Here is a 446980-nt window from a genome sequence, read left to right on the forward strand (position 1 = left end):
GTACCCAACGTGGCGGCCCGGGCACAGTACGCCGTCGATCCGTGTCGGGCGCGTCGCGCCGGGCGCAGGCGTGGGATCCGCGGCGTCCGGGTACCAGCCGGGCCATGGACACGCGCACGGCCGAACGCCCGGACACCACCCCCGCCCCCGCCGCGCCCCCGGCCGGTGTGATCGCTGTCGTCGCCCACCGGAAGAAGACGTTCGGGGGTGGGCTCGACGAGCTGCGCTCCCGGCTCGTCGCCGCCGGGGTCGGGCGGCTGCTCTGGTACGAGGTGCCCAAGAGCCGCAAGGCGCCCAAGCGGGTGCGCGCGGCGCTGGACGAGGGTGCCGAGCTGGTGCTGGTGTGGGGCGGCGACGGCATGGTGCAGCGGTGCGCCGACGCGCTCGCGGGCAGCGGCGTGCCGATGGGCATCCTGCCCGCCGGCACGGCCAACCTGTTCGCGGTGAACCTGGGCATCCCGGTCGACCTGCCGGAGGCGGTGCGCATCGCGCTGCACGGCCGCCGGCGCGAGCTGGACCTGGGCCGGATCAACGGCGAGCACTTCGCGGTGATGGCCGGCGCCGGGTTCGACGGCGACCTGATCCGTGACGCCGACCGGCAGCTCAAGGGCCGGTTCGGCCGGATCGCGTACGTCTGGACCGGGCTGCGGCACGTGCGCGGCGAGTGCGTACGGACCCGGATCCGGGTCGACGGCGCCGACTGGTTCGACGACGAGGCGAGCTGCGTGCTGTTCGGCAACGTCGGCACCATCACCGGCGGCATCCCGGCCTTCGACGACGCCCGCCCGGACGACGGAGCGCTGGAGGTCGGCGTGTCCACCGCCAGCGGCGCGGTGGACTGGGCGCGCACGCTGGGCCGGATGGCCGCCGGGCGCTCCGAGGAGTCGCCGTTCGTGCGGATCACCCGGGGTCGCAAGATCAAGGTCCGGTTCGACGCGCCGAAGACGTACGAGCTGGACGGCGGCGCCCGGGGCAAGGCGAAACGGCTCAAGGTGAAGGTGGTGCCGGGCGCGCTGACCGTGTGCTGTCCCGACCCGGCGGACTGACCGCGCCCGGGCCGGGGCAGGATGCCGGAATGCGCGACGACATCCGCGACTACCTGGCCGAAGTGGTCCGCCGCTCCCGGGACGTGCTCGGTGAGGACCTGGTCGGCGCGTACGCCGCCGGGTCGGTCGGGCTGGGCGCGTACCAGCCGGGCCGCAGCGACGTGGACGTGGCGCTGGTGGCCGCCGGGCCGATGCCGGAGCCGGACAAGCGCCTGCTCGTGGACCGGCTGCGGCACGAGTCGCTGCCCTGCCCGGCGCGCGGCCTGGAACTGGTCGTCTACCGCCGCGACGTGGCCGCCTCCGGCACCCCGGAGCCGGGCTTCGAGGTCGAGCTGAACACCGGTGCCACCATGCCGTTCCGCGCCACCTACGACCCGGCCGACCGGCCCGCCGCCGACGGGCGGTTCTGGTACGCGCTGGACCGCAGCATCCTGCGCCAGTCCGGCCGGACGCTACTGGGCCCGCCCGCCGCCGACATGTTCGCCGACCCGTCCCCGGAGGCACTGCGGGCGCTGCTCGCGGACGCGCTGCGCTGGTGGCTGGCGCTGCCCACGCCACCCGGCGACGAACCGGCCCCCGGCGCGGAGGACGCGGTGCTCGGCGCCTGCCGGGCGCTGGTGCGCATCCGCGACGGCGTCTGGCTGGGCAAGGTCGACGCCGGGCTGCGGATGGCCGCCGACGACCCGGACGCCGCGCTGATCCGCGCCTCGATCGCGGCCCGCCGGGGCGGCACGCCGCCGTCCGGCCCGGCTGCCCGCGCCTTCCAGCGGCGGGTGCTGGACCGGATCACCGCGCGGTGAGCCCCGCCGTGCCTGACTACTGTGAGCCGGGGGAGGTGCGGTGATCATGACGAAGCTGAGCGCGTCCACGCGGGCCGGGCTGGAGTCGGTGGTGCCCGGCGGCGTGACGACCCGGGCCGCGGACCGGCTGCGGATGGCCCACGACGCCTCGCACTACCTGCTGCACCCCGGCGCGGTGATCACGCCGGCCGACGCCGGTCAGGTGGCGGCGCTGCTCGCGTACGGGCGCCGCACCGGAACCGCGCTGACGTTCCGCTCCGGCGGCACCAGCCTCAGCGGCCAGGCGGTCACCGACGGGCTGCTCGTCGACGTGCGGCGGCACTTCCGCGACCTGACGGTGCTCGACGACGGGCGGCGGGTACGGGTGCAGCCCGGGGTGGTGCTGCGGCAGGTGAACGCGCGCCTCGCGCCGTACGGCCGCAAACTCGGCCCCGACCCGGCCAGCGAGTCCGCCTGCACGGTCGGCGGCGTGGTCGCCAACAACTCCAGCGGCATGACCTGCGGAACCGAGTTCAACACGTACCGGACGTTGGAGTCGCTGGTCCTCGCCCTGCCCGGCGGCACCGTGCTGGACACCGGCGCCCCGGACGCCGACGCCCGGCTGCGCGCCGCCGAACCGGACCTGCACGCCGGGCTGCTGCGGCTGCGCGACCGGGTACGCGGCAATCCCGACTCGGTGCGCCGCATCCGCGCCCAGTACGCCATGAAGAACACCATGGGGTACGGCGTGAACGCGTTCCTCGACCACGACGACCCGGCCGACCTGCTCACCCGGCTCGTGGTGGGCAGCGAGGGCACGCTCGCGTTCGTCGCCTCGGCGACGTTCCGCACCGTACCCGTGCACCGGCACGCCGCGACCGGCCTGCTGGTCTTCGACACCCTGGGCGCGGCGATGGCCGCCATGCCGGCGCTGGTGGCCGCCGGGCCGGCGGCGATCGAGTTGCTCGACGCCGCCGCCCTGCGGGTCGCCCAGCGCGACCCGAAGGCGGACGCCACGCTGCGCGGCCTGGCCGTGCGCGGGCACGCCGCGCTGCTCGCCGAGTGGCAGGAGTCCGACCCGGCGGCGCTCGCCGACCGGGTCGCAGACGCCGGACCGGTGCTGTCCGGCCTGCCGCTGAGCGCCCCGGCCCGGCTCAGCGGAGAGCCGGCCGCCCGCGCCGCGCTGTGGCACATCCGCAAGGGCCTGTACGCGGCCGTGGCGGGCGCCCGCCCGTCCGGCACCACGGCGCTGCTGGAGGACATCGCCGTCCCGGTCGAGGCGCTCGCCGGCACCTGCGCGTCGCTCGCCGACCTGTTCGAGCGGCACCGGTACGCCGACAGTGTGATCTTCGGCCACGCCAAGGACGGCAACCTGCACTTCATGCTCAACGAGCGGTTCGACGGCGGCGAGGCCCCGGCACGCTACGCCGACTTCACCGAGGAGATGGTCGACCTGGTGCTCGGCCACGGCGGCACGCTCAAGGCAGAGCACGGCACCGGCCGGGTGATGGCTCCCTACGTGCGCCGCCAGTTCGGCGACGAGCTGTACGAGGTGATGCGCGAGCTGAAGACGCTCTGCGACCCGGACGGCGTGCTGAACCCGGGCGTGCTGCTCAGCGACGATCCGGACATCCACATGCGGCACCTCAAGACCGTGCCGGCGGTGGAGGAGGAGGTGGACCGCTGCGTCGAGTGCGGCTACTGCGAGCCGGTCTGCCCCAGCCGTGACCTCACCACCACGCCCCGGCAGCGCATCGTGCTGCGCCGGGAGATCGCCGCCGCGCAGGCCGCCGGAGACACCGCGCTGGCCCGGGAGCTGACCGACGACTACGACTACGACGCGGTGCAGACCTGCGCGGTCGACGGCATGTGCGCCACCGCCTGCCCGGTGCTGATCAACACCGGTGACCTGGTCAAGCGGCTGCGCGCGCAGGAGCACGGCCGGACGGCGGGGACCGTCTGGCGCGGCGCGGCCCGCCGCTGGGGCGCCACCACCCGGGGCATGGCCCGGGGACTCGACCTGGCCGGGGCGCTGCCGCCCGCGCTGCCCGAGGCCGCCACCCGGGCCGCCCGCGCGGTGCTCGGCGCGGACCGGGTGCCGCGGTGGCAGCGGGACCTGCCGCGCGGCGGCACCCCGCGCCGCCCCCACCCGGCCGACGACCCGGACGCGGTGTTCGTCCCGTCCTGCCTGGGCACGCTGTTCGCCCCGGCGCAGGGTGGCACCGGCGTGGCCGCAGCGCTGCTCACGCTCGCCGACCGGGCCGGCGTACGCCTGCTCGTGCCGGACGGCATCGGTGACCTGTGCTGCGGCACCCCCTGGTCGTCCAAGGGTCTTGCCGACGGCTACCGGGCGGTCCGCGACCGCGTGCCCCCGGTGCTGCGCGCCGCGAGCCGCGACGGCGCGCTGCCGGTGGTCAGCGACGCTGCGTCCTGCACCGAGGGCTTCGAACGGCTGCTCGACGGCGCCGGGGACGTGCGGGTCGTCGACGCGGTCGCGTACACCGCCGGCACGCTGCTGCCCCGGCTGACGGTGCGCCGCCGGATCGGTTCGCTCGCGCTGCACCCGACCTGCTCGTCGGTCCGGCTCGGCCTGGACGACGCGCTGCTCACCGTGGCCCGCGCGGTCGCCGACGAGGTGGTGGTCCCGGACGGCTGGCAGTGCTGCGGCTTCGCCGGCGACCGGGGTCTGCTGCATCCGGAGCTGACCGCGTCGGCCACCCGGGCCGAGGCCGCCGCCGTCGCGGCACGGCCCTTCGACGGGTACGCCTCGGTGAACCGCACCTGCGAGATCGGGCTGGCGCGGGCCACCGGGCAGCCGTACCGGCACCTGCTGGAGCTGCTGGCCGAGGTGACCGCGCCGTAGCGGTCCGGTCCTCCGAGATCGACACCAGTTCGGGGAAGTGGTGGGGTCCGGGTGGGTTGGATGTGGCCACTTCCCCGTACTGGTGTTGACCTTGGATCGGCGGGTGCACGTGGGGTGCGTGCTTGACGCCAACTCCGGGAGGTGGCTGGTTCTGTCCAGGGGTGAGCTGGGCGGGCGTACGGGGATCTCGATTGCAGGCGGGGCGATGGCGGCAGGGCTTACGGTGCGAGAGGGGGAGTCCACGGGAGGGGTGACGCGGTGGCGGGGGTGTTGTCGGGGCGGGTCGCTGTGGTCACCGGCGCCGCGCGGGGGATCGGCCGGGCCGCGGCGGTGGCGCTGGCCGAGGCGGGCGCGGACGTGGCCGGGATGGACGTCGCCGGGCCGGTCAGCCCGATCCTGGACCTGCCGCCCGCTACCCCGGAGGACCTGGCCGAGACCGGCCGGCGGGTGACGGCGGCGGGCGCCCGCTGGTCGGCGCACGTGGCCGACCAGCGCGACATCGGCGCGGTACGCGCTGTCGCCGAGGCGGTGGAACGCGAACACGGCGGCGTGGACGTGCTGTTCGCCAACGCCGGGATCCAGGCGTTCGCGCCGCTGCTGGAGATGACCGACCGGCACTGGCACGACCAGATCGACGTGAACCTCACCGGCGCCGCGAACGTGCTGCGGGTCTTCGCGCCGTTGCTGGTACGTCGCGGCGGCGGCCGGATCGTGGTCACCTCGTCCACCCAGGGGCAGCACGGCACCACGAACGGGTCCGCGTACTCGGCGTCCAAGTGGGGACTGATCGGGCTGGTCAAGTCCGCCGCGCTGGAACTCGGGCCGCACGGCGTGACGGTGAACGCGGTGATCCCGGGCCTGGTCGACACCGCCCTGACCCGGCACCGGGACCGGTACGTCCAGGCGCTCGTCGAGGCGGGCAAGCCGGCCTCCGGTGACCTCGCCGAGGTGGAGGACGCCGCGATTGCGGCGCTGCGGTCGAAGACGCCGCTGGGCGTGCCGTGGGTGGAACCGGAGGACGTCGCGCCGCTCGTGGTGTTCCTCGCCTCGGACGCGGCCCGGATGGTCAGCGGCACGTCGTTCGCCGCGACGGCCGGCGACAGCGCGCACGTGACCGCCTGACCGCGCGGGGCTGCCGGTGAGGGCGGTCGTGGTTAGGCTCGGGCGATGCATCGATCGAGGTTGTACGCCCTGATCATCGACGCGCCGCGGGACGAGGCGGGGGAGGCGGCCGCGTTCTGGTCCGCCGCACTCGGCGCGGAGCTGCGCACCGAACCGGCCGAACCGGAGTTCACCGGCCTGGCCGACGTGGTGCCCGGGCTGGTCACCGCCGTGCAGTCGGTCGGCGACGCGCCCCGCTACCACCTCGACATCGAGACCGACGACGTGGCCGCCGAGGTCGAGCGGCTGTGCGGACTCGGCGCCGCACCGGTCTCCCGCTGGCTCGACTGCCACGTGCTGCGCGCGCCGGGCGGGCACCTGCTCTGCGTCATCCCGGTGGCGAGCGACAGCGCGCTGTTCGAGTCCACCGCCACCCGCTGGCCGTGACCCGGTCGCGAACCGGCGCCCCGGCCACTGGGGCCGGGGCGCCGGAACCGCGGGTCAGGAACCGTACGGCAGGGTGACAGTCGAGCCGTTGCCGACGCCGAGGATCGTGGGGGCGCCGCCGATGGCGTTCCACACCTCGACGCGTACCGTGCCGCCGGACAGGTTGCCCAGCGTGCCAGTGGCCGAGAGCAGGCCCTGGGTCTGCCGGTAGCGCTCCGCACCCGGGATCGGATCGGTGGCGAAGTACCGGTAGGTCTCCACCCGCTCGACGCTGCCGTTGCCGGTCAGGTCGTAGGAGACCCGGATCTGGACGCCGTTGCCGATCGCGGTCCCCGCGTCGACGGCCAGGTCGAAGGCGGTCGCCCCGCCGGTGTACGTGCCGGTCAGCCCGGTGGCGGTGAACACCTGCGGGTTGGCCGGTGTGCCGTCGGAGTTGCCGTTCGCCGCCGCCACGTTCACCGTGCCGGCGGTGCCGGTGGTGCCGTCCAGCCCGCCGCCCGTACGCAGGTAGCGGACCGGTGTCAGCGGGGTGCCGGTACTCGGAGTGGGGCTGGCGGTGGTCGGCGTCGGCGTCGGGCTGGCCGTGGTCGGTGTCGGACTGGCGGTCGTCGGGGTCGGCGTCGGCGTCGAGGTCGGCGGCGGACCGGTCGGTACGGTCACGCCGCCGGTGGCGTCGCCGCCGCTCCACGCGTACGCCCCGGAGGTGGCCGTCCTCCCGGCCGGCACGGTGAGCGTGGTGCCGTTGGAGAACGTGACTGTGAGCGGCCGGGCGGTGATGTTCGACGCCACGTAGGTGCGGGCGCCGTTCTTGACGAACACCTTCGCCAGCGGGTGGTTCGCGGTGACCGTGGTGTCCACCGTGCCGAGCGCGGCCAGGTTGCGGATCCAGTGGAACGTGTGCGCCTTGCTCTCACCCTCCTCGCTGGTGAATCCGCTGTTGGCGCGGAAGTTGCGCAGCGCCTGCTCGCCGTCGCCGAGGGCCAGGAACTCCCAGATGATGTCCTGCCACACCGTGGGCGGGCCGCCCTTGTTGGTGACCAGCTCGGCGTAGTTGGCCTTGACGTACTCGGGGAAGTCGCCCAGGTAGAGGTGACCGCCGGTGATCGGCAGCATGTTGATGCCCTGGATCATCTCCGGCGCCGCGGAGAACCAGGTCGAGTACGACCCGCCGTCGCCCCACACCATGCCGACCGTCTTGTGCCCGAACGCGGCCGGGAAGTTCTGGTCGTACACGTCGAACCAGTACTCGGAGATGGCCGCGGACTGGGTGGTCCACAGGTAGACCCCGGCGTCGCGGACGGCGGTGTCGCCGGTGGCCTGGCCCCACTGGATCAGCGCGTTGGCGAAGTTCATCCCCTCCGAGGAGGACTCCTGGTTGTTGCCGGCGAAGAACGGCGCCAGGCCGGAGGCCCAGTCGTGGCCGGCGTAGATGTCGAAGTCCCGCAGGTAGGGGAAGCGGCTGTCGGCGCGGTCGTAGTTGTTGGCGTCGCGGATGAGCAGGTCGACCATGCCGCCGTAGCGGCTGTCGTCGGCCCAGCCCGGGTCGAACTTGGCCAGCGTGGCGGCGGCGGCGATGAAGTAGCCGTAGTGGAAGTGGTGGTCGTTGAGGTCCTCGTCGGAGCCGTACGACGCGGGGTAGCCGATCAGCGTGCCCCAGTTGCGGTCGTAGTAGAACAGCTGGCCGCTCTCGCCGGAGCCGGCGGTGAGCCAGTTGGTCAGCCGGTTCCGCATGGCGGTCAGCGCCGCGTCGCGGACCGGGGTCTGCCCGAGCTGGTCGGCGATCTCGGCGATGCGGGCGGCCCGGCCGAGTCCCTTGCCGGCCCAGTAGGTGTCCGGGCCGCTGACGCCCTCGGGGTTGCCCTGCTCGGCGTTCAGGTAGCCGGTGACGGTGGACAGGTCCGCGCCGCTGGAGTCGCCGACGGCGGGCACCTCGGGCAGGACGCCGGTGAAGCGCATCGTGGTGGTGAACGACGGCACGCCGGTGAGCACCCGCATGGCGCCGCGCGCCGAGACGTACGTCTGCCCGATCGGGGTGGCGCCGGTGAGGCTGCGCCACTGGTGCGGGTAGAGCGCCACCACGGTCTTCGTCTCGCTGCCCTCGCGCGGCGTGGTGGTGAACGCGTACGTGGTGCGTACCGTGCCGGCGGACTGGTCGTACGAGTAGCTCATCCGGGTGCCGGTGACGTGGGCGTGGGCGTACCGGCCGTAGGTGTCGGCCAGGGCGGCCCGGTCGCCGCCGCCGGGCAGCACCGCGACCGAGAAGTACCCCTTGCCGGCCAGCGTCGAGCTGATGCCGGCGCCGTTGACGGTCCAGGTCGCGCCGGTCGGTGCGTACGCGACGTAGTCGTGGCCGTTGACGGTGAAGCCGATGGTGGCTCCGGAGTTGCGCCACACGGTGGGCGTCGCGGTGGCGGTGAGCTGCGCGGTGCCGCCGCTGACCGTGTAGTAGCTGAACGGCAGCCCGTGGCCGATGGTGGCGCGCATGGTGCGGCTGCCGTCGCTCCAGTCGGCGGTGACCGTCCAGTCGCTCCAGCCGGCGGCCTTGACGACCGGCGCGGACAGTCCGGGCATCCCGACGCGGACGTCCTCGCCGTACGGGTAGTGGAACTCGCCGACGCCGGTCGCGGTGCCGCTGATGGCCGGGGTGGTGGTGTACGACAGGCCGAGCCCGTTGTTCTCGGCCTTGAACGCCAGCGGGTGGGCGTGCAGGTTCTCGCTGCCGGCGCAGTTGTTGCGCTTCCAGATCAGCGACGACCACCAGTCGTTGGTGGGGATGGCGCCGGCGGGCGCGTCGGGGGTGGTGAAGATGCGCGGGTTGGTGCTGATCGCGCCGCAGCCCTTGGGCAGCTGGGCGCCGGGCGGCAGCGTCTCGGTGTAGCTGCCCGCGCCGACGGCGCCGGCGGTGGCCGTGCCGCCGCCGCCGGCCACGGCGCCCAGCAGGCCGGCGGCGAGCACGGACGCGGCGACGAGGGCGGTCGCCCGCAGACCGCGACGGCGGGCCGGGGACGGGACGGGCGCGGTCGGGGGTACGGGGTCGGGGGAGAAGTCCCGCAGGAGGTTCATGGAGGTCCCCTTCACGAGGAGAAGGCGGGGTACGAAATGGTGTTCCGGCAGTCGTGAGAGCGCTCTCTTGAGAAGGGACAGTAAGGTTCGGGTTACGGCTCCGTCAATGTCTTGTTACCAAAGAGAGCGCTCTCCCGTGCTCACGGAAGGCCCTCCGGTCACCTCGCGAAGCGCCCTGACCAGCGTCGACGGCCCGCACGAAGCGCCGCCCCCGACCGAGGCGGCCGGGGGCGGCGCGAGGACGCGTACGCCTACGCTGAGTCAGGCGGCGGTGGCGGCGAGACTCTGCACGTCGGTGCGTGCCGCAGCCGTGCCCGGCTCACCGGCGGCACCGGCTCGACCGGCGCCCGGCTGCCCGGCGACCGGCTGTCCGGCGACCGGCCGCGACGCGGACTGCGACGAGCCGGCGGACTGCCGGGGCGCGGCGGACTGCCGCGGCGTCCGGGCGGCGCTCAGCCCCGCCTGCGCGTTGTTCCAGGCCGCGCACGGCCACGCCGCCCCGACGCAGCTCGGGCTGGTGCAGACGCGCTCGGCGTCCGGCTGGTGCGCGTCGGCCACCGCAGCGGCCAGGTCCCACAGCAGCGGATCGGTCACCTCCGCGGGGCGGTCGGCGACGCGGTCTGTGCTGGCTTCGGACATGATTCGGTCCCCCTGTCGTGAACGGCCCCCACCTGTTTCCGGAAACCGCCCCGGCCAAACCTGCGCCCGCCGGGGCGTGGACATAGGCTGGCCGGCGTGGCGAGGTACTACGACCTGCATCCGGACAACCCCCAGCCCCGCGTGATCCGGCAGGTGGTGGACCTGCTGCGCGCCGACGGGGTGATCGCCTACCCGACCGACTCCTGCTACGCGCTCGGCTGCCGGATCGGCAACCGCGACGGCGTGGAGCGGATCCGGGAGATCCGGCGGCTCGACGACCGGCACCCGTTCACCCTGATGTGCGCCGACTTCGCCCAGCTCGGCCAGTTCGTCAAGCTCAGCAACGCGGTCTTCCGGCAGGTCAAGTCCGTCATCCCGGGCAGCTACACCTTCCTGCTGCCGGCCACCGCCGAGGTGCCCCGCCGGTTGCAGGACCCGCGGCGCCGGGTGGTCGGGGCGCGCGTACCCCGGCACACCGTGACCCAGGCGCTGCTCGCCGAACTCGGTGAGCCGCTGCTGACCAGCACGCTGCTGCTGCCCGGCGAGGACGAGCCGATGACCCAGGGCTGGGAGATCAAGGAACGGCTCGACCACCTCGTCGACGCCGTGGTCGACGCCGGGGACTGCGGGCTGGAGCCGACCACAGTGGTCGACCTGTCCGGCCCCGAGCCGGAGATTCTGCGCCGCGGCGCCGGCGACCCGGCCCGCTTCGAGTAACGATCACCCGTTCCGCCCCGCCGGGCCGCCGCCGTAGGGCACCGTGATCCCGGCGGACGGTGACGGGGGTACGGCGTGGAAGCACTCGTGCTGATCACGGTGCTGGGTGCCACCGTGCTCGTCGGCACCACGATCGGCGGTCGCTACAGCGTCGCGCCGCCGGTCCTGCTGATCGCGATGGGCGCGCTGATCGGCCTGCTGCCGCCGTTCGAGAACCTGATCCTCGAACCCGAGGTCGTGCTGGTGCTGTTCCTTCCGGCGATCCTCTACCGGGAGAGTCTGGTCATCAGCCTCCGCGAGATCCGGGCCAACCTCACGGTGATCGTCGGGCTCGCCGTCGTGCTGGTGATCGTCACGATGGTCGCCGTCGCGTACACCGCGCAGGCCCTCGGCGTGCAGCCGGCCGCCGCGTGGGTGCTCGGGGCCGTCCTGGCGCCGACCGACGCCGCCGCCGTGGCCGGCCTGGCCAAACGGATGCCGCGCGGCATCCTCACCACGCTGCGCGCGGAGAGCCTGGTCAACGACGGTACGGCGCTCGTGCTGTTCGCGGTGGCGGCGGGCGTGGTCGCGGGCGGTACGGTGCCCGGTGCGCTGACGCTCAGCGGCGAGTTCGTCGGCAAGTCGGCCGGCGGGGTGGCCGCGGGCCTGCTCGTCGGGGCGGTCGTGGTGCTGATCCGCAAGCACGTGGACGACCCGATGCGCGAGGGCGGGCTGAGCATCCTCACCCCGTTCGTCGCGTTCCTGCTCGCCGACGCGGTGCACGCCAGCGGGGTGCTCGCGGTGGTCGTGTCCGGGCTGCTGCTGTCGTACGCCGCGCCCCGGGTCATCCGGGCCCGTTCCCGGGTCACCGCGTTCGCGTTCTGGGACCTCTCCACCTTCATGATCAACGGTGGGCTGTTCGTGCTGCTCGGCACGCAGGTGCCGCGCTCGCTGCGCAGCATCACCAGCCACTCGCCGACCGCGTCGCTCGGCATCGCGGTGCTCGTCGCAGCGGTCGTGGTGGCGATCCGCCTGCTCTGGGTGCACCTGTCGGTGTCGGCGCTGCAACGGGTGGACCGGCGGGAGTCGAGCCGGGCACGGCACTTCGACGGCCGGATGCGTACCGCCGTGGGCTGGGCCGGCTTCCGGGGCGCCGTCTCGCTCGCCGCGGCGCTCGCCGTGCCGGTCACCATGCACGACGGGAGCCCGGTACGCGAACGTGACCTGATCATCTTCGTCACCGTCGTGGTGATCGTGCTGATCATGCTGGTGCAGGGCACCACGCTTCCCGCGGTCGTGAGCTGGGCCGGCCTGACCGGCGACCGGGAACGCGACAAGGAGGTGCGCTGGGCCCGGATCCGGGCCACCGAGGCGGCACTGGAGGCGCTGCCCCGGGCCGCCAGCGACGTGGGCGCCACCCAGGACACCGTGGACCGGCTGCGCGCCGACTACGAGGACCACCTGGCCGACGCCCGCGACCCGGGTGGCGAGGACGCGGAGGCGGAGCGGGAGATGGCCCGCCGGCTGCGGCTTCGGGTGCTCGACCACAAGCGGCAGGAGATCACCCGGCTGCGCAACACCAGGCAGATCGACGACGCGGTGCTGCGGCAGCTCCAAGCGGCCATCGACATCGAGGAGATCCGGCTGCTCGGCCCGGAGATGGAGGAGTGAGCGACGCCGCCCGCGCCGGACGTCCGGCGCAGGCGGCGGCCCGCTCAGCGTGCGTCGACGGCGACAGCCGTGTACGGGGTGGCCGGCGTCGGCGGGGTGGAGAACCGGGCGTTGGGCAGGTAGAGCCGTCCGAGGGCGCTGGCGACGGTGGTCGGCACGTCGAAGTCCGGATCGGTGAGCACCCGGCGTAGCACACCGGTGGTGCCGGCGCGGTTCAGCTCGACCGCGGCGACCTGGTTGAGCCGGTTCTGCACCACGTACAGCGTGCGGCCGAGCAGCAGCAGGCCGTCGCCGTTGACGAACGTGCTCCCCGGCACGTCGACGGTGGTGGTGACGCCGGTGGCCGGGTCCACCCGGAACAGCGTGCCGGTGTTCGACTGCACGACGATCAGCGCCCGCCCGTCCGGCGTGGGCGCGATGCCGTTGAGGTTGATGCCGGTGCCGGTCTGCTGGAAGTCGCCGGTCAGCGGCAGCGTGGTGAAGGCGCCGGCGGGCGGCAGCGTGCCACCGCGCCCCAGCGGCAGGCGGTACAGCACCGGCCGGTTCGAGTCGGTGAACCAGGCGGCGTCGCGGGTGAGCGCCACGTCGTTGACGAACGTCGGCGCGTCGGCGAACCGGTAGCTCGCGAGCACGGCGCCAGTGCGCGTGTCGATCACCCGGGCGTCACCGGCGGTGCCGCCGGCGACGAAGAGCCGGCCCCGCGGGTCGACCTTCAGGCCGAGCGAGGGGGTGCCGGTGGCGGGGCTGACCTGCCGGCCCGCTCCGGTGATGAGGTCGGCGCGGTAGATCTCGCCGGTGGCCCGCGACCCGAACCAGGCGTACCGGCCGGCGGCGGCGACGCCCTCCGGCTGGAAGCCGTCGGGCAGCGCGATGACGCTCGGGCGGCGGTCGTGGGCGGTGGCGGGGGCCGGGACGGCGGTGGTGACGAGGGCGGCGGTCAGGGCGACGCCGAGGGCGGTCCTGATGCGTCGGTTCACTGTGGTCCTTCCGGCGAAACGGTGGAACAGGACCTACCCCACTGTACGGTCGCGGGCCGCTGCCCGCCCGGGACGCGACCCGGCACGGTGGCCCCGTGCCGGGTCACGTCGACTGTCAGCCGGCCGCGCAGGCCGGCGTGCCGGAGGGCGCGGTACCCGTGCCCTGGAAGCCGAACTCGGTGGTGCCACCGGCACCGACCTGGCGGTTGTAGTCCACGTTGCGGAAGGTCACCGCACCGCTGGTGCCGCTGGCCTGGGCGCTCCAGGTGTTCGTGATCGCCGAGCCCGAGGGCACTGTCAGCGACACGGCCCAGCCGTTGAGTCCGGAGGAGCCCGCGGTGATGCGGACGTTGGTGACGAAGCCGCCCGGCCACTGGTTGACGGTGAGCGTGGCGGTGCAGGCGCCGGTCGGCGGGGGAGTCGTGGGCGGCGCGCTGGTCGGCGGCGTGCTGGTGGGCGGCGCCGAGGTGGGCGGCGTGCTGGTCGGCGGCGCGGTGGTGGGCGGCGGGGTGCCGCCCTCGTTGAGCGCGTTCAGCACGGCGGTGTACGCCTGCTTCTTGTTGCCGCTGCCGTCGAACAGCAGCGGGGTGCCGCTGGCCCGCCAGGAGTCGGTGTCCCGGATGCCCCAGACCGTGATGCCGTTGCAGCGCGGCACGGCCAGGCAGTCCCGGGTCACGTTGCCGTACGTGGTGGCCTGGCTGCTGCCCGAACCCTCGATGTCCAGCTCGGTGATCTGCACGTCGACGCCGAGCGCGGCGAAGTTCTGCAGCGTGGTGCGGTAGTTGCTCGGGTACGGCGACCCGCTGTTGAAGTGCGACTGGAGACCGACGCAGTCGATCGGCACGCCCCGGGACTTGAAGTCCCGCACCATGTTGTAGACCGCCTGGGTCTTGGCCCACGACCAGTTGTCGGTGTTGTAGTCGTTGTAGCAGAGCTTGGCGCCCGGATCGGCGGCGCGGGCGGCACGGAACGCGGCCTCGATCCAGTCGCTTCCGGTGCGCTCCAGGTTGGAGTTGCGGCGGGCGCCGCTGTTGCCGTCGTCGAACGCCTCGTTCACCACGTCCCAGGAGTGGATCTTGCCCCGGTAGTGGGTGGCGACCTGGGTGACGTGGTTGAGCATCGCCTGGCGCAGCGCGCTGCCGGACATGTTCTGCGCCCAGCCGGGCTGCTGCGAGTGCCAGGCCAGCGCGTGTCCGCGTACCCGCATGCCGTTGGCCTGGGCGTGCGCGACGAGCCGGTCGCCGCTGCTGAAGTTGAACTGGTTCTGGGACGGCTCGGTGGCGTCCCACTTCATCTCGTTCTCGGCGGTGACCATGTTGAACTCGCGGTTCAGGATGCCGACATACGTGCTGTCGGACAACTTGTTCACCGCCACCGCCGTGCCGAAGTACCGGCCCTGCTCCGCCGCCGACGCGCCGAGCGTCGTACCGGCGCTGGCGCTGGTCGCCGCCGCTATCGTGGCGGCGACCACCGCGGCCCCCGCCACCATCGCGACCACAGCGGTCCGCGGGCGTGACCGGGCTGCCGCGCTCCCGCTGCCGCGGGCGAGCACCTTGTCCATCTGAACGCCTCTCTAGCCTGTCAATGGGATCGGCTCGCCTCGGCCACCGCCCGCCACGATGTCGGCTCCGCGCGGCCGCCCGGTGGCCGCGCCAGGTGGGGGAGTGGATCCCCGGCACATCGTGAGTGGATCGAAGCGAATCTCTGCCCGGAGCCTACCGGAAGCGTTCCGAAAACTTAATCACCTCGATACGTCGACATCGGGGCACGCGGCACCGGGCGAACGGGCGGAATCCCGGGCGGGGGCGGTAGGCGGGCACGCGCGTGCCGCCCGGCGCGGCTCCGGAAGTTTCGGGGAGCGCCGGTTCTGCCGGTTGAGTCGATCGCGTCGCCGGGCCGATGCTTGACGAATCGACCGTAGACGATGGAGGAGGTCCTGGAGGATGCGCCGACCCGCGCTCGCCGTACTCGTCCTCGCCGCCCTGCTCGCCGGCACCCCGGCGGTCGCCCGGGCCGGCGCCGCCGCACCGCCGCCCGAGCCCGCCGCGCTCGCCGCGATCCGCACGCCCGGCACCGCCTGGGGGCACGACCCGGCCACCGGCCGGCTGACAGTCACCGCCGACGACACGGTACGCGGGCGCGAGCTGGCCGCGTTGCGCCGGACCGCCGACCGGGCCGGCGCGGTGCTGCGCCACGAACCCGGGCGGCTGCGCACGCTCATCGCCGGCGGTCAGGCGATCCACGGCGGCGGCGGGCGCTGCTCACTGGGCGCGAACGTGCGCAGCGGCGCCACCTGGTACTTCGTGACCGCCGGGCACTGCACCCGCCTCGCCGCCACCTGGTACGCCGACAGCGCCCGCACCACGGTGCTGGGCAGCCGGACCGGCAGCAGCTTCCCCGGCAACGACTACGGCGTCGTCCGCTACACCGGCACCGTCGCCCACCCGAGCGCGATCCACACCTACCCGGGGCAGGTCACCGTCACCGCCGCGGGCAGCGCGTACGTCGGGCAGGCGGTCTGCCGCAGCGGCGCCACCACGGGCGTGCGGTGCGGCACCGTCACCGGGCTGAACGCGACCGTCAACTACGCCGAGGGCAGCGTCACCGGGCTCATCCGCACGAACATCTGCGCCGAACCGGGCGACAGCGGCGGCCCGCTCTACGTGGCGGCGACCGGTACCGTCATCGGCGTCCTGTCCGGCGGCAGCGGCAACTGCGCGAGCGGCGGCACCAGCTACTACCAGCCGATCCTGGAGATCCTCGCCGCGTACGGCCTGACCATCCCCTGACCGGCCGCGCGGGCGGCACGACCGCCGCCCGCGCCGGACCGGTCACCCGGTCAGGCGTCGCCCGGCACCGCCATCTCGCCCAGGCGCGACCAGTCCTGCTGCGGCACCGTCACGTTGACGATCCGGGGCGTCTCGGCCAGGTGCGGCGGCAACGTGCGCTGGGCGGTCCGGAAGTGCTCCGACTGCACGTGCGCGGCGCCCGCCTCGTCGTCTCGGAACGCCTCGACCAGCACGTACTCGGTCGGGTCGTCCAGGCTGCGGGACCAGTCGAACCACAGGCAGCCGGGCTCGGCCCGGGTCGCGGCGGTGAAGTCGGCGGCGATCTGCGGCCAGCGGTCGGCGTCCTCCGGGCGGACCCGGAACTTGGCGGTAATGAAGATCATGGGATCAGGCTACCCAGGGCCGGCGGCCACCCGCGCGGCATCAGCTCTTGGCCGCCGGGCCGAGCAGCTCGGCCGCCCGCCGGTCGGCGAACGCGGTGACCGCCTGCTGCCCGGCACCGAACACGATCGCCAGGCCCAGCAGCGCGGCGGTGCTGCTCACGCTGGTCTCCACCAGGCCGCCGATGACCAGCATGATGCCGACCACCGCGACCAGCGGGCCGACGGCGAGCTTGAGCAGCCCCTGCTGGAACGGCAGCTTGTAGGGCAGCCCGCCGGACCGGGAGGTGATCATCGACGGCAGCGCGCTGAGGAACGCCCCGAGGGCCCCGGCGATCAGCACGAAGAACAACAGCCGCCAGGCCGGTACGCCACCGGCGTCGGTCGGCGCCTCCAGCAGCCGGATGTCGTGGCTGAGCCACTGCACCAGCACCACCAGGACCTCCGCCAGCAGCGCGAACACCGACAGGCCCAGCATCCGGTTGCGCAGCCGGCGCGCCGACTCGTGGAACTCGTCGGACGCCGAGTGGTAGCGCAGCAGCAGCGCCTGCACCCGGGCGCGCAGCAGCGCCTCGGACGGGGCGCCGGCCGACGGGTCGAGGTCGGTGAGCACCTTGTCGTCGGCGGGCAGCACCTGCGCCGCCGCGCTGCGGTACGCGGGCAGCAGCCCGGTCAGCTCGTCCGTGCTGCGCAGCGCCACCATGGCCCGCTCCACCGAGTGGATCGTCTGCCACGCGTACTCCAGGTTGCCGCCGCGCAACCACTCGACCACGCCGCTGCGTCCGAGCACCACCTCCACCCGGGACAGCTGCGCGCGCAGCGCCTCGGCCCGCTCGGGGTCGCGCGGGGACAGCACCGCGAGCTGCTGGTACAGGTCGTCGAGCTTGGTCCGTACGCGGACCTGCCACACCGCACCGGGAACCGACGCGGCGGGCCGGGACGGCCCGCCCTCCGGCGCGTTCCGGGGCTCGGGTATGGCCTCCGGCTGGGTCTCCTGCTCGATCATCGTGCCCCACCTCTTTCCCCCCACGCCGCGCGGACCTGCTATCAGTATTCGCAGGTCAGGGCCATAATGGCTAGAGCACACCGGACAGTCGACCCGGCTCGCGAGGTGCGGGATCCGGCCCGACGGACGAGGCCGCAGCCGTCGGGCGGTCGGTAGCCTGAGCCGGTGACCGTCTACGCCCTCGCACAGCTCACCATCCACGACCGGGCGCGCTACGACAGGTACGCCGCGGCCTTCCCGCCGGTGCTGGCCCGATACGGCGGGAAGCTGCTCGCCGCCGACACCGCCCCCCGCGTGGTGGAGGGGGAATGGCCGCACCAGAAGGCGGTGCTCCTGTCCTTCGACAGCCGCGAGGACTTCGAGCGCTGGTCCACCTCGCCGGAGTACCGGGAGATCTCCCGGGACCGGGAGGCGGCCACCGAGGGCGTCGTGCTGCTGCTCGACGGGATCGGGCACGCCTGGCCGGCCTGACCCGCGGGCCCGCTCAGAGCCGGTGCCGCACCCACACGTTCGGCTCGACGTACGCGGCGTGGTCGTGGTCGGCGTCGACGAGCACCGGCGTCAGCGCTCCGGGCACGCGTACCGGGCCGGAGGTGTCGAACGGCAGCCCGGTCCAGCGCCGCCAGTCGGCGAGCGTGCCGGTCACCGTCATCGAGCGGGGCGCGATCCGCTCGATCACCCCGCCCGCGCGGACGTGCACCCGCAGCCACGGGTCGGCCGGCAGCCCGTCCGGGCGGTGCCGGGCCACGTACTCGGTCATCGGCACGTCCGGGACGGCGGCCTTGCCGCTCGGGCGCACCGGCGCCACCAGCGTGTCGAAGCCGGCGCGGGCCACCGCCGCGCGCATGGCCGCGAGCATCAGCCCGGACAGCCCGCCGCCGCGCCGGTCCGGGCGCACGCAGATCTCCAGCGCCGACACCAGGTTCGGAGTGGACCCGGTGAGCCGGCCCAGCGTGGCCCGCTGGATCACCCGGTCCCAGCCGCCGTCGGGCAGCTCGTCCTCGGTCCAGCGCAGCGGCACCGCGTACCCCCGGGCCACGGCCCGGCCCGGCTCGGCCGGGTCGACGGCGGCGAAGACGAACTCGGGGTGCAGCTCGTGCGCGACGCCGTAGTAGAGCGCCCCCATCGGATCCCAGAGCATGAACGGCGGCCAGGCGCCGTCGAAGTCGTTGTCCAGCAGCGGCGCCAGGTCGGGCCGCTGCGCCAGTGTCGCGATCTCCAGGGTCACGCCGGGCAGGCTAGGGCCGCGCGGCCCGGACCGCACGCGGATTACCGCTGCGCCCCTGGTTAGGCTGCCGGCATGGCAGATCCGTTCCGGGTACGCGTCACCGTGCGCGGCTACGAACTCGACACGCAGGGGCACCTCAACCAGGCGGTCTACCTCCAGTACGCCGAGCACGCCCGCTGGGAGTGCCTGCGCGCGTCCGGCATCGGCCAGGACCGGCTGCTCGCCGGCGGCGTCGGGCCGGTCGCGCTGGAGGTGACGGTGCGCTACCTGCGGGAGCTGCGCGGCGGCGACGAGGTCGACGTGACCTGCGAGTTCCACTGGGGCGAGGGCAAGACGTTCCGGATCGGCCAGGAGTTCACCCGGGCCGACGGCACCCCCGTCGCATCGGTCAGCGGCGTCGGCGGGCTGCTCGACCTCACCGCACGGCGGCTCGTGTCCGACCCGCGCGAGCGGTTCCGGGCGCTGGCCACCGACCCCGGACCGATGAGCCTGTAACGCCCGGTCAGCGCGTCGCGCGCAGCCAGGCGAGCACTGCCAGCACCCGCCGGTTGGTGTCCTCGTCCGGCGGCAGGCCGAGCTTGGCCAGGATGTTGCCCACGTGCTTGCCCACCGCCGCCTCGGTGACGTGCAGGCGGGCCGCGATCGCGGCGTTGGAGTGGCCCTCGGCGACCAGCCCCAGCACCTCCCGCTCCCGGGGGGACAGCGGGCCGAGCGGGTCGCGGGGGCGGCGCAGCAGGTGCCGCACCACGTCCGGGTCGACGGCGGTGCCGCCGGCCGCCACCCGGCGCAGCGTCGCGGCGAACTCGGCGACGTCTGCCACCCGGTCCTTGAGCAGGTAACCGACCCGGTTGCCGTCGCCGCTGTCGAGCAGCGCGGCGGCGTACCCGCTCTGCACGTGCTGGCTGAGCACCACCACGGCCAGGTCCGGGCGCTCGGCGCGTAGCGTGACCGCCGCGCGCAGGCCGTCGTCGCGGTGCTGCGGCGGCATCCGGATGTCGGTCACCAGCAGATCGGGCCGGTGCGTGCGGACCGCGTCGAGCAGCTCCGGGGCGGAGCCCACGGCGGCGTCCACCGCGAAGCCGAACCGGGTCAGCAGGCCCACCAGGCCCTCCCGCAGCAGGACCTCGTCCTCGGCCAGGACGACCCGGATCACGGACGGCACGGCAGCTCCACCCGCACGAGGGTAGGCCCACCGGGCGGGCTGGACAGCAGCAGCCGCCCGTCCACCGCGGCCACCCGGTCCGCGAGCCCGGTCAGGCCGGTGCCGCGCGCCGGGTCGGCGCCGCCCCGGCCGTCGTCGCACACCTCCACCACCAGCAGCCGTTCGTCGCGGATCAGCCGCACCTGCGCCCGGGTGGCCCCGGCGTGCCGGGCCACGTTGCCGAGCGTCTCCGAGACCACGTACCAGGCGGTGGTCTCCACCAGCTCCGGCACCGGGCGGGTCAGGTCGGCGTGCACGGCGACCGGGACGACCGACCGGGCGGCCAGGTCACCGACGGCGGCGGCCAGGCCGAGTTCGGTGAGCTGCGCCGGACGGATGCCGTGGACGATCCCGCGCAACGTCACCATCAGCTCCTTGGCCTGCTCGTGCGCCGCCGCGAGCGGCCCCGCCGCCGGGGAGTCGTCCGGCACGTCGAGGCGGGCCAGCCCGAGCTGGAGGGTGAGGCTGGTCAGGCGCGGCTGCACGCCGTCGTGCACGTCCCGCTCGATGCGGCGGCGCTCCGCCTCGTACGCGCTCACCAGGCGGGCCCGGGACCGGGTCACCTCGCGCAGCGCCGTACCGGCGGGCGCGTCGTCGAGCAGCAGGCGGGCCACCGTCGCCTGGACCGCTACGAGCAGGCCGGCCAGGTAGACCAGCGCCGGGACCGCCAGCAGACCGGCGAGCGCGTACGGCACCGCCTCGGCCGGGGAGTCGACTGTGGCCCAGACCAGCACGATCCGGTCCTCGCCGCCGGCCAGCCACGGACCGGCGATCAGCACCGCGTCCAGCAGCGCGAGCAGACCGACCGTTCCGTACGCCAGCGGCACCGCCACACCCAGCACGGCCAGGTACGCGGCCTCCCGCCACCCGGCGGCGGTGGTGAGGCGGGCGGCGAGCCCACGCCACCGCGGTGCTGTCACCGGGCGGTCGTCGACCAGGCCGAGGCGCCACCGCTCGACGGCAGCCACCGGCGCGCCGGCCAGCGGGGCGAGCGCCACCACCGCGAGCGCCAGCACGGCCAGCACCGCCAGCGCCGGGGCGTCGACCGGGCGGCCCCGCCGCAGCGCGCCGGCCACCAGCAGCAGTGGCGCGGCGACCACCGCCGCGCCGAGCGCCGCCGCGCCGGCCAGGGGCAGCGTCGTGACGGCGTACGCCAGTGCCCGCCACGGCCACGCGGACAGCAGGTAGCGGCGGCGGCGCAACGCGCCGGCCAGCCCGTGATCAACGGTCATGCGGTGACGCTAGCCAGGCCACGCCGTGCTTCCCAGCCGGCTGGACCCCGCTCTCCGGGTAGGCCTGGCCCTACCTCGAACCGGCCCGCCACGCCCCGTGCGCCGGGATGCCCCGGGACGGTGCACTCGGCGGATGAGAAACCGCCTCGCGGGCGCCTGCTGGCTGCTCGCCGCCGTGTCGTTCCTCGTCGCCAACGTGGTCGTCGGCCTGGCCTGGGAGCAGCCCCGGTTCAGCTGGGCCGAGCACAACATCAGCGACCTCGGCAACGTGACCTGCGGCGTGTGGGACAGCAGCCGCCCGCGTCCGGTCTGCTCGCCGTGGCACCCGCTCATGAACGCCGTGTTCGTCGGCGCCGGGCTGCTGCTCGCGCTCGGCGCGCTGCTCGCACACCGGGCGCTGCGCCCGGGCCGCGCCGCGACCGTCACCGTCGCGTCGGCAGCGGCCGCCGGATCCGGGTACGTGCTGGCCGGCCTCCACCCGGCCGACGTGGACGAGAACCTGCACGTGCTCGGCGCGCTGCTGGTCTTCGCGCTCGGCAACGCGGCGCTGCTCGCCGCCGCGCTCGGCCGGTCGCCGCTGCTGCGCGAGCTGCGGACCGTCAGCGCGCTCCTGGGCCTGCTCGGCCTGGCCGGCACCGTGCTGTTCCTGTCCCGGGTGGACGCCGGCATCGGCGTGGGCGGCATGAAACGCGTCGCCGTGTTCCCGCTGTTCGCCTGGGTGACGGTGACCGGGCTGCGGCTGCTGCGGTCGCGTCGGTCCCGGCCCCTATCCTGACCGGATGGAGCTGGCGTTCAGCGGCGAGGTGTGGTTCTGGCGCGGCCCGGCGCCGTACCACTTCGTCACAGTGCCCGACGAGCAGAGCGCGGCCATCGAGGCCGCCTCGGCGTCGGTCACCTACGGCTGGGGCATGATCCCGGTGACGGTCCGCATCGGTGACACCGGCTGGCGGACGTCGCTGTGGCCCAAGGACGGCCGGTACGTGGTGCCGCTGCGGGTCGCGGCGCGCCGGGCCGAGGGCATCGAGCTGGGCGACCGGGTCGACGTGCGGCTGACGGTGGACGTGTGACCGGGCCGGAGCTGGCCGAGGCGGGCCGGCTGCTCGCCGCCGCCCGGCGGCCGGTGGTGTTCACCGGGGCCGGCATGTCGGCCGAGAGCGGCGTGCCGACGTTCCGGGACGCCCAGACCGGGCTCTGGCAGCGGTACGACCCGCTGGAGCTGGCGACCCCTGCCGCGTTCCGGGCCGACCCGGCGCTGGTCTGGGGCTGGTACGAGGCACGCCGGCACGGGGTGCGCCGGGCCCGGCCGAACCCGGGGCACCGGGCGGTGGCCGCGATCCGGGCCCGGTGCCCGGAGACCGTGGTGATCACGCAGAACGTCGACGACCTGCACGAGCGCGGCGGTGTGCCGGCCCCGGTACGCCTGCACGGCAGCCTGTTCGCGCCCCGCTGTTCGGCCTGCGCCCGGCCCGCGCCGCTGCCGTCCGACCTGCCGCCGCCCTCCGACGCGCCGGTGTCGTTCGGCAGTCCGGAGGCGCACGACGAGGCGGAACCGCCCGGCGGGCCGGAGCCGCATGCGCCGGAACCGCACGACGGGCCGCTGACCCCGCCCGCGTGCGCCGGATGCGGCGCGCCCGTGCGGCCCGGGGTGGTGTGGTTCGGCGAGGCGCTGCCGTCGGCCGCGCTCGACGCAGCGGTCGAGGCGGCGTCCGGCTGCGACCTGCTGCTGACGGTGGGCACCTCGGCGCTCGTGCACCCGGCCGCCGAGATCCCGCTCGTGGCGGCCCGTCTCGGCGCGCCCGTGGTGCAGGTGAACCCGGTGCCGGCGCCGCTGGACGCGATCTGCGCGGTGAACCTGCGCGGCCCGGCCGGCGAGGTGCTGCCCGCGCTTGTCCGCGCCGCCTGGCCGGACGCCGACGCCGGCTGAGCCGCCCGCCGCCGCCCTGCCTGACAGCCCGGCCGCGCCGCCTCGTCGTGCCGCTCAGCGGGCACCGGTCCGGCAGACCGCGCCGGGCGTGATCGCGGGAAACACCCGACCGCCCGTCCGGGGCCGCCTACCGTCGGCGCAGGAGGTGGACCGGCGGAGGGCGGCGGACGTGGCACGCAAACGGGTGCGAGGGCGGCTGCGCCCGCCCCGGCCGGGGCCGGACCAGCGCCGGGTCACCCCCTTCGAGATCTTCTTCGACCTGGTCTTCGTCTTCGCGCTCACCCGGATCATGGCGCTGATCGAGCCGCACCCGACCCTGACCACGATGGCCCAGGGCATGCTCCTGCTCGTGCTGCTCTGGGTGGCGTGGCTGTCGTACGCCTGGTTGGGCAACCACACGCCCGCCGACGTCGGGGTGGTGCGCGGCGGGTTCCTGATCGCGATGGCCGCGTTGTTCCTGGCCGCGCTCGCCATGCCGGAAGCGTGGACGCCGGGTCCGGGGCTGGACGGGCCGCTGATCGTCGTGCTGGCGTACGTGGTGCTGCGCGTGGTGCACCTGACGCTGTTCCACTGGGCCGCCGCGGACGACCCGGAGCTGCGCGCCCGGATCCGGTTCTTCGCGCTCGTCAGCGCCGTGGGCTGGGTGCCGTTGCTGCTCGGCGCGCTGCTGGACGGGGCCGCACACGCGGTGCTGTGGGTGCTGGGCTTCGCCGTCGAGGTGGCCGGTCAACGGCTGTCGTACGCCCGCCGGGGAGCCTGGCCGCTGCGCAGCCCGACGCACTTCGCCGAGCGGTACGGCCTGGTACTGATCATCTCGCTGGGGGAGTCGGTGGTGGCCGCGGGGGTGGGCGCGGCCTCGGCGGTGACCGAGCCGCCGGTCCTCGCCGTGGCGCTCGTCGGTTTCGTGGTGACCGCCTGCCTCTGGTGGCTGTACTTCCACCGCACGTCCCCGGCGGCGGCCCGGGCGCTCGCCGCCGCGTCGCCGGCGCAGCGGGACCGGATCGCCGCGGACGCCTACAGCCAGACCCATCTGCTGCTGGTCGCCGGCGTCATCTACCTGGCGCTGGGTATCGAACAGGTGCTGGAGCACGTCGCGGACCCGGAGGCCGGGCCCCGGCTGGACCGCTCCGCCGCGGTGGCGCTGTTCGGCGGCGCGGCCGTCTACCTGGCCGGGCGGCTGCTGTTCCGCCGGCTGACCGGGCAGCCGGTCGGACCGGCCCGGCTCGCCGTCGCCGGGGCGGCACTGCCGCTGGCCGCGCTCGGGACGGTGCTGCCGCCACCGCTGGCGCTGGCGGCGCTGGCCGGGCTCTTGCTGGCCGCGATCGCCGTCGATCGGCTCGGTGAGCCGGCCGCCGCCGGACGGCCGGGGGTCACCGACGCGCATCGACCGCTCTGAGGCCGGATCGCCGGCGCGGTCGGTGATCCTTACGCGTCGCGCGGCGCCCGCTTCGGGAAGACGGTGTACGCGACCGGCCAGAACACCAGCCAGCCCGCCATCACCACGCTGAGCCGGCCGGTCCACGCCCACAGCTCGGCGGTGCGCTCGCTGTCGCCCACCACGGCGATGCCGGCCAGCAGCACGGCGCAGGCGACCACCCAGCCGATCATGCCCTTGCCCCACTCCCGCCACTCGTGCCGGGCCCGCGCCATCCCGTACCGGGGTGGCCGGCTCGGGGGAGGGCCGCCGGCGAACCGGTGTGCGAACCGCTGGTCGGCCCAGCGCACCATGCTGTGCCCGAACGCCACCGAGAACCCGAGGTACGCGGCGGCGAGGCCGTGGGCGAACGTGGCGGTCGCGCCCCGGCGCAGGTCGATCATCGTGGCTGCCAGCAGCACGAGGTCGACCACCGGCACGGCGATCAGCAGGGCGGCGCCGAGGCGGGGCCGTCGCAGCGGGTACCGGGCGATCAGGCCGGCGAGCAGCACCACCCAGAACGCCACCTCGCATCCGACGATCACTGCCACGAGCATGTGCCCTCCTTTTTTAGTACGCTGTGCGATAACCGTAACAGCGCTCGTCGACCAGGTTCCGGAGGGGCCCGTGCCCAAGATCGTCGACCACGACGCGCGCCGTGCCGAACTGGCACGGGCGATGTGGCGGGTCGTCTACCGCGACGGCGTCGGCGCCGCCACCGTCCGCAGCATCGCGGCCGAGGCGGGCTGGTCACCGAGCGCGCTGCGGCACTACTTCGCCACCCAGACCGAGCTGCTGGTGTTCGCCATGGAGCACGTGCAGGCCGAGGCGGCCGAGCGGATCACCACCGGGGACCGCACCGGCAGCCCGCGCGAGGTCGCCCAGCGGATCCTGGAACAACTGCTGCCGCTGGACCGTCAGCGCGTCCGCGAGGCCGAGGTGTGGCTGCTGCTCGCCGCGCGTACCCGGACCGACCCGGCCGCGCGCGCCCGGACGACCGAGGCCGACGAGGGCATCCGCCGCGCCGTCGAGTTCGCGGTCGTCCTGCTCACCGGGGAGCCGGCCGCCGACCCCGAGGCGGTCGCCGGGCTGCACGCCCTGCTCGACGGGCTCGCGCTGCACGCGCTGCTGCACCCCGAGCGGATGCCGCCCCGGCGCGCCCGGGAACTGCTCGGCGCGCACCTGGACGCGCTCGCCGCGCCCTGACGGTCAGTCGCCCGGCGGACGTCCCATCGCCGCGCCCAGCTCGGCGCGGCTGGCGATGCCCAGCTTGCGGTAGACCCGGGCCAGGTTGGCCTCCACAGTCTTCGGGCTGATGTAGAGCGCGTCGGCGATGAGCCGGTTGGTCTGGCCTCGGGCGGCGAGCCGGGCGACCCGCTCCTCGGTCGCGGTGAGCGTCGTCGGGGCCGGGGTGCGGGCGCCGATGCGGCCCAGCTCCGCCCGCGCCCGGTCGGCGAACCCGGACGCGCCGAGCGCGTCGAACTCGGCCACCGCCGCGTCGAGCGCCGCCCGCGCCTCCCGCCGCCGCCGCACCCGCCGGTACGTGCGGCCGGCGGCGAGCAGGCAGCGGGCCCGGTCCAGCGGCAGCACCGCCTCCGGCACCGCCGCCCTGGCCTGCGTCAGCGCGTCCAGCGCCGCGCCCGGATCCGCCCCGGTCGCCCCGGCCAGCAGCACCCGGCTGCGGGCCAGCCCGAGCGTCGTCCACGGGCGCGGCAGCCGGCTGTGGCGCCGCGCCAGCCGGTCCAGCGCGGCGTGCGCGGTGTCCAGGTCACCGGCGCCCACGCACGCCTCGATCCAGTCCGGCTCGAAGCGCTGACCCAGCGGTTCGGCGATGCCCGACCCGTCCAGGTCGGCGGCGAGCGCGCCGTACGCCGTCGCCGCGGTGGCCCACTCCCCGGAGGCCAGCGCCACCAGCCCGGTGAGCTGGTGGTGCAGCCGCCGGCTCCAGGCGTCGCCGAGGTCGTCGTCGCGGCGCAGCCCGGCGGCGGCGGTGCCCGCCTGCGCCAGCCGTCCCCGGTGCGCGTCGAGCACACCGGCCAGCCAGCTCTCGCCCACCAGCCCGGTGCCCAGCTGCTCACCCAGGTCGCGGGCGGCGGCGATGTGCGTACCGGCCTCGGCGAAGCGCCCCGCCAGCAGTTCCGTCTCGCCGAGGTGGGTCAGCACCTCGTGCCGCAGCGGGTCGTCGCCGCGCGCCACCGCCAGGTCCAGCATCACGTGCAGCCGGGCCCGCGCCCGGTCGTGGTCGTCGACCGACTTCCACCAGATCGCCGGCACCGAACCGGCCAGGAAGGACGGCTCACCGCCCTCCAGCGACAGTGCCCGGTCCAGCAGCTCGGTGGGCGCCGGGCCGCCGGCGCGTACCTCGTGGAAGAACAGCAGCAGCAGCGCGGCGGTGAGCAGCGGGCGGTGCTCGTCGCGGTCGGACAGCCGGGCGATCGCGGCCCGCGCATGCCGGCGGGCCGGCTCCGGCTGGTCGTGGAACATGGTCAGGTGGGTGTGGATCCGCCCGGCCAGGTCGCCGTCCGGCCCGGCGGCGGCGAGCGCCTGCTCGGCGACCCGGACGGCGGTGACCAGGTCGTCGGCGCACCACGCGACGAGCGCGCGCAACAGCAGCGCCTCGCCCCGCTCGGCGCCGGTCAGCTCGCCGGCCGCCGCCTCGGCGGCTCGCCCGGCCGCCGCGTAGTCGCCGCTGTCGATGCGGCACTGCACCGCGTCGAGGCGACGCCGGTTCCGGTCGGCGGTCGCGGACGGCGGGGTCAGCTCGGCCGCCCGGGCGTACCAGTCGGCGGCGAGCGCTGACGCGCCGCGCATCCGCTGCCGGGCCGCCGCGGCGGCCAGGTCGGCGGCGACGGCGGCGTCCGGCGCCACAGTGCAGCGGGACAGGTGCCGGGCCCGCTCGTCCGGGTCGGCGACAGCGGCGGCGAGCAGCGCGTGCAGCCGCCGCCGGGCGCCCGGCGGGATGCTCTCGCGCACCGCCGCCGCGTACCGGGGGTGCGCGAAGTCGATCCGGCTCGCCGTGACCACGACCAGCCCGGCGTCCTCGGCCGCGTCCAGCGCCCCGGCCGGCACTCCCGCCGCCGCCAGGTCCCGCAGCGTCGGCACGGTCAGCAGCGCGGCCAGCCGCACCGCGTCGCGGCTCGGGCCGGGCAGCGCCCGCAGCGTCCCGGCGAGCAGCAGGCGCAGCGACGACGGTACGGGTAGGTCCTCGTCGTGCGCGGGCGGGCGGGGCAGCCGCAGCACCGCCCGCGCGAGTTCGATCGCGAGCAACGGGTTGCCGTCGGCGTCGCGGGCCAGCCGGTCGGTGAGCGGACGGCTGAGGGTGCCGCCGAGCCGGGCGGCGAGGACGCGGTGCAGGTCGGGCGGGGAGAGCGGGGGTACGTCGGCACGCAGCAGCGGATGCCGTCCGGTCGGGTCGTCGTCCAGCCCGAGCGGCACCGGCACCGGCGGGCTGTCCCCGGCGCGGTGGGTGGCCAGGACGGCGGGCCACCGGGTCAGCCGGCGCAGCGCGAACCGCAGCGCCCGGGCGCTCGGCGGGTCCAGCCACTGCGGATCGTCGACGGCGAGCAGCACCCGGGGCGCGTCGGTGACCGCCGCGTCGAGCAGCGTACGGGTGGCCGCGCCCACCGCCCGCTCGTCCACCGCGCCGTCGTACTCGCCGGTCAGCAGCACCATGTCGGCGGCGACCCGTTGCGGCGCGGGCAGCCCCGGCAGCGCGTCCGCGAGCGGGCGGAGCACGTCGGCGAGTGCCGCGTACGGCAGCGCGGTCTCGGCCTCGGTGGGCGCGGCGGACAGCACCCGCCAGCCGGTCCGCCCGGCGTGGGCGACCACTGCCCGCCACAGCGCGGTCTTGCCGATGCCGCTCGGGCCGTCGAGCAGCACCGGCGTACCGGAGGTCAGGGCACGCCACACCCGCTCGACGACCGCGTCGCGGCCGACCAGTGCGGCGTCCATGGCGGGATGGTGGCACAGCGGCGCCCGCGAACCCAGCGTCGGCGCGGCCTAGCCCGGAAGCTGTCCGCATATCGAGACGGGCGGGATCACCTCCTGGTTGCGGTAGACGTCGGCGCTCCAGCTCGGCCCGCCCGACGCCACGATCGGCGGAATCCGGGGCGCCCGGGACGGGCTGAGCAGGCTGAGGAACTTGTTGATCACCTGGACGACGGGTTCCAGGATCCGGTAGCCGATCCCGAACCGCGCCCGCACGCCGAGCCCGACGCCCCGGCACAGCGCGTACGGCGCGCCGAGCGCGGAACCGATGGTGGCGCCGTACGAGGTGATCAGCTCGAACCAGATCCCGGCGGTGAACAGGAACGCGCTGATCCCCATGGTGAACCGCACGCCGTGCCGGACGACCAGGCCCATCACGCCGACCGGCACGCCGGTGAGCGAGTCGAGCAGGCTGGCCCGGCGCGCGAAGCCCTCGGTCACGCGCGAGCCCACCCGGCCGTCGGCGTAGCCGAACCCGAGCTTGCCGGCCAGCGCGTACTCGCCGGCGCCGCGGAACGTGCCCCGGCGCGCGCCGAACGCGGTGGCCACCTCCAGCGTCTGGCTCACCGTGAACGACAGCGGCAGGCCGGCGACCAGCCCGATCGGGAACGCGATGTCGACCGGGACCGGGAACGTGCGGCGGTGGTTCTGCCCGCCGTCGATGCCGGCGGTGAAGTCCACCTTGATGCCGAAGCCGCCGCCGATCTCCAGCTCGGCCCGGTTCACCCGGCCGGCGCCGACGGCCAGGTGGAACGACGCGGCCGGGCGGCCGACGGTGAGCGTCACGGTGCCGGCCAGCCGGAGCCCGCCGTCGTCGTACGTGAAGTGTGTGCCGACGCCACCGGCGCAGCAGAACGTCTGCACCCGGTAGCCGTGGGCGGTGGCGCCCGCCTGGCCGCCCGGCGCGGGTGGCGGCTGCGCGGGCGCGACGGCGAGCGGACGCGACCGGCCCAGCGTGCCGCCGGCCGCCGCGGCCTCCCGGGTCCACGACGGTTCACCCGCCACGTAGACGGTAGGGCGGTCGAGGATGACGTCGTCCCCGCCGAACGTGCCGTCCCGGATCACCTCGGTGAGCGTGACCGGGCCGATCGTGACGACCAGGTCGCCGCCGTCCTCGGCCAGGTCGAGCACCCGACCCACGCCGCGTCCGGTGAGGAACATGACCCGGCCGGGCGCGAGCCGGTCGGCGTCGCGGGCGCCCGGGTCGAGCCGCCAGGTCAGGCCGTCCGGGCTCACCGACCGCACGGTGCGGCTGCCGCCGCCGACCAGCACCACGTCCGGTTGCAGCGTGACGTCCTTCCCCGGCGCCGGGGCCTGCCCGTACCGGGGCTGCTCGCCGTCGCCCGCGCCGGCCGGGCCCGGCTCCGGCCCGAACGCGCCGCAGCCGGTCAGCGCGAGCAGCACCACCAGGCCGGCCGCGAGCAGCCGCCGGCCGCGCACGGGCCGCCTCACATCCGGCCGGCGACGGTACGGGCGAGCCGTTCCAGCGGCGCCCGGTTCTCCTGCGGGTCGTTGAGCCGCACCAGCCGCACCGCGACCCACAGCTCGCCCCTGCGCAGGAAGAACGCCTCGGCGGTGAGCAGCGCCTCGTCGGCCGTCCCGGCCAGCTCACGGATCTCGTGCCCGAGCTGCCGCTCGATGTCGAGGTACTTCTTGGCGCCCTCGCCCACGAACACCTCGACCTGGGCGGTCGGCCCGCTCACCGGTCCGGTGTAGGTGCACGACTGCCCGGCCACCACCGGTTCGTCCAGTGGCGTGCCGGCGAGGCGTTCCGCGTCGGCCTTCGACACCAGCGCGCACGGCTCCGGGGCGGCGCCGTCCACCGGTTCGGCGCTCGGCTCGGTCGGCGCCTCCCCGGTCGGATCCGCTACCGGCGTGCCCGCACCGGGTGCGGCGCCACCGACGGCCGGCGGTTCGTCGCCGCCGCAGCCGGCGGACGCGGTGAGCAGGGTGGCGGCCAGCGCGAGCGCGATCAGTCGGCGGGTTCGCATGCCTGCCCCGCTCAGGCCGGGATCGCGTCGAGCGTACGGCGCAGGATCTGTTCGTTGCCCGCGGTGCCGCCGCCGAAGCTGCTGATGGTCACCGTGTAGGTGCCCTTGCCGTCGATCAGCACCGCCTCGCCGCGGACGTCCTTGACCGCGAGGTAGCCCCGCTCGCCCCGGTCCAGGTCGACGACCTTCTCGTACTGCTGGCCAGCCTGGTCGTGCTGGTAGTCGTAGGTGGCCTTGCCGGCGGTGGCGGAGGCGGTGGTGACCGCCAGCTGGGCGATGCCGTCGCCGAACGAGCAGTTGCCCTCGTCGCGCAGCTTCCGGTCGACCAGCTCGGAGACCTGGGCGGCGGTGAACGGGCACGGGGGCCGGACGCCGTCGACCGCGCCCGCGTCCACGCCGCCGCCGTCCTCGCCCGCCGCCGTGTCGGCCGACCCGCCGTCGACGATCCCGTCGCCGGAGTCGCACCCGGCCGGCGCGAGCAGGGCGAGCACCAGCAGGGGCAGCGCCAGGCGGGCGCGGTGGGTACGGGCGGTCCGGGCCGGTGTGAGCGCGTCAGATGCCATGGCTCCGACGCTAGGCGCGTCGTCACCGGCCGTAATCGGGGGTTTCCCTACGCGGTGACCTTGCGGACGGACGGATCCGCCCCGGCGGGCGTCGGCTGCACGTCGGTCGGCCGCCCGACGCGGATCGCGAGCCGCTCCAGGTAGCCGACCATGAGCGCGGCGAACAGCAGCACGAACAGCACCAGCAGGGGAAGCGGCATGACCAGGCCCAGCGGAGGCCCGCCGTCGGCGCCGAAGCGGCGGTCGGCGAGCATCTGCACCAGCACCGGCGCGGTCATGCTGTCCGGACCCCGGCTCACGAGCATCGCCCACAGTGGCGCCTGGGCGTGCGCCAGCCAGGTCGGCAGCGCGGTCACGGCCAGCATCGGCAGCGCCGGCAGGAGCAGCGTACGGCCGGTGCCGCCGCCGGAGCGCCACCGGGCGTGCTGGCCCCGGAAGAGCAGCGTGAACGCGAACAGCGCGGGCACCGACAGCCAGACCGGCGGGACCAGGCCGAGGAACGAGCCCAGCTGCCCGGACTCCTGGGTGCGCTCGTAGCCGGCGATCGCCAGCGGGCCGACGCCGACGAACAGCCACGGCGCGAACGGCACCAGCAGCAGCTCGCTGAAGCGCCCCAGCGGGCGCAGCGCGCCGATGCCGAACCCGGCGAGCGCCGCGACGCCCACCGCGACGAGCGTGGACAGCAGCGGCGGCAGCCAGGTGTTGACGAGCACCGTCGAGGTCTCGACCGCGGCCGGTAGACGCCCGGTGCCGGAGGAGGAGTTCCGCAGCCACGGCAGCGACGCCCAGACGGTCACGCCGACGACGACCAGGAGCGCGACCGCGACCAGCGCGGCGAACAGCGGCCGGCGGCCGGGGGAGGACGCCGCCACCCCGACGGCCGGCCGGTCCCGCCAGCCGTCGAACTCGATCCGCAGCCGGGTGGCCAGGACGAGCCCTGCCGCGGCCAGCCCGAGCAGCCCGAGCAGCACCAGCAGCAGCGTCGACGTGGCGGATCCGAGACCGAAGCGCATCGTCCGGAAGGCGCCCTGCACGGTGGCGAACACCGGGGTGGCCGAGTCCCCGCGCGGCCCGCCGGCGGTCAGCAGCGCCGGGGCGGCGTACGTCTGCAGGGCGGTGGCGAGAACGCCCAGGGTGAGCAGCCCGCCGACGGCGAGCACGGCGGGCGCGGGCCGGTCGCCGGGCTCGCGGCGGCGCAGCGCGCTCAGGTACAGCGTCGCGGCCACCGCGACGACCAGCCCGAACGTCACCTGCGCCAGCGCCGAGGTGAGGAACAGCCGGGGGGACTGCAGGTCCCGGGCGAGGGTGCCGTCCTCGATGCCCTCGGCGCGCAGGCCGAGGAGCACGGCGACCGGCGCGTACGCGGCGAGCGGCAGTGCGAGCACGCCCCGTGTCACCAGGCGGGCGGCCCGGCCGGCCCGGTCGGCGAGGACGGCGAGCAGCGGCGCGGCGAGCAGCGCCACCGCCAGCGGGACCAGGCCGAGCAGCACCGCGAACCCGATCTGCCCGACCACCCCGTCGGTGAAGGCGGCCTCGTAGTTCGCCGTGCCGACCGACTCGCCCGAGCGGCGCGGCCCGTCCGCCTGGAAGCTGCGGGCCGCAGTGGACAGCGTGGGCAGGACGTACGACCAGACCCAGGCGATCACCGCCGGACCGGTCAGCGCCAGCCCGATCAGGACTCGCGACGGCCGGTACGGCGGCGTGGGCGGGGGCACTGGTGCTGTCGCCTGCGGCGCTGCCGGCTGACTCATCTGGACATCCACCCTCGAAGATCGACGATCATGGCCGTCGCGACGATAACCGATGTCGTCCACCCGTGCGCCGATCCGTCGCCGCCGCGGCGGATAGGGTCGCAACCGTGCGGACCAAGCAGGAGCTGTCGACGGCGATCCGGGAACGACGGCGGGCGGCGCTCGTGGTCAACGCCCACTCCCGCCGCGGCCGCCGGCTGTACGACACCGTCCACGCACGCCTGCGGGCGGCCGGTTTCACGCTGCTCGGCGCGTACCCGGTGGACCGGCCCGGCGAGCTGGACCGGGTACTCGCCGAGGCCGCCGACCTCGGGCCGGACCTGCTGGTCACCGGCGGCGGCGACGGCACCGTCGGCGCGGCGGCCCGGCTGCTCGCCCACCGGGACGTCGCGATGGGCCTGCTGCCGCTGGGCACCACTAACAACTTCGCCCGCACCGTCGGCGTCCCGCTCGACCTGGACGCGGCGATCGCGGTGCTCACCGACGGCAAGGTGATCGACGTCGACCTGGGCCTGATCGGTGACACCCGGTTCACCAACCACGTCGGGATCGGGCTGTCCGCCGACATCATGCAGGCCGCGCCGCCGGGGCTGAAGCGGGTCGTCGGGCGGCTCGCGTACCCGCTGACCGGGCTGGGGCTGCTCGCCCGGCACCGGCCGCTGGCCGTGACGGTCCGCGCCGAGGGCCGCGAGCACACGTTCACCACCCACCAGGTGTACGTGGCCAACGGCGGCTTCCACGCCGGCCGGCCCATCACCGCCGACGCCACCGCCGACGACCGGCTGCTGGTCGCGTACCCGGTGGGTGGGCCGACCCGGCGCGGGCTGCTGCGCGAGACGGCGCGCAACGCGGCGGCCGGCCACCGCCGCACCCTTGGCGACGAGCCGTTCCTGGCGGTACGCCAGCTGTGGCTGGACACCGACCGGCCGGCCCGCATCGAGGTCGACGGCGAGCCGTACGGGCAGACGCCGGTCCGCATCGGCCTGGACCCGAACGCATTGCGGCTGATGGCCCAGGCGGACAGCCCGGATCACTGACCGTCAGGCCCAGTGGTCCTCGTCGGGCAGCGGGATCTCCGTGTTCTGCTCCACCGCGTCGGCGGCGGTGAGGTCGTCGCGCACCGACTCGCCCAGGCCGGCCCGGTCGCTCGGCGGGCGCAGCACGCCCTGCTCGGCCAGGTCCGCCTCGCTCGCCTCGGGCACCGCCGCGTCGACCGTGTCGGGCGGCCCGACGAGCGTCTCGTCCTGCCGCTGCTCCTGCGCGTCGGCCTCGGGCGGGCGGCGCAGCGCGTCCTCGCTCATCGCGTGCCCGTCACGCCGAGCGCCGGACGTACGGGGCGCTCTGGTCGGCCACGTCGCCGTACTCGGCCGGGAGTTGCCCGACGACCTGGGCGTAGACGGCCGGGTCGACGGCGTCGCGCAGTACGTCGAAGACCGCCGTGACCCCGTCCCGGGCGGCGTCCACGTCCACGTCGGCGCGTCCGCTCACCCGCTCCACGAACACGTCGAGCTCGAACGGCTCGGCGTCCTCGGCCGGGCCGAACGCGTACGCCCGCAGTGCCTCCGGCAGCCGGTCGGCGAGGTCGCGGGCCTCCCCGCCGTCGATGCGCTCGGCCAGCGTGGTCAACGTCGCCCGGGTGATCGCGGTGGCCTGCTCCGCGGACGCGCCGCACCGCTGGGCCACCGCGCCGATGAACTGGTCCTGGTCCATCTCGCCGCCTTCCTCCGCCGGGATCGCCGGATTCCCACGCTGGACCTCCGCAAACGGCCGCCGGGCCGGGGGGTAGCCTGCAGCGCGGAACCCGCAGCGAGGAGGCCCGGCAGTGCAGCCGACGACCGTGGACGTGCCCACCCCCGACGGAACTGCCGACGCCTACCTGGCCACGCCGGGGACCGGCGGGCCCTTTCCGGCCGTGCTGCTGTTCATGGACGCGTTCGGGCTGCGGCCCCGGGTCGCGGAGATGGCCGCCACGATCGCCGAGCGCGGGTACGTGGTGCTCGCCCCCAACCTGTTCCACCGCGCCGGGCGCGCCCCGCTGATCGATCTCGGCGCGCTCGCCGACGACAGCCGCCGGGGCGCCCTGTTCGAGAGCATCGGGCCGATGATGGCCGCGTTGACGCCGGACGCGGTGGCCCGCGACACGGCCGCCTACCTGGACTTCCTCGCCGCCCGTCCGGACGTCGCGCCGGGTCCGGCGGCGATCACCGGCTACTGCATGGGCGGCACGAACGCGCTGCGTGCGATCGAGGCGCTGCCGGACCGGATCGCCGCGGTGGCCGCGTTCCACGCCGGCCGGGTGGTCACCGACGCCCCGGACAGCCCGCACCTGGCCGTCGGCGCGGTGACCGGCGAACTCTACTTCGGGCACGCCGACGCCGACCCGTCGATGACCGCCGAGCAGATCGCCACGCTGGAGAAGACGCTGGACGCGTCCGGGGTGACCTACCGCTCCGAGGTATACGCCGGCGCCCGCCACGGTTACACCCAGTCGGACACCCCGATGTACGACGAGCAGGCCACGCAGCGGCACTGGACGGCGCTGTTCGACCTGCTCGACCGCACGTACCGCCGCTGACCCGCCCACGGCGCGCGGGGCACGGCCGGGAGACGATTCACCGGCCCGGAGCCGGGTAACCGCCGTCATGACCGACCGCCGCGCCGACACCGTCCGCTCGCCCCTGGACCGGGCGGTCGAGCGGGGCGGTCTCGCGCTCTCCCGGGCCCGCGCCCAGGGCGGCGCGGCCGGCCGGAACCGGCTGCGCCAGCTGGAGATCACCGTGGTGATCTCCGCGCAGGCCGGGCTGGCCGCGGCGCTCGCCGCGCTGCTCGCCCAGGAGCTGCTCGGCTCCGGCGCGCACGTCTTCGCTCCCGCCGCCGCGGTCGGCACCATCGCCACCGCCATCGGCCAGCGTGCCCGGCGCACGTTCGAGCTGCTCGTCGGCGTCGGCCTCGGCATCGTGGTCGGTGACCTGCTGCGCGCGCTGCTCGGCAGCGGTTCCTGGCAGACCGGCCTGGTGGTCACGCTCGCCATCGCCACCGCCCTGCTGGTGGCCGGGCGCGGCGGCGCGCTCGTCGGCCAGGCCGGCGGCACGGCGGTGCTGATCGCCACGCTCGCGCCGGTGCAGCCCGGCCTGGAGCTGCCCCGCATCTTCGATGCGCTGGTCGGCGGCCTGGTCGGTCTGTTCGTGGTGGCGCTGCTGCTGCCGGTCAACCCGATCCGCGTGCTGGACCGGGCGGTGGAACCGGTGGTCGCCCGGCTCACCGAGCAGCTCGACGCCGTCGCCCACGCGCTGACCCGGCGGGACGCCGACGCGGCCCAGCGCGCCCTGGAGGACCTGCGCGGGCTCGAACCGGACATCGGGCGGCTCAACGACGCGCTCAGCGGGGCCGAGGAGGTGGTCACCATCGCGCCGGCCCGCTGGCACCGCCGCGCCCAGTTCCACAGGTACGCCGACGCGACCCAGCACCTCGAACGGCTGCTCCTGTACGCCCGCTCGATCGCCCGCCGCTCCGCCACCGCGTTGCAGTACGACGAGCCGATCCCGCCCGCGCTGCCCGACGCGGTGGCCCGCCTCGGCGAGGCGGTGCGGGAGCTGGAGCGGGCCTGCAAGTCCGGAGAGGATCTGGAACGCACCCGGGAGCTGGTCCGGCAGGGCGCCGAGCTGGCCGGGCGCGCCTGGTCGCAGGGCGTGCGCACCTACGGCGAGGCGATGATCAGCGACCTGCGGACCGGGCAGAGCGAGCTGCTGCGGGCCACCGGCTGCCGGCCCGAGGACGCCAACGGAACAGTGCGCCGGGCCGCCGGGGCGGGGGAGGCGGAGGCGCGCCCGCCGGTCCGGGCCCGGATGAGCCGGCCGGTCCCGCGCCGGCCCGCCGGACGGCACCAGCCGAAGGCCACCGGGCGTGAACTGGCACCTGCCCGAGCCGGTCCGGCTGGTTAGCGTCGGCGCATGGACATCCGTCAGGACGCACCGGCCGCCCGCTTCGCCGCGCTCACCACCGCGCACGTCGCCGACGCCTGCCTGCGCGCCGGTGTCCCCGTCCGCTGCGCTCCGTCCGCCGTCGTCCCGGTGCTGCCCGGGCGGCGTCTGGCCGGCCGGGTCCGCCCGGCCCGGCACGCCGGCAGCGTGGACGTCTTCCTGGAGGCGATCGAGCAGGCCGCCGAGGGGGACGTGCTCGTCGTCGACGACGGCGGGCGCACCGACCGGGCCTGCGTCGGCGACCTGGTGGTGCTGGAGGCGCGGGCGGCCGGCCTGGCCGGGCTGGTGGTGTGGGGCGCGCACCGGGACACCGCGGACCTCGTCGCGGTCGGGCTGCCGGTGTTCAGCCTCGGCGTCACCCCGAGCGGGCCCCTGGAGCTGGACCCGCGTCCGGACGGTGCGCTGGCGCACGCCATGGTCGGGCCGTTCACCGTCGGCCCGCAGGATCTGGCGCTGGCCGACGACGACGGTGTGCTGTTCGTACCCGCCGATCGGGCCGGGGAACTGTTCGACCTGGCCGAGTCCATCCGGGACACCGAACTGCGGCAGGCCGACCGGATCCGGGCCGGGGAGTCGCTGCGCGCGCAGGTCGGGTTCGGCGCGTACCTGGCGGCCCGGGAGGCGGACCCGGCGCTGACGTTCCGGGCGCACCTGCGGGCGGTGGGCGGCGCGATCGAGGAGTGACCGGGTCAGCCGCCGCGCGCCCACAGCGCCAGGCGTACCCGGTTGGCGCTGCCGGTCTTGGTCATCAGGCTGGTGATGTGCGTCTTCACCGTGGTCACCCCGATGTGCAGCCGGTCGGCGATCTCGGTGTTCGACAGGCCGTCGGCGACCAGGTCCAGCACGTCCTGTTCGCGCGCGGTCAGGTCGGCCGTCCGCCGGGGCGCGCCGGCGCGGGCGTGCACCGCGCGTTCGACCAGCCGGCGCAGGACGTCCGGGCTGAACGGGCTGTCCCCGGCGGCGGCGCGGCGGACGCCGTCGAGCAGGTCGGCCGGGGGCGCGTCCTTGAGCAGGAACCCGCAGGCACCGGCGGTGAGCGCGGGGTAGAGGTGGTCGTCGTCGCCGAACGTGGTGAGCACCATGATCCGGGTGGCGGGCCGGTCGGCGAGGATCCGGCTGGTCGCGGTGATCCCGTCGACGCCGGGCATCCGCAGGTCCATCACCACCACGTCGGGTCGCAGCCGCGCGGCGAGGGCGACCGCGTCCCGGCCGTTGTCGGCCTCGCCGACGACCTCGAGGTCGGGCTGGGCGTCGCAGAGCATCCGCAGGCCGGCCCGGATGAGGTGCTGGTCGTCGACCAGCAGCACCCGGATCACGCCGGCTCCGGCGTGCCCGCCCGGGGCCGGGGCGCCCGGTGGGCGGACTCGGCCGGGGGCAGCACGGTCCGGACCCGCCAGCCGGACCCGGTGGGCCCGGCCTCCAGCCGCCCGCCGAGCACCTCGACCCGCTCCCGCATCCCGACGATGCCGTGGCCGCCGCCGGTGGGCACCCCGGCCGGCGCGGCGCCCCGCCCGTCGTCGGTCACCGTCCAGTGCACCGCGCCGTCCTCGACCGACACGGTCAGGTGTGCGCGGGCCGCCGCGCCGGCGTGTTTCGCCACGTTCGTCAACGCCTCCTGGGTCAGTCGCAGCACCGCCTGGCCGCGTACCGCGTCGAGCGTGCCGACCGCGGGGTCGATGTCGGCCTCCACCACGACGCCTGCCTGCCGGGCCCGGTCGACCGCCGCGCCGAGCGCGGCCGGCAGCGCCGCCGGCTCGATCGCGGTCAGGGCGGCGTCGCCGCGAAGGCCGTCCGGGTCGCGCAGCACCGCCACCAGCCGCCGCAGGTCGGTCAGGGCGGCCGTGCCGGTGGCGTGCACGTCGTCGAACACCTCGCCGACCCGGGGGTCCAGGTCCGGCAGCACGTGCCGGGCCACGCCGACCCGTAGCACCATCGACGCGACGTGGTGCGCGAGCACGTCGTGCAGTTCCCGGGCGATGGCGCCGCGCTCGTCGGCACGGGCCGCCCGGCTCTCCGACTCGCGCCGTCGCCGTTCCGCCTCGGCCCGCTCCTCGGCCTGCCGCCCGAGTTCCCGGGTGGTCCGCACGACCAGCCCGAGCAGCAGCGGCAGGCCGACGGTGACGGCCAGCCCGAACAGGCCGGTGAGCGCCGCGCGGACCGGTTCGCCGATCAGGCTGGTCAGGTCGACGACGGCGAGCAGCCCGGCGCCCAGCCAGACGGTGCGGGGCCGGGTGGCCCGCATCGTCAGCTCCAGCAGCGCCCAGCTCGCACCGACCTGGTTGATCATCACGTCGTCGACCAGGACGAGCGCGGCGACCAGCAGGACCGCCTGGATCAGCAGGTTCAGCAGCGGACGGCGGTGGCACAGCAGCGCCAGCACGAACGCCGGGACCGCCAGCGCCCACTGCGTACCGGTGGCGGCCGGGCCGCCGTGCGCGCCGAAGACCAGGTAGCCGATGCCGCTGAGGTCCAGCAGCAGGATCCGCGCGAGCGTGTCGCGCGCGTCGAACAGCCGACCGACCCAGGCCACGGCGTCAGCCTAGGCAACCGGTGCGGCCGGAGGCCACCGCGTTCACCGGCCGCCGCCGCCCGCCCGGCGGTCCGAGGTGGACCGCCGGGCCGAGCGGGCCGGAGACCGTGGTGCTCATCCGACCAGCACCACACCGGTACGCGGGCTGCGGCGGGCCAGCACCAGCGTGGTGGCCGTCGCCGTGGCCGCCACCAGCACCCCCGCCGCGGCGAGCGTGAGCGCGTCCGGGGCCACCAGCGGCTGCCCGCGCAACGCCTGCCCGGTCACCAGCAGGGTGAGCCCGGCGTACGCGGCGCCGCCGACGAGCACCAGCCGGGCCCGGGTCAGCTCGTCCAGCCGCGCGCCGAGGAACCGGTCGAGCAGGATCGCCAGCAGCGGCAGCGCCTGCAACGCGTGCATCCCGACGAAGTGCCCGACGCGCAGGTCACCGCCGGTGGTGCTCCAGCCGAGCAGCGGCAGCCCCGGGCCGCCGTCGGGCACACCGACGCTGTGCGCGCCGCTGATCCCGGCGGCCGCGCCGGCCGGGCGCTGCACCACCATCGGGAACGCGACGAGCATGCCGAGCAGGGACACGGCGAGACCGAGCCGGACCGCGTACCCGCCGGCCCGGTCCGGAAGGGACCGGCGGGCCAGCACGACCGCCAGCACGAACTGGGCCGCGAACAACACGGTGATCGCCACGCCCATGACGTCGAACAGCACCGCGTTCAGCGTCGTGGTGCCGTTGAAGTGACTGGTGGTGCCCCGGAGCACCTGACCCACGATGACGACCATCTCCAGCACGGACATGGCCACGATCACGGTGGCGGCCCGCTCGGCCGCCCGGCTGCGGCGGGGCAGCAGGGACAGCATCCAGGCGAGCGTGACGCCGTAGAGCACGAACGAGATCGCGAACTTCAGCGGCTTGAGCCAGATGGGCGCGCCGGTGAGCACGCGCGGGTCGGCCACGACGCCGACCGCGGCGACGACGGTGAGCACCGCCATCGCGGACACGAGGAGCATCAGGGGGCGGTGCCATCCGGCCGCCCGGTTCCGCAGGGTAGTCATGCCTGTAGATGCTCGTGACGGGCCGGGCCGGTCGCGCCCGCCCGGAGGCCGCACCCGCGGTCACGGGTCGGAGCCCGTCTCCTACTCCGGGAGGAGGCCGGGCGGTCAGTCCGGCAGCCGGGGCATCTCGACGCCCGGGTCGCGGCCGAGCAGCACGCCGCGGGTCAGCGCCCGCGAGCCGAAGCGGTCCCGCACCGCGTCGACGGCGGCGTCCAGCGCCGGGCCGGGTTCGGCGGTGAACGGCAGGGTGAGCTGGGTGTGCCCGCTGCCCAGGTTGCCCACCGACACGCCGAGAAGCGTGACGCCCCGTTCCGCGATCTGCGGCAGCGCGGCGCGCAGCAGGTCACGGGCGGCGGCCCGCAGCGGCCCGGTCTGCGCGGTCGGCTCGTCGATGGTGTGCGACCGGGTGGCCCGTGTGTAGTCGGCGAAGCGCAGCCGCAGCGTCACCGTGCGGCCGGTGCGCCGGGCCGCGCGCATCCGGCCGGTGACCCGGTCGACCAGCCCGGCCAGCACCGCGTCCAGGTCGGCGGGGGAGTGCGGGCCGCGTCCCAGCGCATGCTGCGCGCCCATCGAGGAGCAACGGCGGCCCACCTGCACCGCCCGGGGGTCGCGGTTGTGCGCCAGGGCGTGCAGGTGCCGCCCGGCGCCCGCGCCGAGCAGCGACACCAGCGCCGGCTCGTCCAGCCGGGCCACCTGCCCGACGGTACGGATGCCGCGGTCGCGCAGCCGCGCGGCGGTGACCGGGCCGACGCCCCACAGCCGTTCGACAGGCAGCGGGTGCAGGAACGCCAGTTCCCGGTCCGGCTCGACCACCAGCAGCCCGTCCGGCTTCGCCACGCCGCTGGCCACCTTCGCCAGGAACTTCGTCCGGGCCACGCCGACGGTGATCGGCAGGCCGACCTCGCGGCGTACCCGCTCCCGCAGCGTGGCCGCGACGGCGGCCGGCGCTCCGGAGAGCCGCCGCAGCCCACCCACGTCGAGGAACGCCTCGTCGATGCTGAGCCCTTCGACGAGCGGGGTGGTGTGCCGGAAGATCTCGAACACCGCCCGGCTGGCGGCCGTGTACGCGGCCATCCGGGGCGGCACCACGATCGCGTCCGGGCAGAGCCGCCGCGCCTGCCGGCCGCCCATCGCGCTGCGCACGCCCCGGGCCTTGGCCTCGTAGCTGCACGCGAGCACCACGCCGCCGCCGACGATCACCGGCCGGCCGCGCAGCCGGGGGTCGTCGCGCTGCTCGACCGAGGCGTAGAACGCGTCCAGGTCGGCGTGCAGGATGGTGGCCTCGCTCGACACCCCGCCATCTTCGCACACGTGTTCGAATCGACGGTGTTGACCTGCCCGGACACGACGACCGGCCGGCGGGAGCACCCGCCGGCCGGTCGCGTGCGGTCACCGTCCGTAGACCTCGAACTCGTAGAGCGAGAAGCCGTACGAGGTGGCCCGCGTGACGCCGTACATCCGCACGTAGCGTGCGCTGACCGGGGCGAACGTCACGTTGTCGACGCCGCCGTTGCCGGCGGTGGTGCTGAACACCGGCTGCCAGGAGTTGCCGTCACCGGAGACCTCGATCCGGTAGCCGGTGGCGTACGCGGCCTCCCACCGCAGCACCGCCCGGCTGATCGTCCGGGCCGATCCGAGATCCACCCGCAGCCACTGGTTGTCGTTGTAGCTGCTGGCCCACCGGGTGCCGAGACTGCCGTCCACCGCCTTCGCCGGGGTGTTGCTGGTCAGGAACTGCGTGCTGGACGCGGTGGCGGTACGGCCCTGCGCCAGGTTGGTCACCGCGTCGCCCCGGCGCGCCGGGAACGAGACGACCTGCTGGTACGTGGGCCGGTTCTGCCAGGCGATCAGCGGGTGGGTGATGCCGCCGAGCCCGGACTGGGCGATCGAGTCCGCGCACCACTGGTCGCCCGCCCCGCAGGACGAGTCGCCCGGGTAGACGGTGGTCGCCGGCGCCGCCGCGGCCTGACCGAGCGTGTCCAGCAGCGACTGCCGGCACGCGCCCAGGTTGCCGTTGCCGCAGTACGTGCGCCCGAGGCCGCCGGCCACCGGGTCGCCGAGCACGGCCCGCAGGTCCTTGTCGACGTAACCCCACCAGCCGTACTGGAACGCCGAGCCCTTGTGGGCCTGGCCCTGCGCCGCCCAGTTCACGGTGCCGTCGCGGGCGCCGTTCTGGCCGCCCGAGGGGGCCTCGTTGACCTGGAGGGCGCCGACGAGCGCGCCGTACAGGTCGGCGCCGAGCCCGGGACGGAACTGCGCCGAGGCGAGCAGCGGCCACCAGGCGTCGAAGATCCGGATGGCCTCGGCGTGCTGGTAGACCTTCGAGCCGGGTGACGTCTCCACCCGCCGCGAACCGGCCTGCTGCCAGGCCCGCAGCTTGGTCACCGCGGCGGCCAGCGCCGGGTCGGTGACCGGCGTGCTGTCGAGCACCCGCAGCAGTTCGCCGAGGACCTGCTGACCGCGCAGGTCGGTCACCGCCGCCTCGGCGGTGATCCGCACGATGTCGGCACGGCCGACCTTGCGCTGGGCGATGGCCGCCTTCACCGGACCGTCGAGCAGCTGACCCCGGTGCACCGCGCCGTAGCTGAAGTTGCCGTCGGCCGCGCCGAAGTCACGCGCCTGCTTGTTGTTCCAGCTGACGTAGTAGTCCTGGTTGACCGACTGCGGGTGGGCCGACGCCGGGGCGTACGTGGCGTCGTTGGTGTCCGGGTTCCAGCCGGCCCACTCGTACGCCGGCTCCGCCTTCGCGGGCAGGTTCGGGTCGAGCCCGGACGGGCGGACCGGGTTGGAGCCGGAGTTGTAGTACGCCGCCTCGGTCGAGTTGACGTAGAACCAGTTGAACGCGTACCCGACGCTGGCCGCGGACGCCTGGAACGCCGCCGCGCTGCCCATCGCCGCCGGGTCGTTGTACGCCTGGAAGCCGATCGCCGAGTCGGCCTCGTGCCGGTAGGTGGAGCGCAGCTTGGTGAACGCGGTGGGCTGCCCGTTCACCAGCCCGCGGTAGGCCACCAGCCCGTACTTGGTGCGCAGCGAGCGCAGCGTGTACGCGCCGGCCGGGGTGGAGTCGGCGAGCGTCGGCGACCAGGAGTTGCGCTTCTCCAGCACCTCCATGGCGAGGCACTGGCCGCGGTAGAGGTAGCGGTTGGAGCGCAGTGTCGGCGCGCTGCCGTCGGTGGTGCACAGCGGCACGGCGTACGTGTCGGTCAGGTCCTGGGAGGCGGAGGTGGCGCTCCACGCGTAGTCCTGGCCGCGGCCGAGCAGCACGTAGAGGTTCAGCCCGGCGAACGCCGCGCCGCGTGCGCTGATGCCCGGCCCCTGGAGTTCCTGGAGCATGAGCAGTTGCGGCGCGAAGTAGCCGGTCTGCGGGCCGAACACGGCCACCGGGTTGCCGGTGGTGGTGTGCCGGCCGGAGATCACTACCGCGTTGGACATGCCGTGCGCCCGCAGGTTGGACAGGCCACCGACCAGGTCCTTGGTGGCGGCGCTGCTGCCGGTGCGGGCGGCGGCTCCGCCGGTGGCGTCGTACGCGAGCGGCTCGGCGACCACAGTCCCGGCGTCCGGCAGCACCGCGCTGGTCGCGCCGGGCGGCGTCGCGCCGTACGGGAAGCTCTGCCCGTCGTGCAGCGTCAGCACGGTCTCCGGGTCGTTCTGCGAGCGGAACGCCGTCCAGACCCGGTCGCCCTCGGTCGGGCCGTACTTGGCCCGGGCGGCCACCCGGACCAGCGCGGACTGCATCTCGCTGCCGCCGCCCCCGCCGAACAGCCCGCCGATGACACCGGCGGTGGCGATCAGGTCGGTCATGGTGAAGTGCTTCGGCTTCCCGGCGCCGGTGAGCACGTACTCGCCGGGGTAGTTGTCGTCGGCGATCGACTTGTCGATGTAGGCGTTGATGCCGGCGATGTAGTCGACGACGTCGGTGTAGAGCTGCTGGCCCCGGGTGCCCTTGAGGCGCAGCGCGTCGACCTGGGCCTGGAGGTCCGCCTCGGTGTAGGGCGAGTTGGCCCAGACGCTCTGCTCCAGCTCCCGGTTGCCCGGCGCGCCGCCGGCGAACGAGCTGACGTTGCCGCGGCCGACGTGCCGCAGCAGGTCCATCACCCAGAGCCGGTCCTGGGCGCCGGCGTACCCGGCGCCGAACATGGTGCCGGCGCGGGTGGTGCCGGTGACGTGCGGGACGCCGGTGGCCTTGTCCCGCACGATGGTGACGTCCGAGCGTGGCGAGATCCTGCTCTCGACCTGGGCGTCGGGGACGCCGAACGAGGCGTCGTTGTAGAAGTGGGCGATCTGCTCGTCGGTCAGCCCGGCGTAGTTGTAGACCAGGTTGGCGTACTCGTCGAGCTGGTCGCTGGAGTGCGCGGGACGGGTGCCGAGCGCCTGGTGGGCCAGGATGCCGGCGAGTGTGGCGTTGCCGTTCTGGCCGGGGGGCAGGATGTCGGCGCACTGGCCGAGGCAGTAGTCGTCGGGGGTGAACGTGGTGGCGGCGAGCGCCGGTGACGGCGCGATGACCGTCAGGACGCTCGCGGTGAGGGCGGCGGCGGTGAGCGCCGCGAGGCGGGCACGGATGGCGGGTAATGGCATGGCGATCCTCCGGGGGACGCGGAGTAGGGCCGTTCGGTACGCCCGGCTGACGGCGTCTCGGCCTCCGCGCCCGGGCGTTCTGCCCGGAGGTGAGAATGACTCATATCTATCTGCGGGCAATGATCGGCGCACCACCGCCGTCCGGGATAGCCGTCGTTCACCAGTCGTCAATGCCGACGTTTCGTCGCGTTCCATCCCGCAACGACGCGGTGGGGGTGGCGCCGTTGCCACCCCCACCGCTCTCCCCGCCGGTGCGCCGTCAGTGCTTGTGGAACGACTGGCGCACCACACCCCCCACGAGCGCGCACCAGGTAGTGGTGCTGATCTTGCCGTTGGGCGGTAGTCCGTGCAGGCGCTGGAGGTCCTTCACCGCAGTGCGGGTGGCGTGGTCGTACTCGCCGGTCGGGGTGACCTCGGCGTAGCCCTTGGAGGCGAGCATGAACTGCGCGGCCACCACCGGGACGCCCGACGACTTCTGGTCCAGCTCCGGGGCCAGGGTCTCCCACGTCGGCGCCGTGAGCGTGGCGTCGACGTCGACCGGGATGCCGTTGCGCGCCTGCCAGTCCTGCACGGCCGCGACCGTGGCCGCGTCGAACACGCCCGTCACCGGCACGGTGTAGCCGCGGAACGTGAGCAGGTACTGCGCGACCCGGACCACCGGGCCGCCGACGAAGCGCCAGATGTCCGGCCAGCGGCGGGCCGGCACGTCGCCCAGCTTCGTGCCGAGCTTCTCGAACACCGCGCGGCGCAGCGCCGGGAACTCCCGGTAGAACATCGCGCCCGGGCAGAGCGTGGCGCGGAAGTCCCAGTGACCGAAGATGTCGTGGGCGTGCAGCCCGTACTGCCGGCAGATCGCTGTGCACAGCCGGGCGAGGGAGTCGAGCAGCTCCTCCGGCGGCGTCTCGGTGACGTAGGTGCCCTCGTTCTCGATGCCGATGGCCCGCCCGTTCTCGCCCGGGCAGTGCGCGGCGATCATCTGCCGGTCGCCGGCGCGCAGCCGGTCCAGGCTGCCGTGGCGTCCCTCCAGGACGTGACCGCCGCGGCTCACAGTGAAGTGCTGCCCGGTGTCGGACCAGCGGTTGCCGTCCATGTGCAGGTCCTGGCAGTCACGGGCGAGCTGCTTGGCGTGCTCCTCGGAGTAGTCCGTGACGTTCGGGAACGCCATGTGGTGCACGATGATCTTGTTGGTCGGGATCGCGCTCACCGACAGCGGGTCGGCCGGCGGACGGGCGGCCCACTCGTCGCAGCTGATGATCCAGTCGAGGTCCGCGCCCGGCGCGGCCTGCGCGGTGCCCGGCAGGGCGAGCTCACTGCCGACGACCGCGACCGCGGCGGCGCCGAGACCGGCCCGCAGCAGCGTACGGCGGTCCAGCTCGGGGTGGTCGAAGTGCATCTCGCCTCCTCGATGGCCCGGCCGGCGCCGGGCGATGTAAAGGAACTGCAACGACTGCGCGCGTGGTGGAGAATATTGCCAAGCTCGCGCGGTGCGCCAGAGGACAAAAGCGACGTTCACCGGCCGGTGAGCCGGCTGCTCCTACCGCCGGAGTAGGCGATCTCACGTCCGCTGACCGGGACGGACCATGGCCTTCCGCGACCCGCCGTGGCAGCCTGGGCCCATGCAGTCGCCCAGCCCGACCCGGATCGTCGTGCTCGTCGCGGTGCTCGCGGCCGCCACCGCGTTCGGCTGGTGGCGCCGCCGCCACGACGGGCGGCTGCGCGCCGTCCGGAAGCGCCCATCGGCCACCGACGCGCCGCACCGGGCCACCCTCACCGCCCTCGGGGTACGCCCCGGCGAGGTCACGCTGGTGCAGTTCTCCGCCCCGGTCTGCGCGCCCTGCCGGGCCGCCCGCCGGGTGCTCGCCGACGTCGCCACCCGCCTCGACGGGATCGCGGTGCTGGAGGTGGGCGTGGACGAACACCTCGACGCGGCCCGGGAACTGGACGTGTGGCGTACCCCGACGGTGCTGGTGGTGGACACCGCAGGCCGCGTCGTGCGCCGCGCCGCCGGCGTGCCCGACCGCGACGACCTGATCGCCGCGCTCACGGCCGGGGCGGCGCGATGACCGGTGTACGGCTGACCCGCCGCCGGGTGGTGGACCACGGCCGGCTCGCCACGAGCCTCTGTGCGGCGGCGCGTCCCGCCTGACCGACCGCCCCCGCACGAACGGAACCACCCCATGCTGCTCGACCCCCGGGGACCGCGCTTCGCCGCCGTCCTCACCACAGTCGTCCTCGCGATCGTCCTCGTCACCGGCTCCGGGCTGCTCCTGCTCGCCCAGGCCGTCGTGTTCGCGCTCACCGCCCTGAACCCGCGCGTCGGCCCGTACGGCCTGCTGTTCCGCGCCCTGGTGGCGCCCCGGCTGGACCCGCCGGCGGAGCTGGAGCCGGTCGCTCCGGTGCGCTTCGCCCAGGTCGTCGGCCTGGTCTTCAGCGTCGTCGGCGCGGCCGGCTGGTTCGCCGGGCTGCCCGCGCTCGGCCTGGCCGCCACCGGCGCGGCGCTGGCCGCCGCCTTCCTCAACGCCGCGTTCGGGCTCTGCCTCGGCTGCGAGGCGTACCTGACGATCCGGCGGCTGGCCGGACGCCCCCTCGCCGCCCGGGTGGCGGTGCCCCCGCGCTGAGGTTCCGCCCGTACGCTGGCCCCGGCGGACGGGGGGAGTGGCATGGCGGGTCGCGGGCGGCTGGACCGGCGCAGCGTGCTCGTCGCCGCGGGCGGGCTGGCGGTCGCCGGGATCGGCGTGCCGATCGGGCTGGCCGCCACGAACGACGGGCCGCCGCCCCCGCCGCGCGGCCGGCGGCCGGTCAGCATGGCGATGCACCTGCACGCCTCGTTCAGCGAGGGCGTGGCCAGCTACGCCGCCCACCTCGACCAGGCCCGCCGCAACGGCGTCGACGTGCTGTGGTGGACCGACCACGACTTCCGGGTGGCCGCCCACGACCACCGCCGGGTCGTCCACTTCGACGGCCCGGAGGAACGCGAGGGCGGCCTCGCCTGGACCTGGCAGCCCGCCACCGAGGGACGGCTGACCGCCTCGGCCGCCGACTTCGTGGACGCGCCGGACGCCCCCGACGGCCCGGGCCGCGCGCTGCGCCTCACCGCCGCCGGTTCCGGCACCCTCTGGTACGCGGGCAAGGCGTGGAACTGGACGCACACCGCCAACATCTCCGACACCACACTGCATCTCGACGTACGCCCCGAAGCGGCGGGCCGGCACGCCACGCTCACCGTGGAGCTCGCGCTGTCGCACCACCCGGCCGGACCCGGCCGGCCCGCCGGGCAGCTCGTGCTGCGCTACCGCCTCGGTGGCGCCGACACGGTCCGGCACACTGTCGACGGCCGGCACGGCACCGTCGAGCTGCCCGCCCCGCCCGGCGCCTGGCGGCGGCACACGTTCGACCTGCTCGCCGACGTGCGGCGGCTCTGGCCCGACCTGGTCGCCGGGGACAACTCGCTGCGCGGGCTGCGCCTCGGCGTGACAGCGGCCGGTGGCGGGCGCGGCGCGTACCTGGTGGACCGGCTCGTCTTCGACCGCGCCCGCCGCGCCGGCCAGGCGGGCGAGGAACTGCGCGCCGAGGTGCTGCGCGGCTACGACGGCGCGTACCCCGGCGTCACCCACCACCGGGCGTACGAGGTGTCGATGGTGCGGCACCTCAACTGGTTCGGCGGCGACGGCACGCTGCCGCGCTTCCCGTCCCCGCCGTACCGGGACAACGACGTCGACGCCACCGAACGGATGGTGGAGTTCCTGCACGCGCACGGCGGGGTGGTGTGCTGGAACCACCCGCTGGACACCGAACGCCGCGAATCACTGGCCCGCCTGCTGGTCAGCCGGAACGCGCTCGGCGTCGACCTGATCGAGATCGGACGCCGGCCGGTCGAGGACCACCTCTGGGCGTACGACGTGGCGGCCCGCAACGCGATCCCGCTCACCGCCGTCGGGGTCACCGACGACCACGACGGCACCGACTGGCGGGCCGGCCGGGACCGCAACGTCACCTCCGTGTGGGCTGCCTCGACCGGCCGGGACGACCTGGTCGCGGCGCTGCGCGCCGGGCAGGCGTGGTTCGCCGACCTGACCGGCTACCGGGGCGCGCTGGACCTGGAACTGGGTGGCCGCAGCGCGATGGGCGCGCTCGCCGTGCTCGCCGAGGACACCGTCACGGTGCGGCTGCGCGCCACCGACCTGCCGGCCGGGGCCACGCTGGAGACGGTCACCGGCGACGTCGACCGGGCCGGTGTCGCGGACCCGACACCGGCGGTCCGGGTCGGGCAGGTCCCGTGGCGGCAGCTGCGGCAGGGCTGGTACGACCTGCCGGTGCGCGTCGGCGCCGGCACGTACGTCCGCACCCAGGTCCGCGACCGCGACGGCGAGATAGTGGGCGCGAGCAACCCCCTCTGGCTGCTCCGCACCCCTCCACCCGCAGGCATCCCCGCGCCCCGCCGCTTCTGACCCGCGCCCCCTCTCCCGCCCGCTCCCGCCGTGCCCCCTCTCCGTCGATCATGAAGTTGGCGGCGGGATCCGTCCTCTTTGTCCCTGTCAACTTCATGATCGACGAGGTGACGGCTGTTGCCGGGGTCTGGTAATCGTGACGGTGTGTCCGATACCGACCACCTGCCGCGCGGTGAGGCGCCGCGCGGGGAACCGGGCGCCGACCGGCGTCCGGAAACAGCCGTTGCGGCGATGGCCGTCGGCTGCGCCACGGTGAGAATGACGAGCGAGGCGGCGTCCGACATCCGCCCGTGGGACGCCGTGGAGTCTGTCGCATGAGCGGCTGGGAACTGTCCGGATACACCCCGGTCCGCCGGCTCGGCGCCGGCGCGTCGGGCAGCGTCGTGCTCGCCACCCACGACGCGACCGGCACCCCCGTCGCGATCAAGTACCTGATCCGCGACCTGGGCGAGGACTCGGCGTTCCGGACCGCGTTCCGCACCGAGGCCCGGCTCCTCGGCGAGATCGACGACCCGCACGTCAGCCGCCTCTACGAGTACGTGGAGAGCCCGCACGGCGCCGCCATCGTGATGGAACTGGTCGACGGCGTCTCACTGCGCCAGATGCTGCGCGAACACGGCCCGACCACACCCGAGGCCGCGCTCTGCGTCCTCAAGGGCTCACTCGCCGGTCTGGCCGCCGCACACACCCACGGCGTCGTGCACCGCGACTACAAACCGGAGAACGTGCTGGTCACCGGCGCCGGGCTGAGCAAACTCGCCGACTTCGGCATCGCCATGCCGATCGGCCAGGGCTCCGACACCACAGTGTCCGGCACGCCCCGCTACATGGCCCCCGAGCAGTGGACCGGCGCCCCGGCCGGCCCCGCGTGCGACGTCTACGCCGCCACCGCCACGTTCTTCGAGTGCCTCACCGGCCGCCCCCCGTACCAGGGACCGGACCTGCTCTCCCTGCGCGACCAGCACGCCAGCGCGCCGATCCCCGCCGAGGCGGCACCCCCGCCGGTGCACGAACTGCTGCGCCACGGCATGGCCAAACGCCCCGACGAGCGCCCGCCGTCCGCCGAGGCGTTCCTGGAGCTGCTGGAACGGGTCGCCGGCACCGGCTACGGCCCGGAATGGGAGGAACGCGGGCTGCGCGAGCTGGCTCGGCGGGCATTGCTGCTGGCCGCGCTGTGGCCGTTCCCGGACCGGGCCGAGGGCGCCACCGCCGTCGCGCACACCGAACTCGGCACGACCACCACCGGCCGGAGCGGACGGTTCCGTAAGGGCCGCACCCGTACCGTCCTCGCCGCCGGTGCCCTGGCCGCCGCCGTCCTGGCCGGCGGCGCAGGCTACAGCTACGCCGCCCACGACGACACGTCCGCCGCGGGCCCGACCGGCCCGGCGAGCGCCGCCCCCGCCACCACCGGCGCACCCGTACCGGACCCGACCGGCGCCGAGACACCCAGCCCGTCACCGACGCCCAGCCCGTCCACCGTGTCCGCCACGCCGCCGCCTCCCGCGCCGTCGGCCACCCCCGATCCGACGGGGACGCCGACCCGAACAGGCACACCCACCCCCAGCGCGTCGCGCACCACCAGCCCGCCGCCACCGGACGTGACAGCGCCGGTCGTGGACGGCGTGAGCGCCGACCCGGGCGAGCTGGACCCGAAGGGCTGCCCCTACGGCGCCAAGAGCAGCACCGTCACCGCCACCGTCACCGACGACCGCAGCGGCCCGGCCGCGCTCACGGTCACCTTCGGCTACACCGTCGACGGCGCCACCGGCACGATCCGGATGGCCGCCGCCGGGCGCGGCGTGTTCACCGGCACGCTCGGCCCGCTGTCCACGCCCAAGCGCAGCGCCCGCATCCCCATCCGGGTCACCGCCGCCGACGCCGCCGGCAACACGACCACCTCGACGTCACCTGTGTACGTGACGCTCTACCACGACTGCACCCCCGGCTAGGAGTACGACAGTGCCCGCTGCCCCGCACCGCAGCCCGTCCCGGGGACGGTCGGCGTGACCCGCCCCGACGAGCCCACCGAGGCGCTGCCCACCCGCGCCCTGCCGCTCACCGGCGACGCGGACGCCGCCGAGCCCACCGTTCATCTCACCCGGCCCCGAGCCGACGCCGACTCGACGGTGCCGCTCGCCGTCATGCAGGCGGAGCCGGCTGCCGAGGGTGGGGAGCCGACGACGGCACTGGTCATCGAGAGCGCGGAGCCGACCGTCCGGCTCGCCGTCGACACCCCTGCGGCGACCGGCAGGTCGGAGCCCACCGTCCACCTACCCGGGGCGGGGGCCGCCCAGCCACCCACCGCCGAACCCACAGTCCACCTGACGGCGATCCCCGGCGGAGACGACCGCACCGCAGACCTCGCCGCCTCGGCCACGGCGACACCGCCCGATGCCGAGCCGACCGTGCACATGCGCCCAGGCCGGGCAGACGACACAGGTGAGGCGACCGTTCACTTCGTGGCGGCTCCGGACAGCAGGGCGGGGGAGCGGACAGTGAGTCTGAGTCCGGCCCTCGACGGCTCGGCGGGCGAGGCGACGGTCCAGATGCGCCCGTCAGCCGGAAACGCGACCGGACAGGCCACCGTCCACCCGCGTCCGAGCGCGGAACCGCCCCAGCGCCCCGGCGCGGAACCGACCGCATCGTGGCAGCCCACCGCCTCCTGGCAGCCCACCGGCGTACCGCATCAGGGTCACACCACCGGGACGGCGGCGACCGGCGCCGGGGCGTACCCGGATCGGACCGGCCACGCGCGGGCGGTGAGTGGCGTGCCGGCCCCGGGCGGTGAGCTGCGCTTCGGGCCGGGCGTGCCGGCGACGCCGCCGCCCGCGCCGCCCTGGCCCACCGCGCCGCCGATCCGGCCGCGTCCGGCCTGGCGTCGCGTCGTCTCGGTGCTGTCCACGCTGCTCACCGTGGTGCTGCTGCTGGCTGTCGGCCTCTACCTGTGGCAGCGGCTGCGCCCGCTGGAGGTCGAGGGGGTCACCGTCGCGGTGCCCCGGCCGGCCGGTGTCGCCTGCGACGTGACTGTCGACGTGGTGGCCACCGTGCGCACCAACGGGCGCGGCGGAACGATCCGGTACCAGTGGTTCCGCTCCGACGCGCCGCCCGGCGCCGTGCTCACCGAACGGGTCGGCAGCGGGCAGCAGACCGCCGCGCTCACCCTCAAGTGGACGTTCACCGGGGTCGGTACGACCACCGGCATCGCCACCGTCAACATCGTCGAACCGACGACGGCGCAGGCCAGCACCCGCGTCGTCTACCGCTGCCCCGGAGGCTGACCGCGTTTCCGCGCGCGCCCGTCCGGGTAGCCCCACCCGAACAAACCTGGACCACGCACGTGGAGGCCCTTCGATGAGAGACAACTTCGGGGACGCGGTGGGCGACGCGTTCCGTTCGGTGATGCTGTTCCTGCCCAAGGCGGTCGCGTTCGCCGCGATCCTGGTCGTCGGCTGGCTGATCGCCAAGGCCGTGCTGAAGCTCGTGGACAAGGTGCTGGAGCGGGTCCACTTCGACCGGGCCGTCGAGCGCGGCGGGATCAAGACCGCGCTGGCCCGCTCGAAGTACGACGCCAGCGACATCGTCGCGAAGCTTGCCTACTACGGGGTGCTGCTGGTCACGCTCCAGCTCGCGTTCGGCATCTGGGGCCCGAACCCCATCTCCGACCTGATCGCCGGCGTGATCGCCTGGCTGCCCCGGGCGTTCGTCGCCATCGTCATCGTGGTGGTCGCCGCGGCCATCGCCCGCGCGGTGAAGGACATCATCTCCAGCGCGCTCGGTGGCCTCTCGTACGGCCGGGTGCTGGCGAACCTCGCCTCGGTGTTCATCCTGGGCCTCGGCGTCATCGCCGCGCTCAACCAGATCGGCGTCGCCACCACCGTCACCACCCCGGTGCTGATCGCGGTGCTCGCCACCGTGGGCGGCATCCTGGTCGTCGGCGTCGGCGGCGGGCTGGTCCGGCCGATGCAGAGCCGCTGGGAGAACTGGCTGACCCGGGCCGAGGAGGAGTCGCGCACCATCGCCACGCACGCCCGCGCCTACCAGGCCGGCCGGCGCGACGTCGAGGCCCGGCTCGCCGCGACCGGCCCGTACGCGGAGTCCGAGCTGACCCAGCCGGTGAGCCGCGACGCCGAGGCGGACCGCACGCAGCCGGTGCCGGCGTACCCGGCCACCCCGTCGACCACGGCCGCCGCAAGTGAGGACCCCACCGAGCCGGTGCCGTCGCAGGCGGGCGCGGAGGCCACGCAGCACATTCCGGCGTACGCGGACTCCGAGCGCACCCAGCCGACCACGCCGCGCCAGCCGACCGCCGAGCAGGCCGCGGACAACGAGGCCACCATGGTCATTCCGCAGGCCGACGTGGAGAAGTTCCGCCGCTGACCCGAACAGCGGAGACGAACCGGGGCGGGACCACACGGTCCCGCCCCGAATTCGTGCCCGCCGGGGGACCACCCGGGCGCCTCGCGGCGGATAGGATCCCGGCATGACCTGGCGATGTTGATGCCTTCCTGAGCGACGAGGCCGCGGGCCGCCGCGGACGCCGTGCATTCCGACCGGTGTCCGTCACGTCCCGTGGGAAGGTTCCATGCTCGTCGCTCCTGCCCGCGTACCAGCGACCCGCCGCCTGGCGGCGACGCTCTACGGGTACGCGTTCCTCACCGACCTCGTCCTGCTCTACCCGCTCTACGTGCTGCTGTTCGCCGACACCGGGTTGTCGGTCGGGCAGATCTCCTCGCTGTTCGTGCTCTGGGCGGCCGCCGGCATCGTGCTGGAGGTGCCCTCCGGCGTGTGGGCCGACGCGGTGTCGCGCCGCCTGCTGCTCTGCCTCGCGCCGCTGCTGGCCGCCGCCGGGTTCGCGCTCTGGGTGCTGCTGCCGTCGTATCCGGCCTTCGCCGTGGGCTTCCTGCTCTGGGGTGCCGGCGGCGCACTGCGCTCCGGCGCGCTGGAGGCGCTCGTCTTCACCGAGTTGGAACGCCTCGGCGCGGCCGACCGGTACGCCCGGCTGATCGGCCGGACCCGCACCGCCGAGGTGCTCGGCGCGGTCGGATCAGGGGTGCTCGCCGGGCCGGTGTTCGCGCTCGGCGGCTACCTCGCTGTCGGCGCGGCGAGCGTGGTCACGTGCCTGCTGGCGGCTGCCGTCGCGGCCCGCTTCCCGGAGCACCGCCAGCCGCCGGCCGCGCCTGTCCCGAGCGGGGGTGACGACGAGCCCGGCTGGCTGGACAGCCTGCGCCTGGGCCTGCGCGAGGTGCGGGCCGACCGCCGCGTCCGCGCCGCCGTGCTGCTGGTCGCGGCGGTCACAGCGATCTGGGGTGGACTGGACGAGTACACCGGGCTGCTGGCCGCCGACACCGGCATGGCCGAGGTCGGCGTACCGCTGCTGCTCCTGCTGGTGTGGGCCGGGATGACAGTGGGCGGGCTGCTCGCGCCGCTGGGTGAGCGGCTGTCCCACAGCGGGTACGCCGGTCTGCTCGTGTTCGCGGCCGCGGCGACGGCGGCCGGGGCGCTGCTGCGGCACCCGGCGGGGTTCGTGCTGCTGGCTGCGGCGTTCGCCGCGTTCCAGCTGGCCACCGTGCTCGCCGACGTGCGGCTCCAGGCCCGGATCACCGGATCGGCGCGGGCCACCGTCACCTCGCTCGCCGGAATGGCCACCGACCTGACCATCGTCGCCTTCTACGCCGGGTACGGGCTGCTCGCCGGTGCGATGGGCAACCCGGCTGCCTTCGCGGTCGCGGTGCTGCCGTACCTGCTGGTGGCGCTCTGGCTGCTCACCGGTCGAGCATGAATCGCCAGAAAAGGGACCAATGGTCGCGTTCGCGGCCTAGCGTTGGTCCGGAAATTCGGCGACCCCGGGGGACGATCGCGGTGACGTTGGAAGCAGAGCGCACACTGCGCGACGAGGACCTGACCGGGCTGGCGGACCTGGCCGCCCAACTGCGGGTGGACGCGATCAGGTGCAGCACGATGGCCGGCTCCGGGCACCCCACGTCCAGCCTCTCCGCCGCCGACCTGCTCGCCGTGCTCGTCGCCCGGCACCTGCGCTACGACTGGTCCTACCCGGGCAACCCCGGCAACGACCACCTGATCTTCTCCAAGGGGCACGCCTCCCCGCTGCTGTACGCGGTGTTCCGGGCCACCGGCGCGATCAGCGAGCAGGAGCTGCTGGAGACGTACCGGCGATCCGGGTCGCGCCTGCAGGGCCACCCCACGCCGGTGCTGCCCTGGGTGGACGTCGCCACCGGCTCGCTCGGGCAGGGCCTGCCGGTCGGCGTCGGGGTGGCACTCGCCGCCCAGTACCTGGACCGGTCGCCCGCCCACGTCTGGGTGCTCTGCGGCGACAGCGAGACCGCCGAGGGGTCGGTGTGGGAGGCGCTGGACAAGGCCGGCCACTACGGGCTGCGCAACCTCACCACGATCGTGGACGTCAACCGGTTCGGCCAGCGCGGCCCCACCGAACTGGAGTGGGACCTGGACACCTACCGGCGGCGCGTCGAGGCGTTCGGCTGCCGGGCGATCGTGGTCGACGGCCACGACCCGGGCGCGATCGACGAGGCGTACGGGCAGGCACGCGACGCTGCCGGGCCGACAGTGGTGCTGGCCCGCACGGTCAAGGGCAAGGGCGTGCCCGAGGTGGAGAACAACCCGTCCTGGCACGGCAAGCCGTTCGACCCGGAGCTGGCCGAGCGCGCCGTGCGGGCGCTCGGCGGCCCCCGGCGCATCCGGGTCGCCGGACCGAAGCCACCGCCCGCGCCCCGGGCCGCCGCGCCGGAGATCCGGCAACCGGAACTGCCGACGTACGAGCGCGGCGCGAAGGTCGCCACCCGGGACGCGTACGGCGACGCGCTGCGCGCCCTCGGCGCGGCCCGGCCCGACGTGGTCGCGCTCGACGGCGAGGTCAGCGACTCCACCCGGGCGGAGCGCTTCGCCACCGCGTACCCGGACCGGTTCTTCCAGATGTTCATCGCCGAGCAGCAGCTCGCCGCCGCGGCGGTGGGCCTGGCGGTGCGCGGCTACCGGCCGTTCGCGGCTACGTTCGCCGCGTTCTGGTCCCGGGCGTACGACTTCATCCGGATGGCGGGCGTCTCCCGGGCCGACATCGCGCTCGTCGGCTCGCACGCCGGGGTGGAGATCGGCCCGGACGGCCCGTCCCAGATGGGGCTGGAGGACATCGCCGCGCTGCGGGCGGTGCCCGGCTCCACGGTGCTCTGCCCGGCCGACGCGGTCTCCTGCGCGGCCCTCGTCGCCCAGATGCCCGACCAGCCGGGCGTCAGCTACCTGCGGACGACGCGCGGCGCGTACCCGGTGCTCTACGACGACGCCGCGCCGTTCCCGATCGGCGGCAGCCGGATGCTGCGCGACGGCGGGGACGTGGCGCTGCTCGGCACCGGCGTCACGGTGCACCTCTGCCTCGCCGCCGCCGACGAACTGACCCGCGAGGGCATCGACGCCCGGGTGATCGACCTGTACTCGATCAAACCGGTGGACCGGCAGCGCCTGGCCGAGACCGTCGTGGAGACCGGCGGACGGCTGGTGGTGGTCGAGGACCACTACCCGGAGGGCGGGCTGGGCTCCGCGGTGCTGGAGGCGCTCGCCGACCTGGGCGAACCGGCCCGGGTCAACCACCTGGCGGTACGCGGGCTGCCCGGCTCCGGCACCCCCGCCCAGCAGCTCGACCGGGCCGGCATCGGCGTCGGCGCGATCGTCTCGGCGGCGCGGGCCCTGGCCTGAGCCGTACCGCCGCGGCCCGCGGCGCGGCGGTGTTTGCCCGGACCGGCGGCGGGTAGCCACGGTGCCGTTGCGACGGGAGGACAGACGATGGCCGAACCGGAGTTCTACGCGCGGGTCTCCGCCCGTGCCGGCGTGCCGGTGGAGACGGCCCGCGCGCTGACCGAGGCGACGCTGCGCACGCTCGCCGAACGGATCAGCGGCGGCGAGGCCGACGACCTGTCCGCGCACGTCGCGCACGAGCTGCGTCCGCTGCTGGCACGCGCCCGCGTCGAGGACCCCGAGGTCTTCGGGTACGACGAGTTCCTGCGCCGGGTCGCCGAGCGCTCCGGCGCCACACCGTCCGACGCCGAGCGCGGCGCCCGGGCGGTGTTGCAGGCGCTGCACCGGGTGATCGGGCCGGCCCAGTTCAACCGGGCGCTGTCCCAGCTGCCGCGCGAGATCGCCGAGCTGGCCCAGCCCGCCCCACGCCCCGCCTAGGCGAAAGGAAGGGCCCCTTATTAACGCCTCCGGTAGAGGAAGGGTCCCTTGTTAACACCCGCCGCCACCCGCCGCCAGCGTCGGCGCCGGGGGAGGCGTCACTCGGGCAGCGCGTCCAGGTAGACCCAGCGGCCGTCCTCGCGGGCGAAGCGGCTGTGCTCGGCCAGGACGCCCGCCCGGCCGCCCTCGCGGTAGTGCGCCCGGAACCGCACCGTACCGGCGCTGTCGAACAGGCCGCCCTGACCGGTCTCCACGATCTCCAGCCGGGTCCAGCGGGTGCCCGGGTCCAGCTCCAGCCGCTCAGGGCGGGTGGTGGAGTGCCAGCTGTGCCGCAGGTAGGCTGCGTCGCCGAGCGCGAACGCGCTGAACCGGGACCGCATCAGCGCCTCCGCTGTCGCCGCCGTCGCCTCGCCCCGGTGCACCGGGGAGCAGCAGTCCGCGTACGGCCGGCCGGTGCCGCACGGGCAGGCCGCCGGACGTTCACCCGCGCCCTCGCGCGCCTTCCGTCTCGCCACCCGGCGATTCTCTCCCACACCACGACCGCCCTCGCCGCCGGTAGGCCGGGGAATCCCGGACGGGACAGGATGAGAGGGCGCACTGGTCGATGGCGAGGACGGTGGAGAGGGGCACTCGCCGGGGAGGCGGCTGAGGCCACCAGCGTCGGCTGACCGACCTCGTATAGTCGCCTCCATGATCACTCGTGGAGCCACGGCCGACGCCACCACCGGCGGTTCCGGCGTTCGGAACCTCCGCGACGCAGGCGGCGTCGGATCGTTGCGCCGTGGGGTCCTGTATCGCTCTGGCGCCCTGCATCTCCTGACGCCCGAGGGTGCCCGGGAGCTGGAGGACCTCGGGCTACGCACGGTCATCGACCTCCGCAGCATCCGAGAGGTGGCCGACCGGCCGGACCGGTGTGCGGGTCTCGGCGTCGAGCACTGCCACTTTCCGGTGTTCACCGACCAGAGCTGGCCGGACGACCAGGTGGCGCTGTACCCGTACATGGCTGAGCAGGCGGGTCGTGCCACCGTCGCGATCATTCGGCAGCTCATCACCCCTGGTGCACTACCTGCCCTGGTCCACTGCGCCTCCGGCAAGGACCGCACCGGAGTTGTCGTCGCCGTCATCCAGACTCTCCTGAATGCTTCCGATGCGGAGGTCACCCAGGACTTCCTGCGCTCGAACGCCGCTCTGGACCTCACCGGATCGCCGGCCGGCGCGGCGATCGGACACGGCACCCTCCCGGTGACCGCAGCGCACCTGCTTCATGCCATGGTGTGGATCCGCAGCCACCACGGCTCGGTCTCCGCCTATCTCCAGGCTGCCGGCGCCACCGAGGCCGAACTGGAGGCCCTGCGGGAGGTTCTTGCCTGAAGCGGTCGCGCCGCCGGCCGGTACCGCACGTCTTTCGCAATCGCTGCGCCCACGATGCAGCCGCAGGCGCTACGCTCCCCGGACCATGAGCGTGAGCCCGACTCAGCGTGCCCTCGACCCGGATCAGGTCCGCCGCCACCTCGCCGCCTCGCTCGGACCCGGCGCCGAGGTGGCCGACTGCGGGCCGCTGACCGGTGGCGGCTTCGCCGCCGTCTGGTGGGTACGCCTCACCGACGGCCGGGACGTGGTGCTCAAGGTGGGTCCGGCGCCGCACGTGCCGTTGCTGCGCTACGAGCGCGACATGATCGGCGCGGAGGCGCACTACCTGCGCCTGGTGGCCGACCGCGCACCAGCAGTGCCCACCCCGGCGTTGCTGCACCACGGCACCGACCCCGACCTCGGTGACTGGCTGCTCATGGCGCGGCTACCAGGTCGTACCCTCTGGGACCTGAGCCGGGCCGGCGCGGACGTCGGGCCGCTGCGCGCGGAGTTCGGCCGCGCGCTCGCCGCGCTGCACGGCGTCACCGGCGAGCGGTACGGCTACGACGGCGACCGGGCCTCCGGGGCGACGTGGCGGGACGCCTACACGGCCATGGTGGACGACATGCTCGCCGACGCCGCGGACTGGGCGGTGCCGCTGCCGGCGCCCGCGACCCGGATCCGGGAGCTGGTGGCGCGGCACGCGGAAGTGCTCGACGCGGTACGCCGCCCGGCGCTGCTGCACTTCGACGGCTGGGCCGGGAACGTGCTGGCAGTGGACGGGCCGGACGGCACGCCCCGGCTCACCGGCCTGGTCGACGGCGAGCGGTACCTGTGGGGCGACCCGCTGATGGACCTCGTGTCGCCGCTGCTGTTCCGCCGCGCCGAGGACGAGCCGGACGACCCGCTGGTACGCGCCTACCGGGCGGCGGCGCCGTTCCCGTTCGACGCCGGGGCGCGGCGGCGGCTGGGGCTCTACCGGCTGTACCTCTACCTGCTGATGACTGTCGAGATGCCCAGCCGGAACATCACCGCCGACAACGACCCGGGCCGGGTGGAGCTGCTGGCGGAACTCCTCGGCGCGGAACTGGCCGACCTGGCGGACTGAGCGTCACCGGGTCGCGGTGGCGAAGACGACGATGTTGTCCGGGTAGCTGCCGGTCCGCGGGTCGAACCGCCCGCCGCACGTGATCAACCGCAGCCGCGCCGCCGCGTCGCCGCCGTAGACGCGCGCGGTGGGGAAGCGCTCCTTCGGGTACGCCCCGACGCCGTCCACAGTGAACGTCGCGGTCCGGCCGTCGGCGCGCAGCACGCGAATGGTGTCGCCGCTGCGCAGCCGCCCGAGGTCGAAGAAGACCGCCGGGCCGTGCTGCGAGTCGACGTGCCCGACGAGCACCGCGTTGCCGGCCTGGCCGGGTGCGGGACCTGGGTGGTACCAGCCGGTGACCTCCGGGCGTTCCAGCGGCGGTACCTCCAGCGCGCCGTCCGCGTCGGTGGCGACCGGGACGATCTCGGCGTCGACGCCGATGCGGGGGATGGTGACCCGGACCGGCGTGGACCGGGGGAGTGCCGGGCCGGCCGTACCCGGTCGTTCGGTGGCGGGCGCGGCGGAGACGCCGGGCTGCGGTGGTGACGCCGACGTGGTGCCGAGCCCGGCCGAGACCAGGCCGGCGCCCGCGGCGGCGGCGAGAGTGACGGCGGTGACCACGGCGGCGGTGCGCAGTCGCGACCGGCCGCCGTGCGGCGACGAGGCCAGCATCCCACCTCCGTCCGACGGGGACGCGGCGCCCGCGCCGGAGCATCCGGCGCGGGCGGACCGCTCGGCGAGCCGGTCAGGCGGCGGCGTCCGCGCGGCGCCGGCGGATGACCGCGTACGCGCCTCCGGCGAGCGCCCCGGCGGCCAGCACGCCACCGGCGATCAGCACTCCGGTGTCGCCGTCGCGTCCGCCGCCACCGGCCTGCGCGCCGCCGATCGGGGTGACGGTGAACGTGGCGCTGCCGCCGTCGCTGCCGTCGCCGCACGTGGTGGCGACCGTGTACGTGCCGAGCGTGAACCCGGCGGTGAACAGTTCGGCGCTCAGGCCACCGCCCGCGGCGGCCGTGGTGGATCGGACGTTCTGGTCCCGGTCCGGGCCGGTGACCCGGAAGATCGCGTCACCGGCGTTCGGGTTGCACGTCGTGGTCAGCACGACGGTGCCGCCGACCGGGGTGGTGGCGGGTGAGACTCTGGTGTCCGCCAGCGCGGCGGCCGGGAGCAGCAGTGCGCCGAGGCCCACGCCGAACGCCGCCGATCCGAGAAATGACTGTGCCTTCATCCGCGTCTTCCCTCACTTTTCGTCCGCTGTAGGCGTGGGACGTCGTTCGGGTGGCCAACTCCGTGACGAGCACCGGTGTGGCCAACACTAGGAGGGTTGCGGCGGTCACTGGGGGTAATTGAGAAATCTTCGTTGCCGTCCGGTGTGCTCCCTGCCGCCACGACACGGCGGACATGCCGGGCCAGCCCGGACGGCGAACCGTCCCGGTTCGGCACTTCTGGGTCCGCTGTCCGGTTCGGCGCCTACCGGACCGGCGGCTCCGGCCGGACCAGCCCGGTGTCGTACGCGAGCACCACCGCCTGGATCCGGTCTCGCAGGCTCAGCTTGGTGAGGATCGCCGAGACGTGGGTCTTCACGGTGGCGGTGCTCAGGTGCAGCCGGGCGGCGATCTCCGCATTGGACAGTGCCCGCGCGGTGAGCGTCAGCACCTCCCGCTCGCGGGCGGTCAGCACGGCGAGCACGTCGCCGGCGGGCGCGGGCGCGGGCAGCCGGTCGGCGTACCGGTCCAGCAGCCGCCGGGTCACTGTGGGCGCGAGCAGGGCCTCGCCCCGGGCCACCACGCGTACCGCCTCGGCGAGGTCGGCCGGGCGGGTGTCCTTGAGCAGGAACGCACTCGCCCCGGCGCGCAGCGCGGCGTAGACGTGTTCGTCCAGGTCGAACGTGGTCAGCATGACCACCCGGGCCGGGTTGCCGGCGGCCACCAGGTCCCGGGTGGCGGCGATGCCGTCGCGCCGGGGCATCCGCACGTCCATGAGCACCACGTCCGGCCGGGTCCGCGTCGCCACCGCGACCGCCTCGACACCGTCGGCCGCCTCCCCGACGACGCTCAGGTCGGGCCTAGCGTCGAGGACGGTACGCAGCCCGGCGCGGATCAGCTCCTGGTCGTCGGCGACCACCACCCGCACGGTCACCGGCCCGCCCCGACCGGCAGTCGTGCGTGGACCCGGAACCCGCCGGCCGGCAGCGGGCCGGCGTCGAGCGTGCCGCCGAGCAGCCGGGCCCGCTCCCGCATGCCGACGATGCCGCGCCCGGTGGGCGTACCGGGCCGGCGGGCGGGCGCCGGGCCGTCGTTGACGACCTCCAGCCGCAGTACGCCGTCGCGATAGTGGACGTCCACGTCGGCGTGGGTGGCGTGCCCGTGGCGCAGCGCGTTCGTCAGTGACTCCTGCACGATCCGGTACGCCGACAGCTGCACCCCGCCGGGTAGCGCCTCGCCGTCGCCCTCCCGGTGCAGCGTCACCGGAAGGCCGACCGCCCGGACCGCGTCGGCGAGCGCGTCGAGCTGCGCCAGCCCCGGCTGTGGCCCGCCCTGCTCGGACCCGTCGTCGGCGGCGAGCGCGTGCAGCATGGCCCGCAGTTCGGTCAGCGCCGACCTGGCCGCCGTGTCGATCGCGCCGAGCGCGACCCGCGCCTGCTCCGGATGCTCGTCGAACACGTCCTCCGCGGCGGCTGCCTGGACGGCGATGACCGCGACGTGGTGCGCCACCACGTCGTGCAGTTCCCGGGAGATGCGTTCCCGCTCGGCCGCCAGCACCTGCCGTTCCCACGCGCAGCGCCGTTGCGCCTGGCCCCGTTGCAGCTCGCCGAGCGTCCAGCTCAGGGCCAGCGCGGTCACCGCCAGCAGCAGGTCCCGCCAGCCGCCGGTGACCAGCTTCCACGGCGTGGGTGCCAGCAGCAGCCCGAGCGCGACGAGCGAGTACCGGGGCGGGCGCAGCCGGGCCACGTACGCCATCGGCACCGCGACCAGGCCGAGCCAGCCGAGCTGCGGGCAGAGCGCCTCCAGGCCGACGCCTGCCAGCGCGGCGACGGTGAGGGCGTACCCCGGGTGGCGCCGGATCCACAGCAGACAGCTCGCCTGCGCCACGGCGAGGCCGACCGCGACGGCGGTCGCGCCGGGCGTGTCCGGGCCGGCGTCGGAGGCCAGCAGCGCGAGCAGGCACACGGCGATGCTCGCGGTGGCGATGCCGCCGTCGAGCAGCAGCAGGAACCGGGACCGGGACGCGCACCTCATGTCCGGATGCTAGGCCGCCGGTCCACCGCTTCTCATCGGTCGCCAGACGGAGATCCGGGCCGGTGGTCGTTCGGGCGACGGAGCCGGGAACCGCTCCGCAGCCCGATCCGCGCGGCGGCCGCCGGACCTAGCGTTTCCGGCAGTCGTCCCGATGTGGAGGAGTCACCGATGGAGACCACGATCCCGACAGTCACCGCCCGCCCGAACCGCCGCCGGGACCGCCTGCTCACGGTGTTCGCGGCGACCGCCGCCGCGCTGCTGGGCTGGGTGGTCGCGGTACCGGTCGCGGGGGTGGAGCTGATCGCGCGCAGCGGCTCTACGGACCAGCGGGTGACGCCGGTGGCCGTGGTGGTGAGCACGCTGCTCGCCGGGCTGGCCGGCTGGGCGCTGCTGGCCCTGCTGGAACGGCTCACCGCCCGTGCCCGCACCGTCTGGACGGTGGTCGCGGGCCTCGTGCTGCTGGTGTCCCTGCTCGGGCCGCTGGGCGGGGGAGTGGGGAGTGCGGCGACGCTGACGCTGGTGGCGTTGCACCTGGTCGCAGGCGCGGTGCTGATCACCGGCCTGCGCCGGACCGCCGCCCGCTGACGGCCGGGCGATCCGCTGACGGGTCCGGACCGCCGCGACGGGGGCAGGCGGCCCGGACCATCAGAACTAGCCTCCTAGGATGCCCTACGCGATGTGGACGCCGAAATTCCTCCGCCACCGATGTCGAGAACGCAACGCCGGCTTCGTCCCCGGAGTGAACGCGGCCAGAATGGGTCGCACCCTCCACGAGGAGACACTCATGAAGTACCTGCTCCTGAAGCACTACCGCGGCGGCCCGACCCCGGTGTCCGACATGCCGATGATCGACAAGTGGACGCCGGAGGAGATCTCCGCGCACGTGCACTACATGCAGGAGTTCGCGGCGAAGCTGCAGGAGAGCGGCGAGTACGTCGACGGCCAGGCGCTCGCCCCGGAGGGCACGTTCGTCCGCTACGACGGCGAGGGACGCCCGCCTGTCACCGACGGCCCGTTCGCCGAGACGAAGGACCTCATCGCCGGCTGGATGGTGATCGACGTGGACAGCTACGAGCGCGCGCTCGAACTGGCCGCCGAGCTGTCGGCCGCGCCGGGGCAGGGCGGCAAGCCGATCCACGAGTGGCTGGAGCTGCGCCCGTTCCTGACCGCGCCGCCGACCATCACGGAGTGATCCGTCCGATGGACGAGGTCGCGCTCCGCAGCCTCATCCCGGGCGTGCTCGGTGTCCTCGTCCGCCGCGGAGCCGACTTCGCGGCGGCCGAGGACGCCGTGCAGGACGCGCTCATCGAGGCGCTGCGCGTCTGGCCGGCCGACCCGCCCCGCGATCCGCGGGGCTGGCTGGTGACCGTGGCCTGGCGGCGGTTCCTGGACGTGGTGCGCGCCGACGCCGCCCGGCGCCGGCGCGAGGACCTCGTGGACGAGGAACCGCCGCCCGGCCCGGTGCCGGCGGTCGACGACACGCTGCGGCTCTACTTCCTCTGCGCGCATCCGTCGCTGAGCCCGTCGTCGGCCGTCGCGTTGACGCTGCGCGCCGTCGGCGGGCTCACCACCCGGCAGATCGCGCAGGCGTACCTGGTGCCGGAGGCCACCATGGCGCAGCGGATCAGCCGGGCCAAGCGCACCGTGTCCGGGGTGCGGTTCGATCAGCACGGTGACGTCGCCACCGTGCTGCGCGTGCTGTACCTGGTGTTCAACGAGGGCTACTCCGGCGACGTGGACCTGGCCGCCGAGGCGATCCGGCTCACCCGGCAGCTCGCCGCCGTGATCGACCACCCCGAGGTGGCCGGGCTGCTCGCGCTCATGCTGCTGCACCACGCCCGCCGGGCCGGGCGGACCGCGCCGGACGGCAGCCTGGTGCCGCTGGCTGAGCAGGACCGCGGCCGGTGGGACACCACGCTGATAGCCGAGGGCGTGAACATCCTCCAGACCGCCCTGTCCCGCGACCGGCTGGGCGAGTTCCAGGCCCAGGCCGCCGTCGCGGCGCTGCACGCCGACGCGCGTACGGCGGCCGAGACCGACTGGGTGCAGATCGTCGAGTGGTACGACGAACTCGTCCGCCTGACCGGCAGCCCGATCGCCCGGCTCAACCGGGCGGTGGCGGTCGGCGAGGCGGACGGCCCGCGCGCCGGGCTGGCGGCGCTCGCGGCGCTCGACGACTCGCTGCCCCGGTACACGGCGGTGGCCGCGTACCTGCACGAACGCGACGGCGACCAGGACCGGGCGGCCCGGCTGTACGCGGAGGCGGCCCGCCGCGCGTCCAGCCTGGCCGAACGCGACCACCTGAACCGGCAGGCGGCCCGCCTCAACACCCGCCGCCCCGGATAAACCGGTCGGCGGCGCGCGTCGCCGCTGGTAGGTTGCCTCGCCGTGACGGGGGAACGGCTCGGCGGGCGCTTCGCCCGACTGTGGACGGCGAGCACGCTGTCCGCGCTGGGTAGCGGGACGGCGACGGTGGCCGCGCCGCTGTACGTGGCGTCGATCACCGACGATCCGCTGGTGGTGTCGGCCGGGGCGGCGGTGTCGTGGCTGCCGTGGCTGCTGTTCGCGCTGCCCGGCGGCGTCCTGGCGGACCGGGTGGACCGGCGGCGGCTGATGGTGCTCATCGACTGGGTACGCGTCGGCGCGCTGGCCGTGCTGGCGGCGGCGATGCTGGCCGACCGGGCCGGGATCGCGCTGCTCTACGCGGTGCTGTTCGTGGTGAACACCGGCGAGGTGGTGTTCCGGACCGCCGCGCAGGCGGTGCTGCCGGCGGTGGTGCCGCGCTCCCTGCTGGAACGCGCCAACGGCTGGCTGGGCGGCGGCACCCAGGTGATGCAGAACATGATCGCCGGCCCGCTCGGCGGGTTCCTGTTCGTGCTGGCGGCGTCGCTGCCGTTCGCCCTCAACGCCGGCACGTACGCGCTGAGCGCCGTGCTGGTCGGACTGCTCGCCGGGACGTACCGGGGCGGGCCGGCGCCGGAGGAGCGGCGCTCGGTGCGGGCGGAGGTCGCGGAGGGGTTCCGCTGGCTGTGGGGGCAGCGGCTGCTGCGCACCATGACCGTGCTGATCGGCCTGCTGAACGTCACGCTCACCGCGGCCGTGGCGGTGCTGGTTCTGCTCGCCACCGAGCGGCTCGGTCTCGGCTCGGTCGGCTACGGCGCGTTGTTCACCTGCATGGCGGTCGGCGGGGTGCTCGGCTCGCTGGTGGGGGACCGGCTGATCGCCGCCATCACACCCACCTGGACGGTGCGGACCGGGCTGCTGGTCGAGGCGGGACTGCACCTGGCGCTCGCCGCGTCCCGCAGCGCGGCCGTGGTCGGGTTCGCGCTGTTCGCGTTCGGGGCGCACAGCGCGCTGTGGAACATCGTGGCGAACTCGCTGCGGCAGCGCCTCACCCCGCCCGCGTTGATGGGCCGGGTCGGCAGCACCACGTTGTTCGTCGCGGCGGGCGGCAACTGCGTCGGCGCGCTGCTCGGCGGCGTGGTGGCGGCCCGGTTCGGCATCACCGCGCCGTACTGGGTGGGTTTCGTGGTGGCGGTCGCGGTGATCGCCGCGACGTGGCGGGTCTTCGACCGGGCGACGGTGGCCGCCGCCTACGCCGAGCCGGCCCCGCAGAAGCCCGCGCCGGTGGCCTGAGCGCGGGTCGGCCGGTGGCCGCCTCCGCCGATGTGGCAGCGTGGCCGGATGCACGCATCCTTCCCGGTCGACGTCGACCTCGCGCTGGTCGGCGGCGGCGGCGCCGCGTCCCTGGTCCTGGCCGCGCTGGACCGCCACGACGTGACCGGGCTGCGGGTCGCGGTGGTCGACCCGGTGCACAAGCGCGGCCAGGACCGCACCTGGGCGTTCTGGGGCCTGCCCGGCGACGACCTCGACCCGATGCTGAGCGCGAGCTGGTCGCAGGTCGACGTGGTCACGCCGACCGGCCGCCGTGTCCTGTCGCTCGACCCCCTGCGGTACGCCATGCTCCGCTCCGCCCCGGTCTACGACCGGGCTGCCGAGGCCGAGCGGCGGCTGGACGTGGTCCGGATCAGCGTCCCGGCGGGGGAGCTGCACGACGACGGTGAGCGGGTCACGGTCCGCGACCCGGACGGGCGGGACCTGGTGCGGGCCGGGTGGGTGCTGGACTCCCGGCCCCGGCGGCCGAAGCGGCCGGGACGGACCAGCTGGTTGCAGCACTTCCGCGGCTGGTGGCTGGCCGCCGACCGGCCCACGTTCGACCCGGAGCGGGCGGTGCTGATGGACTTCCGCACGCCCCAGCCGCAGCGCGGCGTCTCCTTCGGGTACGTGCTGCCCATCGACGACCGGTTCGCGCTCGTCGAGTACACCGAGTTCGGGCCGGCCCTGCTCGACGACGCGGGCTACGACGCGGCGCTGCGCGGGTACGCCGACCTGCTCGGCCTGGACCTGACCGCGCTGCGGGTGCGGGAGGTCGAGGACGGCGTGATCCCGATGACCGACGGGCCGTTCGAGTCCCGCCCGAGCCCGCGCGTGGTGCGGCTGGGCACCGCCGGTGGGGCGACGCGCCCGTCGACCGGGTTCACGTTCTCGGCGATGCTGCGCCAGGCCGACCAGGTGGCCGGGGCGCTCGCCGCCGGCCGCCCGCCGGTGCCGGCGCCCGCGTACCCGGGCCGGCACCTGTGGATGGACGCGGTGGCGCTGCGCGCGCTGGACCGGGGACACGTCGGCGGCGTGGAGTTCTTCGAGCGGCTGTTCGACCGCAACCCGCCGGAACGGGTGCTGCGGTTCCTCGACGGCGTGACCAGCCCGGCCGAGGATCTGGCGGTGATGCGGTCCAGCCCGCTGCTGCCGATGACCGGCGCGGTGCTCGGCGACGCGGCCGGCCGGCTGCGGGCCCGCCTGCGGCGCTAGCCTCGGTGGCCGGTCGCTGCGGCGACGCGGTCGCGCACCAGCGTCCGCAGTTGCTCCATCGGGTCGCCGTCGCCCGCGCCGAGCCGGTTGCGCACCGCCGCCACCGTCAACCCCAGTTCCGGGTACGCGAACGCGAGGCTGCCGCCGCTACCGGCGGTGCCGAACGATCCGTCGTCGTCGACCGCGTACCCGAGCCCGAACGTGCTCTCCTGCCCGAACACCCACTCCTGGGCGCGTACCGCCGGGGCGGACACCTCCCGCATCCGCTCGGCGGAGATCAGCCGTACCCCGTCGACCGGACCGAGCAGCGCCGCGTACATCCGGGCCACCGCGCGGGCGCTCATCGTGCCGACCGACGGCACGTCGGCGCGCAGCACGTCGGGGCGGGAGCCGATGACGGTGTCCGGCCGTACGCCGGGCGGGGCGACCGCGTCGAAGTGCGGCAGGTTGACCCCGGCCCAGGTCATCAGCGCGGACAGGCCGGCGTCCTCCAGCCGGGCCAGGCGGGGCAGGTCCGCCTCCGGTACGCCGAGGAACAGTTCCCGGTCCACGCCGAGCGGCCCGGCCACCTCCTCGGCGAGCACCTGCGACACCGGGGCGCCGGTGACCCGCCTGATCACCTCGCCGAGCAGCCAGCCCCACGTCCAGGCGTGGTACGCGAGCCGCTCGCCCGGTGCCCACAGCGGCCGCGCGTCGGCGAGCAGCTCGCACATGCGCGTCCAGTCGGTGAAGTCCTCCGGCGTGACGTCGGCCGGCAGCGCGGGCAGACCGGCGGTGTGGGTGAGCACGTGCCGCAGCGTGATGCCGTCCTTGCCGTGCCGGGCGAACTCCGGCCACACCCGCGCCAGCGGCAGGTCGTAGTCGAGCCGTCCCCGCTCGGCCAGCACGTGCACCACTGTGGCGGTGAGGCCCTTGCCGGTGGAGACCGCGTGCACGGGCGTGTCGGCCGTCATCGGCCGGCCGGTGGTGGTGTCGGCGAGCCCGGCCTGTTCGGTGACGATCGCGACCCCGTCCAGGTAGGCGGCTACCTGCACACCCGCCTCCCGCCCGGAGGAGACCAGCTCGTCGATCGTCGCCCGTACCTCGGCCCGCAGGCCGTCCCACCGCGTGTCCACGATCACGCAGCGTGCCAGACCGTGGCATCGGCGTCGTCTGCTTTTCGTGGGGGACGGCGACGGCGGCCGGCGGTGCTCTACCGGGCGGCCGGCGTCGGCGTACTGCCGGTGGTGCCCTGGGTGGGCAGCGGGATGGAGTCGCCGGTCAGCAGCCGGGCGCGTAGCGCGTCGATCGTCTCCTGGCCGACGCCGAGCCGGCCGGTCACGTACCCGTGCACCGAACCGTGGGCGGCCCGCAGGTCGGCCAGCACCAGCCGGATGATCTCGGCCGGCGCCCGCCCGTACGCGGGCCAGCCCGGCGTGGCGCCGCCGTTGCGGTCCCGCCACTCGGCGACCAGGCGGTCGGTGGCCTGCTCGGTGAGCGCGAAGTCCGCTGCGATCTGGTCCTCGTCGACGCCGAGCAGGGACAGCACCAGCGCGGCGAGCAGCCCGGTGCGGTCCTTCCCGGACGCGCAGTGGAACACCAGCGGGTGCTCGCCGTCCGCGATCACCTCGATCGCCTGGCGCAGCTCGGCCACGCCGTCCTCGGCCACCTCGGCGTACCGGTCGGCCAGGTAGCGCCACGGGTCCACGTCGGGGTCGATGTCGGCCTGCACGTACGGCCGGTGCTCGATGCTCAGGTTGAGCCAGGTCACGCCGAGGCTCTCCGGGGCCCGGCCGCGGTCGGCGATCTCCCACGGGTACCGCAGGTCGATCACGGTGCGGACGCCGAGCGCCGCGAACCGTTCCAGATCCTCACCGGCGAGCTTGGCCAGCGAGTCGGAGCGGTAGAGGCGGCCCCGGGCGACGGTGCGGCCGTCGCCGGTCCGCCAGCCACCGAGGTCACGGAAGTTGCAGAGCGTGGCGAAGTCCGGGGGAGTGGTCACACCGGCACGCTAGCCGGGCGCGGCGGGTCGGGTGGTCCCGCGTGCTCGCGTACCCGGTAGGTTGCCGGGCATGGTGGAGGCGGAGACCGGCCGGGTCGTGGAGATCTGGACCGACGGCGCGTGCAGCGGCAATCCCGGGCCCGGCGGGTGGGGCGCGGTGCTGCGCTGGGGCGGGCACGAGCGGGAGCTGTGCGGCGGCGAGGCCACCCCGACCACCAACAACCGGATGGAGCTGACCGCCGCGATTCGGGCGCTGGAGAGCCTCACCCGACCGGTGACGGTACGGCTGCACACCGACAGCACGTACGTGCGCAACGGCATCACCGGCTGGCTGAACGCGTGGAAGCGCAACGGCTGGCTGACCGCGGCGAAGCAGCCGGTGAAGAACGCCGACCTGTGGCAGGCGCTGGAGGCGGCGTGCGCCAGGCACGACGTGACGTGGCTGTGGGTGAAGGGCCACAACGGGCACCCGGAGAACGAGCGCGCCGACGCGCTGGCGAACCGGGGCATGACCGAGGCGCGGAGCGGCGCGGCGGCCGCCCCGCGTACGGCTCAGCGCAGCGGCCGGCCCTCCTCGATCTCCTCCGGCTCCTCGGACGGGTCGCCGGTGCCGGAGACCGCATCGACGTCGTAACCGGCGCGGCTGACCTCTCGTGCCGAGCGCCGGTCCTCGGCGGGCAGGTCGGCGAAGTCGTCACCGGTGTCGTCGGTGGTGTGCAGGGATTCGCCCGGCGGGCGCAGGGACGCCTCGTACGCGGTCGCGCCGTCGGGTTCGTCGCCGGCCGCGCGGCCGAAGGACTCTTCACTGGTCATGTCGCACTCCTGCCCGCAGCGGGTGACGGCAAACGTTCAGCGGGCGGCGTCCCGTCCGCGGGCCGCGTCCGGGTGGGTCGGCATCGAGGAGCCGCCCGAGCTGCTGCCGGAGGCGCCGCCCGCCATGCCGGATCCGTCGTCCTCGGTCACCTCGTCCGGTTTCGGCGCACCGGGAGCGGGGGCCGGCACGTCGGTGTCCGCGGCCGTCTGCACCAGCGGCACCTGCCCGGCCTCGTCCTCGGCGTGCGCCGGGTCGACCGGCTCCTCACCGTCGCGTGCCCGATACCCCACCGGTGGCCCCCCCCTGTCGGTCAACAGCCGTCCGCGCCGCCTACCCGACCCCACCCCCACCAAACGCGGCCCCGGCCCGTCTCGCGGTGATCAAGGAGTTCGTGTCCCGATCCGGCCCCGAACCGGACACAAACTCCTTGATCACCGCTGTGGCGGGTGCGGGTGCGGGCGGGGTGGCGTCAGCGGGGTCGGGGGCGGCGCTGGCGCGGCTGGGGGGCGAGTCGGGGTCAGCGTCAGGGACCAGTGGGATGGGCGGCGTAGTCCGGGCGGCAGCACCGTGCGGTGGTCGCCGCGCGCGGCGTCGAGCTGCGACTGGTGCGTGAACAGGCACCCGCCCAGGTCCGCGCCGCGCAGGTCGGCCCCGCGCAGGTCCGCGCCGGTCAGGTCGGCGGCGCCGAGGCGTACGCCCCGCAGGTCGGCCCCGATCAGGCAGGCGCCGCGCAGGTTCGCCCCGGTCAGCGGGGTACGGCGCAGGTCCGTCCCGATCAGCATCGCGCCCCGGCGGTCCGGGCCGGCCCGCCCGGCGCGGGCCTGTTCGGCGGCGCGGGACAGCAGCCGGTTGGCCCGGTCCCGGTGCGCGTCGACGTCGAGGGCGAGCAGGTCGTCGGGGGTGCCGTCGGTGAGCCGGCCGGTCTCGTCGAGCGCGGCGGTCAGCTCGTCGCGCAGCGGGCCGGGCGGGGTCAGGCGTACCGCCTCGGTCAGGTACCACAGCAGCTCGTGCAGCGGCCGCAGCACCGCGAAGCTGTCGAACATCCGCGCGGCGGTGGCCGGGTCGGCACGCCAGTCGCGGCCGGCATACGTGTGCTGGGTGAGGTGCTGACCGGCGCCGAAGCAGTCGAACACGGTGCAGCCGGGGAAGCCGCGTTGCCGCAGCTCGGTGTGGATGCCGCAGCGGAAGTCGGCGCCCAGGTTCGGGCAGGGCCGCCCGGCGGGCTTGTCGATGGCGAAGTCGGCCGACGCGGTGAACGCGGGAGCGACGCAGCACACCCCGGCGCAGCGCGAGCAGTCCGCCCGCAACTCCCGCCGGCCGCCCCCGCCCGCCACCGGTCCGTCCACCCGCACAGTCTCCCCTCCGAACACCCCGCCCCCATTCTCCGCACCCACCCCACCCACCTCCCGACCCACCCCGTCGATCATGAAGTTGACGGCGACAAAACGGACCGGAACCGCCGCCAACCTCATGATCAACGCGACAAGGTGAGGCGGGGTCAGAAGGTGAAGAGGGAGGCGGTGGTGCGCTGCATCAGGCAGGCGTTGCCGAACGTCCGGGTGTAGGAGACCGGGCGGTCCTGCCAGATGCCCACGGCACGCGCGACGACCGGGTCGTACTGCGAGGTGCACGGCGCGCCGTCCACGTCGAGCGCGTCCAGGTCGCCGTCGACGCGGGCGACGAGCCGGCAGGCGGTGATCGGGTCGGGGTGCAGGCCGCCGGTGGGCCCGCAGGTCAGCACCGTGGCGCGCAGGCCGGCGCCGTCGTCGACGGTGAGCAGCAGCACCGAGGGGGTCTCCGGGCCGGGGCGCGGCGCGGCCTGCGCGGGAGAGGCCGGCGCGGCGAGGCCGCCGAGCACGGCGGCCAGGGCCAGAGTGGCGGTACGTCGGGCGAAGGGCATGGGTGGTCCTTCCGTCGGGGCCCCGGGTGAGGGCCGGTGGACGGCCCGGCACGTCGTGCGAACCGGACCGCCGAGAACCCTAGGTGGACGGTGTGAACGCGAAGAGTCACGAAGTGTTACGCCAGTCGACCCCGCTGCCGGTCCGGTGTTACATCGGCGCACGGGAATGCCCGAACGGCTGACAACCGCCCGAGTGCCTCGCAGGAGCGCATTCCGAATTGGCGGTACGGCCACCTGAAAGGCTGACAACCGAATCGGGCCGTTATTGCGCCGATGCATTCCGTACGCCGGATCGTTGTCAATGCACGACAACCGGAACGGCCGTTACCGGAACGATTCTTTTGAGCACCTCATAGCGCATTACCGTCGGGTGGCAGGGCGTTTTCGTCCCCGTCGGGAGGACTGCTCATGAGCGAACTGTCGCACCCACCGGCCGCTCCCGGCCCCGATGTCGAGGCCGTTCCCGGCCCCGCCGGCCGGCCCGGCGAATTCGTCGGCCGGTCGCCCGGCCGGCTCGCCTGGCTGCGGCTCAAACGCGACCGTACGGCCAAGGCCAGCGCCGTCACGCTCGCCGTCGCCGCCCTGGTGGCGCTCGGCGCGCCACTGCTGGGACGGCTCACCGGAATCGACCCGACCGACAAGTTCGTGGACCGCCTCAACGATTTCGGAATGCCGATCGGGTACGCCGGCGGAATCAGCTCCGACCATTGGCTGGGGCTCGAACCCGGCAGCGGCCGGGACATCCTGATGCAACTGGTCTACGGCCTGCGGACGTCCCTGTTCATCGCGTTCACCTCGGCGCTGCTGGCATCCGGCATCGGTGTCGCTGTCGGGGTGCTGGCCGGGTGGGCCAGAGGCTGGCTGGACAGCGTCGTCAACTGGCTGATCGACCTCACGCTGGCGTTCCCGTTCCTCATCTTCGCGCTCGCGGTCATCCCGATCCTCCAGGACCGCTTCTACTCCGACCGGGAGGCGCCGTCGCCGGCCTTCCGGGTGGCCCTGATCGTCGCGACCTTCGGCCTGTTCAGCTGGACGTACACCGCGCGGCTGGTCCGCGGGCAGGTGATCTCGCTGCGCGAGCGGGAGTTCGTCGAGGCGGCCCGTGCGGCCGGCGCCGGCACCACGCACATCCTGCTGCGGCAGCTGCTGCCGAACATCTGGGCGCCGATCCTGGTCACCGTCTCGCTGATGGTGCCGCAGTTCATCGCCATCGAGGCGGCGCTGGCGTTCGTCAACATCGGCGTCACCGAACCCACGCCCGACCTGGGCCGCATGATCTTCAACAGCATCGGCTACGTCGCGAGCGACCCCTGGTACACCCTGTTCCCCGGGTTGACGGTCTTCCTGCTGGTCCTGGCGTTCAACCTGCTCGGCGACGCGCTGCGCGACTCGCTGGACCCCCGCTCCACCCGGTAGTCCCACGGCCATCAGTGCCCGGCCGGCGGGGGCCGCCGGGCAGGAAGGAGCACACCGTGCGCGCACGAACCCGGACACTGACAGGTGTCCTCGCCGCGGCGGCGCTGGCCGCCGCCGGCTGCAGCCCCACCACCGACGACGGCGGCGGCGACGACCAGAAGACCAAGACCCAGAGCGGATCGATCTCGTACGAGGCCGCCGACAACCAGGGCCCGGCGAAGGACGTCGACGGGGCGACCCGCGGCGGCACCCTCACCGTGATGCAGCCGGCCGACTTCGAGCACCTCGACCCGGCCCGCAACTACGTCAACGTGCAGCAGGTCGCCGGTGGGCTGCTGTACCGCGCGCTCAACGGCTACAAGGAGGACGGCAGCGGCAAGCTGCTGCTCGTCGGCGACCTGGCCACCAACCCCGGCAAGGACGTGAACGGCGACTGCAAGGTCTGGGAGTTCACCCTGCGCGACGGCGTGAAGTACGAGGACGGCACGTCCGTGTCCAGCAAGGACGTCGCCCACGGCATCGCCCGGTCGTTCGCGGCGAACCTCAACGAGGGCCCGCACTACATCCAGCAGTGGCTCTACCCGGGCGGGGCGTACAACGCCACCTACAAGGGACCGTACGACGGGGGCAAGCCGGTGCCCGACGGCGTCGCCACACCCGACGACCGGACCATCCGGTTCACCTTCCCGCAGCCGCACTGCGACCTGCCGTACGCGGCGGCGCTGCCGACCAGCGCGCCCGTGCCCGCCGCGAAGGACACCCGCGCGAACTACGACCTGCGGCCGTTCTCGTCCGGGCCGTACCGGGTGAAGACCTACCAGCGCGACGTGTCGCTGGAGCTGGAACGCAACCCGAACTGGGATCCGGCGACCGACCCGATCCGCAACGCGTACCCGGACGCGATCCGGATGACGTTCGGCCTGGAGCAGGCCCAGATCGCCGAGCGCCTGGTCGCCGACGGGCCGGCCGACCAGGCGGCGCTGAGCTGGTCGGACGTGCCGCCGTCGGTGCTGCCCCGCACCACCGGATCCGGCGTCTCCGACCGCGTGGTACGCGGCCCGACGCAGTACAACTGGGTGCTGAGCATCAACACCCAGCGGGTCACCGACCTGAGTGTACGGCGGGCGCTGAACTACGCCGTCGACAAGGACGCCCTGCTCAAGGTGCTCGGCGGGCAGGCCGCCGGCTCACCCGCCACCACGCTCATGTCGCCCACCACCGCCGGATTCGTCCCGTACGACCTGTACAACGCCCCGGTCACCGGCGACAAGGCCAAGACCGCCGAGCTGCTCGCCGGCAAGCGGCCGAAGCTGGTGCTCGCCCACTCCAACCTGGAACTGCGCACCCAGCAGGCCGAGGCGCTGCGCAAGAACCTCACCGACATGGGCTTCGACATCGTGATGAAGCCGATCGACAACAGCAGCTACTACGACGAGGTCGGCCGCAAGGACAACCCGTACGACCTCTACCTCACCGGCTGGGGCTCGGACTGGCCCACCGGCTCGACTGTGATCCCCCCGGTCTACGACGGACGGGAGATCGTGGCCGAGGGCAACCAGAACCTGTCGTACCTCAATGAACCGTCCGTCAGCGCGGAGATCGACCGGGTCCGCGACCTGCCGGCCGCCGAGCAGGACGCCGGCTGGATGGCGCTCGACCGCATGATCATGGACAAGTACGCCCCGGTGGTGCCCTGCTACTACGACGCCACCTACGAGCTGCACGGCTCGAAGGTCGGCAACGCCTTCCTCAGCGACGCGTTCGGGATCATCTCGCTCAACGGCATCTACGTGAAGAAGTGACAGCCGCGCGGGGGCGGCTGCCACGGCGTCCGCCCCCGCGCCCACCCCGGGGGAGGTGCTCCCGTGCTCCGTTTCGTCGTACGGCGGCTGCTCGTCGCCGCCCTGACCCTGGTCGTCATCAGCCTGGTCACGTTCGGTCTCTTCTTCGCGGTGCCGAGCAGCCCGGCGAAGGTGATGTGCGGCAAGAACTGCACGGCCGAGGACATCGCCCAGGTCGAGCGTCGCCTCGGCATCGACCAGCCGCTGCCCCGGCAGTACGCCGACTTCGTCAGCGGCGTCTTCGCCGGCCGTACCTACGGCGAGGGCGACTTCCGGCAGGACTGCCCGGCACCCTGCCTCGGCTACTCGTTCCGCAACAACCAGCCCGTCACCGAGATCGTCGCCCAGCGCGCCCCGGTGACGTTCAGCATCGTCCTCGGCGGTGCCGTGCTCTGGCTCGGCCTCGGCATCTCGCTGGGCATGGTGTCGGCACTACGCCGGGGTACGGCGTTCGACCGCGCCGCGATCGGCGTCACGCTGGCCGGGGCGTCGATGCAGGTCTACTTCTTCGGGCTGATCCTGCTCTACCTGCTCGTCTACTCCACCGGGCTGCTGCCGTTCCCCAGCTACACCCCGCTGACCGAGAACCCGTTCCGCTGGGCGGCCGGGCTGATTCTGCCCTGGATGACGCTCGGCTTCCTCAACTCGGCGTTGTACGCCCGGCTGTCCCGGGCGCAGATGGTGGAGACGCTGTCGGAGGACTTCGTGCGTACCGCCCGGGCGAAGGGGCTGCCCGCCCGGAAGGTGCACACCCGGCACGCGCTGCGGGCGGCGATCACACCGATCGTCACGATCGCCGGGCTGGACATCGGCACCAGCCTCGGCGGCACCTTCATCACCGAGACGATCTTCGGCCTCCAGGGTCTCGGCAAGGCGACTGTGGAGGCGGTGCAGTTCCTCAACCTGCCGGTGGTGATGGCGACGGTGCTGCTGGCGGCGGTGTTCATCGTGGTCGCCAACATCGTCGTCGACGTGCTGTACGCGGTGATCGACCCACGGGTCCGGCTGAGCTGACGGGAGGAGACGGACATGGTGGAGCTTCCGGCGCCGCGTCGCGGCGAGGGCCCGTACCTGTGGGTCAGGGATCTGCGGGTGCGGTTCGACACCGAGGACGGTGTGGTGCGGGCCGTGGACGGTGTGTCGTTCGCTGTGGAGCGGGGTCGCACGCTGGGGATCGTGGGGGAGTCGGGTTCCGGTAAGAGCGTCACGTCGCTGGCGATTCTGGGTTTGCACAACGCGAGGCGGACGGTCATCTCGGGGGAGATCTGGGTGGGTGGGCGTCAGCTGGTGGGGTTGGGTGAGGAGGAGGTGCGGCGGCTGCGGGGCCGGGACATGGCGATGGTTTTCCAGGATCCGTTGTCGGCGTTGCATCCGTACTACTCGGTGGGTAGGCAGATCGCTGAGGCGTACCGGGTGCATCATCCGAGGGCCGGTCGGCGGGAGGCGCGGACGCGGGCGGTGGACATGTTGGGCCGGGTGGGTATTCCGCAGCCGGCGCGGCGGTTCGATCAGTATCCGCATGAGTTCTCGGGTGGGATGCGGCAGCGGGCGATGATCGCGATGGCGTTGGTTAATGATCCGGATCTGCTGATCGCGGATGAGCCGACGACGGCGTTGGATGTGACGGTGCAGGCGCAGATCCTGGATCTGCTTGCCGATTTGCAGGAGGAGTTCCGGTCGGCGATCGTGTTGATCACGCATGACCTGGGTGTGGTCAGTCAGGTGGCTGATGACGTGTTGGTGATGTATGCGGGCCGGGCGGTGGAGCACGGGAGTGTGGAGCGGGTGTTGCGGGTGCCGCAGCATCCGTACACGTGGGGGTTGTTGTCGAGTGTGCCGTCGTTGCACGGTGACGCGGACGCGGACCTGTTGCCGATTCCGGGTAACCCGCCCAGTCTGATCAACCTGCCGTCGGGGTGTGCGTTTCATCCGCGGTGCCGGTGGGCGGACGTGAACGGCGACCGGTCGCGCGCCGAGGTTCCGGAGCTGGTTCCGGCGGGGGCGGCAGGGCATCTGGTGGCGTGTCATCTGCCGGTCGCCGCGCGGGAGCGGATCTATCGCGACGAGGTCGCGCAGGTGGGGGTGGCCCGATGAGTGCTGACCGGGACACGACGGGCGCGGTCGACGGCCGGCGGGGTGAGGCCGTCCGTGCGGTGCCGGTCGGCGAGCCGCTGCTGTCGGTGCGGGGGCTGACCAAGCACTTCCCCGTCCGGCAGGGCCTGCGCAGCACGGGTGCGGTGCGGGCGGTGGACGGGTTGGACTTCGACGTGCGGCCGGGCGAGACCCTCGGGCTGGTGGGGGAGTCGGGGTGTGGGAAGACCACGACCGGGCGGATGCTGGTGCGGCTGTTGGAGCCCACCGCCGGGTCGATCACCTTCGCGGGGCGGGACATCACCCACGCGGGGCGTGGTGAGCTGCGCGGGTTGCGGCAGGACCTGCAGATCATCTTCCAGGACCCGTACGCGTCGTTGAACCCCCGCCACACCGTCGGGCGGATCGTGGCGATGCCGTTGCAGGTCAACCGCATCACCCCACCCGGCGGCGTCAAGAAACGGGTCCAGGAGCTGCTCGAACTCGTGGGGTTGAATCCGGAGCACTACAACAGGTATCCGCACGAGTTCTCCGGCGGGCAACGCCAGCGCATCGGCATCGCCCGCGCCCTGGCTTTGAAGCCGAAGCTGATCGTGGCCGACGAACCCGTCTCCGCCCTCGACGTGTCCATCCAGGCGCAGGTCATCAACCTGCTACGCAGCCTGCAACGCGACCTGGACCTGGCGTTCGTGTTCATCGCCCACGACCTCGCCGTCGTGCGGCACTTCTGCCACCGCGTCGCCGTCATGTACCTCGGCAAGATCGTCGAGATCGGCGACCGCGACACCATCTACACGCGGCCACAGCACCCCTACACCCGGGCGCTGCTGTCCGCGATCCCCGACGTCACCACCCTCGGCCCCGCCGGACGGATCCGTCTCACCGGCGACGTGCCCACGCCACTCAACCCGCCGTCGGGCTGCCGCTTCCGCACCCGCTGCTGGAAAGCCACCGACCACTGCGCCACCGAAGAACCGGCGCTGACCACCCGCGACGACGGCAGACAGCAAACCGCCTGCCACTACCCCGAGAACGAGCCCGCAAGCTCCCGAGAGGATGCGGCGGTGGGAGCCACCCCCGATCCCGGCACCGACGAACGCACCTGACCCACGACGGGGCCGGGGGCGACCGTGCCCGGCGCAGGGATCAAGCCTGACCGCCCGGAGCCGGGCACGGTCGCCCCCGGCCCTGAACGGTGACCGGAGCCCGAACAGCGACCAAGGACTAAGCAGCGCGCCACGAATGGGAGGAAAGAACAGAAGCCTCCGGACCCATCAACAGCATCCCCCCGTCCACCGCCCACGACGCCCCCGTCACGTACGCCGCAGCCGGTGAGGCGAGCATCGCCACCACCGCTGCCACCTCGCGGGCGTCACCGGGGCGCCCCACCGGCACGCCGGGACGCTCCTGCGTGAACGGGTCGACGTCCTCCTGCCCGGTCATCGGCGTGGCGATCTCGCCCGGTGCCACCGCGTTGACTGTGATCCCGTCGGCCGCCAGTTCCTGCGCCATCACCTTCGTGAGCAGGCCGAGCCCGCCCTTCGCCGCGCAGTACGCCGACGAGCCGACCCGGGGCGCGTGCTCGTGGACGCTGGTGATGCTGATGATCCGGCCACCTCGCCCGGCCGCGCGCATCCGCCGGGCGGCCCGCTGCGAGCACAGGAACGGCCCGTCCAGGTCCACCGCCAGCACGTCCCGCCACTTCTCCCAGCTCACGTCCACGAAGGGCTCGGACAGGCCGGTGCCGGCGTTGTTGACGAGTACGCCCAGGCCACCGAGCCGGTCGGCGAGCTCGTCGACCACCGCCGCCGCTTCGGGCAGCCGGGTCAGGTCCAGCTCGGCGGTCTCGCAGCGGCGGCCGGTGGCGCGTACCTCGGTGGCGGTACGGTCGGCCCCCGCCGCGTCGCCGTACCAGGTGATGCCGATGTCGTAACCGGCCTCGGCGAGCGCCACCGCGCACGCCTTGCCGATGCCGGAGTCCGCGCCGGTGACGATCGCGACGCGGTCGTAGTCCTCGTATCGTTCGGGCATGTCCGCGCACTACCCGCGGGTGGCGACCTCAACCGGCCGGACGACCCCGGCTCGCCCGGCGGTTTCGTCGTAGCCGCTCGCTAGGGTACGGGCGTGATCGCCGATGACTCCGACGCTGTGACAATCCGCTTCCTGCGCATGATGCGTGCCGAGATAGGCACCGAACGGGTGGGCGAGGATTCGCTCGGCCGCACCGTCGACCTCGCCCGGCGCTTGTGGGGTACCGGTGACGCCGCCGACGCGCGACTCGCCGACGCCCTGCGCGAGCTGCACGGCGAGCCGGTCGACCTGGCCGATCCGTACGACGTGGCGGGTGCCGCGAGCGCCCTGACGGCCGACGCCGGGCTGCTCACCGAGCCGGACCCGCGCGGCGCGGCGACGGCCCGGTTCGCCGCCAACGCCCGGCGGCTGCGCACCGGCGAGATCACCCCGGCCGAGTTCGACGAGCTGATGGCGCGCGACCGCACCGACCCCGACGCCTGACGACGAGCTGATGGTGCGCGACCGCACCGACGACCCCGATGCCTGACGACGAGCCGGGCGGCTGCCGGCGTCGTCGCCGGACGCCCGGAGCCTGCGTCACGCCGCGCGACCGGCCGTCACCACGCCGGCGGGTCAGCCCGTCCGGACCGGCACGGCCAACTCGGGCGCGTCAGCGGTGAGCAGCGCCGTCCGCGACGGCACGCGCCACAGCTCGTCCAGCGCCGCCGCCAGCTCGTCCAGCATCCGGCGTACGGTCGGCGCCGCCCCCTCGTGCATCGCCTCGACCACCACCAGCACCTCGGTGGTGCCGGCCCGTACCGCTGACGTGCCGCTCTGCCGGTGGCACCAGCGCCGGGCGTGCGCGTTCCCGCCCTGGTCGGCGAAGATCACCTCGCCGGGCGCGGGCTGCTCGCTGTCACCGCCGAGCCCTAGGTAGGACTCCGTGCCGTCGGCCGGGCGCACTGTCAGGTCGCCGCCGATCCGGGCCAGGTCGAGCACTGCGACCGGGACCGCGCACCGGACCGAGAGCGCGTTGCCGAGGTCCACGAGCGGATGCAGCCGGGGCAGGTCCCCGTCCCGCCGCAGCCGGCGCAGCAGCGACTCGGCCGCGCAGCGGTAGCGGGTCGGCGGGCAGCCCATCCGGGCGAACGCGCGACGCCACGCCTGGATCTCCGGGAAGCCGCCCTCCGGCCCGGCGGCGAGCCGGTCCCGGGCGGCGCCGAGATACCCGGCCAGCCGTGGCGTGACGTCGATGTCGGGCGTGACGCCGGTGGCGTGCAGGACGCCGCAGGTCAGTTCGGGAAAGGCCGACCAGATCTCGGGGGAGTGCCGGAAACGCACGGGAAGACTCCTTCCAGGTGCTGAGGGCTAGGCGGTGAACGCGAGGCCGAGGCCCAGGACGAGGAAGCTGCCGGCGAAGGCGTGCCGCAGCAGCCCGGTCAGCCGGGGCCGGGACAGCACCCGTCGGCGCAACGCCCCGGCCAGCAGCGCGTACCCGGTGAACACCAGCAGCGTGACGGCCATGAACACCAGGCCGCAGGCGAGCATGCGCGCTGCGGCGGCGGGCGCGTCCGGCGGTACGAACTGCGGCAGGAACGCCACGAAGAACACAGTCACCTTCGGGTTCAGCAGGTTCAGCAGCACCCCGTCCCGGAACACGGCCGCCGCCGGACGCGGGGGCCGGTCGCCGTCGAGGGCGAACGTGCCCCGGTCGCGCAGCGCCGACCAGGCCATCCAGAGCAGGTACGCCACGCCCAGCCAGGTCACCACGCGGAACGCCGGGGTGCCGGCGCGCAGCAGGGCGGCCAGTCCGGTCACCGCGGCGATCACGTGCGGGACGAGGCTGAGCGTGCCCCCGGCGGCAGCGGCCAGGCCGGCCCGGCGTCCGGCGGTCACAGTGGTGGCGAGCGTGTGCATCACCCCGGTGCCCGGAGTGATCGCGACGACGAGCGACGTCAGCAGGAAGGCGACTGTCATGCGGTCCAGCCTGTGCCCATAATGGCCCGATGGACAGGGCCAAAGCTGCCGTTCCCGAGGAGTCCAAAGCGGCCGGCGCGGACTTCCTCCAGCTCGACGTCGGCGAGGCGCCGCCCGGCGGCCGCGCGGACTGGCTCGCCGCCCGGCTGCGATCCGCCATCGCCGACGGACGGGCGCCGGTGGGCACCCGTCTGCCCGCCAGCCGGGTGCTCGCCGCCGAGCTGGGCGTCTCCCGCGGTGTGGTGACCGAGGCGTACCAGCGGCTGGCCGAGGACGGGCAGGTGGCGGGACGCGGCCGGGCCGGAACGGTGGTGGTCGCCACGCCGGCCGCCGTGGTCACCCGGCCGCCCGAGCCGAGGAGAGCACCGCAGGTGTTCGCCACCCGGCCCGGCGTCGACGCGTTCGACGAGCTGCGCGCCGTACCGGCGCAGGTGGACCTGACTCCCGGCGTACCCGATCTGGCGGCCTTTCCCCGCGCGGCCTGGCTGCGGGCCGAGCGGGCCGTGCTGCACCGGATGACGCCCGCCGCGCTCGGCTACGGCGACCCGGCCGGCACGCCCGCGCTGCGGCTCGCGGTCGCGAACTGGCTGGCCCGCAACCGGGGCGTCCGTGCGGACCCGGCCGAGGTGGTGATCGTGGCCGGGGTGTCCCAGGCGCTCGGCCTGCTCGCGAGGGTGCTGCACGACCGGGGTACGCACACCGTCGCGGTGGAGGATCCCGGCTCGCTGGGCGTACGGCAGCACCTGGTCTACTCCGGGCTGGCGACACCGCCGATCCCGGTGGACGACAGGGGCCTGTGTGTCGACGAGCTGGAGCGTTCCGGCGCTCCGGTCGTGCTGCTCACCCCGGCGCACCAGTTCCCGACCGGGGTGGTGCTCGACGGCGACCGGCGCCGGCGGCTGCTGCGGTGGGCACGCGACGGCGGCCTGGTGGTGGAGGACGACTACGACGCCGAGCACCGCTACGACCGTCCGCCGGTGCCGGCGCTGCGTGCCATGGCGCCGGATCGGGTCTGCTACGTCGGCAGCATCTCCAAGCTGCTCGCGCCGGCCCTGCGGATCGGGTGGATGCTGGTGCCGCCCGCGCTGCACGCCGACGTGGTGGCCGCGAAGCGGGCAGCCGACCTCGGCAACGCGGCGTTGCCGCAGCTCGTGCTGGCCGAGCTGATGGAGTCCGGCGCGCTGGAACGGCACCTGCGGCTGCTGCGCCACCGGCACGTACGCCGGCGGGACGCGATGATCCGGGCGGTCCGCGCGTACCTGCCGGGGGCGGTGGTGCACGGCGCGGCGGCCGGGCTGCACCTGATGGTCACGCTGCCCGGCGACGTCGACGACCGGGCGCTGGCGGCGGCGGCGCTGCGCCGCGGCGTCAAGGTCCACCCGCTGTCCTGGCACAGCCGGCGCCCGCAGCCACCCGGCCTGGTCCTCGGCTACGCGGCGACCCCGCCCTCCGAGATCGACCGAGCCCTCTCCACGGTGGCCGACGCCGTCACCCCGCCCCCGTGATCAAGGAGTTCGTGTCCGAGTCGATCTCCTGGAAGGACACGAACTCCTTGATCAACCGGGGAGAGGCGGGGCGGAGGGCGGGTGGTAGAGGGCAGCCAGGGCGGCGGCGGTTTCGGACAGGCGGGTGCGCAGCGCCTCCGGGGCGAGGACCTCCACGTCGGCGCCGAGCCGGAGCAGGTCGCCGTGGGCGTGGGTGAGCGACTCGATCGGGATGACCGCGTGCACCCAGCCGGTGGCGTCGGGCGGGCCGGCGCTCGCCTCGGCGGCGGCCACCACCACGTCGCTGCCGACCTCGCGCAGCCGGGCGAACCCGCGTGGCGACAGCCGGATGCGCGCCTCGTCGCGGTGCAGGCCGGCCCGGAACTCCACCACGTGCGCGCGCCACCACGCCGGCAGGTCGAACTCCGGCCGCTCGAACGGCTCGTCCAGCGGGGTCAGGTCCAGGATCTGGTTGACCCGGTAGGTGGCCGGGTCGGCGCGGTCCGCCCGGGCGGCGACGAGATACCAGCGCCCGCCCTTGAGCACCAGCCCGTACGGTTCGAGGACCCGGGTCGTCTCGCCCCGCCAGCCCCGGTACCGCACCCGGACCCGGTGCTGCCGCCACACCGCCTCGGCGGCCTCGGCCAGGTACGGCGACGGGTCGCCGTCGGAGTACCAGCCCGGTGTGTCCAGGTGGAACCGCTGTTCCAGCCGGGCCGCCCGGTCGGCCAGCGGCGCGGGCAGCGCGGCCCGCAGCTTGAGCTGGACGGCGGCGACGACCGACTGGTAGCCCAGCTCGGCCGCAGGCCCGGGGAGTCCGGCGAAGAGCAGCCGGTCCGCCTCCTCGGCGGTCAGCCCGGTCAGCCGGGTGCGCCAGCCCTCCACGAGCCGGTAGCCGCCGTCGTGTCCGGCCTCGCCGTACAGCGGGATGCCCGCGGCGTGCAGCGCCTCCACGTCCCGGTAGATCGTGCGCGCCGACACCTGGAGGCGGGCGGCCAGGTCGGCGGCGGTGAGCCGGCCGTGCGCCTGGAGGAGCAGCAGGATGGACAGGAGTCGACTGGCCCGCATTCCACTGACACTAGCTGTCAGGGGAACGGTTTTAGCGTGCCCGCATGGCTTTTCACGACAAGGAGCTGACCGTGCCGGGGACCGTCGAGGTGGCCGGCCGGCACGTCAAGCGCTACCACATGGACCAGCCGGACCGCCGTCTCGAACCGCGGGTGGTCGACGCCGCGTACGCGTACCTGCCGTCGCTGCTGCCCGGCCCGGACGGCTCCACCCCGCCGGCGAGCTGGGTGGTGCTGCACCGGGGCGCGGACACCGGGGCGTACCTGCTGGCGTACAGCTGGTTCTTCGACAACGTGGTCGAGTGCCGCATCGCGATCGCCGGGCAGCCCGCGCTGGACTGCCCGGACGACGACCCGGCGCACTTCGTCGACCTCACCCGCCCCGGCGTCGGCTGCGTCTGGGAACTGGGCGTACTGGAACACGAGCGCACCGCCTGGATCCGGCACGTGCTCGCACCGGACCGGCCGGACCTGGCGGGTTACCTGGCCGACGCCCGGGCCGAGGGGCCGGTGGGCCGCTGATGGGCGACTTCGGCTTCCTCGTCGGCACCTGGGACGTGACCAACCGGCGCCTGCGGCAGCGCCACGTCGGCGGCGACGACTGGGACGAGTTCGCCGGTGTCAGCGAGGCGCGCTCGTTCTTCGACGGCGCGGGCAGCTTCGACGAGATGCGCTGCCCGAGCCGGGGCTTCTCCGGCTCCACGGTGCGCATCCTGAACCCGTCGACCGGGCTGTGGTCGATCTACTGGATGCACAGCAGCCGTGGCGTGCTGGAACTGCCCCCGGTGGTCGGCCGGTTCACCGGCGGCGTCGGCACGTTCTACGCCGACGACACCGACGAGGGGCGGCCGGTACGCTGCCGGTTCCTCTGGTCGGCAGTCACCGCCGACTCATGCCGCTGGGAGCAGGCGTTCTCCACCGACGGTGAGCGCACGTGGGAGACCAACTGGGTCATGGAGTTCCGCCGGACGCGGTGACCGGCGGTGTGGCGGTCCGGTAGATCGCGGTCAGCCACACGTCGAGCAGCACGTCCACCACGTCCCGCTCGGCCACCGCCGGGCCGTCCCCGGCGAACGTGGCGTACCAGACGCGCTCGTTCATCGAGTTCAGCGCGATGGCGAGGTCCCGGGCGGGCAGCCCGTCCGGGGCCGCGCCGCGGGCGCGTTCGGACTCGATCGCGGCCTGCACCGCGCGGACCCAGCGCTCCAGCACCTCGGCCCAGAGCCGCCGCACCTCGGCGTTGGTGCCGCGCACCTGGGCGCAGGCCAGCACCACGTCCCGGTGCCCGCCGAACGTGGCGTGGAACCGGGCGATCAGCTCCCGCCAGTGGGCGCGCGGATCCTCGGCGAGCCGCTCGAACACGCCCCCGGCGGCGGCGTCGGCCTCCTCGGTGACCCGGTCGAGCAGCGTGAGCAGCACCGCGTCCTTGGACGGGAAGTAGAAGTAGAACGTGGGCCGGGAGATCCCCGCGCCGCGCGCCAGGTCGTCGATGGAGATGTCGGCGAAGGGACGCTCGGCGAGCAACCGCTCGGCCGTGGCCAGGATCGCGGTCTCCCGGTCGTCGCCGGTGGACCGGCCGGCCCGCCGCCCGCGCGTCGGCGCGGCGCCGGTCGGCGTACGGGCGGTCGTCATGTCGGCAGATGCTACACCCGCTCGACACCCTGTCGATTCGACTCGACACGGTGTTGACTGCGGTCGACGGCGATGGATAGTGTCCGGTCCACCGCCGGTGCGAACGGGAGAAACCGATGGCCGCAGACCACGTCGACGTCCTCATCGTCGGGGCCGGCCTGTCCGGCATCGGCGCCGCCGTCCACCTCGGACGTGAGTGCCCCGGCAAGACCTACGCGGTGCTGGAGGCCCGGGGCGCCATCGGCGGCACCTGGGACCTGTTCCGCTACCCGGGCATCCGCTCCGACTCCGACATGTACACCCTCGGCTACTCGTTCAAGCCGTGGACCGACCCGAAGGCCATCGCCGACGGCGACTCCATCCGGGCGTACGTCCGGCAGACCGCCCGCGAGTACGACGTGGAGCGGCACATCCGCTTCCACCACCGGGCCGTCCGCGCCGAGTGGGACAGCGCCACCGCGCGCTGGACCGTGCACGCCCACCGCGACGACACCGGCGAGGACGTCACCCTCACCTGCGCCTTCCTGTTCACCAACTCCGGCTACTACCGCTACGACGAGGGGTACACGCCGCGGTTCCCCGGCGTCGAGCGGTACGCCGGCACGCTCGTGCACCCGCAGCACTGGCCCGACGACCTGGACTACGCCGGCAAGCGGGTCGTGGTGATCGGCAGCGGCGCCACGGCTGTCACCCTGGTCCCGGCCATGGCCGAGCGGGCCGCCCACGTCACCATGCTCCAGCGCTCACCCACGTACGTGATCGCGCTGCCCTCGCGCGACCCGTTCGCCGACGCCGCGCGGCGCTGGCTGCCCCCCAAGGCCGCGTACGCGGTGGCCCGGTGGAAGAACGTCACGCTCGGCGTGGCCAACTTCCAGCTCAGCCGCCGCGCCCCCGGCGTGGTGAAGCGGTTCCTGCGCCGGGCCGCGAAGGGCCGCCTCCCGTCCGGGTACGACGTCGACAGGCACTTCTCGCCCCGCTACAACCCGTGGGACCAGCGGCTGTGCGTGGTGCCGGACGGTGACCTGTTCGCCGCGCTGAGCGCCGGCCGCGCGTCGGTGGTGACCGACACCATCGACACGTTCACCGAGCACGGCATCCGGCTCGCCTCCGGTGAGGAGCTGCCCGCCGACGTGGTGGTCACCGCCACCGGTCTCAACCTGCTCGCGCTCGGCGGCATGACGCTGGCTGTCGACGGCGCCGAGGTCGACCTCGCCTCGACTGTCGCCTACAAGGGCATGATGCTGTCCGGCGTGCCGAACTTCGCCATGACCATCGGCTACACCAACGCCTCCTGGACGCTCAAGGCCGACCTCGTCGCCACGTACGTGTGCCGGCTGCTGCGCCACCTCGACGACACCGGCCGGCAGATCGTCACGCCGCTCGCCCCGGACACCGACGACCTGGTGCCGATCATCGACCTTCAGTCCGGCTACGTGCTGCGCGCCGTCGACCAGCTGCCCAAGCAGGGGCCGCAGGCGCCGTGGCGGCTGCACCAGAACTATCCCCGAGACGTACGCCTGATGCGGCACGGCCCGCTCACCGACGGCGTACGGTTCGACCGCGCCGACGTACCCGCCACGGCGGCCACCACCTCGGGAGGAACCGATGCGTGACCTCGTCTTCCCCGGCGGCACGGCGGTGCTCACCGGCGCGGCGAGCGGCATCGGCGCGGCACTGGCCCACGGCCTGGCCCGGCGCGGCGCCGATCTGGTGCTGCTCGACCGGGACGCCGACGGCCTGGCCGCCACCGTGGCCGCGATCCGGGCCGCGTACCCGGACCGGCGGGTGGAGACCCATCTGGTTGACCTGGCCGACGCCGACGCCACCGACCGGGTCGCCGCCGAGATCCACAGTGCGCACCCCCGGATCCGCCTGCTGATCAACAACGCCGGTGTGGCGCTGGGCGGGCGCTTCGACCAGGTCACCCTGGAGGAGTTCCTCTGGGTCATCGAGATCAACTTCCGGGCGGTGGTGCGCCTGACCCACGCGCTGCTGCCCGCGCTCAAGGCCGAACCCGGCGCCCACCTGGTGAACGTGTCCAGCCTGTTCGGGCTGATCGCGCCCGCCGGGCAGGCCGCGTACGCGGCGAGCAAGTTCGCCGTACGCGGCTTCACCGAGGCGCTGCGGCACGAGCTCGTCGACGACGGCGTCGGCGTCACATCGGTGCACCCGGGCGGCATCCGCACCCGGATCGCCGCCAGCGCCCGGGTCGGCAGCGGCGTGGCCCTCGACGAGTACGAGGCCGGGCGCAAGCAGTTCGAGAAGCTGCTCACCATCGACCCGGCGACCGCCGCCGAGGTGATCCTGCGCGGCGCGCAGCGCCGTCGCGGCCGGGTGCTGATCGGCTGGTCGGCGAAACTGCCCGACCTGCTCGCCCGCGTCGCCCCCGCCGGGTACGGCCGGGCGCTGGCCCTGGGCATGCGCCTCCGTCCGGCCCGGCGGGCCGACGCCGGCGTGCCGGTGCCGTCTCCCCGGACCGGCGAGGAGGCCGGGGCGGAACCCGGACGCCGGGCGTGACGCTCGCCCTGCCCCCGGCCGGCGAGCGCACCGTCGACGGGCGGCGTACCCGCTGCCGGATCAGCGGCGACGGGCCGCCCGTGGTGCTTCTGCACGGCATCGGCCGTACCCTCGACGACTTCACCGCCCTGCACACGGAGCTGGCCCACGACCACCTGGTGCTCGCGATGGACCTGCCCGGGCACGGCGGCTCCGCGCCGCTGGACGGACCGCACACGCTCCCGGCGCTGGCCGCCGCGGTGGCCCGCTTCCTGGACGTGGCCGGGGTGACCGGCCCCGCCCACCTGGTCGGCAACTCCCTCGGCGGGGCGGTCGCGATGCGCCTTGCCGCCGACGAACCGCGGCGCGTCGCCAGCCTGGCGTTGCTCAACAGCGCCGGCTTCGGCCGCGAGGTGACGGTGGCGCTGCGGCTGCTCGCGGTACGCCCGCTGGCCCGGCTGCTGCTGCGCCCGCACCCGGGGATCGTCCGCCGGACCGAACGGGCGATCTTCCACGACCCGGCGTACGTCACGGCCGAGCGGCTCACCACCGCGCTCGCGGTGGCCCGGCAGCCGCACGCCGCCCGGGTGATGCTGGAGCTGGTCCGCGACCTGGGCACCTGGCGCGGCGTACGCCCGCAGTGGCGCGCCGACCTGCTCGACGCGGTGGCCGCGCTCGGCCTGCCCACGCTGCTCGTCTGGGGCGAGCGCGACCTGGTCCTGCCCGCCGCGCACCTGGCGTACGCCCGCACCCGGCTGCCCGAGGCGCGCAGCCACCTGTTCCGCGACACCGGGCACATGCCGCAGATCGAGCGGACCGCCGAGGTGGAGGCGCTGCTGCGGGAGCTGTGGGCCTGACCGTGGCCTGCGCCACTGTCCCGGCCCGCGCCGGACCGTCCGGCCGGCCCCGGGAGCAGTCTTAGATACATGACGCATCTCAGCCGGGTCGCGCCGTCCGCCACCGAGCGGGCGTACCGGCACCTCAAGCAGGCCATCCTGGAGCAGGTCTACCCGGGCGGCCAGCTCGTCAGCGAGGGCGAGATCGCCGAGGCGACGGGGGTGTCCCGCACCCCGGTCCGGGAGGCGCTGCTGCGGCTGGAGACCGAAGGGCTGGTCAAGCTCTACCCGAAGCGCGGCGCGCTGATCCGGCCGGTGTCGGCCCGGGAGATCGCCGACGTGATCGAGGCCCGCCGCCTGGTCGAACTGCACGCCGCCTACCGGGTCTGGCCGCGCCGCGCCGAGCTGCGCGCCGACCTGGCCCGCCGGCTGGACGAGATGCGCCGCGCGCACGCCGCCGGTGACATCACCACCCTGATGGCCGCCGACCGCTCGTTCCACGCCGCAGTGGTCGAGGCGGCCGGCAACGAGATCCTCGCCGAGCTGTACCACCGGCTGCGCGACAGGCAGCTCCGCATGGGCGAGGCGAGCTTCCGGCTCTCACCCGGCTGGGCCGAGGTCGCCCTCACCGAGCACGCCGGCCAGCTCGCCGCGCTCGACGGCGACGACCCGCAGGCGTGGCACGACGCGGTCGCCGCGCACATCGACACCGCCGCGCGGATGCTCGGGACGCTGCGGTGAACGCGGGTCGCCGCCCCGCCGCCCTGGTGTACGCGGTGGCCGTCACCGCCTATCTGACGGCCGTGTTCCACCGCAGCTCCCTCGGCGTGACGGGGGTCGACGCGGCGGAGCGCTTCCACATCAACGCCGCCGCGCTCGCCACGTTCTCCGTCGCCCAGCTCGCCGTCTACGCCGCCATGCAGGTGCCGGTCGGGGTGCTGCTGGACCGCTACGGCTCGCGCCGGCTGCTGCTGGCCGGCGGCGCGCTCATGGTGGCCGGGCAGCTCCTGTTCGCGGTGGCCGGCGACGTACCGGCCGCCGTCGCCGCCCGGGTGCTCGTCGGTCTCGGCGACGCCATGACCTTCATCAGCGTGCTGCGCATCGTCGCGTTCTGGTTCCCCGGCCGGCGCAACCCGCTGCTGGTGCAGCTCACCGGCACCGTCGGCCAGTTCGGTGCGGTGCTCGGCGCCGTACCCCTGGTGCTGCTGCTGCACCGCGCGGGCTGGACCCCGGCGTTCCTGACCGCCGCGGCGCTCGGCGCCACGGTGGTGCTGCTGGTCCTCGTCGCGGTACGCGACACCCCGCACGCCGAACACGCCACCGCGCTCGCCCCCGACCTGGCCACCGTACGGCGGCAGCTCGCCGACGCCTGGGCGCAGCCCGGCACGCGGCTGGGCCTGTGGACGCACTTCGTCACCCAGTTCTCCGGCGCGGTGTTCGCGCTGCTGTGGGGGTACCCGTTCCTCGTGCAGGGGCAGGGGTTCTCGCCGACCGCGGCGGCCGGGATGCTCACCCTGATGACAGTGGTGACGCTCGTGTGCGGGCCGGTGATCGCGCACCTGTGCTCGCGCCACCCGTTCCACCGCTCGGTGGTGGTCTTCGCGATCACCGCCACCACCGCCGGGGTGTGGGCGGTGGTGCTGGCCTGGCCCGGCCGCGCGCCGCACTGGCTGCTGGTGGCGCTCGTGGTGGTGCTCGCGGTGAACGGACCCGGCTCGATGATCGGGTTCGACTACGCCCGCACGTTCAACCCGGTGCACCGCATCGGCAGTGCCACCGGCATCGTCAACGTGGGCGGCTTCGTCGCCTCGATCGCGCTGATCCTGGCCGTCGGCGTGGTGCTCGACCTGGCCACCCCGGCCGGGCGGGACGCGCCTCCGCTGTCCGCGTTCCGCTGGGCGTTCGCCGTGCAGTTCCTGCTCTGGGCGCTCGGCGCGGCGCAGGTGCTGCGCTACCGCAACGCCGCCCGTCGCCGCCTCGCCGACGAGCGGGCCGCCGCTGCGGTGCCGGCGGCGGCCTGAGTACGCGGGCGGCCGGGCGCGGTTTCGGCGCGGCCGGCTCAGGGCCGGTGCCGCACCAGCGAGTCGAGCACCAGGGTCAGCCCCGCGCCGACCAGCCACACGTCCTTGGCCAGGCCGATGCCCTCCTGGCTCGGCCGCAGGCTGCTGCCCTCGCGCATGCCCGGCGTCTTCAGGTAGAGCTGCACCAGACCCGCGCCGAACGCGGTGAGCGCGGCTCCGGCCAGCAGCGACGGGACGAACGGGGCGAGCAGCGCCGCGCCGAGCGCGACCTCGCCCCGAGACAGCAGCACGGCGAACCGGTCCGGCGGGATCTGCCGCAGCTGCGGCATCGCGCCGGCCGCCATGCCGTGCATGCCAGCGGCGGCCTCACCCTCCAGGCCCCGCTTGCCCAGCCCGGAGTTCAGGATGTACGCGCCGATCGCGACCCGCAGCGGCGCATGCGACAGCCTCATGATCACTCCCGTCCCACCTGGTAGAACCGGCACACCGGGTACCCGGTCATGACCAGGACAATCCGGCGGCCTTCATTGGTTCGCGGGTCATGATCAGCGGTAGGTTCTGGGTGCAGACGCACGCAACGAAGGAGGCACCGTGAGCCAGGAAGTCCGGGGAGTCGTGTCGCGGCGCAAGGGCGCGCCCGTGGAGGTCACCACCATCGTGGTGCCGGACCCGGGGCCGGGCGAGGCGGTGGTCCGCATCCAGTCGTGCGGCGTCTGCCACACCGACCTGCACTACCGCGAGGGCGGCATCAACGACGACTACCCGTTCCTGCTCGGCCACGAGGCCGCCGGCATCGTGGAGCAGGTCGGCGACGGCGTCACCGACGTGGCACCCGGCGACTTCGTGGTGCTCAACTGGCGCGCGGTCTGCGGGCAGTGCCGGGCCTGCCGGCGCGGCCGCCCGTGGTACTGCTTCGCCACCCACAACGCGACGCAGAAGATGACGCTCACCGACGGCACCGAGCTGACGCCCGCGCTCGGCATCGGCGCGTTCGCCGAGAAGACGCTCGTCCACGCCGGGCAGTGCACGAAGGTCGACCCGTCGGCCCGGCCGGCGGCGGTCGGCCTGCTCGGCTGCGGCGTGATGGCTGGTCTCGGCGCGGCCATGAACACCGGCAACGTGTCCCGGGGCGACTCGGTCGCGGTGATCGGCTGCGGCGGTGTCGGCGACGCGGCGGTGGCCGGGGCGGCCCTGGCCGGCGCGACCACGATCATCGCGGTGGACACCGACTCCCGCAAGCTCGACTGGGCGCGCAAGTTCGGCGCCACCCACACCGTCAACGCCTCCGAGGACGACGCGGTGGAGGCCATCCGCGCGGCCACCGGCGGCTTCGGCGCCGACGTGGTGATCGACGCGGTCGGCCGCCCGGAGACGTGGAAGCAGGCGTTCTACGCCCGCGACCTGGCCGGCACCGTCGTGCTGGTCGGCGTGCCGACCCCGGAGATGACAGTCGACCTGCCGCTGCTGGACGTCTTCGGCCGCGGCGGCGCGCTCAAGTCCAGCTGGTACGGCGACTGCCTGCCCAGCCGCGACTTCCCGATGCTCACCGAGCTGTACCGGCAGGGCCGGCTGGACCTGGACGCCTTCGTCACCGAGGAGATCGCCCTCGACCAGGTCGAGGAGGCGTTCGCCCGGATGCACCACGGCGACGTGCTGCGCTCGGTGGTGGTCTTCCCGTGACCGCCCGCGTCGACCACGCCGTCACCTCCGGCACGTTCTCGCTCGACGGCCAGACGTTCGACGTGGACAACAACGTTTGGGTGATCGGTGACGACTCGGAGTGCGTCGTCCTCGACGCGCCGCACGACGTGGCCGCCATCCGTGAGGTGATCGGTGACCGGCGGGTGCTGGCGATCATCGCCACCCACGCCCACGACGACCACGTCCGGGTCGCGCCCGAGCTGGCCCGGGCCACCGGCGCGCCGGTGCTGCTGCACCCCGCCGACCGGGTGCTGTGGGACATGGTGCACCCGGACACGGCCCCGGACGGCGAGCTGACCGACGGGCAGACCATCGCCGTCGGCGGCACCACGCTGCGGGTGCTGCACACGCCCGGCCACAGTCCCGGCGCGTGCAGCCTGTACGCCCCCGACCTGGGCGCGGTCTTCACCGGCGACACCCTGTTCGCCGGTGGACCGGGCGCGACCGGGCGGTCGTACAGCGACTTCGGCACCATCGTCGAGTCGATCCGTACCCGGCTGCTCACGCTGCCGCCGGAGACGGTGGTGCACACGGGGCACGGCGACGACACCACGATCGGGGCCGAGGCGCCGCACCTGGACGAGTGGATCGCCCGGGGCCACTGAGGACCGAACACCCGCGCGGGCCCGGCCGGAGCAGTCCGGTCCGGGCCCACGGCGTCTCCCGGCCCGTCCGCGCGCCGGCGGGCGTCCGTCCGCTTCGGACGGCACCAAAATCGTGTGGCCGGGCGAGGTCCCGTCCGGTGATACTCGGGCCCGTGTCCGTCGCCACACTCACCGCCGCCCAGTCCGCCGCGCTGCGCCACGTCCGCGACGTCGCGCTGCGCGACCGCCCGGCGGCGCTCGCCGTCATCGCCCGCCACCTCGCCGCCTCCGGCGCCACATACCGGTACGAGGAGGTCGTCGCCGCGGTGACCGGGTACGGGCGCCTGACTGTCAACTTCCACCCCGACCGGGTGCTGCGGGACGGCCGCGCCGTGATCGAGGCGCTGGACGAGGAGGGCGTCTACCGCAGCCAGTTCGAGACCGGCATCTCCAACGGCGGGCTGACCGCGTACCCGGGCGGCGACCGGGACGTCTGGGAGCAGGCGATGTTCGGCGGCGCGTACCAGCGTCCCGGCGTGCTCCCCACGGAGCGCCCGAAGTACGGCGGCCTGAACCTGCTCGACCACGCCGACGGCGCGTGCCCCCGGTTCGGTTCGTGTCACCTGCGGCTGCGCCCGGAGGTGCTGGCCCGGGCGACGTTCAGCTTCAGTGACAGCCACATCGAGCCCACCGAGTTCGGCACTGTCGACGTCTTCGAGCCGGTGTTCGCGGCGGTGCTGACCGCCACCGCCGGTACCGGCGTCGCCCTGGGCGTGGCCGGCATGGACACCGGCACGCTGCTGCGGACGCTGCTGCGCCGCCGGGAACGGGAGTCCGGGCGGGTCGGCCGGGCGTTGGACGACTACATCGAGGCGCAGGTGCACGGCGAGATCAGCCTGGCCCGCGACGTCGAGGCGCTCGTGGTCGACCCGTCGTTCCGCGGCACCGACGTGGGGCGCCGCCTGGAGGGCATCGCCGCGCGGCACGGCGTGGCGCTGCGCTTCCACCCCGGCTTCGTGCTGCCCGTCGACGCCGTGGACGCCGAGTTCCGCGGCCCGGACATCCCGCCGCTGGCCGTACGGGTCGCCGCCGAGTTCGCCCGCCCGGGGGAGCCGCTGCACGCGGCGCTCGTCGGCCGCGCCGCCGCCTCGGTGGTACGCGAGCCGCAGCGCTGGGCAGACCGGGGGCCGGCCGCGGTGACGCTTCAGCACCTCAAGCAGCTCTGGCATGTGCTGGTCCGGTTCGGCGTTCCGGCCTGATCATCCCTTTTCGTCCCGTCCGCCGCGCTCCGGCAGCCGCTGCCCGGAATCGCGGGTGACCTGGACCGCAGCCTCGGCCCTGCCCGGCATTTCCGGAATGACCGACACTGCGGGCTCGTTGTGTCCCCCGTACCGCCGGAAGCCAAACACCTACCCGGCGGTAGTCCCTCGAGGGGCGCTCACCCCGGAGCGCGTCGTAACGATCGAAAGGGCAACCATCGTGAAGCAGCACTTCACTCGATGGCTCCCCGCCATCGCGAAGACCGCCGTCGCGAAGACCGCCGCCGTCACCCGTAACCGCCGCGCCGCGCTGAGCGTGGCGGGTGTGGCAGTCCTGGGCGGCCTGGCCGTCGGCCCCGTCGCCGTGGCCGCGCCCGTGACCAGCGGGCCGCACGCCGGCGCCAAGGCCGCGATCGACCTGGCCACCGGCAAGAAGACCTCCACCGAGGCGGTCAAGCCCGGCCAGACCACCGGCCTGGACAAGGTGCCGACCCGGGCCGACCGGCCGGCCAAGGAGAAGCTCGTGCCGCACGGCGTCGAGGGCGCGCAGTCGCGCATCCCGCTCGACGACGCGCAGCTCGACAACGCCAAGGCCATCGTCGAGGCGGCCAAGGAGACCGGCGTGGGGGAGCGGGGCGCCGTGATCGGCGTTGCGACCTCGCTGCAGGAGTCGAAGCTGTACAACCTGGGTCACCTCGGCGCGTACAACGACCACGACTCGGAGGGCCTGTTCCAGCAGCGCCCGTCGTCCGGTTGGGGCACGTCCGAGCAGATCACCGACCCGGAGTACTCCAGCAAGGCGTTCTTCAACGCGCTGAAGAACGTCGGCGGCTGGCACGAGCTGCCGCTGACCACCGCCGCGCAGACGGTCCAGGTGTCCGCCTACCCGTACGCGTACGCGCAGTGGGAGGAGCAGGCGGCGGACATCGTCCAGCAGGTCTGGTGACCCGACACCCGTAGCGAACGGCCGGCCCTTCCAGGGCCGGCCGTTCTCGCATGGAGCAGGCCTCAGGGGGAGGGCGGACGTGTGGGCGCGATGTCCGGTTGCGCTGTGCTGGGCGGCACTGCGCGGGCGGAATCGGGGGTGGGCGGATGGCGTTGTAACCCGGTGCGCGACCGGAGCGGCGCCGCCGAGCGCCCCCGGGAACAGCCCCGGGCTGCCGGTCGTTGCAGATGCACCCGGCACGCCCCGCGCTGCCGGATCCCCCCGAGAAACCTGAGCGCCTGACGGTGCCCACGCATCCCCCCCCGGATGCGTCGACCCCCGAACGGAGCCCACCATGAACACGATCCTGCGCAAGAGCATCCTCGGTATCGCCGGTCTGGCCTTCACCGGTGGCGTGTTCGCCGGTCCGGTCGCCGCCCACGCGGCGGACACCGCCACGCCGGCCGCCGTCGCGGTCCAGGGCGTGAGCCCGCAGGGCGCGCAGTCGCACGTGGACCTGAACGACGAGCAGCTCGCCAACGCCAAGGCCATCATCGCGGCCACCAAGAAGGCGGGCCTGCCCGAGCGCGCCGCGGTCATCTCGATCGCCACCGCGCTGCAGGAGTCGAAGCTGGAGAACCTGGGTCACCTGGGTGACCGCAACGACCACGACTCGCTGGGCCTGTTCCAGCAGCGGCCGTCCAGCGGCTGGGGTACGCCGGAGCAGATCACCGACCCCGAGTACTCGACGCTGGCGTTCCTCAAGGGCCTCAAGCAGGTCGACGGCTGGCAGGACATGCCGCTGACCGAGGCCGCGCAGACCGTGCAGGTCAGCGCCTACCCCGACGCGTACGCGCAGTGGGAGAAGCAGGCCGCCGAGATCGTGGCCGAGCACTGGAACAAGTAAGACCTGACGAAAGGCCGGTACCCGATCCGGGTGCCGGCCTTTCGCGTGCCCTCAGCCGCTGTGCGCGGCGAGCCACGACAGCACCGGCTCGACCACCGACGGGTCCAGCGGCTGCTTCGCCTCGTCCCGGTACGCCCGCAGCGACGGCGGACCGGGCCGGCGGCGCAGCACGTGGGTGACGTCCGGCAGCACTCCGGTCTGCACGGGCCCGCCCGCGTGCGCGGCGATGACCGGCAGGTCCGCCGGATCGGTCTGGAGATCCTTGTCGCCGGTGAGCGCGAGGATCGGCGCGTCGACGCGGGCCAGGTCCGGCCGGGGGTCGTAGCGCAGGAACTCCCGGAACCAGCGGGCGTTGAGCCGCTGCCCGCCGACCCACGCCACGTCCTTGTCGGTGGCGAGGATCTTCTCGTGGTTGCGGGCCACCTTCGCCACCAGGTCGGTGCGGGTGAGCCGGAGGACGAGGCGTACCGGCGCGGGCAGGGTGGGCAGCAGCAGCCCGGCCTGCCGGCGCAGGACCTCGGCGCCGGTGCGCCCGGGCGCGGAGAGCAGGACCAGGCCGGCCACCGGTACGCCGCGCGCGGCGAGCGCGACAGCGGTGAGCGCGCCCTCGCTGTGCCCGACCAGGAACAGCCGCCCGGCGTCCACGGCCGGGTCGTCGCGCACCGCGGCGAGCACGGCGGCCGCGTCGTCGACGTTGTCGTGGAAGCCGGTACGCAGGAACTCGCCGCTGCTCTCGCCGACGCCCCGCCTGTCGTACCGGGCGACAGCGATCCCGGCCCCGGTCAGCGCGGCGGCCAGGTGCCGCTGGATGCCCAGCGGCAGGCGGCGGTGGTCGCCGTCGCGGTTGATCGGCCCGGAGCCGGGCAGCAGCAGCGCCAACGGATGCGGTCCGGCGCCGTCGGGCAGCGTGAGCGTGCCGGACAGCCGCTGCCCGGCCGAGTCGACGGCGAGCGGACGGTCGACCGTCACGGCAGCACCGCCGCGGCCAGGGCGGAGGCGTCGTCGGCGCCGATCAGCAGGGAGTCGTACGCCTGGCCGGTGAGGGTGATGCGGACGGCCGGCTGGCCGCCGCGGACGCTGACGAACTCCTTGCCGGCCCTGCCGCGCCAGGTGCCGACGTTGCGCGTGCCGGGGACGCCGAGGCCGGGCGCCCGGATGCCGCGGGTGGCGCGCGCCCCGTCCGGTACGACGACGGCGCCGCTGACGGCGGAGCGGGGGAACGACAGGTCGCCGCGCAGCGCCCAGACCTTCTCGGCGGTGGTGAGCCGGACGTCGATGCGGTCGGGGGTGAGGTCGATGGTGGCCATCGGCGAACTCCTCGCTTCTGTTATCGTTGTTGAGAACATTACCGGAGGCGATAACAAAAAGGGGAGCCACTGTGGCACTCGACACCGTGGAGCTGCTGCTGCACCCGGTCCGGCTGCGCATCGTCCAGGCGTTCCTGGGTGGCCGCACGCTCACCACCACCGACCTGCGCACCGAACTGAGCGACGTGCCACCGGCCACGCTCTACCGGCAGGTCGCCACGCTCGCCGACCACGGCGTCCTGCACACGGTGGGGGAGCGGCGCGCCCGCGGCGCGGTCGAGCGCAGCTACCGGCTCAACGAGGCCGCCGCGTCGGTCGACCCGGACGAGGCCCGGTCCATGAGCCCGCAGCGACACCGCCAGGCGTTCCTCACCTTCGTCGCGGGCCTGCTCGCCGACTTCGACGGCTACCTCGACAGCGGCGACGCCGACCTGGCCCGCGACGTGGCCGGCTACCGGCAGAACGCGTTCCACGCCACCGACGCCGAGACCGCCGAGTTCGTCACCCGGTTCCGCGACCTGTTCGCCGAGTACGCGGCTCTCGGCCCCGGGCCCGGCCGGACCCGGCGGCTGCTCACCACAGTCCTGCTGCCCGCCGCCGATCAGGAGCGGCCCGCGGACCGCCGGTGACCGAGCACGATGTCCGCCACCGCGGCGCCGAGCGCCAGCACGATGATCCCGGCGGCGAGCAGCAGTGAGTGGCGGAACGCCGTACTCCAGTCGCCGCGATCGTCGGCGATCGTCGAGAAGAACAGCGCGCCCACCGCGGCGATGCCGGCGGCCGATCCGATCCGCTGCCCGGTCTGGAGCATCCCGGCGCCGCTGCCGGCCATCGGCACCGGCACCTCGGACAGCGTGAGCGTCTGGTTCGGCGCGATCACCAGGCCGCTGCCCAGCCCGGCGACGAGCAACGGCAGCGCGGTCCGCAGCGGCACGTCGTCGTGCGGACCGCCGGCCAGCACCAGGTCGGTCGCGATCAGCCCGGCCACCACGGCCAGCAACCCGATCGCGACGAGCGGACGGCCGTAGCGGGTGACCACCCGGCCGCCGAGCGCGGAGGCGAGCGCCGAACCGAGCGCGAACGGGGTGATCGCCAGACCGGCCACGAGCGCGCTGTAGCCGAGCCCCATCTGGAGGTAGAGCGTGAAGATGAAGAAGATCGCGGTGAACCCGGCGAAGTAGATCAGGCCGATCAGCGCGCCCAGCGTGTACGAGCGCACCGTGAACAGCCGCAGGTCGAACAGCGGCTGGGCGCGCCGGGCGTACCGGTGCTCCCAGAGCGCGAACCCGGCGAGCAGCAGCAGGCCGGCGGGGATCAGCAGCCACTTGCCCGGGCCCCGCCACTGCTCCCGCTGCACAAGCGGCAGCAGGATCACCGTGACTCCGGCGCCGAGCAGCAGCACGCCGAGCGGGTCGAGCCGCCCCCGTCCGGCGGGGTTGGTGGGCCGGGCCGGCATCAGCCGCCAGCCGAGCAGCATCGCCACGATCCCGACCGGGATGTTCACGAAGAACACCCACCGCCAGCCGTGCTCGGCGCCGCCGAGCTGGATGAGCAGCCCGCCGAGCAGCGGACCCACGGCGGTGGAGATGCCGATCGTGGCGCCCAGCAGCCCGAACGCCCGGCCCCGGTCCGCGCCCCGGAACAGCTCCTGGATCATGCCACTGACCTGAGGGTTCACCACACCGGCGGCGGCGCCCTGGACGAGGCGGGCGACGACCAGCCACTCCGGCGAGCGCGCCAGCCCGGCCAGCGCGCTGGTCAGCGTGAACAGCCCCACCCCGACCACGAACGCGGTACGCCGCCCGCGCGCGTCACCGAACCGCCCGGCCGGCACCAGCACCAGGCCGAACGTCAGCGCGTACCCGGACAGCACCCACTGCAGATCGCTCGGCGTGGCGTGCAGCGCCCGGTCGATCGACGGCACCGCGACGTTGACGATGCTGACGTCCAGCAGCGTCATGAACGCCGCGATCAGGCCGACGCTCAGCGCGCGCCAGCGGCGCCGGCCGTCGTACCCGGTGTCAGGCACCGGCGTCGACGACCGGCCCTCGCTCATCGTGCCCCCCACAGACCGTCGATCACCCGACTCCGATCGCTACCCGGTGCCCGGTGGGGCAAACGACTCGATCACGCCATCTGGCGCGCGCACCACCGGGGTCCGAAGTCCAGGCCGGACATCGGGGAGTCCTCGCGGTGCAGCAGCCCCCGCTCGGTGAGCGAGTGCAGCGGCTCGCGCAGCTCCTCCTCGGTCATCCCGGTCTCCTGGGCGATCAGGTCCGGGTAGGGGACGTGTCCCTGCACCTCCAGCGCGGACACCGCCTGGTAGACCCGTTCCTCGACCGCAGACAGCTGGACCTGAGGCATCGCTTCCCTCCTCGGCGTGGACCGCCCGACCCGCGGACGGCCGGCGACCGGCGGTTACCCGGACGGGCCGCGATGATGCGCACCCGTTCGACTGTCGTACCGGGCGGCGAGGCACGGCGGTGCCCTAGGCTGCACCCGTGATCATGGATCTCGTCGTGGTCGGCGGCGGGCCCGCCGGACTCTCCGCCGCGCACGCCGCGGCCCGGGCCGGCGTGCGCACGCTCGTGGTCGAACGGGCCACCCACCCCCGCTACAAGACCTGCGGCGGCGGCCTGATCGGCACGTCGCTGGCCGAGGTCGCCGGCCGCGTCGAGGTGCCCGCCCACGACCGGATCGGCCGGGTCACGTTCACCAGGGACGGGCGACGCGCGTTCACCCGCCGGCACCCCGCGCCGCTGGTCACCATGATCCGCCGGGAGGAGTTCGACGACCGGCTGCGCGCCGCCGCCGTCGCCGCCGGGGCGCAGGTCCGCGAGGGCGTCGCGGTCCGCGCGATCGAGCAGGACCCCGACGAGGTACGCCTGCGCCTGGCCGGCGGTGAGACGGTACGCGCCCGTACCGTCATCGGCGCGGACGGCTCGTCCGGCGTGACGGCACGCCACGTCGGGGTGCGCTTCCGGCAGGTCGACCTCGGGCTGGAACTGGAGCTGCCGGTGGACGCCGCCGAACGGGACCGCTGGCGCGGCCGGGTGCTGCTCGACTGGGGGCCGCTGCCCGGCTCCTACGCCTGGGTGTTCCCGAAGGGCGACCGTCTCACAGTGGGTGTCATCTCCGCCCGGGGCGACGGCGACCGCACCCGCGCCTACCTGCGCGACTTCACCGACCGGCTCGGCCTGTCCGGGGTGAGGCCGGAGCACGACTCCGGTCACCTGACCCGCTGCCGCACCGGGGACTCCCCGCTGCGGCACGGCCGGGTGCTGGTCGCCGGGGACGCCGCCGGGCTGCTGGAACCGTGGAGCCGCGAGGGGATCAGCTACGCGCTGCGCTCGGGCCGGCTGGCCGGGGAGGCGGTGGCCGCCGGTGACCTCGACGCGTACGCCCGGGAGGTCGACCGGCGGCTGACGCCGGAGATGCGCGCCGGGCACCGGCTGCTGGAGGTGTTCGAGCGGCGGCCCGACGTGTTCCACGCGATGCTGGCCAGCCCGCCCGGCTGGCGGATGTTCGTCCGGTTCTGCCAGGGCCGGGCGAGCTTCGCCGACGTGCTCGACCGGCGGCCGGTACGGGCCGCGCTGGCGATGCTCGACCGCCTGCCCGCGAAGGTACGGTCAGTGGCCGGTTGACCGGGCGCCGTGCCGGTGTTCCCGCACCACTGAGCGCCCCGCGTCAGGGGACGATGACCGCCCGCCCCCGCACCTCGCCCCGGCGCAGCGCCTCGTACGCCTGCGGCGCCTCCGCGAGGGGGAACGTGTGCACGTCGGCGTGCAGCCGGCCGTCGCGGGCCAGCGCGATCACCTCGTGCAGTTCGGCCCGGGTGCCCCAGAACGGCACCACCACACCGGTCTCCAGCGGCACCGGGGGCGGCTCGTCGGCGACCGGGCGCACCGGCAGCGTGCCGCCGGCCAGGCCCACCAGCAGGATCTGGCCGCCGGTGGCGACGACCTGCCGGGCGGTGTCCAGCGTGGGCTGCGCGCCGACGAAGTCGAGCACCACGTCCGCGCCGTCCGGCGCCGGTCCGACCAGTTCGCGGATCTTGTCCACCGCGTCCGGGCCGGCCTGCACCGTGTGGTGCGCGCCGAGGCGGCCGGCCAGGTCCAGCGCGGCGGTGTTGGTGTCCACCGCGATGATCCGTACCGCTGTGGTGGCGAGCAGGATCTGCAATCCCATGTGCCCCAGGCCGCCGATGCCGATCACCACGCAGGAGGTGCCGGGTCGCAGCCGGGGCCGCGCCAGGTCCACCGCGTGGTACGGCGTCAGCCCGGCGTCGGTGAGCGGCGCCGCCTGGGTCAGGTCCATGTCGCCGACCGGCAGCAGCCGGGACGCGGGCACCACCACGTACTCGGCCAGCCCGCCGTCGCGGCTGAGCCCGATGCCGCCGACCGGGATGACCCGGCAGCGGTTCTCCTCGCCCCGCAGGCAGGCCCGGCACCGGCCGCAGCCGATGATCCCGTAGACGGCGGCCCGGTCGCCGGGCGACCAGCCGTCCACGCCGGGGCCGACCGTGTCGACGGTGCCGGCGATCTCGTGACCGAGCGTCATCGGGATCGGGAACACGCCCGCCGGGGCGTCGAGGATGTGCAGGTCGGAGTGGCAGGCGCCGACCGCGCCGACGCGCAGCAGCACCTCACCCGGGCCGGCCTGCGGCGTGGGCACCTCCGTGTGCTCCAGCACACCGGGTGCGGTCATCCGTACTGCGCGCATGTCTCCTCCACCTCGTCGCCGACGGTCGACGCGGCGGCATACCCGTGCCGTGGCGGTTGATGCGGAGACGGGACGGGTGGGCGCACAATGCGGTCATGAGCGAGCCGGCCGAGTCGTTCACCGACGAGGAGTACGCGTTCCTGCGGCACGTCCGCTTCGGCGAACTGCCCGCCCGGGTACGCCCGGAGGAGCGGGTCGAGTCCGCCGAGACCGAGTTCCCGCCGGACCGGCCGGACCCGGTCGGCGGGGAGTCGGAGTGGCACCTGCGCGCGGGCGGCTGACGGGGCCCGGACACCGCCGGGCCCCGCCGCCTCCCGGTCAGAAGACCGGCACGCCGTCGCGGACCAGCTTCCAGTTGGGCACGAAGAAGTCGGCCGGGTCGATGACGCCCTTGGCCTGCGCCCAGTCGATGAGCAGCTGGCGGATCTCCTGCTGCGCGTTGTAGACCTGGGTCTTCACGATGCCCGGGAAGTTCCCGCCGCCGCTGCGCCGGTAGTTGTTCACCGCCACCACGAACCGGGCGTCCGCCGCGACCGGGGTGTCGGTGCCGGCCAGCACCAGGCGGGTGATCCGCTGGCCGACCGGCTTGGCGATGTCGATGTCGTAGTCGACGCCGGAGAACACGTCGTAGTTGTAGTCCGGCACCGCCGGGTCGCTGATCGTCTCCGGGTTCACCGGCGCGCCCGCCGGCAGAGTGACGAAGTACTTAGCCGAGTACTCCAGGTACGCCTTCACCTCGGCGCCGGTCAGCACGACCGCCTCCAGCGTGTTGTCGTACACGTAGAGGCCCGCCACGTCGCGGATGCGCACGTCACCCTGCGGGAACACCGCGGTACGGCTGAACGGCGCGGCGATGGACAGCACCGGCAGGCCCGCGTACTCGCCGCCGGCGAGCGCCTCGGTGACCACCTCGGTCTGGACGTGGTTGATGAAGTCCAGGATCGGGGTGTCCTTGTACCGCGACTCGGCGGCGGACAGCTCCACGCTCGACTGGGCGACGACCCGGTTGACGTACTCGACGGTCTTGGTGTGCTGGCCGCGCACGGCCGCGAGTACCGCCGGGTCCTCGACCACGGTGTTGGTGTTCAGCGTGGTGGCCGACTTGGCGGTAACCGTCCAGCGGCCCTTCTCCCGGGTCAGCGTGAAGTCCATCCGGGTCAGCCGCTGGCCCCACTTCGACGGCTCCGAGGTGAGGACCCGCTCGCCGGTGGTGAGGTTGGTGACGAACTTCTCCGGCACCTCGTTGTGCGCGTGGCCGAACAGGATCGCGTCGATGCCGGGGACCTGCTCGGCGATCAGCGCGGTCGGGTTCTCGTTCGGCAGCTCCGGGCCGTAGCTGGAGGTGCCGCTGTCGCCGCCGTGGGCGGAGATGACGACCAGGTCGGCGCCGCGGCGGCGCATCTCCGGCACCCACTTCGCGGCGGTGGCGACCATGTCGGCGAAGACCAGGCGGCCCTCGACGTTGCCCTTGTCCCAGATGGCCACGCCGGGGTTGGTCAGGCCGAGGATGCCCACGCGCAGCTTCGGCGCGCCGTGCCCGCCGAGCTTGACCTCCTTGATCACGTACGGGAGGAACGCCGGCTTGCCGGTCTTCGCGTTGAGCGCGTTCGCAGCCAGCGCCGGGAAGCCGAGCTGCTCGATCCAGGTCGCCAGCAGCGGCAGGCCGTAGTTGAACTCGTGGTTGCCGAGCGTCACCGCGTCGTACTTGAGGATGTTCATGGCGCGGGCCATCGGGTGCGTCTCGCCGGTGCTGGTGATCGGCTCCTGCTTGGCGTAGTACGTCGCCAGCGGCGTGCCCTGGATGGTGTCGCCGGCGTCCAGGACCAGCGTGGCCCTGCCCTTGCGCTCGGCGCGGATCTGGTTGACCAGGGTGGCGAGCTTCGCGACGCCGACGTCGTTGTGCTTGCTGTCGTCGAACTCGGCGTCCTTGTAGTAGTCCCAGTTGTAGACGTTGCCGTGGGTGTCAGACGTGCCGAGGATCGTCAGGTCCCAGGTCTTCGGCTGCTTCGGCTTCGCCTCGGCGGGCGCGCCGGCCAGCAGGGGAGCGGTCGCGGCGGCGGCCGCGACGGCCAGCACCTGGCGCCGGGAGGCGCCGGAGGAGGAAGTCATGGAGGTGCCTTTCCAATGGGGGTACGCGCCTCGTGGGCGCCGTTGCGCACCATAACCACCACATGTCACCTGCGCCACACCGGCCCGAATCGTTTCCCTTCCGGTCACAGGCTGCTGTTTTCCCGCCCGTCACCCGGGTAGGGCGCATCCATGAGCGAGGACCAGTTCACCCAGCAGCACCCGGCCGAGCAGTACGGACAGCAGGAGGGCCAGCCGTCGCAGCAGCAGACGCCGCCCGGCAACGAGCAGGAGATGGGGCCGAAGCCCGACCACGGCGAGGAGTCGTACCGGGGCAGCGACCGGCTCACCGGCAAGCGCGCCGTCATCACCGGCGGTGACTCCGGCATCGGCCGGGCCGTGGCCGTCGCCTTCGCCCGCGAGGGCGCCGACGTGCTCGTCACGTACCTCGCCGACGAGGAGGAGAAGGACGCCCGGGAGACGGTCGCCCTGATCGAGCAGGCCGGGCGCACCGGCGTCGCAGTCCGGTGCGACCTGCGCGAGGAGGCCAACTGCCGCGCCCTGGTCGACCAGGCCGTCCGCGACCTCGGCGGCGTTGACATCCTGGTCAACAACGCGGCGTACCAGATGTCGCAGGACAACGGCCTGCTCGACATCACCACCGAGCAGTTCGACCGGGTCTTCAAGACCAACGTGTACGCCATGTTCTGGCTCTGCAAGTTCGCGGTGCCGCACATGAAGGAAGGCTCGACGATCATCAACACGTCGTCGATCCAGGCGTTCGACCCGTCGCCGCAGCTGCTCGACTACGCCACCACCAAGGCCGCCATCGCCAACTTCACCAAGGCGCTCGCGCAGAACCTGGCCGACCGGGGCATCCGGGTCAACGCGGTCGCGCCCGGCCCGATCTGGACGCCGCTGATCCCGGCCACCATGCCGGAGGAGAAGGTCAAGCAGTTCGGCACCGACACGCCGCTGGGCCGTCCCGGTCAGCCGGCCGAGCTGGCGCCCGCGTACGTCTACTTCGCCTCGCAGGAGTCCAGCTACGTCACCGGCGAGATCCTCGGCGTCACTGGCGGCCGTCCGACGAAGTGAGCCGTAGTCTGGTCCGGCTTTTCCCGTTCTGGCTCGCTGGCCCGTGCCGGCCGCTGGTCCCGCCCCCGGTCGTCTGGTTCCGCCGCTCAGCGGGGCCAGACGGCCATCCGGCGGCGCACCTCGGCGATGCGTGGCGCGTCCAGGCCGTAGCGGGTGAACCGGCGGTCGGCCAGCCCGTCGAGGTAGCGGCCCGCGGCGCGCACGTCCTCGTCGTCCAGCGCCGGGTCGACCTGACGGGCCAGCTCCAGCAGCTCCGCGACCGTGTACCGGTCCAGCGCGGCGGAGACGTCGATGTAGTCGCGTACCTCCCGCCGGTTCACCAGCGCGGCGGTCTTGTTGGCGATCAGGTCGCGGACGTCCATGACCGGGCCGAGGTCCATCACCACCGGGCTGCGGTGCCGGTCCAGGCGGGCCAGGCTCAGGCGGATCTGCCGGCCGTCCCGGCTCACCACGAAGTCCCGCAGGTCCCGGTCGAATCCGTCGAACACCTCACCCAGCCCGCCCGGGTCCACCTCGGCCACCCGGTAACCGGCCCGCTCCAGCGCCGCGCGTACCCCGTCGGCCGCCGCCGCTGCGGCGCCCTCCACGTCGGCGAACAGGTCGACGTCCTCGGTGGGGCGGGTGACCAGGCCGTGTACGGCCCACGCCACCCCGCCGCCGAGCACGAAACGGTGCGGGCCGGCCGCGGCCAGCGCCACCCGGGCCACCTGCCGGTAGAAGTCGTGCGGATGGGTCACGCGGCGCGCAGGCTCCGGTGCCGGCCCTCCCAGGCCAGGCGTACGCCCCGGGGCAGGTTGAGCAGCGGCCACAACCGGCGCAGCGTGCCCGCGTGGATCAGCTCGCGCAGATCCTCCACCCGGGTCGTCTCACGCAGCACGTTCTCGTACATCCAGAGCAACTCGTCCGGGTCGCCCAGGTCGAAGGCGCGTTCGCTGCTCCACATCAGGCGTACCGGCAGCTCGACGATGCCGGTGGTGGGACCGGTCAGCTCGTCCAGGGTGCGCGCCACCACGGCGGGTCGCCCGGGGCGGGCGAGGTACGCGTGCGCGGTGACCGGCATGGCATCAGGGTAACCCCAACCCGGCCCAACACCCCCCGCCCTTCCCGCCCCCACCCCGTCGATCATGAACTTGACGGCGCGCGGCGTCCGTTTCGTCCCCGCCAACTTCATGATCGACCCTTGCATCCTCTCTACCTGTTCGCCTTGTTGGCCTTGTTCGCCTAGCGCGGCGCGGCGCTCCGCCGGAGATCTTGGAAGATTCGGGCCCCTATGGCGGCCGTTTCCTTCCAAGATCTCCCACGGTCGCGCGTGCGCCAACGCCGGCGCACGGGTCCCGGCGTTTCGCCGACGAGAGATCTTGGTACGCAACGGCCCCTCATGGGGGCACTTTCGTACCAAGATCTCCGTCCGGCAGTGCGGACGTCGCCGCGAGCATGCCCCGATCATGAAGTGGCTGCGACAAACCGGACACCGTGTGCCGTCAACCTCATGTTTGACGGGGCCAGGTGAGTCCAGGCAGAGGACGGGGCCGGGATCGGATCGGCCGGGACGGAACGGACGGATGTTGAGGCTGGGCGGGACGCCGGAGGACCAGGGGATGGTTCGGGGGCGGTGTCCGGGCTGCGTCGGGTGTCGGGTTTCGGGGTGGTGGGGGACACCCGGCTGGCGGAATCGTGGGCGGGGCCGGGGCGTTATACCTGGTGAACGACCGCAGCAGCACCCCCGGCAGCACACGAGCGCGGGTGGTAGGGCCCGGGAATGATCCCGGGCAGGCGGTCGTTGTGGATGTCTCCGGCGCCACCCAGCCGAACCCCGCACGCCACCCCCGGGCGTGCTGCGGGCCGCGTGTGAGCAGGACGCCGGATCCCCCCGAGAACCTTTCTTGAGCGCCTGACGGTGCCCACGCACCCCACCCCCGGGTGTGCGTCGACCCCCGAATGGAGCCCCTCATGAACACGATCCTGCGTAAGAGCATCCTCGGTATCGCCGGTCTGACCGTCGCCGGTGGCCTCGCCGCCGGCCCCCTCAACCACGACACCACCACCCCCGCCGCCCGGGACGCCGCGGTCACCACCACTCAGGCCGCCGCGAAGCTCGACACCGCCACACTCATCCCGCACGGCGTGCAGGGCGCCCAGTCGCGTATCGACCTGAACGACGAGCAGACCGCCAACGTCAAGGCCATCATCGCCGCCACCAAGAAGGCCGGCATGGACGAGCGCGCCGCGGTCGTCTCCATCGCCACGGCGCTGCAGGAGTCGAAGCTGGAGAACCTCGGCCACCTCGGTGACCGTAACGACCACGACTCGCAGGGCCTGTTCCAGCAGCGCCCCTCCAGTGGTTGGGGCACGGTCGAGCAGATCACCGACCCCGAATACTCCACCACCGCCTTCCTCAAGGGTCTGCAGCAGGTCGACGGCTGGCGCGACATGCCGCTGACCAAGGCCGCCCAGACCGTCCAGGTGTCGGCCTACCCGGACCACTACGCCCAGTGGGAGCAGCAGGCCGCCGACCTCGTCGCCCAGCACTGGAACAGCTGACCCGGCGGTGACCGGGGTCACGACGAACGAGCGGAAGAACCGTGACCCCGGTACCGTTGTGCAGAGCGTCGGTGTGTTCAGTGTCCCCGGGCCTCACCTAAATTGCCTTCGCGGAATACCGTTCGGCTGGAGCCGCGTCGCGCCACTCGCCGAGAGGCGACATGCACACCGACGCCCAGAGCCGCCCCGGCCATTCGGCCGGGGCGGCTCTGTCTGTGGGCTCGAGTCGCACGCCCCGGGCCGCTGGCCTAGGGTTACTGGCAGAGGTGAGCCGTTCTCGACGGAGAGGGGGGTGCCCGGATGGGTTTCAAGACGTTCATCCAGGGGTGGCCGGTCTACCGGCAACTCACCGGCACCGACCCGCTCGGTCGCGGCGCCGCCGCCCAGTCGGCGCGCTCCGCCGGCCTGACCGCCCGCACCGAGACCGCCGACGGCATGGCCCGCTCGGTCTGCCCGTACTGCGCGGTCGGCTGCGGGCAGCGCGTCTTCCACTCCGACGGCCAGGTCACCCAGATCGAGGGCGACCCGGACAGCCCGATCTCGCGCGGCCGGCTCTGCCCGAAGGGCTCGGCCAGCAAGAGCCTGGTGACCAGCCCGCTGCGCCAGACCACTGTGCGCTACCGCCGGCCGTACGCGACCGAGTGGGAAGACCTGGACCTCGACGTCGCGCTCGACATGATCGCCGACCGGATCCTCGCCGCCCGCGCGGAGACCTGGGAGGACGTCGACGACGAGGGCCGCCCGCTGAACCGGACGCTGGGTATCTCCAGTCTCGGCGGCGCGACGCTCGACAACGAGGAGAACTACCTCATCAAGAAGCTGTTCACGGCGATGGGGGCACTCCAGATCGAGAACCAGGCCCGTATTTGACACTCCGCCACCGTCCCCGGTCTGGGGACCAGCTTCGGTCGCGGCGGCGCCACGGACTTCCAGCAGGACCTCGCCAACGCTGACGTCATCGTCATCCAGGGCTCGAACATGGCCGAGGCCCACCCGGTGGGCTTCCAGTGGGTGATGGAGGCGAAGAAGCGCGGCGCGAAGGTCTTCCACGTCGACCCGCGGTTCACGCGTACCAGCGCGCTCGCCGACACGTACCTGCCGATCCGGGCGGGTACGGACATCGCGCTGCTCGGCGGCGTGGTGCGCTACATCCTGGAGAACGAGCTGGACTTCCGGGAGTACGTGCTGGCGTACACGAACGCGGCCAACATCGTCAGCGAGCAGTTCGTCGACACCGAGGACCTGGACGGCCTGTTCTCCGGCTACAACCCGGACACCGGCTCGTACGACCACGCGAGCTGGCAGTACGAGGGGCAGGAGGACAACGCCAAGATCCGGGGCACCGGCAAGGAACGCGACTCGGCATCCGGGCTGGAGCACGAGTCGCACGGCGAGCCGGTGCCGGCGAAGGCCCCGCGGGACGAGACGTTGCAGCACCCGCGCTGCGTCTACCAGATCCTGAAGCGGCACTTCTCCCGCTACACCCCGGAGATGGTGGCCCGCGTGTGCGGCATCCCGGAGGAGAAGTTCCTCGAACTGGCGCGCGCCTGGACGGAGAACTCGGGCCGGGAGCGCACCGGCGCGCTCGTCTACTCGGTCGGCTGGACGCAGCACAGCGTCGGCGTGCAGTACATCCGCACCGGCTCGATCATCCAGACGCTGCTGGGCAACATGGGCCGCCCGGGTGGCGGCATCCTGGCGCTGCGCGGGCACGCCAGCATCCAGGGATCGACCGACATCCCGACGCTGTTCAACCTGCTGCCCGGCTACCTGCCGATGCCGCACCACGCCGACCACCCGACGTTCGACGAGTGGGTGGACAGCATCCGGCACCCGGGCCAGAAGGGCTTCTGGGGCGACTCGCGGGCCTTCGCGGCGAGCCTGCTCAAGGCGTACTGGGGTGACGCGGCGACGCCGGAGAACGACTTCTGCTACGGGTACATGCCCCGGATGACCGGCGACCACGGCACGTACCAGCAGGTCCTGAACATGATCGACGGGAAGGTGAAGGGCTACTTCCTGCTCGGCCAGAACCCGGCGGTCGGCTCGGCGCACGGCCGGGCTCAGCGTCTCGGCATGGCCAACCTGGACTGGCTCGTGGTCCGCGACCTGTTCATGATCGAGAGCGCCACGTTCTGGAAGAACAGCCCGGAGGTCGCCACCGGCGAGATCGTGCCGGAGGAGTGCCGCACCGAGGTGTTCTTCCTGCCGGCGGCCTCGCACGTGGAGAAGGAGGGCACCTTCACCCAGACGCAGCGGCTGCTGCAGTGGCGGGAGAAGGCCGTCGACCCGCCGTGCGACGCCCGCTCCGAGCTGTGGTTCTTCTACCACCTGGGCCGGGTGCTGCGGGAGAAGCTGGCCGCCTCCACCGAGCGCCGGGACCGGGCGCTGCTGGACCTGACCTGGGACTACCCGACGCACGGTCCGCACGCCGAGCCGAGCGCCGAGGCGGTGCTCAAGGAGATCAACGGGTACGAGGTGGCGACCGGCCGCCCGCTGAACGCGTTCGGCGAGGCCCGGGACGACGGCTCCACCGCGATCGGCTGCTGGATCTACTCCGGCGTGTACGCCGACGGCGTGAACCAGGCGGCCCGCCGCCGGTCCCGCCACGAGCAGGACTGGGTGGCGGCCGAGTGGGGCTGGGCGTGGCCGGCGAACCGGCGCACGCTCTACAACCGCGCCTCCGCCGACCCGGAGGGCCGGCCGTGGAGCGAGCGGAAGAAGTACGTCTGGTGGGATCCGGACGCCGGCGAGTGGACCGGGTACGACGTGCCGGACTTCGAGAAGACGAAACCGCCGTCGTACCGGCCGCCGGAGGGCGCGTCGGGCCCGGCGGCGCTCGCCGGTGACGACGCGTTCGTCATGCAGGGCGACGGCAAGGCGTGGCTGTACGCGCCGAGCGGCGTCCTCGACGGTCCGCTGCCGACGCACTACGAGCCGGCCGAGTCGCCGATGCGCAACCCGCTCTACGGTCAGCAGGCCAACCCGACCCGCAAGATCTACGAGCATCCGATAAACCGGATGAACCCGAGTCCGCCGGAGCCGCACAGCCAGGTCTTCCCGTACGTGTTCACGGTCAGCCGTCTCACCGAGCATCACACGGCCGGTGGGATGAGCCGTACCGTGCCGCGCCTGGCCGAGCTGCAGCCGGAGATGTTCGTCGAGGTGTCCCCGGAACTGGCCGGCGAGATCGGGCTGGCCCACCTGGGCTGGGCGCACCTGATCAGCGGACGCGCGGTGATCGAGGCGCGGGTGCTGGTCACCGACCGGCTCACCCCGCTGCGGGTGGACGGCCGGATCATCCACCAGGTCTGGCTGCCGTACCACTTCGGCACCGAAGGGCTCGTCACCGGCGACTCGGCGAACGACCTGTTCGGCATCACGCTGGACCCGAACGTCCTCATCCAGGAGAGCAAGGTCGGCACCTGCGACATCCGGCCCGGGCGGCGGCCCACCGGCCCGCCGCTGCTCGACCTGGTCGGCGACTACCAGCGGCGGGCCGGGATGACACCGGACCGCAAGGTGCCGGTGGTGACCACCGACGCGGCCGGCGGGGACGACGCCGCCGGCAGCACCGACGAGCAGTCGGCCGCCGCGCACCAGGACGGGGATCGGGATGCCTGACGCCAACAGCCTGTACGGCCCGCTCGACCCGGCCCCGGACGCGGGCTGGATCTCCGCGCCGCCCCGGATGGGCTTCTTTACCGACACCAGCGTCTGCATCGGCTGCAAGGCGTGCGAGGTGGCCTGCAAGGAGTGGAACGGCGTCCCCGACTCGGGTTTCGACCTGCTCGGCATGTCGTACGACAACACCGGCGCGCTGACCGCGAACTCGTGGCGGCACGTCGCGTTCATCGAACAGCCCCGCCCGGCCGGGCACCGCACGCCGCCGTTCGCCGGTGACCCGACCGGCCCGGCGACCAGCCCGGCGTCAGCGGCGGCCGGCGCGCTCACCGCTCCCGACACCGGTACGAATCCCGGCCTGCCGCCGGGGCAGCCGGAGGCGGCGGCGCGGATGGCCGCCGGTCCGGAGTTCCTCGGCATGCCCGGCGCCCAGCCGCCCGGGCGGGCCACCGGCGTGGAGAGCCGCACCGACTTCCGCTGGCTGATGATGTCCGACGTGTGCAAGCACTGCACGCACGCGGCCTGCCTGGACGTGTGCCCGACCGGTTCGCTGTTCCGCACCGAGTTCGGCACGGTGGTGGTGCAGGAGGACATCTGCAACGGCTGCGGCTACTGCATCTCCGCCTGCCCGTACGGCGTGATCGACCAGCGCAAGGGCGACGGCCGGGCGTGGAAGTGCACGTTGTGCTACGACCGGATCGGCGCGGGCATGACGCCCGCCTGCGCGCAGGCCTGCCCGACCGAGTCGATCCAGTACGGACCGCTCGACGAGCTGCGGGAACGGGCCGCCAAGCGGGTCACCGCGTTGCACGAGCGGGGTGTGCCGGAGGCGCGCCTGTACGGCCACGACCCGACCGACGGTGTCGGCGGCGACGGCGCGTTCTTCCTGCTGCTGGACGAGCCGGAGGTGTACGGGCTGCCGCCGGACCCGGTGGTCACCACCCGGGACCTGCCGAAGATGTGGAAGCGGGCCGGGTTCGCCGCCCTGGCCATGGCGGCGGCTGCCGTCGCCGCGTTCGTCGGAGGATCGTCGTGAGCCCGGACCGCCCGGTCGGTGACCTGTTCCGCCGATTCCGCGAACGCCTGTCCGCCGAACCGGAGGACGGCGGCGCCGCCGAGCGGGAGAACGGCAGCCGGGCCACCGCGGCCGGTCCCGGCGTGGGCCGCACCGACGCGGGCTCCCACGACGCCGGCCTCGCCCCGCACCCGCCCCGCGACGCGGAACCGCGCCGACGCCGCAAGGGCGGCAGGGGCGGTGGGGAGCAGCTCAACGTCCCGCCGGCCGAGTTCACCTCCTACTACGGCCGGCCCATCCTCAAGCCGCCGGTGTGGCGGTGGGACATCGCCGCGTACCTGTTCACCGGCGGTCTCGCCGCCGGTTCGTCGCTGCTCGCGGCGGGCGGGCAGCTCACCTGCCGCCCGGCGCTGCGGCGCGCCGGCCGGGTCACCGCGCTCGCGGCGGTCGGCGCCAGCACGTACTTCCTGGTGAACGACCTGGGGCGACCGTCGCGCTTCCACCACATGCTGCGGGTGGCGAAGGTGACCTCGCCGATGTCGGTGGGCACGTGGATCCTCAGCGTGTTCGGCCCGGCCGCCGGGGTCGCGGCGATCGCCGAGGCGGCCCCGCTGCTGCCCGAGCGCGGCGTGCTGGGGCTCGGCCGCCGGCTGCTGCCCCCGGCCGGGCACGCCGCCGGCCTGGTCGCCGCCGTCACCGCGCCGGCGCTGGCCACGTACACCGGGGTGCTGCTGGCGGACACGGCGGTGCCGTCGTGGCACGAGGCGTACCCGGAACTGCCGGCCATCTTCGCGGGCAGCGCGCTGGCCAGCGGCGCGGGTGTCGGCCTGGTGGCCGCGCCCCGCGCGCAGGCCGGTCCGGCGCGGCGCCTCGCGGTCGCGGGCGCGGCGATGGAGCTGTGGGGCTCGCACCGGGTGGAGAACCGGCTCGGCCTGCTCAGCGAGCCCTACACGCAGGGCACACCCGGGAAGCTGCTGCGCGCGGGCCGTGCGCTGACCGCCGCCGGTGTCGTGGGCGCGCTGCTCGGCCGCCGCAGCCGGGTGCTGTCCGCACTCTCCGGCGGTGCGCTGATCGCCGCGTCGGTGTGCACCCGGTTCGGCATCTTCCACGGCGGGGTCGCCTCGGCGCGCGATCCGCGGTACACGGTGGTGCCGCAGCGCGAACGCGCCGACCGGCGGGCCGCCGAGCAGGACTGAACCTCCCCGGGCGGCCTTCCGTCCGCTGTGGTTGACTTCTGCGTGGAGGCGTTCAGGCGGCTGGTGCCCCTCCCGGTCTTCAAAACCGGTGTGGTCCGGGATCCGGGCCAGGCGGGTTCGATTCCCGTCCGTCTCCGCCAAACCGTTCCCGGGAGTGCGCCGATGCGTGAGGTCGACCCGCGACGGCGGGTGCCGCGCACCGACGCGCTGCTCGCCGATCCCGCGCTGGCCGCCGCCGCCGGCACGCTCGGCCGGGACCGGGTCAAGGCCGCGATCGTCCGCGCGCAGGACCGCGCCCGCCGCGGTGAGCTGACCCCCGAGGGGGTACGCGACGCGGCGCTGGCGGACCTGCCCGGCCGTACGCCGCGCGCGGTGCTCAACGCCACCGGCGTCGTGCTGCACACCAACCTGGGCCGTGCGCCGCTCGCCCCGTCCGCCGTGGACGCCCTGGTCGCCGCCGCCGGGCACACCGACGTGGAACTGGACCTGCGGACCGGGCGGCGGGCCCGGCGCGGCCGGGAGGCGCTCGACGCGCTCGCCGCGGCGGTGCCCGACGCCGGGGCGGTGCACGTGGTGAACAACGGCGCCGCCGCCCTGGCGCTCGCCGCCACCGCGCTGGCCGCCGGCCGGGAGATCGTGGTGAGCCGCGGCGAGCTGGTCGAGATCGGCGACGGGTTCCGCCTGCCGGACCTGCTGTCCAGCACCGGCGCGCGGCTGCGCGAGGTGGGCACCACGAACCGCACCACGCGCGCCGACTACGAGGCCGCGATCGGCGAGCACACCGGGTTCGTGCTCAAGGTGCACCCGTCGAACTTCCTGGTCACCGGGTTCACCTCGGCGGTGCCGGTGGCCGAGCTGGCCACGCTGGGCGTACCCGTGGTGGCCGACATCGGGTCGGGGCTGCTCGCGCCGGACCCGCTGCTGCCGGCCGAGCCGGACGCGGCCACTACGCTGCGCGCGGGCGCGCACCTGGTCACCGCCAGCGGCGACAAGCTGCTCGGCGGCCCGCAGGCCGGTCTGCTGCTCGGCGACGCCGACCTCGTGCACCGGCTGCGCCGCCACCCGCTGGCGCGGGCGCTGCGGGTGGACAAGCTCACCCTCGCCGCGCTCGCCGCCACCCTGTACGCGCCGTCCACGCCCACCCGGGACGCCTTGCACGCCGACCCGGCTCGGCTGCGGCAGCGGCTGGAGCGGCTGCGTGACCGGCTCGGCGAGGACGGCTGCAAGGCCGAGGTGGTGCCCGGCGTCGCTGTGGTCGGCGGCGGCGGGGCGCCCGGGGTGGAGCTGGACTCGTGGGCGCTGAGCCTGCCCGAGCGGTACGCCGAGCCGCTGCGCACCGGCGATCCGGCGATCCTCGGCCGGGTGCTGCACGGCCGTCTCCTGCTGGACCTGCGCGCCGTGCCGGAGAGCGCCGACGACCGGGTCCGGGCGGCCGTGCTGAGCGTGGGGGACTGACCGGCATGTGGGTGGTGGCGACCGCCGGGCACGTCGACCACGGCAAGTCCACGCTGGTGCGCGCGCTGACCGGGATGGAACCGGACCGGTGGGCGGAGGAACGCCGCCGGGGCATGACCATCGACCTCGGCTTCGCCTGGACCACACTGCCGTCGGGCGGCACCCTCGCCTTCGTCGACGTACCGGGGCACGAGCGGTTCGTGCCGAACATGCTCGCCGGCATCGGCCCGGTCCCGGCCGCGCTGATCGTCGTGGCCGCCGACGAGGGCTGGATGCCGCAGTCCGCCGAGCACCTGGCCGCTCTGCACGCGCTGGGTGTGTCGTACGGGCTGCTCGCGGTCACCCGCGCGGACCTGGCCGACCCCGGGCCGGCGGCGGCGCGGGCCCTCGCGGAGATCGCCGCCACGTCGCTGGGCGCTGTGGAGGCGGTGCCGGTCTCCGCGGTCACCGGTGCCGGTCTCCCCGAGCTGCGCGCCGCGCTGGACCGCCTGACCGCCCGGCTGCCCGACCCGGCCCTGGACGCCCCGGTACGGCTCTGGGTGGACCGCGCGTTCACCGTACGCGGCAGCGGCACGGTGGTCACCGGCACGCTCGGCGGTGGCCGGCTGCGTGCCGGCGACGAGTTGGAGCTGGCCGCCACCGGCGAGGCGGTGCGCGTACGCGGATTGCACTCGCTCGGCGTCGCGCGCACCGACGTCGAGGCGGTGGCCCGGGCCGCGGTGAACCTGCGCGGCCTGCCCCGGGACCGGGTCGGGCGCGGCGACGCGCTGCTCACGCCCGGCCGGTTCGGGCGTACCGACCTGCTCGACGTGCGGCTGTCCGGCGACCCCGCCGCCGACCTGCCGGCCACGCTCACGCTGCACGTGGGCTCGGCGGCGGTGCCCGCCCGGGTCCGGCCGCTGGGCCCGGACACGGTACGGCTGCGCCTGGCCCGCCCGCTGCCGCTGCTGATCGGGGACCGGGCGCTGCTGCGCGACCCCGGCCGGCACCACGTCGCGGGCGGCGTGACGGTGCTGGACGTGGACCCGCCGCCGTTGCGCCGCCGGGGCGCGGCGGCCGCCCGCACGGCGGTGCTGGCCGGCCTGGACGGGCGGCCGGACCTGGCCGGGGAACTGCGCCGGCGACGGCTGGTCCGTGCCGGTGACCTGACCCGGATGGGCGTGCCGCCGACCGCGACGCCGGTGGCCGGGCAGTGGCTGGCCGACCCGGAGCACTGGCGGGACCTGGGTCGTCGCCTCACCGAGGAGGTGGCCCGGTACACCGCCGAGCATCCGCTCGCCGCGGGCGTACCGGTCGACGTGCTGCGGCACCGGCTCGACCTGCCCGAGCGTGCTCTGGTCACGGCGCTGCTGCGCCCGCCGCTGCGGCTGCGCGACGGTCTGGTCACCGCCGCCCCGCAGGGGACTCTGCCGGACCCGGTGGCCCAGGCGGTAGACCGGGTCCGGGCCGAGTACGGCGACCGGCCGTTCCAGGCCCCCGAGGCGCACCACCTGGCCGACCTCGGGCTCGGGCCCCGCGAGATCGGCGCCGCGGTACGCGCCGGCGCGTTGCTGAAGCTGGCCGAGAACGTGGTGCTGCTGCCGGGCGCCCCGGACGACGCGGTACGCGTGCTCGCCGGGCTGCCGCAGCCGTTCACGCTCAGCGCCGCCCGGCAGGCGCTCGGCACCACCCGCCGGGTGGCGGTGCCGCTGCTGGAACTGCTGGACCGGCGCGGCGCCACCCGGCGGCTCCCTGACGACGCCCGCGAGGTGGTCCGCCCGCCGGGCTGAGCCAACCGGTGTCACCGGCCCACGCCGGTCACCTACCGTGGCGCCATGGACCCTTCCGCGGTCTGGCGGGACAAGAACCACAAGTGGCGGATCGAGGCGTACCGGGCCCCGGACCTGCGCTTCGCGATCTTCGCCACGAACGGCCCCACCGATTCGGCGCCGCTGTGGCTGTTCGGGATGGCCGCGCTGGCCCGCTGGCTGATGACCCACGCGATCTCGCTGGACGACCTGGAGACCGACTGATGGGCGTGCAGGTCGCGCTGGTGCTGGTGCTGATCCTGATCAACGCCGCCCTGTCCGGCAGCGAGATGGCGCTGGTGAGCCTGCGGGAGGGGCAGTTGCGCCGGCTGGCGCGGTCCGGGCGGGCCGGGGCGCGGCTGAGCCGCCTCACCCGCGAACCGAACCGCTACCTGGCCACCATCCAGCTCGGCATCACGCTCGCCGGGTTCCTCGCCTCGGCCGCCGCCGCCGTGACGCTGGCCGAGCCGCTGGTCGGCCCGCTGGGTTTCCTGGGCGCGGCCGCCCGCCCGGTGGCGGTGTTCCTGGTGACACTGCTGCTGACGTTCCTCACGCTCGTGGTGGGGGAGCTGGCACCCAAGCGGCTGGCCATGCAGACGGCGGAGCGGTGGGCGTTGGTCAGCGCCGGGCCGCTGGACCTGCTCGCCCGGCTGTCCCGGCCGGCGGTGTGGCTGCTCGGCCGCTCCACCGACCTGCTGGTCCGGCTCGCCGGCGGCGACCCGCGCGCCAGCCGGGAGGAGGTGACCGAGGAGGAACTGCGGGAGATGCTGGTCAGCCAGCGCGGCCTGTCCGCCCAGCAGCGGGAGATCCTCGCCGGGGCGTTCGACATCGCCGGCCGTACGCTGCGGGAGATCCTCGTCGCGCGCCGCGACGTGACCACTCTGCCCGCCGACCTGCCCGCGGCGGAGGCGATGCGCCGGCTGGCGGCCGGCGGCCGGTCCCGGGCGCCGGTGATCGGACCCGGCGGGCTCGACGACGTACGCGGCACCGTGCACATCCGCGACCTGGTGGACGCCGACGGCGCGCTCGTCGGCGACCGGGCCCGCCCGCCGGTGCTGCTACCAGGCACGCTGCCGGTGGCCGACGCGATGCGGCAGCTGCGCCAGCGGCACGAGCAGCTCGCCCTGGTGGTCGACGAGTACGGCGGCGTGGACGGCCTGGTCACCATGGAGGACCTGCTCGAGGAGGTGGTCGGCGAGCTGTACGACGAGACCGACCGGGACGTGCGCCGCGCCGTGCGGGAGCCGGACGGCGCGCTGCTGCTGCCGGGCGACTTCCCGCTGCACGACCTGCCCGACGTGGGCGTCCGCGTGACGTTCCCGCTGTCCCGGGAGTACACCACGGTGGCCGGGCTGGTGCTGGCCGGCCTGGGCCGGCTCCCCGAGGGGCCGGGGGAGCGGGTGCGGCTGCCCGGCCTCACCGTGGAGGTGGTCGAGGTGGCGGGGCGGGCGATCCGCCGGGTCCGGCTGCGCGGCCCCGCTGTCGGCCGCACGCCGGACTGACACCCGGACGGGGGACAACCGCCCGATACCCGTCCCGGGCCGCGTCGCCGGTCGTACGGTCCGGGCGTGAAGGACCGAGGACTGCGTACGTTCGTCACCGTGCTGGCCGGACTGGCCGTGATCTACTTCGGTTTCTCCGGAAGCCGTGGCAGCGGCGAGGAGGGTGGCGTCTCCGGTGGCGTGGTGCTGCTCGCGCTGCTCGCCTCGCTGCTGGCCTGGAACCTGACCAAGCCCGGCCCGGCCAAGTAGCGACCCTCAGTGGGCCGTGGCGGCGCTGCGACTCACCTCGCCCGCCGACTCCTCGCCCAGGGCCACCCGCACCAGCGCCGACGCCAGCCGGCCGAAGTCGGCCTCGCCGACCAGCCCGACCAGGTCACCGGGGCTCGCCGGCAGGCCCAGCCGCCGCGCCCCGGCGAGCGTGCGCCGGTCGGCGTACGGGCGCACGTCCGGCCACACCGACTGCGCCTCCCGCAGGAAGATGTCCGCACCGGTGGGGCCGATGCCGGGGAACTCGGTGAGCAGCCGGCGCAGCACGGCCCGGTCGGCGCCGGCCTCCTTGTGCAGCCGGCGCAGGTCGCCGTGCCAGCGGTCCAGGCAGAGCCGGGCGCCGGTGCCGAGCATGGTGGCGGTCCGCTCGTCGTAGCGCCGGTAGTGGCCCCGGCCCAGCGCGTCGACCCGGTCCTGCCAGCTCGCCGCCTCCATCGCCTGCGGGGTGCGGTAGCCGGCGGCGAACAGCTCCCGGGCGGCGGCCACCGCCACCGAGGCCCGGATCCGGGTGCTCAGCAGCGTGGTGAGCACCAGCAACTGGTACAGCGGGCCGGGCCGGTCCGCGAGGGCGATGCCGGCCTCCTCCGCGTACGTGCGGTTCTGCCGTTCCAGCAGGGCGCGCGCGACGTTGCGATCGTCTGGCATCCGTCCGGCTTACCCGCCCCGGCCCCGGCCAGACCCCCGGGCCGATCCGGAATGCGCCGGGCGGCGGCGGGTACGCGGGTCGGGTGCGCGGTCGACGGCCGTGTGCTCCACCGGGAAGGAGAGACCCGTGGTCAAGCCGCAGCAGGAGGAACTGCGCCGGAACGACCTCGGCGCCACCAGCCAGGACAGCCGCAAGACGGCCACCCAGGCGGGCAGCCGTTCGCGAGGCCGGGGCACGTCGAACGGCGACGCGGGACGCCCGGTCCCCAAGGGACAGGTGTCGCCGTACGGCCCGGCCGGTGAGCCGGTCGCCGACGACGAGAGCTAACCGCGAGCCGACGTCGGCCGCAGCCGCCGCCAGGTGGCTGCGGCCGACAGCCCGTACGCGAGGTGCGGGATCAGGTCGGAGACCCAGTCGCTGCGCCGCCAGGTACGCGGGTCGGTTACGCCGAGCACCGTCATCGAGCCGTCGGAGGTGGCCATCACCCCGCCGCCGAGCAGGACCGTGGCCAGCGGCAACGGGATTCGCCGGCGCGCGGCGAGCAGACCGAACGCGGCCCCCGCGGCGATGCCGGTGGCGTACCCGAGCAACGGCCCCAGACCGGAGCGGCGGTTCTCCGCCTCGTCGCCGGGGCCCAGGTCGACGTGTGTGACGTCGGCGAGCCGTCCGGCGACCGATTCCGGGGTGCTGCTGGCCGGCCGGGCCCGCAACGCCATGTCGAGGTACGAGACCGCGTTGAGGACGGCGCTGCCGACGGCGCCCGCGATGGCGCCGTCGACAGCCGCTGCCGTCCTCACTTCGGGTCACCCGGTTCCCGGTTCCCCTTGGGGCCGTAGGTCCGTTCGCCCCGGACCACACCGCGTTGCCCCCGGTCGTCCTGGAGGATCCGGTTGGCGACCTGGTTCGCCTCCTTGTCCGACGCCCGTCCGGACTGTTCGACGAGGTCGCGAAGGCGTGCTCGCTGCTTGTCGTACGCGTTGCTGCCCGGCCGTGGTCCTGGCATCTCTGCCTCCTCCGGATCGCTGTCGGCTGACCGTAGGCGTCTACCCGCCCGGGCCGGGACCAACCGTTGCGGGCGCATCCCCCCGGCCGGAGCGCCGCTCAGGCGGGGGTGTGGACCACCGCTCAGCCGGGCGCGCCGGACGCCGTTCAGTCGGAGGCGCGGACCACCGCGACCGGGCAGGCGGCGCGGTGCAGGATCCCCTGGCTGACCGAGCCGAGCAGCAGCCCGCCCAGCTCGCCCCGGCCCTGCCGGCCCACCACGACCAGTTGAGCCCCGGCCGACGCCGTGGTCAGTGCCGCGACCGGTTTGGCGCGTACCGTCTCGGCGTGCACCGGCAGGTCCGGCCACCGTTCGCCGATCCCGTCGACCGCCTCGGTGAGCACCCGCTCGTCCTCCTCGGCCCCGCCCTTGCGCCCGGGCGGGGCGGGGCGGGCGTGCACCACGTGCAGCGGCGCGCCCCACGCGGACGCGGTCTCGGCGGCGAACTCGACGGCGGCGCGCGACAGCGTGGAGCCGTCCACGCCGACCACGACCGGGCCGTCCGCGCGGGCGGTGCCGCGCGCGATCAGCACCGGGCAGTCGGCGTACGAGGCGACCTGCACCGCGACCGACCCGACCACGAGCGCGGCGAATCCGCCCAGTCCCCGGTCGCCGAGGACGATCAGGGCGGCGGTGGGGGACTCGCCGAGCAGCACCGCGGCGGCCTCCCCGTCGATGATCTCGCCGGTGATGCGCAGGCCGGGCGACTCCGCCTCGGCCGCCGCGACCGCGTCGGAGACCAGTTGCTCGGCCTGGTTGCGCAACCCGGCACCGGGTGGTGACCCGGCCGGCGCGGAGACCGGTACGCGCAGCAGCGGCCAGATGAAACCGTGCACCACCCGCAGCGGGCGGTTGCGCCGCCGCGCCTCCCGGGCCGCCAGACGCACCGCCCGTGTCGCGGGTTCGGAGCCGTCCACCCCGACCACCACCGCGGCCCCGTTCGCCGAGTTCACCCGTACCTCCTCGTGGCCGGCGCCCCCGCGGCCAGTATCGCGGCCCGGGTGGGCGGCCCGGGGCGATACCGCCGGGGTCGCCCGGTGGGTACGCTGGCGTGCAGCACCCAGGGGAGGGAGCCCCGTCGATGGATCAGCCGGACGGACCGAGCACCGCCCGCATGATCGACTACTGGCTCGGCGGCCGGCACCACCGTCCGGTGGACGTTGCCGCGGCCGCCGCTTTCGAGGCGGCGTACGGGCCCTGCGCGGCGATCTTCCGGTCGCTGCGTGGTTTCCTCGGCCGTACCGTGCAGGCGATGGCCGCCGACGGGATCGACGGCTTCCTGGTCTTCGGCGCGGGTGTGCCCACCTGCGGCAACGTGCACGAGGTCGCACCGGAGGCGACAGTGCTCTACACCGACGTGGACCCGGAGACGGTCCGCCTGGGCCGGAGCCTGCTCGCCGGCAGCGACCGGGCCGGGTACGGCTACGGCGACGCCACCGACATCGGGACCGTCGACCGGGCGCAGCTGCACCGGTTCGTGCCGGGCTGGGGGAGACGGCCGGTGGGTGTGGTATTCCTCGGGCTGGCGGCGTTCCTGGACGACGACACGCTCGCCCGTACGCTCGACGAGCTGTACCAGGCGGTGGCGCCGGGCAGCCGGCTGGCGATCGACTTCGACACCGAGGAGCTGGCCGGGCACCCCGAGGCGCTGGCCATGATGGGCCCGGCGTTCCGGATGCGAGCGCCCGAGCGGTTCGCGCCGCTGCTGGGCCGCTGGCAGCCGACCGGCGACGGCATCGTGCCGGTGGCGCGGTGGCGGCCGGCCGGTGAGCCCGAGCCGGTGCCGGACGCGTTCCACGGCGCGCTGGCGTTCCGCACGGCCGGCTGAGCCGGTCCCGTCACGCCCGGCCGAGGCGGGGCGTTCGCCGTCTGGCGGCCTTCGTATGATGTTTGCCCTGTAGCAATAGTCGTCATCGGAGGATGAGCATGCCGGAGGCGTCCGGATCGGTGTCACGTGCCCTGCGCACGGCGCCACCCGACCAACTGGCGGAGACCGCGGACGCGGTGCTGCGCCAGACGCTCGGGGCTGCGCGGGCGGAGGTGTTCGTCGCCGACTACCGCGCCAGCGGACTCTGGCCGGTGCTCGACCCGGACGTGCCCGACGGCGGCCCGCTGCTGGCCCACAGCGTCGCGCAGCGCTGCTTCAGCAGCCAGGAGCCGGTGCTGGACATCGTCGAGGACGGCCGCTGCCGCGCCTACCTGCCGCTGTCGGTGTGGGGGGAGCGGCTCGGCGTGCTGATGGTGGAGCTGCCCGGCGACCCGGACGCGGCCACTGTGGAGGCCGCGCGCGACGCCGCCGGGGAACTGGCAGTGGCGATCCGGGCGGCCGACCGGGAGACCGACCGCTACCGGCGCGCCCGGCGGCGGGAGCGGCTGAGCATGGCTGCCGAGATGCAGTGGGACCTGCTGCCGGGGCGCAGCGTACGGCTCGGTGACGCGCTGCTCGCCGGGCAGCTCGAACCGGCGTACACCGTGGGCGGTGACCACTTCGACTGGTCGGTGGACGGCGACCGGCTCACCCTCACCGTGCTCAACGGCACCGGCAGCGGGCTGGCCGCGTCGATGCTCACGGCGATGACGGTGAACGCCATGCGCAACGCCAGGCGTTCGGGCGGCAGCCTGGTGGAGCAGGCGGAGCTGGCCTCGGACACCATCTACTACCAGCACCGGGGCGACCGGCACGTGGCCACGCTCCTGCTGGAGCTGGACAGCCGCCGGGGCGTGATGCGCGTGGTCGACGCCGGCTCACCGCAACTGCTGCGGCTGCGTGGGGGCCGCGTCACGCCGATCGCGCTGGAGCAGCAGCTGCCGCTGGGCATGTTCGCCGAGACGCGCTACGACGTGCAGGAGTTCACTCTGGAGCCGGGCGATCGCCTCTTCGTCGTCAGCGACGGGGTGTACGCGGCGGAGCCCGACGAGCAGGAGCCGTACGGCGTCCGGGCCATGGCGCGTGCGATGCGGTCGACTCGGCTGCAGCCGGCGACCGAGGCAGTTGGTACGGTGATGCGCGAACTGCACGCGTACCATGCCGACGCGGATCTCCGCGACGACGCGGTCGTCGTCTGCCTGGACTGGCGCGGCCCCAGCCGGTCCGACGACGTGACGGGGCAGTGACCGGGGCTGCGGAGCGAACACGAGCGGGACGATCGCAGGGGACGGCGAGTGGAGCGACCTCCGAATCTTGCCGCGGCCATCGAATCGGCTGCGGAGGCGCTCATCGGTGTGCTCGACTCCGCGACGTCCCGGCACACCGTCGGCGTCTCGCCCACCCAGCTGCGGGTGCTGTCGCTGATCGTGTCGCATCCGGACACCAACGTGAACCGGCTGGCCGAGCTGCTGGACGTGGTCCCCTCGTCGGCGAGCCGGTTGTGCGACCGTCTGGAGGCGGTCGGCCTGCTGCGCCGGGTGGCGGACCCGCGCGACCGGCGGGAGGTGCGGCTGATCCCGACCGCTGCCGCCGATACGCTGCTGCGCGACCTCCAGGAGAGACGGCACCGGGCGGTGCAGGCCGTGCTCGACCGTATGCCCAACCGGGTGCAGCACGAGCTGCTGCTGGCGCTGGTGGCGTTCAGCCAGGCCGCGGCGGCCACCGCCCCGCAGGCCGGCTCGGACTCGACCGCCCGTACCGCCTGATCCCTCGCACCGATGTCCGCCCTGCGTCCCACCGCTCAACTAGTGTCCTAGGATGCCTTAGCGGTTGTGACGGTCACCACCGTGACACCACTGAGCAACGACGCAGCGGGCCACCGGGGGAGAGCGGCGAGCCCGATATAGTGGCAGCGCAACTGGGCGGCCCGTGATCACCACGAGGGCGGGCCGCGTCGGGGAGGTCCCAGCCCGGGATCACAGAGGGCGCCGGCGTCTGACCGGCCGGCAACGCGCACGTCCCTCCAGCGGCCGTTCATCCGGCTGCCGGACCGTGCTGCGAAGGGAGGGTTCGGTGTCGCGTCGGCCGGCTCCAGCGGAGCAACCGGATTCCGGGACCGCCACGGTCGTGGGAGACCGCGTCCTCACGCTGCCCAACCTGATCAGTTTCGTCCGGCTCGTCGGCGTACCGATCTTCCTCTACCTGTTCCTCGTGGTGCGGGCCGACGTCGCCGCCATCGCGGTGCTCGCCGTGGGCGGTACCAGCGACTGGGTGGACGGCTGGATCGCCCGCCGCCTGGGCCAGGTGAGCCGGCTCGGGGAGCTGCTCGACCCGCTGGCCGACCGCCTCTACATCCTCGCCACGCTGCTCGCGTTCACCGCCCGCGAGGTGGTGCCCTGGCAGTTCACCGGCGCGCTGCTGGCCCGGGAGCTGCTCCTGCTGGTGTCCCTCGGGGTGCTGCGCCGGTACGGCTACGGCCCGCCGCCGGTGCACTACGTGGGCAAGACCGCGACGTTCCTGCTCCTGGCGGCGTTCCCCATCCTGCTGCTGGCCGACGCGGTGCCGGACGCCGGCACCGCCGCAGGCGCGATCGGCTGGGGCCTGGCCTGGTGGGGCCTGGTCCTCTACTGGGTCGCCGGCGCGATGTACGTGGTGCAGGCGAGCCGCCTCGTGCGGGCCATGCGGGCGCGGCGTACGGAGGCGGCGGCATGACGACGCCGTCACGGGACGGGGACAAGGAACGCGACCCGTCGACCCGGGTGTACGCCCCGGACTTCCTGACCGAGCTGTTCCGCAATCCGCTGGACCCGGGGTACGGGGACGCGGCGGCGCGCCGGGCGACGGGCTCCATGTCGCGGCTGCGGGAGGTGCTGGGTCGGCCGGTGAGCCTGGTGGTGCTGGCGCTGATCGGTTTCCTGTTCGCGGTGGCGTACCGGGAGACGGTGGCGGAGGAGCCGAGCCGCGCGACGGCGCGGGCGGGTCTGGTCGCCGAGATCAAGGGGCGGGAGGCGGAGACCGACCGGTTGACCGAGCGCGCCGAGCAGTTGCGTGAGGAGGTCGGCCGGCAGCGGGACGCGGCGTTGAGCGGTTCGCAGGCGTCCCGGTTGCGCACGCTGGAGGCGGGCACCGGCCTGGCCCGGGTGCGGGGGGACGGCGTGGTGGTGCGGCTGGCCGACGCGGCGGCGGACCAGGACGGGGTGACCGGCGGGGATGCGGGCCCGTCCCGGGTGCTGTATTCGGATCTGCAGAAGGTCGCGAACGCGTTGTGGGCGGCGGGCGCCGAGGCGGTGGCGGTGAACGGGCAGCGGTTGACGGCGACGTCGACGATCCGCTCGGCGGGTGAGGCGATCCTGGTGGACTACCGGCCGGTGACGGGCCCGTACGAGGTGCAGGCGATCGGGCCGAGGTCGATGCGGGACCGGTTCGACGAGAGCCGGGCGGCGGCGTTGATGCGTGAGGTGGCGCGGACGACAGGTCTGTCGTTCGGGGTGAAGCGGGTCGACGACCTCACCTTGCCGGCGGCGCCGCAGCCGCGGCTACGCTACGCCGAGCCTCCGGCGAGCCCGGGTCCGAGCGCGAGCGCGCGCCCGTCGGGTTCGGGTGGCGCCGGTTCGTCGAGTCCCGGGTCGTCCGGCCCGGGTGGTTCTTCCAGCCCTTCGGGAGGTGGCCGATGATCGCGGTGCTGGCGTTGCTCGCCGGTGTGGTGCTCGGGGTGTATCTGGACCCCACGGTGCCGGCGGCGTTGCAGCCGTATCTGCCGATCGCTGTGGTGGCCGCGTTGGACGCGGTGTTCGGTGGGGTGCGGGCGAAGCTGGACCGGATCTTCGACGACAAGCAGTTCGTGGTGTCGTTCATCTCGAACGTGCTGGTGGCGGGTCTGATCGTGTACCTGGGTGACCAGTTGGGCGTGGGCGGTCAGTTGTCCACCGGTGTGGTGGTCGTGCTCGGGGTGCGCATCTTCGGAAATGTGGCGGCGATCCGCCGGCACCTGTTCCGGGCGTAGGTTTGTGGCGATGAGCGAGGAACACAGGGAGACGGGTACCGGGTGGCCGCGGCCGGGGGAGCCGGCGCGGCCGTCGGGTCCGGCGGGTGAGCCGGATCCGCGCCCGGACGCGCCCGATCCGGACGAGTTGAGCCCGTTGGCGCCGGTGGAGCCGGTGCCGGACGAGGCGGCGGAGCCCGCGGAGCGGGAGGCGGTGCCGGAGTCCGAGCCGGAGCCGGGTGCGGCGGCCGGTGCCGGTGCGCCGTCGGCGGCGCGGCGGTTCTCGTCGGCGGGCGCGATGATCGCGGTGTTGCTGGCGTTGCTGGGTTTCACGCTGGTGGTGCAGTTCAAGACGACGTCGACGGATCCGACGCTCGCGGCGACGCGGGAGGAGGACCTGGTGCGGATCTCGTCGGATCTGGATTCGCGGGAGCGGCGGCTGCGCCAGGAGATCGAGTTGCTGGAGGAGAGCCAGCGGCAGCTGCGGTCGGGTGAGCAGGGCCGGCAGGCGGCGCTGGAGGAGGCGACGCGGCGGGCGGACGAGCTGGGCATCCTGGCGGGTACGTTGCCGGCGGTGGGTCCGGGTCTTGAGGTGCGGTTCTCGGGGCCGGCGAAGGCGGTGTCGTCGACGCGGATCCTGGACGCGGTGCAGGAGCTGCGGGGTGCGGGCGCGGAGGCGATGCAGATCCAGGGCACTGACGGTACGGCGGCGCGGATCATCGCGTCGACGTATTTCGTGGACGGGCCCGACGGTGCGCTGGTGGTGGACGGGCGGCGGTTGACGGGTCCGTTCACGATCATGGTGATCGGTGATCCGGCGACGATGCGTACGGCGTTGAACATTCCCGGCGGGGTGGTCGCATCGGTGCGGGACGGCGGCGGTAACGTGACCTCCGAGGATCGTGAGGTTGTGGAGGTTTCGCAGCTGCACGCGCCGATCAAGCTGGACCACGCCCGGCCGGTCTCGTGACCGGTCGCGGCCGCGCCGGTTTCTCCGGTGCACCGATGACGAAGGACGCAGTTGGTGATTCCTGAGGATCTGCGGTACACCGCCGAGCACGAGTGGGTGGTCGGTGGTGACGGTGGTGTCGTCCGCGTCGGTATCACGCACTTCGCGCAGGACGCCCTGGGTGACATCGTGTTCGTTCAGCTGCCGGAGCCGGGTGCGGTGGTGGCGGCGGGTGAGTCGCTGGGCGAGATCGAGTCGACGAAGAGCGTGTCGGAGATCTACGCGCCGTTGAGCGGCACGGTGGCGGCGCGCAACGAGGCGTTGGCCGACACCCCTGAGGTGATCAACACGGATCCGTACGGTGCGGGGTGGTTGGTGGAGATCACTCCGGACGATCCGGCGGCGGTCGAGGGTCTGCTGACCGCCGATGCGTACCGCGAGCTCACCGAGAGCTGAGTTCGTGCTGTTCCGGGCAGCGGCGAGGTTCCGCGCGTCCGGTTGCCCTGCATTTCGGCGCTGGCTAGGCTCGCCCAGTCGACCGAGAACCAATAGTTTGAGCGTTGCGGAATGCGCCTTCCCGGGCACGGGGAGCCAGCCGCCGGGTGTGGTGTTGCCCGGCGGCCAGACCCGCCATTCCCTGACGCCGACCGAACAGATCCGTGAGGTGGTCCCATGACGCGCCCAGACGACGAGTTCCCCCCGCTCGACGTCACTTCGACGCTCAATCTCGGCTCGCTCGACGAAGTGCTGGAGGGCCCGGACACCGATGTGGTGCCGAGCCGGATGTCCGGCTCGTTGCCGCCGGGTATGGCGTTGCTGGTGGTTCGCCGGGGTCCGAATGCGGGTGCCCGGTTCCTGTTGGACCACGATGTGACGACGAGTGGGCGGCACCCGGACAGTGACATCTTCCTGGACGACGTGACGGTGTCGCGTCGGCACGCGGAGTTCCACCGTGACGGTGGGACGTTCACGGTGCGGGATGTGGGCAGCCTGAACGGCACGTATGTGAATCGTGAGCGGGTCGAGGCGGCGACGCTGAGCAACGGTGACGAGGTGCAGATCGGCAAGTTCCGGGTGGTGTTCATCGCCGGTCCGCGCCCGGAGGAGGAGGCCGGCCGGGGGTGAACGAGCCTGCGGCTTCGACGCCGTCCGGGGCGGCGCGGGCGCCTGCGCTGATGAGTATCGGCGAGGTGCTGGCGCAGTTGCGGCCGGAGTTTCCGGACGTCACGATCTCGAAGTTGCGGTTCCTGGAGGCCGAGGGCCTGGTGGAGCCGCAGCGGACGCCGGCGGGTTATCGGAAGTACGGCTGGGACGATGTGGCGCGGTTGCGGTTCGTGTTGACCGCGCAGCGGGATCAGTACCTGCCGTTGCGGGTGATCCGGGAGCAGTTGGCCCAGTGGGACGGGTCTGGTCCGTCGCCGGGGCGGGGGCGGCCGAATCTGGTGGCTGTGGGTCCGGGTGGTGAGGTTCCGGGCCGGGAGCCGGTGGAGTCGGTCGAGTCGTCGGAGGTGCGGCTGGACCGGGCGGGTCTGATCGCTCGTAGTGGTGTGGACGAGTCGACGCTCGCGGAGTTGGAGCGGCTGGGTGTGCTGGTGTCGGATCCGCCGGGGTGGTACGACGCGGACGCGTTGATCATCGCGAGTGCGGTGGCGGGTCTGGCGGCGTACGGGCTGGAGCCTCGGCATCTGCGGGCGTACCGGTCGGCGGCGGATCGTGAGGTCGGGTTGTTCGCGCAGTTGGTGGCGCCGTTGGCGCGGCAGAGCGATCCGGCGGCGCGGGCCCGGGCGGCGGAGACGGCGCGGGAGTTGCTGGCGTTGTCGCAGCGGTTGCACGCGGCGTTGGTGCGGGTGGGGCTGCGGTCGACGTTGGGCCGGTGAGGTCGGTGCGAGGGGCCGGGTGCGGTGTGCGCCCGGCCCTTCGTCGTGGGTGGGCGCGGAAAGATCTGGTCGGCGGAGCGTGTCGTAGGCTTGCCGGGGTATGCCCGTCCGGCGAGGCGTGGTGCACGTAGCGCGTGGGACTCCCGTGTCCTGGTCCGTGTACCGTGCAGGGAAGGGCGCGGTGCATGGTGACGACGACACGGAGGCGGCGGTGCGCGAGCTGAGCGTGGTCGGAGTTCGGGTGGAGTTGCCGAGCAACCAGCCGATCGTCCTGCTGCGGGAGGTCGAGGGGGACCGCTATCTGCCGATCTGGATCGGCGCGGTCGAGGCGACGGCGATCGCTTATGAGCAGCAGGGGGTCAAGCCGGCCCGGCCGTTGACGCACGATCTTCTGCGGGATGTGCTGACGGCGTTGCAGGCGCCGTTGCGGGCGGTGGAGATCACCGAGTTGAAGGAGAACGTGTTCTACGCGGATCTGCTCCTCGGTGACGGTGTGCGGGTGTCGGCGCGGCCGAGTGACTCCATCGCGTTGGCGTTGCGGGTGGGTGCTCCGATTCGTTGTGCGGAGCAGGTCCTCAGTGAGGCGGGGATCGTGATCCCGGACGAGCAGGAGGACGAGGTGGAGAAGTTCCGGGAGTTCCTGGAGCAGGTGCGTCCGGAGGACTTCGCGGGTTGAGGTGTCCCGGCCGGGTGGCCGGGGTCGGCGCGGCGGTGGTTGTCACGGCAGGTGGCGGCCGGCCGCCGTGTGTTTTTGTTGCCGGGTGGTGGCGCGGCGTGTCGCGGTGTCTTCTGCGGGTGAAGTCCGGGGGGCGGCGCTAGGGTTGCCGTGTCGAGGGGTGCGCGTACGGGGAGTCGGCGCGGCACCGCCACGGGCGCGGGGAGGTTGGTCCGGATGCACGAGCCGCGGGATCCTGGTCCGGGTGCGGAACAGCAGGCGGGTGTGGGGGCCGATCCGGCCGGTGACGGCGAGGTCGGCTACCGGGGTGTGACCGCGTGTTCGGCGGTGGGGATCAGTTACCGGCAGTTGGACTACTGGGCGCGTACGGCGCTGGTGGTGCCGAGTGTGCGCGACGCGTCGGGTTCGGGGACGTCGCGGTTGTACTCGTTCCGCGACCTGGTGGTGTTGAAGGTCGTGAAGCGGCTGCTGGACGCCGGGGTGTCGTTGCAGAACATCCGTAAGGCGATCGAGGCGTTGCGGTCGCGTGGGGTGGACGATCTGGCGGGCATCACGTTGATCTCCGACGGGACGACTGTGTACGAGTGCCGGTCGCCGGAGGAGGTGGTCGACCTGTTGCAGGGCGGCCAGGGGGTGTTCGGCATCGCGATCGGTGGTGCGTTCAAGGAGATCCAGGGTTCGTTGTCGCATCTGCCGGCGGAGCCGGTGGGTGGGCAGGAGCCGGCCGTGCCGGCGGTGGAGCCGGAGTCGGACTCGGAGTCGGAGTCGGTGGGTGACGAGCTGGCGGCGCGCCGGGCGCGGCGCCGGGCCGGGTGACCTGCGTCGCGTCTCGTTGACGGGATCGCGCCGCGCCCGAAAAAGGGTGTGGCGCGATTCGTGTTTTGGTGACGGGGTGTGGTCCTCGCCTGTGGGCTGAGGTGATCGGACGGTGTGGACCGGGCCGGGTGAGGGTCGGCGCAGGTCACGGCATGTGTGCGCGTGATGTCCGAAAAGGACGGTACGTCGTGCGTGTTGACAGCCTGTGTGTGACCGGCTGCGGTGCGTTCACCGACTCGGGCCGCGTTGCTGACTGTCCGTGATTGACAGTTCTCGGGATCAGGACAGGGTCGGCGTGAAGTGTCGTTGCGGGCGCGCTATGGTCCGTTCCGGTCGTCGGCGTGTCGACGTCACGGCGGAACGCTGTGTGACGCCGCGCCGGACGGCGAGCCCCTGCCGCGGCGCTGCCCGCGGACCCCTTGTGGAAGGACCGAGCATGACGGTGACGAGCGAGACCACCCCGATCTCCCACTACGAGCGCATCGGCGGCGCGGCCGCGGTGAAGGCCGCGGTGGAGCTGTTCTACGACAAGGTGCTGGCCGATCCGGATCTGGCCGGCTACTTCGCCGACGTGGACATGGTGGAGCAGCGGCGGCACCTGGCGCTGATGCTGGCGTCGTGCTCGGCGGTCCCAACGAGTACGCGGGCCGTGGCCTGGAGGAGGCGCACCAGCCGCTGAACATCACCGGTGAGCACTACGCGAAGGTCGGTGAGCATCTGACCGCGACGCTGGTGGAGCTGGGCGTGCCCGCGGACGTGATCGCCGATGTGCAGGTCGTGCTCGGGCAGGTGCGGGAGCAGGTCGTGTCGGCGGGGGACGCCTGAGCGTGGACGTCGCACGGCTCAAGCAGAGCTGGTCCCTGGTCGCCGCGCACGGCGACCAGGTGCCGCTCTACTTCTATTCGACGCTGTTCCTGGCGCATCCGGAGACCCGGCAGATGTTCCCCACGAACATGGCCGGGCAGCGGGACCGTCTGGTGGCCGCGCTGGGGCATGTGGTGTCCCACGTGGACCAGGTGGACCGGCTGGTCGGGTTCCTGCGGGACCTCGGCGCGGATCACCGGAAGTTCGCGGTGCGCGCCGAGCACTACCCGGCGGTCGGTGAGGCGCTGCTGGCGACGTTGCGGCACTTCTGCGGTGAGGCGTGGACCGAGGAGCTGGCGGCCGACTGGGCCGCCGCGTACGGGCTCGTCGCGCAGGTGATGACCGAGGGTGCGCAGGCCGCGGAGTCGAAGTCGCCGCCGTGGTGGGTGGCGGAGGTGCTGACCCACGAGCAGCGCACGTTCGACGTGGCGGTGCTGACCGTACGCCCGCAGTATCTGTTGCCGTTCACGCCCGGCCAGTCGATCGGGGTGTCGCATCCGGCGGTGCGGTCGTGGCGGTACTACTCGCCGGCGAACGCGCCGCGTCCGGACGGCACGGTGGAGCTGCACGTGCGGGCCGCGCCGGGTGGTGTGGTGTCGTCGCGTCTGGTGTACGGGTGCGCGGCCGGTGACCAGATCCACCTGGCGTCGCCGGTGGGCGACCGGTTGACGTTGTGGCAGGCCGGGTCGTCGGATCTGCTGCTGCTGGCCGGTGGGACCGGCTGGGCGCCGGTGAAGGCGCTGGTGGAGCAGGTCGCGGCGGAGGGTTCGGGTCGGCGGGTGGACCTGTACGTGGGTGCCCGTTCGCGGACGGAGTTCTACGACAGCGAGGCGATCGACAAGCTGGCGGCGACGCATCCGTGGCTGCGGGTGTCGTACGTGGCCGGTGCGGATCCGGCCCGGTCGGGCGAGTCGGTGCGCATCGCCGACCGGGTGCTGGCCGACGGGGACTGGCGGTCGCGGCACGTGTACGTGTGCGGCTCGGACGAGATGGTGGGTCATTCGGTGGCGGCGTTGACCGGTGCCGGGTTCCAGCCGGGCCAGGTGCACCACGAGGGTTACGGCAAGCACTGGTACGGCCCGGCGTGGCGGACGATGACGGGGGCTGACGAGTCGGAGGTGAGCCGGTGAGCGCGGGTCCGATCAGCAGTTACGACGCGCAGCAGGTGTCCGGTCCGGTGCAGGTGCGGTTGACCTCGGACCGGGTGCGGCGGTGGGAGTTCGGGTCGGCGGCGTTCACGCGGCGCGGCTACGACCAGACCGATGTGGACCGGTTCCGGTTGCAGGTGGCCGACGAGCTGGATCTGCTGGCGGCGCAGGTGGCGAACCTGCGGGCGGAGAACGAGCGGCTCAACGACCATCTGGAGCTGCACCGGCACGGGGTGATCCCGAGCACGGAGGCGGCGGTGGCGCCGGCGGCGAAGGAGGTCAACCTGTTGTCGGCGGCGCAGCGGGAGGCCGAGCAGATCATCGCGCAGGCCCACGACTACGCGCGCCGGGTCGCCGAGTACGCCCGTACCCAGTACGAGAGTTACATGCGGGCGGCGGCGGAGGAGGCGAAGCGGGAGGCCGAGCGGGCGGTGACGGAGTACCGCAGTACCGCGGGGAGCGGCTTCGACGACTCGGTGGCGACGCGTGAGGCGTTGCGGATCTTCGGCGAGATGATGATCTCGCACATGCAGGCGGCGGCCCGGCACCTCGACGACGGCAGTGAGCAGTTGTCGCGCACGATGGAGCGGATCGCGCGGGAGTTGCCGCAGGGCGGTGGGGGCACGCCGCAGCCGGCGTTGTCGCGGCACCAGCGTTGAGCGGCGTCCCGGCCCGTGTTCACGGCGGGCCGGGACGCGCCGGCGGGTGTCAGGCGGCGACGGCTGCGATCGCGTCGGCGATGGGGGTGTCTCCTCCGACGAGTTCCAGGGTGTGCCCGGCGGTGGCCGGGGCGTACAGCAGGGCGAGCAGCACCCGGGCCACGTCGGCGCGGCTGATCGCGCCGGGTTCGACGTGCCGGGCCAGGGTGATGCGGCCTGCGGGTTCGTCGTCGGTGAGGCGGCCGGGCCGCAGCACCGTCACGTCGAGGTCCCGCGCGGCGACGTCGTCCTCGGCGGCTTTCTTGGCCCGCAGGTACGCCGCCCACACGTCGTCGGTGCCCTCGGCGGGGGCGGCGTCCACGCCCATGGAGGAGACCAGCAGGTAGCGGCGTACCCCGGCTCGTACGGCGGCGTCGGCGAGCAGCACGGCGGCGCCGCGGTCGACGGTGTCCTTGCGGGCGGCGCCGCTGCCGGGTCCGGCGCCGGCGGCGAACACGACCGCGTCGGCGCCGGCCAGGTGGGCGGCGAGGGTGTCGACGTCGGTGTGTTCCAGGTCACACACGACCGGTTCGGCGCCGGCGGCGCGCAGCGCGGCGGCGTGGTCGGGGTTGCGGATCAGTCCGAGCGCGGTGTCTCCGCGTCCGGCCAGTTCCCGCTCCAGCAGTTTGGCGATCTTTCCGTGCCCTCCGGCGATGACGACGCGCATGGGCTCAACCTAGCCCGCCTGGCCGCACCCCGCCGCGCGACCGCCGTACGGGTGGGAGGTGCGGGGTTCGGCGAGGGAGCATGGACGGGTGAGTGAGGCGTTCGAGGAGTTGACGCGGCTGGTGGCCGCCGGTGACGTGGTGGTGCTCAGCGGCGCGGGCCTGTCCACCGAGTCGGGCATCCCGGACTACCGGGGGCCCAGTGGCGCGGCGCGCCGGCACACCCCGATGACGTACCAGGAGTTCACCCGGGATCCGCTGGCCCGGCGGCGGTACTGGGCGCGCAGCCACCTGGGCTGGCAGACCATCGCCCGGGCGGCGCCCAACGACGGGCACCGGGCGGTGGCCCGGCTGCAGGACGCCGGGCTGCTCGGCGGGATCATCACCCAGAACGTCGACGGGCTGCACACCGCCGCCGGCGCCACCGGCGTGATCGAGCTGCACGGCCGCCTCGACGAGGTGACGTGCCTGGACTGCGGTAACGCCACCGGCCGTGACGAGCTGCACCGGCGGCTGTCCGAGGCGAACCCGGGCTTCGACGCGCGGGTGGCGCGCGTCAACCCCGACGGCGACGTGGACCTGCCCGACGAGGCGGTGACCGGGTTCCGCGCCGTCGACTGCGGGGTCTGCGGCACCGGCATGCTGAAACCGGACGTGGTGTTCTTCGGCGAGACGGTTCCCGCGCCCCGCGTCGCGGACTGTTTCGCGCTCGTCGAGCGGGCCCGGGCGCTGCTGGTGCTCGGGTCGTCGTTGACGGTGATGTCGGGGCGGCGGTTCGTGCTGCGGGCGGCCCGCCACGGCATCCCGGTGGCGATCGTCAACCAGGGCGTCACCCGCGGCGACGGGTACGCGGCGCTGCGCCTGGACGCGCCGCTGGGCGCGACGCTGTGCGCGCTGGCCGACCGGGTGGCGGCGGCGCCGGCGCCGGTGTGATCAACCCCCGGGACATGAGCCGGAAACACGCCCGCTGGTAGCGTGGGAAGTGCCGGTACCACCCACGTGGGAGAGACCGTCGATCCGACGGCGCCGAAGGGGCAGATTCTCCCCGGAACCTCTCAGGCAAAAGGACCACGTGGGCAGGCGCTGTGGAGCGCGTCAGCGCGACTCAGGGGGAGGCCGACCCGTCGACCTCGCCCCACCAAGGAGCGCAGCGCATGACCGCAGAGCAGTTCGCCGACCGGCACATCGGCCCCGGCCGCGACGACGAACGCCGGATGCTGGACACCATCGGTTACGGCTCCGTCGACGAGCTGATGGACGCCGCGATCCCCGAGGTGATCCGCTGGCACGGCACCCTGGACCTGCCCGCCCCGGCCAGTGAGCGGGAGGCTGTCGCCGAGCTGCGCGCCCTCGCGTCGCGCAACACCGTCGCCGTGTCCATGATCGGCCTGGGTTACCACGGCACGCACACCCCGGCGGTGATCCGCCGCAACGTGCTGGAGAACCCCGCCTGGTACACCGCGTACACGCCGTACCAGCCGGAGATCAGCCAGGGCCGGCTGGAGGCGCTGCTGAACTTCCAGACCATGGTCACCGACCTGACCGCCCTGGCCACCGCGAACGCGTCGATGCTCGACGAGGGCACCGCCGCGGCCGAGGCGATGACGCTCGCCCGCCGCGCGTCCAAGAGCAAGAGCCCGGTGTACGTGGTCGACGCCGACGCGTTGCCGCAGACCGTCGCGGTGATCGCCAGCCGCGCCGAGCCGCTCGGCATCGAGGTGCGCGTGGTCGACGTCGAGCGTGACGAGCTGCCGGCGGAGTTCTTCGGCCTGCACCTGCAGTACCCGGGCGCCTCCGGCGCGGTCCGCGACCACCGGGCGCTGGTCGACGCGGCGCACGGCGTGGGCGCGCTGGTGACGGTCGCCGCGGATCTGCTGGCGTTGACGCTGCTGCGCCCGCCGGGCGAGATCGGCGCCGACATCGCCGCCGGCACCACCCAGCGGTTCGGCGTACCGATGGGCTTCGGTGGGCCGCACGCCGGTTACCTGGCGGTGCGCTCAGGCCTGGAGCGGATGCTGCCCGGCCGCCTCGTCGGGGTGTCCCGCGACGCCGACGGCAACCCGGCGTACCGGCTGGCGTTGCAGACCCGTGAGCAGCACATCCGCCGGGAGAAGGCGACCAGCAACATCTGCACCGCCCAGGTGCTCCTCGCGGTGATGGCCGGCATGTACGCCGTCTATCACGGCCCCGACGGGCTGCGCGCCATCGCCCGGCGTACCCACGAGGCGGCGGCGCGGCTCGCGGCCGGGCTGCGCGCCGGGGGCGTCCAGGTCGCGGACGTCGCGTTCTTCGACACTGTCACCGCGACCGTGCCGGGCCGGGCCGCCGAGGTGGTCGCCGCCGCCGCGGCGCGCAACGTGAACCTGCGGCTGGTCGACGCCGACCGGGTCGGCATCTCCTGCGACGAGACCACCACGCCCGCGCACCTTCAGGCGGTGTGGGCGGCGTTCGGCGTCGACGGGTTCGACGGCGACACCGACGCGGGCCTGCCCGACGGGCTGGCCCGCACGTCGGACTTCCTCACCCACCCGGTGTTCCACAGCCACCACTCGGAGACGGCGATGCTGCGCTACCTGCGCCGCCTGGCCGACTTCGACTACGCGCTGGACCGCGGCATGATCCCGCTGGGGTCGTGCACGATGAAGCTCAACGCCACCACCGAGATGGAACCGATCACCTGGCCGGAGTTCGCGCACCTGCACCCGTTCGCGCCGGACGAGCAGACCGCCGGATACCGGGAGCTGATCGCACAGCTGGAGGGCTGGCTGGCCGAGGTGACCGGCTACGACGCGGTCAGCGTGCAACCGAACGCCGGGTCGCAGGGTGAGCTGGCCGGGCTGCTGGCGATCCGCGGCTACCACCGGGAGCGCGGCGAGGGCCACCGCGACGTGTGCCTGATCCCGTCGTCGGCGCACGGCACGAACGCCGCGTCAGCGGTGATGGCCGGCATGCGGGTCGTGGTGGTCGGCTGCGACGCCGACGGCAACGTCGACCTGGTCGACCTCGACGCGAAGATCGACAAGCACCGGGACGCGCTCGCCGCGATCATGGTGACGTACCCGTCGACGCACGGCGTGTACGAGACCGGCATCGCCCAGCTGTGCGCGAAGGTCCACGACGCCGGCGGTCAGGTGTACGTCGACGGCGCGAACCTCAACGCGCTGGTCGGGTTCGCCAAGCCGGGCCGGTTCGGGGCGGACGTGTCGCACCTGAACCTGCACAAGACGTTCTGCATCCCGCACGGCGGCGGCGGCCCGGGTGTGGGCCCGGTGGCGGTGCGCTCGCACCTGGCGCCGTTCCTGCCCGGCGACCCGCTCGGCGCGCGCGCCGACGGGCGGCCGGCGATCTCGGCGGCGAACCACGGGTCGGCGGGGATCCTGCCGATCCCGTGGGCGTACCTGCGGATGATGGGCGCCGACGGGCTGGCCCGCGCCACCGGCGTGGCGGTCCTGGCGGCGAACTACGTCGCGGCGCGGCTGCGGTCGCATTTCCCGGTGCTGTACGCCGGCAACAAGGGCCTGGTCGCGCACGAGTGCATCCTGGACCTGCGTCCGTTGACCAAGGCCACCGGCGTGACCGTGGACGACGTGGCGAAGCGGCTGATCGACTACGGCTTCCACGCGCCGACGATGTCGTTCCCGGTGGCCGGGACGCTGATGGTGGAGCCGACCGAGAGCGAGGACCTGGCCGAACTGGACCGCTTCTGCGACGCGATGATCGCGATCCGGGCGGAGATCGACAAGGTCGGCTCGGGGGAGTGGCCGGCGGGGGACAATCCGCTGACCAACGCGCCGCACACCGCGGCAATGGTGTCGGCCGACGAGTGGCCGCACCCGTACCCGCGGTCGGTGGGCGCCTACCCGGCGGGTGTGGACCGGGCGGGCCGGTACTGGCCTCCGGTGCGGCGCATCGACGGCGCGTACGGCGACCGGAACCTGGTCTGCTCGTGCCCCGCGCCGGAGGCGTTCGAGGACTGAGCGGCTGACGCCGGGGCGGTGGGCTCTCGCCGCCCCGGCCGGTGCGCCGGACGGTCATGACCGGCGCGTACGCTCACTGACGCTGCGTGATCGCTCAGGCGACGAGGGCGTGGCGGGCCGGACCCCGGTGCGGGGCGATGGTGCGCCCGTCGGGGAGCAGCTCACCGGTGTCCTCGAAGACGATGACACCGTTGCAGAGCAGGCTCCAGCCCTGCTCAGGGAAGCAGGCGAGTACGCGGGCGGCCTCGCGGTCGGTCGCGTCGGCGGAGGGGCAGGTGGGCTGGTGCTGACACATCGGGTTCTCCGGACTGTGGGGGCACTGTGTCATGGTTCACATGACCAGTGACGCACAGTACCAAGGAAAACTGAGCGGCAACGAGCAAGGATGCGTCTTGTTCACCCAGAATGGGCTGAACGGATGACCCGTAACGGCCCGGACGTCGTGGAAGCGCTCCCACAGGTGGAGGTCGATGCTCCCGGCGCCCCGCCCGGATGCCGCCGCCGGCTCGTCGAGACCGCCCGGCTGCACTGGTCCGTCGGCGACGGCGGCGACCCCGCCGACCTGGCACAACGCTTCCTCGCCGCACACGGCATCGACCGCGGCGACCTCGCCCGGCCCGGCCGCCACGACTCCGACGCCGGAGTGTGCGGCGCCGCGCTGTACCTGTCCGCCGCCGCCGGCGCGTACACCCTCGGCGTGTCGCCCGGCGCGCCCAGCCCCGCACCGGCGCTGCCCGACCTGGTCGTGGTCGTCTACCACCACACCGACCACCCCGCGGCGCCCCGGCCGCCGGCCCCGGCCCCGTGGCGGCTCGGACCCTGGCAGGACAGCTGGACCCCGGCCGCGCACGCCGCCGCCGTCGCCGCGGTCCGCGACGCCATCGCCCGCGGCGACGTCTACCAGGTCAACATCGTCGGCCACGCCGCCGCCGGCTACACCGGCGACCCGCTGCCCGCGCTGGCCCGCCTCGCCGCGCTACCAGGCGCCCGCTACGGCGGCACCCTGCACGGCCCCGGCTGGGCACTCGGCTGCGCCTCCCCGGAAACCCTCATCGCCGTCGAACACGGCCGGCTGGTCACCCGCCCCATCAAGGGCACCCGCCCGGCCACCCCCGCCGGACGCCGCGACCTGCTCACCTCGGCCAAGGAACGCGCCGAACACGTCATGATCGTCGACCTGGAACGCAACGACCTGGCCCGCGTCGCCCGCACCGGCTCGGTGCGCGTCGACGAGCTGTTCGCCGTACGCCGCTGGTGTGACCTGTGGCAGGCCGAGTCGACGGTGTCGGCGGCGCCCGCCGACGGCCTCGGCCTGGCCGACCTGCTGCGCGCGGTCTGCCCCGGCGGGTCGGTCACCGGCGCGCCCAAACACGCCGCCCTGGCCCACATCGCCGCGCTGGAGCCGGTCGGCCGCGGCGCGAGCATGGGGGCGCTCGGCTGGGTCGGACCCGACCGCCTCGACCTGGGCCTGACCATCCGCACCGCCGCCGCCGACGGGAACCTGCTGCACCTGTGGGCCGGGGGAGGCATCACCTGGGACAGCGACCCCGCCGCCGAGGTCGCCGAGGCCGCCGCCAAGGCCGCCCCGATCCGCGCCCTGCTCGCCGGCTGACGGGTCGCCCGGCGGCCCGGCCTTCCCGCGGCGGCTCAGCCGGCGGTGGCGAACTCGTCGAGGGCGGCGACGACCCGCTCGCCGATGCCGTGCCCGCCGCCGTGACCGCCGGACTCCACGATCTCCAGCCGCGCGTCCGGCCAGCCCTGGGTCAGCAGCCATGCGATGTCCGGCGGGCCACTGACGTCCAGCCGGCCCTGCACCAGCACCCCCGGAATGCCCGCCAGGCGGCCCGCGTCGCGCAGCACCTGCCCGTCCGGCTGGAAACCCCGATTCGCGAAGTAGTGCGTCACCAGCCGGGCGAACCCGTACCGGAACACCGGATCGTCGAACCGGGGATCCGGCGCGAACCCACCGGCGAGCGACACGTGCACATCCTCCCAGTCGCACCAGTCCCGCGCCGCCTGCTCCCGCACCGCCGGGTCCGGGTCGTTCACCAGCCGCGCGTACGCCGCCGACAGGTCACCGTCACGGTCGGCCTCGGGCACCCCGCCACGGAACCGCGCCCACTCCTGCGGGAACACCCGGCCCATGTCCCGGGTCACCCACTCGATCTCCCGGTTCGTGTTGGCGACCACGCTGAACAGCACCAGCGCGCTGACCCGCCCCGGGTGCCGCTGCGCGTACGCCAGCGCCAGCGACGACCCCCACGACGCGCCGCACAGCAGCCACCTGCCGATCCCCAGATGCGCGCGCAGCAGCTCCATGTCGGCCAGCAGATGCCCGGTGGTGTTCACCGACAGGTCAGTGGACGGATCCGACGCCGGGGGAGTGCTGCGCTCACAGCCACGCTGGTCGAACAACACGATCCGGTACGCGGCCGGGTCGAACAGCCGCCGCCACGACGCGCCCGCCCCCGAACCGGGCCCACCGTGCACCACGAGCGCCGGCCGCCCGTCCGGATTGCCGCACGTCTCCCAGTACACGCGCTGCCCGTCCCCGACGTCCAGCATCCCGTGCGCGTACGGCTCGATCGGCGGATACATGCGGCGGCCTCCCTGCGACAGTGTCCGCACACCCTACGAGCGTCGCCGCCCCGGCGGGTGCCCCCCGCGCAGCGGTAAGCAACGGATAGCCTTCCGGACATGACTATGCGCCCCATCCGGATCATCGGCGACCCCGTGCTGCGCACCCCCAGCGAACCCGTCACCAGCTTCGACGCCGAACTGCGCGCCCTCGTCACCGACCTGATGGACACGCTGCTCGGCGCCCCTGGCCGCGCCGGCGTCGCCGCACCCCAGATCGGCGTCAACGCCCAGGTGTTCGTCTACGACGCCGACGGCCACCGCGGCCACATGATCAACCCCACGCTGGAGGTGTCCGACGAACTCCAGGACGACGAGGAGGGCTGCCTGTCCATCCCCGGCCTGTACTTCCCGACGCCGCGCGCGCTGCACGCCACCGCCCACGGCTACGACCAGCACGGCGAGCCGCTCACCGTCACCGGCAGCGGCTTCCTCGCCCGCGCCCTGCAACACGAGACCGACCACCTGCGCGGACGCCTCTACGTCGACACCCTGCGCGGCGACACCCGCCGCCGGGCTCTGCGCGAGATCCGCGCCGGCCGGTTCGACTCACCCAGCCGCGGCCGCTGACGTCAACGCGCACTCGGTGAACCCGGCCACCCGGGAGAACCCCAGCCGCTCGTACAACCGCACCGCCGCCGCGTTGTCCGCCCGCACGTTCAACGTCACATGATCCACAGACGCGCGCAGCCGGGCGCACAACGCCGCCACCACACCCGCACCCAGACCACGACCCCGCACGTCCGGATGCGTCGTCACGTTCCCCAGCGCCGCCACCCGCCAGCGCGGCGAGAACACGTGCACCCCCGCCACCGCCACCAGCCGGCCGTGCTCCCGCACCCCCACGTACTGGCCCGTCTCCAGCATCCGCGCATCGAACCAGTTCCCCGGATACGCCACCGCGTACAACGCGGCCAGCTCCGCCGCGTCCGCCGGCCCCAACGGCTCACCCACCGCCGGCACCGTCGCCAGCCGCCCCGGATCCGTCAACGCCATCCGGTGATGCGCCGCCGCCTCCGACACCACGAACCAGCGGCCCAGCGTCGCCTCCAGACCGGGGGACAGGTGCGCCCACATCCGCGCCGGCAACACCGGCGCCGCCTCCGTCAGCAACCCCGCCAGCTCCGCCACCCGCTCCGGCGCCGCGAACGCCAGCAACGTCGGCAACTCGACCCCGTGATACAGCAACACCACCTGGTCGCCACGCCGGAACCACGACGTGTACGGCCAGAAGAAATCGTCCAGATCACCCAACTGGTACGCGTGCAACACCGGATCCCGGCCCAGCAGACCCGCCAGCACCGCCCGGTCGTGCTCCGCCCGCACCGCCACCGCGATCAGCCCGCCGTCCACTGGTCGTAACCCAACCGGGCCACCAGCGCCAGCACCACCACCAGCAGCACCACCCGCACGAACCCGGCGCCCCGCCGCAACGCCATCCGCGCGCCCACAGCCGCCCCCACCACGTTGCACACCGCCATCGCCGCGCCCAACGCCCACCACACATGCCCGGTCAACCCGAACACCATAAGCGCGCCCAGGTTCGTGCCCGCGTTCACGACCTTCGCCATCGCCGAGGCATGCACGAAATCCGAGCCCAGAATCGCGGTGAACGCCAGCACCAGGAACGTGCCGGTACCCGGCCCGATCAACCCGTCGTACAGAGCGATACCCAGACCGGCCACCGCCACCGCCACCACCACCCGCGCCGGGGTCCGCCGCTGCGGCGACGCCACCACACCAAGCGACGGCCGCGCCAGCACGAACACCGCCACCGCCACCAGCACCACGAGCACCACCGGCCGGTACGCGCTACCCGGCACCGCACCCGCCAACGCCGCACCCAACCCCGCCGTCAGCACCGCCAACCCGGCCGCCGGACCCGCCACCGCCCAGTCCAGCTTCGTGCGCCGCGCGTACGTCACCGCCGCCGTCGACGTACCGAAGATCGCCGCCAGCTTGTTCGTGCCCAACGCCGTCGCCACCGGCACACCCGGCGCCGCCACCAGCAACGCCGGCAACAACAACAGACCGCCGCCACCCACCACCGCGTCCACCCACCCCGCCAGAAGGGCAGCGGTCAGCAACGTCGTCAACGACAGGGCATCCACCGACGCATTCTGCCCACGCCGCCACCAGCGACGAGACCACCTGTGGCCAGCCTCACCGCCCCCGGCGACGCCGCAACCACACCCCGACCGACCCCACCGCCACGAACACCAGCATCGAACAGCACAGCAGTTTCAGCACCCGGCAAGACTCCCACGACGACGTAGGGTGTCCAGGTGCGCCTGGCCACCTTCAACCTGCTGCACGGCCGATCCCTCACCGACGGGCTCGTCGACCCCGACCGGCTCACCGCCGCCGTCACCGACCTCGACGCCGACGTCCTCGCCCTCCAGGAAGTCGACCGCGACCAGACCCGCAGCGGCAAACTCGACCTCACCGCCGTGGCCGCCCGCGCCCTGCACGCCGACCACCACCGCTTCGCCGCCGCCGTCGTCGGCACCCCCGGCGAACAGTTCCGCCCCCTCACCCACGACGACGACGGCCACGGCGAACCCCTCTACGGCATCGGCCTCATCAGCCGCCACCCCGTCCGCTCCTGGCAGGTCACCCGCCTGCGCGCCGCCCCCGTCCGCTCACCCATCTACGCACCCGGCCCCGGCGGCGGACTCGTCCTGCTCCGCGACGAACCCCGCGTCGTGCTCGCCGCCGTCCTCGACACCCCCCACGGCCCACTCACCGTCGCCGCCACCCACCTGTCCTTCGTGCCCGGCTGGAACATCTGGCAACTACGCCGCGTCGTGCGCGTCCTGCGCACCCTCCCCGCACCCCGGATCCTGCTCGGCGACCTCAACCTGCCCGCCGGACCCGCCGCCGCGCTCACCCGCTGGCAGCCCCTCGCGCGGCGCCCCACCTACCCGGCCGGGCAACCCCGCGTCCAGCTCGACCACATCCTCGCCGACCGGCACGGGCTCGACCGGCTGCCGGCCGTCACCGCCGTCCACACCCCGCTGGCGACCATCTCCGACCACCGGCCCCTCGTCGTCGACCTCGGCTGACCGCTCAGCCCAGACCGCTCTGCCGCCGCGCCGCCTCCACCGCGTTGCGGAACAACATCGCCACCGTCGTCGGACCCACCCCGCCCACACGCGGCGTGATCGCCCCCGCCACCTCGGCACACGACTCGTCCACGTCCGGCAGCAACCGCCGCCCCTGGTACCGCACCCCACCACCGACCACCACCGCACCCGGACGCACATGCTCCGGCCGCACGATCCCCGGCACCCCCGCCGCCGCGATCAGGATCTCCGCCCGCCGCGTATACCGCGGCCAGTCCGCCACCCCCGTGTGCACCACAGTCACCGCCGCGTTCGCCGTCGGCCGCTTCTGCGCCAGCAACATCGCCAACGGCCGACCCAACGTCGCACCCCGGCCCAGGATCACCACCTCCCGGCCCGCCACCGGCACACCGTGGAACGCCAGCAACGCCTCGATCCCCGCCGGCGTACACGGCAACGGACCCGGCAACCCCAACGCCAGCCGGCCCATGTTCACCGGATGCATCCCGTCCACGTCCTTGTCCGGATCCAGCACCGCCAACGCCCGGTCGTAGTCCAGATGACCCGGAATCGGATACTGCACCAGCACCCCGTGCACCGTCTTGTCCGCGTTGAAATCCGCCAGCACCGCATGCAGATCCGCCTGCGACGCCGACGCCGGCAGATGCACGTGCGGCGACACGAACCCCAGCTCCGCCGCCTGACGCTGCTTGATCCGGATATAACCCGCGCTCGCGTCGTCGTCACCCACCAGCACCGTCGCCAGCGCCGGCGTCACCCCCGCCGCACGCAGCTCCGCCACCGACGCGGCGACCTCCGACAACACCTGCTCCGCCACCGGGGCACCCGGCAACAACCGCGCAGAAGACATACGACACCTCGCCCGCGGAGGCCCAGGCGGTCGACCCCCGCGACGAGCTCCCCGATGGTTCACCCATCCCCGTGCCGCCAGTCGCGTTCCCCTCAGCCTGCCACAGCCTCCACCGCCACCGCATCCACCACCGACTGCCACCCCGGCAACGCCGCCAGCAAACCGTCCGCCCGCCGCCGCCGATCCGCCGCCGACGCCACACCCAGATCAGCCAGCACCGCCCCGAACGCCCGCTCCCACTCCGGCGCCACCACGCCCGACACCACATGACACCGCGCCCACGTCACCAGCACCCAGAACATCGCCTCCCGATGCCGACCCGCCTCGATCAGCTCAGCCGCACCGTCGAACACCACCGGACGCCCCGCCGTACCCAGATCCGCCCCGAACGCGAACCCCTCCCGCGGCAACCGCGACACCTCGTCGAACACCACCGCCAACCCGGCCAGATGCTCCCGCACCCGCGCCGCGTCCACACCCACCCCGCCGCCGTCGAGCGTGTCCAGCAGGCCCGCGTACCGATCCGCGAACCCGAACCGCGACAACACCCGCTCCGCCCGCACGTACCGCCGCCGCACCGTCGGATCCGCCAGACCCGCCACCGCCGGCCACACCGCCAGCAACGACGTCGGAAACACCCACGCCAGCACCTGCTCCGCCACCGGCGCCGAACCGCCCACCGCCCGCAACCCGGCCTCGATGCGCCGCCGCACCCCCGCGCACCGCTCCCGCACCCACACCGGATCCGCGAACCCCGCCGCCACCCGCTCCCGCACCGCGGCCAGCCGCCCCGACGGATCCGCGATCACCCCATCGGTACGGAACATCGGCGCGAACACCCACGACCCCAGCACGTCCTCCGGGCCACCCAACTCCTCCCACGTGACAGTGCTGACCTCCAGCAGCACCCCCCGGTGCACGAACTTGCCCACCTTCACACCGGGCTCCCGGCGTACCAGCAGCACGTCCACGTCCGACCACACCGGCAGCACCGCGTCGTCCGGCAACCCCACAGTCGACCCGCTGAACAACGCCCCCTCGATCGACGGGTCGGCGCGCATCCGCTCCCGCACCCACCCGACAGCCACCGCCCGCGCCGCACCCACCCGCATCTAGCCGATCCTGCCAGCGCGCCACCCCACACGCCGCCCGCCGCACGACAGTCACCGCCGCGGCGCCAGCCCCGACAACGCCCGGTTGGTACGGTTCGCCGCCACCGCCGCCCGCTGCTGACCCGCCGTCACCTCGATGTACGTCTGCGACGACGCCAACGACGCGTGCCCCAGCAACCGCATGATCTCCGCCGCGCTCGCCCCGTCCTCCGCCAACCGCGTCGCGAACGTGTGCCGCAACGCGTGCAACCGCGCGCCCCGCGGCACCCGGTCACCGATACCCGCCCGCCGGTAACACGACTCCACCAGGTACTGCAGCCCACCCCGACGCAACGCCTCACCCCGACGATCCACCAGGAACGGCGCGTCCGGCCGCACACTGCGCGACCCGAACCGGAGCCGCCGGCTGTCCAGGTAACCCGCAAGCACCCGGTCCACGGCGTCCTCGATCGGCACCGTGCGCGGCCGCCCGCCCTTGCCCGCCACGTCCACCCGCCGCTCACCGTCGCGCCCGGCCACCGACGACACCCGCAGCGCCAGCAGCTCCGACAGCCGCAACCCCGCGCACAACGCCAGCGCCAGCACCGCCAGGTCGCGCTCCGGCCACGGGTCACGCTGCCGGCCCTCCGCCCGGGCCACCGCCGCCAGCAACTCCTCCGGGGTGTCCTCGCCCCGCAGCGGCTTGGGCCGGGGGAGCGGCGTGCGGGGTCGTCCCACCGCCGGCATCGGATTCCCCGGTACGACACCCTCGGCGACCAGGAACGTGAAGAAGCTGTTCCAGGTCGACCAGGCACGATGGACCGACGCGGCGGCACGGGGAGCGGCGAACCGCGCGAACGCCGCGCGCATCACCTTGGGGGAGAGGGTGCTGACCGGTAGGCGCAGGGGAGAGGCGTCACCGTCCGCCGCCACCAGCTCGGCCACAGTGGTCAGATCCCGCCGGTACGCGGCCAGTGTGTGGGGGGAGGGCTTACGGGTGGCCCGGGCGGTCAGGAACTCCTCAATAAGAGCGCCTACCGTTCCGTCCGGTTTGTCATGCATAAGGGATATTATGCATGATTCTCGCGTTCCCGTCAGGAGGCACATCAGGGGAGCGCGGGCGATCAACGCCATGATCAACTCCATCTCGCCGAGATGGCGGTAATCCCAGTGCTCCGATGCAGCCACATCGGCGAACTGGCGGCGGCTCCGGCGATCATGAGGTTGGCCGGGAGTGCCGTCTAATTTGTTGCCGCCAACTTCATGATCGGCGGACGGTGGGTGGAGCGAGGTGGGATCCGGCGGGGGATGCGCGGGTCGCCTGGTGGGTGGGCCGGCCCGATGATTGGTGCCTGGGCGCAACGGCGGCGACATCGTGTCCGGAGGTGCGAGCCGGCTCGCGGCGGCCGAGCTTGCTGCCGCTGCCAGCGCTCGCCAGGTGGAGCACGCGGTCCCGCAGCACGACAGGGGGTGACTGCTTGGCCCTCCGGCACCCCGAAGGCCCGCAAAAGCGGTCACCTGCCTCGCGCGGGCGCTCGGGGAGCTCCCACCTCAGCGTTACTTGACATAATGTACATTATCGAATGTGCATTGTTCGGTGCTTAGGCATGCTTCGCGCCTTCGTTCTCCGCAGCGATCCCTTGAGGGCCGCCGTTCTCACCTCCGGCCCGAGGCGCTGCGTAGGCACATTCCGGCGTCGCCGCGTCCCTGACGAGCGCGGCGACGCACAGTAGGTCTCGCGCACGGAAGTACGCTGGCGCATCCTCGTCGTGAAGCCGCCCGCCGGCACGCTGCCGCACCTGCTGTACCGCGTCATCGAGTCGCCGCTGCTGCTCGGCGGTCAAGGGCCCGCCGCTGGCCAGGCAGGCGGACACCGAGCTGCCGATCTCCCGCGCGCCCGGGTCGTTGCCCGCGAGCAGCTCGGGCAGCCGGCTGCGCCGCCAGTAGCTCAGCGCGTGCAGTGCCGCTCGCTGGGCAGCTCCGTACCAGATCGGCGGGCCCAGGTTGGGGTTTCGATCAGCGCGCCCCGGTGTCCGGTGGCCGAGCTGCTTCGCGGTGCGGCGTTCGGCGGCGTACCGCTGTAGATCCTCGTGCCGGAGGCGGCGGCTCGCCGCGAGATGCTCCAGCGCCCGAAGCAGCGCCGCTTCGTCACGCCTGAACGGTCCGGCCAGCTCTTCGAGGAAGCTCAGTGTCGCCTCGAAGCCGACTGGGCGGTACAGCTGCACGCACGAGCGTAGTGCCGAGACCCGGCGCTGGTACGGCAGCGCCGGGTCTCGGACGCGGCGGGCGAAGGCGCTGAAGCTCACGGGCCGAGAGTAGAGGCGCCGATCGACAGTGGCGTTGACCGCCGCCTCTCCCCTGTGCTGCCGTCCGGCGGTCAGGCGCCGACGTAGTCGGCCAGGTGTTCGCCCGTGAGCGTCGACCGGGCCGCCACGAGATCCGCCGGGGTGCCCTCGTACACGATCCGGCCGCCGTCGTGTCCGGCGCCCGGACCGAGGTCGATGATCCAGTCGGCGTGCGCCATGACGGCTTGGTGGTGCTCGATCACGATGACGGACTTCCCCGTGTCGACGAGCCGGTCGAGCAGGCCGAGCAGTTGGGCGACGTCGGCCAGGTGCAGGCCGGTGGTGGGTTCGTCGAGGACGTACACGCCGCCCTTGTCCCCCATCCGGGTGGCGAGCTTGAGCCGCTGCCGTTCGCCGCCGGACAGCGTGGTGAGGGGCTGACCGAGCGTGAGGTAGCCGAGGCCGACGTCGGCGAGCCGGTCGAGGATGGTGTGGGCGGCCGGGGTGCGGGCCTCGCCGTCGCTGAAGAACGTCTCGGCTTCGTCGACGGACATGGCGAGGACCTCGCTGATGTCGCGTCCGCCGAGGTGGTAGTCGAGGACGGCGGGCTGGAAGCGCTTGCCTTCGCAGTCCTCGCAGGTGCTGGCGACGCCGGCCATCATGCCGAGGTCGGTGTAGATGACGCCGGCGCCGTTGCAGGTCGGGCAGGCGCCTTCGGAGTTGGCGCTGAACAGGGCGGGTTTGACGCCGTTGGCCTTGGCGAAGGCCTTGCGGATGGGGTCGAGCAGGCCGGTGTAGGTGGCGGGGTTGCTGCGGCGGGAGCCGCGGATGGCGGTCTGGTCGACGCTGACGACGTCCTCGCGTTTGGCCAGTGAGCCGTGGATGAGGCTGCTCTTGCCGGAGCCGGCGACGCCGGTGACGACGACCAGGACGCCCAGGGGGATGTCGACGTCGACGTCGCGCAGGTTGTGGGTGCGGGCGCCGCGGATCGGCAGGGTGCCGGTGGGCGTACGCAGTTTGTCCTTGAGGGTGGCGCGGTCGTCGAGGTGGCGGCCGGTGGTGGTGTCGCTGGCGCGCAGGCCGGCGACTGTGCCTTCGTAGCAGATGGTGCCGCCGGCGGTGCCGGCGCCGGGGCCGAGGTCGACGACGTGGTCGGCGATGGCGATGGTCTCGGGTTTGTGTTCGACGACGAGGACGGTGTTGCCCTTGTCGCGGAGTTGGAGCAGGAGGTTGTTCATGCGGGCGATGTCGTGCGGGTGCAGGCCGATTGTGGGTTCGTCGAAGACGTAGGTGACGTCGGTGAGGGACGAGCCGAGGTGGCGGATCATCTTGGTGCGCTGGGCCTCGCCGCCGGAGAGGGTGCCGGCGGGGCGGTCGAGGCTGAGGTAGCCGAGGCCGATCTCGACGAAGGAGTCGAGGGTGTCCCCCAGTGCCTTGAGCAGCGGGCCCACGGAGGGTTGGTGCAGGTCGCGTACCCAGGTGGCGAGGTCGCTGATCTGCATGGCGCAGGCGTCGGCGATGTTGATGCCGTTGATCTTCGAGGAGCGGGCTTCGGGGGCGAGCCGGGTGCCGTCGCAGTCGGGGCAGGTGGTGAACGTGACGGCGCGTTCGACGAAGGCGCGGATGTGGGGCTGCATGGCGTCGACGTCCTTGGCGAGCATCGACTTGCTGATGGCGGGGATGAGGCCGGTGTAGGTGACGTTGATGCCGTCGACCTTGATCTTCGTGGGCTCCTTGTGGAGCAGGTCGTCGAGTTCGCGTCTGGTGTAGTCGCGGATGGGCTTGTCGGGGTCGAACAGGCCGCTGGAGCGGAAGGTGCGGCTGTACCAGCCGTCCATGCTGTAGCCGGGGATGGTGATGGCGCCCTCGTTGAGGGAGCGCTTCTCGTCGTAGAGGACGGTGAGGTCGAAGTCGGTGACGGCGCCGCGGCCCTCGCAGCGGGGGCACATGCCGCCGAGGCGGTTGAAGGTGCCCTTCTTGGTCTGGGTCTTGCCGGGGCCGCGGTCGACGGTGATGGCGCCGGCGGCGCGTACGGAGGGGACGTTGAAGGAGTAGGCGTTGGGTGGGCCGATGTGGGGGTCGCCGAGGCGGCTGAACAGGATGCGCAGCATGGCGTTGACGTCGGTGGCGGTGCCGACTGTGGAGCGGGGGTCGGCGCCCATGCGTTCCTGGTCGACGATGATGGCGGTGGTGAGGCCTTCGAGGATGTCGACCTCGGGGCGGGACAGGGTGGGCATGAAGCCCTGGACGAAGGCGCTGTAGGTCTCGTTGATGAGGCGCTGGGACTCGGCGGCGATGGTGCCGAAGACCAGTGAGCTCTTGCCGGAGCCGGAGACGCCGGTGAACACGGTGAGGCGGCGTTTGGGTATCTCGACGTCGACGTTGCGCAGGTTGTTCTCGCGGGCGCCGTGGACGCGGATGATGTCGTGGCTGTCGGCGTGGTGCAGGCCGGTGGTGGCCTTGCTCATGGTCTCTCCGTCCGGTGGTGCGGGTGTCAGTCGAGCCAGCGGCCGTCGCGCATCAGGGTGCGGCCGGGTAGCTCGTCGGCTTCGCGCCAGGCTTGTATGCGGTGTGGCGTGATGCGGTACCAGCGGTAGGGCGTGGTCAGGGTACGGGGGTCGAAGCCGGTTCGGGTGGCGAAGCGGTCGCCTCGGCCGGTGGGCAGGGCGTCGAGGGCGAGGGTTTCGACATCGCCGTCGATCATGGTGACGTCGCGGGTGGGGCCGAGGCCGACGCGGGCGCGGCCGCCGGCGAGGTTGCGGCCGGTGGGGCTGTCGGCCGGGGTGGCGACGAGCAGTGTGTGGCCGTCCCAGTCGAAGGACAGGGGCACGAGGTACGGGGTGCCGTCGGGTTCGGCGGTGGCGACCCAGCAGTCGACGTCGTTTTCGAGGCGGTGGGTGGTGTCGTTGCGGCGGCGGGCGCGGGTGCGGGGTGCGTCGGTCATGGGGTGGGTCAGCGCCGCTCGTTGATGCGGATGAGGTTGCCGGTGGGGTCGCGGAAGGCGCAGTCGCGGACGCCGTAGGGCTGTTCGGTGGGTTCCTGGACGACGTCGGCGCCGGAGGCCTGGAGGCGGTCGAACAGGCCGTCGAGGTCGTCGGTGGCGAGGGTGAGCGCGCCGTAGCTGCCCTTGGCGATGAGTTCGAGGATGGTGCGGCGTTCGTCGTCGGTGATGCCGGGGTCGGCGGCCGGTGGGTGCAGGACGATGCCGGTCTCGGGCTGGTTGGGTGGGCCGACGGTGAGCCAGCGCATGTTGTTGTAGCCGACGTCGTTGCGCAGTTCGAAGCCGAGGGTGTCGCGGTAGAAGGCGAGGGCGGCGTCGGCGTCGGTGTGGGGCAGGAAGGCGTAGTGAATGGTGATCGTCATGGTGGTCACGCTAGTGGTGGTCGGCCGGTGCGGGCTTCTCGATTCCTGATCGGTCGGGTCGCCTGTTTGGTCAGGCACGGGGGTGGTTCGGCGGTGTCGGGTGCGTGGCGGGCGCGGTAGGCGCTGGGTGGTTCGCCGACGAGTTCGGTGAAGCGGGTGCTGAAGGTGCCCAGGGACTGGCAGCCGACGGCGAAGCAGACGTCGGTGACGCTGAGGTCGCCGCGGCGCAGCAGGGCCATGGCGCGTTCGATGCGGCGGGTCATGAGGTACGCGTACGGGGATTCGCCGTAGGTCTGGCGGAACTGCCGGCTGAGGTGGCCGGCGGACATGTGTTCGCCGCGGGCGAGGGCTTCGACGTCGAGGGGTTTGGCGTATTCGCGGTCGATGCGGTCGCGGACGCGGCGCAGCCGGGTGAGGTCGCGCAGCCGTTGGGCGAACGCGGGGTCGTCGGTTGCCGGGTGCGGTGGCACGTCCGCATCCTGCCTGGTGGGCGGTGGGGTCGTCCACCTGTTCGAGCGGCGAGTCGCCGCGCGGGTGCACCCGCGCGGCAGGTGCACCCGCGCTGTCGGTCAGCGCAGCCGGCGGGCGGTGAAGCGGGTGGGTGGGTCGGCGATGGCGTCCTGGGCGGCGACGAGTTGCAGTTCGCGGGTGCCGGCTTCGAGGGTCGCCTCGAGTACCGCGTAGATCGAGTTGGTGGTGCGTTCCAGTGCGGTCTTCGGTGAGCCGGTGGTGGCGAGGTGGGCGAGGTAGAGGGCGGCGGTGACGTCGCCGCCGCCGTTGGGGGCGATCGGCAGCAGCGGGGTGGTGACGGCCCAGGCGCCGTCGTCGGAGACGGCGACGACTTCCAGGTGGCCGGCGGGCAGGTCGCCGTGCAGGACGCTGGTGACCAGGACGTGCCGGGGGCCGGTGGCGCGGACGGTGTCGACGGCGGCGAGCAGGTCGTCGACGGTGTCGGTGGTGCGGCCGGCGAGGAATTCCAGCTCGAACTGGTTGGGGGTGACGATGTCGGCGCGCGGGACGACTGTGTCGCGGAGGTATTCGGGGATGCCGGGGCGGACGAACATGCCGCGGCCGACGTCGCCCATGACCGGGTCGCAGCAGTAGAGGGCGGCCGGGTTGGCGGCCTTGACGCGGGCGACGGCGTCGAGGATGACGGCGCCGACGGCGGGGTCGCCCTGGTAGCCGGAGAGGACGGCGTCGGCGGTGCCGAGCACGCCGCGGTCCTCGATGCCGGCGATGACGTCGGCGACGTCGGTGGGGGCGAGCAGGGGGCCGCGCCAGGCGCCGTAGCCGGTGTGGTTGGAGAAGTGCACGGTCAGGACCGGCCAGACCTCGTGGCGGAGGCGTTGCAGCGGGAACACGGCGGCGGAGTTGCCGACGTGGCCGTAGGCGACCGACGACTGGATGGACAGGATCTTCACCCGGTCATCGTCGCATCCCGGGCCGGGGATGACTGCCGGTGGTGGGGTGATGACGGGCCGGGACGGCGGTGACCGTTCGGCGCAGCGTTTCGGCCGTCCGGCGCGGGGCGGGTTTGGGTGCAGCGTGCGGCAGGGGCATGAACCGGGGTGTTCTCGCCATCCGGACGGAGGAAGCACTGATGCTTTCCGCACTCGATCGTCGGCACACCGTCGCGCCGCCGGGGTACAGCCGTTGGCTGATTCCTCCGGCGGCGCTGGCGATCCATCTGTGCATCGGGCAGGTCTACGCCACGAGCGTGTACAAGAACTCCCTGATCGCGCATTTCGACACCGGTCAGACGGCGATCGGGGTGATCTTCAGTATCGCGATCGTGATGCTGGGGTTGTCGGCCGCGGTGGCCGGTACGTGGGTGGAGGCGAACGGGCCGCGTAAGGCGATGTTCGTCTCGGCGTGTTTCTGGGCGGCGGGGTTCCTGGTGGGGGCGCTGGGTATCGCGACCGGGCAGCTGTGGCTGCTGTATCTGGGGTACGGGGTGCTGGGCGGGATCGGTCTGGGGATCGGGTACATCTCCCCCGTCTCCACGTTGATCAAGTGGTTCCCGGACCGGCCGGGTCTGGCGACCGGCTTGGCGATCATGGGGTTCGGTGGCGGGGCGATGGTGGCCTCTCCCCTGTCCCGGCAGCTGCTGTCGTTCTACGACCCGGCCTACGACCCGGCGAACAGCGGTTCCACGGCGTCGGGGCCGGCGCTGGTGTGGTTGTTCGTGACGCTCGGCGTCGGCTACTTCGTGATCATGATGTTCGGGGTGTTCAACGTGCGGGTGCCGGCGCCGGACTGGCGGCCGGCCGGGTTCGACCCGGCTCGGGTGGCGGACAAGCCGCTGGTGACGACAGCGAACGTGTCGGCGGCCAACGCGGTCAGGACGCGGTCGTTCTGGCTGCTGTGGGTGGTGCTGTTCTGCAACGTGACGGCGGGTATCGGCATCCTGGAGCAGGCCAGCCCGATGATCCAGGACTTCTTCCGCGAGGGTGGCACGTCGGCGGTGTCGGTGGCGGCGGCCGGCGGGTTCGTGGGGCTGTTGTCGCTGTTCAACATGGCGGGCCGGTTCGTGTGGTCGTCCACGTCGGATGTGATCGGCCGCAAGCCGATCTACATGGTGTACCTGGGTGTGGGCATGGTGCTGTACCTGCTGCTGGCGCTGGTGGGGCAGACCGCGACGGCGTTGTTCGTGCTGCTGGCGTGCGTGATCCTGTCGTTCTACGGCGGCGGGTTCGCCACCGTGCCGGCGTACCTGCGGGACCTGTTCGGCACGTTCGAGGTGGGCGCGATCCACGGCCGGCTGCTGACCGCGTGGTCGGCGGCGGGCGTGGCCGGGCCGCTGATCGTCAACGCGTTCCTCGACGCGCAGGGCGAGCCGGGCACGTTGACCGCGGCGGCGTACCGGCCGGCGCTGTTCACGATGGTCGGCGTGCTGGCGGTGGGTCTGGTGGCGAACCTGCTGGTGCGGCCGGTGCCGCAGCGTTACCACGAGCCCGCGTCCGGGCGGGACGAGACGGGACCGGGGCAGCCGGTGACGGCGGAGAGGAGCGGATCGTGAACGAGCGGACCGGTGGCGGGCAGCGGGCCCGTCTGGTGGTGTCGTGGCTGGTGGTGTCGGCGCTGCTGGGCTACGGCGTGGTGCAGACGCTGATCACGGCGGCGAAGCTGTTCACCCAGTAGGAGACGCGACGCGGCGGCCCGGGGGTGGAGATCCCCGGGCTGCCGCCGGGTCAGAGACCGCCGCCGACGCGCAGGACCGCGCCCGTTGTGTACGAGGCGTCCGGGCCGAGCAGGTACGCGATCGCGCCGGCGACCTCCTCGGGTTCCCCTGCGCGGCCCATCGGGATCCGGCCCGCGGCGGTGTCGGGCCGGTCGGGCACGCCGGAGCGGGCGTGGATGGTGGTGCGGATGATCCCGGGGGCGACGGCGTTGACGCGGACACCGTGCGGCGCGAGTTCCTTGGCCAGCCCGACGGTGAGGGTGTCGGTGGCGGCCTTGACGGCGGCGTAGTGCACGTACTCGCCGGGTGAGCCGAGCGTCGCGGCCACGGAGGAGACGTTGACGATGGCGCCGCCGCGGGTGAGCCGCCGGGCCGCCTGCTGGGCGCACAGCACGTACCCGATGAGGTTGACGTCGACGACCTCGCGCAGGTCGTCGACGCGCAGGTCGGTGAACGGGCCGATCGGGCTGGTGACGCCGGCGTTGTTGACCAGGCCGGTGAGCGGGCCGAGCCGGTCGGCGGCGTCGAAGATGCGGCGTACCTGGTCGGGGTCGGTGGTGTCGGCGGCGACGGTGACCGCGCGGCGGCCGGCGGCGCGCACGTCGGCAGCCACGGATTCGGCGGCGGTGTGGTCGGTGCGGTAGCCGATGACCAGGTCGTGGCCGTCGGCGGCGAGCCGGCGGGCGGTGGCCGCGCCGATGCCGCGTCCTCCCCCGGTGACGATGGTGACGGAGGTCAATGCCCTTCTCCCCTGCCTTGCGGTGGGGGCGACGTTACCGTGGGCGGGACCATCCGGGGTGGAGAGGACTGTCACATGGGGCGCGCGTTGGTGCTGGGTGGCGGCGGGGTGACCGGGGTGGCCTGGGAGCTGGGTCTGCTGGCCGGGCTGGCCGGGCACGGCCTGCGGTTGGACGAGGCGGACCTGGTGGTGGGTACGTCGGCCGGGTCGGTGGTGGGGGCGCAGGTGCGTTCGGGTACGCCGCCGGCGCGGTTGTACGAGGCGCAGCTGCGGCCGCCCCGCGACGAGGTGCCGGCCCGGCTCGGGACGGGCGTGCTGTTGCGCTGGGCGTGGGCCGGTGGGCGGGGCCGGGACGCGGCGCGGGCCCGGGCACGTATCGGCGCGATGGCGTTGTCGGCGCGTACCCCGTCGGAGCAGTCACGGCGGGCGGTGATCGCGGCGCGGCTGCCGTCGCCGGACTGGCCGGCGGCGCGGCTGCTGGTCACCGCCGTGGACGCGGCCTCCGGCGAGTTCGTGGTGTTCGACGCGGACAGCGGGGTGCCGCTGGTGGACGCGGTCGGCGCGAGTTGCGCGGTGCCGGGGGTGTGGCCGCCGGTCACAGTCGGCGGCCGGCGCTACGTCGACGGCGGGGTCCGCTCGCCGGTGAACGCGGACCTGGCGGCCGGGTGCGGGCAGGTGGTGGTCCTGGCGCCGACGCGCGCGGCGGTGGGGCCGATGCCGCGGCTGTCGGCGCAGGTGGCGGCGTTGCGGGAGGCGGGGGCGCGGGTGGCAGTGGTGTCGCCGGACCGGGCGGCGCGGACGGCGATCGGCCGCAACGTGCTGGATCCGGCGCGGCGGGCGGCGTCGGCGCGGGCCGGGTTCGCCCAGGCCGACGCGGTGGCCGACGAGGTGGCAGCGGTGTGGCGCTGACCGAGGGCGTGCAGCACGGCGTCTCCTGACCGGCGCCGCAGCTCAGGAGACGCCGGTCAGGCGGCTCAGGCGCCGGTTGAGGTAGCGCTGTTCGGGCAGGCTTCCGGTCAGCCGCGCGGCCAGCCGGTAGTGCTCGGCGGCGGCCTGTGGGTCGCCGTGGAGTTCCAGCAGGTGCGCGCGGACGGCGTGCAGCCGGTGGTGGCCGCGCATCGCCGGGTCGGCCAGCAGCGGGTCGAGCAGCGCCAGCCCGACGGCGGGGCCGTGCGCCATGGCCACCGCGACGGCCTGGTTGAGCGTGACGAACGGGCTGGGGGCGACCCGGCTCAGCATGTCGTAGAGGACGCTGATCTGCAGCCAGTCGGTGTCCGGGAAGGCCGGTGCCTCGGCGTGCACGGCGGCGATGGCCGCCTGGAGCTGGTAGCGGCCCACCGGGCCGTGGGGCAGGGCCCGGCCGAGCAGCGTGACGCCCTCGTCGATGAGGTCGCCGCGCCAGCGGGAGCGGTCCTGGTCGGCCAGCGGCACGAGGTCACCGGCGGCGTCGGTGCGGGCGGGCGACCGGGCGTGGGTGAGCAGCATCAGCGCCAGCGCGCCGGTGACCTCGTGGTGGCCGGGCAGCGCGGCGTGGACCTGCCGGGTGAGCCGGATCGCCTCCTCGGCGAGTTCGACGTCGAGGAGCTGGTCGCCGGAGGTGCGGGTGTAGCCCTCGCTGAACACCAGGTGGCACACGTCCAGCACGGCGGCCACCCGGCCGGGCAGCGCGTCCGGCGGCGGCATGGTGAACCGGGCGCCCGCCTCGCGCAGCGTCGCGCGGGCCCGGCTCAGCCGCTGGGTCATGGTCCGGGCCGGCACCAGGTAGGCGGCGGCGATCTGCTCCACGCGCAGTCCCGCGACCGCGCGCAGGGTCAGCGCGACCTGGGAGGGGCGGCTCAGCGCCGGGTGGCAGCACAGGAACAGCAGCCGCAGCGTGTCGTCGGCGCCGGTCACGGGCGTGTCGTCGACGGGCGGCACGACGCCGGCGCCGGGTTGCCGGACCGCGTCGAGCCGCTCGCGGCGGCTGCGGGCCTCCTCGGCGCGCATCCGGTCGATCAGCCGCCGCGCGGCGACCCGGATGAGCCAGGCCCGCGGTTCGTCGGGCACGCCGGTGAGCGGCCACCGGGCGGCGGCCGCCTCCGCCGCGTCCTGCAGGGCGTCCTCACAGGCGTCGGGTTGCCTGTAGCGGCGCAGCAGCGCGGCGCGGACGTGCGGCGCCTCCCGGCGCCACACGTCCGCGAGGGGCGGGGCGTTACTGATCGGACCCGCCCGGCCACATCAGGGGCCGCAGCTCGACGGTCTCCCCCGGGCCGGCGAACTTCGCGGCGACGGCGTCGGCGCGGGCCTGGTCCTCGACGTCGACGAGGAAGAAACCGGCGAGGTGTTCCTTCGCCTCAGAGTACGGGCCGTCGGTCGCCAGCGGCGCGCCGTCGCGCCACCGGTAGAGCCGGGCGGTGCGGGGGTCGCCGAGCGCCTCGCCGACGACCAGTTCCCCGTTGGCGTGCAGCTCGGTCATCACCTGCTCGAAGTCGGCGTTGAGCCGGTCGCGTACCTCGGCGGGCAGCTCCTGGTGGGCGGCGAGGTATTCGGAGGTGGGGTGGCCCCACGGCTCCGGGTTGGAGTGGATCATGATCACGTACTTCACTGTCGGTCCTTCGCGTCGTGCGGCGGTGCCTCCCCGCCGCTCGCCGGGTACGACGGAGCGGGATCGCCGATGTCTACATATCCTCGCGTCATGAGTGACGCGGTGGGTGTCGGTGACCTGGTCGAGGATTTCACGCTGCCGGACGAGACGGGCACGCCACGGCGGCTGTCGGAGTTCCTGGCCGCCGGTCCGGTGGTGCTGTTCTTCTACCCGGCGGCGATGACGCGGGGCTGCACAGCGGAGAGCTGCCACTTCCGGGATCTGGCGGCGGAGTTCGCGGCGGTGGGCGCGTCTCGGGTGGGGATCAGCCGGGATCCGGTGCAGCGGCAGGCGGAGTTCTCCCGCCGGCACGGGTTCGACTATCCGCTGCTGTCCGACGTCGACGGCGAGGTGGCGCGGGCGTTCGGGGTGCGGCGGCGGCTGCCGCTGGGCGCGCTGAGCACCCGGCGGATGACGTTCGTGATCGGCACGGACCGGCGGGTGCTCGCAGTGGTGCACAGCGAGCTGAGCATGAACGAGCACGCCGACGCGGCGCTGCGGGCCCTCGGGGGCTGATCATCGCGGTGTCGCAGCCGGCTGGTATCAAGGCTGCGTCAAACAGGTGTACGGAAGAGGGCGTGATGGCGGGTCAGGGTTTGTCCACTGACGAGGTTCAGGGGATCCGGGAGGCGCTGGCCGCGGGCCGCAAGCCCCGGGTGGTGTTCACCGAGGCGGCCGGGCAGATGGCCGGGCAGCTCGGGCAGGTGGTGGAGCTGACCGACCCGGCGGCGTCGGAGGAGTTCGTGGTGGTGCGGTTCGGCCGCGACGAGCTGCCGTTCTCCCCCGCCGACGTGGCGATCGCCCCGAAGGGTGCCGGGCGGCGTCCGGCCGCCGAGGCGAAGCCGGAACCGGAGCAGCCGCCGGCCGCGCCGGAGCCGGAGTTCGTGCTGGACACGCCGCGGGTGCCGGCGCCGCGGCGGGAGGAGCCGAAGGCCGAGCAGCCGCAGGCGGAACCGAAGCCGGCGAAGCGGGTCGTGAAGGCCGCCAAGCCGAAGACCCCGCCGGGGCTGACCGTCACGCTGGCCTACGCCGAGGGCGAGTGGACGGTGGCCGCGCAGCAGGGCACGAAGGCGCTGGCCCGGCCGTACGTGGTGAAGCCGGCCGAGGCGCTGCGGATGGTGGCGCTGGTCGACGTTCCCGGGGTGCAGGAGGCGGTGGAGCAGATCCTGGCCGCCGAGCGGGCCGAGGCCGAGCAGCAGGCGGAGAAGCTGCGCGCCGAGCTGGCCGAGATCGAGGCGCGGCTGGCGGAGCTGCGCGAGGCGCGCTGACCCCGGAACGCCCCGCGGGGCCGGTGCGACCCCCTCGCACCGGCCCCGCGCCCCTGCGCCCACAGGTCGATCAGTGTTGCGGAATGTTCTGTACCCCGATCCGGCGGCGGAACACCCAGTACGTCCAACCTTGGTACGCCAGCACGATCGGCGTGAACACCACAGCCACCCAGGTCATGATCTTCAAGGTGTACGGGGTGGACGCGGCGTTGGTGGCGGTGAGCGTGCCGGCCGCGTCGAGGGTGGACGGCATCACGTTCGGGAACAGCGCGGCGAACAGCGTCGCCACGGCCAGCGCGATCGCCACGGCGGTGCCGGTGAACGCCCAGCCCTCCCGGCGTACCTTGGCCGCGGCCAGGCCGCCGAGCAGGGCGAGGGCGGCGCCGACGGCGAGCACGACGGCGGCGGCGCTGGAGCGGATGCTCAGCGACCAGCTCAGGAACGCCACGGCGGCCACGGCGGTGCCGACGCCGAGCTTCACGGCGAGGGCGCCGGCGCGCTCCCGGATGTCACCGGTGGTCTTGAGCGCCAGGAACACCGCGCCGTGGGTGAGGAACAGCCCCAGCGTGGTCAGGCCGCCGAGCAGCGCGTACGGGTTGAGCAGGTCGAGCAGGCCGCCGACGTACTCGTGGTCGGCGTCCAGCGGCACGCCGCGGAAGATGTTGGCGAACGCCACGCCCCACAGCACGGCCGGGATCGCCGAGCCCCAGAAGATGGCCTGGTCCCAGCGGCGCTTCCAGGACGCCTCGGGCCGCTTGTGGCGGTACTCGAAGGCGACGCCGCGGGCGATCAGGGCCAGCAGGATGAGCAGCAGCGGCAGGTAGAAGCCGGAGAACAGGGTGGCGTACCACTCGGGGAAGGCGGCGAACATGGCGCCGCCGGCGGTGATCAGCCACACCTCGTTGCCGTCCCAGACCGGGCCGATGGTGTTGATCAGGACGCGGCGCTGCCTGTCGTCGCGGCCGAGCACCGGCAGCAGCATCCCGACGCCGAAGTCGAAGCCTTCGAGGATGAAGTAGCCGGTGAAGAGCACTGCTACGAGGAGAAACCAGACGGTCGTCAGTTCCACGGTTGGGCTCCGGGGTGTCAGTAGGCGAACGCCAGCGGGCGCTCGGCGTCGTCGGTGTCGTCGTCGTCGGACTGGGGGGTGACGTCCGGTACGCCGGCGCGGGCGTAGCGGACCAGCAGTTTGAACTCGACCACCGCGAGGACGGCGTAGATGAGGGTGAACGCGGTGAACGAGGTGAGCACCTCGGTCAGGGAGACGCTGCGGGACACGCCGTCGCGGGTGAGCATCTCGCCGAAGACGATCCACGGCTGGCGGCCCATCTCGGTGAAGATCCAACCGAAGGAGTTGGCCAGCAGCGGCAGCACGGGCATGACCAGGCCGGCCCGCAGCAGCCACTTGCTGGTGGGGGTGCGGCCCTTGCGCTGGCTCCACAGCACCAGCAGCGCGATCGCGGCGGCGGCCAGCCCGAAGCCGATCATGAAGCGGAAGCTCCAGTAGGTGACCGGGATGATCGGGGCGTAGTTGCCGGGGCCGTACTGGCTGGCGTACTGGGCCTGGAGGTCGTTGATGCCCTGCACGGTGCCGTTGGGGTCGCCGGTGCCGAGGAACGACAGCAGGTACGGGATCTTGAGAGCGAAGATCTCGCGGCTGCCGTCGAGGCTGCCGACGGTGAGCACGGAGAACGAGGCGGGGCTCTCGGTGGTGTAGAGGCCCTCGGCGGCGGCCATCTTCATCGGCTGCACCTCGGTCATGATCTTGCCCTGGATGTCGCCGGTGAGGATGACCAGCGCCGAGGAGATCAGGACGACCCAGGAGCCGAGCTTGGTGGCGAAGCGGTACGCACCGGTGTCGGCGCTGTCGCGGTTGCGCATCACGTGCCACAGGCCGACGGTGACCATCAGCGACCCGGCGACCAGGAACGCGCCGGCCAGGGTGTGCGGGAAGGTGACCAGGGCGACCTTGTTGGTGAGCACGGCGACGAAGTCCGTCAGCTCGGCACGGCCACTCTCCGGGTTGATCCGGAACCCGACCGGGTTCTGCATGAACGAGTTGGCGGCGAGGATGAAGTACGCCGACAGGTTGGTGCCGATCGCGGCGGCCCAGATCGCGGCCAGGTGCAGGCGCTTGGGCAGCCGGTCCCAGCCGAAGATCCACAGGCCGATGAACGTGGATTCGAGGAAGAACGCCACCAGGGCCTCGATGGCCAGCGGCGCGCCGAAGATGTCACCGACGAAGCGGGAGTAGTCACTCCAGTTCATGCCGAACTGGAACTCCTGCACGATGCCGGTGACCACACCCATCGCGAAGTTGATCAGAAAGAGCTTGCCGTAGAACTTGGTGAGTTTGAGGTACCGCTCGTTGCCGGTGCGGTGCCACATGGTCTGGAGGATCGCCACCAGCACGGACAGGCCGATGGTCAACGGCACGAACAAGAAGTGGTAGACGGTGGTGACACCGAACTGCCAGCGGGCGACGTCCAACGCGTCCACCTGAAACCCCCAGCTGCGCATACTACGAGACGTAGTAGATACTACTCGGCGTCGTAGCGAAAGCAGCAGGGCCGCAGGGCCCCACCCGGCCCGGGACCAATGACCCTGATCACCTTGCCGGAGGACCTGCGGTCCCGGGATCACCCTCGCCGGAGGACCCCCACCGGCTCCCCCCGCTGTGCCCGCGCGTGGGAACATCCAGCACTGATGAACAGCACCCCCTGGCGCGCGCCGCTGCTGTGGCGGAGCGCGCAGACGCTCGCCCGCGCCGTCGTCGGGCTGGTCGGCCGGCTGGAGGTCACCGGCGACGTGCCCGACGCGCTGCGCCACGGCCCGCTGGTCCTGGCCGCCAACCACATCAGCCCGTTCGACCCGGTGGTGCTCGCCGCCGCCTGCCGGGTCCGGCGCGTCGCGCCCCGGATCATGGCCACCGGCGGTCTGTTCCGCGCCCCGGTGATCGGGTCGCTGATGCGCCGCGCCGGGCACATCCGCGTCGACCGGGGCACCTCCGCGGTGCACCGGTCACTGGAGGTCGCCGCCGAGGCCGTGGCCGGCGGCTCGGTGGTGGTGGTCTACCCGGAGGGACGCATCGGGCTCGACCCGGGCATGTGGCCCGAGCGGGGCAAGACCGGCGCCGCCCGGCTCGCCTTCGCCAGCGGCGCCGCCGTGGTCCCGGTCGCCCAGTGGGGCTCGCACGAGGTGCTCCCCTACCGGGCGCCCAAGGGCATGCTGCGCGCGACAGCCCGGGCGATCGTCCGCCGGCCCGCCATCCGGGTGCACTTCGGCGCCCCGGTGCCGCTGGACGACCTGCGGTCGGGCTCCCCCGGCGCGGCCCGGCAGGCCACCGACCGGATCATCGACGCGATCACCGACGACCTGGTGCCGCTGCGCCCCGACGAGCCGGACCGGCCGCGCCACGTCGACCCGGGCCGGCCGGTCGACACCGCCCGCGCCCACCGTCGCCACCGCGCCGGCTGACGCATCCCGGCGCCGGTGGCGGGTATCAAGTCCTCGCGCCCCTTCAGGTGGAGAGGACCTGGTCATGACCGCTGTCCGAGCACTCGTTCTCAACTGCACCCTGAAGCGCTCCCCGGCGACGTCCAGTTCACAGGTGCTCGGTCAGGAGGTGCTCGACGCGCTGGCCGAGCAGGGCGTCGACGGCGAGATCGTCCGGGTGGTCGACCACGACGTGCGCTTCGGGGTCTCCGTCGACGAGGGCGACGGCGACGGCTGGCCCGGCATCCGCGCCAAGCTGCTCGCCGCCCAGATCCTGATCATCGCCACGCCGATCTGGCTCGGTCAGCCCTCGTCGGTGACCAAGATGGTCCTCGAACGGTTGGACGCCGAGCTGTCCGAGACCGACGACCAGGGCCGCCTGCGCACCTACGGCAAGGTCGGCGGGGTGGCCGTGGTCGGCAACGAGGACGGCGCGCACCACACCATCGCCGAGGTGCAGCAGGCCCTCAACGAGGTGGGGTTCACCTGCCCGGCCGCCGGGGCCACCTACTGGGTCGGGGAGGCGCTGCACAAGACCGACTACGTCGACGCCCGCCCCAAACCCGACACGACCGGCCGCACCACCGCCGCGCTGGCGCTCAACAGCGCCCACCTGGCCCGGCTGCTCGCGGACCGGCCCTACCCGCCACCCGGAACCCGCGGCGCAGGCACCGGCCCCAGCAGCCAGTCCGGCTGACCCGGCGCCCCCTGCCCGCACCCGACCCGACCCCGCGGCCCGCTACTCCGCCGTCGATCTTGCAATTGGTGCCCCGGCAAACCCGGCCAAACGCCCCCGACGAGGGCCGCAAGTGCAAGATCAACGAGGCGAGGGCGGGGCGAGGGCGGGGCCGGGGCGGGGTCAGGGGGTGGTGCGCAGCCGGTCGTCGAGTGCGGCCAGGTCCGGGACGAACCACACCTGGTCGTGCCGGTTCGACTCGGCCACCAGCGCGCGCAACGCGCCGCTGCGCTCCAGGTGGACGGAGATGTCACCGACGATCGCCAGGCGCAGCCGGTAGTTGACGAACTTCTGCATCACGTCGCCGGCGAAGCGGGTGCCGAGCGTGAAGAAGTCGGGGTCGAGCCGCTCGGCCGGCACCGCGACCACAGTCGCGCCGAGGAACGCCGCGCCGATCAGGTCCAGCGCGTCGCGCTCGGTGGCGATCGGCGGGCCGTCCGGGTCGCAGACCAGCACCTGCTCGCCGGCGCGCTCCTGCATCAGGTCAGCCACGGCCGCGCTCCCCGCCGCCGAGCAGGCCGTTGCCGCCGTCGAGCACCCCGTCGAGCAGGCGCAGCAGGTCGGCGGTGGCGGTGAGATCGCCCAGGATCATGATGGTCATGCGGTGCCGCTCCTCGTCGTGGACCGTCTGCACGCGCAGCGGACGGTCCGGGTCGTGGTGGGTGTTCACGCCGGCCAGCACCAGCGTGGCGAGCCGGTCGACGGCGGCCCGGTCGACGCCGTCGAGCCGCACGACGCTCGACACCTCCGCCCCCGGCGCCGAGGGCGGCGCCGGCCGGCCGGTCAGCGCGTCCAGGTCCGCACGGGTGATCCGGTACTGCTTGCCGATCCGCGTGGCCCGCAGCCGCCCGGAGCGGATGTAGCCGCGCACGGTGCGTACGTGCAGGCCGAGCAGGTCAGCGACCTGCTCTACCGAGTACATGTCGTTACTCATCGCACCCTATCTTAGCGATGATGGGGAACGATAGGGAATTTCACCGCCCGGCCATGTCTGCGCCACCCGGGCCGGGCATACTGCCCGCGTGCAGCCCCGTCACGGCTACCTCGACGCGCCCGCGCCGCTGGCGTTCGCCCACCGCGGCGGCGCGGCCGACGGCGACGAGAACACCGCCGCCGCGTTCGCCCGTGCCGTCGCCCTGGGTTACCGGTACGTGGAGACCGACGTGCACGCCACCGCCGACGGCGTACCGGTGGTCTTCCACGACCCGACGCTGCGCCGGGTCACCGGCGAGCCGGGTCGCATCGCGGATCTGCGCTGGGCCGACCTGGCCTCGGTACGCGTCGGCGGCGCCGCCCTGGTGCCCCGCCTGGACGAGGTGCTCGGCGCCTGGCCGCAGGTGCGGTTCAACATCGACGTGAAGTCCGACGGCGGCGTGGCGCCCACCGTCGCCACGGTCACCCGGGTCCGCGCGGGCGGGCGGGTGCTGCTCGCCTCGTTCAGCGACGCCCGGCTGGCCCGGCTGCGGGCGCTGGCCGGGCCGAAGGTCGCCACCAGCCTCGGCATGCGCGGCGTGGCCCGGCTGCGGCTGGCCTCGCTGCACGGACGGCCGCTACGGCTGCCCCCGTCGGTGGTGGCCGCGCAGGTGCCCGTCGCCTTCGGGCGGGTGCCGGTGGCCGACCGGCGGTTCCTCGCGTACTGCCACCGGATCGGGTTGCAGGTGCACGTCTGGACGATCGACGATCCCGCCCAGATGCACCACTTACTTGATCTTGGTGTGGATGGCATCATGACCGATCACGTCAGCGTGCTCCGTGACGTCTATCGCAGTCGCGGCCACTGGGCCGCCTGAGCCCCCGAGGACGACCCCCGATGGCCGATACGGTCACCCCCGCCGTCGCCGACCCCGCCGGACCGGGCAGCACCCGCCGCGAGCGCACCGGCTGGTACTTCTACGACTGGGCGAACTCCGCGTTCCAGACCACAGTCATCACGGTCTTCCTCGGGCCGTTCCTCACCACGGTCACCGAGCTCGCCGCCGGTTGCGAGCTGGGCGCGGACAGCTGCGACGGCGCGGTGTACCCGCTGGGCATCAAGGTCGCCGCCGGCTCGTTCTACCCGTACCTGATCTCGCTGTCGGTCTTCCTCACCGTGTTCGTGCTGCCGGTGATCGGCGCGATCGCCGACCGGTCGGCGCACAAGAAGCGGCTGCTCGCCGCCGCGGCGTTCACCGGCGCCGGCGCGACAATCGCGTTCGCGTTCGTCACCGGCGAGCGCTACCTGCTCGGCGGCGCGCTGTTCCTGATCGCGAACATCTCCTTCGGCGCCGCCGTGGTCGTCTACAACTCGTTCCTGCCGCAACTCGGCGGTCCCGACGAGCGCGACGGCATCTCCAGCCGCGGCTGGGCCATCGGCTACCTCGGTGGCGGCCTGCTGCTCGCGCTGAACCTGGTCGCGGTCACCATGCTCAGCGAGGAGGGCAACGCCCAGCGCACGCTGGACCTGGCCCGCTGGTCGATCGTTTCCGCAGGCGTGTGGTGGGCCGCGTTCACCCTGGTGCCGCTGCGCTGGCTGCGGGAGCACCCGACCGAGGCGGCCCGCCGGGGCGGCAGCGGCGTCAACGTGCTCACCGACGGGTTCCGGCAGCTCGGGCGCACCCTACGGGAGATCAAGACGTACCCGCTGACGCTGTACTTCCTGCTCGCGTTCCTGGTCTTCAACGACGGCATCCAGACCGTCATCACCCTCGCCAGCCAGTACGGCACCGAGGAGCTGCGGCTGGAGCAGAGCACGCTGATCGTGACGATCCTGCTGGTGCAGTTCCTCGCCTTCGGCGGCGCGCTCGCCCTCGGCGCGCTCGCCAAACGCATCGGTGCCTGGAAGACCGTGCTGCTGTCGCTGGTGCTCTGGACCGGTGTGATCATCGCCGCGTTCCGGCTGCCGGCCGAGGCGCCCGTGCCGTTCATGATCCTCGGCGGCTGCATCGGCCTGGTGCTCGGCGGCAGCCAGGCGCTGAGCCGGTCGCTGTTCAGCCAGCTCATCCCGGCCGGCAAGGAGGGCGAGTACTACGGCTTCTACGAGATCAGCGACAAGGGCACCAGCTGGCTCGGCCCGCTGGCGTTCGGCCTGGTCTTCCAGCTGACCTCGTCGTACCGGGTGGGCCTGGTGTCGCTGCTGATCTTCTTCGTGGTCGGCTTCGCGCTGCTGGCCGCCGTGCCGATGCGCCGGGCCATCATCGCCGCCGGGAACACCCCGCCCCGGGTGCTCTGACCCGCCTCGCCCCCGTGGATCATCGGGGGCCTGATCAGGCGGCGTCGATGGACTAGGCTGCCCCGACGTGACCGACGACGCCGCCCCCACCTGCCTGGCCCGCCCCCTGCCGGGGCCCGGCGACGACCGGGCCGCCGGCTGCGCCGCCGCCCGCGGCGTCGACGGCCGGCCGCTGCACGCCGCCGCGCTCAAGTTCTTCTGGGGGCCGATGGACTGCGGCAAGTCCACCATGGCGTTGCAGATGAACCACAACCACGCCCGGCAGGGCCGCCGCGGCCTGGTCACCACCCGCATCGACCGCTCGCTGGGCCCGCAGGTCACCACCCGCATCGGCCTGGCCCACGAGGCCGTCGAGGTCACCGACGACCTCGACCTGCGCGTCCTGGTCCGCGACGCGTGGGCCGAGGGGGTACGCGTGGACTACCTGATCTGCGACGAGGCCTCGTTCTACAACCTCGAACACATCGAGCAGATGGCCGAGCTGGTCGACCGTTTCGACGTCGACGTCTACGCCTTCGGCCTGGCGACCGACTTCCGCTCCTGCCTGTTCCCCGCGGCGCAGCGGCTGTTCGAACTGGCCGACGAGGTGGCCCGCATCCAGGTCGAGGTGCTGTGCTGGTGCGGCCGGGAGGGGCTGCTCAACGCCCGCGTGGTCGGCGGCCGGGTGGTCCGCGAGGGCGCGCAGGTCGTCATCGGCGACACCGTGGACACCGCCGACGTGCGCTACCAGGTGCTGTGCCGGCGCCACTACCGCTCCGGGGACCTCGGCCCGCGTGGCTGAGCGTCAGAACGGGTCTCCGCACACCCGCCAGCCGCCGCCCTCCGGCACCACAGGCAGCTCCCGCTCCTCGCTGCCGCCGCCGTCCCGGTTGATCCGCACGACCACCGTGCCGCGCGGCCGGCCCGATCGGGTCGCCACCGACACGTCGACGATCTCGTAGCCGCTGACCTGCGGAGGCGTCCGCACCCAACTGCCGAAGCCCGACTTGCTCCACCTGCTCCGGGCCTCGGCGCACAGCCGCTCGTACGCCGCGTCGGTGTCACCGGCCGCGACGTCGCGGAAGAACCCGTCGGCGGTCTCCCGCACCGGCCCGTCGGCCTGGAACACCACCTGCGCGTTCCACGCCGCGAGCCCGGCCACCCCGATCAGGCAGGTGCCCACGCCGAGACCGGCGATCAGCACGCCCGCGCGTAGCGGGCGGCGACGCCGGGCCGTGTGGTGCCACTCCCGCTGCCTGCCCATCACTGTCGACGGTAGGCAACCGGACGGTGGCGCGCAGCCGGTTGCGACGCGCGCTCGTACCGGACAGCAAACGGCGGGCATCGGCGGCAGACTGTCCGCATGACAGCTCATGCCGACATCGCCATGATCAGTATCGACAGCTCCGACCCGGCCGCGCACGCCGCCTTCTACGCCAAGGCGCTGGGATGGGAGATAACCCACAGCGAGGCCGAGTACGCCATGATCGTCAAGGACGGCCCGGCGATCGGGTTCGGCCTGGTGCCCGGCTACACGCCGCCGGCGTGGCCGGACGAGAGCGGCGACAAGCGTTACCACCTGGACCTCTACGTCGACGACGTGGCGGTCGCGGAGAAGGACCTGGTGGCGGCCGGCGCGACCCGGCCCGAGTTCCAGCCCGGCGGCGAGCGGTGGACCGTGCTGCTCGACCCGATCGGGCAGCCGTTCTGCCTCTGCCCCCGCCCCCAGGGCTGACCGGTCGGCGCAGCGGGCCGCAGTGCTCCGCGGCCCGCTGCGCGGCTGGTGGCGGTCAGCCGCGGCGGCGGGCCCGCGCCGCCCAGATCGCGTACGCCGGATCCCGGTCCAGGTTGTGCCGGTCCCGGTCGTAGCGGCGGGTGGTACGCGGATCGGCGTGCCCCATCGCGTCCTGCACGTCCTCCAGCGGCACCCCCTCGGAGCGGGCCGTGGTGGCGAACGCGTGACGCAGCGAGTGCGGCGACAACTTCGCCCACGCGGCGATCCCGGCCCGCTGCGCGAGGCGGCGCACCAGCCGGAACACGGCGTGCCGGTCCAACCGGCCGCCGGTGGCGGTGACCAGCAGCGGACCGGTCAGCTCCGGCACGGTGACACCCTGCGCGGCGGCCCGCACGGCCAGGTAGGCGTCGACCGCGTACGCGGTGCCCGGGGTGAGCGCGCGCCGGCGTACCTTGCCGCCCTTGCCGACGAAGCGGATGCTGCGGTGACCGCGCTCCGTGCCCAGGTCGGACACGTCCAGCGCGACCAGTTCCCCCACCCGCAGCCCCAGGTCGGCCAGCAGCGCGACGGCGGCCCGGTTGCGGGCGGCGGCCGGGCCGGTGTCGGCCTCGGCGGCGGCGATCAGCGCGTCCACCTCGTCGGGGGTCAGGCCGACGGTGGCGGAGTGGTCCCGGTCGACTCGTGGCCGGTCCGCCGCCGACACCGGGTTGGCGGGCACCGCGCCCAGCTTGACCAGGAAGTCGTACCAGCTCGACAGCGCGGACAGCCGCCGCGCGACGGTGGCCGGGGTGAGCGGCCGGCCGGCGCGGCCGCGGGGTGTGGACTCCAGTTCCCGGCCGTAGGTGTTGACGTCGAGGAAGGTGGCCCGCAGCGGGTCGACTGCCTGCTCGGCGCACCACGTCAGCCATCCGGTGACGTCGCGGCGGTACGCGTCGCGGGTGTGCTCGGACAGCCGCCGGTTGCGCAGCCACGCCTCGGTGACGTCGGCCGGACCGGCGGGCAGGGCGGCGGGGCGGGCGCGGGGCAGCACCTCGGGGCGAAGCATGTGAGAAAGGTTCTCAGCCGGCGGGGTGTTTGGCGACGAGGCGCGCTGACCGCCGGTACGCCGAAGGGGGTCGGCCGGCGCTCCGGCCTCCCCCGCTTCGGGCGTGACGTGCTCAGGCGGTGGTGAGCTGACGGTGGCCGTTGCTCTCGGCGGGCGTGCTCACAGTGATCCGCCGCGGCTTGGCGCGCTCGGCGATCGGGATGCGCAGCGTCAGCACGCCGTTGTCGTAGCCGGCCTCCAGCCGGTCGGTGTCGAGCGTGTCGCCCAGGAACAGCTGCCGGGTGAATGTGCCCATCGGACGCTCGGCGGCGACCAGCTCCACGTTCTCGCCGGTGGGACGGCGGCGCTCCGCGCGGACGGTCAGCACGTTGCGCTCGACGGTGCAGTCGATGCTGTCCGGGTCCACGCCGGGCAGGTCGAACGCCGCGTAGAAGTGGTCACCGTCGCGGTACGCGTCGAGGTGCATCACGGCGGGCCGGGCGGTGGTGCCGAAGAACTGCTCGGCGATCCGGTCGATCTCGCGGAACGGGTCGGTACGCATCAACATGACTCTTGCCTCCTCGGTTCTCCTGACCCAAGGTCTCAAGTTGAGTCCGGGTGACTCAAGTTCCTGGTTCTGTTTTAGCGCGCCTGCGCCGCGTCGTCAACTCGTCCCGCGAGCGCCTTCTCGAACCAGTGCTGCGCGTACGGGCCGCTGGTGAACGCGGGGATCTCCCGGTAGCCGTGCCGGGCGTACAGGGCACGCGCCTCGACCAGGTCGGAGCGGGTGTCCAGCCGGATCCGCGTCGCCCCGCCGCCGGTCGCGTACGCCTCGATCGCGGCGATCAGCGCCGCCCCGCCCCCGGCGCCCCGGTGCTCCGGGCGCACGTACACCCGGGTCAGCTCGGCCCATTCCGGCTGCCACCTCAGCCCGGCGCACCCGGCGAGCCGGCCGTCGCGGCGGGCGAGCACCAGCAGCCCGGTGGGAGGGGCCAGGTCGTCGCTCGGGTCCTCGGCCAGCGCGGCGTCCACCTCGCCGGGCCGCTCCGGACGGCCGTACCAGCGGCGCACCATCTCCGCCATGTACTCGCGCAGCATCAGCGCCGCGTCCGGCCCGTCCGGGCGCACGACCTGCGTGCTCCAGCCCGTCACGGGCCGGTCCGCCAGTAGACGCCCTGCTCGCGGGTGAGCAGCATGTCGTCGATCAGGTAACGGCGCAGCGTCACGTGGTCGGCGTCGCCGCCCTCGCACCAGCGGCGCAGCGCGTCGTCCACCTCCCGTTCCGGGTAGCGCCGCCCGGGTTCGAAGGTGCGTTCGGTGATGTGCTCCAGCAGCACGCGGCGGCGCCCCCGCTGCGCGGGCAGCCGGGTCAGCGCGCCGTCGCGCAGGAACGTGCGCAGGATCGTCTCGCGCGGGTTCGCGGCCGGCGCCGCCGGGGACGCCGCACCGGCCCGGGCGAACTCGCGCAGCCGCCCGGCGTCGACCCGCAGCCCGTCACCGTCGTCGGTGAGCACCCCGGCGTCGGTGAGACGGCGGACGGCCACTGCGGCGTCGCGGGCGGGCAGGCCGGTACGGGCCACCACGGCCGGCACGTCCCGGGCGCCGAGCACGATCGCGGCGAACACGGTCCGGCGGCGCTCGTCGGCGAGCGCCCCGGCGAGGGCTTGAGCGGTCATGGCGGGCAGCCTGTCAGCAACCCGCCGGATCCGGCGAGGCGTTTTCCGGCCGCCGCTCCCCGGGTCGCCACGGCGGACGGCGGCCCGGCCGGTCCCCGACACCGACCGGTGCGACCGGCGCGTCCCGGCAGGTCAGGCCGCGAAGTCCACCTCGGCGGCCTCGACGGTGCCGGCGGTGCGCCCCGGAGCGGTCTGGAAACTCCAGTAGAGGTTGGTGTGGGCGATCACCTGCGCGGGCGGCGGCGCGCCGTAGGCGGACAGGTCCTCGGTGGTGTGCGCGTCGGCGACGAGCGTGGCGTCGTAGCCGCGGGTGAACGCCCCGTGCAGCGTCGACCTGATGCACGCGTCGGTCTGCGCGCCGGTCACGACCAGCCGGCCCACCCCGGCGGCGGCGAGCACCGGCTCCAGGTCGGTGTCCTCGAAGGAGTCGCCGTACGCCTTGTGCACCAGCGGCTCGTCGTCGCGGCGCGACAGCTCCGGCACGATCCGCCACTGCTCACTGTCGGGCGGCAGGTCGTCGCTGCGGTGCTGCACCCACACCACCGGGACGGCGGCGTCGCGGGCCCGGTCGACCAGACCGGCGATGGTGGCGACCACGCGGTCACGGTCGTGGGCGCCGCCCACCACACCGTTCTGCACGTCGACGACGAGCAACGCGGTGTGCGGACGGTCGGTGAGCGTGGTCATGGCGACTCCTCGGGTGGTGACGGTCCCGGTGAACCTAGCCCCGGCCCCCGACACTCCCGGGCCGCGCTCACAGCCGCCGGTGCATCACGTGCAGCCCGACCCGTCCCCGCTTCGGGTGCGCGAACGCCTCCGGCACGGTGCCGATCACCGTGAAGCCGAGCCGCCGGTACAGTTCCACCGCCGCCGTGTTGGTCTCCACCACGGCGTTGAACTGCATCGCGGCGAAACCCTGCCGCCGGGACCAGTCCAGGGCCTCCTCGCACAGCGCCCGGCCCACACCCCGGCCGCGGGCGTCCGCCGCGACCATGAAACTCGCCGTCGCCACGTGCGACCCCGGCCCGGGCCGGTTCGGGCCCATCTTCGCGGTGCCGCGCACCGCGCCGTCGCGGTCCACCGCGACCGAGGTACGCCCCGGCGGGCGCTCCACCCACACCTCGCGCACCGTCTCCGGCGGCCACCGCGGGTCGTACGGGAACGTGTCGGCGGCGGTGATGACGTCGGCGAGGATCGGCCGGACCTGGGCCCAGTCGGCGTCGGTGTAGTCACGAATCAGCATCGGCGCGCACGCTAGCCGCCGCCCCGGCCGTCCGGCCACCGGTTTCCGTCCACCCGGCCGAGGGCGGCGGGGCATCGGCGGACCACCCGCCGGGGCCATCATGGACGGGTGGCCGAATCAGTCGCCGACATCGATCGGAGCGAGGCCGCCGCACCCGGTGGCCCGCCGCCCGCCGGTCCGCGTACCGCCGCGCCACTGGTGGTGGGCGCGGTCCTCACCGTCGTGCTGCTGTCGCTGGCCGGCCGCTACGGCTACCACCGCGACGAGCTGTACTTCCTGCTGTGCGGCCGGCACCTCGACTGGGGCTACGTCGACCAGGGGCCTCTCGTGCCGGCCCTGGCGCGGCTGGCCGACACGATCGCGCCGGGCAACCTGGTGGTGCTGCGTACCCCGTCGGCGTTCATCGGCGGCGCGGCGGTGGTCCTGGTCGCCGCGATCGCCCGGCAGTTCGGCGCCGGCCGCGTCGCCCAGACGGCCGCGGCGGTGCTCGCCGCCGCCTCGGGCATCGTGCTGGCCGGCGGCCACCTGCTCAGCACCACGAGCGTCGACCTGCTGGTGTGGCTGGCCGCCGCGCTGTGCGTGGTGCGGATGCTGCGCACCGGCGACACCCGGTGGGCGCTCGGCGCCGGGCTCGCGCTCGGCGTCGGCCTGCTCAACAAGCCGCTGCCCGCGCTGCTCGGCGTGGGCCTGGTCGCGGGTCTGCTGATCGCCGGGCCGCGCCGGCTGCTGCGGGACCGGTGGGTGCTCGCCGGTGCGGGAATCGCCGCGCTGCTCGCCGTGCCGTACGCGGTGTGGCAGGCCGCGCACGGCTTCCCGCAGCTCGACGTCGCCGCGTCGATCGCCGACGGCGACAGCTCCTACAGCGGCCGGATCGACGCGGTGGTGCTCCAGTTCCTGATCATCAGCCCGTTCGCGGTCCCGGTGTGGGTCGCCGGGCTGGTGGCGCTGCTGCGCCGGCCGTCCTGGGCGGCGTACCGGTCGCTGGCCTGGGCGTGGCTGGTGGTGGTCGCGATCGTGGTGGCGGCCGGTGGCAAGGGCTACTACGACGCGCCGCTGCTGCTGGTGCTCACCGCCGCCGGGGTGGTGCCGGTCGTCGCGTGGGCGCAGCGGGGCGCGGCCCGGGTCCGGCAGGCGCTGCTGGTCACAGCCGCCGTGCTGATGGCGGCGAGCAGCGCGGTGCTGCTGCTGCCCACGCTGCCGGCCGACCGGCTGCCCGGGTTCGTGGTCGCTGTGAACTACGACGCGGGCGAGACCATCGGCTGGCCCGAGTTCGCCGACTCGGTGGCCGCCGTGCACCGCGCGCTGCCGCCGGCCGAGCGCGACCGGGCCGTGGTGCTGACCGGTAACTACGGCGAGGCCGGGGCGCTGGCCCGCTACGGTCCGGCCCGGGGCCTGCCCCGCGCGTACTCCGGGCACAACAGCATGGCCACGTTCGGCCGGCCGCCCGACGACGCCGACGTGGTGATCGTCGTCGGCTGGTCCCGGCCGGAGCCGCTGCGTGCCTGGTTCACCGAGGTCACCGAGGTGGGCCGGGTCGACCAGCGGGCCGACGTCGACAACGACGAGAACGGCGAGCCGATCTTCCTCGCCCGGGGCCTGCGGCGTCCGTGGTCACAGATCTGGGACACCGAGGTACGCCACGGCTCCTGAGATACTTGCCGCCATGCTCTGGGGAGTCAGCGGGCCGATCTTCCTCCTCGACTACCTCGGCGCGGTCGCCGTGGCAGTCGTGATCGCCGTGGCGGTACGCGAACTGACCGGCCGCCGTACCCGTGGTGCGACACCCGACCGGGTCGAGCTGGCGTACCTGACCGACCGGGCGATGCTGGCCTGCCAGGTCGGGGTGGCCGCGCTGCGCCGCGCGGGCGGGGTCGACGTCGGCGAACTCGCCACCCTGCACGCGCAGGGGCCGCCCCCGGCCGGTTCGCCCGCGCTGGTGCGCGCCCTGCACACCGCGCTGCGCCGCCCGCAGACCTGGGCGGCGGTGCTCGCCGATCCCGCAGTGGGCCGGGCGCTGCGCCGTACGGTCGGGCGGCTGGTCCGCGACGGCTGGCTGCTCACCCCCGGGCAGCGGCGGCGGATCGCGCTGGGCACGGTGCCGCTGTTCGCGGTCGCCGCGGTCGGACTGACCCGGCTGGTGGACAGCGCGGTCGAGGGGCGCTCGGCGGGCGGCCCGGCCTCGGTCGCCGGGCTGCTGCTGTGCTGCCTGGCCACCGCGCTGGGTGGCTGGTGGCTGACCGAGGTGCCGGAGACCGGCGCCGCCGCCCGCCGGTTGCTGCGGCGGCTGCGCCGCGAGCACGCCGACCTGGACCCGGAGCGCCGCCCGGTCTGGCAGGGCCGGGACACCGACACGCTGCTGACCGGGATGGCCCTGTTCGGCCCCCGGCCGCTGCTCGCCGTGGACCCGGCGTTCGCCGTGCAGGTGGGCGTCGACCCGGAACGGGACCGCCCGCGCCCCGACCGCAAACCCGCCCGCCGCTGACCAGACCTCTCAACTCGGGCCGATCATGAAGTTGACGGCGTTCCGTGTCCGGTTTGCCCGGCACAACTTCATGATCGACGAAGGGTGGGCAGGCAGGCCGGGGCGCCGGCCGGGTTTCCTTGTCTTGAGCGCCGGGAAGGCTCGGGCATGGCCGAGACATTCGTGAGCGAAGACCTGAAGACACTGCAGGCGATTGCGCGCGGGGCCGGGATACAGGAGGTCGACCGCCTGTCGCCGGACCAACTGGTCGAGGCGCTGCGCCGCGCCGGGGTGACCGACGGTACGCAGGACCAGTGGCCGCCCCAGCCGATCGAGGACCCGGCCCACCTGGCCGGGCTGCCCCGCAGCTCGCTGAAGCAGGGCGACGAGAGCACCGGCGGCCGGGCCGCCGAGGAGTCGATCGGCGCCATGCCCGGCGAGTCCGGCACGGAGATCAACGACCGCACCGAACGCTGACCGTACGCGAGGAAAGGGCCGCCCCCGGTGTTCCCGGGGGCGGCCCTCCACGCTCGACCGGACGCGGTCAGTGCATGCCGGCGGCGGCAGCCGCCTCCTCGCGGGCCCGGCGCTCGTCGCCGCTGAGCGTGTTCAGCGGCTTCTCCTTGATGAACAGCACGACGATCAGGGCGAGCAGCGCGAACGGCGCGCCGATGAGGAACATCTCCGACGTGGCGATGCCGTAGACGTCCTGCACGATCCGCAGCACCGGCTCCGGCAGGGCGGACAGGTCCGGCACCTCGGCCGAACCGCCGCCGGCCGCGATCGGCCCCAGCCGCTCGACGGTCAGCGAGGTCACCCGGTTCGCCAGGACCGCGCCGAGCGCGCTGACGCCGACCGCGCCGCCCATGCTGCGGAAGAACGTCAGCACCGAGGTGGCCGCGCCGAGTTCGGCGGCCGGTACGTCGTTCTGCGCGGCCAGCACCAGGTTCTGCAGGAGCATGCCCACGCCGACACCCAGCACCGCCATGTACACCGACAGCACCGGCACGCTCGTCTTCGCGTCGATGGTGCTCAGCAGCAGCATGCCGACCGTCATCACCGCGGCGCCGGCGACCAGGAACATCTTCCAGCGGCCGTACTTGGTGATCAGCTGACCCGCCACCGTCGAGGAGACCAGCAGGCCGAGGACCATCGGCAGGCTCATCAGGCCGGCCGCGGTCGGCGACTTGCCCAGCGAGGTCTGGAAGTACTGCGACAGGAACACGGTGCCGCCGAACATCGCCACGCCCACGAGGATGCTCGCGATCGTGGTGAGACTGACGGTGCGGTTACGGAAGATGCCGAGCGGGATGATCGGCTCCTCGGTGCGGGACTCGACGAACACGGCGAGCGCGAGCAGCGCCAGCCCGCCGCCGACCAGCAGCGCGGTCCAGCCGGACGCCCAGTCGAACTTGTTGCCCGCCAGCGACGACCAGATCAGCAGCGTGGACACGCCCGAGGTGATCAGGAGGGCGCCGAGCCAGTCGATGCGGGCCTTGCGGCGCACCACCGGCAGGTGCAGCGTCTTCTGCAGCAGGGCGATGGACAGCAGGCTGAACGGCACCCCGATCAGGAAACACCAGCGCCAGCCGAGCCAGGACGTGTCGACCAGGACACCGCCGATCAGCGGACCGGCGATGGTGCCGACACCGAAGACGGCGCCGAAGATGCCGGCGTACCGGCCCAGCTCCCGCGGCGGGATCATGGCGGCCATGACGATCGTGGCGAGCGCTGTCATGCCGCCCGCGCCGACGCCCTGGATGACCCGGCTGAGCAGCAGCACCTCGACGTTCGGGGTGAACCCGGCGACCAGCGAACCGGCCACGAACAGGCCGAGGGACAGCTGGATGAGCAGCTTCTTGCTGTAGAGGTCGGCCATCTTGCCCCACAGCGGCACCGTCGCGGTCATCGCGAGAAGCTCGCTGGTGACGATCCATGTGTAGACGGTCTGGCTGCCGTCGAGGTCGGCGATGATCCGGGGCAGCGCGTTCGCCACCACCGTCGAGGCGAGGATCGCCACGAACATGCCGACCATCAGGCCGGACAACGCCTGGAGGACCTCCCGGCGTGACATCCGCGTACCCGTCTCGGCGGGCGGAACAGTGGCGGTGGTCATCGAACTCCTTGTCGTGTGCACGGGCGAGCGGCCGCGCGACGGCGGCGGCCGGTAGGAACGGCTCAGGCCGAGGCGTACGGATCGGGCAGGCCGGCGGCGACGGCGGCGAACGCCTCGGCGGTCAGTTCGCGCAGCGTCGTCGTGTCGGGTCGCTCGACCCACTGCATGAGGGCCGTGCGGAAGACCGCGCCGGCAACAGTGGTGACGAGCGTCGGGTGGCCGTGGCACGGGTCGACGCCCAGCCGGGCGGCCACCGCCGCGACGATCACCTGCTCGGTCTCGGCGTTGCCGCTGATCAGCCGCGGAAGAAGCGACGGGTTCGCCGCGATCACCCGCAGGCGCAGCAGCCACACCTCGCGGTCGGCCTCGACGGCCTCGACCACGTCGTCGAAGGCCAGCCGCAGCGCGTCGAACGCGGACAGCTCCGGCGGGGCGGCGACGATGCGGGCGGCAAGCACCTCGCGGTCGGTCGGCTGGTCGCCGAGCAGCGCCTCGTCCTTGCTGGGGAAGTAGTTGAAGAAGGTGCGGGCCGACACCTCGGCGGCCTCGCTGATCTCCTCCACCGTCACCTGGTCCAGGCCGCGTTCGGCGACCAGGCGCAGCGCGGCGGCGCTGAGGGCGGCGCGGGTCTGGCGCTTCTTGCGGTCACGCAGGCCGGGACGGCTCTGATCCGGGGTCACGCGACGACACTACGAGCGATCTTGCAGACAGTGCAAACTTTTAGTGAGTGAAGTGATGGGCGCCGCACCGCACCGGCGCCGGAAAACGGGTTGAGAGCGGTTCCGGACGTCCCGTACGTTTCCCGCACTCCTGTCGCAGCGAAGAAGGACGACTCCGCGTGACCCCTCCTGCTCTCTAGAACCTGACACGTTCCCCACGCCTGTAGCCGGCCGTCGCGCGCCGGCTCCCCGGGCTGCCCTCGCGCGCCCGGCCACAGCGTCCGAGGCCGCGCGTGATCGGCCTCGCGTCAGGTCTTCAGAGATCAGGTCTCCATGTCATCCCAACCGCATATCGTGCTGCCCTGGGTCGTACGCCGGACCCGCCTTCCGCTGCTGTCGCTGCGCTGCGCCGTCTGCCGGGCGGAGTCGGCCACCGCCGCCAAGGGCCGGTTCCGCGTCAACGCCAACGGCAAGCTGCTGGACGTGTGGCTGCTCGTCCGGTGCGTGTCCTGCGACCGCACCGTCAAGCTCACCGTCCGCGAGCGGGCGACCGTCAGTTCGTTCGATCCCGCCGAGCTGCACGGCCACCACGTCAACGATCCCGCCCTGGTGGCGGCCACACTGCTGGATCCGGCGTTCGCCCGGCGCTGCCGCTTCACCCTGGACTGGACGGACGCGTGGACGCTGGACGCGCCCACGGTGCCGCTGGACCGGTGGCCGGTCCAGGTGGACGTCACCTTCGAGGATCCGGTGCCGGTACGCCCGGACCGGCTCATCGCTCGCCGGTTCGGCCTCACCCGGTCCGAGGTGCTGCGCCGGGTCAAGTGCGACATCCCGCTGAAGCGTCCGACGAGCACCGCCTTCACCTTCACCGTGCTGGCGGAGGACTGACCGGGCGTGGTCGCGGCGGCACCCGGCCGCCGCGACCACGCATCACCCGCCGCTCGCCGTGGCGAGTTCGGCCTCGATCAGATCGGCGGCCCGGTCGGCGCCGCCGGCGGCGCGGGCCTGCCGCTTCAGCTCGGCACTACGCGCCACCACGGCGGGGTCCGCGGTGAGGGCGAGCAGCGTCTCGCGCAGCTCCGCGGCGGTGACGGTGGCCGAGTCGACGACCCGGGCGACGCCTAGGGATGCCAGCTGCTCGGCGTTCGCGAACTGGTCGGCCGCCTGCGGTACGGCGATCATCGGCGTCCCGCAGTAGAGACCTTCGCTGCTGCCGCCCATGCCGGCATGGGTCACGAAGGCATCCGCCTGATCCAGTACGGCCAGCTGCGGCACCCACCGGTGCACCTCGACGCTGTCCGGAACGGGGCCGAGCTCGGCGGGATCGACGTGCTTGCCGATCTGGAGAACGGTGTGCCAGCCGGGCAGGTCACCGAACGCGGCGATGCAGCGGCGGTAGAACTCGGGCTGCCGGGTGAAGGCGGAGCCGAGCGAGACGAGCAGCACCTTGTCTGCGCGCGCCGGTCGTACCCAGGAGCCCTGGTCGGAGCGGTCGCCCAGGACCGGGCCGACGAAGCTGTAGACCGACCGGTCCACGCGGTCGGCGTTCGGCTGGAGCGCCTCCGGCGGCAGGACGAGGCTGCGCACCGGCCGCCCCTGGAACGCCATGCTGTCGGTGACCGACGAACCCTCAGCGGTCAGCCACGCCGTGAACCGCCGGTAGTAGTCGGCGCCGCGCGGATCTGCCCGCATCGCCTCCACTGCGGGCGCCATCTCCTGCTCGTAGCCGTCCCAGGCGACGAACGTCGAGGACAGCTGGACGGCCGGAATCCCCCACTGCTCGCCGAGCAGCCGCGCCGGCGCGCCGGCGATGTCGTAGAGGAACAGGTCCGGCCGGTCGTCGGCGTAGGCGGTCCGTAGCTGCGGCAGCATGGCGACGGCGTCGTCGAGGAAGAGCGTGAGCTGCGCGATCGGGTCGTCGATGCCGGCGCCGCCGTCGGCGGGCAGCGTCGAGGCGTACGGCCTCAGCTCCGCGCCGGTGGCCCGGACGACCTCGGCGAAGGCGGGATCGTTGGCGTAGGTGACCCGGTGGCCGCGCCGCACGAGGGTACTGATGATCTCCAGGCTCGGGTTGACGTGGCCGTGGAACGGAATGCTGACCATGGCGATGTGCGGCACGTGATCTCCTGATCTCCACTGAGACGAGACGTCCCGTCTCGCTTGCCAAAGAAAAGCACGAGGCGACCGCGCCCGTCAAGACGGTACGTCTCGTCTCGCTGTAGGCTGTCGCCGTGACCCCGCAGCCCACCCGCCGCAACGAGCAGTCCCGCCGCGCGATCCTCGCCGCCGCGCTGGAGCTGCTGGCCGAGACCGGCTATCCGGCCCTGACCGTCGAGGCGATCGCCGCCCGTGCCGGAGTCGGCAAGCAGACCATCTACCGCTGGTGGCGCGGCAAGGGCGCGGTCATCCTGGACGCGCTCGCCGACGACATGCCGGAGGTCATCGCCCTGCCCGACACCGGTGACCTGCGGGCCGATCTGGGTGAGGTGCTCCGGGCCACTGTCGCCGAGTTCGCCGATCCGCGGCTGTCCGCGACCACCCGTGCCGTCACCATCGAGACTCTCGCCGACGAGGAGCTGGCCGACCAGGCGCGCGACCGGCTGCTCCGCCCCCAGCTGAACGCCGTCCGCGTACGCCTGGAGGCCGCCCGCGAGGCCGGCCAGGTACGCCCCGACGCTCCCCTGGACCAGGTGGTGGAGCTGCTGTTCGGCCCGCTCTACCACCGCTGGCTGCTGCGCAACGGCCCGCTGACCGACGACTACGCCGACGGCATCGTCGACCTGGTCGTCACCGCCGTCACCCCGTCAACGAGCACCCGCGGCTAGCCAGTCGTCGAAGCTGGTCGGCGCGATGCGTGCGCCGTCGCCCGGCAGCAGCACGTTGCCGGACATCGAGGTGCCGAACACGCCCGACCACGTCGGAACGAGCCGGATCCGGCGGCCCCGCGCCTCGTGGGTGCGCCGGGCCATGTCGACGAGATCCTCCGTCGCGGGTCCGGCGATGTCGGCGTGGTGTCCCTGCGGTTCGCCGACGGCGACCTCGGCGAGGATGTCGGCGACGTCCCGGGGTGCGATCGGCTGCACCAGCAGCGGTGCGACGGTGGCGACGCCGTCGCGTTCGGTCCAGCCGGTGACCATGGCGGCGAAGTCGTGGAACTGGGTGGCCGGGACGATCGTCCACGGCACCGGCCCGCCTGCTACCAGTCGCTCCTGTTCCCGCTTGCCCGCGTAGTGGGCGTTGTCGTCGACCCGGTGGATGCCGACGATCGACAGCAGCACGTGATGCCGTACGCCGGCGCGTCGCTCGGCCGCCAGCAGGTTGCGCGTGAGGTCGCCGAGGTACGCCATAGTCTCGGAACGATCGCCCGCCGCCACGTTCGTCGTGTCGACGACCGCCTCCACGCCGGCGAGCGCCTCGTCCAGCCCGGTGCCCGTCGTCAGATCCACGCCCACCGAGCGGCTGATGCGCACGACGTCGTGGCCCTGCCGCTCCAACACGGCGACGGTCAGTGCCCCGATCCGGCCCGTCGCTCCCGCAACCGCGATCCGCATCGCCGTCGGCCTCCTCTCGGATGCGTCCGCCTCACCGTAGTCGGCGAGACGGGCCGAGGCGCTCCCGCATCGCGTGCGCGCACATAACTGTCATTATGGTGCACCACCTATTCGTCCTATTTGACCGTTCGTATTAGGCAATTGGTGTTACCGGTAATCCGGTAATTAGCGTCGGCGAAGCCCTCGGCGAGCCGGACGGTGGCAGCTCCCGCACTGCTCGACAATCCACGTGTGACGAAGACTTCCCTCGCGCGACAGATGGCCGGCTTGCCTCCCGCGCTGCACTACTACGTGGTGTACGACGGTGTCGGCGCGCCGGAAGGGCTGTTGGTCGAGGAGTTCCTGCTCGCGGCGGACCACTCCTCCGCCGGGCTGGTGAGCGGTGGCTGGACTCGTCCCGAGAGCCGCTGGCACGAGGCGTCGGCCACCAGCCGGCGCCTACGCGTGGACGCCGCGTTGCGCAAGCGGGTGACGCCCGTCGGCCGGTCCGCGGCGGCGGCGCTCTATCGGGACCTCTGCGGTGAGGACCTGCCGGACGAAGGCGCGCTGCGGGAGTGCTTCGGCACCCCTCCGGCTCCGCCGCCGTCCCCCTTGCGGTTGAACGACTCCGGGCCCCGGCCAGGGTTCCGCGAGACGCGCGTCTACCGGATCCTGTTCGCCGGCGAGTTGAGCCCGGACGGTCTCGCGGCACTCAGCGAGGCCTGGCAGATGCCGATCACCGGCGACCCGGCGGATCCCGAGACGCGCATCCTGGGCGCGGTACGCCGTCAGGTCTCCGGCGACGCCTTCCGCTGGGATCTGCGCCGGGTCGCCGCAGGTGCCGCCTGGGCACTGGACGTGACCTGCGACCTTCTCGGGGAACGCGACGAAGCGGCCGGTGTGCTGCTGCACGGTCTGACGACGCAGGTGCGCCGGCAGGGGATGGTTCCCGTCACGGTCGACCGGTTCCGCTGACGCCCCGCCGGTGAACACGACGGCCGCGCGCCCTACCTCGCGAACGGCCTGATCACCTCGAAGGGCTCGGGGAACCGCACGGGGATCCGGGTCTCCTCACTCTTGCGGTCGAGGAACGCCTTCGTCACGGCGAACCTGTCGAAGATCGCCGGCAGCGGGCGCAGCCTGCGGTCCAGCGACACGAAGAAGTTGTCCCAGTGGATCGGCACGATGAGGTCGGGCCGGGTCGCTTCCACCACGTGCCGCCAGTAGTCGCTCTGGAACCGCTGCGGCTGAACCCCCAGGGCACCGATCGCGAGGTAGAGGACGTCGACGTCGAGTCCGTCGAACTTGCCCGGCACGAAGTTGGCACTCGGATGGATCAGCAGCGAGCCGCCGGGGTGGGTGATGAGGAAGGACAAGCACCCGCCGTCGCGGTAACTGCTCGCCCGTACCGGCGGGACCAGCGGCTCCTCGATCGTGCCCGGAAACCTGTTGTCCGGGCTGTGGACGCCGGCGAGCACGCGCACGGTGAACGCGCCGATCCTGTGCTCGTCGCCGTCCGCGATGCACGTCATCGACTCCTCGGCGAGACCCGCGCCGCGTCCCATGTTGAGAGTCGACTCGGAGCCGAACAGCCGTCCGCCGAGATGCTTGACGACCTCGGGGGCATCCATGGCGTGGTCGTAGTGGGAATGGGAGACGAAGAGGGCGTCGAGAAGGGTGACGCCGGCTCGGGAGAGAGCGCGGGTGATCCGCCCGAGGTCGGGGGCGACGCGGCCCAGTGCGACGCGGAGCAGTGAGGGCCTGCTCAGGAAGCCGTCGATCAGGATGCCGGACGCCCCGTCGGACAGGTAGACGGTCGTGGTGCCGAAGAAGACGGCTTCGACAGACGCCCCGCTGGAGCCCATGCGCAGATGGTAGTGCGCCCATGGGCTCCAGCGGCGGTACCGCGGGGGCGGAGGATCAGCGCGCCGAACTCGCCGGGGAGTCGGCGCCGTCGAGCGCCCCGGCGCCCCGGGTGCTGCGCAGGCTCCACCCGATCGACACCGCGATCGTCACCACGATCACGCCGAGGGTGACCGGGATGGGCAGCTTGCCGACCGGCGTCTCCGAGAGGATCAACTTGACGCCCGCGAAGGCGAGCAGGACGGCCAGGCCGTAGTGCAGGTGCACGAAGCGGCGCAGCAGCCCCGCGAGGCAGAAGTAGAGGCTGCGCAGGCCGAGGATGGCGAAGGCGTTGGCGGTCCAGACGATGAACGTGCTGGTGGTGATGGCCAGGATCGCGGCGACACTGTCGACGGCGAAGATCAGATCGGTGGCCTCGACCGCGATCAGGACCACGAACAGCAGAGTCGCCACCCGCTTGCCGTCGACCCGGGTGAAGAACCTGTCGCCGTGATAGGCCGGGTCGGTCGGCATGACCTTGCGGACCAGCCGGACGACCGGGTTGCGGTCCGGCGGGGTCTGCTCGTCGTGGCGGAACGCCATCTTGTATCCGGTGTAGACGAGGAACGCGCCGAACACGTACGCGGTCCAGAAGAACGTCTCGAGCAGCTCGGCGCCGACGAAGATGAAGACCAGCCGGAAGACCAGGGCGCCGATGACACCCCAGAACAGCACCTTGTGCTGGAACGCGGCCGGCACGGCGAAGTAGGTGAAGATCAGCGCGAAGACGAAGACGTTGTCGATCGACAGCGCCTTCTCGATCAGGTAGCCGGCGTAGTAGGTGCCGGCCACGTCACCGCCCTGCCAGGCCCAGAGGACGACACCGAAGAGCAGGCCGGCGGCGATCCAGATGCCGGACCAGACCGCTGCCTCACGGAAGCCGATGACGTGGTTGTCGCGGTGCAGGAACAGATCGACGGCGAGCATCGCCGCGATCGCCAGCATGAGTACGGCCCAGATCCACCAGGACACGGACATGACGGAGGGGACCTTTCGCCCGGGGCCGGCACACCCGAGGTGTTCCGGCGCTGCTGGACGAAGGTCTCCCCGGGCCACCCGTAGCGGTGGCTGCACCGCCGGGATCCGGATGGGCCGGGCCCGTACTGACGGCGGTGCGTGGATCGTCGGGTACTCCCCCTCGAACTACGATTGATTATTCACGAAGCGCAGTTCGTGCGTCAAGGGGGAGCCGGCCGTCGATAGGGTGACCGGATGGACGAAGACGCACGACGCCGGCACTCGTCGTCATTCGGCGCGGCGGCCACCGCGTACGCCGAACACCGCCCGGACTATGCGCACGCCGCCCTGCGATGGGCCCTCGAACCCGCACCCGGCGTGCGGGTGCTCGACCTCGGCGCGGGCACCGGCAAGCTCACCGCCACCCTGGCCGAGGTGAGCGACGACGTCACGGCCGTGGAGCCGGACCCGGCGATGCTCGCCGAACTCCGCCGCACACTGCCGGACGTACGTGCGCTCGCCGGCAGCGCCGAGGCGATCCCCCTGCCGGACTCCTCCGTCGACGCCGTCGTTGCCGGCAACGCCATGCACTGGTTCGACATGGCCGTGGCCGGGCCGGAGATCGCCCGGGTCCTCGCGCCCGGCGGAGTCCTGGCCGGACTGTGGAACGTCGTGGACGACCGGGTCGACTGGGTCGCGGGGCTCGCGGCGGTCAGCGGAAGCGCCGCCATCGGCCCCCGGGACACGCCCGCGAGCTGGCGCGCCGCGACGGCGACCATGCACCTGCCGAAGACGGGCGAGGCCCGGTTCGGCTCGCCCGAGCAGGCGGAGTTCCCGCACGGGCAGCGCCGTACCGCCGACTCGCTCGTGGCGACGCTCGCCACCCGGGCCGGGATGCTGGTCATGCCGGAACGGGAACGTACGGAGACGCTCGACCGCATCCGCGCCTACCTGGCGAGCCGGCCGGAGACGGCCGACGGGGAGTTCACGCTCCCGATGCTCACCTGCGTACTGCGGGTGTGGCGCAGGTGAACGGCGCGGATGTCCGGTCCGCCGCCGCCGCGATGACCGCCGTGCTGCGGCCCGCCGTCGACCGCGACTGGACGGTACGCGCGCGCGACCTGGACTGGTCCTGCTGGACCACCGCCGCGCACGTCGCGCACGACCTGGTCGCGTACGCCGGTCAGGTGTCCGGCCGGCCCGACGGCGGCTACCTCCCGTTCGACCTGCGGGTACGCGCCGACGCCGCGCCCGCCGAGGTGCTCACTGTCGCGGCGGCCGCGGCCGGGATGCTCGCCGCCACCATCGACGCGGCGAGCCCGGACGACCGGGCGTGGCACTTCGGCCCCTGCGATCCGGGCGGGTTCGCCGCGATGGGCGTGGCCGAGATCCTGCTGCACACGCACGACCTGACCCGAGGGCTCGGCCTGGACTGGTCGCCACCTGCCGAGTCGTGTGCCCGCGTGGTGCGCCGGTTGTTCCCCGACGCGCCGGGCGGCGACCCGGTGCCGGTGCTGCTGTGGCTGACCGGCCGCGCGCCGCTCGGCGACCGGCCGCGGCGTACCGCGTGGACCTGGCAGGCGGCGCTTCCCTGAGCGCTCTCAGCGACGCCACCAGCGCCAGCGACGGCGCGGGCGGGCCGAGGCCGCACGCTGCGGCTCCGGTGCCGTGACGCCCGGCGCGGCGCGTTCCCGATCGGCGCGCCAGCGGCGCACCGCCTCGTCGACGTTCACCGGGCGGACCACCACGCGTGGCCCGGTCGGGGTACGCAGCCAGGCCACCACCTCGGTGTTGAGCGCCGCCACGTACGACCGGACGGCCTCCTCGGTGGGCAGGTCGCGCAGCTCGGCCGGGAGCTGTTCGATGCGGCGGCGCAACTGGAGCGGGGTGGGCAGCAGCAGGTCGGACGGGATCTGCTCGCGCTCCATGAAGCTGCGGATCCACCAGCCCTCGTCGTAGGGCATGTCACGCCCCGGGATGGGCTTGCCGGCGCCCGGCAGGTTGTCGAACTCGCCGCGCTCCTGGGCCGAGCGGATCTGCGCCTCGACCGCGGCCTCCCAGTCTGTCGTCACCGCCGTCACCTCCCGTACCCACGGTATCCGCCGCCGTCCGACAAGGGTCAGCGTCGCGCGGGGCCGGGCTGTTCCCGGGCGCCGGGCAGGACTGCGGCGTAGCGTGCCCCCGGGGAAAGGGGTGACGGCGTGCGCGACTGGCTCATCGGACTCGCGGTGGCGGCGGCCTGCCTGATTGTGAGCTGGGCGGTCCTGGTACTGCTGGCCCGGCGCCTGCCGCCGGGGATCCTGCGCGATCTGGCCGCGTTCGTGCCCGACTGCGTGACAGCGGTACGACGGCTTCGCCGCGATCCGCGGGTGCCCCGCCGTGCCCGCGTCGCGATCGTGGTCGCCGGAATCTGGGTGGCCAGCCCGATCGACCTGATCCCGGAGTTCCTGCCGGTGATCGGCCCGCTGGACGACATCGTGGTGGTGGCGCTCGCGTTGCGCTACGCCGCCCGGCAGGTGCCCCGGCAGGTGCTGCTCGACGCGTGGCCGGGCGAGCCGCGGCTGCTGCTGCGCCTGCTCGGCCCGTGAGAGCAGCGGCGGGCCGGTGTCAGGGCAGGTGGCGGACGTGCCGGTGGCCGTCCCGGGGGAACGGCGGGCGGGCCGGCAGCACCTCGGCGAAGACGTACCCGCTCTTCTCCGCCACCCGGCAGGAGGCCGGGTTGTCGACCTGGTGCAGCAGCTCCAGGCGGGTCAGGCCGGTGGCGGCGAACCGGGCGAACGCCCACGCGGTGACCGCCTCCACCGCGCGTGGCGCGACGCCCCGGCCGCGTGCCGGCGCCGCCGTCCAGTAGCCGATCTCGGCGGACGGGCGTCCCGGGCGGACATCCTTGAGCACCACGCAGGCCGCCACCCGGTTCTCCTCCAGCACCGCGAACATGAACCGGTGCCCTGCGGCCCAGCCCTGGTGGCTGCGACGCAGGAACACCTGCGCCTGCGCCGGACCGGTCACCGGATGCCTGGTCCAGGCGCGCAGCACCGGATCCCGGTACGCCTCGATCAGCGCGCCGGCGTCGCCGTCGCGCCACGGGCGCAGCAGCAGGGCGGGTGCGGTCGGGGTGGCCGGCGCGGACAGCACGATCGACATGCGGCAAGTATCACCGCCCTCGACCCGATCACGTGACCCGCGCAACAACCCGCCAGCGCCCCACGGGCACCCGCGGACGGCGGCAACCGGCGTAGGGTCCGGTTCACGGTCGGCAACGGGGAGGCGACGTGGTCACTGTCGGCGCGGTCCTGGGAATCGCCCTTGTGGCGCTCGGTCTGGTGCTCACGCCCGGGCCGAACATGGTCTACCTGGTGTCCCGGTCGGTGACGCAGGGGCGGCGGGCCGGGCTGGTGTCGCTGCTCGGCGTGGCCGTCGGCTTCCTGGTCTACCTGGCCGCCGCAGTGGCCGGTATCGCCACCGTGTTCGTGCTGGTCCCGCCGCTGTACACGGCGGTGAAGCTGGCCGGCGCGGCGTACCTGCTGTGGCTGGCCTGGCGGACGCTGCGCCCCGGTGGCGCGTCGGCGTTCACCCCGGCGCCGCTGCCGCCGGACCGGCCCCGGCGCCTGTTCACCATGGGCCTGGTCACCAACCTGCTCAACCCGAAGATCGCCATCCTGTACGTGTCGCTGCTGCCGCAGTTCGTCGACCCGGCGCGCGGGCACGTGGCGGTGCAGAGTCTGCTGCTCGGCCTGACCCAGATCGTCGTGGCGCTGACCGTGAACGCGCTCATCGTGCTGAGCGCCGGTTCGGTGTCGGCGTTCCTCACTCGCAGGCCGGGCTGGGCGCGCGTGCAGCGGTGGGTGATGGGCACGGTGCTGGCGGCGCTCGCGGTGCGGATCGCCGCCGACCGCTCCCGCGCCGCCGTCGCCACCCCCTGACCCGGGTACGCACCTCAGCGCCCGAGGACGTCCCACCACCAGAGCCGCGTCACGGGGTCTCCTCGCGTACCACCGCCACGCCGCCCGGTGCCACCGTCAACTCGCCGTCGACAGCCGCGCCGGTGAGCAGTTCGAACCCGGCAGCCAGCACCCGCTGCGGCCGGTCGGTGTGGTTGAGCAGGTAGAGCAGGCCGTCGTGGCGGCGTACCGCCTCCACACCCTCGAGCGCGCCGGGGCAGGCCGGGGCCACACCGGCGAGCCGGGCCGCCTCGGTGAGCAGACCGCGGTACGTGTCGTCGTCGGGGCGGGTGGAGACGTACCAGGCGTACGCGTCGCCGACCCGGTTCCGGGTGATCGCGGGACGGCCCGCCGGCACTCCCCCGGCGTACGCGCTGACCGTCTCCGCGCCGGCCGGGTGCACCGTCTCGGACCAGATCCGGCCGGTCCCGCCGGCGGTCAGCGGCACGTGTTCGTCGTCGGCGAGGGGGTGGAACTCCTCCACCCGCACGCCGAGCAGATCCCGGTACGCGCCCGGGTAGCCGCCGAGGCGTACCCGGGCGTGCTCGTCGGCGACGCCGCTGAGCCAGGTCACCAGCAGATGCCCGCCGCCGTGGACGTGCCGGCGTACCCAGTCGACTGTGGCGTCGGAGGCGAGGTAGAGGGCGGGGAGCACGAGCAGCCGGGCGCCGTCGAGCGGAGCGCCGGGCGGCACCACGTCGGCGGTGACGCCCGCGTGCCACAGCGCCCGGTGCACGGCGGCCGCCTCGCCGGGGTGGTCGAGTCCGTCGCGGGGCATTCCCGGGTGCCGCAGCGCCCAGCCGCTCGCCGCGTCGTACGCGATGGCCACCGCCGCCTGGACGCGGCCCGGCGCGGTCCCGGCGAGCCGGCCCAGCGCGGCGCCCAGGTCGGCGGCCTCGCGGAACACGCGGGTGTCCGGCCCGGCGTGCGAGACGACTGCGGAGTGGAAGCGTTCCGCGCCGCCGGCCGGGGCACGCCACTGGAAGAACATCACCCCGGCGGAGCCGCGCGCGACGTGGGCGAGGCTGTGCCGGATCATCCGGCCGGGTTCCTTGGTGTGCATGCGCCCGGCGGTGTGGATCTGGTTGGGCGCGCTCTCCATCAGCAGCCACGGCACCGGCCGTCCGGCGCCGTGGCGGGCCCAGCCGCGGGCCAGGTCGGCGGCGAACGCGGTCTGCTCCTCCGCGCCCAGGTCGGTGGCGGACGGGTAGTGGTCGATCGCGACCAGGTCGACCTCGCGCGCCCAGCGGGCGTGGTCGACCGGCACCCAGTCGCCGAGCACGTAGTTGGTGGTGACAGGCACCGCCGGGTTCGCCGCGCGCAGCAGGTCCCGTTGCTCGGTGTACGCGGACAGCAACGTGTCGGACCAGAAGCGACGGAAGTCGAGCAGCTGGCCGGGGTTGGCGAGGTACTGGGTGGCGCGGGGGGTGCCGACCTGCGCCCAGTCGGAGTAGTGCTGGCTCCAGAAGCTGGTGACCCAGGCGTCGTTCAGCGCGTCGAGGTCGCCGTACCGGGTGGTGAGCCAGTGGCGGAACGCCGTCTCGGCGTGCGGGCAGTGGCAGGTGGTGCCGTACTCGTTGTGCACGTGCCACAGCGCGAGCGCCGGGTGGTGTGCGTAGCGGGCGGCGAGCACCTCGGCGATGCCGCGGGCGGCGTCCCGGTACGCGGGCGCGGCGGCGCAGTAGGTGTCCCGGCTGCCGTGGTGCAGGCGTACGCCGTCGGCGGTGAGCGGCAGGGCGTCCGGGTGGCGCAGCGAGAACCAGGGTGGCGGCGACGCGGTGGGGGTGGCCAGGGCGGCCCGGATGCCGGCCGAGTGCAGCAGGTCCAGCACGTCGTCGAGCCAGTCGAGTGTGTAGCGGCCGGGTTCGGGTTCCAGCCGGGACCAGGCGAACACGCCGACGGTGACCAGGTTGACCCCGGCGGCGTGCATCAGGGCGACGTCCTCGCGCCACACGTCGGGCGGCCACTGTTCCGGGTTCCAGTCGCCGCCGTAGCAGAGCCGGCCGTCGTCCCACAGCGCTTTAGTTGGCATCCCGGCCAAAATAGGAACAGGTGAGACGGAAAGTCAATGCCGTCGATCATTGACAGTTAGTTGGGCTTCCAAAGAAACTGGCGGGACCGCCCGTGGACGCCGCGAGGAGACGCCCATGCCGTACCGCCCGCCGCTGGTCCCGTACGAGACGTTCGTGGCCGACCCGCCCGACCTGCCGGTCCGCGCCCCCGGCGAGGAGGGCGCCGACGACGTGCTGCGGGCCGAGGTCGCCGCGATCGACGCGCACGGGGTCACGCTCACCGCGATCTGCGCGTCCGGCCGCACGCTCGCCGCGCGCGTCGAGGCCGCCGGGGAAGGGATCATCCGGGTACGCCTCGCCGACGACCTCTCGGTCCGCAGCCGGTCCGCACGGGCACTGACGCTGGTCCACCCGCAGCCGCACCCGGCCACGGTGACTGTCACCGACGGGCGCGTCCGGGTGGGTGCCGGTGGCGTGGTCGCCGAGGTGCGCCTGGACCCGTGGGGGATGCGCTTCCTCACCCCCGACGGTCGGCTGCTGCTGGCCGCCGACGGCGGCACCCGGGACATCAGCGGTCGCCGCCGCACGCTGCCGCTCGGACGCTCCACTGTCGACGGCGAACCGATGGCCTGGCACGAGAGCTTCGTCGCACCCGGCGACGAACGGTTCGTCGGCTTCGGCGAGAAGTTCACGCCGCTGGACAAGCGCGGCCAGCGACCGCTGATGTGGAACTTCGACGCCTTCGGCGGCGAGTCCGACCGCTCGCACAAGAACGTGCCGTTCTACCTGTCCGACCGCGGCTACGGCGTCCTCGTCGACAGCGGACTGCCGGTGCAGTTCGACGTGTGCGCGAGCACCCACAGCAGCGTGCAGATCCTCGTCCCGGACGACCTGCTCGACTACTACGTGCTGGCCGGGCCCACCCCGGAGCGGGTGCTCGACCGGCTCGACACGCTGACCGGACGGCCGTACCTGCCGCCGAGATGGGCGTTCGGCGCCTGGATCTCGTCGGGCTTCTTCCCGGACAGCCAGCAGCGCGTGCTGGAACGGGCCCGGCGCATCCGCGAGCGGGACATCCCCTGCGACGTGCTGCACCTCGACTGCTACTGGCAGGTCGCCGGGCACTGGTCGGACCTGCGCTGGGACGCCGACGCCTTCCCCGACCCGGACGGCATGCTCAAGGACCTCACCGAGCAGGGCTTCCGGGTGTGCCTGTGGATGAACCCGTACCTGATGACCGGCAGCCCGCTCTACGCCGGGGCCGAGGCCGCCGGGTACTTCCTGCGCCGCCCCGACGGCGGCACGTACGTCGCCGACACCTGGCACGGCAGCTACCCAGAATGCGCCATCGTGGACCTCACGAACCCCGCGGCGGTGCGCTGGTTCCAGGGTCTGCTGCGGCCGCTGCTGGCGCAGGGCGTCGCGGCGTTCAAGACCGACTTCGCCGAGGGCGTGCCTGCGGACGCGGTGGCACACAACGGCATGACCGGCGTGGAACTGCACAACGTGTACGCGCTGCTGTTCAACGACGCGGTCGCCGACGTCACCGAGGAGGTCGCAGGGCACCGTACGGTGTGGGCGCGCTCGTCGTACCTGGGCGGGCAGCGGCACAGCGCCCAGTGGAGCGGCGACGTCAACGCCACCTGGCCCGGCATGGCCAGCACGCTGCGCGGCGGCCTGTCCCACGGGCTGTCCGGGGTGCCGTTCTGGAGCCACGACACCGGCGGTTTCCACGGCACTCCCGAGCCGGACCTGTACGTGCGCTGGACCCAGTTCGGCGCACTGTCCCCGCTGGTACGGCTGCACGGCACCACCAGCCGCCTGCCGTGGGAGTTCCCGCCCGAGGCGGAACGGCACGCGGTGGACGCGCTGCGGCTGCGCTACCGGCTGCTGCCGTACCTCTGGTCGGCGGCGGTGGCGAGCGCCCGCACCGGCGGCCCGATGCTGCGGGCGCTGCTCGTCGACACCCCGGACGACCCGGCCGCCTGGACCGCCGACCTCCAGTACCGCCTCGGCCCCGACCTGCTGGTGGCGCCGGTGCTCGACCCGTCCGGCGAGCGTGCCGTCTACCTGCCGGCGGGCGACGACTGGCTCGACGCGTACACGGGGCAGCGGCACCCCGGCAGCCGGCACCTGCGGGTGAGCGTGCCGCTCGATCGGCTGCCGCTGTACGTGCGGCACGGCGCGCTGATCCCCACGGTGGCGGCCGCGGCGACGGTCGGGGCGAGCGCGTTCCGGGACGTCACGCTGGTGGCCTGGGGCGGCGTGGACGGCGTGAGCGTGGTGCACGACCCCGACGGCGACACCACGATCACCGCCGTGCGCGACGGGGACACGCTGCGTGTACGCGTGGACGGGCCGCTGGACGTACGGCGGGTCAGCGTGGTCGGTGAGGATCCGCCGCGCCGGGTGGTGCTCGACGGCGAGCCGGTCCCGGTGACGCCGTTCGCGCCGTGGTTCGGCGGCGGAGACCGGCCGGCCGGAATCTCGCCCATTTAGTTTAAGCTGTAGCCGAACTCGGGCCGGGCGCAGGAGGCGGGCAGTACGTGATCAGCATCGACCGGCCGACGGCCGACCTCGGCGACGTGCGGGTGACCAACCGGGCCGCCGTGCTCCGGCACGTCCGCCGGCATGCCCCCTGCTCCCGGGCCCACGTGGCCGCGCACACCGGGCTGAACAAGGCCACCGTCTCCAGCCTGGTCGCCGAGCTGATCGAGCACGGCCTGCTGCGGGAGACCGGGCTGACCGAGAACCGGGTGGGCCGCCCGGCCACCATGCTCGTGCTCGACGGCTCCCGCTACGTCGGGCTCGGCCTGCGCGTCGGCGCGGACGAACTGGTGGCGGTCGCCGCCGGACCGGGCGGCGACCCGGTGCTCACCTGGCGACGGGCGTTCCCCGCCGCCACCGCCGGTCCCGAGGAGACGGTGAAGGCGCTCGCCGCGCTGGTCCGGCGCGCCGTCACCCGGATCGGCGCCGACCGCACCGTGCTCGGCCTGACCGTGGCCGTACCAGGGCTGGTCGACCCCGACGGCGACGTGCCGGCCGCCCCCGCGCTGGGCTGGCGCGGCGTGCCGCTTGCGGCGTCGGTGCGCCGCGCGCTGCGCGACCCGGGTTTCCCCGTCGCCGTCGACACCGAGGCCAACCTCGCCGTGCTGGCCGAGCGGCGGCACGGCCCGTACGCCGCCACCACCGATCTGGTGCACCTCACCGGCGGCCCGGCGATCGGCGCGGGCCTGATCAGCGGCGGCCGGCTGCTGCGCGGCGGCCGGGGCTTCGCCGGGGACGTCGGGCACCTGCCGCTGGCCGCTGACGGCCCGGCCTGCGACTGCGGGCGGCGCGGCTGCCTCACCGCGCTGCTCGGCGTGGACGCGGTGATCCGCCGGCTGCTACCAGACGCCGGGCCGGTCACCGACCACCTGCCGGAGATCGAACGGATCCAGGCCCTGGCCCGCGCCGGGGACGAGCCGGTACGGACCGGGCTCACCGAGATGGGCCGGCTGCTCGGGCAGGCCGTGTCGGTGCTGTCCGGGCTACTCGACCCGGAGGTGGTGGTGGTCGGCGGTCACCTGGCGGCGCTCGCGCCGTGGCTGCTGCCGGCCGCCCACGCCGAACTCGCCGCCCGCACACCGGTCCCACCCGGCGTGCGGCTGGAGGCCAGCACGCTCGGGTCCGCGGCCGGCGCGCTGGGCGGGGCCACCGCCGCAATGGCCACAGTGGAGGCGGGACGCCTGCCCGCCGGATGACCCCTTGACCGCACCCGCCGGAAGGTGTCAACCTCGGTAGCGCCGCGTTCCGGGACCGGGCAACCTGCGAAGCGGCGTGTTTTTCGGCGGTTGTCGAAGCGCTTCACCACCGCTCCGGGCCGACACCGCCGACCCCCACCACCACCCCTTTTCGCGTACGCGCCGCCGCATCACCGGCTCGTTAGTCGAAGCGCTTCGACGAACGAGCGGCAGCACGTACGCCGACCGGAGGCGCCCACCATGACCGACCCCGTCCCCCACCGTCTCGACGACCTGCTGGCCCGGCTCACGCTGCCGGAGAAGCTCGGCCTGCTGCACCAGTGGCAGGCGCCGGTGCCCCGGCTCGGCCTGCGCGCGTTCCGCACCGGCACCGAGGCGCTGCACGGCGTCGCGTGGCTCGGCACCGCCACCGTCTTCCCGCAGGCGATCGGCCTGGCCGCGAGCTGGAACCCGGACCTGATCCGGGCGGTCGGGGCCGCCGTCGGCGACGAGGTGCGGGTCAAGCACCGGGCCGACCCGGACCGCGTCGGCCTCAACGTGTGGGCGCCGGTGGTCAACCCGCTGCGCGACCCCCGGTGGGGGCGCAACGAGGAGGGCTGGTCCGAGGACCCGTGGCTGACCGGCCGGCTCGCCACCGCGTACGCGCTGGGGCTGCGCGGCGACCACCCGATCCGGCTGCGGACCGCGCCGACGCTCAAGCACTTCCTCGGCTACAACAACGAGACCGACCGGGCCACCACCTCCAGCGACCTGCCGCCCCGGGTGCTGCACGAGTACGAGCTGCCCGCGTTCCGCGCTCCCCTGGCCGCGGGCGCGGCGGTGGCGGTGATGGCGTCGTACAACCTGGTCGACGGCGTACCGGCGCACCTGAGCCCGCTCATCGAGGGTGAGCTGCGCGGCTACGCCGACGACGAGATCATGGTGGTGGGTGACGCCGGTGCGGTCGGCAACATCGCCGGCGTGCAGGAGTACCTGCCCGACCACGTGGCAGGCTTCGCCGCCGCGCTGCGTGCCGGCATCGACAGCTTCACCGAGGACGACGAGGACACCGCCCCCACAGTGGAGCGCCTCACCGAGGCGCTGGCGCGCGGACTGATCGAGCCCTCCCACGTGGACCGGGCGGTACGGCGGATCCTGTCCGTCCGGTCGCGGCTGGGCGACCTGGCCCCGGACCCCCACGACGACGTGCCGCCGGACACGCTCGACAGCCTCGCCCACCGGGAACTCGCCCGCGAGGCCGCCCGCCAGTCGGTGGTGCTGCTGCGCAACGACGGCCTGCTGCCGCTGCGCCCCGGCACCCGGGTCGCGGTGCTCGGCCCGCTCGCCGACACCGTACTCACCGACTGGTACAGCGGCACCCCGCCGTACACGATCAGCCCGTACGCCGGGCTGCTCGGACGGCTGCCCGAGGTGACCACCCACCCCGGCACCGACCGGATCACCCTGCACGTCGGCGACCGCGCGGTACGCCACGACGACGGCCCGCTGGCGCTCGGCGACACAGCGGCCGAGTTCGACGTGGTCGACTGGGGGCAGGACGTGGTGGCGCTGCGCGCCGTGGACACCGGCCGGTACGTCGGCGCCGACGACACCGGCGCCCTCGTCGCCGACCGCGACGGACCGGGCGGCTGGGTGGTACGCGAGACGTTCCGCCTGCACCACCGGCCCGACGGCACCGCGCTGCTGCACCACCTGGCCACCGGGCGGCACGTCGGCGTCGCACCGGACGGACGGTTGAGCGTCGCCACCGGCGACCCGGCCGTGTTCACCGTGACGCTGCTCGTGGACGGGGCCGCCGCTGCCGCCGCGCTGGCCGCCGAAGCCGACGTGGCGGTGGTGGTGCTCGGCAACCACCCGATGGTCAACGGCCGGGAGACCGAGGACCGGGCCGACCTGGCGCTGCCCACCGGCCAGGCCGAGTTGCTGCGGGCCGTACACGCCGCGAACCCGCGGACCGTGCTGGCGCTGACGAGCAGCTACCCGTACGCGGTGGGCTGGGCACAGGAGCACGTGCCGGCGGTGCTGTGGAGTGCCCACGGTGGACAGGAGCACGGCAACGGGCTGGCGGACGTGCTGCTCGGCGCCGCCGACCCGGGCGGGCGGCTCACCCAGACCTGGTACGCCGACGCTGCCGAACTGCCCGACCTGCTCGACTACGACGTCATCGGCGCCGACGCCACGTACCTGTACCACCGGGGTGAGCCGCTGTACCCGTTCGGGCACGGGCTCAGCTACGCCACGTTCGACTACGCTGACCTCCGGTTGAGCACCACCACGGCGCGCGCCGGCGAGGAGGTGGAGGTGAGCGTCGAGGTCACCAACACGGGCCGCCGCCCGGGCACCGAGGTCGTGCAGCTCTACACCCGGCAGCGGCGCTCCCGGGTCAAGCAGCCGCTGCGGCAGTTGCGCGACTTCGCCCGCGTCACGCTCGACCCGGGCTGCGCCGCCCGGGTGACGCTGCGGCTGCGTACCGCCGATCTGGCCTGGTGGGACGAGACCCGCGCCGCGATGGTGGTGGAGGACGCCGTCCACTCGGTGCTGGTCGGCCGGTCCGCGCGGGACATCCGGCTCGCCGGCGCGCTGACAGTGACCGGCGGCGACGCCACCGCCGAGCCGGCGGGCTCACGAGTGGGGGCGGTCCGGTGAGCGGGCGGACCCCGGGTGAGCAGGTCACCATCGCCGACGTGGCCCGGCACGCCGGAGTGGCCGCCAGCACCGTGTCGTACGTGCTCAGCGGCAAACGCACCATCTCGGCCACCACCCGGGGACGGGTGCTCGCCAGCGTCCGCGCGCTCGGCTACCACCCGCACGCCGGGGCCCGCGCGCTGGCCAGCCGCAAGGCCAACGTGATCGCGCTGGTGCTGCCGCTGCGTACCGGCATGCAGGTGCCAGTGGTGATGCGGTTCGCCACCGCCGTGGTCACCACCGCCCGCCGCTACGACCACGACGTGCTGCTGGTCACCGCCGACGAGGGACCGGCCGGGCTGCACCGCATCGCCGGCAGCGCGCTCGTCGACGGCGTGCTGCTGATGGACGTGGAGCTGGAGGACTCCCGGGTGCCGCTGCTGCGGGAACTCGCGCTGCCGGGTGTCCTGATCGGGCACCCCGCCGACAGCACCGGGCTGGCCTGCGTGGACCTCGACTTCCGGCGCGCCGGTGAGCTGTGCGTGGAACACCTGGCCGCCGCCGGGCACCGGCGGATCGCGCTGCTCGGCGCCCCCGCCGCGGTCTACGACCGGGGCACCGGGTTCGCCCACCGCACCCGCGCCGGGGTACGCGCCGCGGCCGAGCGGCTCGGCGTCGACGCGGTGACCCGGCCCTGCGAGGAGGGACCGGCCGCGGTACGCCGGGACCTGGAGGCGCTGCTCGCCGACCACCCGGACGTCACCGGGCTGGTCGTGCAGAACGAGTCGGCGGTCGGGCCGGTGCTCGCCACGCTGCCGCTGCTGGGCCGCCGGGTGCCCCGCGACGTGTCGGTGGTCGCGATCTGCCCGGACGAGCTGGCCGAGCAGTCAGGGCTCACCTGCGTACCGGTGCCCGCCGAGGAGGTCGGACGGCAGGCGGTGGCGTTGCTGATGCGGCGCCTGAACGGCGAGCCGGTGCCGGAGGTGACGCTGCTGGAACCGCACCTCACCGTGCGGGACACCAGCGCCGGCCGGTGACGGCGCACCGCATCCACGACACCGCACCGGCCGACGACTGGACGGACGCGTTCCTCACCGGCAACGGCGAGCTGGGACTCATGGTCCACGGGCGGCCGCACGCGGAACGGATCGTGGTGAACCACCACCGGCTCGTCCTGCCGAACGGCACCCGGGACGCCCGCGCGCCCGAGCTGGCCGGCCGGATGCCGCACATCCGCGCGCTGGTGCTCGCCGGACGCCGGGCCGAGGCCGCCCGGTTACTCACCGGCGGCCGGGAACTGGAGTGGACCCAGTCGTTCCACCCCGGGTACGCGCTCACAGTCGACGCCGCGCCCGGACCGGTACGCGACTACCGGCGCGACACCGACTTCACCACCGGGGAGGTGACTGTCGAGTGGTCGGGCGGGCGGCGGCGCTGCTTCGCCTCCCGCGCCGACGGTGTCGCGGTGCTCCACCTCGACCAGGGCGACTGCGTGGTCGGGGCGACGGGTGAGCTGCCCGGCAAGCCGGCCGACGTGGTGTACGAGCACGCCGCGTACCGCAGCGACGGGCTGGTGTTCCTGCGGGTCCGCGCCCGCTATCCGGACGCCGGCGGCGCGTACGGGTTCGAAGGGCTGACGTTGCTGCGCGGCGACGTGACCGTCGACGGCGACCGGGTGCGGGTACGCGGACCGGCGCTGCTCACCACGCTCGTCGACCGGCCCGGCGCGCCGCCGTGGCGTACCCGGGTGTCGGAGGGGCGGCTCGCCGCGCTGACCGGCGACTACGACACGCTGCTGGCGCGGCACGTGCCGCGCCATCTCGGCCCGTACACCCGGGTCGGCCTGGACCTCGGCGTGCCCGCCGCCGATCGGGCGCTACCAGTCGGTGAGCTGCTGGCCCGGCAGGCCGCCGCGCCGGACCGGCTGGACCCGGCGCTGCTGGAACGGCTGTTCCACGCCGGCCGGTACCTGCTGTTCAGCGCCAGCGGGGTGCTGCCGCCCCGGCTGACCGGGCTGTGGCTGGGCTCCTGGGACGCCGCGTGGGCCGGTGACTTCACCACCGACGCGAACCTGAACCTGCAACTGGCGGGCGCGAACGTGGGCGCGCTGCCGGAGGTGACAGCCGCGCACGCCCGGCTGGTCGCCGCGCAGGTGGACCACTGGCGCGCCAACGCCCACGCGGTGTACGGGGCGCGCGGGCTGCTGGCACCCAGCCGCACCGACGGCGAGCACGGGCACCTGTTCCACGTCCACCCCGACTGGCCGTTCACCGCGTGGCTGGCCGGCGCGGACTGGCTGCTGCACCCGCTGCACGAACACCACCTGGTCACCGGTGAGCCGCTGGGCGAGGTGGCCGGCTGGCTGGCCGAGGTGGCGGACTTCTTCGCCGACGTGCTGACCGTCGTGGACGGGCGGCCGGCGCTGGTGCCGTCGTACTCGCCGGAGACCGGCCCGTACGACGACACCGGCCGGGTCGCGCCGGTCGCGGTCAACGCCACCATGGACGTCGCCGCCGCCCGGCACGCGCTGCGGCTGGCCGCCGAGGTGACCGGCACGGACCGGTGGGCCGGGGTGCGGCCGCCCGGCTACCTGGTGGACGGGCGCGGCGCGCTGGCCGAGTGGGCGTGGCCGGGCAGCACCGGCGACGAGGACCACAGGCACGTCAGCCACCTGTATCCGGTGTGGCCGCTGCACGAGATCGACCCGGACGACACCCCGGAACTGGCCGCCGCCGCGCACCGGGCGCTGACGCTGCGCGGCGACGAGAACCGGTCCGCGCACGGCAGCCTGCACCGGGCGCTGGCGGCGGCCCGGCTGCGCGACGGCGAACTGGTCGCGGCGAACCTGCGCAAGATCCTCGGCGCGGACATGTTCTTCCGGTCGCTGATGAGCGCGCACAACCCGGGCCGGACCACGTACAACGCCGACGCCGCGCACGCGCTCCCGGCGGTGCTGATCGAGTCGCTGGTGCAGTCGCGCCCGGGAACGCTGCGGCTGCTGCCCGCGCCGCTACCGGGCCTGTCCTCGGGCACGCTGCGCGGCATCACCTGCCGGGGCCGGGTCACGGTCGAGGAGCTGACCTGGGCACCGGGCCGGGTCCGGGCGCGGCTGGTGTCGCCGGTGGCGCAACGCGTAGTAGTGCACGCGCCCGGCGGCCACCGTGCGGTGGCGCTGGCCCCGGACCGGCCGTACGAGGTGGCGTTCGGCTAGAGATTGTCGGGCTGGTGCAGCGCCGGGTGGCTCTGTCCCGGCGCTGCGAACCAGGGCGGGGCGTCCTCGGTCAGCGCGGTGCCGATCCGCAGCCGCGCCCAGTCGTCCAGGTCGGGCAGCGCGTCCGGCGCGAACCAGGCCACCGCCAGCGACTCGTCGCCGTCGGCCGCCGGTGCCCCGCCGACCGCCCGGCAGCGGAACCAGATGTTCAGGTATTCGCAGGCGTCGCCGTTGGGGTAGACCACCGGGTGGGTGGCGACACCGGCGAGTCGGTCGATCGCCACCTTCACGCCCGTCTCCTCGTGGACCTCCCGCACCAGCGCGTCGGCGGGCTGCTCGCCCGGGTCGACGGTGCCCGCCGGGACCGACCAGCGGCCGTTGTCGCCCCGGCGGGCCAGCAGCACCCGTCCCGCGTCGTCGGTGACCACGCCGCTGACGCCGTACAGCATGAGCAGGTCGTGGCCGACGTGGCGGCGCAGCCGGGCGATGTAGGGCGAGACGGCCATGGCGAGCAGGCTACCGGCGGCCCTGCCGGTGCCGCCGGACCATGCCCTCGGCCAGCGCCGCACCGTCCAGGTCACCGGCGGCCAGCCTTGTGGCGACGGTACGGCGCACCATCCGGTCGGCCAGCGCCGGAGCGTGCCGGGCCAGCGCCAGTTCGATCCGGCCGCGCCGGGTGGTGGCGACGTCCCGTGGCGCGCGCCGGGCGGTCGCGGCGCGCAGGATCGCGGCCACCACCCCCTCGACCGGCTCCGGGCGGGACACCCCGCTCAGCGACAGCCCGGCCGCCACGGTGCTGTCGTGGATCGGGGAGGCGACCATGCTCGGGTAGACGACGCTGACGCCCACGTGGGTGCCGACTTCGTGGCGCAGCGCGTCGGCGTACGCGACGAGCGCCCGCTTGCTGACCCCGTACGCGGCGGCCAGCGGCAGCGGCAGCACCGCCATCCGGCTGGCCACGAAGATCACCCGGCCGCGGGCCGCCTCCAGGGCCGGCATCGCGGCGGCGGTGGTGCGCCAGGCGGCGAGCAGGTTCACCTCGATCTGGCGGCGTACCACCTCGTCGGGCGGCAGCTCGGCGGGCGCGGGCCCGCCCACACCGGCGTTGTTGACGAGCAGGTCCAGTCCGCCGAGCCGGTCGATCGCGGCGGCCACCGCCGGTGGCGTCGCGGCCGGGTCGGTCAGGTCGACGCCGAGCACCGGCGGTGTGACGTCGGGGTCGGCGTGCAGGTCCAGCCCGACCACGTGAGCGCCGGCGGCGGTGAGCGCCGCGCCCAGGTGCTGCCCGAACGTGCCCCGGGCGCCGGTGACGAGCACCCGCCGTCCGGCCAGCACGCTGCCACGGCCCGGCGCGTTCACTCCGGTCCGCTCACGGCCTGCCGCGCTCATCGGGCCGCTCCGGCGCGGCGCCGGCCGGCGGCCAGTTCGCGGCCCAGTTCGGCCAGGTAGACGTCGAAGTCCACGCGCATGTGCGGGCGGCGCTGCCCCCACCGGGCGGTGGCGGCGCGCAACTCGTCGCGGCAGGCGGCGGCCTGCCGGGCCGGATCCGGTGGCGTCCAGGTGCCGGCCAGGCGCGCGGCCACCAGCCGGGCCTGCGCCTCGACCAGGGGGAACGCCGCGCCGGTGGACTGCATGAGCCCGACGAACGCCAGACCGGGGGCGTCCAGGTGGAACACGTGCCGGTACAGCGGCAGCCGGTCGGCGCCGTCGCCGAGCAGCGCCGGGTCGAGGAACGGCACCTCCACCCGGTAGCCGGTGCACCAGACGACCAGGTCGATCTCGTCGTGGCGGCCGTCGGTGAACTCGACCCGGTCGCCGTCGAAGCGGGCGATGCCGGGCCGGGCCTGGATGTCGCCGTGGGTGAGCCGGGACAGCAGCGCGTCGGACAGCGTCGGGTGGTCCTGGAGGAAGCCGTGCGCCGGTGCGGGCAGCCCGTACCGGGTGAGCGGGCCGACCGCAGTGGTGATCATGGTCTGGCTGATCCGCTGCCGCAGCCGCCACGGCAGCCGCCGGGCCAGCGCGCCGTTGAGCGTGTCCGACGGGCGGCCGAGCAGGTACTTGGGCACCACCCACACGCCGCGGCGCAGCGACAGCAGCGTGCGTTCGGCGGCGTACGAGGCGTCGACGGCGATGTCCATGGCCGAGTTGCCGCCACCGACCACGAGGACCCGTCGCCCGGCGAGCTGTTCCGGGCCGCGGTAGTCATGGCTGTGCATCTGCTCGGCGGCGCACTCGCCCGGGTACGGCTCGGGTCGCTTCGGCACCCGGTTGTGCCCGTTGGCGACCACCACCGCCTCGACGTCGACCTCGACCGGGCCGTCCGGGCCGGTGGCCCGCACCCGCCAGCCGTCGCCGGTGCGGGTGACCTGCTCGACGGTGTGCCGCAGCCGTACCGCCTCGCGCAGCCCGAACCGGTCGGCGTAGTCGCCGAGGTAGCCGGCGACGCGGGCGTGGTCGGGGTAGTCGGGCCAGTCGGCGGGCATCGGATGGTCGGCGAACTCGGTGCGCCCCTTGCTGGTGTTCAGGTGCAGCGTCCGGTACGCGGGCGAGCCGGGGGCGCCGTACACCCAGAGGCCGCCGAGCGTGTCCGCCGCCTCGAACGCCACCGCCGGGACACCGGCGTCGGCGAGCGCCTTGAGCGTGGCCAGCCCGGCGGCTCCGGCGCCGACGACAGCGACCCTGGGTGTGGCCATACCCGCCTCCTTAATCCAACGACTGATGGATAATCCCCGGAGCGCGGGCCGGCGTCAAGGGCGGGTGTCTCCCGGGCCGCCGGCATACAGGGCGTCGAGGAACCGGTGCACGAACGCCCGGAACTCCCGGCGCTCCCGCGCCCCCGAGCCGGTCCCGGCGGCGAGCGCCACCACGTGCCCGTGCACCGCCCAGACCAGGGAACGCACCGTCACGTGCGGGGTCGGCTCGGTCAGCGCGCCGGCCCCGGACGCCGCCACCAGCAGCTCCTCGACCAGCCCGTACAGCGGGGCGGCGTAGCGGCGGTCCAGCTCGCCGTGCCGCTGCGGCTCCAGCCAGCGGCGCAGCCACAGCGCGGTCGTCTCCGGCCGGTCCTCCAGGAAGTCGACGAACACGTCCACCAGGTCGTGCAGCGCCCGCAGCGCGTCCTGCGGGCCCGCTGCCAGCGCCGCCCGGGCGCGTTCCCCTGCTGCCTCGATCACCTCCCGCTCGGCGCTGAACACCCGGGCGAAGCAGGCCTCGTAGAGCTGCGCCTTGGTGCCGGTGTGGTGCACGACGGTGGCCGCGTCCACCCCCGCCGCGGCGGCGACGTCGCGGACGCTCACCGCGTCGAAGCCCCGCTCAGCGAACAACGCGGTGGCTGCGGCGAGCACCAGGTCACGGGTCGGCCGCTGGTCGTCGCGGCGGGGCCGGCCCGGACGGCGGCGAGGCATGGTCATCCGGCCATTGTTACCCCTACAATCCAGCAACCGTTGGATTGGGGGCGGCGCGCCCCGAGGACAGGAGACCGCCATGACCGGGCTGGATCAGCGCTCCGACGCGGTCACCCTGCCGCGCGGCCCGCTCGTCGGGTTCGCCACCGGCTCACTCGGCATGGGCGTCTGGGTCACCGTGCCCGGGCTGCTGCTGCTCTACTTTTTGACCGACGTGCTGGCGGTCGCGCCGTGGCTCGCCGGGCTCACGCTGCTGCTGCCGAAGATCGCCGACGTGCTGCTGCACCCGTGGATCGGGCATCGCTGCGACGTGGAGCAGGCCCGCCGGGGCCACCGCCGCCGGTTGCTGCTGGCCGGATGTGCGCTGCCGCTGGCGTTCGCCGCTCTGTTCGCGGTGCCCGGCGGCCTCACCGGCGCCGCCGCGGCGGGCTGGGTGGCGGTGTTCTCCGTCGCCGGCAATCTGCTGTTCGCCGCGTACCAGGTGCCCTACCTGGCGACCCCGGCGGACCTGCGGATCGGCTACCACGAGCGGACCCGGCTGATGGCGTTCCGGATGGTGGTGCTGACGCTCGGCATCCTGGTCTCCGGGCTGCTCGCGCCGCTGCTGGCCGGCGGCGACGACGCCACACGCGACGGCTACCTGCGGATGGGCGTGGTGCTGGCGGCCGGGATGCTCGCTGCGATGCTGGTCGGCGTCGCCGGGATCGGCCGGCTGCGCCGCACCGCCGCCGACACGGCCCCGCCGCACGGTCCGGGCGGGTGGCGGGCGCTGGCGGCGAGCCTGCGGGACCGGCAGTTCCGCTGGCTGGTCGGCGCGTACCTGGCCATGTCCACCACCACCCACCTGGTGCTCGCCGGGGTGCCCTACTACGCCGAGTACGAACTGGGCCGCCCCGGGCTCACCACCGTGCTGGTGGCCGCGTTCGTCGCACCCGCGCTGCTGGTCACCCCGGGCTGGCTGGCGGTGGCGCGGCGGATCGGCAAGCAACGTGCCCTGCTCGCCGGGCAGGCCGCGTTCGCCGCCGGGTCGCTGGTGCTGGCGATCGGCCGCCCCGCCGGACTGCCGGTCCTGGTGGCCGCCGTGGCGGTGCTCGGCGTGGCGTTCGCCGGCATGCAACTGCTGCCGTTCTCGATGCTGCCCGACGTGATCCGCGCGGCAGGCGGCACCGAGCGGGCCGGCACGTACACCGGGGTGTGGACCGCCACCGAGGCCACCGGCGCTGCGCTCGGCCCCTACGCGTACGCGCTGTGCCTGGCCGCCGGCGGGTTCGTGGCCTCGACCGCCGGGCAGACCGTGACCCAGTCCCCGGCCGCGCTGGACGCGCTGCGCTACGGCTTCGGGCTGCTGCCCGCCGCCGTGATGGTGGTCGCCGTGCTGCTGCAACGCCGCTACACCCTCGACGGCGCGGCCCGGGCGGACGCAGCCCACTAGACTTCGCCCCCGATGGACGCCGAGCCCGCCACCGACACCCGACCCTGCGCCCACTGCGGACGCGACGTGCCGCAGCGCGTCGGCGCGGGCCGCCCGTTCCGCTACTGCCGGGACAACGACGGCGCCTGCCAGCGGGCCGCCCGCAACTCGCGGATGCGTCACCGCAACTCCCCCGGCCTGCCCGGGCAGGTGGCGCGCACCTGGGAGGCGGTGGACCGGCTCGACCAGATCGTGGAGACGCTCACCGAGGCGCTGCACGCCGAACTGTCACCGGCCGGTGTGGAGCGGCAGCTCGCCGAGCTGCGCGCGGAGACGTCGGCGCAGGTCGCCGCCGCGCACGCCGAACGCGACGAGGCCCGCCGTGGGGCCGAGGACGCGACCGCCGCGGCGGCCCGCGACCGGCAGCAGGCCCGCGCCGCGTACGCCGACCGCGACACCGCCGCCGAACGCGCCGAACGGGCGGAGGCCACCGCGTCCGCCGCCGCCGAGCGGGCCGCCGCGGCGGAGGACGCCCGCGACGCCGCGCGCGCCGAGGCGGGCGCCGCGCAGGCGCTGCGGGTGCAGGCCGAACGCGACCGCGACGCGGCCCGGCACGAACTGCGCACCGTACGCACCGAACGTGACGCCGAACGCCGCCGCGCGGCCGAGTTGACCGCCGAGCGGGACGCCGCCCGGGCCGACGCCGAGCGGGCCACCCGATCCGCCACCGAGGCCCTGGACCGGGCCGAACAGGCCCGCGCCGAGGCCGACCGGGCGCGCGCCGACGCGCAGGCCGCCCAGGGGCGGGCCACCGAGGCGGAGCGCACGGCCCGGACCGCCGCCGAACGTGCCGACGCCGAGGCCGCCGCCGCGCGGCAGGCCCTCGCCGAGCGGGACCGCGCCGACGCGGCACGCGCCGACGCGGAGGCGGCGCTGGAACGAGCCCGCGCCGAGGCGAGCGCGGCGATCGAGGCCGTCCGTGCCGAGGCTGCCGCTTCCGTCGAGCGCGCCCGTGCCGACATGGCCGCCGCGGTGGAGCAGGCTACGGCCCGTACCGCCGAGCGGGACGCGGTCGCCGCGGAGCTGGCCGACGCGCGGCGGGCCGCGAGCGCCGCCGAGGCCCGGGCGGCCGACCTGGCCGCGCGGACGGCGGTGATCGAGGCCGATCGGGACGCCGCGCAGCGCCGGGCCGGGCAGCTCGCCGACCAGGTGAGCGATCTGGCGACGGCGCTGGCGCGGCTCGGCACGCGTACCGGCTAAGCGGCCACGGGCTGGGAACGGGGCAGCGCCGCACCCGGTCGGGCGGCGAGGATCGGGGCATGGGAAAGACGTACGAGCGCATCGACGGCCGGCTGCGGGACTTCATCGAGGCGCAGCCGATGTTCTTCGTGGCCACCGCCCCGCTGTCCGGTGACGGCACCGTCAACCTGTCCCCGAAAGGGTTGCGCGGCTGCTTCGCGGTGCTCGACGAGCACACCGTGGCGTACCTGGACTTCGCCGGCAGCAACGCCGAGACCATCGCCCACCTGCGGGAGAACGGCCGGATCACGCTGATGTGGTGCGCGTTCGCCGGCCCGCCGAACATCGTGCGGGTGCACGGGCGCGGTGAGCCGGTGTTCCGCGACGACCCGCGCTGGCCCGGCCTGCTGGCCCACTTCCCGGACATCGACCCGGGTCCGCACGGGCTGCGGGCGATCATCGTGGTGCGTGCCGAACTGGTCCGGGACACCTGCGGCTACGCGGTGCCGTTCATGACCTACGACGCCGACCGTGACCTGCACGAACGCCGGTTCGCACGGGAGGACGACGTGTCGCTGAGCGCGTACTTCGCCGGCAAGGACCACGTCGCCACCAGCATCGACGGGCTGCCCGGCCTGCCGTTGCCGCTGCCGCCGACCCCGGCGGGGTGAGCGCTGTCAGTGGATGCCGGCCATCAGGTGCCGGATCTGGCGGGTGAACATCACCGCGGCCAGGCCCAGCACCACCGAGGCCAGCCCGAAGGTCAGGAAGTAGACCGGCTGGGACCAGGTGCCGGCCAGCCGGGCCACCTGACCGCCGATGGCGTCGCCGACGGCGGTGGCGAGGAACCACAGGCCCAGCATCTGGCTCGCGTACTTGACCGGGGCGAGTTTCGTGGTGGCGGACAGGCCGACCGGGCTCAGGGACAGCTCACCGGCGACCTGGATCGCGTACACCGCGACGAGCCACAGCGGTGAGACCAGGTCGCCGCCGACGGCGGCCTGCGCGGCGGCGGCCATCAGCACGAACGACAGGCCGTTGAGCACCAGGCCGACGGCGAACTTCGTGGGCGTGGACACCCGGTGGCCGAGTTTGAGCCACAGCGCGGCGGCCAGCGGCGCGCCGATGATGATGAGGATCGGGTTCACCGACTGCAACCAGGACGCCGGGAACGTGAACCCGCCCACCGACCGGTCGGTCTGGTCGGCGGCGAAGATGTTCAGCACCGACCCGGCCTGGTCGTAGATGAGCCAGAACGAGGCGGCGAACAGGAACAGCCACACGTACGCCTTCATCCGGCTGCGTTCGGTGCCGCTGATCTCCCGGTCGGTGAGGATCCGCGCGAAGTAGCCGACTGTCACCAGCACCGTCACCACTGTGAGCAGGTTGACCACCGTGTCGACGGTGAACCAGCCGGCCACCAGCAGCACCAGCAGGACGGCGAGCACCACGACGCTCGCCACGCCGACGCGGGTCAGCGCGCGCCGCCGGTCGGCGCCGAGCAGCGGGTCCGCCGGGCGGGCACCGGCTTCGCCGAGGTTGCGGCGGCCCAGCACGTACTGGAGCACGCCGAAGGTCATGCCGACCGCGGCGGCGCCGAACCCCAGATGCCAGTTGATCTTCTCGCCGAGGAAGCCGGTGATCAGCGGCGCGATGAACGCACCCAGGTTGATGCCCATGTAGAAGATGGAGAACCCGGCGTCGCGGCGCGGCGAGTCCCGCTCGTACAGGTCACCGACCATGGTGGAGATGTTCGGTTTGAGCAGGCCGGTGCCGAGCACGATCAGCGCCATGCCGGCGAACACGCTCCACCCGGTGGGGATCGCCATCACGTAGTGACCGGCGGCGATCACCACGCCGCCCCACAGCACGCTGCGCCGCGCGCCGATCAGCCGGTCGGCGACCCAGCCGCCGGGCAGCGCCATCAGGTAGACCATGGCGTTGTAGGTGCCGTACACGGCGTTGGCGCTGGACTCGCCGAGGTCCAGTCCGCCGTCGGCGACCGCGGCGGTCAGGTACAGCACGAGGATCGCCCGCATGCCGTAGAAGCTGAACCGCTCCCACATCTCGGTGAGGAAGAGCGTGGACAGCGCGCGGGGGTGACCGAAGAAGGTCTTCCCGGCTGGTGGTCGGGCCCCGACCGGCGCGTCACTGCTCATCGTCACCTCCGGCACGCAAACAGGTGGGTAACATCCCCGTTGACAGGCGAAACACTCCACCGATTCGGCCCGGCCGGGGACGACCCCGCCGGGCAGCTGTCATGGCCGGTTACCCTTGACACTCCCGACCCGCGTACGGCCCTGCCGCCGCGGGCCGGGGAATGGGCGAGCGGTGACCGGTCGTTACACCTGAAGACCAGCACCACGAACGAGGGGAAGTCGATCATGGGCGAGCGCATGCTGCGCGGTAGCCGGCTGGGAGCGGTCAGCTACGAGTCCGACCGCAACACGGAGCTCGCGCCGCGTCAGACCCGCGAGTACCTCTGCGCCAAGGGCCACCAGTTCGAGGTGCCGTTCGCCGTCGACGCCGAGGTCCCGACGACCTGGGAGTGCAAGTTCGACGGCAGCGTGGCCCGTCTGGTCGACGGCACCGAGCCGGAGCAGAAGAAGGCCAAGCCGCCGCGTACCCACTGGGACATGCTGCTGGAGCGGCGCTCGATCGCCGAGCTGGAGGACATCCTCGCCGAGCGGCTCCAGGAGGTCCGCACCCGCCGCGGTCGTGCCTGAGCATCTCCCGCAATGACCGAAAACGCCCCCGGGATCACCCGGGGGCGTTTTTCGGTGCCCGGGCAGGCACGGCCCCGCCACTTCGGGGAGGTGGCGGTATCAAGCGTGCCTTGATGGCGCCATCTCCCCGAACTTGTGCCGATCATGGGAGGGCGGGTTGGTTGTGGGCGGCTGATCCGCCGCGCGTGGGCCGATCCGGGTGCCGGGCCGGTGACCGGGCCGCCGGCCCGGGGAGGTGGCGGGGTCGGGCGCGGTCTGATGCCACCACCTCGGCGAACTGGAGTTGATCAAGCTGACGGCGCAGCGGGGGCGCGTCAGCGGTCGACGATCTCGCCCTCGATGGCCTTGCCCGGGTCGGTGACCGGCTGCGGCGACGGCGCGGGACCAGGCGAGGGGGCCGGCGCGGGCTCCGGGGTCGGCTGCGGCGCACCCCGGTACACGCGCACCCGGCGCGGCCCGAACAGGTCACCGGCGACCATCGACGACACCCGGCGCTCGGTGGCCCGGCGCACCCCGCCACCGGCCAGCCGGCGCAGCGGCGGCACCAGCAACAGCAGGCCCACCACGCCACTGACCAGGCCCGGAAGCGCCAGCAGCAGCGCGCCCAGCAGACCGACAAGCCCATCGGTCACCTCCGGGCCCGGCGGCCGGCCGGCCTGCGCCGCAGCGCGGAAGCCGCGCCACGCCCGCATGCCCTCGCGGCGCAGCAGCACCAGACCCAGCAGGGACGCCCCGAACACCAGCAGCACCGCCACGCCGAACCCGACGGCCCGGCCGACCAGCACGAAAACGGTCAGCTCCAGCAGCGCGAGCAGCAGCAGGGCCGGTGGTACGTATTTCAGTCCTCGGCGCATCTCACCTCATCAGCCCGGGGTCATCACGCCCCTCAAGCATGACACGCCCTCGCTCAAGGCCAGCGCGCGAGCGCGTCCGGGCGGGCGGACGCGGTCGCCAGGCGGTCCCGCACCCCCCAGCGGGTGACCCGCCACAGCGCCTCCGCCACGATCAGCGGGCTCATCTTGCTGTCGCCGTGTTCCCGCTCGGCGAACGTGATCGGCACCTCGACGATCCGCACCCCGGCGCGGTGCGCCAGCCGCGACAGCTCCACCTGGAACGCGTACCCCTGGGACCGCACCGAACCCAGGTCGATCGCGTCCAGCGCGCTGGCCCGGTACACCCGGTAGCCGCCGGTGGCGTCGCTGACCGGCATGCCCAGCGCCAGCCGCGCGTACAGGTTGCCCACCCGGGACAGCAGCAGCCGCCGCCACGGCCAGTTCAGCACCCGCGCGCCGCGCGTCCACCGGGAACCGATCACCACGTCGGCGTCGCGGGCGGCGTGCAGCAGCGCCGGCAGGTCCTCCGGGGCGTGCGAGCCGTCGGCGTCCATCTCCACCACCGCGTCGTAGCCGCGTGTGCGCGCCCAGGCGAACCCGGCCAGGTAGGCCGCGCCGAGTCCTTCCTTGCCGGCCCGGTGCAGCACGTGCACCCGCGGGTCGCCGTCGGCGATCGTGTCGGCGATCGCGCCGGTGCCGTCGGGGCTGTTGTCGTCGGCGACGAGGACGTCCACCGTCGGCGCCGCTTCGCGTACCCGGGCGACGATGCGCCCGACGTTGTCGGCCTCGTTGTAGGTGGGGATGACCACCAGGACCCGCCCCACCCCGGGATGGCCGACCGTCCGCCTGTCGGCTGCCACGCCCACCGTCGCACCGCCTCTCGTCGGCTCAGCCGGGAGCGGCCTCCCGGCGGCGGCGCAGCACGGCCGCGCCGGCCAGGGCCGCGACCGTCAGCGCCGTCAGCGCCACCTCCGGCCACACCCCGGCGGTGGTCGCCGGGGTACGCCCGTTACCGAGTTCCATCTGCCGCACCACCACCGCGGCGGTGTTGAACCCGGTCGCACCGTCTACCCGCCCGTCCGGGGAAACGAACCCGGACACACCGACCGTGGAGGCCATCAACGCGGCCCGGCCGTGCTCCACGGCCCGCAGCCGCACCATGGCCAGCTGCTGGCGGGCCTCGGCCACGTCGAACGTGGCGTTGTTCGTCTGCACCACCAGCAGTTGCGCGCCGCCGGTGACGGTGTCCCGGACGATGCCGTCGTAGGCGACCTCGAAGCAGATCACGTCGCCGAGGACCGCCGGGCCGGTGTTCAGCACGCCGGGACGGTCACCGGCTACGAAATCGGACCGGACCCGGTCGACCTGGGAGCTGACCTTGCGGGCGATGGACCGCAGCGGCACGTACTCGGCGAACGGCACCGGATGCCGTTTCGTGTACACCTGGCCCAGATCCGGGCCGGTGCCCGGCCGCCACAGCAGCCCCGCGTTGCGCACCTCACCCCGGCCGGGCCCGACCAGCACCGCGCCGACCAGGATCGGCGCGCCGATCGCGTCGGCCGCCTGGGAGATCCGCTCCCCCGCGCCCGGGTTGCGCAACGGGTCGATGTCGCTGGAGTTCTCCGGCCACACCACCACGTCCGGACGGTCCTGCCCGCCCTCGGCGACCCGACGCGCCAGCTCCAGCGTCGCGTCGACGTGGTTGTTCAGCACCGCCTGCCGCTGCGCGTTGAAGTCCAGCCCGAGACGCGGCACGTTGCCCTGCACGATCGCGACGGTGACGGTGTCGCCCGCGCCGCGTACCCCGGTCGGCACGGCCGTACCGGCGGCGAGCAGCGCCACCAGCACGGCGGTGAGCCCGGCGACGGGCCGCCACTGCCCGGGCGCGCGCCGCCAGTCCCGCCACGCGGCGGTGACCAGCAGCCCACCGGCGACCGCGACGGCGAACGTGACCAGCGGGGCGCCGCCGAGCGCCGCGAGCTTCAGCAGCGGCGACGTGTCCTGGCTGAACGCCAGCCGCCCCCACGGGAACCCGCCGAACGGGGTGCGGTCACGCAGCGCCTCCTGCCCCACCCACAGCACACCGGTGAGCAGCGGCCACGCCGCCCGGTGCCGGTCGGCGAGCGGCGACACCCAGGCGGTGGCGGCGCCCAACAGCGCCAGATAGGCGGCCTGCAGCAGCGACAGCAGCGCCCACGGCAGGTAGCCGGTGTGCAGGTTCGTCCACTCCAGCAGCGGCGCGAACAACGCCACCCCGGTCAGGAAGCCCAGCCCGGCGCCGGCGCGCAGCCGCCGCCGGTGCACCGCGGCGGCCAGCAACGCCACACCGACCGGCGCGAGCGGCCACCACCCGTACGGCGGGAACGCCAGCAGCAGCGCCACCCCGGCCAGCACGGCGGCCGGCACGGCGAGCGTCAGCGGCAGGGGACGCGCGCCGCCGTCACCGTGTGCCCCGTCGGTGGCACGCGGCTGTTCCCGGTCCAGCGTCGTCACCGGCTTCTCCCCACGATCACGGGCCGAAGGCTACCCGCCCGTACCGGTCGTCGGCCCGCGCCCCTGCGCCGCCGATCGGACAACAGCGCCCCGGCGGGCGGAGCCCGCTGCCATGCTCGGCAGCATGAGCGCTGAGCGGGGACGGGGTCGCATCCTGCCGACCGCGCCCGGCTTCCGCGTCACCCGGGTCGAGTTGTTCTACGACCTCGTCTTCGTGTTCGCGTTCCTGAACGTCACCAACGTGCTCTCCGAAACCCTGAGCGGCAGGTCGTTGCTGGCCGGGCTGGTGTTGCTGTTGCTGCTGTGGTGGTGCTGGGTCTCCTTCGCCGCCCTGGGCAACGTCGTCCGTACCGACCAGGGGGTGATGCCGCTCGTCGGCGCGGTGACGGTGGCGGCCCTGTTCGTCCTGACCCTGGCCATGCCGGCGGCGTTCGCCGACGGGCCGGCGCAGCGGCAGTCCGGGCCACCCGCCGCGGTCCTGTTCGCCTGCTGCTATCTCGTCATCCGGGCGGCCCAGGTGCTGGTGTTCCTCAGCCGCAGCAGCCACCGCGGACGGACCGCCGTGCGCCTCGGCCTGCCGCCGCTGATCAGCGTGGCGTTGATTCTCGCCACCGCGGCCCTGCCCGAGTCGCCCCGGCAGACCTGGGCGACGTGGCTGCCGCTGGCGTTGTGGCTGGCCGCGCTCTGCATCGAGTACACCTCGGGGGGCCTCGCCCCCAGCGCCGGGCTGACAGTCGTGTCCGCAGCCCACTGGGCGGAGCGGTACGCCCTGATCCTGCTCATCGCGCTCGGCGAGTCGATCATTTCGCTCGGGCTGGGGCCGAAGCTGAGCGCCGGACTGCCGGCCACGTGGCCGGTGATCGTGGCGTCGGTGCTCGGCGTCACCATCATCGCGGCGCTGTGGTGGCTGTACTTCGACAGCCTGGCGCCCGCGCTGGAGCAGCGGCTGCACCGCACCCGCGACGTCCGCGCACGGGCGGCGCTCGCCCGCGACGCCTACGCCTACCTGCACCTGCCGCTGATCACCGGGATCATCCTGTTCGCCCTCGGCCTCAAGCGTTACCTCGCCGTCATCTCCCACCCGCGCGGTGATCCCTGGCGGGAACACGCCGCCGCTCTGGACAACCGGGTGCTGTTCGCCGGGTTGGTCATCTACGTGTCGGGGCTGCTGGCACTGGGGGTGCGCGCGACGCACCGGATCTCGGCGGTACCCACCGCCGTGGTGGTCGCGATGGCTGTGGGACTGCCGTGGGCCGGCCGGCTGCCTGCGGTGGCCGCGCTGGCGATCCTGGCGGTGGCCAGCGTCTCGGTGGTCCTGCTGGGCCTGCGGTCGAGTGACCCGTGGCGCAGCCGGGTGCGCCGGACCGCGTTGGACGAGCAGGTCGCCGCCGAGCAGGAGCAGTCCGAATGGCGGCGGCACCACCTGTGACCGGCGGGTGGGGAGTGTGGGCGTCACCGGCGACAGGCGACAATCGGGCGCATGCGGTTCGGTGTGCTGGGCGCGACCCAGGCGTACGCGGCCGACGGCAGCGTGCTGCCCGTCGCCGGCGGGCGGCTGCGCGCGCTGCTGGTGCTGCTTCTCCTCGACGCCGACCGCACCGTTGCGCCGCAGCGCCTCGTCGACGGCGTGTACGGCGACCGGCCGCCCGAGCAGGCCACGAACGCGCTGCAGTCGCAGGTGTCGCGGCTGCGGCGGCTGCTGCCGGGCGCGCACATCGAGTTCGGCCCGGCCGGCTACCGGCTGGCGGTGGATCCGCAGCGGGTGGACGTGCACCGGTTCACCGGGCTGGCCGCGGCCGGGCGGGCCGCACTCGCCGCCGGTGACCCGGCCGGCGCGGCGGCGCTGCTGCGCGACGCGCTCGGCCTGTGGCGCGGCGAACCCCTCGCGGACGTAACGGACGCGCCGTTCGCCGACGCCGAGGCCGCCCGGTTGCGCCAGGCACGCCTGGCCGCGGTCGAGGACCGCGTCGAGGCGGAGCTGGCGCTGGCGCCGGCCGGGGCGCCGCTGATCGCCGAACTGCGGGACCTGGTGGCGGCGCATCCGCTGCGGGAACGGCTGCACGGGCAGCTGATGCGTGCCCTGCATGGCGCCGGCCGCCGCGCCGAGGCGCTCGCCGTCTACGCCGACGCCCGCCGGGTGCTCGCCGAGGAACTGGGCACCGACCCGTCGGCGGAGCTGGTCGCACTGCACACGGCGCTGCTGCGCGACGACGCCGCACCGCCCGCCCGGCTACCCAGCCCGCTCACCAGTTTCGTCGGCCGGGAACCGGAACTGCGGCGGGTCCACGAGCTGCTGGGCGCGGCGCGGCTGGTCACCCTGCACGGCCCGGGCGGCGCCGGCAAGACCCGGCTGGCCACCACCGTCGCGTCCGGCCACGACGGGCCGGTGTGCCTGGTGGAGCTGGCCGCTGTGGCACCCGGCGCGCCGGTCGCGCCCGCGGTGCTGGCCGCGCTGGACCTGCGCGACGCCGGCCTGCGCACCCCCGGCGGCCCCGCCGACCTGACCGGCCGGCTGGTGGCGGCGCTGGCCGACCGGCGGCTGCTGCTGGTGCTGGACAACTGCGAGCACGTGATCGACGACGCGGCCCGGCTGACCGGCCGGCTGCTCGCCGCCGCGCCCGGGCTGCGGGTGCTCGCCACCAGCCGGGAACCGCTGGGCCTCACCGGCGAGGCATTGTGCCCGGTCGGCGGGCTGCCCGCCCCGGCCGGGCCGGCCGCACCGCCGGCGGCCGCCGCGTACCCGGCGGTGCGGCTGTTCACCGACCGGGCCGCCGACGTGTCGCCCGGGTTCACCCTCGACGACGCCACCACCCCGGCGGTGCTGCGGATCTGCCGTACCCTCGACGGGCTGCCGCTGGCCTTGGAGCTGGCCGCGGCGCGGCTGCGGGCCCTGCCGGTGACGCAGGTCGCGGCCCGGCTGGACGACCGGTTCCGGCTGCTGTGCCGCGGTGACCGCACCGCGGCGCCCCGCCACCGCACGCTGGAGGCGGTCGTCGGGTGGAGCTGGGACCTGCTCGACGAGCCGGAGCGGCGGCTGGCCGCCCGGATGAGCGTGTTCGCCGGCGCCGCCGACCTGGCCGCGGTGCAGGCGGTGTGCGCGCCGGACGCCGGTGACGTCCTCGACGTGCTCACCGGCCTGGTGGACAAGTCGCTGGTGGAGGCCACCGGCGGGCGCTACCGGATGCTGGAGACGATCCGCGAGTTCGCGGCGGCCCGGCTGGCCGAGCACGGCGAGACCCGCCGGGTGCGCGACGCGCACGCCGCGTACTTTCTGGACCTGGCACAGGCCGGCGACCTGGCCCTGCGCGGCGGCGGCCAGGAACGGTGGCTGCGCCGCCTCGACGCCGCCCGCGACGACCTGCACGCGGCGCTGCGGCACGCCGAAACCACCACCGGGTTGCGGCTGGTCGCGGCTCTGGCGTTCTACTGGTGGCTGCGGGGCCTGCGCGGGGAGGGCGCCGCGCTGGCCCGGCGGCTGGTCGACCGGCTCGACGGCCCGCCCGACGGCGTGGCCGAGGAGTACGCGCTGGGCCTGCTGATCGCTGCGCTCGCCGGTGGCGGCGAGCGCAGCGAGGTCGACGCCGCGTCGCGGATCCTGTGGACCCTGGCCCGGCCGCCCCGGCATCCGTTCCTGCTGTACCTGTCCGGCATGGCCAGCGGTCCCCCGTCGCCGCAGGACGCGGCGGCGCTGCACGAGCAGGCCGTCCGGGACCGGCTGCTCGGCACCGACCCGTGGAGCCGGGCACTGGGCCTGCTGGGCACCGCCATGGTCAGTCTGCTGCACGGCCGTCACGCCCAGGCCCGCGCCGACCTCGACGGTGCGCTTGCCGGTTTCCGGGCCCTCGACGACCGCTGGGGCATGATCGTGACGCTGTCCACCCACGCCGAGGCCGCCTACCGCACCGGTGACGTCGCGTCGGCGGCCGCGCCGATGGCGGAGGCCCTGGAGCTGGCCGAGCAGCTCGGCTCCACGTTGGACCTGGCGGAACTGCTGCGGACCCGCGCCGACGGGCGGCTCGCAGCCGGTGACCTGACCGGCGCGGCTGAGGACTTCCGGCGGGTGCGGCGCATCGCCGGGCCGGCCGGCGCGCCGGAGCTGGTCGCCGCCGCGTACCTGGGGCTCGGCGAGATCGCCCGCCGCGACGGCGACCCGCAGCGGGCGCGGACGCTGTGCGAACGGGCGGTCGCGGAATGCCCGTCGGGCTGGTTCGGCGCCGATGTGGTGCGGCTCGCGGCGCTGGTGACGCTCGGGCAGCTCGCCGACGCCACCGGCGACCCGGCTGCGGCCCGCGCCCACTACCGGCAGGTCCTCACCGCCGGCGTCGGCGTGTGGGACGTGCCGGTGGTGGCCGCCGCCGCGGACGGGCTGGCCGGGCCGCTGCTGCGCGACGGCGACCCCGAGTCGGCGGCCCGGCTGCTGGGCGCGGCGGCGGCGCTGCTCGCAGGCACCGGCGCGGCAGACGCCCCGGCCGGCACACCCACCGCCGTCACGCTGCGGGAACACCTGGGTGAGGCGGCGTTCGCCACCGCGTACGCCCGGGGCGCGGACCTGCCCCGGCAGCGGGCGCTGGCGCTGGTCGACGGGCGCTGACCGGCGCGGCGCCGTCCGGTGCGCGCGCGGTACGCGCCCGGTCAGCGCCGCCGGTGACGCTGACGCCCATGACCGACGACACGACGGCCGTACTGGCCGACGGGATACGAAAAACGTACGGACGCACCACCGCCCTGGACGGCTTCGACCTGGCCGTTCCGGCCGGCACCGTGTACGGGGTGCTCGGCCCGAACGGGGCGGGCAAGACCACAGCGGTGCGGATCCTCACCACGCTGCTGCGTTTCGACGCCGGCCGGGCCAGGGTGGCCGGGTACGACGTCGCCTCCGACCCGGACCGGGTTCGTGGGGCGATCAGCCTGACCGGGCAGTACGCGGCGGTCGACGAGGTGCTCAGCGGACGGCAGAACCTGGTGCTGTTCGGGCGGCTGCGGCGGCTGTCCGCGCGCCGGGCCCGCCGCCGCGCCGAGGAGCTGCTGGACCGGTTCGGTCTGACCGAGGCCGCGGACCGGTCGGCGGGCGGCTACTCCGGTGGGATGCGCCGCCGCCTGGACCTGGCGGCCAGCCTGGTGGTGCCGCCGCGGGTGTTGTTCCTCGACGAGCCGACCACCGGCCTGGACCCGCGCAGCCGCAACGGCCTGTGGACGGCGGTGCGGGAACTGGTCGCCGACGGCACCACTGTGCTGCTGACGACCCAATATCTGCAGGAGGCCGACCACCTCGCCGACCGGGTGTGCGTCATCGACGCCGGCCGGGTCGTGGCCGAGGGCACCCCGGAGCGGCTGAAGGCCCGCATCGGCGCCGACCGGCTGGAACTGGTGGTCCGCGACGCGGCGGACCTGCCCGCCGCGGCAGCCGTCGTGGAACGCGCCACCGGCGCGACCGCGACTGTGGACGTCGAGCTGCGGCGCGTCGACGCGCCGGTGGCCGACCGGATCGCCGTGCTCACCGCCGTGCTGCGGGCCCTCGACGACGCCGGGATCGCGGTGGAGGACGTCCTGGTCCGCCGCCCGACGCTGGACGAGGCGTTCCTGCGGCTCACCGGCGGTCACGCCGACGCGCAGCGGGTGGGGGTGGCGTCGTGAGGGCGCTTGCCGACGGGTGGCTGATGGCCGGGCGGAACATGCGGCACGTGGTGCGTGCCCCGGAGGAGATCATCCTCTACTTCAGCCTGCCGATCATGTTCGTGCTGGTGTTCGGCTACGTGTTCGGCAGCGGCATGTCCGTGCCGGGCGACGGCAGCTACCGGGAGTTCCTGCTGCCGGGCGTGTTCGTCATGACGATGCTCTACGGCCTCGGCGCGACCGCGTCGGCCATCGCTGTGGACGCCGGCCGGGGCGTGGTGGACCGGTTCCGGTCGCTGCCGATGGCCCGTTCGGCGCTGCTGTCCGGCCGCGCGAGCGCCGACCTGGTACGCGCGTGCCTGGAGATGACCACGCTGGTGGTGTGCGGGCTGCTGGTGGGCTGGCAGTGGCGCGAGGGCGTCGGCCCGGCGCTGGCCGCGGTGGCGCTGATCCTGCTGCTGCGCGTCGCGATGACCTGGGTGGGCATCCTGTTCGGGCTGCTCGTGCCGAACCCGGACACGGTCGCGGTGGTGGTGTTCCCGCTGGCGTTCCCGCTGACCGCGCTGTCCAACGTGTTCGTGGCGCCGGAGCTGATGCCGGACTGGCTGGGCGCGATCGCCGCCTGGAATCCGCTGTCGGCCACAGTGGCGGCGGCCCGGGACCTGTTCGGCAACCCGGGCCTGAGCGGCGACTCGTGGCCGGCCCGGCACGCGCTGGAACTGGCGGTCGCCTGGCCGCTGGCGCTGATCGCGGTGGCCGCCCCGGCGGCGGTGCGCCGCTACCGGCAGCTGGGCCGCTGACGAGGGCCGGCCGCTGACACGGGGAACATCGGGGGGATGAAATCGGGGCGCGGCCTAAGCCGCGCCCCGATGCTCCCAGGCCCTTCCCGGCCGGTGGGGCGAAGACGATCGGCGCCGACCTTCGGACCGACCCGACGTGGACTGGCTGCCCCCGCCTGGCCGTTGTCTACTGGCCGTGCCTCTCACCCTGCCCGTACACCGGTAACCGCGGCCGGTTCGCGCCGCCCCGCCGACCCCCGCCCGCTGGACCTGGCCGCCGCAACCTTCCGGTCGCTCGGCCAGCGGACGAAGGGACGAAGCGAACAACAGCCGCTTCCCGTGGTAGGACTCAAAGACGGTACGGCGTAGACCCCCGCCGCTGTCAACCCACCCGGGCCTGTCGTGTGTTGCGACACGGCGTGTCGCGTCGGCGCGTCTCGATTTCCGCCCTGTTCGCGGCGTGCGTCAGGCGCCGAGATGGTGCCGCAGCATCGCCGCCGCCGCACCCGGATGCTCCTCGGCGAGCAGCCCGGCGGCGGCCAGCACGTAGTCCACGTCGACGACCGGCCGGGCCGCCCGCGGCAACGCCCACCCGCCCGCGTGGTCGGTCAGCACCGCGTCGAGCACCGCCGCCGCGTCGCCCGGCTCGGCGTGCCGCAGCACCCCACCGGAGCCGACGAGCAGCTTCACCTCCCGCAGGTCCCGCCCGGCCCGCTCCCCCGTCGCCGCACCCCGCGCGTGCCGCCGCAACGCCACAGTCGCCGCCAACGAGGCGATACGCCGGTCCACGGCCCGCTCGCCGTCACCGGCGGGCAGGAAACCCGGTTCGGCGGCCCGTACCGCCGCCGCGACCGTCAGCTCCGCCTCCTCGGCCGCGTCGAGCAGCCGCTCCTCCACCGCGGCGCGCACCACGCCCGGCGCGCTCCACCGCATGCCCAGGTCGCCCTCGACGGTGCGGGCCCGCCACAGCGTCCCGGCGACCTCCTGACTCGGGCCGCTGTCCCGCTCGTCGGGGGTGAGCACCGAGTACACGTCGGTGGTCGCGCCGCCCACGTCCACCACTGCCAGGTCACCGCCCAGCGTCCCGGCCAGCACCTCCACGCCGGTGAGCACCGCGTCGGGGGTGGCCGCGCGGACCAGCCGCGCGAACCGCGTACCCCGGGACAGCTTCTTGCCGCCGATGACGTGCCGCAGGAACACCTCCCGGATCGCCGCCCGCGCCGACGCCGGCTCCAGCACCCCGATGCGCGGCAGCACGTTGTCGGCCACCGTCACCGGCACCCCCGCGCCCGCCAGCAGCGCCTGCAGGTCGGCGCGCACGTCGGCGTTGCCCGCCAGGACCACCGGCACCCGGAAGCGGGCCTTCGCCAGCCGCGTCGCGTTGTGCGTCACCGTCTCGGCGTCCCCGCCGTCGGTGCCGCCCACCAGCAGCACCACGTCCGGGCGGGCCGCCCGCAACGCCGCCACGTCCACCCCACCGAGCCGCCCGGCCGCGACGTGCACCACGTTCGCACCCGCCGACAGACCGACCCGCCGGCCCGCCTGAGCGGTCACCAGCGGCTCGTAACCCACCACCGCCAGGCGCAGCCCACCCCCCGCCGACGAACACACGTACCAGGGCACCTCAGCGACCCCGGCCGACGCGGTGGCCGCACCGACCGCGGCGTCCAGGCCGTGCAGCACATCCGTGCCCACCGTGGTGGGCGCCGACGCCGCCGCGACCAGACGGCCGCCGTCGAGGTCCACCACCGCGGCCTTCGTGTACGTCGACCCGACGTCGGCGCAGACGACAGCGCTCACGCCGGGCTGTCCTTCGTTCGCGACTGCGGGGGCTCGCAACATCGGCTCGCTCCTCGCGCTCACGGTGCTGGCGGCACGACCACCGTGCCGGTCGCGGTGACCGCCACGATCGGCTCGTCGAGCACCTCGGCGGCCGACTCGCCCTTGTCCGGGCGGCCCCGGCACACCACCGTCGCGGCGAAGTCGACGGTGCGGCTGCGGGTGCCCACCCGGGTCACCGTCGCCGTCACCTCCAGCACGTCACCGGCCTTCATCGGCGCCCGGAACTGCACGTCGGAGTACGAGGCGAACAACCCCTCGTCGCCGTCGGTGCGGATGCACACCTCGGTGGCCACATCCCCGAACAACCCCAGCGCGTACGCCCCGTCGACCAGGTTGCCCGCGTAGTGGGCGTGGGAGTACGGCACGTACCGGCGGTGGGTGACTGTCAGACCGACACGGGGATCGCTCATCAGGCGTTCGCCTTCCTGGAGGTGATCAAAGCGTGGACGAGGTAACTGGCGACCTCGCCCGGGGTGGTGCCACGGCCGAAGATCCGGTCCACGCCCAGCTCGCCGGTCATCGTCTCGTCGAACCGCGGCCCGCCGACGATCAGCAGCGGCCGCTTCCCGGCCGGCATCGCCTCCCGGAACGCCGCCGACATCTCCCGCGTGTTGTGCAGGTGCGCATCACGCTGCGTCACCACCTGCGACACCAGCACCGCGTCGGCGCGTTCCCGCCGGGCCGCCTCGACCAGCTCCGGCACGCTCACCTGCGCGCCCAGGTTCGTGACCTTCAGCTCCCGGTAGTACTCCAGGCCCTTCTCGCCGGCGATGCCCTTGACGTTGAGGATCGCGTCGATGCCCACGGTGTGCGCGTCCGTGCCGATGCAGGCGCCCACCACCGACAGCTTGCGGCGCAGCCGCCGCTTCACCACCGCGTTGACCTCCTTGGCCGACAGCAGCGGATAGTCACGCTCCACCACCTGCACCTTCGACAGGTCCACCAGGTGGTTCACCCGCCCGTACACCACGAAGAACGTGAACCCGTCACCGATCGGCTTGGCGTGCACCAGCATCGCCGGGTCCATGCCCATCTTGTTTGCGAGCTGCACCGCCGCGCCCTCGGCCCGCTTGTCGTGCGGCACCGGCAACGTGAACGACACCTGCACCATGCCGTCACCGGTGGTGTCCCCGTACGGCCGCACGACCGTCTTCTCACTCATGAGGGTTGCTCCAGGATCTCCGTGGCCGGGTTGTAGTAGTCCGCCTCGTGCCGCGCTACCCCGGAAAGGCCCTTGCCCCGGTCCGCCGGCCGCTTCATGATCCCGAACGTGCCCTCGGCGATCGCCGTCAGCAACGACTGGTCCCCGATGCGCTCCAGCAGGTCCACCGCCTCACCGAGCACCCGGTGCGCCCGCTCCTGGATGAACCCGCCCGGCGCCGGCACGAAGTCCTCGTGCAACCCGCCCGCCGCGCCCAGCACATACCGCACGTTCTGCAGGGCGATGTCCCGGTCCGACAGCCACGGCGTCACCACCGCCTCGGTCATCATCCCCACCAGCAGGATCCCCTGCCCGGTCATCGTGCCCACCAGGTTGAAGAACCCGTCCAGCAGGTTGCCCCGGAACACGTCACCGGTCATGTGCTTCGTCGGCGGCATCCACTTCAACGGCGCGTCCGGGAACAACTCCCGCGCCAGCAACGCGTGCGCCAGCTCCAACCGGAACGACTCCGGCACATCCGGGTTGATCTCGAACGCGTGCCCCAGCCCCAGCTGCCAGTCCGCCAGCCCAGCCTCGTGCGCGAAGAACTCGTTGAGCAGCTGCGACACCGTCACCGTGTGCGCCTCGTCCACCGCGTCCGCGGTGGTCAGGTAGTTGTCCTCACCGGTGTTGATGATGATCCCCGCCCGCGCGTGCACCTGCCGCGAGAACCGCTGGTCCACGAACGTGCGGATCGGGTTGATGTCACGGAACAGGATCCCGTACATCGAGTCGTTGAGCATCATGTCCAGACGCTCCAACCCGGCCAGCGTCGCCATCTCCGGCATGCACAGACCCGACGCGTAGTTCGTCAACCGCACGTACCGGCCCAGCTCCCGCGACGACTCGTCCAGCGCCGCCCGCATCAGCCGGAAGTTCTCCTGCGTCGCGTACGTGCCCGCGAACCCCTCCCGGGTCGCCCCCTCCGGCACGTAGTCCAGCAGCGACTGCCCCGTCGACCGGATCACCGCGATCACGTCAGCGCCGGCCCGCGCCGCCGCCTGCGCCTGCGGGATGTCCTCGTAGATGTCACCAGTCGCCACGATCAGGTAGATCCACGGCCGCCGCTCCGGATCCCCGAACCGCTTCACCAGCCGGTCCCGCTCCGCGCGCCGCCGGTCGATGCTGCGGATCCCCGCCGCCACCGCCTTACGCGACGCCCGCCGCGCCGCAGTCGCCGCCTTCCCCGACGGCTGCGCGAACCGCACCGACCCGGCCGCCGCCTTCTGCGCCAGCAACGTCACATCCGCGATGCCCTCACGAGCCAGCGCGTCGAACACCGGCGCCGCCACCCCGTGCCCCAGCCCCACGTCCGCGACCACCGCGTCCACGAGCCGGTTCACCCACGGAATGCCGTCCGGGTCCGCGCCGGTCACCCCGGCCAGCCGCAGCACCGCCCGCTCCACCGACACAGTGGTGTGGCTGCGCGCCAGATCCACCACCGGCTGCCCGGCCCGGCGCGCCAACTCCCGCGCCCGCGCCACCAGCGCCGGATCCAGCCCAAGCTTCCCTGTCACGAAGACCCTTCCTGATAGATCACGTCACCGCGCAACACAGTGGCCCGGCACACCGGCAGCGGCGTCGGATCGTCCGCACCCCGCAACTCCGGATCCTCCGCCAGCACCACAGGCAGCCCCCGCTCCACGCCCGCCGGGGTGTCCCAGACCGCGAACGTCGCCGGCGCCCCCAACGCCAGCACACCCTCGTTGTCGAGGTGCACCGCCCGCCACCCACCGCGCGTGTGCGCCGCGAACGCCGCCCGCACACTCATCCGCTGCGCCGGGTTGTGATGCGCCGCCGCCGCCCGCACCGACCCCCACGGATCGACCGGCGTCACCGGCGAATCCGACCCGAACGCCAACGCCACACCGACCCCGTGCATCGCACCCATCGGATTCGACTCCAGCGACCGCGCCAACCCCAGCCGCGACTCGTACATCCGGCCCGCGCCGCCCCACAACCTGTCGAACGCCGGCTGCATCGACGCCACGATCCCGTACTCCACGAACCCGGCGATCAACGCCTTGCTCATGATCTCCGCGTGCTCCACCCGGTGCCGGGCCGCCCGCAACCGGTCCACACCCAGCGACCGCGCCGCCAGCCCGAACCCCTCAAGCACCGTCCCGATCGCCGCGTCCCCGATCGCGTGGAACCCGCCCTGCAACCCGTGCGCCGCGCAGTCCAGCAGATGATCACGGACCTGCTCCGCCGACACGTACCCGTGCCCGCACGCCCCCGCCTCACCGTCCAGGTACGCCGCCGACACGTGCGCCGTCCGCGACCCCAGCGCCCCGTCGGCGAACAGGTCACCACCCGCGCCCACCGCACCCAGCTCCCGGGCCTTCGCCGCACCCAGCAGCTCACCCCAGTACCCGTACACCTCCGGCACCCCGGCCCCCGAGATCGCCAGCAGCCCGGTGAAGTCCTCCTCGTCGGAGATGTCCGGACCACCGCACTCGTGCACCGCCGCGACACCCAGCGACGCCGCGTGTTCCAGCGCCCGCCGCTGCGCCGCCACCCGCTGCGCCCGCGACACCGACGCGAACGCCGCCGCCCGCACCACGTGATGCGCGTCGCGCCGCAACCACCCCGACGCGTCGTAGCCGGCCGCCGACACCACCTCCGGGCACGCCGCCAGCAACGCCGCCGACACCAGCGCCGAATGGATCGACGCCTGCGACAGATACACCCGCCGCCCACCGGCCGCCCGGCCCAGCGCCGCCGCATCAGGCAACGCCCGATCCGCCCACGCCGACTCGTCCCAGCCGTGCCCCAGCACCACCGCGTCACCCGGCAGACCCGCCGCGAACGCCGACACCCCGTCCAGCAGCTCACCCGCCGACCGCACCGCCGACAGATCCAGCCCCGACAACGCCAACCCGGTATCGGTCGCGTGCACGTGCGCGTCCACGAACGCCGGCGTCACCAGCGCACCGCCCAGCTCCACCACCCGGTCCGCCCGCGGCGCCTCCGCATCAGTACCCAACCAGGCGATCCGCCCGTCCCGCACCAGCAGCGCCGTCGCGCTCGGGTCCGCCGGACAGTGCAGCACTCCACCGCGATACAGCGTCGAGGGGTTCGTCATGGTCTCAGTCTGCCGCCAGACGAGCCTCGAACAGACCGCGCACCCCCGGCTCGGCACGCAACAGATCCAGCGCCAGCGCCGCGTGCCCGGGCACGTACCCGTTGCCCACCAGCATCGTCACGTCCGCCGCCAGGCCCTCCGCGCCCAGCGCCGCCGCCGCGAAGCTCGTCGCCATCGAGAAGAAGATCACCGTACCGCCGTCCGCCGTGGCCAGCACCGCACCGTGCTCACACCCCGGCACGTCCACGCACACCACAGTCACGTCCGCCGGCACACCCAGAGCCGTCGTCACCGCCGTCGACAACCCCACCGGATCCCGCGCGTCGGCCAGCGCCACCACGTCGGCCAGCCCGGCCGCCGTCAGCGCGTCCCGCTCCGCAACCACCGGAACCACCCCGACGGTACGGGCGGCACCCGCCCGCCGCGCCGCCGCGAGCGACAACGACCCGCTCTTGCCGGCCCCGCCGATCACCGCCACCGACACCGGACGCGGATCACCCTCACGCGAGCGCCGCGCCACCTGCTCGGCCACCACCCGCGCCGTCAACGCCGGCGCCCCGCACACGTCCAGCACCGCCAGCGACAGCTCGGGGTGCAGGTCCGGCGGCAGCACCGCCGCGATCGACCGGGCGAACAGGATCGCGTACCCGTCGCACGGCACCTGCTCGCTGCGCCCGTCCCAGCGGGCCAGCCCGTCGGTGATCGTCAGCGGCGTCAGCGTCAGCGACACGAGCGTCGCCACCCGGTCACCCGGCTTCAGCCCCAGCGGCGAGCGGCGGCCCGCCTCCTCGACCGTGCCGATCAGCATGCCGCCGGACCCGGTCACCGGGTTCTGCATCTTCCCCCGGGCCGACACGATCTCCAGCACCTCGGCGCGGACCTTCTCCCCGTCGCCGCCGTGCTTCTCCGCCAGCTGCCGGAAACTCGCCGCGTCCAGGTTCAGCCGCTCGACCCGGATCCGCACCTCGTTCGCCGCGATCCGCGGGTCGGGGTCCAGCCGCCAGGCCGCCTGCGGAAGCACCCCCGCCGGTTCCACGACTCGGTGCAGACCCACCGGTGACGTCACGCCGACCCCCTATGTCCAGCCGCCCGAACCCCCGGTCAGGGCTCGCGTCGCGGGAAAACTTCCGGCAGACTAATTTCTTCACCGCAGATTTTCCAGTAGCCTACGCATTCGTTGATCAACCCGCACACTGACGAGGAGGGGCCGTGACCCAGACCCAACCGGTGGAGACCATCCCGACGCCCCGCCCCGCGCCGGTCGCCGTTCCGACCGCCGGACAGCCCTACGAATACCGCCGCGCGCCCCTCGTCGAACCCGACTGGACCCGCTTCCCCGGCTGGCGCCACATCACCCGCGACCAGTGGGAGAGCGCCCAGTGGCAACGGGTCAACTGCGTCAAGAACATCAAGCAGCTGCGCGCCGTCCTCGGCGACACCGTCGACGAGACCTTCTACGCCGACCTGGAGGCCGACCAGAAGGCGCTGGCCACCATGTCCATGCTGGTGCCGCCGCAGATGCTCAACACCATGGTGCCGCATCAACCGATGAGCACCGAGGCGCTGCTCGCCGACCCGATCCGCCGCTACATGATCCCGGTCGCCTCCGACCGGCGCACCGACTGGCCGTCCCACCCGTACGCCAGCCGCGACAGCCTCCACGAACACGACATGTGGGTCGCCGAGGGTCTCACCCACCGCTACCCCACCAAGGTCCTCGCCGAGCTGCTCTCCACCTGCCCGCAGTACTGCGGCCACTGCACCCGCATGGACCTCGTCGGCAACTCCACCCCCGCCGTCGACAAGCTCAAGCTCACCCTCAAGCCGGTCGACCGCTACGACGCCCACATCACCTACCTCAAGGCCCACCCGGGCGTACGCGACGTGGTCGTCTCCGGCGGTGACGTCGCCAACGTGCCGTGGCGCAACCTCGAGTCGTACCTGATGCGCCTGCTGGAGATCGAGACGATCCGCGACATCCGGCTCGCCACCAAGGCGCTCATGGGCCTGCCCCAGCACTGGCTCCAGCCCGACGTGGTCGAGGGCCTCGAACGGGTGGCCCGCACCGCCGCCCGCCGCGGCGTCAACCTGGCCATCCACACCCACGTCAACCACGCCCAGTCGCTGACGCCGCTGGTCGCCAAGGCCGCACAGACCGCGCTCGACGTCGGCGTACGCGACGTGCGCAACCAGGGCGTGCTCATGCGCGGCGTCAACGCCACCAGCGCCGACCTGCTCGACCTCTGCTTCGCGCTCCAGGGCGAGGCGGGCATCCTGCCGTACTACTTCTACATGTGCGACATGATCCCCAACGCCGAGCACTGGCGCGTCCCGGTCTGGCACGCCCAGCAGCTCCAGCACGACATCATGGGCTACCTGCCCGGCTACGCCACCCCGCGGATCGTCTGCGACGTGCCGTTCGTCGGCAAGCGCTGGGTGCACATGCTCACCGACTACGACCGTGAGCGCGGCATCTCGTACTGGACCAAGAACTACCGCACCTCGATCGAGTCGGCCGACCTGGAGGCGCTGAACAAGCGCTACGCCTACTACGACCCGATCGACACGCTGCCCGAGGCCGGCCAGGCCTGGTGGCTCGCGCACCGCGACGACTGACCCCCGGCCCTCAGGGCGTACGACGGCGGGCCACCTCTGCGATGAGGTGGCCCGCCGTTCGCGTACTCACTTGTTGAAGGCGTCCTTGACGTCGCGGCCCGCCTGCTTGGCGTGCTCCCCGGCCTGCTTGGCACGCGCCGTGCTCTGCTCGGAGGCGCCCTCGGCCCGCAACCGCTCGTTGTCGGTCACGTCGCCGATCCGCTCCTTGGCCATGCCGCTCATCTCCTGGGCCTTGTTCTTCGCCTTGTCGGTGAAGCTCATGTCGCCCTCCCTCGTCCGGCTACGCCTTGCCCTTGTCGCGTCCCCGGTGAGTGTCGCTGCAAACGCCGTTGACCGGCGCACATCGCGTAGGGCGTCCTAGGATAATAGGTTGAAGGTGTGCGCCTACCGGTCGAGGTCGCGGACCCGCTCCGTGACGGCGGCCAGGAACGCGGTGAGGGCGGGCCCGGGCGGCGTGTCCCGGGTGACTGCGACCAGGCGGCGCCGGAGGACGGTCTCGGCGATACCCCGGACCGCCAGCGCCGGGTCGGCGTCGGGCAGGGTCAGGGCCGGCATCAGAGCGACCGCCGCCCCGGCCCGGACCAGTTCCAGCTGGACGTCCGCGTCGCTGGAACGGTGCCGCAGGTCCGGTTCGTAGCCGCCGAGACGACGGCACGTCCCCACCACCATGGCGTGGTGCCCGGTGCCCTCGGCGGAGGCGGTCCACACCTCGGACCGCAGGTCGGTGACCGCGACGTGTCCCCCGTGCCCGGCGAGCGGGTGCGCGGCGGGAAGCACGAGACGCAAGGGCTCCTCGAGCAGGAGCGTGAAACGGAGCCCCGCCGGGCGGGGGCGGGGCTGGCTGTCGTACTCGTCGCCGATGACCAGGTCGACGGTGCCCAGGCGCAGGCCCGGCAGGGACTGTTCGAGTTCCAGCTCGAAGATCTCCACCCGGACCCGAGGGTGCTCGGCTCTCATCCGGGCCACGGCCGGCACGAGCAGGCGGCGCGCCGCCGATTGCAGGCCGCCCGCCCGGACGCTCCCCCGGACGTCACAGTCGAGGGCGGCCAGGTCGGCCTCCGCCGCCTCGGCCGCCGACAGCAGCACCCGGGCGTGCCGGGCGAGCACGTGCCCGGCCTCGGTGAGCCGTACGCCGCGGCCGGCCCTGCCCAGCAGCCGGACACCTGCCTCCTTCTCCAGGAGGGCCAGTTGCTGCGAGACAGTCGACGGGCTGTAGCCCAGAGCCGCGGCGACAGCGGCCATCGTGCCGCGTTCCTCGAACTCCCGCAGGAAGCGCAACCGCCGCAGGTCCAGCTCGATCATGCGGAAATCCTAATGATTCAGCTGCGGAATTCATCGCTGGAGCTGGGCAGTCGGCGCCGGTGATCCTTGGCGCGTGGGTGCCGCACTGTGTCTCCTGTCAGCCGCCTGTTTCGGCGCGATGGCCGTCTTCGGCAAGCTCGCGTACGACGCCGGTGTCTCCCCGACGTCTCTGCTGCTGGTGCGTTTCGGCCTGGCCGCCGCACTGCTCTGGCTCGTCCTGCTCACCCGGCCGGGCCTGCGCCGCGCGGCACCGGGCGACGCCGGCGATGGGCGGCGCGCGACGAGGCGTGGGCGGGTGGTGGCCGTCGCCCTCGGGCTGGGCGCGATCGGGTACGCCACGCAGGCGAGCCTGTACTTCTCCGCGCTGGAGCTGATGGACGCGTCACTGCTGGCGCTGATCCTCTACACGTACCCGGTCATGGTGACAGTGGCCGCGGTCCTGCTCGGCCGGGACCGGCTCACCCCGGGACGCGGCGCGGCCCTGGTGGCCGCCTCGGGCGGAACGCTGCTGGTCCTGCTCGGCGCCGGTGGCGCGGGCTTCCACCCGCTCGGGGCGCTGCTGGCCTTCGCCGCCGCCGTCACCTACACGGTCTACATCCTGGTCTCCGACACCGTCGTGCACCGGCTGGCACCCGTGGCGCTGTCGGCGCTGGTGATGACCGGTGCCGCCGGCACCCTCGGCGCTCGCGCCCTGGTCACCGGCGGCGTCGACCTGAGCTTCGGGTGGCGGGGATGGTTCTGGCTGGCCGCCATCGCCGTGGTCTCCACGGTCGTGGCGATGCTGGCCTTCTTCGCCGGCCTGAGGCGGACCGGGCCGTCGACCGCGGCCATCCTGTCCACCTTCGAACCCGTGGTCACCGCCGCGCTGGCCACGCTCGCGCTCGGCGAGGCCCTGACGCTCGCGCAGCTCGCCGGCGGCGCGCTGGTGCTGTCCTCCGTCGCGGTCCTGCAACTGCGCCCCGGCCGCGTACGGCCCCGGGAACAGCCGACCGGCCGACCGGGACCGGCGCGCGACACCGAACCCGCGCCGGCGGCCCGGTAGCGCCGGCGCAAACCGTCGGCGGGCCCGACCCGCCTCATCATGGTTGACTGGGCCGGTGAACGAGATCCTGCTGATCCGGCACGGCGAGACCACCTGGAGCGCCGCCCACCGGCACACCTCGTACACCGACCTGGACCTGACGCCCGACGGCGAGCGGCAGGCACGCGCGCTGGCTCCTTCGCTGGCCGGCCGGCACCTCGCCCGGGTGCTGTCCAGCCCCCGGCAGCGCGCCACCCGCACGGCCGCCCTGGCCGGGCTCACAGTGGACGCGATCGAGCCGGACCTGGCCGAGTGGAACTACGGCGAGTACGAGGGCCGCACCACCGCGGACATCCAGCGGGAACGGCCCGGCTGGTCGATCTGGACCGACGGCGGCCCCGGCGGCGAGTCACCGGAGCAGGTGGGCGCCCGCCTGGACCGCGTGCTGGACCGGGCCGCGCCGCTGCTGGCGGAGGGTGACGTCGCGCTCGTCGGGCACGGGCACAGCCTGCGGGTGCTGGGGGCGCGCTGGATCGGGCTGCCGCCCTCGGCCGGTGCGCTGCTGCGGCTGGACACCGCCACGCTCAGCGTGCTCGGTCACGAGCACGGCCGGCGGGTGATCAGGCGGTGGAACCTGCCGGCTCCGCCGACGGACGGGGACGCCCCCGACCGGTCAGCTCGCCATTGATCTTCGGCGGCCGGTTCTCGTACGGCGTGGACAGCACCACTGTCGTGCGGGTGGTGACGTTCGCGGCGGTACGGATCTCCTGCAGCACCCGTTCCAGGTCGGCCGGACCGGCCACCCGCACCAGCAGGAGATAGAAGTCCTCCCCCGCCACCGAGTAACACGAGTCGATCTCGGGCAGGTGCGCCAGCCGCTCCGGCGCGTCGTCCGGCTGCGACGGGTCGAACGGCCGGATCGCCACGAACGCGGTCAGCGGCAGGTCCAGCGCCTCGAACGACACCCGGGCGGCATACCCCTTGATCACCCCACGCTGCTCCAGCCGGCGGACCCGCTGGTGCACGGCCGACACCGACAGGCCCACCCGCTCGGCCAGATCCGTGTACGACAGCCGACCGTCCCCGGTCAGCGCGGCGACGATGGCACGGTCGATCTCCTCCACGCGCTGCACCCTAGCCGGAAAAGCGCTCCCACGCCGCACCCGGCCCGCCGCGGTGACGCTCAGCGCGCCGTCCGGTCGCGCACCGCGTCCGCCGCGTAGTTCAGCACCTCCGCCATGTCCTCCTCGTCCAGGAACGGCAGGTCGGTGAGGATGTCCGTGACGGACATGCCCTCGGCCATCATGGCCAGCAGGGTGGCCACGGGGATGCGCGACTGCCGTACGCAGGGCGCACCCCCCATGACGTCGGGGTCCACGGTGATCCGGGGGAAGGTCACCGCGACAGGCTAGCCCTTCGCCAGCGCGCGGGAGATGACCAGCCGCTGGATCTGGTTGGTGCCCTCGACGATCTGGAGCACCTTGGCCTCCCGCATGTACCGCTCGACCGGGTGGTCGGCGACGTAACCGGCGCCACCGAGCACCTGGACCGCGTCGGTGGTCACCCGCATCGCCACGTCCGTCGCGAACAGCTTCGCCTTGGCCGCCTCGATCGAGTACGGGCGGCCGGCGTCGCGCAGCCGCGCGGCCGCCAGCGTGAGCGCCCGCGCCGCGGAGATCTGGGTGGCGGCGTCGGCCAGGTTGAACCCGAGCCCCTGGAAGTCGATGATCGCGCGGCCGAACTGACGGCGTTCCCGGGCGTAGCCGACCGCATAGTCCAGCGCGCCCTGGGCCAGGCCCACCGCGCACGCGGCGATGCCCAGGCGACCGGAGTCCAGCGCGGACATCGCGATGGTGAACCCGGCGCCCTCGCCGCCGATCAGCCGCTCCGCCGGCACCCGCGCGTCGTCGAAGGCGATCTGCGCGATCGGCGAGGCGTGCAGACCCATCGTGCGCTCGGCGGCCTGCGGGTGGATGCCCGCCGTGGACCGGTCCGCGAGCAGGCAGGAGATGCCCTTCGGGCCCGGACCGCCGGTGCGGCAGAAGATGTTGTAGAAGTCGGCCACCCGGGCGTGCGTGATCCACGCCTTGGTGCCGGTCACCACGTACGCGTCGCCGTCGCGCACCGCCCGCGTGGTCAGCGCCGCCGCGTCCGAACCACCCTGCGGCTCGGAGAGGCAGTACGCGCCGAGCAGCTCCCCGCCGATCATGTCCGGCAGCAGTTTGCGCTGCTCGTCGGTGCCGAACTGGGCCAGCGGGTAGCAGGACAGCGTGTGCACGCTGACCGCCTCGGCCACTGCCAGCCACCTGCTGGCGAGGATCTCCAGCACCTGGAGGTACACCTCGTACGGCTGGGCGGCGCCGCCGTGCTCCTCGGCGTACGGCAGGCCGAGCAGGCCGGCCCGGCCCAGGGTGCGCAGCACCTCCCGGGGGAACTCGGCGCGGGCCTCGAAACCGGCGGCGGCCGCGGCCAGCTCCCGGTCGGCGAGTTCGGTGGCGAGGTCCAGCAGGTCGTGGGCCTCGTCGGTGGGCAGGATCCGGTCGACGTTCATAGCGCGATGAGCTCCGTGGGGGTGGTGTTGAGCCGTTGCCCGCCGTCCGTCGTGCAGACGACGATGTCCTCGATCCGGGCTCCGTGCCGCCCGGCGAGGTAGATCCCGGGTTCGACCGAGAAAGCCATGCCGGCCTGAAGGGGCCGGGGGTTGCCGGTCACCACGTACGGCTCCTCGTGGCCGTCGAGGCCGATGCCGTGACCGGTGCGGTGCAGGAAGGCGCCGCCGAAACCGGCGGCGGTGATGACGTCGCGGGCGACCGCGTCGAGGGCCTCGGCGGTCACGCCCGGCGCGACGGCGGCCACGGCGGCGCGCTGCGCCTCCCGCAGCACCGTGTAGTAGTCCACGAACTCGGCCGGGGCGGGGCCGCCGGCGACGTACGTGCGGGTGCAGTCGGAGCGGTAGCCCGACGGCATGGTGCCGCCGATGTCGACCACGACCGGCTCGCCCACGCCGATCGGGCGGTCCGAGGTGCCGTGGTGCGGGCTCGCGCCGTTCGGGCCGGCGGCCACGATGACGAAGTCGACGGCGGCGTGCCCGGCCGCCCGGATCGCGGCGGCGAGGTCGGCGGCGACCTCCCGCTCGGTGCGGCCGGGGCGCAGCCACTCCCCCATCCGCAGGTGCACCGCGTCGATCGCGGCGCCCGCCTCGGCCAGCGCCGCCACCTCGGCCGGCGACTTGCGGATCCGCATCTCCCGCAGCACGTCGGACGCGAGTCGCTGGGCCGCGCCGGGCAGCGCGTCGCGCAGCGCGAGGACCTGCTGCGCCCACATCCGGTCGGCCAGCCCGACGGCGCGGACCGGGCCGGGCAGCGCCGCGCGAACCAGCGGCCACGGGTCGGTGCCGTCGGCGTGGTCGACGATCCGGTACCCGGTGCCGGGCGCGGCCTCGGCGTCCGGCCGCTCCAGCACCGGCACGATCAGCGTCGGCTCACCCTCGGCGGGCAGCACCAGGCAGGTCAGCCGCTCCCCCTCCCGGGCGTCGTAGCCGGTCAGGTAGCGCAGGTCGGAACCCGGGGTGAGCAGCAGCGCGTCCAGGCCCGCAGCGGCGGCGGCGCGCTGGGCCGCGACGAGACGCCCGGCGGGGTACAGTTCCTCGATTCCCACCCCCGAAGCTTAACGGTCGTTTGGGTCCGGGCGGGAGTCCGGGCGATGCTCGCAGACACCGGCCGTCCGGTCCGCCTCGATCTTGGTCATGCCGGACGCCTGGAGCAACTCGCCGACCACGATGAGCAGCTGCGAGGCCACGATCGTGCCGGAGAAACCCAGCCCCGCCGCCCGCGCCCGGCCGGCATCCTGCGCGGCCTCCCGTGCCCGCGCCCGGGCGATGTCCGGCGGCCGCCCGGCCAGAAAGTCACGGTGCAGCAGCCGCAGCGACTGCCCGAACGCCTCGACCCTGGCCGGCAGGGCCGGTGGAACCGGCTCCCGGGCCTCCAGCAACGCGACCACCCGGCGGACCATGTTGCGGCTGTTCGTGTACGCCAGCTCCAGGTGGGCGGCGGCGTTCTCGTAGCGGCGCAACTGGGCCCGGCGCCGCCACCGCCACGGCGACAGCGACGTCACCTCCCGGGCCGCCGCGACGATCTCGGTGGTCTGCTTCCGCTCGACCTCGGCCGCCTCCAGCCGGCCCAGCGACGCCTCCGCCGCCCCGGCGTCCCGGGCGGCGAGCGCCTTCGCCGCCGCCGTCAGCTCGTTGGCGAACAGGTCCAGCGTGGGCCCGGCGGCGCGGTGCACCACCCGGACCGGATTCAGCGGCAACAACAGCAGCGCCACCACCACCGCCACCCCGCCGCCCACCAGCGCGTTCGCCGTACGCGGCACCGCCAGGTCGGGCGCGTTGGGCTCCACGGTGCCCAGCAGGACCGCGGTGCTGCCGGCCTGCACCATCACGGCGCCGCTGCCCCGGATCACCACCGCCAGCGAGATGGCGAGCGCTACCACCAGGCCGGTCTGCACCGGACCGGCCCCGATCAGCTTGATGAGCAGGTCGCCGACCAGCACTCCGAGGATCACGCCGCCCAGCAGTTCGGCCGTCCGCCGGATCCGGTTGCCGATCGCCGCGGCGATGGTGCCCACCGCCGCCGCCGGCGCGAACAGCGGCTGCGGGTTCTTGAGCAGCGTGCTGGCCACGTACCAGGCCAGACCGGCGGCCAGACCGGCCTGGAGGGCCACGATGAAGTACCGGCGCAGCCGCTCGTACGCCTCCCGGACCTCCCGGCGCGCCGCCGGAGCCACGGGGGTCACGGCACCGGCCGCCCGCCCGGGCATCGCGGGCACGACGGCTCGGGCTCGATCACGCCCTCCTCTACCCGCCGGGCCGCACGGTATTCCCGGCGCCGCCCGCGACGGCGCTCCTGTCGTACCCGTGGTCCATGATCCTTGTCGTCACAGCGGCACGGATCACGGCCGGCGACGGCGTCCCGGCGTGCCCGGCGGCGGCCGGCCGGCGGGGAGGTCGGGAAGATGACGGAGGCGAACGACGCCTCGTGGCGACGGCGCAGCGTGCTGCGGGTGGCGCCGCCCGCGCGGGCCCGCAAGCTCGCCAAGGTGCCCTTCGTGGAGCTGGCCGACGGGCGGTTGCAGGGGGTGGTGTCCAGCGGCTCCGACGTGGAACGCGTCTACGTCTCCTCGGTGACCGCCGGCACGCACGCGGTCAACTGCAGCACCAACAACAACCGGCCCTGCGGCGGGCTGCGCGGCACCATGCTCTGCAAGCACCTGCACGCGCTGGCCGACGAGGCGGTGCTGCAGTACGGCGTCACACAGGTCGCCCGCTACCTGCGGGTGGATGTGGGCGACGGCGTCGACAACGGCACCGCCCTGCTGGCCCGCACCGACGCGCGGCACGAGCCGGGCCCGGCCGCCGTGGTGTTCAGCCGCTTCCTGCGCCACCTGGCCTACCTCGAGGTCCCGGCCGCCACCACGGCGGTGCCGGAGCTGCACTGGTTCCCGGCCACGGCGGGGGTGCGCTGATGCTCGCCGCGCACCTGACCCGGCTCCACGACGGGACGATCCCCGGGCTGGCCGAGACGCTCGCCGTCGTCGACCGCGCCGACGACACGCTCACCGCCGGGCTGGCCCGCGCCGACGAGCCCGGCGCCTCCGCCTGGGCCGCGCTGGCCGCCGCGGTCGGCGGCACGCCGCTGGCCGAACGGGCGGACGCGGCGGCCGGCGCGGTGCGCACCGGCGCGCTCGCCGAGGACCACCTGGCCGCCCTCGCCGGGGCCCGCGCCGCGCTGCTCGGCGCGGCACACGACGCCCTGCTCGACCGCCTCGACACCGCGCTCGGCCGGCCCCGCGCGGCGTGGACCGCCGCACCGGACGGCACCGCCGTCTCCCCGCCCGCCCTGGCCGGCGCGCGGGCCTGGCTGCACGAACTGGCGCTCGCCGGCTGGCGCGGCACCGACCACGAACTGCTCTCCGCCGCCGCCGCGCCGGTCGAGGCCGCACTCGCCGACCCGGCGTCACGCCGCATCGCGGTGCTCCTCGACGGCCTCGCCGCCGAACTGCGCGCCGCCCTGCCGGTGGCGTCGCTGCCACAGGTGCCCGCCCGCCGGTGGGCCGACCTGTGGACCCGCGCCGTCCTGCTCACCCTCGGCGCGCACGGCGAGACCGCGCCCGGCGAGCCGGTGTCCGGCCGGCTGCTGCCCCTCGGCGTCGACCTGCACGAGCACGACACCGCGTTCCAGGCGCAGGTGCACGCACTGCTCGAACCGGCCGAGGGCGGCGCGCCCCGGCTCGTCCGGGTCACAGTGGTCGCGGCGAAGGTCGCCACCATCGTCGGCCCGGCCGGCTGGCGGCTGCTGGAGTCGTACCCGGTCCTGCTCAACGCCCTGGCCCAGCGGCGGGCGATCACCGTCACCGACCTGACCGCCCACGGCGCGGACCTGCGCTGGGCCGAGGAGCGGGCGGCCCTCGGCGAGCCGGCCGACCCGTTCGCCACGGCCCGAGTGCTGCTGGCCGGCGCCACGGCGGCGGCGACCCCACCGCTGCTGCGCCACCCCGCCGCGATCGCCGAACCGGTACTGGTCGAGGGCTACACCGTCCGCGACGACGACGGCGTCCCGGCGCTCGACCTCGACGGCCGGTCCCTGCACCTGGCCACCGACCGGCTGCCCGCCGCCGGTCCGCTCACCCCCGCGCTCGTCGCCGCCTCCACCGCCTGCCTCGGCCTGCTCCGCTGGGACGACGACCGCTGGCTGCTGCAACCCCTCGCCGTCCGGGCCACCGTCAAGCGGCAGACAGTCGAGGCGCACAACGGCGACTGGGCGTGCGGCGTCACCGACCCGAAGACGGCGAAGGCCGAGGCCAAGGCGGGCGACGCCGTGGCGGTGCTGCGCGAACGAGCGGGACGGTTGCTGCGCCGATGACCGAGGACCGCACCCACGCCAACCGCCGCCAGGTGCTCTACTGGCGGCTGCTCGCCCGCCTGTTCCACCCCGACGAGCAGCCCGGCCTGGAGTCGGCGAGCGTCGCCGTCGTCGACGACCTCGGCCTGCCGGCCGCCCTGCTGGACCCGGCCGTCTCCGTCGACACCGTCGTGCAGCGCTTCCCCGCCCTCGCCGGCGAGCTGCGCGGCCTGCTCACCCCCGGCGACGACACCACAGCCGCCGCCGGGCCGTTCCAGCCGGCCGAGACCGAGGTACGCCGCGCCGCGCTGGCGTCCAAGCTGCTGCTCAACGTGTTCGCCACCGGCGGCGGCGAGGTCAGCGCCGGGCAGCTCGCCCGCTGGCAGGCCGACGCCGGCTGGTTCGAGCAGGCGTGCGGCGCGCAGCCCGGTGAGCTGCGCCGCGAGGGCACCGGCCTGGGTGCCACGCTCGCCGGGCTGGAGGGTGACCTGGTGGCCCGGATGCGGCTGCGCGAAGTGCTCGCCGACCCGGCGCTCGCCGCCCGGCTGACCCCGAGCATGTCCCTGATCGAGCAGCTCCTGCGGGACAAGTCCAACCTGTCCGGGGTGGCGCTCGCGAACGCCAAGTCACTGATCCGCCGCTACGTCGACCAGGTCGCCGAGGTGCTGCGTACCCAGGTCGCGCAGGCCACCGTCGGGGCCGTCGACCGGTCCGTGCCGCCCAAGCGGGTCTTCCGCAACCTCGACCTGGACCGCACCATCTGGCAGAACCTGACCAACTGGAGCCCGGACGACGAGCGCCTCTACGTCGACCGGCTCTACTACCGGCAGACCGCCCGGCGGACCACCCCGTCGCGGCTGATCGTGGTGGTCGACCAGTCCGGCTCGATGGTCGACTCGATGGTCAACTGCACCATCCTCGCCTCGATCTTCGCCGGCCTGCCCAAGGTCGACGTGCACCTGATCGCGTACGACACCCGGGCGCTGGACCTCACCCCGTGGGTGCACGACCCGTTCGAGGTGCTGCTGCGCACCAAGCTCGGCGGCGGCAACGACGGCCCGGTCGCCATGGCCCTGGCCCGCCCCAAGATCGTCGAGCCGCGGAACACGGTCATGGTCTGGATCTCCGACTTCTACGAGTTCGACAGGTCCCAGCCGCTGTTCGACGGCATCGAGGCCGTGCACCGCTCCGGCGTGAAGTTCATCCCGGTCGGCTCGGTCAACAGCTCCGGCAACCAGAGCGTCAACCCCTGGTTCCGGCAGCGCCTCAAGGACCTCGGCACCCCCGTCATCTCCGGCCACATCCGCAAGCTCGTCGCCGAGCTGAAGAACTTCCTCACCTAGGAGAGCATCCCTGATGTCCGACATGCTCCGCGCCCCCGCCGAGGTCAAGTACGCCGACGAGCTGGCCTACCTCGAATCCGTCGACACCGGACCGAAGCCGTTCTCCTGGCGGCTGAGCCCTCGCATGGTCCGGCTGTTCGTGCTCGGCTCCGAACGCGCCGACGGCCTCGACCGGGAGATCCCGCAGAAGTGGTTCGGCGACCGCAGCTTCGTCGAACGCAGCATCGTCACGCTCGCCTCCGACCGCGGCCTGCTGCTCATCGGCGACCCGGGCACCGGCAAGAGCTGGCTCGCCGAGCTGCTCGCCGCCGCTGTCTGCCGCAACTCCACGCTCGTCGTGCAGGGCACCGCCGGCACCACCGAGGACCACATCAAGTACTCGTGGAACGTCTCCATGGTCATCGCCCGGGGCCAGTCGCGCGAGTCGATGATCCCCTCGCCGATCATGACCGCCATGGAGCAGGGCGTGATCGGCCGGTTCGAGGAGCTGACCCGCTCCACCAGCGACGTCCAGGACGCGCTGATCTCGATCCTGTCCGAGAAGTACGTCTCGATCCCGGAACTGGACCACGACAACATCGTCTTCGCCAAGCCCGGCTTCTCCGTCATCGCCACCGCCAACAGCCGCGACCGGGGCGTCAACGACCTGTCCTCCGCACTCAAGCGGCGGTTCAACTTCATCCGCATCCCGGTGGTCACCAACAAGCGCAGCGAGGCCGAGATCGTCCGCTTCCGGACCGAGGAGCTGCTGCGCCGGCACCGCATCGAACTGGACGTGCCGCCCACCCTGCTCGACATCCTGCTGCAGAGCTTCGCCGACCTGCGCGCCGCCGCGTCCGCCGCCACCAGCGACGACGAGAAGCTGGAGTCGGCGCTGTCCACCGCCGAGCAGATCGGCGTGCTGGAGGATGCGATCCTGCACAGCCAGTTCTTCGGCGACCGCACCCTGCGCGCGCAGACGCTCGCCGGCTCACTGATGGGCTCGCTGGCCCGCCGCGCCCCGGAGGACCTGGCCATCCTCAACAAGTACCTGCACGGCGTGGTCGAGCCCCGCGCCAAGGCCGACGGCGGCGACTGGGAGGGCTTCCTCGACGGCGGCCGCCAGGCGATCGCGTCGCTGTCATGACCGCGCCCGCACCGACCGGCCTGTTCGGTCCGCTGCGCGACCAGCTCACCGACGCCGCCGCCGCGTTCGCCGGCTCCCCGGACGCGCTCGCCGACATCCTCACCGGCATGGTCGACGACGTCGACCGGGCGCTGCGCGAACGGCTGGAGATCTTCCCGGTCTGCCACCACTCCCCCGCCTCGGCGCTGGCCATGGCACGCCGCCTGCGCGCCCGCCCGCCCAAGGTGATCTACCTGGAACTCTGCGAGGACCTGCGCCCCCTGCTCGACGAGCTGCGCAACTGCCGGCTGCCGGTGGCGGTGCAGGCGTTCGCCACCGAACTCGACGGCTTCCCCGCCGAGTGGAGCCCGCTGAGCGTGGTCGCCCCGATCACCGAGGCGTCCGCCGAATACCAGGCCGTCGCGTACGCGCTGGACACCCCCGGCGTGGAGCTGGTGCTCGTGGACCGCTCCACCGACCACGTCTTCCAGTGGACCCCCCGCGACGACACCGGGCCCGCACCGGGGCCGGACTCCGCCCCCGCGTCCGCCGAGGACGACACGGCACTGCACGGCGACGCGGTCGGCGTGGAGATCGGCGACCTGCGCCCCCGGTTCGCCGAACTGGAGGCCCACCTGCTGCACCACGGCAAGGTGCGGCACTGGTCGGAATGGTGGGACCAGTACGTCGAACGGCCGCTCGCCGACGCCGACCACGACACGTACCGCCAGGTCATGGTGCTGATCGGCAGCCTGTTCCGGCGGCTGCGCCCGTCCCGGTCCGCCCGCGACGAACGCGACGAGGACCGCGAACGCCACATGTGGACCCGGATGCGACAGCACCTCGCCGAAAGCGGCGCCGACCCGGCCGACTGCCTCTACGTCTGCGGCGCCTTCCACGCCGCCAGCCGGGTCGAACAGTTCGGCCTCGACTCGACCGCACCGGACTTCCCGATCAGCCCGCGCACCGCCACCCGCTGGCGTTACGGCCTCATCCCGTCCAGCCACTCGGCCATCGAGGCGCAGTTCGGGCTGGCCCCGGGCACCGTGTCCATCGCCGCCGCGAACTGGACGGCCGCTGTCGCTCGCACCCGGCTCACGCCGTACCGGCTGGCCGGGCAGCGTACCGGGAAGAAGGGCCGCCGGGCCCGCGCCGCCGCGCCGGCCACAACCGGCCCGGCCACGGACCGGCTCAGCGGATTCCTCGCCGCCCCGCCCGTCCTCGACGAGCTGGACGAGGCCGAACTGCGCGGCTGGTGCGTCGACATCGTCCGGCTCGCCCGCCGCAACGGCTACCTCGCCAGCACCGCCGACGCGATCGCCGTGTTCGAGACGTCGATCCTGCTCGCCACCATGCGCAACCGCGCGCGGCCCACGCCGTACGACTTCGCCGACGCCGCCGTGACCTGCATCGAGAAGGACGTGGTGCCCGGCCGCCGCGACGTCCGCCGGCTCTGCGAGATCCTCCTCGGCGGCGACCGTGTCGGCCAGGTCGGGTACGACTCCCTGCCGCCGCTGGCCCGCGACGTCCTGGACCGGCTGCGCCCCCTCGGCCTCGACCTGGAACGGCGCACCGTGCAGCGGGCGCTGCTCGACCTGCGCGCCGACCCGGCGCTGGCACCCTGCTCCGACCTGCTGTGGATGCTGCGACATCTGCTGCCCGCCGACGCGGTCCGCCCGATCATGGGCGAGCGCCGCCTCGGCCACCGCTCCGAACAGGAGAGCTGGGACCTCGCGCTCGGCCGCAACCAGCGCGCCCTGATCGAGCTGGGCTACGAGGGCGTCACCGTCGAACAGGTGCTGGAGCAGCGGCTGCGCCGGGCGGTACGCGGCCCCGACGCGACAGCCGCCCGCGCGCTCGCCGCCGTCGAGGACGCCATCCGGCTGCTGGACAGCCCTCGCCTGGTCGACGAACTCGGCGCGCGGGCGGTGGAGCTGCTCGCCGCCGAACGCACGGTGGACGACGCGCCGGAGGTGCTGCGCCGCATCCGGCGGCTGCTCGCCCACCACCGCACCACCACACCGGCGCTGCCCGCGTGGTGCCGGACGTTCGTCACCACCGGATACGCCCACTACTGCACGCTGCTGCCCACCGCGTTCGTGGACGAGTCCACCGGCGTACGGCAGGTCGGCGCGATGCTCGGCTTCCTGTTCAGCATGGAGAGCCTCGCGTTGTCGCTCGGGTGCGACCGCTCCCAGCTCGAACTGGCCGTCGCGCAGGCCCACCCGGAGGCCCCGGCCAAGCTCGCGCTGCTCTGGGCCGCCCGCCACCAGCTCGGCCTGCTGCCGCTGGCGCGCCTGCGCGAACAGTGCGCCGAGCTGCTCGCCAATCCGCTCGTGGTGCCCGCGTTCCCGCAGTACCTGTCCGGCTTCGTGCACGCGCTCGAGCCGGTGCCGGGGCTCGCGCCGTTCGTGGTGGAGACCATGTCGTCCGCCTTCGCCGGACTGCCCGACCCGGTGCTGCTGCCCTGGCTGCCGACGCTGATCACCACACTGCGCGAGCACGGCCCGGAGCTGGTGCCGCTGCTGGTCCGCGAGGCGGAACGCACGTTCCCCGCCACGCTGCCCGCGCTGGACGCCTGGACACCGCCGTGGGCGGCCGCGCCCACCCCGTCCACCGCGCCCGCGCCGTCCCCGGGAACCGGTCCGGTGCACGGTCTGCTGGTCGCCCATCCGGAGGCGGTCGACGCGGTGGCGGCGCTGCTCGGCTGCTCCGGCGACTGGCAGCCGCTCGCCGAGGGCGGCACGTCGCCGGGTGACGGGGCGTCGGTGCTGCTCGCCGCACACCCGGCGACGGCTCATGCGGTGGCGACGCTGCTGGCGGACTGATCAACGTCGGCGGGTTTGCGAGGGCAGGCGACCATGGAGTGGTGATCCGCTTTCTGCTGAACCTGCTGTGGCTCGTCTTCGGCGGCGGCTTCGTCCTGGCCCTGGGCTACGGCGTGGCCGCCCTGATCTGCTTCCTCCTCGTCGTCACCATCCCGTTCGGCGTCGCCTCGCTGCGGCTGGCGTCGTACTCGCTGTGGCCGTTCGGCCGCACGATCGTGCGCAAGCCGGGCGCCGGTCTGCCCTCCGGCCTGGCGAACGTGCTCTGGGTGGTGCTGGCCGGCTGGTGGCTGGCGCTGTCGCACATCCTCGCCGGCATCGCGCTCTGCGTGACGATCATCGGCATCCCGTTCGGGGTGGCGAACTTCAAGCTGGTCCCGGCGGCGCTGTGGCCGCTCGGCCAGGAGGTCGTCGACAACCCGTAACCACATGCCGGCCCCGGCGCCCGCACCGCCAGGGCCGGGGCCGGGCCCTCGCCGCGCCCAGCCCCTCCCCTGGCGTCCGCTGCGCCCCGCGAGCGGGTGGAACGTCATGGGTGTCAAACGAGGCCGGAGACACCCATGACGTTCCACCGGTGGTTAGCACTCCTCGGGCAACGGGTGCGACTCCTGATGACCGGGATCCGCGTTCCGGTCACCGGGATTGCGGGAGATCTTGGTACGAAACGGCCGCCATGAGGGCCGTTTCGTACCAAGATCTGCTGGTCCTCGTTGACTGCTCGCGCGGAGATGCGGAGCGGGCGCGGGCAGCGCACCATCCCTGCGGCATCCTAGGAGGATGGGGTGATTGCTCAAGGGACGCGAATGGGGCTCGCGGGTGCGCCCGGGTGGCTAGCGTCGGGAGGGTGCGGGACGGGGTGATCGAGATGCTCAAGGCGGACCCGGCGATGTCCGGTCTGCGCCGGTCGCTGGACTTCTACCACGGCGACCCGGCACGCGACGCCGCCCTGGACGCGTTCTACGCCCCGCTGGTCCGCGCCGGTGACCTGGTCTTCGACGTCGGCGCGCACGTGGGCGACCGGCTCGGCAGCTTCCGCCGTCTCGGTGCGCGCGTGGTGGCGGTCGAGCCGCAGCCGCTGTGCGCCCGGGTGCTGCGCGAGATGTACACGGGCGACGACGGCGTGACGGTGGTGGAGGCGGCGTGCGGGCGTACCGCCGGGCCGGTGCGACTGCACGTGAACTCGGCCAACCCGACCGTCTCCACCGCCTCCCCCGGGTTCGTCCGCGCCGCCGACGGCGCGCCCGGCTGGACGGGCGAGATCTGGGACGCCCAGATCGAGGTGCCGGGCACCACGCTGGACGCGCTCGTGGCCGCGCACGGCGTACCGGCGTTCGTGAAGATCGACGTGGAGGGCTTCGAGGACGCCGTGCTGGCCGGGCTGAGCCGGCCGGTCCCCGCGCTGTCGTTCGAGTTCACCACCATCGCCCGGGTGGCGGCGGCGCGCTGCCTGGACCGGCTCGCCGCGCTCGGTTTCACCCGGTTCACTGTGGCGATCGGTGACGAGATGGAGTTCGCGCTGCCCGGCTGGCGTCAGGCCGCCGAGGTGGCCGCGTACCTGCGCACGCTGCCGGACGAGGCCAACTCCGGCGACGTGTACGCCCGCCCCTGAGCGTCCACTTCGGACCGCCCTGCACGAAGGAACGAGGCATCGACCCTGCTCATCGCCGTGATCGGCGGAGCCGCAGCCCGGACACCTTTTTCAAGCCTCGAACTTAGCAGTGCATCGTTATCCGTCTGTGATTGACGTGACCCGCGCCACTTGGGTTGACTGCCACGGAACCGCTTCCGCAACCGGTTCCGAAACACCCCGCTCATCCCTGCGACCCGGGAGCGTCACGTGCCGATCACCATCGCCGACGTCGCCACCCGCGCCGGGGTGAGCAAGACGACGGTCTCCCGGGTGCTCAACGGCAAGGGCGAGGTGCACGTCCGTACCGCCGACCGGGTCCGTGCCGTGATCAGCGACCTCGGGTACGTGCCGAGCGCCCGCGCGGTCGGCCTCGCCCGGGGGCGTACCCGGGTGGTCGGGATGCTGGTCCCGGCGCTGACCTGGCCGTGGATGGGCGAGGTGCTCCAGGGCGCGGCCGACGTGGTCGAGGCCGCCGGCTACGGCATGCTGCTGTTCACCTGCACCCACGGCGACGAGTCGATGCGCCGGTTCGCCTCCCAGGTCTCGGCCAAGTCGTTCGACGGCCTGCTCGTGGTCGAACCGGAGGGGACGCTCGACTACATCACCGAGCTGCACCGGCGCGGCCTGCCGGTCATCCTCATCGACGACCGGGGCCACCAGCCCGGCTTCCCGTCGGTGCGGACCACGAACGAGGAAGGCGCGCGGGCCGCCGCCACGCACCTGCTGGCGCTCGGCCGGCGGCGGCCGCTCGTCGTCACCGGCCTGCGCCGGTTCGGCTGCACCCGGGAACGGCTCGCCGGGTTCGCCGGCGCCTACGCCGACGCGGGCGTACCGATCGAGCCGGACCGGGTGGTGGAGGGCGACTTCACCTTCGAGTGCGGGCGCGCGGCGGTACGGCGGCTACTCGCCGACGGCGTACCGTTCGACGCCGTCTTCGCCCACAACGACCTGTCGGCCGCCGGGGCGTTGCAGGCGCTGCGCGACGCCGGGCGGCGCGTCCCGCAGGACGTGGCGGTGGTCGGCTTCGACGACCTCCCGCTGGCCGGGCACACCCACCCGCCGCTGAGCTCGGTGCGCCAGCCCCTGCGGGAGATGGGTACGGCCGCCGCCCGCCTGCTCATCGGCCACCTCGCCGGCACCCCGCTGCCGGACACCCCGACCGTCATCCCGACCGGCTTCACCGCCCGCGACTCGACGACCACGAGCGACCCGACCGCACCGGACTCGACAGGCGCGCGGGAGCCGGCGGGTGCCCGCGTCACCTGACCCACCCCGCCGTACCGGCGACCACGCCGGCGGGCCCGCCCGCCGGTGGCACCACCGCACACCTCCATCCACCACATCCCGCCCGAGGACTGCGGGACCACCGAGGGAGACCTCCATGAGAAGACGGCAACTCCTCGCCCTCGCGCTGGCCGGCGCGATGGTCACCGGCGCCGCCGCCTGCGGCGACAGCCCGAACGCGAACAAGAAGAGCGGCCAGGCCGCGACCGTGTTGAACGTCGGCATGCCCAACGGCCCGCAGGCGGAGAACAACAACCCGTTCCTCACCACCTCGGCCGCCGCGTCGCTCGGCTACCGGTGGCAGATCTACGAGCCGCTGATGATGTGGAACCCGGTCAAGCCGGCCGAGCCGTTCAAGCCGTGGCTCGCCACCAAGGCCGAGTGGTCGTCGGACTACAAGACGGTCAAGGTGACCATCCGGGAGAACGCCACCTGGTCCGACGGGCAGAAGGTCACCGCCGAGGACGTCGCGTTCACCTACAACCTGGTGAAGAAGTTCCCGGCCCTCAACGACCAGGGCGTGCCGTACACGGACGCCGTGGCCAGCGGCAACGAGGTCACCATCTCGATGGCCAGCCCGCAGTTCGTCAACCAGCAGAAGGTGCTGTGGCGGGTGCCGATCGTGCCGAAGCACCTGTGGGAGAAGATCGCCGACCCGGCCACCGACCCGGTGAAGCAGCCGGTCGGCAGCGGGCCGTACACGCTGAAGTCGTTCACCCCGGCGACCACGACGCTCTCCGTGCGCGACAGCGGCTACTGGCAGGACCCGCCGAAGGTCAAGGAGCTGCGGTACACGTCCTACACGGACAACAGCGCGCAGACCACCGCGCTCGCCAACGGCGAGTCGGAGTGGAGCTTCGTCTTCATCCCGAACTACCAGACCGTGTTCGTGGCGAAGGACCAGAAGAACCACAAGATGTGGGCGCCGCCGGTGCTGGGCATCCACGGCCTCTACGTGAACACCACGAAGAAGCCGTTCGACGACCCGACGCTGCGCAAGGCGATGAACATGGTGATCGACCGGGCGGACATCTTCACCACCGCCGAGGCCGGCTACTTCCACCCGGAGGTCAAGAGCGTGACCGGCCTGCCCAGCCCGGCCGGTGACTCGTTCATCGCGCCCGAGTACAAGGGCCAGGAGCACAAGGTCGACGTCGAGGGCGCCAAGGCGCTGCTCACCGGCGCGGGCTACAAGCTCGACGGCACCACGCTCAAGGACAAGAGCGGCAAGCCGGTCACGATCCGGCTCACCGACCCGGCCGGCTGGTCCGACTACCAGACCAGCCTGGAGATCGTGAAGGGCAACCTGGCGAAGATCGGCATCGCTGCGACCATCGACAAGGCCAACCAGGACGCCTGGTTCCGCAACGTCGAGCAGGGCAACTTCGAGGCCACGTTCCGGTGGACCGAGTCCGGCGCCACGCCGTACGACATCTACCGGACCATCATGGACGGCCGCGTGCTCAAGCCGATCGGCACCGCCTCCCCGGCGGGCAACTTCGGCCGGTTCCAGAGCAAGGAGGCCACCGACGCGCTGGTGTCGTACGCCAACGCCACCGACGACGCCACCCGCACCACGGCGATGGCCACCCTGCAGAAGATCTTCGTCGAGCAGGTGCCGATGATCCCGGTCGGCGCGGACAACATCGGCGGCGCGTACAGCACGAAGAACTGGACCGGCTGGCCGGACGACTCGAACCCGTACGGCGCGCTCCAGCCCACCCAGCCCAACGCGGTGGACGTGGTGCTGCACCTCAAGCCGGTCGCCGGCTGACCCGGCGCCGCCGGCCCGGCCACGATCGCCCGGCCGGGCCGGCGGCGCCCGCCCCTCTCTTCGGCAACCCTGAGACAGGAATGCGGCATGACGTTGACCGAGAGCGCACCAGCGCCGGCCGACGAGGTGGTGCTGGAGGCCGTCGGCCTGACCAAGCACTTCCCCGTCCGCCGGCGGCTGCGTGACCTCCTCTCCCGCACCCCGGCGGTGGTGCACGCCGTCGACGACGTATCGATCGCGCTGCGCCGTGGCCGGGTGACGGCACTCGTCGGCGAATCCGGCTCCGGCAAGTCCACAGTCGCCCGGCTGCTGGCCCAGCTCTACCCGCGCACCGCCGGCGACATCCGGCTGCACGGCCGCTCGACCCGGGTACGCGGCGGGCGCCGGTTCCGGGCGTACGTGCGCCGGGTGCAGCTGATCCTCCAGGACCCGTTCGCCTCGCTGAACCCCGTGCACACGGTCCGCTACCACCTGACCCGGTCGCTGCGCATCCACGGCAACGCCGGGACCGGACCGGACGGGCTGGAGAAGGCGCTCGCCGGCCTGCTGACCCGGGTCGCGCTCACCCCGCCGGAGCGCTACCTCGACGCGTTCCCGCACGAGCTGTCCGGCGGGCAGCGCCAGCGGGTGGCGATCGCGCGGGCGCTCGGCGCCGATCCCGAGGTGCTGCTCGCCGACGAGCCGGTGTCCATGCTCGACGTGTCGATCCGCCTCGGCGTGCTCAACCTGCTCCAGGACCTCAAGGACCGGCTCGACCTGGCGATCCTCTACATCACCCACGACATCGCCTCGGCCCGCTACTTCGCCGACGAGACGATCGTCATGTACGCCGGGCGGATGGTCGAGGGCGGTGACAGCGAGACGGTCACCCAGCGCCCGGCCCACCCGTACACCCGGTTGCTCATCGAATCGGCGCCGGACCCGGAGCGGATCACCGGCGCGGGCGGCGACGGCGCGGCGGCGGGCGAGCGGGGTCACGGCGAGCCGCCGAGCCTGATCCGCCCGCCGGCCGGATGCCGGTTCCACCCGCGCTGCCCGGCGGCCATGCCGCGCTGCGCCACCGACCTGCCGCCGCCGATCCCGGTCGACGACGCGCCGGGCCACTGGGCGGCGTGCTGGCTGTACGACGCGGACACCGTCGCCACGGAGAAGCCTGCGAACGCGGAGAAGCCTGCGAACGCGGAGAAGCCGGCGAACGCGGAGCAGGCCGGAACGGAGGCGGCCCGGTGAGATTCCTGCTGCAACGGGTGGCCTTCTACCTGTTCACCGCCTGGGCGGCGATCACGCTCAACTTCTTCATCCCGCGGATGGTGCCCGGCGACCCCGTACAGTCGCTGATCTCCCGCAACCAGGGCCGGATCAGCGCCGACGCGATCGCGTCGCTGCGGGTGCTGTTCGGGCTGGACTCCGACCGCTCGCTGTGGGAGCAGTACGTCGCCTACTGGGGGCAGCTCCTGCACGGCGACCTGGGGCTGTCGTTCACGTTCTTCCCCGCCCCGGTGTCGCAGGTGATCGGCGACAGCCTGCCGTGGACCGTCGGCCTGGTCGGCGTCACCACGATCGTCAGCTTCCTGCTCGGCACCGCGCTCGGCGTCGGCGCCGGCTGGCGGCGCGGCTCGTGGATCGACGGGCTGCTGCCGGCCACCACGTTCCTGTCCTCGATCCCGTACTTCTGGCTCGGCCTGGTCGCGATCGCGCTGTTCGCCGGGCCGGGCAGCTTCTTCCCCTCCTCCGGCGGCTACGAGCCGGGCCTGGTGCCGGCGTTCGACGCGTACTTCGTGCCGAGCGCGATCCAGCACAGCATCCTGCCCGCGGCGACCATCCTGGTGTCGTCGATGAGCGGCTGGATCCTCAGCATGCGCAACATGATGGTGACTGTCGCCAGCGAGGACTACATCACCGTGGCGCACGCCAAAGGGCTGTCCGAGCGCCGGGTGGCGCTCAGCTACGCCGCCCGCAACGCGCTGCTGCCGAACGTGTCCGGGTTCGCGCTGTCCCTCGGCTTCATCGTCGGCGGCACGCTGCTCGTGGAGATCGTCTTCTCGTACCCGGGTCTGGGGTTCCAGCTCTTCCAGGCCGTCGGCGCGAAGGACTATCCGCTGATGCAGGGCATCTTCCTGATCATCACGATCTCGGTGCTGGTGGCGAACCTGCTCGCCGACGTGGCGTACCTGCTCCTCGACCCGCGGACCCGAAAGAGCTGAGCGATGACACTCTCCCCGTCCAGCATCGAGCAGGTCATCCCCGGCCAGGGGGCGATGGCGCAGCCGTCGGCCCGGGCACGCCGCCGCCGGTTCCGCTTCGTCGCCAACGCCAAGGCCGCGACCGGCCTGGCAGTCCTCGGGGTGTACGTGCTCCTGGCGGTGATCGGGCCGTGGATCGCGCCGTACGACCCGGACGCGCGCAGCGCCGACGTGCTCCAGGCGCCCTCGGCCCGGCACTGGTTCGGCACCACCCACCTCGGGCAGGACATCTTCAGCCAGATCCTGGTCGGCGCGCGCAGCGTCATGGTGGTGGGCCTGATCGCCGGCGTGCTCGCCACGATCCTGTCCATCCTCATCGGCGTGACCTCCGGCTACCTGGGCGGCGCGGCCGACGAGGGCCTGTCGGCGGTGTCGAACGTGTTCCTGGTGATCCCGGCGCTGCCGCTGATCATCATCGTCACGTCCCTGGTCGACCAGGCCGGCGACATGCTCGTGGCGCTCATCATCGGCCTCACCTCGTGGGCGTGGGGCGCCCGGGTGCTGCGCGCGCAGACGCTGTCGTTGCGCCGCCGCGACTACGTCGAGGCCGCCCGCGCCACCGGCGAGCGGACCTGGCGGATCATCGGCTTCGAGATCCTGCCGAACCTGACCGCGATCATCGCCTCCGGCTTCGTCGGCACCGTCATCTTCGCGGTGATGTCGGAGATCACCCTGGCGTTCATCGGCATCTCGTCGATGACGTCGTGGAACTGGGGCACGATCCTGTTCTGGGCGCAGGGACAGCAGGCCCTGGCGCAGGGCGCCTGGTGGTGGTTCGTCCCGGCCGGGCTGGCCATCGCGCTGCTCGGCACCGCGCTGGCGCTGATCAACTTCGGCATCGACGAGTTCGTGAGCCCGCGGCTGCGCACCGGCGGCCGGACCCGGATCCGTACCGCCGACGGTCGCGTCGTCGCGATGCGCGTCGGGTTCACCCCGGTGCTCGCGCCGGTCACCGCGTCGGTGCCGATGCAGCCGCGCGACGCCGACGGCCGGCCGCCCGCCGACGCCGTCAGGCCGCCCGCCGACGAGAGAGGGAAGCGCGCATGAGCGACCAGGTGCTGGAGATCCGCGGGCTGTGCGTCGACTACGGCGTCGGCGCGGAGGCGGTCCGCGCGGTCCGCGACGTCGACCTGACGCTGCACCGCGGCGAGGTGCTCGGCCTGGCCGGGGAGAGCGGCAGCGGCAAGTCCACGCTCGCGTACGGGCTTACCCGGCTGCTGCCCCCGCCCGGCGTGGTCAGCGGCGGCCAGGTCATCTACCACCCGGCCGACGGCCCGCCGGTCGACGTGCTCACGCTCAGCCCGGCGAAGCTGCGCGAGTTCCGCTGGGCGGAGACGTCGATCGTGTTCCAGGGCGCGATGAACTCGCTCAACCCGGTGCACAGGGTCTCCACCCAGCTGCTCGACGTGATCCGGGCGCACGAGCGCACGAGCACGGCGGCGAGCCGGTCGGCCCGGGCCAAGGAGCTGCTGCGCCTGGTCGGCATCTCCGCCGACCGGCTGGACAGCTACCCGCACCAGCTCTCCGGCGGCATGCGGCAACGGGTCATGATCGCGATGGCGCTGGCGCTGGAACCGCAGGTGGTCATCATGGACGAGCCGACCACCGCGCTGGACGTGGTGATGCAGCGGCAGATCCTCGGCCAGCTCGCCGAGCTGCGCGAACGCCTCGGCTTCGCGGTCCTGTTCATCACCCACGACCTGTCGCTGCTGGTCGAGTTCTCCGACCGGATCGCGATCATGTACGGCGGGCGGATCGTCGAGGAGGCGCCCGCCACCCGGCTGTACCGGGAACCGCTGCACCCGTACACCGAGGGGTTGCTGCACTCGTTCCCGGCGCTGCACGGGCCGCGCCGCGAGCTGACCGGCATCCCCGGCTCTCCGCCGGACCTGCGCGCCATGCCTTCCGGCTGCGCGTTCCATCCCCGCTGCCCGAAGGCGTTCGACGGGTGCGACCAGCAGGTGCCGGTGCTCGGCGCCCCGCGCGTCGACGACCCGGCGCGGGCCGTCGCGTGCCGGCTGCACCCGGCCGTCGCGCCCCTGTCCCGCTGACCCGCCCGACACCACCCGCTACCCGCGAGGAGAACCATGGACACCGACCTCACCCGCCCGTCGTCAGTCGCCGGTGCGGACCCGATCGACACGCTGCCGCCGACCTTCCGGTGGGGGGTGGCGACGTCGTCGTACCAGATCGAGGGCGCGGTGGCCTCCGACGGCCGCACCCCGTCCATCTGGGACACGTTCTGCCGGGTGCCGGGCGCTGTGGCGAACGGCGACAACGGCGACGTGGCGTGCGACCACTACCACCGGATGCCGCAGGACGTCGCGCTCATCGCCGACCTGGGACTGGACACGTACCGGTTCTCGGTGGCCTGGCCCCGGGTGCAGCCGGGCGGGCGCGGTCCGGCGAACGTGGCCGGGCTGGCCTTCTACGACCGGCTGGTGGACGAGCTGCTCGGCCGGGGCGTCGAGCCGTGGGTGACGCTGTACCACTGGGACCTGCCGCAGGAGCTGGAGGACGCGGGCGGCTGGCCGAACCGGGACACCGCGTACCGGTTCGCCGACTACGCGGAGCTGGTGTTCGCCGCGCTCGGCGACCGGGTCCGCACCTGGACCACGCTCAACGAGCCGTGGTGCTCGGCGATGCTCGGGTACGCCTACGGCGACCACGCCCCGGGCCGGCGGAACCTGGGCGACGGCATCGCCGCTGCGCACCACCTGCTGCTCGGGCACGGGCTGGCGACGCGGCGGCTGCGCGAGGCGGCCCGCTCCCCGATCGAGCTGGGCCTGACGCTGAACCTGTCCACCGCCGACCCGGAGACCGGCAGCGCGGCGGACCGGGACGCCGCGCGGGCCGCCGACGGGCTGGCCAACCGGCTCTACCTCGACCCGGTGCTGCGCGGGGCGTACCCGCAGGACGTGATCGCGGACCTGGCCGCCGAGGGGGTCCGTATCCCCGTCGAGGACGGCGACCTGGACGTCATCGCCACCCCGATCGACGTGCTCGGGGTCAACTACTACTTCGGGCAGCTGCACTCCGGCGTGGACGAGCAGGGCCGGGACCGCGACGACGACGGCAAGCCGGTACGCCGGGTGGTCCGCCGCGACCTGCCGCGTACCGCGATGGACTGGGAGATCGTGCCGGAGTCCTTCACCGACCTGCTGGTGCGCCTGCACCGCGACTACCCGGGCACGCCCATGGTGATCACCGAGAACGGCGCCGCGTTCGACGACACGCCGGACGCCGACGGGTTCGTCGCCGACGACGACCGGGTCGGCTACCTCACCGAGCACCTGCGGGCGGTGGCCCGGGCGCGGGCGGCCGGCGCCGACGTGCGCGGCTACTTCGCCTGGTCGCTGCTGGACAACTTCGAGTGGGCGTACGGCTACGACAAGCGGTTCGGCATCGTCCGGGTCGACTACGACACGCAGCGCCGCACCCCCAAGCGCAGCGCGCTGTGGTACCGGGACACCGTGCGGCGGGTCCGCGGGCAGCGCTGACGCCGCGGCGTGGGGGGCCGGGCCGGTCAGTGACGCCGGCCTCGCCCCCACGCCGGAACCGGGCGGGCGGCCGGGTCGCGGGCCACGCCGCCGTCGCGCAGCAGCCGGGTCATCGGCAGGGTGGCCGCGCCCATCGCGACCGCGTCCGGTCCCAGCCGGCACAGCTCGATCGAGGTCTGCGCGTACGGCTGCCGCAGCGCGTGCCGCGCGGTGGCCTCGCGGATCGCGGGCAGGTGCCGTTCGCCCAGGGCCAGCCCGGCCCAGCCGCCGAGCACCACCCGCTCCGGGTTGAACAGGTTGACCAGGTTCGCCACCCCGGCGCCCAGGTAGCCGACCGTCTCGTCGATCACCTTCGCGGCGGTGCTGCCGGTGGAGCGCAGCAGCTCACCGAAGGCGGTCTCCTCGTCCGCGCCGGGTGCCGGGCGGCCCCGGTTGGCCTGGCGGAACCGGTCCAGCACCGCCTCCGCCCCGACGTACGCCTCCAGGCAGCCGAGGTTGCCGCAGCGGCAGCGGCGGCCCCCGTACACGATTGTGGTGTGGCCCCACTCCCCGGCGCTGCTGTGCGCGCCGCGGTAGCCGACGCCGTCGGCGACCACGCTCGCGCCGACGCCGGAGCCGACCAGGGCGACCACCGCGTGCCGGACGCCGCGGCCGGCGCCGAACCACATCTCGGCCTGGCCGAGCGTCTTCGCGCCGTTGTCCACGTGCACCGGTACGTCGGTGCCGGCGCGCAGCATCGCGCCGAGCGGCACGCCGTCCCAGCCGAGCGTCTGGGCGTGCACCACGGCGTCGGCGGTGCGCTCGACGGTGCCGGCGACGGCGACGCCGAAGCCGAGGACCGCGGCCGGGTCGACGCCCGCCTGCTCGGTGACAGCGGCGAGGCCGTGCCGCAGGTGCGCGGCGACCTGCTCGGGGTCGGGGTCGGCCGCGGCGATCGGGTACTCCGCCTTCGCCAGCGCGGTCATGCTCAGGTCGAACAACTCCACCTGGACCCGGGTCTCGCCGACGTCGGCGCCGACCAGGTAGCCGTAGCCGGGCGCGACGCGCAGCAGCACGCGGGGACGGCCGCCGTCGGACTCGACCGAGCCGGCCTCCTCGACCAGGCCCTCGTTGATCATCTCGCCGACCAGGTTGCTGACGCTGGCCAGGCTGAGCGCCGTGGACTGGCCCAGCTCGTGCCGGCTGAGCGGACCGTCCAGCCAGATCCGGGTCAGCAGGACCGACCTGTTGGCCCGGCGCATGTCACGCACCGTGGTGCGTCTGGCGTCCACGTCGCCGCCGTCCTTCCCGGCCGCCCGCGGGCGGCTTTCGTTCCTGCTTCACACCCTGAACGGGGTGGTGACAGGGTACGCCGCATTTACACTTAACAAAGTTAACTGATAACCTCCGGCGCATCGATGAGGAGGTATGTCATGCGACTCGGACGTGGGATGACCGCTCTGCTCGGTGGCGTCGCGCTGCTCGCCGCCACCGCCGCCGCCCTGCCCGCCACCGCCGCCACACCGGCCCGCGCCGTCGGCACGCTCGTCGCCTGTGACGCGCCGGCCTGGGCCGAGGGCGTCACCTGGACCGCCGGCAGCCGGGTGACCTATAACGGCCGGCTCTACCAGGCGCTCGTCACGCACACCCCGCCCGCCGGCGCGGGCTGGAACCCGGCCGCCGTACCGGCGCTCTGGACCGACCTCGGCGCCTGCACCGGCGGCACGCCGTCGCCGAGCCCCACCACCCGGCCGCCGTCGCCCTCCCCCACCGCCTCCCCTTCCCCGACCGCTTCCCCCACGCGGACGCCGACGCCCACGCCCACTGTGTCGTCCAGCCCGACCACGCCGGGCGGAGACACCTGCGCGCTGCGGTCCCGGCCGTCCGGCAAGGTGCTTCAGGGCTACTGGGAGAACTGGGACGGCGCCGCGAACGGCGTACACCCCGGCCTCGGCTGGATCCCGATCACCGACTCCCGGATCACCGGGCACGGCTACAACGTGGTGACCGCCGCGTTCCCGGTCATCCGCGCCGACGGCACCGTGCTCTGGGAGGACGGCATGGACGCCGGCGTCAAGGTGCCCACCCCGGCGCAGGTGTGCCAGGCCAAAGCCGCCGGGCTCACAGTGCTGCTGTCCATCGGCGGCGCCACCGCCGGGATCGACCTCAGCTCCAGCGCGGTCGCCGACCGGTTCGTCGCCACCGTCGTGCCGATCCTCAAGCGGCACAACTTCGACGGCATCGACATCGACATCGAGACCGGCCTGACCGGCAGCGGGAACATCAACCAGCTCTCCCCCTCGCAGGCCAACCTGATCCGGATCATCGACGGGGTGCTGGCCCAGATGCCGGCCGGGTTCGGGCTCACCATGGCGCCGGAGACCGCGTACGTCACCGGCGGCAGCGTCACCTACGGCTCGATCTGGGGCGCGTACCTGCCGATCGTCAAGAAGTACGCCGACAACGGGCGGCTGTGGTGGCTGAACATGCAGTACTACAACGGCTCGATGTACGGCTGCGCCGGTGACTCGTACCCGGCCGGCACCGTGGCCGGGTTCGTCGCGCAGACCAACTGCCTCGACGCCGGCCTGGTCGTGCAGGGCACCACCATCCGCGTACCGCTCGACCGGCAGGTCCCCGGGCTGCCCGCGCAGGTCGGCGCCGGCGGCGGCTACATGAGCCCGGCGCTGGTGGCCCAGGCGTGGAACACCTACCAGGGCCGGCTCAAGGGCCTGATGACCTGGTCGGTCAACTGGGACGGCTCGAAGGGCTGGACGTTCGCCGACAACGTCCGCTCGCTCCAGGGCCGCTGAGACGCGGCGCGGGGCCCCGCCGGACGGGCGGGGCCCGCGCCGGGTCAGCCGATCTTCTTCGGGGTGATCTTCTTCGGCGTGGTCGGGGAGTCCAGCCAGGCGTTGATCAGCGCGGTGAAGTCGCGGCCCGTCTGCTTGTTGACGAAGGCGATGAACGAGGCCCGGTCCTGCGGCGTGTTGCGCTGCTCCTGGACCCAGGCGCGGGCCAGCGCGAAGAACGCCGCGTCGCCGACCGTCCGGTGGATCTCGCGCAGCATCGCCGCCGGGCACAGATAGACGTTCCCCTCGGCGAACCGCTTCGGATCGGGCCGGCCGGGCGGACCCAGCTTCTTGCGCAGCACGGCGTCACCCTCGCGCAGGTAACGGTCCAGGCTGGCCTCGCTGAGCTTCAGCGTCTCCTTGGTGTACAGGTCCTGGATGTACTTCGCCCAGCCCTCGTTCAGCCACAGGTCCGTCCAGGTGGTGGGCGTGACCGAGTTGCCGAACCACTGGTGGGCGTACTCGTGCAGCAGATCGCTGCCCCAGCGGTCCCGGCGGGCCGCGGTGTTCTCGATCTTCCGGCCCATCGTGATCATCTGCTGGGTCTCCATGCCCGACGCCGAGTCCACCACCACGACGCCGCCGGAGGGGAACGGGTACGGACCGAACTTCTTCTCCAGCCAGGCCAGGTACTGCGGGGACTTCTTCAGGTACGGCAGCAGCTTGTCGTCCGCGCCCTTGCGGTACCAGTAGGTCAGCGGCACGCCGCGCGGCCCCGCCGCGGTCAGCTTCTGGTACTTCCCCACCGCGAGCGTGGTCAGGTAGGTCGCGACCGGGTCGGTGCTCCGGTAGCTGAACGTGGTGCCGGACTGACCGGCGGGCGTGCCGCCGGCGATCGCGGACCAGCCGGCCGGCACTGTCACCCGGATGTCGTAGAGGGCCTCGTCCGACGGCTGGTCGTTCGCCGGGTACCAGGTGAACGCCCCGAACGGCTCCTGCATGGTCCAGAGGCCGCCCTCCTTGGTGACGGTGAGACCCAGGGCCTCGGTGTCCTTGCGGTGCGACGGCATCGGGGTCGTCTTCGGCCGGCCGTGGTAGGTGACCACCAGGGTCACCGGCTCGTCCGCCACCACCGGGGCGGACACGGTCAGCTTCTCCTTCGCCACCGCGCCGGGAACCGTCGCGCCATCCAGCGTGACGCTGTCGAGCTGGTAGGGCATGAAGTCGAGAACCAGGCTCGGCGCGTCCTTCACCGGCCGGATCCGCAGCGTGGCGGTGCCGGTGAGGGTGGTGGTCGACGGCGCCCACTCCAGCGCGAGGTCGTAGTGCAGGACGTCCAGCGCGTCGGTGCCCCGGGCCGGATAGACCGGGTCGGCCACCGGCGTCGACCGCCCCGCCTGCCAGGCGGCGTAGTCGACGGCGGGCGCGGTCGGGCTCGGCGGAGTGGAGGCGGAGGGGGTCGCGGCCGGGGTGGCGGGAGCGGTGGTGCACCCGGCGACGAGCAACGGTACGAGGAGCATGATCAGGGTTACGGGGCGGCGCATCAGCGCACCCTACGGCAGTGATCGATCTTCGTGGGGGCGTCTCGGCTGGCGCGGGTTGCGAGACCCTGCGAGGCTGGCGCTCGTGTATGACTACGACCTGCTGGTGCTGGGCTCCGGACCGAGTGGACAGAAGGCGGCGATCGCCGCGGCGAAGCTGGGCCGCCGCGTCGCGATCGTGGACCGCCGCGACATGCTCGGCGGGGTGTGCATCAACACCGGCACCGTGCCCTCCAAGACGCTGCGCGAGGCGGTCCTCTACCTGACCGGGCTGAGTCAGCGCGACCTCTACGGCAGCAGCTACCGGGTCAAGGAGGACATCACCGTCGCGGACCTGGCCGCCCGCACCCAGCACGTGATCACCCGGCAGACCGACGTCATCCGCAACCAGCTGGCCCGCAACAAGGTCTCGCTGATCACCGGCACCGGCCGGTTCGCCGACGCCCACTCCGTCTGGGTCGACGCCGGCTCCGGCCGGGAGACCCGGGTCAGCTTCGACAAGGCGGTCATCGCCGCCGGCACCCGCCCGGCCCGCCCGGACAGCGTCGACTTCGACGACCGGACGATCGTCGACTCCGACGGCGTCATCAACCTCCAGGCCGTCCCGCGCAGCATGGTCGTCGTCGGCGCCGGGGTGATCGGCATGGAGTACGCGTCCCTGTTCGCCGCGCTCGGCACCAAGGTGACAGTGGTCGAGCGCCGCCCGCGGATGCTCGACTTCTGCGACGAGGAGATCGTCGAATCCCTGAAGTACCACCTGCGGGACCTGTCGGTGACCTTCCGCTTCGGCGAGGAGGTGGCCGCCGTGGAGAAGCACCGCAGCGCCGCGCTCTGCGTCCTGCGCAGCGGCAAGAAGATCGCCGCCGACACGGTGATGTACTCGGCCGGGCGACAGGGGCAGACCGACGACCTCGCGCTGGAGGCAGCCGGGCTCACCGCCGACCACCGGGGCCGGATCACCGTCGACGCCGACTACCGCACCACCGTCGAGAACATCTACGCCGTTGGCGACGTGATCGGCTTCCCCGCGCTGGCGTCCACCTCGATGGAACAGGGCCGGCTGGCCGCCCAGCACGCCTGCGGCGAATCGGCGCGCGGCATGTCGGACCTGCAACCGATCGGCATCTACACCATTCCGGAGATCAGCTTCGTCGGGAAGACCGAGGAGGAGCTGACGGATGCGTCCGTCCCGTTCGAGGTGGGCATCGCCCGCTACCGGGAGCTGGCCCGGGGGCAGATCGTCGGCGACTCGTACGGCATGCTGAAACTGCTGGTCTCACCCGAGGACGGGCGGCTGCTCGGGGTGCACGTGTTCGGCACCGGCGCCACCGAGATCGTCCACATCGGGCAGGCCGTGATGGGCTGCGGCGGCACCGTCGACTACCTGCTGGACGCCGTCTTCAACTACCCGACGCTGGCGGAAGCGTACAAGGTGGCCGCCCTCGACGCCGCCAACAAGATCCGCAACATCACCCGGATCGACACCTGACCATGCCCTCTCCCTGGGCCGGCTCGACGTCGCCAGACTCGTCGCGCTACTTCACCATGCGAAATTGTGGATGCGTCAACCACACTGTCAGGAGATCGGGCTCGACGACGTGGTAGATGTGCCGGGTGCCACCGGCGGCCACGTAGGGGATCTCGTGCCATGCCCCGCCGAGCATCCTGAGGGTCTCCCGGGATCCGGCCCACCACTCCTCGATCCCGGTACCGGCCTCGACGGCATCGAGGACGCGGACTCTCGCCGGAGGTGGGACCGGTAGTGGACCGGTGAGATCGATCAGCCCGCCGTACCGGTGCGCTATCGCTACCGCGAGATGCGCCAGGAACCGGTGGTCGTCCACGCCGTTCGTCGCCGAGGCCAGAACGACCTCTGTCGCGGGCCGGAACCCGGCGGCGCGCGCCAGAAATGCTGCCTCGTCCGGATCCTCCACGTCCCAGTCATCCGGCTCGACCAGCATCGGCCCGGTAACCGGTGACTCAGCCTGCCAGCCCAAGCGGGACGGCTCTCGGAGCAGCCACCAGTCGCCGGTCTGGTTGGTGAGCGCCTCCGCCAGCCAGACCCGGAACAGTTCGACATGCGAAGCGGTCCACGGATCGGGCAGCAGGACTGCGACACAGGGCCCGGCCACGGCCCCATCATGCCCGTACGCCCACGGCCGCGCTCAGGGGAGGGTGGGTCAGCGGCCTGTGGCGTAGCCCTGGGCGCCTCGGGGGTTCGCCGCCGCGGAGAGGACCCCGGTGCGCGGGTCGCGCGTCACCGCGCACATGCGGCCCAGGCTCCACGGGTCGGACAGGCGGACGGTGTGGCCCCTTGCGCGCAGGCCCGCCAGCACGTCGCCGTCGATCCGGTCCTCCAGCACCAGCACGCCCGGCTCGACCTCGCGTGGATAGAACGACGCGGGGAAGCTCGTCGTGTGCCACGTCGGCGCGTCGATCGCCTCCTGCAACTCCTGCCCGCCGGCCAGGTGCCGCAGCAGGAACAGCAGCTGCCACTGGTCCTGCTGGTCGCCGCCGGGCGTCCCGCAGGCCATCACCGGCTCGCCGTCGCGGAGCACGAGCGTCGGGCTGAGCGTGGTACGCGGACGCCGCCCCGGCCGCAGCGTGGAGGCGAGCCCCTCCTCCAGCCAGCACATCTGCAACCGGCTGCCGAGCGGGAAGCCCAGCTCCGGGATGACAGGTGAACTCTGCAGCCAGCCACCGCTGGGCGTGGCGGAGACGATGTTGCCCCACCGGTCCACCACGTCGACGTGGCAGGTGTCGCCGCGGGTCACGCCGTCCGCCCGTACCGTGGGTTCACCGGTGCTCGGATCCTGCGGGACGGTCCGGCGACCCACGTCGGCGTGCAGGTGGGACGGGAGCCGGGGCGGCTCGCCCGCCGGGCTTCCGGGGCGCAGCGTCGTGTCGGCACGGTCGCCGACCAGCGCGGCCCGCGCACGGGCGTAGTGGGCCGACAGCAGCGCGGAGCCCGGCACGTCGGTGTCGCCGTACCACGCCTCCCGGTCGGCGAACGCGAGCTTCAGCGCCTCGGCCTGCGCGTGGATGCCCTCCAGGCTCGACGGGTCGTGGACACGCGGGTCGTCGAGCGCGTCCAGGATGGAGAGCGTCTGGAGCAGCACCGGGCCCTGGCCCCAGAAGCCGGTCTTGGCGATCGTGTGCCCGTGCCAGTCCAGCGTGACCGGTTCCTCCCAGGTGGCCGACCATCCGGCCAGGTCGTCGCCGGTGACCAGCCCGGCGTGCGCACGCCCGCTGGAGTCGCGGAACGGCAGCCGGCTGAACGCGTCGATCGCCTCGGCGACGAAACCCTCCCGCCAGGCGCGCCGGGCCGCCTCGATCTGCGCCTCCCGGTCCGCACCGGCGGCCCGTCCCGCGTCGACGAGGCGGCGCAGCGTGTCCGCGTACGCCGGGTTGGTGACCATCTCCCCCGGCGCGGGCGGGCGGCCGTCGCGGAGCCAGAGGCGCGCGGAGGTCGGCCAGTGGTCGGTGAACAGCGAACGGACCCGCGCGACGGTCTGCCCGGCCGGGCCGACCAGCGGATGGCCTGCGGCGGCGTAGCCGATCGCCGGTTCCAGCACCTCGGCGAGCGTTCGGGTGCCGTGGTCGCGCAGCAGCAACAGCCAGGCGTCGACAGCGCCCGGCACGACGGCGGCGAGCGGACCGGCGCCCGGCACGAGGTCCAGGCCGAGCGACCGGAAGTGGGCGACCGTCGCGGCCGCAGGGGCCGGGCCCTGACCGCACAGCACCCGCGGGGTGGGGTCGGTCGCGGTGGCGAGGACCGCGGGCACCTCGCCGGCCGGGCCGTTGAGGTGCGGCTCCACGACGTGCAGCACGAACCCGGCGGCCACCGCGGCGTCGAAGGCGTTGCCGCCGCGTTCCAGCACGCCCATCGCGGACTGGCTGGCCAGCCAGTGCGTGGAGGAGACCATGCCGAACGTGCCGCGCAACGTCGGCCGGGTGGTGAACGCCATGGGCGCGAGCCTACGGCGTGCCGGCGGCGTCGGCGTGCGTCGTCGCCGCCTCCCCCACGCCGCCGTCCCGGTCGCCGTCGAGCGGGAACAGGCACGCCGCGTGGTGGCCCGTGCCGACCTCGGCGAGCGCCGGATCGGTCTCGGCGCACGCGGGGCGGGCCTGGGGGCATCGGGTACGGAAGCGGCAACCGCTCGGCGGGTCCACCGGGCTCGGGATGTCGCCGGTGAGCACGATCCGGCGGCGCTCCCGCTCCACGCGGGGGTCGGCCACCGGCACCGCGGAGAGCAGCGCCGCCGTGTAGGGGTGCGCCGGGTGCCGGTAGATCCGCTCGGGTGGGCCGGTCTCGACGATGCGGCCCAGGTACATCACCGCGATCCGGTCGCTCATGTGCTCGACGGCGGCCAGGTCGTGCGCGATGAACAGGTAGGTCAGCCCCAGGTCGCGTTGCAGGTGCCGGAGCAGGTTCATGATCTGCGCCTGCACGCTCAGGTCCAGCGAGGCGATCGGCTCGTCCAGGACGATCAGGTCCGGCTCGCCGGCCAGCGCCCGGGCCACGCCGACGCGCTGGCGCTGGCCGCCGGACAGCTCGTGCGGATACCGGCCGGCGGTGTCGGCGCGCAGACCGACCAGGTCCAGCAGCTCCGCGACCCGGTCCCGCCGGGCGGCGGCGGACGTGGCGAGCCGGTGCACGATCAGCGGCTCGGCGATGCTGTCGCCGACCGTCCGGCGTGGATCGAGCGATGCCTGCGGATCCTGGAAGACCATCGCGACGTAGCGGCGCGTCGCGCGCAGGCGGCGGCGCGACCAGCGGGTCACGTCCGCGCCGGCCACCCGGACCCGTCCGGCGGTCGGGTCGACCAGCCGCAGCAGCGCCAGGCCGGCCGTGGACTTGCCGCTGCCCGACTCGCCGACCAGCCCGAGCGTCTCGCCCCGGCGTACGGCGAGGCTGACGCCGTCCACGGCGCGGACGGTTCCGGCCGGGGTCGGGAAGTGCACCTTCAGGTCGTCCAGCTCGGCGACCACGTCCGGGGTGTCGGCGCTCATCCGGCCTCTCCACGGTAGAAGGTGCGGGCCGTGTGCCCGTCGCCGACCGGCGTCAGCGGGGGCAGCTCGTGCTCGCAGCGGGGGTCGGCGCGTACCGGGCAGCGCGGCCAGAACGCGCAGCCGGGCGGCAGGTCCAGCGGGCTCGGCGGCGAACCGGGGATGGCGACCAGGTCCTCGCCGCGGCGTGACGGGTCCGGCCGGGCCGCCAGCAGCGCCCGGGTGTACGGATGGGTGGGCGTGTCGAACACCGCGTCGACGGGGCCCTGCTCGACGATCCGCCCGCCGTACATGACCGCCACGGTGTCGGCGATGCCTGCCACCACGCCCAGGTCGTGGGTGACCCAGACGACGGCGGTGCCCAGCCGGGCCTGGAGATCGGCGACCAGTTCGATGATCTGCGCCTGCGTGGTGACGTCGAGCGCGGTGGTCGGCTCGTCGGCGATCAGCAGGTCCGGCTCGCAGGCGAGCGCCATGGCGATGGCGACGCGCTGGCGCATGCCGCCGGAGAACTGGTGCGGGTACGCGTCGACGCGCCGCGCGGCCGACGGGATGCCCACCAGTTCCAGCAGCTCCACCGCCCGGTCGCGGGCGGCGCGGCGGGTCAGCCCCAGGTGCTCCTCGGCCGCCTCGGTGACCTGCCGGCCCACCGGCAGCACCGGGTTGAGCGAGGTCATCGGGTCCTGGAAGACGAACCCGACGTGCCGGCCGCGTACCTTGCGGCGGCGGTCGTCGGGCAGCGCGGTCAGCTCCGTGTCGAGCAGCCGGACCCGGCCGGTGACTGTGGCGGCGCGCGGGGCGAGGCCGGTGGCGGCGAGCAGGGTCATGCTCTTGCCGCTGCCGGACTCGCCGACCAGCGCGAACGTCTCCCCCTGCCGCACCTGCCAGGACACCCCGGCGACGGCACGGACAGGGCCGCGGCGGGTGCCGACGGTGACGGTGAGGTCGTCCACTGACAGCACCGTCGAGTCGGTCATGGGGTGCCGGCGCTGGCTCGGCATGGGCTCGGTGCGCTCGCTCATGGGGTGCTCCTGCGGGCCTCGCCCAGGGTGAGCTGGCGCGGGTCGAGCACGTCGCGCAGCGCGTCGCCGACCAGGTTGAACGCCAGTACGGTGAGGAAGATCGCCGCGCCCGGGAACACACCCAGCCACCACGCGTCGGTGACGAAGCCGCGCCCGTCGAACAGCATCCGGCCCCAGGCCGGCGCGGGCGGCTGGATGCCGAGGCCGAGGAAGGACAGCGCGGCCTCGGAGAGGATCGCGAACGCCAGCGACAGCGACGTCTGCACGATCAGCGGCGCGGCGATGTTCGGCAGCACGTGCCGGCGCATGATGCGCAGGTCGGACGCGCCGATGGAGACGGCGGCCCGGACGAACACCTGCTCGCGTACGGACAGGACGCCGGCGCGGGTGATCCGGGCGAAGATGGGCGTGTAGACCACGCCGATGGCGACCATGGCGGTGAGCAGGCCGGGGCCGAGCACCGCCACGATGGCGACCGCCAGCAGCAGCACCGGGAACGCGAACAGCACGTCCATGCAGCGCATGAGCACGCTGTCCAGCCAGCCCCGGTAGTAGCCGGCGAACAGTCCGAGCGTCACGCCGGCGACCAGCGCGATGCCGACGCTGACGGCGCCGACCTGCAGTGACACGCGGGCGGCGACGAGCACCCGGCTGAGCACGTCACGGCCCAACTCGTCGGTGCCGAACGGGTGCGCGCCGCTGGGTGGGCGCAGCATCTGGTCCACGTCGACGTCGTTCACGCCGGCCGGGGCCAGCCACGGGCCGGCCACACCGACCACCACCAGCAGTACGAGCACTATGGTGCCGCCGACGGCGAGCGGGTCGCGGCGCAGCGCGTCCAGGACGCGGCGTCCGGTGCTCTCGGTCGTGGCGATCACTTGACCGTGATCCTCGGGTCGAGGCGGGCGTAGAGGATGTCCACCAGCAGGTTGACCAGCAGGAACAACGCCGCCACCAGCAGCACCGCGCCCTGCAGGACGGGATAGTCGCGGGCCTGCACGGCGTCGAAGGTGAGCCGACCGATGCCGGGCCAGGCGAACAGCACCTCGATCACGATGACGCCGCCGAGCAGGCTGGCGAGCTGCACCGCGACCACCGTGACGACCGGGATGAGCGCGTTGCGCAACACGTGCCGCACGATCACCACCCGGTTGCGCAGCCCTTTCGCCTCGGCGGTGCGTACGTAGTCCGCGGAGAGCACCTCCAGCACGGAGGAGCGGATGAACCGGGTCAGGATCGACGCGGTGACCAGGCCGACGGTCACCGCCGGCAGCGCCACGTGGGTGGCCCACCTGCCGGGGTCGTCGGTCAGCGCCACGTAACCGGACGGGGGCAGCCAGCCGAGCACCCCGGCGAACAGCAGGATGCCCATGATGCCCATCCAGAAGTCCGGCACGGAGACGCCGAACTGGCTGAACACGCGGGCGGCGTGGTCGACGGCGGAGCCGCTGCGTACCGCCGCGACGATGCCCAGCGGGAACGCGACGAGCAGCGCGAACACCACGGCGGTGACGGCGAGCGACAGCGTGGCGGGCAGCCGTTCCAGCACGATCTGGCTCACCGGCTGGCCGGTGCGGAAGCTGACCCCCAGGTCACCGGTGAGCGCGTGCCCCAGGTAGCTGGCGTACTGCACCGGCAGCGGCTGGTCGAGGCCGGCGCGTTCCCGCAGCGCCTCGTACGTCTGCGGGTCGAACCGGGTGCCGAGCGCCACCCGGACCGGGTCGCCCGGCACCAGTTGCAGCAGCAGGAACACCACGAGCGTGACGCCGACCAGCACGACCGCCGACTGGAGGACCCGCCGCAGGACGAAGCGGGCCATCACTTCGCCAGGGCGACCGACCGGAACCGGATCGCCCGGTCGGTGCGCACGTCGTAGCCGGAGACCTTCTTCGACCAGCCCTGCACCACGTCCGGGTTGTAGAGGTAGAGGTAGCTGGCGTCGTCGACGATCTGCTTCGCCGCCTGCTCGTACGCCTGCTTGCGGGCGCCCTGGTCGGTCTGGGTGCGGGCGTCGTCGAGCAGCTTGTCGACCGCCGGGTTCTTGTACTTGTGGAAGTTGAACGTGCCGCCGCTGTGGTGCTGGGCGTAGTAGAACTCGTCCGGGTCGATGTTGCCGAGCCAGCCGAGCATGAACCCGTCGAAGTTGCCCTTCGCCTGCTCGTCGAGCCACTGGGCGAAGTCCAGCGTACGGATCTTGACGGTGATGCCGACGTCCTTGAGCTGCGCGGCGATGACCTGCGCGGCGGTGACCGTCTCCGGGTACTCGCTGGTGACCATCAGGTCCATGGTCAGGTTGCTCACGCCGGCCTGGCCGAGCATCTGCTTCGCCTTGCCCGGGTCGTGGCTGTAGGGCGCGTAGTCGTAGTAGAACGCGCTGGCCTTCGGGATGGCGGTCTGGTTGACGGTGGCCAGGCCGAACTTCGCCGCCTTGGTGATCGCCTCGCGGTCCAGCGCGTAGCCGATGGCGCGTCGCACCTCGGGGTTGTCGAACGGTTTGCGGGCCTCGTTGAGCGCCACGTACCAGTAATCGGTGGAGGCCGCCGACTTCACCACCGGGTCGTCGCCGTCCTGCAACGACTTCACCTGCTGGGGCGGCAGGTTGTCGGTCCACTGGACCTGGCCGCTGCGCAGGTTCTGCAGCGCCACCGTGGGGTCCTTGACGAAGGTGAACGTGACGCCGTCCAGCTTCGGCTTCTCCCCCCAGTACGAGTCGTTGCGGACCAGCTTGACGCTGTCGCCGGAGGTGTAGCCGGCCACCTTGAACGGGCCGCTGCCGACCGGCGCGGTCTTCACCGCGCCGGACTCGACGTTGGACTTCTCCACGATCGCCACGCCCTTGAAGCCGCCCAGGTTGGCGAGCAGGTTCGGCGTGGGCGCGCTGAGCGTCACCACCACTGTGGCCGGGTCGGGCCCGGTGACCGACTTGACGGTGGCGAACTTGTACGCGTTGTTCAGCTTCTCCTTGATGATCCGCTCGTACGAGTAGACGACGTCCTCGGAGGTCAGCGGCGACCCGTCGGAGAACGTGACGCCCTCGCGCAGCGTGAACGTCCAGGTGAGCTGGTCGTCGCTGGTGGTCCACTTCGTCGCCAGCGACGGCACCATCTTGAGGTCGGCGTCCGGCTCGACGAGCGTGTCGTAGACGTTCTCCAGCACCTGGAAGCTGTAGTACGCCGAGGTCTTGTGCGGGTCGAGCTGGTCCGGCTCGCCGCCGATCGCGGCGTTGAGGACACCACCGGCGCCGCCGGCGTTCCCCCCGCCACCGACGTCGACCGCCTCGCCGCCGGTGCATCCGGACAGGACGCCGACTGTCAGTGTGAGTGCGGCACCGAGCACACCGAGCTTTTTCCTGGACACAGGCCCCCCTAGCCACTTCCCGGACAAAAGAAAGTTTCGGCGAGTCTTCTCCCCGAGCGGGATGATGTCAACGAATACCGCCAAAGTGACTGGTCGGCCGCCGCTTGCCGGTGCGGAGTGAACGGTGGTTCAATCCGGGCCCCGACCCGATCCGCCACCAGCGCTGGGAGTTGCCGCCGTGACCACACACGAGGTCGTCAACCAGGTCCCGCCGATGGTCGGCCACGACACCGCCGACGACCCGGCGCTGCGCGACGGCGTGGCCCGCGAGGGTGCCGGCTGGGCGCTTCCCGGGCTGCACGAGCTGGGCCGGCTCGCCGGTGGCGAGGAGGCCGCCGAGCACGGTCGGCTCGCCAACGAGCACCCGCCGGTGCTGCGCACCCACGACCGGTACGGCCACCGCATCGACGAGGTGGAGTTCCACCCGTCCTGGCACGAGCTGATGCGTACCGCCGTCGGTCACGGCCTGCACGCCGCGCCGTGGGCCGACGACCGGCCGGGCGCGCACGTGGCCCGCGCGGCCGGCTTCTACCTGTGGCGGCCCGACGCCGGGCACGGCTGCCCGATCTCGATGACCTACGCGGCGGTGCCCGCGCTGCGGCACAGCCCGGACCTGGCCGCCCGCTACGAGCCGCTGCTCACCACCCGCGAGTACGACTTCGGACTGCGCCCACCGCAGACCAAGCGCGGCCTGCTCGCCGGCATGTCGATGACCGAGAAGCAGGGCGGCTCGGACGTCCGTGCCAACACCACCACGGCCCGGCCCGAGCCGGACGGCAGCTACCGGCTCGTCGGGCACAAGTGGTTCACCTCGGCGCCCATGTGCGACCTGTTCCTCACCCTCGCCCAGGCGCCCGGCGGTCTCACCTGCTTCCTGGTCCCCCGGGTGCTGCCCGACGGCACCCGCAACCCGATGCGGCTGATGCGGCTCAAGGACAAGCTCGGCAACCGCTCCAACGCATCCGCCGAGGTCGAGTACGAGCACGCGGTGGCGTGGCGCGTCGGCGACGAGGGCCGGGGCGTGCGCACCATCATCGACATGGTCAACCTGACCCGGCTCGACTGCGTGATCGGCGCGGCGGCCGGGATGCGCCACGGCGTGACCACAGCCGTGCACCACGCCACCCACCGGCGGGCGTTCGGCGACTACCTGGCCGACCAGCCGCTGATGCGCAACGTGCTGGCCGACCTGGCGGTGGAGTCCGAGGCGGCCACCGTCCTGATGGTCCGGCTGGCCGGCGCGACCGACCGGTCCGCGCGCGGCGACGACGGCGAGACGGCGTTCAAGCGCCTCGCCCTCGCCGTCGGCAAGTACTGGGTGTGCAAGCGCTGGCCGGGGCACGCCGCCGAGGCGCTGGAGTGCCTGGGCGGCAACGGCTACGTGGAGGAGTCCGGCATGCCGCGGCTGTTCCGCGAGTCGCCGCTGAACTCGATCTGGGAGGGTTCCGGCAACGTCGCCGCGCTCGACGTGCTGCGCGCGCTCACCCGGGAACCGCAGGTGCTCGCCGCGTACGAGGCGGAGGTGGCCGCCGCGGCCGGCGCGGACGCCCGGCTGGACGCCGCGGTGCGCCGGGTGCGCGACGAACTGGCCGACCACACCGACCTGGAGCTGCGCGCCCGGCGGGTGGTCGAGCGGCTGGCGCTGGTGCTCCAGGGCGCGCTGCTGGTGCGCCACGGCCACCCGGCGGTCGCCGACGCGTTCTGCGCCTCCCGGCTCGACGGCGACCACGGTCAGGCGTACGGGACGCTGCCGGGCGGGCTGGACCTCGCAGCGATCATCGACCGCGCCACCCCGAAGATCGGCTGAGGGCGTGGTGACGCGACTCGCCTCGGTGCACCTGTACCCGGTCAAGTCCCTCGGCGGCGTCGACGTCGACCGGGCCGACGTCGAGCCGTGGGGGTTGCGTCACGACCGCCGCTGGCTGGTGCTGCGCCCCGACGGCGGCAAACTGGGCTCGACCGCCCTGCCCGCGCTGCTCGGCGTGACCGCCGCCCCCGGCGCCGGGTCGATCACGCTCACCGCCCGCGACGGTTCGTCGCTGACAGTCGCCGAACCGGTGGACGGGCCGCCGGTCGCCACCGACGTGTCCCGGCTGGACACGGTCCGGCTCGCCGCCGACGAGACCCACGACTGGCTCTCCGCGCGGCTGGGCCGGCCCGTACGGCTGGCCTGGCTGGACGACCCGCGCCGCCGGCCGATGTCGGCCGAGCACGGCGGCGGCCCCGGTGATCCGCTGAACCTGTCCGACGCCGGACCGCTGCTGGTGGCCACACTGCCGTCGCTGCGGCGGCTGCGGGACTGGATCGTCGAGGGCGCGCTGGAACGCGGCGAGCCCGCGCCGGAGCCGCCGGCGATGGCCCGGTTCCGGCCGACTGTGGTGCTGGACGGGCCGGTCGAACCGTTCGCCGAGGACGGCTGGACGCGGGTGCGCATCGGCGCCGTGGACTTCCGGGTGTCCGAACGCTGCGACCGCTGTTCGGTGACGCTCATCGACCCGGAGACCCTCGCCGGCGGGAAGGAGCCGATCCGCACGCTGGCCCGGCACCGGCGCCACGACGGCAAGACCTGGTTCGGCGTCCGCCTGGTCCCGCTGAGCACCGGCGAGATCCGGGTCGGCGACCCGGTCGCCGTCTCCTGATCCGGCGGCTCAGCGGCGACGCCACTCGTCGGCCAGGATCGCGTGGACGAGCTGGTCGGCCCAGCCGCCCCGGAACCGGTAGCTGCGCACGTGCCGCGCCTCCCGCCGCATCCCGAGCCGGGCCATCAGGCGCGCCGACGGCTCGTTGTCCGCGTGGCAGCGGGCCACCACCCGGTGCAGCCCGAACTCGCCGAACCCCCAGTCCAGCAGCGCGCCGGCCGCCTCCGTGGCCAGCCCCCGGCCGCCGTGGCCGGGGTGGAACACGTACCCCAGCTCGGCGGTGCGGTCCGCGGCGCTGCGCCACACCAGCTCGACCGCGCCGATCACCCGCGCGTCGCGCACCACGGCGAGCGTCAGGCAGTCGCCCTCCGCGCGCAGCGCGTCCTCGCCGGCCATCGCGGTCACCGACGCCAGGGACTCCGCCCGGGTACGCGGCGCGGCACCGGCCATCCAGCGGACCACGTCCGGGCGGCGCTGCCAGGCGTGCACGTCGTCGAGGTCGCCGAGCGTGACCGGGCGCAGCAGCAGCCGGGGCGTGCGCAGCGGGTACGCCGGGTGGGTCATCGGGCGATGGTAGGAGGAACCTAGTGTGGGCCGCATGGTCGTTTCCGCCGACGAGGGCAATCCGCTCACCCAGCTCACGCTCGACCAGCTCCGGCAGCGCACCAGTGTGAAGTGGCGGCTGCACCCGCCGGACGTGCTGCCGCTGTGGGTGGCCGAGCAGGACGTGCCGCTGGCGCCGCCGGTGGCCGAGGCGCTGCGCCGGGCGGTCGAGCTGGGCGACACCGGCTACGCGTTCGGCACCGGGTACGCCGAGGCGGTCGGCGGGTTCGCCGCGCAGCGGTGGGGCTGGGCCGACTTCCCGGTCGGCCGGACCACGCTGGTGCCGGACGTGATGATGGGTACGGTCGAGGTACTGCGCCTGGTCACCGGCCCGGGCGACGCGGTGGTGGTCACTCCCCCGGTCTACCCGCCGTTCTACGCGTTCGTCGCCAACGCCGGCAGGCAGGTCCTCGAGGCGCCGCTCGGCGCGGACCTGCGGCTCGACCCGGCCGCGCTGGAGGAGGCGTTCCGCCGGGCCCGCGCGATCGGCGAGCGGCCGGCGTTCCTGCTCTGCAACCCGCACAACCCGACCGGTGTGGTGCACCGGCCCGACGAGCTGGCCACCGTCGCCGAGCTGGCCGCCCGGCACGGCGTACGGGTGGTGGCCGACGAGATCCACGCGCCGTTGGCGCTGCCCGGCGCGCGGTTCACGCCGTACCTGACGGTGCCGGGCGCGGAGAACGCGTTCGCGCTGCTGTCGGCGTCGAAGGCGTGGAACCTGGCCGGGCTCAAGGCGGCGCTGGCGGTCGCCGGGCCGGACGCGGCGGACGACCTGGCGCGGATGCCGGAGGAGGTCAGCCACGGACCCAGTCACCTCGGGGTGCTCGCGCACACCGCCGCGTTCCGCGCCGGCGGGCCGTGGCTGGACCGGCTGCTCGACGGCCTCGACGCGAACCGGGCGCTGCTCGGATCACTGCTGGCCGAGCACCTTCCGACCGTGTCGTGGCGGCCGCCGGAGGGCACGTACCTGGCCTGGCTGGACTGCCGGCGCCTCGGCGTACCCACCGAGGCGGGCGACGGACCGGGCGTGGCGAGCGACCTGGCCGGTCCGGCGCGGATGTTCCTCGACCGGGCCCGGGTGGCGCTCAGCTCCGGGCACGTCTTCGGCTCCGGCGGCGCCGGGTTCGTGCGGCTCAACTTCGCCACCTCCCCCGCCGTGCTCACCGAGGCGGTCACCCGGATGGGCCGCGCGGTGCGCGCCTGACCGGCGGCCAGCGCGCTCGCGCGCCTTACCGGCGGCTCAACGGGCGATGACGCGTACCCCCTGGTTGTCGCCCTCGGACAGGAACGACGCCAGCGCGGCGCCCTCCTCGGCGGCGGCCGCGCGCTCGGCGCGGGTGAACGCGCGCAGCGGCGTGACCACCACGACGCCCGCGTCGACCGTCCAGGTGGCGGCGACCCGGCCGTCGACGAGCACGAACCGGGCCCCGGCGACGGAGAGGTTGCGGTGGGCGTCGTCGATGATCCGGCTGCGGTCGTGGTAGCCGAGCACGGCGTTGTCGAAGGCGGGCAGGAACCGTACCGGCGCGGGGGTGTCCGGCTCGGGCCGCGGCGCGCCCGGCAGGTCGAGCAGCGTCCGGCCGCGCGCGTCCCGGAAGGCCACCAGCTCGTCGCGGACCGCGGCGACCGCCGCGGGCAGCCCGGCGAGGCCGCACCAGGCGCGCAGGTCCGCCGACGCGGCCGGCCCGAACGCTGCCAGGTAGCGCCGCACCAGCGCCCGCCCGGCCGGGTCGTCGCCGCCGGAGCCGGGCGGGTCGGCGTCGCGGCCCAGCCACCGGGCCAGAGCGACGGTACGGACACCGGCGGTGGTGCGCCACAGCCCGCGCGGCGGCGCCTGCACCGTCGGCACCAGCGCGAGCACGATCTCGCCGAGCGCCCGCCGGTCGGTCGCCGGCCAGCGCGCGGCGAGCGCCCCCACGATCTCGGCGGTGGTGCGGGGCTCGCCGTCGGCCAGGACGTCCCGGGCCGCCGCGGCGAGTTCGTCGAGGTCGACCCCGTCGAACTCGCCGCGGTAGACACCCAGCACCCGCTGGCGCAGCATCGCGTCGTGCCGGGACCGCCAGGCCAGCAGGTCGTCCGCCGCGAGCAGGTGCACGGTGCGGCGCATCAGGTGGGTACGCACCAGGCGGCGGCGCACCAGCAGGTCCGACAGGACCGCCGGGTCGAAGGCCCGCAACCGCGACCAGAGCCCGACGTACGGCTCCTGCGGCTCCTGGGCCTGCAACCCGCACAGGTGCGTCACGGCGCCGGCCACCGGGAGGCCGGCGCGGTCGAGCAGCAGTTGCCGGGCGAGGGTCGCCCGGTTGAGCGCACGCCGGTCGAGCACCGTCACGGCTTCGTTCTCCGGCCGGCTCAGGTGGTGGTCCGGCCGTCGATGCTCTCGCGCAGGATGTCCGCGTGCCCGGCGTGCTGCGTGGTCTCGGCGATGACGTGGATCAGCACCCGCCGGACGCTGCGGACCGAACCGGGCTCGTTCCACGGCGCGTCCGGCACCGGCCACGTCGCCGACAGGTCGTCGACACCGGCCACGATCTCCTCGGTACGCGCGGCGACGCGGGCGTACCGGTCCAGGATCGCCGGCAGCGTGTCCTCGGGCAGCATCTGGAAGTCCCGTCCCCGGTCGATCGCCCACTGCGGCAGCTCGCGGGCCCGGCCGGACATGAAGTCCTCCCAGGTGACGCCCTCGGGCATGGCGAAGGACATCGCCGCCGGGCCGTCGACCACGAACCGCAGCCACGCCTCCTCGGTGGACGCGACGTGCTTGATCAGGCCGCCCAGGCACAGCGCGCTGGCGGTCGGCTTCAGCCCGGCCTGCTCGTCGGTGAGGCCGCGCACCGTGTTGATCAGCGTGTTCCGGGCCTCGGTCAGCTCGGCCAGCAGGTCGGCCCGCTCGGCGTCCAGGGTGGTGGGGGTCGTGGTGGTGCCGGTCATCGTCATCGGTTCCTTCCGGTCCTGATCGGGTACGGGTCAACCCTCGCAGGCGTAGCGGTCAGGGAGTGTCCTCTTCTCGCGGCAGAATGCGTGTCGTGCCGAAGACTTCCGCCCGACTGCTCTCGCTGCTGTCCCTGTTGCAGGCGCGCCGGGACTGGCCGGGGTCGCTGCTCGCCGAACGGCTGCGGGTCAGCCCTCGTACCGTGCGCCGCGACGTCGACCGGCTGCGCGAGCTGGGCTATCCGATCGAGAGCGCCAAGGGGCCGGACGGCGGCTACCGGCTGGGCGCCGGTTCCGCGCTGCCGCCGCTGCTCTTCGACGACGAGCAGGCGGTCGCGCTCACCGTGGCGTTGCAGACCGCCGCCGGCGGCGTGACGGGCATCGAGGAGGCGGCCGCCCGGGCGCTGACCACGGTGCGGCAGGTGATGCCGGCGCGGCTGCGGCACCGGGTGGACGCGCTGCGGGTCGTCGACGTGCAACGCGCCGGCACGCCCGCCCGGCACCGGGTGGAACCGGCGCTGCTGATGACGTTGAGCGCCGCCGTGCACGCCCGCGAGGAGCTGCGCTTCGACTACGAGCCGGTGTCCACCGCACCACCGGACCCGGACCGGCCGCCACGCCGGGTGCAGCCGCACCACCTGGTCACCTGGGGCGGGCGCTGGTACCTCGTCGCCTGGGACCTCGACCGCGACGACTGGCGCACGTTCCGGGTCGACCGGATCAGCCCGCGTACGCCCACCGGCCCCCGGTTCACGCCCCGCGAGCTGCCCGGCGGGGACGTGGCCGCGTACGTCGCCGGCCGGTTCAAGGGCGCCACCGGGCCGGGTGACTGGCCCTGCCGGGGCGAGGTGATCCTCGACCTGCCCGCCCGCGTGGTGTCCGGGTGGACCCGCGACGGGATCGTCGAGGAACTGGGCCCGGACCGCTGCCGGCTGGTGCTCGGCGCCTGGTCGTGGCCCGGGCTGGCCGCCGTGCTCGGCCGCTACGACGCCGACATCGAGGTGGTCGGGCCGCCGGAGCTGCGCGAGGCGTTCGCCCGCCTGGCCCGCCGCTACGCCGCAGCGGCGGAGGCCCCGGGCCCGCCTCGGTAGCCGGGCCGGTCGGGGTGTCAGTCGGTGGGCAGGAGCGGGCGCATGAATGTGCGCTCGTACCGCAGGACGCAGCCCGACTCGTCGCGGATCCGGTCGGCGGCGACGAACTCCGGGTCCACCCCGAACCGGGCGCGGTACTGCTCGTACGCCGCCAGGCTCTCGAAGCTGAACAGCGCCTCGGCCCGGTCGCTGGCGCCCTCGGCGGGCAGGAAGTAGCCGTGGTGCACGCCGCCGTGCCGTGCCACCAGCCGCATCCAGGCGCGGGCGAAGCGCTCGAACGCCTCGATCTGCGCGGGGTCGATCGTGTAGTGCACGACGCAGGTGATCACGCGGCCACGATAGCGACGCCCGGCCCCGGGCGCTCAGGCCGCGGAGCGGCGGTCGCCGGGGTCGGTCGTGTCGGCGAGCCCGGCGTACCGCCCCCGGTGGTAAAGCAGCGGCGAACCGACGTCGGCGTGCCGCAGCAGTTCCGGTTCGGCCAGCACGACGGCGTGGTCCCCGACGACGACCCGGTCCACCACCCGGCACAGCAGCCAGGCCAGCGTGTCGTCGAGGACCGGCACCCCTTCCGGGCCGGGCCGCCACCGGGTCGGCTCGGCGAACCGGTCGATCCCGCTGGTGGCGAACCTCCGGGCCACCTCGTGCTGGCCGTGCCCGAGCAGGTGCACACCGACGTGCCGCGCCCGGGACACCACCGGCCAGCTCGACGAGCCCAGGTCCAGGCAGAACGAGACGATCGGCGGTCGCAGCGACACAGCGGTGAACGAGGTGGCGGTGAACCCGGCCGCGGGCGGTCCGGCGGCGGTGACCACCGTGACGGTGCTGGCCTGGTGGCGCAGCAGCGTCCGCAGCGCGTCGGCGTCGGCGTCGACCGGGGTGTCGGCGGGCTCGGGCACGGCGTTCCTCCAAGGTGTACGGGGACGGACGGCGGTCAGACCGTGAAGCCGTGGAACAGCACCGACGCCAGTCCGAGGGCCAGCACCAGGTTGAACACGGTCGCGGCGCCGAACACGGTCACCGGCCGCCAGCCGGCCTCACGCAGCGACGACACGCGGACCTCCAGGCCGATGCTGACGAAGGCCAGGATGAGGAACCAGACCCGCAGGTCGGTGACGATCGCCATGGTGGCCTTGCCGTCCGACCCGGCCGCGTCGAGGTACCAGGTGGCGATCACCGAGGCGGCGACGAACCCGAGGACGAACTTCGGGAACCGGCGCCACAGCTCGCCCAGCCCGGGGCGCGGCGCATCCGGGCGGCGCTCCACGCGCAGCGCGAAGTACGCGGTGAGCGCCACCGCGACCACGCCCATCAGCGCGTTCTGGGTGACCTTGACGATGCTGGCGATCTGGAGCGCGTCCTCACCGGCGAGCGCGCCGGCCGCGGTGACGGCGGCGGTGGTGTCGATGTTGCCGCCGATCCACGCGCCGGCGACCGCGTCGGAGAGGCCGAGCACGTCGGCCAGCCACGGCAGCAGGAAGATCGACGGCAGCGCGAACGCGATGACCAGGCTGGCCGTGTACGCGAGCTGTTCGCGGCGTGCCCGTACCGCACCGGCGGCGGCGATGGCGGCGCTGACTCCGCAGATCGACACCGCCGAGGCGAGCAGTGCCCGCAGCTTCTCGTCCAGGCCGAACCGCCCGGCCAGCCACCAGGTGAACAGGAACACGCCGCTGATCAGCAGCAGCGCCTGGGCGATGGCGGGCCCGGCAGCGCTCGCGATGACGGCGAGGTTGATCGAGGCGCCGAGCAGCACCAGACCGGTCTTGATGAAGAACTCGGTACGGAACGCGGCGGAGATCCGGTCCCGCAGCCCGGTCACCGTGACGACCAGGTTGCCGAGCAGGCCGAGCAGGATCGCGTAGACCGGGTACTCGACCGCGCCGGCCACGTCCTCGATGGCGCTGCCCTCGGCCCAGACCGGCACGTTCTGTTCGAGGTACCGGGTGAGCGCGGCGAGACCCAGCACCACCAGCAGGCCCAGGCCGGTCCAGGCCCAGAACGCGCCGGTGCGCAGGTCGGCCCGGGGTGGCGCGACCGCGGGCGTACCGGCGGGTCGGTCCACCGGGGTCGCGGCGGCCGGGGCATCCGCGGTGGAGGCCGCGGGCGGCCCGGCGGCGGTGCTGCGGACGGCGGGTTCCGGGGCGGCGGCCATCACGGCACCAGCCCGGCGGGGATCGCACCGGCCAGCACCAGGAGCAGCAGCGCGAGGCCGAGGACGGTGGCGGCCCAGTCCTCGCTGAAGGCGAGCCGGGACGTGCCTGCGGTGGGCGGTTCGGGTGGCGTGGGCGCGTTGCTCATGAGGGGCTCCTACGGGTACGCGCGGGCGACGGAGGGCAGCCGGAGGCGACGGGTGACGGGGGATCATCGACCCAGTGAGAGTTTCCTACTTAACTAGTAGGATTACAAGGTCTTCCCGGGCTCCGGCTCGTCGGCGGCGCGGGCGGCCACCACCACCGAGATGCCGTCGAGCACCCGCTGGAGACCGAACTCGAAGGCGTGGTCCGGTCCGTACGCCCCGCCGTGCGCCATCCCGGCGGCGGTGCCGACCCGCGCGGCGAGCGGAAAACTGCCGGCGGTCATGAACTTCTCCAGCCAGGGGCCGTGCGTCTGCCACCACTGGTCGTCGGTCATCCCGGTCTCACGTTCCAGCTCGGCCACGTCCAGCGCGCCCCGGGCCGCGTTCTTGGCGTGCCCCAGCAGGAGCGTGAGAACGGCGTCCATCTCCACGTCGTCGAGCCCGATGTCTGCGACCGCGTGCAGTTCGTAGTCGTACTTGGCGAGCACGTTCGGGCCGAGCACCGGCCGGGTCGTCTCGGCGCGCAGCAGCCACGGGTGGGCCCGGTAGAGCGCGAGGTTGTCCCGGGCGATGCGCTCCAGCCGGCCGCGCCAGCCGCCCGGCACGTCGGCCGGGCGCGGCAGGTCACCGAGGACGGTGTCCACCATGACGTCGAGCAGTTCCGCCTTGCCCGGCACGTACGTGTAGACGGACATGGTGCCGACGCCGAGCGCCTCGCTGACCCGGCGCATGGTGAGCGCGTCGATGCCGTCGGCGTCGGCGATCTCGATCGCGGTGCGCACGATCCGGTCGACGCTCAGGGCGGGACCGGCGCCGCGGCTGGCCGGCTCCTGGGTGCGCCAGAGAAGGGCCAGGCTGCGGGCGGGATCGGCCTTGCGCCGGCGCTCCTTCGACATGGTGCCGTCATCCTACCGGCCATGCCGGTCACCGGCGGTCGGCGGGACGCCGGAAAAGGGGAGCCCGAGAAATGTTCGCGCAAAAAGAATGGCGGGTTCTCCCGCCACTACCAACATATAGCGCACCCCCGGTCTTGCCGCAAGACCGGGGTGAGGGCGCACAATTGCCGGCCGTAACCCATTGCCGAGGCATTCGAAAAGCCGCGAAGAGCGGAGGCTCGGCCGTGCCCGTGATCGGAGACGAGTTGAATCTGCCTGCCAGGAGCGTTTTCGATCTTCCCGAGCGTCTGTCGGCGAAGGCCGGCCCGGACCTGATCGCCGCCGACGAGCGGCACTTCGCCGCCATCGCGGACAGCCTGCACCGTTCGATCGCCGAGTTGACCGACCGGCTCGACGCGACGCGCCGGACCGCGGGCGGCCGGGGCCGGCAGGCGGTCGACCGGGACCAGGAGGTCCGGCGGCTGAGCGCGCACCTGCGTACGCTGCGCCGTCACGGCCTGGACCTGTGCCTGGGCCGGATGGTCGGCGCGGACGGCGGCGAACCGGTGTACGTGGGCCGGCTCGGCCTGACCGACGGCGTGGGCGGCCGGCTGCTGCTGGACTGGCGCTCCCCCGCCGCCGAGCCGTTCTTCGGCGCCACCCACGCCGACCCCATGGGCCTGGTCAGCCGCCGCCGGTACCGGTGGAGCCGAGGGCGGATCACCGACTACTGGGACGAGGTGTTCACCGCCGACGGCCTGGCCGGGCACGCCGCGCTCGACGACCAGTCGGCGTTCATCGCCAGCCTGGGCGCGACCCGGTCGGCGCGGATGCGCGACGTGCTCGGCACCATCCAGGCCGACCAGGACGCGATCATCCGGGCCGGGTCGCGGGGCGCGCTGGTGGTCGACGGCGGCCCCGGCACCGGCAAGACGGTGGTGGCGCTGCACCGGACCGCGTACCTGCTGCACGCCGACCCGCGGCTGGGCAAGCGCCGGGGCGGGGTGCTGGTGGTGGGGCCGCACCAGCCGTACCTGAACTACGTGTCGGACGTGCTGCCCAGCCTGGGTGAGGAGGACGTGCAGATCTGCACGCTCGCCGACCTGGTGCCCGAGGGCGCGGCGGCGGCGCCGGAGACCGACCCGGAGGTGGCCCGGCTGAAGGCGTCCGCGGACCCGGTGCGGGCGGTCGACGCCGCGGTCCGGTTCTACGAGGAGCCGCCCGCGACCGGGATGACAGTCGGCGTCGGGGACGGCGAGCTGCGGCTGACCGCCGACGACTGGACGACGGCGTTCGAGGCGGCCGGACCGGGCGTCCCGCACAACGAGGCCCGCGACGACGTGTGGGAGGAACTGCTCACGATCCTGGTGGAGAAGTACCGCGGCGACGAGCCGGAGGAGGCGGTGCGCCGGGCGCTGGCGCGCGACCGGGAGCTGGTCACCGCGTTCGGCCGGGCGTGGCCGCTGCTGGACCCGCTCGACGTGGTGGCCGACCTGTGGTCGGTGCCGGCCTACCTGCGCCGGTGCGCGCCCTGGCTGAGCGTCGAGGAGATCCGTACGCTGCGGCGGCCCGACCCCCGGGCTTGGACTGTCGCCGACCTGCCGTGGCTGGACGCGGCCCGGCGCCGCGTCGGCGACCCGGAGGCGTCGCTGCGGCGGCGCCGCGACGAGGCGGTGCTGGCCGCGCAGCGCGCCGAGATGGACACGGTGGTCGACGCGCTGATCGCGTCGCACGCCTACGACGACGGCGAGGGTCTGATGACCATGCTGTACGGCGAGGACATGCGGACGAGCCTGGTCGACGAAAGCGCGCTGAGCGTGGCCGATCCGGACCTGCTGGCCGGGCCGTTCGCGCACGTCGTGGTGGACGAGGCGCAGGAGCTGACCGACGCGCAGTGGCAGATGCTGCTGGCGCGCTGCCCGTCGCGCAGCTTCACAGTGGTCGGTGACCGGGCGCAGGCGCGGCACGGGTTCACCGAGTCGTGGCCGCAGCGGCTGACGCGGGCCGGCTTCGACCGGGTCGAGGTGGCCACGCTCACCGTCAACTACCGCACTCCGGCGCAGGTGATGGCGGCGGCCGAACCGGTGATCCGGGCCGTGCTCCCTGATGCCAACGTACCCACGTCCATCCGCGACGGCGCCCCGGTGCGTCACGGCGCCCGCGCGGAGCTGGGCGCGGTGGTGGACGGCTGGCTCGCCGACCATCCCGAGGGCGTCGCGTGCGTCATCGGCGATCCGGCGTTCCCGGCCTCGGAGCGGGTCCGGTCGCTGACCCCGGAGCTGGCGAAGGGACTGGAGTTCGACCTGGTGGTGCTGGTCGACCCGGAGTCGTTCGGCGACGGGATCTCCGGCGCGGTGGACCGGTACGTCGCGATGACCCGGGCGACCGGCGAGCTGGTCGTCCTCACCGGGCCGTGACCGCGTCCCGGGGGCGGCGCACGGCCGCCCCCGGGTCCGGTTCAGCGGCTCAGCGCCCGGTAGCGGCGCAGCGACAGCGGCAGGAACACCGCGACCAGCGCCAGCGGCCAGAGCACCGCCAGCAGCGGGTGGTGCGCTGCCACCCACGAGTCGCCGCCCCACCCGGGGTTGCCGAACAGCTCCCGGGTGGCCCCGACGGTCGCGGACAGCGGGTTCCACTCGGCGACCGCGCCCAGCCACGCGGGCATCGTGGACGGCGCCACGAACGCGCTGGACAGGAAGCCCAGCGGGAACTCCAGCGTCTGCACGGCCGTGACCGCACTCTGCCCCTTCACGGTCAGGCCGAGGAAGACGCCCACCCAGACCAGCGCGAACCGCAGCAGCAGGATCAGCCCGAACGCGGCGAGCGTGTCACCGAGGTCGCCGCGCGCCCGCCACCCGACGGCCAGGCCGACGAGCAGCATGACGGCGAGCGTCACCACCGCGAACATCAGGTCGGCCACGGCGCGGCCGAGCAGCGGGGCCAGCCGGGACACCGGCATGGACCGCAGCCGGTCGGTGACGCCGCGCTCCAGGTCCGCCGAGACCGCCATGGTGGTCATGCTGATGCCGAAGACCATCGTCATGGCGAACATGCCGGGCATCAGGAACTCCCGGTAGCTGCCACCGCCGGGCACCTGGAGCGCGCCGCCGAACAGGTACGCGAACATCAGCACCATCAGGATGTCGAAGCCCAGCGAGCCGACCAGCGGGCCGGGCTCGCGCCGCCAGTGCGCCAGCGCACGCCCGGTCAGCGTCAGGCCGTCACCGGCCAGCGACGCGCGCCGGGCCGGGGTCACGGTCGCTGTCACGCGGTCACCTCCACACCGGTCCGAGCGGCGGACGGCGCGCCGGTGAGCTGGAGGAACACCTCGTCCAGTGTGGGCCGCCGCAACGCCACGTCGGCCACGTCCACGCCGTCGGCGTCCAGCGCGCGCAGCACCTCGGTCAGCGCGCCGGCCCGGTCGCCGACCTGGGCGCTGACCGCCCGGCGGTCCGGATCGACTGCCGGTTCGGCAAGGGCGACGGCGCGCAACCGCCCGACGGCTGTGGCCAGGTCGGCGGCGTCGCGGACGACCAGTTCGATCCGGTCGCCGCCGAGGCGGGACTTGAGCGCGTCAGGTGTGCCCTCGGCGATCACCCGGCCGGCGTCGAGCACGCAGACGCGGTCGGCGAGCTGGTCGGCCTCGTCCAGGTACTGCGTGGTCAGCAGCACCGTGGTGCCGCCGCGTACCAGGTCGCGTACCGCCTCCCACACCTCGTTGCGCCCGCGCGGGTCCAGCGCCGTGGTCGGCTCGTCGAGGAACAGCACCGACGGCGCGAGGATCATCCCGGCGGCCAGGTCGAGGCGGCGGCGCATGCCACCGGAGTACGTGCGTACCGGCCGCCCGCCGGCGTCGGCGAGCCCGAACCGGTCGAGCAGTTCGGTGGCGCGCCGCCTCGCCCCGGCCCGGTCCAGGTGGAACAGGCGGCCGAAGATCACCAGGTTCTCCCGCCCGCTCAGTGCCTCGTCCACAGCGGGGTGCTGCCCGACCAGACCGATGCGGTGGCGCACCCGGTCGGCCTGTCCCGCCACGTCGAAGCCGGCGACCTCGGCCCGCCCGGCGTCGAAGCGCAGCAGCGTGGCCAGGATGCGGACGGCTGTGGTCTTGCCCGCCCCGTTCGGGCCGAGCAGCCCGCACACGGTGCCCGGTCGCACCCGTAGGTCGAATCCGTCGAGCGCGGCGGTGTCCCCGTATCGCTTGCGCAGGCCCTCCGCCAGGATCGCATGTTCCACGACTGTGCCCCCTCCGTTGACGACGGCCGCTAACGTACAACGTACGGTAGCGCGTCCGCCAACGTTTCAGTCGACCACGCGGTGCTCCCAGGCCCAGACCGCGATCTCGGTACGGTTCCGCAGGCCGAGCTTCGTCTGCACCGCCGACACGTGGCTCTTCACGGTGCTCAGCGAGATGAACAGCTCCGCGCCGATCTCCAGGTTCGTCCGGCCCCGGGCGATCTCCCGTACCACCTCGATCTCCCGCTCGGACAGCGCCGGGCGGCGCTCGTCACGGGGCGGCGCGGGCGGGGTCAGGTGCCGCAGCAGCCGGACCGTCACCGACGGGGACACGAGCGCGTCACCCTGGTACGCCGCCCGGACCGCCTCCACCAGCAGCGCCGGTCCGGCGTCCTTGAGCAGGAACCCGGCCGCTCCCCCGCGCAGCGCGCCGTAGACGTACTCGTCCAGGTCGAACGTGGTGACCACGACGACCCGCAGCGGGTCGGCCACCTCGGGCCCGGCGAGCGCCCGCGTCACCTGGAGCCCGTCGAGCCGCGGCATCCGGATGTCCACCAGGCAGACGTCCGGGCGCAGCCGGCGGGCCTGGGCTACCGCGTCGACGCCGTCGGCCGCCTCGGCGACCACTGTGATGTCGGGCTGGTCCTCCAGGATCAGCCGCAGCCCGCCGCGGACCATCGCCTGGTCGTCGGCGAGCAGCACCCGGATCGTCATCACGCCCTCCCGTGCGGCACTACCGCCCGCACCGACCACCCGGCGCCGGAGCGGGGACCGGCGCGCAGCGTGCCGCCGAGGGCCTCGACCCGCTCGCGCAGGCCGATCAGGCCGTATCCGCCCCGCTGCTCGGCGGAAACGGCGGAAACGCCGGACGCGTCGTCGGTCACCTCGACCACCACCGCGTCCGGCTCCTGCGACACGTCCACGGTGACCTGGCCGGCGTGCGGGGCGTGGCGGGCCACGTTCGTCAGCGCCTCCCGGACGATCCGGTGCACGGTGCTGGTGACCTCCGGCGGCCAGGCCGTCTCCCCCGGCAGCCGCAGCCGCACCGGCGGGCCCTGCCGGCGGAACCGCTCGACCAGTTCCTCGATCTGCTCGGTACCGGCCGACGCCGGCGGCGCGTCGGCGGTGTCGCGCAGCACCCCGACCAGGCGGCGCATGGCCCGCAGCGCCTCACCGCCGGCCGCCTCGATGCCGGCCAGCGACTCCGTGGCGCGCGCCGGATCCCGCCGCCCGACCAGGTGGGCGGCCTGCGCCTGCACCACCATGCCGGTGACGTGGTGCGCCACCACGTCGTGCAGCTCCCGGGCCAGCTCCAGCCGCTCGTCGCGGCGTACCCGCTCGGCCGCGGCACGGGCCCGCTCGTCGAGCAGCCGCAGCGTGAGCCCCGCGACGACCCCGCCGAGCCAGCACAGCCCGTTGAGCGCCACCACCCCGGACCCGCCCGCCCCCGGCCGGGCCGCCGCCCACGCCCCGGCCGCCACCACGAGACCACCTGCGGCGATCAGGCCGGCGGGCAGCGGCGGCAGCGCGCGTACCGCCGATCCGACCAGGACGGCCGACGCCAGCGCCAGCGCCGGCCCCGGCTCGGTGGGCAGGTCGAACAGCCGGGCCGCGGCGACTGCCGACCCGGAGACGGCGAGTCCGGCAGTGGCCGTGACGACGCGCTGCCGATGGCGTACCAGAGCCAGCACGCCGACCACGACGGCGGCCGCGCCGCCGGGGAGCCAGTACCGCAGACCCCAGCTCGCGGCGACCGCCACCGCCTGGACGCCGATCGCGGCGAGCAGCACCACGGCGAGCCCCGCCGTCGCCGCAACCCGGGTGAGCCGTTCGGTAGCCATGCCCAGCACGCTAGGAGATCGCGGGCCGGGCCGAACCGGCCGAAAGTAGGGTCCGCCGCGCGCCGGACCCTGCTCCGGACCGATGCCCGCCGGTCCGGACATGCCCAGGATGAGCCGCATGCATCCACCACTCGCCCTGCACGCCGAGCGGCTGACCAAACGGTACGGCCGCCGGACCGCGCTTGCCGACTGCGACCTGAGCGTTCCGCGCGGGCACGTGGTCGGCCTGGTCGGCCCCAACGGCGCCGGAAAGTCCACGCTGCTGCAACTGGCCTGCGGGCTGATCGCGCCGACCTCGGGCACGTTGACGGTGCTCGGCTCGCCGCCGGCCGCCGACGCCGCGCACCTGGCCCGGGTCGGTTTCGTCGCCCAGGACACGCCGGTCTACGCCTCCCTCACCGTCGCCGAGCACCTGCGGATGGGCGCCTGGCTGAACCCGTCCTGGGACTCGACGCTGGCCCGGCGGCGCGTCGACGAGGTCGGCCTGGACCCGGCGCAGAAGGCGGGCCGGCTCTCCGGCGGCCAGCGCGCGCAACTGGCCCTCGCGCTGGCCGCCGCGAAACGTCCCGAGCTGCTGATCCTCGACGAGCCGGCCGCCGCGCTGGACCCGCTTGCGCGCCGCGAGTTCATGCACGGGCTGGCCGGTTTCGTGCGGGAACTCGGCGCGGGCGCGGTGCTCTCCTCGCACCTGCTCGGCGATGTGGCGCAGGTCTGCGACCACCTGGTCGTGCTCTGCGCCGCCCGGGTGCAGGTGGCCGGTCCGGTCCCGGACCTGCTCGCCACGCACCACCGGACAGCCGCGGCGCCCGCCGGGGCCGACGTGGTCTGGGCCGAGCCCGGCCGCGTCGTGGTCCGGGGCCCGGCGGTACGCGACGGCGCGCCGGTCACTCTGGAGGAACTGGTCCTGGCGTACCTGTCCCGGGCCGCCACTCGCCCGGCGGTGACCCGATGATCCGGATGACGGTGCGGCAGTTCCGCCTCCCGGCGCTCGTCGGCGCCGCCCTGCTGGTGCTGGCCGGCGCCTACCTGCTGCGCCTCGGCGCGGACATCCGCGCCGTACCGGATCCGGCCCGGCTGCCCGACCGGTACGCGCAGACGATGCTGTTCCTCGCCGGCGGGTTCGCGCTGGTGCCCGCGCTGATCGGGGCCTTCTGGGGCGCGCCGCTCGTCGCCCGGGAACTGGAGCAGGGCACGCACCGGCTGGTGTGGAACCAGAGCGTGCCCCGCCGCCGCTGGCTGGCGGTCAAGCTGGCGGTGCTCTCGGCCGCCGCCGCGCTCGTCGCCGGTGTGCTCGGTGCGCTGCTGACCTGGGCGGCCTCGCCCGTCGACCGGGTCGCCGGCGACCGGTTCAGCACCGTGCTGTTCGGCGCGCGCGGCGTCGCGCCGGTCGGGTACGCGGTGTTCGGCCTCGTCCTCGGCGTGGTCGCCGGGCTGCTGCTGCGCCGCACCCTGCCGGCGATGGCAGTGGTGTTCCTGGCCGTGGTCGTGGTGCAGCTCGCGGTGCCGAACCTGCTGCGCCCGCACTACCTGCCGCCGGAGCGCATCACCGTGCCGATGACCGCCGACACCGTCAACCGGGCCCGCAACCTGGGCAGCATCACCGGCTCCCCTGTGGTCGGCGGGCTGGACGTGCCGGGCGCCTGGGTCACCGACATCAGCCCGCTGCGGACCGCCGACGGGCGTCAGCTCTCCGACGAGGCGTTCGGCACCTGTTTCCGCGATCCGCCGCGTACCGGCGCCACCGGCACGTTCGGCGACACGGCGGTCTGTCTCGGCGCGCTCGACCTGCACGTGGACCTGGCCTACCAGCCGAACCGCCGGTTCTGGGCGTTCCAGTGGATCGAGCTGGCGCTCCACCTCGGCGCGGCCGGTCTGCTGGCGGCGCTCGGCCTGTGGCACGTCCGGAGACGGGCCGGCTGAGCGGACGGGGGCGGACGGTCCGGGCGCCGCGCGCGCCCGGACCGCCGTACCTACCGCTTGAGCAGCGCGCGCAGCGCCCCGGCGATCTCGCCGGGTGCCTCCTCGGCCATGAAGTGCCCGGCCGTGGTGGTGCGGTGCTCCAGGTCCGGTGCCCAGGCCCGCCACACCGCCGCCGCGTCGTAGCCCAGCGCGGCGCCCCAGTCCTGCTGGATGACGGTGACCGGCATGGTCAGCTGCCGCCCGGCGTCCCGGTCCGCCCGGTCGTGCGCCACGTCGATCCCGGCCGACGCCCGGTAGTCGGCGACGATCGAGTCGACCGCCTCCCGGGAGGCACGCAGGTACTCGGCGCGCACCTCCGCCGGCATGGCCGCCGGGTCACCGGCCCAGGCGTCCAGGAAGTGCCCGAAGAACGCGTCGGCGCTCGCCGCGATCATCGTCTCGGGCAGGCCGGGCGGCTGGGCCATCAGGTAGAGGTGGAACGCCACCGAGGCGGAGGCGCCGTGCAGCACGTCCCACATGTCGAGGGTGGGCAGCACATCAAGCGACGCCAGGTGGGTGACCGCGTCCGGGTGGTCCAGGCCGGCCCGGACCGCCACCAGGGCGCCCCGGTCGTGCCCGGCGAGCGCGAACCGCTCGTGCTCGAGCGCGCGGGCCACCGCGACCACGTCGGCGGCCATGGTCCGCTTGCTGTACGTGTCCTCGGTGTGCGCGGCCGGCTTGTCGCTGGCGCCGTAGCCGCGCAGGTCCGGGCAGATCACCGTGTGCTCGCCTGCCAGGTCGGCGGCGACGTGCCGCCACATCAGGTGCGTCTGCGGGAAGCCGTGCAGCAGCACGACCGGGCTGCCGGAGCCGCCCACCGCCACGTTCAGCGCCACGTCCTCGGCGACCGGAACGCGCTGGTAGTCGAATCCCGCGATGGTGGTGCTCATCTCGATCCCTCTTTCGTCTCGTCGTACCGGTCCAGCGTGGCGGCGCCGGATGAGCAACCGATGAGCGCGATACGGTGACCCGGGTCGAGGAGGGGGCGGTGCCTGTCGGTTTCGGTGTGCTGGGTCCGGTCACGGCCTGGGACGACGCGGGTGCGCCGGTCGACCTGAAGGGGCCCCGGCACCGGGCCGTGCTGGCGCGGCTGGTCGCCGCCCGGGGCCGGACCGTGCCGGTCGGGCAGATCGTCGACGACCTGTGGGACGACCCGCCGCCCGGCGGGGTGGGCGCGGTCCGCACGTTCGTCGCGGCGCTGCGCCGCCGCCTCGAACCGCACCGTCCGCCACGCGAGCCGGCCCGGCTGCTGGTCACCGACGGACCGGGGTACGCGCTGCGCGCCGACCCGGACACCGTCGACGCCTGGCGGTTCGAGGACACGGTCACCGCAGCGGCCGACGCGCTGCCCCGGGCCGCGCTGGACCGGCTCGACGAGGCGCTGGGCTGGTGGCGCGGACCCGCGTACGCCGACTTCGACCAGCCGTGGGCGCACGCCGAGCGGTCCCGGCTGGACCAGATCCGGCTGACAGCCGTCGAGCGGCGGGCCGAGGCGCTGCTGGCGCTGGACCGGGCCGCCGACGCCGTACCCGATCTCGACGCCCACGTCGCCGCGCACCCGTGGCGAGAGGACGGGTGGGCGCTGCTGGCGTCGGCGCTCTACCGGGCCGGGCGGCAGGCCGACGCGCTCGCCGTCCTGCGCCGCGCCCGGGAACTGCTGCGCGACCAACTCGGCCTGGACCCGGGACCGCGGCTGCGGCGGCTGGAGACCGACCTGTTGCGCCAGGCCGAACCCGAACCGACCGGCCCGGCGCGGGTCTGGGCGGAGACCGCGGCGGCGTACGAGCGCAGTGTGGTGCCCGGCGCGCGGGCCCGGCTGGAGTCCACGGTCGGGCTGCTGCGCAGCCTCGCGGTGACCGGGCCGGGCGGACTGGAGGCCGCCCGGGACCAGCGCGAGGCGGCCATCACCGCGGCCGAGCAGCTGGGCGACCCGGAGTTCACCGCGCGGGTCATCGGCGGGTACGACGTACCCGCGATCTGGACCCGCTCGGACGACCCGGCGCAGGCGGCCCGGGTCGTCGCGGCGGCGGAGCGGGCCCTCGCCGGGCTGGGCCCGGACGCGCCGGAGGCGACCCGCGCCCGGCTGCTGGCCACCGTCGCGATCGAGTCCCGCGGTACGGCGTCGCCGCGCCCCGCCGGGGCCGCGCGGGAGGCGGAGGCGATCGCCCGGCGGGTGGCCGACCCGGCGCTGCTGGCCCAGGCCCTCAACGGCGTGTACATGCAGACGTTCCACCGCGCGGGGCTGGCCGCCGAGCGGGACGGGATCGGCGCCGAACTGGTCGCGCTCGCGGCGCGGCACGGCCTGGCCACAGTGGAGATCCTCGGACATCTGATCCGGGTGCAGGCGCGGAGCGCGCTCGCCGACTTCACCACCGCCGACGCGCACGCCGAGGCGGCCGACCGGCTCGCCGCCCGGCACGAGAGCCCGCTCGTCGGCGTGTTCACCGGCGGCTACCGGGCCATGCGGACAGCCGCCACCGGAGCCGCGTACCCGGACGCGGAGGCGGCGTACCGGTCGTGGGCGACCGGACTGGCCGGCTGCGGCATGCCCGGCGTGGAACGCGGGCTGGCGCCGCTGGCGCTGCTCTGCCTGCGGGTGTGGCACGACCTGCCGGCCGTCTTCCCGGCGGACACGGACTGGGGCCCGTACGCGCCCTGGGCCCGCCCGCTGCTCCTGCTCGCCGACGGCCGCCGGGACGAGGCCACGGGGGCGTTGCGGCGCACCCCGGCGCCGCCGCGTGACCTGCTCATGGAGGCGCTGTGGTGCCTGACCGCGCGGGCCGCCGTAGCGCTGGGCGACCGGGACGCGATGCTCCGGGCACGAAGCGCGCTCGCCCCAGCAGCGGCTGAGCTGGCCGGGGCCGGTAGCGGCCTGCTCACCGCCGGGCCGGTCGCCGGGCACCTGGGCCGGATCACCAACGGCCTGTTGCGGAATCCGGGGTGACATCGCGTTCGAGCTGAGTCGTCGCGTCGAGGGATGTCGAGGTCCGGCGCCGACGTGGCGGGTCCCCGGGCCACCGCCACCAGATCCCATAGGCGCACTCGCGGTCCGGGCGCCGAAAGGTCATCTCGTAGACGACTTTCCCCGCCGGGCAGGCACCGCTCGGCTCGCAGCGGGTACGAGCGATCTCCTGGCGACTCGACCCCGACCGGGTTCTCCGCCACACGACCTGCCACGCCTCGGCGGGTGCATCCGCGCGATCGAACTGCACACGCACCGACAGCTTCCCTACCCGCCGCTCCTCGCAGCTCTCGCGGTAGTAGGGCTTCATGGGGGCGTACACGTCTTCGAACACTTGCCTGATCCCGACGTTGACGCGACGTCCGCGGGCGAGCGGGCCGAGGAGATACAACCACCGGTAAACGCGCCCGTCTTCCTCCGCCACAGCACCGTCGAGCAGTCGATGTTCGGGGAACAGCGACGTCACCCCCTCGATCACCCGGTTCTGTCCACTCCAGTGGGAACGGATGCCCACCAGACGAATCTGCCGGGTGGCGCGGACACGTTGCTGTCGCGTATAGGCGTAGCGGTGATGGTCACGGCCGTCGTCTCCTCTGACCCTGGTGACGACCAACGACCCGTCGAGTTCCTCGATCACAAAATCAGGTGGGTGGTAGACACACCGAACGTAGTAAGTGATCAGCACTCCAACGGGCAGAAGCATCGCCAGGGTTGCGGGAGTCCACAGCGGTAGACGCAACGCCACCATCCACGCACTCCCGAGGCCGAACATCGTCACGAGGCCCGTACCGGCCAGCACGACAAGCTGGAGCAGGTCGGAACTCTGGCGTGCCAGGCGAGCGGGTGTGCTGTCCAGCAGTCTTCTCAGAATCATCGGTCCTCCGGGTCCCACCTCATCGGTGGGAAAGCCACCAACGGTTCTCTGCAATCCACACAAGCGCAGGAACGATGGGTGAGCCAGCGGTCACGGACGTCACTCAGCACTCACTCCGCATACGGGGACAGCCCGCGCACGTCCCACCGGCGGAGTTACGAGGGCTAGGGTGCGGCGATGGACGAGCTGAGGCACCTGTTCCGGCGCGCCGCCGACCACGCGGCCGACTACCGGCTGTCGCTGCCGGAGCGGCCGGTCGGCGTACCCGTGGACCAGGCCGCGCTGAACGAGGCGTTCGCCGGCCCGCTGCCGGACGCGCCCACCCCGCCCGAGCGAGTCCTAGCGGAGCTGGTGACCGCCGCCGAACCGGGACTCGTGGCCACCGCCGGGCCGCGCTACTTCGGCTTCGTCGTCGGCGGCGCCTCCCCGGCCGCCACCGCCGCCGACATGCTGGCCGCCGGATGGGACCAGATCGCGTTCAACGCGGTCACCTCCCCCGCCGCGGTGGCCGCCGAGACGGCCGCCGGCACCTGGCTCAAGGAGCTGCTCGGCATCCCGGCGACCGCGTCGGCCGGTTTCGTCACCGGCGGCCAGGCCGCCAACACCGCAGGGCTCGCCGCCGCCCGCCACCAGGTGCTCGCCGACGCCGGCTGGGACGTGGAACGACGCGGCCTGCCCGGCGCGCCGGCGGTCCGCGTGTTCGCCGGCGCCGAACGGCACGCCACCATCGACAGGTCGCTGCGCCTGCTCGGCCTCGGCACCGACGCGCTGCACCCGGTGTCCACCGGCCCGCAGGGCGCGATCGACCCGGACGCGCTGGCCGCGGCGCTGCGCGACGCCGGTCCCGGCCCGAGCATCGTGTGCCTTCAGGCGGGCAACGTGAACACCGGTGCGTGCGACGACCTGCGCCGCGCCTGCGACCTCGTCCACCGGCACGGCGGGTGGGCGCACGTGGACGGCGCGTTCGGGCTGTGGGCGGCCGCCAGCCCCACCACCCGGCACCTGGTGGACGGGCTGGAGACGGCCGACTCGTGGGCCTGCGACGGCCACAAGTGGCTGAACCTGCCGTACGACACGGCGTTCGCGTTCTGCGCCCGGCCCGACGTGCACGCGGCGGCCATGTCGTACGCGGCCGCGTACCTCGTGGGTTCCGGCGGTGCGCCCGCGGGCGCGGACCTCACCGCGGAGTCCTCGCGCCGCGCCCGTGGGTTCGCGGTCTGGGCGGGCCTGCGGGAGCTGGGCCGCGACGGCGTCGCCGCGCTGGTCGAGCGGTGTTGTGCGCTGGCCCGGCGGTTCGCCGACGGCCTGAGCGCGGCCGGGTTCGAGGTGGTGAACGACGTGGTGCTCAACCAGGTGCTGGTCGGGTTCGGCGACGACGCGCGCACCGACCGGGTGGTGGCCGCGGTGCAGACCGACGGGACGTGCTGGGCAGGCGGGACGACCTGGCGGGGACGCCGGCTGATGCGGATCTCGGTGTCGAACGCGACCACCACGGAGGCGGACGTCGACCGGTCGGTGGCGGCGATCGCCCGGCTGGCTCACGGGATCGGCGGCGAGCTGGTTCACTGAGCACCGTGACGTGGCGGCGGGCGGCTTCGATGGTGGCGGTGCTGGTCCTGGCCGTGGCGGCCGTCGGCGGGTGGCGTTGGTGGCACCAGCACCCGCCGTACGGGCCGGAAGCGCTGCACCTCCGCTCGTCCCTGGAGTTCGTCGGCTACGAGGAGGCGCAGGCCGCACTCGGGCCGGCGTACCAGGCGCCGGTGACGTCCGACGGTGACCAGCTGGTGCTGGGCCGCGTGTCGTGGCAGAAGCCGCCGGCACCGCTTGAGGGCGGGTACTTCGCGCTGTTCCTCATCGACAAGCGCACGGATCTCAAGCCGTCGGTGTTCGCGGTGGCCGCGCCGCAGGAGAGCGTCGGCATGGGCAGCGCCGGTGTGGAGAACAGGATCCCCGACCGCTACCCGTGGTTGCGCGGCGCGGGCGACATCCGGGTCAGCGAGCACGAGTGGCTCAGCGTCGGCAGCCGCCTGGGAATCGTCGACGCCGCCGCCTCCCCCCTGACGTTCGTCGTCCGGTTTCCCCACCTGGAGAGACACGAGCGGGTACACCCGATCGCCACCGCGCCCGTGACGTTGCCGGACCTGCTGCTGGCGCTCGTCTACATGGGACCGGACGGCCAGGTGTACTGGGCGCAGCGGTTGCAGGGCTGAACCGGGCATACACGCAGCGCGATCGGTTGGTAGCGTGACGCTCACCGCTGTCCCCTGGGGAGGGTCACTATGTGGGCGGACGAGGCCGCGCTGGACGCGGCGGCACGACGGCTCGACGAGTGGGAGTCGTCGTTGGCCGGCCGTGCGGCGCGCGCCCGCGACCTGTCCGCCCGCACACAGGCGCTGACCGGCACCGCCCGCAGCGCCGACGGGCTGGTCGAGGCCACCGTCGACGCGTCCGGGCTGCTCACCGGCCTGCGACTCGACGAGCGCGTCCGGCAGCACTCCGCCGCACACACCGCCCGGCAGATTCTCGCCGTCACAGGGGACGCCCGCGCCGACCTGCTGCGACGGCTCACCGAGGCCACCACCGAGACACTCGGCGCGGAGGACCCGGCCGCGCGGGCGATTATCGAGTCCCACCAGCGGCGGCTCGCCCCCGACCCGGGCACGCCGGATGCCGCCCGGTGACGGTCTCCAGGTCGACCCGGACGACCTGACCGCGCACGCCGCCCACCTCGTCCGCTGCGCCGACGGCATCGGCACCGCCCGGCAGGCCGGCCAGCACGTTCGGCTGAGCGCCGACGCGTACGGGCAGCTCTGCGCGATCATGCCGGTCCTGCTCGACGGCCTCCAACGGACGCTCACCGACGGCATCGGCACCGCCGCCACCTCCGTCCGTGACACCGCCGAGAAGATGCGCGTCAGTGCCGAGCGCTACCGCGCCTCCGACACGCACGCCGCCGACCTGCTCGACCGGGTACGGCAGCGGCGGTGACCACGAACCCGCTGGTCGCCGCCGCGGCGGACTCCGGACCGAGTCCCTGGGCCGGCGTGTGGATCTGCGAGGACATCGAACTCATCGCCCAGGGCGTCCGCACCGGCAGCTGGATCGACGGCAGCCTCGGCGTCGTCAGCGCCGGCCTCGACGCGCTCGCCCTCGTGTCCGACCCCGCCGGGGTTCTCCTCCAGTACGGCATTGCCTGGCTCATCGAGCACGTCAAGCCGCTCAGCGAGGCCCTCGACTGGCTCGCCGGCGACCCCGCCGAGATCACCGCGCACGCGCAGACCTGGCGCAACGTCGCCGCGTCGCTGCGCGACGACGCCGCCGAGCTGGCCCACGCCGTACGCACCGAGGTCACCGGCTGGACCGGCGCCGCCGCCACCGGCTACCGCCGCTGGGCAGCCGAGCAGCAGCAGGCCGTCACCGGGCTGGCGCAGGGCGCCGAGGTGATGGCAGCGATCACCGAGGGCGCCGCCGGCCTGGTCGCGGCCGTGCGGCTGCTGGTCCGCGACGCCATCGCCGCCTGCGTGTCCCGGCTGATCGTGTACGCGGCCGAACTGGTCGCCACGGCAGGGCTGGCGACGCCGCTGGTGGTCGAGCAGGTGACGACGACAGTGGCGTCGTGGGCGGCGCGGATCGGGCGGTTGCTGCGGGGGTTGCTGGCGAGTCTGCGGCGGCTGATGCCGGAGATGCGCCGGCTGGGTGAGCTGATCGGCAAGCTCCGGGACGCGCTGCGCCGCTTGCGAACGGCTGAGCCCGAAGCGGGACACCTGAACCGGGTACGCGGCAAGGGACGCGGACCCCGCATGCCGATGACCATGGAGTCGGTGCAGCAGATCGCGGCGAAGTACGGCATCGAGCTCTCCGACATCCGGTTCGTGATCGACAAGGGAAGGTCGGGGATTCACGGAGTGACCAGGGCTGACCAGTCGGTCATGCTCTGCCGGAACGCCTTCCACAGCGAGGAGGACCTCGCCCGTACGCTCGCGCATGAACGGTTCCACGTCGAGGAACTCCGCGCAGGACGTCCGTATCCCCGAAACCGCGACGAGGCGATCGCGTTCGAGGATCGTGCCTATGCTCACGAGGACCAGTGGTGGGGAAACCACCCGGTCAGACCGGAGGACTAGCTGGTGGCTTCATTCGACGAGTGGCTCGACGCGTACGAGGTCGTCTACCGCGCCCTGCCCGCCGAGTCCGACCACCGGTGCCCGAACTGCGGTCACCGGACCCTGCGGATGGTGTTCACCGGGCCCCCGGGCGCCGGGTACGGCTACGTCTCGTTCTGGTGCGACACCTGTCTGGAGGGCATCCACGTCTCCCGGGCTCCGGTTCCCGCCGGGGTGACGGCCCTCTCCACTGCCGCACCGCTCGAAGAACGCACCAAAGGCATCCCCAACTACCGCTTGGTGACGTAGCTGTCGCTGGTCAGCCTGAACCCACGCCCGGGCCGGCGATCCCGTACTGCAACCGGACAATGACCCGCTCGGTCACCACGTCCGCTCCGCCGAGGGCGTCGCGCACGTCGGCGGCGAACGTCGCCCGCTGCCGCGAGGACGGCAACCGTTCGGCGGACATGGCGGAGAAGACGCCGCCGACCATGTCGTCGACGGTGAGCGGCGCGTCGTACCGCACCGATGTCTCCTCGTACCGGTAACCGGCACGCACGAGCGTCTCCCGGTTGCGCCGACGCCCGTCCTCGTCGGTCTGGCATCTCCCGGTGACCGGGTGGCCGAGCATCCGCTCCAGGCAGCCGCGCAGTGCGGCCGACCATTCGGTGTCCTGCATCCACAGCGGTTCGCCGTTGGTGACGACGGCGATGCCACCTCCGGGGCGCAACAACGGCCGGGCCGCCTCGAACAGGGCGTCGCGGTCCACGAAGTGAATGGCGACGGCCACGGTCAGCGCACCGACCGTCCGCCCGCCCAGAAGCCGGGCCAACGCGGGCACATCACCGTCACCGCCGAGCAGCCACGTGGCGTTGGCGGTCCCCCGGTCCAGGGCGGTTCGCCGGGCGATCGCCAGCATGTCCGGCACGGGATCCATGCCGATGACGGTGCCCACCCGGTCGGCGAGCGGAATGCTCAACTGACCGGTGCCGCAGCCGAGATCGACCACCGTGTCGTCGGCACCGAGCTGGAAGGCTGCCGCCAGGGCGTCGAGCACCTCGGGCGGATAGCCGCGCCGATGCCGTGCGTAGTAGGTCGCCACCTCACCGCCGAAGCCCGTCGCCATGCCGGCAGCCTGCCCGCCGCGGTCGTCTCCGAGCCAGCATTTCTGCTGAGGGCAGGCCCTCGAAGCGCTTGTCCCCCGTGCGAGCTACCCGCAAGTGTCCACCGCACGGTGACGATTCCCGGCCTGCGAATCCATAGCGTTCCAGGTGAACCGCGGCGCTCCGGCCGCGGACCTCTCGAAGGAATCGTCATGCGTGTGGTGAAGCAGTTCCTGGCCGTCGTCGCGGTCAGTCTCGTCGGCAGCCGGGCGGTCGTCGCGGCACAGGACAACGCCTGGCTCAGCCTGACCCTCGGCGTCGCGACCGCCGCGGCCGCGATCATGGTGTACGGGTGGGTGGTGCGCCGCACCGAACGCCGCGAGGTCACCGAGCTGGCCCGGGACGGCGCGGCCGCAAGGCTTAATCGCGGGGTGCTGATCGGGTTCGCCATGTTCGCGGCGGTCATCGTCAACATCGCCCTCATGGGCGGCTACCACGTGCACGGTCTCGGCTCGGTGTCCGGCGCGGTGGGCATCTTCGGGTTCATGGCCGCCGCGGCGGTGACCGAGGAGCTGATGTTCCGCGGTCTGCTGTTCCGCCTGGTCGAGGAGCGGCTCGGTACGTCGCTCTCGCTGCTGCTGACCGGCGTACTGTTCGGCCTGATGCACCTGCTGAACCCGGACGCCAGCCTGTGGGGCGCGACCGCCATCGCCATCGAGGCGGGGTTCATGCTGGCGGCCTGCTACGCCGCGACCCGCAACCTGTGGGTGCCGATCGGCCTGCACTTCGGCTGGAACTTCGCCGCCGGCGGCGTCTTCAGCGTCGTCGTCTCCGGCAACGGCGACTCGGCGGGTCTGCTGGACGCCAGCACGTCGGGTTCGACGCTGCTCAGCGGCGGCGACTTCGGGCCGGAGGGCAGCCTCTACACGGTGGCGGCCGGGGCGGTGCTGACAGTGGTCTTCCTCTGGCTGGCCCACCGCCGCGGCCACATCGTGACGCGGCGCCGCCGCGCGGCCGAGGCCCCGGCGGAGAACGTTACGGTCTCCTGATGATCATCCGACGGATGCTCCCGGACTCGTGGCGGCACTGGCCCGTCACGGTCCGGGATCTCCCGCTCGCACTGGTGATCGCGCTCGCATCAGTGACCCCACCGCTGCGCGGCATCGGTACGCAGCTCGGCGATCTGCCCGCCCGGCCGTTCGACGCGCTCACAGTGGTGGTGATCGCGCTGGAGTGCCTTCCGCTGGCGCTGCGCCGCAGCCGTCCGGCGCTGTCCCTCGCCCTGGTGTCGCTCGGCTTCGCGCTCGACCAGGTACGCGCCTACCACACCTTCGCGGGCACCGCGCTCGCCATCGCACTGCTGAGCGCTGGCGCCCACCTGGACCGAGGCCGCCGTACGACTGTGCTCGTGGGCTCCCTCGCGTACGTCGGACTGGCCGTCGCCCTCGACCGGCAGGGGTCGACCGAAGGGGTGGTCGGCTTCACCACGTTCTACCTGCTGCTGGCGCTCGCCTGGGGCACCGGGTCGTGGCTGCGGCAGAACCGCGCCGCCGAGGCCGAACGTCGCCGGCACGTCGCCGAGACCGCCCGCGCCGCCGAACGCTCGCGCATCGCCGGGGAGCTGCACGACGTGGTGACCCACCACGTGACGGCGATGGTGGTGCAGGCCGAGGCGGCCCGCTACCTGACCGCCGCACCCGACCGGCTCGACACCACACTGACCGCCATCACCGACACCGGCCGCCGCGCCATCGGCGACCTGCGGGTGCTGCTCGACGTGCTCAACCCCGACCACGGTACGGAGCCGCGTACACCCTCGGCCGGCGAACTGCACGCCCTGGTGGAGCAGACCCGGCAGGCCGGGCAGCCGGTGGAGTTCACGCAGGAGGGCAGCCCGGCGGAGGTGACCGGCGGCGCGGAGGTGGCCGCGTACCGGGTGGTGCAGGAGGCGCTGACGAACGCCCTCAAACACGCACACGGCCGCCCCACCGCCGTGCACGTACACCATGGCGACAGGGAGATCACTGTGGAGATCAGCACGGAGGGCCCCGGCACGCGCACCGCGGGTCCGGGCGGAAGCGGACGCGGCCTCGCCGGGCTGCGCGAGCGCGTCACGCTGCTCGGCGGCGAATTCGACGCGGGGCGCCGGGCGGGCGACGGCTTCGTGGTCCGCGCGCGCATCCCCACCGGGAGCGCGTCGTGACCGCCCCGATCCGGGTGCTGGTCTGCGACGACCAGGCGCTGATCCGTACCGGATTCACCACAATCATCGACGCGCAGCCGGACATGGCCGCGGTGGGTGAGTGCGGCGACGGCCGCGCCGCTGTCGACCTCGCCGGCCGCCTGCGGCCCGACTTGGTGGTGATGGACGTACGCATGCCGGTGCTCGACGGCATCGAGGCGACCCGCCTCCTGGCCGGCGCGGGCGTCGCCCACCCGGTCAAGGTGCTGGTGGTGACGACGTTCAACCTCGACGAGTACGTCTACGAGGCGCTGCGCGCCGGCGCGAGCGGGTTCCTGCTCAAGGACGCCCCACCGGCGCAGCTGCTGCACGGCATCCGCACCGTCGCCTCCGGCGCCGCGCTGCTCGCGCCGGAGGTGACACGGCAGCTCGTCGGCCGGTACGCCGCGCGGATCCGTCCCGCCGAGGGCACGCCGGCGGACGTGGGGCTGACGCCGCGGGAGCTGGAGGTGCTGCGGCTGATCGCCGACGGGCTGTCGAACAGCGAGATCGCGGCGCGGTTGGTGATCAGTCAGGAGACGGTGAAGACGTACGTGTCGCGGATCCTGACGAAGCTGGACCTGCGCGATCGGGTGCAGGCGGTGGTGTACGCGTACCGCACCGGCCTGGTGACCTGAGTACGGATCCGCGGGCCGTGTCCGATCCGCGTCATCGGCGGCGCTTGTTCAGGCTCGGCAGACCGCCGGAAACAGTCCGGACGGTGCCATCCGGATTGCTGCGGACCCGCTTGGGCGGAGCCTCGTTGACACGCCGCCCGGCCAGATCCGCAGCGCTCAGCGTGACCACGACCGGATCCCTCGCCAGCCACTCCCGCAGCTTGAGCAACGCCTGCTCGATGTCGTCGATGCCCGTCAGCGAACGGATCGCCGGCAGCGCCCTGGCCGGGTCAACGAGCAACAGCTGGGCGACCTCCGCAGCGCTCAGTTGCCGCGGAGTTACGTCTCCCGTCGGCACGAGGGACGCGTGGATCATCCCGTCGTCCAGCCAGAGCCACATCGGCCGCTTACCGTCACCCGCCTTGATCCGCGGCGGAACCGGGTACGCCTGCCGCCTCGACTGAGCAGGAACGGTGGTACGCAACGCGGCGGGTGCGCCCGGCGGCGTAGCGGGACGCGCCGGCCGGGTGGTCGCGGGTCGTCGCGCTCGTATGAACGCGTCTGCGTGTACCCACTGATCAGGCGCGAACCAGATCAGCAGGATGGCGCCCACGCGCGGCGATGCCGGGTCCGCAATCGTGATCTGCGCATACCGCCGCGCGTGATCGGCTGCCGGCAGTGGTCGGATGTCCACGACTGCGGGCAGCGGGATCCGTCGGGTGTCCGGCTTCCACCAGAGAAGGAACCGTCGCCGCCGAAGGACGAGATGCTCCCCCTCGAATGCCGCGTTCCAGCGCCTCCCGAGCAATTCGACCACCCCTCACTCCGTTCCGACAGATCCTGTCCAAGTCATCGACTGTCGGAGCCGGCCAGCTGGAGCTCCTACCGGTCCGTCTCGCGGTCGACGGCGCGCACGACGGCCTGGAAGGCATCCGCCGTGAGCCGGTCCCCCCGGCGTCCAACCGTGGGCGATCATGCGACCGCCCGGGGGCGATCCGAAAGCCCACGAGCCGGCTGTGGCTTTCTTCCCCACACCTCGCGTACAGACGATCTCCCCCGCTGACGGCATCCAATCAGCAACCACGGTGGGAAGGTCAGGAAGAGCGTCACGAATGCAATCCTGGTCAGCGGATATTCGGCCGCCAATCCTCCATACCGACACAGGCCTACGGCGTTTCACCTCCGGACGTAGCGGCTCGGCCAGCGCCGATCGAACGGCCGACATCCAGGTGGCGTCGCGAATGATGTCTTCACTCTCCGGCACCCCTACGGTAGGACGAATGTTGACGGCCGGGATCGACCTTGCAGCAGAGGACTCGAATACAGCGGTGGCCTGGATCCGGTGGACAGCGAAAGGCGGGATGCTCGAAAACCTGATCGTCGGCGCCGATGACACGGAACTTCTTCGCACGGTCTCGACGGCGGACAAGGTCGGAATCGATTGCCCTCTGGGCTGGCCTGTACCGTTCGTCGACTTCCTCGTGTCTCACCATCGGGGTGAGCTCGCCGTCGCAGCCGATCTGAGCGGGCGTGCCTGGCGCAGAAGCCTCGTTTGGCGGCGCACTGACAAGGTGACCCACACACTGATCGGCCGGCCTCCGTTGACTGTGGCAGCAGACAGGATCGCCCACATGGCCATGCGATGTGCCGCCCTGCAGGCGCGGCTCGCCGAGGACGGCCAGCGGGTTGACCGCACCGGCACCGGCACCCTCGTCGAGGTGTACCCAGCGGCGTCGCTGAAAAAGTGGGGTCTCCCCTACCGGGGGTACAAGGGCTCGCGTAACGGAACCGCCCTCGGCGAGCTGGTGGACAAACTGATCACCGCCGCTCCCTGGCTGCACCTCGGCGCGTTTGAGCGTGAGTGTCGTAGCACCGATCATGCTATTGACGCGGTGGTGGCTGCTCTGACCGCTCGGGCGGCGGCGGTGGGTCAGGCAACCCGGCCCGGACCAGCCGACCTGGCCACCGCTGCTGTCGAGGGCTGGATCGCCGTGCCGAATGAACCGCTGGCCAGCCTCATCGACCAAAGTGCGAGGCGGACGACGTGACGGTCTTTACGGAACATGCCACCCGGTCAGGACGTGCGGTGTCGTCGAAGAGTGCTCGTACCCCGAAGGTCCGGGCGAGGGTGACGGCGAGGTCCCGCTGGTCTTGGCCGTTGGCGTCGAGGAGTTCGGTGTCGCCGGTCAGCATCCAGCCGAACCTCTCGCCCGCATCAGGCGAGGTACGCATCGCCACCGGGCGGGGGTCGTCCGCGGCCCAGTCATCGATCCGCCCGATGTAAACCGCGTCAGGTGCGATGCCGTACTCCCGTTCAAGGAAAAGGCGGAAGCGTCCGCCGGCAGCTTGCCCTCGAAGTGGATCTGATACCGCACCCTCTTCTGCCCCCGGTTCCTCTCGTTAGGAGAGAGGCCTCCGACGCCCGCCGGTCAAGACTCACGTGTCGAACCTTCTCACCGGGCTGGGCTCCCGTGACCGGCCGGCCCGCGGTGTCAGACTGCCGACATGGACGATTTGACGGCTCTGGTGCGGGCGTTCGCGGAGGAACGTGACTGGCAGCAGTTCCACACGCCGAAGAACCTCGCCATGGCACTCGCCGGCGAGGTCGGTGAACTGGTCGCCGAGTTCCAGTGGCTGACCCCGGAGCAGGCCGCCACGGTGATGGACGACCCCGAGGCGGGCGCACGTGTGCGGGCGGAAATCGGCGACGTCATGATCTACCTGACGAGACTGGCGGACGTCCTCGGCATCGACCTGACGGAGGCCGCAGTCGCCAAGTTGGCCGAGGTGTCCGTCCGCTATCCGGCTGGAGAAGTCAGAGGTTCTGCGGCCAAGCGATAGCGGGGCGTGCCGGAGAATGATCTCTCCGCTACAGTCCACCCGGTACAAGCGCGTAACGACGGGCTTCCGGTCGTCGCCGGACACGCCCCCCATGCGCACGATCATTTCGTGCTGCCCGGGGGCAAGTCGTGTCAGCCTTTCGCACCTCCGCCGACGGACTGCTGCGCTACGCGGCCGGTGGCGCCCTCGCCGACCGGATCGCGGAGCACATCGGGCACAACGTGAGCGCCTCCGAACGGCGGTCCTGGGAGCGGAGCCTGCCGGTGCTCGCCCAGGATCTCGCCGACGCGGGTCTCGGGCAGGTCGAGATGCTCGTGGAGTACCAGCTCCCGCTGACCAGCAAGCGGATCGACGTCGTCCTCGCCGGAACACATCCGAAGACGGCCGAGGACTCCTACGTCGTGGTGGAGTTGAAGCAGTGGTCCCGGGTCGAGTCGTACGAGGGATCAGAGAGCCTGGTCCTGGTCGAGCACGCCGCCACCCCTCGGCTGCATCCGGGCGTGCAGGTCGAGGACTACTGCGAGTACCTCGCGGACTTCCTCGGGGTGCTCGCCCATTCGCGCAACCCGATCGTCGGGGCCGCCTACCTGCACAACGCCGTCGACCGCGACGTCGACGACCTCTTCGCCCGGCGGGCGACGGAGCAGAGCCGGATCTTCACCAAGCAGCGCCGCGGCCGGTTCCTCGACTACCTGCGAAACCACCTGGCCCCCGGCTCCGGCGCAGCCGCCGCGGACCGCTTCCTCACCAGTTCGGTACGCCCCAGCAAGCACCTGCTGTCCTACGCCGCCGCCGAGCTGAAGGACCGGTCCCACTTCACCCTGCTCGACGAGCAGCGCCTGGCGTACGAGCTGGTGTTGCACGCCGTGGAGCGTGCGCGCAGCGCCGACCGCAAGTCGGTAGTGGTGGTGGCCGGCGGGCCGGGCAGCGGCAAGAGCGTCATCGCACTCTCGGTGCTCGGTGAACTGGCCCGGCAGCAGCGCTCGGTCATGCACGCCACGGGTTCGCGATCGTTCACCCAGACGCTGCGGCGTTACGCGGGCAAGGGCTCCACCCGGTTGAAGAACCTGTTCGGTTACTTCAACAGCTTCATGACCGCCGAGCGGAACGGGCTCGACGTGCTGATCTGCGACGAGGCGCACCGGATCAGGGAGACCTCGGTCAACCGGTTCACGCCGAAGGCGAAGCGGGACCGTGCCCGGCCGCAGATCGACGAGCTCCTCGCCGCGGCCCGGGTACCGGTCTTCCTGCTCGACGAGCACCAGGTGGTCAAGCCGGGCGAGTTGGGGAACGTCGAGGTCATCTCCACGTACGCGAAACAGCTCAATCTGGATGTCGAGGTCGTGTCGCTGCACGACCAGTTCCGGTGCGGCGGCAGTGAGGCGTACGAGGAGTGGGTCGTCGACCTGCTCGGCCTCGACGGCGGCAAGCCGTCGGTGTGGGCCGGAGACGGACGCTTCGACCTGCGGCTGGCGAGTTCGCCGGAGGAGATGGAGGCGTTCCTGGCCGCGAAGCAGGCGGCCGGGGAGACGGCGCGGATGTCGGCCGGGTACTGCTGGCCGTGGAGCGACCCGCTGCCGGACGAGTCCCTGGTCGCCGACGTACGGATCGGTGGTTGGGCGCGTCCCTGGAACGTGAAGAGCGACCGCAGCGTCGGCGACGCGCCGGGCAGCGCGTTCTGGGCCACCGATCCGCACGGATTCGGCCAGGTCGGTTGCGTTTACACCGCACAGGGCTTCGAGTACGAGTGGTCCGGTGTCATCCTCGGACCCGACCTGGTCGCCCGCGACGGCCGGCTGGTGACCCAGCGGGCGGAGTCGAAGGACCCCGCATTCCGCAGCCGCAAGTCGCTCAGTGACGCGGAGGCCGACCGCCTGATCCGTAACACCTACAAGGTGCTGATGACGCGAGGCATGCGCGGCACGATCCTGTACTCGACAGACGCCGAGACCCGGGCATGGCTCAACTCGCTGATCCGCGTGGAACGTGGTCTCGAGACGATCTACGAGCCGAGCGGCGGTTCATAGTTCCCAAGGAATTGCCGGTTCGGGGCACGGCCGGGTCAGCAGTCGCGGGCCCAGTCCGGCGGCGGTACGACGGCGAGCTGCGGCTCCCCACTGATCGGTTCCAGTGCGTGCACGATCCGCAGGTCCCCGTCGGCGGCGGCGTCGGAGTCGGTCAGCACCCGGCCGCTGCTGCCGTCGGCGCTCACCAGCGCCCACCGGTCGGGGTGGATGCCGCCGTCGTCGACGAGCGCCCGTACGCCGAACGCGCGGGCGAGGGTGACCGCGAGATCGCGCTCGCCGTGGCCGGTGGCGGCGGCCAGCGCGGTGTCGCCGGTGAGAACCCAGCCGAAACCCTCGTCCCCGTCGGGCGGGGTGAGCATCGCCGCCGGCCGAGGATCGTCGACGGCCCGGTCCTCGATCCGACCGACGTACACGGCCTCCGTCGCGACGCCGTACTCCGTCAGCAGGAACAGGCGGAGGGCGTCCGCCGGCAGCTCGGCGTCGAAGTGGATCCGATACCGCACTCTCTGCCCCTCCCCAAGGTCCACAGGTAACGCGTCACAGTGCTTGCCTCGGCAGCCCGCCGGGGAGTTGGCTGTCGCGTATGGCCCGCATCGCGTACCACGACGCCGACGCCGAGGCGTTCGCCGCGACCCGGCACCTCACCGACGACGGTCTCACGGCCTGGCGGGCCGCCGTCGCCCGGCAGCTCGTACCGCGCCCGGGCCTGCGGCTGCTCGACCTGGGCGCCGGGACCGGTAGCTGGGCACGCGCGTTCACCGACTGGTTCCCCGGCGTCGAGGTGGTCGCCGTCGAGCCGTCGGCGGCGATGCGCGCCCGGTGCGCGTTCGCGCCACTGGTCGCAGGCAACGCCGGACACATCCCGCTGGCCGACGGGAGCGTCGACGGCGCGTGGCTGTCCACGGTCATCCACCACGTACCCGACCTGGCCGCCGCGGCGCGCGAGCTGCGCCGGGTACTGCGGCCGGGCGCCCCGGTGCTGATCCGGTCCGCATTCGCGGGACGGCACGAGGCGATCACGCTGTTCGACTACTTCCCCGAGGCCGTTCGCGTGCTGGACACGTATCCGGGCATCGCCGACGTCGGGGCCGCCTTCGCCGCCGCCGGCTTCGCCACCGCGGCGGTCGAGCAGGTTCCGCAGGTCACCGCGCCGTCGCTGCGGGAGGCGGCGGCCGGCCTGCGCCGGGAGGCGCACACGCCGCTTCAGCTGATCACCGATGCGGAGTACGCCGCCGGCGTCCAGCGGCTACGCGAGGCAGCAAGGATCGACAGCGGTCCGGTGATCGACGCACTGGACCTGCTGGTGCTGCGCTGATCCCGGTTCAGGCCCGAGCAAGGTTAGGGTGGGGCGATGGACCCTCGTCAGTGGACGGTTGTCGGAGCGCCGTCGAGCGCCGGTGCCCACACCCCCGGCATCGAGCGTGCACCCGCCGCCCTGCGCGCCGCCGGCCTGCTCGATCTGCTGGGCGCCGACGTCGAGGACGCCGGTGACGTGCCGGGCTTCCGGTGGCGGCCGGATCCGGCGTACCCCAGGGGTCAGAACGCGGGCGCGGTGGCCGCCGTCGCCTCGGCGGTGGCCGACCGGGTCGCGGCGGCGGTGCGCCGGGGGCGCGCGCCGCTGGTGCTCGGCGGCGACTGCACGGTGACTGTCGGCCTGGTCGCCGGTTGCGCGCGGGCCGGGCTGTCGCCCGCGCTGGTGTACGTGGACGGCGGGCCGGATCTCTACACGCCGGAGACCCGCGCCAACGGCAACCTGGACGCGATGGGGCTGGCGCACATGCTCGGCCTGCCGGGGACGCTGCCCCAGGTGGCGGGCGTCGGGCCCGAGGTGCCGCTGCTGCCGCCGGAGCGGGTGGTGGTGTACGGGGACTCGCTGCCCCGTGGTGACCACGAGCGGAAGCTGGTGGCCGAGCTGGGGCTGGCGTACGTGCCGGCCGACGAGGTGCACGCCGACGCGCGGGCGGCGGCGCGCCGGGCCCGGTCGGTGGCCGAGGGTGCGGCCGAACGGTTCGTGGTCCACTTCGACGTGGACGTGCTGAGTTTCGTGGACGCGCCGCTGGCTGACGTGCCGGAGCCGTTCGGACTCAGCCTCGGCGAGGCGGCGGCGACGCTGACGGAGCTGGTGGCGAGCCCGCGGTTCGCCGGGTTGTCGGTCACCGAGATCAACCCGGATCATCTGCCCGACGACGAGCTGCTCCCCCGGTTCGCCGGCGTGCTGGCCGGGGCGCTGACCGGGCGCTAGGCGGTTTCCGCGAGGTGCAGCGGCAGCACCTTCGCGGCGCTCACCGCCAGGTCGCGGTCGAGCACCTCGTCGCGGGGCACGAAGACCATCGCCTGTCCCTCGCCGAGCACCACGTCCTCCTGCCGGGCGTCGGTGGCGCCGCGGAAGACGTACACGGTGACGGTGTGCGGGAAGCCGTCCTCGTGCGGGCGGGGGCCGCTCCACAGCAGGTGCAGTTCCCCGGCGGTCAGGCCGGTCTCCTCGCGTAGCTCGCGGCGGGCGGCCTGCTCCGGTGTCTCGCCGGGTTCGATGCTGCCGCCGGGCAGGCTCCACTGGTACGGCGACACCGGCGCGTTGCCGTCGCGGTGCTGCATGAGGATGGCGCCGGACGGGTCGACGAGCAGGACGAGAGCGACGTCGTATGCGGCCACGCCCCGAGCCTGCCACGCGGCACCGGCGACGCACAGTCCCCGACTTTCCGCCACGCCGATCGAAAGTCAGACTCGAAGCACCGAAAGCCATAGACATATCGACATGTCTTTTGTAGCGTCGGCGCACAGGCGACGAAGGAGTACGACCATGTGCTACGGACATGACGGACACGCCGCGCTACGGCAGTCGCTGGACCGGCGCGACCTGCTGCGCGGCTCCCTGGCGGCGCTCGCCGGGATCGGGCTCGCCACCGGGCTCGGCGCGACCGCGGCCCAGGCCGGCGGGCACCATCACGGCCGGCGCCCGGTGCCGAAGGAACTGATCAGCCTCCAGCTCTGGACGGTCCGCGACGCGCTCAACGGCTCGCCCGGCTACGACGCGACGCTGGCGCACCTGGCCCGCATCGGCTACCCGCGGGTCGAGCTGGCGCTCGGCTACTTCGGCCGTACCGCCCGGGAGCTGCGCCGCTTCCTGGACGGCATCGGCATCAAGGCCAGCTCCAGCCACGACGGCATCGCCGCCGACGCCGCCGCGCTGGAACAGAAGATCGCGAACGCCCGGACGCTGGGCCAGCGGTTCATGGTGGTGCCGTACCTGAACTCCGACCGCGAGGACGACTGGAAGCGCTGGGCGGAGCAGATGAACGTCGAGGCCGCCGCCGCGCGCAAGGCGGGCCTGCGGTACGGTTACCACAACCACGCGCACGAGTTCACCATCGACTTCGGCAACGGCAGGCGGCCGTGGGACGTGCTGACCGAGGAGCTCGACCCGCGCCTGGTGCACCTGGAGATCGACATCTACTGGGCGGTCACCGGCGGCATCAACTCCGGCGAGGGCGTCGACGACCCGGAGGGCTTCACGCTCGACGTGATCCGCTCGGCGCCGCAGCGGGTGTTGCAGTACCACGTCAAGGACCGCGACCCGGCCACCGGCGACATGGCCGACCTGGGCACCGGGATGATCGACTTCGCGCGGATCTTCCGGGGGCACCAGGTGATGGAGTACATCGTGGAGAACGACACCCCCGACGTGACGCCGCAGCAGACCGCTGCCGTCGGCTACCGCTACCTGCGCCGGCTGCGGTTCTGACCCGCGGCGGGGGCACTGACCACCGCCGGACGTGACACGCTCGGGGGTGGCCGCGCCGACCGAGGGGGTACGCGATGACCGACGAGCCGGACGACGTCCACTACGACCGCCTCTATCGCGACGCCGAGCGCCCGCCCTGGGAGATCGGCGGCCCGCAGCCGGCGCTCGCCGCGGTCCTCGACACCGGGGTACGCGGCCCGCGCGTGCTCGACGTCGGCTGAGGCACCGGTGAGCTGGCGCTCGCGCTGGCCCGCCGCGGCCACGACGTGACAGGCGTCGACATCTCACCGGTGGCGATCGACCAGGCCCGGGCCAAGGCCGCCGCGGCGGGCCTGCCGGTGCGCTTCGAGGTGTGCGACGCGACGGCGATCCCGGTGCCGCCGGTGCCGTACGACTCGGTGTTCGACTCCGGCCTGCTGCACTCGCTGGACCGGCGGGGCGCCGCCGTACGCGACTACCTGGCGCTGCTGCCGCGCCTGACCGCGCCCGGTGGTGCGGTGTTCGTCCTGGCTGTGTCGCCGGAGGCGGGCGAGGGCTGGGGCCTGGACGCGGACACGCTGCGCGCGGCCTTCCCCGACCCGCTCTGGACGCAGGTGACGGCCGAGCGGATCGACGTGCTCGCGAGGGTCGGCGGCGCGGACCTGCGCCTGGCCGGCAACCTGCTGCGCGCCACCCGCTCCCCCACCGGCCCGTAGCGCGCCCGCCGCGACACCACCGCAAGGACGGCGAACGGCGTCAGCGACGCCAGTGCTGACGTGGGGCGTAGCCCTCGCGGCGCAGCCAGTGTTCGGTGTAGACGATCCGGTCGGCCTCGATCACGACGAGCGGGTCCTCGGGCGGCTCGGACAGCGACCGGCCCCGCTCCGCGTGTTCGTTCTCCCAGCGGAACGCGGCCCAGTGGCGGGCCCGGTCAGGGTGCTCGGGGCCGAGCACCCGGGCGGTGCCGAACACCTGCGCGCCACGGCTGCTGGCCAGGCCGACCAGCGGCGCGAAGACGCCGACCGACACCCGCGGATCGGCGGCGATGTTGCGCATCTTCGGCGAGCGTGGCGCGGCGGTGAACATCAGCGTGAAGTCGAGTGGGTAGTAGCGCACCGGCGTAGCAAGCGGCCCGTCCGGCCCGACGGTGGCGAGCACGCACATGTTCTGCGACGACAGCAGGTTGAGGATCCGTTCCTCCAGGCGGTCCCGGTCCAGCTTCCTCGTCGGCGTCGGACCGGTCAGCCAGGGGTTCGTCAGCGGCACGGTGCGTCCTCGATCATGACGGCACCCTACCGGCCGGGATCAGGCGACCGGCGCGGTGCTGGCCCGCATCACGACCTCGCCGGGCAGGCGCACGATCCGGCGGCGGCGACCGGCGTTCTCGGTCAGGGCCAGCTTCATCGCCTCCTCGCCGAGCCGGTGCAGTGGCAGCGCCACTGTGGTCAGCGGCGGGGTGAGGTCACGCACGACAGGGATGTCGTCGAAACCGGCGACCGAGACGTCGCCGGGCACCGACAGCCCGCGGTCGCGCAACGCCGCGTACGCGCCGACGGCCATCACGTCCGTGCACGCGAACACGCAGGTGGCGTCGAGGCCGCGGTCGAGCAGCTCGGTCATCGCCCGGTAGCCGCCGTCGCGGGTGAACGCCGCCTCGGCCACCGCGCCCGGGTCGAGCGCCACACCGGCGGCGGCCAGCTCGTCGCGGAACCCGCCGAGCCGGTCGGCGACTGTGGTCAGCTCGGGCGGGCCGGAGAGCACCGCGAAGCGGCGGTGCCCCAGGCCGAGCAGCGCGCGGGCCAGCTCGGCGGCGCCGGCCCGGTTCTCCGGCAGGACACTGTCGACCTTCAGGGTGCGGTGCCGGCTGACCACCGCGACCCGGCCACCGCCGTCGAGGTAGGGCGCCAGCTCGGCGGCCATGGCCCGCTCCCAGCGGGGGTCCTCGAAGCCGGAGCCGATGAGCAGGATCGCCGGGGCGCGTTCGGCGCGCAGCATCGACACGTACGCGATCTCGCGTTCCGGGTCGCGGAACGTGCTGGCCAGCATGACCAGCAGGTCGTTGTCGGCGGCGACGCGCATGACGCCGCCGGCGACGGCGGCGAAGTAGGGGTCGGTGACGTCGTGGCAGACCACGCCGACGCTGCGCCGGGACGCGCCGGCGAGCGCGCGGGCGTGGGCGTTCGGGGTGTACGCGAGCCGTGCGGCGGCGGCCAGGACGCGGTCGTGCAGGTGCGGGGTGACGCGCCTGCCGTTGAGGGCCCGGGAGGCGGTGGCCAGTGAGACGTCGGCCGCCCTGGCCACGTCTTCCAGCGTCACGTGCGACATCGATGCGTCTCCCTGCGGAACGTCTTGACCCGGTGTTCCGGCGTGGCTACGGTAGCACCCTGAAAGCGCTTACTGAAAGCGCATTCACCGCCGGGAGGCACAGTGGAACGCACGTCCGTCGGCATCATCCTCAACGGCGTCACCGGCCGGATGGGCTACCGGCAGCACCTCGTCCGGTCCCTGCTCGCCATCCGCGAACAGGGCGGCGTGCCGGCCCGCGACGGCAGCCGGATCTGGCCCGAGCTGACACTCGTGGGCCGCGACGAGAACCGGCTCGCCGAGATCGCCGGGCGGCACGGGCTGTCGGCGTACACGACCGACCTGGACGCGGCCCTCGCCGACGACGCCCACCAGATCTACTTCGACGCGCAGGTGACCACCCAGCGGGAGAAGGCGATCCGGGCGGCGATCGAGGCCGGCAAGCACGTCTACACCGAGAAGCCGCTCGCCGAGGGGTTCCTCGCCTCGCTGGAGCTGGCCCGGCTCGCCGCCGCCAAGGGCGTCCGCAACGGCGTCGTGCAGGACAAGCTGTTCCTGCCCGGCCTGCGCAAACTCAAGCGACTCGTGGACGGTGGCTTCTTCGGCCGGATCCTGTCCGTGCGCGGCGAGTTCGGCTACTGGGTGTTCGAGGGCGACTGGCAGGCCGCGCAGCGCCCGAGCTGGAACTACCGCGCCGAGGACGGCGGCGGCATCACGCTGGACATGTTCCCCCACTGGCACTACGTGCTGGAGCAGATCATCGCCCCGGTCACCGCCGTCACCGCTGTCACCGCCACGCACATCCCCGAGCGCGTCGACGAGACCGGCACCCGCTACCGGGCCACCGCCGACGACGCCGCGTACGGCATCTTCGAGCTGGCCGGTGGCATCGTCGCGCAGGTCAACTCCTCCTGGGCGGTCCGCGTGCACCGGGACGAACTGGTCGAGTTCCAGGTCGACGGCACGCACGGCAGCGCCGTGGCCGGGCTGCGCGACTGCCGTATCCAGCACCGGGGCGCCACCCCGATGCCGGTGTGGAACCCCGACCTGCCGGTCACCGAGGCGTTCCGCGCGCAGTGGCAGACAGTGCCGGACAACGGCGAGCACGACAACGCCTTCAAGGTGCAGTGGGAGGCGTTCCTGCGCCACGTCGTCGACGACGAGCCGTTCCCGTGGGACTTCCTCGCCGGCGCCCGGGGCGTGCAACTGGCCGAGGCCGGGCTGCGCTCGGCCCGCGAGGGGCGGCGGGTGACGATCGAGGAGATCCCCCGGTGAGCACGCACATCACGCTTCCCGCACCGGGCGGCGGCACCGAGCGGCTGACGTTGCGGGAACCCCCCGCGTGGCGACGGCCGTCCGGGCCACCGGCAACCCGGATCGCGTACGCGGCCGCGCACGTCGTCGCCGACCCGTACGCCGACAACTCCCCCGGCCGCCCGGCGGGGCTGGACTGGGACGCGACGCTCGCGGTGCGGCGCGACCTGTGGTCGTGGGGCCTCGGTGTGGCCGAGGCGATGGACACCGCGCAGCGCGGGATGGGGCTGGACTGGGCGGCCACCCGCGAGCTGATCCGGCGCAGCGCCGCCGAGGCGGCCGCGTGCGGCGGGCGGATCGTCGCCGGGGCCGGCACCGACCAGCTCACCGGCGTGCCCGGCACGCTCGACGAGGTCGTCGCCGCGTACGCCGAGCAGGTCGCCGTCGTCCAGGAGTACGGCGCCACGCCGGTGCTGATGGCCAGCCGGCACCTCGCCGCGCTCGCCACCGGCCCGGAGGACTACCTGCGCGTCTACGAACGGGTGCTGCGGGAGGCCGGCACGCCGGTGGTGCTGCACTGGCTCGGCGACATGTTCGACCCGGCACTGTCCGGCTACTGGGGCTCGACCGACCTGGACGAGGCCACCGCCACGTTCGCCGCGCTGGTGCACGCCCACGCCGACCTGGTCGACGGGGTGAAGGTGTCGCTGCTGGACGCCGGCCGGGAGGTACGGCTGCGGGAGCTGCTACCGCCCGCGGTGAAGGTCTACACCGGCGACGACTACCACTACCCGGAGCTGATCGAGGGCGACGGTAAGCGGTTCAGCCACGCGCTGCTCGGAGCGTTCGCGGCCATCGCCCCGGCCGCGTCGGCCGCGCTGGGACGGCTCGACGCGGACGATCCGGCCGGGTTCCGTGCCGTCCTCGACCCGACGGTGCCGCTGTCCCGGCACCTGTTCGCCCCGCCCACGCCGTACTACAAGACCGGCATCGCGTTCCTGTCCTGGCTGAACGGACGGCAACCGGGCTTCACCATGGTCGGCGGCCTGCACGGCGGGCGCGGCGTCCCGCACCTGGTCGAGGCGTTCCGGCTGGCCGACGCCGCCGGGCTGCTGCACGACCCGGAGCTGGCGGCGCGGCGGATGCGCGCGTACCTGGACGTCGCGGGCGTGCCCGGATGACCGCCGATGCCCGGCTGGCGCGGCTGTCGCTCAACCAGCGCACCACGCAGCGCTGGTCGGTGGCCGAGGCGGTCGACGGCTGCGTACGCGCCGGCATCCCGGCGATCGGGCTGTGGCGCGAGCCGGTGGCCGAGATCGGCGTACCGGCCGCCGCGCGGCTCGTCGCGAATGCCGGGCTGCGGGTGTCGTCGCTGTGCCGGGGCGGGTTCCTCACCGCCGCCGACGACGCCGGCCGGGTCGAGGCGCTCGCCGACAACCGGCGCGCGATCGACGAGGCCGCCGCGCTGGACGCCGCCTGCCTGGTGCTGGTCGTCGGCGGCCTGCCACCCGGCTCCCGCGACCTGGCGGGTGCCCGGCAGCGGGTCGCCGACGCGCTGGCCGAGCTTGCGCCGTATGCCCGCGAGCGGGGGGTACGTCTCGCGCTGGAGCCGCTGCACCCCATGTACTGCGTCGACCGGGCGGTGCTGTCCACGCTCGGGCAGGCGCTCGACCTGGCCGAGGCGTTCCCGGCCGAGCAGGTCGGCGTCGTGGTGGACACGTTCCACGTCTGGTGGGATCCGGACGTGTGGCGGCAGATCGCCCGCGCCGGGGCACGGATCGCGAGCTTCCAGGTCTGCGACTTCCTCACCCCGCTGCCGGCCGACGTGCTGCTGGGCCGCGGCATGATGGGCGACGGGCACATCGACTTCCCGCCGCTGCGCCGCGCGGTGGAGGCCGCCGGGTACACCGGTGACGTCGAAGTGGAGATCTTCAACGCCGAGGTGTGGGCCACCGACCCGGACCGGGTCCTCGCCACCATGATCGCCCGCTACGTGGAGCGGGTGCTCACCGACTGACCCAGCGTGACGAGTCCGGTCTGTCGGATAAATCAGGTGGCCGCTCCCCGGGATCCGGGGGCAGGATCGGGATCATGCCATCCCCGCACATCACCACCCCGATCACCACCGACCTGCTGCGCGGCGCGCTCGACCTGGAACAGACAGCGGACGGGGTGTTGCCGCACCGGCTGCCCGCGTGGGCCCGGGCACAGAACACCGACCCGCAGCTGACGATGGCCGAAGCGATGCCCTCGGGCGTACGGCTGGTGTTCCGTACCCGCGCCACAGTCGTGGAGCTGGACGTGCTGCCCACGAAGATGGTCTGCCGGGGCACCGGGCCGCGTCCCGACGGCCGCTACGACCTGGTCGTCGACGGCCGTCTCGCCGGTCAGGCCACCGCCGACGGCGGCAAGGTGCTCACGATCGACCTGGCCGCCGGCACGTCCGGCGTCGAGCCGGGTCCGGTCGGCACGGTGCGCTTCACCGACCTGCCCGCCGCCGACAAGGAGGTGGTGATCTGGCTGCCGCACCGGGAGATCACCGAGCTGGTGGCGCTGCGCACGGACGCGCCGGTCGAGCCGGCCGACACGGGTGGCCGCCGGGTGTGGCTGCACCACGGCAGCTCGATCAGCCACGGCTCGGACGCGGAGAGCCCCACCGGCACCTGGCCGGCCGTGGCCGCCACGCTCGCCGGCGTGGAGCTGGTCAACCTGGGGTTCAGCGGTAGCGCGCTGCTCGACCCGTTCACCGCCCGCGCGATGCGCGACACCCCGGCCGACGTGATCAGCGTCAAGATCGGCATCAACGTGGTGAACAGCGACCTGATGCGGCTGCGCGCGTTCGGCCCCGCCGTGCACGGCTTCCTGGACACCATCCGGGAGGGACATCCGCACACGCCGCTGCTGGTCGTGTCGTCGGTCCTGTGCCCGATCCAGGAGGACACGCCCGGCCCGGGCGCGGTCGAGTTCGTCGACGGGAAGGTCCGGTTCCGGGCCACCGGCGACCCGGCCGAGGTGGCCACCGGCCGGCTCACGCTGCGCGTCATCCGCGCCGAGCTGGCCCGGATCGTGGCATCCCGGGCCGGCGCGGACCCGAACCTGCACTACCTCGACGGGCTGGAGCTGTACGGCGAGGCCGACTACGCCGAACTGCCGCTGCCCGACGAGCTGCACCCCGACCCGGCCGCCGACCGCCGCATCGGCGAGCGGTTCGCCGCGCTGGCGTTCGGCCCGAAGGGACCGTTCGCCGCAGCGGAATGACAGACGGCCCCTCACGGCGCGGTGTGACCCAGGTCACGCCGCGCCGTGATCCTTCGGAGGTGCCGTGAACGACCAACTGAGCGTGGGAGGAAGTCGACAGGACGAGGAGCGGCTGCTGCGGCGGGTCGCACGCGCCGACCTGGACGCGTTCGACGAGCTGTACCGGCGTACGTCGCCGTGGCTCGCGATCCGGCTGCGGCGGCGGTGCGCCGACGACGGCATCGTCGCCGAGGTCCTCCAGGACACGTACCTGACCGTGTGGCGGGCCGCCGGCTCGTTCAGCGGGCTCCGCCCCTCCCCGGACGCACCGGGCGGTTCGGCGGCCGGCTGGATCTGGACCATCGCGGCCCGGCGCCTGGTCGACGCGCTGCGCCGCCGCGCCCGGGTGCAGGAGGTGCCGACCGACGTGCTTCCGGTCCGCAGCGCGCCGGCCGCCGAGGACGAGGCGCTCGCCGGGTCGTTCGGCTCGGAGGTGGGCGCCGCGCTGGACGCCCTCGCACCGGAGCTGCGGGCGGTGCTCGCCGCCATGGTCCTGGACGGGCTGACCGTCCGGGAGACCTCCGTCCTGCTGGGGGTGCCCGAGGGCACCGTGAAGAGCCGGGCGCGGCGTGCCCGCAACGCGCTACGCGAGGCACTGGCATGACCGCTCACGTTCCCCCGGCGGCACTGGCCGCGTACGCGGCGGGCAGCCCCGACGACGCCGCCACCTGGACGATCGAGGTGCACCTGGAGGGTTGCGCCGAGTGCCGCGACCGGCTCGGCGAGCTGGCCGCCCCGCCACTGCGCGCCCTGCTCGGCGACGCCCGGGAGGCGATCCTGGAACAGGCCCGCACCGGGCCGCAGCCGGTGCGCCGGCGCCCGCTGCGACGGTGGTGGCTGCGCTGGACCGACTGGTCGCTGCTGGCGTGGGCGGCCATGACGTGCACGGCGATCCTCGCCGCGGTGCTGCTGGACCGCAACTACCCGGAGCAGCCCTCGGCGGTGCTGCTGCTGGCACCTGTGGCGCCGCTCGCAGGGCTCGCGGTGGCCTGGTCCCGCCGCGCCAACCCGAACTGGGAGGTGGTCGCCGGCACCGCCCGCGCGGGGCTGGAACTGCTGCTTCGCCGTACCCTCGCGGTTCTGCTCCTGGTCGCGCCGGTGCTCGCGGTGGCCGGGCTGGCGGTCGGCCGCAACCCCGCGCTGTGGCTGCTGCCCTGCCTGACGTTCACCGCCGCGACGCTGCTGCTCGGCAGCCGCGTCGGCGTGCCGCTGGCCGCCGCCGTCCTCGGCGGTGGCTGGCTCACCGTGGTCGCGGCCGTGTTGTTCACCGGCGACGCCGACGCGGCCCGCGCCGCCGCCGCGACCGAGGCCCTGCTCCGGCCCGCCACCATGCCCGTCTGGGCGGCGGCCGCCGCCGTGCTCACCCTCCTCACCACGCTGCGCGCCGAACACCTGCGGCGGCCCGCCGCCTGGCGCTGACCCCGAAAACCGCACCACCACGACACGGCGCCCGTCCGGTGCCGCGACCGACCCTGCCCGAAGAAGGAGACGACATTGGTACGCGCAGTGAGCGCCGACGAGGTGGCGCCGACCCGGCACGCCTGGCGGATCGAGGCGGTGGGACTGTCGGTGAAGGCCGGGCGGCACCTCGCAGTCGACAACCTGGGCCTGACGCTCGGTGCCGGCGTGCACGGGCTGCTCGGCCCGAACGGCGCCGGCAAGAGCACCCTGATGCGTGCGCTCGCCACAGTGGTCAAGCCGCACGCCGGCGTGCTGCGGCTGCTCGGCGCGGACGCCACCGCGTCCCGTGAGCTGCGGCCGGTGCGCCGCCGGCTCGGCTACCTGCCGCAGCAGTTCGGCTACTACCCCCGGTTCACCGTCCGGGAGTACGTCGAGTACGTGGCCTGGCTGCGGGAGATGCCCGCCTCGGCGGTGCCGGGCGCGGCCCAGCGTGCCATCGACCGGGTACGCCTCACCGACCGGGCCGACGCCAAGCTCAAGTCGCTGTCCGGCGGCATGCTGCGCCGGGCCGGCATAGCCCAGGCGATCGTGAACGAACCGGACCTGCTGCTGCTCGACGAACCGACAGTCGGCCTGGACCCGGAACAGCGGGTCGAGTTCCGTGAGCTGATCCGGGAACTCGGCGCGGACGCCTGCGTGCTGGTCTCCACCCACCTGGTGGAGGACGTGGTGGCGGCCTGCTCCGACGTCATCCTGATGGACCACGGCACCCGCGTGTTCCAGGGCCTGCCCGCCGACCTGATCCGCCACGGCGAGACCGGCGGCGTCGGCGACAGCGCCGCCGAGCGCGGCTACTCGTACCTCCTCAAGCAGCACCGGAGCGCCTGATGATCCGACAGGTACGCATCGAACTGCGCCGCTCCAACGCGCCGGCCGTGGCGGTGCTGCTGCTGGCCGTCGGCGCCCTCGGCACCGCCAGCATGTACAGCTTCTGGCAGGGCCAGTGGCTGCGGCTGGGCTACGTGCACGCCTCCGACGTGTTCTTCCTGATGCCGCTCGCGCTCGCCGGCGGCGCGGTGCTGGGCCGCCGGGACCGGCGTACCCGCGCCGAGGAACTGATGAACAGCACCGGCCGGCCCCGCTGGCAGCGCGCGCTACCAGCGATGGCAGCGCTCGGCGTCGCCGTCGCGGCCGCGCACCTGCTCGTGCTCGCCGCCAGCGCGGCGGTGGTCGCCTCCGGCGGCGCCCACCTCGGCGTACGCGGACTCGCCGGGCCCCTGATCGACGTGCTGGTGCTGGTGGGCGCGGCCTGGGTCGGCGTGGCGGTCGGCCGGCTGTGGTCCTCACCGCTGCTGCCGCCGCTGCTGGCCGCCGCCGGTCTGGTCGCACAGGAGGGCACCGCCATGCTCGGCGGTACGGGCAGCCGGCTGACGAACGCGTCCCTCATGATCTCCTGGCCGCCGGACACCCCGTGGGAGACGCTGTCCGACCGGCTGCTGCTGAGCCGCCTCGTGCTGGGCGCCGGGCTGGTCCTGGCCGGCCTGCTGCTGGCGGCAGGCAAATCCTGGCTGACCAGGGCCAGCGCGGCGGCGAGCCTCGCCGGTGGTGTGGCGGGTCTCCTGCTGATCGGCGTACCGGGCCCCGCCGGCATCTGGCAGCTCGATGCGGAAGCACGCCGCTACGTCTGCGCCGACGGCACGCCGCAGGTGTGCGTCACCGCCGTCAACGCGCACCTGCTGCCCGAGGTCACCACCGAGGCCCGGCGAGGGCTGCACGCGCTGGCGAAGCTGCCGAACGCGCCGACCCGCGCGGTGGAACTGCGGCTGGACACCATCGGCAGCAACGACAGCGAGCAGTGGCACCGGCCCAAGCCCACACCCGGCACCGTGCAGTTCCACCTGGAGGTCGACCCGGACACCGGCCGGGCCGCGGACGTGGCCGAGCGCATCGCCATGGGCGGCGGCACCCGGTGGTCCGGCTGCGGGCGCAGCGGCGACGACATCGCCCCGGCGATCGTCGCGGCCTGGCTGCTGGACACCGACACCGTGCGGCTGTGGGACTCCTGGACCGGATACCGGTACGCCGACGAGCAGCAGGAGGAGATCCGGGCCGGGGTGCGGCAACTGCGCGCGCTGCCCGAGCCGGAGCAGTTGCGGCGGGTCACCGCGCTGCGGGACGCGGCCGCGCGGTGCGAGCCGGACCTGATGCCGGCGCTCACCGGCCGGGCCGCGCCGTGACCCGCTGGCTGCCGCTGTACGTGCGGTCCCGCCGGCTACCCGCCGCCCTGGCCGGATCGGCAGTCGCCGTCGCGGTGATGACCGCCTCCTGGTCCGCCTTCAGCGACCGCCCCGAAGTACCTGCCGGCCTCGCCGTGCTCACCACCGCGATGGCGGTGGCACCGCTCGGGCCGACGCTCGCCGGCACCGACCCGGCGCTGGAGCGGACCGCCGCGTGGTCCTGGGCGCCGCGCCGGGCCGGGCACCTGCTCGCGTACGGCGCGGCGGTGGTCGGGCTGCTGGCCGCCGCCCGCATGCTCGGCGCCGACTTCGGGCCGCTGTCCGTGCTGGCCCGCAACACGGCCGGGCTGACCGGGCTGGTCGGACTCGGGGCCGCGCTCGCCGGCGCGCGGGCCGCCTGGCAGGTGCCGACCGCCTGGGCCGCGCTGGGGGCTTTCCTGGCCGCACCGGGCGGACCGGAGTGGCGGCAGGTCGCGCTGTGGATGGCGCAGGAACCGGGCAACCGGATCGCCGCGGTCACCGCCGCGACGTTCCTCCTCGGTGGCGTCGTCGCGTACGCGCTGCGGGTGGGACCGCAGGTCGCGGCCGCCGAGGCGGCGCTGGAACAGTGACGTGCCGGACCTCGTCGCGCGCCCACCGCGCGCGGCGAGGTCCGGTCAGTCGCTGTCCGCGGCGGCCCACGCCGACACGACGCGCCGCGTCGGGTCACCGCCCTCCGGTCCACGCAGCCGGTCGGTGAGCAGGAATCCGGGCAACCGGAACCGGGCCGCGTGCTCCCGCTCGGCGAGCCGGTACGTGCCGCCGCGCCGATCGGGCTGCCATCCGTGCCGCAGGGCGTACTCGATGACGGCGCGTACGTCGGCCGAGGTCGGGTAGGCGTCGTCGACGGCACAGGGCGACCAGCGCGTCCCCCAGGTGGTCGACAGCAGATCTGCCTGGAGCGCCTGGCCCGTCTTCCCGCCGCCCCAGATCCGGAGCCGGATGCAGCGGTGGCAGTCCGTGTCGCCCCGTACCTCGCGGGTCTCCGCCCGCCAGGTGAAGGCGCGCCCGTCGATCCACAGTCGCCGCAGCCGGATGCGCACGGCCCGATCATCCGGGACGGCGCCCGCCGTCGCGACGGGTTTTCCCCGGGTCGACGTCAGGCCGGCGGTTCCGTCCGCCGGTGGCGGGTTTCCTCCTCCGTCGTTGTCAGGTCAGCGGCACCCAGCCCAGGGTGGTCATGCCGGACAGGGCGGTCGCCTTGAGACCGGCGTCGGAGACCGTCCAGAGCACACCGTCGATCATCAGCGAACGGCGGATCGGCGCCCACTCGCCGCCGTCGGCCAGGACGCCCGGGTGGTCGACGGCACCGGCCACTGTGAAGCCCTTGTCGCCGATGCGCAGCGCCAGCACACCGCCGGACGGCGGGCGCCTGGTGCCGTCGGCGCGGTCGGTGACCACGCCCGGCTGCCGCACCGGGAGCACCACCAGGCGCTCGGGCTCCCAGTACAGGAACGCGTGCGGGTCGTGCTCCGCCTCGGACCAGCCGCCCGGGACGTGGTGCTGGGCGATGCGCGCCGGACGGGCCGGGTCGGCCACGTCGAACAGCGACACCTGGGTGCCCGTCACCCGTCCCCGGTCCGTCGCGTCCTGCCCGACCCCGATCAGGCGGCCGTCGCCGGCCGGGTGCAGGTACGCCGAATAGCCGTTGATCTTCAGCTCGCCGGTGACCCGGGGCGCGGCCGGATCGCGCAGGTCCACGCCGTACAGCGGGTCGGTCTGCCGGAACGTGACCACGTACCCGGTGCCGCCGACGAACCGCACCGCGAAGATCCGCTCGCCCTTGCCCAGGCCGGTCACCGCGCCGACCCGCTTCAGCGTGGCACCGTCGGCGCGCAGCACGTAGACGCCGGACTGCGAGGACGTCCCCCGCCCCCAGGTGTCACCCGTCGTGGTCGCCACCCGGAGGTGACCGTCCCACTCGGACAGCGCGTACTGGTTGATCAGCCAGCCGGGCACGGACCCGGCGGCGACGAAGCGTGGCGTGCCCGCCGCGGTGTCGAACTGGTAGATCTCGGTGCTGGTGTCACGTGCCCCGGACGGTCCGCCACGCCACATCCGCCAGCGGTGGTCGTTGGCGACGTAGAGGCGTGCGCCGTTGCTGTAGACGGTGTCGCCGTCGGCGACCACGGTGACCGGGTCACCGGCACCGAGCGCAGCCGCGCCCAGGTCGAAGCTGAGCACCGTCACCATCGACGCGCCGGAGAATCCGGCCGGACGGTTGACCCGGTCGCAGCCGACCCGCCCCGTGCCGACGGTCCGGACGCTGTCGCGGATCTCGTAGCGGGGCAGCCAGTCGTCGAGCGTGGCCTTGTCGATGACCGCCCGGTTGGCGGCGATCCGCTGGGCGTCGGTCCGGCGGCCGGCGGCATAGGGGAAGTCGAGCCGGGGCGCGGACCGGATCACCACACGGGCGGTCCCGCCGGACTGCCGGGCGTCGACCAGGAGACCGTCCATCCGGTACTCCCCCACCACCCGGGGCGGTCCGGCGAGGTCCACCAGGACGAGCCGGGCCTGCGGGGTCGCGCCCGGGCGCGTCTGCCCGTCCGGTACGGGGCCCTTGACGGTCCGTCCGGCGTGCAGCAGCACGAGCGCCCGGTCACCGTGCAGCAGCAGGCTCCCCTCGTCGCCGGAGAACCGCTCGGCATCGCGGTCGAGCGCCAGCCGGCCGGTCACGCGGCGGCTCGCCGGATCGACCACCGACAGCACGCCCCGGCTGACCGTGACGATCCGCCGCCCGTCGGTCTTGACCAGGTCCGGTTCGTCCACGCCGGCCTCGTGCACGTTGGTGCCGGAGAAGTCGGGCGTGGACGCCGACGCCGCGTCCTTGGCGGCGCCGCCGACCGCCGCCCGTTCCGCGCTGAACTGCATGCGTACGTCCGGGCCGAAACCCCACGGGCCGACCGCCGCCTTCGCGGCCGTGCGGAGCTGCCGCAGCGCCTCGTCGCAGCCGTCGAAAGCCACCAGCCGCAGCCCGCCGGCCGGTACGACCCGCCCGGTGGGCGGCGGGTCGGCGGCCGGCGGTGACGCGGTGCAGCCGGCGAGAGCCAGCGCGGCGGCCATCGTCCATCCAAACGTCCGGGATCCGTGACGGGTCATGCCGGTCAGACGTGGCGGTGACGAGCACGGTTCCCGGCCGTGCCGTTCAACCACCGGCCGTGCCGCTCAACCGCCCGCCATCGCGCCGAGCACGATGAACGGCTCCTTGCCGGCGACCACCTCCTCCGGCAACGGCTCGTCCGGGGACTCGTTGGAGAGGTCCAGCTCGCAGGCGTAGAAGCGGACGAACGGCCGGCGCTTCCCGCTGTGCCGGTCGCGGATCGTGCCGAGCAGCATCGGGTACGCGGTCTCCAGCGCGTCGAGTACCTCCCGCTGGGTGGGCGGCCCGGCCACCTCGACGCGGACCTCGCCGGTGACGTGCGCCAGGTTCTTCAGGTGCGCCGGCAGCACCACCCGGATCACGGCAGCACCTGGACCTCGACCGAGAGCACGCCCGGCAGGTCCCGCACGATCGGCGCCCACGTGTCGCCGCCGTCGGCCGAGTGGTAGACCTGACCGCCCGTGGTGCCGAAGTAGACGCCGCACGGGTCGAGCGTGTCGACGGCCATCGCGTCGCGCAGCACGTTGACGTAGCAGTGCGACTGCGGCAGCCCTTCGGTCAGCGGTTCCCAGTGCTCACCGCCGGTACGGCTGCGGTAGACGCGCAGCTTGCCCTCCGGCGGGTAGTGCAGCGAGTCGCTGGTGATCGGCACCACGTAGACCGTCTCCGGCTCGTGCGCGTGCACCGCGATCGGGAAGCCGAAGTCCGTCGGCAGGTCGCCGCTGACCTCCCGCCAGTTCGCGCCGGCGTCGTCGGTGCGCATGACGTCCCAGTGCTTCTGCATGAACAGCGTGTCCGGCCGGGACGGATGCTGGGCTAGCCGGTGCACGCAGTGCCCGACCTCCGAGTCCTCGTCCGGGATCTCGCCCGAGCGCAGCCCCTTGTTGATCGGCAGCCAGCTCGCGCCGGCGTCGTCGCTGCGGAACGCGCCCGCCGCCGAGATCGCGACGTAGATCCGGTCCCGGTCGGCCGGGTCGAGCAGGATCGTGTGCAGGCACATCCCGCCCGCGCCGGGCTGCCAGGACGGGCCGGTCGGGTGCTGTCGCAGGGCGGTCAGCTCGGACCACTTCTGGCCGCCGTCGGTGGACAGGTAGAGGGCGGCGTCCTCGCCGCCCGCGTACACGGTGTCGGGGTCGTGGCGGGAGGGCTCCAGGTGCCAGATCCGCTTGAACTCCCACGGCCGCGGAGTGCCGTCGTACCAGAGGTGCTGCCCCACCTCGCCGCTGTAGGCGAAGTCGTTGCCGACCGTCGTCCAGGTCCGGCCGCCGTCGTCCGAGCGCTGGATCAGCTGCCCGAACCAGCCGCCGGACTGGGACGCGTACAGCCGGTCCGGTTCGACAGGCGAACCTGTCAGGTGGTAGATCTCCCAGCCGCCGAAGTGCGGCCCGTCGACGGTCCAGTCGTCGCGCTTGCCGTCCGAGGTCAGGATGAACGCGCCCTTGCGCGTGCCGACCAGTACTCGTACGCCGCTCATGTCTCGTCCTCTCGTCCGAGGGGTTCTCCCCGCAATGACCGTGCGGCTCACCGAAACTCATCGCTGTCGTACTCCCCGGCTACGACATTTCCCGGTCGGGCGGGCAGCGTCGGCGCCGCCACGCCGGTGCGGCCGGAATGTCGGGGGGTGCGGCTAGCCTGCGCGCATGACCGGCCCCGGAGATGTCCCGCCCGAGCACCTCGACCGCCTGCGGCCGGTCTGCCTCGGCCTGCCGGAGACCTACGAGGAGGCGGCCTGGGTGGGCGTCCGGTGGCGCGTCCGCGGCCGCACGTTCGCCCACGTGCTCACCGTCGACCCGGGCCACCAGGCGGCGTACGCACGGGCCGCGGCGACCGACGAGCCGGTCTGCGTGATGACGTTCCGCTCCCCCGGCGACGAGATCGCCGGGCTGCTCGCGGCCGGGCCGCACTTCTTCAAGCCGGACTGGGCCGCCGACGTGGTCGGCCTGCGGCTGGACGCGGACACCGACTGGACCGAGGTCGCCGAACTGCTCACCGAGAGCTACTGCGTGCTGGCCCCGAAGAAACTGGTCGCGCTGGTCGACCGGCCCGGCTGAGTCAGCCGAGCTTCTTGCGCAGCGTCTCGAACGCCAGGTCCGCCCGCAGCGGCACGCCGAACCGCTCGTCGCCGTACGGGAACGGGCTCAGCTCGCCGGTGCGGACGTAACCGCGCCGCTCGTACCAGCCGATCAGGTCGTCGCGCTGGACGATCACGGTCATCCGCATCTCACCGGCGTGCCACTGCTCGGCCGCGTAGCGCTCGGCCTCGGCCAGCAGATCCCGGCCCACGCCGCCGCCCTGCCGGCCGGGCGCGACAGCGAACATCCCGAAGTAGACGTGGTCGTCGCGGCGCTCCAGCTGGCAGCAGGCCACCAGGTCGCCGTCCTGCTCGGCGACCAGCACCACGCCGTCCGGGCCGGTAACCGCGGCGGTCACCATCGCCGGGTCGGTGCGCTGCCCGGCCAGCAGGTCCGCCTCGTGGGTCCAGCCCTGCCGGCTGCGCTCACCCCGGTACGCCGACTCGATCAGGTCGACGAGGGCTGCCACGTCTTCGGGACGGGCGACCCGGACGGTACGGGGTGCGGGGCTGGTCATGGCGGTTCTCCACGGTCGCGGCGGCGTACCTGGTCAGCGTACGCACGCGGGTGTCCCGGACGGCGGCCGGGACCACCGGGCGGGACGGTTCGTGGTTCACTGCCCGGCATGGAGACGACAGTCGGCACGGCGGGCCTGCCAGCGGTCCTCGACCTGCCGGCCGGGCCGGTACGCGGCGGCCTGGTGGTGCTGCACGGCTCGCACGCCGAGCAGCACTCCTACTTCCTCTACGCCCATCTGGCCCGGCTGCTGCCTCCGGCCGGGATCGCGGTGCTGCGCTACGACCGCCGCCCTCGGATCGACGGGCACGACGTGCCGCTGGCCGACCAGGCCGAGGACGCGTCGGCCGCGCTCACCGAGCTGCGCCGGCACGTCGGGGCGGTCCCGGTGGGGCTGTGGGGTTTCAGCCAGGGCGCGTGGGCGGCGGCCCTGACCGCCGTCCGGCACCCGGTCGACTTCCTGGTGCTGGTGGGGTGCAGCGCGGTGAGCCCCGCGGTCCAGATGCGCCACGGCACCGCCGAGCAGCTCCGCCGCAACGGCTACGGCCCGGCCGACCTCGCCGAGCTAGCCGAGCTGCGCCGCGTCGCCGAGGGATTCCAGCGCGGCGACGTGCCGCGCGCGGAGGCACAGGCGGCGATCGACGCGGCGGCCCGCCGCCGGTGGTTCCCGCTGGCGTTCCTGCCGAACGAACTGCCCGCGACGCCCGGCACCTGGACCGACATGGACTACGACCCGGCGCCGGTGCTGGCGCGGCTGACGTGCCCGGTGCTGCTCTGCTACGGCGAGACCGACGCGTGGATCCCGATCGAGGACAGCCTCGCGGTGTGGCGGCGGGCGGCGCGCGACGCCGAGCTGACGGTGGCCCGGCTGGCCGGCTGCGACCACGCCCCCACGCTCGGCGAGGGCGAGGATCTGGACAGCGTCAGCCCGCAGTACGAGCGGGTGCTGCTGGACTGGCTCGACCGGCGGCTGCCGCCCGCCGGCTGAGCAGGCGGTCAGTCCCGGTACCGCAGGCCGGCGAGCAGCAGGCCGACCAGGCGGCGCGCGTCGTAGCGGGGATCGCTGTCCGCGCCGATGCAGAGGTTCCCGACGCCGCGCAGCAGCTGGTACGCGTCGACGTCCCGGCGGGTCTCGCCGGCCTCGGCCGCGGCGTCCAGCAGAGCGGCGCAGACCGGTACCAGCCGGTCGACGAAGTAGCCGTGCAGCGCGTCGAACTGCCCGCTGTCCGCGCGCAGCGCCGCGGCGAGCCCGTGCTTGGTGACCAGCAGGTCGACGAACTGGTCGATCCACCGGGTCAGCGCGGCGTACGGGGTGGGCGCCTGCGCCAGGCAGACCGGGCCGGCTTCGGCGCATGCCTCGACCTGGTGCCGGTAAACCGCGACCACGAGGTCGGCGCGGGTCGGGAAGTGCCGGTAGACCGTACCCACGCCGACGCCTGCGGCGGCGGCGATGTCGCGTACCGGGGCCTCGACGCCGGAGGCGACGAACACCGCGGCGGCGGCGTCGAGCAGCGAGCGCTGGTTGCGCCGCGCGTCGGCCCGGCGTCGGCCCGGCCCGGTGGTGTCGGTCACGTTCGGCGTCCTCTCCTGGACTGCGGTTGTCAAACGGAACAGCGTTCCGTATCGTTACCGGAGCAATGTTCCGCATGGCCATCATGCCAGGCGGGACGAGAGATCACCGAGTCAGGCCGCGCCCGTCGCGGCCACCGGAGGGACACCCCATGCAGTACCGCACCCTGGGCCGCACCGGCGTACAGGTCAGCACGCTCGCGCTGGGCGCCATGAACCTCGGCCCGATCGGGCGCACCACCCAGGACGAGGCCACCGCGCTCGTCGGGGCCGCACTCGACGCCGGGATCAACCTGATCGACACCGCCGACGCCTACGGCAACGGGATCTCCGAGGAGATGGTCGGCCGGGCGATCGCCGGCCGCCGCGACGACGTGGTGCTGGCGACGAAGGCCGCCCTGCCCATGGGCGAGGAGCGCAACCGCCGGGGCGGCTCCCGGCGCTGGCTGGTCACCGCCCTGGAGGACAGCCTGCGCCGGCTCGGCGTCGACCACGTGGACCTCTACCAGATCCACCGCTGGGATCCGGCCACCAGCGACGAGGAGACGCTGTCGGCGCTGACCGACCTGCGGCAGGCCGGCAAGATCCGGTACTTCGGCACCTCCACCTACCCGGCCCACCGGCTGGTCGAGGCGCAGTGGGCGGCCCGCGAGCACCACCTCGGCCGGTACGTCACCGAGCAGCCCAGCTACTCGATCCTGCAACGCGGCATCGAGGCACACGTCCTGCCGGTCACACAGCACTACGGGCTCGGCGTCCTGGTCTGGAGCCCGCTCGCCTCGGGCTGGCTCTCCGGGGCGATCCGGGCCGGCCGCGAGATCACCACCCACCGGTCCACGTTCATGCCGCATCGCTTCGACCCCACGGTCCCGGCCAACCAGGTTCGGCTCGACGCGGTGGAAAGACTGGCCGATGTCGCCGACGAAGCAGGACTCACGCTGATCCAGCTCGCACTCGGCTTCGTCACCGCGCACCCCGCCGTGACCAGCGCGATCATCGGTCCGCGCACGCCGGAACACCTGCACAGCCAGCTCGCCGCCGCGGGCACCGTCCTGGACGCCGACGTCCTGGACGCGATCGACGCGATCGTCGCCCCCGGCGTCGACCTGGCCCCGCAGGAGAAGCACGACACCCCGCCCGCCCTGCTCGACCCGGCGCTGCGCCGCCGCTGACCGCTACGCTGCCGCGCATGGACGCCGAGCTGCCCACCTTCGAGTTCGCCTTCCCCGGCCCGCTGCGCGACCAGCTCGTCGCCGCGGTGCTCGACGGGAGCAAGACCACCACCACCGGCCTGCTCCAGGACTACGAGATCGACGGTGAGCCGCTACCGGCCGTCGGCACCCGCTCGGCGGTGATCGACTCCGACGGCCGGCCGGTGGCGGTGATCGAGCTGGTCGAGGTCCGCGTCGCCCGCCTCGGCGACGTCGACCTCGACCACGCCCGGGACGAGGGCGAGGGGTTCGAGACGGTCGCCGCCTGGCGCGCCGGCCACGAACGGTTCTGGCACGGCGACGACTACCGCGGCTGGCTCGGCGACCCCGCGTTCACAGTGGACGACGACACCCCGGCCGTGCTGGAACGCTTCCGGCTGGTCGAGACGCTCTGACGGCGGCCGGGCTGGTCACCCCGCCGCGAGCCAGGCGCGCAGTTCGGCGCCGTGCTCGTCCAGCTCCGGCGGCGGCAGGTCGTAGCGAGGTGGCGCCCCAGACAGGCCGATCGGATTCCGGATCCCCGGTACCCCGCCGGTCGTCACCACCGGCTCCAGGCCGAGCCCTTGAGCCAGCGCCACCCCCTCGGCCACCGAGTTGATCGGGCTGCACGGCACGCCCGCGGCACGCAGCTCGGCGAACCAGTCCGCGCTGCCGCGCCGGGACAGCGCCGCCACCAGCAGCGGCCGCAGCTCGTCGCGGTGCGCGACCCGGTCGGCGTTGCCGCGGAACCGCGCGTCGCCGGCCAGCTCCGGCACGCCGAGCACCCCGCAGAGGGTACGGAACTGGCCGTCGTTCCCGGCGATCACCACCAGCTCGCCGTCGGCGGTGGGCAGCGGCTCGTACGGCACGATGCTCGGGTGCGCGTTGCCCATCCGGTGCGGCGCCGCCGCACCCGCGACGTACGCGCTGGCGTGGTTGACCAGCCCGGACAGTGCCGAGGAGAGCAGGTCCACGGTGACGTGCTGCCCGCGACCGGTCTCCTCCCGGTGCCGCAGCGCGGCCAGGATCCCGACCGCCGCGTGCAGCCCGGCGATCACGTCGAACACCGCCACCCCGGCCTTGTAGGGCGGGCCGTCCGCGTCCCCGGTGAGGCTCATCAGCCCGGCGGCGGCCTGCACCATGAGGTCGTACCCCGGCAGGTCGGCGCCCCCGGCGTCGCCGAAGCCGCTGATCGAGGCGTACACCAGGCGGGCGTTGCGGGCGGTGACCGTGCCGTGGTCGAGGCCGAAGCGGCGCAGCGCGCCCGGACGGAAGTTCTGGATCAGCACGTCGGCCCGGTCGGCCAACCGGTGGGCCAGCGTCAGGTCGCCGGGATCGGTCAGGTCGAGCACCAGCGAGCGCTTGTTGCGGTTGACCGCCAGGTAGTAGGTGGCCACGTCGTCGCGCACCGGGGGCCGCCAGCCGCGGGTGTCGTCACCGCCGGGCGCCTCCACCTTGACCACGTCCGCGCCGAGGTCGGCCAGGAGCATCGTCGCGTACGGCCCGGCGAGGATCCGGGAGAAGTCGGCGACCAGCACCCCGCGCAACGGACCCGACATGCCACCCTCCCTCGCCGCCGACCACGATGACACATACCCGACGGCACGCCCGGCAGGGGTGGCCGAGGACGCCCTCCTGGCCCACCCGGGTGTCCGGGAGGCCGCGGTGGTCGGCACGCCCCACCCCGACCTGGGCCAGCAGGTGACCGCGTACGTGGTGGGCGACGGAGTGGCCGAGACGGAGCTGATCGACTTCGTGGCGCGGCACCTGTCCGCGCACAAACGCCCCCGGCAGGTACGGCTGGTCGGCGCGCTGCCCCGCAACGCGATGGGCAAGGTGCAGAAGTCCCGCCTGACCGAGGTGTGACCGGCCGCCTCAGCGGGCCGCGGCCGCCCGGCGGACGAGCCGGCGGGCCTCGTCCGGCGGCACGCCCGTGGCGCGCAGCAGGTCGTTGGCGACGGTCCGCAACTGCGAGACCACGATGGTGCCGGAGAAGCCGATGTCCTGCCGGCACGCCTCGCCCGCGTCGCGCACCGCGCGCAGCACCCGCTCCCGGGCGGCGACCGGCTCCTCGGCGGCCAGGAACTCCCGGTGCAGCAGCCGGATCGCCTCGCTGAAGTGCTCGAGCGCGGCTGGTAGCTGCGGCGGCACCGGCTCCCGGTCCCGCAACGTGGTGCCGATCCGGCGGACCATGCCGCGGCTGTTGCGGAACGCCCGGTCCAGGTGCTCGGCGCCGTGCCGGTACGCGGCCAGGGCCCGCCGTCGCCGCCAGCGCACCGGGGAGAACCGGACCACCTCGTCGGCGGCGGTGACCATCTCGTCGATCTGGTCCAGCTCCGCCTCGGCGGCGCGCATCCGGGCCAGCACCTCGTCGGCCGCGCGCACGTCGGCCCGCGCCAGCGCCTCCGCCGACGCGGTCATCTGGCACGCGAACCTGTCGAGCGCCGGGTCGGCGACGCGGCGGACCGCGCGCAGCGGGTTCAACGGCGCGATCACCAGCACCACGAGCAGGCCGACCACACCGCCGACGAGCGCGTTGACGGTCCGGGGCAGCTCCAGGTCGGGCGACACCGGGGTCAGCGTGGCGACCAGGACCGCCGTACCGCCGGCCTGGGTGACGAGCGCGCCGGTGCCGCGGACGAGCACCGCCGCGGTGACCGCCAGGAACACGATCACGCCGGTCTGCCACGGCCCGGTGCCCAGGAGACTCACCAGCAGGTCACCGACGACGATGCCGAGCACGACACCGGCCACCAGCTCCACGGTCCGCCGGGTGCGGTTGCCGAGCGAGGCGGCGATGACGCTCACCGCCGCGGCCGGCGCGAACGTCGGGTCCGGGTTGCCGAGCACCTCCCGGGCGACCGTCCAGGCCAGCGCGGCGGCCAGGCCGGCCTGGACCGCCACGAGGAAGTACGTCCGCAGCCTCCGGTGACCGGTCAGACCCACATCACGCACCCGGTCGACGGCAGCCCGCATATACCGGGGTACCCGCGGCCGACCGCTCGAATCTCATCCGGGGTACGCCATCGTGCCGGTCAGCGCCACCACACCGGGCAGCCGGGTGTCCTGGCGCAGGAACTGCACCACCACGGGAACCGGGGAGCGCAGCACGCAGCCGTACGGGCGGTCCAGCCGCACGGCCTCCGGATCGATCAGGTCGTTGACCCGTACGTGCCGGATGCGGCGGGCGCCGACCAGCAGCCGGTACGGCCCCACCGGCTCGGTGTCCTGGTAGTAGAAGTCCAGTTCCACAGCGGCGTCCCGGTCACCGGCGTTGAGGACGCAGAGCTGGTCGAAGGCGGTGAACGCCGGTTCCGGGCCGTGCGCGGGGAACGGCACGTGCCCGCCGGGCACCACCCACACCCGGGCGCCGACGGGCGCGCTCACTGCTCCTCCAGCAGCCGGGCCAGGTCCGGCGTGAGGAACACCCCGTCCGGGTCGAGCCGGCGGCGCACCGCCTGGAAGTCGTCCCAGCGGGGAAAGAGGGGACGCAGTTCCCGCGCGCCGAGCCAGTGCTTCTTGCCCCAGTGCGGGCGCCCGCCGTAGTGCCGGAACACCGCCTCCACGTCCCGGAAGTACTCCTCGTACGGCAGTGAGGTGTTCTGCAGGCAGGCGATCGTGGTGGTGGGCCGGCCGTAGGCGTTGCTGAGCCAGATGTCGTCCGCGGCGATGGTGCGCACCAGCACCCGCCAGGCGGCCACCCGGCGGTGCCGGTCGCGCACCCGGCGGCGTACCTCGGCGAAGCACGCCGGGAACGCCTCCGACGGCAGCATGTACTCGATCTCCTCGAAGCGCAGCTCCCGGTCCCGGGGAATGGTGCGGTGGGTCGGCCCGACCTGGCTCTGCCGGGGCTCGCCGTCCGGCAACCGGACGTCCGCCCGGTCCGGCGCGGCGTCCGTGTCGATGCGGTTGATCACCCGGATCTGCGTACGGTCGCTGCGCGGGTACCAGTAGAAGTCCATGTTGCGGTTGGTGTGCTGGAGTTCGGCGAGGTGGTCCAGGGTCCAGTCGAGGTGCGTGCACCAGGAGCGGCGGTGCAGCTGATAGGTCGGCTGCACGTCGAGCGTGATCCGGGTGACCACGCCCAGCGCGCCGAGGGAGAGACGGACGGCGGGCAGCAGGTCCGGGTTGCGGCGCGCGTCCACGTCCAGCACGTCGCCGGTGCCGGTGATCAGGCGTACGCCGGTGACCTGGGTGCTCAGGTTCCCGAATCCGATGCCGGTGCCGTGGGTGCCGGTGGCGGTCGCCCCGGCGATCGACTGGTAGTCGACGTCGCCCAGGTTGTCCATGGCCAGCCCGGCGTCGTAGAGCCCCTCGCCGAGCGCCCGGAGCTTGGTGCCGGCCCACGCGGTCGCGAGCCGCCCGTCGTCGGAGATCACGCCGGACAGCCGGTCCAGGCCGAGCAGGATCCCGTCGGTACGCACCAGCGGGCTGGACGAGTGCCCCGAACCGACCGGACGGATGGTGGCGCCGGTGGCCCGGGCACGGCGCACCAGGTCGCACACCTCGGCCTCGTCGGCCGGCTCGGCCCGGTCCGCCGGCGTGAAGCGGAGACTGCCGGACCAGTTCACGAATTCGCGTGTCACAGCGGCCCCTCCCCGGTCGGCTTACCCGTGCCCGCCCGGGGTAGTCGCCGCCGCGCCGTGACCGCCGCCGCCGGGCGGCCCGGCGTGACCCGCACCCCGCCGGGAACCAGCGCGGCGCTCCCGACGACTATCCCTACATGGTGTGTGAGCAGTGGCGGGAGATCCTGTCGGCACAGCTGGACGGTGAGGCGTCCGAGTCGGAGATCGAGGCGGCCGAGGCGCACCTGACCGGCTGCGCCGGCTGCCGCGGCTGGTTCGACTCGGCCGCGTCGGTGACCCGGCGGGCCCGTACGCAGCTCGCCCCGCGGGTGCCCGACCTGGTCGACGCGGTCCTGGCCGCCGCTCCCCCGCCCCGGCCCAGCCGCCGCCACCGGATCACGCTCGGGCTGCGCGGGGCGCTCGGGCTGCTCGGCGCGGTGCAGCTCGTACTCGGCCTGGCCCAGATCGGCCGGGAGGCGGTCGTCACCCACGCACACACCTCCGGCCAGCACCTGTGGCACGAGTCGGCGGCGTGGAACGTCGCGGTCGGCGCCGGGTTCCTCTACGTGGCCGCGCGCCGGTCCGCCCCGTCCGGCCTGCTGCCGATGCTCAGCGCGTTCGTCGCCACGCTCGTGCTGCTGTCGGTGAACGACCTGATCACCGGGCAGGTGGCGATGACCCGGCTGGTCAGCCACGGTTTCCTGCTGGTCGGCTGGGCCGTGATGCTGGTGCTGTCCCGCCTCGGCCGGCGCCCCGGCGACACCCCGCCCGGTCAGCGCCGGCCGGACGGATCCCGGTGGGCGCTGCCGACCGAGGAACCGGCCGCGCCGGCGCTGCGGCTGGTGCCGCCCGGCCCGTACCCCGCACAGGCCCGCGACCGGCGCGCCGCCTGACGGCCCGCGGCGCGGGTCTCCGGCTCGCGGCGTCCCTGCGGCCCTCGGTCGCGGTCGGGCCCCGGCCGGTCGCGGTCCCCCGCAGGCCTCGGCGGTCGTGGTCTCGGCGGTCGTGGTGTCAGCGCGCCCGGCGGTCGCGGGCGTCGCCGGACCAGGCGGCGACCAGGTCCTCCCGGGCGCGGGCCACGCGGGAGCGGATGGTGCCCACCGGGCATCCGCACACCTCGGCCGCCTCGGCGTAGGACAGGCCGAGCACCTGGGTGGCCACGAACGCCTCCCGCCGGTCCGGCGCCAGCGTGGCGATGAGACCGCGCAGCACCACCCCGTCCTCCCCGCCGCCGGTCACCGCGCCGGCCGCCTCCGCGGCGGCCTGCCAGTCCGGCAGCGCCGCGACCCGGGGCCGGGCGGTCGCCGCCCGCACGTGGTCCACCGCGACCCGGCGGGCGATCGTGAAGATCCAGGTACGCGCCGACGACCGGCCCGCGAAGCCGGGCAGGCTGCGCAGCGCGCGCAGGAAGGTCTCCTGGGCCAGGTCGTCGGCCTCGGCGGGCCCGGCCAGGTGGGCGAGGAAACGCCACACCGGCGCCTGGAGGGCCCTGACGAACGCGGCAGCGGCCAGCTGGTCACCCCGGGCGGCGCGTCGTGCCCACCCGGTCACCTGCTCGTCGTCGTCCGCGCTCATCCGCGGCCGGCCCGCCGGTCCGGCATGCTCATGCCGGACGGTACGGATGCGCGCCCCGCTCGGTTCATCAGTGGCGTCCCTCCTGCCGGCGCCGGAGTCCGGTCGCCCCCGGTTGGTCGGCCGGCGGGTCAGGAAAGTTCCCTCGCTGTCAGTCGTCGACGGAGACGGTGACCGGCCCGACCCGCAGGACGCCGTCGGTGAGCGGCGAGCACCGGACGCCGCCGCGGCGGCGCATCGCCTTCCACGTGCCGGGGGCGACCACCACGTCGAGCCAGGCGCAGGGCGGGGCGGCCCGGTGCACCCGCAGCCGGACCGGGCCGTCGCCGGAGTCGAGCGTGAGCACGCGCCCGACCAGATCGTCCACCGGGATGCCCTCGGTGAGCACGTTGCGCCGCAGGTGGGTGAGGTCCGCGCCGGGCGGCAGCGACTCCCGCGCGATCAGCGTGACGCTCGCCTGACGGTGCGCGGGACGGCCGAAGTAGCGGTCACCGACGATGCCGAGCCCGGCGTGTAGCTCCACCCGGTCCACCAGCTCGCCCGGTCGCGCGGGGGCGGGTCCGTCCGCCGGGCGGCCCACGTACCGGTGCACGGGTGAGGCCAGCAACTGGACGATCCGCGGCATGCGCGAAGTCTAATCGGGGGCATACCACCGCCAAAACGGACGATAGCCGCGCTCACGTATCCGCGCCCTCCGCAGGGCGTTGTACCAGGTGTGACGGCGAGGCGACCCGACGCGATCGGGGCTCATCCGCAGCGGCGACTGGCCTGGGCACGGCGCGAGAACGAGCGCGGGCGCCAGGCGTACGAGACGGCGGCCCGGACCTGGCGCCGCCGCGCCGACCACCTCGACCGGCTGTCGATGGAAGCGGCGGGCTTCCACGGCTGCACACTGCCCGGCACCACGCTGCCGGTGCCGCTGGACGACGGCGAGGTCGTCTACCGCATCCTGCCCACAGTCGACCTGGTCGAGGCGACGGCCCGGCACCTGCCCGGGCTGCCGGTGCCGGGCCGCACGCTCGCCGGTTGTCTCGACCCGTCCCACGGCCCGCTGCCGGCGGGGCTGCGCGTGGTGGACAGCGGCACCGCCGTGGTGACCGACCGGCGGGTGGCCTTCGCCGGGCAGAACGTCCGGCGGGACTGGCCGCTGCGGGACGTGCGCGGCCTCGGGCACCACCCGGACCGTCCGGTCACCCTGCTGCACGACGGCGGCGCCCCGGCGGGCCTGCGCGTACCGGCCCCGGGCGCGGCGAACACCAGGTTCTACCTCACCCTCGCCCACGCCGGTGCCACCGGCACACGGCAGGCGGTCGTCGAGGACGTCGAGGCGCTGCGGTCCGCCCACCGGGCTGCCCGGCCCCGGCCTCCCCGGCCGCTCGGCCCGTGGGACGCCCCGGCCGACCGGGCACTCCCCCAGCGGCTGGCCGCGGCGGGCGTCGCGGCGGCGGCCGTGCTGCTGGGCGTCACCTCCGCCGGCACCTGGACGGCGACAGCCGGGCAGACTGATCCGGCGCACGGACAGGCGACCGCGCCCGCCACCACGGCCGCACCGCCCGCGCCCGGGGTGCCGCCCGTGGCGACTCCGGTCGACCCGTCGTCGTCGGTGGTCCGGCCGACCCGGCCCGCGCCGCCACCGAAGCGCCTCCCGAACGCGACCGCAGAGTCCGGGGCGCGGGTCCTCACCACCGCACCGCCCGTCGCCGGGTCGCCGCCGGCACGGGTCGGCGACCGCCCGTCGACGCCCGTCGAGCCGCCCAGCCCTCCCGCCGACCAGGTGACTCCGGCGCCGACCGCGAGCCCGACGAGCGACCCGGATCCGACCGGAGAGCCCGGTCCCACCGGCGACCCGAGCCCGACCGCCTCATCCGAGGCGGCCCTGCTGGACCTGGTGGGCCAGGTGGGCCAGGTGGGCCAGGTGGGCCGACGGCTCGGCCTGGCCGTAAGGCTCGGCGCGACAGCCCAGGTGGACGCGGCCCTCTCCTGACCCGCGGAGTCGAGTGCCAGCCGGGGATGAAGGTGCCGCCGTCCTCGGCGTACCGGTCGAGGACGGCGAACGAGGTGGCCGCGCCCAGGCTGCTGGTCGGCTGTGCCCGGGCGGTTGCCGTGGCGACTGCTTGATCGCACCCGTGGCGGCCGCTTGATCGACACCCGTGGTGGCCGCTTGATCGACACCCGTGGTGGCCGCTTGATCGACACCATTACGCCGAGGTGGCGGCATCCGGCCGGCTCGGACCCCGCCACCTCGGCGAGCTGGCGTGGATCAAGCTGGGTGTCCCAGGCGGGGAAGATCGGCCAGCGCCGTGGCCCACCGGCGCAGCCCTTCCCGCAGCCACGTCCCACCGCCGCATCCCCTCGCCGCCCGATCCCATCCCCTCGGGATACCCCGAGCCCTTGAGCCACCGTGCCCTTGAGTCCCCGAGTCCCCGAGTCCCCGAGTCCCCGAGCCCCGAGCCCCGAGCCCCCGCGATCTTGCACTTGCTGCCCTCGGGATAGGCGATTCATCCCGCTTTCGAAGGTCAGTAAGTGCAAGATCGCGGAGGCGAAGGCGAAGGCGGGGGCGAGGGGCGGGGCGGGCGGAGTGGGTCAGGGGGTCTGGGGAGTGAGGAGGTAGTCGCCGTCGTCCGGGCTCCAGCGCAACTTCACCGCCCCGCCCGTCGCGGCGGCCTTGCAGAACTGGAGGAAGCTGCGGTAGCCCAGCTTCTTCTCGCTGAAGTCGGGCCGGGCGCGCCGGAGCTGGTCCTTCAGCCCGGACAGCGCCACCGCTCCGCCGTCCGCGGCGAGGTCCACCACCACGGAGCGGAGCAGCCCGAACGCGACCTCCCGGTCGCCCTGCTCGGGAAGTGACACCTCCGGGTCGCCCTTGGCGGGCCCGGCGGCCAGCTCCACCACGTTGTGCGCCGCGAGGTGGCGCAGCAGTTCCCCGAAGGTACGGAAGCCGTAGTCGGACTCGCTGAACGTGGGATCCTTGCGGAGCAGGGCGCGCTTGAGCGCGGAGGCGGTCACGTCGCCGCTGGAGCTGCCCTGCATGCCGGCCACTGTCTGCACGAGCTGCACGGCGAGCGTGTCGACGTCCCGCGCCGACTCCTCCTCGGCCGCGGTCTCCACCACGGACTCGGGCGCCGGCTCCGCCGGTGAGGGCCGGGCCGGACGCGACCGGCGGGCGGCCGGTGGCGGTACGTCCACGCCTTCGAGGCGGTCGTAGTAGAGGAACTCGTCGCAGGCCGGTGGCAGCAGCGCGGAGGTGGACTTCTCCACCCCGACGCCGATCACCCGCTTGTTGAGTTCGCGCAGCTTGTGCACGAGCGGGGTGAAGTCGCTGTCCCCGGTGCAGATCACGAACGTGGAGATGTAGCCGCGCTCGAACGCCAGCTCGACCGCGTCCACCGCCATCTTGATGTCGGCCGCGTTCTTGCGCGAGGCGCCCATCCGCTGCGGGATCTCGATCAGCTCGACGTGTGAGCGGGTGAGCATGCGCCGGTCCTCGTCGAAGTACGACCAGTCGGCGTACGCCCGGCGTACCACCACGCGTCCCCGCTCGGCGAGCGCGTCGGCGATCGGCCGGAAGTCGAACGGGCGGCCGCCGTGATGGTCCCGTACGCCCAGGGCGAGGTTCTCGTAGTCGAGGAACAGCGCGATGCGATCTTCGTGATCCACGGTGGCAGCCTAGCCCGGCCGGAACGCCGGACCGGTCAGCGCCGCTCGTCGCGGTAGACGGTCTCGCGGCGGGCCACCCGCTGGATCGCGTAGCTGGTCACAAGCAGCAACAGCGCGAGTACCACCTCGACGCCCGCGACCGTGCCGGTGGCGACGGTGAGGCCGAGCAGCAGCAGGATCAGCCCGACGACGGCGAGCAGGCCCGCGAGCAGCAGCCGGTTACGCCGTCGCGCCGACCGCTGCGCGTCGTCTGCGCTCACGCTGACCCGCCCTCCTTCGGTTCCGTCTCCGATCCTAGGCGCCGGTCGTCGCCGGGGTGGCGGATCGCGGCGCCGGAAACGGCCCGGGGCCGGACGCAGACGCGTCCGGCCCCGGGTCACGGCGGCGGTCAGTGGATCGGGACCGGCACCGGACGCTTGTCCTCGCCCGGGTCGCCGTCGAGCAGGTGCGAGGGCTCGCGGCGGCGGGGCAGGAACGCGGCCGGAATGAAGGTCAGCAGCACCAGACCGAAGGCGACCCAGAACGTGGTGGAGAAGGAGTTCGCCGCGTAGTCGAGCCCGCGCTCGATCAGCGACGGCGGCACCGGGAACTGCTGGGTCAGCTCGGGCTGCTGCTGGGAGGCGATGGCGAGCTGGGCCTCGGTCAGCGGGGCGCCGGTGGCCGGGTCGGTGACGCCGGGGATCGGCCGGGAGCCGTTCAGCTCGCTGGTGAGGATGACCGACATGACCGCGGCGCCGACCGAGCCGCCGATCTGCTGGAGGATGTTGACGAGCGTGGAGCCGCGCGCCACCTCCGCCGCGCTGAGCGTCTTCAGCGCCGAGGTCATGATCGGCATCATCGTGCCGCCCATGCCGAGGCCCATCACGAACAGCGAGCCGCAGAGCAGCCAGTACGACGTGTCGGTGCCGAGCTGGGTGAAGGTGAAGAACCCGGCGGCGATGAGCACGAGCGCGAACGGCACCGTCCGGCCGACCGGCACGCGGTCGGCGAGCATGCCGGCGATCGGCATGGTCAGCATCGCGCCGATGCCCTGCGGCGCGATCAGCAGGCCCGCGGTCAGCGTCGTCTCGCCGCGCACCTGGAGGAAGTAGCTGGGGAACAGCAGGCCCGCGCCCATGAACGCGATGATGAACACGAACATGGTGACGGTGGCGATGGTCAGGTTGCGGTTGCGGAACAGCCGCAGGTCGAGCAGCGGGTGCCGGGGCCGGAACGAGTAGAGCACGAAGGCGACCACGAGCGCGCCGCCGGCGAGCATCGGCAGCCAGACCTTCGTGTCGGCGACGGTGCCGGTCTCGGGCAGCGTGGAGATGCCGTAGAGGAACAGCGCCAGACCCGGCGAGAGCATGAGCATGCCGAGGAAGTCGAACGACTCGGACGGCTCGGCGTTGTCCTTGGGCAGGGCGAGCTGGGCGTAGACCAGGGCGACCACGCCGATCGGCAGGTTGATCAGGAAGATCCAGTGCCAGCTCGCGACGTCGATCAGCCAGCCGCCGAGGATCGGGCCGGTGATCGGGCCGAGCAGCATCGGGATGCCGAGCACGGCCATCAGGCGGCCGATGCGGTGCGGGCCGGCGGCCCGGGTCATGATCGTCATGCCGAGCGGCATGAGCATGCCGCCGCCGAGGCCCTGGATCACCCGCCAGGCGATCAGCTCGCCGATCGAGTCGGCCGTGGCGCACAGCCCCGAGCCGATGGTGAACAACGCCAGCGCCACCATGTAGAGGCGTTTCGTGCCGAACCGGTCGGCGGCCCAGCCGCTGAGCGGGATCACCGTGGCGAGCGCGAGCGTGTAGCCGGTCATGGTCCACGCGACGCGGGCGTACGTGGCGTCGAACTCGCTCTGGAACGTCGGCAGCGCCACGCTGACGACTGTCACGTCGAGGATCGACATGATCGCACCGAGCACGACGACGCCGGCCACCTTGAGTACGGCGGCGTCGAGCTTCGTCGACGTCGCGACGGGTTGCTGGGTCACTGACGGTCTCCTGGATCCGGTCCGGCACTGGGTGTCGGCGGCGGCGCCGCGCGCCGTCTGCGGAGCGCGGGCGGAACGCGCGGCGGGGCGACGTCCGGGCGACAGCGTAGCCATGACCTGGGACGAGGCGCGGCCGGTTTTGCCGACGGGAGAACCGCGGCGGCACGCGAACCGGCCGCGCCGCCGGCGCCGATCTGCTCCGCCGGCTCGCGGAAAGGGCTGGTGCGCGCCGATTCGCCGCTCTTGTCGAGCCGGTCACCGGCGGCGACGACCGTGACGAAGGTCATGCCCCGTCCGGGCAGCTCCGGCGCTTCGGCACGCCGCCGATCAGCCCAGGCCGGCCATCAGGTCGACCTCGGCCGTACGCGAACGGTCGATGCGGCGGGCGAGGTCGCGTACCCGCTCGCTGGTCCCGGCGGCGACCTGGGCACGGGCCAGGTCGGCCGCGGTGCGCTGGTGCCGGCTGAGCACGTCGAGCAGCACCCGGTCGGCGTCGGCGGGCGCGGCGGCGCGCAGCCGGGCCAGTCCGGCGGCGGCCTCGCTGTGCCCGGAGTGGTCGTGCCGGGCGGCCGCGGCGGCGGCCGACGGGCCGGCCTCGCGCAGCCAGCCGCGCATGGTGGCCAGTTCGTCGGTCTCGGTGGCCCGGACGGCGGCGATCAGCGTGCGGATCCGCGGGTCGGTGGCCCGGTCGAGGCCGAGCCGGACGATCTCCAGCGTCTGCTCGGTGTGCGCCACCATCATGGCCAGGAACAGCGCGTCGATCCCGCTGACAGTGGCGTCCGCGCCGGCCGGGACCGAGGTCGTGGCGGACGGGACCGGCGGGGACGGATCGGCGGCCGGTGGGCCGCCGCACCCGGGCAGGGCCAGCGCCACGCCGAGCAGGGCCGCGGCGGACGCGCGGCGGAGCCGGGGACCGGCCGGCTCCACCGCGCGGGTACGCGGGCTCAGATCTGCTGCCACAGCGCCGGTACGTTCGGCGGTTCCCAGCCGGCGATGGCGGTGTGCGCCTGGCGGCAGCGGTAGCTACGGCCGTCGTAGGTGACCGTGTCACCGACCTGGTACGCCCGCCCGGCGGTCCACGTGCCGCCCGGTGCCGGGGTGCTGGTCCGGGTGGGCGTGGGCGAGGGCGCGGGCGTGGTGGGCGCCGCGGTCGGGGTGGGCGGCGGGGTCGGGTTGCCGCCTCCGCCGCCGATCTGGAGGTCGACGCAGGAGTAGAACGCGTTGGCGGTGTCGGAGATGTTCCAGATGGCGAGCAGCTTCTGCCGGCCGGAGAAGCCGCCGAGGTTGACGGTGTGCGACACGGTCGCGCCGGGCTGGCGGCCACCGCCGTCGACCACGGCGACCCGGGTGCCGCCAATCCAGTACTCCCAGTTGGCGGTGGCGTGCCGGGCGGTGTTGACCCAGGTGAACGTGACGGTGCTGCCGACCGAGGTGGCCGGCCAGTTGCGGCTGTCGTCGTTGAGCACCGCGAACTGGGCGATGCCGGCGTGGCAGCTGCGCAGGCCCTTGGGGCCCTCGACGCTCTGCGGCTCGTACTTGATCTGACCGCAGTCGGGCACCCGGTTCTGCGCGCAGAGCGCCTGCCGGCTGGGCGGCGAGGAGACGTAGCCGTGGGCCTGCGCGGGCGCGGCGAGCGCCAGCGTCCCGGTGACGGCACCGGCGGTGAGCAGCGGGAGGGTGATTCTTCGGCGCATGGTGGCAACTCCTTCGGGGGGAACGGAAGGTGCCCCGAACATAAATTAAACATTGTTAACAGTAAAGACTCCTGTCTATAAATTAAGCCCTGCACTCCCCCGCGCCGGGCGTATGATCCTCATCGATGGCTCGCCGCGCGGAGCCGATCGTCGTTCGTGGGCACCCGTCGCCGTCACGGCTCCGGGAGGACGACGCAGACCGGGCATCGCCTCGTCGTCCCACTCCGAAGGACACCCCCGCATGAGGAGAACCACCGCGTTCGCGGCCAGCCTGCTGCTGCTCGCCACCGCGCTCAGCACCGTCGGCGGGCCGGTCGCCGCCGCCGACCCCACCGACCCGGTCACCGTCACCGTCAACACCCGCGCCGGGCTGGCCACCGTCCCGGCCACCGCGCTCGGCGTCAACCACGCCATCTGGGACTCGCAGCTCGGCAGCGCCGAGACGTCCGACCTGCTCAAGGCCGCGGGCGTGAAGATGCTGCGCTACCCCGGCGGCTCGTACGCCGACATCTACCACTGGGAGACGCACACCGCGCCCGGCGGCTACGTCGCACCGAACACCGACTTCGACACGTTCATGGCCGGCGCCCGCCGCGTCGGCGCCGAGCCGATGATCATCGCGAACTACGGCACCGGCACGCCCGCCGAGGCGGCGGCGTGGGTCCGCTACGCCAACGTCACCAAGGGCTACGGCGCCAAGTGGTGGACCGTCGGCAACGAGAACTACGGCAACGGCCACTACGGCTCGGCCTGGGAGGCCGACGACCACCCGGACAAGAGCGCCTCCCAGTACGCGCGGCTGGTGGTCGAGTACGCCGACGCGATGAAGGCGGTCGACCCGAGCATCAAGGTCGGCGCGGTGCTCACCATGCCCGGCAACTGGCCGGACGGCATCACCGCCGGATCGGATCCGGGGCCGTGGAACCAGACCGTGCTGTCCATCGCCGGCCCGAAGATCGACTTCGTGGACGTGCACTGGTACCCGGGCGGCAGCGCCGCCGACTCACTGGCCCGCACCAACCACCTGCCCGACGCGGCCTGGCTGCTGCGCCAGCAGATCGCCCGGTACGCCGGCCCCGGCGCGGACCGGATCGGGATCAGCTTCACCGAGCTGAACGTGGACGCCGGCCGCACCACCGCGCCGGGCGCGCTGTTCCTGGCCGACGCCTACAGCGGCCTGCTGGAGCAGGGCGTGTTCACGGTGCAGTGGTGGAACGTGCACAACGGCATCGGCACCGTCTCCGAGGTGGCCGGGCAGACCGACTACGGCGACTTCGGGCTGCTCTCCAGCGGCAACTGCACCAGCGACGGCGAGGTGTGCCAGCCGGCGTTCAACACCCCGTTCGCGCCGTACCACGCGTTGTCCATGATGAACCTGTTCGTCCGGCCCGGTGACCAGCTCGTCCGCGCCGGGACCGACCAGCCGCTGGTCGCCGCGCACGCGGTCCGCCGGCCGGACGGCAGCGTCGCGGTCCTGCTGCTGAACAAGGATCCGGACAACGCGTACCCGGTGGCGCTCGACTACGCCGGGTTCACCCCGGCCGACGAGGCACCGACCGTGCACACGTTCACCAACGGCGCGACCGCGATCAGCACCACCCGCTCCGGCAGCGCGGCCGCGCGCACGCTGCCGCCGTACTCGCTGACCACGCTCGTGCTGCGACCGGCCGGCAGCTCGGCCGGGCGGCCCGGCGCCCCGGGCCGGCCGACGGCGAGCGCGGTGACCGACCGCGCGGCGACCATCTCCTGGCCGACGGCCACGCCCGGCGGATCCCCGATCGCCAAGTACGAGGTGCGCCGCCAGTACGGCGCGGTGAGCGAGCAGCTCGGCGAGACCGCCGGCACGTCGCTCACGGTGGGCAACCTCGAACCGGGCGCCCGCTACACGGTCAACGTGCTGGCCCGGGACACCGCCGGGCGGGTCTCGTGGTCGTCGCCGCCGCTGACGTTCGCCACCGGCAGCCCCGCCGAGAGCTCCTGCGCGGTGCGGTTCGACGACGACAACGACTGGGGCAACGGGTACGTGGCGAACGTCGAGGTGATCAACACGGGTGCGAAGGCCGTCGACGGCTGGACGCTCACCTGGACCTGGCCGACCGCCTGGCAGCAGGTGAGCAGCGGGTGGAGCGCCACCTGGGACCAGCAGGGCCGCAACGTCCGGGTGACGCCCACCGCCGACAACCGGCGGCTCGCCGCCGACGGCGGGAGCACGACTGTGGGCTTCGTCGGCGCGTACAGCGGACCGAACGTGCCGGTGGGTGCGTTCCGCCTCAACGGCACGGTCTGCACGCTGCGCTGAGGGGCGGTCAGCCCCGGCCGGGTGGCCGCAGCCGCACGTCGGCCGCCGCCGGGACCTTCGGGTTCCGGCGGCGGCCGGCCCGGCGCGGCGCCGGCACCACGTGCGGGCGCAGCGGTCCGGGCGGCAGCGTGGGCAGGTCCGGTGCGGGTGTCGGCAGCACGGCCAGGATCACCACGAGAAGCACCACCGCGACGACGCCGTCGAGCCAGTAGTGGTTGCCGGTGACCACCACCACGAGCGCGGTCACCAGCGGATGAAGCAGCCAGAGCCAGCGGCGGCGTCCGGTGGTGACCGCCATCAGCGCCACCGCGATCGCCAGCGCCCAGCCCACGTGCAGCGACGGCATGGCCGCGTACTGGTTGCTCAGCTGGTCGGTGTCGGGAGGTCCGTAGACGCTCGGCCCGAACCGGGTGCCGGTGTCGACCAGCCCGGTGAGCGCGGTCAGCCGTGGCGGCGCGAGCGGGACGCAGACGTGCAGCACCAGCGCGACCGCGGTGAGCGCTGCCAGGGCCCGCCGCAGCCGCACGTAGTGGGCCGGGCGGCGCAGCCAGAGCCAGACGAGGCAGAGCACTGTGGCCGGGAAGTGCACGTAGGCGTAGTAGGAGTTGGCCAGCCGCACCAGCAGATCGTGCGCCAGCAGCGGTCCCTGCACGAGCGTCTCGTCGGGCAGGCGCAGCAGCCGCTCCAGCCGCCAGACCCACTCGCCGTTGGCCAGGGCCACCTCGGCGTGCCCGGCCACCACCTGCCGGCCCGCCTTGTAGGCCAGGAAGAGCACGGCGACGAGCGCCAGCTCGCGCGCGGCCCGCTGCCATGCGGCGAGGCGGGCGGGCGCGGTCCGCGTGACGTCCACGGCTCCTCCTTCGGTTCGTCCCCGCATGGACCAGGGCCGCCGCCGGGGTCGGCGACGGCCCTGGGGGTACGGGCTCAGCGGCGGGCGCGTTCCTCCCGGCCGGCCGAGTCCACGCTCACCTCGTCGAAGGCGGGCGCGCCGTCGACGGCGTCCGCTCCCACCGCCACCGAACGGCCGGTGTCCGGCAGGTCGAGGCTGGAACGCAGGGTGACCGGGCGCAGCAGCAGCGCCGCAACGATACCGACCACCGCGATGGCGGCCGAGATCAGGAAGATGTGCCCCGTTGCGTCCCCGTACGCGGCCCGCACGATCTGCCGGACCGGCTCGGGCAGCGCGTCGAGGTTGAGCGTGCTGCCACCGCCCCCGCCGGAGGTGGGGATGCCGGCCGCGGCGAGGTCGTGTGTGATCCGGTCGCTGACCCGGCGGGCGAGCACCGCGCCGAGCACGGACACGCCGATGGTGCCGCCGAGCGAGCGGAAGAACGCGACGCTGGCGCTGGCCGCGCCGATGTCCTTGAGCGCGACGGTGTTCTGCACGGCGAGCACCAGGTTCTGCATGGTCATGCCGACGCCGACGCCGACGATGAACATCGCGAGGCCGACGAAGACCAGCGAGGTCTCGTGGTCGATGGTGCCGAGCATGGCGAACCCGATGACCAGCACGACGGACCCGAACACGATGTACGGCTTGATCTTCCCGGTGGCGGTGATCATCCGGCCGGCCACGATCGAGGAGATCAGCACACCGGCCATCATCGGGATGGTGAGCAGGCCGGCCTCGGTCGGGCTGTAGCCGCGGCCGATCTGGAAGTACTGGCCGAGGAAGACCGCGCCGCCGAACATGGCCATGCCGACCGCGAGGCTGCCGAGGATCGCCAGGGCGGTGGTGCGCTCGCGGACGATGTGCAGCGGCACCACCGGCTCGGCAGCCCGCGCCTCCACCCAGACGGCGAGCGCGAGCAGCAGCACCGAGCCGCCGACCATGGCGCCGGTCTGCCAGGAGACCCAGGCGAAGGAGTCGTCGACGAACGAGATCCAGATCAGCAGCACGCTGACGCCGGCGGCGATGAGCGTCGCGCCCAGGTAGTCGATCTTGACGTTGTCCCGGCGCACGGTGGGCAGGTTCAGGGTGATCTGCAGCAGGAACAGCGCGGCGGCCGCGACCGGTACGCCGACGAAGAAGCACCAGCGCCAGCCGAGCCAGGAGGTGTCCACGATCAGGCCGCCCAGCAGCGGGCCGCCGACGGTGGCCAGCGCCATGACGCCGCCCAGGTAGCCGTTGTAGCGGCCCCGCTCACGCGGCGGGATCATGGCCGCGATGGCGACCTGCACGAGCGCCTGGAGGCCGCCGACGCCGATGCCCTGGAACGCGCGGGCGGCGATGAGCTGCCCGGCGCTCTGCGCGAAGCCGGCCGCGACCGACCCGACCAGGAACACCACGATGGCGATCTGGATCAGCAGCTTCTTGTTGAACAGGTCGGCCAGCTTGCCCCAGATCGGGGTGGTCGCGGTGGCGGTGAGCAGGGTGGCGGTGACCACCCAGGTGTACTGCGTCTGCGAGCCGTTGAGCGCGCCGATGATCTTCGGCAGGGCGGTCGAGACCACGGTGCTGCTCAGCATGGCCACGAAGAGCACCAGCAGCAGACCGCTGAGCGCCTCCAGCGTCTTCCGCTTGCTCATGGGGGCGGCCGCAGCCGTCGTGGTGGGTGCGCTCATGCGCGCGTCCTCCAGATGTGTCGATTTCGGGTGGCCGCTTCGTTGCCTCAAGCAATCAACACTAAACCTTGCCCGGCAGGCAAGTTTGCCCATTGAGAAATGGGTCACCTACGCTTGGCCCATGGAGGAGTGCACCGGGCTGCGGGAGCGGAAGAAGGCGGCCACCCGCCTGGCGCTGCACGAGGCGGCGCTGTCCCTCGCCGTCGAGCACGGCCCCGACCGGATCACCGTCGAGGCGATCGCCGACGCCGCGAACGTCTCCCGGCGGACGTTCTCCAACTACTTCGGCGGCAAGGAGGAGGCCCTCTTCCACGGCGACACGCTGCGGTTGCGACGGCTCCTCAGGCTCGTCGCGGACCAACCGGCGGAGCTGTCGCCGTGGGCCGCGCTGACCCGGGCCGCCCTGGTCCAGGCCGAGGACGGCTACGACGACCCGGCCGAGCCCTGGCTCAACCGGCGCCGCCGGCTGCACGGCCACCCGAGCCTGGCCGCTCACCAGGTCGGCGCGTACGCGGCCCTGGAGCGGGAGATGGCCGCAGAGCTGGCCCGCCGGCTGACCGGACCGGACGCGGCGCTGCGGGCCCGGATCGTCGCCGCGACGTTCCTCGCGTCCCTGCGGATCGCCGCCCACGAGTGGCTGGAGCACCCAGGGCGGTCGTTGCGCGACGTGCTGCGCGACGTGCTCGCCCTGGCCGCCCCGGCGGCGGGCTGAGCGCGCGGCTTCCCCGTCGGACCGGTGGAATGGCCGGCGAAAGCGGCACCCGGCCTGACCTGGGCTGACACACTCGCCCGGTGGGTGGCGACCGGTGGCGCAAAGGGCTCGGGCCCGCGACCGGCGTCGCCCCCGCCACCCGGGTCGACCGGTTCGAGATCTTCTTCGACCTCGTCTTCGTGGTGTCCTTCTTCATCATCACGCGCGCCACCGCCGCGAACGTGACCCCGGGGCAACTGCTGCACGCGCTGCTGGTGCTCGCCGTGCTCTGGTGGTGCTGGGTGGTGCACAGCGCGGTCGCCGCCCGGCTGCGCCTCGGCGAGGGCTTCGTGCCGATCCTCATGGTGGTCGGCATGATCGCGCTGTTCACGTTCGCGCTCGCGCTGCCGCAGACCTTCGGCGACCTGGACAAGGGCAGCGCCGGCCCGATCCTGGTCACGATCAGCTACGTGGTGATCCGGTTCGTGCACACCGCCCTGTACTGGTACGCCACGCGCGACGACCCGCCGGCCCGGCGCAAGCTGCGGCTGTTCCTTCCGGAGGCGGTGATCTCGGCCGGCCTGCTGCTGGTGGCGGCGCTGCTGCCGCCGCGTGTGTCCCCGGAGGTCGGCCCGTGGCTGCGCGACGGGCTGTGGATCGCGGTGGTGGCCATCCAGTACAGCAGTGGCCTGCTGGCCGGCACCGACGGCTGGAAGATCACCTCGGCCGAGCACTGGACCGAGCGGTACGACCTCATCCTGATCATCGCGCTCGGCGAGTCGGTCATCTCGGTCGGCGTCGGCGGCAACCTGCTCGGCCAGCCCGTGACCTGGCCGGCGATCCCGGCGGCGATCTTCGGCATCCTGTTCACCGCGGCGCTCTGGTGGGCGCACTTCGACATGATCGGCCCGGCCGCCCGGATCGCGCTGCACGCCGCCCACGGCCCCGCGCGGGTGGCGCTGGCCCGCGATGCGTACGCCTATCTCTACCTGCCCATGATCGCCGGGGTGATCCTGTTCGCGATCGGCGCCGAGGAACTGGTCCGCATCGTCACCGACCCGGCGGGCGGCCCGATGGAGCGCGGCCACGGGCCGGCCGTGCCGCTGCTCTTCGGTGGCGTGCTCCTCTACCTCGCCGCCAACATGGCGTTCCAGTGGCGCGCGCTGCGGACGCTGTCCTGGCCCCGGGTCGGCACCGTGGTGCTGCTCGCCGTGGCGCTACCGGTCGGCCGGCACCTGCCGGCGCTCGGGGCGCTGGGTCTGCTCACCGCCATCTGCGTGGCACTGGTGGCGGTCGAGCTGGTGATCTTCGCCGATTCCCGGGTCGCGTTGCGCCGGCTGATACACGAGGAGAAGGCCAGCGCCGAGGAGAGCGAGGCCGCCTGGCGGGCTCGCTGGCGCGACGACGGCGACAGTGCCCCGCACCGACCTTGACACAGGCCCTAGAGTCTCCGCGTGATCGAGATCGTCACCGAGGTCGACCTGTTCCACCCGCCCGCCCGGACCTGGCGGGCGCTCACGGAACGCGCGCTGCTGGCCAAGTGGTTCGCCGACAGCGCGCCCGGGTCCGATCGGTGGATCCTCGCCACCGCCGCGCTGCCCGGCTACGACGGCGACACCGAGGTGGAGACCGTCGAGCTGCGCGCGCCGGACCGGCTGGTGGTCCGCTGCCGGGAGACCGGCCGGGCCACCCGGCTCGCCTGCGACCTGACCCCCACCGCGCACGGCACCCGGCTGTCCGTGCGGGAGGTGCTCGAAGAGGGCGACTGGGACGCCGACGCCCGCGCCGAGCAGCACGAGCAGGCGGTCACCGGACGGCTGCCCGCGATCCTCGACTGGCTGGCGTTCCAGAACGTCGACCTACGTCGCGCCGAGGGCGGCCTGACCGCCGAACTGCCTGTGGTCCGGCTGCTCGGCGACGACAAGCGCCGCCCCGGGCGGCGCCGGGTGCTGCTGGCAGCCGGCACGGTGACGCTGATCGCCGCCGCGGCCGGGGCCACGGTGTGGGCCACCGCCGACGAGCCGCCCGCGCCGGCCGCGCCGACGCCCACGACCTCGCTGGTGATGCCGTCCAGCGCCACGCCGTCGGCCCGGCCCACGACCGCGCGGCCCACGCCCAGTGCCAGCCGCCGCAGCGCGTCGCCCTCGCCGACGCCGTCACCCACCCCCAGCCGTACGCCGAGCGCGACGCCCTCGACGGTGGCGGCGGCACCGCTGACCGCCACCTACGAGACGGTCACCGACCGGGTCTTCGGCTACCGGGGCGAGGTGGTGCTGCGCAATCCCGGCCCGTCCCCGCGTCCGGGCTGGACGGTCACCGTGACGTTGCACGACGGCGCCACTGTGGGCAGCGTGAGCGGGGCCGAGGCCACCCAGGACGGCACCGTGGTCACGTTCACCGGTGGGGCGTTGCCGGGCGGCGAGTCAGCCACCATCCGGTTCGACGTCCGCGACCCGGACCCCCAGCACGACTCCCCCGCGGCGTGCACCGCCGACAACACCCCCTGCACCCCCGCCTGACCCCCTCCCTCTCCCCCTCCCCCCACCCTTGAAGCGCGTCGATCATGAGGTTAGACCGCGGATTTGCCCGCATTGAGGGCGGTCAACTTCATGATCGACCCAGGCCGACCCGGATGGACAGTGCGCAGGCGTGGGGTGGAGGGGCGCGGGGGCTGATTCGGTGGGTGCGGAAATGAGTTGTTGAGTGCGTGGGAGCGCTCCCGTAACATCCCTGACGCGGCTGTTAACGCTCACAACACAATCGCCACCGCCAATGCCAGAGCCGCTGCCCCCGCAGGAGGTCAATTCATGTCCAGATCCAGGTCAGTCAATGCCATATGGGCATCGGCCGGCGCCGCGCTGCTGGCGTCGGCGTCGGTCGCCGTAGCGCTGCCCGCCGGAGCCGCCGCCGCGGGCTGCTCGGTCAACTACGCGATCTCGTCGCAGTGGCAGGGCGGCTTCGGCGCCAACGTCACCATCACGAACCTGGGCGACCCGGTGTCGAGCTGGACGCTGACGTGGTCGTTCGGCGCCGGGCAGACGGTGACCCAGTCGTGGAACACCGAGCTGACCCAGAGCGGAGCCGCTGTGACCGCCCGCAACGTCAGCTACAACGGGTCGATCCCGACCAACGGCAACACGTCGTTCGGCTTCAACGGCTCCTGGGGCAGCAGCAACCCGGTGCCGACCAGCTTCGCGCTCAACGGGGTGACCTGCACCGGCGGCACCACGCCGACGAGCGGCCCGACCGGCTCGCCCACCACGGCCCCACCGACCACGGCACCGCCGACCACTGCACCGCCCACGACCCCGCCGCCGGGCGGGACGTGCAACCTGCCGTCGTCGTACCGGTGGTCCTCGACCGGTGCGTTGGCGCAGCCGCGCTCGGGCTGGGTGTCGCTGAAGGACTTCACTGTGGTGCCCTACAACGGCCGGCACCTGGTCTACGCCACCACCCATGACACCGGAACGCGGTGGGGGTCGATGAACTTCGGGTTGTTCACCAACTGGTCCGAGATGGCCTCCGCGTCGCAGAACGCGATGTCGTCGGGGACTGTGGCACCGACCCTGTTCTACTTCGCGCCGCGCAACATCTGGGTGCTGGCCTACCAGTGGGGACCGACCGCGTTCTCCTACCGCACCTCGAACGACCCGACGAACCCAAACGGGTGGTCGTCGGCGCAGCCGCTGTTCACCGGCAGCATCTCCGGTTCCGGCACCGGCCCGATCGACCAGACCCTGATCGCCGACGACCAGAACATGTACCTGTTCTTCGCCGGTGACAACGGCAAGATCTACCGCTCCAGCATGCCCCTGGGCAACTTCCCCGGCAGCTTCGGCTCCACCTACACCACCATCATGTCGGACTCGACGAACAACCTGTTCGAAGCCGTACAGGTCTACAAGCTCCAGGGCCAGACCCGCTACCTGATGATCGTCGAGGCGATCGGCTCCCAGGGCCGCTACTTCCGCTCCTTCACCGCCACCAGCCTCAACGGATCCTGGACGCCGCAGGCCGCCACCGAGTCCAACCCGTTCGCCGGCAAGGCCAACAGCGGCGCCACCTGGACCAACGACATCAGCCACGGCGAACTCATCCGCACCACCGCCGACCAGACCTTCACCGTCGACCCCTGCAACCTCCAACTGCTCTACCAAGGCCGCTCCCCCAACTCCGGCGGCGACTACGGCCTCCTGCCCTACCGACCCGGACTACTCACCCTCCAGCGCTGAGCCGGCCGATCGAGAAGAGAGAGGTCCGATGAGAAGGCACCAGACGACCCGTACCGCGGTGTTCTCGGCCGGGGCCGTCCTGCTGGCGTCGACAGCGGTGGCCGCGGCGCTGCCGGCCGGGGCGGCAGCCGCCGGCTGCGCGGTCACCTACGCCGTGTCGTCGCAGTGGCAGGGCGGCTTCGGCGCGAACGTCACGGTCACCAACCTCGGTGACCCGGTCAACGGCTGGACGCTCACCTGGTCCTACGCCGCCGGCCAGACAGTCACCCAGGCGTGGAACGCCACAGTGACCCAGAGCGGAGCGGCGGTCAGCGCCCGCAACGTCGACTACAACGGGTCCATCCCCACCAACGGCAACACGTCGTTCGGCTTCAACGGGGCCTGGACCAGCAGCAACCCCGCTCCGACCAGCTTCGCGCTCAACGGGGTGACCTGCACCGGTGGCACGACGACGCCGACCACGTCGCCGTCCACCTCCCCGACGAGTTCGCCGACCACCTCACCGAGCAGCCCGCCGCCGACCGGGGCGGCGGACATCACCGTCAACACCGCCAGCCGCTACCAGACCATCGACGGGTTCGGCGCCGCGGTGTCGATCTGGGGCGGCGCCTGGTCGACGGCCGAGACGCAGACACTCGTCGGACTCGGCCCCAACCAGCTCGGCCTGTCCATCGTGCGTACCGGCGTCTCGCCGGTGTCCGGCGAGTGGGGCACCCAGGTCAGCGCGCTGCGGACGGCGAAGTCGTACGGGTCGAACGTGAAGATCATGGCGTCGCCGTGGACCGCCCCGGCGGCCTGGAAGACGAACAACAGCCGGATCAACGGCGGCAAGCTGCGCACCGACTACTACGACGACTACGCCAACCACCTCAACAGCTACGTCCAGTACATGCGCAACCAGGGCGTGACGATCGACGTCACGTCCGTGCAGAACGAGCCGGACTGGCACCCGGACTACGACTCGATGGACTGGAGCGGCACCGAGCTGCAGACCTTCGTGCGGGAGCAGGGCGCCAAGGTGCAGAACACCAAGCTGATGGTCGCCGAGGCGGTGAACCTGAACTACGGGTACACCGACCCGACGCTCAACGACGCGGCGGCCCGCAACAACATCGGCTACATCGGCGGGCACCTGTACGGCACCGAGGCGTCCGGCCGGCTGAAGCCGTACACGCTGGCGCAGCAGTACAACAAGCCGGTGTGGATGACCGAGTGGAACCTGCACGAGGCCGACGGCGGCGGCTCCAACATCTGGGGCAACCCGGCCAACGCCGCGGCCTGGAACGAGACGCTCGACGACATCATGCGCACCGTGCACAAGTCGATGGAGTCGAACTGGAGCGCGTACGTCTGGTGGTACGGCAAGCGCTACTACTCGTTCATCGGTGACGGCGAGTCCGCGTACGGCACCGTGGCGGGCGCGCCGCTCAAGCGCGGGTACGCGTTCTCGCAGTACGCGAAGTACGTGCGGCCCGGCTACCAGCGGGTCGCCCTGACCAAGAGCTCCAAGGCGTCGCCGCTGGAGGTGACCGCCTACTCCGGCGACGGGAAGGTCACGCTGGTCATCCTCAACCGGTCCACGAGCGCGGTGAACAACGCGATCATCCAGGCGCCGCAGAACGTGAGCCGGGCGGAGTACGTGGCAACGTCGCAGAACGCCAGCGCGGCGAGCCAGCCGGTGGGCGTGAACGGCAACCAGGTGACGGTGAACGTCGGCGCGCGGAGCATCTCCACCGTCGTGCTCACCCTCTGACCGGCGACACGCACGAGGGCGGGGGCGGCCGGATCGGCCGCCCCCGCTCGTCGCGCCTGCTAACTGGCGTACGTCTCGAACTCGCCGACTCTCGGCGTACCGCCGGAGCTGTTGATCTTGAAGTTGATCTTCTTCAGCGAGGTCGCGCCGAAGGTGATCTGGCCGGCCCCGCTGCCGGAGGCGAGCACCGCGCCGGTGTCGTTGTTGACGAGCTGCCACGACCCGATCGAACCAGAGGTGCCGGACGGCTCGCGGATGACCACGCGGGACACAGTGGTGGCCGAGCCCCACTTGATCGAGACGGTGCCGGTCGACCCGGACGGCGACCAGTACGTGCTCAGGTTGCCGTCGCGCACGTTGCCGTAGCTGGTGCCGCCGGCCTTGCTGGACCCGTCCGCGCCGGCGCCGGAGACCAGGCTCAGGTTGGTCCCGCCGGACGGCGGCGGGGTGGTCGTCCCGGGCGGCGGCGTGGTGGGGGCGGGCGTGGTCGGCCCCGGCGTGGTGGGGGGCGGGGACTGCGGCGTGCAGTTGCCGTCGGACACCCGCAGGCCGGTGTTCGCGCCCGCCGTCTGCCGCACGATGTCCGGCACGCAGCTCGCCGCGTCGAGCCGGTACGAGTACGGGACGCTCACTGTGGTCGTGGACGTCACGTTCGGACCCGCCGGGTAGTTGTCGCTCCCGGGCGAGGACCAGGTCACGTTGTCGAAGATGTTGCCGCTGACCTGCCAGGTTCCGCGCTCGCTGGTGTAGAACGTGCCGAGCACGTCCTTGGAGTTGCGGAAGTAGTTGTTGTCCACCTTGGCCCGCGCCCCGGCCCGGGAGTTGATGCCCGACTCGTGCAGCCCGGTGTAGTGGTTGTTGAACATGTGGGCGATGCCGCCGCGCAGCAGCGGCGTACGGGAGTCGATGTTCTCGTACAGGTTGTGCTCGAACGTGATGTAGCCGTTGCCGCGGTCGCTCTCGCTGGAGCCGATGAGGCCGCCGCGGCCGGAGTTGCGCAGGATGCTGTACGACAGCGTCACGTACTGGGTGTCGTCCTTCATGTCGAACAGGCCGTCGTAGCCCTCCGACTCCCCGCCGGACGCCTCGAGCGTGACGTGGTCGACCCACACGTTACGGACGCTGCTCTCCATGCCGATCGCGTCGCCGCCGTTGGAGGTGGGCGAGCCCGACTTCTTGACGTTCCGCACCGTCACGTTCCGGATGATGATGTTGCGGGAGTCGCGGATGTGGATGCCGAGCTGGTCGAAGACGGCGCCGCTGCCCACGCCGATGATGGTGACGTTGCTGATCTGCTTCAGCTCGATCACACCGTCCGCGGTGTTGCAGCTCGACCCGGAGACCTTGCTGGTGTTGCCGTGGTTGATGGTCCCGGTCACCTCGATGATGATCGGGGTGCTGCTGCTGGCCCGACCGCAGAGCGCGGCGTGGATGGCGGTGCCGGTGGTGGCGCGTACGGTCTGCCCGCCCGCGCCGCCGGTGGTGCCGCCGTTCTGGGTGGCATAGCCGGTGGCGCTGCCGGCCGCCGCCGACGCCTGCGGGGACGGCAGCACCACGGCGACGGCGATACCCACGACCGCCGTGGCCAGTGCCGCGTGGAGTCGCAGCGCGACTGGTCTTCTCATGTCGCCTCATTCCTTTTTCGAGCATTCGGGAATTGCCGCCGAGCGAACGGCAGTCACCGAATGGGAATAATGAGGAGCCGCGACGCGATCAGGCGCGCCGCCAGCGAATGTCGTTCATCTGCGATGCCCGGCCCGCAAATGAAACATCGATGTAACGCAATCGTATGAAAGCGCTTTCCAGGAAGGCAAGGCCTGGCGTTTGCAGGTTTTTTGCACTACTCCGGGCGGGCGGAGGCCGCGGACGCCTTCTTGACGGGACGCGCGATCGATGGTTGCCTGCACCTCACCCCGGAGATCGACGTTCGTATACTTTCCGCCCCCACGCGGAGCGCCATGCCCCATCCCCGCAGGACCTCGCCGGCCGCTGTCGCCGGCGCGCTCGCCGCCGTCCTGGCCGTCTCCTCGGCGCCCGCCGCACCCCAGGCTGAACCGACGGCCGCCGGCAACGCGTGGAGCGCCGACATCACAGTCGTCGACGCCGACGACGTCGGCGTCCGCTGGACCGGCGCCGGACTGCGCCTCGCCGACACGGCGGGCCGCCCGGCCGCGCAGCGCCGGCAGACGGCCGGGGGCATGCTCGTCACCGCGCCCCACCCGCTCGCCGCGCCGGCCAACCGGGTCCGGGCCGACGTCGACGCGACCCCCGGCACCGCCGGTGCCGTCGAGGTGGCGGCGCGCGGCTGGCGATCGGGCGCGTGGACCGAGTGGCGGTCCGTCTCCGCCGAGGCCGTCTTCGACCAGCCGGTCACGCGGGTCCAGGTCCGGGTGGCCCTCACCGCCGAACGGCCGTCCGCCGCGCCCACAGTGCGCGCGGTCCGGCTCGTCGCCGACTCGGTCGCCGCCGTCACGGCCGCGACCCCGGGCCTCACCTACCGGGTGTACGCCACGCGGGAGGGACTGGTCGGCGGCACCACCGCCAACGGGCACGTGATCGTCTCGCGGGACCACTTCGTCGCGCTGCCGTCGGCCCGCGGCCTCGCGCCGAAGAACACCGGCGACTACACCGTGCGGGTCTGCACCACCACCCGCAGCCGCTGCGAGTACGCGCCGGTCTGGGACATCGGACCGTGGAACACCAGGGACGACTACTGGAACCCCAGCGGTGTCCGGGAGATGTGGAAGGACCTGCCGCAGGGCCGGCCCGAGGCGCAGGCGGCGTACCAGAGCGGCTACAACGGCGGCCGGGACCAGTTCGGGCGCGTGGTGGCCAGCCCGGCCGGCATCGACCTCGCCGACGGCACGTTCTGGGACGGTCTGCTGCTCACCGACAACGCCTGGGTCGACGTCGCCTACCTCTGGACCGGCACCGGCACCCGGGGCCGGATCGGCAGCGGCCCGCTCAACATCCGGTCCGGCCCCAGCACGAGCAATCCCGTCGTCGGCCTGGCCGCCACCTACGCCAACGTGCCGATCGAGTGCTCGGTCACCGGCCAGTCGGTGAGCGGCCCGTACCGGACCACCAGCCAGTGGAACCGCCTCGCGTCAGGACACTTCGTCAGCCACGCGTACGTCTCCGGCGTGACCGGCACGATCGCGGCCTGCTGAGGCCGGCTCGCCCGGGGTGGGCCGTCCCGCTGAGGCCGGCTCGCCCGGGGTGGGCGCCGGTGTGGCGCCGCCCCGGGTGCGCTGGATCAGCACGACGCAGGCGAGCACCGCGCCCGCCACCACCAGCGCGCCGGGCGTGACCGCCTCACCGAGCAGCACCGCGGACCAGATCAGCGTGAGCACCGGCTGGACGAGCTGGATCTGGCCCACCTTGGCGATGCCGCCCCGGGCCAGCCCGGCGTACCAGGCGAAGAAGCCCAGGAACATCGACACCACTGTGAGGTAGCCGAACCCGGTCCAGGCGGCGACGCCGCCCTGCGGGCGATGGAGAAGCGCGGCCACCACCGTGACCGGCACGGTGACCGGGAGCGACAGCAGCAACGCCCAGCAGATCGTCCGGGCGCCGCCGAGGTCGCGGGCGAGCCGGCCGCCCTCGGCGTACCCGAGTCCGCAGAGCACCACGGCGGCGAGCAGGAACAGGTCGGCGAGCGACAGCGTCCCCCGCATCGAGCCGCTCGCGGCCAGGAACGCGAGCACCAGCACCAGGCCGGCGGCACCGGCGATCCAGAACAGCGGCGGCGGCCGTTCACCGGCGCGCAGCACCGCGAACACGGCGGTCATGGCGGGCAGCACGGTGACGACCACGGCACCGTGCGCTGACGTCTGCGTGGTGAGCGCCAGCGAGGTGAACAGCGGGAAGCCGACCACGACGCCGAGCGCGACGATCGACAGCCGTCGCCACTGGTCCCGGGTGGGGCGCGGCGCGCCGGTCAGCCGCAGGTAGGCCCACGCGAGCAGCGCCGCGCCCACGGCCCGTCCGAACGCGACGAACCAGGGGTCCAGTGTGTGCACCGCGATGCGGGTGGCCGGCAGCGACATGCTGAAGGCCAGTACGCCCAGCGCGCCGAGGGCGATGCCGGCGCCCGGTCTCACCGTTATCGTGGTCGAGGCGGTAGCGCTACTCTGTGCCGTCATGAACGATGGTAGCGCTATCGACCGTGTGGTCCGGCATCTGGGTGCGCTGGCGGCCGACGCCGCGCCCGGCACGCGGCTGCCGTCGGTGCGGGAGCTGACCGCGCACCATCACGTCTCCCCCGTGACGGTCGCCGAGGCGACCCGGCGGCTCGTCGCGGACGGGCTGGTGGAGACCCGGCCGGGCCGTGGCGCGTACGTGGCGGCCCGGCGCGCCGACCCACCGCGGGCGGACCTGTCGTGGCAGACAGTCGCGCTCGGCTCGCGGCGGGGCGGCGAGGACGAGATGCAGGCGCTGCTGGCGTTACCGCCCTCGGGCGCGATCCCGCTGACCGGAGGCTATCTGGACCCTGATCTGCAGCCGGCCGCCGCGCTCGGTGCGGCGCTCGCCCGCGCGGCCCGGCAGCCGGCCGCGTGGCAGCGCGGTCCGGTCGAGGGACGCGCCGACCTGCGCGCCTGGTTCGCCCGCGAAGCGGGCGGCGGCCTGCGGGCCGAGGACATGGTCATCTGCCCAGGTGGGCAGGCAGCGCTCTCCTCCACGCTGCGGGCGCTCACCATCCCCGGCGACACGATCCTGGTCGAGTCCCCCACCTACCTGGGCGCGCTCGCCGCCGCGCGCGCCGCCGGGCTGCGGGTGGTGCCCGTGCCCGCCGACGCCGACGGGGTACGCCCGGACCAGCTCGCCGCCGCGTTCGCCCGTACCGGCGCCCGCGTGTTCTACTGCCAGCCCTTGTACGCCAACCCGCACGGCGCGACACTGGCCGCCGCCAGGCGCGGCGAGGTGGCCGAGGCGGTGCGCGAGGCCGGGGCGTTCCTGGTCGAGGACGACTACGCCCGCGACCTCACCATCGACGGCGACGCCCCGCCTCCGCTGGCCGCGGACGACCCGGACGGGCACGTCGTCTACCTGCGCTCGCTGACCAAGTCCACAGCGCCCGGCCTGCGGATCGCCGCGATCGGCGCGCGCGGGCCGGCCGGGGCACGGCTGCGCGCCGCCCGCCTGCTCGACGACCTCTTCGTGGCCGGGCCGCTGCAACAGGCCGCGCTGGAGTTCCTCACCGCGCCGGCCTGGGACCGGCACCGCCGCAGCCTGCGCGTCCGGCTGCGGGCCCGCCGGGAGGCTCTGCTCGCCGCGCTGGACCGGCACCTGCCGTCGCTGACACCGCGCGACGTCCCGCGCGGTGGCCTGCACCTGTGGGTACGCCTGCCCGACAACACCGACGACGTAGCGGTGACCACCGCGGCCGCGGCAGCGGGGGTGACCGTCTTCCCCGGCCGCCCCTGGTACGCCGCCGAACCCCCCGCCCCCCACCTGCGCCTGACGTACGCCGCCGCCCCACCCGAGCAGATGGACGAGGCCATCCGCCGCCTCTCCACAGCCCTCCCCCACTGACCGCGGCAGCTGACGCCGCCGCTCGACCACGCCCCCGCGCGCCCCGCCCCGCCCCACGCCCGCGATCTTGCAGTTTGGTGCCCCTCATAGCAGGAGTAATCCGGCATCACGGGGGCCGAAAGTGCAAGATCGCGGGGCGGAAGGGGCGGGGCGGGGGCGGGGGCGGGGGTCAGTTGCGGGTGATGGTGAAGGTTGTTGTGGTGTTCTTGATGTCCTGGGCGTTGTCGGTCAGGCGGAGGTTGGTGAACGTCGCCGCGCCGACCGCGGGGCCCTGACCCGCCTCGGGCATCTCGTTGACCCAGATGCCGAAGCCGGACTTCGCGTCGAACGCGTCGCCGCTGCGCCGCGCCCCCGAGATCGACACGTTCGTCAGCACCGTGTCGGTGATCGGGTTCTCCGGCTGACTGCCGTTGTACTTGGTCTGGAACATGATCCCCGAGTACGTCGGATCGACGATGTCCACGTCGCTCACCCGGATGCCGCGGAACTCCTTCGACGCGGAGAACAACCACATCGCCGGGAACGTCTGCGCGCCCCAGAAGTGCCCGCCGGACCGGATCAGCGAGATGTTCTCGAACCGGGTGGGCGGGCTGGCGCCGAACCCGACGAACGGATAGCCGAAGTCCAGCGAGCTGATCGTGATGCCCGAGTACGTGAGCTGGTCGGCGATGTACAGGTTGCGGAACACGTTGTCGTAGCCGCCGTACACGGCCAGCCCTGCCGCCCGCCAGGTGAGCGTGGCGGTCAGGTTCTCGAACACGTTCCCGTGGTTGCCGCCTGACGCGCCCTGGTCGGTGGCGGAGAACAGCGCGAACGCGTCGTCGCCGTTGGAGCGGCCCTCCGAGTTGGTGACCAGGTTGTTGGTGCTGCCGTTCGTCATGTTCACCGCGTCGGCGAAGGTGTTGCGGAACCGGCTGTCCCTGATGGTCAGCCCGTCCACGCTCACCCCCCAGTACGCGCAGACGGTGTGCTCGACCCAGACGCTGTCGAGTGTCAGGTCGTCCACGTCCTTCAGTTCGCCCCACACCTTGCCGGGCCCGTCGATCCGGTTGGTGTAGTTGCCGAAGAACGCCAGGTGGGCGAAGGTCGACCCGCTCGCCGAGGACTCGACCCGGAAACCGGCGTCGGTGTTCTGCTGGTTGCGCGGCGTCTGGAACCGGGTGTACCACATGCCGGCGCCGACGACCTTCACCGCCTTGCCGTACACCTGGAACTTCTGCGCGGTCTCGTACGTGCCGGCGGGCAGGTAGACGCCGACCAGGGTGCCGGTGGTGTCCATCCGGACCGCGTCGAGCGCGTTCTGCACGTCGGCGTGGCTGAACCCGGTCGGCACCTTGTAGCGGGCCGGGTCGGGGTTGGCGCGCGGCGACACCAGTTCGGTGTCGACGAAGTCGATCGCGTACGTGGTGGTGTTCGCCGGGTCCTTCTGGAGCCGGATCCGGCTGCCGGCCGGGACCGTGGTGTCGAGCAGCACGTTCGCCTCGTCGTACAGGTGCCGGGGTGCGCCGGCGCTCGGCGAGTCGCTCGGCCCGGCCTCGGCACCGTAGAGCCAGATGTGCTTGGAGGTGAGGCTCATCGGCTTGTGCAGCACGCCGTTGACGTAGATGTTGATGGTCGAGTCGATCCCGCCGCCGCCCGGCGCGTCTGGGATGGAGAAGCGGGCGACCAGGGCGTTGGCCGCCGAGCGGGTGGTCCACTCGACGTACGCGCCAGTGGTGTTGAGCGTGACCGCGCGGCGGCCGGACGCCTCCCCGGCGAGGTCGCCGATGGTGCGGTTCGGCCCGATCACCTGCGCGCCGCCGCCGGTCGCGCCGTCCTCGGCCTCGTACGCGTCGTACGGCAGGTTGGCCCCGCGGCCGACGAACAGCGACCGGTCGCTGGTGTTGTTCTGCCGCTTGACAGGCAGCTCGTTGGCGTCGTCGGCGACCACCACCCGCACCGTGTACCGGCCGTTGACGGCGGTCCAGGTGCCGAGCGACACCGGTCCGGCGGTGGCACCGGCGGCGATCGTGCCGCTGTACGAGCCGGTGAGCGTACGGACCGCAACGCCGGACTGGTCGCGCACCGTCAGCGTGATGCCGTGCGCGCCGCTCGCCGACGCGATGGTGCCCTGGTTGCGCAGCGTCACCGCGAAGGAGACGCTCGCTCCGGCGCTCGGCGTGCCGGGTGACCAGGTGACAGCGGAGGCGACCAGGTCGGAGCTGGCGACCGGGCTCACCGTCAGCGGGGTCGGGCTGGTGTAGGAGTTGTTCGCCTCGTTCTGCTCGATCACCGCGTTCGACTCGTCGACAGTCGCGGTGAGCGGGTAGCTGCCGGCGTCGCGTACGCCGATGGCCGCCGAGACGGTGCTCGACGCGCCCGCGGCGAGCGCGCCGACGGCGGCGGTGCCGACCTTCGTCGTACCCAGGTAGAGGGTGACGGTGGTGGCGGCGGAGGCCGCGGTGCCGGCGTTGCGCACGGTGGCGGACAGCGTGATCGCGTCGGTCTCCACCGGCGCGGACGGTGACGCGGTGACGGCCGTGACGGTGAGGTCCGGGTTCGGTGCCGGAACGCCGATGACCTGGAGTTCGGCGACCTGCCCGTTGGAGGAGCCGGAGTTCGCGGTGAACTGGAGCCGGACGTCGGCGGCGGTCGCGGAGACCGGGACGGTCACCGTGTTGGCGCTGTTCGGGTTGAAGGAGTACGTCGCGGAGCCGGCCAGGCTGGTGAACCCGGACGCGGACTGTTCCCGGCCGAGCACCTGGAACGTCTGGGTGCGCGCGCCCCACGCCGGGTCCGGGTTCAGCTTCACCACGACCGCGCTGATGCTCGCGTTGGCGCCGAGCGCGACGGTGAGCGTGCTCGGGTACGCGCCGGGCGCGCCCTCCCAGTACGTGGAGACGTCGTTGTCGACGGCGTTCGCGGCGGCGAACACGTGCACCATCGACGACGCGGTGGCGGGCTTGCCGACCGCCAGGTTGGTGCCGCCGGTGCCGCTGCCGGTGCGGGTGACGGTGTTGCTGTTCGCCGACACGTTCCCGGCGGCGTCGCGGGCCCGCACGTGGTACGAGACGGTGGCGCTGTCCGGCTGGCTGTCGGTCCAGGTCAGCGTGGACCCGCTCACTGTGGTGCGCAGCGTGCCGTTGGCGTACACCTCGTAGTCGGTGACGCCCACGTTGTCCGTGGACGCGGTCCAGGTCAGCCGGATCTGCCCGCTCGCCGGCTGGGTGTAGGCCAGGTTGCCGGGCGCTGTGGGCGCGACCGTGTCACCGGTGTTGCCGGTACGGGTCACCGTGTTGCTGTTCGCCGACACGTTCCCGGCCGCGTCCCGCGCCCGCACGTAGTAGGAGACGGTGGTCCCGGCCGGCTGCGTGTCGGTGTACGTCAGCGTCGACCCGCCGACGCTGGTACGCAGCACGCCGTTGGCGTACACGTCGTAGCCGGTGACGCCGACGTTGTCGGTGGACGCGGTCCAGGTCAGCCGCACCTGGTCGGTCGCGGGCTCGGTGAACGCGAGGTTGCCCGGCGCGCTCGGCGCCTGGGTGTCGCCGCTGGCCGGGCCGTAGATCTCCAGCTCGGCGAGCTGCCCGGCGGGCCAGGCGCTGTTCGCGGTGAACAGCAGCCGCACGTACCGGGTGGACGCGATGGGCACTGTGACAGTCACGGTGTTGCCGCCGCCCGGGTCGAACGCGTACGAGGCGGACCCGACGAGCGTGCCGAACGTGGAGCCGTTCGTGCTGCCCTGCACGGTGATCGTCTGGGTGCGCGCGCCCCAGCCGGACGGCAGCCGCAGCACCAGCCGGTTGACGCCGGTGGCGGCGCCCAGGTCGGCCTGGATCCACTGCGGGAACGCGTTGTTCGGGCTCTCCCAGTAGGTGGCCGCGTTGCCGTCGTTGGCGTTGCCCGCGCCGTACACGTCGGCGTGGCCGCTCTCGGTCATGGTCCGGCCGAGCGCCAGATTGGTCGAGGAGGTGGCCGTGCCGTACACCTCCAGCTCGGCGAGCTGCGCGGCGGCCCAGCCGGTGTTCGCGGTGATCACCACCCGCAGGTAGCGGGCGTTCGTGGCGGTGAAGCCGAGCGTAACGGTGTTGGCGGCGGCCGGGCTGAACGTGCGGGCGGCGGACGCGACGGCTGTGGTGAAGCCGCTGCCGTCGGCGCTTGCCTGCACGGACAGCGTCTGGGTGCGCGCCTCCCAGGCGGCCGGGAGCTTCAGCACGACCTGGTCGACGGCGCGGCTGGTGCCGAGGTCGACCTGCGCCCACTGGGGCAGCGCGCCGCTGCTCTCCCAGTAGCTGCCCTGGCTGCCGTCGGTCAGGTTCGCCGCGACGTAGGGGCCGTTGACGCTGCTGGCGGTGGCGGTGCGTCCGGCGGCGAGGTTCGGGCCGCCGGCGGCGAGTGCCGGTGGGGCGGGGGCCGCGGTGACGACCAGGCCGACCGCGGCGAGCACCGCGACGATTCCGGTACGGAGTCTGGACATGGTGGACGGACACCTTCTTCCCGGGGGAGGTGGAGAGGCGTTCGGGGGTGGGGGTGCGGTGGCGCGACGGGGACCAGCGGTGGCCCCCGCCGCGCCGGGTCAGGAGGCGTACACCTCGAACTCGGACAGCTGGCCGGCCGGCCAGCCGGTGTTGCCGGCGAAGGTCAGCCGCACGAAGCGGCGGTCATCGGCGGGCAGCGCGATCGACACGCTGTTGCCGCCCGCCGGGTCGAACGTGTAGCCGGCCGCCGCCTTGAGGGTCGAGAACGACGAGCCGTCGGTGGAGCCGAGCACGGAGACGGTCTGGGTACGGGTCTGCCAGGCCGACGACGGGGGCAGCTTCAGCACCACCCGGGCCACCGGCCGGGCGCTGCCCAGGTCGACTGTCACCGACTGAGGGAAGGCGTTGCCGGCGCTCTCCCAGTAGGTGTTCGCGTTGCCGTCGACGGTGTTCGCGGCGCCGTACACGTCGGCGTGGCTGGTCTCCGCGACCGGCCGGCCCGCCGCCAGGTTCCCGGCCGGCGGCGCGGTGGTGGGCGGCGGCGTCGTGGCAGGCGGCGGTGTGGTGGTGCCGCCGCCGTACACCTCCAGTTCGGCGAGCTGACCCGCCGGCCAGCCGGTGTTGCCGGTGACTGTGACCCGGACGAACCGGCGGTCGCCGGACGGCAGCGCGATCGGCACGCTGTTGGCGGCGGCCGGGTCGAACACGCGGCCCGCCGACGCGGCGAGCGTGGTGTACGAGGAGCCGTCGGTGGAGCCGAGCACCGACAGCGTCTGGGTACGCCGTTCCCAGCCGGGCGGGAGCTTCAGCACGACCCGGTCGACGGTGCGCGACGCGCCGAGGTCGACGGTGAGCGACTGCGGGAACGCGTTGTTGGCGCTCTCCCAGTAGCTGGCCGGGTTGCCGTCGACGGCGTTGCCGGCGGCGTACGTCTGGGTGGTGCTGGTGGCGGTCGCCGGCCGGCCCAGCGCCAGGTTCCCGCCGGCCGGCGGCGGCGTGGTCGGCGGCGCGGTGGTCGGCGCTGCTGTCGTCGGCGCTGCCGTGGTCGGCGCCGGGCTGGTGGGCGGCGGGCTGGACGGGCCGTTGCCCCACTGCGGCTGCGGCCACGGCCCGCAGTACGGGGTGGGCGTGTACCAGCCGGAGTTGCCGGTGCCCTGGGTGATCTGGAAGCCGCTGCCGACGCAGTTGTGGATCGGGTTGGACTGGGCGATGCCGGTGGCCCGCACGTTGGTGAACCGGACCTGGCTGGGTGCCTGCACCTGGAGCGCGTACGTGCCCGCGCCGTCGATGCGCACGTTGTCGAACGAGATGCCGCTGGTCTGCCCCTCGATCCAGTGCAGCGCCGCGTACGAGCTGTCCAGGATGTCGGTGTCGGTGACGTTGATCGCGGCGCCCTGGATCGGCTCGTTGAGCGCGGAGAACCAGATCGCGCCCACGCCGAACTGCCAGTTGTAGTCGGAGTTGCCGTTACGGATCAGCGTGTTGCGGGCCACCGTGATGGTGCCGGCCACGGCGGTCGGCCCGGTGACGCCCGGATAGCGGTTCGCCACGTGGATGCCGCCGCCGTTGGTGACCGAGTCGGCTGTGACGTTGTCGGCGATGGTGATGTCCCGCCCGCCGTACGTGACCAGATGGTTGGCCAGGATCGTCACGCCGATGGTGTTGCGGGTGAAGGAGTTGCCGACGTTCGGCACGCTCTGCGCCCACATGGCCAGCGCGTCGTCACCGGTGTTGCGGACGAACGTGTTCGTCACCGTGGAGTTGGTGACGCCCCAGTGGAAGTTCACCCCGTCGGCGGTCTGGTCGAGGATCCGGCTGTTGCGGATGGTGAAGTTGTCCATCGGCCCGTCCATCCAGGCGCCGACCTTGGTGTGCTGCAACCACAGGTTGTCCACCACGGAGTTCGTCATCGCGCCGCCGATGGCGTTGACCTGGTCCTCGTCGACGCGTTCCCGGATGTCGCCGATGACGGCGAAGTCCCGCAGCGTGACGTTGCGGCTGGGCCCGCCGGCCTCGTGCGGGCGGATCTCGCCGGAGTAGCCGCCGCCCGGCACGTACTTGCCGTAGATGCCGGCGGCGCGTTTGCGGTCGGTGGGGTGCCGGCCGCCGAGCACCGAGTACCAGGGGCCGGCGCCACGCAGCGTCACGCCGTCGACCACCACGTGGTCCCAGAGCGTGAACGTGCCGGCCGGGATCCACACCGCCCGGCCCTGTGCCTTGCCGGCGTCCACGGCGGCCTGGAACTTCGCCGTCGAGTCGGTGGCGCCGGTCGGGTCGGCGCCGAAGTCGGTCACCACGTCCAGCACGCCGGACGGCTTGGTGATCTGCGCGCCGACCAGCTCGAAGTCGGCCAGGTCGATGGTGAACGTGGGTGACTGGGCGGTCGAGGAGACCTGGAGGCGGATCTTCGTGCCGGCCGGGTACGTGGTGCCGAACATGGTCCGGGTCTCGTCGTAGAAGTGGTGCGGGTTGGTGTCGCCCGGGTTGTTGTTGAACGGGTAGCCGCCGTAGTACCAGCCGTACCGGGAGGTGACCGGCACCGCCTTGACCAGCGCGCCGTTGGCGCGCAGGTCGATGGTGGCGTCGCGGCCGGTGCCGGCGGCGTTGTCCGGCAGGCTGTACCGGAACGTGACCGCGTTGGCCGGGGCGGTGAGCGTGAACTCGACGTACTCGCCGACGGCGTCGAGCGTGACCGCCTCCCGGCCGGACGCCTCGGACGGCAGCGTGCCGTAGCGCCGGTCGGGGCCGATCTTCGTGCCGGTGTGGGCGGCCTGTTCGGCCTCCTGCTCCCGGAACGGCACCGTGGCGCCGCGTCCGGTGATGTCGAACGGGGACAGTCCGGCGGCACGCGCCGGGGTGGCGGTCGTGGTGAGCGCCACGACGACGAGTGTCGAGGCGGCGAGCGCGGCGGCGGCGAGGGCGGCCACGCCGGTGCTGCGGTGGCGGTGCGCGGTGCGGTGCTCGGCCATGCGGGGTGTGCTCCCTTTCGTCGGTGGCCAGATCCCCCGTGCGGCGTTGCCTCTCCTTCTCCTCCCCAGGTGTGTCGTGTGGTGGCGGCCGGGACGGGCCGCCGGTGTCGCGGCGCCGGCGGCGGGACGGGACCGCCGGCGCCGCGGTCAGGCCGATCGGGTACGCAGCCAGACCGCGGTGTCCGGTGGCAGCCGGTCGTCGTCGAGTGGGCCGCTGGCCAGCAGCAGCCGGTCGTGCGCGGGCAGCGGCACCGCTGCGTCGCCGAGGTTGACCAGGCAGGTGAAGCCGGGTTCGCGGGCGAACGCGAGCACGCCGTCCGGTGCGGGCAGCCAGGTGAGCGTGCCGTCGCCGAGCGCGGGTTCGGCGCGGCGCAGCGTCAGCGCGGCCCGGTACAGCTCCAGCATCGAGTGCGGATCGCCGGTCTGGGCGCGGACCGTGCGGTCCTTCCAGTCGGCCGGTTGCGGCAGCCACGGCGCGGCAGTCGCGCCGTCGGGGCTGAACCCGAACGGCGGGGTGTCGCCCTGCCAGGGCAGCGGCACCCGGCAGCCGTCGCGGCCGGGGTCGACCCGCCCGGACCGCTCCCACATCGGGTCCTGCCGCAACTCGTACGGGATGTCCTCGACCTCCCAGAGCCCCAGCTCCTCGCCCTGGTAGACGTAGGCGGCGCCAGGTAGTGCGAGGGACAGCAGCGCGGCGGCGCGGGCGCGGCGGGTGCCCAGTTCCAGGTCGGTGGGGATGCCCTCGCGCTTGGCGGCGAAGCTGAACCGGGTGTCGGCGCGGCCGTACCGGGTGACGTGACGGGTGACGTCGTGGTTGGACAGCACCCAGGTGGCCGGCGCGCCGACCGGGGCGTGCGCGGCGAGCGTGCCGTCGATGCTCTCCCGCAGTGACGTGGCGTCCCAGGCGCAGCCGAGGAAGTCGAAGTTGAACGCGGTGTGCAGCTCGTCCGGGCGCAGGTAGTTCGCGAACCGCTGCCGGTCGGGCAGCCACACCTCGCCGACCAGGGCCCGCCCGCCCGGGTACGAGTCGGCGATGCGCCGCCAGGCGCGGTACACGTCGTGCACGCCGTCCTGGTCGCGGAACGGGTGCGGTCGGTCCGGGTACACCTCGGGCAGCGTGCCGTCCTTGACCAGCAGCCCGGCCGAGTCGATGCGGATGCCGTCCACGCCCCTGTCGAACCAGAAGCGCAGGATGTCCTCGAACTCGGCGCGGACCCGGGGGTGGTCCCAGTTGAAGTCGGGCTGCTGCGGGGCGAACAGGTGCAGGTACCAGTCGCCGGGGGTGCCGTCCGGGTCGGTGGTGCGGGTCCAGGTGGGGCCGCCGAACTCGCCGGTCCAGTCGGTGGGCGGCAGGTCGCCACCCGGTCCCCGGCCGGCGCGGAACCAGAACAGGTCCCGCTCGGGCGCGCCCGGCCCGCCGGCGAGCGCGGCCCGGAACCAGGGGTGCGCGTCGGAGCAGTGGTTGGGCACCACGTCGACGATGCTGCGGATGCCGAGCGCGTGCGCCTCCGCGATCAGCGCCTCCACCTCGGCGAGGGTGCCGAAGACCGGGTCGATGTCGCGGTAGTCGGACACGTCGTAGCCGGCGTCGGCCATCGGCGACGGGTACCAGGGGCTGAACCAGATGGCGTCGACGCCGAGCGCGGCGAGGTGATCCAGGCGGGACCGGATGCCGGCGACGTCGCCGATCCCGTCGCCGTCGCCGTCGGCGAAGCTGCGCGGATAGACCTGGTAGATCACCGCGGAGCGCCACCACGGGCTGTTGTCGGCCATGGACACGGGCACCTGCTTTCTGCGGGTCGGTTCTGCTGCGGCGGGCTCGCGGCCCGGGCGCGGGCGGTGGCGCGGGGTCAGCCCTTGAGGCCGCCGGTGGTCAGGCCGGACATGATGTTGCGCTGGAAGATCAGGAACAGCACGACTGTGGGGATCGCGGCGATCACCGACGCGGCGATGACCACGTTCATCGGGGTGCCGCCGGCGAAGGCGTAGATGCCGACGCTGACGGTCCGCGTCTCCGGCGACGGCATGACCAGCTTCGGCCAGAGGAAGTCCTTCCAGACCGCCGTCACCGCGAAGATCGCCACCACGCCGAGAATCGGGCGGGACATCGGCAGGACGATCGACCAGAGCGTGCGCAGCGGGGTGGCGCCGTCCATCACGGCGGCTGCCATCAGGTCCTCCGGGATCGAGTCGAAGAACCGTTTCAGCAGGAAGATGTTGAACGCGTTCGCCACCAGCGGCAGCCAGATCGCGAACGGCGAGTCGAGCAGGTTGACGTGCACGATCGGCAGGTCGATCACCGTGACGTACTGCGGGACGATCAGCACCATCGCCGGGATCATCAGCGTCGCCAGCATCATGCCGAGGATCAGCTTGCCCAGCACCGGGCGCAGCTTCGACAACGCGTACGCCGCGGCGGTGTCGAGGACGAGCTGGAACACCACCGCGCCGGTGGCGTAGTAGAACGTGTTGAACAGCAGCTTCGCCAGGTCCAGGTTGTTCCAGGCGTCGACGTAGTTGCCCGGCTGCGGGTCGCGCGGGAACAGCGACGGCGGCGTCTGGGCGATCTCCTGGCCGGACTTCAGCGCGCCGGTGACCATCCAGTACAGCGGGCCGAGGAACACCAGCGTGAACCCGGCCACGACCACGGAGAGCACGACCCAGTAGAGGACGCGGCCGCGACCGCGCCGCAACTGGGCGTGGGAGATGAGGGTACGGGTGGTAAGGTCGGCGGCCATGTCCTAGTCCTGTCTCGCGGTCAGTCGCAGGTAGACGGCGGAGAACCCGGCCAGCACCACCAGCATGATCACGCCGAGCGCGGCGGCGCCGTTGAGGTCGTTCTGGAAGAACCCGTGCTGGTAGATCAGGTACGCCACGGAGGTCGCCGAGTCCTGCGTACCGGCGCCGTTGGCGAGGATCAGCGGCTCGATGAACAGCTGCATGGTGGCGACGATCTGGAGCATCGCCAGCAGCGCGAGGATCAGCCGGGTCTGCGGGACCGTCACGTGCAGGATTCGCCGCCACACCCCGGCGCCGTCGATCTCGGCGGCCTCGTACAGCTCGCCGGGGATGTTCTGCAGCGCGGCCAGGTAGATCAGCACGGCGCCGCCCATGTTCATCCAGGTCGACGCGATCACCATGGCCGGCATCGTCATCGTGGGCGACTGCATCCACTCCGACGTGGGCAGTCCCAGCGCGGTGAGGATCGCGTTGAACAGCCCCGCCTCGCTCGGGTCGTACGCGTAGAACTTGAACAGGAACAGCGCGGACGCCGGCGGCAGCATCACCGGCAGGTAGACGAGCACCCGCAGGTAGCCCTTCGCGTGGCGCAGCTCGTTGAGCAGGATCGCCACGAAGAACGGCACCAGGTAGCCGAGGACGAGCGCCAGGCCGGTGAAGACGAACGTGTTCTTCCAGGCGGTCCAGAAGCTCGGATCGGCGATGATCCGGCTGTAGTTGTCCCAGCCCACCCAGGTGGTCTCACCGCGGCGGGTGCGCTGGAAGCTCATCACGACGCCGCGGACCATCGGGTACCAGGAGAAGACGGCGAAGCAGACGACAGCGCCGATGAGGAACGCGTGCCCGGTGAGGTTGTCCCGGACCTTGCGGCCGAGTCCGGCGCGGCGTCCGGCGGTACGCGACGGCGTCGGCGCGGCGGGGCCGGGACGGCGGGTGGCACCGGGGGCGGTGGTGAGCGCCAAGGCGACTCCTGCGGTGCTCGGGGAGGTGGGGCCGGTGCGCCGGCCCCACCTCCGGTCGGGTCAGCTCTGCGCGGCCAGAAGCTGGTTGACCTTGTCCTCGGCGGTCTTGAGCAGCGCGTCGATGTTCGCGTTCGGGTTGGTCAGCACCCCGGACATCGCGGCGTCGAGCACCGCGTAGACGGCCTGGGCGTTGCGCGGCTCCCCCTTGATCGGCACCGGGTTGGCCTCGAAGACCGCGAAGTTGGTGGTGTCCACGTTCGCGTTGGCCTTGCGCAGCTCCAGTTCCTGCTTCTGCGCGTCGCTGCCGTTCGTGAACAGCAGCGGCTGGGGCAGGCCGACCGGGTAGTTCTGCGGCTTGGCGCGCACGTAGTCGAACTGGCCCTTACCCGGGGTCAGCTTCTGGTAGGCGAGCCACTTCAGACCGGCCTTGACCTGCTCCGGGCTCAGGCCCTTCTTGAAGAAGTAACCCTCGCCGCCGCCGAGCGTGGCCTTGGCCTGCCCGTCCTGGCCGGGCAGCGGACCCATCGCCCAGTCCTGGTACTTGCCCTGGAACTGGCTCACGATCGCCTGGGTCGCGTCCGGCGCGCCGATGAACATGCCGACCTTGCCGGCGCCGGCGTTGGTGAGCAGGTCACCCCATTGGAGCAGCTGCCGGCTGCCCATGCTGTTGTCGCCGTACCGCATGTCCTTGAGGTTCTGCAGGACCTGCTTGCCCATCGCGTTGTTGAAGTCGGCCTTCTTGCCGTCGGCGCTGAGCACCTGGCCGCCCTGGGAGTAGAGCAGCGAGGTGAAGTGCCAGCCGCCGGTGTTGCCGGCGCTGTACTCGGCGTACCCGGCGATGCCGTCGCCGAGCGCGGAGATCTTCTTGGCCGCGGCCCGCACCTCGGGCCAGGTCTTCGGCGGGTTGTTCACGTCGAGCCCGGCCCGCTGGAACAGCGCCTTGTTGTAGATCAGGCCCATCGAGTAGTTCTTCACCGGTACGGCGTAGAGCTTGCCGCCGTCGGTGAAGACCTCCTTCAGCGCCGGGTCGACGCTGTCCCAGGTGGGGATGGTGTCCTTGGTGGCGTACTGGCCGATGTCCATCGCCTGACCGGAGTCCAGCACCTGCTGGAGGTCGGTCATGTAGCCGTAGAACACGTCGGTGACGGTGCCGCCGGCGAGGCGGGCAGTGAAGTCCGGCGGGTTGTTGCACTGCTCGCCGACGCTGACGCTCTTGACGACGATGTCCGGGTTCTGCCGCTGGAACTCGGCGACGTCGTCGTTCCAGTTCTTCAACAGTTCCTTCTGCGCGCCGACCGGCTGGCAGTCGACGGTGATGGTGACCTTGCCGCCGGCGTCGCTGCTGTCGTCGCTCTTGGTGGAGCACGCCGCAAGGCTGAGCCCGAGGCCGGCCGCGAGCGCGAGCGCCGCGACCTTCCGATACTGCGGTACGGACATCTGTCCATCCCTTCGGGAACGGGTGTATCCATGGCCTTCACTGATGTGCGGTGACCGCGCGGCTGCCCTCAGGTGGTGGAACGGCAACCGGCGCGCGCCCTGCCTCCGGAAACCGCGCCCCGGGTCAGGTGTGAGTGGAGTCACTGTAGCGACGCGAACCGAACCCAGCAAGATGCGAACGCAAGAATGCAAGAACTCGACTGCGGCGCGGGCCGTCCGTCGATCTTGGAGTTGTGGCACCTCAGATAACGGAAGTAGGCCGCATTCCGGGCGCCATTACTCCAAGATCGACGGACGTGGCGAGGCGGGGCGCGGCGCGGCGGGGCAGGGCGAGGCGGCGGAAGCCGCCGGGGGTCAGCGGCGAGGGGCGGGGGCGGTGGAGCCGCGTACCACCAGCTCGGGCTCGAACAGCAGCTCGTCGTGCAGCACGCCGGCGCCCTCGATCTGGGTCACCAGCAGGTCCACAGCGGCCTGGCCCATCGTCTCGATCGGCTGCCGCACAGTGGTCAGCGGCGGATCGGTGCAGGTCATGAACGCCGAGTCGTCGAAGCCGACCACCGAGACGTCGGCCGGTACGGCACAGCCCAGGCGGCGGGCGGCCCGGATGGTGCCCAGCGCCAGCACGTCGCTGGCGCAGACGATCCCTGTCGCGCCGCGCTCGATCAGCTTCGTGGCCGCCACCCGCGCCCCCTCCATGGAGAAGCTGGACCGCTCCACCAGGGACCGGTCCTCGCCCCAGCCGGCCGCCCGGACCATGGCGTCGAGCTTGCGGCGCGAGGGCACGTGGTCGGCCGGGCCGAGCACCATGCCGATCCGCTCGTGGCCGAGGGAGCGCAGGTGCCCGTACGCCTGCTCGACGGCGACCGCGTCGTCCGTGGACACCCGCGGGAAGCCCAGCTCCTCGACGCCGGCGTTGACGAGCACCACGGGCAGGCCGCGGTCGGTCAGGCGCCGGTAGTGCTCGTGCGAGGCGTCGGCGAGGGCGTACGAGCCACCGGCGAAGATGACGCCGCTGACCTGGTGGTCGAGCAGCATCTCCACGTATCCGGACTCCGGCACCCCGCCGATGGTGCGGGCGCAGAGCGCCGGGGTGAAGCCGCGCTGGGCGAGGGAGCCGGTGACCACCTCGGCCAGGGCCGGGAAGATCGGGTTCTGCAACTCCGGCAGGACCAGGCCGACCAGGCGGGCACGCTCGCCGCGCAGTTTCGTCGGGCGCTCGTATCCGAGCACGTCGAGGGCGGTCAGCACGGCGGTCCGGGTCGCCTCGGACACGCCGCCGCGGCCGTTGAGCACCCGGCTCACGGTCGCCTCGCTGACGCCCGCCTTGCGGGCCACCTCGGTCAGGCGCTTCGTCACGGCGGCAATCGTACGTCGGATTCTTGCAAGAAATGAACAGCCGAAGTGGTCGGTTCTTGCCGCGTACGGAGGCAAACGGTCCGAAAGATGCGAGCAGATTGATGTTTGAAAGGCAACAGAGCGCCGGAATAACATGAGGAACCTTGTCGATGGCCTGCGCCGCCGAGGCCACCCCGTCCCCCGAGAAAGTGGGTGCTCCGATGTCGCGGAGCGTGCCGAGGATCCTCGCGGCGGCGCTCGTCGCCGCCGCCCTGCTCGTACCGCCCGGTGCCGCCACTGCGGGCCCGCCGCGCGGACCGGCTCCCGTGGTGACCCGCGCCGGGCTGGACCCCGCGCTCGTCGCCGGTCGCGGTGCGACTGTGGACTACGTCGAACAGGAGGCGGAACACGGCCGGACCACCGGCGCCGTGATCGGGCCGGACCGGTCGGCGTACACACTCGCCGGTGAGGCGTCCGGCCGCCGGGCCGTACGCCTGCTGCCCGGCCAGTACGTCGAACTCGCACTCCCCCGGGCCACGAACGCGCTGACCGTGCGCTACAGCATCCCGGACGCGCCCGGTGGCGGCGGGATCACCGCGCCGCTGCGGGTGGCGGTCGGGCACGCGCCCGCCCGCACCATGACGCTGACCTCGCAGTACGCCTGGCTCTACAACCAGTACCCGTTCACAAACGATCCCGGCGCCGACCTGCTGCACCCGGACTGGTGGATCACCGAGTGCTCCTGCGTCCCGGCGGCCACCACGCCCGCGCCGGTGATCAGCAAGCCGTTCCGGCCGCACCACTTCTACGACGAGCAGCGCCTGCTGCTCGGCCGTACCCATCGGGCCGGCGAGGTGGTCCGGCTGACCGCGCCGCGCGGCACGGCCGCCGCGTGGACGGTGATCGACCTGGTGGACGCGCATCTGGTCGCGCCGCCCCGCGTGGTCCCCCGCGCGGTGAACGCGCTGTCCTTCGGCGCCGACCCGACCGGCCGCCGGGAGTCAGCCGACGCGTTCGACCGCGCGATCGCGTACGCCCGCCGGGTGGACCGCCCGCTCTACCTGCCGCCGGGCACCTACCAGGTCAACCGGCACATAATCGTCGACGACGTGACGATCGCCGGGGCCGGGAGCTGGTACACGATCGTGCGTGGGCGCGAGGTCGCCCTGGACACCCCGGCGCCCGACGGCTCCCGCCACACGGGCGTCGGCTTCTACGGCCGCGACGCCGCCGACGGCGGCAGCAGCGACGTGCACCTGTCCGGTTTCGCGATCGAGGGCGACGTGCGGGAGCGGATCGACACCGACCAGGTGAACGCCGTCGGCGGGGCGCTGAACCGCAGCACCATCGACGGCCTCTACCTGCACCACACGAAGGTCGGCATGTGGTTCGACGGGCCGATGACCGGCCTGCGGGTCACGAACACGGTGATCGCCGACCAGATCGCCGACGGGCTGAACTTCCACACCGGCGTCACGCACTCGTCGGTGACGAACTCGGTGGTCCGCAACAGTGGCGACGACGCGCTGGCGATGTGGTCGGAGGGTACGGCGAACGCGTCGAACACGTTCGCCTACAACACGGTGCAGTCGCCGGTGCTCGCCAACGGCATCGCGCTGTACGGCGGCGCCGACCTGACCGTCGCGCACAACCTGATCGCCGACCCGGTACGCGAGGGCAGCGCGATCCAGGTGGGCTCCCGGTTCGGGGCCGAGCCGTTCACCGGCCGGCTGCGGATCACCGGCAACACCACTGTGCGGGCCGGCACGTACGACCTGAACTGGAACATCGGCCTCGGCGCGATCTGGTTCTACGCGCTGGACCGCAGCATCGACGCCGCGGACATCCAGGTGACCGGCGACGCGTACCTGGACAGCACCTACAACGCGATCATGCTGGTCAGCGACTGGCCGGTGAAGGACAGCGTCCGCATCGACAACGTCCGCTTCCGCGACATCCGGGTCGACGGCACCGGCACGTCGGTGGTCAGCGCGCGTACGGCGGGCGGGGCGAGCTTCGCGAACGTCGACGCCCGCAACGTGGGCGCGGTCGGCGTCAACAACTGCGGGTCGTTCCACTTCACACCCGCCGGGTCGGAGTTCGCCCTGACCGATCTGGGTGGCAACGACGGCGGGTGGCTGGCCCCGTGGCTGCTGCCGAACACCATCACCTGCGACGACCGGCCGCCGGTGGTGCCGCCGCCCCCGCCCTCGCGCTGGTGACACGACGCGACCCCCGCCGGACGGGCCGGCGGGGGTCGCGTCAAGGGTCGATCAGGCCTCGGTGAGCTGGCCGCGCAGCTTGGTCAGGGCGCGGGCGAGCAGCCGGGACACGTGCATCTGGGAGACACCGACCCGGGCGGCGATCTCGCTCTGGGTCAGGTTGCCGTAGAAGCGCAGCGTGAGGATCTTCTGCTCCCGCTCGTCGAGCGTGGCGAGCGCCGGGCCGAGCGAGGCGCGCAGGTCGGCCAGCTCGTACTCGTTGTCCTCGGTGCCGAGCGTGTCGCCCAGCTCGGTGGCGCTGTCGCCGTCGCCGATCGGGGTGGACAGCGAGACCGCGTTGTACGCGCGGGCGCCCTCCAGTCCCTCCAGCACCTCTTCCTCGGTGACGTCGAGGTGGGCGGCGATGTCGGCGACGGTCGGGGCCCGGTTGAGCGTCTGGGTCAGCGTGCTGTTGGCCTCGGAGATGCGCAGCCGCAGCTCCTGGAGGCGCCGCGGAACCCGGATGTTCCAGGTGCGGTCGCGGAAGTGCCGCTTGATCTCGCCGAGGATGGTCGGGATGGCGAAGCCGGCGAAGTCGACACCGCGCGAGGCGTCGAACCGGTCGACTGCCTTGATCAGGCCGAGCGCCGCGGTCTGGGCCAGGTCACCGGCCGGCTCGCCGCGACCGCTGTAGCGGGCGGCCAGGTGGTTCGCCAGCGGCAGCCACGCCTCGATGACCTGGTTGCGCAGGGCGGCCCGCTGCGGGTGGTCGGCCGGCAGTGCGGCGAGCGCCGCGATCAGCTCGCTGGCGCGGGTCTCCTCGCCCGTCTGCGGCGCGCGGTGCACCTCGGTGGCGGTCGATCCCATGGTCATCGTGGTCATGCTGCCCTTCCTGTCCTCGGAGAACGGGTGGCCTCCCACACCGGTCGTGCCAGCCACACTAGACCAAAGGCCATCACCAAATCAACCGAACGGACGATGGAGATTTCGGTTCATATACGGACACAGCGGCGAGGAAGGGTGTCAGCGAGGTAACAGCGGCCGGTAGTCGGCGGCGGTGAGCGGCAGCGCGGAGAGGCTCCCGTCCGCGCGTGGCACCTCCAGCGGCTGGCCGTCCCGGCGGAACGCCACGCTGAACACGTCGGGCCGCTGAGTGAGGCTGCACACGATCTGCCCGAAGGCCAGCACCTCGTCGTTGCGGCCGGTCTCCTCCCCGGCCTGGCGTACGTCGACCGTGGCGAGCGTGCCGGCCAGCGTCGCCCCGGCCACCGCGACCGTGCCGGGCAGCGCCGTGGCCAGTCCCTGACGGCGCTCGCCGCCGTCCGGACCGGCCAGCAGGTGCTGGAGGTGCGCATCCACCTCCGGCAGCCCGTCCACCCGGCGCTTGACCACGACCAGCCCGTCGTCCCGGACGAAGCAGAACGGCTCGTCCACCCGCCCGTCGCCGTCGGCGGTCGAGGACACCGTGGGGGTCGGGAACGCGCCCGGTGGCGTCTGCACCAGGCGGGGCTCGTCGTCCACCGGCACCCCGCAGCCGGCCAGCAGCACGGCCGCGAGCAGGGCGGGCAGGAGCCGCCGGCGGCTCATCGCAGCGCTCCGGGCAGCTCGACCCGGAACCGGGCGCCGGGCTCGCGGTCCAGCACCGCGGCCGTACCGCCGTGCGCGGCGGCGTGCTGCGCCACAAGCGCGAGCCCGAGACCGGTGCCGTCGGTGCCGGCCCGGTAGTGCGCCGCCCGCCCCCGCACGAACCGGTCGAAGATGATCTCGCGGTCACCGGGCGGTACGCCCGGACCGTCGTCGTCGACCTCCAGCACGCCCACGCCGTCGCGCCCGCCGAGGCGTACGGCGACCGGCCCGCCGCCGTACCGCTCGGCGTTCTCCACCAGGTTCAGCAGCGTCTGGGCGAACCGGCGCCGGTCGACCCACCACAGGCGCGGGGCGTCACCCTCGACCGTCACCAGGCTCTCCGGCAGCGACCGCTCCCGGCAGACGGTCCGGGCCAGCTCCAGCACGTCGACCGTCTCGCGGTGCGCCGGCTGCTCGGTGCGGGCAAGCTGGATGAGATCGTCGACCAGGCGCTGGAACCGGGTCACCTCGTCGGCGACCAGGCCCGCCGCGGTCGCGGTGCGTTCGTCCTGGTGCTCCCGGCGGCGGTGGAGCACGCTCGCGGCGGCGGCCAGGGTCTGCAACGGCGAACGCAGCTCGTGGCTCACGTCGGCGGCGAAGCGCCGGTCCCGCTCGATGCGGTGCACCAGCTTGTCGACCATCTCGTTGAACGAGCTGGACAGGCGGGTGAGGTCGGGATCGGTGGTCGGGTCGAGCCGGGTGGCGAAGTCGCCGGCCGCGATCCGTTCCGCCGCGTCGGCGACCGCGGTGAGCGGCCGCAGGCTGTGCCGGGTGGCGTACCAGCCGAGCGCCGCGCCCGCCCCGGCGACCATGATCGCCACGGCGATCAGTGCCAGGCCCACCACCTGGAACGTCTCCTCGACCTCCCGCAGCGAGGTCAGCTCGTAGTAGCCGAGCGCGCCGGGCAGCGGCACGCCGACAAGCAGCACGGGCTGCCCGTCGAGCCGGATCCGCTGCACCGCGGGCTTGCCGTCGGCCACCACGCGCTGCAACTCCACCGGCACCGAGCTGGCGCCCACGTCCGCGGTACGGGCGTACCAGCCGTCGGGCAGGTGCAGCAGCGGGCGGCGCGCGCTGCCGGTGTCGAGCGAGCGCAGCACGGCCACCACGTCCGGGGTGCCGGTGTCCAGGCCGGAGCGGACCACGGCGGCGTCGTAGTAGGCGGCCCGTACCGCGGTGCGCTCCCGCTCGTCGAGCAGCGAGCGCCGGGTCAGGTCGTACGAGAAGAGGGCCATCAGCGCGGACAGCAGCAACGCTCCGACGGCGAACGCCGCGGTGACCCGGGCGCGCAGGCCGGGCCGGGTCATCGCTGGAGCTTGTAGCCGAGGCCGCGCAGCGTGACCAGGTGGCGCGGGTTGGCCGGGTCGGATTCGATCTTCTGCCGCAGCCGGCCCACGTGCACGTCGACGAGCCGCTCGTCGCCGGTCTCGTAGCCCCAGACCCGGCTGAGCAGCTGCTGGCGCGACAGCACCCGCCCGGCGTGCTCGGCCAGCTCGCAGAGCAGCCGGAACTCGGTGCGGGTGACAGGCACCGGCTGTCCCGAGCGCCGCACCTCGCCGGCCTCCGCGCTGATCTCCAGGTCGCCGAAGAACTGGGCGGGCACCGGCCCGGCCACCGTGCGTACGCGCCGGCGCAGCGCCCGCAGCCGGGCGGACAGCTCCTTGATCGCGACCGGCTTCACCACGTAGTCGTCGGCGCCCGCCTCCAGCGCGGCGACGATGTCGTGGGTGTCGTCGCGGGCGCTGATCACCACGACCGGCACGTCGTCGTCGCGGCGCAGCTGACGGATGCAGTCGAACCCGTTCATGCCGGGCAGCATCAGGTCGACGAGCACGTAGTCCGCCGGCTTCTCCCGCTGCCGGCGCAGGCCGTCCTCGGCGGTCGGCGCGCCGTACGCCTCGTAGCCCTCCTCCTCCAGGGCGAGCTGCAGCGCGAGCCGGATGCGGTCGTCGTCCTCGATCACCAGTACGGCCGTCATATGGGCATCATGACCGGCCCGGCACGGGTCGCCCAATCGCGTGGGCCGTTCGTGGTTTTTGTCATCGAACCGTCATACAACCGTCCGGTGACCTCCAAGATCCCTGCGCAGAGTGGGGTCTGACCCGATCCCACCACGGAAGCGACCAGATGCCTGCCAGCCTGCCGTCCCCGCCGGAGTCCGCCGTGCCGCACGTGCGCGTGGACATCACCGACGAGCTGGACCTCGCCGGGCTGCCCGAGGTCGCCCACGTGCTGGACCGCATCCTCGCGCTACGGCCCCGCGAGCTGACGATCGACCTCGCCGGGTGCCGGCATGTGGACGCCGCCGCCGTCGCGCTGCTGCTGGACGTGCACCGCCGGCTGGCGCGGCAGGGCGGCCTGCTCACGCTGAGCAATCCACATCCGCGGATCCGGCGCATCCTGGAGAACTCCGGGCTCGGCGCCGTACCCGTCGTCGACACGCCCCGTCCGGCCGCGCGCGGCCGGGCCCGGGTCGCGTCCGCATCACGCTGAGGAGGAGTGGTGACCGGCAGCACGCTCGTCGGAGCGCTCGTGGTGGGTCTGGCCGTCGGCGGGCTGGGACGCCTCGTCCTGCCGGGGCGCAAGGCCGTCCCGGTGTGGCTGACACTCGCGCTCGGCGTGGCGTCCGCGCTGCTCGGCGCGATCGTGGTCGGGCTGGTGGACCACCGCACCGACGGATCGCCCGTGCTGCCGCTGATGGTGCAGACCGGCTTCGCCGCCGTGGCGGTCGTGCTGGCGGTGGTCGCCGCGGGCCGGCCGGAGGCGGAGGGGCAGACGCCGCCCGGTACGGGCGGCCGGCGGAAGGAGGAGGTGTGACCGTCGTTCCCGCGGACCACCTCATGATGCTCATCTGCGACGCCTGCGGCGACAGCGTCACCGGCACCGGAGCCACGCTGCCCGACGCCGAGGTGGTGTGGACGCTCGTGTTCGAGCACGACTGGGTCGGCTCGCCGTTCGCGTCCGGACCGCATCACTGCCCCCGGTGCAGCGCCCGGGCGGCCATCGCCGACGACGGTCTGGGCCTGGACGAGCTGGAACAGGTCGCCGGCACCCCGGCCGCCCACGACCTCGACCCGGCCACGGCGGTCCGCCGCGCTCTCGACGAGCGTTCCCTCCGCGACGACATGGAGCTGGTCGACCTGTCCGGCCTGGAGGTGATCGACTCCGCCGGGCTCAGCCTGCTGGTGCGCGCACACCAGGACGCCCGGCGCGACGGCCGCCGGCTGTGCCTGCTGTCCCCGTCGCGGTTCGTGCTCACCGTGCTGCACACCATGCGGCTCGACGGCGTCTTCACAGTCGTCGACGGCCGCGTCCCGGCGCCGGGCCCCGCAACCCGGCAACCGGTCCTGACCGAACAGAAGGAGCCCTCCCCGTGGTGATGCCCTGGCCGTACCCCGAGTTCCCGTACACCGGCGGCGGACCGGAGCCCGACGACGCGGACACCCGGCTCGCGTCGCTCGTCGCGCAGCGACTCAGCGCCGACTGGACCACCCGCCGGCAGCAGATCACAGTGACCGTGCAGAACCGCGTGGTCATCCTCGCCGGCCTGGTGGCCGACCCGGAGACGCGCCTGGTCGCCGCTGAGCTGGCCTGGGACGTGCCGGGTGTGTTCGACGTCTGCAACGCGCTGCGGCTCTACGGCGGGCGGCGCGGCGGCCGCTGAGCGGCGGCTGTTGCACGCATCGGCATCCACCTCTACGCTCGGCCGTGGGAGCGCTCCCCCAGGCCGCCGCGTCGGGCTTTCCGGGCAGGTTCACGACGGGCACCGTCCGTTCACCATCCAGACGATGGGACCTTCCCGCATGTTCTCGATTCCCCGCCCGTCCCGGCGGCACCTGCTCGTCGGCGGCGCGGTCGGCGCGCTCGCCCTGGCGGCGACGGCCGTCCTGCCCTCGCCGGACGCGATGGCGGCGACCGGCTGTGCCGTCACCTACACCACCAACTCCTGGCAAGGCGGCTTCACCGCGACAGTGGCGGTGCGCAACCTCGGCGACCCGGTGAGCAACTGGACGCTGGGCTTCACCTTCCCCGACGGCGGCCAGCGAGTGGTCCAGGGCTGGTCGGCCACCTGGCAGCAGAGCGGCTCGGCGGTCACCACGCGCAGCCTGGACTACAACGGCGCGCTCGGCACCGGCGCGAGCACCACGATCGGCTTCAACGGCTCGTGGACCGGGTCGAACCCGAGCCCCACGTCGTTCACGCTCAACGGCACGGTCTGCACCGGCGGCACGAGCACCCCGCCGCCCAGCACGCCCCCGCCGAGCACCCCGCCGCCGCCGACCACTCCCCCGCCCACCACCCCGCCACCCACCACCCCGCCGCCGACCGGCACCACGCCGGTGGCGATCAACGGCCAGCTCCAGGTGTGCGGCGTCAACCTCTGCAACCAGTACGGGCGGCCGATCCAGCTGCGCGGCATGAGCACGCACGGGTTGCAGTGGTTCGCCAACTGCTACACCGACGCCTCGCTCGACGTGCTCGCGAACGAGTGGCGGTCCGACCTGCTGCGCATCTCCATGTACGTGCAGGAGCAGGGCTACGAGACCAACCCGGCCGGCTTCACCAACCAGGTGAACACGCTCGTGGACAAGGCCGAGGCCCGGGGCATGTACGCGCTCATCGACTTCCACACGCTGACGCCCGGTGACCCGATGTACAACCTGGACCGGGCAAAGACGTTCTTCGCCAACGTGTCCGCGCGCAACGCCGCGAAGAAGAACGTGATCTACGAGATCACCAACGAGCCCAACGGGGTGAGCTGGTCGACCATCCGCAACTACGCCGAGCAGGTCATCCCGGTGATCCGGGCCAACGACCCGGACGCGGTGGTCATCGTCGGCACCCGGGGCTGGTCCTCGCTGGGTGTCTCCGAGGGCGGCAACTCCGACGAGATCGTGAACAACCCGGTGCGGGCGCAGAACATCATGTACACGTTCCACTTCTACGCCGCGTCGCACAAGGACAACTACCGCAACGAGGTGCAGCGGGCGGCGAGCCGGCTCCCGCTGTTCGTCACCGAGTTCGGCACTGTCACCTACACCGGTGACGGCGCTGTCGACACCGCCAGCAGCAACGCCTGGCTCGACCTGCTCGACCGGTTGAAGATCAGCTACGCGAACTGGACGCTCTCCGACGCTCCCGAGGGCTCGGCGGCGCTCCGGCCGGGCACCTGCGCGTCCGGCTCGTTCGGCGGGACGTCGGTGCTCACCGAGTCCGGCGCGTTCATGCGCGAGCGCATCCGTACCGCCGACAACTTCCCCACCTCCTGACCGGGCGGCCGGCGGCGATCCTTTCCCCTTCGGGTCGCCGCCGGTCAGCCCTCCACCAGCCCGGCCCGGCGCCACAGCGCCCGGCCCGGCCCGGCGACCAGGCCCAGTTCGGTCAGGTGGTCGGCGATCCGCTGCGCGGACCAGCGCAGCGTGGCCCGCCAGTGCGGGTTGGCCCGCGCCGCGGCCCGGCCGGCCGCCGGGTCGATCCCGACCGCCGCGTACGCTCGCGGGTGCACCAGGCGCCGCGTGATCGAGTACGCGGCCCGGCCGATCACCAGCCGCGCGTACGCGAGCGCGACCGGCCCGGCGGCCTCGACCTGCCGGGTCAGCTCGTCGCGGGCGAAGCGCACGTGCCGGGCCTCCTCCACCACGTGGATGCGCGACACCATCCGGATCAGCGGCTGCAACGACTCGTCGGCCATGATCTCGCGCTGGAACGAGTCGAGGATCTCCTCGGCGATCAGGATGGCCGCGTACATCTGCGGGCCGGTCGCCGTGGACTTGAGCCAGCGCCCGAGCAGGTGGTCGAATGGCTCGGCCCGGTAGACCGGCGCGCCGGCGGCCTCGATGAGCCGGCCGAACATGATGGAGTGCCGGCACTCGTCGGCGACCTCGGTGAGCGCGTACTGGGCGTGCCGGCTGGTCGGGTCGGCGTCGTAGTAGTGCCGGATCAGCATCTGCATGAGGATCGTCTCGAACCAGATCCCGGCGCTGGCCGCGCTGGCGACCTCGTGCTTGGTCAGCTCGACCCGCTGGTCCTCGGTCATGGCGTCCCACAGTGGAGTGCCGTAGAGGCTGCTGCGCGTGGGCGGCAGCCAGTACGCGCCGGGCACCGGTGGCGCCGACCAGTCGATGTCGACCACCGGGTCGTAGCTGGTGCGTACCGAGGCGGAGAGCAGGCGGTCGGCGACCGCCTCGCGCGGGAATCCGGCCATGACCCCTCCATATTGACGTAACTTCGAGTAACTGTTACGAGTGGTAGCATGCGACGGACCACCACCGATGTCAATGGCCCCGACACTCCCCCGGAGCCGGCCGCACCCCGTTCCGGCGGGCGGCGCGACCGCTGGGCCGACCACCGCGAACAGCGGCGGCAGGAACTGATCGCCGCCGCCGTGCAGGCACTGCTGCAGCACGGCCCGAGCGTCGACATGGACCAGGTCGCCGCCACCGCCGGGGTCAGCAAGCCGGTGCTCTACCGCTACTTCGCCGACAAGGCGCAACTCTGGCTGGCGGTCAGCGAGGTGGTCGCGGAGCGCGTGGTCGCCGCGATCGCCCCAGCCGTGGAGCAGGTACGCGAGGAGCGCGCGCTGGTCGAGGCGACCATCGACGCGTACCTGAGCGTGGTCGAGTACGAGCCGTCGCTGTACCGGTTCCTCGTGCACGAGTCCGGGCATCCCGGCATCCAGCAGGTGGTGACAGGCACCAGCCGCCAGGTCGCGACCGGGCTGGCCCGGGTCATCGGCGACCGGCTGCGCGCGCTCGGCCTCGACGCCGGCCCGGCCGAGCCGTGGGCGTACGGGCTGGTCGGGTTCGTGCAGGCGGTCGGCGACTGGTGGACCACGCACGGGCAGCCGATCCACCGGGCCGCGCTCACCGAATACCTGACCACGCTGCTGTGGAGCGGCATCGAGGGGGTCCGCCGGGGCGCGGACCTGCCACCGGAGCTGACCCGCGCGCACGAACGGATCGACAGGTGACCTGGGAGGGCACGGCCCAGATCGCCGGCACCACGGTCCGGTTGCACGGCAGCGGGCGGTTCGAGCCGGTCGACGGCCGCTACCACTGGGCCGGACGGGTCGAGCCGGAACCGCGCCTGGTCCGGCTGCTGCGCTCCGGCCGCCGCGACGTGGAGGTCCGGATCGGCGAACGGGTCGCCCGGGCCCGGCTGGCCGAGGTGGACCCGTGGGGCGGCGTCCGCATCACCGGTGTCGGCACGCCACCCTGGCCGCCGGACGACGAGTGATCCGCGCCGTACCGTGAAGGGATGACGTCTCCCGCCACCGTGCTGCTGGTCTTCGGCCGTGGGGTGGTGGCCGGGGACGACGGCTACCGGCTCACCGCGGAGAGCGTGGCGCGCACCGAGGCCGCGGTGGCCTACGTCCGCGCGCACGCCGAGGCGTTCCGCCGCGCGCCGGACGCCCGGGTGGTGTTCACCGGCGGCTGGCCGCACGGCCCGGCCGGCGCGCCCGGCCCGCCCGCCGGATACCGGGAGGCGGAGCTGATGCGGGCGCTGGCGCGCGAGGCGGGACTCGACGCGTACGCCTCGTCGGCGGCCGAGACCCGCTCCCGCACCACTGTGCAGAACCTGGCGCACACCGTCCAGGACGGGCTGCTCGACGCGGCGGAGTTCACCGCGCAGCGCCCGCTCGGGCTGGTCTCCCACCCGTGGCACCTGCCCCGCGTCCGGCTGCTCGCCGCGCGCGTGCTCGGCCTGTCCGGCCCGGCGCTGGCCGACGTGCCGGTGACCGCGCCCGACCCGGTGCCCGTCCGGCGGGAGCGGGCCGCCCGGGCGTTCAGCCGGATCGGCTTCCTCGGTGTGCGTACCCCGGAGGCGTCGCTGCGCCGCGAGCGCGCGCTGGCCCGCGCCGCCGACCGGATCGGACGCCTCACGCCCCGGCGGTGATTCACCGGGGCGGGCCCGGGGTACGAGCGTCCTCGATCGACCCGGCGGGCCGTGCCGGCGGGCGAGTCCACCCGGGAGGTTCCGTGATCGTGCTCGTGCCGGTGTACCGACCGGGTGACCGTCTGCCGCCGCTGGTCGGCGACCTGCGGGACGCCCTGCCCGGGGCGGACGTGCTCGTCGTCGACGACGGCAGCGGCCCGGCCGCCGCCGAGGTGCTGGACGCGGCCCGCGCCCGGGGCGCGACCGTGCTGCGCCGCCGGGTCAACCGGGGCAAGGGCGTGGTGCTGCGCACCGGCTTCCGGTACGCCTCGACGCACCACCCGGGACGCGACGTGATCTGTGTGGACGCCGACGGCCAGCACTGTGTGCCCGACGTGTGCGCCGTGGCGGACCGGATGCGCGCCACCGGAGCGCCGACGCTCGGCGTACGCGGGTTCGACGGCGAGGTCCCGGCGCGCAGCCGGTTCGGCAACGCGGCGACCCGGGTGGCGTTCCGCCTGGCGACCGGCCGGGACGTGCGCGACACCCAGACCGGGCTGCGCGCCTACCCGGCCGCGCTGCTCGGCTGGCTCACCACGGTCCCCGGTGACCGCTTCGAGTACGAGATGACGGTGCTGCTGCGGCTGGTCCGCGCCGGGCTGCCGGTCGAGCAGGTGGAGATCGTCACCCGCTACCACGGCGACAACTCGGGCTCGCACTTCTCCGCGCTCGCCGACTCGGTACGGATCTACCGGCCGCTGGCCGCCTCCGCGCTCGCCCGCCTGACCGGGCGCGCCGAGGTGGACGACGTGCCGGCCGCCGCCGTCGCGACGTCGCGTCCCACACCTGCGTCTCGGACTCCCTGAGCGGGTCGCGCGGCGACGACGGGCTCAGCCCTGCCGGGCCTTCTGCCGCCGGTCGGCCTTGTTGAGGACGAACAGCCTGCCCCGGCGCCGGACCACTATCGAGTCGGCCTTGCGCTTGAGCCCGCGCAGGGAGCTTCGGACCTTCATATCCGCTCCTTCGGTTCCCGCCGGTGTCCGTCCGGCACGGGTACCCGCCGGGGCGGCGCCCATGCCCGGCGGGGCGGCGGCGTCACCGTGTCCGGGACGCCGCCACCCGCCGTGCGAGCGGGGACGGATCAGGCGGTCGTGCAGGTGCTCCCGTTGAGCGCGAACGAGGCGGGCCTACCGGTGTTGCCGGTGTGGGTGGCCTGGAAGCCGATGTCCACCGAACCGCCCGGTGGGATCGACGCGTTGTAGGACACGTTGCGGGCCGTCACCGCTCCGCTGGACGGGCTGTACGTGGCGTTCCAGCCTCCGGTGATCGTCTGACCGCCCGGCAGCGTGAACGCGAGGTTCCAGCCGTTGATCGCCGTGGTGGACGTGTTGGTGATGGTCACCGCGGCGGTCAGGCCGTTGTTCCAGGCGTTCACCACGTACCCGACCCGGCAGGCCCCCGACGGCGGCGGCGTGGTCGGCGGCGCCGTGGTGGGCGGAGGCGTCGTGGGCGGGGGCGTGGTGGGCGGGGGCGTCGTCGGCGGCGCGGTGGTCGGCGGCGGCGTGGTGGAGTCCAGGCCGAAGAAACGGATCGCCTGCGCCGCGTCCACCGGCAGGTTGTGCGAGACGCCCTGCATGCTGATCGCCTCGACGGTCGCGGTGCCGCCGGTGCCGCCGTAGCGGGTACGGGTGTAGCCGGCCTGCGGACTGTCCGTGTACGCGGGCGTCTGGCCCAGCCCGTTCACGTTCGTCCACTGGTCGATCTGCTCGCCGAAGTTCGGGTAGCGCAGCGTCTCGTCGTTGGTGCCGTGCCAGATCTGCATCCGCGGACGCGGGCCGGTGTAACCCGGGTACGCGTTGCGCACCAGGTCACCCCACTGCTGCGGGGTCTTCAGCACCTGGCCGTTGGCGCACTCGCTGTTCCACTCCGAGCCGTTGGTGGTGGCGAAGCAGCCGAACGGCACACCGGCGAACGCGGCGCCGGCCCGGAACACGTCCGGGTAGTCGCCGAGCAGCACGTTAGTCATCATCGCGCCGGACGAGGTGCCGGTGGTGAAGATCCGCTGCGAGTCGACCGGGTAGCGCTGCCGCACGTGGTCCACCATCGACTTGATGCCCACCGGGTCGCTGCCGCCGTCGCGGCGCAGCGCCTGCGGCGAGGAGACGTCGAAGCACTTGCTGCTGCGGGTCACCGACGGGTAGACCACGATGTAGCCGTACCGGTCGGCGAGCGACGCGAACTGGGTGCCGGAGTACATGGCCGGGCCGCTGCCGGTGCAGTAGTGGTTCACCACGAGCAGCCCGGGACGGGCCGCGACGGTGTCCGGGACGTACAGGTACATGCGCAGGTTGCTCGGGTTGGCGCCGAAGTTCGTCACCTCGGTCAGCGCGGCGGCCGAGGCCGGCCCCGGGACGGCGAGCGCCGCCCCGACGGCGAGCCCGGCGGCGGCCAGCGCCGCGCCGAGCAGCCGGAGTCCGCTCCTTTTGGACAGCATGCTGTTCTCCTCGGTGGTGGGAACGCCGCGTGTCGCGGCGTTCTCGCCGGCGAGGCGCCTGCGACGGGCGGCCCGGACCCTCGGAGACGAGATAGACAGTCGCGGATCGATGCGACTCGAATCGGAGTCTAGGCCCCCACCGGCGGGCCGACAACCGCGGCGGCCACCCGGCGGGCGCGGTCGGCGTGGGTGAGCACGTCCACGCTGTCCACGTACTGGTCCACAGCGCCCACCGGCGGGCGGTCGCGCAGCTCCGGGTCGGTGATGGCGGCACGCAGCGTCTCGACGAACCGGCAGGCGTGCAGCACCAGGAACGGCCGATCGTGGAACGGCCGGGCGGCCGGGTCCACCGGCGGCGCCGGCGCGGCGTCGTTGGTCCAGCCGGCCACCGTCTCCAGCGCCCGGACCAGGCCGGGCTCGCGGGCCGCCCAGTCACCCGGGCCGAGCGCGGCGGCGAGCCCGTCCACCACCGGCGCCGCGTCCGGCAGCGTCGCGAAGACCGTGCCGAGCCATTTCGCGTACGGGGGCCAGCGGCGGTGCAGCAGCAGGCCGAGGCGCATCAGATCCCGGGCCAGACCGGCGACCACGACCCGGCTGCCCAGGTCGTCGCCGACCTCGGCGCACCGGCCGGCCAGGTGCTCGGCCTGCGCGACCCGCTGCCACCCGGAGGCGAGCACGTACCGCCACACGTCGTCCGGATACCAGGCGAGCCGGGCCCGGACGCCGGTGAGCGCGCCGTCGAGCCCGTCGTGGAACACCGCTCCCCCGGTCAGCTCGGCCAGCCGCTGCGTCGGCGTCGCCAGCCAGTCCGCCGCCGTCAGTCCGGCGCGCGGGTCGGCGCCGAGCCGCTCCCGCAGCCATCCCCCGAGTTCGTCCACCGTGACGCCGTGCCGGTCGCCGTCGGCGCGGACCGTGCCCAGCCGCGCCGACGGCCCGCCCGCGTACCGGGTCGGCCAGCCGAGGAACCGCGCCGGCAACTCCGCGTCCAGCACCGCCCGTACCGGCGCGACGTCGTGCGCCTTCCCCACGAAGACCCGGGTACGCGGACCCCAGTCGTGGTCGGTGGAACGGGGCGTGTCGAGGCCGAGCAGCTCGGAGCCGCCGTCGAGCAGCCCGGCGGAGTACGGCAGGCCGGGCAGCCGCCGCGCCAGCAGCGGACCCACCACCTCGTCGTGGAACCGGCGGGCCAGGATCAGGCCGGGTACGAAGCTCACCCCGCCAGTCTGTGCATCGGACGCCCGTCGCGCGCCCGGGTTTCCGGTCCGGCGGTCGCCTCCCCCATCCCGTCACAGGGCTGTGGAAGGCTTGTCTCCGTGGCACACCGACAGCCGATCCTCCTGATCGACTCCCCCAGCCTCTACTTCCGCGCCTACTTCGGCATCCCCGAGTCCGCCGCGAAGACCGGCGACGGCCAGCCGGTGAACGCCGTGCGCGGCTTCCTCGACATGCTCGCCCAGCTCGTGCGCACCCGCCGGCCCGACCGGATGATCTGCGCGTTCGACCACGACTGGCGGCCGGCGTGGCGGGTGGAGCTGCTGCCGTCGTACAAGGCGCACCGGGTCGCGCCCGAGGGCGGCGAGGTCGTGCCGGACACGCTGTCCCCGCAGGTGCCGATGATCCTGGAGGTGCTGGACGCGCTCGGCATCCCCGCCGTGGGCGCCACCGGCTACGAGGCCGACGACGTGCTCGGCACGCTCGCGGTGACCCAGCCGGGCCCGGTCGAGGTGGTCTCCGGAGACCGCGATCTGTTCCAGCTCGTCGACGACGCGCACCCGGTGCGCCTGCTCTACGTCGGCCGGGGCGTGGCCAAGCTGGACGACTGCGACGACGCGGCGGTCCGCACCCGCTACGGCGTGCCGGCCGACCGGTACGCCGACTTCGCGGCGCTGCGCGGCGACCCCAGCGACGGGCTTCCCGGCGTCGCCGGCGTCGGCGAGAAGACGGCCGCCCGGCTGATCGACCGCTACGGCGGGCTGGACGGCATCCTGGCCGCGCTGGACGACCCCCGCTCCGGTTTCGCGCCGGGGCTGCGGGCCAAGCTCGACGCCGCCCGCGACTACCTGGCCGTGGCGCCGAAGGTGGTCCGGGTCGCCACCGACGTGCCGCTGCCCGAGCTGGACCCGGCACTGCCGACGTCTCCCGCCGACCCGGACCGGCTGCTGGAGCTGGCGCAGCGCTGGAACCTGGCCGGCTCGTGCCGACGCTTGGTCGACGCGCTGGCGGGCGACCGATCGTGATCAGTTGATCACGAGGGGCGGTCGGTGCTCCGGCGGGTCGGGAACTGGGCGCCGGGCTGCGCCAGCGTCGAGCGGGCGCGCAGGCCGACCGGGTCCGGCGCGGGCTCGGCGGCGGCGGCCGCGTACGGCGCCTCGTCGAGCCGCGAGCTGACGTACGCGGCCCCGGCCCGGTCGTCGTCCGACGGCGCGGCGAGCAGCGCGTAGACGAGCCCGACCACGCCGAAGACCACTGCCAGCACGATCGGCACCAGCAGACCGCTCACCTCGGTGCCGGATGCCGGGCCGCGGCTCTCGTGCAGGTGCACCGACAGCGCGCTCATGCCGGTGAAGTGCATTCCGTTGACCGCGATGCCCATGACCAGCGCCGAGGCGGCGATGGCGAGCGCGCGCCGGACGGTCATCGCCAGCCAGAGCGCCACGGTGGCGGCCACGATCGCGATGACCACCGACAGCGTCACCCGCAGCGGGTCGTAGCCGAGTGAGCCGTCCAGGCGCATGGCGGCCATGCCGGTGTAGTGCATGGCGGCCACCCCGGCGCCGGTGAAGAACCCGCCGGCGAGCAGCCGGGGCGCGGCGAGCCGGCCGGTGCCCACGATCGCCAGCCCGATGCCGACCGACGCCACCGCGATCGCCGTGCTGGCGGCCGTCAGCGGCACGTCGTAGCGGATCCGGGTGCCGCCGACGGCGAAGCCGAGCATCGCCATGAAGTGCATGGCCCAGATGGCTGTGCCGCCCAGCGCCCACGCGGCGAGCAGGCCCCACCAGGCGCGCTGACCGGCACTGGTGGCGGTCCGGATCCGCCCGGCGCAGACCAGCCCGAGCGCCGAGCCGAGCACGGACAACGCGTAGCTGAGCGCGGGTGTGATCCACCCGTACTCAAAGTGATTGATCTCGCCCACGACGCCCTTCCCTCACCATCGGCCGAGCGCGACCCACGGCGCCCCAGGCAATGATGGGATAGGCCCTGACCAGGGCGCACATCGGCCCCCCGACAATTCGTGGGGTGGCAGCGCCGTGACGCAGCGGTGCGTCGGTTTCCGGAAACCGATGACCGAAAGTGACCGTTAGGCGGAGGCGTGGTAGGCCAGCACGCCCCGGTTGACCGCCGCGATGGCCTGCCGGGCGGTGCCGCGCAGCTCGGCCGAGGCGCCACCCGAGTCGGCGACCTGCCCGAGCAGGTCGACCACCTGGCGCGCCCAGCGGACGAAGTCGCCCGCCGGCATCTCCCCGTCGATCTGGTGGCCGCTGGCCAGCACCTTCGCCAGCGCCTCGCCGCGCGCCCACCGGTAGATCGGCCAGGCGAAGCCGAGATCCGGCTCCCGGGTCACGGCCAGGCCGCGCGCCGCCTCGTCCGCTTCGATGTCGCCCCACAGCTTGAGCGTCTCGTCGACCGCGTCGGCCACCGCGCCGCGCGGCAGCGACGCCCGCTCGTCGACGTCCCGCCGGGCCTCGAAGACCACCACCGACACGGCGGCGGCCAGCTCGGCCGGGGACAGGCCGTCCCACACCCGGCGGCGCAGGCACTCGGCCACCAGCAGGTCCGCCTCGGTCCAGATCCGGGCCAGCATCCGCCCGGCGTCGGTGACCTCGCCGTCGGCGGCCAGGTAGCCGCGCGCCGTCAGCAACGCGACGATCCGGTCGAAGGTACGGGCCAGCGAGCCGGTCCGCCCGGACACCCGCTGACGCAGCTCCTCGGTGTCGCGTTCCAGCCGGCGCCGCCGCTCCGCCCAGCGGGCGTGCTCCTCCCGGTCCGGGCAGGCGTGACACGGGTGCGCGCGCAGCTCCACGCGGAGCTGGCTGAGCCGGTGGTCCTCGCCCACCGCCTGACGGGACCGGCCGCCCCGGCGGCCGCCGTGCCGGTCCAGGCCGGTGCCGCTGACCGCGGCGGCCAGATCCCGCCGGGCCGCGGGCGAGCGGTGGTTGAAGTGCTTCGGCACCCGGATGCGGGTGAGCACCTCGGCCGGGGTGGTGAAATCACCAGGGGTGACCCGCCCGGCCCAGCGGTCCTGGGTGAGGACCAGCGGCCGGGGCTCGCCGAACCCGCCGGTGGCCGGGTCCAGCACCACCGCCAGGCCGGCCCGCCGCCCGGACGGCACCCGGATCACGTCACCGACCCGCAGCCGCTCCAGCGAGGCGACGGCCGCCGCCTTGCGCTGGGTCTGCCCCTGCCGGGCGATGGCCCGTTCCCGGTCGGCGATGGCCACCCGCAGCGCGAAGTACTCGTCGAAGTCGCCGTGGTGGCAGGCCGCCTCCACGCCGTACGCGTCGATGGTCTCGGTGTTGCGCTGCACCTGCCGGGCCAGGCCGACCACCGACCGGTCGGCCTGGAACTGCGCGAACGAGGACTCCAGGAGCTCCCGGGCCGGCGCCGCGCCGACGCTGCCGACCAGGTTGACGGCCATGTTGTACGACGGCCGGAAGCTGGAACGCAGCGGGTAGGTGCGGGTGGAGGCGAGCCCGGCGACGTGCCGGGGGTCGGTCTCCGGCGACCAGACGACCACCGCGTGGCCCTCCACGTCGATGCCCCGGCGGCCGGCCCGGCCGGTGAGCTGGGTGTACTCGCCGGGGGTGAGGTCGACGTGGGCCTCTCCGTTGAACTTCACCAGACGCTCCAGCACCACGCAGCGGGCCGGCATGTTGATGCCCAGCGCGAGCGTCTCGGTGGCGAAGACGGCCTTGACCAGCCCGCGGACGAACAGCTCCTCGACGACCTCCTTGAACGCCGGGAGCATGCCGGCGTGGTGCGCGGCCAGGCCGCGCTCCAGGCCGTCGAGCCACTCCCAGTAGCCGAGCACCGACAGGTCCTCGCCGGGGATGGCGGTGACCCGCGACTCGACCACCCGGCGGATCTCGGCGCGTTCGTCCGGGGAGGTCAGGCGCAGCCCGGCGGCGAGGCACTGCTGCACGGCGGCGTCGCAGCCGGCCCGGCTGAAGATGAACAGGATGGCCGGGAGCAGCCCCTCCCGGTCGAGCCGGTCGACGATGTCCGGGCGCATCGGGCCCCGCCAGCGAGGGCCGCGCCGCCCGCCCCCGGGGCCGGCACTGCGGCCCTCGCCCAGCTCCAGACGGCGCATCGTGTCGCGGGTGTAGCGCAGCAGCTCGGGGTGCACGTCGTGCTTGCGGGCCGCGTCGGCGTCGTGGAACAGGTCGAACATCCGCTTGCCGACGAGCATGTGCTGCCACAGCGGCACCGGCCGGTGCTCGGAGACCACCACGGCGGTCTCTCCGCGTACGGTGACCAGCCAGTCGGCGAACTCCTCGGCGTTGGAGACGGTGGCCGACAGCGACACGAGCGTGACCGACTCGGGCAGGTGGATGATCACCTCTTCCCAGACCCCGCCGCGGAACCGGTCGGCCAGGTAGTGGACCTCGTCCATCACCACGTACGCCAGGCCTTCGAGGGTGGCCGAGCCGGCGTAGAGCATGTTGCGCAGCACCTCGGTGGTCATCACCACCACCGGCGCGTCGCCGTTGATCGCGTTGTCGCCGGTGAGCAGGCCGACCTGCTCGGCGCCGTAGCGGTCCACCAGGTCGTGGTACTTCTGGTTGGACAGCGCCTTGATCGGCGTGGTGTAGAAGCACTTGCGCCGGGTCGCGGGGGCGTCGCCGCCGGGCCGGCCCCGCAGCGCCAGGTGCACCGCGAACTCACCCACCACGGTCTTGCCGGCGCCGGTGGGCGCGCAGACGAGCACACCGCTGCCCCGCTCCAGCGCCTCGCACGCCTCGCGCTGGAAGTCGTCGAGATCGAACCCGAGATCCAGTGAGAATTCGTCCAGGGCCGGGAAGGTGGAGGCCTGCGCGGCCCGGCGGCGCGCCGCGGCGTACCGCTCGGCGGGGCTCGACATGGATCCAAGATTAATCGGTGCCGCCGAGGAGCACCGGTCAAGGCCATCCGGCAGGACGGTCGGAGCGGTCGGTAGGGTGCACGACGTGCCGGACCGTACCGAACTGCCCCACGCCTCGAGCGGCGCCGACGACGCCGTCCGCCCGGGCCCGTCCCGCCGGCCCGTGGAGGCGGTGCTCTTCGACTTCCACGGCACCCTCGCCCAGGTCGAGGAGCCGCTGGCCTGGGTGCTCGCCGCCGCGGCCGCCTGCGGCGTCGAACTGGACCGCATCCGGGCCACGTCGCTGGCCGACCGGCTGCTCACCGCCGGGCGTGCCGGTGGCCCGCTGCCGGCGCGGGTGCCGCCCAGGCTGGCCGAGCTGTGGGCCGACCGGGATCTCTACCCGCACGCGCACCGGGGCGCGTACACCGGGCTGGCCGAGACCGTGGACACCGGCATCGACGGGTTCGCCGACGCGCTCTACGAGCGGGTGCTGGTGCCCGAGGGCTGGGTGCCGTACCCGGACACCGCTCCGGTGCTGGGTGCCCTGCGCTCCGCCGGAGTGAAGGTGGCGGTGGTCAGCAACATCGGTTTCGACCTGCGGCCGCTGTTCGCCGCCTGGGACCTCGACGCGCTCGTCGACGCGTACGCGCTGTCGTACGAGGTGGGGCGCTGCAAGCCGGACCCGGGCATCTTCCTGCGGACCTGCGGGATGCTCGGCGTGGACCCGGAGCGCACGCTCATGGTGGGCGACACGCCGGCCGACGCGGGCGCGGTGGCGGCCGGGTGCGGGGTGCTGGTGCTGCCCTGCGCCGACGCGGGCCGCCCGAACGGACTCGGCGCGGTGCTGGACCTGGCCGGGGCCGGCTGAGCGTTCACCTGCCCAGCGGCGCGAACCCGCCGCGGCGCACCGGATACCGTCAGGGGCATGACCGGTGTCCACCCCTTGCCGCCGCGTGCGCCGGGACGGCTCGGCGGGGTCGCGCTGGTACTCGGCGGGGCGCTGTCGGTGCAGTTCGGCTCCGCGCTCGCCGCGCTGCTGTTCCCGCGTACCGGGGTGGCCGGGGCGGTGACGTTGCGGCTGACCATCGGCGCGCTGCTGATGCTCGTGGTCTGCCGCCCCCGGGTACGCGGGTACGGGCGACGCGACTGGGCGGCGGTGCTGGCGTTCGGGCTGGCCCTGGCCGGCATGAACTCGATCTTCTACCAGGCGATCGAGCGGATCCCGCTCGGCCCGGCCGTCACGCTTGAGGTGCTCGGCCCGCTGGCGCTGTCCGTGATCGCCGCGCGCAGGATGGCCGCCTGGTGCTGGGCCGCGCTGGCGCTGGCCGGGGTGGTCCTGCTCGGGCAGGGCGGGTTCGACCGGCTCGACCCGGCCGGCGCCGCGCTGGCGCTGACGGCGGGCGCCATGTGGGCCGCGTACATCGTCTGCTCGGCGCGGATCGGCGCGCGGTTCCCCGGCGCCGACGGGCTGGCCCTCGCTCTGACCGTCGCGGCGCTGCTCACGCTGCCGTTCGGGCTGGCCGACGGCGGCGGTCGCCTCGCCGACCCGGTGGTGCTGGGGCTCGGTACCGGGCTGGCGCTGCTCGCCTCGGTGCTGCCGTACAGCCTGGAGCTGGCCGCGCTGCGGCGGCTGCCGACCGCGACGTTCGCGGTGATGATGAGTCTCGGTCCGGCGATCGCCGCCGTGGCCGGCTGGCTGGTCCTCGGCCAGGCGCTGCGCCCGGTCGAGGTGCTCGCCATCGCGCTCGTGGTCGCCGCGAGCGCGGGCGCGGTCCGCGCCGCCGCGCCGCCGCCTTCTCCCGCGCCGCCGGCCGTTCCCGGCGTGCCGTCCGAGGCGGACCCGGCGGGGGTCAGCGCAGCAGCCGCAGCGCCGCCGGGACCGCGGTGACGGTCACCGGCAGGTCGAAGGAGCGTTCCCCGTCGGCGTACGTGGTGATGCCGTCGGCGGACAGCTCCACCGTCCGCGCCCGGTAGACGCGCGCCAGCGGGTGCGTGACGTGGGTGCCCTGGTAGATCTGCGGCTTGACCCGCATCAGCGTGCGCCTGTCGAACCGGCCGCCTACCACCACGTCCAGCAGGCCGTCGTGCGGGTCGGCGTCCGGGCAGATCCGCATGCCGCCGCCGTAGCTGGCCGTGTTCCCCACCGCGACGAGCACCGCGTCGACCTCCTGTGCCACCCCGTCGAGGACCAGCCGGTAGCGACGCGGCCGCAGCCGGGCCAGCTCCACCACGATCGCCAGGTCGTACCGGCGCGGGCCGCGCGGCCAGCGCATCCGGTTGGCGCGTTCGTTGACGATCGCGTCGAAGCCGGCCGCGAGCACCGCGCCGAACCAGCGGTCCGCCTCGCCGGGCCGGGACAGCCGCGCCAGGTCGACCGGGCGGGTGCGGCCGGCGGCGAGCGCCGCGGTGATCACCTCGACGGCGGCCGTCGGGTCGGCCGGGAAGCCGGTCTCCATCGCGAAGTCGTTGCCGGTGCCCGCCGGGACCGGCCCGAACGCCACGGCCGTGCCGGCGACCGCCTGCATCGCCCGGTGCACGGTGCCGTCGCCGCCCACCGCGACGAGCGCCCCGGCGCCGCCGGCGACCGCGGCGTGGCACGCCGCCTCCGCCTCCTCGGGGGTACGCGCGCGCAGCAGCTCGACCGGGCGGCCGGCTCCGGCGAGGCGCTCCAGGATCCCGGGCAGCAGACCGCGGTGCCGCCCCCGGCCCGCGGTCGGGTTGGCGAGCACGGCGACGGGGCCGGACGGGACATGATCGTGCGCGGTCACGGCGAGCACCGTACGGCACGCCTCGCGCCGCCCACCAGAGCCAGGTCACACGGCGGGTGGGCGGCACACGCCGACGGCGCCCGGCAGGGGGTGCCGGGCGCCGTGGCGGGGGTGGTTCAGGGGAGGTCGATCGGGCGCAGCACCCGGTCCACCGCGTGCGCGATCTGCTTGTTGCCCTTGTTGATGTCGTACCGCACCACCTTGGCGTTGCGGTCGCTGGTGTCGGCGTCGACCAGGCGCACCTCACGGCCGTACCAGCAGCGCTTCACGTCCACCTCGACGGTGGCGCCGAGCGCGGTGGTCAGGTCCGCGCCGTCGGCCTTCAGCGCCGCCTTCCGGTCGATCGTCGCGCCGGGCACGACGTGGTAGAGCAGGACGTCCTCCACGGTGTCCACGCCCAGGCCGGCGACCGCCTCGAACGCGGCCTTCTCACCGGGCAGCTTCTTCGCGGCGGTGATGTCCCGCACCAGCTCGCGGAACGCGTAGTCGTTCGGCACGAACGCGGTCAGCGCGACGGTGCCGTCGGTGAGCACCTTCACCGGCGAGTCCGGCTTGGCCTGCAGCACCGTCAGGACCGCCTTCGTGAGGACGTCGAAGTCCCGCGAGTTGCGGTCGAAGCCGCTCTTGTCGGCGGTGAGCACGGCGGCCAGCGACCGCGTACCCGGCTGCTTGGCACCGGCCTGGGCGGGCACGGCGACGGCGGTGGTGGCCACCGCCGCCGCGGTGGCGCCCACGGCCAGCCGGGCGGCGAGACGAGCGATGTTCATCGGGGAGCCTTTCGTCGAAGCGACCAGGTCCGTGACTGTCGTCACGACCATTGCTTCGCCCGGACCGTCCCCGGTGGATGCACCCGGATCGACCGACTTCGGATCGACGTCCCTGTGCCTCAGCGGACCACCAGCGGCTTGCTCACCGACGGCACGCCGTCGCCCTTGACCTTCAGCGACCAGTCCCCCGCCGCGCCCAGCGTCACCACCGTCTCGGCGGTGCCGTTGGCCCCGGCCTTCATCTCGGCGACCCGCTTGCCCTCGGGGTTGAGCACGTACAGCGTCCGGGCCCCGGCGGTCTTGTTCGTCACCTTGAACGCGATCTTCTCGCCGGGCTCGGCGATCAGGGCGTCCACGCCGGTCATCGCGTCGTCGGTCAGCTCGATCGTCACCGAGCGGTCGTAGGCCACCTCGGCGGCGGCGCTGGCGAGGTTGCCGTCGTCGGAGACGGTGATCTTGGTCCGGACGCCGTCGCCCTGCCGGCCCGGCTTGCAGGCCACCTCGTACGTGCCGGTCTGCAGCGAGGCGCGCAGGTCACCGGTACGGCCCGCCGGCACGTCCGCGACCTCGGCGATCACCTTGGTGAAGGCGTCGCCCTCTCGGCCGTAGACGTAGACCCCGGTGGCCTGCCGGCCCCGGTTGGTGACGGTGAAGGTGACGGTGCCCGGGGTGAACAGCGTGGTGGTGACCTCGCAGCTGGTGTCGGTGGCTGTCACCGGCACCTGCTGGCCTTTCGGCGCGGGCTCGTCGTCACCGCAGGCGGTGAGCGCGGTGGCCGCGCAGAGGACGGTCAGGACGGCGGCGGTACGGCTCTTCATCGGGCTCTCCGGTGCGCAGGTCAGACGGGCTGACCGGAACGGGGGCGCCGACGCACCCCGGCACACCGCCCGGGGGGCTCGGCGGAGTCAGCAGAGTCTAAGCGGGTACGGCGTCCCGGCAAGGCCCGAGGGCGATCCGATCTGCCCGCGCACCGGGGCGGTCCGCGCGACCGGCATGATGGCGGGCATGCGGCTGGTCTCCCTGCTCCCCTCCGCCACCGAGATCGCGTACGCGCTCGGCCTCGGCGACGACCTGGTCGGCGTCACCTTCGAGTGCGAGGTGCCCGCGCGCCACCGGTCGGGCACCACAGTGGTCGTCGGCGGCCGGGACACCCGGGGTATGAGTCCCGGCGACATCGACGCGTACGTCCGGGCGCAGGTCGCGGCCGGTGCAGACCTCTACACGCTGCACGCCGGCGCGCTGGCCGGGCTGGACCCGGACCTGATCCTCACCCAGGACCTGTGCCGCGTCTGCGCGCTGCCGTCCGGCCGGGTCGCCGACGCCGTGGAGCACCTGGGATGCCGGGCCGACGTGCTGTCGCTCGCCCCGTACACCCTGGACGACGTGCTGGAGTCGATCCGCGCGGTGGGCGCGGCGGCCCGGGTGCCGGACCGCGCGGAGGCGCTGGTCGACGGCCTGCGCGCCCGGCTCGCGGCGGTCGGCGCGGCGGTGGCGGGCCGGCCCCGGCCACGGGTCGCGGTTGTCGAATGGGTGGACCCGCCGTTCGGCGCCGGGCACTGGATCCCGGACCTCGTCGACGTCGCGGGTGGCGAACCGGTGGCCACCCATCGCGGCGCCCGGTCCACGCCTACCACCTGGGAGGCCCTGCGGGCCGCCCGCCCGGAGGTGGTGCTGGTGGCGCCGTGCGGGTTCCGTCTCGACGGCGCGGCCGAGCAGGCCGCCGCGGTGGCCGGGCGTTTCCCGGACGCGCAGGTGTGGGCGCTGGACGCGGACGGGCTGATCGTGCGCGCCGGCCCGCGCCTGGTCGACGGCGCCGAGACGATAGCCGCGATCCTGCACCCCGACGCGGTCCCCCCACCCCACCCCGAAGCAGCCCGCCACATCCCCTGACCACCCCGCCGCCCGCCCCGACCCCGTCGCCCCAGCCCCGTCGCCCCGGCCTCGTCGCCCCAGCCTCGTTGATCTTGCAGCCGCGGCCCGGTCAAGCCGCTCATATCGGGCATTCGAGGGGCACCAAGTCCATGATCGACGCGGGACAGGGCGTCAGCGTCCTCGGCGGGCGGCGGTGGGCGGCTGGGAAGACGCGGACGCCGTCCCCGTGAGGCGGGGACGGCGTCCGGCGGTGAGCGGGGTCGGTCAGGTCATGTCGTCGTAGCGGCGCTCGATCGGCTTCGGGGCGACGATCGGCTCGGGTGCGCCGATGGGCTCGGACGCCTCGATCCGGCCGCCGGCGGGCACCGGCTCGTCCGACAGGTCAAGCGGTGACACCTCGTCGTCGGCGATGCCGGCGTAGACCTCACGCCCGCGACCGCGCCGCTTGTCGTTGATGAACGCCACCCCCACCGCGGCGAAGTAGAGCGCGCAGAGGCAGATCGCCAGCGCGGTCATGCCGAACGGGTCGGGTGTCGGCGTGACCACGGCGGAGAACGCGAAGAACACGAACACCGCCACCCGCCACCAGCTCAGCAGCCGCTTGGCGCTGGCCAGGCCGACGAAGTTGAGCATCAGCACGATCAGCGGGAACTCGAACGCCACACCGAACAGCAGGATCAGGTTCGTGACGAACGATATGTAGCGGGTCACCTCGAGGTTGGTCGCGATGTCGTCGCCGGAGATGTCGAGCAGGAACTCGAGCCCCTTGGTGGTGACGAAGAACGCCAGCACCGCGCCGGCCGCGAACAGCGGGGCCGCCAGGGCGGTGAAGACGTACGCGTACCGCCGCTCGTGGCGGTGCAGGCCGGGCGCGATGAACGCCCAGAGCTGGTAGAGCCAGATCGGCGCGGCGATGATCAGGCCCACCCAGAGGCCGATCTTGAGGTTCAGCAGGAAGACGTCGGCGACGCCGAGCTGCACGAACTTGCACTTGCCCGTCGCCGCGTCGAACGACTGCGGCAGGTCGCAGTAGGGCTTGGACAGCAGCACCCGGACCGGCTCGGCCAGCCAGATGCCGAAGCCGAAGCCGACCAGGATCGCCAGCGACGCCCGGAACAGCCGGTTGCGCAGCTCACGGATGTGCTCGATGAGCGTCATCGAGCCGTCGGCCGCGCGCGCGAAGCTGCTCGGGCCGCGCTTCTTCAACCCGAAGGCCACGGTGGTTGAGGCCCTCTCGGATCAGTTCTCGCGGACGCGCTGCACCGGGTCGGCCGGCGGGGCCACGGGCTGCTGCGGCTGCGGCGCGTACGGCTGCTGCTGGGCGTACTGCTGCTGGCCCTGGGCGTACGGCTGCTGCTGCACGTGCCCCTGCTGCGGCGGGAGCGGCTGGTAGCCGGACTGCGCGTCGGCCTTCTCGGCGAGATCGCGGTCGTCGTCGTGCAGGCTCTTGGTCTCGGCCTTGATGATCCGCAGCGAGCGGCCCAGCGAGCGGGCCGCGTCGGGGAGCCGCTTCGCGCCGAACAGCAGGATCAGCACGACCACGAGTACGGCGATGTGCCACGGCTTGAGGGCACCCATGGGAAGCTCCAGTCGCTCTGTGTCGGTGAGGGTGGGTCGTCGCCCATCGTACGTGTGTCGCAGCGGCTTGCCACCCCCGCGGGCCTGCTCGTGCGGGCCCGATCGGTGAAGTTTCGACCAACCCGAAGTGTCCCGTCAACCGTCCAGGTCCGCGCATTTCTGCGCGCAACCGCCCGGGAACGCGCAGCCGACGCTCACCGGGCCGATCGGCGTCGATCAGTCGCCGCGCTTGGCCTTGATCAACATGATCCGCTCCTGCGCGACCGCCGCCCGCTCCTGGAGCGACTCGGCCCGCGCCTGCAACTGCTCGGCGGCCGACCGCAGCGACTCGGCCTCGACCGCCCGGCGCTGCAACGCCAGCGCGGAACGGCGCAGCCCCGGCAGGCGGCTCACCACCGGACGGATCGCCAGGGCCAGTACGACCAGCGCGAACACCACGACCCCGAGCACGATCCACGTCACCACGGCGGTCAGCCTATCGGGTGCCGCCGACGGCTGCCGGGTCGGCGCTGCCGGCCGGGGTGGCGTACGCGTCGAGCGCGGCCACGGCCTGGGCGCGTACCTGCTCGGCCAGCTCGGCCGGGGCCACGACTGTGACCTCCGGGCCCAGCCCGAGCACGAACCGCCGGGCCCACCCGAGGTCGGTGACGCGCAGCGACACCAGCCACTGCTCGCCGTCGGCCTCGACCCGCTCGCACGGATAATATTCGGTGATCCACCGCTCGCCCCGGCCGATCCGCAGCGTGATCAGCGGCAGGTCCGCCGACGGGCGGAACACGCCGTCGCTGAGATCGTGCGGGCGGGCCTGCGGCGGCACCACCGCCTGCTCCGGCAGCTCGGTCACCGCGTCGATCCGGTCGGCCCGGAACAGGCGTACCCCCTCGGCGCGGCGGCACCACGCCTCCACGTACGCCCGGCCGCCGACCATCAGCATCCGCAGCGGGTCGATGGTGCGTTCGGTGGTCTCGTCCCGCGCCGGGGTGTAGTACGTGATCCGCAGCGCCCGGCCGCGCTCGACGGCGGCGCGCAGCTCGCGTACCCGGGCGCTGTCGCCGGGCAGGCGGACCTCGACCGGCGCGCCGGCCAGGTCACCGGCGGCATTCTCGATCTTGGCGAGCGCCCGTTCGACCGCCTCCCGGTTGGCCACGCCGGGCGTCTCGGCGATCATCCGCAGCGCCACCACCAGGGCCAGGGCCTCGTCCGGGGTCAGCCGCAGCGGGCGGTCGATCCCGGCGTCGTAGGTGATGGTGACCCGGTCGCCGTCGAACGCCATGTCGATCAGGTCGCCGGGGCCGTAGCCGGGCAGCCCGCACACCCAGAGCAGTTCCAGGTCCTCCCGGAGCTGCTTCTCGGTCACTCCGAGGTCGTGCGCCGCCTCGGCGATCTCGATGCCGGGGCGGGCCAGCAGGTAGGGCACCAGGTTGAGCAGCCGGGCCAGCCGGTCGGCGGAGGCACGGCCCGCGCGGGACGCCGGGCGGGTCACCGGGCACCTCCGGTCACTGCCAGCTCGTCGTGCCGGGCGGCGACCTCCTTGAGCCGCTGGATGACCGCCTCCCGCACCTCCGGTGGCTCCAGGACCCGGACGTCCGGGCCGTACCCGACGATCTGGCCGGCCAGGTAGTCGGCGTCGGCGTACGGCAGCACCAGCCGGTCGCCGTCGGGGCCGGCCTGGCACTCGACGGCCCAGCGGCGCAGCCCGGCGGCGCGGCCCGGCGTGGCCAGCACCGTGGCCCGGCCGGTGCGTTCCACCGGCCCGGACCAGCGGGCCACATGGCTGATCAGGTCGACCCCGGCGGGCGGCTCGTAGGCGCCCGGCTCGCCGGTCGCCCGGACCGTGCCGACCACCCGCGACAGCCGGAAACAGCGGGTCGCCGCCCGGTCCAGGTCGTGGCCGACGACGTACCACCGGCCGCGCCAGCAGACCACGCCCCACGGTTGCACCCGGCGGCGGGTGGGCGCGTCCCGGTCCGGCACGCGGTAGTCGAAGCTGACCTCGCGCCGGTCCCGCGCGGCGGCGGTGAGCGGCGCGAACGCCGGGTCGACGGTGACCATCGGCTCCAGGCCCAGCGTCGCCTGCGGGTCGACGTCGATGCCGGCGGCGCGCAGCTTCGCCAGCCCCGACGACGCGGCGGCGGCCAGCCCGGCGTGCTGCCACAGCCGGGCGGCGATGCCCACGGCCGCGGCCTCGTCCGGTTCGAGCGGGATGTCGGGCAGCGCGTACGCGCGCGGCGCGATCCGGTAGCCCGGCTCGGCGTCGAAGACGCTCGCCGTGCCCGTCTCCAGCGGCACGCCCAGCTCACGCAGCTCGGCCTTGTCGCGCTCGAACTTGCGCTGGAACGCCTCGTGGTCCTTGGCGTCCTCCGGGTCGTGCTCGTAGCCGGGCACGGTCGCGGCGATCTGCGCGGCGGTCAGGAAGCGTCGCGTCGACAGCAGGCAGATCACCAGGTTGACCAGGCGTTCGGTACGGGTCCGGGACACGCCCAAACGCTAGCAGCCCGCGCGTCGGGCGCGGGCACCCGCGCGGCGCGGCGCGGGGGTCTTCCCACCCGGCGGCGGGCATCGACCGGTCATAGGGTGATCGCATGGCGGAACCGGAGGTCAAGACCGAGAGCGTCGGCACTGTCGTGGTGGCCGGCGCGGCGAACCTCGCCATCGCGGTCGCCAAGCTGGTAGCGGGCCTGATCTCGGGCTCCGCGGCGATGCTCTCCGAGGCCGCCCACTCGCTCGCCGACACCACCACCGAGGTGCTGCTCTACCTGGCGCTGCGCCGCGGCGCGCGGCCCGCCGACACCCGGCACCCCTTCGGGTACGGCAAGGAGAGCTACGTCTGGGCGTTCCTCGCCGCGCTGTTCACCTTCGTCGCCGGTGCGGGCTTCGCCGTCACGCACGGCGTCACCACCATCCTGGTGCACGAGCACAGCGGCGAATACCTCGTCGCGTACGTGGTGCTGGCGGTCTCCTTCGCGATCGAGTCGGTGTCGCTGGCCCGGGCGGTCCGGCAGGTGCGCGGCGAGTCACGCCGCTGGGGCACCACCCCGCGCCGCTACCTGCGCCTGACCGCCGACACCACCGTCAAGGCCGTCTTCCTGGAGGACAGCGCCGCGCTGATCGGCCTGCTGATCGCCGCCGGCGGGCTCACCCTGTCGCACCTGACCGGCGACGAACTGTACGACGGCGTCGCCTCGATCCTCATCGGCGTACTGCTGCTGGTGGTCGCCGTCGTGCTGGCCCGCAGCAACATCTCGCTGCTGGTCGGCCGCTCCGTCTCCGACCGGCTGCACCGGCGCATCGAGCGGGAGCTGACGGACGTGCCGACGGTGGACCACGTCGACACCCTGATGACCATGTTCCTCGGTCCCGACGACATCCTCGTCGCCGCCAAGGTCGACTTCCGTGACGACGCCACCGGCGCCGACATCGAGGCCGCCGCCGACGAGGCCGAACGCCGGCTGACCGGGCACTTCCCGGAGATCGCGTACGTCTTCCTCGACCCCACCCGGTCCGGTTCGGCCGGCCGGACCGCCCGCACCACCCAGGACGAGGCGGGCCGCCCGGTCGACGACCGGAACCCCTGACCCGCCCGGGGGCCGTCCCGGCGGCGGCCGATACGGTGCACCGCATGGTGCGATGGCGGTCCGGCACGGTCACGGCGGTACGGCGACGGTGGGCCGGCGCTGTCGAACTCGACGTCGACCTGCCCGACGGCGCCCGGATGCGCGCCCTGGCCTACCCGGCCCTGGTCGGCGAGCCCGAACCCGGCGACCGGGTGCTGCTCAACGCCGGCGCGCTGCTGATGGGCCTCGGCACCGGCGGCTACGCGCTGGTCGTGGCGCTGCCCGACCGGCTGCCGCCGGACCCGCCGCAGGCCGGTGACAGCCGCGACGCCGGGCACCTGGTCAAGGCCCGCTACACGCCGCTGCAACCGATCCTGCTCGGCGTGGACGAGGAGGCGTCGCCGCACCACGACCGGCTGGCCGCCGCGGACTCGGTCGACGGCATGCCGGTGGTCACCGCCGATCTGCACTCCGCGCTGCCGGCGATCCTGGCCGGTGTACGCGCCGACGCGCCCGACGCCCGGGTCGCGTACGTGTTGACCGACGGTGGCGCGCTGCCGGCCTGGTTCTCCCGTACCCTGGCCGGGCTGTCCGGGCACCTCGCCGGCACGGTCAGCGTGGGCCAGGCGTTCGGCGGTGACCTGGAGGCGAGCACACTGCACAGCGGCCTGCTCGCCGCCCGGCACGTGCTCGACGCCGACCTGACGATCGTCGCCCAGGGGCCGGGCAACCTCGGCACCGGCACCCGCTGGGGCTTCTCCGGCGTCGCGGTCGGCGAAGCCGTGAACGCGGTCGCCACGCTGGGCGGGCGCCCGGTCGGCTCGCTGCGCATCTCCGACGCCGACGCCCGCCCCCGGCACCGTGGCGTCTCCCACCACAGCCTGACCGCGTACGGCCGGGTCGCGCTGGCCCCCGCGGAGCTGGTCGTGCCGGACGGCCTCGCCCCCGGCCTGGCCGCGGAGGTCGCCGCGGCGCTGACGCCGCTGGCCGACCGGCACCGCATCGTCACGGTGCCTGCCGACGGCCTCGACGCGGCGCTGCGGGCCACCCCGGTCGGCCTGTCCACGATGGGCCGGGGCCTGGACGCCGACCACGCCTACTTCCTGGCCGCCGCCGCCGCCGGCCGGTACGCGGCCCGCCTGCTCGGCTGAGCCGCGCCGCCGTCAGATCGCCAGGTAACCGTTCGCGACGAGGTGGTCGGCGGCTCGCGCGTACGCCTCGGGATCCCGCGGCGTCCAGGTGCCCAGACCGTCGACGTAGCGGTTGAACATGCAGAACGCGGCGGCGATCAGCACCGTGTCGTGGATCTCCAGGTCGGTGGCGCCCTCCGCGCGGGCCGCCTCGACCAGTTCGGTGGTGACCTCCCGGCCGCTGCGGCGCACCGCGGCGGCGATGTGCAGCAGTGCCCGCAGCCTGGCGTCGACCGGGGCCGTGCCGACGTCCGCGCGCACCTGGTCGACCAACGGCATCCCGGCGGGCAGCTGCGCGGCGGCGAACGCCGCGTGCGACGAGCAGCAGAAGTCGCAGTCGTTGAGGCCGGAGACGTACGCCGCGATCAGCTCCCGCTCGCCCGGCGTCAGCGTGGGATGCGGCGCGCGCAGCAGCACCTCCGCCAGCTCGCCCAGCGGCTTCGCCGTATCCGGCCGGAACCGCAACGGCCCCCGAATGCCCGGATGTGCCTTCTCGTCCAGCCCGAGATCGATGTGTGCGATGACGTCACGCTCCCTGTCCGTGCCGGCGGTGCCGGCGGCCTCGCCGTCCAGAGTGCCGTCACCGCCGGCGCCGGAGAAGACGCCGGAGACAGGTCAGCATGATGGAAGAACCAGGGCCCTGCCCGGCCTCCCCATACTTGCCGGGTACTCGACTCCGGCCCCACCACTCCCCACTGACAGGCGTCGTTCCCGGCTGCCCGGGGAACGCGTGCGGCCGCCGTTTAGGAGGCCCCTCATGGCACTGCGACAGTTCCCGGACGCGACCCCCGACGCCGGGATCTCCCCCCATCGCCCCCGGCACCGGCTCCGACTCGCCCTGGTCAGCGCGGCAGCCGGCGTGCTGCTGGCCGTCCTGTGGTCGTTCGAGCTGGTCGACAAGGTCATCGGCGACAACGTCGCGAACACCGTGCTGGGCCACGACGCCAAGGAGACCGCCATCACCGGCACCGTCGCCGGATTGCTCTTCGCCTTCGTCTCCGGCTTCGCCGGCACCTTCACCGCCTGCAACATCGCCGTCGCGGCCTCGGTCGGGCCGATGAGCCAGGTCTCCGGCGCCGACCCGGCCGGTGGCACCCGGCAGGCGCTGCGTGCCCTGCTGCGCCCGGTCGGCTGGCTGACCCTCGGCATGGTCGCCGTCTCGGCGAGCTACGGCATCGTCGGCGTGCTGGCCGGCGACCGGCTGCCCCAGCTGTCCACCGACGTGGTCGGCGGCGTCCCGGTACGCCTCATCCAGTCGTCGGTCGTCTTCGGCGTCATCGGACTCGCCCTGACCTACCTCGGACTCGCCGCGCTCAAGCTGGTGCCGGACGTCTTCGCGCACCGGCCCGTCGCCCGGGTGGTGACGATCGGCGCGCTCGTCGGCGGTTTCCTCGTCGGCCGGCCCTACCCGATGTTCAACAAGCTGTTCCACTGGGCCGTCGACACCGGCAACCCGCTCTACGGAGCGCTGGCGTTCACGCTCCAGTCGCTGGGCAACATCGTGCTCGTCACAGTCGTCTTCGCGGTCGCCGTGGCGATCAGCCGGGGACGCTTCCTCGCATGGATGGCCGACCCCCGCCGCGCCGCCGTGGTCACCGGAGCGCTGCTCGTCGCGCTCGGCGTCTTCACAGTCGTCTACTGGGACGTGCGGGTGCCTGCGCTGTTCGGCTTCGGCTGGTTCCCCCGGATGCCGTACAACTGACCGGCCCGGAACTCAGCCGAGGAACAGGATCAGCCCGAGCCAGGCGCCCACGATCAGCACCAGCGCCGCCGCCAGCACCCAGGTCGGCACCGTGTAGTCGCCGCGCCTGTTGCGCTCGATCTCGGCGCGGATCTTCTCCCGCCGGCGGTCGATCCAGTTGAGCTTCTCGGTGCCGTCACGGTCCGAGGACGTCTCGCGGCCGGACCCACCGGCGGATTCGGAAGTGTTCATCGCGACGCCAGCGTACCTGTGGACGGGCGGCCGGTGCCGGGCACCGGCCGCCCGCACGATCACATGCTGGCGATCAGCCGCTCCACCCGCTCGTCGTAGGCCCGGAACGGGTCCTTGCACAGCACCGTGCGCTGCGCCTGGTCGTTCAGCTTCAGGTGCACCCAGTCCACGGTGAAGTCGCGCCGCTTCTCCTGGGCGTGGCGGATGAACTCGCCGCGCAGCCGCGCCCGGGTCGTCTGCGGCGGCGTCTCCTTCGCCTCGAAGATCTCCGGGTCGGTGGCCACCCGGTCCACCTCACGACGGCGCTCCAGCAGCCCGTACAGGCCGCGCCCGCGCCGCAGGTCGTGGTAGGCCAGGTCCATCTGCGCCACCCGCGGGTGCGACAGCGGCAGGTCGTGCTTGCGCTGGTAACGCTCGATCAGCTTCAGCTTGGTGACCCAGTCGATCTCGCGGGCCACCGGGTCCAGGTCGCCGGTCTCGACCGCGCGCAGCACCCGGCCCCACAGGTCGACCACCCGCTTCGCGGTCTGGTCGCCGCCCCGGCGCTCCACGAACTCCGTCGCCTTGGCCAGGTATTCCTGCTGGATCTCCAGCGCCGAGACCTCCTTGCCGGAGGCCAGCCGCACCTTGCGCCGGCCGGTGATGTCGTGCGACACCTCGCGGATGGCCCGGATCGGGTTCTCCAGTGTCAGGTCGCGCATCACCACGCCGGCCTCGATCATCCGCAGCACGATGTCGGCGGTGCCGACCTTCAGCAGCGTGGTGACCTCGTTCATGTTCGAGTCACCGACGATCACGTGCAGCCGGCGGTAGCGCTCGGCGTCCGCGTGCGGCTCGTCGCGGGTGTTGATGATCGGCCGGCTGCGGGTGGTCGCCGACGAGACACCCTCCCAGATGTGCTCGGCCCGCTGGGACAGGCAGTAGACAGCGCCGCGCGGCGTCTGCAGCACCTTGCCCGCGCCGCAGATCAACTGCCGGGTGACCAGGAACGGGATGAGCACGTCGGCGAGCCGGCCGAACTCGCCGTGCCGGGACACCAGATAGTTCTCGTGGCAGCCGTACGAGTTGCCGGCCGAATCGGTGTTGTTCTTGAACAGGTAGATCTCGCCCGCGATGCCCTCGTCGTGCAGCCGCTTCTCCGCGTCGACGAGCAGGCCCTCCAGGATCCGCTCACCGGCCCGGTCGTGTGCCACCAGGTCGGTCACCGAGTCGCACTCCGGAGTCGCGTACTCCGGGTGCGAACCGACGTCGAGATAGAGGCGGGCGCCGTTGCGCAGGAACACGTTGCTCGACCGGCCCCACGACACCACCCGCCGGAACAGGTACCGCGCGACCTCGTCGGGGGACAGTCGGCGTTGCCCGCGATAGGTGCAGGTGACGCCGTACTCGGTTTCGAGGCCGAAGATTCGCCGCTCCATGATGAGACATTAGCCGCCCGGAGCCTCCGATGGGCAGCGCCGACGCTCGCCGCTTGCGATCTCCCCCACGCAGATCGGCGAGGTGGCGGCATCCGTACGCGAAAAACCCCGCCACCTCGGCGAGGTGGCGGGGTCCGCGACGGTCGTCACTCGGCGGGCTTGTCCTCCGCGTTGCCCTCCAGATCGGCCGAACCCGCCGACGTGGTCGGCTTCTTCGCCTCCTCCGTCGGCACGGTCGGCGTCTTCGCCCGGCCCGGCGCGGGCGCGGTGTCGGCCTCGGCGTCGCCCTCCAGCAGCGCGGTGAGCGCCGCGCCGGTCACCCGCCGGAACGTACGCCCCACCCGGCGCCGGTCCAGGACCGCCACCTCCAGCTGGTTCGCGGCGATCGTGCGGGCCGCCCCGCCCTCGCCGCCGACGCTGCTCAGCGCCTTCATGGCGGCGCGGACCGCCTCCGACAGCGACATCTCCGGCCGGTGCTCGTTCTTCAGCACCCCGCTGATCGCCTCCGCCTGTCCGCCCATCGCCATCCGGCCCGGCTCGTCGTTCACCGAGCCGTCGTAGGTCACCCGGTAGAGGGAGTCGTCCTCGGCGGTGGCGCCCACCTCGGCCACACAGATCTCCACCTCGAACGGCTTCGACTGCTCCGTGAAGATCGCGCCCAGCGTCTGCGCGTACGCGTTGGCGAGCGCCAGGCCGGTCACGTCCCGGCGGTCGTAGCTGAGCCCGTTGAGGTCGGCCATCCGCACGCCCGCGCGGCGCAGGTTCTCGAACTCGTTGTACCGGCCGACAGCGGCGAAGCCGATCCGGTCGTAGATCTCGCTGACCTTGTGCAGCGTGCTGGACAGGTTCTCGGCGACGAAGAGCACCCCGCCCTCGTAGCTCAGGACCACCGCGCTGCGGCCCCGGGCGATGCCCTTGCGGGCCAGCTCGGAGCGGTCGCGCATGATCTGCTCGGGCGAGGCGTAGAACTGCATGGCCACGGCGGCGGTTCTCCTTCTGCGGGACTGCTGACTCGGTGGACGGTGGGAGCGGCCTCAGCCGCCGGGGTTCTCCATCCGGCCGGACACCACGCTCTCCGCGATCGCCGCCGTCTCGGCGTCGGTGAGCCGGTGGGTGCCCTCGGCGGTCGCGGTCATCACGACCGGGTAGATCCGCCGGGTCAGGTCGGGGCCGCCGGTGGCGGTGTCGTCGTCCGCCGCGTCGTAGAGCGCCTCGACCGCCAGCCGCGTCGCGTCCTCGACCGACAGGCCGGCCCGGAACCGCTTCTTCAGCGCGGACTTGGCGAACAGCGAACCGGAGCCGATGGCGTCGTAACCGGTCTCCTCGTACGGGCCGCCGGTCACGTCGAAGCTGAAGATCCGCCCGGCCCGCTGCGGGTCGCTCGCGGCCAGGTCGAAGCCGGCGAACAGCGGGATCACGGCGAGGCCCTGCATGGCCGCGCCCAGGTTGCCGCGGATCATCGACGCCAGCCGGTTGGCCTTGCCGTCGAGCGAGAGCATCGCGCCCTCGATCTTCTCGTAGTGCTCCAGCTCCACCTGGAACAGTCGCATCAGCTCGATGCCGATGCCGGCGGTGCCCGCGATGCCGACGAGCGAGTACGCGTCGGCCGGGTGCACCTTCTCGATGTCGCGCTGGGCGATCAGGTTGCCCATCGTGGCGCGCCGGTCGCCGGCCATGACCACACCGCCGGCGGCCGAGATGGCCACGATGGTGGTCGCGTGCGGCGCCATGTCGGCGGCCATGCCGGGCGGCAGCGGCCGACGGCCGGGCAGCATCTCGGGGGCCACCTTGCTCAGGAACGCTGTGAAGGAGGACGTCCCCGCGTTGGTGAACACATCTGGAAGACGCCCGGATGGATCAAAACCCGCTGCCACGTGGTTCCTCTCAGGTACGTGATCGCCCTGGCCAGGACGTCGGAGTCATCCTTGAACTGACCAAGACCACCGTTGCAGTTGAAGCAGAGTATCCCGCGCACCCATCCGGTGCGATGATCGTGGTCCAGATGTTCCGGATCGGGGCGCCGGCAGATCGCGCAGACGCCGCCCTGCTCGGCCAGGAGCTCCTGGAACTCCTTCTCCCCGACCCCGTACCGACGGCGCAGGTGGTACTCGCGATTGCCACCGTAGAGCCGCTGCTTGCTCTCGTTACCACGCGCGATGTGGCACGGCTTGCAGTAGCTGTGCCGACCGCTGGCGTTGGTCGTTCGGGGGAAATCGTCTACGGGCTTGATCTGCTCGCAGTCGGGGCACCACTTGAGGCCGTCCGCTACCGGCACGGCAGCCCTTCGCTGCGGCGCGATGCCACGTTTCCGGCGACTCGCCTCTGAGCGAGCAGCGGCACACGTCTTGCAGTAGAACGCCAGACCGTCTGGACGACGCCGATTACGGTGGAACGCCGACGCGGGAAGCGAGCGGCGACACTGGGGGCAAAGCTTGTCCGAAGCCTCTGGCAAATCGGACATAAGCCTCATTGACCCCCCTTCTGCACATATCCCCTCACGAATTCCTCGGCGTTCTCCTCCAGGACGGAGTCGATCTCGTCGAGCAGGTCGTCCACGTCCTCGGTGATCTCGGCGTGCCGCTCGGCCACCTCGGGGTTGGCCTCCGCGGTGACCTCCTCGACCTCCTCGCGGGACTTGCCGGACTGGGTCTGCCCACCCTCTTGCGTCGCCATGGTGGTGCCTCCTCCACGATCGCCTGCGATCAACTTACCTCGCGGGAGCGACGAAAGGCCCGTCGCGTGCCCGTTTCCGGCACCCGGCGGGCCTTCCGGCATCGGGGTCACCCGCCGGTGAGCGTCTCCAGCAGATCCTTCGCGCTCTCGCACCGGTCGAACAGCTCGCCGACGTGCGCGCGGGTGCCCCGCTCGGGCTCCATCATCGGCACCCGGACCAGCGACTCCCGGCCCACGTCGAAGATGACCGAGTCCCAGCTCGCGGCGACCACCTCCGAGGCGTACCGGTCCAGGCAGCGGCCCCGGAAGTAGGCCCGCGTGTCCTCCGGCGGCTCGGTCATCGCGGTGCGCGTCTGCTCGTCGGTGAGCAGCGTCTTCATCGAGCCGCGCTGCACCAGCCGGTGGTAGAGGCCCTTCTCCAGCCGCACGTCGGAGTACTGGAGGTCGACCAGTTGCAGCTTGTGCGAGCCCCAGGCGAGCTTCTCCCGCTCCCGGTAGCCCTCCAGCAACCGCAGCTTGGCCACCCAGTCCAGCTCGTCGGCGCACTCGAACGCGTCCCGGCCGAGCCGGTCCAGCACGCTCTCCCAGCGGCGCAGCACGTCGGCGGTCTGCGCGTCCACGTCCTTGCCCTGGCGGTCGTCCACGAAGGAGCTCACCCGCTCCAGGTACGCCCACTGCACGTCCAGCGCGGTGAGCCTGCGGCCGTCGCGCATCCGCATCAGGTGCTTGAGCGACGGATCGTGGCTGACCGCGCGCAGCTCGGCCACCGGGTCGGCGATGCCCAGGTCCGCGCCGAGCGCCTTCTCCTCGATCATGGCGAGGATCAGCGAGGTGGTGCCGACCTTGAGGAACGTGGAGATCTCGGAGAGGTTGGCGTCGCCGATGATGACGTGCAGCCGGCGGTACTTGTCGGCGTCGGCGTGCGGCTCGTCCCGCGTGTTGATGATGGGCCGCTTGAGCGTCGTCTCCAGTCCCACCTCGACCTCGAAGAAGTCGGCCCGCTGGGAGATCTGGAAACCGCTCTGGCCGCCGTCCTGGCCGATGCCGACCCGCCCGGCGCCGCAGACGATCTGCCGGGTGACGAAGAACGGCGTCAGGTACGCCACGATGTCGGCGAACGGCGTCTGCCGGCGCATCAGGTAGTTCTCGTGCGCGCCGTAGCTGGCGCCCTTGTTGTCGGTGTTGTTCTTGTACAGGTGGATCGGGTGGGTGCCCGGGATGGTCGCGGCGCGGCGGGACGCCTCGGCCATCACCCGCTCCCCCGCCTTGTCCCACCGCACCACGTCGAGGGGGTTTGTGACCTCGGGTGTGGAGTACTCCGGGTGCGCGTGGTCGACGTAGAGGCGGGCGCCGTTGGTGAGTATGACGTTGGCGAGCCCGAGATCCTCGTCGGCGAGCGCCTCGGCCGGGTCGTACGCGGCGCCGGAGTACGTGAACCCCCGGGCGTCGCGCAGTGGCGACTCCTCCTCGTAGTCCCAGCGGGCCCGGCCGCCCCGGTTGAGTTCCGGCCGCGCCCCGTAGGCGTTGACCACCTGGGAGGAGGTGACCATCGGGTTGGCTCCGGCCTGACCGGGCACGGAGATGCCGTACTCGACCTCGGTGCCCATGATCCGTCTAACGCTCATCGACCTGCCCGCTCCGCTCGCCGTCCCGGTCCCCGTCACGTCGAGCGTAGTCGGCGTGACGCGCCGAGGGGGCGTGGCGGCAGCGCCGGGTCCGGTGTGGCGGCTTCCCCGGGTACGCGCGAAGGCCCGTGGCGCGTAGGCCACGGGCCTTCGTCGAGGGGGTCGGACTATAGGTACTGGCCGGTGTTGCTGGCGGTCTCGATGGACCGTCCGGCCTCGGCGCCCTTGCCGCCGGAGACGAGCGTGCGGATGTAGACGATCCGCTCGCCCTTCTTGCCGGAGATGCGGGCCCAGTCGTCGGGGTTGGTGGTGTTGGGCAGGTCCTCGTTCTCGCGGAACTCGTCGACGCAGGCGTCGAGCAGGTGCTGCAGGCGCAGACCCTTGCGGCCGGAGGTGAGGAACTCCTTGATGGCCATCTTCTTGCCCCGGTCGACGATGTTCTGGATCATCGCGCCGGAGTTGAAGTCCTTGAAGTAGAGGACTTCCTTGTCACCGTTGGCGTAGGTGACCTCGAGGAACCGGTTCTCCTCGGTCTCGGAGTACATCCGCAGGACCACCGCGTCGATCATCGCCGCGACCGTGGCCTGGGCGTCGCCGCCGTGTTCGGCCAGGTCGTCGGCGTGCAGCGGCAGGCCGGCGAGGATGTACTTGGAGAAGATGTCCTTCGCCGCCTCGGCGTCCGGCCGCTCGATCTTGATCTTCACGTCGAGCCGGCCGGGGCGCAGGATCGCCGGGTCGATCATGTCTTCCCGGTTGGAGGCGCCGATGACGATGACGTTCTCCAGGCCCTCGACGCCGTCGATCTCGCTGAGCAGCTGCGGGACGATGGTGTTCTCCACGTCGGAGGAGACGCCGGAGCCGCGGGTGCGGAACACCGAGTCCATCTCGTCGAAGAACACGATCACCGGAGTGCCCTCACCGGCCTTCTCCCGCGCCCGCTGGAAGATCAGCCGGATGTGCCGCTCGGTCTCGCCGACGTACTTGTTGAGCAGCTCGGGGCCCTTGATGTTGAGGAAGAAGCTGGTGTGCCGATCCTTGCCCTCCCGCTCGGCGATCTTCTTGGCCAGCGAGTTCGCCACCGCCTTGGCGATGAGCGTCTTGCCGCAGCCGGGCGGGCCGTAGAGCAGGATGCCCTTCGGCGGCCGGAGCTGGTGCTCACGGAACAGGTCGGAGTGCAGGAAGGGCAGTTCCACCGCGTCGCGGATCTGCTCGATCTGCGCCTGGAGGCCACCGATGTCCTCGTAGTCGACGTCGGGCACCTCCTCCAGGACCAGCTCCTCGACCTCGCTCTTCGGGATCCGCTCGTACGCGTACGCCGAGCGGGGCTCGATCATGAGCGAGTCGCCGGCCCGGATCGCGCTGCCGATCAGGGTCTCGGCGAGGTGCACGATGCGCTCCTCGTCGGAGTGCGAGACCACGAGTGCCCGGTCACCCGGAGCGCCCTCGGGGCCCGCCAGGATCTCCTTGAGCATCACCACCTCGCCGACCCGCTCGTAGCCGAACGCGTCGACGATGTTGAGCGCGTCGTTGAGCAGGACCTCCTGGCCCCGGCGCAGCTCGTCGACCTCCAGCGAGGGCGAGACGGCCACCCGGAGCTTGCGCCCGCCGGTGAACACGTCCACCGTGCCGTCGTCGTGCTTGGCCAGGAAGACGCCGTAGCCACTCGGCGGCTGGGCGAGCCGGTCGATCTCCTCCTTGAGCGTCACGATCTGCGCGCGAGCCTCCTTGAGGGTGCTCACGAGCCGCTCGTTGTTCTCGGTCAGCCGCGCCAACTGTGCCTGGGTGGCCGCCAGCCGCTCTTCGAGCTGCCGGACGTGTCGAGGGCTTTCGGTCAACTTGCGCCGCACCAGAGCGAGTTCCTCTTGCAGGAACGCGACCTGCGTGGAGAGATCGTGGGCTTCCTTTTCCCACCGTGCGGCGCGCGAGTCCGCGTCGTCGCTGCGTGCCACGTCCCACCTCCCCGGGGGGCTTGAACGTTCTGACCTAACACTAGCCGCTATGAGCCCGATTCGGTCCACAGCAACGCGCTCGTCACCGAAGCTTGATCGCGAAGGGCTGGTCGCGGGGCGGGTACGGGCGTTCGGGTACCGTCGGAGCGTGGGACGGGAGAACATGGGGGGGTGCTTCGTGACCGACGTCGCGACCGACCAGTTGCAGGTCTGGGTGGATCAGGATCTCTGCACCGGTGACGGGCTCTGCGTGCAGTACGCGCCGGAGGTCTTCGAGTTCGACGTCGACGGCCTGGCGTACGTCAAGGGCCCCGACGGCGAGCTGCGGCAGGCCCCCGGCGCCCGGGTGGACGTGCCGGAGCACCTGCGCCTCGAGGTGATCGACTCCGCGAAGGAGTGCCCGGGCGAGTGCATCCACGTGGTGCGCGGCAGCGACGGCGTCGAGGTGGCCGGCCCGGAGGCCGAGGACTGAGGCGGAGACGGACACGACGGGCCGGGGACGTGTGGTCCCCGGCCCGTCGTGCGTCCGCCTCAGAGCAGGGGCCGGCCGACGACCGAGGCGACCAGCCGGGCGAACTCCTCCAGCCGGGCGATCTGCCCGGCCCCGCCGTCGTCGAGGGTCTTGCCGAATCGCAGCGCGTCGTGCCGGGGCGCGCCGATCGCCTCGTCGCTGGGCGGCGCCTCGTCCAGTGAGCTGAGCAGCAGGTACACGTCGATGCTGTCGACCCGTACGGTGCCGTTGTCGGCGCGCATGAGCCGCCGCCGGCAGCCGACCTCGGTGACGGTGGACAGCGGCACCACCCGCAGCGACGAGGTCATCGCGCCGGGCGGCCCCTCCCCCGGCGGCACGTCCTCGCCGTGCCAGAGCACCAGCCGGCTGCCGTCGCAGACGACGACCTCCTGCCACACGCCGTTCACCTCGTTGACGAAGCGCTCCAGCGTGAACCCGAGCACTGAGGCGCCGCGCAGCACGCCGTCGAGCGCCTCCAGGGCGATGTCCGGGTCGCGCAGGTACGCCCGGGCGGCCGACTCCAGGTCGGTGTAGGGCGACCAGTCCGGGAAGACGGCAGGCAGGTCGTTGTTGCCGTAGCCGGGGTTGCTCACGCCGCCTCCCGCCGACCCGCGCCGCGGCGCCGCCGTCGGTTCCGGTCACCGGCACGGGCGCGCCGCCCGACGCGCGCCCCGATCCGCTCGCTCATGCCACCGTCTCCACCCGCTCAGGTGTCGTCCCCACCGGCACACATGATCCGCCCGTGCGCGCGCGGGCGCGCGGCGGGGGTCAGGACTGCTCCGGCTCCTCCGCCGCGCGGGCCGCGGCGGCGGCGCGCAGGGCGTCGCGGCGCTGCGCGTACGCCTCGGCGCCCTTGCTGGGCTTGCGCCGCCGCGGCGGCGCGGTGACCCCGGGGGCGAGCTTGCGCGCGGAGACCAGGAACGCGGTGTGGGCGATCATCCGGTGGTCCGGTCGGACGGCGAGCCCCTCGGCGTGCCAGTCGCGCACGAGCGACTCCCAGGCGCGCGGCTCGGTCCAGCCGCCGCGCTCGCGCAGCGCCTCGACCAGCTCGGACAGCTGCGGGGTGGTGGCCACATAGCCGATCAGCACGCCGCCGGGCACAAGTGCCCGCTCGACCATGTCGAGCATCTCCCACGGGGTGAGCATGTCGAGGATGATCCGGTCGAATCCGGTCTCGGCGCAGTCGGCGACGTCGCCGACGTGCAGGTTCCAGGCCGGGTGCGGGCCGTTGAAGAACGCCTCGACGTTGCGGCGGGCGATCTGGGCGAAGTCGTCGCGCAGCTCGAACGAGTGCAGCTCACCCTCGGTGCCGACGGCCCGCAGCAGGGAGCAGGACAGCGCGCCGGATCCCGCGCCAGCCTCCAGCACCTTGGCGCCGGGGAAGACGTCGCCCATGGCGACGATCTGCGCCGAGTCCTTCGGGTAGATCACCTGGGCGCCGCGCGGCATGGACAGCACGTAGTCCGACAGCAGCGGCCGCAGCGCCAGGAACGCGGTGCCGCCGCCGGCGGTGGTGACCACACTGCCGTCGGGCAGGCCGATCAGGGTGTCGTGCTTGAGGATCCCGCGATGGGTGTGGAACTCCTTGCCCGGCTCCAGCGTCACGGTGTGCATCCGGCCCTTCGGGTCGGTCAGCTGGACCCGGTCGCCCGGCCGGAACGGCCCGCGGTGGACCGGGGGCAACGCCGGGACGGTGGAGATCTCTGCGGTCACGTGTTCGTCTTCCGTTCGGGTTCCAGGAGCTGGGCGAGATCCGCGATGTGCAGCACGCCGACCACATCTTCGCCTGCCGTCACGACGTACTGCGCGCCCGGGTGGGTGCGCACGGTCTCCAGCACCCGCTCGCCGTCCGCCCCGAGCGGCAGGGCCGGCACGGCGGACAGGTCGCGGGCCACCTCGTCCACCGCGACCCACGGCCTCCGTTCCGGGGGTACGGCGGCGACGCGGGCCGGGTCGACCAGGGCGACCGTACGGCCGGCCGAGTCGACCACGCCGAGCGCCGCCTCGGGGGTGCCCGCCTCGTCGCGGCGGCGCTGGGCCTCGGCCAGCGGCGTGCCGGCGGGCACCGGCAGTACCGCGCGGGCCAGCCGGGCCAGGTCGACCAGGTGCAGCCGGCGGCCGATGCGCGCCATCCGGATCGACTGGCCGGCGCCGCGCCACAACGTCAGCGCGACGAGCAGCAGCAGCGGCAGGGCCAGCGGGGCCAGCGCCCGGCGCATGGTGAGCACCACGACCAGCGCCAGCGTGCCCAGCGCGACGGCCCGGCCCACCCAGCCGGCCACCTCGGTGCCGCGGTGCCGGTCGCGGGTGAGCGCCCACACGGCGGCGCGCAGCGCCCGGCCGCCGTCCAGCGGCAGGCCGGGCAGGCTGTTGAAGATCGCCACCACCACGTTGCTGACCGCGAGCTGGAAGGCGAGCTGGTGGCCGAGCGTGCCGGCGGGCAGGGCGAGGGTGGCGGCGACCGCGCCGGCGCCGAGCACTGCGGAGACGGCCGGACCGGCCAGGGAGATCAGCAGCTCGACCCGAGGGCTGGGGGCGTCGCGGTCCATCTCGGTGTAGCCGCCGAGCAGTTCCAGCGTGATCCCCCGCACACCGATGCCGTACCGGCGGGCGGTCAGCGCGTGGCCCAGCTCGTGCAGCAGCACGGAACCGAGCAGGGAGATCACGAAGCCGAGGCCGACCAGGTAGCCGCCGAGCGGGCCGAGGTCGAGCTGACGGCGGGCCAGCGCCGCGTAGAGCACCGTGACCACGACGGTGAGCAGCAGCATCGAGGCGTCGACGCGCAGCGGCACCCCGAGGACCCGGCCGAGGCTGAGCCCCGGCCGGCGGGGTCCTCGGCTCCGCTTCTGCACCGGCCCGATGCTACGTGAGCTGAGCTCCGGCGAGCCCCGCAGCCGGGGACGACCCAGGGCGCCGCGATCCCGATCATGCTTCGGTGCGGCGACGCCGGCCCTGTCACACGCGTGCCCTAACCTTCCGGTCATGACGGCGGAACCGATGATCGACAGTCACGGCGACCAGACGGCGGCACCGGCGCCGGTCACCGTGCGGGCCTCGTTGTCGCCGTCGCGGGCGGCAGATTTCAAGACCTGCCCGTTGCTCTACCGGTTCCGCAGCATCGACCGGCTGCCCGAGCGGCCGACCGTCGAGCAGGCCCGGGGCACGCTCGTGCACGCCGTGCTGGAGCGGCTGTTCGACCTGCCGGCCGCCGCGCGCACCCCGGAGTCGGCGGGTGACCTGGTCGCCCCGCAGTGGGACCGGCTGGTCACCGAGGAGCCGGAGCTGGCGACGTTGTTCGCCGACGGCGACGCCGTCGGACCGCAGGAGTTCCTCCGGTCGGCGACGGCGCTGCTGGACGGCTACTTCGCGGTGGAGGACCCGCGCCGGCTGGAGCCGGCCGAGCGCGAGGCGCTGATCTCCGCGGTGGTGGACGACGAGCTGCTCATCCGGGGCTACCTCGACCGGCTCGACGTCGCGCCGGACGGCGCGCTGCGGGTGGTCGACTACAAGACCGGCGGGGCGCCGCGCGAGGCGTTCGAGGCGCGCGCGCTGTTCCAGCTCAAGTTCTACGCCCTGGTGCTGTGGCGCACCCGGGGCGTGGTGCCGCGCGTGCTGCGCCTGCTCTACCTCAAGGACGCCGAGGTCTGCGACTACGCGCCGGACGCCGACGAGCTTGTGCGTTTCGAGCGCACCGTGGTGGCGCTGTGGCGGGCGATCGAGCAGGCCACCGCCCGGCAGGACTTCCGTCCCCGGCCGAGCCGCCTGTGCGACTGGTGCAACCACCAGGCGCTGTGCCCGAGCTACGGCGGGACACCGCCGCCGTTCCCGGTGGCCGCCGCCGCGCCCGACCCGCTCGTGGACGCCCGTTCCCGCCCGGTGGCGCCCGGCGCCGACGAGTGACCTCCGCTCCCGCCGGAGGGTGCCCGGGGTTGACGCCTGGCCGGAGGGTGCCCGGATCGACGGGCGATCCCGCGCACGCCGGTGATGCCCAGTCGTACCCGCCGTCAATCCACCCGTTCGGACCGTAACCGCACACAAGAGCGCCCGCGATCCCGTGCGGACCGGCGCGCGGAGCGCCCGCGATCCCGCGCGCAGCTCGGTCGCGGGGAGCGCGTCCGAGCCCGATGCGGACCCGGCGCGCAGAGCGCCGTGGGAGTGGACCGACGACACCGAGATGGCCTGTTCGGTGGTGGCCGGACTGGCCGCCGGGGGACGGATCGACCGGAACCGGCTGGCGTTGGCGTTCGCGCAGCGCTGGGGCCCATACCCGGGGGTACGGGCCGGGCGCGGTGACGGTGCTGCGGCTGATCCGTACCGGCACGCCCGTGGCCGGTGGCTGCCGCGTCCGCGTTCGACGGGCAGGGCTCCTGCGGCTGGGTCGCCGCCACGCTGCCGCACGACTGTCCGGCCGCGATCCGTGTCGGGGTGGAGGCGGGCGGCCACGTGGACACCACAGCCGCCATCGCGGGCAGGACCGTTGCCGCGTACACCGGTTTGAGCGGGCGCGACCGCCCACTTCCCGCCGCCTGGGGCGCCACCTCGGGGAGGTGGCGGGATCGAGCGGTGCGTGATGCCGCAACCTCCCCGACCAGGTGTGGATCACCATCGGTGGCGACCGGGCACCCGGACCACTTCACCGAAATGGCGAGGTTGACGGGCGGGATGCACCCAGGTCAGGGAGGTGGCGGGTCGACGGGGGTGGGGCGCAGCCACATCGGGGAGGTGGCGGGGTCAACGGGGATGGGACGCCGCCACATCGGGGAGGTGGCGGGGTCAACGGGGATGGGACGCCGCCACATCGGGGAGGTGGCGGGGTCGACGGGTGCATGATGCCGCAACCTCCCCGAGCAGGTGTGGATCACCATCGGTGGTGACCGGGCACGCAGCACCTCGCCGAGGTGGCGGGGTCGACGGGGGCGTGACGCCACATCGGGGAGGTGGCGGGGTCGATAGGGGTGGGATGCAGCCACCTCGGCGAAGTGGGGTCGATCATGCGTGCGGGGCGTGCACCACCGGCCGGGACGGGCTCGCCGAGCCGCCGCGCGGCGCTCCCCGATCTGGGCGATTCCGGTGTCAGGTCACCGCGGGGCGGAATCGGGTGCCGGGCCACTCTGGGACGAATGCGGCGCCGGGTCACCGTGGGCCCCGCGATCCCGCGCGGGCCGTGCGCGCAGACCGCCCACGATCCCGTGAGGGCCGTGCGCGATCCCGTGAGGGCCGTGCGCGCAGGGCACCCGGGATCCCGTGAGGGCCGGCGCGCAGAGCCCGGCCAACCCGCGGGATCGGGGCGGCCTGATCGGCGACCGGGCGGCCGGCGCCCTCTACGGTGGTTACCGCGGCCCGGTTCGCGCTGGATGGATCGCGGGCGCGTGCCGGCGGGCTCCGGCCGGACCGCCGCCCGGACGACGAGGGGGACGCATGACCGAGGGCGCCGTCTCCCGGCCGGTGCGGATTCTGCTCGCCGACGACCAGCCGCTGCTGCGTACCGGATTCCGGATGGTGCTCGGCGCGGAGGACGACCTCGACGTGGTGGGTGAGGCCGGCGACGGCGTGGAGGCGGTGGAGCTGTCCCGGCGGCTGCTGCCCGATGTGGTGCTGATGGACATCCGGATGCCGCGCCTGGACGGAGTGGCCGCCACCCGGGCGATCGTGTCGGCTCGGCTGCCGGTCCGCGTGCTCGTGCTCACCACGTTCGAGCAGGACGAACACGTCGTCGGGTCGCTGCGGGCCGGGGCGGGCGGCTTCCTCACCAAGGACGTGCCGGCCGAGGACCTCGTCGCCGCGATCCGCACTGTGGCCGCCGGGGGCGCGGTGATGTCCCCACGCATCCTGCGCCGGCTGCTCGACCGCTTCGCCCAGGTGCTGCCGGACCCGGCCGCCGCGCCGGCGCGGGCGCTGGAGCCGCTGACCGACCGGGAGCGCGAGGTGCTCACCCACATGGCGCGTGGACTGTCCAACGCGGAGATCGCCCGGTTGCTGTCGGTCAGCGAGACCACTGTGAAAACCCATGTCGGTCATGTGCTGACGAAGCTACGGTTGCGCGACCGGGTCCAGGCGGTCGTGCTCGCGTACGAGACGGGCCTGGTCCGTCCCGGCGGCTGAGGTGGCGCGGGTCGCCTACCGTGACCAGCGGCGGGGCTGATGTGTTGACCATCACGCGGGGTCAGGCCCTAACGTCGGCGTCGCCTGCCGGTCAGGGGTCACCCTGAGCCCGGATGGGGGTCGACCCTCACCGGAAGATCGGCGCGGATTCCACCCCAGGTCGGAGGGCTTTCGGGCTCGCGACCCCGAGGATGGATTCCGCCGCACCGGCCAGCGGGGGCGGTGCGGCATGAGAACGACATACGGAAGAGGTAGATGACGTGACCGCGACGGTAGGCCGAGAGCAGGCCGCGGCCCGGGCGAACGACGTGTGGAAGGTGTACGGCAGCGGTGAGGCGCAGGTCGTCGCGCTGCGGGGGGTGACCGCCGAGTTCGAACGCGGCCGGTTCACCGCGATCATGGGGCCGTCCGGCTCCGGCAAGTCCACACTCATGCACTGCCTCGCCGGTCTGGACACGGTGACCAAGGGCACCGTGATGATCGGCGACACGACGGTGACCGGTCTCAACGACGCGGGTCTGACGAAGCTGCGCCGGGACAAGGTGGGCTTCATCTTCCAGCAGTTCAACCTGCTGCCCACGCTCACCGCGCAGGAGAACATCCTGCTGCCGCTGTCGATCGCCGGGCGCAAGCCCGACCCGGCCTGGTACGACACGGTGATCGACACGGTCGGGCTGCGGGAGCGGCTCGGGCACCGCCCGGCGCAGCTCTCCGGCGGCCAGCAGCAGCGCGTGGCGTGCGCCCGGGCGCTCGTCGCCCGCCCCGAGGTGATCTTCGCGGACGAGCCGACCGGCAACCTGGACTCCCGCTCCGGCGCCGAGGTGCTCAAGTTCCTGCGCAACTCGGTCCGCGAGCACGGCCAGACCATCGTCATGGTCACGCACGACCCGACCGCCGCCGCGTACGCCGACCGGGTGGTCTTCCTCGCCGACGGGCAGATCGTCTCGGAGCTGATCGAGCCGACCGCCGAGACGGTGCTGGACACGATGAAGAAGCTGGACGCCCCGGTCGAGGTGGGCAACTGATGCTGCGGGCAACGCTCAAGAGCCTGCTGGCGCGCAAGCTGCGCCTGCTGCTGTCCGGCCTGGCGGTGGTGCTCGGCGTCATGTTCGTCTCCGGCGCGTTCGTGCTCACCGACACGCTCGGGCGGTCCTTCGACGCGGTCTTCGCCGACGCGTACGCCGAGGTCGACGTCAGCGTCGAGGCGAAGCCGAAGATCGACGTCTCCACTACGGAGGGCATGCCGCTGAGCACCCCGATGCCGGCGTCGGTGCTCGACCGGATCAAGGCGGTGCCCGGCGTCGCCGACGCCGAGGGCGTGGTCGCCGCTGACGGCGCCCGCATGATCGGCAGCAACGGCAAGGTGGTCACCTCGTTCGGTCCGCCGCAGCTGGGCCAGAACTGGCTCGGTGAGAGCGACCTGGTGGAGATCCGCGAGGGCCGCGCGCCGCAGGCCGACGACGAGATCGTGATCAACACCGCGCTGGCCGAAGCGGGCAAGGTCAAGGTCGGCGACCGGGTCGGCGTGCTGACGCTCGCCCCGAAGAAGGAGTTCACGCTCGTCGGCGTGTTCGGCTACAGCGGGGGCCGGGACTCGATCGGTGGCGCCAACGAGGTCTACTTCACCACCCCGGTGGCGCAGCAGCTGATGCTGGGCAAGCCGGACGTGTTCAGCAACGTCAGCGTCCAGGCCGCCGACGGCACCACGCCGGCCGCGCTGCGCGACGAGCTGGCCCGCACGCTGGGCGCCGACTACCAGGTCAAGACCGGCGAGCAGCTCGCCGCCGACGCCTCGGCCGGCCTCAAGGAGGGGCTGTCGTTCTTCAACAAGATCCTCCTCGGGTTCGCCGCGGTGGCGCTGCTGGTCGGCACGTTCCTGATCCTCAACACGTTCTCGATCATCGTGGCCCAGCGCACCCGTGAGCTGGCCCTGATGCGCGCGATCGGGGCCAGCGGCAAGCAGGTCATCGGCTCGGTGGTGCTGGAGGCGCTCGCGGTCGGCCTGATCGCCTCGGTGCTGGGGCTCGCCGCCGGTATCGGCGTGGGCGCGCTGCTGGCGTACCTGTTCGGTCAGCTCGCCGGGGGTCTCACCCTGGCCGGGCTGGGTGTGCCGGCCTCGGCGGTGATCGGCGCGTTCGCGGTCGGCATGCTGATCACGGTGATCGCCGCGCTGCTGCCGGCGGTGCGCGCCTCGCGCATCCCGCCGATCGCCGCGATGCAGGACGTCGCCACGCCGGACCGGCCGCTCACCAAGGTCACCATCGGTGGCGCGGTGGTGACCGGCATCGGCGCGGTGCTGCTGTTCCTCGGTCTCGGCGGGCACGCCGGCGACAGCACCCTGGCGACCATCCTCGGCGGCGTGCTGTTCGCGTTCATCGGCGTGGCGCTGCTGACGCCGATCATCAGCCGGCCGGTGGTCTCGCTGCTCGGCGCGATCTTCTCCTGGTCGGTGCCGGGCAAGCTGGGCCGGCTCAACTCGGGCCGCAACCCGCGCCGCACCGCGATCACCGCCGCCGCGCTGATGGTGGGCATCGCCCTGGTCACCGGCGTGACGGTGATCCTGGACTCGGCAAAGGGCAGCATCGGCGCGCTGGCCGAGGACACCATCAAGGCGGAACTGGTGATCTCCGGGGCGTCGTCCGGGCCGCGCCCGGCGAGCTTCGACCCGGCGGTCCTCGAGAAGGCCGCCGCGATCCCGGGCGTCCAGATGGTCGACGGCGAGTACGGCGACATGGCAGTGGTCGGCGGCGAGCGGACCTGGGTGGCCGTGTCGAGCAACGTGGCCGCGCTCCAGCAGATCTTCGGGGCGAAGGCCACCGCCGGTGACATCAGCAAGCTGGCGCCGGACCAGATGCTGGTCAGCTCGGACACCGCGAAGGCACGCAACCTCAGCGTCGGTTCGACGGTGCCGGTGCAGCTGTCCCGCGGCGACGCCCGCACCTACACGGTCAGCGGCATCTACGAGAGCTCGCAGCTGACCAACCCGGTGACGCTGCCGCCGCAGGCCGCCGCGGACTTCGCCATCCCGCAGCCGATCCAGGGTTTCCTGCAGCTCGCCCCCGGCACGTCGGTGGACGCGGTGCAGCCGCAGGTCGAGCGGTTGCTGGCGGACAGCCCCGAGGTGTCGGTGGCCGACCGGGCCGCGTTCATCGAGCAGCAGACCGGCCAGCTGGACTCCCTGCTCCAGATGATCCAGATCCTGCTGGCGCTGGCCATCGTGATCGCGGTGCTGGGCATCATCAACACGCTCGCGCTGTCGGTGCTGGAGCGGACCCGGGAGCTGGGCCTGCTGCGGGCGATCGGCCTGCGCCGCGCCCAGACCATGCGCATGATCACGGTCGAGGCGGTGGTGATCTCCATCTTCGGCGCACTGCTCGGCGTGGTGGTCGGCACCGGTCTCGGCGCGGCGGTGGTCGAGGCGCTCAAGGACGAGGGCATCACCGACCTGGTCCTGCCGTGGGGTCAGATGGTGACGTTCCTGATCCTGGCCGCGATCATCGGCGTGGTCGCCGCGGTGCTGCCGGCGATCCGGGCCGCGCGGATCAACGTCCTGGGCGCCATCGCCCACGACTGACGTGAAAGGAAGGGCCCCTTCTTAACGCCTCGCGCATAAGAAGGGGCCCTTCTTAACGGTTGAGCAGGGCCGCGAGCAGCTCCAGGTCCGCCGCGAGCAGGCTCTCCACCTGGTGTACGCCGTCGGCGGGCGCCAGCGGCACCTCGGCCGGTACGGCCAGCACCGCCGCCCCGGCGGCGAGCGCGCTGGCCACCCCGGTCGGTGAGTCCTCGATCGCCACGCACCGCTCGACCGGCACGCCCAGCAGACGCGCGGCGGTCAGGTACGGCTCCGGGTGCGGCTTCGCCGAGTCCACCTCGTCGCCGCAGACCACCGCGTCGAAGCTGTCCCGCCCCAGCGTGTCCAGGGCCACCTCGACCAGGGACCGGCCGCTGGAGGTGACCAGCGCGGTGGGGATGCCGGCGTCCCGTACCGCCCGCAGCAGCGCCAGCGCGCCCGGACGCCACCGCAGCCCGGTGCGGAACAGGTCCAGGATCCGGGCGCTGATCCAGTCGGCGCTTTCCTGCACGTCCCGCTCCGGCTGGCCCAGGTCGTCGTGCACGATCCGCATCGCGTCGGCCATCCCGGTGCCGACGATCGCGCGGCGGGCGTCCTCGGACAGGACACCGCCGTACACGGCGGCCAGTTCCTGCAAGGCGACGTCCCACAGTTTCTCGCTGTCGACCAGGGTGCCGTCCATGTCGAAGAGCACGGCGGCGGGGTGCTTGCTGCTCAGCGGGGGCCTCCTTCGATACGCGTACCCCGCCGATCCTGCCAGCCGCGTCCGGTGCGCCCGTCACCGTCCCCGATCGGGGTGACCCGCGGCATCACCCGAGGCCGCAGGCGCCGAGCGACTTCTCGTACCCCCGGAAGAACGACTCGCTGCGCTGCTCGGCGGTGCCGTGCGAGCCCTCGGCGAACCACGGCTGGTCCGGGTCGTCGCCGACCGCCAGCAGCCCTTCCCGGAACTCCTCCAGGTCACCGTCCTCCAGTTCCAGCGCCCCGGACCGCACGCTGTCACCGAGGTACGCCCCGGCCATGCAGTCGGCCTGCAACTCCTGCTGGATGGTGAAGTTGTAGCGGATGCCCAGCCGCACCTGCATGCCGTGGGCGTACTCGTGGCCGAGCAGGTAGAACAGGAACGCGTCGCCGATCTGCCGGAACGCCGCCACCGACCAGTTCACGTCGTAGGCGATGAAGTCGCCGGCCGAGCAGTAGACCGCGTTGTTGCGCGGCAGCCCTTGCCCGGCGCAGGCCACCTCGCCCTCGCGGCTGTAGGCCACCACCCGCCGGATCGGGGTGAACCGCTCACCGGAGGCGCGGAACTGCTCCGCCCAGTAGCGTTCGGCCAGCCGGACCGCGTCCTGGATGTCCTGCTTGAACTCGGCCACGCTCGTCGTGCCGTCCGCGCGGGTGGTCTGCGACTCGGGCTGCGCGCTGCGCGGGGGTGCGGGCTGCTGCGGCTCGCCCTGGTCGTAGCCACCGGCCATGCAGCCGGCCGCCACCAGCGCGGCCACCACCAGTCCGGCGATCGGCCCGCGCCCCTGACGTCCCGCCCTGTCCCCCACCGTGACCTCCCGGCTGTTCGTTCCCGTGTCCCGCAGCAGTACCCCCGGCGGCCGCCGGTGATGCTCACCGGCTCTCACGCACCGCCGCCGGGAAACGTTCACCGGTGCGCGGGAACGGTACGGTCGGCGCGTGGACCGGTCGTACGCGGGAATTGTCTACTGGCGACGCAGCCTCTGGAACGGCATGCGGTGCGTACCGGTGCTGCTGACGCTCGACGAGGGCCGGCTGCGCGCCCGCGACCGGCGCGGCGCGGAGGTGTTCGCCGCGCCCGCCGGGCAGGTCGAGGCCCGGGGGACGATCGTCGGCACGATGCTGCTCACCGTCGGCGGCCACCGGTACGCCCTGGTCGGCGTGGGCGCCACCGTCTCACCGGCGCCGAGCGCGGAGCAGCGGCGGCGGTTGGATGAGTACACGGCCCGCGCCGAGCCTGTTCCCGACCTCGCGTCGTGGTGGGAGGTGCTGGCGAGGGCCGGCGTGACGGTGCGCTGACCGGCGCGGTCAGTCCAGGCCGCGCATGATGTGCGGCTCGCCGTCGTCGTCGCCGAAGCAGCGGTGCAGCACCTGGGCGCGCGCCCACAGGTCCAGGCTGCTCGGCGGTCCGACCGGCCCGGTTCCGGCGGGCGTGGTGGTCAGCACGGGAGCCGGTTCCGGCGGGACCTGCGACGTCACCTCGTCGGTCATGTCCGCCCCTTTCGTCGTACCCATGCTCGTCTGCGGGCGTTTCCGCCACGTCAACTCCGACGGCGCGGGCGTGGACGCGGCGCGCCTGACCTACGCCGGCCCGTACTCCGGTGACGGTAGCCCGCCGGGCCGTCGAGCACAGCCGTATTCCCGACGTCGCCGCAGGTCGCGGCCGGTGATCAGGCCCGCCCGCCGCCCGGGCCGCAGGTGGCGCAGCAGGTGTCGCCGCGCCAGGCGTCGCGACCCTCGCGGACCGCGACCACGGCGATCACCAGGGCGGCGACCGGGTCGGCCCAGGACCATCCGAACAGGCCGTTGAGGGCCAGCCCGACGAGCAGGACCACCGAGAGGTACGTGCACAGCAACGTCTGCTTCGAGTCGGCCACCGCCGACCGGGAGCCCAGTTCACGCCCGGCGCGCCGCTGCGCGGCCGACAGCACCGGCATCACGATCACCGAGAGCCCGGCGAGCACCAGCCCGACCGGCGAGTGTGCGGCCTCGGCGCCGCCCAGTAGCGCCCGGACCGCCTCGACGGAGACGTACGCGGCGAGCGCGAAGAACGACACCGCGATGACGCGCAGCGCGACCCGTTCCCGGGCCTGCGGGTCCGGACCGGCGAACTGCCAGGCCACCGCGGCTGCGGAGGCCACCTCGATGACCGAGTCCAGACCGAAACCGATCAGGGCGGTCGAGGACGCGACGGTGCCGGCGCTGATCGCCACCACCGCCTCGATCACGTTGTAGGTGATGGTCGCGGCGACCAGCAGGCGTACCCGGCGGGTGAGCAGCGCGCGGCGGTCCGGCGCCGGGCCGGCGGGCGTGGCCGGGAGAAGCGGCAGGCTCATCGGCAGCATCCGTCCGCGGCGTCCGGGCAGGCGGCCGGGTCGACCGCGAGCACGACGCCGACCAGGTCGCCGAGCGCGTGGGCGAGGCGGGCGTCGGCCAGCTCGTACCGGGTGCGGCGACCCTCCGGCACGGCCACGACCAGGCCGCAGCCGCGCAGGCAGGCCAGGTGGTTGGACAGGTTCTGCCGGCTGCTGCCGAGCGCCTCGGCCAGCTCGGCCGGGTAGCCGGGCCCGTCGCGCAGGGCCAGCAGCAGCCGGGCGCGCAGTGGGTCGGACAGCGCGTGACCGAAACGGGACAGCGCCTGGGAGTGGTGCAGCGTCCGCATGCCGTGACTGTACAGCGTCTGCTGTATTCAGGAAAGGATGAACCGGCGGTTGCATCCGGTACCGCGGTACGGGCTTACCGTCGAGACGTGACCGACGATTCCTGGGTGCCCGACACCTGCACGCTGCCCACCGCCGAACGGCCGCTGCGGCTGGCCGAGTTCGACGGGCTGTTCCACGACGCGCTGCGCGGCGCCGACCGGCCGGCCGCCGGGCATCTGCGGCTGCACCTCGACGGCCGCGCCGAAGCGCTCGCCCGGGACCTGATCGCCCGCGAGTCCGCCTGCTGCTCCTTCTTCACCTTCGATCTCGCCGGCCCGGACGGCGACACGCTGACGCTCGACATCCGCGTTCCGGCGGCCCGTGTCGCCGTACTCGATGCCCTGGCCCTGCGGGCCACGACCGCGCGGGGCCGGTGATGGGCGAGCCGGAGCTGCGCAGCGGCCGGCTCGCCGACGCGGCCGGGGTCAACGTGCAGACGCTGCGCTACTACGAACGGCGCGGGCTGCTGCCCGCGCCCCGGCGGTCGCCGGGCGGACATCGCCTCTACCCGGCCGAGACGGTCACCCTGCTGCGGGTGGTGAAGGCCGCGCAACGTCTCGGCTTCACGCTCGCCGAGGTCGCCGACCTGCTGACGGCCGGACGGCACGACGCCGGCCTGCGGACCCGGGCCCGCGACAAGCTCGCCGAGGTGGAGCGACGGCTCGCGGACCTCACCGCCGTCCGCGACACGCTCCGGGCCGCCGTCTCGGCCGGCTGCGACGACCTGGTCACCTGCGCCGAAAGCCCGCACTGTCCCCTGCCCTTCACCGGTCCGGACCGAGGCCCGGCTACGGTCTGACGCATGACGGTCGTGCGTTCCATCCTGCTGTTCCTGCTCGCCGCCCTTGCCGAGATCGGCGGCGCCTGGCTGGTGTGGCAGGGCTGGCGGGAGAACCGCGGGCTGCTCTGGATCGCCGCCGGGGTGATCGCGCTCGGCGCCTACGGGTTCGTGGCCACGTTCCAGCCGGACGCGAACTTCGGCCGCATCCTCGCCGCCTACGGCGGCGTCTTCGTCGCCGGGTCGCTCGCCTGGGGCATGGTGGTCGACGAGTTCCGGCCCGACCGCTACGACCTCGTCGGCGCGGCCATCTGCCTGGTCGGCGTCGCCGTCATCATGTACGCCCCGCGCGCGAGCTGACGTCGCGGTGATGAGTTTCCGCGCCCGTGCCCGTCACACCTGCGAAGGGACACGACGACGCGGAGGGATGACGTCATGGGTATGGACACGCAGCTGCAGGAGCTGGGCGTGAGCGGTCTGGCTGAGGTCGACGAACCGGCGTTCACCGGGCTGGCGCAGCGGCACCGGCGGGAGCTGCACGTGCACTGCTACCGGATGCTCGGGTCGTTCGAGGACGCCGAGGACACCGTCCAGGAGACGTTCCTGCGGGCGTGGCGGCGGCGGGACACGTTCGCGGGACGGTCGACGTTCCGGGCCTGGCTGTACCGGATCGCCACCAACGCCTGCCTGGACCTGCTCGCCAGGTGCCGGCCCGAGCCGGCGACCGGCGGCGAGGTGCGGTGGCTCCAGCCGTACCCGGACCGGCTGCTCGACGAGCTGCCCGCCGCCGACGCGGACGAGCCGGAAACCGTAGCGGTGGCGCGCGAGACGATCGAGCTGGCGTACCTGGTCGCGGTGCAGCACCTGGCGCCGCGCCCGCGCGCAGTGCTGATCCTGCGGGACGTGCTCGGCTGGCCCGCGAAGGACGTCGCGGAACTCCTGGGCGACTCGGTCAACTCGGTGAACAGCGCGTTGCAGCGCGCCCGCGCGGGCATGCGGGAACACCTACCCGCGCAACGGCAGGACTGGACCGGCGACGAGACGGACACCCGGACGCGCGAGCTGGTACGCCGCTTCACCGACGCCAGCATCGCCAAGGACGTCGACGGTCTCGCCGCCATGCTGCGCGACGACGTGCGCTGCTCGATGCCGCCCACCCCGGGCCTCCAGATCGGCCGCGACGCGGTGGTGAACGACTGGATCGCAGACGGTTTCGAGAGCCTGGGCAGCCTGCGAGCAGTGCCCACCGCCGTGAACCGGCAGCCCGCCGTCGCGTTCTACCTCTGGCAGGACAGCGACGGCGCGTACCTGCCGCTCACAGTCGACGCCCTGCGCATCACCGGCGGGGCCATCACCGAGATCGTCACGTTCCACGCCGACCAGTTCCCGCGGCTCGGGCTGCCCGAGCGCCTGCCGGCCGACCGTACGCCGTAGTGCCCGCGCGGACGCTCGCGCTGCCCGGCGGCGCGCGAGTTCCGGTGGTCGCGGCCCAGTGGCGGCACGCGTACGGCGTGGTCACGCGCGGCCGGGTGCAGCTGGAGCTGCGCGACGGCACCCCCGGGCCGGTCCTCGGCCGCGACGCCGGCTTCTGGCTGCGCGGCACCGGCGTACGCGCGCTGCGCAACCCCGGCCGTCGCACCGCGACCGTGCGGATCCTCACCCCTCACCTCGAAGCTCGGAGGAACGACATGATCAGCAGCACCGACACCGGCGTCACAGTGGGCCGCCCGCACGGCTTCCGGCGGCTCGCCGTCACCGGCCTGGTGGCCACGATCGCCGCGATGGTGGTCACCACGCTCGCGGCCGCTCTGGCCAGGGCCGCCGGTGTGGACTTCGAGATCCCGGACGACGGCGGCGAGACGATCCCGTTGGGCGGGTTCGCCGTGGTGACCGGGTTCTTCTCGCTCGTGGGCGTCGTCATCGCCGCCGTCCTGTTGCGGTTCAGCGCCTACCCCGCGCGGCGGTTCGTGTGGCCGGCGGTGTCACTGACCGCACTGTCGATGGTGCCGCCGTTGATCGCCGGGGGCGACGCAGCCACCACTGTCGCGCTGGTCGGGCTGCACCTGGTCGCGGCGGCGGTGATGATCCCCGCCATGGCGCGGAGCCTGCGCGCGAGGACCGGCTGACGCCCCGCCTCCGGCGGCAAATCGCGGCTACGGGACACCTGCTGTCTCCGGCCGGAGGTGCGGCTGTCCCTGCGCTCCCCGCCACGAGACGGCTTCAATCGAGCGCCTACCATCCCACCGTGGAGGGTTTGTTCTGGATTGCCGTCGTGCCGCTGTGCGGCCTGTTCGGCTGTCTGGTCCCGTGCGCCGTCCTGGCGGCGCTGGCCACGTGGCCCAGGAAGGGCGACCGCGGGTAGCTCCACCCTCGACGTGTATCCGGGCGGACCATCCCTGCGGCGTGTGCGCCTGGCGGTTTACTCGGCCGTGGCTCCGCGACGTCGGAGGGCCACCTTGGTGCCGCCGAACGCGACGAGCCAGGGCAACACCAGGAAGCCGCCGCGACCGATCACGATCAGCCACAGCGTCTCACCCGGTCTTCCCTGATGCTCCAGGCCGGGCCAGGTGAAGGCGCTGCCGAGCAGCGACAACGCGTAGAACAGGACGATCACGATCGCGGCGGCCGTACCGATCCGGCGGCTGAGCCCGATGCCCGCGGCGCAGAGAAACCCGAGCCCGGACATGACAAGGGGGGCGAGGTACATACCGGACAGGACGACGAAGGTGTAGTACGTCGCACCGGGGTCGAGAGCCGGGTCCGCCAGCGGTGGCGGGCCGGCTCCGACCGCGTGGACGACAGCGGAGAGGGCGGAGTTCACCACTTCGGACTCCTCGCACCGGGACGCTCGCACGCCATCGAAATCGATCCCTCAGTCTGGCACCGGTCGAGCCGCCAGATCGACCGGGAGCCGTAGGCCCGACACAGAATGATGCGATCCACAGGATTCGATCGAGATCACTCGGGCACTTCGATACGGACCATACGCCGGGCGCCGCCAGTCGGCGCCCGGCGCCACGTACGACCGAGAGGTGACACCATGACCTTCCGCGCCAGGCTCGTCGGAGCCGCACTCGCCGGGACGCTCGCCGCCGGTGCATCGGCACTGGCAACGGCCTCCACGGCCAGCGCGCAGGCCGAACCCTGCGTTCAGCGCATCGCCGTGGTGAACAACGCCGCCTTCGTGATGTCCTTCAGTGTCGCCGCGAGCAACGGCCTGGAGACGGCGAACACCGACACCTACCCGATCAACCAGTCGCGGACGATCGATCTCACCACCACCGCGCTGCCGGTCGGGTCCGATGTGCGGCCGGTGGTGGACGCGGTGGCCGGAGCGCAACGGACCCCGAGCAGCTTCGTGTCGTACTGCGAGAACGGGCAGACCGCGACGTACTCGGTGACCGGGACGACGTACGACTACTCGGTCACGCTGATCGGCTGACCGACGCGTCGACGCTTCGGGGCGTCCGCCATCCCGGCGGGCGCCCCGCGCTCGTCCGCGCCGAGACGGGTAACCGGCGGCGAGGGCCGCCGGTAGACAGGTCGTCCGCTCAAGCGTCAACCGATCGAGTCACCGAACGCCAGGCGTCGAAGGCCCATTCGAGGTCGGCCGTGTTCGCACCGGTGAGGACCGTTTCCAGGTACGCGCCGTCGACGAATGTGAAGCCGTAGAGGGGTGAATTCGATGCCGTCGTCACGGCGGTAGAGCCAGGCGGCACGATGGCCCACCCCGTCGCGGCCGCCCTCCCCCACCTTGGCTGTCGGGTTCGGTGGCAGCCCGGCATCGAGCGAGACGATGACGCCGGCTCCGTCGGCACACCGCCACGACGATCCTGGACCGGCCCGCATCGCCCGGCCGGACGCGTGCCACCTGGTGACACCGTCGTCGGTGGTCTCCCGCGTCCAGGAGCCGGAAGCTCGACCGACCAACCGTCGCCCAGAGACCGCCGCGCGCCCCAAGTGTCACCTACGGCCGGCGTTGCGTGTGGTGGTGACCTCATCGGTGTGGACGCCGCCGATCAGCCGTTGCTGGGGCTGGTGATCCCGCGTCTTGCAAAGGACTCCGCGACCTCATCGAAGACGCCGCCGGCAAGCTCGGGCTGCGCGAGAGCATCGGACAACGGTAGCTCCAGTTGAGGGTCGTACCCGGGGAGGCCCGTGACCGCCTGGACCGCTTCGCCGAGTTGGTACATCGCCGCGACGACTGCCCAGGCATCGTCGCCCCGGTACCAGAAGGGCACCGTGATCCCGGCTCACTGTCGTGGCCGAGGCAATCGAGCGTCGCAACCGCCTCGTTCACTCCACGGTCGAGATCGGAGAAGTCTGGCGCGAGTACGCGGACGGGTCTGGCGGCGAGTGGGTGCATGTCATTACAGCGATGGGCGAGGATGACTGCGATGAGCACGACCTGCGCAGCGACCTCGCGTTACAGCAGCAAGCAACCTGCGAGCGGTGCGACTGCTCTACTTCCTTACGTTCGGACAGCGTCTGGATCCTGTCCCCGACCAGCGACGGGAGTAACCTCAACTCGTCTCGAATTGCGCCGCCATCCTCGCCTTGCAGCTCGCCAACCGCACGGGACCGAGCCCGCTTCGACATGTGCTGATGTTGAAGCGGAACTTTGGTCGGCTCACACGTGACCTGCGGCAATTTGGTGGGTACCCTGGTCGTGACCAATCTAGGGTCGCCGCCGCTGCTGGCTGGTTGCCGACGTTTTGACGGCGTCTTGTGCCCCCCCCCCCCCCCCCCCCCCCCCCCCCCCCCCCCCCCGGGGGGCCCCGAGCAGGTCCGCCACAGCCCGCCGTTCGCGGCGGCACCCACGCTTTAGGAACGGTGTAGCGCTGGCGCGAGCGCCATGAGTCCTGCTAGGACGTTGGCCTTCCGACTCCCTAAAGGACGTCTCGTAACTCGTTGAAGGCGTTGCCCGGGACCGGCGTTGGTGTCACCCGAGCAGGATGATGTTGTGCAGGTGGGCGATGCCGGCGGCGGTGTCGGTCAATGTGCTGGCGGCACGTCGATAGTCGCGCAGGATCTTGAAGCTCTTCATGCGGGCCAGAGCGTGTTCGACCTGGGCGCGGACCGTGCGGTGCTGCTTGTTCAGGTTTGTCTTCCACGCGGGTAGCTCGCTGCCGTCGGAGGGTTTGCGGTACGGGATGATCACCTCGGGGTTGCCGCGGTAGGCGCCGTCGGCCATGACCGGCCGCCCGGCCAGTTTCTGGTCGATGCCGGAGGTGCGGTAGACGATGGTGTCGTTGCGGTTGCCGGGCTGCGGGTCGCCGAGGGCGACGACGAGGCGGGTGTGGGCGTCGATGGCGACCTGCAGGTTCGTCGAGTAGCGGTAGTTCTTGCTCGGCGCGGCCAGGCGGCGGTCGCGGGTCGGGATGAGGGTGCCGTCGACGACCGTGATCTGGTCGACCCGACGACGGTGTCCCGGGGTGAGCGCCAGCAGCGGGCCGAGGGTGTCGATGACCCGGTGAGCGGCGGAGTGCGACACCCCGAACAGCGGGCCGATCTGCCGCATCGTCAAGTTCGTGCGCCAGTACGCGGCCACCAGCAGTACCCGGTCGGCGAGGTTGAGCGACCACTGCCGGCCCGGCCGACCATCAGCGATCGCGTCCCCGCCACGCTCGGCAACCAGCCGGACCAGCCTGCGGAACTGGGCAGGCTGCAGCCCGGTGAACGGGAAGATCCACTCCTGGCTGGCCGCCGAGATCACCTGCACCCCGACATGATCCATCATGGACCGGTCACCGAGTTACGAGACGTCCTTTAGCGGGACGCTTCATCATTCCGCACACGTTCCGGATTTTGCGACCCGACTGATTGCTGGTTACGGGGGCTAACCATCATCCGACTCAGCGACGATTGCTTCTACTAGGTCATTCAGCGACTTCCTCTTCAGAAACTTCCACCCCTGACGTAGTGTCCAGATTGCGGAAGCGCCAGACGCGAGGATGAAGATCGCCTCCCAGACGTCCTTATCAATTCCGAAAAAGGTCCTAAAATCGGCGGTAGCCAAACCGACAAATAGCGCAAGGAAAACACCTAGAGGCGCCAGAACGGAACTGACATCTACATGCAACGGGAGGCTTTTGCGCAGGGCCAACTCAATCTTGTCCCGAGTTGTGACGTGAACCTGTTGCGCAACGTTTACTGTCACTTTAGTTGTATTACTAATGGATCGCCCAAGGTCCACCTTCAAGGCGGGAGGCTTCCCACTTCGAGCCTCCGGCAGCGAGGCTCCTCGCTGCAATATTTCGCCTTCCGCAGACTGCCCACCCTGTTCGGTCACTCTGCATCCCCCTCAGCCGTCTCAAAGGCGGGGTCATTGAGGAGTCCCAACGCTCCGAGCGCATGCTCCGAAAGAAACCCACATCTCACACATGATGTAATCGCTACAGGTATCGCCAAGCCGCCTAGAGTGGTTTCTGACGATGACTTTTGCAGACTATGTGTTCCTAACCCTTGCTCCAGAAGGAACACTTCATGCCCGCAACGAGGGCAGGGCCTATCGGCACCACGCTTACTAAGCGCGTCAACAATCATGGCAAGCTGCCGCTTACCCAATAGGCGTTCTGGAATTTTTGGCTCAGGGTCTACGAGGATCACGCCCTAGATTATCCACTCCTTGGCTGACTCGCTACAGGCGCACGACCAGCCCCAGACTGATTGCCATCCCATATGTCATCGCCCCCCTGGGGAGCGGGCCACTGCCCGGCCCGCCTCGGTCAAGGCAGCCTTGACGTACGGACGGCCCCTGCCGGGACGGCTGAGTTGGCTTTCGTGTCACGGACCGTGCCCCCGGCGGACACCGTCACAGTGGCGCAGTTGACCTGACCTCGACCGGTACGGACCCGGCTCCTGAGGTCGGATCTGACCATCGGCGGCCACCCCTACCCCCGCCCAGGTGAGCAGTTGACGTGACGGTGAACCGCTGCGGAGCGGGCTCCTGGACGACCGGCCTGCTCTCGGCCGGACACCGCCCCCCCTGCTTGGTTCTTGCCGCGCGGACCCGGTGGCGCGTTACCTGCGCCGCACGGGCATGGCCGCGCGGCCCGGTCGGCTGTCGGCCCACCCCCCACCCTCAACGGCCTGTCGTTCTGCGGCGGCCCCTTGGGCTCCCCGCTTCCGCGCCAGCCGCCGGGCGTGTTGTGTGGCCGGAGTCGGAGCGCCAGCGGAGCGACGGACACGCGCCCCGGGCGGCGGCGCGTGCGGCCCGTTGCGGGCCGCCTTGACGCGGGCGAGAACATCAAGGCGCTATCGCTGTACCTCGGTCACGCCGACCCGGGCTTCACGCTGCGGGTCTACACCCACCTGCTGCCGACCAGCGAGGACCGCACTCGCCGGGCGATCGACACTGCGTTCGGGCACGGCCCGACTGACCCTGACGGCCTGGCGACGGCCTAGCCTGGTGCCGGAAGAGTGTTTGGGCAGCTCAGGAAGGGTGACGGCGTCACTTGGCGTTGAAGAGTTCTACTCAGGTCGCTGACCTGCCGCAATGGCCCTGAAGGGCCGGTGAGCAGCCAACACGGCGCTTGCTGATTCTCGTTAACTCGCGCGGTTTCTCGGTGGCGTGTGCCCCGAATGTGCCCCGCGAGGCCGCCAGATAGGCGGGCCCGGACGCGGTGATCGAAGCACCGGCCGGGCCCTTGATCGACTGTAAGGAGTCGACCCATGGGCAATCTACCGTTCATCCTGCCTGCGTGCGATCGGCCGGCCACGGTGCGGCTGGAGGTGTTCAGCAACACCAGCGAGGGCCTGCCGGGTTCGTTGGACGCCTCGGTCTACACGTGCGAGCAGCACGCCGACCCGGCGACGGACGCCATCGAGGGCACCAACCGGACCGCGCACCGGCTGCGGATGGCGCCGGACGTGCAGCGCACCTGCGGGCACGTCTACCTGTTCCCCACCGGTCAGCTGGCCGGGCACCCGGCGTGGTGCGACCTGGACGACTGCGGCCGCCGGTTGGAGCACCGCTCGGCGGTGGCGCACGTGGAGACGGGCCACCCGGAGCCGGTGATCGTGGACGTGGCGTTGGTCCAGGCGGTGAGCGAGGGCGCGGATCCGGCGCTGTCGTTGACGGTCGTGGACGGGCGGCGTACGCCGGTCCCGGCGTCGGAGCGGGTGCTGCTGTCCACGGGGCAGGCGACCGCGTTGGTGTACCGGGTGCGGCAGCTGGTCGACGCGGCCCGGGGCGGTCGGCGGTGAGCGGGCCGGCGGCGGTGGCCGCGGCGGCCGAGGCCGCGCCGGGCGTGGTGGCGCAGTTGCTGCGCTCGGTCGACGGGCGGGCGCGGGTGGAGGTGTTGCAGTGGCACCCGGTCGGGGAGCCGGGCGCGCCGGCGCCCGACCCGGCCGCGCCGGACGGGGTGCTGATCCTGTCCACGGCCGAGGCGGTGCGGCTGGCCGGGGTGCTGCTGGACCTGGCGGCGGCGGCCCGGTCGGGTGCGCGGTGAGCGGGCGGCGGGTGGCGATGGTCGGCCAGCCGGACGCCGAGCGGCGCGCGCCGCGGTGCCGTCCGGGCACGCGACGCAAGCCGTACCGGCCGGGCGGGGCGCACTCCGGCAAGGAGCTGGTGAGTTCGTTCCTGCTCGGGTTGCAGATCGGCGCGGCGCAGCGGCCGGCGCTCGGCCGGGGGCCGGCTGTCGACCCGCGCGAGATGGGCGAGCCGGAGTTGATGGCGGCGCTGGCCGAGGCGTACCAGCTGGGCCGGGAAGCGGCCGAGAGCGAGGCGTGCGCGCGGGATCTGCTGGTGTTCCTGACCGGGTACGCCGCGGCGACCGGTCCGGACGGTCACGCGGCCGATGAGCGGGTGTGGAAGGCGTACCTGGCCGGGTGTGAGGGCCGGGGCCTGCCGGACGCTCAGGAGGGCACTGAGGCGGCCGGGGACGGCGACGGGGAAGGCGGGCCGCGGCGGTGAGCGTGCGGGTGATGTCGTGGGTGTGGGACCACTCGCCGGTCGGCGGCACGGAGCGCCTGGTGCTGCTGGCGATCGCGGACTGCGCCGACGACGCCGGGGAGAACGCCTGGCCCTCGGTGGCCACCCTCGCCCGGAAGGTGCGCCTGGACGAGCGGACCGTGCAGCGGGTGATCCGGCGGCTGGTCGACGGCGGGCACCTGGCGGTGTCCGCGTCGGCCGGCGGCCGGGCCTCCAACCGGTACGCGGTGATCATGCGCGCTGGTGATGCAGATGCATCACCTGTTGCAGATGCAACACCTGGCGATGTGCCCCGGTCTGGGCCGGTGGCGGATTGCCACCCCGGCGATCTGCCACCCCGGCACGCTGCCCCCGCTGGGGTGGCGCTAGACGCCACCGCTGGGGTGGCGCTAGACGCCACCGCTGGGGTGGCGCAGCTGTGCCACCCAAACGTCCTTGAACGTCCTAGAACCATCCAGGCGCGCGAGCGGCGCCGGGCCGGCGGCCCGGCCGCGCCGGCGCGCGGCGTTCCTCGAGCGCCGCAACTGAGTGGATCCACTCAGCTGCGGGCCCGGCCGCCGGCGCGGTGCCCGGAGCACCCGGGCCAGTACGCCGGGCACTGCGGGCCGTGCCGCTCGGAGCAGATCGCACCGGTGGAGTCCGGCCGGTGAGCGGGCGGGAGCAGCTGGGCCGGATGCGGTGGGCGGTGCGGGGCACCCTCGCGCTGGGTGTGGCCGCGTCGGTGGCCGCGAACGTGCTGCACGCGCAGCCGAACCCGGTCAGCCAGACGATCGCGGGGTGGCCGCCGCTGGCGCTGCTGGTGACCATCGAGCTGATCTCCCGGGTGCCGGTGCACCGACGCGGCCTGGCGGCCGTGCGGCTGGGGGCCGCCGCGGTGCTGGCCGGGATCGCGGCGTGGGTGTCCTACTGGCACATGGTCGCGGTGGTGGCCCGGTACGGGGAGACGGGCGCGGCGCCGTACCTGATCCCGGTCAGCGTGGACGGCCTGGTCGTGGTGGCCAGCGTCTGCCTGGTCGAGCTGGCCGGCCGGATCCGGACCGCCGAGCAGGCCGCGGCCGTTGCGGTCGCGGTCGTCGACGGGCCGCCGGCGGACGTGCCGGCGGTGGTGCCGGCGCAGCGGGTGCGGGGACGGCGGCGCGGGGAGGCGGCGGAAGCGGTCGCGCGGGTGCTCGCCGAGCGGCCGGACATGTCCGCTAGCGAGGTTGCCGAGGCCGCAGCCGTGTCCGAGCGGCACGCGCGGCGGTTGCTGCGAGGTCTGGCCGCGCTGGCGCAGGGATCGAAGCAGGCTGATCGGCCGGTGGCGGCGGGATACGGCAAAGTTCAAAACTCGTCAGCGTGAAAAGGCACCTCAGCGCGGGGTAGTGGTCGATGCCTTGGCAGAGATTCGACCCCCACTCCCCCGGGGCGCTGCCGATGACGGTCGAGGGTAGTGCGGGTGCCGCGCCAGGTGGTGGACCTGGCGCGGCACCCGCGTGTCGGCCCGGGATGCGGGAAGCGGAGGTGCCGGCGAGCGGGCCTGCCGTCCGCTTGCCGCTGGCCGGTGACATCCCCGGCCGTGCTGCACCCCTGCTCACCCCGGGCCGGGCTCAGGTGCCGTCGTACGGTTTGTACCAGCTGCCCTGGCTGGCGGTGGGAGGCTCGCCCTCGCAGCGCTCGCCACTGCCCAGCGGTGGCCGCCGGTCCGGCCCGTTGCGCTCGCCGCCGGTCAGCGGCGACGCCTCGTCCCGGCGTGGCCGGTCACCGACCCTGTTGACCAGCCGCACGGCGCGCACCGCCTCTCGCGGTCGTCCCGGCGGCCTGGCCGTCGTCCAGGATGGTCCAGAGCCGGGTCTCGTAGTCGTAGACGCTGCGGCCCTCGGCCAGGGCGGCGGCGGCCCAGTCGGGCAGCAGCTCGCCGGGCACGAAGGTCACCTCGATGCCGGTGTCCGGGTGGACGCCGCGGACGTAGTCCGGCGCCGGCGTGCCGGTCGACGGGGCGGTCGCGCCGCCGCGTTCCATCGCGGCCCGGTCCGCCTTCAGCCGCTCGTGCTCGGTGATCGCGCCGATGTCGTGCACGGTCACGCTCCCTTCAGGGCCTTGTGCACCGCGAACGCACCCGGCCGGGCGACCTGCACGTCACCGCGCCAGTGCGCCAGGATGCCGATCTGGCCGGACTCGGCGTACCGCTCCGTGAGCGCCTGGATGGTCAGGTTCAGGCGCTGGCCGATGAGCAGCTGCGACCAGTCACCGACGAACAGGTCCGTCGCGGTGGTCATGGTGCCCTGGGTGTACGACGGCACCTGGTTGGTGGTGAACCAGTCGAGCTTGTCCACCTCGTTCGGCACGGCCAGGGGCTGGCCGGTGGAGTCGTACGCCTTGGCGTACTGGCGGGCGAGCTTGCTGGCCCAGATGCCGGCGTTGGGTTCCTCGTTGCGGTCGCGCACCGTGAAGATCGTGTCCAGCACCTCGTTCCAGTACGACAGCGCGGTCTGGGTGGTGCCGTTGGCCGCGGCGCCGCCGAGGACGTTGCCCGGCAGCGTGGCGTTGAGCGTGCCGAGCACGCCGCGGGGGTTCGGCGGGGTCGGCAGGTTGATCGTGCCGGCGCCGGAGGTGATCGACCCGTACAGGCCCACCAGGTCCAGTTGCAGCGCGATCGCCTTGGCGATGGCCATGGCCACGACCTGGCGGGAGTTCGGGCTGTCCTGGAACCACTCCATCGAGCCGACCACCAGGGCGCTCATGGTCTTGGCGTCCAGCGTCACGTTGTCGAACGTCGGGTCCGACGCGGTGATGGTCGAGCCCTCGGCGCGGAACGCGGCGGTCGGGTCGCCGGTCAGCCGGCCGATCTGGACCTGCTTGGCGTCCATGGGCACGATCCGCGCGCCGGCGCGCAGCACGGCGGCCATGTTGCGGGCCCGGTCGATGATCTCGCCCACCCACTCGGTGGGCACCACCGCCGACCCCGACGACGTGGTGATCGCGCGGACCAGGTTGCCGAGGTCGCCGTGGGCGTCCATCACGTGCCGGTCGGCCGCCTCGCGGGCCTGGGCCTGGGCGCGGACCACCGGGTGGTCGGCGAACCGCTTCCCCGGCTCCACCGCGGCGGGCAGCATGTCGTTGGTGCGCACCCAGCCGCCGGCGGCGCGGTCCGGGCCGTCGTTCTCGCCCGGCGCGCGGCTCGGGTCGCGGTCACGCTCCCGGGCCGACTCCTGCTCACCGATCCAGTCCGCGAGTTCGTCCGCGCGGTCGATCAGGTTGTCGAACTCCCGGGACTCGTCGGCGGTCAGGTTCCGGCCGCCGGCGTTCTCGGCCGTGCGCAGGATCTCCCGGGCCTTGTCGGTCAGCCGGGCGCGTTCCTGCTTGGCGCCGGGCACGTCGCTCGGGTTCCACACGTCCCGGGCCCGCTCGCGCGGGTGACGCGACAGCCGCTGACGGGGGGTCTTCTCAGGCATGATCGTTTTCCTTCCTTGGCGCCGTGCACACAGCAAACGAGCGCCGAACATCCAGACTGGACATGGCCCGCCGAGAGACGGCGGGGCGACGGGGCCGACCGCGGACAGGAGGGCCAGGGGCCCAACGCGGTGCACCGTTCGGATCGTTCACTGCCACCGGGCGGGGCCCGGGACCAGCGCCGCGGCAAGGAGGGCACGAAGCCCAACGCGGTGATCACGAGTGTAGGCCGGGGGCCTGACGATCCGGAAGCGGCGCGGCCGACACGTCGCCGGTGAGCAGCTGCTCACCGGCCCGGGACAGCGCGCCGAGCACCTCCCGCCGGCGGCCGGCCAGGTACCGGCGCGACAGCTCCTGGAGCAACTCGCCCGCCTCCGCGCCCCAGAAGGTGCGCACGCACTGCGGGCACACGATGTCCCCGCCCACCTGCACCACCACGGAGAACGGCGTGTGCCGGTCCTGGCGGCAGCCGACGCACCGCCGGCGGGCCGGGTGGCCGGTCCACGGCACCACGGCCAGGTCGTCCTCCAGGTCGAGCGCGTTCAGGTTCAGCACGTCAGGCCCTCTCGTCGTCGTGCTCGCCGAGACGACGCCGCTCGACGGCGGCCACCTCAGCCGGGATGGTCGGGAACACGGGCAGCGGATGCCGGGCGTCACCGGCACTGCCCGGCAACCGGCAGCGGCGGCAGAACAGCCGGCCCTGCCAATCGGCCGGCACGTTCGTGTCCGCCACGAACGGATGCGGCCGGACACGGGACCGGGCCGGCCGCCGGCGGCCGGTCACGGCGGGGGCCTGCTGGCCGGGCCGGGGTGGCCGGCGTGGTTGTCCGGAGAAGGGCGGGGCTGGCGTGCGTACGGGGAGGTGGAACGAGATCCGCGGTTGGTCGTGGGCGGACCGATCCGAGTAGCGGGCGGGGTGGAATGTCCCGCCTGTTCGCCGGGAGGACCAGGCACGGCGGCGGCCCCGTCCCGTCCCGGAGAGCTACGGATCCGGTCACCACCCGCGACCTGTCGCAAGTCCTGCGACAGACCTACGCCCGGACCTGCGACCGGACCTGCGACGGTTACAGGTCCGGTCACAGGTCCGTCGCGGGTCGACGTGGCCAGCTGCTCCAGGTCAACCAGGTGCATGTCCGCCTCGCGGGGCGTGCGCCGGCCCTTACGGTTGTTGCAGCCCCGGCACGCCACGACCAGGTTGTCCATGCCGCTGGCGATCTCCGGGTCCACATGATCGAACGTCAGCCCGTCGTCGGACACCCGATCGGAGAACCGGCACGCCTTGCCGCAGTACCGGCACCGGTCGCCGTCCCGGTCACGCACGGCGCGCTTCAGCTTCGCGTCGCGCAGCTCGCGCTTCTTCGCCCGGTGGACGTCGTTCTCGCTGCGGCTCGGGTTGTAGTCCAGGTAGTCATGGATCGCGTACGCGAAGTCCGGCGGCCACGTCCGGCCATCCAGGCACGGGCACGCCGGCGCAGCGCCGTCAGCGGCCCGCTGATGCAGCAGCGGCGCCCGACCGTACCGGGCACGCAGCAAACGCCGTGTCGTCGCGCTGGTGCCGTACTCCGCGACCACACCGGCGGTCACGAAGCCGTCCGTGCGCTCACTCGCGCACCACGCCAGAACCTGCAACCAGTGCCCCAGAGCCGCGTTGCGCTGCTCCTTGGCCCGCTCGCCCGTCACGCCGTCGGCGGCCAGGCCGCGGACCTTCATGCTCATCGAGATCCGGTCGTCCACCCTCACCCACGACACGGGCGCTCCACCGTCCGGAAGTCGTGCAGCCGGTAGGCGTACCCGTCGATCCACCAGTCACCGAGGCACGGGCACTCATCGCCGCGGCGGTGCAGGGCCGGCGGCCGGTCCAGCACCGGGGTGCACAGCGAATCGAGCACCGACTGACGGCCCCAGCACTGCGCCAGGGCGTCGAACCCGGTCAGGTAACCATCCGAGCGCAGATGCGCCGCGGTGGCCATCAACCGCGACCACGCCGCCTGGAGCCGGTCAACGCGGTCCCGGTCGACCCGGCCGGCCTTGTCCACGGCGAGCACCTTCCACACCGGATCGGCGGCATGATCGTCCGAACCGAGCCAGTACGTCACCCGGCACCGCCACGGACTGACCGGGGACGACTTGGGAAGGTCAGGCGCACTTGGACTTCTCGTCCAGCCACTTCTCGACGTCGGACCAGCGATAGCGCCGGTGGCGGCCGACCTTCGAGAACTTCGGTCCGGTGCCGTGATAAGCCCACTGATCGAGCGTCCGGACAGGGACACCGAGATACGTCGCCAGATCCTCTGATGTTGCGAGGGCGCGCCGCTCGCTCATTCTGTGCTCCTATCGCGCAGGAATGTGAGTTGAAAGCAACTCAACGTGTTGCCTTGCGCTGTGTCAAGCAGGCGCGCTAGTGTGCGCTCATGTCACAAGCGCCGCTGACGCCACATCGGACCATCGCTCAACGCGTGAAGAACCTGCGCCAGCGTCGCGGGCTGTCCGCGCAGCGGCTCGCGGACCGACTAGCCGGCGTCGGCATCCCATGGGATCGATCGATCGTGGCCAACCTGGAAAACGGGCGGCGGGCGGCGGTCAGCGTCGAGGAGTTCCTAGCCCTCGCATACGTGCTTGACGTCGCGCCGGTGCACTTGCTTGTGCCGATCGACGCCACGCAGGTGACGCCTTACCGGGTCGTGCCGGAGGGCAATCCGGTTGGCGCGTGGTTCGCTCGGGCGTGGGTTCGGGGGCAGACCGCGGTCGGCGGCGTCAACGCGAAGAACTACTTCGCGGAGGTTCCAGACGTTGAATGGGCGCCGCCATCGACGCAATGGACCCCGGAGATCGTAGAGGCGCAGAGCGAAGCCACGCAGCGGGCACGGGACGATGGCGAGCGTTGAGCGGCGGAAGGACGGCCGCCCCGGGTACGTCTGCCGGTGGCGCGACGAGTCAGGCCGCCAGCGGAAGAAGTCCTTCCCGCGCAAGGTCGACGCCGACCGCTACCGAGCCGAGGTCGAGCACAAGCTGAACACCGGCCAGTACATAGACCCCGCCGCCGGACGCGTCACGCTCCGGGAGTACGCCGAGCAGTGGCGCGCAGCCCAGGTGCACCGCGAGAACACCGCCAGCCGCACCAAGAGCCAGCTGCACCGGCACGTCTACCCCCGCCTCGGCGCCCGACCCATGGCCGCGGTGCGCAACAGCGAGCTACAGGCGTTCGTGACCTCGCTTGACCTCGCCCCGTCCAGCGTCCGACCCGTGTGGGGCACCCTTCGGGCCATCTTCGGCGCGGCCGTGCGGGACCGAGCGATCGGCCACGACCCGTGCGACGGGGTGAAGCTCCCCGAGCTGCCACACGCCGAGATCGTGCCACTCCTGCTGAGCCAGGTCGACGCCCTCGCCGAGGCGGTGCCAGCCCGGTACCGGGGCATGGTCGCGGCCGACGCTGGCTCGGGGCTGCGCCAGGGCGAGATCTTCGGCCTGGAGGTGCCGAAGGTGGACTTCCTGCGCCGCGAGATAACCGTCGACCAGCAGGTCCAGCCGACCGCCGGCGGCGGGGTGGTGGTGTGCCCGCCGAAGAACCGGCACAGCCGGCGGACGGTGCCGGTCGGCCAGGTGGTCGTCGACGAGCTGGCGGCGCACCTGGCCCGGTTCCCGGTCATGCCGGTGGAGGTGCTGGACACGACCGGGAAGCGGCCTGTGCGCCGGATGGCCCGGTTCGTGTTCACCGACCACGCCGGGCAGCCGCTGCACCGTAACGACTTCAACGCCGACGTCTGGAACCCGGCCCGCAAGGCGGCCGGCCTGCCCGCGGCGGGCATGCACGACCTGCGGCACTTCTACGCATCGCTGCTGGCCCGCGCGGGGCTCAGCCCTACCGCCGTGGCGAAGCTTCTCGGCCACGCGAACGCCTCGACCACGTTGCGGACCTACTCGCACTGGTGGCCGGACGACGACACCCGATCGCGGCAGGCGATCGACGACGCGTTCTGCCGCGATGTGCCCCGCCTGCGCCCCGCGACGGAGGGATGATCTATGTTCGGGCAGCTCAGAGCACGTGCACCCCCGGTGACGGCTACTTGGCGTTGAAGTAATTCGCCTCCGGGTGGTGCACCACGATCGCGTCGGTGGCCTGCTCCGGCACCAACTGGAACTCCTCCGACAACTGCACCCCGATCCGCTCGGCGCCCAGCAACTCCACGATCTTCGCCCGGTCCTCCAGGTCCGGGCAGGCCGGGTAGCCGAACGCGTACCGGCAGCCCCGGTAGTCGGTGCGCAGCAGGCCGGCCAGATCGGCCGGGTCCTCGTCGGCCACCGTGCCGCCGCCGGGCAGCACCAGTTCGGCCCGGATCCGCCGGTGCCAGTACTCCGCGAGGGCCTCGGTGAGCTGCACGGACAGGCCGTGCACCTCCAGGTAGTCGCGGTACTCGTTGCCGGCGAACATCTTCGCCGTGTACTCGCTGATCGGCTGCCCCACGGTGACCAGCTGCAACGCCACCACGTCGAGCTGGTCGCCCTTGGGCCGGAAGAAGTCGGCCAGGCACAGCCGCCGCTCCTGCCGCTGCCGGGGGAACGAGAACCGGGCCCGCTCGCTGTGCCCGTTCTCGTCCAGCACCACCAGGTCGTTGCCCTCGGAGTAGGCCGGGAAGTAGCCGTACACCACGGCCGCCTCCAGCACCTGGTCGGAGATCAGGCGGTCCAGCCAGTACCGCAGGCGGGGCCGGCCCTCGGTCTCGACCAGTTCCTCGTACGACGGGCCCTTCCCGCCACGGGCGCCGCGCAGGCCCCACTGGCCCAGGAACGTGGCCCGCTCGTCGAGCAGTGCCGCGTAGTCGGCCAGCGGCACACCCTTGACGACGCGGGTGCCGAAGAACGGCGGCTTCGGCACCGTCACGTCCACCGCCACGTCGGAGCGGACCGACGCGTCGTCCAGTTCGGGCAACGCCTCGCGCACCTGCGCCCGCTGCCGCTCGCGGCGCTCCCGGCGGGCCGCCAGTGCCGCCTCGCGCTCCGGGTCGACCATCGGCGCGCCGCCGCGCTTGGCCGCCATCACGCGGTCCATCAGGGACAGCCCTTCGAACGCGTCGCGGGCGTAGTGCACCTGGCCCGGGTAGATCGACCGCAGGTCGTCCTCCACGTACGCGCGGGTCAGCGCCGCGCCGCCGAGCAGCACCGGCCAGCGCTCGGCCACGCCTCGGGAGGCCATCTCGGCCAGGTTCTCCTTCATGATGACTGTGCTCTTGACCAGCAGGCCGGACATGCCGATCGCGTCGGCCCGGTGTTCCTCGGCGGCGTCGAGGATCGCGTTGATCGGCTGCTTGATGCCGATGTTGACCACGTCGTAGCCGTTGTTGGACAGGATGATGTCGACCAGGTTCTTGCCGATGTCGTGCACATCGCCCTTCACCGTGGCGAGCACGATCCGGCCCTTGCCGTCGTCGTCGGTCTTCTCCATGTGCGGCTCCAGGTAGGCCACCGCGGTCTTCATCACCTCGGCGGACTGGAGCACGAACGGCAACTGCATCTGGCCGGAGCCGAACAGCTCGCCGACCACCTTCATGCCGTCCAGCAGCAGGTCGTTGATGATGGACAGCGGCGTACGCCCCTGCGCCATCGCGGTGTCCAGGTCGGCCTCCAGGCCGTTGCGCTCGCCGTCGATGATCCGCCGCTTGAGCCGCTCGTCCAGCGGCAGCGCGGCCAGTTCCTCGGCCCGGGTGGCGCGCGCCGAGGCCGCGTCCACGCCCTCGAACGCCTCGATGAACCGCTGCACCGGGTCGTAGCCCTCGCGACGCCGGTCGTACACCAGGTCGAGCGCCACCTCACGCTGCTCGTCCGGGATCCGCGACATCGGCAGGATCTTGCTGGCGTGCACGATCGCCGAGGTCAGCCCGGCCTGGGCGCACTCGTGCAGGAAGACCGAGTTGAGCACCTGCCGGGCCGCCGGATTGAGGCCGAACGAGACGTTCGAGATCCCGGCGGTGAAGTTGACCCCCGGGTAGCGCGCGGCGATCTCCCGGATCGCCTCGATCGTCTCGATGCCGTCGCGGCGGGTCTCCTCCTGCCCGGTGGCGATCGGGAACGTCAGCGCGTCGATGAGGATGTCCTCCCGGCGCATCCCCCACCGGCCGGTCAGGTCGTCGATCAGCCGGCAGGCCACCCGTACCTTCCACTCGCGGGTGCGGGCCTGGCCCTCCTCGTCGATGAGCAGCGCCACGACGGCGGCGCCGTGCTCCCTGACCACCGGCATGATCCGCGCGTAGCGGGACTCGGGACCGTCGCCGTCCTCGAAGTTGACCGAGTTGACCACGCACCGGCCGCCGAGCATCTCCAGCCCGGCCTCGATCACGGCCGGTTCGGTGGAGTCCAGCACGATCGGCAGCGTCGAGGCGGTGGCGAACCGGCCGGCCAGCTCCCGCATGTCCTGCGTGCCGTCACGGCCCACGTAGTCGACGCAGAGGTCCAGCAGGTGCGAGCCGTCCCGGGCCTGGCTGCGCGCGACCTCCACACAGGCCTGCCAGTCCCCGGCGAGCATGGACTCGCGGAACGCCTTCGAGCCGTTGGCGTTGGTCCGCTCCCCCACCATCAGGATGCTCGCGTCCTGGGCGAACGGCACGTGGTGGTAGATCGAGGAGACCCCGGCCTCCGGCTCGGGTTCCCGCGCCACCGGCGCCCGCCCGCCGAGTCGCTCCACCAGCACCCGGATGTGCTCCGGGGTGGTGCCGCAGCAGCCGCCGATCAGGGCCACGCCGTAGTCGGTGACGAACTGCTCCAGCGCGTCGGCCAGCTCGTCCGGGCTGAGCGGGAAGTACGCCCCGTCGGCGGTCAGCACCGGCAGGCCCGCGTTCGGCATCACCGAGATCGGGATACGCGAGTGCTGCGCCAGGTAGCGCAGGTGCTCGCCCATCTCGGCCGGGCCGGTGGAGCAGTTCAGCCCGATCAGGTCGACGCCCAGCGGCTCGATCGCTGTCAGCGCGGCGCCGATCTCGCTGCCGAGCAGCATGGTGCCTGTCGTCTCCACCGCGACCTGGCAGATGATCGGGACGTCCCGGCCGGCCTCGGCGCGGGCCCGCTTCGACCCGACCACCGCCGCCTTGACCTGGAGCAGGTCCTGGCAGGTCTCGATGATCAGCGCGTCCGCTCCGCCGGCGATCAGGCCGGCGGCGTTCTCCTGGTACGCGTCGCGCAGCGAGGCGTAGCTCGCGTGCCCGAGGGTGGGCAGCTTGGTGCCCGGACCCATCGAGCCGAGCACGAACCGGGGATGCTCCTCCGTCGCGTACGCGTCGGCGGCCTCCCGCGCGATCCGCGCGCCCGCCTCGGACAGCTCCCGGATGCGGCCGGGGATGCCGTACTCGGCGAGGTTGGGCAGGTTCGCGCCGAACGTGTTGGTCTCCACGCAGTCGGCGCCCGCGGCCAGGTAGGCGTCGTGCACGCCGCGGACCACGTCCGGGCGGGTCACGTTGAGGATCTCGTTGCAGCCTTCCAGGCCGTCGAAGTCGTCGAGGGTGAGGTCGGCGGCCTGGAGCATCGTCCCCATCGCGCCGTCCGCGATCAGGATCCGATCGGCCAGCAGGTCACGCAACGAAATAGGCACATGCCCCAGGTTAGTGCGCCCGAGTGCGGCAGAGTCACCCGAACCGGGCCTTCCCACATTCTGCCCACCGGGCCGGCGTACACCTTTCCGCCGGTTCGCCCGAGTGGTCCGGCCCGGCGACCGGCGCGGCCGACGGGCCGGGCCCGGCGGCGGCACGTAGGCTGACGGACGTGAAGGACAACTGGGGTGCGACAGTGCGACGGGGCGGCGCCGCGCCCGACGAGCAGGGTGAGGTGACGGCGTGACCGAGTTCGACGGGCTGCCGGTACTGCGCTCGCCGGTCGCCATCGCGGCCTTCGAGGGCTGGAACGACGCCGCCGACGCCTCCACCGCCGCCGTGGAACACCTGGAACAGGTCTGGCAGGCCCGGGAGGTGACCGAGCTGGACCCGGAGGACTTCTACGACTTCCAGGTGAGCCGCCCGACGATCACCATGGCCGACGGGGAGACCCGGCGCGTCGAGTGGCCCACCACGCGCTTCATGGTGGCCAGCCCGGAGGGCACCGAGCGCGACGTGGTGCTGATCCGCGGCATCGAGCCGAGCATGCGCTGGCGTACGTTCTGCGAGCAGGTGCTGGAGATCTGCCACAGCCTGGAGGTCGAGCGGGTGGTGCTGCTCGGCGCGTTGCTGGCCGACGTGCCGTACACCCGGCCGCTGCCGATCAGCGGCAGCGCGTCGGACGCCGACGCGGCCAAGCGCTACCAGCTCACCCCCACCCGGTACGACGGGCCGACGGGCATCGTCGGCGTGCTGCACGACGCCTGCACCCGGGCCGAGGTCGACGCGGTGTCGTTCTGGGTGCACGTGCCGCACTACGCCAACAACCCGCCCTGCCCGAAGGCCACCCTCGCCCTGCTGCACCGGGTCGAGGAGGTGCTCGACCTGCCGGTGCCGATGGCCGACCTGGCCGAGGAGGCAGCCGAGTGGGAGCAGCGGGTGCGCAGCGCCGCCGAGCAGGACGCCGAACTCGGCGAGTACGTCCGTGAGCTGGAGGAACGGGTCGGCGACGCCGGCATCACCCCGTTGACCGGGGACGAGATCGCCCAGGAGTTCGAGAAGTACCTGCGCCGCCGCGGCGGTTCCGCCGGGCCGACAGCGGGTTCCTGGTAGCACCCTTCCGTCGAAGCCGGGCTCCCCTGCCGGGGCCCGGCTTCTTCGTGTCCGGGGTGGCGCCGTCACACCCGCTAGGGCATCCTAGGAACCTAGCTGTTGTGAGGAGGCGGGCATGCAGATCAACCCCGGCGCGGCCGAGTTCCCGCACCGGCAGATCGCCGCGCAGCTCAAGGCCCAGGTGCGCCGCGGCGACTGGGGCCCGGGCGAGCGGCTGCCGTCCATCCCGGCCATCGCCGAGATGTTCGGCGTCGCGAAGCAGACCGTGCAGCGCGCCGTCGACCAGCTGCGGGTCGAGGGCATCCTGATCACCAAACCCGGCTCCGGTACGTACGTCCGGGGCACCCGGCGCCGCCTCAACCGCCTGTCCCGGGGCCGATACGGCGGCTTCCGCGGCTACCACACCGACCTGGCCGCCCGGTACCGCCAGCAGCTCGTCTCCGTCGGCCGCTCCCCCGCCCCGTCCGAGGTGGCCGACGCGTTCGGCGTCGCCGACGGCACCGAGCTGCTCTGCCGGCGGCACCTGGTACGCACCGACGACTCCCCGGTCGAGGTCGGCGCGTCCTGGTTCCTGCCCGCCGACACCGCCGGCACGTCACTGGAGCGGGCCGAGGCATTCGGCCGGCCGCTGTACCAGGAGGCGGAGGAGGTCACCGGCCGGCGGTACGTCACCGCCACCGACACGATCAGCGCCCGCCAGCCCAGCCGGGAGGAGGCGGAGATCCTCCAGATCCGCCCGGACACGCCGGTGCTGCACCTGCTGCACGTCGCCTACGACGAGCGGCACAAGCCGATCGAGGTCGCCCAGGCCACCTGGCCCGGCCCGATGACCACGTTGACCGAGGAGTACAAGATCCCCGCCCCCGCTCCCGACCAGGACCCCGACCCCGGCCTGGTCCTGGGCTGACCCGCCCTCGTCGTCCGGCCCCGGCACCCCGGCGATCTTGCACTTCCCGCCCCGGCGAACGGGACATTCACGACACCCACGGGGCCACAACTGCAAGATCGCCGAGTCAGCGGTCGGGTCGCCAGCGCACGGAGCAGCCGGGGGCCGGCCACACCCGAGTGGAACATCACGTGTGTCAAACCGTCCTCGACGCACCCACCACGTTCCACCCACGCCACACCCGCCCCCCCGGACGGCGCGATCTTGCGGTTGCGGCCCCCGCGAACCGGGCAAAAGCGCCGGAACGTGGGCCGCAAGTGCAAGATCGAGCGCGAGCAGGGCGAGCAGGGCGAGCAGGGCGAGCAGGGCGCGCAGGGCGCGCAGGGCGCGGCGCGAGGGCGATGAGACGCGGCGGAAGGACGGGGCGGAGCTAGAGGGCGATGCCGAGGAGGGCGTCCACCGTGTCTCGGAAGAGGGCCGGAGCGGTCTCGTCGTCCGTGACGCCGTTCAGGGTTCCTTCGGCCCAACGGTCGGCCGCCGCCAGGGCACCCGGCGTGTCCAGGTCGTCGGCCAGGCGCTCGCGTACCGCGGCCAGCAACGCCGCCCCCGACGGCCCGGCCGGCGCGGCGGCGGCCCGCCGCCAGCGGC

447 protein-coding genes, 1 tRNA gene, 2 pseudogenes and 2 riboswitches (1 of these 452 only partly in view) are annotated in these 446980 nt (G+C 73.5%); of the genes and pseudogenes, 233 read left to right on the top strand and 217 right to left on the bottom strand.

From position 1 onward, the window contains the following. The first annotated feature begins 104 nt into the window (after positions 1-104). The 5 genes from FHX31_RS13365 (at position 105) to FHX31_RS13385 (ending at position 6236) form a co-directional block, all read left to right on the top strand. Entirely contained in the window at positions 105-1046 is a 942-nt protein-coding gene (locus tag FHX31_RS13365; protein WP_013286499.1) for a diacylglycerol/lipid kinase family protein, read from the top strand. A gap of 29 nt (positions 1047-1075) precedes the next feature. Continuing rightward, entirely contained in the window at positions 1076-1846 is a 771-nt protein-coding gene (locus FHX31_RS13370; protein ID WP_184976309.1) for a nucleotidyltransferase domain-containing protein, read from the top strand. A gap of 46 nt (positions 1847-1892) precedes the next feature. Continuing rightward, entirely contained in the window at positions 1893-4688 is a 2796-nt protein-coding gene (locus FHX31_RS13375) for an FAD-binding and (Fe-S)-binding domain-containing protein (protein ID WP_184976311.1), read from the top strand. A gap of 258 nt (positions 4689-4946) precedes the next feature. Beyond that, on the top strand, positions 4947-5810 hold the full coding sequence (locus tag FHX31_RS13380) for an SDR family NAD(P)-dependent oxidoreductase (RefSeq protein ID WP_184976313.1): 864 nt from the start codon (positions 4947-4949) through the stop codon (positions 5808-5810). A 45-nt stretch (positions 5811-5855) separates the two neighbouring features. Further along, positions 5856-6236: a VOC family protein gene (locus FHX31_RS13385; protein ID WP_114920481.1), complete on the top strand. Its 381-nt coding sequence runs from the start codon at positions 5856-5858 to the stop codon at positions 6234-6236. 54 nt (positions 6237-6290) lie between these two features. Here the strand turns inward: FHX31_RS13385 and FHX31_RS13390 are convergent, their stop codons facing one another. Together FHX31_RS13390 and FHX31_RS13395 are read right to left on the bottom strand one after the other, a co-directional pair. Then, entirely contained in the window at positions 6291-9299 is a 3009-nt protein-coding gene (locus FHX31_RS13390; protein ID WP_184976315.1) for a glycosyl hydrolase, read from the bottom strand. A 261-nt stretch (positions 9300-9560) separates the two neighbouring features. Continuing rightward, positions 9561-9938, bottom strand: coding sequence for a hypothetical protein (locus tag FHX31_RS13395; RefSeq protein WP_184976317.1), 378 nt, complete (start codon positions 9936-9938; stop codon positions 9561-9563). Positions 9939-10034: 96 nt separating this feature from the next. On the opposite strand from FHX31_RS13395, the gene FHX31_RS13400 reads away from it, so the two are divergent. Next, on the top strand, positions 10035-10655 hold the full coding sequence (locus FHX31_RS13400) for an L-threonylcarbamoyladenylate synthase (protein ID WP_013286492.1): 621 nt from the start codon (positions 10035-10037) through the stop codon (positions 10653-10655). Positions 10656-10730: 75 nt separating this feature from the next. After that, complete coding sequence (locus FHX31_RS13405; RefSeq protein ID WP_184976319.1) at positions 10731-12305, top strand: Na+/H+ antiporter; 1575 nt, start codon at positions 10731-10733, stop codon at positions 12303-12305. Between the two features lie 44 nt (positions 12306-12349). Here the strand turns inward: FHX31_RS13405 and FHX31_RS13410 are convergent, their stop codons facing one another. Then, positions 12350-13282 (bottom strand): NHL repeat-containing protein, encoded by a 933-nt coding sequence (locus tag FHX31_RS13410; RefSeq protein WP_013476669.1) that lies wholly within the window; start codon positions 13280-13282, stop codon positions 12350-12352. 115 nt (positions 13283-13397) lie between these two features. Then, entirely contained in the window at positions 13398-14843 is a 1446-nt protein-coding gene (locus tag FHX31_RS13415) for a glycoside hydrolase family 10 protein (protein ID WP_071094891.1), read from the bottom strand. Between the two features lie 382 nt (positions 14844-15225). Here FHX31_RS13415 and FHX31_RS13420 point away from each other — a divergent pair, with 382 nt between their 5' ends. Next, positions 15226-16071, top strand: coding sequence for a S1 family peptidase (locus FHX31_RS13420; RefSeq protein WP_184976321.1), 846 nt, complete (start codon positions 15226-15228; stop codon positions 16069-16071). A gap of 50 nt (positions 16072-16121) precedes the next feature. On the opposite strand, the gene FHX31_RS13425 is transcribed toward FHX31_RS13420, so the two are convergent. Then, complete coding sequence (locus FHX31_RS13425) at positions 16122-16454, bottom strand: putative quinol monooxygenase (protein ID WP_013476672.1); 333 nt, start codon at positions 16452-16454, stop codon at positions 16122-16124. 40 nt (positions 16455-16494) lie between these two features. After that, the gene (locus FHX31_RS13430; protein ID WP_184976323.1) at positions 16495-17457 is read right to left on the bottom strand and encodes a hypothetical protein; all 963 of its coding nucleotides are present in this window, start codon (positions 17455-17457) and stop codon (positions 16495-16497) included. 165 nt (positions 17458-17622) lie between these two features. On the opposite strand from FHX31_RS13430, the gene FHX31_RS13435 reads away from it, so the two are divergent. Further along, positions 17623-17928 carry a DUF1330 domain-containing protein gene (locus FHX31_RS13435; RefSeq protein WP_013286485.1) on the top strand — a complete coding sequence of 102 codons (306 nt, stop codon included), beginning with the start codon at positions 17623-17625 and terminating at the stop codon, positions 17926-17928. A gap of 13 nt (positions 17929-17941) precedes the next feature. On the opposite strand, the gene FHX31_RS13440 is transcribed toward FHX31_RS13435, so the two are convergent. Beyond that, on the bottom strand, positions 17942-18685 hold the full coding sequence (locus tag FHX31_RS13440; protein WP_486481674.1) for an N-acetyltransferase: 744 nt from the start codon (positions 18683-18685) through the stop codon (positions 17942-17944). Between the two features lie 72 nt (positions 18686-18757). Here FHX31_RS13440 and FHX31_RS13445 point away from each other — a divergent pair, with 72 nt between their 5' ends. After that, positions 18758-19180 carry an acyl-CoA thioesterase gene (locus FHX31_RS13445; protein WP_013286483.1) on the top strand — a complete coding sequence of 141 codons (423 nt, stop codon included), beginning with the start codon at positions 18758-18760 and terminating at the stop codon, positions 19178-19180. 7 nt (positions 19181-19187) lie between these two features. Here the strand turns inward: FHX31_RS13445 and FHX31_RS13450 are convergent, their stop codons facing one another. Then, positions 19188-19847, bottom strand: coding sequence for a response regulator transcription factor (locus FHX31_RS13450; RefSeq protein ID WP_184976326.1), 660 nt, complete (start codon positions 19845-19847; stop codon positions 19188-19190). Beyond that, entirely contained in the window at positions 19835-21118 is a 1284-nt protein-coding gene (locus tag FHX31_RS13455) for a sensor histidine kinase (protein WP_184976328.1), read from the bottom strand. The genes FHX31_RS13450 and FHX31_RS13455 overlap by 13 nt, the downstream gene beginning before the upstream one ends. Positions 21119-21251: 133 nt before the next feature. On the opposite strand from FHX31_RS13455, the gene FHX31_RS13460 reads away from it, so the two are divergent. From FHX31_RS13460 to FHX31_RS13475, 4 genes are all read left to right on the top strand, one after another. After that, positions 21252-21893, top strand: coding sequence for a DUF998 domain-containing protein (locus tag FHX31_RS13460; RefSeq protein WP_184976330.1), 642 nt, complete (start codon positions 21252-21254; stop codon positions 21891-21893). Between the two features lie 4 nt (positions 21894-21897). Next, positions 21898-22185, top strand: a complete 288-nt coding sequence (locus FHX31_RS13465) for a DUF1905 domain-containing protein (protein ID WP_013476678.1) — start codon at positions 21898-21900, stop codon at positions 22183-22185. Continuing rightward, entirely contained in the window at positions 22182-23042 is an 861-nt protein-coding gene (locus tag FHX31_RS13470) for a Sir2 family NAD-dependent protein deacetylase (protein WP_184976332.1), read from the top strand. The genes FHX31_RS13465 and FHX31_RS13470 overlap by 4 nt, the downstream gene beginning before the upstream one ends. Positions 23043-23211: 169 nt before the next feature. Then, positions 23212-24438: a low temperature requirement protein A gene (locus FHX31_RS13475; RefSeq protein WP_184976334.1), complete on the top strand. Its 1227-nt coding sequence runs from the start codon at positions 23212-23214 to the stop codon at positions 24436-24438. Positions 24439-24467: 29 nt separating this feature from the next. Here the strand turns inward: FHX31_RS13475 and FHX31_RS13480 are convergent, their stop codons facing one another. Then, entirely contained in the window at positions 24468-25013 is a 546-nt protein-coding gene (locus tag FHX31_RS13480; protein ID WP_184976336.1) for a hypothetical protein, read from the bottom strand. Between the two features lie 70 nt (positions 25014-25083). On the opposite strand from FHX31_RS13480, the gene FHX31_RS13485 reads away from it, so the two are divergent. Beyond that, a complete protein-coding gene (locus tag FHX31_RS13485) occupies positions 25084-25662 on the top strand; it encodes a TetR/AcrR family transcriptional regulator (RefSeq protein ID WP_184976338.1) in 579 nt (192 codons plus the stop codon). A 3-nt stretch (positions 25663-25665) separates the two neighbouring features. Here FHX31_RS13485 and FHX31_RS13490 read toward each other — a convergent pair whose 3' ends face one another. From FHX31_RS13490 to FHX31_RS13510, 5 genes are read right to left on the bottom strand one after another with little or no spacing between them, the layout of a single operon-like run. Continuing rightward, on the bottom strand, positions 25666-28407 hold the full coding sequence (locus FHX31_RS13490; RefSeq protein WP_184976340.1) for a helix-turn-helix transcriptional regulator: 2742 nt from the start codon (positions 28405-28407) through the stop codon (positions 25666-25668). A gap of 48 nt (positions 28408-28455) precedes the next feature. Further along, positions 28456-29895, bottom strand: a complete 1440-nt coding sequence (locus tag FHX31_RS13495; protein ID WP_486481675.1) for a hypothetical protein — start codon at positions 29893-29895, stop codon at positions 28456-28458. Then, positions 29892-30434 carry a hypothetical protein gene (locus tag FHX31_RS13500; protein ID WP_184976342.1) on the bottom strand — a complete coding sequence of 181 codons (543 nt, stop codon included), beginning with the start codon at positions 30432-30434 and terminating at the stop codon, positions 29892-29894. The genes FHX31_RS13495 and FHX31_RS13500 overlap by 4 nt, the downstream gene beginning before the upstream one ends. An 11-nt stretch (positions 30435-30445) precedes the next feature. Beyond that, complete coding sequence (locus FHX31_RS13505) at positions 30446-30997, bottom strand: hypothetical protein (RefSeq protein WP_151013168.1); 552 nt, start codon at positions 30995-30997, stop codon at positions 30446-30448. Between the two features lie 47 nt (positions 30998-31044). Next, entirely contained in the window at positions 31045-32748 is a 1704-nt protein-coding gene (locus FHX31_RS13510) for a sugar ABC transporter permease (RefSeq protein ID WP_184976345.1), read from the bottom strand. Positions 32749-32855: 107 nt separating this feature from the next. On the opposite strand from FHX31_RS13510, the gene FHX31_RS13515 reads away from it, so the two are divergent. Beyond that, positions 32856-33785, top strand: a complete 930-nt coding sequence (locus FHX31_RS13515; RefSeq protein ID WP_184976347.1) for a diacylglycerol kinase family protein — start codon at positions 32856-32858, stop codon at positions 33783-33785. Positions 33786-33788: 3 nt separating this feature from the next. Here FHX31_RS13515 and FHX31_RS13520 read toward each other — a convergent pair whose 3' ends face one another. Together FHX31_RS13520 and FHX31_RS13525 are read right to left on the bottom strand one after the other, a co-directional pair. Next, the gene (locus FHX31_RS13520; protein ID WP_184976350.1) at positions 33789-34049 is read right to left on the bottom strand and encodes a hypothetical protein; all 261 of its coding nucleotides are present in this window, start codon (positions 34047-34049) and stop codon (positions 33789-33791) included. 10 nt (positions 34050-34059) lie between these two features. Continuing rightward, positions 34060-34458, bottom strand: coding sequence for a DUF2267 domain-containing protein (locus tag FHX31_RS13525; protein ID WP_091327562.1), 399 nt, complete (start codon positions 34456-34458; stop codon positions 34060-34062). 112 nt (positions 34459-34570) lie between these two features. On the opposite strand from FHX31_RS13525, the gene FHX31_RS13530 reads away from it, so the two are divergent. The 3 genes from FHX31_RS13530 to FHX31_RS13540 all read left to right on the top strand — a co-directional run bounded on the left by FHX31_RS13530 (position 34571) and on the right by FHX31_RS13540 (position 37412). Continuing rightward, on the top strand, positions 34571-35323 hold the full coding sequence (locus FHX31_RS13530; RefSeq protein WP_091327565.1) for a dienelactone hydrolase family protein: 753 nt from the start codon (positions 34571-34573) through the stop codon (positions 35321-35323). Positions 35324-35390: 67 nt separating this feature from the next. After that, on the top strand, positions 35391-36689 hold the full coding sequence (locus FHX31_RS13535; protein ID WP_091327568.1) for an FUSC family protein: 1299 nt from the start codon (positions 35391-35393) through the stop codon (positions 36687-36689). 9 nt (positions 36690-36698) lie between these two features. Further along, positions 36699-37412 (top strand): RraA family protein, encoded by a 714-nt coding sequence (locus tag FHX31_RS13540; protein WP_184976352.1) that lies wholly within the window; start codon positions 36699-36701, stop codon positions 37410-37412. Between the two features lie 5 nt (positions 37413-37417). Here the strand turns inward: FHX31_RS13540 and FHX31_RS13545 are convergent, their stop codons facing one another. From FHX31_RS13545 to FHX31_RS13570, 6 genes are all read right to left on the bottom strand, one after another. Then, on the bottom strand, positions 37418-38044 hold the full coding sequence (locus tag FHX31_RS13545) for a response regulator (protein WP_013286463.1): 627 nt from the start codon (positions 38042-38044) through the stop codon (positions 37418-37420). Beyond that, positions 38041-39258, bottom strand: a complete 1218-nt coding sequence (locus FHX31_RS13550; protein ID WP_184976354.1) for a sensor histidine kinase — start codon at positions 39256-39258, stop codon at positions 38041-38043. Before FHX31_RS13550 ends, FHX31_RS13545 begins: the two co-directional genes overlap by 4 nt. Positions 39259-39372: 114 nt before the next feature. Next, positions 39373-40305, bottom strand: a complete 933-nt coding sequence (locus tag FHX31_RS13555) for a hypothetical protein (protein ID WP_091327578.1) — start codon at positions 40303-40305, stop codon at positions 39373-39375. A gap of 105 nt (positions 40306-40410) precedes the next feature. After that, positions 40411-41598 carry a DNA polymerase IV gene (dinB, locus tag FHX31_RS13560; RefSeq protein ID WP_184976356.1) on the bottom strand — a complete coding sequence of 396 codons (1188 nt, stop codon included), beginning with the start codon at positions 41596-41598 and terminating at the stop codon, positions 40411-40413. Positions 41599-41694: 96 nt separating this feature from the next. After that, positions 41695-44880 (bottom strand): penicillin acylase family protein, encoded by a 3186-nt coding sequence (locus FHX31_RS13565; protein ID WP_184976358.1) that lies wholly within the window; start codon positions 44878-44880, stop codon positions 41695-41697. 259 nt (positions 44881-45139) lie between these two features. Beyond that, the gene (locus FHX31_RS13570; protein ID WP_184976360.1) at positions 45140-46273 is read right to left on the bottom strand and encodes a peptidoglycan recognition protein family protein; all 1134 of its coding nucleotides are present in this window, start codon (positions 46271-46273) and stop codon (positions 45140-45142) included. Between the two features lie 223 nt (positions 46274-46496). Here FHX31_RS13570 and FHX31_RS13575 point away from each other — a divergent pair, with 223 nt between their 5' ends. The 9 genes from FHX31_RS13575 to FHX31_RS13615 all read left to right on the top strand — a co-directional run bounded on the left by FHX31_RS13575 (position 46497) and on the right by FHX31_RS13615 (position 57527). After that, positions 46497-46943, top strand: a complete 447-nt coding sequence (locus FHX31_RS13575; RefSeq protein ID WP_402883580.1) for a TlpA family protein disulfide reductase — start codon at positions 46497-46499, stop codon at positions 46941-46943. 114 nt (positions 46944-47057) lie between these two features. Continuing rightward, a complete protein-coding gene (locus FHX31_RS13580; RefSeq protein WP_013476696.1) occupies positions 47058-47498 on the top strand; it encodes a DUF4395 domain-containing protein in 441 nt (146 codons plus the stop codon). A 42-nt stretch (positions 47499-47540) separates the two neighbouring features. Continuing rightward, positions 47541-49328 (top strand): hypothetical protein, encoded by a 1788-nt coding sequence (locus FHX31_RS13585; protein ID WP_184976364.1) that lies wholly within the window; start codon positions 47541-47543, stop codon positions 49326-49328. 314 nt (positions 49329-49642) lie between these two features. After that, a complete protein-coding gene (locus tag FHX31_RS13590) occupies positions 49643-51277 on the top strand; it encodes a serine/threonine-protein kinase (RefSeq protein WP_184976366.1) in 1635 nt (544 codons plus the stop codon). 54 nt (positions 51278-51331) lie between these two features. Further along, the gene (locus FHX31_RS13595) at positions 51332-52606 is read left to right on the top strand and encodes a hypothetical protein (protein WP_013476699.1); all 1275 of its coding nucleotides are present in this window, start codon (positions 51332-51334) and stop codon (positions 52604-52606) included. A 73-nt stretch (positions 52607-52679) separates the two neighbouring features. Continuing rightward, a complete protein-coding gene (locus FHX31_RS13600) occupies positions 52680-53705 on the top strand; it encodes a mechanosensitive ion channel family protein (protein ID WP_013476700.1) in 1026 nt (341 codons plus the stop codon). A 205-nt stretch (positions 53706-53910) separates the two neighbouring features. Continuing rightward, positions 53911-55107 (top strand): MFS transporter, encoded by a 1197-nt coding sequence (locus tag FHX31_RS13605; protein ID WP_013476701.1) that lies wholly within the window; start codon positions 53911-53913, stop codon positions 55105-55107. Positions 55108-55187: 80 nt separating this feature from the next. Continuing rightward, positions 55188-57050: a transketolase gene (locus FHX31_RS13610; RefSeq protein ID WP_123110680.1), complete on the top strand. Its 1863-nt coding sequence runs from the start codon at positions 55188-55190 to the stop codon at positions 57048-57050. 87 nt (positions 57051-57137) lie between these two features. Next, positions 57138-57527 carry a DUF2267 domain-containing protein gene (locus FHX31_RS13615; protein WP_030273179.1) on the top strand — a complete coding sequence of 130 codons (390 nt, stop codon included), beginning with the start codon at positions 57138-57140 and terminating at the stop codon, positions 57525-57527. A gap of 98 nt (positions 57528-57625) precedes the next feature. Here the strand turns inward: FHX31_RS13615 and FHX31_RS13620 are convergent, their stop codons facing one another. Further along, positions 57626-58042 carry a YchJ family protein gene (locus FHX31_RS13620; protein WP_013476704.1) on the bottom strand — a complete coding sequence of 139 codons (417 nt, stop codon included), beginning with the start codon at positions 58040-58042 and terminating at the stop codon, positions 57626-57628. 175 nt (positions 58043-58217) lie between these two features. Between FHX31_RS13620 and FHX31_RS13625 the strand changes: the two genes are divergently transcribed. Together FHX31_RS13625 and FHX31_RS13630 are read left to right on the top strand one after the other, a co-directional pair. Then, complete coding sequence (locus FHX31_RS13625; RefSeq protein ID WP_184976368.1) at positions 58218-58898, top strand: tyrosine-protein phosphatase; 681 nt, start codon at positions 58218-58220, stop codon at positions 58896-58898. 85 nt (positions 58899-58983) lie between these two features. Beyond that, entirely contained in the window at positions 58984-59985 is a 1002-nt protein-coding gene (locus tag FHX31_RS13630) for a phosphotransferase family protein (protein ID WP_184976370.1), read from the top strand. Between the two features lie 3 nt (positions 59986-59988). Here the strand turns inward: FHX31_RS13630 and FHX31_RS13635 are convergent, their stop codons facing one another. The 4 genes from FHX31_RS13635 to FHX31_RS13650 form a co-directional block, all read right to left on the bottom strand. Beyond that, complete coding sequence (locus tag FHX31_RS13635; protein ID WP_013476707.1) at positions 59989-60636, bottom strand: class F sortase; 648 nt, start codon at positions 60634-60636, stop codon at positions 59989-59991. 73 nt (positions 60637-60709) lie between these two features. Continuing rightward, on the bottom strand, positions 60710-61192 hold the full coding sequence (locus tag FHX31_RS13640) for a hypothetical protein (protein ID WP_013286444.1): 483 nt from the start codon (positions 61190-61192) through the stop codon (positions 60710-60712). A gap of 242 nt (positions 61193-61434) precedes the next feature. Next, positions 61435-62103 carry a response regulator gene (locus FHX31_RS13645; RefSeq protein ID WP_013476708.1) on the bottom strand — a complete coding sequence of 223 codons (669 nt, stop codon included), beginning with the start codon at positions 62101-62103 and terminating at the stop codon, positions 61435-61437. Further along, positions 62100-63203 carry a sensor histidine kinase gene (locus tag FHX31_RS13650; protein WP_013476709.1) on the bottom strand — a complete coding sequence of 368 codons (1104 nt, stop codon included), beginning with the start codon at positions 63201-63203 and terminating at the stop codon, positions 62100-62102. Before FHX31_RS13650 ends, FHX31_RS13645 begins: the two co-directional genes overlap by 4 nt. Before the next feature lie 168 nt (positions 63204-63371). Between FHX31_RS13650 and FHX31_RS13655 the strand changes: the two genes are divergently transcribed. From FHX31_RS13655 to FHX31_RS13675, 5 genes are all read left to right on the top strand, one after another. Then, on the top strand, positions 63372-63788 hold the full coding sequence (locus tag FHX31_RS13655) for a DUF6069 family protein (protein WP_013476710.1): 417 nt from the start codon (positions 63372-63374) through the stop codon (positions 63786-63788). Positions 63789-63957: 169 nt separating this feature from the next. Beyond that, entirely contained in the window at positions 63958-64395 is a 438-nt protein-coding gene (locus FHX31_RS13660; protein ID WP_047893363.1) for a YciI family protein, read from the top strand. Positions 64396-64403: 8 nt separating this feature from the next. Continuing rightward, positions 64404-65549, top strand: a complete 1146-nt coding sequence (locus FHX31_RS13665; RefSeq protein WP_184977784.1) for a DUF6596 domain-containing protein — start codon at positions 64404-64406, stop codon at positions 65547-65549. 42 nt (positions 65550-65591) lie between these two features. Then, on the top strand, positions 65592-66839 hold the full coding sequence (locus tag FHX31_RS13670) for an MFS transporter (RefSeq protein ID WP_013286438.1): 1248 nt from the start codon (positions 65592-65594) through the stop codon (positions 66837-66839). Positions 66840-66869: 30 nt separating this feature from the next. Beyond that, a complete protein-coding gene (locus tag FHX31_RS13675) occupies positions 66870-68072 on the top strand; it encodes a lycopene cyclase family protein (protein WP_184976372.1) in 1203 nt (400 codons plus the stop codon). On the opposite strand, the gene FHX31_RS13680 is transcribed toward FHX31_RS13675, so the two are convergent. Together FHX31_RS13680 and FHX31_RS13685 are read right to left on the bottom strand one after the other, a co-directional pair. Then, the gene (locus FHX31_RS13680) at positions 68069-69187 is read right to left on the bottom strand and encodes a serine hydrolase domain-containing protein (RefSeq protein ID WP_486481676.1); all 1119 of its coding nucleotides are present in this window, start codon (positions 69185-69187) and stop codon (positions 68069-68071) included. The two genes, FHX31_RS13675 and FHX31_RS13680, sit on opposite strands and share 4 nt — an antisense overlap. Positions 69188-69264: 77 nt before the next feature. Then, entirely contained in the window at positions 69265-70053 is a 789-nt protein-coding gene (locus FHX31_RS13685) for a tyrosine-protein phosphatase (protein ID WP_184976376.1), read from the bottom strand. A 70-nt stretch (positions 70054-70123) separates the two neighbouring features. On the opposite strand from FHX31_RS13685, the gene rnhA reads away from it, so the two are divergent. Further along, positions 70124-70687, top strand: coding sequence for a ribonuclease HI (gene rnhA / locus FHX31_RS13690; protein WP_013476715.1), 564 nt, complete (start codon positions 70124-70126; stop codon positions 70685-70687). On the opposite strand, the gene FHX31_RS13695 is transcribed toward rnhA, so the two are convergent. From FHX31_RS13695 to FHX31_RS13710, 4 genes are all read right to left on the bottom strand, one after another. After that, positions 70606-70866 (bottom strand): hypothetical protein, encoded by a 261-nt coding sequence (locus FHX31_RS13695; RefSeq protein WP_013286433.1) that lies wholly within the window; start codon positions 70864-70866, stop codon positions 70606-70608. The two genes, rnhA and FHX31_RS13695, sit on opposite strands and share 82 nt — an antisense overlap. 36 nt (positions 70867-70902) lie before the next feature. Further along, the gene (locus FHX31_RS13700; RefSeq protein WP_013286432.1) at positions 70903-71157 is read right to left on the bottom strand and encodes a hypothetical protein; all 255 of its coding nucleotides are present in this window, start codon (positions 71155-71157) and stop codon (positions 70903-70905) included. Positions 71158-71298: 141 nt separating this feature from the next. After that, a complete protein-coding gene (locus FHX31_RS13705) occupies positions 71299-72339 on the bottom strand; it encodes a pentapeptide repeat-containing protein (RefSeq protein WP_184977785.1) in 1041 nt (346 codons plus the stop codon). Between the two features lie 26 nt (positions 72340-72365). Then, positions 72366-72767 carry an SSI family serine proteinase inhibitor gene (locus FHX31_RS13710; RefSeq protein ID WP_114920447.1) on the bottom strand — a complete coding sequence of 134 codons (402 nt, stop codon included), beginning with the start codon at positions 72765-72767 and terminating at the stop codon, positions 72366-72368. A 408-nt stretch (positions 72768-73175) separates the two neighbouring features. Here FHX31_RS13710 and FHX31_RS13715 point away from each other — a divergent pair, with 408 nt between their 5' ends. From FHX31_RS13715 to FHX31_RS13735, 5 genes are all read left to right on the top strand, one after another. Continuing rightward, positions 73176-74183: an ABC transporter permease gene (locus FHX31_RS13715; RefSeq protein WP_013476719.1), complete on the top strand. Its 1008-nt coding sequence runs from the start codon at positions 73176-73178 to the stop codon at positions 74181-74183. A 56-nt stretch (positions 74184-74239) separates the two neighbouring features. Next, positions 74240-75985 carry an ABC transporter substrate-binding protein gene (locus FHX31_RS13720; RefSeq protein WP_184976378.1) on the top strand — a complete coding sequence of 582 codons (1746 nt, stop codon included), beginning with the start codon at positions 74240-74242 and terminating at the stop codon, positions 75983-75985. Positions 75986-76048: 63 nt separating this feature from the next. After that, complete coding sequence (locus FHX31_RS13725; RefSeq protein ID WP_030275424.1) at positions 76049-77038, top strand: ABC transporter permease; 990 nt, start codon at positions 76049-76051, stop codon at positions 77036-77038. Between the two features lie 15 nt (positions 77039-77053). Then, positions 77054-78118, top strand: a complete 1065-nt coding sequence (locus tag FHX31_RS13730; RefSeq protein WP_184976380.1) for an ABC transporter ATP-binding protein — start codon at positions 77054-77056, stop codon at positions 78116-78118. After that, entirely contained in the window at positions 78115-79221 is a 1107-nt protein-coding gene (locus FHX31_RS13735; protein WP_184976382.1) for a dipeptide ABC transporter ATP-binding protein, read from the top strand. The genes FHX31_RS13730 and FHX31_RS13735 overlap by 4 nt, the downstream gene beginning before the upstream one ends. A gap of 118 nt (positions 79222-79339) precedes the next feature. Here FHX31_RS13735 and FHX31_RS13740 read toward each other — a convergent pair whose 3' ends face one another. After that, positions 79340-80146, bottom strand: a complete 807-nt coding sequence (locus FHX31_RS13740) for an SDR family oxidoreductase (RefSeq protein ID WP_184976384.1) — start codon at positions 80144-80146, stop codon at positions 79340-79342. A gap of 93 nt (positions 80147-80239) precedes the next feature. On the opposite strand from FHX31_RS13740, the gene FHX31_RS13745 reads away from it, so the two are divergent. Then, a complete protein-coding gene (locus FHX31_RS13745; RefSeq protein WP_013476725.1) occupies positions 80240-80629 on the top strand; it encodes a hypothetical protein in 390 nt (129 codons plus the stop codon). 132 nt (positions 80630-80761) lie between these two features. Here the strand turns inward: FHX31_RS13745 and FHX31_RS13750 are convergent, their stop codons facing one another. Further along, on the bottom strand, positions 80762-81469 hold the full coding sequence (locus tag FHX31_RS13750) for a B3/B4 domain-containing protein (RefSeq protein ID WP_013476726.1): 708 nt from the start codon (positions 81467-81469) through the stop codon (positions 80762-80764). Between the two features lie 27 nt (positions 81470-81496). Continuing rightward, on the bottom strand, positions 81497-82105 hold the full coding sequence (locus FHX31_RS13755) for a LysE family translocator (RefSeq protein WP_013476727.1): 609 nt from the start codon (positions 82103-82105) through the stop codon (positions 81497-81499). Positions 82106-82134: 29 nt separating this feature from the next. On the opposite strand from FHX31_RS13755, the gene pdxR reads away from it, so the two are divergent. After that, a complete protein-coding gene (pdxR, locus tag FHX31_RS13760; RefSeq protein ID WP_184976386.1) occupies positions 82135-83610 on the top strand; it encodes a MocR-like pyridoxine biosynthesis transcription factor PdxR in 1476 nt (491 codons plus the stop codon). A 51-nt stretch (positions 83611-83661) separates the two neighbouring features. On the opposite strand, the gene FHX31_RS13765 is transcribed toward pdxR, so the two are convergent. Beyond that, positions 83662-84657, bottom strand: coding sequence for a helix-turn-helix transcriptional regulator (locus FHX31_RS13765; protein ID WP_184976388.1), 996 nt, complete (start codon positions 84655-84657; stop codon positions 83662-83664). A gap of 44 nt (positions 84658-84701) precedes the next feature. Here FHX31_RS13765 and FHX31_RS13770 point away from each other — a divergent pair, with 44 nt between their 5' ends. Both FHX31_RS13770 and FHX31_RS13775 read left to right on the top strand, forming a co-directional pair. Beyond that, on the top strand, positions 84702-85178 hold the full coding sequence (locus FHX31_RS13770; RefSeq protein WP_013286419.1) for a hypothetical protein: 477 nt from the start codon (positions 84702-84704) through the stop codon (positions 85176-85178). Next, positions 85178-85633, top strand: coding sequence for a hypothetical protein (locus tag FHX31_RS13775; protein WP_184976390.1), 456 nt, complete (start codon positions 85178-85180; stop codon positions 85631-85633). Before FHX31_RS13770 ends, FHX31_RS13775 begins: the two co-directional genes overlap by 1 nt. Here FHX31_RS13775 and FHX31_RS13780 read toward each other — a convergent pair. Next, positions 85608-86288 (bottom strand): TetR/AcrR family transcriptional regulator, encoded by a 681-nt coding sequence (locus tag FHX31_RS13780; RefSeq protein WP_013286417.1) that lies wholly within the window; start codon positions 86286-86288, stop codon positions 85608-85610. The genes FHX31_RS13775 and FHX31_RS13780 overlap by 26 nt on opposite strands. Positions 86289-86404: 116 nt before the next feature. Here FHX31_RS13780 and FHX31_RS13785 point away from each other — a divergent pair, with 116 nt between their 5' ends. From FHX31_RS13785 to FHX31_RS13805, 5 genes are all read left to right on the top strand, one after another. Beyond that, positions 86405-87901 (top strand): flavin-containing monooxygenase, encoded by a 1497-nt coding sequence (locus FHX31_RS13785; protein ID WP_184976392.1) that lies wholly within the window; start codon positions 86405-86407, stop codon positions 87899-87901. Further along, complete coding sequence (locus FHX31_RS13790) at positions 87894-88805, top strand: SDR family NAD(P)-dependent oxidoreductase (RefSeq protein ID WP_184976394.1); 912 nt, start codon at positions 87894-87896, stop codon at positions 88803-88805. Before FHX31_RS13785 ends, FHX31_RS13790 begins: the two co-directional genes overlap by 8 nt. Further along, positions 88802-89641: an alpha/beta fold hydrolase gene (locus tag FHX31_RS13795; protein WP_184976396.1), complete on the top strand. Its 840-nt coding sequence runs from the start codon at positions 88802-88804 to the stop codon at positions 89639-89641. Before FHX31_RS13790 ends, FHX31_RS13795 begins: the two co-directional genes overlap by 4 nt. Before the next feature lie 69 nt (positions 89642-89710). Further along, on the top strand, positions 89711-90361 hold the full coding sequence (locus FHX31_RS13800; protein ID WP_184976398.1) for a GntR family transcriptional regulator: 651 nt from the start codon (positions 89711-89713) through the stop codon (positions 90359-90361). Continuing rightward, the gene (locus tag FHX31_RS13805) at positions 90358-91641 is read left to right on the top strand and encodes an MFS transporter (protein ID WP_013476734.1); all 1284 of its coding nucleotides are present in this window, start codon (positions 90358-90360) and stop codon (positions 91639-91641) included. The genes FHX31_RS13800 and FHX31_RS13805 overlap by 4 nt, the downstream gene beginning before the upstream one ends. 38 nt (positions 91642-91679) lie before the next feature. On the opposite strand, the gene FHX31_RS13810 is transcribed toward FHX31_RS13805, so the two are convergent. Then, positions 91680-92093: a hypothetical protein gene (locus FHX31_RS13810; RefSeq protein ID WP_013476735.1), complete on the bottom strand. Its 414-nt coding sequence runs from the start codon at positions 92091-92093 to the stop codon at positions 91680-91682. 139 nt (positions 92094-92232) lie between these two features. On the opposite strand from FHX31_RS13810, the gene FHX31_RS13815 reads away from it, so the two are divergent. The 5 genes from FHX31_RS13815 (at position 92233) to FHX31_RS13835 (ending at position 97017) form a co-directional block, all read left to right on the top strand. Further along, entirely contained in the window at positions 92233-93321 is a 1089-nt protein-coding gene (locus FHX31_RS13815; protein ID WP_013476736.1) for an S-(hydroxymethyl)mycothiol dehydrogenase, read from the top strand. Then, complete coding sequence (locus FHX31_RS13820) at positions 93318-93947, top strand: MBL fold metallo-hydrolase (protein WP_013476737.1); 630 nt, start codon at positions 93318-93320, stop codon at positions 93945-93947. Before FHX31_RS13815 ends, FHX31_RS13820 begins: the two co-directional genes overlap by 4 nt. A gap of 137 nt (positions 93948-94084) precedes the next feature. Continuing rightward, positions 94085-95185 carry a DUF3626 domain-containing protein gene (locus tag FHX31_RS13825; RefSeq protein ID WP_184976400.1) on the top strand — a complete coding sequence of 367 codons (1101 nt, stop codon included), beginning with the start codon at positions 94085-94087 and terminating at the stop codon, positions 95183-95185. Between the two features lie 220 nt (positions 95186-95405). Further along, the gene (locus tag FHX31_RS13830; RefSeq protein ID WP_030275023.1) at positions 95406-96131 is read left to right on the top strand and encodes a hypothetical protein; all 726 of its coding nucleotides are present in this window, start codon (positions 95406-95408) and stop codon (positions 96129-96131) included. 334 nt (positions 96132-96465) lie between these two features. Continuing rightward, on the top strand, positions 96466-97017 hold the full coding sequence (locus FHX31_RS13835) for a hypothetical protein (RefSeq protein WP_145754964.1): 552 nt from the start codon (positions 96466-96468) through the stop codon (positions 97015-97017). A 51-nt stretch (positions 97018-97068) separates the two neighbouring features. Here the strand turns inward: FHX31_RS13835 and FHX31_RS13840 are convergent, their stop codons facing one another. Both FHX31_RS13840 and FHX31_RS13845 read right to left on the bottom strand, forming a co-directional pair. Further along, positions 97069-97986 carry an alpha/beta hydrolase family protein gene (locus FHX31_RS13840; protein ID WP_091327680.1) on the bottom strand — a complete coding sequence of 306 codons (918 nt, stop codon included), beginning with the start codon at positions 97984-97986 and terminating at the stop codon, positions 97069-97071. Next, the gene (locus FHX31_RS13845; protein ID WP_013286404.1) at positions 97983-98324 is read right to left on the bottom strand and encodes a hypothetical protein; all 342 of its coding nucleotides are present in this window, start codon (positions 98322-98324) and stop codon (positions 97983-97985) included. The genes FHX31_RS13840 and FHX31_RS13845 overlap by 4 nt, the downstream gene beginning before the upstream one ends. 71 nt (positions 98325-98395) lie before the next feature. On the opposite strand from FHX31_RS13845, the gene FHX31_RS13850 reads away from it, so the two are divergent. Further along, complete coding sequence (locus tag FHX31_RS13850; RefSeq protein ID WP_184976402.1) at positions 98396-98953, top strand: helix-turn-helix domain-containing protein; 558 nt, start codon at positions 98396-98398, stop codon at positions 98951-98953. Here FHX31_RS13850 and FHX31_RS13855 read toward each other — a convergent pair. Next, positions 98926-100380, bottom strand: coding sequence for an MFS transporter (locus tag FHX31_RS13855; RefSeq protein WP_145823383.1), 1455 nt, complete (start codon positions 100378-100380; stop codon positions 98926-98928). The genes FHX31_RS13850 and FHX31_RS13855 overlap by 28 nt on opposite strands. Before the next feature lie 71 nt (positions 100381-100451). Continuing rightward, positions 100452-100688: a hypothetical protein gene (locus FHX31_RS13860; RefSeq protein ID WP_013286401.1), complete on the bottom strand. Its 237-nt coding sequence runs from the start codon at positions 100686-100688 to the stop codon at positions 100452-100454. Positions 100689-100831: 143 nt separating this feature from the next. Between FHX31_RS13860 and FHX31_RS13865 the strand changes: the two genes are divergently transcribed. Beyond that, positions 100832-101968, top strand: a complete 1137-nt coding sequence (locus tag FHX31_RS13865) for a geranylgeranyl reductase family protein (protein WP_123111738.1) — start codon at positions 100832-100834, stop codon at positions 101966-101968. 43 nt (positions 101969-102011) lie between these two features. Here FHX31_RS13865 and FHX31_RS13870 read toward each other — a convergent pair whose 3' ends face one another. Continuing rightward, positions 102012-103046: an NAD(P)-dependent alcohol dehydrogenase gene (locus tag FHX31_RS13870; protein ID WP_123111734.1), complete on the bottom strand. Its 1035-nt coding sequence runs from the start codon at positions 103044-103046 to the stop codon at positions 102012-102014. Between the two features lie 95 nt (positions 103047-103141). Here FHX31_RS13870 and FHX31_RS13875 point away from each other — a divergent pair, with 95 nt between their 5' ends. Further along, on the top strand, positions 103142-103327 hold the full coding sequence (locus FHX31_RS13875; protein ID WP_135240224.1) for a hypothetical protein: 186 nt from the start codon (positions 103142-103144) through the stop codon (positions 103325-103327). Between the two features lie 37 nt (positions 103328-103364). Here the strand turns inward: FHX31_RS13875 and FHX31_RS13880 are convergent, their stop codons facing one another. Further along, complete coding sequence (locus FHX31_RS13880) at positions 103365-105155, bottom strand: bifunctional metallophosphatase/5'-nucleotidase (RefSeq protein WP_184976404.1); 1791 nt, start codon at positions 105153-105155, stop codon at positions 103365-103367. 150 nt (positions 105156-105305) lie between these two features. Between FHX31_RS13880 and FHX31_RS13885 the strand changes: the two genes are divergently transcribed. After that, on the top strand, positions 105306-106208 hold the full coding sequence (locus FHX31_RS13885; protein ID WP_013476749.1) for an SDR family oxidoreductase: 903 nt from the start codon (positions 105306-105308) through the stop codon (positions 106206-106208). Between the two features lie 86 nt (positions 106209-106294). Here the strand turns inward: FHX31_RS13885 and FHX31_RS13890 are convergent, their stop codons facing one another. Further along, a complete protein-coding gene (locus tag FHX31_RS13890) occupies positions 106295-106945 on the bottom strand; it encodes a nucleotidyl transferase AbiEii/AbiGii toxin family protein (protein WP_013286395.1) in 651 nt (216 codons plus the stop codon). Then, on the bottom strand, positions 106942-107268 hold the full coding sequence (locus FHX31_RS13895) for a hypothetical protein (RefSeq protein WP_123111737.1): 327 nt from the start codon (positions 107266-107268) through the stop codon (positions 106942-106944). Before FHX31_RS13895 ends, FHX31_RS13890 begins: the two co-directional genes overlap by 4 nt. A gap of 890 nt (positions 107269-108158) precedes the next feature. Between FHX31_RS13895 and FHX31_RS13900 the strand changes: the two genes are divergently transcribed. From FHX31_RS13900 to FHX31_RS13950, 10 genes are all read left to right on the top strand, one after another. Further along, positions 108159-108749, top strand: coding sequence for a hypothetical protein (locus tag FHX31_RS13900; protein ID WP_184976406.1), 591 nt, complete (start codon positions 108159-108161; stop codon positions 108747-108749). 300 nt (positions 108750-109049) lie between these two features. Further along, positions 109050-112373 (top strand): formate dehydrogenase, encoded by a 3324-nt coding sequence (gene fdh / locus FHX31_RS13910; protein WP_402883882.1) that lies wholly within the window; start codon positions 109050-109052, stop codon positions 112371-112373. After that, positions 112366-113409 carry a 4Fe-4S dicluster domain-containing protein gene (locus tag FHX31_RS13915; protein ID WP_114920430.1) on the top strand — a complete coding sequence of 348 codons (1044 nt, stop codon included), beginning with the start codon at positions 112366-112368 and terminating at the stop codon, positions 113407-113409. Before fdh ends, FHX31_RS13915 begins: the two co-directional genes overlap by 8 nt. Continuing rightward, positions 113406-114584, top strand: a complete 1179-nt coding sequence (gene nrfD / locus FHX31_RS13920) for an NrfD/PsrC family molybdoenzyme membrane anchor subunit (RefSeq protein WP_184976410.1) — start codon at positions 113406-113408, stop codon at positions 114582-114584. The genes FHX31_RS13915 and nrfD overlap by 4 nt, the downstream gene beginning before the upstream one ends. A 44-nt stretch (positions 114585-114628) precedes the next feature. After that, positions 114629-114724: transfer RNA gene (locus FHX31_RS13925), tRNA-Sec, on the top strand. Positions 114725-114746: 22 nt separating this feature from the next. After that, on the top strand, positions 114747-116039 hold the full coding sequence (gene selA / locus FHX31_RS13930; protein WP_114920428.1) for an L-seryl-tRNA(Sec) selenium transferase: 1293 nt from the start codon (positions 114747-114749) through the stop codon (positions 116037-116039). A 5-nt stretch (positions 116040-116044) separates the two neighbouring features. After that, positions 116045-117808 (top strand): selenocysteine-specific translation elongation factor, encoded by a 1764-nt coding sequence (gene selB / locus FHX31_RS13935; protein WP_091327718.1) that lies wholly within the window; start codon positions 116045-116047, stop codon positions 117806-117808. Positions 117809-117853: 45 nt separating this feature from the next. Further along, positions 117854-118051 carry a hypothetical protein gene (locus FHX31_RS13940; RefSeq protein ID WP_013476757.1) on the top strand — a complete coding sequence of 66 codons (198 nt, stop codon included), beginning with the start codon at positions 117854-117856 and terminating at the stop codon, positions 118049-118051. Continuing rightward, the gene (locus FHX31_RS13945; RefSeq protein ID WP_013286386.1) at positions 118051-119328 is read left to right on the top strand and encodes a hemolysin family protein; all 1278 of its coding nucleotides are present in this window, start codon (positions 118051-118053) and stop codon (positions 119326-119328) included. Before FHX31_RS13940 ends, FHX31_RS13945 begins: the two co-directional genes overlap by 1 nt. Before the next feature lie 66 nt (positions 119329-119394). Then, a complete protein-coding gene (locus tag FHX31_RS13950; RefSeq protein ID WP_013286385.1) occupies positions 119395-119577 on the top strand; it encodes a hypothetical protein in 183 nt (60 codons plus the stop codon). Positions 119578-119583: 6 nt separating this feature from the next. Here the strand turns inward: FHX31_RS13950 and FHX31_RS13955 are convergent, their stop codons facing one another. Continuing rightward, positions 119584-120240, bottom strand: coding sequence for a hypothetical protein (locus FHX31_RS13955; RefSeq protein WP_013286384.1), 657 nt, complete (start codon positions 120238-120240; stop codon positions 119584-119586). A gap of 127 nt (positions 120241-120367) precedes the next feature. Between FHX31_RS13955 and FHX31_RS13960 the strand changes: the two genes are divergently transcribed. Next, positions 120368-120568, top strand: a complete 201-nt coding sequence (locus FHX31_RS13960; protein ID WP_013286383.1) for a hypothetical protein — start codon at positions 120368-120370, stop codon at positions 120566-120568. Here the strand turns inward: FHX31_RS13960 and FHX31_RS13965 are convergent. From FHX31_RS13965 to FHX31_RS13975, 3 genes are all read right to left on the bottom strand, one after another. Next, positions 120565-121038, bottom strand: coding sequence for a hypothetical protein (locus tag FHX31_RS13965; RefSeq protein ID WP_013476758.1), 474 nt, complete (start codon positions 121036-121038; stop codon positions 120565-120567). The two genes, FHX31_RS13960 and FHX31_RS13965, sit on opposite strands and share 4 nt — an antisense overlap. Next, on the bottom strand, positions 121035-121244 hold the full coding sequence (locus tag FHX31_RS13970; RefSeq protein WP_013286381.1) for a hypothetical protein: 210 nt from the start codon (positions 121242-121244) through the stop codon (positions 121035-121037). Before FHX31_RS13970 ends, FHX31_RS13965 begins: the two co-directional genes overlap by 4 nt. Before the next feature lie 146 nt (positions 121245-121390). Continuing rightward, entirely contained in the window at positions 121391-122236 is an 846-nt protein-coding gene (locus FHX31_RS13975) for a universal stress protein (RefSeq protein ID WP_091327721.1), read from the bottom strand. Between the two features lie 128 nt (positions 122237-122364). Between FHX31_RS13975 and FHX31_RS13980 the strand changes: the two genes are divergently transcribed. The 16 genes from FHX31_RS13980 to FHX31_RS14050 all read left to right on the top strand — a co-directional run bounded on the left by FHX31_RS13980 (position 122365) and on the right by FHX31_RS14050 (position 134121). Continuing rightward, positions 122365-123111 carry an SAM-dependent methyltransferase gene (locus tag FHX31_RS13980; RefSeq protein ID WP_013286379.1) on the top strand — a complete coding sequence of 249 codons (747 nt, stop codon included), beginning with the start codon at positions 122365-122367 and terminating at the stop codon, positions 123109-123111. 98 nt (positions 123112-123209) lie between these two features. Further along, the gene (locus FHX31_RS13985; protein WP_030272213.1) at positions 123210-124397 is read left to right on the top strand and encodes a PP2C family protein-serine/threonine phosphatase; all 1188 of its coding nucleotides are present in this window, start codon (positions 123210-123212) and stop codon (positions 124395-124397) included. A 48-nt stretch (positions 124398-124445) separates the two neighbouring features. After that, positions 124446-124916, top strand: a complete 471-nt coding sequence (locus FHX31_RS13990) for a MarR family transcriptional regulator (RefSeq protein ID WP_013286377.1) — start codon at positions 124446-124448, stop codon at positions 124914-124916. Between the two features lie 307 nt (positions 124917-125223). Further along, the gene (gene clsA, locus FHX31_RS13995; protein ID WP_013286376.1) at positions 125224-125862 is read left to right on the top strand and encodes a cardiolipin synthase ClsA; all 639 of its coding nucleotides are present in this window, start codon (positions 125224-125226) and stop codon (positions 125860-125862) included. After that, the gene (locus FHX31_RS14000; RefSeq protein ID WP_030272215.1) at positions 125859-126824 is read left to right on the top strand and encodes a DUF881 domain-containing protein; all 966 of its coding nucleotides are present in this window, start codon (positions 125859-125861) and stop codon (positions 126822-126824) included. The genes clsA and FHX31_RS14000 overlap by 4 nt, the downstream gene beginning before the upstream one ends. Continuing rightward, positions 126821-127153 (top strand): small basic family protein, encoded by a 333-nt coding sequence (locus tag FHX31_RS14005; protein ID WP_007071104.1) that lies wholly within the window; start codon positions 126821-126823, stop codon positions 127151-127153. Before FHX31_RS14000 ends, FHX31_RS14005 begins: the two co-directional genes overlap by 4 nt. A gap of 10 nt (positions 127154-127163) precedes the next feature. Further along, positions 127164-128102: a DUF881 domain-containing protein gene (locus FHX31_RS14010; RefSeq protein ID WP_013286374.1), complete on the top strand. Its 939-nt coding sequence runs from the start codon at positions 127164-127166 to the stop codon at positions 128100-128102. A gap of 54 nt (positions 128103-128156) precedes the next feature. After that, the gene (gene gcvH, locus FHX31_RS14015) at positions 128157-128537 is read left to right on the top strand and encodes a glycine cleavage system protein GcvH (RefSeq protein ID WP_013286373.1); all 381 of its coding nucleotides are present in this window, start codon (positions 128157-128159) and stop codon (positions 128535-128537) included. A gap of 216 nt (positions 128538-128753) precedes the next feature. Further along, the gene (gene odhI, locus FHX31_RS14020) at positions 128754-129206 is read left to right on the top strand and encodes an oxoglutarate dehydrogenase inhibitor Odhl (protein ID WP_007071101.1); all 453 of its coding nucleotides are present in this window, start codon (positions 128754-128756) and stop codon (positions 129204-129206) included. Between the two features lie 50 nt (positions 129207-129256). After that, positions 129257-129958 carry a transcriptional regulator FtsR gene (ftsR, locus tag FHX31_RS14025; protein WP_174361714.1) on the top strand — a complete coding sequence of 234 codons (702 nt, stop codon included), beginning with the start codon at positions 129257-129259 and terminating at the stop codon, positions 129956-129958. 211 nt (positions 129959-130169) lie between these two features. Continuing rightward, entirely contained in the window at positions 130170-130634 is a 465-nt protein-coding gene (locus FHX31_RS14030; RefSeq protein WP_036311069.1) for a bifunctional nuclease family protein, read from the top strand. Between the two features lie 216 nt (positions 130635-130850). Beyond that, the gene (locus FHX31_RS14035) at positions 130851-131450 is read left to right on the top strand and encodes a MerR family transcriptional regulator (protein ID WP_013476765.1); all 600 of its coding nucleotides are present in this window, start codon (positions 130851-130853) and stop codon (positions 131448-131450) included. 436 nt (positions 131451-131886) lie between these two features. Then, the gene (locus FHX31_RS32690; RefSeq protein ID WP_402882026.1) at positions 131887-132129 is read left to right on the top strand and encodes a globin domain-containing protein; all 243 of its coding nucleotides are present in this window, start codon (positions 131887-131889) and stop codon (positions 132127-132129) included. Next, complete coding sequence (locus FHX31_RS32695) at positions 132069-132275, top strand: globin domain-containing protein (protein WP_402882028.1); 207 nt, start codon at positions 132069-132071, stop codon at positions 132273-132275. The genes FHX31_RS32690 and FHX31_RS32695 overlap by 61 nt, the downstream gene beginning before the upstream one ends. A 2-nt stretch (positions 132276-132277) precedes the next feature. Continuing rightward, positions 132278-133444, top strand: coding sequence for a globin domain-containing protein (locus FHX31_RS14045; protein ID WP_184976412.1), 1167 nt, complete (start codon positions 132278-132280; stop codon positions 133442-133444). Continuing rightward, positions 133441-134121, top strand: a complete 681-nt coding sequence (locus FHX31_RS14050; protein ID WP_013476766.1) for a DivIVA domain-containing protein — start codon at positions 133441-133443, stop codon at positions 134119-134121. Before FHX31_RS14045 ends, FHX31_RS14050 begins: the two co-directional genes overlap by 4 nt. A 49-nt stretch (positions 134122-134170) precedes the next feature. Here FHX31_RS14050 and FHX31_RS14055 read toward each other — a convergent pair whose 3' ends face one another. Continuing rightward, positions 134171-134827 (bottom strand): NAD(P)H-binding protein, encoded by a 657-nt coding sequence (locus FHX31_RS14055; protein WP_047893994.1) that lies wholly within the window; start codon positions 134825-134827, stop codon positions 134171-134173. A gap of 88 nt (positions 134828-134915) precedes the next feature. Between FHX31_RS14055 and FHX31_RS14060 the strand changes: the two genes are divergently transcribed. Then, positions 134916-135758 (top strand): NAD-dependent protein deacetylase, encoded by an 843-nt coding sequence (locus tag FHX31_RS14060; protein ID WP_030272221.1) that lies wholly within the window; start codon positions 134916-134918, stop codon positions 135756-135758. A 57-nt stretch (positions 135759-135815) separates the two neighbouring features. Next, positions 135816-135906: riboswitch (glycine riboswitch) on the top strand. A gap of 73 nt (positions 135907-135979) precedes the next feature. Continuing rightward, positions 135980-138802: an aminomethyl-transferring glycine dehydrogenase gene (gene gcvP / locus FHX31_RS14065; RefSeq protein ID WP_091327731.1), complete on the top strand. Its 2823-nt coding sequence runs from the start codon at positions 135980-135982 to the stop codon at positions 138800-138802. A 94-nt stretch (positions 138803-138896) separates the two neighbouring features. Here gcvP and FHX31_RS14070 read toward each other — a convergent pair whose 3' ends face one another. Next, complete coding sequence (locus FHX31_RS14070) at positions 138897-139097, bottom strand: DUF5999 family protein (protein WP_013286363.1); 201 nt, start codon at positions 139095-139097, stop codon at positions 138897-138899. Between the two features lie 123 nt (positions 139098-139220). On the opposite strand from FHX31_RS14070, the gene FHX31_RS14075 reads away from it, so the two are divergent. After that, a complete protein-coding gene (locus FHX31_RS14075) occupies positions 139221-140414 on the top strand; it encodes a chorismate-binding protein (RefSeq protein ID WP_091327734.1) in 1194 nt (397 codons plus the stop codon). Positions 140415-140449: 35 nt separating this feature from the next. Here the strand turns inward: FHX31_RS14075 and pip are convergent, their stop codons facing one another. Further along, positions 140450-141400: a prolyl aminopeptidase gene (gene pip, locus FHX31_RS14080; RefSeq protein WP_091327737.1), complete on the bottom strand. Its 951-nt coding sequence runs from the start codon at positions 141398-141400 to the stop codon at positions 140450-140452. 99 nt (positions 141401-141499) lie between these two features. On the opposite strand from pip, the gene def reads away from it, so the two are divergent. Beyond that, positions 141500-142009 carry a peptide deformylase gene (gene def, locus FHX31_RS14085; protein WP_030272226.1) on the top strand — a complete coding sequence of 170 codons (510 nt, stop codon included), beginning with the start codon at positions 141500-141502 and terminating at the stop codon, positions 142007-142009. Here the strand turns inward: def and FHX31_RS14090 are convergent. Both FHX31_RS14090 and FHX31_RS14095 read right to left on the bottom strand, forming a co-directional pair. Further along, positions 141989-142792, bottom strand: a complete 804-nt coding sequence (locus FHX31_RS14090) for a GNAT family N-acetyltransferase (RefSeq protein ID WP_091327741.1) — start codon at positions 142790-142792, stop codon at positions 141989-141991. The genes def and FHX31_RS14090 overlap by 21 nt on opposite strands. After that, positions 142777-143550 carry a sulfite exporter TauE/SafE family protein gene (locus tag FHX31_RS14095; RefSeq protein ID WP_184976414.1) on the bottom strand — a complete coding sequence of 258 codons (774 nt, stop codon included), beginning with the start codon at positions 143548-143550 and terminating at the stop codon, positions 142777-142779. The genes FHX31_RS14090 and FHX31_RS14095 overlap by 16 nt, the downstream gene beginning before the upstream one ends. A gap of 174 nt (positions 143551-143724) precedes the next feature. Between FHX31_RS14095 and FHX31_RS14100 the strand changes: the two genes are divergently transcribed. Next, positions 143725-144504 carry an endonuclease/exonuclease/phosphatase family protein gene (locus tag FHX31_RS14100; protein ID WP_013476774.1) on the top strand — a complete coding sequence of 260 codons (780 nt, stop codon included), beginning with the start codon at positions 143725-143727 and terminating at the stop codon, positions 144502-144504. Between the two features lie 4 nt (positions 144505-144508). Here FHX31_RS14100 and FHX31_RS14105 read toward each other — a convergent pair whose 3' ends face one another. From FHX31_RS14105 to pdxY, 9 genes are all read right to left on the bottom strand, one after another. After that, complete coding sequence (locus FHX31_RS14105; RefSeq protein WP_013476775.1) at positions 144509-145375, bottom strand: bifunctional 5,10-methylenetetrahydrofolate dehydrogenase/5,10-methenyltetrahydrofolate cyclohydrolase; 867 nt, start codon at positions 145373-145375, stop codon at positions 144509-144511. Between the two features lie 13 nt (positions 145376-145388). Then, positions 145389-145470, bottom strand: a riboswitch (ZMP/ZTP riboswitch). Then, entirely contained in the window at positions 145468-146487 is a 1020-nt protein-coding gene (locus FHX31_RS14110; RefSeq protein WP_091327745.1) for a hypothetical protein, read from the bottom strand. It overlaps the preceding riboswitch by 3 nt. 51 nt (positions 146488-146538) lie before the next feature. Continuing rightward, a complete protein-coding gene (locus tag FHX31_RS14115; protein WP_176739674.1) occupies positions 146539-147528 on the bottom strand; it encodes a tyrosine-type recombinase/integrase in 990 nt (329 codons plus the stop codon). A 539-nt stretch (positions 147529-148067) separates the two neighbouring features. Beyond that, positions 148068-148772 (bottom strand): hypothetical protein, encoded by a 705-nt coding sequence (locus tag FHX31_RS14120; RefSeq protein ID WP_184976416.1) that lies wholly within the window; start codon positions 148770-148772, stop codon positions 148068-148070. Positions 148773-148843: 71 nt separating this feature from the next. Beyond that, the gene (locus FHX31_RS14125; RefSeq protein ID WP_184976418.1) at positions 148844-151219 is read right to left on the bottom strand and encodes an ATP-binding cassette domain-containing protein; all 2376 of its coding nucleotides are present in this window, start codon (positions 151217-151219) and stop codon (positions 148844-148846) included. Positions 151220-151245: 26 nt separating this feature from the next. Further along, the gene (locus tag FHX31_RS14130; RefSeq protein WP_013286350.1) at positions 151246-151695 is read right to left on the bottom strand and encodes a pyridoxamine 5'-phosphate oxidase family protein; all 450 of its coding nucleotides are present in this window, start codon (positions 151693-151695) and stop codon (positions 151246-151248) included. 8 nt (positions 151696-151703) lie between these two features. Next, a complete protein-coding gene (locus FHX31_RS14135) occupies positions 151704-152114 on the bottom strand; it encodes a VOC family protein (protein ID WP_013286349.1) in 411 nt (136 codons plus the stop codon). A 5-nt stretch (positions 152115-152119) separates the two neighbouring features. Next, complete coding sequence (locus tag FHX31_RS14140) at positions 152120-152584, bottom strand: helix-turn-helix transcriptional regulator (protein WP_013286348.1); 465 nt, start codon at positions 152582-152584, stop codon at positions 152120-152122. 99 nt (positions 152585-152683) lie between these two features. Further along, positions 152684-153535, bottom strand: coding sequence for a pyridoxal kinase PdxY (pdxY, locus tag FHX31_RS14145; protein WP_013286347.1), 852 nt, complete (start codon positions 153533-153535; stop codon positions 152684-152686). Positions 153536-153714: 179 nt separating this feature from the next. Between pdxY and FHX31_RS14150 the strand changes: the two genes are divergently transcribed. Both FHX31_RS14150 and FHX31_RS32700 read left to right on the top strand, forming a co-directional pair. Further along, a complete protein-coding gene (locus tag FHX31_RS14150; RefSeq protein WP_013476779.1) occupies positions 153715-155133 on the top strand; it encodes an OFA family MFS transporter in 1419 nt (472 codons plus the stop codon). Next, complete coding sequence (locus tag FHX31_RS32700) at positions 155130-155255, top strand: MFS transporter small subunit (protein WP_013286345.1); 126 nt, start codon at positions 155130-155132, stop codon at positions 155253-155255. The genes FHX31_RS14150 and FHX31_RS32700 overlap by 4 nt, the downstream gene beginning before the upstream one ends. A 50-nt stretch (positions 155256-155305) precedes the next feature. On the opposite strand, the gene FHX31_RS14155 is transcribed toward FHX31_RS32700, so the two are convergent. Next, positions 155306-156034 carry an SDR family NAD(P)-dependent oxidoreductase gene (locus tag FHX31_RS14155; RefSeq protein ID WP_013286344.1) on the bottom strand — a complete coding sequence of 243 codons (729 nt, stop codon included), beginning with the start codon at positions 156032-156034 and terminating at the stop codon, positions 155306-155308. A 75-nt stretch (positions 156035-156109) separates the two neighbouring features. Here FHX31_RS14155 and FHX31_RS14160 point away from each other — a divergent pair, with 75 nt between their 5' ends. Further along, positions 156110-156943, top strand: coding sequence for a patatin-like phospholipase family protein (locus FHX31_RS14160; RefSeq protein ID WP_030272247.1), 834 nt, complete (start codon positions 156110-156112; stop codon positions 156941-156943). Between the two features lie 42 nt (positions 156944-156985). Here the strand turns inward: FHX31_RS14160 and FHX31_RS14165 are convergent, their stop codons facing one another. Together FHX31_RS14165 and FHX31_RS14170 are read right to left on the bottom strand one after the other, a co-directional pair. Next, complete coding sequence (locus tag FHX31_RS14165) at positions 156986-158206, bottom strand: DUF6596 domain-containing protein (protein WP_184976420.1); 1221 nt, start codon at positions 158204-158206, stop codon at positions 156986-156988. Between the two features lie 19 nt (positions 158207-158225). Next, a complete protein-coding gene (locus tag FHX31_RS14170) occupies positions 158226-158618 on the bottom strand; it encodes a YciI family protein (protein ID WP_013476782.1) in 393 nt (130 codons plus the stop codon). A 90-nt stretch (positions 158619-158708) separates the two neighbouring features. Between FHX31_RS14170 and FHX31_RS14175 the strand changes: the two genes are divergently transcribed. Further along, positions 158709-159173 carry a peroxiredoxin gene (locus FHX31_RS14175; protein ID WP_221488069.1) on the top strand — a complete coding sequence of 155 codons (465 nt, stop codon included), beginning with the start codon at positions 158709-158711 and terminating at the stop codon, positions 159171-159173. 65 nt (positions 159174-159238) lie between these two features. Beyond that, a complete protein-coding gene (locus tag FHX31_RS14180) occupies positions 159239-159925 on the top strand; it encodes a hypothetical protein (protein ID WP_013476783.1) in 687 nt (228 codons plus the stop codon). Between the two features lie 70 nt (positions 159926-159995). Here FHX31_RS14180 and cydB read toward each other — a convergent pair whose 3' ends face one another. Further along, positions 159996-160994, bottom strand: coding sequence for a cytochrome d ubiquinol oxidase subunit II (gene cydB / locus FHX31_RS14185; protein ID WP_013286337.1), 999 nt, complete (start codon positions 160992-160994; stop codon positions 159996-159998). Between the two features lie 17 nt (positions 160995-161011). Continuing rightward, positions 161012-162424 (bottom strand): cytochrome ubiquinol oxidase subunit I, encoded by a 1413-nt coding sequence (locus FHX31_RS14190; RefSeq protein ID WP_184976422.1) that lies wholly within the window; start codon positions 162422-162424, stop codon positions 161012-161014. Positions 162425-162631: 207 nt separating this feature from the next. Here FHX31_RS14190 and FHX31_RS14195 point away from each other — a divergent pair, with 207 nt between their 5' ends. Further along, the gene (locus FHX31_RS14195) at positions 162632-163402 is read left to right on the top strand and encodes a lysophospholipid acyltransferase family protein (protein ID WP_013286335.1); all 771 of its coding nucleotides are present in this window, start codon (positions 162632-162634) and stop codon (positions 163400-163402) included. Positions 163403-163466: 64 nt separating this feature from the next. Then, positions 163467-164117, top strand: a complete 651-nt coding sequence (locus tag FHX31_RS14200; RefSeq protein ID WP_091327761.1) for a flavodoxin family protein — start codon at positions 163467-163469, stop codon at positions 164115-164117. 162 nt (positions 164118-164279) lie between these two features. Here the strand turns inward: FHX31_RS14200 and FHX31_RS14205 are convergent, their stop codons facing one another. After that, complete coding sequence (locus FHX31_RS14205) at positions 164280-164648, bottom strand: DUF4180 domain-containing protein (protein WP_071095010.1); 369 nt, start codon at positions 164646-164648, stop codon at positions 164280-164282. Beyond that, positions 164641-165090 carry a helix-turn-helix domain-containing protein gene (locus FHX31_RS14210; RefSeq protein ID WP_255367995.1) on the bottom strand — a complete coding sequence of 150 codons (450 nt, stop codon included), beginning with the start codon at positions 165088-165090 and terminating at the stop codon, positions 164641-164643. The genes FHX31_RS14205 and FHX31_RS14210 overlap by 8 nt, the downstream gene beginning before the upstream one ends. A gap of 88 nt (positions 165091-165178) precedes the next feature. Here FHX31_RS14210 and FHX31_RS14215 point away from each other — a divergent pair, with 88 nt between their 5' ends. From FHX31_RS14215 to FHX31_RS14225, 3 genes are all read left to right on the top strand, one after another. Next, positions 165179-165946, top strand: coding sequence for a glycerophosphodiester phosphodiesterase family protein (locus FHX31_RS14215; protein ID WP_091327767.1), 768 nt, complete (start codon positions 165179-165181; stop codon positions 165944-165946). Between the two features lie 20 nt (positions 165947-165966). Next, positions 165967-167364, top strand: a complete 1398-nt coding sequence (locus FHX31_RS14220; protein ID WP_013286330.1) for an MFS transporter — start codon at positions 165967-165969, stop codon at positions 167362-167364. A gap of 94 nt (positions 167365-167458) precedes the next feature. Further along, positions 167459-168145 carry a thymidine kinase gene (locus tag FHX31_RS14225; RefSeq protein ID WP_369830071.1) on the top strand — a complete coding sequence of 229 codons (687 nt, stop codon included), beginning with the start codon at positions 167459-167461 and terminating at the stop codon, positions 168143-168145. A 3-nt stretch (positions 168146-168148) separates the two neighbouring features. Here the strand turns inward: FHX31_RS14225 and FHX31_RS14230 are convergent, their stop codons facing one another. After that, entirely contained in the window at positions 168149-168607 is a 459-nt protein-coding gene (locus FHX31_RS14230; protein WP_091327771.1) for an Rv0361 family membrane protein, read from the bottom strand. 99 nt (positions 168608-168706) lie between these two features. On the opposite strand from FHX31_RS14230, the gene FHX31_RS14235 reads away from it, so the two are divergent. Beyond that, positions 168707-169078 (top strand): VOC family protein, encoded by a 372-nt coding sequence (locus FHX31_RS14235; protein ID WP_013286327.1) that lies wholly within the window; start codon positions 168707-168709, stop codon positions 169076-169078. A 55-nt stretch (positions 169079-169133) separates the two neighbouring features. Here the strand turns inward: FHX31_RS14235 and FHX31_RS14240 are convergent, their stop codons facing one another. From FHX31_RS14240 to FHX31_RS14265, 6 genes are all read right to left on the bottom strand, one after another. After that, positions 169134-170123 (bottom strand): tyrosine-type recombinase/integrase, encoded by a 990-nt coding sequence (locus FHX31_RS14240; protein WP_013286326.1) that lies wholly within the window; start codon positions 170121-170123, stop codon positions 169134-169136. Between the two features lie 112 nt (positions 170124-170235). Beyond that, positions 170236-170670 carry an Hsp20/alpha crystallin family protein gene (locus tag FHX31_RS14245; RefSeq protein ID WP_013286325.1) on the bottom strand — a complete coding sequence of 145 codons (435 nt, stop codon included), beginning with the start codon at positions 170668-170670 and terminating at the stop codon, positions 170236-170238. 74 nt (positions 170671-170744) lie between these two features. Further along, positions 170745-171254 carry a GNAT family N-acetyltransferase gene (locus FHX31_RS14250; RefSeq protein ID WP_256092761.1) on the bottom strand — a complete coding sequence of 170 codons (510 nt, stop codon included), beginning with the start codon at positions 171252-171254 and terminating at the stop codon, positions 170745-170747. After that, complete coding sequence (locus tag FHX31_RS14255) at positions 171251-171778, bottom strand: DUF2087 domain-containing protein (RefSeq protein WP_013286323.1); 528 nt, start codon at positions 171776-171778, stop codon at positions 171251-171253. The genes FHX31_RS14250 and FHX31_RS14255 overlap by 4 nt, the downstream gene beginning before the upstream one ends. 132 nt (positions 171779-171910) lie before the next feature. Beyond that, positions 171911-172465 carry an isochorismatase family protein gene (locus FHX31_RS14260; RefSeq protein ID WP_047894035.1) on the bottom strand — a complete coding sequence of 185 codons (555 nt, stop codon included), beginning with the start codon at positions 172463-172465 and terminating at the stop codon, positions 171911-171913. Between the two features lie 67 nt (positions 172466-172532). Further along, the gene (locus FHX31_RS14265; protein WP_184976423.1) at positions 172533-173021 is read right to left on the bottom strand and encodes a GNAT family N-acetyltransferase; all 489 of its coding nucleotides are present in this window, start codon (positions 173019-173021) and stop codon (positions 172533-172535) included. A 108-nt stretch (positions 173022-173129) separates the two neighbouring features. Here FHX31_RS14265 and FHX31_RS14270 point away from each other — a divergent pair, with 108 nt between their 5' ends. The 3 genes from FHX31_RS14270 (at position 173130) to FHX31_RS14280 (ending at position 175959) form a co-directional block, all read left to right on the top strand. Beyond that, positions 173130-174671, top strand: coding sequence for a glycosyltransferase family 39 protein (locus FHX31_RS14270; protein ID WP_184976425.1), 1542 nt, complete (start codon positions 173130-173132; stop codon positions 174669-174671). Between the two features lie 13 nt (positions 174672-174684). Next, positions 174685-175503 carry a TIGR04222 domain-containing membrane protein gene (locus tag FHX31_RS14275; protein WP_123110141.1) on the top strand — a complete coding sequence of 273 codons (819 nt, stop codon included), beginning with the start codon at positions 174685-174687 and terminating at the stop codon, positions 175501-175503. A gap of 147 nt (positions 175504-175650) precedes the next feature. After that, positions 175651-175959: a hypothetical protein gene (locus FHX31_RS14280; RefSeq protein WP_013286318.1), complete on the top strand. Its 309-nt coding sequence runs from the start codon at positions 175651-175653 to the stop codon at positions 175957-175959. Between the two features lie 67 nt (positions 175960-176026). On the opposite strand, the gene FHX31_RS14285 is transcribed toward FHX31_RS14280, so the two are convergent. Next, positions 176027-177598, bottom strand: coding sequence for an MDR family MFS transporter (locus FHX31_RS14285; RefSeq protein ID WP_184976427.1), 1572 nt, complete (start codon positions 177596-177598; stop codon positions 176027-176029). Between the two features lie 62 nt (positions 177599-177660). After that, on the bottom strand, positions 177661-178278 hold the full coding sequence (locus FHX31_RS14290) for an acyl-CoA-like ligand-binding transcription factor (RefSeq protein WP_071095022.1): 618 nt from the start codon (positions 178276-178278) through the stop codon (positions 177661-177663). Positions 178279-178611: 333 nt separating this feature from the next. Between FHX31_RS14290 and FHX31_RS14295 the strand changes: the two genes are divergently transcribed. Then, positions 178612-179148, top strand: a complete 537-nt coding sequence (locus FHX31_RS14295; protein ID WP_235437602.1) for a DUF1062 domain-containing protein — start codon at positions 178612-178614, stop codon at positions 179146-179148. 42 nt (positions 179149-179190) lie between these two features. Here FHX31_RS14295 and FHX31_RS14300 read toward each other — a convergent pair whose 3' ends face one another. Further along, positions 179191-180378, bottom strand: a complete 1188-nt coding sequence (locus FHX31_RS14300; RefSeq protein WP_184976429.1) for a macrolide family glycosyltransferase — start codon at positions 180376-180378, stop codon at positions 179191-179193. Between the two features lie 113 nt (positions 180379-180491). On the opposite strand from FHX31_RS14300, the gene FHX31_RS14305 reads away from it, so the two are divergent. Then, entirely contained in the window at positions 180492-181085 is a 594-nt protein-coding gene (locus FHX31_RS14305) for a TetR/AcrR family transcriptional regulator (RefSeq protein WP_184976431.1), read from the top strand. Here FHX31_RS14305 and FHX31_RS14310 read toward each other — a convergent pair. After that, a complete protein-coding gene (locus FHX31_RS14310; protein WP_184976433.1) occupies positions 181065-181811 on the bottom strand; it encodes an SDR family oxidoreductase in 747 nt (248 codons plus the stop codon). The two genes, FHX31_RS14305 and FHX31_RS14310, sit on opposite strands and share 21 nt — an antisense overlap. A gap of 231 nt (positions 181812-182042) precedes the next feature. Here FHX31_RS14310 and FHX31_RS14315 point away from each other — a divergent pair, with 231 nt between their 5' ends. Continuing rightward, a complete protein-coding gene (locus tag FHX31_RS14315; protein WP_225319580.1) occupies positions 182043-182765 on the top strand; it encodes a hypothetical protein in 723 nt (240 codons plus the stop codon). 32 nt (positions 182766-182797) lie between these two features. On the opposite strand, the gene FHX31_RS14320 is transcribed toward FHX31_RS14315, so the two are convergent. Then, entirely contained in the window at positions 182798-183655 is an 858-nt protein-coding gene (locus tag FHX31_RS14320) for an MBL fold metallo-hydrolase (protein ID WP_013476808.1), read from the bottom strand. 55 nt (positions 183656-183710) lie between these two features. Next, positions 183711-184670, bottom strand: a complete 960-nt coding sequence (locus tag FHX31_RS14325) for a TerC family protein (RefSeq protein WP_030272281.1) — start codon at positions 184668-184670, stop codon at positions 183711-183713. Positions 184671-184904: 234 nt separating this feature from the next. Between FHX31_RS14325 and FHX31_RS14330 the strand changes: the two genes are divergently transcribed. Beyond that, positions 184905-185681: a class I SAM-dependent methyltransferase gene (locus FHX31_RS14330; RefSeq protein WP_013476810.1), complete on the top strand. Its 777-nt coding sequence runs from the start codon at positions 184905-184907 to the stop codon at positions 185679-185681. After that, positions 185678-186244, top strand: a complete 567-nt coding sequence (locus tag FHX31_RS14335; protein WP_013476811.1) for a maleylpyruvate isomerase N-terminal domain-containing protein — start codon at positions 185678-185680, stop codon at positions 186242-186244. The genes FHX31_RS14330 and FHX31_RS14335 overlap by 4 nt, the downstream gene beginning before the upstream one ends. 6 nt (positions 186245-186250) lie before the next feature. Here the strand turns inward: FHX31_RS14335 and FHX31_RS14340 are convergent, their stop codons facing one another. After that, complete coding sequence (locus FHX31_RS14340; RefSeq protein ID WP_013286306.1) at positions 186251-186721, bottom strand: DnaJ family domain-containing protein; 471 nt, start codon at positions 186719-186721, stop codon at positions 186251-186253. Positions 186722-186850: 129 nt separating this feature from the next. On the opposite strand from FHX31_RS14340, the gene FHX31_RS14345 reads away from it, so the two are divergent. After that, entirely contained in the window at positions 186851-187237 is a 387-nt protein-coding gene (locus FHX31_RS14345) for a YkvA family protein (protein WP_013286305.1), read from the top strand. Between the two features lie 19 nt (positions 187238-187256). Here FHX31_RS14345 and FHX31_RS14350 read toward each other — a convergent pair whose 3' ends face one another. Then, positions 187257-187793 carry a GNAT family N-acetyltransferase gene (locus FHX31_RS14350; RefSeq protein WP_013476813.1) on the bottom strand — a complete coding sequence of 179 codons (537 nt, stop codon included), beginning with the start codon at positions 187791-187793 and terminating at the stop codon, positions 187257-187259. A 128-nt stretch (positions 187794-187921) separates the two neighbouring features. On the opposite strand from FHX31_RS14350, the gene FHX31_RS14355 reads away from it, so the two are divergent. Beyond that, entirely contained in the window at positions 187922-188572 is a 651-nt protein-coding gene (locus FHX31_RS14355; RefSeq protein ID WP_013286303.1) for a LysE family translocator, read from the top strand. A 49-nt stretch (positions 188573-188621) separates the two neighbouring features. Here the strand turns inward: FHX31_RS14355 and FHX31_RS14360 are convergent, their stop codons facing one another. Next, complete coding sequence (locus FHX31_RS14360; RefSeq protein WP_184976435.1) at positions 188622-190622, bottom strand: beta-galactosidase; 2001 nt, start codon at positions 190620-190622, stop codon at positions 188622-188624. Positions 190623-190737: 115 nt separating this feature from the next. Between FHX31_RS14360 and FHX31_RS14365 the strand changes: the two genes are divergently transcribed. The 5 genes from FHX31_RS14365 (at position 190738) to FHX31_RS14385 (ending at position 200181) form a co-directional block, all read left to right on the top strand. Further along, the gene (locus FHX31_RS14365) at positions 190738-193101 is read left to right on the top strand and encodes a TIM-barrel domain-containing protein (RefSeq protein ID WP_184976437.1); all 2364 of its coding nucleotides are present in this window, start codon (positions 190738-190740) and stop codon (positions 193099-193101) included. Between the two features lie 47 nt (positions 193102-193148). Then, positions 193149-194345, top strand: coding sequence for an ROK family transcriptional regulator (locus FHX31_RS14370; RefSeq protein WP_184976439.1), 1197 nt, complete (start codon positions 193149-193151; stop codon positions 194343-194345). A gap of 240 nt (positions 194346-194585) precedes the next feature. Further along, complete coding sequence (locus tag FHX31_RS14375; RefSeq protein WP_184976441.1) at positions 194586-196991, top strand: beta-glucosidase family protein; 2406 nt, start codon at positions 194586-194588, stop codon at positions 196989-196991. Further along, the gene (locus FHX31_RS14380) at positions 196988-198007 is read left to right on the top strand and encodes a LacI family DNA-binding transcriptional regulator (protein ID WP_013286298.1); all 1020 of its coding nucleotides are present in this window, start codon (positions 196988-196990) and stop codon (positions 198005-198007) included. The genes FHX31_RS14375 and FHX31_RS14380 overlap by 4 nt, the downstream gene beginning before the upstream one ends. Further along, complete coding sequence (locus FHX31_RS14385; protein ID WP_184976443.1) at positions 198004-200181, top strand: glycoside hydrolase family 95 protein; 2178 nt, start codon at positions 198004-198006, stop codon at positions 200179-200181. The genes FHX31_RS14380 and FHX31_RS14385 overlap by 4 nt, the downstream gene beginning before the upstream one ends. Here the strand turns inward: FHX31_RS14385 and FHX31_RS14390 are convergent. From FHX31_RS14390 to FHX31_RS14405, 4 genes are read right to left on the bottom strand one after another with little or no spacing between them, the layout of a single operon-like run. Then, positions 200178-200687, bottom strand: a complete 510-nt coding sequence (locus tag FHX31_RS14390; protein ID WP_184976445.1) for an NUDIX hydrolase — start codon at positions 200685-200687, stop codon at positions 200178-200180. The two genes, FHX31_RS14385 and FHX31_RS14390, sit on opposite strands and share 4 nt — an antisense overlap. Positions 200688-200697: 10 nt before the next feature. Then, the gene (locus FHX31_RS14395; protein ID WP_184976447.1) at positions 200698-201570 is read right to left on the bottom strand and encodes an SDR family NAD(P)-dependent oxidoreductase; all 873 of its coding nucleotides are present in this window, start codon (positions 201568-201570) and stop codon (positions 200698-200700) included. Next, entirely contained in the window at positions 201567-202874 is a 1308-nt protein-coding gene (locus tag FHX31_RS14400; protein WP_184976449.1) for an NAD(P)-binding domain-containing protein, read from the bottom strand. The genes FHX31_RS14395 and FHX31_RS14400 overlap by 4 nt, the downstream gene beginning before the upstream one ends. A gap of 54 nt (positions 202875-202928) precedes the next feature. After that, positions 202929-203591, bottom strand: coding sequence for a TetR/AcrR family transcriptional regulator (locus tag FHX31_RS14405; RefSeq protein ID WP_236619294.1), 663 nt, complete (start codon positions 203589-203591; stop codon positions 202929-202931). Between the two features lie 73 nt (positions 203592-203664). Between FHX31_RS14405 and FHX31_RS14410 the strand changes: the two genes are divergently transcribed. From FHX31_RS14410 to FHX31_RS14420, 3 genes are read left to right on the top strand one after another with little or no spacing between them, the layout of a single operon-like run. Beyond that, entirely contained in the window at positions 203665-205017 is a 1353-nt protein-coding gene (locus FHX31_RS14410; RefSeq protein WP_184976451.1) for an MFS transporter, read from the top strand. A gap of 12 nt (positions 205018-205029) precedes the next feature. Continuing rightward, positions 205030-206256 carry a hypothetical protein gene (locus tag FHX31_RS14415; protein ID WP_184976453.1) on the top strand — a complete coding sequence of 409 codons (1227 nt, stop codon included), beginning with the start codon at positions 205030-205032 and terminating at the stop codon, positions 206254-206256. Positions 206257-206315: 59 nt separating this feature from the next. Then, positions 206316-206906, top strand: a complete 591-nt coding sequence (locus tag FHX31_RS14420; RefSeq protein ID WP_013286290.1) for a pyridoxamine 5'-phosphate oxidase family protein — start codon at positions 206316-206318, stop codon at positions 206904-206906. Positions 206907-206912: 6 nt separating this feature from the next. On the opposite strand, the gene FHX31_RS14425 is transcribed toward FHX31_RS14420, so the two are convergent. After that, positions 206913-208394, bottom strand: coding sequence for a peptide MFS transporter (locus FHX31_RS14425; RefSeq protein WP_013476827.1), 1482 nt, complete (start codon positions 208392-208394; stop codon positions 206913-206915). A gap of 225 nt (positions 208395-208619) precedes the next feature. Here FHX31_RS14425 and FHX31_RS14430 point away from each other — a divergent pair, with 225 nt between their 5' ends. Next, the gene (locus tag FHX31_RS14430) at positions 208620-208961 is read left to right on the top strand and encodes an RNA polymerase-binding protein RbpA (protein WP_007070998.1); all 342 of its coding nucleotides are present in this window, start codon (positions 208620-208622) and stop codon (positions 208959-208961) included. Between the two features lie 314 nt (positions 208962-209275). On the opposite strand, the gene FHX31_RS14435 is transcribed toward FHX31_RS14430, so the two are convergent. From FHX31_RS14435 to lnt, 3 genes are read right to left on the bottom strand one after another with little or no spacing between them, the layout of a single operon-like run. Then, entirely contained in the window at positions 209276-209815 is a 540-nt protein-coding gene (locus FHX31_RS14435; RefSeq protein WP_013286288.1) for an FxsA family protein, read from the bottom strand. A 53-nt stretch (positions 209816-209868) separates the two neighbouring features. Further along, positions 209869-210660 carry a polyprenol monophosphomannose synthase gene (locus tag FHX31_RS14440; protein WP_184976455.1) on the bottom strand — a complete coding sequence of 264 codons (792 nt, stop codon included), beginning with the start codon at positions 210658-210660 and terminating at the stop codon, positions 209869-209871. Between the two features lie 22 nt (positions 210661-210682). Next, the gene (gene lnt, locus FHX31_RS14445) at positions 210683-212287 is read right to left on the bottom strand and encodes an apolipoprotein N-acyltransferase (RefSeq protein ID WP_184976457.1); all 1605 of its coding nucleotides are present in this window, start codon (positions 212285-212287) and stop codon (positions 210683-210685) included. 124 nt (positions 212288-212411) lie between these two features. Here lnt and FHX31_RS14450 point away from each other — a divergent pair, with 124 nt between their 5' ends. The 4 genes from FHX31_RS14450 to FHX31_RS14465 all read left to right on the top strand — a co-directional run bounded on the left by FHX31_RS14450 (position 212412) and on the right by FHX31_RS14465 (position 218700). Next, complete coding sequence (locus FHX31_RS14450; RefSeq protein WP_225319578.1) at positions 212412-213716, top strand: low temperature requirement protein A; 1305 nt, start codon at positions 212412-212414, stop codon at positions 213714-213716. A 51-nt stretch (positions 213717-213767) separates the two neighbouring features. Then, the gene (locus FHX31_RS14455) at positions 213768-216878 is read left to right on the top strand and encodes an ATP-binding protein (protein ID WP_184976459.1); all 3111 of its coding nucleotides are present in this window, start codon (positions 213768-213770) and stop codon (positions 216876-216878) included. A 68-nt stretch (positions 216879-216946) separates the two neighbouring features. Further along, on the top strand, positions 216947-217921 hold the full coding sequence (locus tag FHX31_RS14460; protein WP_184976461.1) for an ATP-binding cassette domain-containing protein: 975 nt from the start codon (positions 216947-216949) through the stop codon (positions 217919-217921). After that, a complete protein-coding gene (locus FHX31_RS14465) occupies positions 217918-218700 on the top strand; it encodes an ABC transporter permease (protein WP_184976463.1) in 783 nt (260 codons plus the stop codon). Before FHX31_RS14460 ends, FHX31_RS14465 begins: the two co-directional genes overlap by 4 nt. A gap of 444 nt (positions 218701-219144) precedes the next feature. Here FHX31_RS14465 and FHX31_RS14470 read toward each other — a convergent pair whose 3' ends face one another. From FHX31_RS14470 to kdd, 6 genes are read right to left on the bottom strand one after another with little or no spacing between them, the layout of a single operon-like run. Next, positions 219145-220479, bottom strand: a complete 1335-nt coding sequence (locus FHX31_RS14470) for a glutamate mutase L (RefSeq protein WP_184976465.1) — start codon at positions 220477-220479, stop codon at positions 219145-219147. Positions 220480-220538: 59 nt separating this feature from the next. Continuing rightward, positions 220539-220931, bottom strand: a complete 393-nt coding sequence (kal, locus tag FHX31_RS14475; RefSeq protein ID WP_013286280.1) for a 3-aminobutyryl-CoA ammonia lyase — start codon at positions 220929-220931, stop codon at positions 220539-220541. Further along, complete coding sequence (gene kamE / locus FHX31_RS14480) at positions 220931-221683, bottom strand: lysine 5,6-aminomutase subunit beta (protein ID WP_013476833.1); 753 nt, start codon at positions 221681-221683, stop codon at positions 220931-220933. The genes kal and kamE overlap by 1 nt, the downstream gene beginning before the upstream one ends. Next, entirely contained in the window at positions 221680-223239 is a 1560-nt protein-coding gene (gene kamD / locus FHX31_RS14485; RefSeq protein ID WP_047891420.1) for a lysine 5,6-aminomutase subunit alpha, read from the bottom strand. Before kamD ends, kamE begins: the two co-directional genes overlap by 4 nt. Then, positions 223236-224807 (bottom strand): amidohydrolase, encoded by a 1572-nt coding sequence (locus FHX31_RS14490; protein ID WP_071095057.1) that lies wholly within the window; start codon positions 224805-224807, stop codon positions 223236-223238. Before FHX31_RS14490 ends, kamD begins: the two co-directional genes overlap by 4 nt. Positions 224808-224811: 4 nt before the next feature. Beyond that, positions 224812-225873, bottom strand: a complete 1062-nt coding sequence (gene kdd / locus FHX31_RS14495; RefSeq protein WP_036311047.1) for an L-erythro-3,5-diaminohexanoate dehydrogenase — start codon at positions 225871-225873, stop codon at positions 224812-224814. A gap of 143 nt (positions 225874-226016) precedes the next feature. On the opposite strand from kdd, the gene FHX31_RS14500 reads away from it, so the two are divergent. Further along, complete coding sequence (locus FHX31_RS14500; RefSeq protein ID WP_013286275.1) at positions 226017-227423, top strand: KamA family radical SAM protein; 1407 nt, start codon at positions 226017-226019, stop codon at positions 227421-227423. Between the two features lie 66 nt (positions 227424-227489). On the opposite strand, the gene FHX31_RS14505 is transcribed toward FHX31_RS14500, so the two are convergent. Beyond that, entirely contained in the window at positions 227490-227684 is a 195-nt protein-coding gene (locus FHX31_RS14505) for a CsbD family protein (RefSeq protein ID WP_013286274.1), read from the bottom strand. Between the two features lie 123 nt (positions 227685-227807). Next, complete coding sequence (locus tag FHX31_RS14510; protein WP_184976467.1) at positions 227808-228725, bottom strand: LysR substrate-binding domain-containing protein; 918 nt, start codon at positions 228723-228725, stop codon at positions 227808-227810. 73 nt (positions 228726-228798) lie between these two features. On the opposite strand from FHX31_RS14510, the gene FHX31_RS14515 reads away from it, so the two are divergent. After that, the gene (locus FHX31_RS14515; RefSeq protein WP_402884026.1) at positions 228799-229767 is read left to right on the top strand and encodes a DMT family transporter; all 969 of its coding nucleotides are present in this window, start codon (positions 228799-228801) and stop codon (positions 229765-229767) included. Between the two features lie 55 nt (positions 229768-229822). Beyond that, entirely contained in the window at positions 229823-230434 is a 612-nt protein-coding gene (locus tag FHX31_RS14520) for a histidine phosphatase family protein (RefSeq protein WP_184976469.1), read from the top strand. Here the strand turns inward: FHX31_RS14520 and FHX31_RS14525 are convergent. The 5 genes from FHX31_RS14525 to FHX31_RS14545 are packed head-to-tail and all read right to left on the bottom strand — an operon-like array spanning position 230367 to position 234531. After that, the gene (locus FHX31_RS14525; protein ID WP_013286270.1) at positions 230367-230870 is read right to left on the bottom strand and encodes an Lrp/AsnC family transcriptional regulator; all 504 of its coding nucleotides are present in this window, start codon (positions 230868-230870) and stop codon (positions 230367-230369) included. The two genes, FHX31_RS14520 and FHX31_RS14525, sit on opposite strands and share 68 nt — an antisense overlap. Positions 230871-230929: 59 nt before the next feature. Then, entirely contained in the window at positions 230930-231145 is a 216-nt protein-coding gene (locus FHX31_RS14530) for a DUF433 domain-containing protein (RefSeq protein WP_013286269.1), read from the bottom strand. A 9-nt stretch (positions 231146-231154) separates the two neighbouring features. After that, positions 231155-232297 carry an acyl-CoA dehydrogenase family protein gene (locus tag FHX31_RS14535; protein WP_184976471.1) on the bottom strand — a complete coding sequence of 381 codons (1143 nt, stop codon included), beginning with the start codon at positions 232295-232297 and terminating at the stop codon, positions 231155-231157. Then, a complete protein-coding gene (locus tag FHX31_RS14540; RefSeq protein ID WP_030272330.1) occupies positions 232294-233403 on the bottom strand; it encodes a M24 family metallopeptidase in 1110 nt (369 codons plus the stop codon). Before FHX31_RS14540 ends, FHX31_RS14535 begins: the two co-directional genes overlap by 4 nt. 9 nt (positions 233404-233412) lie before the next feature. After that, a complete protein-coding gene (locus tag FHX31_RS14545; RefSeq protein ID WP_387033543.1) occupies positions 233413-234531 on the bottom strand; it encodes an FUSC family protein in 1119 nt (372 codons plus the stop codon). Positions 234532-234798: 267 nt separating this feature from the next. Between FHX31_RS14545 and FHX31_RS14550 the strand changes: the two genes are divergently transcribed. The 14 genes from FHX31_RS14550 (at position 234799) to FHX31_RS14615 (ending at position 252349) form a co-directional block, all read left to right on the top strand. Further along, positions 234799-235269 carry a hypothetical protein gene (locus FHX31_RS14550; protein WP_201766754.1) on the top strand — a complete coding sequence of 157 codons (471 nt, stop codon included), beginning with the start codon at positions 234799-234801 and terminating at the stop codon, positions 235267-235269. After that, on the top strand, positions 235269-236666 hold the full coding sequence (locus tag FHX31_RS14555) for a hypothetical protein (RefSeq protein ID WP_184976474.1): 1398 nt from the start codon (positions 235269-235271) through the stop codon (positions 236664-236666). The genes FHX31_RS14550 and FHX31_RS14555 overlap by 1 nt, the downstream gene beginning before the upstream one ends. After that, positions 236663-237988, top strand: a complete 1326-nt coding sequence (locus FHX31_RS14560) for a vWA domain-containing protein (RefSeq protein ID WP_030502399.1) — start codon at positions 236663-236665, stop codon at positions 237986-237988. Before FHX31_RS14555 ends, FHX31_RS14560 begins: the two co-directional genes overlap by 4 nt. A gap of 13 nt (positions 237989-238001) precedes the next feature. Beyond that, complete coding sequence (locus FHX31_RS14565; protein WP_013476843.1) at positions 238002-239114, top strand: ATP-binding protein; 1113 nt, start codon at positions 238002-238004, stop codon at positions 239112-239114. After that, positions 239111-241921, top strand: coding sequence for a DUF5682 family protein (locus tag FHX31_RS14570; protein WP_184976475.1), 2811 nt, complete (start codon positions 239111-239113; stop codon positions 241919-241921). The genes FHX31_RS14565 and FHX31_RS14570 overlap by 4 nt, the downstream gene beginning before the upstream one ends. A 41-nt stretch (positions 241922-241962) precedes the next feature. After that, positions 241963-242343 (top strand): YccF domain-containing protein, encoded by a 381-nt coding sequence (locus FHX31_RS14575; RefSeq protein ID WP_184976477.1) that lies wholly within the window; start codon positions 241963-241965, stop codon positions 242341-242343. 440 nt (positions 242344-242783) lie between these two features. Then, complete coding sequence (locus tag FHX31_RS14580; RefSeq protein ID WP_184977788.1) at positions 242784-243527, top strand: FkbM family methyltransferase; 744 nt, start codon at positions 242784-242786, stop codon at positions 243525-243527. 228 nt (positions 243528-243755) lie between these two features. Then, entirely contained in the window at positions 243756-244814 is a 1059-nt protein-coding gene (locus FHX31_RS14585; protein WP_184976479.1) for a LacI family DNA-binding transcriptional regulator, read from the top strand. Positions 244815-244929: 115 nt separating this feature from the next. After that, entirely contained in the window at positions 244930-246606 is a 1677-nt protein-coding gene (locus FHX31_RS14590) for an ABC transporter substrate-binding protein (RefSeq protein ID WP_091327880.1), read from the top strand. Positions 246607-246693: 87 nt separating this feature from the next. Then, on the top strand, positions 246694-247836 hold the full coding sequence (locus FHX31_RS14595; protein WP_184976481.1) for an ABC transporter ATP-binding protein: 1143 nt from the start codon (positions 246694-246696) through the stop codon (positions 247834-247836). After that, positions 247833-248810 carry an ABC transporter permease gene (locus FHX31_RS14600; RefSeq protein ID WP_013286255.1) on the top strand — a complete coding sequence of 326 codons (978 nt, stop codon included), beginning with the start codon at positions 247833-247835 and terminating at the stop codon, positions 248808-248810. Before FHX31_RS14595 ends, FHX31_RS14600 begins: the two co-directional genes overlap by 4 nt. A gap of 3 nt (positions 248811-248813) precedes the next feature. After that, positions 248814-249896, top strand: coding sequence for an ABC transporter permease (locus tag FHX31_RS14605; RefSeq protein WP_013286254.1), 1083 nt, complete (start codon positions 248814-248816; stop codon positions 249894-249896). Further along, positions 249893-250900 (top strand): ABC transporter ATP-binding protein, encoded by a 1008-nt coding sequence (locus tag FHX31_RS14610; RefSeq protein WP_184976483.1) that lies wholly within the window; start codon positions 249893-249895, stop codon positions 250898-250900. Before FHX31_RS14605 ends, FHX31_RS14610 begins: the two co-directional genes overlap by 4 nt. A gap of 36 nt (positions 250901-250936) precedes the next feature. Then, positions 250937-252349, top strand: coding sequence for a GH1 family beta-glucosidase (locus FHX31_RS14615; RefSeq protein WP_184976485.1), 1413 nt, complete (start codon positions 250937-250939; stop codon positions 252347-252349). A gap of 26 nt (positions 252350-252375) precedes the next feature. Here FHX31_RS14615 and FHX31_RS14620 read toward each other — a convergent pair whose 3' ends face one another. Next, positions 252376-253620, bottom strand: a complete 1245-nt coding sequence (locus FHX31_RS14620) for an ROK family transcriptional regulator (RefSeq protein ID WP_091327894.1) — start codon at positions 253618-253620, stop codon at positions 252376-252378. Between the two features lie 141 nt (positions 253621-253761). On the opposite strand from FHX31_RS14620, the gene FHX31_RS14625 reads away from it, so the two are divergent. After that, a complete protein-coding gene (locus FHX31_RS14625; protein WP_184976487.1) occupies positions 253762-255141 on the top strand; it encodes a carbohydrate-binding protein in 1380 nt (459 codons plus the stop codon). A gap of 44 nt (positions 255142-255185) precedes the next feature. Here FHX31_RS14625 and FHX31_RS14630 read toward each other — a convergent pair whose 3' ends face one another. After that, positions 255186-256664: a M1 family metallopeptidase gene (locus FHX31_RS14630; RefSeq protein ID WP_013476854.1), complete on the bottom strand. Its 1479-nt coding sequence runs from the start codon at positions 256662-256664 to the stop codon at positions 255186-255188. An 82-nt stretch (positions 256665-256746) separates the two neighbouring features. Here FHX31_RS14630 and sthA point away from each other — a divergent pair, with 82 nt between their 5' ends. Further along, entirely contained in the window at positions 256747-258150 is a 1404-nt protein-coding gene (gene sthA, locus FHX31_RS14635) for a Si-specific NAD(P)(+) transhydrogenase (protein WP_184976489.1), read from the top strand. 46 nt (positions 258151-258196) lie between these two features. On the opposite strand, the gene FHX31_RS14640 is transcribed toward sthA, so the two are convergent. The 7 genes from FHX31_RS14640 to FHX31_RS14670 are packed head-to-tail and all read right to left on the bottom strand — an operon-like array spanning position 258197 to position 266050. Continuing rightward, a complete protein-coding gene (locus tag FHX31_RS14640) occupies positions 258197-258793 on the bottom strand; it encodes a DUF6368 family protein (RefSeq protein WP_151014503.1) in 597 nt (198 codons plus the stop codon). A 48-nt stretch (positions 258794-258841) separates the two neighbouring features. After that, positions 258842-260629 carry a gamma-glutamyltransferase family protein gene (locus FHX31_RS14645; protein ID WP_184976491.1) on the bottom strand — a complete coding sequence of 596 codons (1788 nt, stop codon included), beginning with the start codon at positions 260627-260629 and terminating at the stop codon, positions 258842-258844. A 10-nt stretch (positions 260630-260639) separates the two neighbouring features. Then, positions 260640-261674, bottom strand: a complete 1035-nt coding sequence (locus FHX31_RS14650; protein ID WP_184976493.1) for an ABC transporter ATP-binding protein — start codon at positions 261672-261674, stop codon at positions 260640-260642. Continuing rightward, positions 261671-262648: an ABC transporter ATP-binding protein gene (locus tag FHX31_RS14655; protein ID WP_184977789.1), complete on the bottom strand. Its 978-nt coding sequence runs from the start codon at positions 262646-262648 to the stop codon at positions 261671-261673. The genes FHX31_RS14650 and FHX31_RS14655 overlap by 4 nt, the downstream gene beginning before the upstream one ends. A 41-nt stretch (positions 262649-262689) precedes the next feature. Beyond that, positions 262690-263571 (bottom strand): ABC transporter permease, encoded by an 882-nt coding sequence (locus FHX31_RS14660; protein WP_047893983.1) that lies wholly within the window; start codon positions 263569-263571, stop codon positions 262690-262692. After that, positions 263568-264512, bottom strand: coding sequence for an ABC transporter permease (locus FHX31_RS14665; protein WP_013476859.1), 945 nt, complete (start codon positions 264510-264512; stop codon positions 263568-263570). The genes FHX31_RS14660 and FHX31_RS14665 overlap by 4 nt, the downstream gene beginning before the upstream one ends. Next, positions 264512-266050: an ABC transporter substrate-binding protein gene (locus FHX31_RS14670; RefSeq protein ID WP_123110104.1), complete on the bottom strand. Its 1539-nt coding sequence runs from the start codon at positions 266048-266050 to the stop codon at positions 264512-264514. Before FHX31_RS14670 ends, FHX31_RS14665 begins: the two co-directional genes overlap by 1 nt. Positions 266051-266228: 178 nt before the next feature. Between FHX31_RS14670 and FHX31_RS14675 the strand changes: the two genes are divergently transcribed. Next, the gene (locus FHX31_RS14675; RefSeq protein WP_151014514.1) at positions 266229-267857 is read left to right on the top strand and encodes an acyl-CoA dehydrogenase family protein; all 1629 of its coding nucleotides are present in this window, start codon (positions 266229-266231) and stop codon (positions 267855-267857) included. A gap of 4 nt (positions 267858-267861) precedes the next feature. Continuing rightward, positions 267862-268689, top strand: coding sequence for an MOSC domain-containing protein (locus FHX31_RS14680; RefSeq protein ID WP_184976495.1), 828 nt, complete (start codon positions 267862-267864; stop codon positions 268687-268689). Between the two features lie 9 nt (positions 268690-268698). On the opposite strand, the gene FHX31_RS14685 is transcribed toward FHX31_RS14680, so the two are convergent. Beyond that, positions 268699-269253 carry a GNAT family N-acetyltransferase gene (locus FHX31_RS14685; protein ID WP_184976497.1) on the bottom strand — a complete coding sequence of 185 codons (555 nt, stop codon included), beginning with the start codon at positions 269251-269253 and terminating at the stop codon, positions 268699-268701. A gap of 34 nt (positions 269254-269287) precedes the next feature. Between FHX31_RS14685 and FHX31_RS14690 the strand changes: the two genes are divergently transcribed. Beyond that, positions 269288-270496 carry a MalY/PatB family protein gene (locus tag FHX31_RS14690; protein WP_184976499.1) on the top strand — a complete coding sequence of 403 codons (1209 nt, stop codon included), beginning with the start codon at positions 269288-269290 and terminating at the stop codon, positions 270494-270496. A 36-nt stretch (positions 270497-270532) separates the two neighbouring features. On the opposite strand, the gene FHX31_RS14695 is transcribed toward FHX31_RS14690, so the two are convergent. After that, positions 270533-271624 (bottom strand): winged helix DNA-binding domain-containing protein, encoded by a 1092-nt coding sequence (locus FHX31_RS14695; protein WP_184976501.1) that lies wholly within the window; start codon positions 271622-271624, stop codon positions 270533-270535. A 20-nt stretch (positions 271625-271644) separates the two neighbouring features. Then, positions 271645-272223, bottom strand: a complete 579-nt coding sequence (locus FHX31_RS14700) for a DinB family protein (protein ID WP_114921266.1) — start codon at positions 272221-272223, stop codon at positions 271645-271647. Positions 272224-272309: 86 nt separating this feature from the next. Between FHX31_RS14700 and FHX31_RS14705 the strand changes: the two genes are divergently transcribed. Then, positions 272310-273314 carry a WYL domain-containing protein gene (locus FHX31_RS14705; RefSeq protein ID WP_184976503.1) on the top strand — a complete coding sequence of 335 codons (1005 nt, stop codon included), beginning with the start codon at positions 272310-272312 and terminating at the stop codon, positions 273312-273314. Positions 273315-273331: 17 nt separating this feature from the next. On the opposite strand, the gene FHX31_RS14710 is transcribed toward FHX31_RS14705, so the two are convergent. From FHX31_RS14710 to FHX31_RS14730, 5 genes are all read right to left on the bottom strand, one after another. Continuing rightward, positions 273332-273643, bottom strand: coding sequence for an NIPSNAP family protein (locus FHX31_RS14710; protein ID WP_184976505.1), 312 nt, complete (start codon positions 273641-273643; stop codon positions 273332-273334). A 33-nt stretch (positions 273644-273676) separates the two neighbouring features. Continuing rightward, positions 273677-274210, bottom strand: coding sequence for a flavin reductase family protein (locus FHX31_RS14715; protein WP_120569979.1), 534 nt, complete (start codon positions 274208-274210; stop codon positions 273677-273679). A 35-nt stretch (positions 274211-274245) separates the two neighbouring features. Beyond that, positions 274246-275466 carry a YeiH family protein gene (locus FHX31_RS14720; RefSeq protein WP_184976507.1) on the bottom strand — a complete coding sequence of 407 codons (1221 nt, stop codon included), beginning with the start codon at positions 275464-275466 and terminating at the stop codon, positions 274246-274248. Continuing rightward, the gene (locus FHX31_RS14725) at positions 275466-275612 is read right to left on the bottom strand and encodes a hypothetical protein (protein WP_162959099.1); all 147 of its coding nucleotides are present in this window, start codon (positions 275610-275612) and stop codon (positions 275466-275468) included. The genes FHX31_RS14720 and FHX31_RS14725 overlap by 1 nt, the downstream gene beginning before the upstream one ends. A gap of 102 nt (positions 275613-275714) precedes the next feature. Next, a complete protein-coding gene (locus FHX31_RS14730; RefSeq protein ID WP_184976509.1) occupies positions 275715-276506 on the bottom strand; it encodes a TetR/AcrR family transcriptional regulator in 792 nt (263 codons plus the stop codon). A gap of 224 nt (positions 276507-276730) precedes the next feature. Between FHX31_RS14730 and helR the strand changes: the two genes are divergently transcribed. Further along, positions 276731-278902: an RNA polymerase recycling motor ATPase HelR gene (helR, locus tag FHX31_RS14735; protein ID WP_184976511.1), complete on the top strand. Its 2172-nt coding sequence runs from the start codon at positions 276731-276733 to the stop codon at positions 278900-278902. Positions 278903-278943: 41 nt separating this feature from the next. Here helR and FHX31_RS14740 read toward each other — a convergent pair whose 3' ends face one another. The 4 genes from FHX31_RS14740 to FHX31_RS14755 form a co-directional block, all read right to left on the bottom strand. Beyond that, positions 278944-279753 carry an ABC transporter permease gene (locus tag FHX31_RS14740; RefSeq protein WP_123110101.1) on the bottom strand — a complete coding sequence of 270 codons (810 nt, stop codon included), beginning with the start codon at positions 279751-279753 and terminating at the stop codon, positions 278944-278946. Continuing rightward, positions 279750-280718 (bottom strand): ATP-binding cassette domain-containing protein, encoded by a 969-nt coding sequence (locus FHX31_RS14745; RefSeq protein WP_184976513.1) that lies wholly within the window; start codon positions 280716-280718, stop codon positions 279750-279752. The genes FHX31_RS14740 and FHX31_RS14745 overlap by 4 nt, the downstream gene beginning before the upstream one ends. A 66-nt stretch (positions 280719-280784) precedes the next feature. After that, positions 280785-281432: a response regulator gene (locus FHX31_RS14750; RefSeq protein WP_013286228.1), complete on the bottom strand. Its 648-nt coding sequence runs from the start codon at positions 281430-281432 to the stop codon at positions 280785-280787. After that, the gene (locus tag FHX31_RS14755; RefSeq protein ID WP_184976515.1) at positions 281432-282559 is read right to left on the bottom strand and encodes a histidine kinase; all 1128 of its coding nucleotides are present in this window, start codon (positions 282557-282559) and stop codon (positions 281432-281434) included. Before FHX31_RS14755 ends, FHX31_RS14750 begins: the two co-directional genes overlap by 1 nt. Before the next feature lie 118 nt (positions 282560-282677). Here FHX31_RS14755 and FHX31_RS14760 point away from each other — a divergent pair, with 118 nt between their 5' ends. Both FHX31_RS14760 and FHX31_RS14765 read left to right on the top strand, forming a co-directional pair. Beyond that, positions 282678-283511: an ABC transporter ATP-binding protein gene (locus tag FHX31_RS14760; RefSeq protein ID WP_184976517.1), complete on the top strand. Its 834-nt coding sequence runs from the start codon at positions 282678-282680 to the stop codon at positions 283509-283511. Next, positions 283508-284479: an ABC transporter permease subunit gene (locus FHX31_RS14765; RefSeq protein WP_013286225.1), complete on the top strand. Its 972-nt coding sequence runs from the start codon at positions 283508-283510 to the stop codon at positions 284477-284479. The genes FHX31_RS14760 and FHX31_RS14765 overlap by 4 nt, the downstream gene beginning before the upstream one ends. Positions 284480-284529: 50 nt before the next feature. Here FHX31_RS14765 and FHX31_RS14770 read toward each other — a convergent pair whose 3' ends face one another. Continuing rightward, on the bottom strand, positions 284530-285408 hold the full coding sequence (locus FHX31_RS14770; RefSeq protein WP_184976519.1) for an alpha/beta fold hydrolase: 879 nt from the start codon (positions 285406-285408) through the stop codon (positions 284530-284532). Between the two features lie 98 nt (positions 285409-285506). Here FHX31_RS14770 and FHX31_RS14775 point away from each other — a divergent pair, with 98 nt between their 5' ends. Then, positions 285507-287462 carry a BTAD domain-containing putative transcriptional regulator gene (locus FHX31_RS14775; protein ID WP_184976521.1) on the top strand — a complete coding sequence of 652 codons (1956 nt, stop codon included), beginning with the start codon at positions 285507-285509 and terminating at the stop codon, positions 287460-287462. On the opposite strand, the gene FHX31_RS14780 is transcribed toward FHX31_RS14775, so the two are convergent. Continuing rightward, entirely contained in the window at positions 287431-288354 is a 924-nt protein-coding gene (locus tag FHX31_RS14780; RefSeq protein ID WP_091327961.1) for a hypothetical protein, read from the bottom strand. The genes FHX31_RS14775 and FHX31_RS14780 overlap by 32 nt on opposite strands. Positions 288355-288531: 177 nt before the next feature. Between FHX31_RS14780 and FHX31_RS14785 the strand changes: the two genes are divergently transcribed. The 6 genes from FHX31_RS14785 (at position 288532) to FHX31_RS14810 (ending at position 292766) form a co-directional block, all read left to right on the top strand. Continuing rightward, on the top strand, positions 288532-289923 hold the full coding sequence (locus FHX31_RS14785) for a pyridoxal-dependent decarboxylase (protein WP_184976523.1): 1392 nt from the start codon (positions 288532-288534) through the stop codon (positions 289921-289923). A gap of 5 nt (positions 289924-289928) precedes the next feature. Further along, positions 289929-290564 (top strand): hypothetical protein, encoded by a 636-nt coding sequence (locus FHX31_RS14790; RefSeq protein WP_240322364.1) that lies wholly within the window; start codon positions 289929-289931, stop codon positions 290562-290564. Positions 290565-290633: 69 nt separating this feature from the next. Continuing rightward, on the top strand, positions 290634-291035 hold the full coding sequence (locus FHX31_RS14795; RefSeq protein ID WP_184976525.1) for a YbaB/EbfC family nucleoid-associated protein: 402 nt from the start codon (positions 290634-290636) through the stop codon (positions 291033-291035). After that, positions 291022-291342: a type VII secretion target gene (locus tag FHX31_RS14800; protein WP_184976527.1), complete on the top strand. Its 321-nt coding sequence runs from the start codon at positions 291022-291024 to the stop codon at positions 291340-291342. Before FHX31_RS14795 ends, FHX31_RS14800 begins: the two co-directional genes overlap by 14 nt. Then, positions 291339-292478 (top strand): WXG100 family type VII secretion target, encoded by a 1140-nt coding sequence (locus tag FHX31_RS14805; RefSeq protein WP_327651727.1) that lies wholly within the window; start codon positions 291339-291341, stop codon positions 292476-292478. Before FHX31_RS14800 ends, FHX31_RS14805 begins: the two co-directional genes overlap by 4 nt. 3 nt (positions 292479-292481) lie before the next feature. After that, on the top strand, positions 292482-292766 hold the full coding sequence (locus FHX31_RS14810) for a hypothetical protein (RefSeq protein WP_184976529.1): 285 nt from the start codon (positions 292482-292484) through the stop codon (positions 292764-292766). Between the two features lie 10 nt (positions 292767-292776). Here FHX31_RS14810 and FHX31_RS14815 read toward each other — a convergent pair whose 3' ends face one another. Continuing rightward, entirely contained in the window at positions 292777-293583 is an 807-nt protein-coding gene (locus tag FHX31_RS14815) for a class I SAM-dependent methyltransferase (protein ID WP_184976531.1), read from the bottom strand. 189 nt (positions 293584-293772) lie between these two features. On the opposite strand from FHX31_RS14815, the gene FHX31_RS14820 reads away from it, so the two are divergent. From FHX31_RS14820 to FHX31_RS14830, 3 genes are read left to right on the top strand one after another with little or no spacing between them, the layout of a single operon-like run. Continuing rightward, positions 293773-294609, top strand: a complete 837-nt coding sequence (locus FHX31_RS14820; protein WP_184976533.1) for a CPBP family intramembrane glutamic endopeptidase — start codon at positions 293773-293775, stop codon at positions 294607-294609. Next, positions 294609-295763, top strand: a complete 1155-nt coding sequence (locus tag FHX31_RS14825; RefSeq protein ID WP_184976536.1) for a sensor histidine kinase — start codon at positions 294609-294611, stop codon at positions 295761-295763. The genes FHX31_RS14820 and FHX31_RS14825 overlap by 1 nt, the downstream gene beginning before the upstream one ends. After that, entirely contained in the window at positions 295760-296419 is a 660-nt protein-coding gene (locus FHX31_RS14830; protein ID WP_041784290.1) for a response regulator, read from the top strand. The genes FHX31_RS14825 and FHX31_RS14830 overlap by 4 nt, the downstream gene beginning before the upstream one ends. A gap of 31 nt (positions 296420-296450) precedes the next feature. On the opposite strand, the gene FHX31_RS32705 is transcribed toward FHX31_RS14830, so the two are convergent. Further along, positions 296451-297215, bottom strand: a complete 765-nt coding sequence (locus FHX31_RS32705) for a hypothetical protein (protein WP_236619297.1) — start codon at positions 297213-297215, stop codon at positions 296451-296453. Positions 297216-297678: 463 nt separating this feature from the next. Here FHX31_RS32705 and FHX31_RS14840 point away from each other — a divergent pair, with 463 nt between their 5' ends. Then, positions 297679-298446 (top strand): DUF429 domain-containing protein, encoded by a 768-nt coding sequence (locus FHX31_RS14840; RefSeq protein ID WP_013476882.1) that lies wholly within the window; start codon positions 297679-297681, stop codon positions 298444-298446. On the opposite strand, the gene FHX31_RS14845 is transcribed toward FHX31_RS14840, so the two are convergent. Beyond that, positions 298415-298636 carry a hypothetical protein gene (locus FHX31_RS14845; RefSeq protein WP_143766957.1) on the bottom strand — a complete coding sequence of 74 codons (222 nt, stop codon included), beginning with the start codon at positions 298634-298636 and terminating at the stop codon, positions 298415-298417. The two genes, FHX31_RS14840 and FHX31_RS14845, sit on opposite strands and share 32 nt — an antisense overlap. A 267-nt stretch (positions 298637-298903) precedes the next feature. On the opposite strand from FHX31_RS14845, the gene FHX31_RS14850 reads away from it, so the two are divergent. After that, entirely contained in the window at positions 298904-299239 is a 336-nt protein-coding gene (locus tag FHX31_RS14850) for a nucleotide pyrophosphohydrolase (protein ID WP_013476884.1), read from the top strand. Positions 299240-299367: 128 nt separating this feature from the next. Further along, positions 299368-301266 (top strand): DUF2075 domain-containing protein, encoded by a 1899-nt coding sequence (locus FHX31_RS14855; protein WP_013286206.1) that lies wholly within the window; start codon positions 299368-299370, stop codon positions 301264-301266. A gap of 35 nt (positions 301267-301301) precedes the next feature. Here the strand turns inward: FHX31_RS14855 and FHX31_RS14860 are convergent, their stop codons facing one another. Beyond that, a complete protein-coding gene (locus FHX31_RS14860) occupies positions 301302-301769 on the bottom strand; it encodes a hypothetical protein (protein ID WP_402881830.1) in 468 nt (155 codons plus the stop codon). Between the two features lie 80 nt (positions 301770-301849). Between FHX31_RS14860 and FHX31_RS14865 the strand changes: the two genes are divergently transcribed. Together FHX31_RS14865 and FHX31_RS14870 are read left to right on the top strand one after the other, a co-directional pair. Continuing rightward, complete coding sequence (locus FHX31_RS14865) at positions 301850-302581, top strand: methyltransferase domain-containing protein (RefSeq protein ID WP_184976538.1); 732 nt, start codon at positions 301850-301852, stop codon at positions 302579-302581. 36 nt (positions 302582-302617) lie between these two features. After that, positions 302618-303508 (top strand): arginase family protein, encoded by an 891-nt coding sequence (locus FHX31_RS14870; RefSeq protein ID WP_184976541.1) that lies wholly within the window; start codon positions 302618-302620, stop codon positions 303506-303508. Here FHX31_RS14870 and FHX31_RS14875 read toward each other — a convergent pair. Then, positions 303505-303918, bottom strand: coding sequence for an NUDIX hydrolase (locus FHX31_RS14875; RefSeq protein WP_047891910.1), 414 nt, complete (start codon positions 303916-303918; stop codon positions 303505-303507). The genes FHX31_RS14870 and FHX31_RS14875 overlap by 4 nt on opposite strands. Positions 303919-304066: 148 nt before the next feature. Between FHX31_RS14875 and FHX31_RS14880 the strand changes: the two genes are divergently transcribed. The 3 genes from FHX31_RS14880 to FHX31_RS14885 all read left to right on the top strand — a co-directional run bounded on the left by FHX31_RS14880 (position 304067) and on the right by FHX31_RS14885 (position 305703). After that, a complete protein-coding gene (locus tag FHX31_RS14880; RefSeq protein ID WP_151011885.1) occupies positions 304067-305008 on the top strand; it encodes a sugar phosphate isomerase/epimerase family protein in 942 nt (313 codons plus the stop codon). Between the two features lie 74 nt (positions 305009-305082). Further along, the gene (locus FHX31_RS32710; protein ID WP_402883967.1) at positions 305083-305229 is read left to right on the top strand and encodes a hypothetical protein; all 147 of its coding nucleotides are present in this window, start codon (positions 305083-305085) and stop codon (positions 305227-305229) included. A gap of 12 nt (positions 305230-305241) precedes the next feature. Further along, positions 305242-305703, top strand: a complete 462-nt coding sequence (locus tag FHX31_RS14885; protein ID WP_486481719.1) for a class I SAM-dependent methyltransferase — start codon at positions 305242-305244, stop codon at positions 305701-305703. Between the two features lie 40 nt (positions 305704-305743). Here the strand turns inward: FHX31_RS14885 and FHX31_RS14890 are convergent, their stop codons facing one another. Continuing rightward, the gene (locus FHX31_RS14890; protein ID WP_184976543.1) at positions 305744-306253 is read right to left on the bottom strand and encodes a pyridoxamine 5'-phosphate oxidase family protein; all 510 of its coding nucleotides are present in this window, start codon (positions 306251-306253) and stop codon (positions 305744-305746) included. 39 nt (positions 306254-306292) lie between these two features. Next, positions 306293-307312: a LacI family DNA-binding transcriptional regulator gene (locus FHX31_RS14895; protein ID WP_184976545.1), complete on the bottom strand. Its 1020-nt coding sequence runs from the start codon at positions 307310-307312 to the stop codon at positions 306293-306295. A gap of 102 nt (positions 307313-307414) precedes the next feature. Between FHX31_RS14895 and FHX31_RS14900 the strand changes: the two genes are divergently transcribed. From FHX31_RS14900 to FHX31_RS14940, 9 genes are all read left to right on the top strand, one after another. Beyond that, positions 307415-308566 carry a Gfo/Idh/MocA family protein gene (locus FHX31_RS14900; protein WP_013286197.1) on the top strand — a complete coding sequence of 384 codons (1152 nt, stop codon included), beginning with the start codon at positions 307415-307417 and terminating at the stop codon, positions 308564-308566. Then, a complete protein-coding gene (locus FHX31_RS14905; RefSeq protein ID WP_184976547.1) occupies positions 308563-309726 on the top strand; it encodes a dihydrodipicolinate synthase family protein in 1164 nt (387 codons plus the stop codon). The genes FHX31_RS14900 and FHX31_RS14905 overlap by 4 nt, the downstream gene beginning before the upstream one ends. Then, complete coding sequence (locus FHX31_RS14910) at positions 309723-310562, top strand: sugar phosphate isomerase/epimerase family protein (RefSeq protein ID WP_184976549.1); 840 nt, start codon at positions 309723-309725, stop codon at positions 310560-310562. Before FHX31_RS14905 ends, FHX31_RS14910 begins: the two co-directional genes overlap by 4 nt. A gap of 74 nt (positions 310563-310636) precedes the next feature. Beyond that, the gene (locus FHX31_RS14915; protein WP_184976552.1) at positions 310637-311803 is read left to right on the top strand and encodes an SGNH/GDSL hydrolase family protein; all 1167 of its coding nucleotides are present in this window, start codon (positions 310637-310639) and stop codon (positions 311801-311803) included. Between the two features lie 64 nt (positions 311804-311867). Then, a complete protein-coding gene (locus FHX31_RS14920) occupies positions 311868-312446 on the top strand; it encodes an RNA polymerase sigma factor (protein WP_316250259.1) in 579 nt (192 codons plus the stop codon). Beyond that, the gene (locus FHX31_RS14925) at positions 312443-313261 is read left to right on the top strand and encodes a zf-HC2 domain-containing protein (protein WP_184976554.1); all 819 of its coding nucleotides are present in this window, start codon (positions 312443-312445) and stop codon (positions 313259-313261) included. The genes FHX31_RS14920 and FHX31_RS14925 overlap by 4 nt, the downstream gene beginning before the upstream one ends. A 75-nt stretch (positions 313262-313336) precedes the next feature. Beyond that, positions 313337-314131 carry an ATP-binding cassette domain-containing protein gene (locus tag FHX31_RS14930; RefSeq protein WP_071095143.1) on the top strand — a complete coding sequence of 265 codons (795 nt, stop codon included), beginning with the start codon at positions 313337-313339 and terminating at the stop codon, positions 314129-314131. Further along, positions 314131-315480, top strand: a complete 1350-nt coding sequence (locus FHX31_RS14935; RefSeq protein ID WP_184976556.1) for a hypothetical protein — start codon at positions 314131-314133, stop codon at positions 315478-315480. The genes FHX31_RS14930 and FHX31_RS14935 overlap by 1 nt, the downstream gene beginning before the upstream one ends. After that, a complete protein-coding gene (locus FHX31_RS14940; protein WP_184976558.1) occupies positions 315477-316091 on the top strand; it encodes a hypothetical protein in 615 nt (204 codons plus the stop codon). Before FHX31_RS14935 ends, FHX31_RS14940 begins: the two co-directional genes overlap by 4 nt. A 45-nt stretch (positions 316092-316136) precedes the next feature. Here the strand turns inward: FHX31_RS14940 and FHX31_RS14945 are convergent, their stop codons facing one another. The 4 genes from FHX31_RS14945 to FHX31_RS14960 form a co-directional block, all read right to left on the bottom strand. Beyond that, positions 316137-316562, bottom strand: coding sequence for an integrase (locus FHX31_RS14945; protein ID WP_184976560.1), 426 nt, complete (start codon positions 316560-316562; stop codon positions 316137-316139). A gap of 106 nt (positions 316563-316668) precedes the next feature. Further along, a complete protein-coding gene (locus FHX31_RS14950; protein ID WP_114920329.1) occupies positions 316669-318582 on the bottom strand; it encodes a beta-propeller domain-containing protein in 1914 nt (637 codons plus the stop codon). A 102-nt stretch (positions 318583-318684) separates the two neighbouring features. Next, positions 318685-318981: a MoaD/ThiS family protein gene (locus tag FHX31_RS14955; protein WP_013476902.1), complete on the bottom strand. Its 297-nt coding sequence runs from the start codon at positions 318979-318981 to the stop codon at positions 318685-318687. Beyond that, the gene (locus tag FHX31_RS14960; RefSeq protein ID WP_184976561.1) at positions 318978-320093 is read right to left on the bottom strand and encodes a WD40/YVTN/BNR-like repeat-containing protein; all 1116 of its coding nucleotides are present in this window, start codon (positions 320091-320093) and stop codon (positions 318978-318980) included. Before FHX31_RS14960 ends, FHX31_RS14955 begins: the two co-directional genes overlap by 4 nt. A 166-nt stretch (positions 320094-320259) precedes the next feature. Between FHX31_RS14960 and FHX31_RS14965 the strand changes: the two genes are divergently transcribed. Further along, complete coding sequence (locus FHX31_RS14965) at positions 320260-320670, top strand: MmcQ/YjbR family DNA-binding protein (protein ID WP_030272444.1); 411 nt, start codon at positions 320260-320262, stop codon at positions 320668-320670. Position 320671: 1 nt separating this feature from the next. On the opposite strand, the gene FHX31_RS14970 is transcribed toward FHX31_RS14965, so the two are convergent. Next, complete coding sequence (locus tag FHX31_RS14970) at positions 320672-321208, bottom strand: GNAT family N-acetyltransferase (RefSeq protein WP_013286183.1); 537 nt, start codon at positions 321206-321208, stop codon at positions 320672-320674. Between the two features lie 108 nt (positions 321209-321316). On the opposite strand from FHX31_RS14970, the gene FHX31_RS14975 reads away from it, so the two are divergent. Next, positions 321317-322195, top strand: coding sequence for an alpha/beta hydrolase family protein (locus tag FHX31_RS14975; RefSeq protein ID WP_184976563.1), 879 nt, complete (start codon positions 321317-321319; stop codon positions 322193-322195). Between the two features lie 8 nt (positions 322196-322203). Here the strand turns inward: FHX31_RS14975 and FHX31_RS14980 are convergent, their stop codons facing one another. Further along, a complete protein-coding gene (locus FHX31_RS14980; RefSeq protein WP_114920325.1) occupies positions 322204-322779 on the bottom strand; it encodes a TetR/AcrR family transcriptional regulator in 576 nt (191 codons plus the stop codon). Between the two features lie 149 nt (positions 322780-322928). Between FHX31_RS14980 and FHX31_RS14985 the strand changes: the two genes are divergently transcribed. Beyond that, positions 322929-323948, top strand: a complete 1020-nt coding sequence (locus tag FHX31_RS14985; RefSeq protein WP_184976565.1) for an aldo/keto reductase — start codon at positions 322929-322931, stop codon at positions 323946-323948. 17 nt (positions 323949-323965) lie between these two features. After that, a complete protein-coding gene (locus FHX31_RS14990; protein ID WP_047891926.1) occupies positions 323966-324382 on the top strand; it encodes an ASCH domain-containing protein in 417 nt (138 codons plus the stop codon). Positions 324383-324397: 15 nt separating this feature from the next. Here FHX31_RS14990 and FHX31_RS14995 read toward each other — a convergent pair whose 3' ends face one another. Continuing rightward, positions 324398-325525, bottom strand: a complete 1128-nt coding sequence (locus FHX31_RS14995; protein WP_184976567.1) for a CaiB/BaiF CoA transferase family protein — start codon at positions 325523-325525, stop codon at positions 324398-324400. A gap of 52 nt (positions 325526-325577) precedes the next feature. On the opposite strand from FHX31_RS14995, the pseudogene FHX31_RS15000 reads away from it, so the two are divergent. Next, positions 325578-325832, top strand: a pseudogene (locus FHX31_RS15000) (AMP-binding enzyme); the annotation flags it as partial. 9 nt (positions 325833-325841) lie between these two features. Here FHX31_RS15000 and FHX31_RS15005 read toward each other — a convergent pair. The 3 genes from FHX31_RS15005 to FHX31_RS15015 are packed head-to-tail and all read right to left on the bottom strand — an operon-like array spanning position 325842 to position 328552. Next, on the bottom strand, positions 325842-326921 hold the full coding sequence (locus tag FHX31_RS15005) for an FUSC family protein (RefSeq protein ID WP_240322360.1): 1080 nt from the start codon (positions 326919-326921) through the stop codon (positions 325842-325844). Positions 326922-326975: 54 nt separating this feature from the next. Then, positions 326976-327353 carry a sensory rhodopsin transducer gene (locus tag FHX31_RS15010; RefSeq protein WP_013286176.1) on the bottom strand — a complete coding sequence of 126 codons (378 nt, stop codon included), beginning with the start codon at positions 327351-327353 and terminating at the stop codon, positions 326976-326978. Next, positions 327350-328552: a D-arabinono-1,4-lactone oxidase gene (locus tag FHX31_RS15015; protein ID WP_184976569.1), complete on the bottom strand. Its 1203-nt coding sequence runs from the start codon at positions 328550-328552 to the stop codon at positions 327350-327352. Before FHX31_RS15015 ends, FHX31_RS15010 begins: the two co-directional genes overlap by 4 nt. Before the next feature lie 137 nt (positions 328553-328689). On the opposite strand from FHX31_RS15015, the gene FHX31_RS15020 reads away from it, so the two are divergent. Continuing rightward, a complete protein-coding gene (locus FHX31_RS15020; protein WP_013286174.1) occupies positions 328690-329424 on the top strand; it encodes a zf-HC2 domain-containing protein in 735 nt (244 codons plus the stop codon). Between the two features lie 118 nt (positions 329425-329542). Here FHX31_RS15020 and FHX31_RS15025 read toward each other — a convergent pair whose 3' ends face one another. Further along, positions 329543-330106 (bottom strand): sigma-70 family RNA polymerase sigma factor, encoded by a 564-nt coding sequence (locus tag FHX31_RS15025; RefSeq protein ID WP_184976571.1) that lies wholly within the window; start codon positions 330104-330106, stop codon positions 329543-329545. A 148-nt stretch (positions 330107-330254) separates the two neighbouring features. Then, entirely contained in the window at positions 330255-330728 is a 474-nt protein-coding gene (locus FHX31_RS15030) for a molybdenum cofactor biosysynthesis protein (RefSeq protein ID WP_184976573.1), read from the bottom strand. A 90-nt stretch (positions 330729-330818) separates the two neighbouring features. Here FHX31_RS15030 and FHX31_RS15035 point away from each other — a divergent pair, with 90 nt between their 5' ends. After that, on the top strand, positions 330819-332087 hold the full coding sequence (locus tag FHX31_RS15035; protein ID WP_221488074.1) for a hypothetical protein: 1269 nt from the start codon (positions 330819-330821) through the stop codon (positions 332085-332087). 599 nt (positions 332088-332686) lie between these two features. Here FHX31_RS15035 and FHX31_RS15040 read toward each other — a convergent pair. From FHX31_RS15040 to FHX31_RS15060, 5 genes are all read right to left on the bottom strand, one after another. After that, a complete protein-coding gene (locus FHX31_RS15040) occupies positions 332687-333757 on the bottom strand; it encodes an NYN domain-containing protein (protein WP_184976575.1) in 1071 nt (356 codons plus the stop codon). Positions 333758-333792: 35 nt separating this feature from the next. Further along, on the bottom strand, positions 333793-334017 hold the full coding sequence (locus FHX31_RS15045) for a hypothetical protein (protein WP_013286169.1): 225 nt from the start codon (positions 334015-334017) through the stop codon (positions 333793-333795). Positions 334018-334145: 128 nt separating this feature from the next. Then, the gene (locus FHX31_RS15050; RefSeq protein ID WP_013286168.1) at positions 334146-335735 is read right to left on the bottom strand and encodes a DHA2 family efflux MFS transporter permease subunit; all 1590 of its coding nucleotides are present in this window, start codon (positions 335733-335735) and stop codon (positions 334146-334148) included. A gap of 327 nt (positions 335736-336062) precedes the next feature. Then, a complete protein-coding gene (locus FHX31_RS15055; RefSeq protein WP_030272465.1) occupies positions 336063-336695 on the bottom strand; it encodes a DUF305 domain-containing protein in 633 nt (210 codons plus the stop codon). Then, positions 336680-337429 carry a lytic polysaccharide monooxygenase gene (locus FHX31_RS15060; protein WP_013286166.1) on the bottom strand — a complete coding sequence of 250 codons (750 nt, stop codon included), beginning with the start codon at positions 337427-337429 and terminating at the stop codon, positions 336680-336682. Before FHX31_RS15060 ends, FHX31_RS15055 begins: the two co-directional genes overlap by 16 nt. A 241-nt stretch (positions 337430-337670) precedes the next feature. Here FHX31_RS15060 and FHX31_RS15065 point away from each other — a divergent pair, with 241 nt between their 5' ends. After that, a complete protein-coding gene (locus FHX31_RS15065; protein ID WP_184976577.1) occupies positions 337671-339728 on the top strand; it encodes a cellulose binding domain-containing protein in 2058 nt (685 codons plus the stop codon). 7 nt (positions 339729-339735) lie between these two features. Here FHX31_RS15065 and FHX31_RS15070 read toward each other — a convergent pair whose 3' ends face one another. Together FHX31_RS15070 and FHX31_RS15075 are read right to left on the bottom strand one after the other, a co-directional pair. Next, on the bottom strand, positions 339736-340578 hold the full coding sequence (locus FHX31_RS15070) for a phosphatase PAP2 family protein (protein WP_071095174.1): 843 nt from the start codon (positions 340576-340578) through the stop codon (positions 339736-339738). Positions 340579-340652: 74 nt separating this feature from the next. Further along, a complete protein-coding gene (locus FHX31_RS15075) occupies positions 340653-342293 on the bottom strand; it encodes an MDR family MFS transporter (protein WP_123111499.1) in 1641 nt (546 codons plus the stop codon). A gap of 121 nt (positions 342294-342414) precedes the next feature. On the opposite strand from FHX31_RS15075, the gene FHX31_RS15080 reads away from it, so the two are divergent. The 5 genes from FHX31_RS15080 (at position 342415) to FHX31_RS15100 (ending at position 348969) form a co-directional block, all read left to right on the top strand. Further along, positions 342415-343005: a TetR/AcrR family transcriptional regulator gene (locus FHX31_RS15080; protein WP_013286162.1), complete on the top strand. Its 591-nt coding sequence runs from the start codon at positions 342415-342417 to the stop codon at positions 343003-343005. 80 nt (positions 343006-343085) lie between these two features. After that, positions 343086-344417 (top strand): low temperature requirement protein A, encoded by a 1332-nt coding sequence (locus FHX31_RS15085; protein ID WP_114920316.1) that lies wholly within the window; start codon positions 343086-343088, stop codon positions 344415-344417. 21 nt (positions 344418-344438) lie between these two features. Further along, on the top strand, positions 344439-345503 hold the full coding sequence (locus FHX31_RS15090; protein WP_123111500.1) for an SRPBCC domain-containing protein: 1065 nt from the start codon (positions 344439-344441) through the stop codon (positions 345501-345503). Between the two features lie 288 nt (positions 345504-345791). Further along, positions 345792-347216 carry a non-reducing end alpha-L-arabinofuranosidase family hydrolase gene (locus tag FHX31_RS15095; RefSeq protein ID WP_091328151.1) on the top strand — a complete coding sequence of 475 codons (1425 nt, stop codon included), beginning with the start codon at positions 345792-345794 and terminating at the stop codon, positions 347214-347216. Positions 347217-347244: 28 nt separating this feature from the next. Beyond that, the gene (locus tag FHX31_RS15100) at positions 347245-348969 is read left to right on the top strand and encodes a cellulose binding domain-containing protein (protein ID WP_091328154.1); all 1725 of its coding nucleotides are present in this window, start codon (positions 347245-347247) and stop codon (positions 348967-348969) included. A gap of 59 nt (positions 348970-349028) precedes the next feature. On the opposite strand, the gene FHX31_RS15105 is transcribed toward FHX31_RS15100, so the two are convergent. Further along, a complete protein-coding gene (locus tag FHX31_RS15105; protein WP_013476922.1) occupies positions 349029-350594 on the bottom strand; it encodes a pectate lyase family protein in 1566 nt (521 codons plus the stop codon). Between the two features lie 333 nt (positions 350595-350927). Here FHX31_RS15105 and FHX31_RS15110 point away from each other — a divergent pair, with 333 nt between their 5' ends. Next, on the top strand, positions 350928-352139 hold the full coding sequence (locus tag FHX31_RS15110) for a hypothetical protein (protein WP_184976579.1): 1212 nt from the start codon (positions 350928-350930) through the stop codon (positions 352137-352139). Here FHX31_RS15110 and FHX31_RS15115 read toward each other — a convergent pair. Beyond that, a complete protein-coding gene (locus FHX31_RS15115) occupies positions 352077-353072 on the bottom strand; it encodes a DMT family transporter (protein ID WP_184976581.1) in 996 nt (331 codons plus the stop codon). The two genes, FHX31_RS15110 and FHX31_RS15115, sit on opposite strands and share 63 nt — an antisense overlap. A 40-nt stretch (positions 353073-353112) precedes the next feature. On the opposite strand from FHX31_RS15115, the gene FHX31_RS15120 reads away from it, so the two are divergent. Continuing rightward, the gene (locus tag FHX31_RS15120) at positions 353113-354504 is read left to right on the top strand and encodes an aminotransferase-like domain-containing protein (protein WP_184976583.1); all 1392 of its coding nucleotides are present in this window, start codon (positions 353113-353115) and stop codon (positions 354502-354504) included. A 169-nt stretch (positions 354505-354673) separates the two neighbouring features. On the opposite strand, the gene FHX31_RS15125 is transcribed toward FHX31_RS15120, so the two are convergent. From FHX31_RS15125 to FHX31_RS15155, 7 genes are all read right to left on the bottom strand, one after another. Next, positions 354674-358960, bottom strand: a complete 4287-nt coding sequence (locus FHX31_RS15125; RefSeq protein ID WP_184976585.1) for a galactose-binding domain-containing protein — start codon at positions 358958-358960, stop codon at positions 354674-354676. Between the two features lie 99 nt (positions 358961-359059). Continuing rightward, the gene (locus FHX31_RS15130; RefSeq protein ID WP_184976587.1) at positions 359060-361930 is read right to left on the bottom strand and encodes a discoidin domain-containing protein; all 2871 of its coding nucleotides are present in this window, start codon (positions 361928-361930) and stop codon (positions 359060-359062) included. A gap of 147 nt (positions 361931-362077) precedes the next feature. Beyond that, entirely contained in the window at positions 362078-363703 is a 1626-nt protein-coding gene (locus FHX31_RS15135; protein WP_184977793.1) for a glycoside hydrolase family 13 protein, read from the bottom strand. A gap of 77 nt (positions 363704-363780) precedes the next feature. Beyond that, positions 363781-364668, bottom strand: coding sequence for a carbohydrate ABC transporter permease (locus FHX31_RS15140; RefSeq protein ID WP_071095185.1), 888 nt, complete (start codon positions 364666-364668; stop codon positions 363781-363783). Positions 364669-364671: 3 nt separating this feature from the next. After that, entirely contained in the window at positions 364672-365631 is a 960-nt protein-coding gene (locus FHX31_RS15145; RefSeq protein ID WP_013286149.1) for a carbohydrate ABC transporter permease, read from the bottom strand. Positions 365632-365691: 60 nt separating this feature from the next. Next, entirely contained in the window at positions 365692-367068 is a 1377-nt protein-coding gene (locus FHX31_RS15150) for an ABC transporter substrate-binding protein (RefSeq protein WP_184976589.1), read from the bottom strand. Between the two features lie 354 nt (positions 367069-367422). Further along, complete coding sequence (locus FHX31_RS15155) at positions 367423-368424, bottom strand: LacI family DNA-binding transcriptional regulator (RefSeq protein WP_013286147.1); 1002 nt, start codon at positions 368422-368424, stop codon at positions 367423-367425. Positions 368425-368624: 200 nt separating this feature from the next. Here FHX31_RS15155 and FHX31_RS15160 point away from each other — a divergent pair, with 200 nt between their 5' ends. Next, entirely contained in the window at positions 368625-370625 is a 2001-nt protein-coding gene (locus FHX31_RS15160; RefSeq protein WP_123111256.1) for a glycosyl hydrolase family 28-related protein, read from the top strand. A 51-nt stretch (positions 370626-370676) separates the two neighbouring features. Here the strand turns inward: FHX31_RS15160 and FHX31_RS15165 are convergent, their stop codons facing one another. The 4 genes from FHX31_RS15165 to FHX31_RS15180 form a co-directional block, all read right to left on the bottom strand. Continuing rightward, a complete protein-coding gene (locus tag FHX31_RS15165; RefSeq protein WP_013286145.1) occupies positions 370677-371486 on the bottom strand; it encodes a SigB/SigF/SigG family RNA polymerase sigma factor in 810 nt (269 codons plus the stop codon). Between the two features lie 141 nt (positions 371487-371627). Then, positions 371628-372191 (bottom strand): GerMN domain-containing protein, encoded by a 564-nt coding sequence (locus FHX31_RS15170; protein ID WP_013286144.1) that lies wholly within the window; start codon positions 372189-372191, stop codon positions 371628-371630. Further along, the gene (locus FHX31_RS15175) at positions 372188-373537 is read right to left on the bottom strand and encodes a sensor histidine kinase (RefSeq protein ID WP_184976591.1); all 1350 of its coding nucleotides are present in this window, start codon (positions 373535-373537) and stop codon (positions 372188-372190) included. Before FHX31_RS15175 ends, FHX31_RS15170 begins: the two co-directional genes overlap by 4 nt. Then, entirely contained in the window at positions 373534-374208 is a 675-nt protein-coding gene (locus FHX31_RS15180; protein ID WP_013286142.1) for a response regulator transcription factor, read from the bottom strand. Before FHX31_RS15180 ends, FHX31_RS15175 begins: the two co-directional genes overlap by 4 nt. Positions 374209-374357: 149 nt before the next feature. Between FHX31_RS15180 and FHX31_RS15185 the strand changes: the two genes are divergently transcribed. The 5 genes from FHX31_RS15185 (at position 374358) to FHX31_RS15205 (ending at position 377500) form a co-directional block, all read left to right on the top strand. Then, positions 374358-374723 carry an STAS domain-containing protein gene (locus FHX31_RS15185; RefSeq protein WP_013476930.1) on the top strand — a complete coding sequence of 122 codons (366 nt, stop codon included), beginning with the start codon at positions 374358-374360 and terminating at the stop codon, positions 374721-374723. Between the two features lie 9 nt (positions 374724-374732). Next, positions 374733-375047: a GlsB/YeaQ/YmgE family stress response membrane protein gene (locus FHX31_RS15190; protein ID WP_013286140.1), complete on the top strand. Its 315-nt coding sequence runs from the start codon at positions 374733-374735 to the stop codon at positions 375045-375047. Next, complete coding sequence (locus FHX31_RS15195; protein ID WP_013286139.1) at positions 375044-375610, top strand: STAS domain-containing protein; 567 nt, start codon at positions 375044-375046, stop codon at positions 375608-375610. Before FHX31_RS15190 ends, FHX31_RS15195 begins: the two co-directional genes overlap by 4 nt. Next, complete coding sequence (locus FHX31_RS15200; RefSeq protein ID WP_013476931.1) at positions 375604-375894, top strand: BON domain-containing protein; 291 nt, start codon at positions 375604-375606, stop codon at positions 375892-375894. The genes FHX31_RS15195 and FHX31_RS15200 overlap by 7 nt, the downstream gene beginning before the upstream one ends. A gap of 139 nt (positions 375895-376033) precedes the next feature. Continuing rightward, on the top strand, positions 376034-377500 hold the full coding sequence (locus tag FHX31_RS15205; protein WP_184977794.1) for a cellulase family glycosylhydrolase: 1467 nt from the start codon (positions 376034-376036) through the stop codon (positions 377498-377500). A 44-nt stretch (positions 377501-377544) separates the two neighbouring features. Here the strand turns inward: FHX31_RS15205 and FHX31_RS15210 are convergent, their stop codons facing one another. Next, on the bottom strand, positions 377545-378435 hold the full coding sequence (locus tag FHX31_RS15210) for an AurF N-oxygenase family protein (protein WP_184976593.1): 891 nt from the start codon (positions 378433-378435) through the stop codon (positions 377545-377547). Positions 378436-378483: 48 nt separating this feature from the next. Here FHX31_RS15210 and FHX31_RS15215 point away from each other — a divergent pair, with 48 nt between their 5' ends. The 4 genes from FHX31_RS15215 to FHX31_RS15230 all read left to right on the top strand — a co-directional run bounded on the left by FHX31_RS15215 (position 378484) and on the right by FHX31_RS15230 (position 380971). Continuing rightward, positions 378484-379200, top strand: a complete 717-nt coding sequence (locus FHX31_RS15215; RefSeq protein ID WP_013476934.1) for a TetR family transcriptional regulator — start codon at positions 378484-378486, stop codon at positions 379198-379200. Next, complete coding sequence (locus FHX31_RS15220) at positions 379197-379466, top strand: DUF4873 domain-containing protein (protein ID WP_184976595.1); 270 nt, start codon at positions 379197-379199, stop codon at positions 379464-379466. Before FHX31_RS15215 ends, FHX31_RS15220 begins: the two co-directional genes overlap by 4 nt. Before the next feature lie 21 nt (positions 379467-379487). Further along, positions 379488-380126, top strand: coding sequence for a YdcF family protein (locus FHX31_RS15225; protein WP_013286133.1), 639 nt, complete (start codon positions 379488-379490; stop codon positions 380124-380126). An 83-nt stretch (positions 380127-380209) separates the two neighbouring features. Further along, positions 380210-380971: a glycosyltransferase family 2 protein gene (locus FHX31_RS15230; RefSeq protein ID WP_184976597.1), complete on the top strand. Its 762-nt coding sequence runs from the start codon at positions 380210-380212 to the stop codon at positions 380969-380971. Positions 380972-380995: 24 nt separating this feature from the next. On the opposite strand, the gene FHX31_RS15235 is transcribed toward FHX31_RS15230, so the two are convergent. The 3 genes from FHX31_RS15235 to FHX31_RS15245 form a co-directional block, all read right to left on the bottom strand. Beyond that, complete coding sequence (locus FHX31_RS15235) at positions 380996-381118, bottom strand: 50S ribosomal protein L36 (protein WP_013286131.1); 123 nt, start codon at positions 381116-381118, stop codon at positions 380996-380998. 128 nt (positions 381119-381246) lie between these two features. Next, on the bottom strand, positions 381247-382599 hold the full coding sequence (locus tag FHX31_RS15240; protein WP_013476937.1) for an extracellular catalytic domain type 1 short-chain-length polyhydroxyalkanoate depolymerase: 1353 nt from the start codon (positions 382597-382599) through the stop codon (positions 381247-381249). 128 nt (positions 382600-382727) lie between these two features. Further along, on the bottom strand, positions 382728-383813 hold the full coding sequence (locus tag FHX31_RS15245; protein WP_013476938.1) for a DUF4037 domain-containing protein: 1086 nt from the start codon (positions 383811-383813) through the stop codon (positions 382728-382730). A gap of 99 nt (positions 383814-383912) precedes the next feature. Here FHX31_RS15245 and FHX31_RS15250 point away from each other — a divergent pair, with 99 nt between their 5' ends. Further along, positions 383913-384836, top strand: coding sequence for a 5'-3' exonuclease (locus tag FHX31_RS15250; protein ID WP_013286128.1), 924 nt, complete (start codon positions 383913-383915; stop codon positions 384834-384836). Positions 384837-384844: 8 nt separating this feature from the next. On the opposite strand, the gene FHX31_RS15255 is transcribed toward FHX31_RS15250, so the two are convergent. Together FHX31_RS15255 and FHX31_RS15260 are read right to left on the bottom strand one after the other, a co-directional pair. Beyond that, the gene (locus FHX31_RS15255) at positions 384845-385735 is read right to left on the bottom strand and encodes an MHYT domain-containing protein (RefSeq protein ID WP_013476939.1); all 891 of its coding nucleotides are present in this window, start codon (positions 385733-385735) and stop codon (positions 384845-384847) included. 165 nt (positions 385736-385900) lie between these two features. Beyond that, entirely contained in the window at positions 385901-388681 is a 2781-nt protein-coding gene (locus tag FHX31_RS15260) for a DEAD/DEAH box helicase (protein ID WP_184976599.1), read from the bottom strand. 85 nt (positions 388682-388766) lie between these two features. Here FHX31_RS15260 and FHX31_RS15265 point away from each other — a divergent pair, with 85 nt between their 5' ends. After that, positions 388767-389531, top strand: a complete 765-nt coding sequence (locus FHX31_RS15265; RefSeq protein WP_402883670.1) for an HAD family hydrolase — start codon at positions 388767-388769, stop codon at positions 389529-389531. A 57-nt stretch (positions 389532-389588) separates the two neighbouring features. Then, positions 389589-390551, top strand: coding sequence for an EamA family transporter (locus tag FHX31_RS15270; protein WP_184976603.1), 963 nt, complete (start codon positions 389589-389591; stop codon positions 390549-390551). Here FHX31_RS15270 and FHX31_RS15275 read toward each other — a convergent pair. From FHX31_RS15275 to FHX31_RS15285, 3 genes are all read right to left on the bottom strand, one after another. Further along, complete coding sequence (locus FHX31_RS15275; RefSeq protein WP_184976605.1) at positions 390514-391440, bottom strand: diacylglycerol kinase family protein; 927 nt, start codon at positions 391438-391440, stop codon at positions 390514-390516. The genes FHX31_RS15270 and FHX31_RS15275 overlap by 38 nt on opposite strands. Before the next feature lie 107 nt (positions 391441-391547). Then, entirely contained in the window at positions 391548-392198 is a 651-nt protein-coding gene (locus FHX31_RS15280; RefSeq protein WP_240322358.1) for a fasciclin domain-containing protein, read from the bottom strand. A 119-nt stretch (positions 392199-392317) separates the two neighbouring features. Continuing rightward, positions 392318-393016 carry a hypothetical protein gene (locus FHX31_RS15285; protein WP_013286121.1) on the bottom strand — a complete coding sequence of 233 codons (699 nt, stop codon included), beginning with the start codon at positions 393014-393016 and terminating at the stop codon, positions 392318-392320. A gap of 187 nt (positions 393017-393203) precedes the next feature. Between FHX31_RS15285 and FHX31_RS15290 the strand changes: the two genes are divergently transcribed. Further along, a complete protein-coding gene (locus FHX31_RS15290) occupies positions 393204-394088 on the top strand; it encodes an ABC transporter substrate-binding protein (protein WP_486481677.1) in 885 nt (294 codons plus the stop codon). A gap of 246 nt (positions 394089-394334) precedes the next feature. On the opposite strand, the gene tatC is transcribed toward FHX31_RS15290, so the two are convergent. From tatC to FHX31_RS15315, 5 genes are all read right to left on the bottom strand, one after another. Then, on the bottom strand, positions 394335-395288 hold the full coding sequence (gene tatC, locus FHX31_RS15295) for a twin-arginine translocase subunit TatC (RefSeq protein ID WP_013286119.1): 954 nt from the start codon (positions 395286-395288) through the stop codon (positions 394335-394337). Between the two features lie 21 nt (positions 395289-395309). After that, positions 395310-395648 carry a Sec-independent protein translocase subunit TatA gene (gene tatA, locus FHX31_RS15300; RefSeq protein WP_013286118.1) on the bottom strand — a complete coding sequence of 113 codons (339 nt, stop codon included), beginning with the start codon at positions 395646-395648 and terminating at the stop codon, positions 395310-395312. Positions 395649-395864: 216 nt separating this feature from the next. Then, the gene (locus FHX31_RS15305; protein ID WP_013286117.1) at positions 395865-396113 is read right to left on the bottom strand and encodes a hypothetical protein; all 249 of its coding nucleotides are present in this window, start codon (positions 396111-396113) and stop codon (positions 395865-395867) included. A gap of 10 nt (positions 396114-396123) precedes the next feature. Continuing rightward, entirely contained in the window at positions 396124-397131 is a 1008-nt protein-coding gene (locus FHX31_RS15310; RefSeq protein WP_013286116.1) for a helix-turn-helix transcriptional regulator, read from the bottom strand. Then, positions 397128-398126, bottom strand: a complete 999-nt coding sequence (locus tag FHX31_RS15315) for a helix-turn-helix transcriptional regulator (RefSeq protein WP_091328211.1) — start codon at positions 398124-398126, stop codon at positions 397128-397130. Before FHX31_RS15315 ends, FHX31_RS15310 begins: the two co-directional genes overlap by 4 nt. A gap of 104 nt (positions 398127-398230) precedes the next feature. Here FHX31_RS15315 and FHX31_RS15320 point away from each other — a divergent pair, with 104 nt between their 5' ends. Next, positions 398231-399223: a cation diffusion facilitator family transporter gene (locus tag FHX31_RS15320; RefSeq protein WP_013286114.1), complete on the top strand. Its 993-nt coding sequence runs from the start codon at positions 398231-398233 to the stop codon at positions 399221-399223. A 44-nt stretch (positions 399224-399267) separates the two neighbouring features. After that, on the top strand, positions 399268-400353 hold the full coding sequence (locus FHX31_RS15325) for a DUF3866 family protein (protein WP_013286113.1): 1086 nt from the start codon (positions 399268-399270) through the stop codon (positions 400351-400353). A 12-nt stretch (positions 400354-400365) separates the two neighbouring features. Here the strand turns inward: FHX31_RS15325 and FHX31_RS15330 are convergent, their stop codons facing one another. Further along, positions 400366-400914, bottom strand: coding sequence for a carboxymuconolactone decarboxylase family protein (locus tag FHX31_RS15330; RefSeq protein WP_013476945.1), 549 nt, complete (start codon positions 400912-400914; stop codon positions 400366-400368). Between the two features lie 235 nt (positions 400915-401149). Here FHX31_RS15330 and FHX31_RS15335 point away from each other — a divergent pair, with 235 nt between their 5' ends. Continuing rightward, positions 401150-402094 (top strand): hypothetical protein, encoded by a 945-nt coding sequence (locus FHX31_RS15335; protein WP_184976609.1) that lies wholly within the window; start codon positions 401150-401152, stop codon positions 402092-402094. A gap of 12 nt (positions 402095-402106) precedes the next feature. Here FHX31_RS15335 and FHX31_RS15340 read toward each other — a convergent pair whose 3' ends face one another. The 8 genes from FHX31_RS15340 to arc form a co-directional block, all read right to left on the bottom strand. Further along, entirely contained in the window at positions 402107-402325 is a 219-nt protein-coding gene (locus FHX31_RS15340; protein ID WP_013286110.1) for a hypothetical protein, read from the bottom strand. 59 nt (positions 402326-402384) lie between these two features. Further along, the gene (gene pafA / locus FHX31_RS15345; RefSeq protein ID WP_013286109.1) at positions 402385-403743 is read right to left on the bottom strand and encodes a Pup--protein ligase; all 1359 of its coding nucleotides are present in this window, start codon (positions 403741-403743) and stop codon (positions 402385-402387) included. Positions 403744-403889: 146 nt separating this feature from the next. After that, a complete protein-coding gene (gene prcA / locus FHX31_RS15350) occupies positions 403890-404723 on the bottom strand; it encodes a proteasome subunit alpha (RefSeq protein WP_013476947.1) in 834 nt (277 codons plus the stop codon). Between the two features lie 54 nt (positions 404724-404777). After that, entirely contained in the window at positions 404778-405617 is an 840-nt protein-coding gene (gene prcB / locus FHX31_RS15355) for a proteasome subunit beta (protein WP_176739678.1), read from the bottom strand. Then, the gene (locus FHX31_RS15360; protein ID WP_332259023.1) at positions 405536-406213 is read right to left on the bottom strand and encodes an endonuclease VII domain-containing protein; all 678 of its coding nucleotides are present in this window, start codon (positions 406211-406213) and stop codon (positions 405536-405538) included. Before FHX31_RS15360 ends, prcB begins: the two co-directional genes overlap by 82 nt. Continuing rightward, positions 406210-406416: a ubiquitin-like protein Pup gene (locus FHX31_RS15365; RefSeq protein WP_013286106.1), complete on the bottom strand. Its 207-nt coding sequence runs from the start codon at positions 406414-406416 to the stop codon at positions 406210-406212. The genes FHX31_RS15360 and FHX31_RS15365 overlap by 4 nt, the downstream gene beginning before the upstream one ends. A gap of 107 nt (positions 406417-406523) precedes the next feature. Then, the gene (gene dop / locus FHX31_RS15370) at positions 406524-408041 is read right to left on the bottom strand and encodes a depupylase/deamidase Dop (RefSeq protein WP_402882475.1); all 1518 of its coding nucleotides are present in this window, start codon (positions 408039-408041) and stop codon (positions 406524-406526) included. A gap of 167 nt (positions 408042-408208) precedes the next feature. Beyond that, positions 408209-409990 carry a proteasome ATPase gene (arc, locus tag FHX31_RS15375; RefSeq protein WP_013286104.1) on the bottom strand — a complete coding sequence of 594 codons (1782 nt, stop codon included), beginning with the start codon at positions 409988-409990 and terminating at the stop codon, positions 408209-408211. Between the two features lie 178 nt (positions 409991-410168). Between arc and FHX31_RS15380 the strand changes: the two genes are divergently transcribed. After that, positions 410169-410462, top strand: coding sequence for a ferredoxin (locus FHX31_RS15380; RefSeq protein WP_013286103.1), 294 nt, complete (start codon positions 410169-410171; stop codon positions 410460-410462). Positions 410463-410521: 59 nt separating this feature from the next. Here the strand turns inward: FHX31_RS15380 and FHX31_RS15385 are convergent, their stop codons facing one another. The 3 genes from FHX31_RS15385 to FHX31_RS15395 all read right to left on the bottom strand — a co-directional run bounded on the left by FHX31_RS15385 (position 410522) and on the right by FHX31_RS15395 (position 413269). Next, positions 410522-411094: a hypothetical protein gene (locus tag FHX31_RS15385; protein ID WP_145823319.1), complete on the bottom strand. Its 573-nt coding sequence runs from the start codon at positions 411092-411094 to the stop codon at positions 410522-410524. A 175-nt stretch (positions 411095-411269) separates the two neighbouring features. Further along, positions 411270-412214 carry a tRNA (adenine-N1)-methyltransferase gene (locus FHX31_RS15390; protein ID WP_013476951.1) on the bottom strand — a complete coding sequence of 315 codons (945 nt, stop codon included), beginning with the start codon at positions 412212-412214 and terminating at the stop codon, positions 411270-411272. Beyond that, positions 412211-413269 (bottom strand): M50 family metallopeptidase, encoded by a 1059-nt coding sequence (locus FHX31_RS15395; protein WP_151014987.1) that lies wholly within the window; start codon positions 413267-413269, stop codon positions 412211-412213. Before FHX31_RS15395 ends, FHX31_RS15390 begins: the two co-directional genes overlap by 4 nt. Positions 413270-413483: 214 nt before the next feature. Between FHX31_RS15395 and FHX31_RS15400 the strand changes: the two genes are divergently transcribed. The 5 genes and pseudogenes from FHX31_RS15400 (at position 413484) to FHX31_RS15420 (ending at position 420177) form a co-directional block, all read left to right on the top strand. Continuing rightward, a complete protein-coding gene (locus FHX31_RS15400; RefSeq protein ID WP_030274008.1) occupies positions 413484-414401 on the top strand; it encodes a RecB family exonuclease in 918 nt (305 codons plus the stop codon). A 274-nt stretch (positions 414402-414675) separates the two neighbouring features. After that, positions 414676-414986: pseudogene (locus tag FHX31_RS15405) on the top strand (ADP-ribosylglycohydrolase family protein); the annotation flags it as partial. 933 nt (positions 414987-415919) lie between these two features. Then, the gene (locus FHX31_RS15410) at positions 415920-416603 is read left to right on the top strand and encodes a response regulator (protein WP_013286098.1); all 684 of its coding nucleotides are present in this window, start codon (positions 415920-415922) and stop codon (positions 416601-416603) included. 260 nt (positions 416604-416863) lie between these two features. Continuing rightward, a complete protein-coding gene (locus FHX31_RS15415) occupies positions 416864-417628 on the top strand; it encodes an ABC transporter ATP-binding protein (RefSeq protein WP_013476954.1) in 765 nt (254 codons plus the stop codon). Beyond that, on the top strand, positions 417628-420177 hold the full coding sequence (locus FHX31_RS15420) for an ABC transporter permease (RefSeq protein WP_013476955.1): 2550 nt from the start codon (positions 417628-417630) through the stop codon (positions 420175-420177). Before FHX31_RS15415 ends, FHX31_RS15420 begins: the two co-directional genes overlap by 1 nt. 52 nt (positions 420178-420229) lie before the next feature. On the opposite strand, the gene FHX31_RS15425 is transcribed toward FHX31_RS15420, so the two are convergent. Then, positions 420230-420868: an HAD family hydrolase gene (locus FHX31_RS15425; protein ID WP_071095211.1), complete on the bottom strand. Its 639-nt coding sequence runs from the start codon at positions 420866-420868 to the stop codon at positions 420230-420232. 115 nt (positions 420869-420983) lie between these two features. Further along, positions 420984-421724 (bottom strand): neutral zinc metallopeptidase, encoded by a 741-nt coding sequence (locus FHX31_RS15430; RefSeq protein ID WP_013286095.1) that lies wholly within the window; start codon positions 421722-421724, stop codon positions 420984-420986. 130 nt (positions 421725-421854) lie between these two features. Between FHX31_RS15430 and FHX31_RS15435 the strand changes: the two genes are divergently transcribed. Further along, a complete protein-coding gene (locus FHX31_RS15435) occupies positions 421855-422214 on the top strand; it encodes a hypothetical protein (RefSeq protein ID WP_184976611.1) in 360 nt (119 codons plus the stop codon). A 9-nt stretch (positions 422215-422223) separates the two neighbouring features. On the opposite strand, the gene FHX31_RS15440 is transcribed toward FHX31_RS15435, so the two are convergent. From FHX31_RS15440 to FHX31_RS15450, 3 genes are all read right to left on the bottom strand, one after another. Then, the gene (locus tag FHX31_RS15440; protein WP_013286093.1) at positions 422224-422406 is read right to left on the bottom strand and encodes a hypothetical protein; all 183 of its coding nucleotides are present in this window, start codon (positions 422404-422406) and stop codon (positions 422224-422226) included. A gap of 179 nt (positions 422407-422585) precedes the next feature. After that, entirely contained in the window at positions 422586-423251 is a 666-nt protein-coding gene (locus FHX31_RS15445; protein WP_184976612.1) for a cation efflux transmembrane domain-containing protein, read from the bottom strand. Beyond that, the gene (locus FHX31_RS15450; RefSeq protein ID WP_184976614.1) at positions 423248-423577 is read right to left on the bottom strand and encodes a helix-turn-helix domain-containing protein; all 330 of its coding nucleotides are present in this window, start codon (positions 423575-423577) and stop codon (positions 423248-423250) included. The genes FHX31_RS15445 and FHX31_RS15450 overlap by 4 nt, the downstream gene beginning before the upstream one ends. 87 nt (positions 423578-423664) lie before the next feature. On the opposite strand from FHX31_RS15450, the gene FHX31_RS15455 reads away from it, so the two are divergent. From FHX31_RS15455 to FHX31_RS15475, 5 genes are all read left to right on the top strand, one after another. Further along, positions 423665-423994, top strand: coding sequence for a hypothetical protein (locus tag FHX31_RS15455; protein WP_184976616.1), 330 nt, complete (start codon positions 423665-423667; stop codon positions 423992-423994). Next, positions 423994-424416: a MerR family transcriptional regulator gene (locus FHX31_RS15460; protein WP_030274025.1), complete on the top strand. Its 423-nt coding sequence runs from the start codon at positions 423994-423996 to the stop codon at positions 424414-424416. Before FHX31_RS15455 ends, FHX31_RS15460 begins: the two co-directional genes overlap by 1 nt. A 3-nt stretch (positions 424417-424419) precedes the next feature. Next, positions 424420-424755, top strand: coding sequence for a YnfA family protein (locus FHX31_RS15465; RefSeq protein ID WP_184976618.1), 336 nt, complete (start codon positions 424420-424422; stop codon positions 424753-424755). A 75-nt stretch (positions 424756-424830) separates the two neighbouring features. Then, positions 424831-425829 carry an RNA polymerase subunit sigma-70 gene (locus FHX31_RS15470; RefSeq protein WP_184976620.1) on the top strand — a complete coding sequence of 333 codons (999 nt, stop codon included), beginning with the start codon at positions 424831-424833 and terminating at the stop codon, positions 425827-425829. Then, on the top strand, positions 425829-426521 hold the full coding sequence (locus tag FHX31_RS15475; protein ID WP_184976622.1) for a DUF6069 family protein: 693 nt from the start codon (positions 425829-425831) through the stop codon (positions 426519-426521). The genes FHX31_RS15470 and FHX31_RS15475 overlap by 1 nt, the downstream gene beginning before the upstream one ends. A 293-nt stretch (positions 426522-426814) precedes the next feature. On the opposite strand, the gene FHX31_RS15480 is transcribed toward FHX31_RS15475, so the two are convergent. Then, positions 426815-427219: a hypothetical protein gene (locus FHX31_RS15480; protein WP_184976624.1), complete on the bottom strand. Its 405-nt coding sequence runs from the start codon at positions 427217-427219 to the stop codon at positions 426815-426817. 216 nt (positions 427220-427435) lie between these two features. Between FHX31_RS15480 and FHX31_RS15485 the strand changes: the two genes are divergently transcribed. After that, on the top strand, positions 427436-427837 hold the full coding sequence (locus tag FHX31_RS15485; RefSeq protein ID WP_013286084.1) for a hypothetical protein: 402 nt from the start codon (positions 427436-427438) through the stop codon (positions 427835-427837). A gap of 577 nt (positions 427838-428414) precedes the next feature. Here FHX31_RS15485 and FHX31_RS15490 read toward each other — a convergent pair. From FHX31_RS15490 to FHX31_RS15500, 3 genes are all read right to left on the bottom strand, one after another. After that, positions 428415-428636: a hypothetical protein gene (locus tag FHX31_RS15490; RefSeq protein WP_184976626.1), complete on the bottom strand. Its 222-nt coding sequence runs from the start codon at positions 428634-428636 to the stop codon at positions 428415-428417. 701 nt (positions 428637-429337) lie between these two features. Continuing rightward, positions 429338-430117, bottom strand: coding sequence for a transposase family protein (locus tag FHX31_RS15495; protein ID WP_184976628.1), 780 nt, complete (start codon positions 430115-430117; stop codon positions 429338-429340). Between the two features lie 117 nt (positions 430118-430234). After that, positions 430235-430687, bottom strand: coding sequence for a hypothetical protein (locus FHX31_RS15500; RefSeq protein WP_143025314.1), 453 nt, complete (start codon positions 430685-430687; stop codon positions 430235-430237). A 917-nt stretch (positions 430688-431604) separates the two neighbouring features. On the opposite strand from FHX31_RS15500, the gene FHX31_RS15505 reads away from it, so the two are divergent. From FHX31_RS15505 to FHX31_RS15530, 6 genes are all read left to right on the top strand, one after another. Next, a complete protein-coding gene (locus FHX31_RS15505; RefSeq protein ID WP_071095229.1) occupies positions 431605-431802 on the top strand; it encodes a hypothetical protein in 198 nt (65 codons plus the stop codon). Positions 431803-432069: 267 nt separating this feature from the next. Further along, on the top strand, positions 432070-432603 hold the full coding sequence (locus FHX31_RS15510) for a hypothetical protein (protein WP_184976630.1): 534 nt from the start codon (positions 432070-432072) through the stop codon (positions 432601-432603). Then, positions 432600-432848 carry a hypothetical protein gene (locus FHX31_RS15515; RefSeq protein ID WP_184976632.1) on the top strand — a complete coding sequence of 83 codons (249 nt, stop codon included), beginning with the start codon at positions 432600-432602 and terminating at the stop codon, positions 432846-432848. The genes FHX31_RS15510 and FHX31_RS15515 overlap by 4 nt, the downstream gene beginning before the upstream one ends. After that, a complete protein-coding gene (locus FHX31_RS15520) occupies positions 432845-433312 on the top strand; it encodes a hypothetical protein (RefSeq protein WP_184976634.1) in 468 nt (155 codons plus the stop codon). Before FHX31_RS15515 ends, FHX31_RS15520 begins: the two co-directional genes overlap by 4 nt. Continuing rightward, positions 433309-433980 carry a helix-turn-helix domain-containing protein gene (locus FHX31_RS15525; protein WP_184976636.1) on the top strand — a complete coding sequence of 224 codons (672 nt, stop codon included), beginning with the start codon at positions 433309-433311 and terminating at the stop codon, positions 433978-433980. The genes FHX31_RS15520 and FHX31_RS15525 overlap by 4 nt, the downstream gene beginning before the upstream one ends. Next, entirely contained in the window at positions 433977-434669 is a 693-nt protein-coding gene (locus FHX31_RS15530) for a DUF2637 domain-containing protein (protein ID WP_486481678.1), read from the top strand. The genes FHX31_RS15525 and FHX31_RS15530 overlap by 4 nt, the downstream gene beginning before the upstream one ends. Before the next feature lie 247 nt (positions 434670-434916). Here the strand turns inward: FHX31_RS15530 and FHX31_RS15535 are convergent, their stop codons facing one another. The 8 genes from FHX31_RS15535 to FHX31_RS15570 form a co-directional block, all read right to left on the bottom strand. Further along, the gene (locus FHX31_RS15535) at positions 434917-435093 is read right to left on the bottom strand and encodes a hypothetical protein (RefSeq protein WP_184976638.1); all 177 of its coding nucleotides are present in this window, start codon (positions 435091-435093) and stop codon (positions 434917-434919) included. Then, positions 435068-435391 carry a hypothetical protein gene (locus FHX31_RS15540; protein ID WP_184976640.1) on the bottom strand — a complete coding sequence of 108 codons (324 nt, stop codon included), beginning with the start codon at positions 435389-435391 and terminating at the stop codon, positions 435068-435070. Before FHX31_RS15540 ends, FHX31_RS15535 begins: the two co-directional genes overlap by 26 nt. Continuing rightward, positions 435388-436761: a phage major capsid protein gene (locus tag FHX31_RS15545; protein ID WP_184976642.1), complete on the bottom strand. Its 1374-nt coding sequence runs from the start codon at positions 436759-436761 to the stop codon at positions 435388-435390. The genes FHX31_RS15540 and FHX31_RS15545 overlap by 4 nt, the downstream gene beginning before the upstream one ends. A gap of 214 nt (positions 436762-436975) precedes the next feature. Beyond that, positions 436976-437314, bottom strand: a complete 339-nt coding sequence (locus tag FHX31_RS15550; protein WP_184976643.1) for a hypothetical protein — start codon at positions 437312-437314, stop codon at positions 436976-436978. Between the two features lies 1 nt (position 437315). Continuing rightward, positions 437316-437492, bottom strand: a complete 177-nt coding sequence (locus FHX31_RS15555; protein WP_184976644.1) for a hypothetical protein — start codon at positions 437490-437492, stop codon at positions 437316-437318. A 47-nt stretch (positions 437493-437539) separates the two neighbouring features. Then, positions 437540-438508 carry an HNH endonuclease gene (locus FHX31_RS15560; protein WP_184976645.1) on the bottom strand — a complete coding sequence of 323 codons (969 nt, stop codon included), beginning with the start codon at positions 438506-438508 and terminating at the stop codon, positions 437540-437542. Further along, on the bottom strand, positions 438496-438855 hold the full coding sequence (locus FHX31_RS15565; protein ID WP_184976646.1) for a hypothetical protein: 360 nt from the start codon (positions 438853-438855) through the stop codon (positions 438496-438498). The genes FHX31_RS15560 and FHX31_RS15565 overlap by 13 nt, the downstream gene beginning before the upstream one ends. A 40-nt stretch (positions 438856-438895) precedes the next feature. After that, a complete protein-coding gene (locus FHX31_RS15570) occupies positions 438896-439081 on the bottom strand; it encodes a helix-turn-helix domain-containing protein (protein ID WP_184976647.1) in 186 nt (61 codons plus the stop codon). Between the two features lie 134 nt (positions 439082-439215). Here FHX31_RS15570 and FHX31_RS15575 point away from each other — a divergent pair, with 134 nt between their 5' ends. Together FHX31_RS15575 and FHX31_RS15580 are read left to right on the top strand one after the other, a co-directional pair. After that, a complete protein-coding gene (locus FHX31_RS15575) occupies positions 439216-439644 on the top strand; it encodes a helix-turn-helix domain-containing protein (protein WP_184976648.1) in 429 nt (142 codons plus the stop codon). Beyond that, positions 439631-440776 carry a site-specific integrase gene (locus tag FHX31_RS15580; protein WP_184976649.1) on the top strand — a complete coding sequence of 382 codons (1146 nt, stop codon included), beginning with the start codon at positions 439631-439633 and terminating at the stop codon, positions 440774-440776. Before FHX31_RS15575 ends, FHX31_RS15580 begins: the two co-directional genes overlap by 14 nt. A 43-nt stretch (positions 440777-440819) precedes the next feature. Here FHX31_RS15580 and metH read toward each other — a convergent pair whose 3' ends face one another. Further along, on the bottom strand, positions 440820-444335 hold the full coding sequence (gene metH, locus FHX31_RS15585) for a methionine synthase (RefSeq protein ID WP_176739680.1): 3516 nt from the start codon (positions 444333-444335) through the stop codon (positions 440820-440822). Between the two features lie 241 nt (positions 444336-444576). Between metH and FHX31_RS15590 the strand changes: the two genes are divergently transcribed. Next, positions 444577-445446, top strand: coding sequence for a PAC2 family protein (locus FHX31_RS15590; protein ID WP_013286081.1), 870 nt, complete (start codon positions 444577-444579; stop codon positions 445444-445446). Positions 445447-445561: 115 nt separating this feature from the next. Next, positions 445562-446353, top strand: coding sequence for a GntR family transcriptional regulator (locus FHX31_RS15595; RefSeq protein WP_013286080.1), 792 nt, complete (start codon positions 445562-445564; stop codon positions 446351-446353). Positions 446354-446762: 409 nt separating this feature from the next. Here FHX31_RS15595 and mshC read toward each other — a convergent pair whose 3' ends face one another. Beyond that, on the bottom strand, positions 446763-446980 hold the end of the coding sequence (mshC, locus tag FHX31_RS15600) for a cysteine--1-D-myo-inosityl 2-amino-2-deoxy-alpha-D-glucopyranoside ligase (RefSeq protein WP_114920281.1). 1021 nt of this gene lie beyond the right edge of the window; the window shows 218 of its 1239 coding nt (coding positions 1022-1239); its start codon lies off the right edge, out of view; it ends in the stop codon at positions 446763-446765.

Source organism: Micromonospora sp. CNZ286, assembly GCF_014207755.1.

Excerpts from the sequence above, each read along its gene's own strand:
- FHX31_RS13365 (WP_013286499.1), top strand. The coding sequence starts at position 105 with ATGGACACGCGCACGGCCGAACGCCCGGACACCACCCCCGCCCCCGCC.
- FHX31_RS13370 (WP_184976309.1), top strand. The coding sequence starts at position 1,076 with ATGCGCGACGACATCCGCGACTACCTGGCCGAAGTGGTCCGCCGCTCC.
- FHX31_RS13375 (WP_184976311.1), top strand. The coding sequence starts at position 1,893 with ATGACGAAGCTGAGCGCGTCCACGCGGGCCGGGCTGGAGTCGGTGGTG.
- FHX31_RS13385 (WP_114920481.1), top strand. The coding sequence starts at position 5,856 with ATGCATCGATCGAGGTTGTACGCCCTGATCATCGACGCGCCGCGGGAC.
- FHX31_RS13390 (WP_184976315.1), bottom strand. The coding sequence starts at position 9,299 with ATGAACCTCCTGCGGGACTTCTCCCCCGACCCCGTACCCCCGACCGCG.
- FHX31_RS13395 (WP_184976317.1), bottom strand. The coding sequence starts at position 9,938 with ATGTCCGAAGCCAGCACAGACCGCGTCGCCGACCGCCCCGCGGAGGTG.
- FHX31_RS13415 (WP_071094891.1), bottom strand. The coding sequence starts at position 14,843 with ATGGACAAGGTGCTCGCCCGCGGCAGCGGGAGCGCGGCAGCCCGGTCA.
- FHX31_RS13420 (WP_184976321.1), top strand. The coding sequence starts at position 15,226 with ATGCGCCGACCCGCGCTCGCCGTACTCGTCCTCGCCGCCCTGCTCGCC.
- FHX31_RS13425 (WP_013476672.1), bottom strand. The coding sequence starts at position 16,454 with ATGATCTTCATTACCGCCAAGTTCCGGGTCCGCCCGGAGGACGCCGAC.
- FHX31_RS13430 (WP_184976323.1), bottom strand. The coding sequence starts at position 17,457 with ATGATCGAGCAGGAGACCCAGCCGGAGGCCATACCCGAGCCCCGGAAC.
- FHX31_RS13445 (WP_013286483.1), top strand. The coding sequence starts at position 18,758 with ATGGCAGATCCGTTCCGGGTACGCGTCACCGTGCGCGGCTACGAACTC.
- FHX31_RS13455 (WP_184976328.1), bottom strand. The coding sequence starts at position 21,118 with ATGACCGTTGATCACGGGCTGGCCGGCGCGTTGCGCCGCCGCCGCTAC.
- FHX31_RS13460 (WP_184976330.1), top strand. The coding sequence starts at position 21,252 with ATGAGAAACCGCCTCGCGGGCGCCTGCTGGCTGCTCGCCGCCGTGTCG.
- FHX31_RS13465 (WP_013476678.1), top strand. The coding sequence starts at position 21,898 with ATGGAGCTGGCGTTCAGCGGCGAGGTGTGGTTCTGGCGCGGCCCGGCG.
- FHX31_RS13480 (WP_184976336.1), bottom strand. The coding sequence starts at position 25,013 with ATGCTCGTGGCAGTGATCGTCGGATGCGAGGTGGCGTTCTGGGTGGTG.
- FHX31_RS13490 (WP_184976340.1), bottom strand. The coding sequence starts at position 28,407 with ATGGACGCCGCACTGGTCGGCCGCGACGCGGTCGTCGAGCGGGTGTGG.
- FHX31_RS13500 (WP_184976342.1), bottom strand. The coding sequence starts at position 30,434 with ATGCGAACCCGCCGACTGATCGCGCTCGCGCTGGCCGCCACCCTGCTC.
- FHX31_RS13505 (WP_151013168.1), bottom strand. The coding sequence starts at position 30,997 with ATGGCATCTGACGCGCTCACACCGGCCCGGACCGCCCGTACCCACCGC.
- FHX31_RS13510 (WP_184976345.1), bottom strand. The coding sequence starts at position 32,748 with ATGAGTCAGCCGGCAGCGCCGCAGGCGACAGCACCAGTGCCCCCGCCC.
- FHX31_RS13520 (WP_184976350.1), bottom strand. The coding sequence starts at position 34,049 with ATGAGCGAGGACGCGCTGCGCCGCCCGCCCGAGGCCGACGCGCAGGAG.
- FHX31_RS13525 (WP_091327562.1), bottom strand. The coding sequence starts at position 34,458 with ATGGACCAGGACCAGTTCATCGGCGCGGTGGCCCAGCGGTGCGGCGCG.
- FHX31_RS13535 (WP_091327568.1), top strand. The coding sequence starts at position 35,391 with ATGACCGACCGCCGCGCCGACACCGTCCGCTCGCCCCTGGACCGGGCG.
- FHX31_RS13540 (WP_184976352.1), top strand. The coding sequence starts at position 36,699 with ATGGACATCCGTCAGGACGCACCGGCCGCCCGCTTCGCCGCGCTCACC.
- FHX31_RS13555 (WP_091327578.1), bottom strand. The coding sequence starts at position 40,305 with ATGACTACCCTGCGGAACCGGGCGGCCGGATGGCACCGCCCCCTGATG.
- FHX31_RS13565 (WP_184976358.1), bottom strand. The coding sequence starts at position 44,880 with ATGCCATTACCCGCCATCCGTGCCCGCCTCGCGGCGCTCACCGCCGCC.
- FHX31_RS13570 (WP_184976360.1), bottom strand. The coding sequence starts at position 46,273 with ATGCACTTCGACCACCCCGAGCTGGACCGCCGTACGCTGCTGCGGGCC.
- FHX31_RS13575 (WP_402883580.1), top strand. The coding sequence starts at position 46,497 with ATGCAGTCGCCCAGCCCGACCCGGATCGTCGTGCTCGTCGCGGTGCTC.
- FHX31_RS13580 (WP_013476696.1), top strand. The coding sequence starts at position 47,058 with ATGCTGCTCGACCCCCGGGGACCGCGCTTCGCCGCCGTCCTCACCACA.
- FHX31_RS13585 (WP_184976364.1), top strand. The coding sequence starts at position 47,541 with ATGGCGGGTCGCGGGCGGCTGGACCGGCGCAGCGTGCTCGTCGCCGCG.
- FHX31_RS13590 (WP_184976366.1), top strand. The coding sequence starts at position 49,643 with ATGAGCGGCTGGGAACTGTCCGGATACACCCCGGTCCGCCGGCTCGGC.
- FHX31_RS13600 (WP_013476700.1), top strand. The coding sequence starts at position 52,680 with ATGAGAGACAACTTCGGGGACGCGGTGGGCGACGCGTTCCGTTCGGTG.
- FHX31_RS13605 (WP_013476701.1), top strand. The coding sequence starts at position 53,911 with ATGCTCGTCGCTCCTGCCCGCGTACCAGCGACCCGCCGCCTGGCGGCG.
- FHX31_RS13615 (WP_030273179.1), top strand. The coding sequence starts at position 57,138 with ATGGCCGAACCGGAGTTCTACGCGCGGGTCTCCGCCCGTGCCGGCGTG.
- FHX31_RS13625 (WP_184976368.1), top strand. The coding sequence starts at position 58,218 with ATGATCACTCGTGGAGCCACGGCCGACGCCACCACCGGCGGTTCCGGC.
- FHX31_RS13630 (WP_184976370.1), top strand. The coding sequence starts at position 58,984 with ATGAGCGTGAGCCCGACTCAGCGTGCCCTCGACCCGGATCAGGTCCGC.
- FHX31_RS13635 (WP_013476707.1), bottom strand. The coding sequence starts at position 60,636 with ATGCTGGCCTCGTCGCCGCACGGCGGCCGGTCGCGACTGCGCACCGCC.
- FHX31_RS13640 (WP_013286444.1), bottom strand. The coding sequence starts at position 61,192 with ATGAAGGCACAGTCATTTCTCGGATCGGCGGCGTTCGGCGTGGGCCTC.
- FHX31_RS13650 (WP_013476709.1), bottom strand. The coding sequence starts at position 63,203 with ATGAGGTGCGCGTCCCGGTCCCGGTTCCTGCTGCTGCTCGACGGCGGC.
- FHX31_RS13655 (WP_013476710.1), top strand. The coding sequence starts at position 63,372 with ATGGAGACCACGATCCCGACAGTCACCGCCCGCCCGAACCGCCGCCGG.
- FHX31_RS13660 (WP_047893363.1), top strand. The coding sequence starts at position 63,958 with ATGGGTCGCACCCTCCACGAGGAGACACTCATGAAGTACCTGCTCCTG.
- FHX31_RS13665 (WP_184977784.1), top strand. The coding sequence starts at position 64,404 with ATGGACGAGGTCGCGCTCCGCAGCCTCATCCCGGGCGTGCTCGGTGTC.
- FHX31_RS13675 (WP_184976372.1), top strand. The coding sequence starts at position 66,870 with ATGTGGCAGCGTGGCCGGATGCACGCATCCTTCCCGGTCGACGTCGAC.
- rnhA (WP_013476715.1), top strand. The coding sequence starts at position 70,124 with ATGGTGGAGGCGGAGACCGGCCGGGTCGTGGAGATCTGGACCGACGGC.
- FHX31_RS13695 (WP_013286433.1), bottom strand. The coding sequence starts at position 70,866 with ATGACCAGTGAAGAGTCCTTCGGCCGCGCGGCCGGCGACGAACCCGAC.
- FHX31_RS13705 (WP_184977785.1), bottom strand. The coding sequence starts at position 72,339 with ATGAGGTTGGCGGCGGTTCCGGTCCGTTTTGTCGCCGTCAACTTCATG.
- FHX31_RS13710 (WP_114920447.1), bottom strand. The coding sequence starts at position 72,767 with ATGCCCTTCGCCCGACGTACCGCCACTCTGGCCCTGGCCGCCGTGCTC.
- FHX31_RS13715 (WP_013476719.1), top strand. The coding sequence starts at position 73,176 with ATGAGCGAACTGTCGCACCCACCGGCCGCTCCCGGCCCCGATGTCGAG.
- FHX31_RS13730 (WP_184976380.1), top strand. The coding sequence starts at position 77,054 with ATGGTGGAGCTTCCGGCGCCGCGTCGCGGCGAGGGCCCGTACCTGTGG.
- FHX31_RS13735 (WP_184976382.1), top strand. The coding sequence starts at position 78,115 with ATGAGTGCTGACCGGGACACGACGGGCGCGGTCGACGGCCGGCGGGGT.
- FHX31_RS13740 (WP_184976384.1), bottom strand. The coding sequence starts at position 80,146 with ATGCCCGAACGATACGAGGACTACGACCGCGTCGCGATCGTCACCGGC.
- FHX31_RS13755 (WP_013476727.1), bottom strand. The coding sequence starts at position 82,105 with ATGACAGTCGCCTTCCTGCTGACGTCGCTCGTCGTCGCGATCACTCCG.
- pdxR (WP_184976386.1), top strand. The coding sequence starts at position 82,135 with ATGGACAGGGCCAAAGCTGCCGTTCCCGAGGAGTCCAAAGCGGCCGGC.
- FHX31_RS13765 (WP_184976388.1), bottom strand. The coding sequence starts at position 84,657 with ATGCGGGCCAGTCGACTCCTGTCCATCCTGCTGCTCCTCCAGGCGCAC.
- FHX31_RS13770 (WP_013286419.1), top strand. The coding sequence starts at position 84,702 with ATGGCTTTTCACGACAAGGAGCTGACCGTGCCGGGGACCGTCGAGGTG.
- FHX31_RS13775 (WP_184976390.1), top strand. The coding sequence starts at position 85,178 with ATGGGCGACTTCGGCTTCCTCGTCGGCACCTGGGACGTGACCAACCGG.
- FHX31_RS13780 (WP_013286417.1), bottom strand. The coding sequence starts at position 86,288 with ATGACGACCGCCCGTACGCCGACCGGCGCCGCGCCGACGCGCGGGCGG.
- FHX31_RS13785 (WP_184976392.1), top strand. The coding sequence starts at position 86,405 with ATGGCCGCAGACCACGTCGACGTCCTCATCGTCGGGGCCGGCCTGTCC.
- FHX31_RS13790 (WP_184976394.1), top strand. The coding sequence starts at position 87,894 with ATGCGTGACCTCGTCTTCCCCGGCGGCACGGCGGTGCTCACCGGCGCG.
- FHX31_RS13800 (WP_184976398.1), top strand. The coding sequence starts at position 89,711 with ATGACGCATCTCAGCCGGGTCGCGCCGTCCGCCACCGAGCGGGCGTAC.
- FHX31_RS13810 (WP_013476735.1), bottom strand. The coding sequence starts at position 92,093 with ATGAGGCTGTCGCATGCGCCGCTGCGGGTCGCGATCGGCGCGTACATC.
- FHX31_RS13835 (WP_145754964.1), top strand. The coding sequence starts at position 96,466 with ATGAACACGATCCTGCGCAAGAGCATCCTCGGTATCGCCGGTCTGGCC.
- FHX31_RS13845 (WP_013286404.1), bottom strand. The coding sequence starts at position 98,324 with ATGGCCACCATCGACCTCACCCCCGACCGCATCGACGTCCGGCTCACC.
- FHX31_RS13855 (WP_145823383.1), bottom strand. The coding sequence starts at position 100,380 with ATGAGCGAGGGCCGGTCGTCGACGCCGGTGCCTGACACCGGGTACGAC.
- FHX31_RS13860 (WP_013286401.1), bottom strand. The coding sequence starts at position 100,688 with ATGCCTCAGGTCCAGCTGTCTGCGGTCGAGGAACGGGTCTACCAGGCG.
- FHX31_RS13865 (WP_123111738.1), top strand. The coding sequence starts at position 100,832 with ATGGATCTCGTCGTGGTCGGCGGCGGGCCCGCCGGACTCTCCGCCGCG.
- FHX31_RS13870 (WP_123111734.1), bottom strand. The coding sequence starts at position 103,046 with ATGCGCGCAGTACGGATGACCGCACCCGGTGTGCTGGAGCACACGGAG.
- FHX31_RS13875 (WP_135240224.1), top strand. The coding sequence starts at position 103,142 with ATGAGCGAGCCGGCCGAGTCGTTCACCGACGAGGAGTACGCGTTCCTG.
- FHX31_RS13880 (WP_184976404.1), bottom strand. The coding sequence starts at position 105,155 with ATGACTTCCTCCTCCGGCGCCTCCCGGCGCCAGGTGCTGGCCGTCGCG.
- FHX31_RS13885 (WP_013476749.1), top strand. The coding sequence starts at position 105,306 with ATGAGCGAGGACCAGTTCACCCAGCAGCACCCGGCCGAGCAGTACGGA.
- FHX31_RS13895 (WP_123111737.1), bottom strand. The coding sequence starts at position 107,268 with ATGCCGGTCACCGCGCACGCGTACCTCGCCCGCCCCGGGCGACCCGCC.
- FHX31_RS13900 (WP_184976406.1), top strand. The coding sequence starts at position 108,159 with ATGAACACGATCCTGCGTAAGAGCATCCTCGGTATCGCCGGTCTGACC.
- FHX31_RS13915 (WP_114920430.1), top strand. The coding sequence starts at position 112,366 with ATGCCTGACGCCAACAGCCTGTACGGCCCGCTCGACCCGGCCCCGGAC.
- selA (WP_114920428.1), top strand. The coding sequence starts at position 114,747 with ATGCGTGAGGTCGACCCGCGACGGCGGGTGCCGCGCACCGACGCGCTG.
- selB (WP_091327718.1), top strand. The coding sequence starts at position 116,045 with ATGTGGGTGGTGGCGACCGCCGGGCACGTCGACCACGGCAAGTCCACG.
- FHX31_RS13940 (WP_013476757.1), top strand. The coding sequence starts at position 117,854 with ATGGACCCTTCCGCGGTCTGGCGGGACAAGAACCACAAGTGGCGGATC.
- FHX31_RS13945 (WP_013286386.1), top strand. The coding sequence starts at position 118,051 with ATGGGCGTGCAGGTCGCGCTGGTGCTGGTGCTGATCCTGATCAACGCC.
- FHX31_RS13955 (WP_013286384.1), bottom strand. The coding sequence starts at position 120,240 with ATGCCAGACGATCGCAACGTCGCGCGCGCCCTGCTGGAACGGCAGAAC.
- FHX31_RS13970 (WP_013286381.1), bottom strand. The coding sequence starts at position 121,244 with ATGCCAGGACCACGGCCGGGCAGCAACGCGTACGACAAGCAGCGAGCA.
- FHX31_RS13980 (WP_013286379.1), top strand. The coding sequence starts at position 122,365 with ATGGATCAGCCGGACGGACCGAGCACCGCCCGCATGATCGACTACTGG.
- FHX31_RS13985 (WP_030272213.1), top strand. The coding sequence starts at position 123,210 with ATGCCGGAGGCGTCCGGATCGGTGTCACGTGCCCTGCGCACGGCGCCA.
- FHX31_RS14000 (WP_030272215.1), top strand. The coding sequence starts at position 125,859 with ATGACGACGCCGTCACGGGACGGGGACAAGGAACGCGACCCGTCGACC.
- FHX31_RS14005 (WP_007071104.1), top strand. The coding sequence starts at position 126,821 with ATGATCGCGGTGCTGGCGTTGCTCGCCGGTGTGGTGCTCGGGGTGTAT.
- FHX31_RS14010 (WP_013286374.1), top strand. The coding sequence starts at position 127,164 with ATGAGCGAGGAACACAGGGAGACGGGTACCGGGTGGCCGCGGCCGGGG.
- odhI (WP_007071101.1), top strand. The coding sequence starts at position 128,754 with ATGACGCGCCCAGACGACGAGTTCCCCCCGCTCGACGTCACTTCGACG.
- ftsR (WP_174361714.1), top strand. The coding sequence starts at position 129,257 with ATGAGTATCGGCGAGGTGCTGGCGCAGTTGCGGCCGGAGTTTCCGGAC.
- FHX31_RS14035 (WP_013476765.1), top strand. The coding sequence starts at position 130,851 with ATGCACGAGCCGCGGGATCCTGGTCCGGGTGCGGAACAGCAGGCGGGT.
- FHX31_RS32690 (WP_402882026.1), top strand. The coding sequence starts at position 131,887 with ATGACGGTGACGAGCGAGACCACCCCGATCTCCCACTACGAGCGCATC.
- FHX31_RS14055 (WP_047893994.1), bottom strand. The coding sequence starts at position 134,827 with ATGCGCGTCGTCATCGCCGGAGGGCACGGAAAGATCGCCAAACTGCTG.
- gcvP (WP_091327731.1), top strand. The coding sequence starts at position 135,980 with ATGACCGCAGAGCAGTTCGCCGACCGGCACATCGGCCCCGGCCGCGAC.
- FHX31_RS14070 (WP_013286363.1), bottom strand. The coding sequence starts at position 139,097 with ATGTGTCAGCACCAGCCCACCTGCCCCTCCGCCGACGCGACCGACCGC.
- FHX31_RS14075 (WP_091327734.1), top strand. The coding sequence starts at position 139,221 with ATGACCCGTAACGGCCCGGACGTCGTGGAAGCGCTCCCACAGGTGGAG.
- pip (WP_091327737.1), bottom strand. The coding sequence starts at position 141,400 with ATGTATCCGCCGATCGAGCCGTACGCGCACGGGATGCTGGACGTCGGG.
- def (WP_030272226.1), top strand. The coding sequence starts at position 141,500 with ATGACTATGCGCCCCATCCGGATCATCGGCGACCCCGTGCTGCGCACC.
- FHX31_RS14105 (WP_013476775.1), bottom strand. The coding sequence starts at position 145,375 with ATGTCTTCTGCGCGGTTGTTGCCGGGTGCCCCGGTGGCGGAGCAGGTG.
- FHX31_RS14110 (WP_091327745.1), bottom strand. The coding sequence starts at position 146,487 with ATGCGGGTGGGTGCGGCGCGGGCGGTGGCTGTCGGGTGGGTGCGGGAG.
- FHX31_RS14115 (WP_176739674.1), bottom strand. The coding sequence starts at position 147,528 with ATGCATGACAAACCGGACGGAACGGTAGGCGCTCTTATTGAGGAGTTC.
- FHX31_RS14125 (WP_184976418.1), bottom strand. The coding sequence starts at position 151,219 with ATGAGCAAGGCCACCACCGGCCTGCACCACGCCGACAGCCACGACATC.
- FHX31_RS14130 (WP_013286350.1), bottom strand. The coding sequence starts at position 151,695 with ATGACCGACGCACCCCGCACCCGCGCCCGCCGCCGCAACGACACCACC.
- FHX31_RS14135 (WP_013286349.1), bottom strand. The coding sequence starts at position 152,114 with ATGACGATCACCATTCACTACGCCTTCCTGCCCCACACCGACGCCGAC.
- FHX31_RS14150 (WP_013476779.1), top strand. The coding sequence starts at position 153,715 with ATGCTTTCCGCACTCGATCGTCGGCACACCGTCGCGCCGCCGGGGTAC.
- FHX31_RS14160 (WP_030272247.1), top strand. The coding sequence starts at position 156,110 with ATGGGGCGCGCGTTGGTGCTGGGTGGCGGCGGGGTGACCGGGGTGGCC.
- FHX31_RS14175 (WP_221488069.1), top strand. The coding sequence starts at position 158,709 with ATGAGTGACGCGGTGGGTGTCGGTGACCTGGTCGAGGATTTCACGCTG.
- FHX31_RS14180 (WP_013476783.1), top strand. The coding sequence starts at position 159,239 with ATGGCGGGTCAGGGTTTGTCCACTGACGAGGTTCAGGGGATCCGGGAG.
- FHX31_RS14195 (WP_013286335.1), top strand. The coding sequence starts at position 162,632 with ATGAACAGCACCCCCTGGCGCGCGCCGCTGCTGTGGCGGAGCGCGCAG.
- FHX31_RS14200 (WP_091327761.1), top strand. The coding sequence starts at position 163,467 with ATGACCGCTGTCCGAGCACTCGTTCTCAACTGCACCCTGAAGCGCTCC.
- FHX31_RS14210 (WP_255367995.1), bottom strand. The coding sequence starts at position 165,090 with ATGAGTAACGACATGTACTCGGTAGAGCAGGTCGCTGACCTGCTCGGC.
- FHX31_RS14220 (WP_013286330.1), top strand. The coding sequence starts at position 165,967 with ATGGCCGATACGGTCACCCCCGCCGTCGCCGACCCCGCCGGACCGGGC.
- FHX31_RS14230 (WP_091327771.1), bottom strand. The coding sequence starts at position 168,607 with ATGGGCAGGCAGCGGGAGTGGCACCACACGGCCCGGCGTCGCCGCCCG.
- FHX31_RS14235 (WP_013286327.1), top strand. The coding sequence starts at position 168,707 with ATGACAGCTCATGCCGACATCGCCATGATCAGTATCGACAGCTCCGAC.
- FHX31_RS14240 (WP_013286326.1), bottom strand. The coding sequence starts at position 170,123 with ATGCTTCGCCCCGAGGTGCTGCCCCGCGCCCGCCCCGCCGCCCTGCCC.
- FHX31_RS14245 (WP_013286325.1), bottom strand. The coding sequence starts at position 170,670 with ATGTTGATGCGTACCGACCCGTTCCGCGAGATCGACCGGATCGCCGAG.
- FHX31_RS14255 (WP_013286323.1), bottom strand. The coding sequence starts at position 171,778 with ATGACCGCTCAAGCCCTCGCCGGGGCGCTCGCCGACGAGCGCCGCCGG.
- FHX31_RS14260 (WP_047894035.1), bottom strand. The coding sequence starts at position 172,465 with ATGACCACGCTCACCGACCGTCCGCACACCGCGTTGCTCGTCGTCGAC.
- FHX31_RS14265 (WP_184976423.1), bottom strand. The coding sequence starts at position 173,021 with ATGCTGATTCGTGACTACACCGACGCCGACTGGGCCCAGGTCCGGCCG.
- FHX31_RS14275 (WP_123110141.1), top strand. The coding sequence starts at position 174,685 with ATGCTCTGGGGAGTCAGCGGGCCGATCTTCCTCCTCGACTACCTCGGC.
- FHX31_RS14280 (WP_013286318.1), top strand. The coding sequence starts at position 175,651 with ATGGCCGAGACATTCGTGAGCGAAGACCTGAAGACACTGCAGGCGATT.
- FHX31_RS14285 (WP_184976427.1), bottom strand. The coding sequence starts at position 177,598 with ATGACCACCGCCACTGTTCCGCCCGCCGAGACGGGTACGCGGATGTCA.
- FHX31_RS14310 (WP_184976433.1), bottom strand. The coding sequence starts at position 181,811 with ATGCGGATCGCGGTTGCGGGAGCGACGGGCCGGATCGGGGCACTGACC.
- FHX31_RS14320 (WP_013476808.1), bottom strand. The coding sequence starts at position 183,655 with ATGGGCTCCAGCGGGGCGTCTGTCGAAGCCGTCTTCTTCGGCACCACG.
- FHX31_RS14325 (WP_030272281.1), bottom strand. The coding sequence starts at position 184,670 with ATGTCCGTGTCCTGGTGGATCTGGGCCGTACTCATGCTGGCGATCGCG.
- FHX31_RS14330 (WP_013476810.1), top strand. The coding sequence starts at position 184,905 with ATGGACGAAGACGCACGACGCCGGCACTCGTCGTCATTCGGCGCGGCG.
- FHX31_RS14350 (WP_013476813.1), bottom strand. The coding sequence starts at position 187,793 with ATGTCGATCGTGCTGTCCGCGCCGGCCACCCCGACCGCACCCGCCCTG.
- FHX31_RS14360 (WP_184976435.1), bottom strand. The coding sequence starts at position 190,622 with ATGCCAACTAAAGCGCTGTGGGACGACGGCCGGCTCTGCTACGGCGGC.
- FHX31_RS14365 (WP_184976437.1), top strand. The coding sequence starts at position 190,738 with ATGCCGTACCGCCCGCCGCTGGTCCCGTACGAGACGTTCGTGGCCGAC.
- FHX31_RS14375 (WP_184976441.1), top strand. The coding sequence starts at position 194,586 with ATGACCGACCCCGTCCCCCACCGTCTCGACGACCTGCTGGCCCGGCTC.
- FHX31_RS14390 (WP_184976445.1), bottom strand. The coding sequence starts at position 200,687 with ATGGCCGTCTCGCCCTACATCGCCCGGCTGCGCCGCCACGTCGGCCAC.
- FHX31_RS14395 (WP_184976447.1), bottom strand. The coding sequence starts at position 201,570 with ATGAGCGCGGCAGGCCGTGAGCGGACCGGAGTGAACGCGCCGGGCCGT.
- FHX31_RS14400 (WP_184976449.1), bottom strand. The coding sequence starts at position 202,874 with ATGGCCACACCCAGGGTCGCTGTCGTCGGCGCCGGAGCCGCCGGGCTG.
- FHX31_RS14405 (WP_236619294.1), bottom strand. The coding sequence starts at position 203,591 with ATGACCATGCCTCGCCGCCGTCCGGGCCGGCCCCGCCGCGACGACCAG.
- FHX31_RS14410 (WP_184976451.1), top strand. The coding sequence starts at position 203,665 with ATGACCGGGCTGGATCAGCGCTCCGACGCGGTCACCCTGCCGCGCGGC.
- FHX31_RS14415 (WP_184976453.1), top strand. The coding sequence starts at position 205,030 with ATGGACGCCGAGCCCGCCACCGACACCCGACCCTGCGCCCACTGCGGA.
- FHX31_RS14420 (WP_013286290.1), top strand. The coding sequence starts at position 206,316 with ATGGGAAAGACGTACGAGCGCATCGACGGCCGGCTGCGGGACTTCATC.
- FHX31_RS14425 (WP_013476827.1), bottom strand. The coding sequence starts at position 208,394 with ATGAGCAGTGACGCGCCGGTCGGGGCCCGACCACCAGCCGGGAAGACC.
- FHX31_RS14430 (WP_007070998.1), top strand. The coding sequence starts at position 208,620 with ATGGGCGAGCGCATGCTGCGCGGTAGCCGGCTGGGAGCGGTCAGCTAC.
- FHX31_RS14435 (WP_013286288.1), bottom strand. The coding sequence starts at position 209,815 with ATGCGCCGAGGACTGAAATACGTACCACCGGCCCTGCTGCTGCTCGCG.
- FHX31_RS14450 (WP_225319578.1), top strand. The coding sequence starts at position 212,412 with ATGAGCGCTGAGCGGGGACGGGGTCGCATCCTGCCGACCGCGCCCGGC.
- FHX31_RS14455 (WP_184976459.1), top strand. The coding sequence starts at position 213,768 with ATGCGGTTCGGTGTGCTGGGCGCGACCCAGGCGTACGCGGCCGACGGC.
- FHX31_RS14460 (WP_184976461.1), top strand. The coding sequence starts at position 216,947 with ATGACCGACGACACGACGGCCGTACTGGCCGACGGGATACGAAAAACG.
- kal (WP_013286280.1), bottom strand. The coding sequence starts at position 220,931 with ATGAGCGATCCCCGTGTCGGTCTGACAGTCACCCACCGCCGGTACGTG.
- kamE (WP_013476833.1), bottom strand. The coding sequence starts at position 221,683 with ATGAGTGAGAAGACGGTCGTGCGGCCGTACGGGGACACCACCGGTGAC.
- FHX31_RS14490 (WP_071095057.1), bottom strand. The coding sequence starts at position 224,807 with ATGACGAACCCCTCGACGCTGTATCGCGGTGGAGTGCTGCACTGTCCG.
- FHX31_RS14505 (WP_013286274.1), bottom strand. The coding sequence starts at position 227,684 with ATGAGCTTCACCGACAAGGCGAAGAACAAGGCCCAGGAGATGAGCGGC.
- FHX31_RS14510 (WP_184976467.1), bottom strand. The coding sequence starts at position 228,725 with ATGATCGAGCTGGACCTGCGGCGGTTGCGCTTCCTGCGGGAGTTCGAG.
- FHX31_RS14535 (WP_184976471.1), bottom strand. The coding sequence starts at position 232,297 with ATGAACGTCGACCGGATCCTGCCCACCGACGAGGCCCACGACCTGCTG.
- FHX31_RS14555 (WP_184976474.1), top strand. The coding sequence starts at position 235,269 with ATGCTCGCCGCGCACCTGACCCGGCTCCACGACGGGACGATCCCCGGG.
- FHX31_RS14560 (WP_030502399.1), top strand. The coding sequence starts at position 236,663 with ATGACCGAGGACCGCACCCACGCCAACCGCCGCCAGGTGCTCTACTGG.
- FHX31_RS14565 (WP_013476843.1), top strand. The coding sequence starts at position 238,002 with ATGTCCGACATGCTCCGCGCCCCCGCCGAGGTCAAGTACGCCGACGAG.
- FHX31_RS14570 (WP_184976475.1), top strand. The coding sequence starts at position 239,111 with ATGACCGCGCCCGCACCGACCGGCCTGTTCGGTCCGCTGCGCGACCAG.
- FHX31_RS14580 (WP_184977788.1), top strand. The coding sequence starts at position 242,784 with ATGCTCAAGGCGGACCCGGCGATGTCCGGTCTGCGCCGGTCGCTGGAC.
- FHX31_RS14590 (WP_091327880.1), top strand. The coding sequence starts at position 244,930 with ATGAGAAGACGGCAACTCCTCGCCCTCGCGCTGGCCGGCGCGATGGTC.
- FHX31_RS14595 (WP_184976481.1), top strand. The coding sequence starts at position 246,694 with ATGACGTTGACCGAGAGCGCACCAGCGCCGGCCGACGAGGTGGTGCTG.
- FHX31_RS14605 (WP_013286254.1), top strand. The coding sequence starts at position 248,814 with ATGACACTCTCCCCGTCCAGCATCGAGCAGGTCATCCCCGGCCAGGGG.
- FHX31_RS14610 (WP_184976483.1), top strand. The coding sequence starts at position 249,893 with ATGAGCGACCAGGTGCTGGAGATCCGCGGGCTGTGCGTCGACTACGGC.
- FHX31_RS14615 (WP_184976485.1), top strand. The coding sequence starts at position 250,937 with ATGGACACCGACCTCACCCGCCCGTCGTCAGTCGCCGGTGCGGACCCG.
- FHX31_RS14625 (WP_184976487.1), top strand. The coding sequence starts at position 253,762 with ATGCGACTCGGACGTGGGATGACCGCTCTGCTCGGTGGCGTCGCGCTG.
- FHX31_RS14630 (WP_013476854.1), bottom strand. The coding sequence starts at position 256,664 with ATGCGCCGCCCCGTAACCCTGATCATGCTCCTCGTACCGTTGCTCGTC.
- FHX31_RS14645 (WP_184976491.1), bottom strand. The coding sequence starts at position 260,629 with ATGGCGTTCACCACCCGGCCGACGTTGCGCGGCACGTTCGGCATGGTC.
- FHX31_RS14650 (WP_184976493.1), bottom strand. The coding sequence starts at position 261,674 with ATGAGCGCCGACACCCCGGACGTGGTCGCCGAGCTGGACGACCTGAAG.
- FHX31_RS14655 (WP_184977789.1), bottom strand. The coding sequence starts at position 262,648 with ATGACCGACTCGACGGTGCTGTCAGTGGACGACCTCACCGTCACCGTC.
- FHX31_RS14665 (WP_013476859.1), bottom strand. The coding sequence starts at position 264,512 with ATGGCCCGCTTCGTCCTGCGGCGGGTCCTCCAGTCGGCGGTCGTGCTG.
- FHX31_RS14685 (WP_184976497.1), bottom strand. The coding sequence starts at position 269,253 with ATGACCCACCCGGCGTACCCGCTGCGCACGCCCCGGCTGCTGCTGCGC.
- FHX31_RS14690 (WP_184976499.1), top strand. The coding sequence starts at position 269,288 with ATGGTCGTTTCCGCCGACGAGGGCAATCCGCTCACCCAGCTCACGCTC.
- FHX31_RS14700 (WP_114921266.1), bottom strand. The coding sequence starts at position 272,223 with ATGACCGGCACCACCACGACCCCCACCACCCTGGACGCCGAGCGGGCC.
- FHX31_RS14705 (WP_184976503.1), top strand. The coding sequence starts at position 272,310 with ATGCGTGTCGTGCCGAAGACTTCCGCCCGACTGCTCTCGCTGCTGTCC.
- FHX31_RS14720 (WP_184976507.1), bottom strand. The coding sequence starts at position 275,466 with ATGGCCGCCGCCCCGGAACCCGCCGTCCGCAGCACCGCCGCCGGGCCG.
- FHX31_RS14725 (WP_162959099.1), bottom strand. The coding sequence starts at position 275,612 with ATGAGCAACGCGCCCACGCCACCCGAACCGCCCACCGCAGGCACGTCC.
- FHX31_RS14730 (WP_184976509.1), bottom strand. The coding sequence starts at position 276,506 with ATGTCGAAGGAGCGCCGGCGCAAGGCCGATCCCGCCCGCAGCCTGGCC.
- FHX31_RS14750 (WP_013286228.1), bottom strand. The coding sequence starts at position 281,432 with ATGACGATCCGGGTGCTGCTCGCCGACGACCAGGCGATGGTCCGCGGC.
- FHX31_RS14755 (WP_184976515.1), bottom strand. The coding sequence starts at position 282,559 with ATGGCTACCGAACGGCTCACCCGGGTTGCGGCGACGGCGGGGCTCGCC.
- FHX31_RS14760 (WP_184976517.1), top strand. The coding sequence starts at position 282,678 with ATGCATCCACCACTCGCCCTGCACGCCGAGCGGCTGACCAAACGGTAC.
- FHX31_RS14765 (WP_013286225.1), top strand. The coding sequence starts at position 283,508 with ATGATCCGGATGACGGTGCGGCAGTTCCGCCTCCCGGCGCTCGTCGGC.
- FHX31_RS14770 (WP_184976519.1), bottom strand. The coding sequence starts at position 285,408 with ATGAGCACCACCATCGCGGGATTCGACTACCAGCGCGTTCCGGTCGCC.
- FHX31_RS14780 (WP_091327961.1), bottom strand. The coding sequence starts at position 288,354 with ATGATTCTGAGAAGACTGCTGGACAGCACACCCGCTCGCCTGGCACGC.
- FHX31_RS14785 (WP_184976523.1), top strand. The coding sequence starts at position 288,532 with ATGGACGAGCTGAGGCACCTGTTCCGGCGCGCCGCCGACCACGCGGCC.
- FHX31_RS14795 (WP_184976525.1), top strand. The coding sequence starts at position 290,634 with ATGTGGGCGGACGAGGCCGCGCTGGACGCGGCGGCACGACGGCTCGAC.
- FHX31_RS14800 (WP_184976527.1), top strand. The coding sequence starts at position 291,022 with ATGCCGCCCGGTGACGGTCTCCAGGTCGACCCGGACGACCTGACCGCG.
- FHX31_RS14815 (WP_184976531.1), bottom strand. The coding sequence starts at position 293,583 with ATGGCGACGGGCTTCGGCGGTGAGGTGGCGACCTACTACGCACGGCAT.
- FHX31_RS14820 (WP_184976533.1), top strand. The coding sequence starts at position 293,773 with ATGCGTGTGGTGAAGCAGTTCCTGGCCGTCGTCGCGGTCAGTCTCGTC.
- FHX31_RS14825 (WP_184976536.1), top strand. The coding sequence starts at position 294,609 with ATGATCATCCGACGGATGCTCCCGGACTCGTGGCGGCACTGGCCCGTC.
- FHX31_RS14840 (WP_013476882.1), top strand. The coding sequence starts at position 297,679 with ATGTTGACGGCCGGGATCGACCTTGCAGCAGAGGACTCGAATACAGCG.
- FHX31_RS14850 (WP_013476884.1), top strand. The coding sequence starts at position 298,904 with ATGGACGATTTGACGGCTCTGGTGCGGGCGTTCGCGGAGGAACGTGAC.
- FHX31_RS14865 (WP_184976538.1), top strand. The coding sequence starts at position 301,850 with ATGGCCCGCATCGCGTACCACGACGCCGACGCCGAGGCGTTCGCCGCG.
- FHX31_RS14870 (WP_184976541.1), top strand. The coding sequence starts at position 302,618 with ATGGACCCTCGTCAGTGGACGGTTGTCGGAGCGCCGTCGAGCGCCGGT.
- FHX31_RS14880 (WP_151011885.1), top strand. The coding sequence starts at position 304,067 with ATGTGCTACGGACATGACGGACACGCCGCGCTACGGCAGTCGCTGGAC.
- FHX31_RS32710 (WP_402883967.1), top strand. The coding sequence starts at position 305,083 with ATGACCGACGAGCCGGACGACGTCCACTACGACCGCCTCTATCGCGAC.
- FHX31_RS14895 (WP_184976545.1), bottom strand. The coding sequence starts at position 307,312 with ATGTCGCACGTGACGCTGGAAGACGTGGCCAGGGCGGCCGACGTCTCA.
- FHX31_RS14910 (WP_184976549.1), top strand. The coding sequence starts at position 309,723 with ATGACCGCCGATGCCCGGCTGGCGCGGCTGTCGCTCAACCAGCGCACC.
- FHX31_RS14915 (WP_184976552.1), top strand. The coding sequence starts at position 310,637 with ATGCCATCCCCGCACATCACCACCCCGATCACCACCGACCTGCTGCGC.
- FHX31_RS14925 (WP_184976554.1), top strand. The coding sequence starts at position 312,443 with ATGACCGCTCACGTTCCCCCGGCGGCACTGGCCGCGTACGCGGCGGGC.
- FHX31_RS14935 (WP_184976556.1), top strand. The coding sequence starts at position 314,131 with ATGATCCGACAGGTACGCATCGAACTGCGCCGCTCCAACGCGCCGGCC.
- FHX31_RS14950 (WP_114920329.1), bottom strand. The coding sequence starts at position 318,582 with ATGGCCGCCGCGCTGGCTCTCGCCGGCTGCACCGCGTCACCGCCGGCC.
- FHX31_RS14960 (WP_184976561.1), bottom strand. The coding sequence starts at position 320,093 with ATGAGCGGCGTACGAGTACTGGTCGGCACGCGCAAGGGCGCGTTCATC.
- FHX31_RS14965 (WP_030272444.1), top strand. The coding sequence starts at position 320,260 with ATGACCGGCCCCGGAGATGTCCCGCCCGAGCACCTCGACCGCCTGCGG.
- FHX31_RS14970 (WP_013286183.1), bottom strand. The coding sequence starts at position 321,208 with ATGACCAGCCCCGCACCCCGTACCGTCCGGGTCGCCCGTCCCGAAGAC.
- FHX31_RS14975 (WP_184976563.1), top strand. The coding sequence starts at position 321,317 with ATGGAGACGACAGTCGGCACGGCGGGCCTGCCAGCGGTCCTCGACCTG.
- FHX31_RS14985 (WP_184976565.1), top strand. The coding sequence starts at position 322,929 with ATGCAGTACCGCACCCTGGGCCGCACCGGCGTACAGGTCAGCACGCTC.
- FHX31_RS14990 (WP_047891926.1), top strand. The coding sequence starts at position 323,966 with ATGGACGCCGAGCTGCCCACCTTCGAGTTCGCCTTCCCCGGCCCGCTG.
- FHX31_RS14995 (WP_184976567.1), bottom strand. The coding sequence starts at position 325,525 with ATGTCGGGTCCGTTGCGCGGGGTGCTGGTCGCCGACTTCTCCCGGATC.
- FHX31_RS15020 (WP_013286174.1), top strand. The coding sequence starts at position 328,690 with ATGGTGTGTGAGCAGTGGCGGGAGATCCTGTCGGCACAGCTGGACGGT.
- FHX31_RS15025 (WP_184976571.1), bottom strand. The coding sequence starts at position 330,106 with ATGAGCGCGGACGACGACGAGCAGGTGACCGGGTGGGCACGACGCGCC.
- FHX31_RS15030 (WP_184976573.1), bottom strand. The coding sequence starts at position 330,728 with ATGCCGCGGATCGTCCAGTTGCTGGCCTCACCCGTGCACCGGTACGTG.
- FHX31_RS15060 (WP_013286166.1), bottom strand. The coding sequence starts at position 337,429 with ATGCGCCGAAGAATCACCCTCCCGCTGCTCACCGCCGGTGCCGTCACC.
- FHX31_RS15065 (WP_184976577.1), top strand. The coding sequence starts at position 337,671 with ATGAGGAGAACCACCGCGTTCGCGGCCAGCCTGCTGCTGCTCGCCACC.
- FHX31_RS15075 (WP_123111499.1), bottom strand. The coding sequence starts at position 342,293 with ATGAGCGCACCCACCACGACGGCTGCGGCCGCCCCCATGAGCAAGCGG.
- FHX31_RS15080 (WP_013286162.1), top strand. The coding sequence starts at position 342,415 with ATGGAGGAGTGCACCGGGCTGCGGGAGCGGAAGAAGGCGGCCACCCGC.
- FHX31_RS15095 (WP_091328151.1), top strand. The coding sequence starts at position 345,792 with ATGTCCAGATCCAGGTCAGTCAATGCCATATGGGCATCGGCCGGCGCC.
- FHX31_RS15100 (WP_091328154.1), top strand. The coding sequence starts at position 347,245 with ATGAGAAGGCACCAGACGACCCGTACCGCGGTGTTCTCGGCCGGGGCC.
- FHX31_RS15105 (WP_013476922.1), bottom strand. The coding sequence starts at position 350,594 with ATGAGAAGACCAGTCGCGCTGCGACTCCACGCGGCACTGGCCACGGCG.
- FHX31_RS15110 (WP_184976579.1), top strand. The coding sequence starts at position 350,928 with ATGCCCCATCCCCGCAGGACCTCGCCGGCCGCTGTCGCCGGCGCGCTC.
- FHX31_RS15120 (WP_184976583.1), top strand. The coding sequence starts at position 353,113 with ATGAACGATGGTAGCGCTATCGACCGTGTGGTCCGGCATCTGGGTGCG.
- FHX31_RS15125 (WP_184976585.1), bottom strand. The coding sequence starts at position 358,960 with ATGTCCAGACTCCGTACCGGAATCGTCGCGGTGCTCGCCGCGGTCGGC.
- FHX31_RS15130 (WP_184976587.1), bottom strand. The coding sequence starts at position 361,930 with ATGGCCGAGCACCGCACCGCGCACCGCCACCGCAGCACCGGCGTGGCC.
- FHX31_RS15135 (WP_184977793.1), bottom strand. The coding sequence starts at position 363,703 with ATGGCCGACAACAGCCCGTGGTGGCGCTCCGCGGTGATCTACCAGGTC.
- FHX31_RS15140 (WP_071095185.1), bottom strand. The coding sequence starts at position 364,668 with ATGGCCGCCGACCTTACCACCCGTACCCTCATCTCCCACGCCCAGTTG.
- FHX31_RS15150 (WP_184976589.1), bottom strand. The coding sequence starts at position 367,068 with ATGTCCGTACCGCAGTATCGGAAGGTCGCGGCGCTCGCGCTCGCGGCC.
- FHX31_RS15160 (WP_123111256.1), top strand. The coding sequence starts at position 368,625 with ATGTCGCGGAGCGTGCCGAGGATCCTCGCGGCGGCGCTCGTCGCCGCC.
- FHX31_RS15165 (WP_013286145.1), bottom strand. The coding sequence starts at position 371,486 with ATGACCACGATGACCATGGGATCGACCGCCACCGAGGTGCACCGCGCG.
- FHX31_RS15170 (WP_013286144.1), bottom strand. The coding sequence starts at position 372,191 with ATGAGCCGCCGGCGGCTCCTGCCCGCCCTGCTCGCGGCCGTGCTGCTG.
- FHX31_RS15175 (WP_184976591.1), bottom strand. The coding sequence starts at position 373,537 with ATGACCCGGCCCGGCCTGCGCGCCCGGGTCACCGCGGCGTTCGCCGTC.
- FHX31_RS15180 (WP_013286142.1), bottom strand. The coding sequence starts at position 374,208 with ATGACGGCCGTACTGGTGATCGAGGACGACGACCGCATCCGGCTCGCG.
- FHX31_RS15185 (WP_013476930.1), top strand. The coding sequence starts at position 374,358 with ATGCCTGCCAGCCTGCCGTCCCCGCCGGAGTCCGCCGTGCCGCACGTG.
- FHX31_RS15205 (WP_184977794.1), top strand. The coding sequence starts at position 376,034 with ATGTTCTCGATTCCCCGCCCGTCCCGGCGGCACCTGCTCGTCGGCGGC.
- FHX31_RS15210 (WP_184976593.1), bottom strand. The coding sequence starts at position 378,435 with ATGGCCGGATTCCCGCGCGAGGCGGTCGCCGACCGCCTGCTCTCCGCC.
- FHX31_RS15215 (WP_013476934.1), top strand. The coding sequence starts at position 378,484 with ATGCGACGGACCACCACCGATGTCAATGGCCCCGACACTCCCCCGGAG.
- FHX31_RS15225 (WP_013286133.1), top strand. The coding sequence starts at position 379,488 with ATGACGTCTCCCGCCACCGTGCTGCTGGTCTTCGGCCGTGGGGTGGTG.
- FHX31_RS15235 (WP_013286131.1), bottom strand. The coding sequence starts at position 381,118 with ATGAAGGTCCGAAGCTCCCTGCGCGGGCTCAAGCGCAAGGCCGACTCG.
- FHX31_RS15240 (WP_013476937.1), bottom strand. The coding sequence starts at position 382,599 with ATGCTGTCCAAAAGGAGCGGACTCCGGCTGCTCGGCGCGGCGCTGGCC.
- FHX31_RS15260 (WP_184976599.1), bottom strand. The coding sequence starts at position 388,681 with ATGTCGAGCCCCGCCGAGCGGTACGCCGCGGCGCGCCGCCGGGCCGCG.
- FHX31_RS15270 (WP_184976603.1), top strand. The coding sequence starts at position 389,589 with ATGACCGGTGTCCACCCCTTGCCGCCGCGTGCGCCGGGACGGCTCGGC.
- FHX31_RS15280 (WP_240322358.1), bottom strand. The coding sequence starts at position 392,198 with ATGAACATCGCTCGTCTCGCCGCCCGGCTGGCCGTGGGCGCCACCGCG.
- FHX31_RS15285 (WP_013286121.1), bottom strand. The coding sequence starts at position 393,016 with ATGAAGAGCCGTACCGCCGCCGTCCTGACCGTCCTCTGCGCGGCCACC.
- FHX31_RS15290 (WP_486481677.1), top strand. The coding sequence starts at position 393,204 with ATGCGGCTGGTCTCCCTGCTCCCCTCCGCCACCGAGATCGCGTACGCG.
- tatA (WP_013286118.1), bottom strand. The coding sequence starts at position 395,648 with ATGGGTGCCCTCAAGCCGTGGCACATCGCCGTACTCGTGGTCGTGCTG.
- FHX31_RS15320 (WP_013286114.1), top strand. The coding sequence starts at position 398,231 with ATGGCGGAACCGGAGGTCAAGACCGAGAGCGTCGGCACTGTCGTGGTG.
- FHX31_RS15325 (WP_013286113.1), top strand. The coding sequence starts at position 399,268 with ATGGTGCGATGGCGGTCCGGCACGGTCACGGCGGTACGGCGACGGTGG.
- FHX31_RS15335 (WP_184976609.1), top strand. The coding sequence starts at position 401,150 with ATGGCACTGCGACAGTTCCCGGACGCGACCCCCGACGCCGGGATCTCC.
- FHX31_RS15340 (WP_013286110.1), bottom strand. The coding sequence starts at position 402,325 with ATGAACACTTCCGAATCCGCCGGTGGGTCCGGCCGCGAGACGTCCTCG.
- pafA (WP_013286109.1), bottom strand. The coding sequence starts at position 403,743 with ATGGAGCGGCGAATCTTCGGCCTCGAAACCGAGTACGGCGTCACCTGC.
- FHX31_RS15360 (WP_332259023.1), bottom strand. The coding sequence starts at position 406,213 with ATGAGGCTTATGTCCGATTTGCCAGAGGCTTCGGACAAGCTTTGCCCC.
- FHX31_RS15365 (WP_013286106.1), bottom strand. The coding sequence starts at position 406,416 with ATGGCGACGCAAGAGGGTGGGCAGACCCAGTCCGGCAAGTCCCGCGAG.
- dop (WP_402882475.1), bottom strand. The coding sequence starts at position 408,041 with ATGAGCGTTAGACGGATCATGGGCACCGAGGTCGAGTACGGCATCTCC.
- FHX31_RS15395 (WP_151014987.1), bottom strand. The coding sequence starts at position 413,269 with ATGCTGCTGCTCACCGTCGTGGTCACGGTGCTCTACGCGGCGCTGGCC.
- FHX31_RS15400 (WP_030274008.1), top strand. The coding sequence starts at position 413,484 with ATGACGGCGGAACCGATGATCGACAGTCACGGCGACCAGACGGCGGCA.
- FHX31_RS15410 (WP_013286098.1), top strand. The coding sequence starts at position 415,920 with ATGACCGAGGGCGCCGTCTCCCGGCCGGTGCGGATTCTGCTCGCCGAC.
- FHX31_RS15420 (WP_013476955.1), top strand. The coding sequence starts at position 417,628 with ATGCTGCGGGCAACGCTCAAGAGCCTGCTGGCGCGCAAGCTGCGCCTG.
- FHX31_RS15440 (WP_013286093.1), bottom strand. The coding sequence starts at position 422,406 with ATGACCGACGAGGTGACGTCGCAGGTCCCGCCGGAACCGGCTCCCGTG.
- FHX31_RS15445 (WP_184976612.1), bottom strand. The coding sequence starts at position 423,251 with ATGAGCCTGCCGCTTCTCCCGGCCACGCCCGCCGGCCCGGCGCCGGAC.
- FHX31_RS15450 (WP_184976614.1), bottom strand. The coding sequence starts at position 423,577 with ATGCGGACGCTGCACCACTCCCAGGCGCTGTCCCGTTTCGGTCACGCG.
- FHX31_RS15460 (WP_030274025.1), top strand. The coding sequence starts at position 423,994 with ATGGGCGAGCCGGAGCTGCGCAGCGGCCGGCTCGCCGACGCGGCCGGG.
- FHX31_RS15465 (WP_184976618.1), top strand. The coding sequence starts at position 424,420 with ATGACGGTCGTGCGTTCCATCCTGCTGTTCCTGCTCGCCGCCCTTGCC.
- FHX31_RS15470 (WP_184976620.1), top strand. The coding sequence starts at position 424,831 with ATGGGTATGGACACGCAGCTGCAGGAGCTGGGCGTGAGCGGTCTGGCT.
- FHX31_RS15485 (WP_013286084.1), top strand. The coding sequence starts at position 427,436 with ATGACCTTCCGCGCCAGGCTCGTCGGAGCCGCACTCGCCGGGACGCTC.
- FHX31_RS15510 (WP_184976630.1), top strand. The coding sequence starts at position 432,070 with ATGGGCAATCTACCGTTCATCCTGCCTGCGTGCGATCGGCCGGCCACG.
- FHX31_RS15545 (WP_184976642.1), bottom strand. The coding sequence starts at position 436,761 with ATGCCTGAGAAGACCCCCCGTCAGCGGCTGTCGCGTCACCCGCGCGAG.
- FHX31_RS15570 (WP_184976647.1), bottom strand. The coding sequence starts at position 439,081 with ATGAGCGAGCGGCGCGCCCTCGCAACATCAGAGGATCTGGCGACGTAT.
- FHX31_RS15580 (WP_184976649.1), top strand. The coding sequence starts at position 439,631 with ATGGCGAGCGTTGAGCGGCGGAAGGACGGCCGCCCCGGGTACGTCTGC.
- FHX31_RS15595 (WP_013286080.1), top strand. The coding sequence starts at position 445,562 with ATGCAGATCAACCCCGGCGCGGCCGAGTTCCCGCACCGGCAGATCGCC.